Here is a 459212-nt window from a genome sequence, read left to right as displayed (position 1 = left end):
ACCGCCGAATCCGTGGTATTCACCGACTGCCCGCCCGGCCCCGAGGACCTGAAAACGTCAATCTTCAGCTCCGTTTCGGGGATCTCGATCGAGTCTGTGGTTTCGATCAGAGGAATGACTTCCACAGCGGCGAAAGACGTCTGGCGGCGTCCCTGATTGTCGAAGGGAGAGATGCGCACCAGGCGGTGCGTGCCGGCCTCCACCGACAGCGTGCCGTAGGCATAGGGAGCCGAGACCTCGAACGTCGTGGACTTGATGCCCGCTTCCTCGGCATAGGACGTGTCCATCACCTTCGTCTTGTAGCCGTGACGTTCTGCCCAACGCAGGTACATGCGCTGTAGCATCTGCGCAAAGTCTGCCGCATCGACGCCGCCCGCTCCGGAGCGAATCGTGACGACGGCGTCGCGCTCATCGTATTCGCCACTGAGCAATGTCTTAATCTCAAGGTCGGACAGGTCCGCAGAGATCTTCTCGATCTCCTTTTCCAGCTCGGCGTAAAGCTCCTGGCCGACAGCAAGATCGGAGGTGGACTCCTCCACCGCCATCTCGAGCAGCGTTTCAGCGTCCGCAACGCGCTGACCCATCTTTTCCACACGATCAAGTTCGGCCTGGGCGTGGGAAAGCCGCGACGTCACCGCCTGAGCCGCATCCGGATCGTCCCACAGATCGGGGGCGGCCGACTTCTCGGTGAGGTCGGCAATAGTCGCCTTCAAGGCGGGGACGTCACTAACCGCCTCGATCTGGTTAAAGACCCTGCGGAGGTTGTCTAGTTCTTGCTGATAATCAATGGCCACGGTTGAAGTCTACGGCATCCGTCGCAGCTCGGCCGTAGAGGTGACGGTGAGTTCCACTTCGTCCACCGCGCTGAGCAGCTCAGGGACGAAGGGCAAGCGAGCATTTCTGGTCAGATCGACGACGACGGACGACCCCTCGACTCGCACCACGAAGCTAACTTCTCCCCCATCCACCAGGAGGGTTCCCGCACTCGGCGGCTCGGGCTTCAGCTCGAGGCTAGACCCCGAATAGTACGCATCATCCGAGATGCTCTGGGCGAGTTCGAGCGCCAGGGAGTCCGCGGTGTTCAGCAGGTCCCGGCGCACGCCATGAATGTGAATCGCCGAGGCCAACACGAGGATCAGCGACACAACGACGACCCACAGTCCCAGCCCGAGCACGATGAGATTGCCGCTCTCGGCACGCGGGTGGCGAGCCGAGTCACTCGCCTGCCGCGGCGTGGTGACGGGCGGGATGGCAGGCGCGAGGGCAGGCGTGGCGATAGAAGAAGCTGCGCTCATGGGCGCACCATCCGGTAAAGATCAACCATCATCGCCTGGCTTGCCTTGATGCTGACCGCGCCGAGGACGGGAATGGTAATCGCAGCCTCGACGTTGACGGTCACCGAAGCTCCAGGGGTGAGGCACGGCCGCGACGCACACACCACCTCTGTAGCCAAGTGCTCGGTAAAACCGCGATCTGCCCATGCCTGCTCGGCGGCCTGACGCGCACTCGCATCGGCCAGCGGGCCGCTATCCGAGCGCACAAATGCACGCACCGACTGCCTCGCCGCATCGTTGAGGGCAAGCTGAGCGGCCGTCGTCGTCGCGAGACCAACAAGTAACACGAGCGCCGGCACGATGACCACCACCATCACGCCAACAAACTCGACGATCGCGTTGCCAGCCTCGGCCCCCTCACCCGACTGTCGATGGGGCCCTGCCCCGCCCGGGCGGAACTTACTCGCGTTGTGCATGGGCCTTCACCTCAATCACGTGCGAGCCAAGGAATCCCGCGCCGGGCGTGGGCGCGTGAACAGTTATTTCGAGGCTCGCGCCGACGAATTGCGCCGCGATGTCCTCGGCGTAGGCCGTGCTCAACGTCGTCGTGATGAGATCGCGGGTACGCTCCTTCGCAACGTGGGTCGAACCACTCGCGACCCCAACCCGTGCACCCTCCATCGCCGAATCGGTGATGATCGCGTGAACATACCAATTCATACCCGCCGCAATGATCGTGTAAACCACGGCAAGGAGCAGGCCGACCGACGCCACGAAACCGACCGTTGCATTGCCGGGCTCGACGAAGTTCCGATCAGATGCTGAGGATGCGGCTAATGGCATTGTTGAACAGGTTCGTCAGCGCCGGGCCCGCGACGGCCCAGATGAGCACAACGAGGGCGGCGGTCATGAGCGTAATCATGACCCAACCTGGCACGTCGCCAGCCTCGTCCCGCTCATGGGCCGGCCATAGGAAGCGACGAGCGCCGCTGAAGTAACGTTTCATGGGATTCTCCTTTTGGTCGAAGTTCAGTTTGATTGGGGCTCAGTATGCGGACTAGTTCAGGTTCAGCGCTTGGAGCGCTGGGAACACGGTAAAGACCACGGTTAGCGGCATGATGATGAAGACGACCGGCACCATCATGGCGATCTCAGCTTTGCCTCCGGTCTCGAGTAGCTCTCGCCGTGCCGCATCGCGCGTATCGCACGCCTGGGCGTGGAGAGAAGCCGCGAGCCCGCTCCCCTGCTCGAGCGCCGTGACGATTGCCTCGCTAAACCGGGCCACATGGCGGTTCCCGGAGCGTTGCCCCATTTCGCTCAATGCGCCCGTCAGTGGCTGGCCGGCGTGAACCTCGCTCATTGTGCGACGTAGTTCGTCCACGATCTCGCCCTCGCCGATGGCACACACGCGTTCGATCGCAACCCGAACAGATTCTCCTGATGCCGCCGCGAGCGCTAGGATCTCCACCACGTCTGGGAGCTGGGCAGTGTAGGCCTTCTGGCGCCTGCGCACGCGCGCAGACAAATCCCAGTCCGCTCCAAGGACGCCCGCGCCTAGGCTCAAGGCAATGCTGACAAGCGCCACAACGACTGGCGCCCCACGCATCACCAGGGCAAACGCCAGAAGGGCTCCAAAAGCGAATCCCGCAGTTCCCCATTGGAGTTGTCTGACCCGGAAATCCGAGAGCGAAAGATCGCCAAGGAGGTTGGTACGACGTTCGACGGAAGCGTTGGTCGAGCCGACGGCGTCAAGTGCCTTGGCCACCAGCGCCTTCACGCGCCGCCGTGGAGCCGGCCGCCTGGGACGTGTGGCCACGTAGGGCAACACGCGCGTGGCGAGCTGTGCTGGCTTGTAGAACAACGCGAGGAACACGAGGAGGATGCCGGCCCAGAACGCCGCACCGATGATGAACCCGCTAACCACGTTGCATCCCTCCGGAATTGCCGAAGATGCGCTCGTCCTCAGGCAGACGCCCGAGGCGCAGCATGAGCCAGTACGCAAACAAGGTCAGAACAAAGCCGCCCACGAGGATCGCCACGCCGGTCGACGTCGTAAACGCCTCGATCGTGCCTGGCCGCGTGGAAAAGAGCAGGAGCATAGCCCAGGGAGCAACAGCAGCCAGCCGCGCACCGTTGACAGTCCACGACTGGCGAGCGAGCAACTCCCCACGTGCCCGATTATCCTCACGGACGAGCTTGGCAAGGCTTGCAAGGGTTGAGGACAGGTCCCTACTTCCGAGGTCGTGTGCAAGCCGCAACGACTCGAGAATCCGATCAGTCATCGGATCGGCGAGGGTGCTCTTCAGCTCATCGAGGGCCGGATCAAGGCGGCCGTCCGCTCGCAGATACTGTGCGAACTGCGTAAATGCCGGACGCATCACTTCGGGCCCACGTACAGCCAACAGCGCGAGCGACTCGCCTATCGGCAACCCGACGCGAACGTTCGCTACGACGTCGTCAATCACTTCGGGCCAGACGTCACGCAGCAGCTCCTTGCGCCGTCGTTCACGAGAACCTCGCCAGAGGCCCGGGATTGCCGCACCGAGGACCGCGATCGCAAGCGATATCGGCACAGACTGAGAAATCATGCGGGCAAGAAGAAAGCCTGCAATGCCAGCCACGAGCGCAGGCCACATTCGTGCCCACAGCTTGGCTGGAAAAGCCATGTCACGGGGGCTGCGGTAAGCCAAGCCGATAAGGTAGACACCCAGGCCCATCAGCGTTCCGATCACAAAAGCCATCGCTCGCCTCCCAGCAGGACGCGCAGATCGTAACCGCGTTCGTCGAAAAGTTCTGGGTGGGGCACGTAGCCAGCGCCGCGTTCGATCCCCTGACCACGGTCAACGAAGATTTCGCTCGTCTCGACGACGTCACCCTCCATCCGGCCCGTGAGCCCTACGATCTCACGGACGCGCCTCCTCCCGTCCCGGTCACGGTGAAGATGGACGAGGAGGTCAATGGTGCTTGCCACGGTCGGAAGGACGAAGTCAGCCGTGACGTTTTCTCCAGCAAGCAACGGAAGCACGCTTAGCTTGTTCACGGCATCGCGGGCCGAATTGGCGTGAATCGTGCACGCACCGGGAATCCCCGAATTCAGGGCGATGAGCATGTCGAAAGCTTCGGCCTGGCGCACTTCCCCAATGACGATGCGGTCTGGACGCATGCGCAACGATTCCCGTACGAGCCTACGCAAGGTGATCTCACCACGATCCTCGAGATTTGCTGGCCGGGTCTGCATGGCGACAACGTCGCGATGGGCGAGGTTAAGCTCAAAGACTTCCTCCGCGGTAATCACGCGTTGACCGGGTGGGATCGCACCGAGTAAGGCGCGAAGAAAAGTGGTCTTGCCGGCCTGAGTCGCACCCGAGACGATCACGTTGAGCCCACAGTCGATGGCGGCATCGAGAAAAGACGCGGCCTGATCGGACAGCGTTCCCAGCTCCACAAGCTGCCGAAGTCTGCGAGGCCGGACTATGTATTTGCGAATATTGATAGCCCAGTACTTGCGAGTGATGTCCGGAATCGCCACGTGGAGACGCTCGCCGGAATGCAACGCCGCGTCAACAAATGGCTGCGAGAGATCGAGCCTGCGCCCCGAGGCCCGCAACATGCGCTCAACGAGATCCCTCACTTGCCTATCTTCGAGAACGATGTTGGACAGCTGGCTAACACCGTCCCGTGCATAGAACACCCTCCCGGGCTCGTTGATCCAAATCTCCTCGATCTGTGGGTCATCAATAAGCACCTGAAGCGGACCGAATCCTCCAATATCGTCACGGAGCCTTCGGCGCGCGGAATCGGCGTCGCTCATGGGGCTCACCGCCCCCGCGACCGTCAGATCCTCATATTCTGCTAAGGCATCGTCAATGAGGCGTTCGAGGGCGTCCGTGTTCAGCTGCGGATCGATTCGAGAGGAGCGGACGAGTTCGCGCACCCGCTCATCGAGCCATGCGATTGCGCTTGCGGGATTGACCTCGCCGAGTTCTCTGTTCACATTCGCAGGCTAGAAGAAAATCGAAAGTGCGATTCAAACTACCCACAGCTGTGGAGAATTAGTTCGCTAATTTCCACTTTATGGTAATTGGTCATCTCACTCTTCCCGCTGGGCGTGTAATCACCGCTGATCGCCACGAATGTCGCTACCGTGGAAAGGTGAACAAGACTCCCTACAAGCTCGCAGCCATAGCCGTTTCAGCCATCGACGGCCTCGAAGCGGTGGGCGTCCGCGGCCCATACACCCGCACCGCCGATTTTCAATACGGCGGAGTCATCGATGCCAAGGGTCGCCGGTGGATCGTCAAGTATCCCCTCCACGCCATCGCCGGCGCGATGATCGAAGCCGAGGCCGCCATCGCACCGGCCCTCCTCGAGTCCCTTCGCCAAGGTCTGCTCCCCTTCGACGTCATGCGACCGGCCGGATTCGCCCAAGTCAATGACGGACGGGCGGTCATCTACGTAGCCCCCATGGGTCGCGAGCGCGACTTTGACAACCTCGACCTCGACGGCGCGCACGAGCTCGGGCGCGTACTCGCCGCCCTTCATCAACTCCCCCGCGAGACCATCGAAGCAGCTGGCCTTCCCTCCTACGACGCGCAGACAACACGGCGCCGACTCTTGGCAGACCTTCACGACGCCGACGCCACATCTGCGCTACCGACCGTTCTTCGGCGTCGTTGGGAGAATGCCCTCGAGGTGGCCGAGCAATGGGATTTCACCCCGTGCGTGGTTCACGGCGATATTGGCCCCGATCAATTCATGTGGTCGGACGGGTCCGTTTCGTGTGTCCTCGGCTTCGGGTCCGCACACGTAGGTGATCCCGCCCTCGATTTCGCTTCGCTCTTTTCGGGACTAGACGAGACGCTCTTTAATGCCGTGGTCGAGTCATACGAAAATGCCATCGGCCAAACGCTGGACGAGAACTTCTTCAACCGCGCAGTCCTGATTTCAGAATTGGCTCTCGCCCGCTGGATGCTCTTCGGAGCCCGCCGCAAGGACGCCGCGATTGTCGACGAAGCTCGGACGATGATGGACAGCCTCGCGGCCGACGTCGAAGCCGACCCCGGGCTGGTACCCGGACCGACCTGGTCAGTCAGCCAAGTCGACACGCTCGATGCCGATGGCGCGGATGAGGCGCCACGGCTTTAACCATTTGCCGACATCTAGCGTTCTTCAACGAATTCATTACGCGGACGTTCCAAAAAGCAATGTGGTCAACATTGCGGAACTAGATCGGCTCACGGCCAAACAGGCGGGCAATAGTGGACAGAGACTGGGTCTCCTTGATCATGCCGTCGGCAACGTTGTGCGGAAGGAACGCCTTCACGCTATCGGTGCTAATGAGAGCCATGTGTGGCTCCTCCTTTCAAAAAATTTAGCCCTGCTGGTTGCGGGCGTTAGCGAATAGTTGGGAAATCCACGAACCCTCACTCGAGGCTTCGGGCTCCTTTTCGTAGCCAGGAAAAACGGACGGCTTCACTGGTTCTTTGACGGTGATGAGCTTGGAGAGCGGGTCGAAATGCTCCTGCAGATCCTCGCGTGTCTCCCCGCGCAGCACACCGGCAGGGATAGCCGTCCCGTCCGTGATCTCTGCCGCCCATGCGGCTACCTGGTCACGCTTGCGGTATGCGGCGTTCTCCGCTTCGAGCTTCGCGAGCTTCTCGGCCTGCTTCTGCTCGGTCGTCTTCGCCGCTTCCTCGAGCTCGGCAAGCTTCGTGGCTGCCGCACGGTTCTCTTTTGCGCGTGCTTCCCACTTGCGTGCCTCCGCCTTCCAATCAACCTGCTGCTCCTGTGCAGGGGCCTCGGCCTCGGACGACGTCTCGTTGTGGTTATCAGTGGTTTCCATTGGTTTTCCTCCCGTGCGGGTATAAAAAATCCCACCCACTGTGCAGCGGATGGGGAAAATACGCCCCAAAAAGTCAGGGCGGACACTTATAAGAATTCAGAGATGCTACGTGCTTGATCTGGCCCGATGCTTGGCAATCCAGCCAAGAGTTCGCTCAGTGAGCTCTGGATCCCAGGCAGCATGAACTTCATATTCAATGTCGGCGAGGATCTCGGCAGGCACGTCAATATCCTCCAAAAGTGTGAACTGAAGAAAGCTATCGACCGCAAAATCGTAATCCTGTTGTTCAAGATCGTTCTTGATCATGGAAGCGGCGACTGGCGACATCTGCGGAACATACACCGCAATAATGATTTCAATGAGCTCATCAAAATTAGCCATTTAACATCGTCCACCCTGTCTCTTGCCTGCCAAACCTAATGGTGGGAAATAAAGTGGCGGCGCAAGCCTTCCCGAGCTAATCAGCCTAGTGGGACGGCGGCGCCTCCAACTAGAATGCTACCCCGGCTAGCCAAGAGTGTAAAGGAACACCTCGCGCGACTTCGTAACAATGAGCAAGTGCGTCAACTTATTCTGCCCATAAAAGCGTTCGATTGCCTGAGATTTAGCGACACGTTCGTCAAGCTTAATGCGCCCAAGATCAAGAACCAACCTCGACGCCTGTTTTCTAGCCCTTTTAAACTGCCCAGAAATAGTATTCTTCTCAGAACTGCCCTCCGGCGCCTTCATCTCCCAAACCTCTCCACCTATCAGATAGTCAGGATTCTTTGCGCCAGGTGTTCGGTCAATTGCCTTGATGACAACTGTAAAACCGTGATGAGCAAGGGGCTCAGCAGTTACTATATCTTGCGGCTTTGCCCCTCTTTCTGCACCAGGCTCAAAGATCACTTTCGTTGGCTTACGCGGTTTCACGAGAATGCCTTTACGCGCTTCACGTTTACGCTTTTCCGCTAAAGCGATCGCTTTATCCCTGCGACGGATAACCGCTTCAATCGAGTCGCCGTCACGCCAATATGGCTTGTACTCCTCAACATAGAGCTTTTCGTGGTCGTAACCGTCGACTGTTTCACCGTGCCAGCGCATCCCTGACGGCGCCGTACGGTCTGGCTCCCACCGGCCACGCATCGGAACCACCAGACAGTCACAATCAGTGTGATAGCGGTTGCCCGGCCCGCCAGCATCCTGCTTCGTGCCATAAACAGGGCCACGCGACGCAAGGATCATGCAAAACGAGCACGTATGACTACCGGAAGGCACGCGAGCATACAGGACGTGAGGATACTTCCTCACAGAGCTGTCTACGACGTCACGACCGTGTTGGCGCACGAAACGCACCGCGACCGAAGCAACCCGCGCCAACGCCACCTGATAATCCTTGGTATCCTTGATGAAACTGGCTCACAACAAGGCGGCACACGGGCGGCACCCTACTAATCTGGCGTAGGTTAATACAGCGCGGGCCAGCTTAATACAGCCGGAGCCAGCGGTGACGGAGCGAGGGGAGCCGGGCCGGGGCGAGGGGTACCCACCGGCATCGCGCCTACACGAAGCTCGCCACACTGCCCTGGCGTTGTCCTTCTGCGATCTGACGGCGAATCTGCTCCGCGATCTCGTCACCGGTCATGTCGCCTGCGTGCAGTTCTCTCAATTCGGGATCGTCTTCGCCGAGGTAGTAGAAGCACGCACCGATCTCACCAAGGTCAATCCCCGCAGAACGGGACCACGCCAACCGGTATAGGCCCAGCTGAAACTGCCGCGAGGCGACTTGCTCAGCGCCCGGCCGCCGCCCCGTCTTCCAATCGACGATCGTGACCTGCGGCAATCCCTCAATTAAGGATGTGTCCAGCACGGCATCGATCACGCAGCGAACAGGATAGGGTCCCACCCGCACGTCGATTGCCTCTTCTATCGCCAAGGGCGGGCAGTGTGCGAATCGTGAAGTCTCAAAGCGGGCCAGCAGTTGGGCACGGCGAGCTTCGGTGAGATGAACATCCATGTCGATGGGCATCTGGCCGGGGAACGCTACGGCATCGACGTCGAGAGTCGCTGGCGAGTCAAAATGGTGCGCAATCGCCTCATGGACGAGAACGCCGGTGCGCGCCGCACGCGACGGTCGGTGCGGGATGGGCCGACGCTGTTCAACCAGGAAATTCTGCGCGTTCTGGGCAAGAGCCACCACGTCCGACGCCGTCAGGTAGTCGCGCGCGAGTCCCGGTTGCTGCGGATATGCGTTTCGTTCGCTCAACACCACCTGGGTGCCATGGCGCCACTGGTCAATGAGCGCCGCGTGGTCAAGCGTCGTCAGATTCCGGACTTCATCTACGGTGTCAGCCCTACGATCTACATCGACGGGCCATTGCTTGGTCTCCGGATCGAAGACCGCGTCCCCCAGCTGGGCGATATTCTCCTCAGCCTGCGCCACGTAACGGTCGAGGTCGCTACCGGTGAGGACGGCGTCGTTGACCGGCGAGGACGTAACAAGGTGCGTGACGTCCTCGATGAAGGCGTTCCGGGTCATTTCGGCTTGCTCATAAGGAACGACGTCGGCGCGCAGATTGAGCTCCTTGACAAGGTCCGTCCTCGCCTTGGCAGCCTTTGACTCGTCGACGAGGTCGTAGGAGGCGAGGATGAGGCTAGCCCTTGGTCGTGTGACTGCCACGTAGGCAAGCCTGCGGGATTCGGCCACGTGGTGCGACTTGAAAGCGCCCGCAAGATAGTCATAAACCTCCGTGAGGATCGCAACCTTGTCTTCGCCATCGATGGCGTCACACCCCGCCAGTCGATCAGCGAAAACGAAGTCCGGCAGATAGGCAGAGTCTTGGCGGAAGACGTATGGCAGCGAGCTCTTCGATTCCTGCCACATCACCTCGGTCGTGTCTTCGTCAAACCCGCCGGCCTTCATATCGGGGATTCCCACAAGATCCCATTCCAGGCCCTTCGCGGCGTGGATCGTCAGCAGTTGGACCACGCCCGATTCAGGTTCAATCGACGAGTCGTCGAAGAGGGAAAGATCCGCGCCTGCATCACCCTCTCCAACGTTTTCATGCTCTTCGAGCAGATTTACCCATTCGACAAAGGAGGCAAGGGTGGCACCTGGCAGGTCGGAGGCAAACTTCGCGCCGAGGCCGACAAAACTTGCCAAGGCCGCTTGAACCCGGGCCCCGCCCTGAAGCCGGGATTTGGCTTGTGCTTCCAGCCCCAACAGGCCGATAGCGGTGGTGATCGCTTCGGGAACCGACAGGTGCCGGCTCGCGATCACCTTTTTCACAATCGTGCCCAGGTGACGCAGGCGCCGATGCGCCTCCTCGCTCAGCCCCACCGGAGTGGCAGGCAGCATCATGAGCGCTTCCACGAGATTTGCTGGGACGTCCTGGCTGCCTTCGCCCTGGCTACCTCCGGTGGAAGCTTGCCGCGCCAGCTCGCGGGCGTAGGCATGCAACGCCACAATGTCCTTGGCTCCGATGGCATAAAACGTCAAGAGCGGAACGACCAGGTCGTTTCGCTCTGGGTTGACTCCCAATCCGAGCAGGGCGCGCACGAGACGAATCTCGGGCTTCTCAATGAGGGCCTCGCCGCCCACCACCTCGTAGGGCACGCCCGCCTCTTCAAGCGCCTTGATAGCGGGTTCCATATAATCTCGGGCTCGGCAAAGGATGGCCGCAGTTGGGTATGCCGACATCTTCTGGCCAGGCGCGGTTCCCGCGCATCGTTCGGATCGCGCCCGCTCGAAGGCCTCGGCAAAATAGCTGGCCAACCCCGCGTATGAGTCTTCGCGGAACGTGCGATGCACGTGGACCACGCGCCCCTCTTCCGCCCTAGGCTTCGGTTGTAGCTTTTTGACCGTCATAGACGGATAGCTCAGTTTGCCCTGCGTGAGGGCGTTGGCCACGTCAAGGATACGTTCGCTATTTCGAAAGGCTGTCGACAGAGTGAGGTTATCCCCCACTCCGAAACGATCCATGAAGTCCCCCAACGCCGCCGACGACGCCCCACGCCACGAGTAGATGGCTTGGTTCGGATCCCCCACGGCGCAAACCGACCACGCGTGAGAAAACGCGTACTCAATGAGCTCCGCCTGGCTTGACGAGGTGTCTTGATATTCGTCGAGCAAAATGAGCTTGTAGCGCTGGCACAGATCCTGGGCAACCTTGGGCACAGTGGCAAGGATCTGTGAGGCACGAACTACCTGGTCAGCAAACTCAATGAGGGAGTTTTCCTGCTTGTAGGCCAGATAGTCCTCGACAACATAACTGAGCGCGATGCGCACCTTTAAAGCGGGTGCCATTTTGCCCAGATGCTTTGTCTGAATTTCTCGCGAGGCGTCGGTTGCGCCCTTCGCCCGTGGGCCCTGGAGCTGCAGGATCGCCCCTATCTCACGTTCGAGGTAAGCCCGCAGCGCCGTGGGGTCAACGGTGTTGCCAATCATCTGGTCTGCCAGGTGAAGGGCATTACGTGTTATCGAATGCGGCGATTCTTCCTTCAGCGCTTCGAACCGGGGATCTGTGAGGTCAATCCCTCTAACGATTTTGTCCATGATCTGCCAGCGTTCGGCGTCCGTGATGAGCCGCGAGCGCGGGTCCTGCCCGATGAGCATCGAATAGGACGAGGCGATTTCTGACGCGAATGAGTTGTAGGTCGAAATAGTGGGCCGAGCCAATTCGCCGTGAATGCTATCCGCCACGCCATCCCCGTCGGCGCCCGGCATCACCTCTTCCCGGGCAAGCAGGCCCGCATTCACGGCCGCGCGCAGCTGCTTGTCGACGCGCTCGGCCAGTTCGCCTGTGGCCTTCGTTGTAAACGTCAGGCCGAGGACCTCATCGGGGCGCACATTGCCGTTGACCACATGCCACGCGATCCGTTGCGACATGGTGGCAGTCTTGCCAGATCCCGCGCCCGCGATGACGGCGATCGCGTGGTCCTCGCTGCGAATAACTGCCTCCTGCTCGGGCGTGGGAGGAAAATCGAGCGTGCGTGCAAAATCCTCGTACGAAATCATGAAAAAATCCTCCCTGTTCCTTGGGCCGGGCAAGAGGACCGGTATGCGCATCCGAGACAGTAGCTACCGGCGACGGCGGCAAAATTCGGCCCGCGCTGCGCAGAATCTGCCCTCTTCACCATCTGTTCAGTCTCCATGGCTTCTTCGGCCGACAGCGGCTCCTGATCGCGCAATGACGCGCTCCGACTCTTCGTGCCAAGATAGACCAGCCTGGCACCCAGCGATCGGTCAATCCCAGCAACTCCGCCCTGATCCACAAGCCATTGGTACACCCTCATCTGCGGGTTGATTTTCGCCTCGTCTTTCGAGATGGCGTTCCGCCCCGTTTTAAAGTCGACGATACGGGCTGCATTCTTCACCTGCTCGAGGCGGTCGATGCGTGCACGAACCGTAATCTCGGCGTTTGCTTCGTCAGAAAAGACCGTGCCTTCGGCGGCGGTCTCTACCCGCACATTTTGCGATTCCGCAGTCAGATATCCTACGAGGTGACTGACCATCTGATCGAGTCGTCTACGCTGAACGTATCCGGACAGGCCCTCGCTAAACTCGAGTTGTGAGGCAAGCGATTCGTACTCCGCAAGAATTTTCTCCTGCGGCCCATGAGGATGGTGTTCCGCCAAGGTGTGGATGAGTTTTCCGATATCGAGGGCGAGCGTCGAATCTTCGGACCTTGCCTGGCAGTTATCAAGGAACGCTCGCAGAGGGCAGGTGAGCAGGCTTTCCACGCGCGACGGCGACATGCGCGCCGCCCCGTCAACTACCGGCTCATGCGTTGTCAGTGCCATGGCCTCGGCCCAGTAACGCTCATCCGCCTCCGTAATTCCGGCGGCGGCAAGCTGGCCGAGTAGCACCCCGGCTTCCTCAACAAGCCCCGCATCGCCGGACCGGAGCGCCTGGCGTAGTTGACCGACCAGGCCCGTTGTTTCCAGCGTGCTGGCCACAGCCGGCGCCGCGGCAAGCTCAGGGAAGAGCCACTGCAAGAAGCGAGAGGGACGGATTCCGTCCTGTTGCTGCGCTGTCAGAATTACCTCTGTGTTTGCTCTGCTCACGGCTTGCAGAAGCATCCGCAGCTCGTCATCAATGACATCGCTGACCAGCTGGGTAGGCTCCACCTCACGCCCAGCCATCGTTGACCCAACAACAATATTAACCAGCTTCGGCACTTTCGTCAGCGGATTTCGAAGTTGAGTATTGGGCCACGAGCCTTCATTGACCCCGACGATCGCCACGTAGTCCCACGAACGTCCAATTGTTGCCGACGGCGAGGCGAGCGCAACCTCGTCATGCCCTCCGCCAACGCGCGCAATCGAGTCCTCAGGAATATCTTGGCTCTCCAGAACATCAAGTAGGGCCCAAATAGTTGCATTGGTGACATCTCGATCCGCCTGCCGCTGGGCGATGCGGAAGAGCGAGATCACGGCATCGAGATCCTCATTGGCACCATCTCCCGCTAGCCCACCCGCCAGCGCCTGGGCACGCCAGCTTTCGGCCACTCCCGTTCCGTCCCAAGCAGCCCACAGGACTTCCTCACCTAGGCGGCCTTCGGCACTTGCTTGACGTATCGATTCGATGACGGAGAAGACCTTGGCAAATTCGGGAATCTTGGATGCCACCTCTCCACCCTCGAGGATGTCTCGCAGAAGTTCGCCTTGCGAGCGGGTGCCCCCGCGGGCCAGTTCCCACCCGCGCATCTGGCGGCGCAGCTTTCGCAACTCCAAGGGCTCGATAGCGAAGAGCACCCCACCGAGCAGCGCCTCGAGACTCTCCGCCGTGACGTCCGCCGGGTCCGCGAGCGCAACATCAATGAGCGAGATGAGAGCGGCAACCGCGCGCTGTTCGCGCAACGGCTGATTGTTCACGGTGCTTTCCACCGGGACACCATAGTGGAGCAGGGTTCGCCTGATGGCCCCGTGCGCAGCGGTCGAACGAGTCACCACCGCCATATCCGAATACGGCACGCCTTCGACGTAGTGAAGCTCGCGGAATTTCGCGGCAACGAAGGCAATCTCCTCATCCTCATTGGCGAAAGTCATCGCCTCCACGCGCGCCGAAGCGCCGCATCCGCCTTCCGCATCAGCACGGAACGCGGCCTTGCGGTGTTTTCCGGCACCGGCGGTGTGGATACCGCTGGTGATCTTTCCGATCAATTCCCCCATCTCTCCGCCGCCGCGATATCGCGTGGAGAGCGTGTAGCGTTGGGCCCCGAGCCCGCCCGCGTGGATGGGCTTCGTCAACAGCGCGGGAAGGTGGGCGATGCCGCCACGGAAACCTTGGACGGCCGTGTCCGGATCTCCGAACGTGAGGATTGACGCGCCGTCTTCGTGAAGGGAACGCAGCAACGTCCGCACGGCCAGAGTCGCATTCTGGATGTCATCGACGATGATCCAATCCCACCGGGGCTTTGACATGCCCAGACGCCCGGATCCGCCTGGCGTAGCGAGGTCCCAGCTGCGCAGCATCCCCGCCGCCTGGGTCAATACACGCGCGTGATCCACGATATCGGGGTTGCCGTGGCCAACAGCGGCCTGCGTGGCCAGGGCATTTTCGTAATCGGCAATCATGGCGGCGCCCTGGCCCCACACCGGCTCCCCATAGCGTTCGCCCACTACGGCCAGGTCCGCTGGGCTCATGGCAAGCTCCGCGGCACGCGTGATCAAGTCACGGAATTCTGCGCGATAGGCAGGAATCTTCACCAGCTCCTCATCGTGCCCGCCGTGTCCGAGCTCGAGCCCGATTTCGAGGATCTCCTTGATGAGCGCGTCCTGGCGCGAGCCCGAGATCAGCTCGGGTTCTCTTCGCCCAACGAATTGCGAATAGGCCGAGACGATCCCGAATGCGAAAGCAGTGAGCGACTGGACCGACAGCGCTCCTGGCAGGTAGCCGAGGTCGAAAGAAATCTTGTTACGCAGATCCGACGCGGCGCGACGATCCGGTGAGAGAACGGCCACCCGGACAGCGGGGTTCTCCTTGACCAGCTTCACCGCAAGTTCCCGAACTAGGCGAGTTTTACCCGTTCCGGGCGCACCAATCACCGACGCCGTACACAGCGGCTCCACGCCAAGAACCGCACGCTGGCTTTCATCGAAAAGAACGTCATCTGCCATGCCCACGAGCATAACGCTCCCCTCCGACAAATTTCGGCCAACGATGAAACCCCCGGGTGCAAACGTCGTCGCCCACCCCGCGCGCGGTACGATATCGGCAGTTCTAATCATGGAGGAAACATGGAAATCAGCATCGGAATCCGCAACGTCGCCCGGGAACTGACTCTCGACGCCGATCTCACCGCCGAACAGGTCACCGCCAAGGTCAATGACGCCATCGCTTCGAACTCGGTTTTTTCCTTGACGGGCAAGGATGGCCAGGTCGTCGTCGTTCCCGTTCAGGCTCTCGGCTACGTCCAGTGCAAGGAGGCAGAAGTCCGCCGCGTAGGCTTCGGCTTTTAGCCCTCCCCGTGATCGAACTTCCGCGATGACCCGCCAAACCAGGCGGGTCGTTTCTTTTGTGCCGGGCGTCCGCCAAGAGCCTTCCGCATCGATCGCGAGGCGACGGCGACTGTGCGACTGCCCACCAGGAGGAATCTGTAGCGCCCGGTGCGATAGAATGGCCGACGAGGTTGACCGGTCGTCACGTTAATGTCGAAGATTTTTCACGATCGGCTGCCCGGGTGCAGATCAAACAGGCGCACCCTCCACGTCGAAAGTGAATATTGTGCAATCAGGAATTGTAGATACAGCCGGTGCTGTCGTGCGCCCGGCCAACGAACCGTCAGCGGACATCCAGGCCTCGGCAAGCGAGCTCGAACTCGATCGCAAGTCATTCGCCGATTTCGGTGTTTCCCAACCGATCGTCGATGCGTTGGCGAAGAAGGGCATCGTTCATCCCTTCCCCATCCAGGCGTTGACACTGCCGGTCGCCCTCAAGGGATCGGATATCATCGGCCAGGCAAAGACCGGAACCGGTAAGACCCTCGGCTTCGGCATCCCCATGGTCGAGAAAGTCATCGGCCCCGGCGAAGACGGGTGGGAAAAGCTGCACGCTCCCGGCAAGCCGCAGGGGCTCGTCGTCGTGCCCACGCGCGAACTCGCCAAGCAGGTAGCCGGTGATCTGCGTGACATCGCAGCAAACCGCTCGGTCCGCGTCGTCGAAGTCTACGGCGGCAAGGCCTACGAGCCGCAGGTCAAGGAGCTTGAGAAGGGCGCGGAGATCGTCGTCGGCACGCCGGGGCGCATCATCGACCTTGGCAAACATCGCACGCTGGATCTATCCCATGCCCGCACCGTGGTCCTCGATGAGGCTGACGAGATGCTCGACCTAGGCTTCCTCGAGGACGTGGAGAACATCCTCGCAGCGACCCCACCCAACCGGCACTCGATGCTCTTCTCGGCCACCATGCCCGGCCCGGTCATCACCATGGCCCGCCGATACATGTCCAAGCCCACTCACATCCGCGCCCAGAATCCCGACGACGACTCGGCGACCGTCAAGCAGGTCAAGCAGGTCGTTTACCGTTGCCACGCGATGAACAAGTCCGAGGTTTTGGCCCGCATTTTGCAGGCCAAGGAGCGTGGCTTGACGATCATCTTCACACGCACGAAGCGCACCGCCGCACGCCTGGCTGACGAGCTTGAGGATCGTGGCTTTGCCACCGGCGCCCTCCACGGCGACCTTGGCCAGGGAGCGCGTGAACAGGCGATGCGCGCCTTCCGGAAGGGCAAGATCGACGTCCTGGTCGCCACTGACGTCGCGGCGCGCGGTATCGACGTCGACGACGTCACCCACGTCATCAACTACCAGTGCCCCGAAGATGAAAAGACCTACCTGCACCGCATCGGGAGAACCGGGCGAGCTGGGCAGAAGGGAACGGCGGTGACCTTCGTCGATTGGGAGGACACACCGCGCTGGTCGGTCATCAACAAGATTCTGAACCTTGGCTTCCCCGAACCGGTGGAGACCTATCACACCTCCGCGCATCTCTACACGGATCTTGACATTGACCCCGAGGCGACGGGTCGCCTCCCCCGCTCCAAGCGCCTGCGCGCTGGCCTCGATGCCGAGGAAATTGAGGACCTTGGTGAGACCGGCAAGCGTGGCCCGCGTGGCCGTGGCCGTTCCGGCGGCGGCCGCTCCGGCGGTGGCCGCGGCTGCTCAGGCGATGAGGGCCGGAAGCGGAATCGTCAGCACAGGCGCACCCGCGTCTCTTCGGCCAGCTCCGACGCGAAGGCGGAGTCCACGAGTGCCACGTCAGAGGCCCCCACGCAAAAGAAGCCGCGCCGACGTCGCCGCCGTATGTCCTCGACGAAAGGCGAATAAGCACCACAAGCAAGAAGGTGGCGCCCCGCGGGGCGCCACCTTTTCCTCTATCATTCTTTGCCCATCTCGCGAGGGCCCCACTGCCGGGTCCGGCCCTAGCCGAGGAATCCTCGCACCACGCCCAGGACGCCGGAGATGATCAGCTGCGTGGCGATAGCAGCAAGCAGCATGCCCGACAGGCGGGTGAGCAACATGACGCCGGCCTCGCCGAGGAGGCGCATGATGGCTCCTGCGAAATGCATAGACATCCACGAAATGAGCAGAACCGACGCCGCAGCGGCCACCACCGCGACCTGCCCCCACACGTCGCCCGAATCCCTCATCAGCAGCATGAACGCCACGATCGAGCCAGGGCCGGCCAACAACGGTGTGCCGAGGGGGACCATCGCGACGGCGATGGTGCCGCCGGCCGATCCCGGGTCTTCTTCCTTGCCGGTGAGCAGTTGCAAGGCCACAAGCAAGAGGAGGACACCGCCGGAAATCTGTAGCGCCTCGGCCGAGATGCCCATGTAGCCAAAGAGCACGAATCCAAAGAAGCCGAAGAGGAGGAGCAGCACCATGGCGATGAAATTCGCCTGAAAGGCCACCTTCTTGCGTTCCGATTTGTTCAGCGCCCTCGTCAGTGCCATGAACACGGGCACGTTGCCCGGCGGGTCGATGATCACCAGCAGCGTGGCGAACGCGGATGCGAACAGGGCGCCATCAAAACTCACGGATGCACAACCTCCAAAAATGCGCCCTGCTCCAGAGCGATCAGTGTCTCCGAGTCCGTGGTGTTTTCACCCAACCGGTTCGGTTTTCCGGATCCATGGTAGTCGCTGGATCCGAACTCGAAAAGTCCCGCGCTACGTGCCCTGGCTGACAGTTGCGCACGTAACTGCGCTGGGTTGTCCCGATGATTGACCTCGACGCCGAACAAGCCGGCCTCTGCCATGGCCGCGATCGCCTCGAGTGGCACGGTCTTGCCGCGCGTAACGGCCAGCGGGTGGGCGAGGACGGCCCGGCCCCCGGCGTCGTTGATCCACTCGATGACGTCGAAGACGTCGGGCGAGTAGTTCTTCACATAGTACTTTGACGTCGAGTGGAGCAGGTGATCGAAGGCCTGCGAACGGTTCTCCACGATCCCGCGCGCCACCAGGGCGTCGGCGATGTGGGGGCGCCCGACGGACTTCGCCGCACCGGCGAACGCCGCCACCTCCTCCCAGCTGATGGGAAAATCCTCGGCCAGGCGCGAGACGATCTCCTGCGCCCGGCGGGCCCGCGATTGGCCGAACGCGTCGCGATGAGCCGCGAGCGCGGGAGAGTGGGGATCGAAAAGATAGGCGAGCATGTGGACGGAAATCGAACTGTCGGCGTCGTGAAACGTGCTGGTGACTTCCATACCTCGCACAAGGCTCACGCCGGTCTCAGGCACAGCGTCTGCGGCCTCATCCCACCCGGCGATGGTGTCGTGATCGGTGAGCCCGACGGCGGTGAGCCCGGCCTGACGCGCACTAGCCATGAGCTCGACAGGGCTCTGGGTGCCGTCGGAGCAGAAAGAGTGGGCGTGGAGGTCGATCATGATTCCACGCTAAAAGCTAAAGATCGTTTCGTCCACCCCGAGTACGTTCGGGAATGTCGGAGCGACGTGGGATAATGTGTCTATGACTGAAGAACAAACTCTTGAAGAAAAGGCACACAACCGCACCCAGCGTCCGCAGGGTCAGGCGTTTCGCGAGTTTATTGGCGAGGATTGGGGGCCGCGCCCGGCGGGCCCGCAGCGGATGGTCGTCGCTGACTACACGCCCGCTCGTCACAAGATTCTCTCCGAGCTTTTCCCCGGCGAACGCCTTGTGTTCCCCGCGGGCGATCTCACGGTCCGCTCGAATGACACGGATTACCGTTTCCGTGCGCACTCGACATTTGCTCACCTGACCGGCCTGGGAGGGGAGGACGAGCCCGGCGCAGTGCTGGTTCTCAACCCCGTCGAGGGCGGCCACGAGGCGGTTCTTTACTTCCATCCGCGCGCGTCGCGTTCGTCGGAGGAGTTCTATGCCGATTCGCGCCACGGCGAATTCTGGGTGGGTGCTCGCCTGAGTGCTCAGGAGATGGAGACAGCCACGGGGCTGAAGGTCGCCCACATCGGCGAGATGAAGGATGCTTTGGCCAAGGATCTGGGCTCGGTGCACATCCGCGTGATTCCCCAGTCGGATGCGAATGTCGAGGCGCTCGTGGCCGAGCTTCGTCAGCAGAACGGCTTGACCGAAGGCGCAGCGGAGGCCGACGCGCGGCTTGCCGAGGCAGCATCGGAGATGCGCCTGACGAAGGACGAATACGAGATCGCCGAAATGCGCAAGGCCATCGACGTCACGAAAGCGGGCTTCGAGGAGATGATCCGGGCCATGCCACGCGCGATCAATCACTGGCGCGGCGAACGCGTGATCGAGGGCGCCTTCCAGGCGAAGGCTCGCGAGGAGGGCAACGGCCTGGGATACGAGACCATCGCCGCGGCGGGCAATCATGCCAACACCCTGCACTGGATCACCAATGATGGCCAGCTACGGGACGGGGAGCTGATCCTCATCGACGCCGGCGCCGAGGTCGATTCCCTCTACACCGCCGACATCACGCGTACGTTGCCGATCAACGGCACGTTCTCCCCGGCTCAACGCGAGGTTTACGACGCCGTCTTGGCCGCCTGCGAGCGCGCGCTTGAGGTGGCCCAGAACAAGGTTCAGTTCAAGGATATTCATGCGGCGGCCATGGAGGTGATCGCACAGCATCTGGAGAAGTGGGGCATGTTGCCCGGCACGGCCGAGGCATCCCTCTCCCCCGAGGCGCAGTATCACCGCCGGTGGATGCCCCACGGAACGTCCCATCACCTGGGGCTTGACGTGCACGACTGCGCTCAGGCCAAGCGGGAGCTTTACCAAGATTCCTACCTTGAGCCCGGCATGATTTTCACAATCGAGCCCGGCCTGTACTTCCGCGCCGACGATCTGAAGGTGCCCGAGCGTTTCCGCGGTATCGGCGTGCGTATTGAGGATGACATCCTCGTCACTGAGAATGGGGCTATCCGGTTGTCGGAGGACATTCCGCGAACCCCGGAAGCCGTCGAGGCGTGGATGGCAGACCTGCAGAAGTAGGCCATTTGACATCCGGTGGGCGGGGAAGCCGCATGCGATCGCCTCGCCCACCGGCCACATCAAAAGAAAAGGATGAAGCATGGCAATCAGCACTGGGACGCGCGTTTTTGTTGGGCGCCTGGCGGGTATCCCCGTCTATGACCCCATTGGCGACCGCGTGGGCAAGGTCCACGACGTCGTCGTTGTTTTCCGCCTGCGTGGGAGCCCATCGGCGGTTGGCCTCGTGGTGGATGTGGCGGGTAAGAGACGCGTCTTTATGCCCTTGACTCGCGTGACGTCGATTGCCAACGGCCAGGTCATCACCACGGGCTTGCTCAATATTCGTCGTTTCGAAAAGCGCCCTTCGGAGTCCATGGTGCTCGGCGAGATTCTCGACCGCGAGGTCTCGTTTAACGACGGGTCGGGCAAGGCGATCGTCGAGGATGTGGCGATCGAGCAGACGGGCAACCGCGAATGGAAGCTCACCTCGCTGTACGTGCGCATGTCGCGCGGCGGCCCGGAGGCGGGAAACACGAAGATCGTGCCCGTCTCGGCCGTGACGGGTCTGCGCATGCGCGTGGCTAACCAGGCGGCCACCGCGCTTCTTGCCCAAATCAACGAGCTGAAGGCTCCTGACATCGCCGACCTCCTCTCCGACCTCCCGGACGATCGGATTATCGCCGTCTCGCGTCATATGCACGACGACTTGCTGGCCGACGTCCTCGAGGAAATGTCGGACGCCGACCGGGTCACGATCATGACCGCCCTCGAGGTGGACCGAGCGGCCGACATTCTGGAAGAGATGGAGCCAGACGACGCGGCCGACTTGATCAATGAGCTGCCCGAGGCCCAGGCTGAGATTCTTCTTGCCAAAATGGAGCCGGAGGAGGCTCAGGACGTGCGCCGCCTTATGTCGTATGGGGAGCGCACCGCAGGCGGTCTCATGACCACCGATCCCATGATCCTCTCCCCCGACGCCCACGTCTCCATGCTGTTAGCCGCCGCCCGCCGCGAGGATCTGGCTCCCGCTATGGCCTCGACCTGCTTCATCGTTCGTCCTCCGACGGAAACGCCCACGGGGCAGTACCTCGGCGTCGTCCATCTGCAACGGGCCCTTCGCGAGCCGCCCTCGGAGATGGTCGGCTCGATCATCGACCAGGTCGAGGTCCTCTCCCCTGACGACGGCATCGGAACAATCACCCGACTGCTAGCCACCTATAACCTGACGATCTTGCCCGTGGTCGACAACGGCTTGCTCGTGGGGGCCGTGTCCGTCGACGACGTGCTCGATCACCTCATGCCCGAGGATTGGCGCGACGCCGATGAGGCGGACATCGATACCCACATTGACGAGCGTCACGTCGACGACTACATCGACGAACACGATGGTACTGAAAGCCCGTTGACTCCCGCGTCGGAGATCTTGACGGCGATGATTGAGGAGGGACGCGATGCCTAATAGCTTTGACCAGCCGCTAGACAAGCGCCGGCGCACCTGGCGAACGTCCTCCCGCCTCGATTCCGAAGCCACCGGCATCGTCGCCGAGCGCATCGCCCGCTTCACGGGCACACCCAAGTTCATCATCTGGTTGTCGCTGTTCGTTGCCGCGTGGCTAGCGTGGAACTCTTTTGCTCCCGAACGCCTCCGCTTCGACTCGGCCTCGCTGGGCTTCACGGCGCTGACGCTCATGCTCTCCTTACAGGCGTCCTATGCCTCGCCGCTTATTCTCCTTGCGCAAAACCGCCAAGACGAACGCGACCGCGTCAGCGCCGAACAGGACCGCCAGCATGCGATGCGGACCCTCGCCGATACCGAGTTTCTCACCCGAGAAATCGCGTCCTTGCGTATGTCGATGCAGGAGCTCGCCAGCCGAGACTTCGTCCGCTCCGAAATGCGCGACCAGTTCGAGCTTCGTGAGCAGATCAATCAGCGCGACGCCGAGCTAGCACTGCGCGATCAAAAGATCGCTGATCTTGAAGAACGCCTTGCCCGGTTCGAGTCCGAGAACTGAGCGGGATAGGATGAATCGCATGAGTCTACCGAGCATTGAAGAAATTAAGAGCGAGCTCACCAAGGTCATCGACCCGGAAATTAAGCGTCCCATCACCGAGTTGGGAATGCTGCGTTCCGTTGAGATCGACGATGCCGGCAACGTCGTGGTCGGCATCGATCTGACCACCGCCGGTTGCCCGCTTCGCGACACCATCACCATCGATACGCAGAACGTTGTGGGGGCCATGGAGGGGGTGGCCTCGGTTTCTGTTCAGATGGGCGTCATGGATGATGACCAGCGTGCCGAACTCAAGAAGACCCTGCGCGGAGGCGAACCCGAGCGTGTTATTCCCTTCGCCCAGCCGGGCAACCTCACCCGCGTGTATGCCATCACCTCGGGCAAGGGCGGAGTCGGCAAGTCCTCCATGACGGTCAACCTCGCCACCGCCATGGCCAGATCGGGCTTCAAGGTCGGCGTCGTGGACGCCGATATCTATGGCTTCTCGATCCCGCACATGATGGGCGTGACCCACCCTCCGCAGGTGGTGGACAACATGATTATCCCGCCTGTTGCCCACGAGGTGAAGACTATTTCGATCGGCAACTTCATGTCGGAGAACGGGCCTGTGGTATGGCGCGGACCGATGCTGCACCGCGCCCTCGAACAGTTCTTTGCGGACGTGTACTGGGGCGACCTTGACGTCCTCCTCATCGACTTGCCGCCGGGAACCGGCGACATCGCGTTGTCCGTCTCCTCCCTCATCCCCAAGTCGGAGATCGTGATCGTGACGACCCCGCAGGTCGCCGCCGCTGACGTTGCCGAGCGTGCGGGCCTCATGGCCAAGCAGACGGATCAGCGGGTGGTGGGCATCATTGAAAACATGTCCTACCTCGCAATGCCAGACGGGTCCACGATGGAGATCTTCGGCACCGGCGGAGGCCAGGCCGTGGCCGCCCAGCTGTCGGCCAACCTCGGCTACGAGGTTCCGTTGCTCGCCCAGGTTCCCATCGAGCAGGACCTGCGCGAAGGCGGGGATTCTGGCGTACCGTTCTCTATCCAGGAGGGCGCGTCGCCGGCACAGGAGGCGATTCGTTCCGTCGCCACCACGCTCGCCCACCGCGCGCGTGGGCTTGCGGGGCGCTCGCTCGGCGTTCACCCCGTAGGCGAGTAAACGTCATGAGAAATGGGCCAGCGCGCGGTGCTGGCCCATTTTTCGTGCACAAACACGTACCATATATGCAGCACACCAACCTCAAGGGAGAATTCATGGCAGTGGATAAGGCCCAGTCCTGGACCTACGCGGAGCACATCGTAGGCGAGGCGGACCTCATGACGCAGGCACGCCTGCACGCGGCGGAGCTTGGCATTGAGGCCCTATCTGCGGCCACCGGCCGCTTCTTGACGGCCCTAGCTGCCCGTGGTGGCGTGAAGAACATCGCGGAAATCGGGACGGGCACGGGCCTGTCCGCCCTCTACCTGCTGGCGGCCTCCGCCGATTCGGTGCTGACCTCGATCGACGTTGATTCTGAGGCGCAGAACTTCGCACGCGAAAATCTTTCTGCCGCACGCATCCGGCCCGGACGTTACCGCTTGATCAACGGCCGTAGCGCCGACATGCTTCCGCGCCTCGCCTCACGTTCCTACGATCTCGTGCTGGTCGACGCCGATCCGGCCGAGGCGGCTGGCGACGTCGCTGAGGCTCTTCGCATGCTGCGCCCAGGTGGCACCCTGGTGCTCGCTCATGCGCTGAATTCGGATCGTGTAGCTGACCCTGCTCGCCGCGACGAGGCGACGGTGGCGTTGCGAAACTTGGGTCAGGAACTGATAGAGGCTGAAGACCTAGTCTCCAGCCTCATTCCCCTGGGTGACGGGGTGTTGATGAGCGTCAAGCTCTAGAGCTTGAGAAGCTGATCGAGAACCTCGTGAAGTGACTTGACTTCGTCGTCGTTCAGTTCGAGGACGAGGCGGCCTCCGCCTTCCAACGGCATCCTCAAAGTCGTGCCGTGGATGTCACGCTCGGCCTCGAGCGGCCCATCGCCCGTCCGCGGTTTCATGGCTGCCATGGATTCTTCTCCTTCCGAGGCACCTGTGTGCCCACGCTCCTTATTCTACGCGAGTTCCCCTTTTTCGTCAGTGCTCCGCGAATTTTCCTGGCGGAGCTGTGCTCACGGCGCTAGTCTTGTTCGACGACGTCATCCGCCCGCTTTTCTTCGGCGAGCCTGTGCACACCGTCGAGAACTGCCGCCACCGCCTCCTCAGCAGTATCAACAAGGGTAAAGATGTTCTGGTCCCCGGCGGAGATGTAGCCCTCGGCAAGGAGCGTCTTGTTAATCCACTCCACCAGGCCCTTCCAGTATTCAGTTCCCACGAGCACGACGGGGAAGCCGGAGACCTTATGGGTCTGCACGAGCGTGAGTGCCTCGAAGAGTTCGTCCATGGTGCCGAAGCCGCCGGGCATGACGATGAATCCCAGGGAGTACTTGACGAACATCATCTTCCGCACGAAGAAATAGCGGAAGTCCACCCCTAAGTCGACGTAGTCATTCATGCCCTGCTCGAAGGGCAATTCGATGCCGAGGCCGACGGAGGGTCCCCCGGCCTCGTGGGCGCCCTTGTTGCCCGCTTCCATAATGCCGGGCCCGCCACCCGTGATGATCGCGTAGTTGTGGGCGACCAGTTGGCGCGCGATCTCCGCCGCCGTCTCGTAGGCCGGAGTGCCGGGGGCCGTACGGGCCGAACCAAAGATCGAAATGGCCGGGCCGAGGTCAGCGAGCGCGCCAAAGCCTTCAACGAATTCTGCCTGGATGCGCAGGATGCGCCACGGGTCTGAATGGATGAATGACGGGTCCTGGAAAGAGCGCAGGAGGCGGGCGTCAGTGGTGGTGTCGGGAATCTGCTTGCCACGGAGCGTGACGGGTCCCTTTTGATAATCTCGTGTCTTCTTTGCCATAGGCCAAGGGTACCCGGTGTCGGGTGAACAGCAGGCGAACAGGCCGTGGCGCGGCTAGGCTCTGGCCGGGGCGTTTCTCAAGGCTGGCCGTGCGTCGGGCCGGCTGTGCGTCGGGCCGGCCGTGCGTCGGGCCGGCCGGGACAATCTTGCCGCGCCTGACTTTCCCTACGTCTTGGGGCATGTATCTGCGCTAAACTATTCGGCATGGATTATATGGATTTGGCCCGCGAAGCGGCGGCAAAGATCGCCGCCGTGACGGGCGTTGACACGCACGATATTGCATTGACCCTCGGTTCCGGGTGGGGCGGAGCAGCAGATCTCATTGGAGAGGTCCTCGCAGAGGTTCCCGCCGAAGAGATCCCAGGATTTTCCAAGTCCGCCGTGGCCGGCCATGGAGGCAAACTCACCTCCATCAAGCTCAAGAACGGCAAGCATGCCCTCGTCCTGGGCGCGCGAACCCACTACTACGAAGGCAAAGGCGTGCGCGCCGTCGCCCACGGCGTACGCACCGCCGCCGCGGCCGGAGCCAAGGTATGCATCCTGACCAACGGGTGCGGTTCCACTCGTGAGGAGACCGGCCCCGGTAGCGCCGTCCTCATCAACGATCACATCAACCTCACCGCTACTTCTCCGCTCGAGGGAGCCACTTTTGTGGACCTCACGGACCTTTATTCGTCCCGCCTGCGCGGGATTGCTCACGACATTGACCCGAGCCTGCCGGAGGGCGTTTACGTCCAATTCTCCGGCCCGCACTACGAGACCCCTGCTGAGGTCCGCATGGCGCGCACGATCGGTGGCGACCTCGTGGGCATGTCCACCGCACTCGAGGCGATCGCGGCACGCGAGATGGGGATGGAAATCCTCGGAATCTCGCTCGTGACGAATCTGGCCGCCGGCGTGGCCACCCAAAAGCTCAACCACGCCGAAGTGCTCGAGGCCGGCAAGGCTGCTGGCCCGCGCATTTCCCAGCTTCTCGCGGACATCATTGAACAGATTGCGAAGGATATTTAAATGTCACAAACCCTTTTTGACGACGTACGCGCCTGGATCGCCGCAGATCCCTCCGAGGCCAACCGTGGCGAACTCGAGGCCCTGCTCGCCAAGGCAGAGGGCGGGGATGAGGCCACCGTGGCCGATCTCGCCGATCGTTTCTCCGGTACCCTGCAGTTTGGCACCGCCGGCCTGCGCGGCGTGATGGAGGCTGGCCCGAACCGCATGAACTCGGCCGTCGTTCGCCGTGCCGCCGCCGGACTCGTGGCCTGGCTGAAGGAAACGGTTGGCCCGGACTTCGTCGTCGTCATCGGCTACGACGCCCGCTACCATTCGGACGAGTTTGCGCGCGACACCGCCGCGATCGTCACCGCCGCCGGCGGAACCGCCCACCTCATGCCTTCCAAGCTACCGACGCCGCTTTTGGCCTACGCCGTGCGCAAGTACGGCGCCGACGCCGGCGTCATGGTCACGGCATCACACAATCCGCCCAAGGACAACGGCTACAAGGTCTACCTGGGTGGTCGTGCCGCTGCTGCAGACGGCAACGGCGTGCAGATCGTGCCCCCGGTGGATAAGGAGATCGCGGCGAAGATCGCCGCCGCTCCGCTGGCGAACGAGGTCCCGCTTGCGGAGGACGGCTGGAATATCATTCCCGCCTCGATCGTCGACGACTACGTTGCAGACACCCTCGCCAAGGTCACGGACGGCCCGCGCGATCTGAAGATCGTCTACACCGCCATGCATGGCGTGGGCAAGAGCCTGCTCCTCCCGCTGTTCACGGCGGCCGGATTCGACGACGTCGTTGAGGTTGCTTCCCAGGTGGAGCCGGACCCGGCATTCCCCACCGTTGCTTTCCCCAACCCCGAGGAGGCCGGCGCCCTTGACGAGGCGATCGCCGTCGCCGAGCGCGTCGGAGCCGACATCATCATCGCTTCCGATCCGGACGCCGATCGTTGCTCGGCGGCAATTCCGACGCCCGAGGGCTGGCGCCAGCTGTCGGGAGACGAGATCGGATCGATCCTGGGCGAGCAGGTCGGTGCCCAGGCAGCCGCGGATGGCAAGGGCACGCTCTCGTCCTCGATCGTCTCCTCGCAGCTACTCGAGCAAATCGCCAAGCATCACGGCCTGGGCTACCGTTCGACCCTGACCGGCTTCAAGTGGATTGCACGCGCGCCAGAAATCCTCTTCGGTTACGAAGAAGCCATCGGTTTCTGCTGCTACCCCGACCTGGTTAAGGACAAGGACGGCGTCTCTGCCGCTCTCGTTTTGGCCATCACGGCTGCCAAGATGAAGGCCGAAGGTAAGTCCCTCCAGGACGTGCTCGACGCGCTGGCGATTCGCCACGGAGTCTACCTGACCGCCCCAGTGACGGTCCGCGTGGATGACCTCTCGATCATCCCGGCCACCATGGCGAAGGTGCGCAAAGAGCCGCCAACTGAGCTTATCGGTGTGCCTGTGGCCTCGATCGAGGATCTGTCGGAGGGCAGCCCCGATCTTCCCCCGACGGACGCCCTGCGTATCCTCACCGCTGAAGGCGACCGCGTCATTGTCCGCCCCTCGGGCACCGAGCCGAAGGTGAAGTGCTACCTCGAGGTTATCGTGCCTGTCGCAGATGCTGAGGATCTCTCGCGGGCTCGCACAGCCGCAGCAGAGCGCATGGAACGTTTCAAGGCCGATGTCTCTCAGATGCTGACCCTGTAGGCGACGGCCACGTGTCGAGCACGAGGGCCTGGGAAGTTCGTTACTTCCCAGGCCCTCGACTTACTTGTTGCCGCGTTCCTTCTTGCTGGCCGCCAGCGAGGCCGCGATGTTGCCCCCACAGCTCTTCGTTCAAGGCCTGATCGCCGGGCGAGACGGTGATGCTGCTGAAACCCTCCATGCCGGCTGGCACAACCAAAAAGGGGCGGACGCCAATGCGCCCGCCCCCCCTGACATCTGGGAAGCTTTAGGAAGCGAATCCCTCGATGACTGCACGCGAGGAGGACAGGCCGAGGCGAGTCGCGCCGGCCTCAATCATCGCCTTCGCGGTCTCGGCGTCGCGAATGCCGCCAGAAGCCTTCACCTCGAGCTCCTCACCCACCGTCTCGCGCATGAGCTTGACCGCATGGGTGGAAGCGCCGCCTGCGGGGTGGAAGCCGGTGGAGGTCTTAACGAAGTCAGCTCCGGCCTCCATGGCGCACTTGCAGGCCTCGACGATTTCTTCGTCGGTCAATGCGGCGGACTCGATGATGACCTTCAGCAGGGCGTACGGAATCGCATCGCGGACAACCGCAATGTCGTAGCCAAGCGCGTCCCAGTCGTGCTCCTTGGCGTAGCCGATGTTGATCACCATGTCGACCTCGTCGGCGCCCGCCGCCACCGCGCGAGCCGCCTCGGCGGCCTTGATCTCCGAAGCAACCGCGCCCGAGGGGAATCCAGCGACCACGCACAGCTTCACGTCGCCAAGCTCGATGTCTTCCGGAAGAGGAAGCATCGACGGCGAAACGCACACCGAGTACGTACCCAGCTCCTTGGCCTCCTCGACGAGCTTCGCGACGTCGGCGATCGTGGCCTCAGGCTTGAGGAGGGTGTGGTCAATCATCTTTGCAACATCAGTCATGGTGACTCCTAATTCATCATTGGTTGAGGAAGCACTGCCCACGTGAGGTGGGTCCAGTGTCCGAAAGCTGGCAGCGGCGTTGACCGCTGTGCCATGGAAAAAATGGGGACGCGATAAACATATCCCGACCCCGGGTCGTAAATCGATAATTCTGGTGAATCGTCTTTCGCGGGAAGCGCGAGGACGACGTGGCGGGGAACGGCGCGGCTGAGCCCGCCGCGGATGTCTCCCCCGGTGTATAGCGGGACCGGTAGCCCGACGCCGACGGCATGCCAGACCCATTGTAGGACTGCCTTGCCGCTGTCCGTGCCCGTATCGACCGGCATGCTCTGATACGACGCGGCCGGGACCCCCTCCCACGCGTGGGCGCGGGCGGAGAGCATGTGCGCCAGCCGCCACGGAGGCGTCCCGAGGCTGGCGGGCCACGAGATGGGCCCGAAGCCCCCACGGCGAAGATCGCGGAAGAGGCGCGCTTCGACGTCGTGAATGTTGCGCAAACCGATCCGAAAATCCTCCTCCATGATCATGCGGCTCACGAGGGCAACCATCGCGCCACACGTGCGCCGCGAGGACTGCCGCAACAGCGTGCCGCCCACGGTGAGCGGCTCGCCCGCGGTGTCATCCTCGAACCATTCTTCGGCGACGAATCCGTCCGGCCAAGAAAACTGGATCGGGGTGTGGACCTGCGGTGCGAGCCGCGCGAGTAGCTGTGAAAGATACACTAGGAGATGCGATCCAAGACGACGGATTCGCGCGCCGTGTACTCGCCACCGATGACGATGCCGCCCTCGAGCGATTCGAGCGCGCGCGGGATACGGCCCTCTTCGTCGGTGTGGAACGTCATGAGCTTCTCGCCCTTCTTGACCGTGTCACCCGGCTTCTTGAAGAGTTCGATACCCGCAGCGAGCTGGACTGCCTCACCCTTCGACGCACGGCCTGCGCCGAGCCTCCAGGACGCGACGCCCACCGCCAAGGCGTCGAGCTTGGTCAGGGTGCCGTCTTCCTCGGCAAGGACGTCGTGGGTGTGCTTGGCGACGGGCAACGGCGCATCGGGGTCGCCATCTTGCTCGCGGATCATGGCACGCCACTTGTCCATCGCACGCCCGTCTTTGAGCGCTTCTTCGATGTCGGCGTCGGGCTGCCCGGCTGCTGTCAGCATCTCGCGGGCGAGCGCCAGCGTGAGTTCGACGACGTCGGCGGGGCCGCCACCTGCAAGAACCTCCACCGATTCCTCGATCTCGGGGGCGTTACCGACCTTCATGCCCAGCGGGGTGGACATGTCGGTCAGGAGCGCCGTGGTGATCAAACCTGCGTCCTGGCCGAGGTCAACCATGGTGCGAGCGAGCTCGCGAGCCATGTCGATGTCCTTCATGAAGGCGCCCGATCCCACCTTGACGTCGAGGACGAGCGAATCGGTACCTTCCGCGATCTTCTTCGACATGATCGAGGAGGCGATGAGCGGGATGCAATCGACCGTGGCAGTGACGTCGCGCAGCGCGTACAGCTTCTTGTCCGCGGGGGCGAGCCCGGAACCCGCTGCACACACGACTGCGCCGCAGCCCTTGCCCAGCTGATGCATGATCTCTTCATTGGTGAGGTCCGCACGCCAGCCGGGGATGGCCTCGAGCTTATCGAGCGTGCCACCCGTGTGCCCCAATCCGCGACCCGACAGCTGCGGAACAGCGACGCCGTAGACGGAGACGAGCGGTGCGAGCGGGAGGGTGATCTTATCGCCGACGCCGCCGGTGGAGTGTTTATCCGCCGTCGGTTTACCGAGAGACTTGAAGTCCATCCGTTCGCCGGAGTTGATCATCGCTTGGGTCCATTGGGCGATCTCTTCGCGATCCATCCCGTTGAGGAAGATCGCCATCGCCAGTGCGGCCATCTGTTCGTCGCCGACGACGCCGCGCGTGTATGCGTCGATAGTCCAGTTGATTTCGTCAAGCGAGAGCTTGTCCTTGTTTCGCTTGGCGCGGATGATGTCAACGACATCAAACTTTTCAGTCATGCTTGATTTCTTTCACTAGAAAATGGTTTTCGACAGGTCGACGTTACCCGCGCTACCAGAGAATTCGGTCAGCGAGCGCGGGCCAAAGGCCTGCGGGAGCACGTACGTCATCGGCTGGGGGCCACCTTCCGGCATGTTCACCAGCAGGTCTGGCCCACCGAACTCGAACAGCAACTGACGGCACCGTCCACACGGGACGATCGTCTCCCCGTTACCGTTCACGCACCACACCGCAGCGAGCTGTCCCCCACCGGAGCGCACGAGCGCGGAGATCATTCCGTTCTCCGCACACGTGCCCAGCCCGAGGGAGGCGTTCTCGACATTGCAGCCCGAGATGTATCGGCCATCGGTGGTCACGCCTGCCGCCCCCACGGGATATCCCGAGTAGGGGGCGTAGGCGCTTTTCATTGCGTCATTCGCTAGCTCTTTGAGAGCGTCCCAGTCGATATTCATTACTTCAGGTAAGGGATGTTCTCAGCAGCCGGAGGCCTGGACTTGCCAACGAAGCCAGCCACAGCGATGATCGTGATCACGTAAGGGATCATGTTGACGATCTCGGAAGGAATCGCCGAGTTCAGGCTCGGCATCAGCAGCGCGACCGACTTTGCAAAGCCGAACATCACCGACGCCGCCAGCGCACCGAGCGGATGCCACTTTCCGAGGATCATAGCCGCGAGGGCGATGTATCCGTTGCCGGCCGAGATATTCTCGGTAAAGCCAAGCCCGTTGCCCAAGGTGAAGAAGGCTCCGCCCAGACCAGCGATCGCCGAGCCGAAAATGGTGTTCAGCGTACGAGTGCGGTTAACCTTGATGCCGACCGTGTCAGCGGCCTTCGGGTGCTCGCCGCATGCCCTCATCCGCAGGCCCCAACGGGAGCGGAAAAGGAAGATGGTCAGCAACACCACCATGACGTACATGATGTAGACCAGAATCGTCTGCGCGAAGAACATCGGACCGATCACCGGAATATCGGCCAGAACCGGGATCCTGATGGGGTGCAGGGAGTACTGATTGGTGTTGAACACCGCCTGGCCCTCGCCACTCATGAGCGTCCCGTAGAAGAAGGTAGTCAGGCCCAGGGCGAGCACGTTGAGGACGACGCCGACGATGATCTGATCCACGCCGTATTTGACGGAGAACAGCGCGAGCAGAGAGCCGATGAAAGCTCCGGCGATCGGGGCCGCTATGAGCCCGAGAGTGGCGCTATGGAAATAGCTGGCCACCATCACGCCGGTGAACGCACCGACGAGCAGGTCGCCCTCGATAGCGATATTGACCACGCCGACGCGTTCGCTCACCACGCCCGACAGCGATCCGAAAATCAGCGGAGTCGAGATCGCGACGGTGATGGCGAGGGTGGATGTCAACGTGACAGCTCCGGCCGAATCAGCGCCTGCAAAGACGAGGAAGCCTAAGATGACGCTGAGTGCAACCACTGCAGTGGCAACACCATCAAGGATCCGCCCCGTGCACCCGTATCGTCCCCTGGCTACCGCGGACACGTAGGACCACAGCGTGGCCGCCATCGTGGCGACGAGCAGAATCGAGAGGGTCATCACGGCGGGAACGCCGAAGTCGGGAATCTCGACGTGTGAATAGTGGTCATTGAGACGGAATACCGTCTCGCCCGACGCCGTCGTTGTAAAGAAAAGCAGCAGGAGTGAAGCAAAGGTGAAAGTAACCGGCAACTTCCAGCTGATTTTCTCTTTCACGTCACCTTCAGGCGATGTAGCGCCCTGTGATGCCTTGGTCAGATCGATAGCAGTCATGCTCACGCCTCCTCTCGCTTCGACGCCGCGGAGTCTACGGCATCACTAGTTTCCTTGTCACTGGGTTGTTCCACTTCCTGCGCGGCGGCCGAAGTCGTGGCAGAAGCAGTCGCGCCTGCATTGGCGTATGCGGTAGTAGCCCCGGCGGTGCCACCCATCTCCGCCAAAAGTTCGCGAAGGCCCTTGCCGTCCGGCTTAGGAAGGCGGAAAAGCCAACGAACGAGAGCAGGAGCAGCGATTAGAAGAACGATCACGGACTCAAGGATGAGGATCATGTCGATCGGCACGCCCTGTGCCTGCATCTTGTAGCCGCCCGCCTTAAACGCGCCGAAGAGTAGACCTGCGAAGAACACGCCCCACGGCTTGTTGCGCCCCAAGAGAGCAACGGTGATCGCATCAAAACCGATGGTTCCGGCCACACCAGATGCCACTCCGCTGTTTTGTTGGTACATCGTACCTAGCGCTTCGTTTGCACCGGCCAAGCCGGCAAAGATGCCCGACACCAGCATCGTCAGCGTCGTCACCTTGCCGATGTTCATACCCGCGGTGCGCGCTGCGTGCGGGTTTTCGCCTACGGCACGCACTTCAAAGCCGAAAGTGGAGCGCTCAAGAACCCACCAGAAAACCACCACCGCGATGATGGTCAGGATGAAACCGAAGTGCAGGGTGAAGCCTTCTCCCAAGATCTTCGGGAAACCGGCCGTGTCTTTGGCGATTGGAGTCAACGGGTTGTTGTCGCCAGGGCGGTGCCATGACGGCAGGGACAGCGTGTAGGCCATTGCAAGGATCGCGATCTGGTTCAACATGATCGTCACGATCACTTCGTTCGCACCCGTACGCGCCTTCAAGAAGCCTGCGATGCCTGCGTACAAGCCACCGGCCATCGCCGCGGCCACGAGCGCCACCAACGTGTGCAATCCGAACGGAAGGTCCAGCTTAAACGCCACCCAGATTGCCGCCAACGAGCCGAACATGATCTGACCTGCGCCGCCAATGTTAAACAGACCCGCACGGAAGCCAAAGGCCAGGCCAAGACCGGCCATGATCAGCGGCGTCGCGAAGAACAGCGAGTCGGTAAATGGGCGAATCGCCACCATGAAGCCGCGGGTGTTCACGACGTCGTAGTTGAAAATTGCGCCTTTGAACATGGCATCGTAAGCCGCGCTCACCGATGCGCCCGCAATAAGAATGAATACAGCTCCGATTGCAAAGGCAATAATCACGGCAAGGATTCCAACGAGCCACCCGGAACGTGGTGCCGAGTGCACCATCGCACGCAGCCAGCCGCCGAGCCCTGCAGAATTCTGTGACTTACCCATTAGTTCACCTCCGAGACTTGTGCATCACTCGAAGCAAGAGCCTCATCCTGAGGGACACCTGCCATCATCAACCCGAGAACGCCACGAGGCGTATCGGCTGGAACGATGCCAATAATGCTTCCGCGGTACATGACAGCAATGCGATCAGCTAGTGCCACGACTTCATCGAGTTCAGATGAGACAAGAAGAACCGGGGTGCCCGAGTCGCGTTCTTCGATAATGCGCTTGTGAATAAACTCGATCGAGCCCACATCGACGCCGCGTGTCGGCTGATTGGCCACGAAAAGGCGCAGATCGCGCGACAGCTCGCGTGCCACAACCACTTTCTGGGCATTTCCTCCCGAGAGCGTTGCGATAGGGTCCGTGATTCGCGTCAGGCGAATGTCGAACTCTTCTGCGAGTCGGTTGGCGTTGTCCAGGACTGCCGCCGGGTGCATTGCCGGGCCAGAAGCGAACGGCGCGTTCCGATACTGGTCGATAATGAGGTTCTCCGCGATGGAGAAGGAGGCGATCGCGCCGTCCTTCGTGCGATCCTCGGGGATGAAACCGACGCCACTATCGATAATATGGCGGACGCTCTGCCCGCTGATCGACTTGCCGTCGAGCTCGATCTTGCCGCCGTCCGGCGTCACCAAACCGAGAACGGCCTCCGCAAGCTCAGTTTGTCCGTTGCCCTGAACGCCTGCGACTGCGAGCACTTCGCCGCGCCGAATATCGAAGCTCACGTGATCGAGGATGTGCTGGCCGCCTTCGCCTAGCAGCGTGACATCTTTGAACTTCAGGCCGACTTCGCCGAGCTTTGGTGCGTCCTTTTCCACCTTCATCATGACCGGACGGCCGACCATCATCGTGGCCAGATCTGCCTCAGAGGACCTCGGATCGGCCTCCCCGACCACCCTGCCGCGGCGAATGACAGTGATGTCGTCCGCCACTGCACGTACCTCGCGGAGCTTGTGCGTAATAAAGACGATCGAGGTGCCGGCGTCGGCGAGCTGACGCATGATGGCCATCAGCTCGTCGGTCTCTTGCGGGGTGAGCACCGCGGTCGGCTCGTCGAGGATCAAGACCTTAGCGTCGCGCGAAAGCGCCTTGACGATTTCCACGCGCTGTTGAGCACCGACGGTCAGGTCCTCAATCAGCGCCTTCGGGTCGAGATTAAAACCGAAACGAGAGGATACTTCCTTTACTTTCTGCGCCGCTGCCTTCCGATCGATGATGCCAAGGGAGTTCGTCGGCTCATAGCCCAGCGCAATCGACTCTGCCACGGTAAACACGGGCACGAGCATGAAGTGCTGATGCACCATGCCAATTCCAGCCGCAACCGCATCTCCGGGGCCGTTAAAGGTAACCGGCACGTCGTCGATTAAGATCTGTCCGCCGTCTGGCTCATACAAGCCATACAGCACGTTCATCAGGGTAGATTTTCCCGCACCATTTTCGCCAAGTAGGGCGTGGATACGCCCCTCTCCGATCTCTAGGTTGATCGAGTCATTGGCAACGAGAGGTCCGAACCGCTTCGTAATCCCTCGTAATTCAAGCTTCATTGCTCTCCGCCTTCATGTCTTTCATTTGTTAGGGCCCAGCCACCGGCTGGGCCCTAACGATATTTCCCTGTGTGTGGAAATGGATTACTTGTTTGCCGACGGCGATTCAACCTTCAGCTCGCCGGACTTGATCTTCGCTTCGAGATCCTTGACTTCCTTCTTCAGGTCGGCCGGAACCTTCGAATCGAAATCGTGGAACGGCGAGAGCGAGACACCGCCGTTGGCGATGGTTCCGATGTACGGATCTGCCGAGAACTTATTGTCGATCACGGCCTTGATGGTGTCCTTGACTGAAGCGGCGATGCCCTTCTCAACAGAGGTCAAGATGAGATCCTTGTAATCTGCGTAGGACTCATACCAATCCGAGTCAACACCGATGATGACGGCTTTGCCAGTGGCCTTGGCAGCCTGGGCAGCGCCTGCGCCGACCGGGCCGGCGACCGGCATGATGACGTCGACGCCTTGGTCGATCATCTGCTGAGCGTGGCTCTTGCCGAGCTGGACGTCGTCGAAGGTCTGGGTGAAGTCACCGACCTGGGTGGCCTTGTCCCAGCCGAGCACCTTCACGTCCTTGCCCTTGGCCTCGTTATAGGCCTTCACACCGTCCACGAAACCGTCCATGAAGATGGTCACCGACGGGATGGAGATGCCGCCGAAGGTGCCGACCTTGCCAGTCTTGGACATACCAGCAGCTACGTAGCCTGCGAGGTAGGCTGCTTCCTGGGTGTTGAACAGGAGCGGGCGGCCGTTGTCCAGCTTAAGCGGCTTGAATTCCTTGTCGGTGAAGACGGAATCGACGAGGGCGAACTTGAGATCCTTGTTGTTATTGGCCTCGGTTGCAGTGGCCGAGTTGAGCTTAAAGCCCACGCCGATAATAAGGTTACAGCCGTCGTCGACCATGGCCTTGGTGTTCGGCGCAAAATCGTTGTCGTTCTTGGACTCAGCAGTATTGAACTTGATGCCGTATTCCTTTACCGCCTCATCAAGACCCTTCTTAGCGGACTCGTTGAACGAGTGGTCGTCCCAGCCGCCAGCATCGGACACGAGGCATGCCTTGAAGTCCTTCTTAGCTTCGCCACTGGCGGTGCTCTTGCCACCGTCGGCGCCGTTCGAACATGCGCTGAGTGCAAGAGCAGTTGCAGCGGCAACAGCTGCAAACTTCTTGAAATTCCTCACGGGTTACTCCTTCGTAAATGGTCTGCTTCACTGCTCCTCTGCAGTGATCACAACAACTTTAGCGCGTGTTTAACGAAATGTCGCATGGACTGTTTCCCTTGTAACCATTTCGTGATATTGCCATTTAACAGTTCAGCTTCACACACTTATAACTATAGGATCGTGTGAAATTAACGAATTTCGTCAAGCCCGGCGTGAGAAACGGCGTCTACGATAGCTTTCACTCGTTGCGAACACTCCCGTTTTGTGACGAGGATCACATTATCAGTTTCCACGACGACGGCGTCCTCAAGCCCCAAAACCGCGATCGGCTTCGAGTGCGTGTACACCAGCGCCCCCTGCGAGTCAATGGAAAACACGGGTTGCAGGCTGCCTCCGGGCGCGACCTGCACCTGGCCCTCCGGCAACACGTCACGCAACGAAGCATAGTCGCCGACGTCGGACCAGCCCATCTCGACGGGCACCACGGCCACTCCCCCGGCACGCGCCAGCGGTTCGGCAATCGCGTGGTCGATGGCAATCTTCTTGAGCGTCGGCCAGATCCGCTCCATCGCCACCTGCCGCCCCGGCCCATCATACCCGCGGGCGATCTCCACGACGCCGTCGTGCAGCTCGCGCTCGAAGCGGGCCAGTGCACCGAGCAGAACGGAGGTCTTGGCAACGAACATGCCCGCGTTCCACCGGTATTCGCCCGTAGCGAGGTAGTCGGTGGCCCTCGCCGCGTCCGGCTTTTCAACGAAGGATCGCACGTGACGGGCCTGGCCTGTGCCGTCGATGAGCTCGGCCTCGTGAATGTAGCCGAAGCCGGTGGCCGGGTGGTCGGGCGTGATGCCGATCGTGACGAGGTAGCCGAGCTCAGCGGCGCGTTCGGCCTCCCGGACCGCCGCGTGGAAGGCCGGCGTATCTCGCACGAGATGGTCGGCAGCGAACGATCCGACGACGACGTCGCCCTCGCGCTGGGCAATGACGGCGGCGGCGAGCGCAATCGCGGCCATGGAGTCACGAGGCGAGGGCTCGGTGATGATGCGCTCGGGGCTGACCTCGGGAAGCTGAGCGGCGACGGCGTCGCGGTGTGCGACGCCGGTGACGACGGTGGTCGTTGTGGCCACGGGCGCAAGCCGATCGACGGTCGCTTGGATGAGCGTACGTCCGGTGCCCGTCAGGTCGGAGAGGAACTTAGGCTGGTCGCGCCGGGAGAGCGGCCAGAGCCTCGTGCCGGCGCCGCCGGCGGGGATGATGGCATGGATCATGACTTGTCCTTGATAACGACGTCGCCGCGTTTGACGGCCGCGTTCTTGGCGTTGGTGGTGTAGCGGGTGCGGGCGTAGAAGGCGTCCCAAGCGCCACGGCGGTAGGCGTCCTCGGCGATGGCCAGCTGGGCCTCGGCCTCCACCTTGGCCTGTTCGGCGGCCTCGATCCGCTTCCGTGCGCGAGCCGCTTTCCAGCCGCTCCACTCGGGGGCCACTTCGGCCTCGGGCTCAGGCGGATCGGGGGCGATAATGCCCGAGCGTGGATCGTGCACCCATCGCTTGGTGTCGGGCTCGGACTCGGTGACGTAGTTCGGGCTCTCTTCCAAGTGCTCGAGCTGGGAGGGGGTGGGCCCGGAGGGGGCCGGTGGGTTTGCCGTCACGCATGCGGCGACAAGCAGGAGCCGGGCAAGGAAGTTGATCCATAGAAGGATGGTCACAATCGCGGCGAATCCGGCCAACAGCGGGTTGTTGGTGACAGAACCGACCGCCGAGGTGCCAAGGTAGCGCAGGATTCCCGAGCCGAGGGCCGCAACCGCGCCCCCGATGAGCAGATCCTTGGCCGGGGCGCGCACTCCGGACATGACGCGGATGAGATAGATCACCACGGCCGCATCGATCACGAAGGCCACGAGGTAGGATCCGGCGGTCACGAAGAAGGCTCCCACGGCGCCCGAGATTCCGAGGAAGCCGAAGAGCCAGTCGCTAAAGAGGCGGGTGAGGGAGACGAGGACGGTCGTCGACAGCACACCCAGGCACAGGACGATGAAGCCCGAGAGGTTCAAGAGCTTGGTGGCCACCGGGTTGCGCGGGACAGCGACGATGCCAAACATCGACTGGATCGTCATCGCCAGGCCGCCCATCAGGCCAATGGAGGACCACAGGAAGACCAGCAAGGCGATGAAGGTGGCAAGGTTAAACGGGTCATCAACGATGAGGTCGTTCGGGTCGAGCAGGGCGTTGGGGTTGTCCGCCGTGATGAGCACGCCCGGCAACGCCGAGTCGATCGAGGCAAAGAGCCCCTCGCGTAGCTTCGCGTTTCCCCCCAGTGTGTAGGAGAAGGCACTCAGGCCGATAGTGAGCGCGCCGGCGATCGTGAAGAGCGCCGAATAGGCGATGCCTCCGGACATCTGTGCGCCGCGCACCATGCCATAACGCTGGAAGGCGCGCACGATGCGCAGGTTCATGATCCAGGCGAGCGCGCGCGTGGCCTTCGTGACCACCGCGGGCGGCTTGCCTTCCTTTTTCTTAATCTCCACGGTCTGAGCCATGTTGGTCCCTATCGGTAAGTGATGACGAGTGGCGCGTGATCCGACCAGCGCGCATCATAGGCGTCCGCGCGGTCAACGCGGGCGTCGGTTGCCTTCTCGGCGAGTTCGGGGCTGGTCATGTGGTAGTCGATTCGCCAGCCGGCGTCGTTATCGAAGGCCTTTCCGCGCTGGGACCACCACGTGTAGGGGCCCTGCATGTCGCCGACGAGGCGGCGGTGGGCGTCGACGTAGCCGAGCTCGCCGAACCACCGGTCAAGGTAGGCGATCTCGGCGTCGAGTACGCCGGCGGTCTTGTTGTGGTTGGGCTTCCAATTCTTGATGTCGGCGGGCGTGTGGACGATGTTGAAGTCACCGCCGACGAGCACGTGCGCGGGCCCCGCCTGGCGCGCCGCATCGAGTTCGGCCAGGCGTTGGGTGACACGCTCGAGGTGAGCGTATTTGGCGGCCATTTTCTCAACGTTGTCGGCCACGCCCGAATGGAGATAGGCGGAGACGAAGGTGGTTCCCAGCTCGGGCACCTCGACTTCCACCCAGCGCCCGGTGTCCACGGCCGGTTCGACGAGCTGGCCGTCCTCGCCCGGCTCCAACCCGGCCATCAGCCCGCGCGAGGTTCGCCCGATCTTAAAGTCCTTCTTCACGGCGACGGCGACCCCGGCGCGCCCCTTGAGCGCCGATGCCTGCTGGACGATCTCGTAGGTCTCTCCCACCAGCGCTGCCACGAGCTCTTCGGGCGCGCGAACCTCTTGAAGCAGGATGACATCCGCATCCGTGGATTCGATCCAGGCACCCATTCCTTTGCGGGCGGCGGCACGAATTCCATTGACGTTAACCGAAGCGACTAGCATGCACTCTCCTTTTTCTTGCCCAGTTTACGGGGCAAGCCGGAGCCCTGCACGTGGCAACGAGCGGATACGCCCTCGGCGCACCGCCCGACGACGCCGTCTACGCGATCTCTTGAGCAGCCTCGACGAGGTTGACCAGCAACATGGCACGGGTCATCGGTCCCACGCCCCCGGGGTTGGGTGAGAAGCGGTCCGCCACCTCGGCGGCGGCCGGGTCGACGTCGCCGACGATCTTCTTCCTTCCCGTAATCGGATCGACCTCCCGGCTGACGCCGACGTCGAAGACCGCGGCGCCGGGCTTGACCATGTCGGCCGTGATGAGCCGGGCAACACCCGCGGCGGCGACGATGACGTCGGCCTCGCGGGTGTGGCGTGCGAGGTCGCGCGTATCGATGTGACACGAGATGATGGTGGCGCCCACCTGTTCGTGGGTGAGCAGGAGCGAAAGCGGCCGCCCGGCCGTCTGGCCCTGGCCCACCACGCACACGAGCGCCCCGCGCCACTCGATCCCATAGCGGCGCCCGAGTTCGACGATCCCGCGCGGTGTGCACGCCAGCGGCGCCGGGAGCTGCCCGCGGGAGGTAGATGCCAGGCGGCCCACGTTGAACGGGCTCAGCCCATCGACGTCCTTGCCGGGCGCGATCGCCGCCACGATACGCTCCGTGTCGCACTGAGGGGGAAGCGGAAGCTGGACGATAAATCCGGTGACAGCCGGCGATTGGTTGAAGTGCTCCACGGCCGCGAGCACGTCCTCGGTCGTGGCGTGCTCGGGCAGCTCGACGCGCAGGGATTCAATCCCCACTTCCTTACAGTCGCGGTGCTTGGCGTCGACGTAGATCTTTGACCCGGGGTCCTCCCCCACAAGGATGGTGCCCAGCCCCGGGACCACGCCCTGCTCGCGCAATTCGCTGACCTTCGCCGTGAGCTCGGCTTTGATGGCGGCTGCCGTGGCCTTCCCGTCCATGATCATGCGAACTGGTCCAGCCCCTCGTAAAGCGGGAAGTCGGCGGCGAGCTTGGCCGTCCGGGCGCGCAGAGCCGGGATATCGGCCTCGCGGCCGTCGCGCAACGCCGTAGCAATGACGTCGGCAACCTCGGCGAATTCCGCGGCTCCGAAGCCGCGCGTGGCCAGGGCCGGGGTGCCGATCCGAAGGCCGGAGGTGACGGTGGCCGGGCGCGGATCGAAGGGGACGGAATTTCGGTTGATGGTGATGCCGACCTCGTGCAGCAGATCCTCTCCCTCCTTGCCGTTCATCTCAGCGTCGCGAAGGTCAACGAGCACGAGGTGAACGTCCGTGCCTCCGGAGACCACCGCGATTCCCTTGTTCGCCACGTCCGGCTGAGAAAGCCGCTCGGCGAGGATCTTCGCCCCTTCGAGCGTGCGGCGCTGGCGGTCCTTGAACTCCGGCGTGGCGGCGATCTTGAGCGCGATCGCCTTGGCGGCGATGACGTGCATGAGCGGGCCGCCCTGCTGGCCGGGGAAGACGGCCGAGTTGAGCTTGCGCCCGAAGGCTTCGGCGTCGCGGGAGAGGATCATACCCGAGCGCGGCCCGCCGATGGTTTTGTGGATGGTCGTGGTGACGACGTCGGCGAACGGGACAGGGTTCGGGTGCAGGCCGGCGGCGACAAGCCCGGCGAAGTGAGCCATGTCGACCCACAGGTAGGCCCCCACCTCGTCGGCGATGTCGCGGAAGGCCTGGAAGTCGAGCTGGCGGGGGTAGGCCGACCAGCCGGCGATGATGAGCCTGGGCTGATGCTCGAGGGCCTTGGCACGTACGTCGTCCATGTCGATGAGGTAGGTATCGGGCGAGACCCCGTAGGCGACCGCGTGGTAGTTCTTGCCGGAGAAGTTGATCTTCATGCCGTGCGTGAGGTGACCGCCGTGGGCAAGTTCAAGGCCGAGTACCGTGTCGCCCGGCTGCAGGAGCGCGTGGTAGATGGCGGCGTTGGCCTGGGCGCCCGAATGGGGCTGGACGTTGGCGTACTCCGCGCCGAAGACGGCCTTGGCCCGCTCGATGGCGAGCGACTCGGCGACGTCGACGAACTCGCATCCGCCGTAGTAGCGGCGCCCGGGGTAGCCTTCGGCGTACTTGTTGGTCAGCACCGAGCCCTGGGCCTGCAAGACGGCGCGCGGGACAAAGTTTTCGGACGCAATCATCTCGAGTTGCTCGCGCTGGCGGCGAAGCTCGTCTTGAAGAACCTGCGCGATTTCGGGGTCTACCTCGGTGATGGAAAGCTGTAGAAGGTCGGTCATCAGAATCTCCTCATGTCTGGATCTCGCGTTGCGCGAAGAGCCCTTGGCGATCGTGTGCCCAGGCGAACGACCCACGATCAATTCTGTGCCGCTCCCCGGTGGTAACCACCTCACGCCAGTCGCGACGCGGCCAGTTTAGCTCACGAGAGATTGCCCCACGCGCGATGCACAGGAGATGAGATTGACGGTCTCACCACCTGGCCTTCACGACGCCGTGGGCCCGGCATCCGCCGAGCTAGGCGAAGATGACGGTTCGGTGGCCGTTCATGAGGATGCGATGTTCGGCGTGCCACTTGACGGCGCGAGAGAGGACCTGGCGTTCGACGTCGGCGCCCTTGGCGCGCAGCTCGGCCTCGTTGTCGTCGTGTGCGACGCGGACGACGTCCTGTTCGATGATCGGCCCCTCGTCGAGGTCGGCGGTGACGTAGTGGGCGGTGGCCCCGATGAGTTTGACGCCACGCGAGTGCGCCTGCTGGTAGGGGCGCGCGCCCTTGAAGGAGGGAAGGAAGGAGTGATGGATGTTGATGACGTTGCCCGCGAGGCGTTCGCACAGATCGGTGGACAGTATCTGCATGTAGCGCGCGAGGACGACAAGCTCGATGTCCTCTTCCTCGATCAGGCGCAGGAGGGCAGCCTCGGCGTCGGGCTTCGTCTGGGCGTCGATGGGGATGTGAATGAAGCGTTTGCCGTAGAAGTCAGCGAGCGGCTTGAGCGTGTCGTGGTTGCCGACGACGGCGACGATGTCGATCGGGAGGCGGCCTTCGCGATTCTTCGACAGGAGGTCGGACAGGCAGTGCGAATCCTTGGTCACCATGATAAGGGTCCGCAGCGGCTTGTTGGCCTCGGCGATCTCGTAAGTCATGTCGTGGTTGGCGGCGAGCTGGGCGAAGGCGGCCTCGATGGTCGGCTTCCCGCCCGGGACGTGGGCCTCGATGCGGACGAAGAAGAAGCCCGATTCGGCGTCGTTAAACTGCTGAGACTCCATAATGTTGCCTCCCACCGAGGCCAAAAGCCCCGTGATGGCGTAGGTGATGCCGGGCTTGTCGGGGCAACGGACAGTTAGGACCAGATTCTCGCTAGACATGGCTACAGGATAGGCCAGCAGGACAATGGGGGCGGAATCCGACCGAAAGCCGGACCCGCCCCCGCGAGTTGTCCACCTCGTGCGAGTTATCGACGCCGGCGCAAGGCCCACGCCGTCGCCACGGAGGCGGCGATGCCGAGCTTGAACAGGTCGCCGGGGATGAAGGGCACCACGCCGATGCTGAGCACCGGCCACGACCACGGCGCGCCTAGGCCTGTCACGGCGGACAGCCAGATCAGTCCCGGCAGGTAGGGCAGGGCGAGGCCGACTCCGAAGACCGCCAGCGCACTCCACCCCGACAGGTTCTCGCGAGACATCCAGCCCACGAACGCGGCGGCGAGCACGAACCCAATGACGTAGCCGGTGGAGGGTCCGACCCCGGATGCCCCGGCTGCGAAGATCGGCAGGCCTGCCGAGCCGAGCGCGCCATACAGGGCGGCGGCGCTCAGGCCGCGTCCACCTCCGAGTTTCCAGCCCACGAGCACGACGGCGAGGGTCTGCATCGTCACGGGCACCGGCTTGAAGGGCACGGCGATCTGCGCCGCGAGCGCGATGGCGGCGGTCCCGGAGAGGATCGCCAGGGCGTGGCGGGCCGCCAGCGCCGCGGTGAGCTCATTGGCCTTGCAGGCTACAGGTAGCGTTGTGTTCATAATTCTCCTTTGATGTGACAGACGGCGATCGCGTAGTCGCCGTCGTGGGACAGTGACACGACGGCGTTGCGGCCAGTGCCGAACGCGGTGGCTATCGTGCCGGCGAGAAAGAGGTAGGGGCGCCCATAGGCGTCGGAAAGGATCTGGATGTCGGCGTAAGGGACGGCGTCGGGAGCGATCACAGGCGCTTGGCCGATGAGCGTGGACGACCAGGCCTTGATGAAGGCCTCTTTTCCTGCCCATCGGGCGGCCAGGTGGTGGGCGATTCCCGCGCCGGTCTGGCCGGCCCGGCGCCGGGCTGCGCGCATTTCGGTGGAGGAAAAGACCGAAAGAAAGCGCGTGCCCGGCGCCCGTTGCTGCTCGGCGAAGGTGGGAATGTGGACGATGTCCACGCCGAGCCCGTCCAGGCTGTCCGCGGCGAATGCCACCTGGTTGGTATCAGTTACCATAGGTTCCATCTGCTCCCAGACGCGCTGCCGGGTCCAGCAGCATGCCGACCTCGGCCTCGTGGGGGTCGTAGCCAGGGCGTTCGGCTCCGAACCGGCGCCCCGCGATGGGGTCGTAGAGGCTGCGGCGCCCGACCATGGCCGCTTCGAGGTGGCGTGCGCCCGCAGCCAGGCGAGCCTGCGCCCTAGCGCGCCAGGTACGAGCGGCCTGCTCCCCGTGAGCCCGTTCGATGGCGGCCTCGAAGGCGCCGGGGTGAACGAGCGCCACGATCGACGAGACGTGCCCGAAGCCGAGCGACGTCGCCAGCGCCGCCTTGATTGGTCCCCGCGTGGCGATGGCCAGCGGGTCACGTAGCCACACGAGGTAGTCGTCGGAGGCGAAGACCGGGTCGAGGTTGTCGAGGGAACGGTTGGCCGGCACGATCCCGTTTGCGAACAGCTGGGTCAAGCCCGCGATCTGGAACATGGCGGCGCCGCCCTTGGCGTGACCGGTGAGCGTCTTTTGGGAGATGACGTGCAGCGGGTTGCCTGGGGTTCGTCCCAGTGCCTTGGCCAGGCGGACGTGGAGCTCTGCCTCATTGGGATCGTTGGCGTTCGTCGAGGTGTCGTGCTTGGAGACGACGGCGATATCGTCGACGTCGGCGCCGAGGGCCGCGAGGCGTTGGGCCAGGCGGGAGTCCTTGCCGCCGCGTCCGGCCGCGAGCGCGCCGAGGCCAGGCGCCGGGATGGAGGTGTGGGCACCGTCGGCGAAGGTCTGCACGCTTGCGACGACGCCGTAGACCGGCAGTCCCATCTCGAGGGCCAGGTCGCCGCGGGCGATGAGGACCGTTCCGCCGCCCATGCCTTCGATGAAGCCGCCGCGGCGGAGGTCTCCGGCGCGGGAGAAGAACCGCTCCGAGATGCCCTGGGCGGCCAACGACGCCGAGTCGGCGGTCGCGTTCATGTTGCCGAATCCTTCGAGGGATTCGACGGAGAGGTCATCGACCGCTCCCGTGACGACGAACTTGGCCTTTCCGGCGGCGATCTTGTCGAGGCCGTCTTCGAGGGAGACGGCGGCCGTCGCGCAGGCGGCGACCGGCTGCATCATGGCTCCGTAGCCGCCCACGAAGGACTGCATGGTGTGCGCGGCGATGACGTTCGCGAGGGTCTCCTGCAAGACGTCTTGGGCGATGTCCTCGTTGAGGAATCGTTCGACGAAGAGTTTGCGCATGGAGGACATGCCACCGAATCCGGTTCCCTGCGTCGAGGCGACTTCTGCGGGGTGGACGGCTGCCAGCAACTCGGCGGGCGTGAAGCCCGCGGAGATGAAGGCGTCGACGGTTGTGACGAGGTTCCACACGGCCATCTTGTCGATGGATTCCACCATCGACTGCGGGATTCCCCAACGGGTGGGGTCGAAGTCGGTGGGTAGCTGGCCCGCGACGTAGCGCGAGAGCGTGGTCTTGCGGGGGACCAGTGAGGTCGCCCCCTTCACGCGCGTCACGCTCCACTCGGCGTTGCCGGCGTGTGGCGGGGTGATCTTGGTGAACTGCGGGTCGGCGGCCTCGTAGGCGCGGGCCTCATCCTCGCTGGGCACGGTGAATGTGATGGGTCGGTCGAGGTAGACGGTGACCAGGTCCACGGTGCCCGCGTCAGTGATCGGGCCGTCGTCGACGAGGCGGCGCACGCCGGAGCGTGCCACCACTTCGTCGCGGTAGCGGTCGAAGATTTCCGATTCGTCAACGAGGTTGTCCGCGGCGTCGTACCAGCCGGCCTTGGGCGACTCGTGCCAGGTGAGCAGGCCGGTCATCCAGGCCAGTTCGAGCACGCCGGCGGCGGTCAGTTCCACGCGTCCGTCGGCTTGGATCCCGAGCTCAGCGGCGTGGCGTGTGCGCGAGGACCCCCAGGGGCCAACCTCGCCGATGCCGACGATGACGACGGTGTCCTCGGGGCGGGCGTGGCCGCTTCCCCACACGTCCGCGTTGGCCGGCAGGCCGACGACGTGCGGGCTCGGCAGGGCCGCGATCGTGCCGAGCGTACGCGGGGCGCTGGGCTCGCCACGATCGGCAGCCGCAGCCGCGGCCTTTTCCGTGATTTGGGCGAGGTTGATGGAGGCCAGGCCGCCGGTGAGATCGGCGTCGATGGGGGCCTCGGCGGCACGGGCGCGGGCGTCGTCGCTGATGAGGCCCATGAGCTGTTCGGCCATCTCCTGGGTGGACCAGGTGCGCACGCCCTCGGCCTCGACGGCGGCCACGAGCGGATCGTTGCCGCCCATGAGTCCCGTTCCGCGCACCCAGCCGATGCGCGCGTGGGCGAGGCTCACTCGGCATGCCCAGGGCTCCACGTGCCACTTGTTGACGATGGCGTCGAAGGCGGCCTTGACCTCACCGTAGGCGCCGTCGCCGCCGAAGGTGCCGCGGTTGGGCGAGCCCGGCAGGACGGCGTGCAGGCGGTGATCGACGACCGTGTCGGCGCCGATGCCAGCGAGGCCCGTGAGGAGTCGCTCGACGCCCCACAGCATGAGGCGCGCCTGCATCTCCGTGGCTCCCCCGGCGTCGTCCATCATGCCGAACACGCGCGGTGCGGCGAACGGGAAGAGGAAGTCGGGCACCATGGCCGGTTTCTTCTCCACCGTCTTTCCACCCACGGTTTCGCGCACGGGGTTGCCGATCCAGTCAACGAGCGCATCGATGTCGCGGTAGGAGGAGAGGTTAGCTGGCACGAGCCACAGCGAGGCGTCGCCGCGGGCGTGCTCGCGGTAGATCTTCCGCCCGGCCAGGAGGCGCGCCTGGTCGACGCGGGAGGCCGTGGCGATGACGGTCGCGCCGCCCGCCAGGAGGCGTCCGACGACGGCGCCACCGATGGATTCGGGGGTCATGCCCGTCACGACGGCGATCTTGCCGGAGAACTCACCGGGTGCGGTGCTACGCGCGGCGGCCGCGATGCGCAGGAGCATGACGCGGTCCGCGTCGCTGACCTGGGCGTGGTCCGCGTAGAACTCGGCCTGGCGGGCAACCTCGTGGCCCGTTGCGAAGAAGCTCGAGACGCCGGTGATGGCGTTCTGGCCAGCGACGAAGCGCGCGAGGTCCTCACGTGCGCTCGCCCAACGGTCGTTGAGGAGCACGGCCTTGACCGCGGAGAAGGTAGGCTCAACCTGGGTGGCCCAGTTTGGCCCCAGCTCGGCGCGCACGGCCTCGACGAGCACCGAGTCGTCGGCCTCGGCGGCGGCCACCTGCTCCGTGTGGCCCAGACGTGCCAGCAGGTCTCGTGCGTTCTCGGCGAGCGCCGAGGTGATCTCGGCGGAGAAGGCGTCAAGCGCGGCCGAATCGACCACGGCCGATCCGCCTCCGGCGCTGGTCGGCTTGGCGACGGCGACGCCGGCGATGGCGCCCACGCGCTCGACGGCGGCGTCGATGAGCGCGTCGACCTCGGCCGCCGAGGTCGCACTCGTGGACAGCTCGGCTAGCTCACCGCCGCGGGCGGACTTGCCTTCGCGCGTGTCGAGGAGGAGGACCGCGCTCGTCCACGCGCTCCAGCCTGCCCCGAGCGACCACGCCGAGGCGACGCGCTCGCCCACGTGATCGGGTTTGAGCCCGGCGGCACCGAAGAGCTTGCGCAGACGATCGTTGACCGCCTCGCTGAGCACTGCGCCGAAAGGCTTGTAGTTGTGTGCGAGCTTGTTGACCGTCTTGGCCAATTCGCTGACGCTTGCCTCGGCTGCCCCATCGATGGAGGACAGGTTGAGCTCGGCGGCCATGTCCATGAGCACCTGGTTGCGCTTGGAGGACACGCCGTTGGTCAGGGACTCGACGTTGTCGCTTTCGCCAATCTGATCGAGGCGCAGCTTGTTCGACTCGGCCAGGAGAACCTTGATCGCGTCGGCTGCGGCGAAGGTCAGGTCCTCGACTGGGCCGGTGTAGGCCGGCCCAGCGGCAGGCGCTGCGGGCGGATTGCCCTCGTTCGCGGCGGGCAGGGCTTCCGGCTCGGCTGGAGTGGCCGGAGCGGGGCACGCCTGAGCCGGCGCGGGCTCGGACGGCGTCGCCACGAGGGCGTCGGCGGTGGCCTGGTCCTCGCGGTAGACGATCTTCGCGTCGCGCTGAGCGTTGAGAACGTTGACGTGAGCACCAAAACGCTGCTGCTTGAGCGTCTTCGCCGCCAGGTTGGCCAGTGTGGGCGCGGCACCAAGGCCCACCTCGATGAGCTGCTCGACGCCGGCGCCGCCCTGTGCAACCGGGGTGAAGAGGAAGTCCTGGGTCTCGATCCACCGCACGGGCGAGGCGAACTGCCACGCCAGTAGCTCCACGAGGAGATCTCGGGTGATCTTGCCTGCCTCTTCGTCCAGGTTCACGCTCTCCCAGCGCTCGCGTAGCTCGCGCACGCTGGCGGAGGGAACGACGGCGAGGATGGCGTCAAGGAACTGGGGCGTGAGTTCGAACGGGATCGCCACCAGATTGGGGACGTACCTTCCCGAAAGCAACGCGGGATCGACGTGCGCGGGCAGCAGCCGGTCAAGAAGTTGGCGGAAGTCGGGGACTCCGTCGCGAAGGACCGTCGAGTGGAACGGGACATCGATGCCGGGCACGAGCATGAACGGGCGGCGCCCGCCGGCGGCCTCGGCGCGCTGTTCAGCGTCCTCGGCCAGCGCCTTCAGGCCAGCCACCGTGCCGGCGATGGAGTACTGCTCGCCGGCGAGGTTGTAGTTAACGATCTCGATAAACTCTCCCGAGCGCTCGGCGACGCTGGCGACGTAGGCCGCCACATCGGCGTCGCCCACCCCGAATTGGTTCGGACGCAAGGCGCCCATCTGGTAATTCGAGTGTCCCTCGGCGTCACGCGGGACGAGGTTGTGCATGGTGGACCCGCGGTGGAAGACGATCTCCAGGACGGTCTCCAACGGGAAGATCTTGGCGTAGGCGGACAGGGCGTTGTATTCGCCGAGCGAGTGTCCGGCAAGGTAGGAGCCTTCCACGAGGACACCGGCCTCGCGCAGGCGCTCGGTCTGGGCGAAAGCCACGGTCGCGAGCGCCACCTGGGTGAACTGGGTCAGGTTGAGCACGCCTTGCGGGTGACGGTAGGTCACGCCTGCGGCGGTCAGTTCCTGCGGGTTGTCACGCACGATGGCGAGGATCGAGAAACCGAGCGAGGCGCGGGTGTGGGCGTCGGCGCGCTCCCAGACCTTGCGGGCGGCGGGCGAGGATGCTCGCTCGTCGAGTGCCATGCCCTGGCTTTGCACGCCTTGGCCCGGGTAGACGTAGGCGGTCACGGGCGCGGTCACGGAGGCTGTCGCCACCGACACCACGTTCTTCTCCACACGGCAGGTCACCTCGAGGATGAGGCCTCCCCCTGCCACGGATCCGATGCGCTCGACGCTGATGTCAACCTCGTCGCCGAGGTCCACGGTGCCGTACATGCGGTAGGTCCAGCCCTCGATGTGCCATCCGCGGCCCGCCTCGTCGGTGGCGGAGACGGCGTGTTGCGCCGCCGCACACAGCCACATTCCGTGAACCAGCGGCTGGTCCATTCCGGCAACCTTGGCGGCGCGGTAGGAGGTGTGAATCGGGTTGTAGTCGCCCGAGACCATGGCGAAAGGTGTCATGTCGGCCGGCGCGGTGGCGCTCACCCGGCGCAGGAGGGAACGCGGCGTGTCCGTCACCTCGTGCCCGAGCCCGCCTGCGAGGGCCGGGTCGGCGGGGACGTCCTTGCCAAAGACCCGCCCCCGAATCGCGAAACGCTCGGTGAAGGAACCCACGCGTTCGCCGTCGTGCTGCAGCTCCGTCTCGACGACGACGACGCGGCCCGAGCTTGACTCGCTGACCTGCGTACACGCCGAGCGAGCGTCGAGGTGATCCAGCCCGGCGAGCCGGTCGGTGTCAAGGTCCTCGGTGTGGTCGAGGTGGACGGCGTTCAGCAGGCCCTCGATCACGGGGTAATCGTCGACGATGGCCGAGCCGAGCGCGGCGTAGATCGACGGCCAGCACAGGCCCAGGACCGCGGACGGGACAATGGGGGCAAGATTGAGGGCGCTCGGCAACGAGTTTGCCGTGACGCCGGCGTGCAGGGAGCCAAGCTCGGGGCGCAGGGAGAAGCGGTACCACGCCTCGCCGTAGGCGGAAATGGCAGAGTCGCGGATGACCGGCAGCTCACCGATCCAATCGTCCATCACGTTCGGCGCGCCCACTCCCGCCGTCGCCGCCAGCAGGGCGTTCATGGCCTGCGGCAAGCGCTCGTCGTCCACCACCGGCATCGCGCCGGTGTGGGCCCCAGCGGGGATCGTCAGTGGAATGCGCATCTGACGCACGGCGTGCTGGTGGGCGCCGGTGCCTTCCCACAGGGTGTCGAGCTCGAGAACGAGGTCGTATCCCCTGTCGGTGGGGACGAGGTCGGCGTCGCTGACCACCCGGGCGGGGTTGGTGATGACATGCCCGTGCCACTGGATGTTCTCGGCATTGCGCAGGTAGTCCTCCACCGTGGCAGCGTCGCGGGAGAAACGGACGGCATCGCCCGAAGCCGCGCCGGAGCGTTCGAGCGCATCGACGGTCGCCGCCTCGTAGCGGCCAAGGATGTCGGCGATCGGCTCGTTGACCGAGGTAATCCCCGCCACGGACACCGGCCCCGGGATGATACGAACCTGGTCGGCGCTGTAGCGCGGGTCGTGGGACTGCCACAGGCCGTCGGTGCCCCACGAACGCAGGAGGTCGGCGTCGATGACCGGCACGAACGGGACAGGCTTGGGGTACTTGCGGCACAGTTCGACGAACCAGGCCGCGTCAAAGGTGGTCACGTGAATCTGCTCAGCCATCGGGTAGGCCGCGATGACCTTCTCGATCGCCGCGCCCGGCTCCTCGGCCGCCACCACGTCCGGGAAGAGCGAGGTGACCTCGCCCGAATCCTGCGGCGCGAGGCGGGCCTCCACGCGCTGAAGCAATTCGTGGAAGCGCTGGACCCAGGAGGCGTCGTTCCACGGGTAGGCCAGCTCGGCGTAGCGGCGTAGCACGTCGGCATACGTCATCATCTCGAGGTCGCCAAAGTACGGCTTCGCCGTCGCGTTGATCGCCTCGATGATCTCCCCGCGGCGCTCGGCGAGGGCCTGCGGATCGCCGGCAACCTCGACGATGAGCCGGGCGGCTCGAGCCGCCGAGTTCTCAATCTCGTACATGTCCGCCAACAGGTGCGACAAGCCGGAGGTCACCCCGCCGTCCACCTCGCCTTGGCCGACCCAGCCCGCGTTCTTGTCCGCGCTCACACCCGGGGTCTGAACAAGAAGTTGCTTGACGTCGTCGTTGGTCTTGGCCTCCTTGGCCGTCATCGCGGCGGTGCCGATCATGATGGCATCCACCGGCATCGTGACCGGGCCGTGCTCGAGCGCCCACTCGCCGGTGAGGAAGGCGGCCGCGCGTTGCGGCACGCCGAGTCCCCCGCCGACCACGAGAATCAGGTTCTCCAGCGCACGGATCTCGGCGTAGGTAGACAGGAGAAGGTGGTCGAGGTCCTCCCAGGAGTGGTGTCCGCCGGCGTGACCGTCCTCCACCATGATCAAAACCGGGCAGTCGGCGACGCCGCGTGCGATGTCGAGCACCTGACGGATCTGACCCACGGTTCCCGGCTTGAAGGCCACGTAGCTGAAGCCCTCGGCGCGCAGGCGCCGCACGAGCTCCGTCCCTTCCTCGAGTTCGGGGATTCCCGCGGAGATGACGACGCCGTCGAGCGGCGCCCCGCTCATCCTGTCGCGGGAGACGATGTGCTGGGTGCCGAATTGGAGATTCCACAGGTAGCGGTCCATGTACATGGCGTTGAACTGGGCGGTGCGGCCCGGCTCGAGCTGGGCGACGAGCCCGGCGAGGTTCTCGGCGAACACGTCCTCGGTGACCTGGCCGCCGCCGGCCATTTCGACCCAGTAGCCGGCGTTGGCGGCAGCGGCGACGATGTCGGGCTCAACGGTGGTCGGCGTCATGCCCGCCAGTAACACGGGAGCGCGACCGGTCAGGCGGGTAAAGCGGGTATCGACAACGCGGCGCCTCTGGCCGTCTTCCTGGATCCAGGCCAACTTCGGGGCGAACCGCGACCAGTCAGCCCCCTTCTCCCATGTCATGCCCGGCATGGACATGTCGTCGCGGGCGCTCGCCGTCGCGGCATTGACGACGCCGATGCCGCGCCCGAGCGTGTTTGCCTGCGTGATCCGCCCCAGGCCTAAGCCGGGGCCCAGGTCGATGACCCACTCGGCTCCCTGGCTTGCCTGAGCAAATTGCGTGTCCCAGTCGAGGCGGTCGGTCAGCACCGCTGCCGCGAGCGCGTCGAGGCCGGGCTCGCGCCAGCCGCAGGCATCCATCCACGAGATCACCTGTGCCCGCGCCGGGGCCAGGAGGTCGGAGTGGAAGGGCGCCCAGACGTCGAGGAATTCGAGCACGGGGTCAATGGGTGCGCCGCCAACCCTCTTCTCCGAGCGCGCCCGGTGCTGAGCGTCAGCCAGGGTGGAGATGTCTGCCCGGACTGCGTCGAGAGCCGCCGGAATGCCCGACAGCGTGAAGGAATCGCGCGTGTTACGGATCGCGATGCCTGCGCCATCGTGTGCATCGACGATCCGGGCGAGTTCGGTTTCAGGGATGCCACGAACGGCGAGCATCGGCGTCAGTTCGCCGTGACGTTCCGCCCCAGCCGAACGCATCGTCCAGGTGGCGGCCGCGCCGATGAGGCGGGCGAGGGCGAAGATCCGTGCCGCGTGGTCGAGGTCGCCATTCTTGGCGATCTCAACTGCCAACACGCCCTGGGAGTGTCCGATGACGGCGTGCGGGGCGCCCGTCAGTCCTAGATCCAGGTGGGCGCCGAACTGGGCCAAGAGAATTCCGGGAACTGAGGAAAAGGCCTGCACGGACGGGTTGTTAAAGAGGTCAAGCGGTCCGGCGCAGATGCGAGTCAGCTCGGGAAGGACAGGCGCCAGAAGGCGCTCGGCGCGCGCCTGGACCTCGGTCAGCGCGCTACGAATCGCCGGGTCCTCGGCGACGTCGGCAAGGGCGGTACGCCAGGGCGTGGCCTGCCCGGCAAACTGGAGGACGTAGGGAGTGCCTGCGTTCAGTTGTTCCGTGAGAGTCATGTGTGTCTCCTTAGTGCTACATCGGCATGTTGCCGTGGCGCGCGGGGCCGTGATGGATAGTGGTTTTGGACTGAAGGGCCTCCAGTGAGGAGGCGATGGTGTGGCGGGTGTTGCTCGGGGCGATGATGCCGTCGAGCTCGCCGCGGGCCACCGACAGATAGGGGTTGACATTGGCGCGCGTGTATTCGCGCGAGAGCCGGGCGAAGACCTCGGTGGCGTTGCCCTCGGCCTGGGCGGCCTTGAGCTCGCGACGGTGGATGATCGACACCGCGCCGTCCGCGCCGAGGACAGCGATTTCCGCGCCCGGCCAGGCGTAGACGAGGTCGCCGCCCAGCGACTTCGAGCCCATCACGATGTAGGCTCCGCCGTATGCCTTACGCAGGATCACCGTCACGAGCGGGACGGAAGCGGTGGCGTAGGCCCAGATCAGCTTCGCGCCGCGACGAATGATGCCCGCCTGTTCCTGCTCCGTGCCTGGCCGATAGCCCGGCACGTCCACGAGCGTGACCACCGGAATCTTGAAGGCGTCACAGAACTGCACGAAGCGGGCGGCCTTCTCCGAGGCGTCGACGTCGAGGGTTCCGGCGTCGTGGAGAGGCTGATTCGCGACGATTCCCACCGACCGGCCCTCGATGCAAGCAAAGCCCACCACGATGTTGCGGGCGAAGAATTCCTGGATCTGGACGAACTCGCCGTAGTCGACGATGGCGCCAATGACGTCGACGACGTCGTAGGGCACCTTCGTCGATTCCGGCACGAGCGCGCCGACGTCGATCGCCTCCGGCTCGGCGTCGGGAAGATAGTCGTAGGACGGAGCGGGCTCGTCACAGTTGGCGGGCAGGTAGGTCAGGAGCGTGCGCGTGTAGTCGAGCGCGTCGTGCTCATCCTCGGCTAGGTAGTGAGCGACACCGGAGTGGAAGTTGTGCACCTGGGCTCCGCCGAGGTCGGCGAAGGTGACTTCCTCGCCCGTCGTCGCACGGACGACGTCGGGGCCGGTGACGAACATGTGCGAGTTGTCCCGCGTCATGATGATGAAGTCGGTCAGCGCCGGCGAGTAGACCGCACCCCCGGCGCACGGGCCAAGGATGAGCGAGATCTGCGGGATCACCCCGGAGGCCGCGCACGTCTTCTTGAAGATCCGCCCGTACTGGCCGAGCGCCACCACGCCTTCCTGGATGCGGGCCCCGCCCGAGTCCATGATCCCGATGACGGGGATGCGCAGCGTGAGCGCCTTGTCAATGGTAGCGATGATCTTGTCCCCCTCGGCCTCGCCGAGCGTGCCGCCCTGCACCGAGAAATCCTGGGCGTAGATCGCAACGCGGCGACCGCCGATGGTGCCCAGCCCGCAGGTCACGGCCGCGCCCTGGAAGCCCTCGGCCAGGTTGCCGCCCACGAACTGGCCGATCTCGGTGAACGAGGCGGGGTCCAGGAGTTCGGCGATGCGCTCGCGCGCGCTCATTTTTGACTTGGCGTGTTGGCGCACGCAGGCCTTCTCCTCGGCCCGCGCGGAGATGTCCTCCTGGTAGGCAATGAATGCCTCTCGGTCGACGTCGTGAGAGGTCGTGTCGATCGTGACCGATTCGTTGGTCGGGGTGATGTGAGACATGGTTACTCCTTTCCAGCCTCGCTCGGCGCGGGCACGATGGAGAGCAGGGGTGCTCCGGCACTGACGTTGGCGCCTTGGTCCACGGCGATGGATTCGACGACGCCGTCGAGCGGGGCATACACGTAGCTCTCCATCTTCATGGACTCCAAGACGATGAGGAGGTCGCCCTCGCGCACGGGTGCACCGACCTCGGTCACCACGCGCACGACGATGGCCTGGATCGGCGAGCGCACGTCGCCCGTGGCGGCCTCCGTGACGGTCGCGGCCCGGGAGCGGGCGGCCCGGCGCAGAGGCTGCGGGCGTGGCGAGGGCGTCGCTCCCCCGCCGAAGAGGCCCTTGGGGACGGTCAGTTCGGCCATCCGCCCATCGATTTCGATGGTGAAGGTCTGACGCTCGGCGGGCTGCGGGTTGGCGGGCTGGCCCGCGTAGGCGATCGAGGTCGCGGCCGCCGGCTGGGCCGCAGGGGCTCCCTGCTTCCACTCCGGCAGGAACTTTTCCTCAAACCAGCGGGTGGAGAAGGCGCCAGCGCGGAAGACGGCGTCGTGAAGAATGTCGCGGTAGAGGGCCACGGGCGTGGCGATTCCGACCATCCGCAGCTCGGCCAGCGCGCGCAGCGAACGGGCGATGGCGGCCTCGCGCGAGGGGCCGGTGACGATCACTTTGGCCAGCATGGAGTCGAACGCCGAGGTGACGAGGTCGCCCACGGCCACCCCTGTCTCGATGCGCACGCCGTGGCCGAGCGGCCACTGCAGCTGGGTGATGGTTCCCTCGGAGGGCTGCATGTCGCGCGTGGGATTCTCGCAGGTGATGCGGAACTCGAAGGAATGGCCGGCCGGTTGGGGCACGGACGCAATCTCCTCGCCGCGGGCGATGCGAATCTGCTCGGCAACGAGGTCGAGACCAGTCACTTCCTCCGACACCGTGTGCTCGACCTGCAGTCGCGGGTTAACCTCGAGAAAGAAGACGTCCTCGTCAACGAGGAACTCGCACGTGCCGAGGCCCACGAAGTCCGCGCCCTCGAACAGCGCCTTCGACCAGACAAGGAGCGTGCGCTCCTGCTCCTCGCTCAACCCTGGGGCGGGTGCCTCTTCGATGAGCTTTTGGTTGCGGCGCTGGAGGGAACAATCGCGGGTGGAGACCACCGCAAAGTTGCCGTGCGAATCGCGCATACATTGTGTTTCAATGTGGCGCGCTTTCTCTAGGAATTTTTCGACGAAGATGCCTGCGAGGCTGTCGCCTTGGGCAAGGAAGAAGTGGTCGAGGTCGGCGTCGTCGCGGATGATGGTGATGCCACGCCCACCGCCACCGTCGGCCTTCTTCGTCACGATCGGGTAGCCCCAGCGTGCCACGAATTGCTCAACTTCCTCCCGGCCTGAGATTGCCTCGGAGATGCCTGGCACCGGTTGGACTCCCGCTCGCTCGGCGAGCTGACGGGCGCTGATCTTGTCGCCGAGTTCGCGCAGGGTGTGCGGCGAGGGGCCGATCCAGGTCAGGCCTGCGGCTTCGACGTCGTGGGCGAATTCGGCGTTCTCAGAGAGAAAGCCGTAGCCGGGGTGAATGGCAGTTGCTCCGGTGCGTTTGGCAAGCTCGATGAGTTTGGCGCCGTTCATGTAGGTTTCGGCGTAGCTGGTTCCGCCGAGTGCGTGGGCTTGGCCTGCCATACGTGTAAATGGTGTGCCGCAATCGGCTTGCGCATATCCGACAACGGTTTCCAGCCCCATTTCGGTTGCGGTGCGGATGATGCGCAGAGCAATCTCGGAGCGGTTAGCGATGAGTATTTTCATGGCTTTTCCTTTCCCTGACTGTGGCGGTTTGCAAATCGGCATCCGGCTTTATCTGGCCGAATTCTGCAATCATGGCGACCTCACTGGGTGCTATTGCCACGTCGCCATGTGGGGTGCGAACAATGAGTTCGGCTCGGGGGCTTAAGACCTGGATTACACCGGTTTGGCCCGCGACCGTAGTCTCGTAGCCCCGCCCGGCAAGGTGGGCGTTGAGTTCCGTGATGAGGTCTGTTGTGTTTGGTTGGTCAGGATCGGCGGCAAAGGTCGTGATCCGCTCGCGTAGCTGATCGAGGTAGGCGGATAATAGTTGGTCGATGACGGCAGTTTCTTCATCGTTGTTGAGAACACCTGCGCTGGCGAGTGAGGTGGAGCCTGGGAATAGCGCCTTCCCTTGTTGGTAGACGTTGACCCCGACGCCGAGGGCGAGGCAGAGTTCGCCGCGTCGCTTGCTGGTGTCTGCGAAGAATTCGCCTAATACGCCTGCGATTTTCAGCCCGTTGGGGGTCACGATATCGTTGGGAAATTTCACCTGGAACTGCCCGCCTGTTGTGATGGCGAGTGCACTACGCATGGCGGCCGCAGCGATGAGCGTGAGGAAGCCGAGTGTGTCCCGAAGTACAGGGGTGTCTGGTAGCACTACAAGCGTGGAGGCGAGCAGTGACTGGCCTGCTTCGGAGTGCCAGCTTCGCCCGAGCCTTCCCCGCCCCTGGGTTTGGACGCCAGCGACGATGGTTGTTAGCGGCGCAGCACCTGGCAGCGATCGTAACGTATCTTGGGTAGAGGTCGTTTCCAAGACATAATGGACCTCCGCCTTCTGCGAGGTCCGCGCGAAGTCACCTGCCAATAAGAACATACGGTTACGATAGCGTAACCTACGGACGGGTAACCCTATGGCGCGTCACCCCCACCAAGGTAGGCCGAGTTTCTCTAGGAAAAAGAAAGGGAAACCCATCCTCGTGACATACCCCACTACAGGCGAAAGCAGCCACAGGGCCCGCACCAAACACCACCTAGGTACCTTAACAACACCCTAAAACTTTTCGACTACAGCCCAACAACCATTAGACTCCGTTCACCAGCAACAGAGCATTCAGCCAAAATACGTTGTTTGTAGAGCAATTTTTCGATACAGTGAAAGCGCCTGTCAGACAACCGATGTCTGGCGGATCGCGAAGGTGCGAATGTCAGAAAGGTGCAAAGATGCCCCCATTACTATCTATGCGGAAACGATTCACGCAAGTTTTCGCGGGTGCCAGCGCAGTAGCGTTGTTAAGTGTTGGCTTGACTCCAACCCTTGCAAGCGCAGCGCCGGAAACCACAGAATCGCCTGTTGTAGGAGCGACAACAACCGACACCAATTCACCCGTTACAGCTTCGAGCTTTGAAGTTCTTAACAAAGACAAGGGTGAACCCTTCGAAGTCGGAGAGACGATTAATTTTCGCGTCACCCTCAAGAATAATACAGAGAAGGCCCGCGCTTTCGGCTTCAAAAATTCCAACCTCGAGGGCGACTATCAGAAATGCCGATGGTGGGAGGTTAAGCCCGGAGAGACAAAGCGCGATTGCGATTTCCTTTCCCATAAAGTGACAGATGCAGACGCAAGCAAAGGCTTTTTCACACCACAGGTGACCTGGATCATGCGCGAGGAAAGCGATAAAACACATACCGCTACCGTGGTGAATACCGGCACAACTTCTGGGGATGCGATTCCTGTGGCGACCAAGCTCGCGGATCTTTCAGATATCACCGTAACAGGCGGAGAAGGTAAGCCCAGCTACAGCGCTGGAGACCAGTTCAGTTACGAATATACCGTCACCTCACTATCAAAAGAACAGCTCGCCGTTGAAGGTGAGGGTTGCACCAAAACCCTCGAGGCCGAAAAGAGCATGAACTGCTCAGCTAAGTACACTGTTAAGGAAGAAGACCTGGAACGCGGACACGCCGAATTGGCAGCCAACGTTAAGGTCAGCCACGACAAGCAGAGCACTACTCTTAAGAAAATTAAGTCCGTGAGCGTCCCACGAGTTTGGCCACAAGCAACCGCATTCAAGGCACCGAATGCTGATCCCCGGCTCGACGCACGCCTCACCAACCTAAAGATTCTCGACGAGAATACGAGCAAATACAATATCCGAATTCCCGCCATCACCATCGCACCCAACGGGGATATTCTCGCCTCATACGATCTAAGACCGAAGAGTGGAATCACCGGCGGCATGGACTCACCGAACGAGAATTCCATCGTTCAACGCCGCTCGACCGATGGCGGAAATACCTGGGGCCCGCGTACGGTTATCGCCAAAGGTAAAGTTGCTGGAAAGGGAGAACGCTTTGGTTGGTCAGATCCATCCTACGTTGTCGACCACGCTACCGGAGAGATCTTCAACTTCCACGTCGGTTCCCTCGACGCTGGACTACCAGAGAGATTCAACCCGTCCTACAAATTGGACGCGAGCGGCAAGGTAGACACGAAACACCGTCAAGCGATGAATTTCGCCGTAGCTTCCTCGACCGACAATGGTCGCACCTGGACATCTCGTCTCATCACGGATGATGTCCTCAGAAGCAGCGGCGCGAACATAAGTGACATCGCTGGTTGCTTTGCGACGTCAGGAGCTGGTATTCAAAAGATGCACGAGCCATTTAAAGGGCGCCTCCTCCAACAAGCAGCATGTCGTTTTAAGACTGGCGGTTTCCAGGCCATCACCATCTTCTCAGACGACCACGGCAAGACGTGGAAGGGTGGACACTTTACTAATTCACCCCAGAAAAACTTCGACGAGAACAAGGTCGTAGAGCTCTCTGACGGAAGCTTGATGCTGAACTCCCGCGTGTCCGGGAATTTTGGTAAAGGTAGACGTATTGTGGCGTCATCAACTGATGGTGGCGTAAACTGGAAAGATATTCATATCGACGATAATCTTCGCGATTCGACCAATAACGCCCAAATTCTCCGTCCTTTCCCGTCGGCAAACAAGGGAACGCTACGTGCCAAGGTCCTCCTATTTTCCAATACAGAACAGGGAGAGCGCGTTAACGGAAAGGTCAAGATGAGCTACGACGATGGTAAGTCGTGGCCCGTTGCAAAGCAGATCCGCGAAGGCGGTACCGGCTACACGACGATGGCTGTTCAACCCGACGGTTCGATCGGACTGCTCATGGAACCAGCTATTTGGAACCAAGTCGGCTACGTGAACTTTACGCTCAAGGAAATCTCGAAGGATTTGCCTTTCGAGGTGGCCCTCAAGAACGTTAACGACGTCGTGGCAACCGATGGTACGCCAATCGCCCCAATTAAGATGGACTCCACTGGTAATGATCCAGCTCTTGCTGACACCTACTCGGCTGAAGGGCTCCCCGCTGGCCTGACGATCAACGCAAAGACAGGCCAGATCGAGGGCACCCCTGCGGTCGGGAATAAGGACGTCAAGAGCTTCGACGTCAAGGTGACCTTGACCGAGGCCGAAGACGGCACGGGTATCCCGCGTGTATCGTCGCAGACCTTCAAGATCAAGCTTGCACCGAACCCGACGCCTGCACCGAACCCGACGCCTGCGCCGGACCCGAAGCCGGAGCCGACCTCCAAGCCGGACCCGAAGCCGGAGCCGACCTCCAAGCCGGACCCGAAGCCGGAGCCGACCTCCAAGCCGGACCCGAAGCCTGATCCCAAGCCGACGCCGAAGGTTGAGTTTGTTTCTCCGAGTGCTCCGATCTTCCCGAGTGGTTCTGATCCGGTGACGTGCAAGGTTAAGCCGTCCGTTACGATCGTTGCGACAAAGGGTGTGACTTACTCGGTGACGGTTGATGGTAAGGACCTTGAGTGGGTTAAGGATAATCCGTCGAGGTTCGAGTACGAGTACGGTAAGACCGTTGTGGTGAAGGCCAAGGCTGTTGACGGCTTTGAGCTGGCCAAGGATGCTACGGCTGAGTGGTCTTGGACTGCTCCGACACGTGAGGCGCTTAAGTGCGATTCCACGCCTGCCCCCAAGCCCCAGGGTCCGAAGGGTGGGGCGCTGATCATTGATCAGGGCTCGCCTACGCCTCAAACTGGTCTGGTTCACACCGGTGCTACGGTTGCTGGTCTGTCGATCCTCGCCGCAGTCTTGCTGATTGCCGGTGGTGCTGTAGCGATCATCCGCCGCCGACAGAACTAAACCTGTGACGCGGTAATTCGCTAAAGGTTGGGGTCGATACTTCGGTATCGACCCCAACTCCTATTATTCCCAAAAGTACAGCAATAGCCGGCCAATACACAGCGATCGATGTTCGGGCCCGTTCCACCGTAGGTCGGCCGTGGTTTCGGTGGGTCGGCCGTGGCCTTGACAGGCGAAGCGGCTTGGAACAATTGAGTGGCGGGGCAGATCTCAAATCTGCCCCGCCACTTTCAAACCGCCTGGGTTCTATCCTTCGCGATAGACGATCCCCATCGAGCCTGCTGGATAATGCCACGTCAGCGTGCCCGGAGGAGCAACTGCTAAACAAGTTCCACACTCAAGGCATGCGGCATATTCGACGGCGATCTCACCGTTTTCTTCCGAATACACATGCGCAGGGCATACGTTGACGAGCAGCTTAGCCGCTCCCGTCCGCCGCACCAACTCCTGGTTGACATGGATATGGGGGTTGCCCTCATCAATCTCGTAAACGTTGCTTGCTAAACGGTCGTTGATCGATCCCGGGTTAGAATTTGCCATCTTACATCGACCTCACTGCGTCAAATCCAAGTTTCGCCAACTGCCCGAGAGACATGCGAGACTTCTTCACACCACCCAGTATGACCTTAACTAGCCGCTTTCGAGGTGTGAGGTCATGGTTGTAGACGCCGTAGAGAATATCCGCGGCTAACTCCCCCATCGCCCCATACATGGCAGGATTCTCAAGGAATTCTGGAGCCTTTGCATAAGTATCCATGTCCTTACCAACAAAGCTGGCGTTGTACTGATCTACGTAGGCGCCGAGCGATTGTGCCGAATAGTCTTGTGACTTCAGTGCCCGTGAGATTGCACTCGCCGCGGCGCGTGCCGAACCTGCGGCAAGATCCATCCCCCGGACGGTAAAACCAGTGTTGAGGGTGAATCCGGCAGCGTCGCCGATGACGAGGAGACCGCCACGAACAAGGTCGTGTTGCATCTTCTTGCCGCCTTCGGCCACGAGATGGCATCCATACTCCAAAAGCTCACCGTCCTTCAGAAAAGGAGCTATAGCGGGGTGAGTCAGGAAGTAGTCGTGCAGGTCTGAGGATTTCTTGCCCGACTTCGCCAAATCGTCCAAACGCGCCACGATGCCGATCGAAATTGAGTCGCGGTTGGTGTACATGAAGCCGCCTCCAGCAACGCCTTGCGTGCAATCTCCGACGACGGCGTAGGCTGCGCCTTCCTCTCCCGTCAGGTTGAAGCGCTCCGCGATGATGTCCGGGTCGAGGGCAATAACGGACTTGACACCCACGGCCAGGTTTTCTTGTGGCTCCTTGGCCCGAATGCCTGCGTACTGTGAGAGAAATGAATTTACGCCGTCCGCAGCAACAACCACGTGTGCGCGTAGCTCATCTTCACCGGCGCGCACTCCCACGAAGTGTTCTCCGTCTTGGATAAGTGAGTCTACTTTCACGCCGGGCATCACGGTCACCCCCGCGTTCTCACACTGTTCGGCAAGCCAGGGGTCAAACTTCGCTCGTAGCACTGTTACTGCATTGACGGGTTCGCTTAGTCGGCTATCCCAGTAGTCGACGTTGACGAAATTATCCTTGTTGAGGAAGCTAAGACAATTCCTTGTAATCACACGCTCGATTGGGGCCTCATCGATGAAATTGTCAAAGATTTCCTGCATGATGCGGCAGTAGAACACGCCACCAGATAGATTCTTCGAGCCAGGTTCAATACCTCGTTCGATGAGTAGCACCTCGTGGCCGTCTTTCGCTAGGAGGTATGCGCATACACTGCCTGCGATACCCCCTCCAACGACGATGACGTCGAAATCAACTTCGCCCATCGTCACACGGCCTCGGTGAGAGCTGGAAGCACGGTATACAGATCGCCGACGATTCCGTAGTCCGCCTGCTCAAAGTAGGGCGCATTCTTGTCCGAGTTTATGACGACGACGGCCTTGGCCTCGTTCATTCCTGCGGTGTGCTGGATCTGGCCTGAGATACCGGCGGCGATGTAGAGTTCGGGGGTCACGTGCTGGCCGGATACGCCCACGTAACGGTCGCGTCCTAACCAGTTATTACCTTCGGCAATTGGGCGTGAACAGGCCACTTCGGCACCGATCTTTTCTGCCAGGTTAAATGCGATCTTCAGGTCATCTTCGTTTTTGAACCCGCGTCCCACGGCGACGATCTTCTTCGCTCCACCAAGGTTGACTGACTTCGCCTGTGAGCTTTCCGCGCCAGTCACACGCAGGCCCGCCTGGTCAAGTGTCAAGGGGTCACCTTGTATGGTTTCCCCCTCGAGTACAGTTCCTCCTGAGACAAGGACTACTGCCGGGCCCTCAATGGTTTCTTCCACGATGCCCCCGAAACGAGCAGCAACGATACCCCCATCGAAAACGCCCTTGGTACCCGTGACAAGGGGCAGTCCCTTCACCGCGGCGATGGCTCCGGCGATGACTCGTCCGGTCGGCGTCGCGGGAAGAAGAACGAAACCGGAAGCATCGACGTACTTGGCCAGGGCTGGAGCAAAACTCTCTGCCGGTGTGTCTTCAGCGAGTGCGATGTCGACGTGTGCCACCGGTAGCTCGGGGGATCCCACAGAGATGATGGTCGTATCGCCAGGCAGTTCATTGCCCCATGCAATAAGGGTCGAGATATTGGAATCAAGAGCAATAATGGTTGTCATTGGTTTTCTCCTTTACAAAATGCCGTCGGCTTTGAGTGCTTCGACGAGTTCTGCCGCAGCGTTCTCGCCTTCAAAAACCTTCTTCTTGCGGGTGCGCAACTCGGGCTGGCTCACTGAACAAACATTGCGCCTGACCTCGGTTGTCGCAATATCAGCGAGAGCAACCGTATCCAGCGGTTTCTTGCCCGCAGCAAGAATTTCCTTCATCGAGGCAGCTTTGACTTCGACGGCGTCCGTTGCCACCCCCAGCACGAGCGGGCCAGTAGCCTCAACCGTGCGTGTACTAGATTCGGTGCGCTGACGAATCGTCAGCGTCCCGTCCGCTATTTGAACAGATACAACGTCAAGCAAGCATGGCCATCCGAGTGCGCCAGCCAGGAGCGGACCCATGACGCCGGCTCCCTCGTCAACGGAGGCATCGCCGGCGAAGACTACCTGGACGTCGTCGACTTTCCTGACAAGTTCAGCTAGCGCCCTCGCTGTCTGCGTGTTCGACCAACCTTGCGTTTCGTTATCTGCGACGACGAGCGCGCGGTCCAGCCCCTTGGACAGGGCATTCTTCTTTGCCAAGGATGAGGCAACGTCCTGTCCACCTACGCTAATTCCGACGACCTCGCCGGCTCCCTCGGCTGCAAGCTTCTTGGCGAGCTCAATCGCAACCGGGTCATATTCGGATACTGACTTCTTGACACGAGACCAGTCGACGACGCCGTCAGGGTTGACTTTCGCGTCCTGGGGATTACCCGCGTACTTGTATGCCACGATGACTGACATTTTCCACTCCTTCTTTATTTTTTGGTAGTTCTGGGGCAACAGCTGGAACTGCTGCGCCATAGGTTGGTATGTTTTCAGTTCTTAGTTAGCGGTAGACTGGAACTACATTTTTCCGACGGCGGGAAGAAAGGAAGCACATAGTTGTCGCTCACTGTGCCTCGAGAAGTGCCGCTCTCCGTCGAAGAGCGGGTCTACGACGCTGCCCTTTTGCTCTATGGTGAAACCGGCTGGAGCGGTTTTAACCTGACCAAGGTCGCTGAGCGTGCGGGCGTTGGGAAGTCTTCTCTCTACTCGCGCTGGCCTACCGCGGAAACGCTCTTGTTGACAGCGTTCCAGCATGCTTATCCGCGTCAACAATTTACGGGAAAGACTCTCTACGAGGTCCTCTATCAGGAGATCGACGCCCGTATCCGCGCCTACCTCGGGCGTTACTCCGCCGCTCTTCGGCGCCTCATGGTGGAGTCTCCGACCGGCGACGTCGCGGTTATCAATCAAGCCTGCCGCTACGTGTGCACTGACCCGCTGGAAACCCTGCGCCAAGGCCTGTGGTATTACAAGAAGGCCGGTCAGATTCCGGAAGAGGTTTCCATCGTGCGCCTGGTGGACGCGATCGAAGGCTCCATCCTGCTTCGTTCCATATGGCTTCCGCCGCAATATGTTGATTGTTTCTTGGAAAAGATTCCTCAATACGCCCATGATTTGATCACTGACCTCCTTCCTAACTTGGCCTGCGTACCACGGCCTGTAGCCTCACCTTGTGACATGGTTTACGACACCATGCCGCCCTCATATCAGATACGGATTTCGTAATTTTTCTATCCGCAACGTGCTAGACATTCCGTGCCCGGGAAGTATGCGGAGTTCTTCAGGTAGTGCTCCAAGCTTTTTCAGCGACTTCACGAGGTCTGTCCTGCTGGCTCGTGCATATTGCGTCGAGCCAATACCGTCCGCGAATAGTGTGTCGCCGGTATATATCACCGAATTTTTACGATCAAGGAAGCACACTGAGCCGGGGGTATGGCCTGGTGTGGCAATAACCTCAAGCGTGCCACCTGTCCAGTCGAAGACGTGTCCATCACCCCACTCGGCCGCAAAATCGTTGACCGCATAGGACGAGCCTTCCTCAAAAAACCCGGACAGACGCGGATCGCGCGCCCCTTCGGCGTCGTGCAAACCGATGTAAACCGGGGCTCCAGTGGCAGCGACCAACTCATTGACGGCACCGATATGATCCGAATGGCAATGGGTGAGTAAGATACCCTCAAGGTTTCGCCCGCCCAAGGCCTTAAGAAGAACCTCAGGTTCAGCGCCCGGATCGATGATGACGCTCCCCGTGGCGCTCAATACATAACAGTTGGCCTGCCACGGACCCACCACATACACACCGATGTCATACATTATCTGCGCTCCAGTTCATCAGAGCCAGCTTCACTGAGAGTTAGTCCACGGGTCTCCGGCGCCCATATGATCGACGTAATCAGGCCGATTAAAGAGATCACCGCACCGGCGATCATCACTGGCCCAGTGCCGTAAGTCGACAGGCAATTGGGCAGAACAAAAATAGAAATCACCGTGGCGATGCGTGAGAACGCCATGGCAGCCCCCATGGCCGAGGCACGAATCGACGTCGGGAAAATCTCGTTCGGATAGAGCCACTGCAGGTTTCCAGGACCGCCCGATGCCAGCGCGTAGATACCGAAGATAACGACGACGAACGCCATCGATGCCGCCGGCACAACACCAAGCAGGCCAAGAGCACCCGTCATAATCACGAAGGACCAGATACACAGCGGGCGACGCCCCCAAAATTCTGCGAGGAACATCGCGGGGATCGTACCCAGCATGAAGAACGTACCAATCACAAGTTCCCCGATGAGGGTGCTTCTGCCTTCCCCTAGACCAAAAGTCGCTATGATGTCCGGCCCGTAGGTATAGACGGCGAACATCGGGATTGCTTGGCACAGCCAGATGATTCCCACAAAGAGCATGCGTTTGAAATATGGCCTGCGGAAAATTGCAGAATACGCCGTCCGCTCCGCAACCTCGTCGTCAATGACAACATTCTTCCCAAAAGTATCACGTACGATCTTCGCCGCTTCTTCGTAGCGTCCTTTCGACATGAGCCACCTTGGCGATTCCGGAATTGACCATCGTCCCAGGAGAATCACCAAACAAGGAATGACAGAAGAACCTAACATCCACCGCCAGCCGCTGCCCACATCAAGGAGGAAGTAGCCCACCAGATAGGAAGCGTTCGCCCCTACGTACCACACCGCAGCGAGGAACCCCATCGTGATAGCCCGATATCGTTTCGGCGTGAACTCAGCAATGATCGACGTAGCAATTGGGTAATCGGCACCGACGGCGAATCCGATGAGGAATCGCAAAAGGACAACCATGAGTGGGCCGTTGACAAACATGCACAACACCGACAGCGCTGCAATCGACACCACGTCGATGATGAACATGCGCTTTCGGCCAATCAGGTCAGTCAAGTAACCGCCAAAAATAGCGCCAAAGAACAGGCCAACGAGGGCGGCGACTCCGATCATTCCCTTCCACGTGTCGTTGATGCCCAGCTCCGGAACCATCTTGAGCAATGCCACGCCAATAATGGCATGAACATATCCTTCAAGGAAGGGACCACCAGCTGAAAACACCGTTAGTCGCATTAGGAACGGTGACATCCCGATCTCGTCGAGGCTAACTTTCGTTTCGTCGTTCATCGTTACTCCTTTCTTTGGCTCGGCCCACTCATGGATAGGCCCTTTTACACTTCGAACTCGATGATTCCCCAGTTCAGATGAGGTTTTGCGCCGGTGGTATCAGCGTCAGCATCGACGAGACGGAAACGCAATTCGCCCGGCCCTACCTGCCACAGTTGGGTCTTGAGGGTCGTGCCCGGATGAACCGGCGAAGTGATGCGGGTCTTGAAGCGCTTGATGCGCTCCGGCTCGCCGGGCATAAACGCGTTGATCGCGTGGCGCATCACGACGCCGGCGTACGAAATCGCGTGCAAAATCGGGCGCGGCTCGCCGTTCTCGGCTGCGTAATCCCAGTCGATGTGCTGAGGGTGGTAGTCACCCGAGAGTCGGTAGATGAGCGCCTGGTTTTCGGGGATACGCTCAGAAATCTCCGCATCAGGCTCCCGCTCAGGCATATCGACGATATCTTTCGGTGCTGCCGGACCACCCCAACCGCCGTCGTAGATCAGGCAGTCCCACGACTCGTTGGTAAACAGAAGATTGCCTTCCGAGTCGTAGGTGTCTCCAATATGCTGGGCTAGAAGGCCACGGCCCTCCCCACGGTCATACAGTCCCTCAAGCTTGACCTTGGTCTGGACCGTATCCGACAACTTGGTGATCGGCTGGTGGAAAGTGATGTCGAAACCCCAGTGGAGGGAGCCAGCGTAGTTGTACCCGTAGTCGATCGTTCGGGTTACTTCAGAATCGACGATGAGCATCGCACCGAACATCGGCAATACCTTCAGCTGAGGGTTACGCTCATCTTTTTCGTTGAGATACTCCAAACCGTCGCGTCCGTCGATGCCTGCCCCGCAACCGAGAGCAAACAGCTCAAGATCTCGGAACGTGTATGTCCGAGTGAACGGACCAAAGGTCTGTCCCACCATCTCGGTCTTGATCGTCATTGTTCAATTCCTTTCACTGAAATTATTTGAGGGTTGATTTGAGTACTTTTCCGTAGTTGCCTCGCGGCAAACAATCTTGGAAGGCAATGATGCTGGGAATCTTGAACGCCGCTAGAAACCCGCGGCAGAAAGTGGTGAGCTCATCGACGTCGATACGTGCCCCCGGTTTGGGCACGATCACAGCTTTGACGGCCTGATCACGGATGGAGTCCTCAACTCCGATCACCGCCACTTCACCCACGCCCGGATATCGAGCAATGACTGATTCGACCTCGGCGCAGGAGATATTTTCTCCAGAACGCTTGATGATGTCACAGTGCCGGTCGGTGAAATAAATCCACCCCTCTTTGTCAAAATAGCCGTAATCGCCCGTTCGGAGCCAGTTACCAAGAAGCGTTTCGGCCGTCATCTGGGGCTGTTTCCAGTAGCCGGCCATGAGAGAAACCCCCGGTATTCCCTGGATTTGGATTTCGCCGACTTCACCAGGACCGAGTTCGCCGTGTTCGCCCATGATGCGCACGTTATACCCCGGCCCCACGCGCCCAATTGACGGCCAACGCCGTGGCCCCGTGGGGTAGTCCGTAATAACTCCCACAAGGTCCTCAGTGGAACCGTAATTGTTAAGGAGGCGCACGTTGAAACGAGCTTCGAAACGGTCCTTCTCTTCAGTCGATATCGGGAGGAAGTAGTGAACTTCCCGTACTCCATGTTCGGCATCCTGGGAGCTTTCAGGTTGGGCGAGCATAGTCTTAACCATCATGGCCATCGCCTGAACGAGTGTGGCCCGATGCTTGCGAACTTGCTTCCAAAAACGCGTCGCAGAATACCGGCGCATGAGGATAAGTGTGGCTCCGGCCGTCAGAACGGGCGCTAGCGCATTGAGCTGCATGTTCACGTGACTGGCCGCCATCGTCGTCACGTACCTATCCGTCTGGCGCATCTGCAACTGCCAGTTGACGTAATACCCGGCGAACACAACATTTTGCTCAGTAATGACTACGCCCTTGGGTGCCGACGTCGTCCCTGAGGTGTACAGGATCTCCACGATCGGCATCGGCACACGACGCCGAACAGGCGGGCTCGCACTTTGCGCCTGCTGAAGCTCGGTAAAGCACCTGTGCCTGCACCCTCCCCCGACGACAAGAGTCTCGATGCCGTCCCCGTAAGCCGGGTCGAAGTCCAAAAAGCACTGTTCAATAACCAACATACGCGCTTCGCAGTCGGCAACAATCGCCTTGGCTTCCTCCACGGTATATTCCGGGTGGATGGGCACGTAGATAGCACCGATCTGGTTGAGCGCGAAAATGCATTCAATCAGTTCTGGACAGTTGTTGAGCTGGACCGCCACGGCGTCGCCGGGCCCGATTCCTTTAGCCAAAAACAGATTGGAGGTGCGATGGATAACCTCATCGAACTCGCGATAGGTCCATGAACAGATATCATCGCGGTCGTGATCTTCATACACGAGGAAAACAGCATCTGGCTGACGACGTACGTGACTGTCCCATATGTCAATCAGTGTCAGTCCCTGTCCTTGTGTTATCATTTCACACCTCCAATCCGTTTCTCACAGTGTTGTTCTACTGTGCGAACTTCACCTTGCCTGACCGGGCGAATCGCTCAATGTCTTCCTCAGAAAAGCCTGCACGTTCAAGTACGTCTCTAGTGTCTTGTCCAAGCGCGGGCATCGGACGCCAGAAGCCGCCAGGATTGCGTGCAAACTTCGGCACGGTGTTCAGGCCACGAACTTTCACGCCTTCTGCGTTCTCCCACTCAATGAAATTCTCGCGAGCCACCACGTGCTCTTCTGCGAGAATGTCTTCAAACTCCATGACGACCTGCGCGGCAATGCGATGCTCGGAGAAGTCTCTTTCGACGTCGTAACGGTTCTGCGTCTTGAGATACTCCGTCAGCTTCTCTTGGATGAGGTCCGCCTTCGGACCGTTGAGCCACAACGCAGAGGTGTCCTCGGGGTATTCTTCGGTTCCCCACATGTGACCAAGGCCGATAGTCTCGAGCAAGTACTTATTCTGGTCGACGCCGTAACAGCACAGCCCGAGGAAGCCATCAGCACATTCGTAGATACCGATGGCACACAGGTTTTGGTGGCGTGCCCCTGGGCGCGGATACTTCACGCCGTCGTTGAGGTAGTCCATCATGTAGTAGGTGCCCACTCGCAACGCTGTTTCGTACATGGCAAGGTCGATCGATTCGCCCTGCCCTGTTGCCTGAGCCTTGTGCAAGGCCGCAAGAGCGGACGAAACCACCATGAGCGAGTTAACGTAATCAGCGGTGTAGGGGTGCAGATTCGTCGGTAGCTCCGGAGTACCATTCTGGGCAACAAGCCCAGCATAGGCAGCGACCGTCAAATCGTATGCTGCTGCGTTCACCTTTCGATCATCGCCCCAATGACCAAAACCTGACACGTGAACGATCACAAGCTTGGGGTTGATCTCCCACATCCATTCATCGGTAATCCCCTTGCGCGCCCACGCAGGCCCCTTGGAAGATTCGATGAAGATGTCCGCATCCTCAATGAGTTTGGCAATGATCTCTTTGCCTTCATCAGAAAAAGGGTGAATCGAGATTGAGCGCTGATTACGGCGCTCCATTTCCTTAACCCACTTCGTGTCACGCACGGAATCACCCGTCCACAAGTTTTCCATCCATGTCACGTCAGCACCCCACTCCGCCATGATCTCTGCAGCCGACGGAGCAGCGATTTCAACTGCGCTATATACGACCTTGACGTCGTCTAAAACCCCGAACGAAGGTTTTACGGTTTCCATATTTAACTCCTTTGTTAAATGCTTATCGGTAGTCCTTGAGCGCGGCGCGGCCAGCGGCGAGGATCATCATCTCGTCCGTTCCACCCGACACCCGGTCAACACGAATGTCGCGGTAGAAGCGCTGGACACGGTGCTCGCCGGTGATCCCCACACCCGAAAGGATCTGCAACGCCTGATCGATCACCATCGACGAAGCATGCGAACAGTAGTACTTGGCCATCGAGCAATCGCCACGGCCAAGTAGCCCGTTATCTGACTTCCACGCGATTTCGTAGAGCATGTTGCGCATGTTGGTGATGGCAACTTTCATATCTGCGATCTTCAGCTGGATGAGCTGAGTACGCCCGATAGCCTCTTTTCCCTGGATACGCTGGTTGGCGTATTTGGCGGCGTCTTCGAAAGCGCAGTATGCCTGACCATAGTTGGTCAGAGCCACGAGGAAACGCTCAAGGTCAAAGTCCTGGACACCACGCATAAAAGCGCCGCCCTCCGTTCCAAAGAAGTCCTTTTCCTCTAGCTCGACGTCGTCAAAGTAGATCTCCGCAAGTGAGTCCATACGCAGGCCCAACTTCTTCAACGGTTCGCGGGTAATGCCTGCCTTCGTCATATCCACAAAGAACTCCGAGTACACAGACATGTCCTCCGAGTTGCGGGCCATGACCACCATGTAGGGAACCTTCATTCCAGAGGTCTGGAAAGTCTTATGTCCGTTGAGGTAGATCTTGCCATCCCGACGTGTATAGGTCGTGCGCATGTCATCCCAGTTAGATCCTGCGCTCGGCTCGGTCATGGCATAGTTGATCATTTGCCTTCCAGAACCGAGGAACGACAGCATCGTCGCCTTCTGTTCCTCGCTACCTTCACGAATAATCGTTCCCCAACCAGGAAGCTGATAGAGGACATAGGTGGGACCGCCCATCCGGCCCAGCGCCTCGTACACAGCTGTCAGTTCTTGCCACCCGAGACCAAGTCCTTCGTGTTCCTCAGGAAGAAGGATGCGGTCGAAGCCGAGCTCACACAATGCTTCAACCCATTCCTGCGGGTATTCCTTGTTTTCGTCGCACTCGTTAAAATATGTCTCCCATGCGCGAGATTCCATGAGCTCGACGAACGTGTCGGCCATGAGTTGCTGTTCTTCAGTCAATGAAAAATCCATTAGTCCTACTTTCAAGATTGTTGGTTGGTGAAGGAATCGAATTAAAAAACGCACCGCCATGTGCCATTACTTGACGAGCTTCGTCAAGCATGCGCCCATGGTGAAGGAAGGCGTGGATAACCCCAGGCACTACCTCAATTTCATGGGTAATCCCCTGCCTCTCATAGACCCTTGCGAGCAAGGTTGAGTCGTCAAGGAGAGGATCAAACTCGGCTGCGCAAATGTAGGCCGGTGGGAGGCCATCCAGGTCTGCATTGAAAATATTGAGATAGGGTGAATCCAGGTCTGCCTCAGTTGTGATGTAAAGCCGCTTGTACATGGAGAAGTCTTCGGGAGTCAGACCATCCCACACGCCTCCATACAGGCGGATAGAGACACTATCTTTCAGCCCGAACCAGCCGTAGTACAGCAGAAAGCAACGCACGCCTCCGGCGTCGTTCATCACGTCACGCAAGAAGAGGTAAGTGCCCAAGGACATGTTCGCCCCACCTGAATCACCAGCAAAAGAAATATCTGCTCCGTTTAGGTCAAATTCGCAAGCGCGGACACGCACATGCTGAACGACCTGGGCACATTCTTCAATAGCCTGTGGGAACTTCGCCTCCGGCGACAGCGTATAGTCGATCGCAACCACCGCCGCACCGGATTCGTCAGCAATGTTGCGGCAAATACGATCGTGCGTATCAAGATTGCCGAGGGCGAATCCCCCACCGTGGATGTAAAAGATGATAGGTAACGTGCCTTCGGCAGGCCGGTATATTCGGATGCCTACCTCACCGTGCGATGTGGAGATGTAGGCCTGACGAGTCGCGCGCATCTGCGGCCCGCCTTCGTTCCAGAACTTGCGCTCCGTGAGATAGCCTTCCCGCATTTGTGCAAGCGTCTGGCCAGGCGCGTAAAGCCCCGCAGAGATTTCGTTCTGTTTGGCGACGACCGTACCCATCTGCTCGCTCCACAACGAGGGCACATCAATTCTTTTCATCTCAGTCTCCGACTTAGCGTTCCTCGCGAACATCGGCGAGGACTTTTTGGTCAACCCCGACCAGCTCTGCTGCTTCCTCAACCGTCATGCCCTGAGCTTCCACAGCTGCTGCAAGCTGGGCCGCTTCGAGCTTCTTGGCATTGTTTTTCACATAGAAGTGGAGCAAGAAGGCGAAAACAGTGGCAAGGAGGGCAGACACTGCCAAGATGATGAAGATCTCCACGTAAGCGTCATTGCCCTTGTTGTCGATCAGCGCACCGAACCAAATCGAGGAGAACGTATCCGGAGCGAAACCGATAATCGACAGGACGCCAGTGGCGGTGCCAAAGATCGTCAACGGCACCTTCCCCTCGGTCAGCGCCGATGAAACAATGCCGAACACGCCATTGGCGATAAAGCCCAGAAGGATAGCGATCATCGCGGCAATAATGGCCATTGCCCCGCCCACCGGAAGGAAGGCGATAGCAACGAGACCGAGTAGCGCCACAATGGATCCCCAGCCGATCACACGAGTCGGACTGCCTGCGCCCTTGGCAACAAAACCGAATGCGGGGCCGGACAAAAGAGTCACGCCATACTGGCGAACGATCGAGACAAGGGAGACAATGCCCACCGAGGCGCCCATCACCGAGGATAGGTAGGGAGTCGTGTAGGCAACGCCGGTGTAGTAGAAGTAAACGAAGAACATGATTGCTGCGGCCATCCACACCACCGGGTTCTTCAGCGCCTGCCCGATCTCAGACAGGTTGAAGCCCTGCGCGTTGTCAGCGATTTCGCCTTCGAACTTGGGAATGAGGAAGGACAACAGGCCCAAGATGAAGATGAGGCATCCGAGGAAGATGAGCATCCAACGCATTGAATCTGTGGCAGCAGCGATGTACTTGATAAACAGCAAACATACGAGGCCAACCACGAGGCCTGCCGCGCCGTATAGTCCGTAGGAGATACCGATGTTCTTCGAGTATTCCTCTTCTTCGGAGATGAGGCGGACCAGCTTGAAGCGGATGCCCCACCAGATCAGAATTGTTGAGATACCCATACCGATGAACACCATCATGAGGGTGCTCACCGAAGGCAACGCAGCATAGACAAATGTCAGAGCCGCCGTAAGCATGAATCCTACCCAGGACAGCGTGCGCACGCGCACCTTGTCTGCGATAACCCCAGACGGGAAGTAGCAGATTAAAGCGGTAATAGCATAAGCAGAAAGGAACTGGCCCAACTGGGCGTTCGTCACGTTGAGGGCTTCCATCAACGGGTCATAAAAGACGTTCTTAAGGTAGGCAGGAGTATAGATAATCGAGCTGCCCATGGAAACCAGGGTTAAAAGGAAGAATCGGCGACCACGGGACAAGTCCTGTGCTCGTACTTCATTTTTCATTTTCATTGTTTCAACTCTCTAGGGGAAGAAGCAGATAGTAAGTCCGGCCAACTTCACTGTTAGCGGTGTGGCTATTCACAGATGAACTTGTGTGGCTTCAACACTAAAGGCCCAAAAATGTGATCCACAGCCCATAATTCCCACGATTTTGGACGGAATCCGTCCGTCCTGCCAAAAGCCCAGCTCAAGGGCCAAAAACCGGAGACAAAATTAGTCAATAACTCGAGAGATAGAACACCACGCGTATCTACCAGCCACCGTTACGGAGCGAGCCGAGTTAGAGCAGGTGTTTTGGTATCAGCTCAGCCGGGTCGGCGTCGCCGGGAAGCGGACGCAGCACCCGGGCTGGGTTTCCTACCGCAACGACGTTGGCTGGCAGATCTTTATCCACGATCGATCCCGCGCCCACCACAGTATTGTCCCCGATCGTCACGCCCGGAAGAACCAGCACCCCGGCGCCTAGCCACACGTTGTCACCAACCCTGATAGGCCGCCCCGACTCCCACCCTTCACGCCTTGGGGTCGCCGCTAACGGGTGTTCGGCGGTCAAGAACTGCACTCGCGGCGCGATCTGACAGTTATTTCCGATAACGATGTCCGCAACATCAAGGAAAACACAGTCAAAATTGATGAACGTTCCCTCGCCGATGTGCGTATGGGAGCCATAATCGCAATAGACGGGTGTGCGGATGGCGGCACCTTCACCAAATGTGCCAAACAGCTGACGGGCCATACCGGCGATTACCTCTATATCCGCAGATGGCAACGCGTTCATCTGATCTTGGATGGACATCGAGCGCGCAAAAGCCTCACTAAACACCTCGCCTTCGACGCGGTACAACCGCCCGCTGCGCATCCGTTGAAACTGTTCCTCGGATCTTTCTAGCCCACCCACCACATACCTTTCCTAAGTTAGCCAAGCTTATCGCACGACGCCGTCGTCACAGTTCTCGCCTCACTTTCGTCCCCACTTGCTAGTTTTCCAGGAACATGTAAGATCATTCCCTATACCCCCTGGGGTATCCTAAGTTCTATTGCAATGAGGTATTCCATGATTCGTGACCTACGCGCACGCTATTCCCCACTGTATTTCCTGGCATCACTAGGATTCGGCGGTATGTCAGTACTGTTCTTCATGAACTTGATGCACCTGACTGCACACCCCGATTCTGTGATGCCCACCGTTGAAAGCATTAAGGCCACCTGGGCAACAGGGCATGCCGGGCTTCGCACAGCCATTATCCTCGGATACGCAGGCTTCATCTCCTTCTTCCTCGCCCACCTGTACCTACTCATGTGGAACCTGAAGCACTTCTTCGCCTGGCGTCAGACCGAGGCTTACAGGGATCTTCGCACGTCCAACGCTGAAGTTACTCTCATGGCGGTTCCACTTACTCTCGGCATGACCGTTAATGGCCTTTTCATCTCCGGCATGATCTTCATCCCAGGACTGTGGGACGTCATCGAATACCTGATGCCGCTAGCCATCATCATGTACGGCTCGGTTGGGGCTCTTGCCCTCCTGTACCTCTCGCGTTATCTGATACGGGTCATGCATAACGGCTTCGATTTCAAAGCCAACGGCGGCCTCAACCAGCTTCTGAGCTCTTTCGCGTTCTCAATGGTCGCAGTCGGCCTCGCCGCCCCCGTCGCGATGACGCAAAATCCTATCGTCGTCGTGATCGCCGGCGGCTTATCGATCTTCTTCGCTGTCATTGCAATTCTGCTTTTTTCAGTTTTTCTTCCGCTCGGCGTCATGAGCATGTTGCGCTACGGACTTTCGTTGGCCAACTCAGCAACCCTGTGGTTGGGCGTACCGATCATCACGCTCCTAGGTATTACCTACCTACGCCTGCGGCACGGCATCGTCACGCTCAATGCCCTTAACCCGAAGGCTGAAGCCATCCCCGGCACGTCTGTATGGCTGTTAACGTTGCTTGCCGTCATGGTCATCGCGCAACTTGCCTTTATGGGCCTTGGGCACCTCGCCATGGCCACCAACGGCTTCTATAAGCGCTACGTGTTTAGCCGCCAGGAAGAATCCCCCGCCGCATTCACCCTCGTCTGCCCCGGTGTCGCGCTGAGCGTATTGATGTTCTTCCTACTTAACGTCGGCCTCGTCCGAAATAGTATCTTCCCGGTTGGCTCGATCGGGTTCATTATCGTCCTTGTGGGGGCATATGTAGTTCAGTTTGCCACTTTGGTCCTTATGTTTAGCCTGGTGCGCAACCAGCTCCTCAAACCGAAGGGCCTGCCCGCCGTCTAAGTCCCGCAAGACACCCGCGATACTCGTGTGGCTGCAAGTGACGTGACCTGTCCCCCGGGAGAAGGAACTGAATGAATCAGTTCAACTTCCGGGGGACAGCTCCAAGCCAGGGCCACGCGAGTTTTACGTACGCAACCTTACTTGATCAGGCCGAGAGCACGAACAGCGTCGAGCTCCTCCTGAGCTGCCTTAATGTTGCGCTCGATGCCGACGCGCGTGGCGTCAGAGATCTCCAGGCCATCGACGATCTCCCACTCGCCGCCCTTGGAAATGGCCGGGAAGCCGAAGATGAGGCCTTCCGGAACGCCGTAGTGTGAACCGTCGGAGTAGACGCCCGGCGTGACCCAGTCGCCTTCCGGGGTGCCGTTGACCCAGTCAAAGACGTGGTCAATCGCAGCCGACGCAGCCGAAGCAGCCGACGAAGCACCACGGGCCTCGATGATGGCGGCGCCGCGCTTGGCGACGGTGGGGATGAAGTACTCATCGAGCCAGGCCTGGTCAACGAGATCGAGCGCCGGGGTGCCGTTGACGGTTGCCCAGGTGACATCCGGGTGCTGATCGGCGGAGTGGTTGCCCCACACGGTCATCTTCTTGATGTCGGCAACGCGGGCGCCGGTCTTCTCCGCGAGCTGGGAGATGGCGCGGTTGTGATCGAGACGCATCATGGCGGTGAAGCGTTCCTTGGGGACGTCGGGTGCGTTCTGCATGGCGATCACAGCGTTGGTGTTGGCGGGGTTGCCCACGACGAGCACGCGGATGTCATCAGCCGCGTTGTCGTTGATGGCCTTGCCCTGAGGACCGAAAATGCCGCCGTTGGCCTCAAGGAGATCGGCACGCTCCATGCCCTTGGTACGCGGGCGAGCGCCGACGAGCAGGCCGACGGACGCGCCGTCGAATGCCTTGTTAGCGTCGTCAAAAATGTTGACGGACTCAAGAAGCGGGAAGGCCGAGTCATTGAGCTCCATTGCGGTGCCCTCAGCAGCCTTCAGACCCTGAGGGATCTCGAGAAGGTTGAGGCGAACCGGAACGTCCTTACCAAGCAGAGCGCCCGAGGCGATGCGGAAAAGAAGCGCGTAGCCGATGTTGCCGGCTGCGCCAGTGACGGTAACGGTAACTGGAGACTTTGCCATGTAGATAAACTCCTTCATTGGATTCCACGCGCCTGTGCGCGCACGTACCAATTCTACCCGGTGCCTCCGTCAAATTGCCGTCTTATGTCCCAAGCGAATATTTACGAGACGAGTTTGGCTGACCCGAGCATGTGTGCCGGCATCGGCCGACCCAATTCCCATTCGATCGCCATGGGCTTGGAGCACTGATGGCGGCCTTGCCTCCCCACTGGCGGCGTACTTCACCCCCAATGACGCATTTCGCTACTCATGGCGCACCCTAAAATCACTTTAAGGTGCGCCATGAGTGGCGAAGTGCGTCGTTAAGCGTTTCTGACAGTTTCAAAGGCGCCTGGGCGCTGTCAGCTATAGCTTGTCGAAGAACCGAGTCAGCAATCTTCGTGGGCTATGCTTCACGACGCGATGCCGAGCCGCGCAGCACTAGCAGAGCACCAGCCCCGAGGCTGAGTAGCCCAGCTACCGCAAGCGGAGCAGCAAATGCGCCCGTGTGGGCTAACTTCGACTGACGCTTTTCCTGCGCAGTGGCCTGGCCGGTGCCTGGCACCGTTGCTTGAGGCGTTCCCACAGCCTGATTATCCGTCTCTGCGGCGGAGCTGCTTCCCTCTTCGGTCGAAGTTGTCTCTGTGCTGGTCGAAGCATCGCCGGTCACGCCATTGTCGGTCACACCATTAGAGGTCTCATTATCGTCGACAACAGAATCCTCAGCGCCCGGCGCCAAGTTCGCCTCCGAATCAGCCTCAGATTCCTCCGAAGCCTCGTTATCCGGATCGGTCGCGGAATCAGTCTCGGGCTGCTTAGTCGGATCAGCCTTCGGATCCTCAATTGGGTCCGTCTCCGGCTGGGTCGCCGAAGCGTCCTCATCCTTCTCGTCTCCCTTTTCCGATTCGGGTTCAGGAATCTCGGTATCGAAAGGTACAGCCTCCACACCCGTCGTTTCAGTGATCCACTCAATGAATGGAGCTAGTACCACAGCGTTGGAGACTTCACCGACCCAGTAGTCGTTTGCCATGTGGGGGCCGCTGACAGTGATACCTACAAGCTTACCGTTGACGATGAATGGCCCACCTGAATCACCATGGTTCGAGATGCCATCAATCCCTTTAATCTCATAAGTCTTATTCCAGTACGCATCGCGCCCCTCCTCCTTTTGAGTCACTGCGGCACGGCGGAGCCAGGATACCTGTTCCCCATTGCTCCCACGACCATAACCATATATGTGCCCTTTCTGGCCCAACGTAAATTCATGGTCCGATGCGAGCGTTGCATACTGCGATAGCTCGTGTGGCCTGGAGAGCTTGATAAGAGCGAGGTCCGCTGATGGGCCACGAACAATCTGGCTTGAGGCGATAGGTGTGCCGGGTTCTGACTTATTATTCGAGAAATAGATGTTGGACGACGTCTGGGAAGCCGCATCCTCAACGCAGTGCACTGCGGTGATGACCCATTCCGAATTGAGGGCGCTGCCGGTGCAACGATCAATTTTCTTCGACTCATTTTTCGTGTTCGTGGCAATCTGCACGATGTACTCAGAATTTGCTTTCTCACCACCAGAAATCGCAGCGGCCGAGGTCGGAATAGCCACAGCAACTCCAACGAGAAGGGATGTGACAAGAGGGCGAATACGCATACGGCTCCTTATAGTAAATGACAACCATTATCATGTGTGCTTTTAAACCCTATCCCGGCCTTGCAACAAGCGTCAAAGAAGTGAACCGTAGAATTACCTCACATGCCAACCTTCTCCCTGCCACAACACTCGGCAAACTATTTCTCTGACACCTCGATCTTGGCTACACCATCCCAGTCTCGGGCACAAGCGTGCGTTCCCAAATACATGGAGGCAAGCACGAAGAAACATTCAACTAAATACCCATTCCCAAGCTTCGAGGCACACAAAAGGTGCCCGCCAAACCAGCGACGGGCACCTTAAGAAAGAACGGATTACTTCCGGTTGGCTAAGTAGTACTCGATCAGGCCGCGCGTGGAGGAATCCTGGGCCGCGATCGCCTCGCGGTCACCCTCAACGGCGCTGGTCAGCGCCTTGGCCATGGCCTTGCCGAGCTCCACGCCCCACTGGTCGAAGGAGTCGATGCCCCACACGATGCCCTGAACGAACGTGATGTGCTCGTACAGCGCGATGAGCTGCCCGAGCACAGACGGCGTCAAAGCCGGGGCCATGATCGAGGCGGTAGGCTTGTTACCCGGGAACACCTTGGCGCTGACGAGCTCTTCTGCCACGCCCTCGGCGCGCACCTCGTCAGCCGTCTTACCGAAGGCCAGCGCCTTGGTCTGCCCGAAGAAGTTGCCCAGGAAGAGCTCGTGCTGGTCGGACTCGCCGTCCTTAAACGCGTAGGTCGGGTTGGCGAAGGCGATGAAGTCGGCCGGAATGAGCTGGGTGCCCTGGTGGATCAGCTGGTAGAAGGCGTGCTGGCCATTCGTGCCCGGCTCGCCCCAGAAAACCTCACCCGTGGCCGAGGTCACCGGCGTGCCGTCCCAGCGCACGCGCTTCCCGTTAGATTCCATCGTCAGCTGCTGGAGGTAGGCCGGGAAGCGGTGCAGGTACTGCGAGTACGGCAGCACCGCGTGCGTGGCCGCGCCCGCGAAGTTGACGTAGAAAACGTTGAGAAGGCCCATGAGGAGCGGCACGTTCTCCTCGGCCGGAGCCTGCGCGAAGTGGCGATCCATCGTGCGGAAGCCGGCGAGGAAGTCTTCAAAACCGTCCTTGCCCACCGCGATCGCGAGCGAAAGTCCCACGGCCGAGTCGACCGAGTAGCGGCCACCCACCCAGTCCCAGAAGCCGAAGGCGTTGTCCGGATCGATGCCGAAGGCCTCCACCTTGTCCAGCGCCGTCGAGACCGCAACGAAGTGCTTGGCCACGGCGCCGTCCGTCGGAGCGCCCTGAGCCTCCAGTGCGGACAGCAGCCAGGAACGAACCTGCCGGGCGTTGGTCAGGGTCTCCAGCGTGGTGAACGTCTTGGACGCGACAATGACGAGCGTCGTCTCCGGGTCAAGGCCCTTGAGCGTCTCGCCAACATCGGTGGGGTCAATGTTGGAGATGAAACGGCACTCGATCCCCTCGGCGACGAACGGCTTGAGCGCCTCGTAGGCCATGACCGGGCCCAGGTCCGAGCCTCCGATGCCCACGTTGACGATCGTCTTCATCGGCTTGCCAGTAATGCCGGTCCACTCGCCGCTACGAACCTTCTCCGCAAAGGCGTAGAGGCGTGTGAGAACTTCCCGGACGTCGTCGACGACGTTGTGCCCGTCTACCAGCACCTCCTCGCCCTTTTCGCGGCGCAGCGCCGTGTGAAGGACCGCTCGGTTTTCCGTCACGTTGATGCGCTGGCCGGAAAGCATGGCCTCGCGGCGCTCGGGCAGGTTCACCTGATCGGCGAGCTCCAGCAGAGCGGCCTTGATGTCATCGGTGAGAAACGACTTCGACAGGTCAACGTACAAATCACCGGCGGTAAAAGTAAACTTCTTCGCGCGCTCATCATTGGCAAACCACGCACGGAAATCAACCTCGAGCTCATCGTGGAGCTGGCCAAGGCGGGCCCAAGCGGCGGTTTTCGTTGCATCAATCGGGGTTGTCATATCACTCCTAAGAAGGGCCAATAGATGGGCCCATTCTACCCAATCCCCGGTGAGCAAATGTGAGAGTATGGGACGTGGAGCACTGATCAAAGGAGAACTCGTGGTAGACAACACTGAAACTACCCCCGCAGTGAAGATTGGCATCCTGACCTCGGGCGGTGACGCACAGGGCATGAACGCCACCGTCCGCGCTGCCGTCCGCACCGCGTTGCAACTCGGGGCACAGCCCTACGCGTTCCTCGAAGGTTGGCGTGGCCCCGTCGAGGGCGGGAACCTCATCAAGAAGATGAACTGGTCCGACGTCTCGGCCACCATCAACAAGGGAGGTACGGCGATCGGTACGGCCCGCTCCGATGAGTTCCGCGAGCGCTCGGGCTTGAAGAAGGCCGTCTACAACTTTGTGTCCAACGGAATCGACCGCCTCGTCATCATGGGTGGTGATGGCACGCTCACGGGCGCGGATGAACTTCGCGAACTCTGGCCCGAACTCCTTGCCGAACTCGTGGCCGAGGGGAAGGTCTCGCCCGAACAGAGTGAGCGACACAAGAAGCTGATGATCGCCGGCGTCGTCGGATCAATCGACAACGACCTCGTGGGCACGGACATGACCGTGGGCGCCGATTCTGCCCTGACCCGCATCATCGAAGCGATCGACGCCATCGCGGCGACCGCGGCCTCCCACCAGCGCACATTCATCATCGAAGTCATGGGGCGCCGGTGTGGCTACCTCGCCCTCATGTCGGCCATCGCGGGCGGATGCGACTACATGTTCATCCCCGAGCGCCCGCCGGCCGAGGGCTGGGAGGATCGCCTTTGCAAGAAGCTACGCCTCGGCCGCGAGAACGGCCGGCGTGATTCGCTCATCGTCATCGCCGAAGGCGCCACGGATCGGGCGGGCAACCCGATTTCGGCAGAGCAGGTGCGTGCGGCAATCAAGGAGCGCATGGGTGAAGACCCCCGCATCACCTCGCTTGGGCACGTGCAGCGCGGTGGTACGCCCTCGGCCTATGACAGGTGGATGCCCACCCTCCTCGGCTACACCGCCGCGTGGGACATGGTTCATGCCACCCAGGAGACGGACCCAGTCATTATCGGCACCCGCCGCAATAAGCTCGTGCGCCTGCCCATGATGGAGGCCATTCAGAACACGCGCGCGGTGAAGAAGTATCTCTCCGAAGGCGACTGGGAAAACGCCGTGGCCTCCCGCGGCAATCACTATCAGGAGATGATTGACCTCTACCAGACCCTCTCCTCGCCCACCGCGCCCGAACGCCCGGAGGACTCCAAGCGGATCGGCATTATCCACGCCGGCGGCCTCGCGCCGGGTATGAACCCTGCTGCCCGCGCGGCCGTCAAGCTCGGCATCGACCGCGGCTACACGATGCTTGGGGTCGAAGGCGGCTTCCCGGGCCTGCTGGACGGCAAGATTCGTGAGCTTCAGTGGCACGACGTCGAGGGCTGGGCCGAGGACGGCGGCGCCGAACTGGGCACCCGCCGTACGATCCCGGATCTGGACCAGTACTATGCGCTCGGCCGCGCGATCGAGAATGCCCGCCTCGATGGCCTGATCGTCATTGGTGGCTTCAAGGCCTACAAGATGGTCTACGAGATGCAGAAGGAATCCTCGCGATACCCCGCGTTTAAGATCCCGATGGTCCTCGTGCCGGCGTCCATCGACAACAACCTGCCCGGCTCGGAATTCTCCATCGGCGCGGACACCACGCTCAATTGGAACACGGAGACGATCGATCGCATCCGCCAGTCCGCTTCGGCTTCCCGGCGTTGCTTCGTGGTGGAGACGATGGGCCGCAAGTGCGGTTACCTTGCGCTCATGTCCGCGCTGACCACGGGCGCTGAGCAGGTCTACCTGTACGAGGATGGAATTACGCTGAGCCAACTGGCCGCGGACACGGCCAAGATGATTCGTTCCTTCGAGGACGGGCGCCGCCTCTACCTTGTGGTACGCAACGAGGACGCCTCGGAGTATTACAACGCCGACGTGTTGGCCAACATCTTCGAAGAGGAAGGCGGCGATCTGTTCGACGTCCGCTCGGTCATCCTCGGTCACGCACAGCAGGGTGGCAACCCCTCTCCCTTCGACCGTACGTTCGCGGTTCGCCTTATCAACGCGGCTATGAAAGCCCTGGCGTGTGAGCTCGATACCGGCAGGCACGGCTCGTTCCACGTGGGAATGGTGGACGGCCGTATCGAGGCCCAGCCGGTGGCACACATGGATGAGCTAATCGACATGGACGATCGTCTCCCCTACGAGGCGTGGTGGCACTCGCTGAAGGAAGTCCTTTACGTCGTCTCCGACCCGACCGCCGAGCTCACCCTAGACCAGCTTCCGATCGTCATCGACCTCGACGAGTAGCGGCGCAACGACGCCGTCGCTCACCTTGAGACAAAGGCCGTGGCTGTTTTTCTGCCGCGGCCTTTGCGTTACGGTACCGGCGGAGTGTTTCCCCAGGCCGCGAGGGCGAAGAGCAGAACTGCACCTATCATGAGCACGGTGGCGTCGTGAGCCTTCGTCCGCACCCAGGGCACGGCTCCGTTCGGGAGGGCCACCCGCGCCGCCGCGATGCTGACCAGTGAGGCACTCAGGAGGTAGGTGGCCACTTGCACGTCGGCAAGAAAGCCGGCTGCCAACACGGCCGCGACCCACGCAACAAGAAGGACATAGACAATGGCAGGCGGGAATTTGCTGCTGCCCTTGTCGCGCTCCTTGCTCATGATTCTCCTCGGCTCGGCGGTGCGTCTTGATTGTAGCCTGTCAGTGCGCGAAATGCCTCGTGTGCGTCAGGTACATCGTCACGCCCGCGCGCTGTGCCGCTTCGATGACGTCGGCATCGCGGATGGATCCGCCCGGCTGGACGACGGCCGAGACACCCGCGTTCGCCAGCACCTCGAATCCGTCAGCAAAGGGAAAGAACGCGTCGGAGGCGGCGACGGCGCCACGTGCACGCTCGCCGTCGCCGAGCGTGTTGGCTCGCTCGACGGCCAGTTTGCACGAGTCCACACGGTTAACCTGGCCCATGCCCACGCCCACCGTCGCGCCGCCCTTCGCCAAGAGGATCGCGTTCGACTTCACGCAACGTACAGATCGCCAGGCGAATTCGAGATCGGCGATCGTGGCCTCGTCCGCAGGCTGGCCTGCCACGAGCTCCCAAGAGGCGACTGTGTCGCGTTCGGTCAGCACGTCAGCCTCCTGGGCCACCGCGCCGCCGCTGATCGGGCGGATGTCGAGCGATCCGCCGGCGGGTTCGACCACCAGGATGCGCAGGTTCTTCTTCGTACGCAGGATCTCCAGCGCATCGTCGTCGAAGGCCGGAGCCGCCACGACTTCGGTAAAGATCGGCTTGAGCTGCTCGGCCATGCCGCGGGTGACCGGGCGGTTGGCCGCGACCACACCGCCATAGGCCGACTGCGGATCGCAGGCGTGGGCGAGGGCATGAGCGCGAGCGACGTCGTCACCGACGGCCACCCCGCACGGATTCGCATGCTTAACGATGGCCACCGCGGTGCGCTCATGGTCGTAGGCCGCGCGCACGGCTGCCTCGGTGTCCTGATAGTTGTTGAAGCTCATCGGCTTACCACCCAGCTGGGTGGCGTTCGCCAGCCCTCGGCCCGAATCGTCCCGATAGAGGGCCGCCGCCTGGTGCGGATTCTCGCCATAGCGCAGGTCCTCGGTCTTCGACCAGCGCGGGCTGAGCTCGTCGGGCAGTTGCGTGCCGCCCGCGTCGGCACCTTGCCCGGCAAACCAGGCGGCAATCGCGGCGTCATAGGAGGCGGTGTGTGCGAAGGCGGCCGCGGCGAGCTCGCGTTTGAGTCCCTCAGTTATTGCGCCCTGCTCAAGCTCGCGGGCCACGCCGGCGTACTGGTCCGGACTGGTGACGACGGCGACGTCGCGGTGATTCTTCGCGGCGGCGCGGATGAGCGCCGGCCCGCCGATGTCGATCTGCTCGATGCATTCCGCCGGCTGCGCGCCCGAAGCAACCGTTTCAGCGAAGGGATAGAGGTTGACGACGACGACGTCGATCGGCTCGATTCCCAACTGCTCCATCGCCGAATCATCCGTGCCCCTGCGCGCGAGGATGCCGCCGTGCACCTTGGGATGAAGCGTCTTGACGCGGCCGTCGAAGGACTCAGGAAATCCCGTGATGGCTTCGACCGGGGTGACCGGTACGCCCGCGGCGGCGATGGCGGCCGCCGTCGATCCCGTAGATATCAGCTCCAGCCCCGCTTGTGACAGCGACCTCGCAAACTCGGCGATTCCGGTCTTGTTCGAAACTGAGATCAGCGCGCGGGCCATACATCCTCCTAGAGATCCGACGGACCTAGCCTATCGAGGGCTGCTCACGCTCCTCCTCGTTGTCCACGGAAGGAACCTCATCCGTCTCACTGGTCGAAACGACACCCGACGGCGTCGTGGGAGCTTCCTCCCCCAAACCCCAATCTGACAGCGATTCCGGCGTCTCAGAAGACGTTCTCTCAGTGCGGCGGTCGCCGCGTTTGCCCGACAGGTAGGCACGCGTAGCAGGATGCATCGCGAGGGTACCCAGCACACTCGGCAGGCCAACCAGAATGAGTACGGCAGCGAACATGAGAGCGGGGTACGGCCCCACAGTGGCAAGGCGCTCGGGCCCCAACGCTCCTGCCGACATCGCACAACCTATCGACACGGCAAACGCGATCGCTACTGAAGCCACTGTGTCCGAGAGAAGACCGCCACCAAGGGTGCTCTCTTCGCGCTTGGTGGCGTACATGCCCAGCCCGAAGAAGATCACAGCCACGACACCAAGTAGCCACGGATAGCCCGCCGACACCGACGGGAGGGCGCCCAACAGCGGAATCGCCGGGAGCGGCGCCGACTCCACGCCGAGGACCGAATAATTCGTGCCCACGCCAATCGCAAATCCCGGGCCCAGCAGCCACGCCAACGCCCACATCAACGCTGTCGGCAGGTACATGAGCTGAAGGAGCACAAGGCCCACGCTGCCCACCGCCCCGGCCAGATAGAAGCCGTGGATCTGAATCATGCGCGACCAGCCCATCACGAGGGCCAGTAAGCCAACGGCCAGGGCCAGCCCGCCCAACGCTCCGGCCATCAGGCGTAGACGCGGGAGGGCGCGATCGAGGTAGGGAAGGTTAATGAGCTCCTCGCGCGCCGCTGCCAAGGAACTCGCGAAGCCGGCCGCTCCAGCGCCGGCGATGGCAGCCCACCACACGCCGTCCGGGCGAACTACCGCGCCGATCACGGCAACGACGAGTGCCTGGGCGATCGTCGCCGCGGCCACCTCGGCCCAGGTTACAACGCCCCGACGCCGAAAAATGACGTAGCTCGCGTACAGCGCGATCAGCGTGATCAAGCTTGGCATGAGCGAGACCGTCACCCCGCCAATCTGCGTGGAGCTGCCGAAGGCGGTCATCCACCAGCCCGTGCCCACGCGGGACGCGTCCCGCCAGGTAATCTCTCCCAACATCGGCGCCGACGCCGTCAACGTGTAGAAGACGATCGCATAGACGACCATCGCTAACCAGGTGAAAAATGGCGGGGCGATCGCGCCTCGTGCTACGACGAGTTCGCGGGAAAGATCAATGGTTTTCACCCTTCCATCGTCGCGTGAAGCCGCGCCCGACTCAGGCACCTAGGTTCGGCGTGTTGCACGCGTGCCTGCAGCCGGGCGCGGGAATCACCACGGAATCAGTGCGTAGTCCTCGCTCGTTGCGCCCCGCACCTTGCCGCCCTCGGCGCGGTAGTCGCCGATGTGCTTTTCCAGATATCCGACGACGAACGGGCAGATCGGCACCGCCGTCAGGCCGCGTTCACGCACGCCATCCAGCGCGCTGCGCACGAGTGCCGTTCCGACACCCTGCCCGCTCACCGACGGCGAGACCTCCGCGTGGGTGAAAATCACCGCGTCGCCGTTACGAACGTATTCGACGAGGCCCACGCGCTCGTCGTTGGCAAAAATCTCGAAGCGAGCTTGCGCCTCGTTGTGCTCAACACGTAGCGGCATGCCGCTCTTACTTGTCAGTTCCATGACTCTCCACAGTCTTTTCACGTCGTTAGCCTGGGCCACGGCCACACGCCCCGGTTACGGGCCCAAGATCTCACGGCTACTTGCCCAAGATCTCCCGGGCGAGGTTGGCCGTTTCGGTCGGCGTCTTTCCAACCTTAACGCCGACGGCTTCGAGCGCCTCTTTCTTCGCGGCTGCCGTTCCCGCCGAACCCGAGACGATGGCGCCCGCGTGGCCCATCGTCTTGCCCTCGGGGGCGGTGAAGCCTGCAACGTAGCCAACCACCGGCTTGGTGACGTTGTCCTTGATGAAGGCGGCGGCGCGCTCTTCGGCGTCGCCACCGATTTCACCAATCATCACGATGAGGTCCGTCTCCGGATCGGCCTCGAAAGCCTTGAGCGCGTCGATGTGGGTGGTGCCGATGACGGGGTCGCCGCCGATGCCGATACAGGTGGTGAATCCGATGTCGGACAGCTCGTACATCATCTGGTAGGTCAGCGTGCCCGACTTAGACACGAGGCCGATACGGCCCGGGCCCGTGATATCCGGCGGCGTGATGCCCACGTTGGACTGGCCAGGCGTGATGATGCCCGGGCAATTCGGCCCGATGAGCTGAACACCCTTGTCGGCGGCGTAGGTGAAGAACTCGGCCGTGTCCTTCACCGCGATGCCCTCGGTGATGATGACGACGAGGCACATCCCGGCATCGACTGCCTCAATCACCGCAGCCTTGGCAAATGCCGGCGGGACGAAGATGACGGAGACCTCGGCACCCGTGGCCGCCTTCGCCTCAGCAACCGTCCCATAGACGGGCACCGAGACCGTTCCGTCCTGGCGCTCCTGCGCGCCGTAACCAATCGGGGTCACCTCGAAGTCCACCGTGGTGCCAGCCTTGCGCGGGTTGGTTCCCGCCACGATCTGGGTTCCCGCGCCGAGCATGCGGCGCGTGTGCTTCTGCCCTTCGGCGCCGGTCATTCCCTGGACGATGACCTTGTCGTTCTTGTCAAGAAAAATAGCCATGCCTTAACCCCTACTTCGCGGCTAACTCGGCTGCCTTGGCGGCAGCACCATCCATCGTGCCAACAAGCGTCACCAGCGGGTGGTTCGCCTCCTGAAGAATCGCTCGCCCCTCCGCGACGTTGTTGCCGTCGAGTCGCACGACGATCGGCTTCGTCGCCGCATCGCCAAGTATCTCCAGCGCCTTCACGATTCCGGTCGCCACCTGATCACAGGCGGTGATACCGCCAAAGACGTTGACGAATACCGACTTCACATCAGGATCACCCAAGATCACGTCCAGACCGTTGGACATGACGGTCGCGTCCGCGCCACCTCCGATATCGAGGAAGTTGGCCGGCCCCACGCCGTACTCCTCGCCGGCGTAGGCGACGACGTCGAGAGTGGACATCACGAGGCCCGCACCGTTTCCGATAATGCCCACGGAGCCACCGTCGAGCTTGACGTAGTTCAGGCCGAGGCCCTTCGCCTTCGCCTCGAGCGGGTTTTCCGTCTGCTTATCGACGAGTGCCTCGTGATCGGGCTGACGGAAGCGTGCGTTATCATCCACGGTTACCTTGCCGTCCAGCGCGATGATCTCGCCGCCGGAGGTCTTGACCAGCGGGTTGACCTCCACAAGTGTGGCGTCCTCCCCCGCGTAAACCTCGCCTAACTTGACGATAACTTCGACCACCTGGCCCTTGAGCTCCTCGGGGAATCCGGCGGCGTCGACGATCTCGTGTGCCTTAGCCTCCGTGACACCCTCGATCGGGTTGACCGCAACCTTGGCCAGTGCCTCCGGGCGCTCGACGGCGAGCTGTTCGATCTCCATGCCGCCCTCGACCGAGCACATGGCGAGGTAGCGCCGCTGCGAGCGGTCCAGCAGGATCGAGAAGTAATACTCCTCGGCAATGTCCGCGCCTGCGGCGATGAGCACGCGATGGACGGTGTGCCCCTTGATGTCCATGCCGAGAATCTCCTCGGCCTTCTCCTTGGCTTCCTCGGCGCTACGCGCAAGCTTGACACCGCCCGCTTTGCCGCGGCCGCCCGTCTTAACCTGGGCCTTGACGACCACGAGGTCGCCTTCCTTGAGCAGCTCCGTCGCTGCCTCGAATGCTTCATCCGGTGTGCTGGCAACCTTGCCCGCAAGCACGGGAACGCCGTGCTTGGCAAAGAGGTCACGCGCTTGGTACTCGTAGAGATCCACGAAATATCCTTTCGCTTGGCGAATATCCCCGATTGTCTCGGCGTCGAGACATCTCTTTGAGCATACCGAAGATCGCCCCCGTTCGCGAAGGTTTTCTAGGACTTTCTACTCTATGAGCGAGTTCTGCCGAATTCCGACACCGAGCGTCAGCTGCACGGAAAATTTTTCAATAGATTCCTTCACGAGATTGCCATAAAAGTTTGCGCCCGCGATCGTGGTGTGCGTGGCGTCCACCTGGAGCAGGTCCGGATTGTCCGCAGCCACCTTGTGCCAGTCAACGAGATATACGTTCGGATACTCCCCTGCGATCTTCGCCAGGGAGGCGTTGGAGGACTCGATGAACGTCGAGGGCGAATACAGGTTGACGAGGAGAATCATGCGTTCTGGGCCGAGGCCCTGGATAACCCGGCGCACGTCGTCTTCCTCGGGCACTCCGCCGTTCGTACCGTAATCGACGACTGCGACTCGGCCGATGGCCTCCTGCGCAAGCCCCGCATCCACGACGCCGGGGGCGTCCGACCACTTGAGATTCGACTTGGCGAGGAAGGTCATGCCCGGCATCGCAGCCTCGAGCCCGGTCTTGGAGGCCACCACCATCGAATCCCCAATCGCGGTGACCTCCGGCCATGCCGGCATCGAGGTATTCAGCGACGGCACGAGGGCCGACGGTGGCAGGAGCGGCCCCTTGTCCGCGGGGGCGCCGCTGGGAATCGCGCCAACCGGCGATTCATTTCCCTCGATCATGAGCTGAGTCTGGCTCTTGGCCGGAGCGAGAATGAGACCAAGGATCGTGGCCAACGCCAACAGCGCCACAAGACCAGCCCCCACCTTGGCGGCGCTACCGGCCACGACGGCGTCGTAGAAACTCCGCACGAAGGCGCGAATGCCCCGCCGGCGCACCGGGGTTTCTAGGTAGCGGTAGGACACCTCGCACACGATCGCCGTCACGAGCAGCGCTACAAGGGACCTGCCGACGTATGCAGGCGAGCCGACGGCCACCGGGAAGGCCACTCCCGAGATCACCAGGACCGGCCAATGCCACAGGTAGAGGCCGTACGAACGTGTGCCAATCCAACGAAGCACGCGCCCCTCGCCGATCAGAGCCAACATCGAACCCGGCGCGATCATCGCGCCGATCACGACCGCGGCGAGCAATGACGCGATGAACATGCCACCCATGTACGCCCACGGGCCCGTGTCGGGCAGGATGAAAATGAAGACCGCGAGCAGGCCCAGCGCCGCCCACCCGTACCACGAGCTGTACCGGCGCCAATGCTCCTGGCCAAGCACCCGCGCCGACGGGTCGGCCCACAGGAAGGCCAACCCGATGCCGATCGCGATGCCGAAGATGTGAGTATGGGTGCCGTAGTACAGCGTGCTCAGGGCCTCGCCGTTGAAGAGCACCATCATCAACCCGGCCGACGTCACCGCTATTACGCTGGCGAGAGCCAGGCGCGAGCGCCAGCTCGGAAGGAGAGCCAACACCACGAGCATCAGAAGTGGCCAGAACAGATAGAACTGTTCCTCAATGGCCAGTGACCAGAAGTTCTTGAAAAGGTTCGGAGTCGTCTGGTCGAAGTAGGAAGAGCCATGCGCGATTTCGAGCCAGTTCGTCGAAAAGGTCAGGGCGCCGAGCACCTGCCGGCGAATGCCCACCAACAAATCGCGATGGACCGCCAGCGCCGCCGGAACCACCACCAGAATGAGGGCAACGAGTGCCGGTACCAGACGCCGAATTCGGCGCTGCCAGAAGGCCTTGAGATTGATGAAGTTGTAGGCCCGGTCCTCGCGTAGCAACAACGTTGTGATGAGGAAGCCAGAAATAACGAAGAAGACGTCGACCCCGAGGAAGCCTCCCTTCACCACGCCCGGGAAGACGTGATAGGCGATCACGGAGGCCACGGCGAGCGCGCGCAGACCATCGAGCCCGGAGATGTAGCCGCCGTGATCAGCCATGGACGCAGGCAGGTGGCCGGACGGCCGAGCGCGAGTCGTGTCCTCAGCCGGACGTGGGGTGCGAAGCGAGTAATTCATGAGACCTTCTCCAGGGGCGCGAAGCGCAACATCAGCCGCTTCGTCGGGCCCGAATTGAACTTGACCTTTGCGATCGTGGAACGCCCCTGGCCTTCGAAAGCAATGATCTTTCCAACCCCGAAGGACTTGTGACGTACCTTGTCTCCGACGGCCAGGCCGGTCGTCTCCAGTTTGCCCGCCGCCGCACCGGTCTGCCCCGCAGCTCCCGACGCCGCCTTGCCCGCCCGCGAGGAGGCATCGGCCCGTCCCGAAACGCCGGCCGGGCGCCCACCGGCACTCGCTGCCGGCGCGGATGGCGAGGAGCCAAACTTACTCGGCACGAAGGGCTTGTTGGCCGCCGTGCCGCCGGTCGCACCAAAGGCAGGCGCGAAATCGTCGTCATTCCAGGACTTTGAATACCGCGAGCGCCCCCAGCTGGCCGCGCCGCGCAGAGTCTGCATCGAGGACTCGTCCCGCCGCCAGTCCATCACGTCGGCCGGAATTTCCTCGAGGAAGCGCGAAGCGGGCAGCTCCTGGGGAGCGCCCCACTGCGAGCGCGTGCCCGCGCGGGTGATATAGAGGCGCTGGCGAGCACGGGTGAAGGCAACGTAGGCCAGGCGGCGTTCTTCCTCCAGCTCGGACGGCGAATTCATCGCCCGGATGTGCGGGAACGTGCCATCCTCCATGCCAGTCACGAACACCACCGGGAATTCGAGGCCCTTGGCTGTGTGCACGGTCATGAGCACGACCTCGCCCTCGCCGCCGTCGCCATCAGGAATCTGGTCGGAATCGGCCACGAGGGACACCTGGTCGAGGAAGTCGCCCAGCGTGCCGCCGTCGTTAACCACTGAAAAATCCGAGGCCACCGAGTGGAACTCGGCAAGATTCTCCACCCGGACCTCGTCCTGCGGGTCGTTTGACTTCTGCAACACGGGCAGGTAGCCGGAGCGGTCCATGACCTCGTCTAGCACGTCGGCGGGAGCGGCGCCCGCCTCCGCCTTCCCGCGAATCTCCTCAAGCATCGTGACGAACTCGCGCATCGCGTTGGCGGCGCGAGCCTGCAGCCCCTCCACCGCCGTCCGGCCCGCCGCGGCAGCGGCATCCGGGTGGGCGACGTCGGTCAGCGCAGCACCAAAGGACATCCCGTAGCGAGCAGCATGCGCCGCGACCGTGTCCTCTGCCTTCGCGCCCAACCCACGGCGAGGCTCATTGAGAATACGGCGAATCGAGACCGTGTCATCAGGATTGGCGATGGCCTGCAGGTAGGCGATCGCGTCCTTGATTTCCTTGCGGTCGTAGAATTTCGTGCCGCCCACAACCTTGTAGGGGATCCCCGAACGCACAAACATTTCTTCGAGCGATCGTGACTGGGCGTTAGTTCGGTAGAAGACCGCCATGTCCCCGTACACGTAACCCTTGCCCCGCAACTGGTCGATTTCCTCGACGACGAACGCGGCCTCGTCCGACTCCGCGTCCGCCACGTAGCCCACGATCTTCTCGCCACTGCCCGAATCGGTCCACAGTCGCTTCGGCCGTCGCCCGGCGTTGTTCGCGATCACCGCGTTGGCGGCCGACAAAATATTTTGAGTCGACCGGTAATTCTGCTCGAGCAAAATCGAGGTGGCGTTCGGAAAATCCTGCTCGAAATCTTGAATGTTGCGGATCGTGGCGCCACGGAAGGCGTAAATCGACTGGTCGGCGTCGCCAACCACGGTCAGCTCCCCGTGCGGCACATCGGACTCATTCCCGACGAGCACGCGGATCAATTCGTACTGCGCCACGTTCGTGTCCTGATATTCGTCCACCAGAATGTGGCGGAAGCGCCTGCGATAGTGCTCGGCAATCTGGGGGTTATCACGCAAAAGCTTGACGGTGAGCATGATGAGGTCATCGAAATCGACGGCGTTCGCCGCCCGCAAGCGCCGCTGGTAGCCAGAGTAGGCTTGCGCGACCACGCGATCGTCTCGATCCAGATCCCGGCACTCGAACTCGCCCGGTCCCACCATCTCATTCTTCAGATCAGACACGCGGCGAAGAAGCGCCTTGGGAGTGAACTGCTTGCCGTCAATATTTTCCTCGCGTACCACCATCGTCATCAGCCGATTCGAATCGGCTGAATCGTAGATCGTGAACGTAGAGCGCATCCCCAGAGCCTCATGCTCTGACCGTAAAATCCGCACGCACGCCGAATGAAAGGTCGAAATCCACATGCGCTGCGCGGTGGGGCCGATCATGACCTCCAGGCGCTCGCGCATCTCCTTCGCCGCCTTGTTCGTGAAGGTGATCGCAAGAATCTCACTCGGGCGCACCTTGCCCGACGCAATCAGGTGCGAAATGCGAGTAGTCAGCACGCGCGTCTTGCCCGAGCCGGCACCCGCCACCACCAGAAGATGCCCGCTCGCATGGACAACCGCCGCACGTTGCTGAGCGTTCAGACCCGCGAGCATCGCCTCATCCGCCCCGCCAGCCATGTTCGCCTTCCGGCCATCCGCTGGCGGCGCTTCCCATCGCCCATCAGGCACGGGCCCACGCGAATTGACGACCCCGCGCGGGTCGTTCATCTGCTGCGCGGCCGACACACGAGCCCGCAGACGATCCATAGCATTCATATAAGCATCTGACATAGCTACTTCAGCCTAATTCAGGCCCCCGACACTTTTTGTCAGGCTCCCCGCTAACGACGCCGTCGCGCGCCTTACACCAGAGCCCGTCCGCCTCGCAGCGCGCCAGGTCAGGGCGTGGAAGAGCCAGGGACGTCAAGGCCGGGCGTCGCAAGTTCACGACCCGACGGTTCACGGCGCAACGCGACGGCGCGCTGGAAGCGCCCCGACGGCGTCGTGAAGTGCGCCGCAGCGGAAGCCGATCTATGCGCGGGCCGCGGGCAGAATCACGGACGCCAGAAGGTTGATACATCCTTCTTCTGCTCGATGTTGTACTCGATGACCGTGGCCAGAAAATCGTAGGGAACGGGCTGCTCCCACGGCAAACGGAAAAGCTTGGTGCCGTGGGAAATCCCTCGCTCGCGAAGCTCATCGGCGAAGACGCCGATAATCTCCCCCTCCCCCGCCACGGCCATGTGCTTGCTCGCATAGGAGAAGCCGATGATGAACGTGCCATGATCCGTGGCCATGGGCTGATTCCACGCGATTCGCCAGCCGAGCTGCGGGTACGTTCGCTCCACCCATTCGAGCACCTCGATGGCACGTTCGCGGTGTGAGTCGAGGGCGATTTTGGACAGGACAGGCGCGAAAAAACTGGCGAGCGGTTCGCCGTCGCGGATGATGGTGGCCATGGCAGTCTCCTCAGCGGTTGGCGATAACTGTAGCGTAGCGAGGCGACTCTTGCAGGATTCTCCGCGTCACTGCCATAATGGCTACTCGATATCCGACGCACTGGCCGAAAATCCAACATAGTGACTGATTCGAAATCCTTCGTCGAGGACGTTGGAACCCCTCGCATACTTGCGTGCTACTCCCACCTCAGCGCGGCGGGATTCCAGCACAAACCGTCTGCCTCAGCACTCAACACGGGATCCAACAGACTCGAGGCCAAATGATATGCCGCCTCGATAGGTTTCAGCCAACTTGGCAAACCCGTTCCTTCCCAGAGTTTTGCGAATTGCCTTGCCTGACTCGTTCCCCAAACGGCAGGAAGCTCGAAGACCTCGGGATATTCAATTCCCCTGACCGCGGTTTCTCGACGCAGGCATTTGCTGAGTTTCGCACCATTGACGTGCGCGGTTGTCGCATAGACAGCAAGATCGACGAGGTCTTTCACCCTTGATGAGGGGCGACCATCATGCTCTTCAATAAGCGCGCAAACTTTGTCTGCTAGACCATTCTCCACGGGGTACACAAAGTAATCGCAGGACGGTATTCCCTGGATCCCTATCCGGTCTGCAGGGGCGATGACTTCCACCCCGTCGATCGGCACCTCGTCAATGACAAGGTCGATAGAAATAGGTTTCATTCGTTTTGCTCCCATGACTGGCAAGAAGCGAACCGAAAATCCGCGACGGTACTCCTGCTCAGCCTTGATCGGCCGCGATCCAAGGTATTCAAAGGCAATGAAGTCCCCCGCGTCCCTTTGAACGAGTTCCCTTAGCCTCGTCACCGCGTCGAAAAGGTCACTTGCTTGTGTCACCAAATCGATGTCTCGAGTTGCCCGTGCATCTGTGGTTCGTGCCAAAACCGCATGGCCGCCTTTGAGCACGAATTCGTTATTGCCGCTCGAAAATACGCGGTACAAGAGTCTATGGAAATAGAACGACGAAACGGCACGGTTTGTATCAAACGGAGAGGACACTGCAGCGGCCTTGAGCGCCATTTCAAGTGCAGCAGGACTTTTATATATCATCGCTTCGCCGCCTTATCACTCAGATGAGCATCACTGAGCAAACCTTGGAGGAGGTCAGCGGTTACATCCTCGCCGAAGTGGTCTTGGAGAAGTAGTTCGAGCCTGGCGAAGTCGAAGTCGTTACTCGACAGCCAGGCGTCCTCCAGAACAGCAGCAACGAGGGAAAGGTCCTCATCGTCAACGACCAGGTCAAATACCGTGCGTTCAGGACGCGTAACTAACACACCGTGAGCAAACATCACGTCGTGGCGGGCAACCCTGCGCTTCGCGAAACTTGCTGAAGGATTTCTCGAGTTAAATCGCGACGGCGTATAAATGCGGAACGGAGAGAGGTGAAAGTCGCCGATTTCGAGAAGCGCCGAGGCAGTGGAGCCACCAATAGCAATTCCATCCCAATCCGCAAAGACAAGCCGCTCGTGAGTAAACTTCGCCGGAGAGGTCAGCTTCCATATCGCAGCAAGCTCATCGGTATAGGAAGAACCAGACCCAATCATTCGATAAGCCCCGCGCATGACCCTTACGACCCGGCCAGATTCACAGGCATCGTGGAGTGCATCCCGGGTAATGCCTAGCCGTTTAGCTTGAGCTGTCGTAAATACGCCCTCAGACTCAGCGAGCTGGGCGATAGCGCCGGAATGATTCATGTTCACCATGTTTCAATTGTAGGGTATTTGCCTACAAATGAAACCCCTTTCGATGTGCCGTTGTATTTCCGTTCGTGATTCGGCTCCCTCTCCAACGACATTCACCCTTTGTACTGGATACTTCACCCCATGTGCGCGCGGCATATTCCTGCTCATTCCACTCATTTCTAAGAGAGAATTAAGGCGACGACGCACGCTCAAGATCCTGACAAAAACTCTCAAGTCCGCAGAGGGTGCCGAGCGGGCTTACATGGTTGGTCCCCGGCGAGGCCTTAGCGGCGCACCTTGCCACTGGTGACGCACCTCGGCGTTCGTGACGCACTTCAAACGCCGGTGTTAGGTGCGTCATTGGCGGAGAAGTGCGTCGCTAAGGGAAAGGTGCGTCATGGACGGAGCGCCACGGGAGCGGCGCACGCCAATCCGCACGCACCAACCCACACCCACCAGACCCTCACACACAACGAACGTGGCCCGGCCGATCACACCGATCGGCCGGGCCACACGCTCCACTGAGCACAGAGATTTACTCTATTACTCCCATTCGATGGTCCCCGGCGGTTTGCTCGTCACATCAAGCACCACGCGGTTAATCTCATCCACCTCGTTGGTGATGCGGCTGGAGATCTTCGACAGCACGTCGTAGGGAATGCGTGTCCAGTCCGCGCTCATCGCGTCCTCGGAAGACACCGGGCGCAGCACAATCGGATGGCCATACGTTCGCCCATCGCCCTGCACACCCACGGAACGCACGTCGGCCAGCAGCACCACCGGGCACTGCCAGATTTCACGGTCCAGACCGGCGGCGGAGAGCTCCTCACGCACGATCGCATCGGCCTCGCGCAGGATATCCAGGCGCTCACGGTTCACCGCGCCGACCACGCGGATACCCAGGCCCGGGCCAGGGAAGGGCTGCCGCCACACCAGCTTCTCATCCAGCCCCAGCTCCAGGCCAATCGCGCGCACCTCGTCCTTAAACAAGTCGCGCAACGGTTCCACAAGCTCGAAGTCCAGGTCTTCAGGCAGGCCGCCCACATTGTGATGGGACTTGATGTTAGCGGTGCCGTCGCCCCCGCCCGACTCCACCACGTCAGGGTACAGCGTGCCCTGAACAAGAAACTTAATTTCCTTGCCCTCGGCGCCGGCTTCTTCGATGAGCGCTCGCTGCGCGGCCTCGAAGGAACGGATGAATTCACGGCCAATGATCTTGCGCTTGGTCTCCGGATCAGTCACACCGTCGAGAGCGCTCAAGAATCGCTCTGACTCGTCAACCGCCACCACGCGGATACCCAGCGAGCCCGCGTAATCACGCACGACCTGCTCGGCCTCGCCCTTACGCAGCAGTCCATGGTCGACGAACACGCAGGTGAGCTGATCGCCTATGGCTTTGTGCACGAGGGCTGCAGCCACAGAAGAATCAACTCCGCCGGACAGCCCGCAGATGGCGTGCTTGTCCCCCACCTGCTCACGAATCTTACGGATCTGGTCCTCAATCACCGAGGACGAATCCCAGTTCGGCTCCAGACCAGCACCGTCACGCAAGAACGCCTCAATCTGCTCCTGGCCGTATTCGCAGTGTTTGGCTTCGGGGTGCCACTGCAGGCCAAACAACTTCTTGTCCACATTTTCCATGGCTGCCACGTCCGCGCCCGGCGTCGTGGCCGTCACGGTAAAGCCCTCGGGAGCACGCGTCACGGCGTCGCCGTGGCTCATCCACACGGTCGCGGAACGTCCGGCGGGACCGGTCACGACGCCGTCGCGAACCATGTCCGCCGGCGTCGTTCCGTATTCTTTCAAATCAGTTCGCCCGACCACGCCGCCCAGGGCGTGAGTCATCTGCTGGAAGCCATAGCAAATGCCAAGCACGGGTATGCCAGCTTCGAGCAGGGCGGGGTCGAGTTGCGGGGCGCCATCAACATAAACCGAGGACGGACCACCCGAGAGGATGATCGCGCGTGGCTCCTTGGCCAGCACTTTGTCCGCGCTCCACGAATGAGGCACGAGCTCCGAGTAATATCCAGCGTCTCGCACGCGCCGCGCGATCAGCTGAGCATTCTGAGCTCCATTATCAATTACTAAAACGGGGCGTAGTTCACTCACGCCCCTAGCCTACAGGGTCAAGAACTGCAGTGTCCTACGCGTCCGTATATGCACATGCTCGCCATCGACTGGATCGACGAAACTCAATTCCGCCGCAAGCAACTGCGTGGGGAAGGCGCGAGCGGCCGTCTCCTCCAGGGAGAGCACCTTCGGGTAAAGCGGGTCGCCGGTGATGGGCGCACCCAGGTGGTTGAGCGTCGCCCGCAACTGGTGCAGGCGTCCCGTGATCGGGCGCATCTCATACAGCGCCAGCGGCTGCGACCCGGCCGGGTTCGGTGCCGCGATATGCCTCACCTTCCGGATATAGGTTCGCGAATTAGGCTCGCCCGGCTCCACACGAACCGAGATCTCGCCCGCCGACCGCGTCAGAAAAAGATCGACCTGAATCCAGCCGTCGGCGTCGGGACCATTCACGATGCCGGGCAGCCGAGTCGTGAGCGCCTCCAGGTCAACGGCCGGCGCCACCGCCCGGTAGGCCTTGCCCACCGCCCGGCGCGCAAACATGTCCTGATAGGGGCCACGCCAGCGCGGATCCTCTGTCAAGAGCACGAGTCCTGCGGTTTCGGCATCGAGGCGATGGGCCGCCGCGACGTCGTCGTTGGAAAATTGCCGCCGTGCCGCTACCGTCACAGACCTGGCCACGTAGGACCCGCGCGGGATCGTAGCAATGCCGTGCGGTTTGTCGACGACGACGAAGCGCTCGCCCCGCTCAACCACGTCGAGGAGGATGGGCTGCGGGGGTTCATCGGGGACGGGCCGGAAAATGTGCACGCGCACGCCGGGCCGATAGGGATCGCTGGCGTGGGCCGGCTGGCAGAAGTCGTAGAAAATGTCACCGTCAAAAACGGCCGCGCCCGCACGGCCGAAGCGATGTTCGGCCCACTGGCCCAACGTCGAAAACTCTCCTTCCGGCAAAACCACCGGCGAAGCATTTATTCCACCACGCAACGCAGGCCGAATAGCGCGTTGGTGAGCCGATCGGCGCTGCGAACGCGGACGACGTCGTGACATCAAGCCTCCTCCCTGGCACGGGTGATGTTTCTCGCACCCCACAAAACGTGGGGTCAATGGCATTATGCGGCAACCGGTGTCATCGCGAGTCACAAACGTGGGACGATAGGAAGTGTGCACGGCCAAGCCGCGCTTTGTCCATTAATCAGAGAGGATGACATGACTAAGAGCGTCTACTTCACCGCCGCAGAGGGCAATTCGGGAACACGCCCGGTTGTTCGTGCGGTCATTGACCAGCTCAAGCAGGACTACCCCAACCTCGGCCTTTTCCGCGCCTTCACCAATGGCCCGATCGAAACCGACGGCGAGTTCGTTGACCTGCTAGCGCTCATCGGCCGCGAAGAGGACCTCGACGTCGCATGGGGCACCACCCGCCAGGCCTACGTCCGTGACGAAGAGGCCGCCATGACCGACCTCGTCAAGCGCTACACCGACTACGCCCGGGGCTTCGACGCCGTCCTCATCCTCGGCCTGCTCGATGGCGACCCGGTTAACCCCGGCGTCCTCGCTCGCACCGGCCGCGCGGCCGCCAACCTCGCCACCTCCGTCTTCCTCGTCGTCTCGGGCGCACTTCGCACCCCAGAGCAGATCGTCAACCTCTCCCACCTCGTCGCGCTCGAGATCCAGGGCGAAAACGCACCGATCTCCGGCGTCGCCGTCACCTCGGCCGAGCACCGGGTTGAAGAAGAGCAGGCCCCGCAGGACGCTCACACACCGATCGTTTACTTCTACGACGGCGAAGCTGTCGAGCTGTCCGACGCCGGGCGCGCCATCGTGCGTGAGGCGATGGAGCACGGCTCGAACGTCGTCACCCCGTTGAGCTTCACCTCCTCGCTCATTTCGCGTGCCCGCGCGCAGCGCAAGCGCATCGTCCTGCCCGAGGCCACCGACGAGCGCATCCTCGCGGCTGCCGACGAGCTGATCCGCCGCGAAGTTGCCGACATCATCCTGCTCGGCGACGCCGACGAGGTACGTGCCCACGCCGCCGAGCTCGGCTTCGACCTCAGCGCCGCCCAGATCGTCTCCCCCGCCGACCCCGCCTACGTCGCTAAGTACGCCGCCGAATTCGCTCGCCTGCGCGAGAAGAAGGGCGTCACCTACGATCAGGCCGTCGAGACGATTAAGGACCTGTCCTACTTCGGCACCATGATGGTCCACATGGGCGACGCCGACGGCATGGTCTCCGGCGCTATCAACACCACCGCCAACACCATCGTGCCCTCCTTCCAGATCATCAAGACCAAGCCGGGGGCCGCTCTCGTCTCCTCCTGCTTCCTCATGCTCATGGAGGACCGGGTCTACGTCTATGGCGACTGCGCCGTGACTACCAACCCCACCCCCGAGCAGCTTGCCGGCATCGCCATCTCTTCGGCCGAGACCGCTAAGCAGTTCGGCGTCGAGCCTAAGGTCGCCATGCTCTCCTACTCCACCGGTACTTCTGGCAAGGGACCGGATGTCGACGCCGTCGTGGAAGCCACCCGCATTGCCAAGGAGCAGCGCCCCGACCTCCTCATCGAGGGGCCGATCCAGTACGACGCCGCCGTCGACGCCAAGGTCGCCGCCACCAAGCTCCCGTGCTCCCCGGTCGCCGGGCAGGCCACCGTCTTCATCTTCCCGAGCCTCAACGCGGGAAACATTGGCTACAAAGCCGTCCAGCGCTCCTCGGGCGCGGTCGCCGTCGGCCCGGTCCTGCAGGGCCTGAACAAGCCGGTCAATGATCTCTCCCGCGGCGCACTCGTCGAGGACATCGTCAACACCGTTGCCATCACCGCCATCCAGGCACAGAACTAAAAGGAGAACCATGACCGTACTGGTTATCAATTCTGGATCGTCCTCGATCAAGTACCAGCTCATCGACCCCGTCAGCGGCGACTCACTCGCCAAGGGACTCGTGGAGCGCATCGGTGAGTCGACCTCCCACCTCGAGCACGAGGTCGGTGGCGAGTCCTTCGAACTCGATCAGGCCATCGCCGATCACGCCGAGGGCCTGACCCTGGTGATCAACATGTTCAACACGCACGGCCCGTCGCTGGCCGAGGCTGGCATCAAGGCCGTCGGCCACCGCGTCGTCCAAGGCGGCAAGTACTTCAACAAGGCCGCGCTCATCACCGACGAGGTTCAGCAGCTTATCGACGACCTTTCCCCGCTCGGCCCGCTCCACAACCCCGCCCACCTCAAGGGCATCAAGGTTGCTCGCGAGATGTTCGACGTGCCGAACATCGCCGTCTTCGACACTGCGTTCTTCCAGTCCCTCCCGAACGAATCCGCCACCTACGCAATCGACCGCGCCGTGGCCGAAAAGTACCAGATCCGCCGCTACGGCGCCCACGGCACATCCCACCAGTTCGTCTCCGGGCAGGTCAGCCAGATGCTGGACCGTGAGGACCTCAAGCAGATCGTTTTGCACCTGGGTAATGGTGCCTCGGCCTCGGCTGTGGTCAACGGTAGGGCCGTGGACACCTCAATGGGCCTGACTCCGCTGGAAGGCCTGGTCATGGGCGGGCGTACCGGCGACATCGATCCTGCCGCCGTCTTCCACCTGGTTCGCCAGGCGGGCATGAGCATCGACGAGATCGACACGCTGTTTAACAAGCAGTCTGGCTTGAAAGGGCTGGCTGGCGACAATGACATGCGCCAGGTGTGGAAGCTCGCCGACGAGGGCGATACGAATGCGCAGGAAGCCCTCGAGGTTTACGTCCACCGCCTGATCCACTACATCGGTGCCTACACTGCCGTGATGGGTGGCCTGGATGCCCTCACTTTCACTGCCGGTGCGGGCGAGAACGATTCGCGCCTGCGCGAGCGCGTGTGTGAGCGCCTGGCACCCTTTGGCGTGAAGCTCGATCTGGAGAAGAACTCCGTTCGGTCGAAGGAAGCCCGTGTGATCTCCACCGAAGATTCGGCGGTTACCGTCTGCGTGGTTCCCACCAACGAGGAACTGGCCATCGCACGCCAGGCGATGGAGATTATTTAGCGTTTGCCGGAAATCTGCGGGACGATTCTGGACCGATCTTCGTATATACGAAGATCGGTCCAGAAAACTCCCACAGATTCACACATCAGAAAGGACACCCATGATCGAACTTGCCACATCAGCCACTCCAGAGCTCGAGGCTGCTTTCGCCCGCCTCATCCCCCAGCTCTCCTCTGCCCAGCCGATGGACATTGAGCAGATCGAACAGCTAATCGCCCAACAGGCCATTGACCTGCTCCTTTACAAGGATGAGGGCGAGATCCAGGGCATGCTCACCCTCGTCACTTTCGCTATCCCGACCGGCGTCCGTGCTTGGATCGAGGACGTGGTAGTTGACGACGCAGCCCGCGGGAAGGGCGCTGGCCGCGCACTCGTCGAAGCCGCATGTGATCTGGCTACAAAGCGCGGCGCCAAAACGGTTGATCTGACATCACGTCCCTCGCGCGAGGCCGCTAACCGCCTCTACCAGCGCTGCGGCTTCGAAGCTCGCCAGACCAACGTCTACCGTTACGCAGGTAAGTAGGTGGCCCACTTGCGCCTATTCCGTCCGGTTGACCGATAGCTGCGTCATCTTCTTCAGCGACGGCAGAATCGCGGAGATAGCCAGCGCCGCTCCGATCAGCGCGCCGATGAGCACGACGACATACGTCGCCGTAAATCGCGCATCGAGGCTATGCGACACCGAATGCATGAGCACGAAGCCAGCACCGATTCCGCAGCCAGTGGCCAGGCTCGCCATGATGACGAGCGGCACCACGGATTCAACAAGAACCATCCGGCCCAGCTGGCTGACCTTCATACCGGACAGCCGGAGGCTCAATAGCGACCTGCGCCGCTCCAGCAAGCCCGCGTAAGTGGACACGACCAGCGAGATCACCGACACGATCAGCGTTACTCCGATGCCCATGTAGGTCATCATCGTCAGCGTATAAATCTGCGTGTTCATGCCCCTGCCGCCTCTGCCATCACGAATAGACAGATCCGGGTTAAGTGCCTGGTCTTTGAGGGCTGTGCGCAGATGGTCGATGTCGGCCGCTTCGCGCAGTTGAATGAATGCCACATTTTCGGCGACCGGATCGCCCGCCGGGTCGTATTCGATATAGGCTCCGCGCTCTTCAAGCAATCGCGCTATCTCGCGCAGATCTGCCCCGATAAGGTAGGCGTCCTTTTTATCTGTGTAGGGGTTGAAGCCGACGACGCCGCCATCGCAGCGCACATTTGGCAGGTAGTCGCGGGCGCTACCGCAGGGCAGGACTCGGTAGACGCCGGCCAGCTGTGGGAAGTTAGTGATGTTCTTAACCCAGGTGAATTCCGCAAGTCGTGCAAGGTCTTCTGCTGGCGCCTGCACGTTCACCGCGCCCGTGGCGAGTTCGGTGTTGCTCTGTTTGAAACGGTCTAAATCGACGTCTGAAACTACCGTGAGGAAGAAGCTGCCTGCGAAAAGGGCGAGGACTACTCCGACGACCGAGCGAGAGACTCGCCCTGCGTGGGCGCGAACGTAGGATGAACCGATGAAGATGTCGGCTGACTGGGCTGCCTTGCGGGCCAACGCCCCGAGGGCGTAGGTGATCCACGGTCCGGCGACGATCAACCCGATCATCGTCATCATGACACCGGCGAGTATCAAGTAGATGGTCTGCGCGGTTCCTTTGTTTTCCGTGATAGAGACGTAGATGTAGGTGAAGATCGCGACGCCCGCTAGAAGTGGGAGCAAACGCCAAATTCTGGGAGTGGCGTCATGTTTTTGTTGTCGAGCTACGCCCAATGGTGAGACGCGTAAGCCGCGCATGCCCCATGCGTTAGAGAAGAAAATGAGGGCGAGTGTGGCCAGGGCGACTATCATCCAGTGCCACGGTGTGAGACTAATGCGGCTGGGCCACTGCCTGTGACCGAAAGAGATGTCGAAGAGGAGCGGACGCGTCGCTAGGTAGGCGAGCGCGCCGAGCGCGTAGCCGACTACGGCGGCGACGAGCGATTCGAAGGTGACGATGCTGAGGATTTGCTTGTTTGTGGCTCCTACCAGCCGTAATGCAGCGTAGCGCTGTTCGCGTTGAACGCTGCCGAGCTTGGCGGCAATGGAAATGAGGATGACCACGGGGAAGAGCACGATGACGATGCCGAGGTATATGACAGCGCTGATGATGTTGCTGGCGATTTGCCCGTCGCGGTGGAAGTCGGTGATGGGAAGCGCATCCGGGATAGCGGCGCGTTCTGCTCCGACGATGACTAGGTGCTCGTCAGGGCTGGCGAGCATCTGCTCAGGCAGGACGCCGAGCTGTGTGGTGCCAAAGCGGCTACCGGCGTCGTATTGTGGGTGATCGGTGAGGAACTGTGCGACAGCGGGTGATACCCAGTACTGTCCTGGCTCTGGCCAGGCGGGCAGCCCTTCTGGTTTTTCGGGAGAGCCGCCATCGGTGGCCACATGCATTGTGTTTATGGCTTCGTCGCCGAGTTTGAAAACCGGGGAGAGGATCGACTCCATCCACAGTGGGTCGCCTTCACCGGAGGGCGTACTTACCGAGGTGTTGCCTTCAACGCGGGCGTGCCTGGCTTCGTCGTAGGCGGTACGCCACGCGGTGTGGGTGGTGTCGAAAATGGCGTGATGGTAGGCGGAGAAGAGGAAGAGGATGAGGACGCCGAAGGCTACGGCGCCGGTGAGCATCGTGAGCCGTCCGCGGCTTTGCCTGGCGCTGGCACGAAATAGGCTGGCTGCTAGTCTCATTGTGCCTCGATTCGGCCGTCACGTACCACTATCTCTCGGTCAGCGAAGGCGGCGATCATGGGTTCGTGGGTGACCATGACGACCGTCAAGCCTTCTGCACGAGCGAGCTGGACGATCATCTCCATGACCTGCTCGGAGTTGAAGGAATCGAGGGCGCCGGTCGGTTCGTCGGCAAACAGTATCTCGGGGCGGATGATGAGCGAGCGGGCGATAGCCACACGCTGGGCTTCACCGCCGGAGAGTTGGCCGGGCAGGAGCTCGGCTCGGTCGGCTAGGCCGACGCGCGCTAGCCATTCCTTAGCCCGCCGTACAGCTTCGCCCTTACGCACGCCGCCGAGCATGAGGGGCACCATGACATTGTCCAGCGCCGTCAGTTCGGGCACGAGTTGCCCGAACTGGAATACGAAGCCGAACTTGGTGCGGCGGAGGATGGTGCGCTCGGCGTCGGAAAGGCTGTCGATGCGTACGCCGTTGAAGAATACTGTGCCGTCGTCGGGGCGCTCGATGGCAGCGAGTGCGTGCAGGAGGGTGGATTTTCCGGAGCCGGAAGGCCCCATGATGGCGAGGATTTCGCCTCGTTCCACGTTGAGGTCGATGCCGCGCATGGCTTCGGTGCGGCCGAATGCCTTCTTTAGGCTTCGGGCTTCGAGGATGATGTCGTGTTCCATAGTTCTTCCTTCAGGTGAGTGAGGCGGCTGGCGGTCATGTCCATCCAGCGGATGTCGGCCTCGATGTGGAAAATAGCGTTGTCGAGCAGGATGCGTTCGGCGAGCGCTGCCCGACGACGCCGGGCGACGAGTTCTCGCATGCGGGCGAGGTGGGCTACCTTCTGGTCGTGGATGAAGGGAGCCGCGTCGCCGTCGAGCATGAGCGCGAGGATGACCTTCATGTAGAGGGTGGCTTGGAGCGTGGGAGCCGGAGCCTCGGGTTGGCGCAGCCAAGCGAGAAGGCGCTCGTGTCCGACGTCGGTGACGGCGTAGCGCGTGCGTTCCGGTCCGCCGGATATACCAGTGTCGTCGATTTTGGTGATCGCGGCGTCACGGGCGAGACGCCCTAGGATGGCGTAGAGCTGGCCGGGGAGAATGGGCTTGTCCCCAGCGAAAAGATCGTCGTACATCTTTTTGAGCTCGTAGCCGTAGTTCGGTTCCTTGGCGAGCAGGCCAAGGACGGCGAATTGCGTACTCATCAACCCTCTCTATTCACTCAGCGAGTAGTTCCTCCTCAGACTACCCCAACTAGTCACTGAATGAATAGTCGAGCGTATCCACCCTGAGAATGACTCAACCCTGAGTGCGATCAGGGATGCAGAACTTTCATACCCTGAGTAGAGGGGCCCAGGGCAATCGTGCCCTGGGCCCCTGCGGTTCAACCAGCTCTTAGCAAACCTGCCGATCGGAATCGTCCATTCAGCGCTCCCCGACCATCGTGGTCACGTCGAGCGCCTTGTTCAGCGTCTCCTCATCGATCTCGCCCCGCTCGACGAAACCGAGATCGATCGCGGCTTGCTTGACCGTGATGTTCTCCTTGACCGAGTGCTTGGCAATCTTCGCCGCGTTCTCATAGCCGATGTAGCGATTGAGCGGGGTCACGATCGATGGCGACGACTCGGCGAGCGCCAAGCAGCGCTCCTCGTTTGCCACCAGCCCGTCAACCGTCTTCGTGGCCAGTGCCTGCGCCACATTGCCCAAGATCTCGATCGATTCCAGGAGATTCTGTGCCATCACCGGCAGCATGACCAGCAAATTGAAGTTGCCCTGCGAACCGGCGAACGCGATGGCGGCGTCGTTGCCAATCACCTGGGCGGCCACCTGGACGGTCGCCTCAGGAATAACCGGGTTCACCTTGCCAGGCATGATCGACGAACCCGGCTGGAGATCGGGAAGATGAATCTCGCCGATGCCCGCACGCGGGCCGGATCCCATCCACCGCAAATCGTTGGCGATCTTCACCAGTGACACCGCAAGAACCCGCAACGCCCCCGACGTCTCAACCAACGAGTCCTGCGCCGCCTGCGCTTCAAAGTGATTGGCGGCCTCCACGAATGGCAACCCCATGTGCTCGGCGATGAGCTCAATGACTCGCTCAGAGAAACCCGCGGGCGTGTTAATGCCGGTCCCCACGGCCGTCCCGCCGAGCGGGAGCTCGGCCAAGCGCCCCTGCGTAGCCTGCACGCGCGCGATCCCATAGCGCACCTGCTGCGCGAAGCCTGAAAATTCTTGCCCCAGTGTGATCGGGGTGGCATCCATGAGGTGCGTGCGCCCCGACGTAACGACGTCCTTCCACTCCTCCGCCTTCTTCTCCAAGGACTGCGCCAGCCCTTCAAGCTTTGGTAACAAGTGCTCACGCAAAGCCGCAAGCGCAGCGATATGGATCGACGACGGAAAGACATCATTCGACGATTGCGAAGCGTTGACGTGATCGTTGGGATGGATGGGAAGGTCCTCCCGCGAAGCAAGAGTCGAGATCACCTCGTTAACGTTCATGTTCGAGCTCGTTCCCGAACCCGTCTGGAAGACGTCAATCGGGAACTGGTCCTCATGCAGCCCGGCAATTACCTCGTCTGCCGCCGCCACAATAGCGTTCTTACGCTCCTCGTCCACGACTCCGAGCTCGTGGTTGGCAATCGCCGCCGCCCTCTTAATCTGCGCAAGCGCTTGAATATGGGCGGGCGTCAATCGCTTGCCCGAGATCGGGAAATTCTCAACCGCGCGCTGCGTCTGTGCGCGGTAAAGAGCCTCGCGCGGCACCTTCACCTCGCCCATCGTGTCGTGCTCAACACGGTACTCAGTCATCGCCACTCCTTTGAAACTAAAACTAGATACGTTCCAGTTTTGCACGCTCGGGGCGAGAAAGGGAGGGCTTGCGCTGGGAGCTGAGAGGACGGCGTCGTGAAAACTACATCCTGCCGACGGACACCTGAACGCGCTGGAACTCCTTCAAATCCAGGTAGCCCGTCATCGCCATCGCGTGACGCAAGGCGCCCGTGAAATTCGTCTGCCCATCAGCCGACACCGACGGGCCACAAATGATCTTCTCAAGCGGCGCTCGCGTCCCCACATGAACCCGCTCCCCGCGCGGAAGGCTCTTGTGGAAGACCTCTGCACCCCAGTGGAAGCCCTTACCCGGCGCCTCGGCCGAACGCGCAAGTGCCGTACCCAGCATGACCCCGTCCGCGCCGCACGCGAACGCCTTCACCAGGTCCCCCGACGTCGAAATCTGGCCGTCGGCGATCACGTGCACATAGCGCCCACCAGTCTCGTCCATATATTCACGACGCGCGGCAGCCACGTCCGCAACCGTCGTCGCCATGGGGACGGCCACACCAACCGTGCGGCGATTCGCCGTCGTCGCCCCGCCGCCGAAGCCCGCCAAGACACCGGCCGCACCCGTACGCATCAGGTGCAGGGCCGCCGTGTACGACGCCGCACCGCCAACGATAACCGGGACGTCAAGCTCGTAAATGAAGCGCTTGAGATTGAGCGGCTCACGATTCGACGAAACGTGCTCGGCCGAAACCGTCGTGCCTCGAATAACGAAAAGGTCCACCCCAGCATTGACCACCGTCCGCCAATGCTCCTGGGTGCGCTGAGGGGAAAGGGCACCCGCCACGATCTGACCCGAATTGCGGATCTGCGCCAGCCGCTCAACAATCAGCTCATCCTTGATCGGCTCACTGTAAACCTCCTGCATGAGCGCGGTGGCACTCTTGGCCGGCTCGGCCGCAATACGATCAAAAATCGGTTCGGGATCCTCGTAACGAGTCCATAGCCCTTCGAGATCAAGCACACCGACGCCGCCCAATTTGCCAATCTGAATGGCTGTCGCCGGGGAGGTCACCGAGTCCATCGGGGCAGACATGATCGGGATGTCCAACAGCGATGCATCGAACTGCCAGGAGATGGACACATCAGCAGCATCGCGCGTACGACGCGAGGGAACAACCGAGATGTCATCGAACGAATAGCCAACACGTGCGCGCTTGCCGCGACCAATTTCCGTTTCACTCACGTCTTAAGACTACCGGACGCGCGGCCGTCGCCGTCGGGGCGCTTTGGAATGTCGGAGGGCTTTGGAATGTCGGAGGGGCGCTTTAGACTGAAGAAGATGACCTCAAGGAGTTGATATGTGGACTTCCCTTCCCCGGGCCGGCTTCGATACTGAAACGACCGGCGTCAATGTTCTCACGGACCGGCTCGTCACCGCCGCCGTGATCATTAGAGATGGAGATAGCGAAGAACGCTACACGTGGATGGCGGACCCCGGGGTGGAGATTCCCGAATACGCCTCAGCCGTTCACGGTATCACCACCGAGCGTGCCCGTGCGGAAGGGCGCCCGATCCGCGACGTGCTCGAGGAGGTTGCCCAGGTCCTGGCTCGGCACATGGCGGCAGGTAACCCGGTCGTCGCCTATAACGCGTCGTTTGATTTTTCCTTGCTCGAAAATGAACTCGCCCGGCACGGCCTGCCGACCCTCGCCGGCCGCCTCGGCGGGGACATTTTCCCCGTCATCGACCCGTATTTCCTCGATCGCCACGTGGATCGCTACCGGCGAGGCAAGCGCAACCTCGAAAGCATCGCCCGGCACTATGGCGTCCCCGCCGACGAGACTTTCCACGAGGCTGAGGGCGACGTGCGGATGACGCTGCGCGTTTTGAACAAGATTCTGGAAAAATACCCCGCGCTCGCCGACGCTCCCCTCGACGTCCTGATGAACGACCAGCTCGCCGCCTACAACAACTTCATGGACTTCATTTCCCGCAAGTTCCCCCGCTCCAAGGACGAGCCGCGGGGCTGGCCTGTTGCCACACTGGCAGCTGAGCCAGATGATACGGATGATTCCGACGGCCCGCTCACTCTTTTCTAGGGATCACGACGCCGGGGCGGCGGCACTGCCACTCGCCTGCGGCACCATCCGCCGGCGGCGCTGCCACTCGCCGGCGCTGTAGTAAGCTGACCGCCGCTGTAGTAACCTACGCCACTTTAATAGGGTCTCGACCAGCTTAATACAGCGGCAGCAGCCAGGCGCCCGGGGCAGCCAGGCGCCCGCGACAACGCAGGCACCCGCGGCAAGCAGAACCCCGGGCCACCCCGGGGCCCGCCCCTAATTGTGCGCCGAGTAGTTCGGAGCCTCGGTCGTCATCTGGATGTCGTGCGGATGCGATTCACGCAAACCCGCTGCGGTAATGCGCACGAAGCGGCCCTTGGCCTGAAGCTCCGGGATCGAGCGCGCTCCCGTGTAGAACATCGTCTGGTGCAAGCCGCCCACAAGCTGGTAGATCACCGAACCGAGCGGGCCGCGGAATGGCACCTGGCCCTCGATGCCCTCGGGGACGATCTTGTCATCAGAGGAAACGTCGGCTTGGAAGTAACGATCCTTCGAGTAGGAAACGCGCCCGCGCGAGCTCATCGCGCCGAGCGAGCCCATACCGCGGTAGGACTTGTACTGCTTGCCGTTGACGAACACCAGCTCGCCCGGCGATTCCTCGCATCCGGCCAGGAGCGAGCCCAGCATGACTGTCGAGGCGCCGGCCACAAGAGCCTTGCCGATATCGCCAGAGTATTGCAGACCGCCGTCGGCGATGAGGGGAACTCCTGCGGGCTTGCAGGCCAACGACGCCAAGTGGATCGCCGTCACCTGTGGTACGCCAATGCCTGCCACAACACGGGTGGTGCAGATCGACCCCGGCCCGACGCCAACCTTGACCGCGTCCACCCCGGCGTCAATCAGGGCCTGGGCGCCCTCCGTCGTCGCGACGTTTCCGCCGATCACGTCCACGCCCGCGAACCGCGGATCGGACTTGATGCGGGAAATCATGTCCAGCGCAAGGCGGGCCTCGCCGTTGGCGGTATCAACGACGAGCACGTCCACGCCCGCCTCGGCCAGTGCCTCGGCACGCTCCCACGCGTCGCCCCAATAGCCGACGGCTGCGCCCACGCGCAGGCGCCCACTGGCATCCTTGGTCGCGTTGGGGTACTTCTCAGACTTTGTAAAGTCTTTGACGGTGATCAGGCCGGTGAGGCGCCCGTCGTCGTCGATGAGCGGGAGCTTTTCGATCTTGTTTTCACGCAGGAGACGGGCGGCCTCGTCACGCTCGATTCCTTGCTTACCCGTGATGAGCGGCATGCAGGTCATCGCTTCGGACACGCGCATCGTTTCCCACTTCTCGTGCGGGATGAAACGAAGATCGCGGTTGGTGATGATACCGAGGAGCTTACCGCCGGCATCGACGACCGGCAGGCCGGAAATCTTGTACTGGCCGCAGAGGGTGTCGAGCTCGTCGATCGTTGCATTCGGGTGAATGGTCACAGGATCGGACACCATGCCCGACTCCGATCGCTTCACCACGCGTACCTGCTGCGCCTGATCCTCGATCGAGAGGTTACGGTGCAGGATGCCCAGGCCGCCTTGGCGGGCCATCGCGATGGCCATGGCAGCCTCGGTCACGGTATCCATCGCCGCGCTGAGCAACGGGACGCGCACGGAGATGTTGCGGGTTAGAAGGGAGGTGGTGTCAACCTCTGAGGGCACGACGTCGGTCGCGTTCGGCAGGAGGAGGACATCATCGTAGGTCAAACCAACAAGGGTGAAAGGATCTGTAGTCACACGTTCATCCTATGTCTGCCGTCAGCCATTTCGTAGCCCGTCTCATGAGGGATACCCCCTATTGGCTCGCTATCTGGACAAAATCGATGAGTGATTTTGCACTATTCCAAATTATGATCTGTTGAGGTAATGTCATGTGAGGATTTGAATGAAGCCATATCAGCGTCGATGGGCACCGCCCGGGTCGCTGATGGCACGTAAGGGAGTGACCGTGGTAGCTCACATTAAGGATGTGCAGGGAGCGCTCGTCGACTATTGGGACTGGCAGGCTCTCGGATCGTGTAACACGATGGACCCTGAATTCTTCTTCCACCCCGAGGGCGAGCGTGGCGGCCCGCGTCGGCGCCGCATCGAGCGCGCGAAGCGCATTTGCCAGACTTGCCCGGTTCTTGATCAGTGCCGCGAATACGCCCTCACCCACAACGAGCCTTACGGCGTGTGGGGCGGGTTGTCCGAGGAAGAGCGTAACCGTTTGGCGAGGGAACGACGCCGTAGCCGCGCCTCGTAGACAACCTCGGCTGTCGCACGCCCCGATGAACGGCACCGCCGGCCAGCCCTCACCCCAGGTATGCCACCGCGGACTCGAATAACTGCATATCGTAGCGGCCCGGCACGTTGCGGTAGAGGCCTGAGCCGATGCGTTCGGCGTGGCCCATCTTGCCAAACACGCGTCCGTCGGGCGAGGTGATGCCCTCGATCGCGGCAACAGAACCGTTGGGGTTGGCCGTGATGTCCATCGTCGCATTGCATGCAAGATCCACGTACTGCGTGGCGATCTGGCCGCGTTCGATCATCGCCTGCAGGTCGGCGTCTAAGACGTGGAAGCGCCCCTCGCCGTGCGAGATCGGCACCGAGTACACCTCCCCCGGCTTGACGCCGGCCAGCCAGGGGCTGGAATTATTCTCGACCCGCACCCGCACGATACCCGACTGGTGCCGCCCGATCCGGTTGAAGGTCAACGTCGGCGCCCCGGCGGCGGGCGCCACAATCTTGCCATAGGGCACAAGCCCCAGCTTAACGAGCGCTTGGAAGCCGTTGCAGATGCCGAGGATGAGGCCGTCGCGGCCCAGGAGATCCTCCACCCCGGCGGTGAGCGCATCGTTGCGCAGGAACGAGGTGATGAACTTCGCCGAGCCGTCCGGCTCGTCGCCGCCCGAGAATCCCCCGGGAATGATGAGCATCTGTGCCTCCGCGAGCGCGCCCGCGAATTCCTCCACGGACCGCGCGATGTCGTCTTCACTGCGGTTCTTCACCACGAACACGTGCGCCTTCGCGCCCGCAGCCTCGACGGCCCGCGCGGTATCGTATTCACAATTCGTGCCTGGGAATACCGGGATGAGCGCCTTCACGACGCCGCCCGCGCGCCTTACCTTCCTCCCCTGAGGAACCTTGGGCTCGCGGCGCGTCCCGCCACACACCTTCTCAGCGCCTGGCGATGTCAGGGCGCCGCGTAGGCCTGCTGGAATCTGGCCTGGCTGATCTACGTGGCGGAGGTAGACGTCGTCGAGCACGCTTGCATTGAGGGTGAAGATCTCCGCACTGGGCACGCTTTCGCCGCGCCAGGTGAAGCCTTCCGCGCTCACCGTGCCCAGCACCTGGCCAGCAACCTCAGCGTCCTCGGCCCATTCGAGCACGAACGCGCCGTAGGCGTAGTCGAACAGCGAGTCGAGGCCGACCTCGCCGGTGAATTCAAAGCCAAAGCCCTCGCCGGCGGCCATCTTCATCACAGCCTCGGCCACGCCGCCGCGGCAGGGCGTGTATGCGCTCACCACCGCGCCGCTGCGTAGCAGCTCGGTCACCTGCGCAAATACCGCCTGCAGGGACTCAGGTTCGGGCAGACCAGCTAGCGCTCCGCCGTCGGCGATGCGGGGGCGCAGCAGGCTGACACGGTTGCCCACAGCCTTGAACTGGTTGGGTACCATGTTTCCAGCCTCGTCCACGGCGAGCGCGAAGGAGACGAGCGTGGGCGGCACGCTCAGCTCGTTAAACGAGCCTGACATCGAGTCCTTGCCACCAATCGCGCCGGCGCCCAGGCCGATCTGCGCTTCCAGCGCGCCGAGCAGGGCGGCCACCGGCTTGCCCCAGCGGGCCGGGTCCTGGCCGAGGCCCTCGAAGTATTCTTGGAAGGAGAGGTAGACGTCGTCGCTCTTCGCGCCGGTGGCCACGAGCTTCGCCACCGATTCGACCACGGCCAGATATGCGCCGTGGAAGGGGCTTGCCTCGCTCAGGTACGGGTTGTAGCCCCATGACATGACGGACACGGCGTCGGTCTCTTCGCTGGTCGGGAGGCGGTGGGCCATCGCCTGAATCGGGGTAGCTTGGAGCGAGCCTCCGAAGGGCATGAGGACGGTTCCCGCGCCCACGGTCGAGTCGAAGCGTTCGGCAAGTCCCTTCTTTGAGGCCACGTTGAGGTCGCAGGCCACCTCAGCTAGGCGTTCGGCGAACGTGCCGGTACGCCCGAGCCGCGTCGCCGCCCAATCCCCCGACGCCGCCACCTCGGCGCTCGCGTGCTGGTCGGCTCCGTTCGTGTCGAGGAACGAGCGGGCGATGTCCACCACCGGCTCGCCACGCCAATACATGCGCAGCCGCCCAGAGTCGCTCACGGTTGCGATGACGGTCGCTTCCAGATTCTCCGTTGCGGCCAGCTCGATGAAGCGCTCTGCGTCGCTGGCCTCGACCACCACGGCCATGCGCTCCTGGCTCTCCGAGATCGCGATCTCGGTCCCATCAAGCCCCTCGTACTTCTTGGGCACGGCGTCGAGGTTGATATCCAGCCCGTCGGTAAGTTCGCCCACCGCCACGGCCACGCCGCCCGCGCCGAAGTCGTTGCAGCGCTTGATGAGGAGCGCGGCCTCGGGGTTACGGAACAGGCGCTGGAGTTTGCGTTCCTCGGGCGCGTTGCCCTTCTGGACTTCCGCACCGGCGCTAGTCAGCGACTCCACCGTGTGCGTTTTCGACGATCCGGTGGCGCCGCCGATGCCGTCGCGTCCGGTCGCCCCGCCCACGAGCAGCACGACGTCGCCCGGCTGGGGTGCCTCCCTGCGCACCTGCTCCGCCGGTGCGGCTGCCACGACGGCGCCGAGTTCCATGTGCTTGGCCACGTAGCCGGGATGGTAGATCTCGTCGACGATGCCGGTGGCCAGGCCGATCTGGTTGCCATACGAAGAGTATCCGGCGGCCGCGCGCTGCGCGATCGCGCGTTGGGGCAGCTTACCTTCGAGGGTCTCGGACAGGGGTGTGCGTGGGTCGCCGCTGCCGGTCAGGCGCATTGCCCCGTGAACGTAGCCGCGCCCGGAGAGCGGGTCACGGATCGCGCCGCCGATGCAGGTGGCGGCTCCGCCGAACGGCTCAATCTCGGTGGGGTGGTTGTGCGTCTCGTTCTTGAACAGCACCAGCCAAGGCTCGGCCTTTCCGCCAACCTTCGCATCGACCTTAATCGTACAGGCGTTGATCTCCTCGGACTCGTCCACGTGCGCAAGCTTTCCGCGCGCTTTGAGGAGCTTTGCACCGATTGTGGCCATGTCCATGAGGGTGATCGGCTTGGAACGCCGCAGTTCGCGGCGCGCGTCGATATAGGTCTGGTAGGACTGCTCCACCTGTGGATTGTCAAACGTCACCTCGTCAAGCACGGTCATGAACGTCGTGTGGCGGCAGTGGTCGGACCAGTAGGTGTCGACCACCTTCACCTCGGTCATGGTCGGCTGACGCCCCTCGGTGGCGAAGTAGTCGCGCAGCATCGCCAAATCCGCCTCGCTCATCGCCAGGCCCAGCTCGACCCGCAACTGTGCAAGCTCCGCGTCATCTTTCCCCACAAGTTCTACGTTCACGACGCCGTCCGGCGCCGTCGTCTCGCCTGCCAGGCTTTCCGGCCGTGCAAGCGTGCCCTCGCGCGCCTCGACCGGGTTGATGACGTAGTTTTTGATGGCCGCGAGCGCGGCGGCGTCGGCCTCGATGGTGTAGATCTTCGCCGCCCGTACCACCGGGCGTTGGCCGCCGAGCTGGATCTGGATGCATTGGGCGGCCGAATCGGCGCGCTGGTCGTACTGGCCCGGCAGCGGTTCGACGGCGAAGACGTGACCGGCCAGGCCGGCGTCGTCCAGCGAGGCGAACGTGTCATCTACCTGCGGTTCGGACAGGATCGTGGGGAGGACGGCGGCGAATTCGGCGTCGGTCAGGCCGTCGACGTCGTAGCGGTTGAGCACCCGCACCTGGCCGATACTCAGGCCAAGCACGTCGCGTAGTTCGGAGGCGAGTGCGGCGGCCTCGAGGCGTTCTGCGGGCTTCTTTTCGACGTAGATGCGGTGCATGGGGATCCTTAGTGCTGGCGGAACTGGTGGGCGATGTCGGTGCGGTAGTGCGCTCCGGTAAAGGAGATGCGCCGCACGCGTTCGTAGGCGAGGTCGAGGGCGGCGGGGAGGGTCGAGGCGCGGGCACAGACGCCGAGTACACGGCCGCCGTTGGTCAGTAGCTGGCCGTCCCGCTCAGCGACGCCGGCGGCGACGACGTGCTGCTCGAGGTCGGTGGGCAGGTCGATGGGGTCGCCCTTGCGCGGGGCGGCGGGGTAGCCTTCGGCGGACATGACGACGCAGGCGGCGGCGCCCTGTGCGAAGTCGACGGGCACGTCCGCGAGTGTGCCGGCGGAGGTAGCTTCGAAAATGTCGAGGAGGTCAGATTCGAGGAGCGGCAGGACTACCTGGGTCTCAGGGTCGCCGAAGCGGCAGTTATACTCGATGACCTTCGGCCCGTCGGCGGTAAGAATGAGGCCGAAGTAGAGGCACCCGGTGAAGGGCATGCCCTCGGCGGCAAGCCCGGCCACGGTGGGCCCGAAAATCTCGCGCTCGCAACGCTTAGCAACCTCGGCGGTATATAGCGGGTTGGGGGCGATGACTCCCATGCCGCCGGTGTTCGGGCCTCGGTCGCCGTCGAGGAGGCGCTTGTGATCCATGGCGGACACCATCGGGCGAATCGTCTTCCCGTCGCTAAAGGCCAGGACGGAAACCTCCGGGCCAGTGAGGAATTCTTCGATGACGAGGCGCTCGCCGGACCGTCCGAAGCGGCCGCCCATCGCCTCGCGCACGGCCGTCTCGGCCTCCTCGCGAGTCAGCGCCACGGTCACGCCCTTGCCGAGCGCCAGGCCGTCGGCCTTGACCACGACGGGCAGGTCGCAGGTGGCGATGTGTGCGAGGGCCGAGGCTTCGTCGTCGTAAACGGCGTAACCTGCGGTGGGGATGCCGTGGCGTGCCATGAAGGCCTTGGCGAACGACTTCGAGCCCTCGATCTGCGCGGCGGCCTTGGTAGGACCGAAGCTGCGGATACCTGCGACGGTGAAGGCATCCACAGCTCCGGCCACGAGCGGGTCGTCTGGAGTAACGACGGCGTAGTCCACGCCTTCCTCGCGCGCATAGGCGACGAGCGCGTCAATCTCCATCGCGCCGATAGGCACGCAGGTGATGGCGGCGCCGCCTGCTTCCCGCGCAATGCCGGCGTTGCCCGGCGCCACGACGATCTCGTCCACGCGCGGGCTCTCGGCTAGCTTGCGCACGATCGCGTGTTCGCGTCCGCCCGATCCGATGACCAAAACCTTCATTGTTTTCCCTTCCCGCGCTGTGCGAGGTCCGCCGTCAGCTCCGCCAGGGCCTGCGGCAAAATTTTCCATTCGGCCTCCTTCATGACGCGGGCCTGCAGGGTCTTGGCCGTGTCCCCCGGCTCCACGTCGACGTCGCGCTGAAGCAGGATCTCCCCGCCGTCGATGGTGTCGGTGACGAGGTGGACCGTGGCACCCGTGCGGGTCTCCCCCGCGGCGAGCACGGCCTCGTGGACGCGTAGCCCGTACATCCCCTTGCCCCCGTAGGCAGGCAGGAGCGAGGGGTGAATGTTGATGATGCGCCCGGCGTAGGCGCGGGTGACCGCGGGTGGCACGATGGCGAGGAAGCCCGCCAACACGACGACGTCGATGCCCGCCTTCTCCAGCACGCGCGCCAGGTTCGTTGTGCTCACCTCGATCGTGGGGATGCCCGCCGCGGCGGCGCGTAGCCTCGCGTAACAGTCCCGGTCCACCCCCACGAGCGCGATCTTCGCGTGGGGAAATGCGCCGGCACGCTCGGCGTCGAGGAGCGCCTGGAGGTTCGTTCCTCCACCCGAGCACAGCACCGCCACTTTCACAGCTGGACGCCCTCCAGTTCGATACCCTCAGTCTCGGTCACAACGCCGACGACCGTGGCCGGCTCGCCCGCAGCGGCGAGGACGGCGAGAGCCGCGTCGACGTCATCGGGAGCGACGACGATCGCCATGCCCAGCCCCATGTTGAATGTGTTGTACATGTCGCGTGCGGGAATGTTGCCCTCGCGCGCGAGGAGATCGAAGATTGGCGGGCGTGCAATCGCCGCGGTGTCGATGCGCATCCCCAGGCCGGCGGGCAGTGCCCGCGGCAAGTTCTCGAACAGGCCCCCGCCCGTGATGTGGCTGATCGCCTTGATGGCAACAACCTCGGCGAGCGCAAGCACGGGCTTGACGTAGATCTTCGTCGGGGTCAGGAGCGCCTCGCCCAGGCTCTGGCCCAGCTCGGGGTAGATAGTCGCGAGCGAGTCGGGCTGTGCGAACACCTTGCGGACAAGCGAGAATCCATTCGAGTGAACGCCGGAGGAAGAAAGCCCGAGCACAACGTCACCGGGGGCGGCGTCGCCCACCACCATCTTCTCCTCGTCCACCATGCCCACGGCGAAGCCCGCAAGGTCATACTCGTCCTCGGGGTAGAAACCGGGCATCTCCGCGGTTTCACCGCCGATGAGAGCGGCGCCGGACTGCACGCAGCCCTCCGCGATTCCACTCACAATCTGCTCGATGCGCTCAGGGACGTTCTTGCCGCAGGCAATGTAGTCGAGGAAGAAAAGCGGGCGCGCCCCCACGCACACAATGTCGTTGACGCACATGGCCACGCAGTCGATACCCACCGTGTCATGGCGGTCAAGCGCGAAGGCCAGCTTGAGCTTCGTGCCCACGCCGTCCGTGCCCGAGACGAGGATCGGCTTGGACATGCCCGCAACATCGGGCGCAAACATCCCACCGAAACCGCCGAGGCCGGAAAGCACGCCCGGGGTGCGCGTGCGGGCCACGTGAGTCTTCATCAACTCCACGGCGCGATACCCGGCGGTGATATCCACGCCCGCCGCGGCATACGATTCCGAATACGACTGGCTAGTCACGGACGAGCCTCCTTCACCTGAGAAATCGTGGGTCGGTCCATGGGCTTCGGCTGGCCGGTCGAGAGCCCAAGTGTGTAGCGGTCAACCTCCGCGCGCACAGGGGTCGGATAATTCCCATCGAAGCAGGCGGTACAGAAGCCGCCAATCTTCGCGGGCTCAGCCATCCGGCGCGCATCCTCGATGCTGAGGTATCCCAACGAGTCGGCGCCGATCTCCTCCCGGATCTCTTCCTCGCTCAGATGGCAGGCGATGAGGTTATCCCGCGAATCGATGTCCGTACCGTAGTAACACGGGTTGAGGAACGGCGGGGCCGAGACGCGGAAATGAACCTCGGTGGCGCCGGCCTCACGCAGCAAGCCGATGATGCGCTTGGAGGTGGTGCCGCGGACAATCGAATCGTCGACCAACACCACGCGCTTGCCCGCCACCACCGACGGCACCGGGTTGAGCTTGATCCGCACGCCGCGCTCGCGGCTCGACTGACCCGGCGAGATGAAGGTGCGCCCGATGTACTTGTTCTTAATGAAACCGGTGTCATAGGCAATGCCCGACTCGTGGGAGAAGCCCATGGCGGCGTCGAGGCCGGAATCTGGCACACCAATGACGATGTCCGCCTCCACAGGGTGAGCCTGGGCAAGAAAACGCCCCGCACGCTGGCGGGCGATATGGACGCTCATGCCATCCACGTCCGAATCCGGGCGTGCGAAATAGATGTATTCAAAAACGCAGGCCGAGTGCGGCTTCGTGCCGCAATGGGTGCGGATCGAGCGCAACCGAATAGGCACCTCCGGATCGGCGACTTCCGGGCGTTCGGCGATGACGATTTCACCGGGCTCCACGTCGCGCAGATAGGTGGCCCCCACCGCGTGTAAGGCACAGGTCTCGGATGCGAAGACCACCCCGCCGTCGTCGAGCGTGCCGATGCATAGCGGACGGAAGCCGTGCGGGTCGCGCACGGCGAGGAGCTTCTTGGGCGACATGACGACGAGGGAGTAGGCGCCCACCAGGCGGCCCATCGCGGCCTCGACGGCCGATTCGATGGAGGCCGTCTTGAGGCGCGCATGGATGATCTCGTAAGAGATAACCTCGGTGTCCGTGCTGGTCTGGAACACGGATCCGCGCCCCTCGAGCTCGCGGCGAAGCTCGGCGGCATTAGCGAGGTTGCCGTTGTGGGCGAGCGCCATTGTGCCCTTCATGTGGTTGACCACCAGTGGCTGGGCGTTGACCCGGCTGCGCGCACCCGTCGTGCCGTAACGAACGTGGCCGGTGGCCATCTCGCCGGTACCGAGTCGCTCGAGCACGTCGGCGCTAAAGACGTCGCCGACCAAGCCGAGGTCGCGATGCTCGGCGAACACGCCGTCGTCGTTCACAACGATCCCGCAGCTCTCCTGGCCACGGTGCTGCAACGCATACAGCGCGTAGTAAGAATCGAGTGCCACGCGGGCGGCCTCGGGGCGGAAAACCCCGAACACTCCGCATTCTTCTTCAATTGCCATTGCGGCCCTAGCTCCCTTAGATCGTCGCGGCGTTACTTGGCCAGTGCTCGCTTCATCACTTCGGCGTAAGCTTCTTCGACGCCGCCCAGATCGCGGCGGAAGCGATCCTTATCCAGCTTCTCGCCCGTGTCGAGGTCCCACAGGCGGCAGGTGTCGGGGGAAATCTCGTCGGCGAGCACGATCGTGCCGTCGGCCAGACGACCATACTCAACCTTGAAGTCCACGAGACGCAGGTTGAGGGTGGCAAAATACTCCGTGAGGACGCGGTTGACCGTGAAGGTGTAGTCCTTGATCTTCTCGATCTCCTCAGGGCTAGCCAGCTTCAGGGCAAGCGCATGGTAGGAGTTGATGAGTGGGTCTCCCAGGGCGTCGTCCTTGTAGGAGAACTCGATCGTGGGGGCGTCGAAGACGATGCCCTCCTCCACGCCGTAGCGCTTGGCAAACGAGCCAGCCGACACGTTGCGGATGATGACCTCGAGCGGGACGATGTCCACCTTCTTCACGACCGTGTCACGCTCATTGAGTTCCTCGACGTAGTGTGTGGGCACCCCGTGCTCCTCAAGGACGCGCATCACGAGGTTCGACATGCGGTTGTTGACCACGCCCTTGCCCGCGATGGTGCCCCTCTTCTGGCCGTCGAAAGCGGTAGCGTCGTCCTTATAGGACACGACGACGTGGGCGGGGTTGTCCGTTGCGTAAACCTTCTTTGCCTTGCCTTCATAAAGTTGAGGTCCGTACATGTTCGATTCCTTTGTGTGGTGGGTGGGCCTGTGAATGTGTGGCCTGCGAAGAAAAATATGAGGGCGCCTGCTCGGCGCCCTCTGGTTTAGTTGAATTCGGCTTCTACTACCGCGTTCTTTTCGAGGATGGAAGCGCGCGTGGCCTCGCGGTCAGCCTCGATACGCGCGACAAGCTGTGGATCGGTGAGTGCAATGATCTGCGCGGCGAGGATGGCCGCGTTCTTCGCCCCATTGATGGCAACGGTGGCGACGGGCATTCCCGGCGGCATCTGAACGGTGGAGAGCAGAGCATCCATGCCGTCGAGGTGGGAGGAGGTCAGCGGGATGCCAATGACAGGCAGTGTGGTGTTGGCGGCGACGGCGCCAGCCAAGTGTGCGGCCATTCCTGCAGCGGCGATGATGACGCCGATCCCGTTCTCGCGCGCGTTGCGGGTAAATTCGGCCGCCTGATCAGGCGTGCGATGCGCCGAGAACACGTGAACCTCGTAGGGAACTTCCAAGGTGTCCAGCATGTTGGCCGCTTTGCGAACGATGGGAAGATCACTCGCGCTTCCCATGACGATTCCCACCTTGAGCACTGTTTCTCCCCCTGTTTGGCGATGCCGACTGGGCGCCGACGTCGTTATTTCATCTCAAGGAAACCGAGGAAGCAAATTATGTCTCGCTGGTCGGGACGGATCTCCGGTTATTCGTCTCATTATTAGGACAGCGCGCTCTCAGGTACCTTCACTACGCCGTTTGAGCGAGATATCCCAGGCATCACGCACGAACTGCCCGTTATCGGCTGCGAGTACCGGAAGATATTCAGATAGCCGCTCAATGTGCGAGGCAAAAGCGTCAGAAGCGGGATCCAGCCCGACAATCTCATCCAACGTTTTGCGCAGCCCACGCGCTTTCTCATCACCGGAAAGCAAGAAGCACATGTGGAGAATCTCTCGGGCATACTGCCGATCTTGTTCCGTCACCTCTTGCCCCTCATGCTCGGTCGCAGCAACGATCGGGATGACCCGCGCAGCGTAATCCTCCGCGTTAGCGTCCGACAATTCTTGGAACCCGACCATGGCGCCAATCCGCTCGAGACCGGCTCGTTGTTCTTCATAAAACTGACGCAAAGCGCCTTCCTCGTCAGGCAACCAAGCATCGGAAGCAAGGGCATAGGTCTTCTCAGCTATCGTCACCTCATACCTATCCTCCATCGCAGCATAGCCATCGTCAGTGGTGATCGCGTTGCTTCTTAGTCGTTGAACGCCAATGCCCGCATTCCCACTCGCACACGCGCTCAAGAGGAGGCAGCCGCAAAGAATCGCGCAAGTCCTTTTCATGGCGTCACCTATCTCCTTCCCTCTGCCACAATACTATGTCGCATATCACATAGGAATAGTGTGCCCGCGTCCCTAACCTCTGCGCAAAAGCCTGTATTTCGCGGCGAACCCGACGAGAATCGGTATTCGCAGGGGTTAGGGACGCTCACCAATAGAACATCCCCCGGAGCAGACTCCGGGGGATGTTCTCGTCTTCATGAGCGGAAACTAGCGGGTCACAACCGCCAGAACGTCACGCTGGGAGAGAATGATGTACTCATCCGCGCCGTACTTGACCTCGGTGCCTCCGTACTTGGAATAAATCACGGTGTCACCCACAGCGAGATCCATGGGCACGCGGTTACCGTTGTCATCAATGCGGCCCGGGCCCACAGCCACGACCTTGCCCTCCTGGGGCTTCTCCTTAGCGGTGTCCGGCAGAACAAGGCCAGACGCGGTGGTTTCCTCAGCTTCAACCTGCTGGATGACGATGCGGTCATCAAGCGGCTTAATGGAGACCGTCATGCGGTTCCTCCTTCTATCTCAAAAACTTCTCGCTGGCTAACCGCCGTCGCGGGGGCCGGTCAACACCAGTTCGTAGCGTTTGCTACCGAAATAAAGATTAACGCCCTTTTGGCACTCGATCAAGGCGAGTGCCAACCACGTCGCCTCGCTCCTCGCGAACGCTCCCCCAACCTCCGCCAAACCGGTGCGTCCCGATTATGAGACGATGGGATCGTGTCATTCCACAAACTCCTCAGCTCTGCCGGATGGGACCTTCTCGAAACCCTCCCGCCCTACGACTCATTGAGCGTCTTGACCCTGACAGAACGCCTGACGCGCGATGGCTACGATCGCGACCTCATCGCCGCCGCGCTCACCCAAAGTCGCCTGCGCGAGCGCGGCCGCGAAAAATTTGGTCCCTTCGCCAGCCGCATGCTCTTCACCCAAGACGGCCTCGAGCAAGCCACCCGCCTCAGTGTTGGCGCATTCCACGCGGCCCGCCTGCGCGAAGCGGGCGCGACGCACGTCATCGACATGGGGTGCGGAATCGGTGCCGACTCCATGGCATTTGCGGGGCTTGGCCTGCGCACGTCCTCCATCGAGATGGATCCCGAAGCGGCCGCCGCCGCGTACATCAACCTCACGCCTTTCCCCGAGGCACACGTCATCGAGGCAAACGCCTTTGACGTCGACCTCGTCTCACTCGGTGCCGACGCCATTTGGATCGACCCCGCCCGGCGCAGCAAGGGGCATCGCCTGAAGAACCCCGAAGAGTGGTCCCCGAAGCTCAGCCAGGCCATCGACATCGCCTCGCGCTTCGATTCCGCGGGCATCAAGATCGCCCCCGGCATTGACTACGAGGCGCTCCCCTCGGACGCCTGCGTCGAATGGATCTCCGCAGACGGCACGCTCATCGAAGCCATCATCTGGCTGGGCAAAGCGGCACCGACGCCCGGGCGCCGCGCCCTCGTCCTCACCGGCACCAATTCCGCCACACGCGGCGCGGGCGTGAGCGACCCGCGCACCCCGCACGTCGTCGTCGCGCCTCGCGAGCCGGGCCGGTTCATCTTCGAACCCGATCCGGCCATCATTCGCTCCGGCGCCATCGCCTCCCTGTGCGAGGAGTTCGGCATCGCACCCATCGCAGACTCCATCGCCTACCTCACCGGCGATACCCCCATCGATTCGCCCTTCCTCACTGCCTTCACCATTCGCGACGTATTCACCACCGAGCCAGCACCGCTTCGCAAGGCACTGACAAGGCTCGGTATCGGCCGCGTGGAGATCAAAAAACGCGGCACGCCCCTCGACCCGGAAGTTTTCCGCAAGAAGCTCAAACTCAACCCCAAGCTATCCGGGCAGGCCACGCTCATCGCCACGCCGACCATCACCGGTAAGCACCGCATCTTCCTCTGCGAGCGCTCGGTTCACGACGCCGTCGCTTGACTTGCGCGGCAATACCCAGAAGACTTTTCGGCAAACCGAAACGAGGGATCCATGCCGAATGAAATCTTTGCACTCGCGCTGACCGTGCTCGCCGGTTTGGCCACCGGAATCGGCGCAGCAATCGCCTTCCTCATCCGCAAACCAACACCGCGTCTGCTCTCCCTCGCACTGGGATTCTCGGCCGGTGTCATGTTGTACGTGTCCTTCACTGAAATGATGCCCACGGCAACCGAGATCCTCGGCGGCAACACGAGCGCTCAGTGGCTCACCGTCGCAGGGTTCTTCGCAGGCATCGGCGTCATTGCCGTCATCGACTGGCTCGTGCCGGAGGTCTCCAACCCCCACGAGTTCCACACCTCAACAGACTTTCTCTCCTCCCCCGGCGAGCCGACACTCGTCATCAAAAAAGAAGGCGAAACCCAGGCCAAACTCATGCGGATGGGCGTCATGACGGCCCTAGCGCTGGCCATTCACAATTTCCCCGAAGGCTTCGCCACCTTCGTCTCCGGCCTTTACGACATCGAGACAGCGGTACCTATCGCTATCGCCATCGCGATCCACAACATCCCCGAAGGTATCGCCGTCTCTGTGCCGATATACTTCGCAACCGGCTCACGCAAGAAGGCCTTCGGCTTGTCCTTCGCCTCCGGCCTATCCGAGCCAGTCGGCGCCGTCCTGGGTTACCTCATCTTGCGCGAAGTCATGAACGACACCATCTTCGGCGTCACCCTCGCCGCCGTCGCCGGCGTCATGGTCTACATTTCGCTCGACGAGCTACTGCCATCGGCCGAAAAATTCGGCAAGCACCATCACGCGATCTTCGGCCTCATCGCTGGCATGGCCGTCATGGCTCTCTCACTGCTTTTGCTCTAGAAATCAACTAACGACGCCGTCTGCCAGCCGGGGCCACAGACGGCGTCGTTTTCTCGCCAATTAGCGAACCACGATCGTCTCACGAGGCAGACCCGTGTTGACCGTGATGTCCAGCGGCGACGAAACTTCGCCGCTATTGGCCACCGACCATCCCAGGGCCGCAATCATCGCGCCGTTATCGGTGCAGTAGCGGATCGGAGGGATGCGCACGGTGACACCGAGCTCCTTCGCCCGCTCGTCAGCCATGGCACGCAGCATCGAGTTTGCCGAAAAACCACCGCCGACCACGAGCGTGTCGCATCCGTGCGTCTGGCATGCGGCAAACGCCTTCTCCACCAACACGTCACACACCGCAAACGAGAAACTCGCCGCGATGTCCGCCTTCGGCAGCTCCTCGCCGCGAGCCTGGAGACCCTCGACGTGGCGAGCAACAGCCGTCTTCACCCCCGAAAACGAGTAGTCGTACTGATGGGAAACCTTGTCCTTTCCGCGAGAGAGGCCACGGGGGAACTTAATCGCGTGCGGGTCACCCTGCTGAGACAAGCGATCAATATGCGGACCACCCGGGTAGGGCAGGTCAAGCAGACGGCCGACCTTGTCGAAGGCCTCACCGGCGGCGTCGTCCAGCGTTCCACCCAGCTCCTCAATCGTGTTGGCAATATTATCGATCTTCAGCAGGTGGGAATGCCCACCGGAGACCACCAGACCAATGAAACGGTCCGGGAAATCGCCGTGAACGAGCTGGTCGACGGCAATGTGCCCCACAATGTGGTTAACCCCGTAAAGCGGCTTATCAAGCGCGAGCGCCAGCGCCTTCGCAGCGGAAACGCCAATGGTCAGCGGGCCAACCAGCCCCGGTCCGGCCGTCACGGCAATCGCATCGACCTCATCCAAAGTGACGCCTGCCTGCTCCAGGGCGGCATCGAGCGTGGGAATGAACGACTCCAGGTGAGCGCGCGAGGCGATCTCCGGGATGATGCCACCATAGCGCGCAAATTCATCCATCGAGGTCGCCGTCACATCCGCGAGCAGTTCGCCGTTACGAACAAGAGCAATACCCGTCTCATCACACGAGGTTTCAATTCCAAGAATTAGTTCATTCACGGGCAATACTCTACCGCTCCTCACCCCAGACACCTTGCTTGGTGCGCGGAATCATAGCGCTGGCGGGCTTGACGGCCAGCGGGCCCGCGCCCAGCGCGAGCGATCTCGTAGAGCGGGCGGACGGCGTCGTGAAAACTCACAACCGAGCCGACGGGCGTTTCACACAACGGAATCACCGTCCACAATATGGTCACCTACGAGAATTTGGCCGAACACCGCAAAAATCGAGTCAATATCTGTGACACCTCGCCGCACGAGGCATCACATCCGCCACACAAGGGAGAACAGAGCATGAACCAACCACACACGAAACGCGAACAATGGAGCGGCCAATACGGCTTCATCCTCGCCGCAGTCGGATCAGCAATCGGCCTAGGAAACATCTGGCGCTTCCCCGGCGTCGCCTACACCAACGGCGGCGGAGCCTTCCTCATCCCCTATCTCGTAGCGCTGCTCACCGCCGGAATCCCCATCCTGCTACTGGACTACTCGCTCGGCCACCGCTATCGCGGCTCCTCGCCAGCCGTCTTCCGGCGCATCTCCAAAAAGTGGGAGGCGCTCGGGTGGTTCCAGGTCGTCATTTCCCTCGTCATCATGACCTACTACGCGGTCATCCTGGCCTGGGCCGTGCGATACATGTTCTTCTCCTTCAACGAGGCCTGGGGAAGCGACACACTGAACTTCTTCGTCGGAGACTTCCTCCAGCTCTCCGCACCCGGCGAAGGCGCCAACGTCGTGCCCGGCATCTTCTGGCCGCTCGTGGCCGTCTGGACGGCCGCCGCCATCGTCATCGCACTCGGAGTCACGCGCGGCCTCGAGAGGATCTCCCGCTTCTTCATCCCCTTCCTCATCGTGATCTTCGCGGCCCTCGTCATCCGGGCCCTCTTCCTCCCCGGCGCCACCGCCGGCCTCGATGCCTTCTTCACTCCCAACTGGGCCGCCCTCGCCGACCCACAGGTCTGGATCGCCGCCTACTCCCAGATCTTCTTCTCGCTGTCCGTGGCCTTCGGCATCATGCTCACTTACTCGAGCTACCTCGGCAAACGTACCAACGTCACCTCAACCGGCCTCGTCACCGGCCTGGCGAACTCCTCCTTCGAGATCCTCGCAGGCATCGGTGTCTTCGCGACCCTCGGATACATGGCCACCCAGCAGGGCGTCGGCGTGGGAGATCTCGAGGGAATCACTGGACCAATCCTGTCCTTCGTCACCTTCCCTGCGATCATCTCGCTCATGCCCGGTGGGCCCCTCTTCGGCGTGCTGTTCTTCGCCTCCCTCGTCATCGCGGGATTCACTTCCCTCGTGTCGCTCATCCAGGTGGTCTCCGCCGCCCTCCAAGAGAAGTTCGCGCTCGGCCGCCGGCTCGCCTCGCTGACCGCCACCGGCCTATCCGGCCTCGCCTCCGTCTTCGTCTTTTCCACATCGAACGGCCTCAACGCCCTCGACGTGGTCGACAAGTTCATCAACGAACTGGGCATCGTCACGGCAGCGATCCTCATGACCTTCCTCGTGACCTTCATCGCCAAGAAACTCCCCGTTCTGCGCCAGCACCTCAACCACTACTCGTCGCTGAAACTCGGCACGTGGTGGTATGCGCTCGTTGGCGTCGTCACGCCGGGCATCCTTGCCCTCACACTCGTCCTGACCGGCTACAGCCTCATCACCGAAGGCTACGGCGACTACCCCGAAACGTTCGTCTACCAGTACGGATGGTTCATGATCGTCGGCGTCGCGTTCGTTTCCTTCGTGCTGGCCTTCGTCCCCTGGCGCACGCCAGTTGACGACTACGATCCCGTCGTATTCCACGAGGCCGGCGCTTCGCTCGAATCAAAGCCGAGCAGGCCAGCATCTACTCCCGCCCAGCCTTCCGAGCAGTTTTAAGGAGCCACCATGGGAACTTCCGCCATCGTCATGATGATCATCGCCCTCGTCACCGTTTGGGGCGGCCTCGCCGCCGCAATCGTCCACCACGTGAGGGCAACCAACGCTGAATAAGTAAGCTGGGGGCCGGCATGCGGGCGTTATCCGCATGCCGGCCCCTGCTTTGCGCTCACCGCCACCAAATCCTGTGAGTATTTGGTTTTTGCTGAACACACATGCCGAAATTCCACAAAATCTCACAGCTTTTGGCAGGTGCGGCTGGCACCTGAGCGTGCCCGCCGGGCAGGGCCCCGCACCTGGGGTTGTCGGCTGGCCAACCTAGCCCGGCAACCTCGCCCGGCAACCCGGGTGCCGGAGCAGGCCCACACGCCACGTGCCTCCCCCGCATCAGCGAGGGAGGCACCCTGTGGTATTCAGTTGTTGACCTGCGAGCTACCAGCTCACCGGCGAAATCGCCTTAGCGGCCGTGCACCTGAGCCTTCATCAACTCGCGGTTCAGCAGCGAAATCAGCTCAAGCGGGACCTCCTTCGGGCAAGCCTCATGGCAAGCGCCGACGTTGGTACAGCCGCCGAAACCTTCAGCATCGTGCTGGGCGAGCATGTTGACGACACGGTCGTAACGCTCGGGCTGCCCCTGCGGGAGCAGACCGAGGTGGAGAACCTTGGCCGAGGTGAACAGCATGGCCGAACCATTCGGGCACGCAGCCACGCATGCGCCACAGCCGATGCAGGCGGCAGCTTCGAAGGCGCGGTCGGCATGCTCCTTGGGAACCGGAACCGAGTGCGCATCTGGCGCAGCCCCCGTGTTGACCGAAATGTAGCCACCGGCCTGGACAATGCGGTCCAGAGCGGAACGGTCAACAACAAGATCCTTCAGCACTGGGAAGGCTGCCGAACGCCATGGTTCGATCGTGATCGTGTCGCCATCCTTGAAAGTGCGCATGTGCAACTGGCAGGTCGTGGTCACCTTCGGGCCGTGCGGATCGCCGTTGATGACGATGCCACACTGACCGCAGATGCCCTCACGGCAGTCGGAGTCGAACGCCACGGGCTCCTTGCCCTCGGCAAACAACTCCTCGTTGAGCTGATCGAGCATCTCCAAGAAGGAGGCCGTATCGTCAACGTCGTTGAGAGTGTGGGTGTCGAAATGGCCCGAGTCCTTAGAGCCATCCTGACGCCAAAATTCGAGGTTAATTTTCACTTGTAGCTCCGCTGCTTCATTTCGACGAATTCGTAGTTGAGGTCTTCCTTGTGGAGAACCGGCGAGTTGCCTTCACCCGTCCACTCCCAAGCGGCGACGTAGGCGTACTTGTCGTCGTGACGCAACGCCTCGCCTTCCTCCGTCTGGGACTCGGCGCGGAAGTGTCCGCCACACGACTCCTGACGATGCAGGGCATCGATACACATGAGCTCGCCAAGCTCAAAGAAGTCGGCCACGCGGCCTGCCTTCTCCAAAGACTGGTTAAGCTCGGCTGCCTTGCCCGGCACACGAACGTTCTTCCAGAAGTCTGCACGCAACTCGCGGATCATGCCGATGGCCTTCTTCAGCCCCTCGGCGGTACGCTCCATGCCACAGTACTCCCACATGATCTGGCCGAGCTCCTTGTGGTAGGAGTCAACCGAGCGGGTGCCCTGGTTGTTAACAAAGAAAGCGACGCGATCCTCAACAGACTTACGTGCTTCAACTACAGCCGGGTGATCCTCAGTAAGCTTCTCGAACGGGCCATCGGCGAGGTAATCGTTGATGGTGTTCGGCAAGACGAAGTAGCCGTCCGCAAGGCCCTGCATGAGCGCCGAAGCACCCAGGCGGTTGGCGCCGTGGTCGGAGAAGTTCGCCTCACCAGCCACGTACAGGCCGGGGATCGTAGACATGAGATCGTAATCGACCCACAGGCCCCCCATTGTGTAGTGGACGGCCGGGTAGATACGCATGGGAACCTCGTAGGGGTTCTCGTCCGTGATCTGCTGGTACATGTCAAACAAGTTGCCGTACTTGGCAGAAACCGCGTCCTTGCCCATGCGCTCGATAGCCTCGGAGAAGTCGAGGTAGACGCCGCGAGCAATGCCACCGATCTCGGGGCCAACGCCACGGCCCTCGTCGCACATGTTCTTCGCCTGACGGGAGGCGATGTCGCGCGGAACGAGGTTACCGAACGAGGGGTAGATGCGCTCCAGGTAGTAATCGCGATCGGCTTCGGGGATGTCACGAGGATCCTTCTTGCAATCCTCGGCCTTCTTGGGAACCCAGATGCGGCCATCGTTACGCAACGACTCCGACATGAGGGTCAGCTTCGACTGCGATTCTCCGTGCTGTGGAATGCAGGTGGGGTGAATCTGCGTGTAGCAGGGGTTGCCGAAGTAGGCGCCCTTGCGGTGTGCACGCCAGATCGCCGTGGTGTTGCACCCCATGGCGTTCGTCGAGAGGAAGAAGACGTTACCGTATCCGCCGGAAGCGAGGACGACGGCGTCGGCGAGGTGGGTCTCGATCTCGCCGGTGACCATGTCGCGGGCGATGATGCCGCGGGCGCGGCCGTCGACGACGATCAGCTCAACCATCTCGTGGCGGTTGTAGGTCTTGACCGTGCCGGCCTTCACCTGACGCATGAGCGCCTGGTAGGCGCCAATCAGGAGCTGCTGCCCCGTCTGGCCACGCGCGTAGAACGTACGCGAGACCTGCACGCCACCGAAGGAGCGGTTATCCAGCAGACCACCGTATTCGCGGGCGAATGGGACGCCCTGTGCCACACACTGGTCGATGATGTTCGCCGAGACTTCAGCTAGGCGGTACACGTTCGACTCTCGGGCGCGGAAGTCGCCACCCTTGATCGTGTCGTAGAACAGGCGGTAGGTGGAGTCGTTGTCGTTCTTGTAGTTCTTGGCCGCGTTGATGCCGCCCTGTGCGGCGATCGAGTGAGCACGGCGAGCCGAATCCTGGTAGAAGAACGCCTTGACGTTGTAGCCCATTTCGCCAAGCGAGGCGGCGCCTGCGCCACCGGCGAGGCCGGTTCCAACGACGATGACGTTGAGCTTGCGGCGGTTGGCCGGGTTGACCAGGCGGGCCGAGAACTTGCGCTTCTCCCAGCGCTCTGCGAGCGGGCCGGCAGGAGCTTTGGTGTCCGCGATAGCTTCGCCTTCGCGGTAGAGGCCGTCAATGAGATTTTCAGTCATTTTCTTTCCTCCTCCTTAAGAAATGATGCCGAAGAGGATCGCGGTGGGCGGTGTCATGAAGCCAACGAAGACCGCAAGTGCAGCCAGGTTAGCGACGACCTTGTAGGCCTTCTCGCGGCTGGTGCGCGACAGGCCGAGGGTGGCCAGCGCCGACCACACACCGTGGTGGATGTGGAAGGACAGCGCGGCAATCGCGATCAGGTACACGACGTAAACCCACCAGTTCTCCATCTGGAAAGAACCGAGCATGCGGTGGTAGGGGCCCATCGCCACATAGTCGGCGTGGGTCCCGCCGATCGCGTTCACGTGAAGGGAAGTGAACTGCAGGATGTGGAAAACGATGAAGAAGGCAAGTGCGATGCCGCCCCAACGCATGAGGGAGCCCGTGTAGGAGTGGGAGAAGGTGACCTTCTTGCCAGCGTTTACCTTGTAGGCCTGGCCGCGGGCACCGCCGGCGCGGGCCCAGAGCTTGATCGCTGCGTAGGCGTGGATAAGAACAGAGGCGAGCAGCACGAAGCGCAGGACCCACAGCGTGCCCTCATGCGGGAGGACCGGGTAGAGGATCGTGCGCATCCAATGCGCGTAGCCATCGTATGCCTCAGCACCGACGAACATCTTGAGATTTCCGTACATGTGCATGAGGAGGAATAGGACAAAAAACAGGCCCGTCACGGCCATCGCGATTTTCAAAGCGACGGTGGTTCGACGGCCTTTAACATGATCAACAGTTGAAGTAGCCACGAGTTCGAATCTATCAAAACTTGCCCTTGATATATCGCCCGAACGGCCTAGATTTGGCCATTCTTGGACTGTTTTTATCCGCGATCACAGCAGCATTTTTGCGACACGCGCTCAGGAAGTCGCACCGAATCAACGGATTCCCGCCAAGCGCCCGTAAACCTTGATTTTCGTGAGATTACGGGTGCGTTATTCGCCCGGCGTGCTCGGCCGCCCCACAGGCAACTCTCACGACGCCGTCGGGGCCAGTTACCGGGCCAGGTCCAGTCGCATCAACACGGCGTCGTCGTCGTGGTAATACTTCTTGCGTAAACCCACCGTGTAGAAGCCGGCGCGCTCGTAGAGGCGCTGCGCTCCGGCGTCGGCGGACCGTACTTCGAGGAAGACGGCCTCGGCTCGGTGCGCGCGCGGAATCTCAAGCAGATGTCCCAGGAGGAACGCCCCAAGGCCGCGCCCGCGCAGGTGTTCGTCGATCGCGATGGTGAGCAGCTCGGCCTCGGGACCGTGCGAGATGCCTCCGAGCCCCACCACGCGCCCCTCGGGGCGAATGGGTCCCGGGTCGGCGACGAGGGCGAGGTAGCTGCGGTCTATGGCGCACAGTTCCGCCTCCCACACGGCCTCCGGCCAGGAATCAAGGCCGAAGTTCGCCGCATCGAATGCCGCAAGTTTTCGCCACCACGATGCAGCCGGGCGGATCAGCGCGAGGCCGGCCGGGGCCGGTGTAGCAGGGATCGGCGTCCCGCCGGGCTCGGTTCCGCCCGGAGGCGGCGAGAGTGGACTCAACGTCTACTGCCCGTGGATGTCGGGGCGGCGCAGGTACTGAGGCTCGGTGCCTAGGTCGATCTCCTCCCCCGCTTCGGCGCGGGCGCGCCGCGACTCAGCCAGGCGAGCCATGACAACCGGGGTGGGCATCACGATCGCGCGCTCCGCAACGCCATCGAGTTCGGGATACAGATCGGCGGACATCGCTGCGATGATTGCCGGCTCATGGCGCAGCTGGTCGGCGAGGTCGGCCGGCGCCATGACGTCGGCGGCGACGATCACGGCGACGTCGTCAGCGCCCATCGGACGCACGCGCATCGCGTAGACCTCCTTGCGGCGCGCGTCGATCATCGCTACAACCTCCTGGGCTCCACGGTCGGCAGCGGCGAGGCCAAGGATTTCGAGCGTGGACAGGCCGTACAAGGGCACGTTCCAGGCGCGCGCGAGCGTGCGCGCGGTCACGAGTCCAGCTCGCAGGCCGGTGAAGGCGCCGGGGCCGGTGCCCACCACGATCGCGTCCGGACGCGCGATGCCTGCCTGATCCACCACCGTGCGAATCAGCGGCGTCAGCTGTTCGGCGTGCTCGCGTGTGGAGGCCGACGACGACGCGGCGAGTTGACGATAGTGGCCCATCTCGGAACGGCATACGCCGACCTCAATGCCGGTCGATGAATCAATCGTCAGAAAGTCCACTGGAATTCTTGTCCTTCTTCTTGGGTGACTTGTATACGCTGACCTTCGTGCCCGAATCGCGGAATTTCATCTTCGATTCTCTCGCGCCAACGATTCCCTTCCGGCGAATGGCTGGCGCGGTCTCGGGCAAGGCGGGTTCTGGATCGGATTCGTCTCGCTCGGAACGCAACCACACCAGTGAGCCGACGAGAACGCCGATGGCGAGCAGAATCAGGGCGAGCGTGACCGGCAGGTTTCGGCCTTCATTGACGGTGACCGCGGGAACATCCTTGGGCGCGGCCGGCACCGGGGTGGAGCTCGTCAGCAGGCGCTCGCGCTGGGCGAGGAAGTCAACCGTGGGCACAGCGCCGAGTATGATCTTGGCGCCCGCGGTGTCGGCCGGCTCCACGGTGGATTCCCGCAACGCGAACCACGCGCTGAGCTGGGAGTCCCACAGGAAAACTACGCCCTTTTCGGCGCGGGCAATGGCAGCGCCGAGGCGGCCGTCGCCTCGCACGATTTCGTCCTTGGCGACCTCGGCATCGAAATTGACCGAAATAGCTCCCACCGGATCGTCGGCGCTGTAGATCGGAGCGATCCAGCGTTCGGAGGTCTGGATGGCCTTGTTCGGGGAGATGCCGCGACCAAGGACCGCCGTCTTCTGCGGGGCACCGACGCTCATGGCGGCAACCTCGTCCGTGTCGGCCTTGGGGAATGCCTCGCTGCCGTGGGAACGCACGGTGGCGGGCGCCTTATCACGGAACCAGGTCAGCACATGCTCCGGCGCCGGTTGCACATCATTCGGCGGCGCGGTGGTTGTGGCTTGCGCCGTTCCCACAGCACTCAGCATGAGCACCGCGAGCAGAAGGAGGAGCTTCCTCATGATTACTCCGTGGCCGATGCGAGATCGCCGACGTCCGCAAGCAACGCGTCCGCGAGCGCGGCGCCGCGTTCTCCGGTTGGTCGCAGCGTAAGGGTGCGGGGCTCATCGCCACCGAGATCCTCAGGCGCGATGTCGGAGTTGCCGCCCGTCGGGCGCTCGATGTCGATCTCGAGGCGCGAGCCGGTGAGCGATTCAACCTTGCCGCTTCCCCACTCGACAACGGTGACGGATTCCTCGAGCGAGGCGTCCAGATCGAGGGCATCGAGCTCCTCCATCGAGGTCAGGCGGTAGGCATCCACATGCACAAGGTCGATGCGGCCGGGGTGGATTTGGGCGATGACGAAGGTGGGCGAGGACACGTGATCTGCGACGCCCAGACCTGCGGCGATGCCCTGAGTCATGGTGGTTTTCCCCGCTCCGAGCGGGCCGTTAAGCATGATGAGATCCCCGGGCTGGGCGAGTTCGCCGAGCGCGCGGCCGACCCGGTGGATCGCTTCAACAGTTGGAACAACAAGCTTCATAGTGCCTCCCTCTGTGGGACATTCTACGCGTGCGACGCTAGGGGGCGTCTACGCGGGGAACGTGGGATCCGATACGCGTGACGACTTCATATCCGATGGTCTGCGTTTTCGCCCCCCAATCGTCCGCCGTGGCCAGGCCCTCCCGAGCGTCGCCGAAGAGCACAGCCACGTGGCCCGGCTCGATGCCCTCACCTTCGACGATGAACTGGTCCATACACACCTTGCCGCGGATAGGGCAGGTCTTACCGTTGATCGTCACGGACGCGGAGTTCGAGGCCATGCGGCCGATGCCGTCCGCGTAGCCCAATGGCACGACGCCGAGGTGTGCTTCCCCTGGCGTGACGTACGTGTGGTTGTAGGAGATTCCCGTGCCGGCGGGGACGTCCCGCGTCGTCATGACATCAGCTTCAAGCCTCATGACGGCCCGTAGGCCGAGGTCGGAGGCGGTCTGCACCGACGCGTCGGGACTCAGGCCGTAGAGGGCCACACCGGGGCGAACCATGTCGTAATGAGTGGCCGGGTGCCACAGGGTTCCGGCCGAAGCGGCCAGGTGCCTGATCTTCGGCACGACTCCCGCCTCCGCCAGCAGGGCGCCGGCTTGTTCGAAGCGCTCGACTTGGCGGGCCGTCTCCGGGTGGTCCGGCTCGTCGGCCCGGGCCAGGTGTGACCACAGCCCGACGACGTCGATCAGGTCCTCCTCTTCCAGCGCCGCGATGTGCCACCGTTGCTCGTCGAGCTCGCGGGGGCTCAGGCCGCCGCGGGCCATGGCCGTATCGACCTTGATGTGGACGCGCGCCGTCCTTCCCGTCGCTTTGGCTGCCTTGCCGACCTCCTCGAGCGCCCACACCGAGCCCACCGAGAGGTCGAGCTCGGCGCCTAGCGCCTCGGTCAGGTCGGTGCCGGGGGTGTAGATCCAGGTGAGGATACGGGCCTGGGGAATGTAGGAGCGAAGCTCGAGCGCCTCGGCCAGCTGCGCCACGCCGAACCAGCGAACGCCGGCCTCGTGGGCCCAGCGTGCGATGCGTTCAAGACCGTGGCCGTAGGCATTGCCCTTGACGATGGCCATAATCTCGGCCGAGGTGGCGTCCCTGATGCGGTCGAGGTTGTTGACGAATGCGCTCTTGGAGATCAGCGCACGGGAGGGAAATTCAGTCATGGAGGATTGCTCCGATCGTCGTGGGAAGTGCATGTGCGATGTCGAGTGCGCTGATCGGGTGGCCGACCCCGCCGCCAGAGGTTCTTGCAGCCCGCGCGGCCGCGTGCCCGTGGAGGTAGGCGGCCGCGGCGGCGAGCTTGGCGGGCATCCCGTCCTCGGCCGCCGCCGGGGCGTGAGCGGCCAGGAGCGTGCCGAGGAGCCCTGCGAGCACGTCGCCCGAGCCGGCCGTCCCTGCCCAACCGGGTGCGCCCGCCTGGGCGTAGACGGCGCCCGTCGGGCTGGCCACGATGGAGGTAGCGAACTTCGCCAGCACGGTGGCGCCCGTCATGTCCGCGGCGCGGCGCGCCGCCGCCACGGGGTGGCTTTCCACGCGGGTTCGGTCCGAGCCGAGGAGTTGCGCCAGCTCGCCGGCGTGCGGAGTCATGACCACGCTCTGGGGGACCTGCCGATCCGCCAGGAGGGCGATGGCTCCGGCGTCCAGGACAACAGGAATGCTATGTTCCACGGCCTCAGCGAGGGTGCTCGCGGCGCTGTCGAGTTCGGTCAGCCCCGAGCCGATGACCCACGCCTGCACACGCCCTGGGCCCGGAACAATTTCAGGAAAGGCGCGCACCACCTCCGGGCTGTGGCCCACGTATCGAATCATGCCGGGCCCGCCGCCCAGCGCACCCGCGGCGCTGAGCACCCCAGCGCCTGGATATCTTTCAGATCCCGTCAATAGGCCCACGACGCCGCGCGTGTATTTGTGATCGTTCGGCCCCGGGATCAACCACAAGCCCGCAACGTCGTCCCCTTCCAGTGAAGCCACTGTCGGTTCGGCCGGCAGGTGCACCTCCAGTCCCAGGTCAACGACGCCGACCTCGCCGCACGCATATTGGGCAGGAGGGAGCAGGTGGGCGGGTTTGAGGCATCCCATCGCCACCGTCTCATCAGCAAAAATCACCGGGCCGGGCAGGCTTGCGTCATCCACGCCGACGCCCGAGGGCACATCGACCGCGATGACGTGCGCCGACGATCCGCCCGCCTTCATGTCGGCCAATTCCGCGATCCAGCTCGCCAAGGGCTCGCGAGCTCCTCCCCGCACCCCGATGCCGAGCAGGCCATCTATCCACAGTGCCGCCTCGCTGGCCGCCTGCCGGAGGGAGGGCGAGGCGGCGCCGTCGAAATGAAGAAGCGTGACGCCCGCCCGGCGCGCCGCCTCTCGCCCTTGCGCATGAACCTTCCCGGCCAGGATCGCCGTCACGTCCGCTCCGCGCCGCGCCACATGGGCCGCCGCACAGAGGGCGTCTCCACCATTGTTTCCAGGGCCAACGAGCACAAGCACGCGCGAGCCAGCCACCCTGCCGCCACGGCGCAGGTACGCGATCGCCGCCTGCGCCAGAGCATACGAAGCGCGCTGCATCAGCGCCTCGCCGGCTGCAAGCAGCGGCTCTTCCGCACGCCGCACAGCTTGGCTCTCATAAGCTCGATGCATTGACCCTCCTTCTGTCCAACTCTACGCCGGTTCACAAAGAATAGCGGACAGGGCCTGGGCGCCAGATACGAAACCGCGCCACACGGAAAGCTGGGCTACCCGCGCGGCGCGGCAGACGGCGTCGTGCTACTCGACCGTGACCGACTTGGCTAGGTTACGCGGCTTATCCACGTCGAAGCCCTTCTGGCGGGCAAGCTCGCAGGCGAACACCTGCAACGGAATCACGCACACCAGCGGCATCATCAAGGTGGGTGTATCGGCAGGAACGCGGAAGATGACGTCGGCGTGGGCGTTCACCGAATCGTCGCCCTCCTGCGCAACGACAATCGGGCGGGCGCCACGGGCCTTCACCTCGTGCAGGTTGGAGACCACCTTGGCATGCAGCACCTCGCGGCGCGGCGTCGGGACGAGGATGAAAACAGGCAGGCCCTCCTCGACGAGAGCGATCGGACCGTGCTTGAGCTCGCCGGCGGCAAAACCCTCGGCGTGAATGTAGGCCAGTTCCTTGAGCTTCAACGCGCCCTCGAGCGCCACTGGGAAGCCCACGTGCCGGCCAAGGAACAGCACAGAAGTGGCCTCCCCCAGTCTCTGCGCAAGCTTCTTCATCTGCGCTTCCTGCTCGAGTACCTTCGCCATGCGGGCAGGCATGCGGGCAAGCTCGTCGAGGTAGGTGGCCACCTCATCGGAGAACTTGTTACCGCGCAGCTCCGCCAGGTACAGGCCCAGCAGGTAGCATGCCGCGATCTGGGCGGTGAAAGCCTTGGTAGACGCCACGGCAACTTCGGGACCGGCGTGGGTGTAGAGGACGGCGTCGGACTCGCGCGCGATGGTTGAGCCGTAGGTGTTGACGATGGACAGCACACGCGAGCCCTGCTCGGCGGCATGCCGGATCGCCATCAGGGTATCCATCGTCTCTCCCGACTGCGAGATCGCCACCACGAGCGTCTTGGCGTTGACGATCGGATCGCGGTAGCGGAACTCGTGGGCAAGCTCAACCTCGACGGGGATGCGGCACCAATGCTCAATCGCATACTTGGCAACGTGCCCCGCGTAGGCCGCCGTCCCGCACGCCACCACGATGATCTTGTCGATCGCGCACAACTCCGACTCGGGAATGCGCAACTCGTCCAGGCTCAGGTGACCATCGCGGGTGCGCCCGCGCAGCGTTTCCTCCACGGCCAAGGGCTGTTCGTGAATTTCCTTCTCCATGAAGGTGGCGTAACCGCCGGTCACTGCGGTCTCAAGATTCCAATCAACCTCGTAGGTCTCGCTCTGGACCGGGGTGCCGGAAAAGTCACTGACCTCAATCGAGTCCGCCCGTAACGTCACGATCTCGTCCTGGCCGATCGCGAGCGCGGTGCGCGTGCGTCCCACAAACGCGGCCACGTCCGAGCCGAGGAAGTTCTCCCCGGCCCCCACCCCGACGACGAGCGGAGAGTTGCGCCGGGCGGCGACGAGACGATCCGGCTGGCTTGCAGCAATGGCGACGATGGCGAAGGAGCCCTCGAGGCGGGCAACCACCTCGCGCATCGCCAGCGTCAGGTCCCCATGCTTGGCAACGGCCGGGGCGAGCAGGTGGGCGATGATCTCCGAATCGGTCTCGGAGGCGAAGACGGCGCCCTGTGCCTCGAGCTCGGCGTGAAGCTGGCCGTGATTTTCGATGATGCCGTTGTGGACAAGGGCCACGCTCCCATCCGGGGACAGGTGCGGGTGGGCGTTGGCGTCCGTCGGTGAGCCGTGCGTGGCCCACCGCGTATGGCCAATAGCGCCGACGGCGCCGTCAATCCCACGCCCCGCGATCGCCTCCTCGAGGTTAGGCACGCGGCCAGCCCTCTTCACCGCGTCAATACCGCCCTCGTTCACGACGGCGACTCCAGCCGAGTCATACCCGCGATACTCGAGGCGAGCGAGGCCCTCAAGCACCACATCGAGGGGCTTGCGTGAGGGGCGAACAGGTCCGATGTATCCAACGATTCCACACATGGATACAGAATCTACACTGCCCAAAAGTCCTACAAAAGCGGGGGATGCATCGCGAGACGACGCCGCACCCACGCCGCCCACGAATGTGCGAAACCGTGCCGTTCTTGGCAGACTTGAGGAATGGAACACGCTCTGTCGCCGTACGTCTCCTTCACCCACGACGAGTGGGCCGAGCTCGCGGCCAACGCCCCACTCCCGCTGACCCAGTCAGATCTTGACCGGCTCTCCTCCCTCGGAGACCCCATCGAACTGAGCGAAGCCGACGCCATTTACCGGCCGCTGTCCGCACTCATGCAGACCTATGCGACCTGCACGGGCAACCTTTTGAAAGAAACGAGTGGCTTTTTTGGCCGGCAGGCCGAACGAACCCCGTGGATCGTGGGTATCGCCGGCTCGGTCGCGGTTGGAAAATCGACCTCCGCGCGCCTCCTGCGCGAACTCCTTTCACGCTGGCCGTATACGCCCAACGTTGCGCTCGTGCCTACCGACGGTTTCCTCTTCCCCAACTCGGTTCTCACCGAACGCGGGCTCATGGGACGAAAGGGATTCCCCGAATCCTACAATCGCCGGGCGATCCTCGAATTTCTTCAGCACGTGAAGTCAGGCGCGCAGCATATCGAGGTCCCGGTCTACGACCACATCACCTACGACATTGTGCCCGGCGAAAAAATCGTGGTCGACAAGCCAGATATCCTCATCGTCGAGGGACTCAACGTCCTCCAGCCCGCGCGGCCGCAGGCCACCGAGCAGCTCGCTGTCTCGGACTACTTCGACTTTTCCATTTATCTCGACGCCGACGAGGCCGACCTCGAACGCTGGTACATTTCCCGTTTCCGCTCGCTCCGGCACACCGCGTTCTCCCACAAGGATTCATACTTCCGTTCGTATGCCAACCTCACCGACGAGGAAGCCGAGGCAACCGCGCACCAAATTTGGGCCTCCATCAACCTGCCCAACCTACGCGAGAACATCGCCCCCACGCGCTCACGCGCCACGGTGACGCTGACCAAGGGCAAGGATCACCGCATCGAGGAGATCAAACTCCGCAAGATCTAGGCTCGGCGAGGCCTGTGGGGGCCGCGGTGGTCCCCACAGGCACTGGCTTATAGTGCGAGCCTTTCGGCCACGACCGCGGCGAGATTCTCCGCCACGCGGTCGGTCTGCTCCTGAGTTTTAGCCTCGACCATGACGCGCACGAGTGGCTCCGTTCCCGACGCACGCAACAGGACGCGCCCTGTCTGGCCCAGCTCAGCTTCCGCGGCCGCAACCTCCGCCGCGATCTCTTCGGTGCGGGTCTTGTCCACATTCGGCACGTTGATCAGGCGCTGGGGCAACTCTTCCACCCAGTCGATCGCCTTGTGCAGCGGCTCCCCGCGGCGGGCGATCTCCGATGCCACGAGGATGCCGGTGAGGGTGCCGTCGCCCGTCGTCGCGTGATTGAGGTTAATCACGTGACCCGACTGCTCGCCGCCGATCACATAGCCCTTGGCCAGCATCTCTTCCAGGACGTAGCGGTCGCCCACGCCGGTCACCGAGTAGTCGATGCCCTCGGCGTCGAGAGCGAGGCGAAGGCCCAGGTTCGACATGACGGTGATGACGAGCGTATTGCCGGTCAGCTCCCCCTTCTCCTTCATGGAGCGAGCCAGCAGGCCCATGATGGAGTCGCCGTTGACGAGCACGCCGTTCGTGTCGACGGCGAGGCAGCGGTCGGCGTCGCCGTCGAAAGCGAAGCCCATGTCGGCGTCGGCAGCCTTGACCATCTGCTGCAGGCGGTACGGATGGGTAGAACCGGCGTTACGGTTGATGTTGCGCCCGTCCGGGCTGGCGTTGATGACGACGACGTCCGCGCCAAGTTCCTGGAAAACCTTGGGCGCCACGTGCGAGGCAGCTCCGTTGGCGCAGTCGAGGACCACCGACAGGCCGGTCAGGTCCGCGCCGACTGACACGAGGTGATCCATGTAGTGGCGGTCGGAGACGGCCGCGGACTCGTCGATCCAGCCCACCTCGGCGCCCACCGGGCGCTCCCAATCGGAGGTCAGGTTTGCCTCGATCCGATCCTCGATCGCATCATCGAGCTTGAAGCCGTTGGCGTTAATGAACTTGATGCCGTTGTCAGGCATGGCATTGTGCGAGGCGGAGATCATCACGCCCAGGTCGTATCCACGCGCCGAGGTTAGGTAGGCGATGCCCGGCGTCGGAATCTCACGCACGTGTTCAACGTCTACTCCAGCCGACGCCAAGCCAGCACCCACGGCGTGGGAAAGCATCGCCGAGGATTGGCGGGTATCGCGGCCAATGATCGCCTTCGGGCGGCCAACAGTGCCCTCGGCCAGCACACGCGCGGCGGCCTGCCCAAGCTGGAGCGCGAACTCCGGGGTGATCTCACGGTTTGCCAGGCCACGAACGCCGTCCGTACCAAAAAGTCGAGCCATCATTTTCTCCTTTACCCCCGCCGAATGCCACGGGGCTCATGCCCGGTTGCGGCGGTGAGTCGCTCAGTATTGCCTCAATTATCTCACGCACCCTCGTGGGGCATGGTGAACGTGAAGGAGCCGATTCTAGTGACTTTCCCACGTTGTCGGACAAATCTGTGCCCGGGTTGACGTTGCAGGCCCCCGCGCACTGCCACAATCCCACGCCCGGCGCGCAGTTCGCCTGCAGCCCTCGTCCAGCATCCCCCACATAGCGAGAGCCCCGCATGCGAAACATGCGGGGCTCTCGCGGCTGGAAGACCAGCCATGAAGCTTAACGCTTCGAGAACTGCGAGGCCTTGCGTGCCTTCTTCAGGCCGGCCTTCTTACGCTCGACGGCGCGAGCATCGCGGGTGAGGAAGCCAGCCTTCTTCAGGGCCGGACGATTCGCCTCACGATCGATCTCGTTGAGGGCGCGCGAAATGCCAAGGCGAAGCGCACCTGCCTGGCCGCCGGTGCCGCCACCCTGAATGCGGGCGATGACATCGAAGCGACCCTTGAGGTCGAGGAGGGTGAACGGATCGTTCACGAGCTGCTGGTGCAGCTTGTTCGGGAAGTAGTCCTCCAGCGTGCGGCCGTTGATGGTCCACTGGCCGGTGCCGGGGACGAGGCGGACGCGAGCAACTGCTTCCTTGCGGCGGCCGAGGCCTGCGCCGGGAGCGGTCAGGGAGGTACCCTGGCCGGTCTGCTCCTCAGCAGTCTCGGTGGTGTACGAGCTCAGTTCCTCGAGCTCTTCAGTTTCGACGGTGGTCTCTGCCACGGTTCTCCTTAGGTAAAAATTCTGGCCAGGGGGTTACTTGGCAGCCTTGAGCTCGTAGACCTCGGGCTTCTGAGCCGAATGCGGGTGCTCGGCGCCACGGTAGATCTTGAGCTTGGAGAGCTGCTGACGTCCGAGGGTGCCCTTCGGGAGCATGCCAGCGACAGCCTTGTAGACGGCGCGCTCGGGATTCTCCTCGAGAAGCTCGGCGTAGGAAGTAGCCTTGAGGCCGCCCGGGAAACCGGAGTGGCGGTAGGCCATCTTCTGCGTGTGCTTCATGCCGGTCAGAGCGACCTTATCAGCGTTGATAACGATGACGAAGTCACCGGTGTCAACGTGCGGAGCGAAGGTCGGCTTATGCTTCCCACGTAGCAGAGGGGCAACCTGAGCTGCCAGTCGGCCGAGGACGACATCAGTGGCGTCGATGACGTACCACTTCTTTTCAATGTCGCCGGGCTTCGGTGTAAAAGTGCGCACTTGCGTAGCCTTTTCTATTCAAGCTTGGCTAGCGGAATGGCTTGGGCCGCTATATGCCAAATGGTCAAATTCGCTGCCGTGCCATGACGAGTGGGAATGAGCATCAAGGCACAACGGTTTTTGATTCTAATCTGAGCCGTGGGCGCCGTCAAAGGTCTGCCCTGCGGTGTGGCCGGTTCCACGACGCCGTCGGCACGCCTTCCGACCGGCCACCCTGGCTCACCTTCTGGACGCATGGCGTCCGATGCGTGGGAAGCCCGCCACGGCGTTGTTCCACGCTTTAAGATCGAGGTGTGAAAGCTCTTGTTATTCAATCCGATTTCGGCCTCGACGACGGCGCTGTGGCCTCGATGTACGGCGTAGCCCTTTCGTGTGACCCATCTTTGCAGATTTACAACCTGACCCACAATATTCCTCCCTACAACATTTGGGAGGGATCGTTCCGTCTAGCCCAGACGATCGGCTACTGGCCCCAGGGCACCGTTTTCGTCTCGGTGGTTGATCCGGGCGTGGGCTCGGATCGCATGTCCGTTGTGGCGAAGACGGCAACGGGCCACTACATCGTGACCCCCGATAACGGCACGCTCACCCACGTTCACGCCATCTTCGGGATCACCGAGGTGCGCCAGATCGACGAGGGTGAGAACCGCCTGCGCGGTTCGGAGGCCTCCTACACGTTCCACGGCCGCGACGTGTACGCCTACACAGGTGCTCGCCTGGCAGCCGGAATCATTTCCTACGAGGAGGTCGGCCCTCGAATCGACCCGTCTTCGCTGGTGCTGCTGCCGCTCAGCGACACCATTGTCGAGCCCGACTCGATCACGGGAACGATCGACGCCCTCGACGTGCGCTACGGCTCTTTGTGGACCTCCATCCCCCGCGCACAGTTCCTTGATCTTGGGTTCCAGTTCGGAGACCGGGTGCGCCTGTACGTGACCCACAACGGCGGCGTCGTCCACGCCAACCACGTCACCTACGTCCCCTCGTTCGCCTCGGTCGAAGTCGGCGAGTCGCTCGCCTATGTCAATTCTCTTGATCGCATGGCCGTGGCCATCAACCGCGGTTCGTACGCACGAGCATTCGACATCGCCACCGGGCCCACGTGGCACATCACGCTCGCGAAGCTGTAAGTTTCGACCATCCACACACCGCTAACGCACACCGCTGAAGGAGTAAACCATGCCTCAATTGAATAAAGTCTCCCCCGTCGTCCAGGTGGTAGCGATCGGCATCGGCGCCGCACTGTTCTTCGTGCTGGGCCGGTTCGTCGCGATCCCTTCCCCGGTCCCCAACACCCAGATCTCACTCCAGTACGCTGTCCTGGCCGTGTTTGCCGTGCTGTACGGTCCCGTCGTCGGCGCGCTTTCTGGTTTCATTGGCCACCTCCTCATCGATGCGACGTGGGGAATCTGGCTCTCGTGGGAGCTCGCAACGCTCGTCTTCGGCCTGCTGCTCGGCCTGCTGCTGGTCGGCAACCGCGTGCGCGAAGGCGATTTCGGCGCCAAGGCCATGGCGCGCTTCAACATCGGCGTTATCCTCGCCCACGCCGTCGCGTGGCTTCTGATCGCACCGGTCGGCGACCTCCTCATCTACTCGGAGCCGGCCAACAAAGTCTTCACCCAGGGTGCGTTCGCCTTCGGTTCGAATGCGATCACCACCTGCGTGGTCGGCACCCTGATCCTGCTCGTCTACGCGCGCACGCGTACCGGTTCCGGCACGTTGCGCCAGGAGGATTAGGCCCTTGCCCGGACCGATCATTGAGATCCACGATCTGACCTTCCAGTATCACAGCCAGGCGGAGCCTACCTTAAAGAATGTCTCCCTCAGGATCGAACCTGGGCAGAAGGTGGCGATTGTTGGTCGGTCCGGGTGCGGCAAGTCCACCCTCATCAACGTGCTCAACTCGTTGGGATTTAGCCACTTTGGTGGCAGACTCACGAGCGGGCACGTGAGCGTGGCGGGCCTGGATCCCGCCTCCGCCTCCCTCGTCGACGTCTCCCGTCACGTCGGCACGGTTCTGCAAAACTCCGCCGATCAGTTTGTGGGCCTCACCGTCGCCGAAGACATCGCATTCTCGCTTGAAAACCAGGGCGTGCCCCAGGCCGACATGCGCGACGCCGTCCGCGCCGCTGCCACCCGAGTCGGCATCGCCGACCACCTCGACTCTGCCCCGCAAGACCTTTCCGGCGGGCAAAAGCAGCGCGTCGCTATGGCCGGTGTGCTCGTCGACGACGTCGACATCCTCCTTTTCGACGAACCGCTGGCCATGCTCGATCCCGCCTCCGGACGCCAAACAATCGAGCTCATCGACCGCCTCAACCGCGAGCTTGGCAAGACCGTCATCATCGTCGAGCACCGCCTCGAGGACGTCCTCCATTGTGGCCTCGATCGCGTGGTGCTGATGAACGACGGCGTCGTCGTCGCCGATCTGGCGCCCGACGAGATGGTCGCCTCCGGGCTACTGGAAGCCCACGGGATCCGCCCTCCGCTTCACTCGACCGCCCTGCGGTATGCGGGTGTGGACATCACCGCGCAGATGCGTCCATCAAACGCGGCCTTCACAGCCCTCGACGAGGATGCGATCATCAAGCTTCGCGCCTGGGTGGCCGGCGCCCCCGCCCCCGACGCTCACACCAGCGGCGAACGGCCCGCCACGATCCGGGTCGAGAATCTCTCCATCTCCTATGAACAAAACGGTGACCTTCCTCCGGTGCGCGTCTTGGAAGAACTCTCCACCTCGATCACGCAAGGATCGCTCGTTGGCATCGTCGGTTCCAACGGGGCCGGCAAGTCGACCCTGGCCCGGGCCATCGCCGGTTTCGCCAAGCCCAACGCCGGCACGATCCTCATCGATGGCCAGGACGCCAGCGCGTGGTCGCTTGCCGAGCACGGCCAGCGCGTCGGCTTCGTCCTGCAAGAACCTGGGCAGATGCTCTCCAGCCCCTACGTGCGCGAAGAGGTTGAGCTCGCTCTGCGCGCCCACAACCTGACCCCGGAAGAAATCGCGAAGCGCTCCGAGGAAGCGTTGCAGGTGTGCGGGTTGTGGCGCATGCGCTCATGGCCGATCTCGGCGCTCTCCCACGGCCAGAAGAAACGCCTGACCATCGCGATCATGCTCGCGCTTGGGCCCAAAATTCTCATTCTTGACGAGCCCACCGCGGGGCAAGACTTCGGCCACTACACCGAGTTCATGGACTTCCTGCGCTCGCTGAACAGGCTCGGCACCACCGTCATCCTCATCACACACGACATGCACCTCGCCCTCGACTACACCGAACGCACGCTCGTCATCTCCGACGGGCACATCATCGCCGACGCCCATCCCTCCGCTGTCCTGACCAATCCTGACGTCACCGAACGGGCAGACCTCGTTACTACGGGCCTGTACACGCTAGCGGAACGTTACCAGCTCGACGCCGAAGCACTCGTCCGCCGCTTCCTCAGCGTCGACCGAGCCGAGCGTTCTCACGCAACTGGCCCGGACGGCGTCGTGAACGGAGGCGCACGTGGCTAATTCGATCCTGGGTTACATCGAACGCCAAAGTCTCATCCATCGGCTCACCGGCACGTCGAAGCTGGCGCTCGTCATCGCGTTTATCGTTGCGGCAGCCATCACCTTCGACGCGCGCCTCCTTCTCGCCTGCGCGATCGCCAACATCGCTCTGTGGGCGCTGGCGCGGATGAAGCTGCGCGACATGAAGGTCGTGCTGATCCTCATCGGCACCTTCATGATTCTCAACAACCTTCTCATCTTCGCCTTCGAACCGACCTACGGCACCACTCTCTTTGGCTCCAGCCACCTCATCGCCGACGGCCCCGGGCGCTGGGACCTCACCTGGGAACAGCTCTTCTACCAGGCCCTCGTGACGCTCAAGTACTTCGCGGTGCTACCCGCGGTCCTCGTCTTTGTGGGCACGACGCCGCCGAGCGAGTTCGCGGCCTCCCTCAACAGCATCGGTCTGCCCTACCGATTCTCCTATTCGGTGGCCCTCGCACTTCGCTTCATCCCCGATATCCAGCGCGAATTCAAAACCGTCTCCCTCGCCCAGCAGGCGCGCGGGCTCGATGTCTCCCGAAAGGTCGGGCTGGCCACGCGCATACGCAACGTCTCACGCACCCTCATGCCGCTCCTCCTTGGCACCTTCGACCGCATCGAAACCATCGCAGCCGCCATGGAGCTGCGCGGCTTCGGCCGCAATAAGACACGGACATGGCTATCGGCCCGCTCGATGAAAGCCGCCGACTGGGTGATGATCCTCCTCGGCATCGGAATCATCCTCGCCGCGATAGGCGCGATTCAGTTCAACGGCGGGCGTTTCTGGAATCCCTTCAGCTAGGCTGCTCTGCCGGGACGGTGTGCCGGGGCAGGTGCGCCACGCTGGGACGGGCCCGGGCGCCTAGGCCTGCGCGATGCTCGGCGACTGTGGAATAGGGCCATTGTTCATCTCACCCTGTTCAGTGTGGGACAGGGCCAGCTGGCGCAGGACCTTACACGTGAGGTCGATAGCGTCGGACTGGCGCGAGAGCGCCGCCGACACGCACAACACCAGCCTACGCGTTCCGAGACCAGGAAGCATACGCGCCTCGACGCCGTCGGGCAGGTTGGTCAGCCCCAGCTTGGGAAGCACCGTGGTCCCCAACCCGGCGGCAACCATGTGAAGCGCCACGTCATAGTCTTCATAGACGTACTTGGCCGACGGCGTGAATCCCCACTGCTCGGCCAAGCGGGTGGTGGCGATACCGGCCGCTGTTTCGGGGTCGACGCCGAGCCAGGTTTCGCTCGCCAGCTCGCGCGGATCGTGGGGGTCGGCCAGCACGGACGGGTAGACCATGTACCACGGCTCCTGCAAGAGCGGGAGGACCTTGACTCCGCGCGGCCCACGTGGGATTTCGGAATCGAATTCGAGCACGGCGATGTCTGCCTTGCCGCGGCGAACGGCGGAAAGGGCGGCGTCGGCGTCGGCCTCCCGCACGTGAAGATCGATGCCGGGCGCGACGTCAGCAAAAGTATCCAGGTTCGGCAGGACGAGGCCGCGAATAACAGTCTGGAATGAAGCTAGCCGGACGATTCCTGTGGGCGCACCTTCGAATTCGAGGAGCTCACGGAAAGTGCGGTCGAGCTCACTTTCAATGCGTTCCGCTCCGGCGACGACGATCTTCCCGGCCTCCGTTAACACCGCGCCAGAGTGCGTGCGCGTGAGCAAATCAGTGCCACATTCCCGCTCTAACTTGCGGATTTGCTGACTCACCGCCGAAGGCGAGACACGGAGAGCATCAGCAGCCGCTTGGATGCCTCCCTCCCTCGAGACAGCCAAAAGAACGTCAAGACGTTGCACAGAAATCTCCATGAAGTAAAACTTAATCCTGACTCCAGTAGATTGCAATTGTAATTAAGGTTCGGCCGGGCCAATATTGTGAGCGTGAACGACATGATTCAGACCCTCGCACAGAGCCTCGGCTGGCTCGGCGCCGTGCTCTACCTCGGCGCGTACTACCTTGTCTCCACCGGCAAGCTAGCGGCCGACTCGCTGCGCTATCAGCTCATGTGCATCATTTCCGGTCTCTTCATGGTCATCCTGGCATCGGCCACCGGCGCGTGGCCCTCGCTCTTCTCTAACGCCGTGTTTGTTCTCATCGGCTTCTACGTGGTTCTCACGGTCAAGCGCGCCTACCTCAAGCAGCTTGTTTACAAAAAGACGCACCGCGTTGCCCGCGCACAGGATCTCACATCCGTGCCGGTCGCAGACGACGTCTGCATCTCCATCTCCCAGGTGGACGCGGTCGTTGCTGGAAGGGCGTTGGTTGCCTAAAGACTTGCGATAACGGACGATCGCAGATGTAAGCGGCGAGTGGAGTGATCCACTCGCCGCTTCTTTTTGGGCTCACACGCCTCGGCCCCACCCGCGCTATACTAACCTGCAAAAACGCGCCCGAATTGCCCGCAATTTAATACAGCGGCACCCACATTAATACAGCACGGGCAAACCAGGACACCCAGGGCTTCCACACGGCACCCACATTAATACAGCGCGAGCGGACCGCAGCGCCGGAGATCAGCGAGGTGCCTAGCCGCGGTATCGCCGAGCCAGCACAGCCTGCGCCCCGTACTCCGCCGGCGCAGGGTATCCGATCTCCTCGAGCGTGAGCGGGTGGGGCGGGGCCACGATCACTTCCCCGTTACGCACGGCGGCTTCAAGGCGCGCCGCAGGCCAATCTTCATCGCGAGCGCCTCGCCCCACTTCAATGAGGCTTCCCATGAGCGTGCGCACCTGAGAGTGGCAGAAGGCGTCGGCCTTCGCATATCCGGTGACCACGCCGCCGTCGCGCACGAAGCCCAGCTCGAGGAGTGTGCGCACTGTCGAGGCGCCCTCGCGCGGCTTGCAAAACGAGAGAAAGTCATGCTCTCCAAGGAGCGCCTGCGCGGCGCGATTCATCGCAGCCACGTCCAGTGCGCCATCCAGCCACAGGACGTCCTTGCGCCGCGGGTCCCAGTTCTCCACCCCATCGGCGATCCGATATGAGTACCTGCGCCACAGCGCTGAGAACCGTGCGTCAAAGTCGTCGCCGACGACGTCGGCCCGCTTCACCACGACGTCGCTGAAGCCCACCGGCCCGTCGGCCCCGCGTGAGGTGATCGCGTTGATCTTGCGTACGAGGGATTCGCCTGGTTCGCGGCTCGAGCGCCCGGGCAGCGCGGCCCAGGCGGCGGCATCGACATCGAAGTGGGCACACTGCCCGGCAGCGTGAACGCCGGCGTCCGTGCGCCCCGCGACGGTGAGCGCGGCGGGCTGGCGCAGCACCGTCGCCAGCGCTTTTTCTAACTCGCCCTGGACGGTGCGCAGGCCGGGCTGGGCGGCCCACCCATGGAAGGCGGCGCCGTCGTAGGAAAGATCAATCCGAATCCTCATGGGTTAAGCCTATGTCCCACGCCTGAAGCACCGAAATAATTATCGTATGTCATGACTTTTGCGCTACCGTCGTCAATATGGATCAGAGCCACGGACACCCCATCACCCTCGCCGTCGATTGCGGCGGAGGCGGCATCAAGTCCTGCATTCTCGACGCGGGCGGTTTCCAGCGTAGCGACGTCGTCCGCACCCAGGTGCCCTACCCCTTCTCCCCCGAAGATCTCCTGCAGGTGGTGGCGCAGCAGCTCGAGGATCTTGGTGGTGGCACCCCTGCGCAGATCGACAGAATCACGCTTGGCATGCCGGGGATGATCCGCCACGGCGTCGTGGTCTATACCCCGCACTATATCCGCCGGGCCGGCCCGCACACGCGCATTCTGCCCAACCTTGAGCACGCGTGGACGGGACAGGACATGCAATCGGCGCTTGAGGCTCGTTTTGGTGTTCCGACGCTCGTGTTGAACGACGCCGAAGTCGCCGCGGCTGGCATCGTCTCCGGTAAGGGGCTAGAGCTGGTGCTCACTCTGGGGACAGGACTGGGCTCGGCGTTTTTGGACAACGGCGTGCTTGCCCCGCACTTGGAGGTTTCGCATGCGACAGTGCGTTGGGGGCTGACGTACGACGATATTTTGGGCGAGCACGAACGCCTACGCTTGGGGGACTCGGCGTGGTCGCGGCGCGTGCTCAAGGCGATGGAGTCGTTGTGGCCGGTCTTCCGCTGGGATCAGCTCTACATCGGCGGAGGGAACGCCGCACGCGTGACCGACTCTGTGCGGGCACGGATGCCCGGAGTGAACTGGGTTCCCAATATGGCGGGTATGAACGGCGGGGTGCGCGCATGGTCCATGATCGGGCGTGAGGACTAGGCTCTCGCTGGCACGACGGGCGGCCTGTGTCTGACCACACCACGGACGCCCTTGCATAGTTATTCGCTAGTATGAATATACTTGTGGTGGTGATGCGCCACGCCGGCGCACAAAGTCTTTTGGAGGAACAATGAAGCGCACACTCGCTGCCCTGGCAGCCGCCACGCTCGCACTCTCGCTCGCCGCCTGCTCTGGCGACTCCGACGCCTCGGGCGACGCCGTCCCCACCGGCGAGGGCTTCCTCGCCACCGACCTGTCCGCCATCACGAAGGACGACACCATCGCAGCTATGCTTCCCTCCGAGATCGCGGCCGACGGCAAGCTCGTCATCGGCACCAACATCTTCTTCGCGCCCGCAGAGTTCTACGGGCCCGACGGCGTCACCCCTCTGGGCTACGACATCGACATGGGCAAGGCGATCGGCAAGGTCCTAGGTCTAGAAACCGAATTCCAGCAGGCTGAATTCGCCGCCATTCTTCCGGGCATCGGCAGCCGCTACGAGATCGGCATCGCCAACTTCACAATCAACGCCGAGCGTCAAGAATCCGTGAATATGATCCAGTACCTCGAAGCCGGATCGTCCTGGGCCGTCCCGACCGGGAACCCGAAGGGCTTCGACCCCGCCAATCCCTGCGGCAAGGTCGTCGGCGTTCAGACCGGCACCTACCAGGACGAGGTCCTCGCCGAGAAGAACACCACCCAGTGCAAGGACAACCCGATCCAGATTCAGTCCCTGTCCGAGCAGTCCGCCGTGACGCTGCGCGTGGCCTCGGGTCAGATCGACGCGATGTACACCGACTCCCCCGTCACCGACTACGCAATTTCCCAGAACAAGGGCAAGATCGAGCGCATCGGCGAGGTTGAGGATTCGGCCGGTTTCGGCGTCGTCGCACCGAAGGACAACCAGGCACTGACCGACGCCGTCAAGGCAGCCATGCAAAAGCTCATGGACGACGGCCACCTCAAGACCATCTTCGCCACCTGGGGCATCGAGAACGGCGTCTCTACCAGCGCCGACCTCAACCCGGAGGCCTAACACCAGGAGGGCTCGTACGTCCGGCGAGCCCACCCCGCCGTGGGGCCAGTGTCAAGCCGCGCTGGCCCCACGGCCCTCGCTCATCCACACCAATCTTGAAGAAGGCTCATCCATGAAACACGAAAACATCGCAGTTATCGAAGCTGTACCAGTGCGACACTGGGGCCGCTTCGTCTCCGCGATCGTCGTCGGCATCATCGCCATCATGTTCGCCAATGTTCTCATCACGAACCCGAACTGGCACTGGGACGTCGTGTGGGCGAACCTCTTCCGCCCCGAAGTCATCAAGGCCGTGGGGTGGACGCTCGCGCTCACGATCGGAGCGATGGTGCTCGGCATCATCCTCGCGGTCACCATGGCCATCATGCGCCGCTCACTCAACCCCGTCCTGCGCTGGGTTGCCATGGCCTACATCTGGTTCTTCCGCGGAACTCCGATCTACACCCAGCTCATCTTCTGGGGCCTCATTGGTACGCTCTTCACGACCATCACGGTCGGACTTCCCTTCACCGGCATCGACTTCTTCACGATTAATCCCAACCGCCTCGTACCCGGGGACCTGCAACGAACCATGTTCGTCTACGCCGTCCTCGGCCTGGGACTCAACGAAGGCGCCTACCTGTCGGAAATCGTCCGTTCGGGCCTGAACTCGGTTGACCCGGGCCAGGAGGAGGCCGCAAAGGCCCTCGGCATGTCCCGCTCGCAGGTCCTACGCCGCATCGTCTTCCCGCAGGCGATGCGCGTCATCATCCCACCCACAGGCAACGAGACCATCTCGATGCTCAAGACCACCTCGCTTGTTTCCGCGGTTCCCTTCACCCTCGACCTGACCTACGTGACCAATGCACTCGGCTTCGCCACACTCAAGCAAATTCCGTGGTTGCTCATCGCCGTCATCTGGTACCTAGCGATCACCTCGCTTCTCATGGTGGGCCAACACTACATCGAGGCCTACTACGGTCGCGGTGTTAAGGATGGTGGCCTCGACCGGCTCTCCCGCCGCGCGAAGGCCAAGCAACGTCGCTCACGGCAGGCAGCGATCAACGCCGCTGGCACCACCACGGACGATCCGATGATCGAGTACACCCCGTAAGACACTCGCCCCCTAGATTTCGCGAAATGAGATTCCAATGAACAACATGGTTGAGGTCCGTGACGTCCATAAATTCTTCGACGACTTGCACGTGCTACGCGGGGTGAGCTTCGACGTCGCGCGCGGATCAGTGACCACGATCCTGGGCCCCTCGGGTTCCGGAAAGTCGACGATTCTGCGCTGCGTCAACGTCCTCGAGACGATTCAGGCCGGAGCAATCACCGTCGACGGTCAGCTCATGGGCTACGCCGTCAAGGGCGGCAAGCTCCATGACCTCACCGAGAAGGAGATCGCGGCCCAGCGCTCGCGCATCGGCATGGTCTTCCAGCGTTTCAATCTTTTCCCGCACATGACGGCGCTCGAAAACGTCATGGAGGCCCCCATTCAGGTCAAAGGCATGTCCAAGGCGGAGGCAAAGAAGCGCGCACAGGAGCTTCTCGCCCAGGTAGGGCTGGCGGACCGTGCGGACCACTACCCCTCCGAGCTGTCGGGTGGCCAGCAGCAACGCGTGGCGATTGCGCGCGCGCTGGCGATGGATCCGGAGTTGATGTTGTTCGACGAGCCGACGTCCGCACTCGATCCCGAGCTGGTTGGCGAGGTGCTCGCCGTGATGCAGAACCTTGCTGCGCAGGGCATGACGATGATCGTCGTTACCCACGAGATCGGCTTTGCGCGCGAAGTTTCCGACCAAGTGATCCTCATGGACGAGGGACAGATCGTCGAGGCCGGCACGCCCGCGCAAATCTTCGACAACCCCACCCATCCGCGCACGAAGGACTTCCTCGCGAAGGTTCTGTAGTTTCCACCCTCGCGGGCCCCGTTGCGTACAACACTTGCGCACGGGGCCCGCAGACGTATACTTCAATTGTTCTTGATTCAAGACTAATTGAAATGAGACTTGCATGGATGACGCAACCGCGCCAGACGGCGTCGTTGACACCATCGGCGAGGCCGCCGCGCTACTCTCCGCCGTCGCAGACCCCATTCGGCTCGGCCTCCTCACCCAGCTGTGCAAAGGGCCCGCATGCGTCTGCAACCTTCAGACTTCCCCGCCGGTCCCCGACAACCTTCTCTCCTACCACCTGCGCGTCCTTCGCGACGCCGGCCTCGTCACCAGCACCCGCAGGGGACGCTGGGTCGACTACTCACTGACCGAAGGCGCACTGGCTCGCCTCCACGCCGCCCTCCCCTCGGAGGCCCGATGAACTCCCGGGCACTTCGCACGACGCCGCTGTGGCTCACCCTGGCCGGCGCAGCCAGCGCATGGATCGGGGCATACGCCGCCAACGGCTCCTTCTGGAACTGGCTCCTGGGCGACATATTCGGGATGAACCTCGAGGCACGGCTCGGCTCATCCATCCACTTCTTCCTCTACGACACAGTCAAAATCCTTCTCCTGCTGACCGGGCTCATGTTCGTCATCGGGATGCTGCGCGCCAGCCTCGACCTCACGCGAGCGCGAGAATTCCTCGAGGGCCGCGGACTCGGCGTCGGGCTGACGCTGGCCGTCGTCCTCGGCGTCGTCACCCCGTTCTGCTCGTGCTCCTCAATCCCGCTCTTCATTGGGTTCGTCGCCGCTGGCATACCGCTGGCGATCACACTGACCTTCCTCATCGCCTCGCCGCTCGTCAGCGAAACAGCCGCCATCCTCATCGCCGCGCAGTTCGGCGTCGGGATCGCCGCCGCATACGTCCTCGCTGGCTCGCTCATCGCCCTCGGCGTCGGCTGGATCCTGAGCCGATTCAAACTCGACCACCTCGTGGAAGACTCGGTGAGGGGCATGGCGATCGGCAAGCTGCGGGCCGACGGCCACGTGCCGACCCTGCGCGAGCGCGTCGACGCCGCCCTCGACGAGTCACGCGAAATCTTCACGAAAGTCTGGATGTGGGTGCTGCTGGGCGTGGGCATCGGCGCGGCTATCCACGGGTGGGTGCCGGCCGACTTCTTCGCGCGACACGTTGGCCCAGACAACCCCTTCGGCGTTCCGCTGGCCACCCTTATCGGGTACCGCTCTACGCCAACGGTGGAGGGGTCGTCCCCATCGGCGAGGCGCTCTGGGCTAAGGGGATGCCGCTCGGCACCGTCATGGCGCTCATGATGGGCGCCATCGCTCTGTCCATCCCCGAGGCGATCATGCTACGGAAGGTGATGAAGCCAAAGCTGCTCGCCATCTTCTTCGGTGCCGTCACCGCCGGCATCATCCTCGTCGGCTACCTGTTCAACGTCTTCGCCTAAGGAGGGCTACATGGACTCCCCTGTCACCATCCTCTTCGCCTGCCGGAAGAACGCGGGCCGTTCCCAAATCGCCGCCGCCATCGCCCGGGAAAAGGCCGGGCCACATGTGCGCATCCTGTCCGCCGGCACCGACCCCGCCGACGAGCTTCACGACGTCACGATCGAGCTCCTGCATGAGATGGGGCTCGAGGCAGAGTCCGCGCCCCGCCGGCTCGAACCTGAGGACATCGCCGCGAGCGACTGGGTCATCACCATGGGATGTGGCGAAAGCTGCCCCATCTTCCCCGGCACGCACTATGAAGACTGGCCCATCGAAGACCCCAACGGCCAGCCCATCGACACAGTGCGCGCCATCCGCGACGATATCGCCGCACACATCGACGACCTACTCACACGAATCGCAAACTAACAACACTAGGAGACCCATGGACATCACCATTCTCGGCCCCGGTTGCCGTAACTGCATCAACCTCGAAAACGAAACACGCAAGGCGGTCGATTCTCTTGGCCTAGACGCCACCATCAATCACGTCACCGATTACGCACAGATCATGAGCTACGGCATCATGGCTACGCCTGGGCTCGTCATCGACGGCGAGGTCGTGGTTTCCGGGCGCGTGCCGAAGGCGAAGGAAATCGAGCAGCTGCTCCAGCGTTAGGCCTCCCGCCCCCACCACGGCATGTCCTTCGATGTAGGAATATGGACCGCTCTTGATATATACGAAGATCGATCCATATTCCTACATCGAAGGACGGGCACAGGTAGATGCTTGACCCTCACGCGGCGTTAGCGACGAAGGTAGGTTCATGAGAACAGTTGGCGACGTAGCTCAGCTCCTGGGCGTCACCGTACGAACGCTCCACTATTGGCAAGAACGTGGTCTGGTCACTCCTGCTCACCGCACGTGGTCCGATTACCGCCTATACACCGACGACGACGTTGCGCGCCTGCAACGCATCATCACCTATCGGGCAACCGGCATGAGCTTGGATAGCATTCGAGCGTTGCTGGATTCGTCCGATAGTGACGTGGAGCACCTTCGACGGCAACGTCAGCTTCTCATGGACAAACAAGACGAGCTTAGCCGAATGGTTCAAGCTCTCGACTATCTCTTGAAGGATGCCATGACCGAACGAAAACTCAGCGTAGACGATGTTGCGAAAGTGCTGGGAGACGCCAACTTCGCGGCGTATCACGCAGAGGCCGAAAACAAATATGCCGGCACCGATGACTGGCGGATCTCTCAGGAACGTCAGGCACGTATGACGGCTGGCGATTGGGAAACAATACGTGACCGTATGCGTGCCCTCGAAAGCCGCCTCGGCGATGCCATGCGAGCTGGGGTTCTTCCTGGATCTGCACAGGCCAACGCACTAGCAGAGGAGCACCGCCAGATGCTCTCGGAGGGCTACTTCCCCGTGACACACTCCAAGCACGTCTTGCTCGGGCGCGGCTACATTGCCGACCACCGCTTTGCCGCTCGCTATGACGCGGTTGCCGAAGGGCTCGCCGCATGGCTACACGCCGTTATCGACGCCAATGCCATAGACAACGGCGTCGATCTGGACAACGTTGATTGGGTCTAAACCGGAACGCTTACTGAAAGAAGCAGGGCCCGGCGCGCATATGCACGCCGGGCCCTGCCCTCTAGCATGAGCTACTTTGCCTCGGTCTCCTCGACCGAATCAGCCGACTCCGGCGACTCAGCGGACTCTGCCGACTCAGCGGACTCTGCTGACTCAGCGGAATCTGCTGACTCCGGCGACTCGGCGGCCTTCTCGGCAACCTTCTCCGCTTCCTTGACGACGGCCTGCTTGGGCGAAACCGGCTCAAGAACGAGCTCGATCAGAGCCATCGGCGCGTTGTCACCCTTGCGGTTAGGAAGCTTGGTGATACGGGTGTAGCCACCGTTGCGCTCGGCGAACTTCGGGCCGAGCTCCTCGAAGAGGATGTAGGCAACCTCGCGGTCACCGAGAACACGGAGGGCAAGACGACGGTTGTAGGTGTCGCCCTTCTTCGCCTTCGTGATGAGTTTCTCGATGTGCGGGCGGACACGCTTGGCGCGGGTCTCCGTGGTCACAACAGACTCATTGGTGATCAGCTGCTTGCACAGGTTGGCAATAATCTTGCGCTCGTGGGACGGGCTGCCTCCCAGGCGCGGACCCTTTGCGGGCTTGGGCATGTTTTCTCCTAAATAACGGTGCGGGAAGGCTCTCGCGAGCCCGGCCGCAACCCTCCCCTACGGCGTCGTGACCGAGGACAGGGAAAATTCTAAATTAAGCGTCGTCGCTGAACTGCATGCCGTAGGCGTCGTCACCGAAGCCAGACATGAAGCCCGCAGGCGAATCCTTCAGGCGCAGGTCAAGCTTTGCAAGCTCATCCTTGACATCCTCGATCGACTTCGCACCGAAGTTACGAATGTCGAGGAGGTCAGCCTCGGAACGCAGAACGAGTTCACCGATCGTGTGGATGCCCTCACGCTGCAGGCAATTCTGCGAGCGAGCAGGCAGGTTCAGGATCGTGATCGGACGCTGCAGATCGGACGACTGCTGCTCGACAACCGGAGCTTCCTTCAGCTCCAGGCCCTCGACCTCCTCGTTGAGCTCAGTGCACAGACCGAAGAGCTCCACGAGCGTCTTACCGGCCGAAGCGAAAGCATCGCGCGGGGCGGTAGAAGGCTTGGTCTCGACGTCAACAATGAGCTTATCGAAGTCGGTGCGCTGGCCAACACGGGTGGCCTCGACCTTGTAGGAAACCTTGACAACCGGAGAGTAGATCGAGTCGATCGGAATGCGACCAATCTCGTAATCCGGCGAGTTGTTCTGAGCAGCCGAAACATATCCACGGCCACGCTCGACGGTCAGGTCAACCTCGATCTTGCCCTTCTCGTTGAGGGTGGCGATCACGAGGTCCGGGTTATGAATCTCGACGCCGGCGGGCGGCGTGATATCCGAAGCCAAGACCTCGCCCGGGCCCTGCTTACGCAGGTACATGAGCACCGGCTCATCGTGCTCGGAAGTAACGACGAGCTCCTTGATGTTCAAAATGATCTCGGCGACATCTTCCTTGCAGCCGGGAACAGTGGAGAACTCGTGGAGAACGCCGTCGATATGAACCGAGGTGATAGCAGCGCCGGGGATCGACGACAGCAGGGTACGACGCAGGGAATTACCCAGCGTGTAACCAAAGCCGGGCTCGAGCGGATCGAGCGTAAAGCGCGAACGTGTATCGGAGATCTTGTCTTCCGTCAGCGTGGGTCGCTGTTCAATGATCACTGGTGATGTCCTTTCGACAGGTGCCCGCTATATGACACCCAGACAAATATTTCTTTGGGTTCATCCCCTGCAGTATCGCGAGCGTCAGACTCGCCCTGCGGTTGTTGGCTCCCCAACGCTTACGCCATGGGAAGCCAACCTGCGATCAGACGCGACGACGCTTGGGCGGACGACAACCATTGTGTGCCTGGGGGGTCACATCGGAAATCGAGGTGACCTCGAGGCCGGAAGCGGTGAGCGAACGAATCGCGGTCTCGCGGCCGGAGCCCGGGCCCTTGACGAAGACGTCGACCTTCTTCAGGCCCATGTCCATGGCACGGCGTGCGGCGTTCTCAGCAGCAAGCTGAGCGGCGTACGGCGTGGACTTACGTGAGCCCTTGAAGCCGACCATACCGGCCGAAGCCTGGGCGATGACCTCGCCCTTGGCGTCGGTGATCGAAACGATCGTGTTATTGAATGTGGACTTGATGTGCGCCTGTCCGTTGAGGACGTTCTTACGCGTTGCACGACGCGGGCGACGCTGAGACTTGGGTGGCATTTACTTACTCCTAAACCCGAAACTACTTCTTCTTGCCTGCGACGGTGCGCTTCGGACCCTTGCGGGTACGTGCGTTCGTCTTCGTACGCTGACCATGCACTGGCAGGCCACGGCGGTGACGGATGCCCTGGTAGCAACCAATCTCGACCTTGCGGCGGATATCGGCCTGGATCTCGCGGCGGAGATCGCCTTCGACCTTGTAGTTCTCGTCGATGTGGTTCTTGAGCTTGACCAGATCGTCCTCAGTAAGATCCTTGACGCGGACGTCCGGATTCACACCGGTGGCCTCGATGGTCTCCTGGGCACGGGTACGACCAATGCCGAAAATGTAAGTGAGCGCGATCTCGATGCGCTTTTCGCGCGGGAGATCAACGCCAGAAAGACGTGCCATTATTTGGCTCCCTATTGTCTTAATCCGAAGGTGTGGAGCATTACTTCCCCTTGTGTGGGCCTCAGCCTTCGGACTGAGGGTTGTGCCGTAGCACTAGTAATGCAATTGCCGCGGGAATCACCCCGCTGTCAGAATCTTCTGACGGATCTTTGGCTCTTAGCCCTGACGCTGCTTGTGGCGCGGGTTATCGCAGATAACCATGACGCGACCGTGGCGACGAATCACCTTGCAGTTGTCACAGATCCTCTTAACGCTAGGCTTGACCTTCATAAAAGTGGTGCTTCCTATTGCCAGACGTTCCGGCGGTAGAGTGCGGTTTACTTGTAGCGATACACGATCCGGCCGCGACTAAGATCGTAGGGCGTGAGCTCTACGACGACGCGATCTTCCGGAAGGATCTTGATGTAGTGCTGACGCATCTTGCCAGAGATGTGTGCGAGCACCATGTGCCCGTTCTCTAGCTGGACACGAAACATCGCGTTGGGCAAAGCCTCAGTGACCGAGCCCTCTACTTCGATGACGCCTTCTTTTTTCGCCATGTTCCCCGCTTAACTGAAATTGCTACATCGGAAGGGTTCTTCCAACGGGTGCCTACGGGGCACCAACGGTCTATTTTACGGGATGCCCCAGAACTACGAAAGGGAGAATCTGGTGCATCACGTCACGAAGCAGTGCCACCTTAAAAACCGATGCCCGCACCACATCCGGTGCGGCATCTCAGCTTTCACAGGAAGGCTGGACTTGGCCTATAACACCCGCGCCATGGCCGCCAGCCAGTTCAGTCGAGCGGAACGGGTGTGATCCCGTAGGGAGCGAGCCCTTCCGCGCCGCCGTCGGGCGCGGTCAGCACCCAGATACCGCGCTTATGCTTGGCCACCATGTGCTCCCAATGGCAGGCATCCGAGCCGTCGATCGTACGCACAGTCCACTCGTCGTCGTCGACCGACGTCGCTTGGTTGCCGGCGGCAAGCATTGGCTCGATACAGAGCACCATGCCCTTTTTTAGCTTCGGGCTACGCCCCTCGGTGCGGTAGTTGAGCACCTCAGGCTCCTGATGCATCGACGTTCCGATACCGTGCCCGACATAGTCGGTGAGAATATCAGGCTGCTCATCTTCGTCCCGGTCGGTCACGAAATCGTCGATCGCATTGCCGATATCTGCTACCCGCTTGCCGGTTGCCATCGCCGCAATACCGGCCCACATCGAGCCTCGCGTGATCTCGTTGAGCTTTTCGCGCGCGGCCCGAACCTCGGGATCCCCGCCCGGAAGCACCACAGAAATTGCGGCATCTCCATGCCAACCGTCTACGACTGCTCCACAATCCATCGAGACCAAGTCTCCCGGCTGAAGAACGAGATCTCCAGGAATACCGTGTACGACGACGTCGTTGACGGACGTGCAAATCTGACCCGGGTAGTCGTAGTAGCCGTAGAAATTCGACGTAGCGCCGTGCGCCTGCAAGACCTCAAACGCGATGGCGTCAAGATCGCCTGTCGTCATACCAGCCTGAACGCGCGTGCGCAGTGCATCATGAATGGCGGCCACGACGAGGCCGGCCACGCGCATTTTCCGAATCTGGTCGTCAGACTTGTACTGAATCACTCGGCGTCGCGACCTTCGGCTGCCATGAACTTCTCGAAATTAGCAACCATACGCTCACGAACCTCATCGATCGTGCCCATGCCGTCGACGCCGACGACAAGCCCGCGCTCGCGATAGACATCCAGCAGCGGCTGGGTCTTGGCATGGTAGACATCGATACGGTGACGAATGACCTCTTCGGTGTCGTCCTTGCGCCCCTCAACCTTCGCGCGGTTAAGCAGGCGGGAGACGATCTGCTCGTCAGGAATCTGAAGCTCAATGACGGCGTCAAGCGGAGCCTCACGCTCCTCGAGCATGCGATCGAGCGCCTCAACCTGGTCGAGCGTGCGCGGGTAGCCGTCGAGGAGGAAGCCATTGCTTGCTCCGTTTTGATCGAGGCGGTCGGCCACGAGGCGGTCAGTCAGATCATCTGGAACCAGATTGCCCTTGTTGATGTACGAGCCGATCAATTCTCCGAGTTCGGAACCGGACGCGAGCACGTCACGGAAGGCCTGGCCGGTGGAAATCCACGGAATGTCGAGGCTCTCGGAAAAGCCCTCTGCCTGCGTGCCCTTGCCCGCTCCGGGCGGACCGACGATGACAAGACGATAGTTCATCGGAGGAATCCTTCGTAGTGACGCTGCTGAAGCTGAGCATCGATGTCCTTGACCGTCTGCAGACCGACGCCCACCAAAATAATGATCGAGGTTCCGCCGAAGGACATGGACTGAATACCCATGGAGTTAAACACGATCTGCGGAATGAGCGCGATGATCGCCAAGTAGATCGCGCCCACCCAGTTAACTCGGTTGATGACGTAACGCAGGTAGTCGGCCGTCGGCTGACCTGCACGAATACCCGGCACGAATCCGCCGTAACGCTTCATGTTGTCCGCGATCTCCTCCGGGTTGAAGGTGATCGACGTGTAGAAGAACGCGAAGAAAACAATGAGAAGCGCGTAAACAACGAGGTACCAACCCGAGGCGCGCGTGAAGTTGTTGTGTAGCCACTGGGTCCACGCCGACTGCGGGTCACCGAACTGCGCAATCATCTGCGGTAGCGCGAGAATCGACGAAGCGAAGATGACCGGGATGACGTTGGCCATGTTGATCTTGATCGGGATGTAGGTCGACGTACCGCCATAGGTACGACGGCCGACGACGCGCTTGGCGTACTGGACCGGGATGCGGCGCTGAGACTGCTCTACGAACACGACAACCAGCGTAATAGCGAGGAACATCGCCAGAACGATGAACAGACGAGAGACGCCACCGTCGGACTTGTAGACGTTCGTGAGCATGGTGGGGAACGAGGCGGCGATGCCGGTAAAGATGAGGAGCGACATGCCGTTGCCGACGCCGCGCTCGGTAATCTGCTCACCCAACCACATGACCAAGCCGGTACCGGCCGTCACCGCGACGATCGTGAGGAGGTACTTGCCCGCGTTGCCGTTCGGAATCGGATCCACCGTACACAGCGGGAAGAGCTTGGAGTTAGCGATCGAGACCATGACCGAGGCCTGGAGGACACCCAAGAATATCGTCAGGTAACGCGTGTATTCGGTGAGCTTAGCCTGGCCTGTCTGGCCTTCCTTGTGCAGCTCCTCGAAACGCGGAATGACGACGCGCATCAGCTGAACGATAATCGACGCCGTAATGTAGGGCATAATGCCCAGGGCGAAGACCGACAGCTGGAGCATGCCGCCGCCGGAAAACATGTTCATCATCGTGAACAGGTCCGCAGTGCCCTGCTCAGACAGACACTGCTTGACGTTGACATATGAAACGAAGGGCGCGGGCATATACGTGCCCAGGCGATAGATTGTCACGATGAACATCGTGAAGAGCAACTTTCGCCTCAAATCCGGAGTGCGGAATGCCGATACCAGTGCTTTGAACAAAACAGTCCTCCATATGCCAGCCCAAGAGCCGTCGCGTGGGTGCCCGGCCGAAGCCGGAACGTTCGTGACCGATGAGGCTTTTACAGCGCAAATCGGCACGGTGTCACGATAGACACCGTTTAACTATACCCGCTCCCCCACCATTTATAGGAACCGGCTGTTCGGATGTGCCACAGATCGCGCCAAACGGAACCCCGCAGCGCGCCGGTGGTGCGGCCGGGTTGCGGGGCGGGGCGGCCTGCTTTCGCACCGGTGTCCGCCCGACCTGCAGATTCGTGATGCCTCAGGCGCGAGCTCTCACCGCTAGCTCTGCCTCTCGCCGGCGCTGTACTAACCTGCCCGCCGCCGGCCCTGCCTCTCGCCGGCGCTGTACTAACCTGCCCCGCGCTGTATTAAAATTCCGGGGAGATTCAGGGGGTCGATGCATCATTTTTTAACAACTCGGCCAGTGTCTCACGTGGGGTCATTCCGTTCAAGACAACTCGGGCTCGGTCGTTGAGTTCGTCTTGGACGAAAGCGACTTCCTCGTCGGTGATGTCAGCGAAGTTAGTTCCCTTGGGGAAGTATTCACGAATATCACGATTCAGGCGTTCATTCGACGGACGCTGCCACGGGCTATGCGGGTCAGCGAAGTAGACCTTGATATTGGTATCGACCTTGAACTGGGCTACCTGCGCCATCTCACTACCTTGATCCCAGGTGATCGAGGAGAAGGCCTTACTGGGCAAGGTCTGAACCATCTGGGTCAGTTTCTCAATCACGGTCGGTGAATCATGGCTCACCCCAAGACGAGCGATCAGCAAAAACCGTGAAGAGCGCTCGACTAGGGTGATCAGCGCTGTGTGCTTGCCCTTACCACCACCGATAATTAAATCTCCTTCCCAGTGACCTGGCGTCAGGCGCCCATCGACCTCGTGGGGGCGCAAATCGATTGAAGCGCCCTCGACCCACGTCTTACGCCCGCGCCCGGGAGTGCCAGCAAGAGCAGAACGAGCAATACGCCGTTGACGACCCGAACGCAGTCCTTTCTCCCGTTTAAGCTCTTGCCGTAATGCCCCACCCCCGTGAACATACAAAGCCTGATAAATCGTTTCATGAGACACACGCATCTGCCGATCATCTCCATAATCATGACGCAAACGAACACTGATTTGCTGGGGAGAATAACGCTTATTTAACAGCTCAACCACCTTCTGACGCAGCGCCACATGGGTAGTAAGCTTGCCCGGCTTAGGACGAGAACGACGCTGATGAGCGCACTGATGAGCCCAGCGAGCATCATAAGAACCATCAGGAAAAGCACCACGATTAATCTCACGCGTCACCGATGACGGACTACGCCCCAAACTTAAAGCGATCTGCCGAGCCGACTTACCATCAGCTAACCCCAACCCGATCGCCACGCGCTCTTCAAGCGTCATACGCCGGCCTCGACCAACCCTGCCATTACCAACCCGGTCAACACTGGCCACGACCGTGGCCCCACCAACACGGCCCCGTTGCAAAACTTCAACCATAGGCCCCAACATAGCCTGTTTCCCACGAACCCAGTTCGGACTATGACCAACCCGTTTCGCGATCTCGGCAACCGGCAAGCCCTCAGCCGTCAACTGCCACACCCGTACCCTAGCAGCCGCACGAGCCTGCGCCGGCCCACCCTGCCCACGGACCAACACTAAACCCGCCCCACGAGCCCAGACCTGAACCGAGTGACAATTAACCTTCAACTCACGAGCAACACTTGCACACGAACGCCCAGAAGCAACCAAGGCCACCGCATGATCACGAAACGACTGCGAATAAGGCCGAATCGGCGATCTACCAACCATTCAACACACTCCAAAAAGTAGTGCATTGACCCCTGGAACCTACCCCGCTTTTTACTACAGCGGGAGCCAGCTTAATGGTGCGCGGACACGGGCGACCCCTGCTGCCCGGCCGCGCGCCGCCCGGCCGCCTCGCGCGTGCGCGCATAAAAAGTCGGCCCCCACCCGAAGGTGAGAGCCGACCCTTGAGATGTTTAGGCCTCGCGCTTGGCGAGCGAGCCGCCAGCAGCCTCAATCTTCTCCTGTGCGGAGCCCGACCATGCGTCGACAGTCACATTGACCTTGACGTTGATTTCGCCCGTGCCAAGAACCTTGACTAGGCAGTTCTTGCGGACTGCACCCTTCGCAACAAGTGCTTCCACGGTGACGTCGCCGCCCTCGGGGAAGAGCTTCTCAAGGGCGTCAAGGTTGACGACCTGGAAGTAAACCTTGTTCGGGTTCTTGAAGCCACGAAGCTTCGGCAGACGCATGTGGAGCGGCATCTGGCCACCCTCGAAGCCCGGACGGACCGTGTTTCGAGCGCGGGTGCCCTTGGTGCCACGTCCAGCGGTCTTGCCACGCTTGCCACCTTCACCGCGGCCAGCGCGGATCTTAGCCTTGTTCGAGCCCGGCGCCGGACGCAGATCGTGGATCTTGAGAGGCCCCGAAGTGGTATTCGTCGAATCAGCCATTACTTGACCTCCTCCACATCGACCAAGTGAGCAACCTTGCGGATCTGGCCGCGAACGGCGGCGTTATCCGGGTGGGTCACCGACTGGTGAATCTTGTGCAGACCGAGGGAAAGCACAGTAGCCTTCTGGGTCTGCGTGGCCCCGACGAGGCCCTTCTTCTGCGTAATCTTCAGCATTATGCACCAACTCCTGCGGCGGCAGCCTCGTTCTCTTCGCGCTTAGCTTCGAGCTCGGCATCCTCGCGCTCCTTGGCTTCGAACTCCGCACGAGCGCGGAGCATAGCAGCCGGAGCAACCTGATCAACCGGAAGACCGCGGCGTGCTGCCACAGCCTCGGGCTGCTCAAGCTTCTTCAGTGCCGCGACGGTCGCGTGCACGATGTTGATGGCGTTGGACGAGCCAAGCGACTTCGACAGGATGTTGTGGATGCCAGCGGCCTCCAGAACGGCGCGCACCGGACCACCGGCGATAACGCCGGTACCAGCCGACGCAGGGCGCAGGAGGACGACGCCGGCGGCATCTTCACCCTGGACCACGTGCGGGATGGTGGTGCCAATGCGGGGAACCTTGAAGAAGTTCTTCTTGGCCTTCTCGGTGCCCTTAGCGATAGCTGCGGGCACTTCCTTGGCCTTGCCGTAGCCAACACCGACGGTGCCGTTGCCATCGCCCACCACAACGAGTGCGGTGAAGGCCATGCGACGACCACCCTTGACGGTCTTGGCGACGCGGTTGATAGTCACGACGCGCTCGATGTAGGCGTTCCTGTCATCTGCGCGACGATCGGTACGACGCTCATTGCGACGCTCGTTGCGGTTACCGCGCTCCTCGCGGTCACCCTCGGAGCGGCGTCCACGCTGCTCTGCAGCCATGTCTATATCCTCTCGTTCCAGATCACAGGTTGAGGCCGGCTTCGCGGGCGCCATCGGCAACCGCGGCCACGCGACCGTGATACTTGTTTCCAGCACGATCCAAGACGACGGCGGAGACGCCGGCCTCGATCGCGCGCTTACCAATGCGCTCACCAACGACGCGTGCTGCGCCGATCTTGCCCTCGATATCCGCCGGGAAGTCGGCCTCGAGAGTGGAGGCGTATGCCAGGGTCGTGCCGGCGGCATCGTCGATGACCTGAGCCATCATGTGACGATTCGAACGCGTGACGACGAGGCGGGGACGCTCGGCAGTGCCGATAACGCGCTTGCGAAGACGCTGGTGGCGGCGCTTACGCGCTGCGAACTTGTGAGTAGCCATTACTTACCAGCCTTTCCAGCCTTGCGACGCACCTGCTCGCCAGCGTAACGAATGCCCTTGCCCTTGTACGGTTCAGGCTTGCGGAGCTTGCGGATGGACGCAGCCATCTCGCCAACCTTCTGCTTGTCAATGCCGACAACCGAGAACTTAGTCGGGGCAGCAACTTCGAACGAGATGTCGTCGGTTGCCTTGACAAGGATCGTGTGCGAGTAGCCGAGGGAGAACTCAAGATCGGTGCCCTTGGCGACCACGCGGTAACCAGTGCCGTGAATCTCGAGATCCTTCTTGTACCCTTCGGTCACGCCGACGATGTTGTTGGCGATGAGCGTGCGGGTAAGGCCATGAAGCGAACGCGACTCGCGCTGGTCATCGGGGCGAGAAACGACGATCTCGTTGTCCTCGACCTTGACCTCGATCGGAGCAGCGACGGGGAGCGTCAGCTCGCCCTTCGGGCCCTTGACGGTAACCGTGCCATCCTCGACCTTGACGTCGACGCCAGCGGGGATAGAGATCGGGAGCTTACCAATACGTGACATTGTTTGGTCTCCTTCCTTCTACCAGATGTAGGCGAGGACTTCCCCACCTACACCCTTGTCCTTGGCCTCGCGGTCGGTCAGCAGGCCGGAGGACGTGGACAGAATCGCCACGCCCAGGCCGCCGAGAACCTGAGGGAGGTTGGTGGACTTGGCGTAGACGCGAAGTCCCGGCTTCGAGATACGGCGAAGACCAGCGAGCGAGCGCTCACGGTTCGGGCCGTACTTCAGGTTGAGGGTGAGCGTCTTGCCCACCTTGGCGTCTTCGACGGTGAAACCGTCAATGTAACCCTCACGCTTGAGGATGTCGGCAATCGAAGCCTTCATCTTCGAGTACGGCATTTCAACCGTCTCGTGGTACGCCGAGTTGGCGTTGCGCAGACGCGTGAGCATATCTGCAATGGGGTCTGTCATAGACATCGGGCCACAGCCCTTCCTCGTCGTGGTTTCCTCTTCGGACCTGCGACGTAGTTTCTTACCAGCTTGCCTTCTTCACGCCCGGGAGCTCGCCCGCGAGGGCCATCTCACGAACGCAGACTCGGCACAGGCCGAACTTACGGTAGACGGAGTGCGGACGGCCGCAACGCTGGCAACGCGTGTAAGCGCGAACAGCGTACTTCGGCTTCCGAGCCGCCTTTTGCTTCAGAGCAGTCTTTGCCATTAGTCCTCCTTGAACGGGAAGCCGAGGTGACGCAGCAGTGCGCGACCCTCGTCGTCGGTCTTCGCGGTGGTGACAAAGGTGATATCCATGCCGCGGACGCGATCAATCTTGTCCATGTCGATCTCGTGGAAAACGGTCTGCTCGGTCAAGCCGAACGTGTAGTTACCGTTGCCATCGAACTGCTTCGGCGACAGGCCGCGGAAGTCGCGGATACGCGGAAGCGCGGTGGACAGAAGTCGGTCGAGGAACTCCCACATACGGTCACCGCGGAGGGTGACGTGGCAGCCGATGGCCTGGCCCTCACGCAGCTTGAACTGCGCGACGGACTTACGAGCCTTGGTGACCTGCGGCTTCTGGCCGGTGATCGCGGTGATGTCGGCGATGGCGCCCTCGAGGATCTTGGAGTCGCGAGCTGCTTCTCCAACACCCATGTTGACGACAATCTTGTCAAGCCCGCCAACGGTGTGAACGTTGGTGTGGTTGAACTCCTGCTTCAGCGCCGGGAGGAACTCCTCGCGGTACTTGGTCTTCAGACGAGGCTGAGTCACAGCTCGATCTCCTCTCCGGCTCGACGACCGATGCGCTCGCGCATGATCTTCTTACGACCGTCACGCTCGACTTCAACCTCGCGGAAGCCCACGCGGACCGGCTTCTTGTCGGGGCCAACGAGCATCACGTTAGAAACGTGGATCGGAGCCTCAACAGTCTCGATACCGCCGGTGGCTGCACCGCGATCGGTGCGACCAACACGCGTGTGCTTCTTCACGCGCTGAACACCTTCGACGATGACGCGATCGCCGAGGACCTCGAGGATACGGCCTTGCATGCCCTTATCCCGGCCTGCAATGACCTGAACGAGATCGCCCTTCTTGATCTTCGCCATGTTAGATCACCTCCGGTGCGAGCGAGACGATGCGCATGAACTGCTTGTCGCGGAGTTCACGAGCGACGGGGCCGAAGATTCGGGTGCCGCGCGGCTCGGTGTCATTCTTAAGAATGACAGCTGCGTTCTCGTCGAACTTGATGTACGAGCCGTCTGCACGGCGCGTGCTCTTTTTCGTGCGGACGACGACGGCCTTGACCACGTCGCCCTTCTTTACATTTCCGCCAGGAATAGCATCCTTGACGGCGGCGACGATCACGTCACCGATTCCGGCGTAGCGCCGACCAGAACCGCCGAGCACGTGGATGCAAAGGATTTCCTTCGCACCAGTGTTGTCGGCGATCTTAAGTCGCGTCTCCTGCTGGATCATTTACATATCTCCTGTCGTCGTGCCGGTTCTCAAAACTGAGCCTTGCCGAACGGATGGGTTGTCTTCCCAGGTAAGAATACCTGAGATTACTTGGCCTTCTCGATGACCTCGACCACACGGAAGTGCTTGGTCGCGGACAGCGGTCGGGTCTCCATGATGCGCACGAGATCGCCTTCGCGAACCTCGTTGGTCTCGTCGTGGGCCTTGATTCGCTTGGAACGGGTCATGACCTTGCCGTAAAGCGAGTGCTTACGACGATCCTCAACCTCGACCACAACGGTCTTGTCCATCTTGTCAGAGACGACGTAGCCGGTACGTACCTTGCGGTAGTTACGCTGCGTGTTCTCAGTCTTTTCCTGCTCGCTCATCGCGGATCCTCTACTTCTTCTTAGCCGTCGGGGCGGTGCGGATTCCGAGCTCACGCTCGCGTGCGATCGTGTAGATGCGTGCAATGTTGCGGCGCACCTCCTTGAGACGACCTGAATCCTCCAGGCGATGGGTCACAGCCGAGAAACGAAGGTTGAACAGTTCAGCCTTCGCCTCCTTCAGGCGGTCTGCGAGCTCAACATCAGTGAGCTGATCGAGCTCTTCAGTGGTAATGCCCTTAGCCATTATTCACCATCCTCACGGGTAATAAAACGAGTCTTCATGGGGAGCTTGTGCTGCGCACGGGACATAGCCTCACGCGCAAGCTGCTCGTCGACACCGGCGAGTTCGAAGAGAACACGACCGGGCTTGACGTTGGCAACCCACCACTCGACCGAGCCCTTACCGGAACCCATTCGGGTTTCAGCCGGCTTCTTCGTGAGCGGACGGTCCGGGAAGATGTTGATCCAGACCTTACCGCCACGCTTGACGTGACGGGTCATTGCGATACGAGCTGCCTCAATCTGGCGGTTGGTAACGTAGGCCGGCTCGAGAGCCTGGATGCCGTACTCACCGAAAGCCAGGGTGTTGCCGCCCTTGGACATGCCATGGCGATCCGGGCGGTGCTGCTTGCGATGCTTCGTTCGGCGGGGAATGAGCATGTAACTCAGGCCTCCGTTTCCTGGGTAGCGGGCGCCTCTGCGGGTGCAGCGGTTGCCTCAGTGGTGGCCGACTGCTCGGCCTGGTTCTGACGACCACGACGCTCGTTGCGACCACCGCGACCACGACGCTCGTTGCGACCACCGCGACCACGCGGAGCCTCAGTCAGCGAACGGTAGTAATCGGCGTCGGTCACATCGCCACGGTAGATCCACACCTTAACGCCAATACGGCCGAAGGTGGTGCGGGCCTCGTAGAAGCCGTAGTCAATGTTAGCGCGGAGGGTGTGCAACGGCACGCGACCCTCACGGTAGAACTCCGAGCGGGACATTTCAGCGCCACCGAGACGGCCGGAGCACTGGACACGGATGCCCTTCGCGCCAGCACGCTGAGCGGACTGCATACCCTTACGCATAGCGCGACGGAAGGAAACGCGCGAAGCAAGCTGCTCGGCGATGCCCTGCGCGACAAGCTGTGCGTCGGCTTCGGGGTTCTTGACCTCAAGAATGTTGAGCTGGACAGCTTTGCCGGTCAGCTTCTCGAGGTCCTGGCGGAGACGATCGGCCTCGACGCCGCGGCGGCCGATGACAATACCCGGACGTGCGGTGTGAATGTCAATAACAACGCGCTCGGTGCGACGCTCGATGTTCACGCGGGACACACCTGCGCGCTCGAGGTTCTTCTCAATCATCTTGCGGATCTTGATGTCCTCGCCGAGGTAGTCGGCGTAGGTCTGACCAGCCTTGTTGGAATCCGTGAACCACTTCGAGCGGTGCTCGGTGGTGATACCCAGACGGAAACCTACCGGATTAACTTTCTGTCCCATTCTTAGGCCTCCTTGGTTCCGACAATGACGGTGATGTGGCTCGTACGCTTCATGATGCGGTTAGCGCGGCCCTGGGCACGCGGCTGGATGCGCTTCATGGTCGGGCCCTCGTCAACGAATGCCTCGAGAACCTTCAGCGAAGCCTCATCGAAGCGCTCGCCGGCCTGGTCAGCTGCGAAACGAGCGTTAGCAATTGCGGACTGGACGACCTTGCGGACGTCGCGAGCAACTGCCTGCGGTGCGAATTCGAGCACGTCCACGGCGTTGGCTGCATTCAGGCCACGGATCTCATTGACCACACGACGTGCCTTCTGGGGCGTGACGCGAACGTAGCGCGCCTGTGCCTTAGCTTCCATTATTCTGCCTCTCCTGCCTTAACGGCGACGGCCCTTGCGATCGTCCTTCTCGTGTCCCTTGAAGGTACGAGTCGGAGCGAATTCGCCGAGCTTGTGGCCAACCATGGACTCGGTGATGAACACCGGAACATGCTTACGGCCGTCGTGGACTGCGAACGTGTGACCGAGGAAGTCCGGGGTGATAACCGAACGGCGCGACCAGGTCTTGATGACGTTGTGGGTGCCCTTTTCGTTCTGCTCGTCAACCTTCTTCTGAAGGTGATCGTCGACGAAAGGTCCCTTCTTCAAACTACGCGGCATAGCTGACTACTCCTATCGAGACTTCTTGCCGGTCTTGCGACGGCGCACGATGAGCTTGTCGCTGGGCTTGTTCGGGTGACGGGTACGAGATTCCTTCTGGCCCCACGGGGAGACCGGGTGACGTCCACCGGACGTCTTGCCCTCGCCACCGCCGTGCGGGTGATCGAACGGATTCATGACAACACCGCGGACGGTCGGGCGGACGCCCTTCCAACGCATACGGCCTGCCTTGCCCCAGTTGATGTTGGACTGCTCAGCATTGCCAACCTCACCGATTGTTGCGCGGCAACGAACGTCAACGAGGCGGATTTCGCCGGACGGCATACGCAGGTGAGCGTACTTGCCTTCCTTGGCAACGAGCTGAACGGAGGTACCGGCCGAGCGGGCGATCTTAGCGCCGCCACCTGGGCGAAGCTCCACGGCGTGGATAACGGTACCAACCGGGATGTTGCGAATCGGCAGGTTGTTGCCCGGCTTGATGTCAGCCGACGGGCCGTTCTCGATGATCGTTCCCTGCGTGACCTTCTCGGGGGCGAGAATGTAACGCTTCTCGCCGTCTGCGTAGTGCAGCAGAGCGATGCGAGCGGTGCGGTTCGGATCGTACTCGATGTGAGCGACCTTGGCGGGGATGCCGTCCTTGTCGTGACGACGGAAGTCGATCACGCGGTACTGGCGCTTGTGACCACCACCGATGTGACGGGTGGTAATACGACCGTGGTTGTTACGGCCACCGGTCTTGGGGAGCGGGCGAAGCAGCGACTTTTCCGGCGTAGATCGGGTGATCTCGACGAAGTCGGCTACGCTCGAACCGCGACGACCCGGGGTCGTCGGCTTGTACTTGCGAATTCCCATGAGTTCTTATTCCTCAATACTTCCCGCCGGCTTAGCCGACGATCTCGCCGTAGATGTCGATGGTGCCCTCGCGCAGGGTGACAATGGCGCGCTTGGTGTTCTTGCGGCGGCCGATGCCATCGCGAGTACGGCGGGTCTTACCCTGACGGTTCTGGGTGTTCACGGACTCAACCTTGACACCGAAAATCTTCTCGATAGCGATCTTGATCTCGGTCTTGTTGGCCTTGGGGTCAACAATGAACGTGTACTTGCCCTCGTCTTCGAGACGTGCGGCCTTCTCGGAGGCTACCGGCTCGAGGATGACGTCGCGAGGATCCTTGTTCTGGAACGCAGCGTAAGTCACTTCGTCTCCTCCTTGTTGGTCCATGCTTCGTAGGCAGCTTCGGTGAAAACGACGTCGTCGGCGACGAGCACGTCGTAAGCGTTGAGCTGATCGAAGTAGAGCAGGTGTGCTTCCTGGGCGTTACGCAGCGAGAGGATCGTCTTCTCATCGGTGCGGTCGACGACGACGAGGGCCTTGCGACCTTCGGTCACCGAGAGCAGGAGCTTGAGCGCTACCTTCGTCGACGGCTTGTCACCAGCAACGAAGTCCTTCACGATGTGCACGCGGTTGTGTGCGGCACGATCGGAAAGCGACTGGCGCAGAGCAGCTGCAATCATCTTCTTGGGGGTCCGCTGCGAGTAATCGCGCGGAACGGGGCCATGGGCGATTCCGCCGCCGGTCCAGTGCGGTGCACGGATCGAGCCCTGGCGAGCGCGACCGGTACCCTTCTGACGCCACGGCTTGATGCCACCGCCGGAAACTTCGCCACGGGTCTTAGCCTTGGCGGTACCCGCACGACGAGCGGCGAGCTGGGCGGTCACAACCTGGTGAAGAAGCGGGATGTTAGCCTCGACGCCGAAGACGGCCGAATCGAGCTCCACATCGCCGGCCTTCTTGCCGGTCAGATCAATAACGTCAACCTTGAGGTCCGCCATCGTTAGGCTCCCTTCGCGGCAGTACGGATCACGACGACGCCACCCTTGTTACCGGGAATAGCGCCAGAGACAAGGAGAAGATCGTTCTCAGTGTCCACTGCGTGAATGGTCAGATTTTGCACGGTTACACGGGCATTGCCCATGCGACCGGCCATACGTTGACCGCGGAATACGCGACCGGGGGTAGCGCAGCCGCCGATCGAACCGGGCTTGCGGTGATTGCGGTGTGCACCGTGAGAGGCGCCCACACCGGCGAAGCCGTGACGCTTCATGGTGCCTGCGAAGCCCTTGCCCTTCGACTTGCCGACGACGTCGACAGTCTGGCCTGCCTCGAACAGCTCCACGCCAAGCTCCTGGCCGAGCGAGTACTCGCCGGCGTCGCAGGTGCGGACCTCAGCGACGAAACGACGCGGCTCAACGCCGGCCTTCGCGAAGTGGCCTGCAAGCGGCTTGGTCACGTTCTTGTTCTTCAGTTCGCCGGATGCGATCTGAACAGCTTCGTAGCCGTCAGTGTCCATGGTGCGAATCTGGGTGACAACGTTCTTGCCAACCTTGACCACGGTGACCGGAACGAGCTTAGCGTTCTCGTCCCACACCTGGGTCATTCCTAGCTTTACGCCGAGGAGCGCCTTCACGGGCGCCGCGGCGGTCTTGTTCTTCGTCATGATGCGTTACCTCAGAGCTTGATCTCGACGCTGACATCAGCCGGGAGATCCAGGCGACGCAGGGTGTCAATTGTCTTCAGGGTCGGATCGACAATGTCGATCAGTCGCTTATGCGTACGCATTTCGAACTGTTCGCGACTGTCCTTGTACTTGTGGGGCGAGCGAATAACGGTGAAAACGCTGCGCTTGGTCGGCAGCGGCACCGGTCCCACAACCGACGCTCCAGTACGGGTAACTTCGTCGACGAGCTTTTTCGCTGCGTTGTCGATGACCTCGTGGTCATATGACTTCAGACGGATGCGGATTTTTTGTCCCGCCATGGCGTCGTCTCCCTCTCTCTACCTCGGTGTTCACAGCCCCCGCAGTCGGGCGTGTCCCACCTGATGAAGGTTACTGACGAAGCCCTATGCGATTGTTGTGAATCCATTTATGCGCCGAAAGCTGTCTGCCTTCGGCCAAGATTTTCACTCGGATCATCCGAGCAACCTCAATAGTATGACCGATTTTGCCGTCGTATCGCCACTTGTGGCGGTCAATGGTGGTCAATCACACTACAGCGCACCCGATGGGCGCACTTGCCAAGCTAAAGCTGGCCGCAAATGACTCTACCAAGCCTCCGGCCCGTAAAGAAGCGATGACCGTGTGAACCGGCCGACAGACCACCCACGGGATTTGACCACGGCATCCGCGCGCGCCGCCCGCTCACGAGAGCCGCTCGGCCAAGGCCGACAGCGGCATGGACGTCACATCCACTGTCGTCGCCCCACTCGCTCTTGCCGCCGCAAGGCCGGCCCTCGAGTCTTCAAACACGAGGCACCGGCGGATGTCGGATGCTACCCGCCGCGCACCGAGTAGATAAGGCGCCGGATCCGGCTTAGGCGCGACGTGATCGCTACCGGTTACCAGCGCATTGACATACATCTGGCCGAGGGACCCACGTGCAATTTCCACCAAGTTCGCGGGCGTCGCCGTTACCAGAACCTGAGCGATGCCGGCGTCCCGAAAGGCGCGAAGGAGCTCTTCCGCCCCAGCGAGCAGCTCCACGCGGGGGTAGACGATTGTCGCCATCTCTTGTAGGAGCTCGGCGAAGATCTCTTCAGGCTCGGGCCTCTCGCCACCACCTCGGGCGACGGCGTCGGCAACCCGCTGCGCATGGGCGGACGACGACGTCCCGACGACGAACGCGGTGTCCTCCTTGCTCCACAGGCCGCCCGCCTCACGGACCACCTTTTCCGACAAGGCTCCCCACTGTTCCCCCGTGTCAACGATCGTCCCGTCCATGTCCCACAGGACCGCTTCCGGTGCAGCCTCCAGACCCAGAGCCTCCCACACGTGCGCAATAGTCATCTTCTCCCCCTCAACACTTCGGTAAAAGAAGTGGGCCCCAGCCGAAGCTGGAGCCCACTATCAGACCTAAGTAATCAGAAATTACTTGATGATCTTGGTGACGCGGCCGGAACCAACGGTGCGGCCACCCTCGCGGATAGCAAAGCCGAGGCCTTCTTCCATAGCGATCGGCTGGATAAGCTCAACCGTCATCTCGGTGTTGTCGCCAGGCATGACCATCTCGGTGCCCTCGGGCAGCGTGATGACACCGGTGACGTCCGTGGTACGGAAGTAGAACTGCGGACGGTAGTTGGAGAAGAACGGGTTGTGACGGCCGCCCTCTTCCTTCTTGAGGATGTAAACCTGAGCCTCGAAGTTGGTGTGCGGGGTGATGGTACCCGGCTTAGCAACAACCTGACCACGCTCGACATCCTCACGGCGGGTGCCGCGCAGGAGCAGACCACAGTTCTCGCCTGCATCGGCGTGATCCATCTGCTTGTGGAACATCTCGATACCGGTGACGGTGGTCTTCTGCGGTGCGCGGATGCCGAGAATTTCGACTTCCTCGTTCAGGTTGAGCTGACCACGCTCGGCGCGGCCCGTCACAACGGTGCCACGGCCGGTGATGGTGAAGACGTCCTCGATCGGCATGAGGAACGGCTTGTCGAGGTCGCGCTCCGGATCCGGGAAGTAGGTGTCGACGGCGTCCATGAGCTCGACGATCGACTCAACCCACTTCTCCTCGCCCTCGAGAGCCTTGAGCGAAGAAATCTGGACGACGGGAGCGTTGTCGCCGTCGTAACCCTGCGAGGAGAGAAGATCACGGACCTCCATCTCGACGAGCTCGATGAGCTCCTCGTCATCAACCATGTCGCACTTGTTGAGTGCAACGATGATGTCCGGCACGCCAACCTGGCGGGCAAGAAGAACGTGCTCGCGGGTCTGAGCCATCGGGCCGTCGGTCGCGGCAACCACGAGGATCGCGCCGTCCATCTGAGCAGCGCCGGTAATCATGTTCTTGATGTAATCGGCGTGGCCCGGGGCGTCAACGTGAGCGTAGTGACGCTTCGGGGTCTGGTACTCAACGTGGGAAACATTGATGGTAATACCGCGCTGACGCTCTTCCGGAGCGTTGTCGACCTGGTCGAACGGGGTGAACTCGTTGATGTCCGGGTACTTGTCAGAAAGCACCTTGGTGATAGCTGCGGTCGTCGTCGTCTTACCGTGATCGACGTGACCGATGGTGCCGACGTTCATGTGCGGCTTGGACTTGTCGTACTTGGCCTTGGCCACTTGCGCCCTCCTGGGACTAGATTGACTCTTCAGCTGGATGGTGCGCAGGAGCGCACACCGCTATCAGAATCTTACTTTTCTACTGGTTACTTGTAAATTCCGGCCGCGGCTTATTCGCCGTGAGCCTTCTGGATGATCTCGTCCGAGACGTTCTTCGGAACTTCCTGGTACTTCGCAAACTGCATGGTGTACACGGCACGACCCTGCGTCTTCGAACGCAGATCTCCGACGTAACCAAACATCTCCGAAAGCGGAACCAGAGCACGCACGATCTTGACGCCGGTGGCGTCTTCCATCGAGGAAATCTGGCCACGGCGGGAGTTGAGATCGCCGATGACGTCGCCCATGTACTCCTCAGGAGTACGGACTTCGACATCCATGAGCGGCTCGAGGATGACCGGCTTAGCGCGCTTGACGCCCTCGCGGAACACCATCTGGCCAGCAATCTTGAACGCCATTTCCGAAGAGTCGACGTCGTGGTAGGCGCCATCTTCGAGAGTGGCCTTCACGTTCACCATCGGGAAGCCTGCGAGCACGCCGTTCTCCATGGCAGCCTGGATGCCCAGGTCCACCGATGGAATGTATTCGCGCGGGACGCGACCGCCGGTGACGGCGTCGACGAACTCGTAGGTAAGACCCTCTTCGTTCTCCTCGAGGGGCTCGAAGGTGACAATAACCTTTGCGAACTGGCCGGAACCACCAGTCTGCTTCTTGTGGGTGTAGTCGATGTGCTCGGCCTTGCCGCGAATGGTCTCGCGGTAGGCAACCATCGGCGCACCAACGTTTGCTTCGACCTTGAACTCGCGCTTCATACGATCAACGAGGACGTCGAGGTGAAGCTCGCCCATGCCGCCGAGGACGGTCTGGCCGGACTCTTCGTCAAGGCGTACGGTGAAGGTCGGATCCTCTTCGGCAAGCTTCTGGATAGCAATGCCGAGCTTCTCCTGGTCGGCCTTCGACTTGGGCTCGACGGCGACGTGGATAACCGGATCCGGGAAGGTCATCGACTCGAGGAGCATCGGAGCGTCGATCGCGGAGAGCGAATCGCCGGTCGTGGTGTCCTTCAGGCCGATCACAGCGTAGATGTTGCCTGCCGAGGCGGACTCCACCGGCTGCTCCTTGTTGGAGTGCATCTGGAAGATCTTCGACACGCGTTCCTTCTTGCCCTTCGAGGCATTGAGAATCTGGTCGCCCGGCTCGATCTTGCCCGCGTAGACGCGGATGTAGGTCAGACGACCAAAGAACGGGTGCGCGGCGATCTTGAAGGCAAGGGCGGCGAAAGGCTCGGTCGGAACCGGCTTCCGCTTGACAATGACTTCCTCATCCTTCGTATCCATACCCTCGACGAACTCGACGTCCGCGGGGGACGGGAGGAAATCGACGACGGCGTCGAGAACCGGCTGGACGCCGATGTTCTTGTAGGCCGAACCGGCGAAGACCGGGTAGAGCTCGCCAGCGATAGTCAGTTTGCGGATGCCAGCCTTGAGCTCATCGATGGTGATCTCTTCGCCACCGAGGTACTTCTCCAGGAGCTCCTCATCGGATTCTGCGACGGTCTCGACGAGCTCGTTGTAGAGCTCCTCAGCCTTGTCCTGAAGCTCGGCAGGGATCTCTTCTTCGACCACGAGCGAACCAAGGGTATCGTTACCCTTGTCGTCCTTGGCTGGGAACCGGATGGCCTTCTGCTTGAGGACGTCGACGACGCCGGACAGCTCCGACTCTGCGCCGATCGGGAAGTCCATGATCAGCGGGGTCGCCTTGAGGCGGTCGCGGATGGTCTGGACTGCGCGATCGAAGTCAGCGCCCATCTTGTCCATCTTGTTGATAAAGCAGATGCGCGGGACGTTGTACTTGTCAGCCTGACGCCACACGGTCTCGGACTGCGGCTCAACGCCTTCCTTGCCGTCGAAGACGGCGACGGCGCCGTCGAGGATGCGCAGCGAGCGCTCGACCTCGACCGTGAAGTCAACGTGTCCGGGGGTATCGATGATGTTGATCTGGTTGTTGTGCCAGAAGGTGGTCACGGCAGCCGACGTAATCGTGATGCCGCGCTCCTTTTCCTGCTCCATCCAGTCGGTGGTCGATGCACCGTCGTGGGTCTCGCCGATCTTGTAGTTGAGGCCGGTGTAGAACAGAATGCGCTCGGTCGTCGTGGTCTTGCCAGCGTCGATGTGCGCCATAATGCCGATATTGCGGACCTTCTTCAGATCCTTCTGCGGGGTATGTGCCACGTTTTGGCTCTCCTATATCCAGGCCCGGAGGCCCTGTATTTTTACCAGCGGTAGTGAGCGAAGGCGCGGTTGGCCTCAGCCATGCGGTGGACATCTTCACGGCGCTTCACAGCGGCACCGAGGCCATTGGACGCATCCATGATTTCGTTCTGAAGGCGCTCGAGCATCGTGTTCTCGCGGCGATCGCGCGAGTAATCGACGAGCCAGCGGATCGCGAGAGCGTTTGCACGGTTCGGCTTGACCTCGGTCGGAACCTGGTAGGTCGCACCGCCGACGCGGCGGGATCGAACCTCGAGCTGGGGACGGATGTTGTCAAGGGCGCGCTTGAGGACGTCGAGCGGCTCCTGGCCGGTCTTCTCGGCGATGCCGGCGAGTGCGCCGTAGACGATGCGCTCGGCGGTGGACTTCTTGCCGTCACGCAGAACGCGGTTGATCACCTGGGTGACAACGGGCGAACCGTGGACCGGATCGTTAACAAGCGGACGCTTGCGGATGGGACCCTTACGAGGCATTACTTCTTCTCCTTCTTCGCACCGTACTTGGAGCGGCCCTGGCCGCGGCTCTTCACGCCCTGCGTGTCAAGCGCGCCACGGACGATGTGGTAGCGAACGCCGGGGAGGTCCTTCACACGACCGCCGCGGACGAGCACGATCGAGTGTTCCTGGAGGTTGTGACCCTCGCCGGGGATGTAAGCCGTGACCTCGACGCCGGAGGAAAGGCGAACACGGGCAACCTTACGAAGTGCCGAGTTCGGCTTCTTCGGGGTGGTAGTGTAAACACGCGTGCAAACGCCACGACGCTGCGGGCTTCCCTTGAGGCCCGGGGTCGCGGAGGTCGACGCCTTGCTCGAGCGGCCCTTGCGGACCAGCTGCTGAATAGTAGGCACTATTTCTCCTGTGTATTGTGTTCAGATCGTCGAACTGCCCGCCTGTTCGGTCGAACGCGGCAGGAAGGACACCGTACCTTCCTAGCGTCCGTGGACCGTTTTATCGTCGGAGGCCAATGAGCAACTATTGCCTTGCCGACGTGGCAACGTCGATCCACGGAACGGGCACCGCGTTTAAGACTAACGGTTTGGCGGTATATCGGTCAAAGATTGTGAGGTAAACACGATCGTGGTTCTACCCACATCTTCTCCCTTCGCGAGTAGATTATGGATCAACTACCCGCACGCGAGGCCGTCCACGGGCCGCACGAATCGGCATTGGCCTCGGGTGCGGACCGGACTCGCAGCTTTTGCGCCTGCCTCACGCGCGTGCCCAACGATCATATGGTGAACACGGCTCGCACCGTGCCCAGCCGTGGCCGATATTGGTCATTGCAACATTCTTGACTGGAGAAAATATGACTTCCGAACAAAACGACCCCGGGCGCTTACAGCGTGGCTTGCGCGCCCGCCACTTGAACATGATCGCCATCGGCGGCGCGATCGGCACCGGCCTGTTCGTCGCCTCCGGCGCGACGATCTCCCAGGCTGGCCCCGGCGGCGCTCTCCTCGCCTACGCGCTTATCGGCGCCATGGTCTACTTCCTCATGCAGTCCCTGGGTGAGATGGCGACCTACTCCCCCGTCGTCGGGTCTTTCGGCGAATACGGTACCCGTTATGTGAGCCCTTCCTTTGGCTTCGCCATGGGGTGGAACTACTGGTTCAACTGGGCCATCACGGTCGCGGCTGAGCTTGTGGCAGCCGCCCTCGTGATGGCCTATTGGTTCCCGAACACGCCCTCCATCGTGTGGTCTGCACTGTTCCTGGCCATCTTGTTCATCATCAACGCCATCTCCGCCCGTACGTTCGGCGAAGGCGAGTTCTGGTTCGCTTCCATCAAGGTCGTCACGGTTCTCGTCTTCCTTGTCCTGGGCACGCTGATGATTGTCGGCATCATGGGGCAGTCGCCCGGCACGTCAAACTGGACCACCGGCGAGGCCCCCTTCGTCAACGGCGGCTGGGGCATCCTCTCCGTCTTTATGGTCGCGGGATTCTCCTTCCAGGGCACGGAAATGGTTGGTATCGCCGCAGGCGAGGCCGAGGACCCAGACCGAACCATTCCGCGGGCCATCCGCGCGGTCTTCTGGCGCATCTTGATTTTCTACATCGCCGCGATTGCCGTGATCGGCTTCCTTATCCCCTACACCGATCCGTCCCTGCTCAATCCCGACGGCGACATCGCGCTTTCCCCCTTCACGCTCGTTTTCGACCGTGCCGGAGTTGCCGCAGCCGCCGCCGTCATGAATGCCGTCATCTTGACTTCTGTGCTCTCCGCCGGAACCTCGGGCCTCTACGCCTCGACCCGCATGCTCTACGGCCTAGCCAAGTCCGGGCAGGCGCCGCGAGTTTTCGGTACCACCACCAGGCGCGGCATCCCGATGGCGGCGCTTTTGGCCACCACGTTCGTCGGAGCTGCCTCGTTTTTGACCTCGTTGATCGGCGACGGCGGCGCCTACACCTGGCTCGTCAACGCCTCGGGTCTGGCGGGGTTCATCACCTGGGTCGGCATCGCGTGGAGCCATTTCAAGTTCCGCAGGGCCTACGTCGCCCAAGGTAACGATCCTGCTGATCTGCCCTTCCGTGCCTCTTTCTTCCCCATCGGACCGATGCTGGCACTGTTCATGACGCTGGTGGTCATTATTGGGCAGAACACCGAGGCGTTGCTCGGGCAGACCAACTTCACCGCGCTCGCGTCGAGCTACATCGGCCTCCCGCTCTTCCTCGCCCTGTGGCTCGGCCACAAGCTGATCACCCGCGCCCCCGCGGTCAAGGCTCTCGAGGCCGACCTCACGAGGCGGTCCGACGCCGACTAGACGCCGCACAGGACTATGGGCGGGGAGCCACGCTCCCCGCCCATTTCTCTTCCCCGGCCTGCGCTCTCACGGCACCCGCCGCCCATCAGGGCATAAGAAAGGGGGCCTCGCAGCAGCGAGGCCCCCTTGTGAACTTAGAAGTTCAATCCGTAACCGTAGCCCATCGACGTGTCGTAGTCGTCGAGTGAACCGTAGCCGTAAATGTCGTCGAACGAATCCAAACCGGCGAAAGTGTTGAGCTGCTCGTATTCGGAGCGCGCCTCCGCGGTGGGCTCGACCTTGATGCGGCGAAGCTGCTCGAGGCCGGTACCGGCCGGGATAAGCTTACCGAGGATGACGTTCTCCTTAAGCCCGTCAAGCGGGTCGGACTTAGCGTTGAGCGCGGCCTCCGTGAGGACCTTGGTGGTCTCCTGGAAGGACGCGGCCGACAGCCACGAGTCAGTCGCAAGCGAGGCCTTCGTGATACCCATGAGCTCCGGACGGCCCGAGGCGGGCTTGCCGCCCTCAGCCATCGCGGCCCGGTTGGCTGCTTCGAACTGAGCGACATCCACCAGCTCGCCCGGCAGGAGCGCCGTCGTGCCAGCCTCGAGGACGGTTACGCGGCGTAGCATCTGGCGAACGATCACCTCGATGTGCTTGTCGTGGATCTCCACGCCCTGCGAGCGGTAAACGTTCTGAACCTCGGAAACGAGGTGCAGCTGTGCCACGCGGCGGCCCGAAATACGCAGTACCTTCTTCGGGTCAACAGAACCCTCGACGAGCTGCTGGCCGACCGGAACGTGTGAACCCTCGGGAACCAGCAACTTGGCGCGCTTGCCCACCAGGTAGGTCAGGTCCTCGTCGCCGTCGTCGCGCTTGAGGATGAGGCGGCGCGAGCGCTCGAGTTCCTCGATCTCCAGGCGTCCGGCGGCCTCGGCAATCGGGGCCTCGCCCTTGGGGGTACGGGCCTCGAAGAGCTCCTGAACACGCGGAAGACCCTGGGTGATGTCCTCTGCCGACGCCGCACCACCGGTGTGGAAGGTACGCATGGTCAGCTGAGTGCCCGGCTCGCCAATCGACTGCGCGGCGACGATACCGACGGCCTCTCCGATGTCAACGAGCTTGCCGGTGGCCAGCGAACGACCATAGCACTTAGCACAGGTGCCAACGCGCGAGTCACAGGTGAGGACCGAGCGGACGTGGATCTGCTTGATGCCAGCCTCAAGGAGCTTCTCGAGGGCGACGTCGCCGATGTCGGTTCCAGCCTCGACGACGACGTTACCGTCGCCATCCACGGCGTCCTTGGCAAGGGTGCGCGCGTAGACGGAGGTGTCGATGTCCTCCGAGCGGATCAGCTCTGCGGCTGCCCATTCGGTGGCGGAAACCTCAGCCTCGGTCACCTCGCGCGTCATGCCGTCGACGGTGGCAAGGCGAATTTCCTTGCCCTCGCCATCAAGGGCGACGATCGGCTTGGGCAGACCGCGAGACGTGCCGCAGTCGGATTCGCGAACGATAACGTCTTGGGCCACGTCCACGAGACGACGGGTGAGGTAACCCGAGTCAGCGGTACGCAGAGCGGTGTCAGCCAGGCCCTTACGTGCACCGTGGGTTGCGGTGAAGTATTCGAGAGCGGACAGGCCCTCGCGGTAGTTGGACTTAATCGGGCGAGGAATAATCTCGCCCTTCGGGTCCGCCACGAGGCCACGCATGCCGGCAACCTGGCGAATCTGCATCCAGTTACCACGAGCTCCGGACTGAACCATCTGGTTGATGTTGTTCAGGTCGTCGAAGTTCTTCCGCATCTCGTCAGCGACCTTGTCGGTCACTTCCGTCCACAGGGCAACGAGATCGCGACGACGATCCTCGTCACGGATGTTGCCTTCTTGGAAGTCCTGCTCGATCTTCGCAGCACGCTCTTCTGCCTCTTCGAGGATCTCGGCCTTGTTGGCCGGCGCGATCACGTCAGAGACGGCGATGGTCACACCGGAACGCCCGCCCCAGTAGAAGCCGGTTTCCTTCAGGGCGTCAAGCGAAGCGGCGGCGTCGACCTTCGGGTAACGCTCGGCCAACTCGTTGACGATGTTGCCCAGAACCTTCTTGCCCACGGACTCGTTGACGTAGGGGAAGGTCGTCGGCAGCGCATCGTTGAACAGTGCGGTACCGAGGGTGGTCTTGAGGATGATGTCGTCGCCCTCTTCGTAGCCCTCGGGAGCCTGCCAATCACGGGGAACGATGATCTCGTCAGCGCCGAAACGGATGTTGATCGGAGCGTTGAGGTGGATGTCGCCCAGATCGTGAGCCATCTGCGCCTCGGCGATCGAGGTGAAGTAACGGCCAGCGCCGACCTCGTTCTCGCGAACGGTGGTCAGATGGTACAAGCCGATAATCATGTCCTGTGCCGGCACGGTGACCGGGCGGCCGTCGGAAGGCTTGAGGATGTTGTTAGCCGACAGCATGAGGATACGGGCCTCAGCCTGGGCTTCAACCGACAGCGGCAGGTGGACAGCCATCTGGTCGCCGTCGAAGTCGGCGTTGAAGGCCGAGCAGACAAGCGGGTGAAGGCGGATGGCCTTACCTTCGATCAGCTGCGGCTCGAACGCCTGGATGCCGAGACGGTGAAGAGTAGGTGCACGGTTGAGCAGAACCGGGTGTTCCTGGATGACCTCTTCGAGCACGTCGAAGACCTCGTCGCGCTGACGCTCGATGAGTCGTTTAGCGGCCTTGATGTTCTTGGCCAGCTCGAGATCCACGAGGCGCTTCTGCACGAACGGCTTGAACAGCTCCAGAGCCATGGTCTTGGGCAGACCACACTGGTGAAGCTTGAGGGTCGGGCCGACGACGATGACCGATCGGCCCGAGTAGTCCACGCGCTTACCGAGGAGGTTCTGGCGGAAACGACCCTGCTTGCCCTTGAGCATGTCGGAAATCGACTTCAGCGGACGGTTGCCTGCTCCCTGAACCGGGCGGCCGCGACGACCGTTATCGAAGAGCGCGTCAACAGCTTCCTGCAACATGCGCTTTTCGTTGTTGACCATGATCTCGGGCGCATTCAGATCGAGCATGCGCTGGAGACGGTTGTTGCGGTTGATGACACGACGGTAGAGGTCGTTGAGATCCGAGGTCGCGAAGCGGCCGCCGTCGAGCTGAACCATCGGGCGCAGGTCCGGCGGGATGACCGGGATGGCGTCAAGAACCATGGCCTCCGGGGAGGTCTTGGAATGCAGGAATGCGTTGACGACCTTGATGCGCTTGAGCGCGCGGGTCTTACGCTGGGCCGTGCCGTTCTCGATCTGATCGACGAGCAACTCGTGCTCGGCCTCGAGATCGAAGGTCTGCAGACGACGCTGGATAGCCTCCGCGCCGCGCGATGCTGAGAAGTAGTCGCCCCAGCGGGTCTCCATCTCGCGGTAGGCCACCTCGTCACCTTCAAGATCGCCGACCTTGAGCTTGGTGAACTTTTCCCAGATCTCCTCGAGATTCTTGATGTCGTTCTCGTAGCGGGTGCGAACGCGGCGGGTATCGGCCTGCGTGGTGCGCTTGATCTTGCCACGCGAAGCAGCATCTTCACCGGCGGTCTCGGCCTCGGCAAGGGTCTCTTCCTCGGCACGCAGCGCGCGCTCGACGGCGGCGTCGCGCTCCTTGAGAAGATTCTCGCGCTCGAGCTCGTACTCGGCGGTCAACGACGGCATGTCGTCATGGCGGCGCTGCTCGTCGACATCGGTGACCATGTAGGCCGCGAAGTAGATGACCTTCTCCAAGTCCTTCGGAGCGATGTCAAGCAGGTAGCCAAGGCGCGAGGGCACACCCTTGAAGTACCAGATGTGAGTCACGGGCGCGGCGAGCTCAATGTGGCCCATGCGCTCGCGGCGCACCTTGGAGCGAGTGACCTCAACGCCACAGCGCTCACACACGATGCCCTTGTAACGGGGACGCTTGTACTTGCCGCAGGCGCACTCCCAATCGCGCGTCGGGCCAAAGATCTGCTCGCCGAAAAGGCCGTCCTTTTCGGGCTTGAGCGTACGGTAGTTAATGGTTTCAGGCTTGGTAACAGTTCCATGCGACCACTTGCGCACGTCCTCGGACGTGGCGAGCGAGATGGAAAGCTGGTCAAAAAGATTGACGTCGAGCAAGGTTCCTACTTCCTCAATTTTTACGCCTTAATGATGGCCATTGTGGGGTAAGGGGCGGCGGGCGCTCGCCGCCCCACCCACGAAATTAGAAGTCCGCGCCGGTCTCGAGATCCTCGAGGCCGGTCGTGATGCCTGCCGACTGCGGGGCGCGGAAGGCATCTTCGTCGGCGTCCTGGAGAGAGATCGCGTTGCCGCCGGCGTCGAGAGCCTCGACGTTCAGGCACAGCGAGCGCATTTCCTGGACAAGGACCTTGAAGGACTCGGGAAGTCCGGGCTCGGGGACGTTATCGCCCTTGACGATCGCCTCGTAGACCTTGACACGACCGACCGTGTCGTCGGACTTGATGGTCAGCATCTCCTGGAGGGTGTGTGCGGCGCCGTAAGCTTCGAGCGCCCACACCTCCATCTCGCCGAATCGCTGGCCACCGAACTGGGCCTTGCCACCGAGCGGCTGCTGGGTAACCATCGAGTAGGGGCCCGTCGAACGCGCATGAATCTTGTCATCAACAAGGTGGTGCAGCTTGAGCATGTACATGTAGCCCACCGACACCGGATCCGGGAACGGCTCACCCGTACGGCCGTCGAAGAGGCGAGCCTTGCCCGACTCGTCGACCATACGGTTGCCATCGCGGTTGAGGTTCGTGCAGCCGAGGAGGCCCTTGAGTTCGTCGGACTGGACGCCGTCGAACACCGGGGTGGCGACGGTACGGTGTGGACCAGCCTTGACCGAGTCGGCCGGGATGCGGTTCGCCCACTCTTCGCCCGCTTCGCGAGCTGCGGTGGCGTCCCATCCCTGCTTGGCGACCCAACCGAGGTGGAGCTCGAAGACCTGACCGAGGTTCATACGCGAAGGCACGCCGAGCGGGTTCAACACGATATCGACCGGGGTGCCGTCCTCCATGAACGGCATATCCTCGAGCGGAAGAATACGGGAGATGACGCCCTTGTTACCGTGGCGACCTGCCATCTTATCGCCGATAGAGATCTTGCGGCGCTGGGCGATGTGCACGCGCACCGACTGGCGAATATCGGAGGGCAGCTCGTCATGGTTCTCAGTGGAGAACTCCTTGACGCCGATGACGATGCCGGACTGGCCGTGCGGGACGCGCAGCGACGTGTCACGCACTTCCTTCGCCTTCTCGCCAAAGATTGCGCGCAGAAGGCGCTCTTCCGAGGTCAGCTCGGTCTCGCCCTTCGGCGTGATCTTGCCGACGAGGATGTCACCGGCGGTCACCTCGGCGCCCACGCGGATGATTCCACGCTCGTCGAGGTGGGCCAGCATTTCTTCGGAGACGTTGGGGATGTCGCGCGTGATCTCTTCCGGACCAAGCTTCGTGTCACGGGCATCAACCTCGTGCTCCTCGATGTGGATCGAGGTCAGCAGGTCCTCGGACTGGCAACGCTGCGAGACGATGATGGCGTCCTCGTAGTTGTAGCCGTTCCATGCCATGAAGGCCACAAGCAGGTTCTGGCCGAGCGCCAGTTCACCACCTTCGGTCGCAGGACCGTCGGCAATGAGCGAACCCTTCTCCAAGCGGTCACCCTCGTTAACGACGACCTTCATGTTGGTGCAGTTACCCGGGTTCGAACGCTCGAACTTGAGCAGGCGGTAGGTGAAGTACTTGCCAGAGTCCTCTTCCACCGTCACGTGATCGGCAGAGACCTCGGTCACGACGCCGGAGGCGCGCGCAACTAGAACGTCGCCGGCGTCGACAGCCGCGCGGGTCTCAATACCCGTGCCGACCAGCGGTGCCACCGGCTTGATGAGGGGCACTGCCTGACGCTGCATGTTCGCACCCATGAGGGCTCGGTTAGCGTCGTCGTGCTCGAGGAACGGAATCGCAGCCGTACCGACGGACACCATCTGGCGGGCCGAGACGTCCATGTAATCGACCTCGTCGGCAGGGATCAGAGCCGGCTCTCCTCCGGGAAGGCGGACAAGGACTTCCTCATCAAGGAAGGCACCCTTCTCGTCCATCGGTGCCGAGGCCTGAGCGACCGTGTAGCGGTCCTCATCGGCAGCATCGAGGTAGTCAATCTGATCGGTCACGTGACCGTCAACAACCTTGCGGTACGGGGTCTCAATAAAGCCGAAGGGGTTGACGCGACCATAGGTTGCCAGCGAGCCAATCAGACCAATGTTCGGGCCTTCAGGTGTCTCGATCGGACACATGCGGCCGTAGTGCGAGGGGTGAACGTCTCGAACTTCCATCGAGGCGCGGTCGCGCGAAAGACCACCGGGACCGAGCGCGGACAGACGACGCTTGTGCGTCAGGCCGGCCAGCGGGTTGTTCTGGTCCATGAACTGCGACAGCTGGGAGGTTCCGAAGAACTCCTTGATGGCAGCCACGATCGGGCGAATGTTAATCAACGACGACGGCGTGATGGCCTCGGCGTCCTGAGTGGTCATACGCTCGCGAACCATGCGGTCGAGACGGGCAAGGCCGGTACGCACCTGGTTTTGGATCAGTTCACCAACTGCGCGGATACGGCGGTTGCCAAAGTGGTCGATGTCGTCATCTTCCACGACGACCTCAAGGCCACCCTCGGCCGTCGTCGTCGTTGCCTCGCCGGCGTGAAGCGCGAGCAGGTAGCGCAACGTGGCGGTGACGTCCGTGAGCTGGAGCTGACGCTCCGTCATCTCAGAGTGCAGACCGAGCTTCTTGTTGACCTTGTAGCGGCCGACCTTGGCAAGGTCGTAACGCTTGGGGTTGAGGTAGAAGTTGTTCAGGAGCGTGCGCCCTGCTTCGGCCGTCGGCGGTTCGCCAGGGCGAAGCTTGCGGTACAAATCCTGCAGTGCCTCTTCCTGGGTGTGGACGGTGTCCTTCTCCAGGGTGTCGATAAGAACCGGGTAGTCGGCAAATTCCTCACGGATCTCGCTCTCGGTCATGCCCAGAGCCTTGAGGAAGACGGTCACCGACTGCTTACGCTTACGGTCGACGCGCACGCCCACCGAATCACGCTTGTCGATCTCGAACTCGAGCCACGCGCCACGCGAAGGAATAATCTTCGTGTTGTAAATCAGCTTGTCAGAGGTCTTGTCCGCCGTACGCTCGAAGTAGACGCCGGGCGAACGCACCATCTGCGAAACAACCACGCGCTCGGTTCCATTGATAATGAACGTACCCTGCGGGGTCATCAGCGGGAAATCACCGATGAAGGTGGTCTGGGACTTGATTTCGCCAGTCTCGTAGTTCTGGAACTCGGCTGTCACGTACAGGGCAGCAGAGTAGGTCAGGTCCTTCTCCTTGCACTCGGCGATCGACGCCTTCTCACCCTCGAGATGCGGGTTGGACAAGACCAGGCCCATCGTCTCGGCGGTGTTCTGAATCGGAGAGACCTCATCAAAGATTTCTTCAAGGCCCGACTTCTCACCCGGTGCGGCGGATTCGCGCCACTCATCCGAGCCAATCAACCACCCGTACGAGGAGGTCTGAAGGCCGAGAAGATCGGGGACCGGCAACGGCTCATGGATTTTCGCAAACGAAACGCGATCCGAGTTCAGCTTGCCGTTAACAACGGTGGTATTAAAGGTGCGCGAAGCAGCCAAAGGGTGATCCTTCCCTATATTCCGGTTAGGCCGTGCGCGACACTATCATCTGCGAAAACGCCGAAATTCCTAAGGAAACATGACGGTTTCGTGACAAACTTGGGCAGGGCAAATGAAAGTCCACGCGAATTTCAAATTTACCTGTTTGGCGTAGGGAAGTCTAGCCCCCGCCCTGTGGAAGGGGTCACGACACCTATGAAGCGCCCGTGATCCTCGAATCACCTCGCCGCGGTCGCTGCGGAGGAGGGTTCCTCGATACACGGCGCTATACAATCACCCGATTGCACGACACGACTATTGCACGGGAAGTGCCGCTATTGCAACTAAGCCCACCGGCGTGTGGAAAAACCACAAGTCCCCCTGGCTAGACCACACAAAATGGTCTGGCCCGGGGGACTTATCTCAACCGCTGGCGATTGGCCAGCAAGTCTCTATGCGGCTACGCCGCATTGATTACTTGAGCTCGATGGTCGCGCCAGCGCCCTCAAGCTTAGCCTTGGCATCCTCAGCAGCTTCCTTGGAAACGCCCTCGAGGACCGGCTTCGGAGCACCATCAACGAGCTCCTTAGCTTCCTTCAGGCCGAGCGAAGTAAGAGCGCGGACCTCCTTGATGACGGCGATCTTGGTCGCGCCAGCGTCAGCAAGGATGACGTCAAACTCGGACTTCTCCTCTTCAGCAGCAGCTTCGCCAGCAGCCGGAGCGGCAGCAGCGACGGCGACCGGGGCAGCAGCCTCGACGTCGAATTCTTCCTCGAACTTCTTCACGAAGTCAGAGAGCTCAACCAGGGTGAGCTCCTTGAAAGCTTCAATGAGCTCTTCAGCAGTGAGCTTGGCCATTGTAGACCTTCCTTCCTTTGCCTACTTGCGAGGCAGTTCCCTCATATGAGGTTTTGACAATTTCTTTTGCTACTTTAGGCAGCGGTTTCCTGCTTCGCACGCAGGGCGTCAACGGTACGTACCGTCTTCGTGGCGGGTGCCTTGAAGACGAATGCAGCCTTGACCAGCGAAGCCTTGAGGGCTCCGGCGGCCTTCGCGAGGAGAACCTCACGGGACTCGAGATCGGCAAGAGCCTTGACGCCTTCGGCGTCGAGGAGCTGGCCTTCCATCACACCAGACTTGAGGACGAGCTTGTCGTTCTCCTTGGCGAAATTCTTGAGTGCCTTGGCTGCGGAAGCGATGTCACCGGTGACGAAAGCGAGGGCGGTAGGGCCGGTCAGGTCTTCTTCAAGACCCTCAATGCCCGCGTCCTTGGCAGCAATACGCGCGAGCGTGTTCTTTGCGACGTGGTAACGCACATCGGCACCGAGCGCGCGGCGCAGAGTCTTCATCTGCTCCACGGTCAGTCCGCGGTACTCCGTCAGAAGAACAGCATCCGAGCCACGGAATGCTTCCGTAAGCTCTGCGATTTCTGCAGACTTATCGGTCCGCTTCATGGGACCTCCTTCCGATGGTTTGCCGCAGTTCCCGGACAATAAAAAACCTCGCGCACGCAGGCACGAGGAAATTCATAAAGAATAATTCTCTTGTCATACCTACGCGGGCTTCGATTATCCGAAATCAACTCCGAAGAGACCTGCGGTCTTGGGCAAGAATTAGGCTAGCTGGCTTTCGCCGTGAATTTCAAGGCGTACGGGCCGAACGTGCCTCACTTCACGACGCCGTCTGGGCACCTTCCGCCGTCCGCAACTTCACGTCGTGGCACGCTCGGGCCGAGCGTATCGACGCCGCCGTTACTAGCCCTGGGCGAGTTCGTTCGAAATACGGTGAACAAGCATGTCGAGCGCGACGAGGTTGCGCCCGCCCTCAGGGACGATGATGTCGGCTTGGCGCTTGGACGGCGCGACGTAAAGCTCGTGCATCGGCTTGACCGTCGCCAAATACTGCGCCTCGACAGACTCAACCGTACGTCCGCGCTCGATAACATCGCGCTTGACGCGGCGCAGGATCCGCACGTCGGCGTCGGTATCGACGAAGATCTTGACGTCGAACAGGTCACACAGGCGCTGCTCGACGAACAAAACGATGCCCTCAACCAGGATCAGTGGTGCCGGCTCGATGCGTACCGTTGCCTTGGCGCGCGTATGCATCGAATAGTCATAGGTCGGACAATCGATGGCTTGGCCGTTGATGAGCTGATGGAGTTGCTCGACCATGTAATCGTTATCGAATGCGTCCGGATGGTCATAATTGAGCTTTGCACGCTCCTCAAGCGGGAGTTCGTCGTGCGGGCGGTAGTAGTTGTCGTGAAAAACGACGGCTGCCTGTGGGGCAAACTTCGCCTCGATGGCCCTCGTCAGGGTGGTCTTGCCACTACCCGTGCCGCCAGCAATACCGATAACCATCGGCTTGTGCATCGTCCACTACTCCCCTGTTAGCAATCTTTGTCCACCATGGTAGCGGTAGCCCACACTCGGGCGGAAATGCACCCCATGATCGGCGTACGCACCACAATGACGCTGTCCGCCGAGAGGCAGGCACGAACGTCAGCCGACGCAGGGGCGCAGAAATCTGCCAGCACCAAACTTCGAGACAGTCCATCCGGCGGTAAGGAGCACGGCAGTCCAGAGCCGGGGCCGAATTTCAAGACCCCGCATATAGAGACGCTCCCCGGGAGCGACATCTGGTCTAGCCAGTTCCGCTTCCGGGGAGCATGTCAACGAAGCTTAAGCCTCAAGCTCCTTGGCGAGCTTGGATACATCGAGGCGGATGCCCGGGCCCATCGTCGTGGAGACGGTGGCCTTCTTGATGTAGCGCCCCTTGGCCGAGCTCGGCTTCAGGCGAAGAACCTCTTCGCGAACAGCAGTGTAATTCTCAACCAACTGCTCGGTGGTGAAGGAAGTGTTACCGACGATGAACGCGAGGTTGCCGTGCTTATCAACACGGAACTCGATACGTCCACCCTTGATGTCCGAAACAGCCTTGGCCACATCCATGGTCACGGTGCCGGTCTTGGGATTCGGCATGAGGCCACGCGGACCGAGGACGCGACCGAGGCGACCGACCTTGCCCATCATGTCCGGGGTTGCCACGGCAGCGTCGAAGTCGGTCCAACCACCTGCGACCTTCGCGATCAGATCGTCGTCGCCGACCTCGTCTGCGCCGGCGTCAATCGCGGCCTGGGCATTGGGGCCCTGGGCAAAGACGATGACGCGTGCAGTCTTGCCCGTACCGTGCGGGAGGATAGCCGTGCCGCGAACCAGCTGGTCAGCCTTGCGCGGATCAACGCCAAGGCGGAACATGACTTCGACCGTCGAGTCGAACTTGGTCACGGAGGTCTTCTTGGCAAGGTCCATCGCCTCAACCGGGGTGTAAAGCTCACCCGGCTGAATCAGTTCAGCGGCCTTGCGGTAATTCTTAGAGCGCTTTGCCATTCTGCATTTCTCCTCATTGGCAGTCGTGGGAAACGAGCCCGCTCCGGGCCCTACCACGGCGATCGCGTGATCGCTATTAAATCTCGTCAGTGGTCACGCCCATCGAACGAGCGGTGCCGGCGATGATGCGAGCAGCGTTGTCGATGTCGTTAGCGTTCAGGTCCGGCTCCTTGGTCTTGGCGATCTCACGCAGCTGATCCGCAGTGAGGTGCGCAACCTTGTTGGTGTGCGGAGTGCCGGAACCCTTCTTGATTCCCGCTGCCTTCTTGATGAGCTCAGCAGCCGGAGGGGTCTTCGTCACGAAGGTAAACGAACGATCTTCGTAGACCGTAATCTCAACCGGGATGACGTTTCCACGCTGGGATTCCGTCGCAGCATTGTAGGCCTTGACGAAGTCCATGATGTTCACGCCGTGCTGACCCAGAGCGGGGCCAATCGGCGGTGCAGGAGTAGCTGCGCCAGCTTCAATCTGAAGCTTAATCAGACCTGCAACCTTCTTCTTGGGAGGCATATTTGATCCTTCTTGTTATCGATAAACCATCACCATGGCAACGATGATGGGCGTCCTTCGGTAGCCGCGAAGCGGCGTGGATCCCACGGTTCGGTTTGGAGGAACCGAACTAGTCCATCTTCTTGACTTGTCCGAAGGACAGGTCGACCGGGGTTTCCTGGCCGACAAGCGTCATGAGCACGGTGAGCCTCTGGTTCACCGCGTCAACCTGTGAAATTGTAGCGGGCATTCCAACCCACGGCTCGGTGGTGAGCGTCACGGTCTCGCCAACCTCGTAGTCAGCAACAAGCGCCGGAGCCCCAGAAGTAATAGGCTTTCCAGCTGCCTTGGCAGCTTCCGCCGCTTCCTGCTCGACCACGGGCGTGAGCATTTGCACGACTTCACGCTCGGTCAGCGCCACCGGATTGCGACCATTTCCAACAAAGCCCGTCACGCCGTTCGTGTCTTGAACGATTCGCCACGATTCATCGGTCATCTCCATGCGGATGAGGGCGTATCCGGGCATCCGAACGCGCGTGACCAGCTTGCGCTGGCCTTTCTTAACCTCGTAGATCTCCTCCATCGGCACCTGAACCTCGAAGATGAAATCTTCCATGTTCATGGTGTGAGCACGAGATTCGATGTCCTGCTTGACGCGCTTTTCGTAGCCAGCGTACGTGTGCAACACGTACCAGTCACCCGCAAGTCCCTTGAGCCTATCGCGTACGGTCTCCTCGGTTACGACGCCGTCCTCACCCTTTGCGCTCGGAGCATCATCGTCCGCAAGTCCGGCCTCGTCCTCATCAGCCCCATCAGCCTCTTCGGCTGAAGCGTCCTGGCCCTCACCAGAAATGCCGTCAAACATGCCGGCGAGATCCGCGGCCGTCTCGTCAACCGAAGCGTCGTCGTCGGCGAACTCCTCAACTTCCGCGGGCGCAGAAAACTCCGCTTGCTCAGCGGTATCGGAGAAGAGATTGTCCTTAGCGACTTCCTCAGACATTGATTCCTACTTTCGGTTGAAAATACGGCCTTAGCCGAAGATCCAGAACATGGCCTGGTTGAAGACCACGTCGATGACACCAACAAAAAGCATCACGACGGTCACGAAAAACACAACCGTGAGGAACAACTGCCACAGCTCCTTGCGGGTGGGGCGCTGGACCTTCTTGAATTCGGCGACGACCTCCTTGAAGAAGGTGACGATACGGCGCCACAGACTCTTCTTGGAGTCTAACTTGCGTCCGCGCGGTGCTGAACTCGCTGCTTGGCTCACCAGGATTCCTCTCGATTATGTGGAAAACGGCCCTAATTTAGGGCCGCCTTCATTGCAGGGCAGGAGGGACTCGAACCCACAACCGCCGGTTTTGGAGACCGGTGCGCTACCAATTGCGCCACTACCCTATGGACCTCAGAACTATTATGCTTGACGTCCCCATGCTGTTGCCAACTGGGCATCAGCAACTCGATACATTCTAGTGAGAACTATCCCCGAGTGTCTAGGCAGGGTAGCGCCAACTCCTGTAATTCTTACCACTTTGGCGCCGATGGCGGACTGATCCACCATCGGCGGCGACTTCATGTCACCATAGTGACCATGGCTACAGAACCTAAGAACAGAGTCTCCCAGCGCCTCGCAGCGCTTCAACCCTCCGCCACCCTCGCCGTGGACGCGAAGGCTAAGGCCCTCAAGGCCGCAGGCAAGGCGGTTATTGGCTTTGGCGCTGGCGAACCGAACTTCCCGACGCCCGCACACATCGTCCGCGCAGCCGAGGAAGCTGCCGCCGACCCGAAGAATCACAAGTACACGATCGCCAAGGGCCTACCCGAGTTGCGCGAAGCTATCGCCGCCAAGACCAAGTCCGACTCCGGCGTCGTCGTCGATCCTGACAACATCATCGTGACCAACGGCGGCAAGCAGGCCGTGTTCCAAGCATTCGTCTCCTTGCTGGACGACGGCGACGAAGCGATCCTGCCAGCCCCCTACTGGACCACCTACCCGGAGGCGATCACGCTGTGTGGCGGCGTGCCCGTCGAAGTCTTTGCGGGTTCTGACCAGGATTACAAGGTCACCGTCGATCAGCTCGAGGCAGCCCGCACCGACAAGACCAAGGTGCTCCTCCTGTGCTCACCCTCGAACCCGACCGGATCGGTCTATTCGCGCGACGAGTTGCGTGCGATCGGCGAATGGGCACTCGAGCACGGGATTTGGATCATCTCCGACGAAATCTACGAGCACCTTCTTTACGCCGGCGAGATGGCCTACATCCTCGACGTCGTGCCCGCGTTGCAAAACCAAACGATCATCGTCAACGGCGTGGCCAAGACCTACGCGATGACGGGCTGGCGCGTCGGATGGATGCACGGCCCGGCCGACGTCATGAAGAAGGTTGCCAACTTCCAGTCCCACATCACTTCCAACGTCAACAACGTCGCCCAGCGTGCCGCAATCGCGGCGCTGACCGGCGACCAGGGTGTCGTGGAGGAGATGAAGGAAGCCTTCGATCGACGCCGCAATACCCTCGTGTCCATGCTGCGTGACATCGACGGTTTCGTCGTCCCCGAGCCGACCGGCGCCTTCTACGTCTTCCCCAACGTGCAGGCCGTGCTCGGCAAGGACATCAACGGCCGCGTTGCACAGACGACCGCTGAGCTTGCACAGATCATCCTCGAGGAAGCGGAAGTCGCCGTCGTGCCTGGTGAGGCATTTGGCGCGCCCGGCTACATTCGACTCGGCTATGCCCTATCCGACGAAGACCTCGTCGAGGGTGCGGCTAGGATCCGGAAGCTCTTGAGCTGAAGCCTGGCGCGGTGGGCTGGCGCACTGGCTGGGCTGGCTGACCCTCCCCTCATGCGCCCGCGGCGCACTTCTCCGCCCGTGTCGCACTTCTCCGCCCGTGTCGCACTTCTCCGCCCGTGTCGCACTTCTCCGCCCGTGTCGCACCTCTCCGTTCGTGACGCACCTGAAAGTGGCATTTAAGGTGCGCCGTTAATGGAGAGGTGCGACATGGAGGGCGCTTGCGCCGCCCCAGGCCACGCCTTAGCGGCCGCCTCCCCCACCATCAGGCCGGCTGCCCTACCCGCGCGCCGTCTCTAACCAGCGTTCGGCCACCACGAGCCGCGCAAGCGCGTGTTTCTTCCAGTTTGTCTTGCCGCGTTGGCGCGCGGATGCCACCAAGGACAACACGACGCCGGCGGCCGACGCAGCGATTGCCGCCGCGTCGGCATGCCGACTGGCGCGGGCGAACCAGTCGTCGCGAATGGTCGGCACGAAGCGATACTTCTCACTCAGGCTCGGCAGAACGGACAGGTGCCCAAGGAGGCATCCCCAATCGTCGGCCCGATGTCCGGGCCCGAAAGAATCGAGGTCAAGGAGCCCGCTGACGCGCCCTGTTTCGGCCGAAACCAGTACGTTTGCTTCATAGAAGTCCCCGTGCGTGGGCACGAGTGGCCCATAGTCGGCGCATTGACGCACCTGCCTGATGCCCTCGGCGAGCGCAGTGGCTCGCTCGGAAATCTCCGGCATCGCCGCGGATGCGGCGCGTGCGTAGAGCTCACAGCGTTCGGCCCACGCAAGCCGATGTTGCAAATGGAGCGCACTCGTAGGCAACGCGTCCAGCGTCCGTGCGAGAGATTCAAACGTTGCCTCAGCGTGACGCCCATGTTGATACGTGAGCCCTAACGGCGATCCCACAACCGCCGAGGTGACGACCAGCCCGTCGGGCGTCGAGACCTCAATAAGCGGCGTCGGCAAGCCGGCATCTTGGCACGCGGCGTGGCGCTGAACCAACGCGGGTAGCGCTTCAGGGCGCAACACCTTCACGTAATGGCGTCCGGATGCGCCCTCCGCACGCAGCACGGCACGCCGCGTGGGCCGATAGCCAAGCAGTTCGACGTCGACAAGCTCCCCAAGCACGGCCGAGAGACGCTCCGGGTCGCAGGCGGTTTCGAGCGCGGGCAACTCGGGGTCGAGAGGAAATTCCCACACGTGTACGGCCAGGTCGTCGGCATATAGCGTGACGGCCGAGACGGCGTCGAGATGCGCTTGCGAAATGCGTGCCGTGGAGGCAACGAGGTAGGAGTCTTTGCGCACCCGGGAGTCCCCGTCGGCGCCCTCGAGGCGGTCCCAGATCACCGAATATCCAGCCGAGACGCCCGCCCCCGGCCGGTGGTTGACAGCGTGAAGACGCCAAGAACGCAGGATCGCCCGATCACCAAGTGCCAGGGTTAGCATTTCGCCTGCGGAGGCGCCGGTCAGCAACTGAACAGCTCGGCGCTCTTTGTTCTCACGCGTAGTCATGCTTCTTTTATATGGGTCATTTGCCTATGCCACAAATGCGCGGCGTGTGCTGACTAGCCAGTCTGACTAGGATAGACGCATGCGCGATCTGTCGAGACTGCCCAAGGCCCACCTTCATCTGCACTTCACCGGCTCCATGAGGGTATCCACGCTCGTCGACTTGGCACGTGAGCAGGGCGTTCGCCTTCCCGCCAACCTCACGGACACGAAGGCCCTCCAGGTGCCCGCCAACGAGCGGGGCTGGTTCCGTTTTCAGCGCGCCTACGACGCCGCGCGCAAGGTCGTCCGCTCGGAGTCCGCCATGCGTCGCATCGTCCGTGAAGCCGCCGCCGACGACGCCGCCGAGGGCTCACGCCGCCTCGAGATGCAGATCGACCCCACCTCCTACGCTCCCTTCGTCGGCGGAATCACTCCGGCCCTGGAGATCGTCCTCGACGAAGCGGAAATCGCTTCCCGGGAAACGGGCGTGGAAGTAGCGATCATCGTGGCAGCCTCCCGCATCAAGCATCCACTTGACGCCCGCACACTCGCCCGCCTCGCCGCCAAACACGCGGGCAACGGGCCGGGCCAGGTGATCGGCTTTGGTCTGTCCAACGACGAACGGCGCGGAGACACCTCTAAATGGGCGGCCGCGTTCAACATCGCCCGCACGGCCGGCCTGGCCTCCGTCCCACACGCGGGCGAGCTTCTGGGCCCGCCTCACATCCGCGAGGTAGTCGCCAGCCTCAAGCCCACGCGCCTGGGCCACGGAGTGCGAGCGGCTGAGGACGCTGACCTGCTCGCCCGCATCGTCGGCGCTGGGATCGCCCTCGAGGTGTGCCCGGCCTCCAACATTTCCCTCGGCGTCTACTCCGAACCAGAGCAGGTCCCCTTGCGGGTCCTCCACAGCGCCGGGGCACAAATCGCGCTCTCCGCGGATGACCCGCTACTGTTCCTCTCCCGCCTGGTCGACCAGTACCAGATCGCCCGCGACCAGGGCTTTAGCGACTACGACCTGGCCGGCTTCGCCCGCGATTCCATCACGGCGTCGATGGCGACGATCGAGTCGAAGCAGAAGTGGCTATCCGAGGTCGATCAGTGGATCGCCCAGCCTGACCCGGAGGCGGGAAACTAATGGATCTCAACCCTGCGGCGCGACTGCTCGGCAACCTACCGCTTGTCCAGCATTCATTGGTCAATATCGATTCGATGTTCGTCCGAGTCCACCGCATCGGGGCGCCGCCTCCCGGCCTCAACCGCATCCTCATCGACGTCCCTGGCGACTCCCGGGTCACCTTCGTGCTCATTCATGGCATCGGCCTTTCGTCGACCTACATGCTCCCCCTCGCCCTCGAACTGGCACAGCATGGGGAAGTTTTCGTCATGGACCTGCCGGGGTCCTCAGGCCTGCCCACGCCCAACCGCCAGCTCTCGATCGCCGGCTTCGCCGCCGTCGTCGACCAGGCAATGCGCCTCAATGGGATCGAGGATCCCATTCTCGTGGGGCATTCGATGGGCGCACAGATCGTCGTCGAACTCATGGCGCGCCGCCCCGACCACTTCCGCCGCGCCTGCCTCGTTGGCCCGCCCGTCAATGCCGCGGAACGCCACCTCCCCATGGTCTTGGCCCGATACCTCGAATCGGCGATCTATGAGGAATATGACCTCGTCCGCGTCGCGGCCCTGTCCTATGTTCGCTCCGCCCAGCACTGGATCATGCGCACGCTCCCCGCGATCCTCGCCTACAAGATCGAGGATCGCATGCGGCTCATCAGCCCTTCGGCTCAGCTCATCATCCTCCACGGCGAACACGACTATCTCGTCCCCTCGACCTGGGCCGACTTCCTCGCCTCCCAAGTCAACAACGCGCAGTGCGTTCAAATCGCCGGCGCGGCACACTCGACGATTTATAATTCCGACGACGACGTCGCCCGCGCGGCTGCCTCCCTCATGACGCCCGACGAACGCGCCCACATCGGCCATTCGCACAGCTATCTCAACCGCCTTCGTGAGACACGAGAGGGGTAGGAGTATGCGCCCGCGTAATCGCACTCCACGCTTTCTCGACCGGGCAGCCGACTACGCCTGGTACGCCCGCAACTTCGCCGCTTCCCATCTGACCGGGGCCCGCCCTCGCACTCCCCGCGGGCCTGTGCGCGCCACAATCGTCGTACTCCCAGGAGTCTTGGAAGATCCCGGATATTTCCACAAGGTGTTCGGCCCGCTGCAGGACGCCGGCTACGACGTCGTTACCCTCGACCTTGGCCACATGACCAAGCCCGTTCCTGACCTCGCCCGCCTCGTGCTCGGCGAACTGTCCAAGCGTGCCGACGCGTCGCCGCCGATCGTGCTCCTATCGCACTCAAAGGGTTCGCTTGTGGGCAGAGCCGTCCTCGCGGCCCTCCCCCGCAATGTGCATGGCCTGGTGGCCATCGCGGCACCGTGGAACGGATCAACGCTAGCGCGAATCTTCACAGGCTGGAGCGCCATCGACTCGATGGTCCCCGGCGGGGTGGACACCTGGACGCCGTGGCCAGGCGAACGCGAGCAGGTTATTCGCCAGCGCATCTTCTCGCTGTCCCCAACATGGGATCCCCACATTCCCGAAGGCTCCGAGCTGGAGGGCGCCACCAACATCCCGATGACGCTCTCCGGTCACTTCCGCGGAATCGGCGACCCTGCGACTTTAGAGCTCATCGTGGATTGCGTCGAAAGGCTCCTCGCATTACCGCCGCTTCGGCGCTAGATCTCCAGCCCCACCAAAACCGGCTCCGGGACGATACGCACACCAAACTTTTCCTCCACGCCATCGCCGATCTCGCGTGCGAGGCGGGCGATGTCTTCGCCCGTGGCGCCTCCCCGGTTCGTCAGCGCGAGGCAGTGCTTGGTGGACAGCGCAGCAGGGCCAGGCATGTTGTATCCGGCCGAGAAGCCCGCATGATCGATCAGCCACGCCGCCGACGTCTTGACCTGACCCGCGACGGTCGGGGCTGCAGCGCCAATCTGGTTGACGGCGTCGTGCTTGGCTACGCCAAAACGTGGCGCCTCCGGCGGTAACAGAGCGGCCTTCTCCTCGGTAAGAACCGGGTTGGTGAAGAAAGAACCAAGCGAGTAGGTGTCCCGGTCGGCGTCGTCGAGGACCATCCCCTTCGACGCGCGAAGCTCGAGCACAGCAGCGCGGACGTCAGACGACGGCGCACGCTCGCCCAGCTCGATGCCAAGCCTGCCCGCGAGCTGCCCATAACGCACCGGCCGAGACAGCGTCGCCCGGCGCATGTGGAACGTCACCGAGAGCACGATCCAGCGCGGGCTGGACCCAAACTCCCCGATCGAACGCTTCAAGATCGAGTCGCGATAGCCAAACTTCATATCCGACAAGAAGAAGGTCCGCACCTTATTAGTCGCGCGGTCCCACGTTCGCACCTGGGCCAACGTCTCCGCGACCTCTTGGCCGTAAGCCCCCACGTTCTGCACCGGCGCCGCACCCACAGAGCCCGGAATGCCAGAGAGCGCCTCGAGGCCCATCCAACCATGCTCGACCGCATAGACGACCGCCTCATCCCACGCCGTACCTGCGGTCAGCCGCATCTGGGCGCCTCCGCAGCTGTCCTCCGATAGGGTTTCGATCTCCGAGCGCATGTCGTGGATAACGACGCCGTCAAACGGCTTGCTGCTGGCGAGGATATTCGACCCTCCCCCAACGACGAGAACCGCGGTGCCCTCCTCATCGGCGGTACGGACTGCATCTATAATTTCAGCCTCGCTCGTGGCGTTGACAACACGGGCCACTGGGCCACCGACCCCGATCGTCGTCATCTCAGCGAGCGAACTGCCACCGTAGCGGGTCGCCATCACGGGAGGGACAGTCGACGTGGGCTGACTCGGTTCAGGGATGCTGCATGACATGTTGGTTCCTAACGCGCAAAGACCCATGACGCTGGGCCACCACTTTCGTATTTTACTCACGACAACTCGCCCGCGGGCGCGGGGTAGCCGGGCTCTGTGGCCCAGCTCTGCCGCCCGGCCTTTGCTCGCGTTGAACTAAGCTGACCCACACTGTAGTAATTTACGTCACTTTCATAGGGTTCCGATCAGCTTAATAGGGCCGGAACGGGGCGCAGCCCAACGACCCAACGCCCCAACAAGCCCGTCATCAAGCCGCGTGCCACCAGGTCGCGAGATAGCAAAAGACCCCCGCTCTTGCGGAGGTCTCATATCGGAAGAACCGATTCGCTCAATCCCTATCGGGTCTCACGATGCGCGGTCGAAGCGTTGCACCTGGGGCAGAACTTCTTCATTTCTAGGCGATCCGGCGTGTTACGACGGTTCTTCTTCGTGATGTAGTTACGCTCCTTGCAAACCTCGCATGCGAGGGTGATCTTGGGGCGAACGTCTGCAGACTTACTAGCCACTATTTTTCCTCACGTTCGGCTTGTGAAGCGGATGCTTCGTTGATCTTGAGTAAAGCGGTTGCCTTACCGGTCGTAGCGAGGGCGGGGTTTGAACCCGCGACCTCACGATTATGAGTCGTGCGCTCTGACCAACTGAGCTACCTCGCCTCAAACACTCTCGAAACGAGAATGAATGGAGCCCCGAAAGGGAATCGAACCCTTGACCTTCTCCTTACCATGGAGACGCTCTGCCGACTGAGCTATCGGGGCAACGCTGGAAAGCCTACCAACCGCGTGGGCGGCGAACCAACTTGTTCTGCGTGGCAATCACCACGCAACGTTCTTTCGAACTGTGGCGGGTGAGGGATTCGAACCCCCGTAGCTTTCGCGTCTGATTTACAGTCAGATACCATTGGCCGCTCGGTCAACCCGCCGTTGCACATCGTTTCCGTAGAACCGCATGCGAGATAAGAGATTAGCAGTTCGCCCCCGAGTCATGTCAAACCAGATGGACGCTCACGATTGCCGCGATGGTCACACTTTGAGCATTCGGCTAGTGTGGAGGTTGATATTTACTTCCGCCTTTACCGGCACGGCAAGCAAAAGGAGCATTCCATGGCAGATTCATCGTTCGACGTCGTCAGCCGCTACGACATCCAAGAAGTCGACAATGCTGTCAACCAGACGGCTAAGGAAATTGGTCAGCGTTACGATTTCCGCAACGTTGACGCCTCCATCGAGCTCAAGGGCGAAAGCGTCACCCTTATTGCCAACACGGCCGAACGCGTCCTGGCCATTCTCGACGTTCTTCAGACGAAGCTGATCCGCCGCGGACTCTCCCTCAAGCAGGTCGATTTTGGCGACTCCGAGCCGAAGCTTTCCGGAAAGCTCTTCAAGCTCACAGGCTCTCTCAAGGAAGGCATCAGCCAGGAACACGCGAAGAAGATTACCAAGCTGATCCGCGAAGAAGGCCCGAAATCCGTCAAGGCTCAGATCCAGGGCGATGAGGTGCGAGTCTCCTCCAAGTCCCGCGACGACCTTCAGGCCACAATCGCGCTGCTCAAAGAGGCCAAGTTCGACGTAGCACTGCAGTTCGTCAATTTCCGCTAATTGCCACACGTGAGACTCGACATCACGTGCGGCTCGACCACACGGCTCGTACCTGCCGCACCGTGGTCCCATGACAGCGGCGCGGGAGCACCGAGCTCCCGCGCCGCTGTTGGATTGCGTGATCTACCTATGTGGCAGACGGCCTAGTACAGCTTGCCGTCATGCTCCTCGCCGCGCGAGACCGCCGTCATGGTCTCCCGCTCAACGACCTTGATACGGGCACGGCCTTGGCTCGCCCCGAGGTGCATCTCAAACTCCTCAAGCAGCTCCCACCCGTGCCAGGTGGTGTAACGCACGCCGCGCTCCTCAAGCACCTTCTGAGTTTCATCCCAGCCAACGGCTTCGGTCGTCGCATGGAGCTTGCCCGCTTCGTAGTCTTCGACGAGGTGACGAATGGTCTCCTGCGCATCCGACTTCGTCGAGCCGATCAGGCCCACCGGGCCACGCTTGATCCAGCCGGTGGCGTACATGCCAGGTAGGACCTCGCCGCCGTCCGTTACGCGCCCTTCGACGTTGGGAACGACGCCGCGTTCGGCGTCGTAGGGAGCCCCCGGGATCTCGGAGGAGAAGTAACCCACCGCGCGGTAAACAGCCTGGACAGGGTAGTCGATGAATTCGCCGGTCCCCTTCACCGAACCGTCGCCCTGGAGCGCAGTACGTTCCATCCGAATCCCTTCAACATGCTCCTCGCCGAGCACCTCAACCGGCTGCTGAAGCATGTGGATGTGGATGCGCCGCGACGCCGTGAGCTCCTCCGGCTCCTGGAAGACCCATTCGGTCAACTGCTCGACCACTTGGCGAGTCATCTTGGACTCCTCCATCGCCTTTTCGGAGCCCTCGTCATAGTCGAAGTCCTCGGGGTAGACGATGATGTCGACATCGGGCACGTGCCCCAGCTCGCGCAGCTCCATCGGCGTGAACTTCACCTGAGCAGGCCCGCGGCGCCCGAAGACGTGGACATCCGTGATAGGCGAATGGCGCAGACCCTCCTCCACATTGCCGGGGATCTCAGTGGCCATCAGGTCATCGGGATGCTTGGCGAGGATGCGGGCCACGTCGAGCGCCACGTTTCCCACGCCGAGCACAGCCACTTCCTTCGCCTCGAGCGGCCAGGTGCGCGGATAGTCCGGGTGGCCGTCATACCAGTAGACGAACTTGGAGGCACCGTAAACTTCCGGCAGGTTCGCGCCCGGGATATTGAACGGCTTGTCCTGGTCGGCACCCGTGGCGATGATGACGGCGTCGTAGTGCTGGTGCAACTCCTCAAACGTGATGTCGCGCCCGATCTCCACGTTGCCCACAAGGCGGATGTCACCGCGCTTGAGCACGTTGTACAGGGCGTTGATAATCGCCTTGATACGCGGGTGATCCGGAGCGACGCCGTAGCGGACCAGGCCGTATGGTGCCGGCAACTTTTCATACAGATCAATGCGGACATCGACCCCGGACTTGGAAAGAATGTCCGACGCGTAAATGCCAGCCGGGCCGGCTCCAATGACTGCTACGTGAAGTGGACGATCTGCCACACTTACCCCTTTTCGCTTCGTGCGCCGGGTCTTCCGGCCTAAACGCATCCCATCCTAATTGTCGCCGTGGATTCTTCCCAGAAATTAGAAGCGGCGGGTGACGTAATCGTCACCCGCCGCCCAGTCACTGAACGCGTGATTCCCTATGCCGGGGTACCCGGGCCGTATGCGCCGGTCGTAGCATCGAGGCGGATCACGCCGTATGTCCATCCACGCCTGCGGTATGCCGCGCAAGGCTGCTTAGTCTCCTCGTCAATGAAGAGATAGAACGGATGGCCGACGAGCTCCATCTCATCGATGGCCTGCTCGACAGACATCGGCTTGGCCTCGTATAGCTTCTGACGCACGATGGCAGGCGAATCGCCAAGCTGGGTTTCAACCGCTTCCCCTACTGCGGACGGGCGCGTGGGTTCTTCCACTTCTTCGACATCCTTGTGCTTGGCCAGCAGCTCGTCGATCGGCAGATCCTGCGGGACTTCATCACGGCGCTCACCCTTGCGGCGATTCTTTTTCTTTTCGTGACGGCGGCGCAGCCGCTCAAAAAGCTTCTGAGAGGCCAAATCGAGGGCTCCGAAACGATCGGAAGCTGATGCCTCTGCGCGGACCACCGGCCCCTTATCCCGAACCGTAATCTCGATTCGCTCGGATGTTTCTACCTGGGAAGGGTTAGTCTCGTGCGTGACCTCAACCTCGACGCGCTGTGCGTAGGGAGTGTATTGCTCAATCTTGGCGAGCTTCTCCTCGGCGTGAGCGCGGAACCTACCCTGAACCTCAGTGTTCCTACCGGTGACAACGATTTCCATGATGACCTCCTTGGCCATTATTCGAAGGTGGGAATGACCCAAAACAATGCCTGCCTCCGCAAGCGCCTGACCACCTCCTTCATCGGCGTTTCGCCTGTTCATCACGAAGAATTGAGATGACTTAAGTATACGTTGATTTACGTCACAGTGTGGCCTGTTGCATGAATTACCCGCGGATCTTTTGCCGCCGCGAGGACAAAAGCGCCAACTACCCGGCCTCCGCGTGATTTCACTGCGCGCGAAGCGCCCGCCAACGTCGCCCCCGTGGTCACGACGTCGTCCACAAGGATCACGTCGATACCGCGCAAGTTGACGTCTGCGACGGCTATTCCGCGCGCCTTACGCCCACGGGCATCGAGCCGGGCGGCGTGGCCACCGCGGCCGCGGCCCAACGCGCCCAGATTCCGACTCCCCCAGCCAGCCTTGCGGCGGAGGATCGCGGCCGCTTGACCTTCATAGACCTGCGAAAGCGCCTCTGCGATCACGCCGGCGACGAACCGCCCGTCTCTGACGCGTTTGCGTGCCGACGGCGCCGGCACCACCACGCACGGCCGCCTCAGCGCGGGCAGGGCAAGCGGCGGACGCCGCACCAAAAGAGACTGGAACGCGCGATCGAGGCGCCGATCGCGGACGTTTTTCCAGCGCACGATCGCCCGAGCCGCCTGACCCTCGTAGACCGCGAGCGCGCCCACCGGAAATGGCGAGGTATCCGCTCCCTCGTCCGCGCTCACCTCGGTGAGATAGGGCAACTGCTTTTCAACGCGACGCCACCGTGGAAACTGAGCCTGACAGCTCTCGCACAGGTCCTCGTCCCATCGGCCACAGCCCGCGCACCATCTCGGGTAGAGGACGTCAAGTGCGCCATTCCATTGGTTCTTCCACCAGTCAGCCATGCCTGTATCGTGCCACGTATGACGAACCGCGCGTCGACGGCGTCGTGCAAATGTGGATAGAGCCGCTGATACGCATCCTGTGGAGAAAATCGTTGGGCTGCGGCGGGTCCGTCACCCCGACAGCACCAACCGCGTCACCTAGACAGCGCCGGCCTCGTCACCCCGGCAGTGCCGGCGACGTCACGTTCTCGGCGATGAGCCGCCACCCAGCGCCGTCGTACGAATACATGTTGTTCGAGTCGTTTTGGACGACGATCGAATCCGGGCCGCGCCCAGCCGTCAGACTCACCGGATTATCGACGGCCGTGAGTGTCGTCGTGGGAAGCCCGATCCCAACGAGGTGGATATTGTTCGTCGACGACGTCGTCTGGCGGCCCATGACGGCAACGTGCACTTCGCTCACCCACGCCACGTCAGAGACGTCCACGAGGGATTGCCCAAACCGCATCGGGTTGCCCACCTCCAGTGGCCGCCCGCTGACGTCGCGCGAGATCGCAACCATGTTGATCTGGACCTCGCCCTTCTGATCCGTCACGATAGCCATACGCCCGCCCTCGCGAGACACGGCCAGCGCCCGGATGTTCAGGCTGGAAAGGAAAGTCATGGGGAACGTCGCGGACTCGCGGGTGGTGAGGTTGATGGCTGTCAGCTCGCCGTTAGATGCCGACTCACCCGACCACACCCATCCATGGGAGTCCACCGACGGCGAGACCAAGCGCCTCCCGCTTAGCAACAGACGCGGCTCGCTGCCGTCGAAGGGCACCGCATAAAGGCTCTTGCCCTCGTTGCCGAGCCCGGCGCCCATCGTCATGGGCTCCGCGTAGGAAGTAGCCAGAACGCTCAGGCCGAGGCCCGCCGCCCCCGCGCCCGTGGCCTCCACCTTGCCGCCGCTGATCGTCACAGGCGCGCCGTCGCGCAAGCCCGCCAGCGTATAGGTGGCGTAAGGATAGGAGCTGAGATCTATCTTGGATGGAATAGCAATCTCCGCACCCTCGGCCGTGATCGTCACGTCCTGGATGCCTGGCAGATTCATCAGCGTCTTCGAAATCTGCGCTTCGAGACCAATCATTTCCGACGCCGGCAACGACGCAACGTCCGAGGTCAGGTCAACCTGGGCGACGCCGTCGTTGACGCGCACCCCACGCTGTGTCAGGCGAGCCTCCGCGGGCAACGCCGAGTGGGCCGCGGGCGCCAGCCACGACGACGGCCCATGCAACAAGCCCTGCACCGCGTACGTCGCCTGTCCCGCGCTGAGGTACCACCGCGCCTCCGGGACGAGGGCGGACCGGTCGGCCGTCAAGAAATAAATGACGGTCTCGTTGTAGAGCGAGGCAAAGATCGAATTGGGGACAACCACGCCGTCGTCAAGAACGGCGATTCGCCACTCGCCGTCGGCGTTGCGCGCCAGCGAGTATTCGCTGTTGAGGATCGCATCCTGCGCCGCGACGGTGTATCGGCCCAGGTTGTCGAGCGTCGCCGACGCCGCGGCGCTCACCCGGATCGCGCCCGTGCGCGTGGAGGAAATCGCCGGATTCTGCGAATCCTGGTAGATGCGCAACTCAGTGGCCGGGTTCCAGCGCTCCGCTGCCTCAGGGGTGAGAAACTGCCGGGCGACCGAGAAATCACCCGACAGGCCCGCGCCCGAGGCCCGCAAGAAGTCCGACACGAGGGTCTCAGGCGTGGAGCCCGGCGTCGGGCCCTGCGGGTCGAGCACGACCCCGCCGTTGAGGTTCGCCGGCCGTTCAACCTGGACCGGGTAGCCTGCCGTCGGAAGGCTGGCACAGCCCGTCAACAACACGACGATGAGTAACAAAAGTCGTTTCATGCCTCTGCCCTGACCTGTTGACCGTCAAGCCGCATTTCCACGGCGGCGTCCGGATCCTCCTCCACGACGACGTTGAAGGGCGCCGTCGCACTCGGGTCTAGATCCTGATCCTCGGATTCTTCAGATAGTGGCTCGGGAACCACCAGATCGAGCGGCGGCTCGAAGGCCTCGTGTGGCACCTTGGGCAGGGTCAACAAGAACGTCGATCCCACTCCGAGCTCGCCGGCAACCTCAAGCGTGCCGCCGTGAATTTGGGCGTCCTCACGTGCGATCGTCAGGCCAAGGCCAGTGCCGCCCGACTTGCGCACGCGCGAGGAGTCCGCGCGCCAAAAACGTTCAAACACGTGAGTGATTTGTTCCTCGGACATCCCCACGCCGTGGTCCTGGACGCTCAGCGCAACCGCGGTTTCGTTGGCCGCCACGACGACGTTGACCGGGTTTCCCTCCGCGTGCTCGAGTGCGTTGACCAGCAGGTTGCGCGCGACGCGCCGGATGCGACGCGGCTCGATCTCTGCGACCGTGTCCCCGCTGGACTGGTAGTTGACGATGACCGAGTTGGACTGCGCAAGCGGCTCGGCGACGTCGATGACTTCCGCAACCAGCGCCGCCACATCGGCGAACTCGGTGGCCAGCGTCATGCCGCCGGCGTCGTACCGGGAAATTTCGAGAAGATCGGCCAGCGTGGCGTCCAAATTCAGCAGCTGGTTGTACTGTAGCTCCGCGGCTCGCTTCAGGCCGGACGGCAGGCTCTCGCGGTTGTCATAGATGAGCTGGCCGGCCATGCGCACGGTCGTCACCGGGGAACGCAACTCGTGGGAGACGGCCGAGACGAATTCCGTCTGCACCTTCGAGATTCGTTCCATCTGGGTGAACTGCGTTTCCAGCGACTCGGCCATCTGATTAAACGACGTCGCAAGCTGGGCGATCTCGTCCGAGCCGCGCACCTCCATGCGAGTGTTGAATTCGCCGTCCGCGAGCAGACGGGCATTGCGCGATGCCGCCCGGACCGGCGACAGGACCCAGCGCATCACGGCCCATGTCACGACGCCGAGGATGACCAGCAACGCGGCCACCGAGACCCACATGACGCGGATCGTCGTGCCAATCAGCTTCTGCTGGTTTTCCAGCGAGTAGGCCGTGTACAGCTCGTACTTGCCCGAACCTTGGATGTCGAACGTCGTGCCAACGACGATGCCCGGCGTCGTGGAGTCGCCAACGGAGATGCCCACCGACTGCCATCCGATCTGCCCGCCGTTGGTCACGATATCGCGCAGCTCCGGGGTGACCAGCGACCGCACGCGGGTGGCCGACGCAGTCGCCGGCTCGAGGATTTGGGTGGGGACGGGTGGCTGATCCGGGCTGCGCATCAGCACTGCGCCGAGGACGCCGCGAGAGGGATCGTACATCGAGGCCACAAGCTTGTTGGCCACTTCTTGCGTGCGCCCAACGGTCGGGGCGGAGGCGGAAAAGCGGTCCTGGGCGAGCTGGACTTCGGTGGAGAACTGTTCAATGTTCGTGCTCACCGCGTTGTCGAACACTGATGAGCGCACCTGGCTCGAGATGGCGAATCCCATCATGACGATGCCAGCCACACCTGCGAGCACGATCAGCGCCATGACGCGCAGGCTCAGCGAGGAATACCAACGCTCCCTGAGTGTATCGACGCGCTGGGCGATGCTTGAGCGCTGGTGCGGGGCTTCGTGCTCGGTCAACGGCTAACGTTCCCAGCGCGATACCCCACTCCACGAACGGTCAGGACCACTTCCGGATTTTCGGGATCCTTTTCAACCTTCGAACGCAGGCGCTGAATGTGGACGTTGACCAACCGTGTATCCGAGGAATGGCGGTAGCCCCACACCTGTTCGAGCAGCTCTTCGCGGGTAAAGACCTGGAAGGGCTTACGAGCGAGCACGGACAGCAAGTCAAATTCGAGCGGCGTCAGGTGCAGTACGACGCCGCCGCGGCGGACCTCGTGAGCCTTGAGGTCAATCGAGAGGTCGGCGATCTTCAGGCTCTCCTGCTCTGGCTCTTGGCGGCGCAAGCAGGCACGAACACGGGCGAGGAGGACCGAGTTTTCGAAGGGCTTGGTCACGTAGTCGTCAGCTCCGGCCTCAAGCCCGGCGATGACGTCAACCGAGTCAGTCTTGGCGCTCATCATGATGATCGGCACGTCGGATTCTTCCCGGAGGAGGCGGGCGACCGAGACGCCATCAAGCCCGGGGAGCATGACGTCCAGAAGAACGAGATCGGGATGCTCAGCACGAAAGAGCGGAAGGACCGAATCTCCATGGGCACATGCGGAGACGACATACCCTTCGGTTTCGAGCAGGATCGCCACCATTTCGGAAATCGCAGGATCGTCGTCGACGACCAAAATCCGCACCGCCATACCCCTACCTCGCGTCTCGAGTGTGTTTGCAACGTTGCCATCATATCAGCTGGGCGGATTATCCCCTTGAGTAACGCCTCCCAAATCTGTCGGAAGCATCCGGTAGATTGTTCATAGTCTCATGAAGAAAGGCGGACTAATGTCAACCGGGGATAATAATCAGCCCGCGCCGAGCTACGGCCAGTACGGTGACTACCAGCCTCAGGTTGGCGATCGCGTTCAGACGTGGCGAACCGTCATTCCGATGCACCCGTTGTCGGTTGGGGAAACAATCGACGCGACGATGCGGCTCATCCGTTTCAATCCGGTCGCTTTCGTCGCCCTTCCCGTCATCGTCTCGCTGGTGGTTGCCGCTCTGGATATGGCGCTTGCCTCCGCGTTCGGCGAGCTTTCGTCCACGAGCCTGGGCCTGGCTCAAACTAATTCCGTGTACGCGGTTGTGAGCCTGCTCCTGTCCTTCGTCGCCCAGGTGTTCCTCATCGTCGCCGGCACGCGCATCACGTTGGCTTCCGTCCGCGGCCAGAAGCTTTCGCTGGGCGGAGCAATGAGCCTCTCGCGCCAGAACCTAGGTCGGGTTTCTGTGCGCCTGCTCGGCCTCTACCTCATCTTCTTCGCGCTGGCTATCGTTTTCGTCATCGTCCTCGTAGGCATTGCTGCGATGATCATCCAGATGATCGGCACGTCGTCGTTCCCGGTTCTCCCGCTCCTAGCCGCACCGTTCGCCGTCTTCACCCTGCTCTTCTTCGCCTTCTATCGCTTGATCATCGCGCCCTCGGCGATGGTCGCAGAAGACATCGGCCCGCTGGCAGCCATGTCGCGTTCGCTGAGGCTCACCAAGGGCTCGCTCGGCTACTTCTTCGGCCTCTACGTTGCCGTCATGATCATCTTCACCGTGCTGACTACCGTCATGTCGATTCTTCTTGCCCTGACGATCGGTACCACCCTCGCAAGCCCCGATCCGTTTTCCGGGACGGGAAACCTTATCGGCGCAACGAGCGTCATTCTCATGACGCTCGTTATCTCCGTCATCATCTCCCCGATCGCAATGAGCTTGATCAATCTGATTTACATCAATATGCGGATGAAGAGGGAAAATTTCCATCAGGAATTCCTCTACGCAAGTGGCTCATCAGTTGCGGCCGTCAACCCCCAACGTGGGCCCTTCGGCGTCGAGCCCACAGGCCAGGGTCAGAATGGCCGAGACCAGGGCAGTCCGTACGGCCAGACGCCCTATGGCCAGGAAAGCCAACCCCGGTATGGCCAGTATGGTCAAGCGGGCGAGGCAAGCGACGAATGGCAGGGCCGCCCCCAGTGGTACGGAGACGCCGATAAATGACGATTCCGTTCCTACCAGATTCGGATAGCGCCCGGGAGCTTGCCCAAAACGAGCTCTCGAAGGCGATGTATGACTATGCGCCGAATCTGTTCGAACGCCTCCTGCGCTGGATCGGTGAGCGCCTCAATCGCCTCGGCGTCCAGCTTGACCCAGGCCGAGGCGGCGCCGGAAATATCGCCGTCATCCTAGCCATCATCATCGTAGTGGTGGCGCTCGTCGCCTTCGCGTTGTGGCGCTCATACCAACGTGCTGGGACTCGTGTCCGCCACGGCAGGTCCGAGCTCTTCAATGATGACCGTAGCGCGGCCGAACTGGTGGCCGCGGCCCGCGCCGCAGAGGCCGCGGGCAATCTGGATCAGGCGGTCATCGAGCGCTTCCGCGCGCTGATCAGGTTACTTTCCGAGCGCAATCTCATCCGGGTCTTCCCCGGCATGACTGCGCTCGAGGCTGCGCAGGCCGCCTCTCACACGCTCGGGCGTGAAGATTTCTTTGTATGCGCCAACATCTTTAACGATGTCTACTATGGCCATGGGCATGCGGTGGTCAGCGATGTGAAGGCAATCCGGGATCTCTACAACAGTGTGTCCGATCGGACGGCGATATGATCAAGCCTCCCCGCGGATCCACCATCACCCTCAGCATCGTGGCGATAGTCGCGATCATCGCCATCATGCTCATTAGAGTCCCCTCGGCCGGCGCTCCCTACTCGCCAGATTCCACGGCCCCCAACGGCACTCGCGCGCTCGCCAGCATCCTGCGTGCCAACGGCATTGAGGTCTCCCATATCGGGGCCCCTCACGTGTTGGACTATGCGGTCAAGGACACGACACTCGTCCTCGACCCAAGCTTCACCGCCCCCACCCACGTCGTCGACGACCTCGTTGCTTCCCGCGCCACGATCATCTTCCTTGACACCCCGGCCTTCGACGCCGGCTTCGAAGGCGAGATCCAGTCCGCCCCACCCACCCCCGTCTCAGCACAGTGCTCAGATCCCGATGCCACCGAAGCGCGCGGGATCAGCCCCCTCGGCCACTATTTCGTACCCACAGACACGGCGTCGGTCACGGGCTGTTTCCCTCACATCGGCGGGTACGGGTGGGTAGCGCTGGCAAAGAATCCCCGGGTTTCCTACCTGCCTGATTCACGGTTTATCACCAACGAATTCCTCGCCGACCACGGCAACGCGGCGTTCGCGTTGCGCAAGCTCGGCGCTCACCCAACCGTGGTGTGGGTCAGCGGAGCATTCAGCCCCGACAAGGTTCAGCCCACCTCGTGGGCGGGCCTTCCCACCTGGTTCTTCCCCCTACTTGCGGGCCTCGGTCTCTGCCTCGGTTGGTGGGCGCTATACCGTGGACGGCGCTTCGGCAAACTCGTGGCCGAGCCGATGCCAGTCCTCGTACCAGCCTCCGAGGCCGACGCCGGACGCGGTTACCTCTACCATCGCGGCAAAAACTATGAGCATGCCGCCAGCGCACTCCGCGCCGCCACCATCTCCCGCCTAGCCCCGCCCCGGGGCATCGCAACGAGCTCCACGCCGGAGGCCGTTGTTGCCGCGCTACAGACGAACACCTATTCCCCCAACGACGTGTGGGATCTCCTCTACGGCAGGGCCATCACTTCGAGGCGCGATCTCGTCGAGCTTGCCGACCAACTCGATCAATTCGAAAGGGACATCAATGACCAGTGACTTCACCCCGCCGCAGCGTAGCGAACAGCGTGGGAGCTTCCGGCCCGAGATCGCCAAGCCGCGCGAGGACGAACCGGCCCAGTCCGAGACCGCGCAGAAGTTCCGGGCGATCAGGGCCGAGATCGCCAAGGCCGTCGTCGGGCAGGATCAAGCGGTCACAGCCGTACTCGTCGGACTTTTGTGCGATGGCCACGTTCTCCTCGAAGGCGTGCCGGGCACCGCGAAGACACTCCTCGTGCGGGCCCTCGCCGAGGCCCTCGCCCTCGACACCAAGCGTGTCCAGTTCACCCCGGACCTCATGCCTGGCGACCTCACCGGCTCGCTCATCTACAGTTCCTCCACGTCGGAGTTCACCTTCCGTCCCGGGCCGGTGTTTACCAACCTCCTTATCGCCGACGAAATTAACCGCACACCTCCCAAAACCCAGGCCGCCCTTCTCGAGGCAATGGCCGAGCACCAGGTCTCGGTGGACGGCGATCCGCGCACGCTCCCGGATCCCTTCATGGTTGTTGCCACCCAAAATCCCGTCGAATACGAGGGCACCTACCCGCTGCCGGAAGCCCAGCTCGACCGCTTCATGCTCAAGACCACCCTTCCGCTTCCGCCGCGCGAGGTCGAAGTGGAGGTTCTCCGCCGTCACGCGGCCGCCTTCGACCCCACCGACCTGGCCACAGCGGACATTCACGCCGTCGCCGGGGAAGCGGACGTGCTACGCGCCCGCGAGGAGGTCGCCGCAGTCGACGTCGACCTGCGCGTCATCGATTACATCGTCGATCTCGTGCGCGCCACACGGGTCTCCCCCGCCGTCTCGCTGGGAGTCTCGCCGCGAGGGGCCACCGCGCTCCTCCGCGGTGCACGCGCGTGGGCATGGCTCTCGGGCAGAGGCTACGTCACCCCCGACGACGTCAAGGCGCTCGCGGTGCCGGCCCTCACCCACCGCATCCAATTGCATGCGGAGGCCGAACTCGACGGCGTCAGCCAGCGTTCCGTCATCGAATCCATCCTCAACTCGGTGCCGGTCCCCCGCTGATGTTCATCCGCCTACCTGCCGTACTCCTCTCCACCGTGGGGATTGTCCTCGCGGTGGTGGGGCGCGACGCCGGGCTCGCCTTCCTCGTGAGCGGACTCATCGTGCTCCTCGTGCTCGCCGACGCACTCCTCGCACCCAATCCGTCTCGGCTTGTTTTTGAACGCGCCGGCGAGGAAACAGCTCGCGTGGGAGAAGACGCCCGCGCGCTTTTAACGGTGTCTAATCCCTCGGATCGCCGCATCCGGGGCCAGATCCGTGACGCGTGGCCACCGTCCGCGCATGTGACTCCCTCACGGCATGACTTCGACATCCCCGCAGGCCAAGGCCATGAATTCGAGTCGACTCTCAGCCCCACCCGCCGCGGAACAATTCACTCATCGGCCCTCACTATTCGCACGAACGGCCCGCTCGGCCTCGCCGGCCGGCAAAAGTCGGCACCCACCCGATGGCAGCTGCGGGTCCTTCCGCCCTTCGTCTCGCGCCGCCATATCCCTTCGCGGGTGCGCCAGCTACGCGAACTCGACGGACGATCGCTGCTTCTGACCCGCGGCGAGGGCACCGAGTTCGATTCCCTGCGCGAATACGTCGTTGGCGACGACGTCCGGGCGATCGACTGGCGTTCCACCGCACGCCTGGGAGACACCGTCGTGCGGACCTGGCGCCCCGAGCGCGATCGCCACGTCGTCATCGTTCTCGACAGCGGGCGCGGCGGTGCGCTTCGCGTTTGCGCACATCCCGCTTTTGACGCCTTCATCGAGGTGGCGCTTCTTCAGGCGGCTATCGCGCAAAAAGCCGGCGACCGCGTCTCCGTGCTCGCCCTTGACGATCGCCTGCGGGCACGCCAAGCAAGCGAAAAGACCGCGGCCGTCACTCACCACATTGCGCAAACTCTCGCCGATGTCGAACCCTCGCTCCTGGCAACAGACTGGCAAGCCCTTCCGGCCCACATTTCCCGCATATCTCGGCGCCAGGCCTTCATCGTCATCCTCACCACGCTAGGTGGCGGCACGCTCTCCACCGGCCTCGTCGACGTGCTACCCGCACTACGAAAGTCGCACACCGTCATGATCGCCTCCGCCTCGCGCGAGTTTGACACGCACGCGGCCGACGTCTTCGAGCGAGCGGCCCAGGAACGCTCGGAGCTGGAGACGACGAACCTGATCCGCACGCTCGAAAACGCGGGCGCCGTCGTCGTGCGTGCCACGGCAGAAAGGCTTCCGGTGGCTGTGGTCGATACGTATCTGCGTCTCAAAGCCAAGGGCCGGCTCTAGCCGCGAGCTAAGCGGCGTAGGCGACCGAGGGCTGCTGAGTCGAGGAGCGAAGCGCAGCGCGGCCGAAGACGTACACCCACAGCCAAAACGTCAGCCACACAGCTGCGCCGATCGCTATCTTGAGGCCCCAATGGAGGTAGGAGGGGGTCAAGAACCCCTCGAGCAAAGCCGACACGAAAAGGACCCCGACCAGCCCGACGGCTACGTAGATCGTGTGTCTGCCCTCGGCAGCGATCGCCTCCAGCCGCGGCTGGTCCCCAGGCAGGAGGGCCGTCCAGAACAGCTTCAGGCCGGTCGCACCCGCCACGAAAATCGCCGTCAGCTCGAGCAGGCCGTGCGGCAGGATGAGCTGGAAGAACACGGGCAGGGAATCGAAATAGTTCAAGATCGCACCGGCTTGGCCCACGGCAACAGCGTTTTGTAGCAGGACGTAGACGGGGAAGATACCAGTGATACCCCCGCCGACGGCCTGGAGCGCCAACCAGGCGTTGTTCGTCCACACCATCGCCCCAAAGTCGGCCCCCGGATACTCCCGGTAGTAGGCGGCGAAGGCCTCGTCGGCGTAATTGCGCAAGTATTCGTGCGGGCCAAGCTGGCTGATCTGGGCGGGGTTAAGTGCAAAATAGACCATGACGAGCACGGCGACCGCGACCGTCACGCCAGCCACGGCGTGGGTCCACCACCGAAGCCGATAGAAGGCCAGCGGCAGGCTCACCGTCAGGGCGCGCAAGAACGACCTCACACTGGCCCCACGCGTCTCGGTCAGGCGGGCCCTGGCCGCGCCGACGGTGGCTGACAGCGTGAGGATCAGGTCGGCGTCGGGCGCCTGGGTGCGGACGATTGCCAGATGGGCGCCGGCCTCTTGGTACAGACGCACAAATTCGTCCGACTCTGGCCCGGTCAGCGAGGCTTTCGCCGTCAGCTGCCGTAGCCGATTCCATTGCGCTTCGTGCGCCTTCGCGAACGCTAAACTCTCCACCGTTCTAGGGTGCCACATTTTGCCGGGCAGATGGCGCTACGCTAGAAGAATGCGAGTAGGACCTGACAACATCATCACCGGAGAAGGCGTAGAGCTCGAGTTGCCCTCTGCGACGGTGCTCTCACGTATCGTCTCCGGCGTCATCGATTACGGGCTACTGATCCTGACCTACGTGATCTTTCTGTTTAACATCGCGCCCGTCATCAACAACGTCCTCCGGCTGAATGCGGCGCAGGGGCGCTCACTACTCATCTTCACGACGGCAATCTTCTTCTGGGTCCTTCCCGCTCTCATCACCGGAATCTTCCATGGGCGCACGCTGGGCAAGCTCGCAACGCGCACCCGCGTCGTCCAGCTCGACGGCGGGACAATCACCATGAATCAGGCCTTCATCCGCTCGACGGTCGGCATTTTTGAGGTCTTCGTGACGCTCGGGGTGGTGGCCACCGTCGTCGCCTTCGTCTCTCAACGCGGCAGGCGCCTGGGCGACATGCTCGGGGGAACGTACGTGACCCGCTGGCCCTCCAGGCCCACCTGGGAGCCCAAGGTCTCGATGCCAGAGGAGCTCGCCGCGTGGGCGTCGATTGCCCAGACCCGGCCCATTCCCGGCGGCTTGTCCCTCAACATTGCCGATTTTCTCAAGGCCCGTAAGCGCCTGACAGACCGCGCGCGGGAATCGCAGTCGCGCGCGCTGGCCGCTGCGTGTGAACGCTACGTGTCTCCCCCACCGCCGTGGGGTACCCCGCCCGAGGCCTTCCTCGAGGCCATGACCCTCCTGCGCTACGACGCCGAAACCCGCCGGCTGGCTACGCTCGATGCCCGCCGTCAACGCCTCAATACGCGCATCACGGATATGCCGTTCGGTGTGGATCGCGTGAGCTCGGGCGATCGGGCCGACTAGCCGAGCCCGCCCCCGCAGGTCGCCCTCACCGACCGCCTGCTAGAGGTAGTCGATATCCTCGGGCATGCACCCCAGCGCGGTCGCCAGCTGGCTCGTGACGACGTCGTGAATAAACAGCCGCGGATCGGCCTCACGGCGCAACGCGGAAAGAATCGGCATCCGATAAAAGATGATCCGTCCATGGATCCTGGCAGGACGTTCGAAAGGCAAGAATCGCGCCAGCGGGATGCCTTCCTCCCAGGGCGCCGGGTCGTGGCCGGGCACGTCCATGACCGCGAAGTCGAACCTCTCCATCTTGTTGCCGAGGTGACGGCGGTACGTGCCCAGGTCCCACGCAAGAAGGTCGTCGAATTCGTCGGCGCGCGTGCGCCAGGCGGGCACGCTCATCGGGAGAACGGGCCCACGAAACCCGCGCCCGTGCCTGTCGCGGCGGCGGGCGTGAGAACGCCTCGGCATATTTGTCATGGAACCTACCCTAGCGCCTAGGGCAATCGAAGGGCGTAAGTGACTAAGGTAGACCCCGTGAGTCCCATTCGAAAGTGTTCCCGCGTCGGCTGCGCCCAGCCCGCCGTCGCAACGATGACGTACGGCTACCGTGAAGCGACCGCCGTTATTGGCCCGCTTTCCCCCGTTCCTCAGCAAGGCGCGTTCGACCTTTGCAAGGACCATGCCAATCACGTCACAGTTCCGGTGGGGTGGCAGATGATTCGTCTGCAAACAGAGTTCGAGGACGCGCCCCCATCCACGGACGATCTCCTTGCGCTCGCCGACGCGATCCGGGAGGCCTCCAAGCGGGATGTTCCGCCTCCGCAGCCCGCACAACGAGAGGTTCATCGCCCGGCCGCGGATGTGCGTGGCCACGGCCCGGCTCGCCCGCGCACGCGTCCGCGTTTCACCGTCATTGACGGCGGCGAGGAGGACTAGTTCCGGCTGGTCAGCTTCACAGACTGGTTCGACGTTGAGTCTTGGGTGAGGGCCACCCACGCGATGCCCGAGTCGCTGGTGAGCATCGCTGCCCCGTACACGGGTTCCTCGGCTTCGAGCGTGAGGAAGTGCGCCTCGGCGGGGACGTCGACGGTTGCGATTTCCTTGACGGTGACCGATTCGCTTGAGAGTTGTGCGCCGGCGGCGTCGTAGGCTGTCCACGTCGCCCGAGCGTTGCCAGTCAGGACGAGCTGGGCCGCGTAGGGGCCGATGGCCAGCCCACCCTTGGTCACCTGTTTCTTACCGGCAAGCCACGCTTTGTCGACGCCGTCCGTATCCGTTCGCGTGAGAGCCACGGCCGAGGCAATCTCCTGATCGGCGCTGACCTGGACGCCGTATGAGCCCGGGGCCAGCCCGTCTAACGAGAGGTCGAGAACGGCCTGCGGCGCTACCGTCACGCCCTGGCCGCCTGGAAGCGGGGTCAGCCCGTCGGCTGAAATCGTCGCGATATTGACCTGTGCCGGACTCGCATGGGGGTTGACCACCCGGACGGTTGCGCTGGTCGAGCGGTCGTCGGGGATGATGAGTCCGGGGATGACGGTCCTCGTGCCCACGGAGGCGTCGCTGAGGATGTCGATTCCGGCGGGCTTGACGCCGTCGAGCGCCGCCACCTGCAACGCACCAACGAAGGCACCGGTATCGGACGAGAGTCGAATTGCGATGCGCTCATCCTCGGCGATGATGCCGGTGAGGTCGCCGCTGAAGGTCGCGTTGGCCTCGAGCGTGATCGCAGGTCGAGTCACCTCCAGCTTGCCGCGTGAGGAATAGACATCGATGTTGACGGTGGTCGGGGTCGGCGAGGCGTTTTCCATCATGAGAGAGAGCCAATTTCCCACCTTCGAGGCGCCGCCGACGAGCCACACGGAATTCGACGGCCACTGGCAGGTAGCCGCCGCCAGGCCCCGCGAGTCACCCGCCTTGGCGTTCTGGATCGATGCGCCCGCGACGACGGCGTCTGCCGGCGAATCGACCTGGCCCGCGACGTGCTTGGCGCTCATGGGAGAGTCGACGATAAAAGCATCAGGGGCCGCACCCGTGAATGCCGCTTTGGCGCCCGTGGGCGAGATGAGGTGTGCCTCGGCATCGGCGAACACGCCGGCCCAGGAGGACTTTTCCTCCTCGACGTGCACCGCGTCGATCCCGGCGGTGGGGTTTGGTATGGTCGGGTACGCAAAGCACAGAAGCGAGGATCGGACTGGGCCGGTTTGCCCCTGGTAGGCGGGCGCGAAAGCCGCATCCTTGGCCGGCAGTTCCCTATCCGTGAGGTAGGTGGCTGCTCCGGCACCCGCGGCTGCACCCAGGACGACGACGCCGGTCAGCGCCGCCAGCAACGATTTGGCCCTCATTCGATACCTCCCACACGACGCCGTAGCGGCAGCGTCACAACGAAGCTGGCCAGCATGGTGGCCAGTTGCGCCACGACGAGGCCGCGGTTGACGGGGTCGACAAAGCTGACGGTCAGCTTGCCGCTCATCCCTGCCGGCACGGCCCACGTTTGATTCCAGCCCTGGCCGGCCTCCAATTCTGTTCCGCCGACGGTGGCGCGCCAGCGCGCATCGGCGCGTTCGGCGAGCGTGAGTGTGCGCGCCTGACCGGGGTCAATACTTCCGCGAGCCCCGAGGAGGCCGTCCGTGAGCGTGGCCCCGTCTGCGCTGATGCGCCGGGTCTCCTGGGCGACGCGCCAGAAGGTTCCCGCCTCGCCGGTCGTCACGTATTGCAGGCCCGGAACCGTGTGGAGGCGTCCGACCAGTTGGGCGCGGAACTCGGGCGAGTCGCCGTCAGCCAGCGGAGGGACGAGGACGATGTTGATGGCGTGATCGGCAAGAGCAGTCGCTGCCTGCGCTGTTCCTGCGAACAAGCCGGCGACGGCGTCGCCGAAGTCGATGTTCGCCGCGTCGGCGGTTGCCCCGGCGGCGACGGCTGCGGCCTCGTTCAGGCCGCGCGCCATCGTGAATTCGTGAAGTTCCATGCCCGCTCCGCGCCAGAGCTCGGCCGTCATCCCCTCGGAGGTCAGGGTCAGGCTCAGGACGCGCTCGTTGCGCGAGAAGGCCTCCTCGGCGAGCGCGGGAACGACCGGCGTCTTGGCGCCCAATTCGGGCTCGCCCGCCGCAAGCGCGACCCAGCGTCCGCCCATTGCCACGACGGCGAGCGGGAGGGCAACCATGGCCAGCCCGCCGGTGATCTGAATCAGCCCAAAGGAACGGCGCCGCATCGCGGTCCTCAGGCGATCTGCTCCGGCCACGATCGAGACCCACAGGCCCAGCCACGCGATCGAGTAGCCGACCGCCGTCGACGCCCCGAGCGTGACGTAGCCGCCGGGGACTAGCTCGCGCCCAACCTGAGCGAAGGGCGCGAGGGCGACGACTACCAGCCCGGCTGCCGAGATGAGCCAACCGAGGCGGATCTGCCACATCCTGTGCAAGCGCACCAGCGCGAGGGCCGCGACTGCCACCACGACGATGAGCGGGGCGGCCGCGAGGCCGGTGTCGAGGACGAACTGGTCGCGGGTCGGCACACCGGCCTGGGCGAAAAGAAGATCCGGGGAGAGCCCGCCGCGCAGGGTCGGCGCCAACATCGCCAGCGCCGGAGCCGGGATCCAGAGCCACCGTTTGCGCTGGCCGGGCCGCAGGAATACACCCAGAACGGCGACGAGGACGGCCACGAGCCCAAAGACGGGGGCTGCCGCCGCGAGGGCCCCGAAGACCAGCGCCGCCAGCCCGAGGTTGCGCGCGGATCCGCGCCACGCCCCCGCGATAGCGAACACCGCCACTGGCAGGAGCACGTGTGAGACGACCGCGCCGATCTGGCCTGACCACAGCGCCGCCCCGAACGACGGGGCAACGATCCAAGTCAGGGAGAGGACGGTACGCACCACCCACGACGTCGTCAGCCGCCCCGCGGCCAGGTATGCGCCGAGAGCCGCGGCCGGCATCGCGAGATAGAGGACGCCGGTGGCCAGTGCGCCCAGCGTCATACCAAAGGGGTGGCCCACGAAGAGGAACGGCAGGAGAATCGCCCACAGGGGGTCAACCGCATAGGGAAGACCGTCACCGGAGTTTAACCAGCCTGTCCAGATAAGACGCGCAAGATCCGGGGCCTGGGTGCGGTCTGCGGCGAGCCCTCCCCCGGCGAGGACGCCCGAAGAAAAGACCGGGAGGAAAAACGCCACCGCAGCCAGGACCGACACGGCTGCCGTGATGAGCGCGCCGTTGCGCGAATGTCGGGCGAGGTCGGCCCGCGCCTTGATCGTCAACGGATCCGGGCGCTCGGCCAGGATCTTCGCCTCTTTCGCCGACCTTCGCGATTCGCGGCGCGCGTGGCGAATATCAGCGGGTTTGGCCTCCAGCGCCGAGAGGGCCTCTGGCCCCACCGTAGAAACCTGCGCGAGGCGCCGACGTCCGCGCACGACGTCGTCGACCATCGTCACGACGCTCAGGCCGGCCTTGAGTTCTGCCCAGGCGAGCCCGGGCTCTTTGACGACGAGTCGCGCCGCCGAGCGGGCGAAGGCCAGCAGGAAAAATCCCAGGATATTGACGACGACGGCGCCGGGGCGGGCCGCGATCAGCGCGTTGTAGATCTGTGCCCGACGGAGTTCGGCGAAGGATCGATCCCCGCCCAGCCCCGACCGCCCGTGGCGGACAACGGCCTGCGGCTCGACCACCACGCGGTAGCCGGCACGCCGGGCGCGTCGCGAAAACTCCAGCCCGTCACCAAACGGGCCGAGGAAGGGATCGAGCCCGCCGAGCTCGTCCCACGCACTTCGACGCACGAGCGCTCCCGCGGTTCCCACCGCCAAGACGTCTGTTCGCGAATCGTATTGCCCCTGATCGCGTTCCCCGGGTTCAACCTCAGGCACCCGGCGTCCGCTACGAGTGGCGCGGATACCCACCTCGAGGAGGACGGGCGCGGGCGCGGTTTCCCACGCGATCTGTTTCGGCCCCACCACCGCGATGCGATTCGAACCCTCGCCGGCCCGCAACAGGGCATCGAGGGCGCGCTCAGCGGGGGCCGAGTCCGCGTGGAGGAGCCAAAGCCAGTCGGCGTCATGAAAATCCGCCCCGGCCAGCATCTGCGCGAGGTTGGCTCCCGAAGCGGGCGTGATGTGGACGCGCTGGTCCTCGACGCCGAAGCACTCGCGGACGGGCGAAACAAATCGCTCCTCCATGCTCGGCACGAGGACCACAACAGCCTCCGGTTGATGGATCTGGGCCTGCAGTGCGCGCAGGGTGTCGGCGAAAAAAGAAAGGTCACGGCCGTGGCAAACCACGATTGCCGTGACCTTTTCACGAGTCACATCGCCCAGCACCTAGCGACCTCCGCGCGCTGCCTTACGCTCGCGAGCCATACGCTTGCGGTCGTTATCCGAGGTCCCGCCCCAAATTCCGTGGCGGATATCGTTGGTCACTGCGTATTCGAGGCACTCAGCCCGAACGGAGCAGTTTTTGCAGATTGACGTTGCCGGAGCGGTAGAGCCGCCCTTTTCAGGGTAAAAAATATCTGGATCGGTCTGCGCGCACAGCGCTTCCTCCATCCACGACAGGTCAGCTTCCTCGGCAAAACCATAGCCGAGATTAAAGATGCCCTGCATAAGACTCTGCGCCACGCGAGAATCGTCCGAACCAGTAGCGGCGCGGAGCGACGAGGTCGCTTTCGACATCCTGGTCCTCCATTTCAAACTTGCCTAGGTTAAATTACAGCCGTGTAACCTCCCAAAGTCAAGGCGAGTTGAACACTTGCACAGGTTCATCGGCGTGTTGTTCAAGGTTTGATGCCACGGATGTGAGATATTGCTGATCTCGCCTGACCGCCTTTCACGACCCGTGGAAAAATGCGCGAGATAGCCGCGGGTGTGGAAACATATTGAGCATGACACTCACGCCCAGCACGCTCGCCGACCTCGCCCAATCCGCGGCGCTCGCCGTCGGCCCAGCCCTCCTCGAGGCCTTCAAAGATCCGGGAAAAATCGAGTACAAGCGCAATTTTCACGATCCCGTCACCATCCACGACCGCCGGGCCGAGAAGGCCATTCGCGAAGTCATCTTCGCCGGCGCCCCCAACTCCCTCATCCTCGGAGAGGAGGAGGGCAAGGCGATCAACGCCCGCGGCGAGCAGGTCAAGCCCGGCACGGACGACGTCGTCTGGCTGGTGGACCCCATCGATGGCACCGCGAACTTCACCTCGGGATTGATCTACTGGTGCGTGTCGATTGCGGCCACACGTGCGAACGAGGTCATCGCCGGCGTCATTTATCAACCCACGCGCGAGGTGTTGTATCGGTCCGACGACACGGGGGCATACCGAAACGGGAGCCCGATTCGTGTGCGCAAGGAGCCCCCGCAACGCTCCCTCCTCGCAGCGGGCTTTCCCTCCGAGCGCCTCCACGACCAAGCGGGTGCCGCCGTGGGATACCGCAAGCTTCTTGAGGGCACGAAATCCGTCCGCCGTCTGGGCTCGACCGCGCTTCACTTCGCCGGGGTCGCAGAGGGCACGTTCGGCGGGTGCATGGGGATGGGGACCCAGCCGTGGGATATCGGCGCCGGCCTCGGGTTGGTTCAGGCGGCCGGAGGAATCGTGATCGGCGTTCGCGACGATCACTCGAGAACGACGGCGGGCGCCTACGACTGCCCCAACTACGTCGCGGCCGCCCACCCCGACATGGCCGAGCTGTGCCTCGCAGCGATCGACTGCGTGGCCCCGCAAGCCCTGCACACCGACTACCTAGGGACCCAACCATGACCAGCCCCCGCGATCTCTATGACACCCTCCTTGGGCGCGGCACATCGCCGGCCCTGACCTGGTACGACGCCGACGGGCGCGTCGAGCTCTCTGGCAAGGTCCTCGCCAATCACGTTGCGAAAATTGCCAATTACCTGAGCAACGAGTGCGACGTCGAACCCGGAACCTGCCTCGTCCTCGACCTTCCGCCGCACTGGAAGACCGTGGCCTGGGCCCTGGCCGGCTTCGTCACCGGCGCCCACGTGATGGATCGTGAACACGCACGAGGCGGCGACGTCGTCGTGACCGACGATCCGGAGTCGGCCGACGCCGACGTCGTCGTCGCACTCAATCTTGATTCTTTCGCGTTCGCATGGAGCGGCCCCCTCCCCTCCGGGGTGGCCGACGGCTCTGCGGAGGTCATGACCCAGCCCGACGCGCTGCTACTCGCGCCCGCCGACTCGGCCGACACGTGGGAGGATGCGTGCGGCTGCGAGGAGAGGGGATTGGCCTGCGAAGGTAGCCTCGCCGTCGCCAAGCCCACCTCACGCCAGGCCATCGCGCTGGCCTACGGCGTGCTGGGCCGCGGCGGTGCGGTGGTGCTGGTCGGCGACGACCGCGACCTGACCGCTGTCGCCGCCGCAGAGCACGCAACCGCCCTAGACGTTAACCTTGTCTGCTAGCGCCGCGGCCTGCGCGGCCAGCTTGCGATCGGCCTCGGCCTCGGCCCGGCGGCGGAAGTAGAGGGACAGCAGCGCGCCCGAAATGTTGTGCCACACCGAGAAGATGACGCCGGGAAGGGCGGCCTCGGGGGTGGCGGCGAAGTGCGTCTTGCCGAGCGTGGCCGCAAGACCAGAGTTTTGCATGCCGACTTCGATGCAGACGGTTCGCGCCACGCGCGGCGAAGACCCGGTCGCGCGAGCGGCCCAGTAGCCGATGAGCAGGCCCGCAAGGTTGTGCAAGATGACGGCGACGAAGACGACGCCGACAGCGGAGGCGATCGCCGCAGCCGAGCCCGGAACAAGGGCAGCGACGACGGCCGAAATGCCCAGGGTCGAAATCCACGGCAGGACGGGCAGGAGCTTGTCGATCACGTTGGGGATGAGGAGGCGCAGCACGACGCCGCCGACGACCGGGACGACGACGGTCTTGAGGATGGAGATAGCCATCGCGACGCCGTCGATGTCGGTCAACGTTCCCGCCAGCCACTGCACAAGCAACGGCGTGAAGATTGGGGCAAGGAGCGTGGAGACCGTGGTCAGGGTGACTGAGAGAGCCACATCAGCCTTGGCCAGGTAGGCCACTACGTTCGAGGCGGTGCCGCCTGGAGCGGAGCCGAGCAAGATGAAGCCGATGGCGAGCCCCACGGGCAGGTTGAGCAGGTACACCAATCCGATAGCCACCGCGGGCATGATGATGTACTGCGCGGCGACGCCGATGAGGACGGCGAGCGGCCGCTCGGCGACACGCTTGAAGTCCGATACTGTAAGGGTCAGCCCCATGGTGAACATAATGAATCCCAGGCCTGGAGAGATATACGGTGTCAGGTGGGATGCAACTGCCGGGAAGAAATATGCCCACACCGCACCTAGCACAATGATGAGCGGGAAGACGGTCACCGCCACGAGGGCAGAACGGTCCTCAGCTGATATCTCTTTACTTCTCATATTTACTTTCCTTTTGTTAGTTCACCCAAATGTTGCCCCATCTGGGACACAATAGGACTATGCATGGAATTATTCTGGCCGGAGGATCCGGCACGCGCCTTCATCCCATCACCTTAGGCACATCAAAGCAGCTCGTACCGGTTTATGACAAACCCATGATCTACTACCCGATGACCACCCTTATGCTGGCGGGTATTCAGGACATCCTCATTATCACTACCCCCGCCGACGCGCCACAGTTCCATCGCCTTCTGGGTGACGGATCTCAATACGGCATCAACCTATCTTTCGCCGTCCAGGAGGTCCCCAATGGCCTTGCACAGGCGTTCGTCCTCGGCGCGGACTTCATCGGCAACGAGCCAGCATCACTCGTATTAGGAGACAACATCTTCTACGGTCCGGGTATGGGCACCAAGCTACGCCGCAATATCAACCCCGACGGAGGCGCCGTATTCGCCTACCACGTGACGGACCCGGAGCGCTACGGCGTCGTTGAATTCGACGACGACTTCCGCGCCCTATCCATCGAGGAAAAGCCAGCCCATCCGAAGTCGAGTTACGCGGTGCCGGGCCTGTACTTCTACGACAACGACGTGGTGGAAATCGCCAAGAACCTTCAGCCCTCGGCGCGTGGCGAGTACGAAATCACGGACGTCAATCGGGTCTACCTCGAGGCCGGCAAGCTCTCGGTGGAGGTGCTCCCCCGCGGAACGGCGTGGCTCGATACGGGCACGTTCGATTCGCTCGCGGACGCCACCGCCTTCGTCCGTACCGTCGAGGCCCGTCAGGGTCTGAAGATCGGCGCGCCGGAAGAGGTCGCCTGGCGTATGGGATTCATCGACGACGACGGGCTGCGCCGCCGTGCCGAGCCGCTGGTCAAGTCTGGCTACGGCGAGTATCTGCTGCAGCTACTGGAGAAATAAGCGTTTGCGGAGGGCGGGGTTACCCCGCCCTCCGGCGTCGTTTATCCGAGGTCGGAAAGAACGCTCGGTGCGGCCTGAAGCCAGCGTTCCTTCCAGTCCCCGATGGGGGCGATTCCAGAGCTGCCCAGCGCATCGTGGCCGAGCACCGAGTACGACGGGCGGGGCGCCGGGCGTTTGAAAGCCGCGGCGGTCGTTTCCCCCACCATCTCGGGATCCTTGCCGTAGGCGGCGACGATCTCCTTGGTGAAGCCGTACCAGTTGGTCTGGCCAGACGACGTTCCGTGGTAGATCCCGGATGGTGCCTGTGCCTCGACGAGGCGGATGATAAGGTCGGCTAGGTCGCGCGTCCAGGTGGGCTGACCGACCTCGTCCGTGACCACCGACAGCTGCGGATGCGTATCGGAGAGCTTGGCCATCGTCTTGGGGAAGCACTTGCCGTGTTCGCCGTAGAGCCACGCGGTACGCACGATGTAGTACGAATCCGTCTCCGCACGAACGGCCCATTCGCCCGCCGCCTTCGTGCGCCCGTATGCCGACTTCGGCGAGATCGGGGCATATTCGCCGTACGGGGATCCGGCGTCGCCGCCAAAGACGTAGTCGGTCGAGATGTGGACGAGGCGCGCCCCCAACTCTGTAGCGCGGCGGGCCAGCAGCTGCGGGCCCACGGCGTTGACCATGAACGCGTCCGCCTCGTGCTCTTCGGCCGGGTCGACAGCGGTGTAGGCGGCGCAGTTGACGATCACGTCCGTCTGCCCGAGCTCGCCCACGGACCGCGGATCCGTGATGTCGATATCCGGGCGGTCGATAGCCACTACCTCGTAGCCGCGTTCGGCGACCATTTCAGACAGGTCGGTGCCCAGCATTCCGGCGGTGCCAATGATTGTCCAGTGCATATTTCTCCTCTGATTCACGCCAATGCCAACTATCCTATCGCGGAGTGCAAAGCCTAAACTGTCTGCGTGAAGGGCACTGGGCTTGTTAGACAAGAACACAACGAGTTGTGCTATGGACCTTGCCTGTGAACTCGAGTAGCGCAACATCAGGTTCTCCCTCTTACGTCAGAGGCCTGCATGCTTGTAAGGCGCGTAAACTCATTCTCTTGTGCATTTGGCAAGATGCAACGGCATGACGACTCTTACAGTTTCTAAGGCTAGTTAGTCTTTCTTAGCAATTTACTTATATCGACTTTAATGTGAGGAATTCACAAGTCCTAGCTACACCAAAACGTAAAAGAATATCCCTAATCCGAACAGCAATAAAACGAGTGCTTTCGTATTTGCCTGATCAATGAAGGCGCCTACAACCTACTTCGAGAGATCATCGAAATCATTTGTTAACACAAAGTTAATTGTTCGATACAACCACGAGATCCGAGAAGCCCTACCTAGTCCGCTGGTAAATCCGATAATCTCCCACACGGTCGACGCTCAGGAAATTATCTTCGGCTTTAAACTTCTCGAAACCATCATGAGGCATGACGACGACGTCGATCGGGTAACGCTTCAGGATCTGTGAGAATACATGGTAGGTCTCCTCGGTGGGATCAGCAATGAAAGCGTCGTATGTGGACTGGGCGGCCATCCACCATTCAGGGTAGTCGGGTGAATCGGAAGAGCCGAAGCGCGTGATGGCAGAAATAGATCGCACGTGTGGAGCATACGTACGCACAACTGTAGCCACATAGTGACGTCGATGGCGAAGTTCTACCCATTCGGGCACGATCGCATCTAGGTTATGGCCTTGGGACATCTCCTCTAGCTTCTTGGACAGAGCAGCAGTGTCACTGGGCATGAGGAACGGATAGGATGCCATGGCTGAGAGCGTGCCAAATGGATTCCCGTAGGCCGGCACGGTCGAGGCCACTGACCCCACCCCCAACATGAATGCTAGGCCATAATGAAGCGCTGTGAAACGTCGCTCGGCGTACCTGGCCACGATCATTCCTACACACACCGCACCAGTAATGGTGAGGGTGTAGTAAACCGTTGTTTGAGCCCGAAGAGCCACAAAGTCGAACACCGAAGCCGTTTCGAATATGTCGTTGACCTCGGGAATAACCATGAAAGCCAATAGCCCAACGAAAATCAACACAACGCGCCTCAGCGGCGTCGTACGGAAGATGATGAGACCCGTAAGCAGGCTCAGGGCACTTAACCACAGTAAGGGTGAGGTTATATTACGCAGGACATTGGAAACAATCAGAGCGTCGATTTCAGGCTGATTGTTGACCGCGTACCCGGCAATGACCACGCCCACGGCGAGGCCGATGGTGGCGATGTACCTGCGACGGATACTCGTAGCTATAAAAGCGAAGAGGTAAGACAGCCCTGCAATGACGATAATCGGGGCAGCTGCAACTGCCTTCGAGATGAGCACTACGCCGATGACCATTGCCTGCGCAATCTCGCGCACACCAATGCGTTTAGCGTTTAGGAACGGGGTGATCATCCACAAAATACCCATGACGCGCACGATGCTACCGCCGTACCACATCGCCCCATTGAACTGCCATAAGTCTTGGGCAGAGAGCAAGCGCCAGGCATCCATCGACCGGAATTCAAAAGAGAGCAATAGCAAAATCGCGGATGTATATTGGGCCCATGAACGCTGCAAGTTCAAAAACGCACCGGTAGCCAGAGTTTCGGCAAACCACGCTACTGAAGCTGCAGCGAGCAGGTAGTGGAAGAAGTTCAGTACACCTCGCATAAAAAAGACAGGATCAATGTTCAGCGCGTAGATATAGACCGACATCTCCGCCTGGATGGAACTGAGATGGTAGGTGTTAAACGCCGCGGAGGTGTCAAGAAAACCCGTACCGTAGATCGTCGAGAATGGCTGGTCGAGATAGGGCAAAGTGGCGGATTTGACCAGATAGAAGCCATCATCGGTATGGTTATTGTTCCAAATCAAATCCGTTTGCAGGAGGTAAATTACCATCAGGGAAAATGCAATGAGAAAAAGGAAATAGCTTTCGCCCACAAGCCTTTTGATCCCCGGTCCTGAGTCCCACAAGCCCTCACGCTGCCAACGAACCACGGTGAATGCCACCGTTACTGCCATAACTGCAGAGACAGAACCGACAACGGCCAAAAACGGCGCTTGCAAGAGTTGCAGCGGCACTACGAGGAGAGCGACTAATAGGCTATGACCGATGTAGCCAACGACGAGGTTCGCTGCAAATCCGCCCGCATCCTTGCGCAGCGCCGCGCCGAAGCCATAAAACAGTGTCGTAAAGACAGCGAGGACAAAAGCGCCCAACACGTAACTCATCATTGTCCGACTCGTATCTTGGCGTACACCTTACGCATCGTCCCGCTAACACCATTGACACGCAGAGAATGGATGGTTTTCAAACTCGTCATCCGAACGACATCGACAGCCCTGTGACGCACCTTGGGCAATTCGTAACGTTCCATGATAGCCGCGGCCGCGAGCGCTGGCTCGTCGTCGAGGACCGGAGGGAAAGTTCCCCTATTCTTGTGTCCGTTCCTTTGGACGTGGCGCCATGCATTTACAAGGATTGTTTCATAAGCTCTGCCTTGCAGAATAGGCGATAGGGTCAACAGCGCAGCGCGTTTGGCACGCCGGCCGATTCGGGTACGCAACGCATCGTCGTCTATGAGCGAGGTAATCGCCGTTACCCATTCTTCGGGAGTTCGTGCCAAGAAGCCCGTCTGTCCATCGTCGATGGCTTCGCGGAATGGCTGGGAGGGGAATGCCACAGTCGGAGTCTCTACCAGCGCTGCCTCCAGCCACTTGATAGCTGATTTTGCCTCATTAAAGATCGAATCGGCTGTCAGCGGGGCAAGGCAGATGTCCAGGTCGCGCAGGTAGGCAGGAAGCTCATACCATGCTACGAAGGGAATCCGCACGATACGCTCCCAGTATGGTTCGAGCGCCGCGGTGGGTTCCACTAGTCCGCCAAGCCACAGCTCAACCTCTGGCCGACTCGCCAGCACCTGCGCCACTGCGCCTTCGATGGAAGCCCAATCGGCGTCATGGGTTTTCGTTCCTGAAAAGAAACCGATACGCAACGGCCCGGGCGTACGTTCACGATAAGTCTGTTCTTGACTGGCTGATCCGAGCAGGTGACCGATGCCGTTGGCAAATCGCTGGGCGGGCACTCCTAGGAGTCGCGCGCCCTCGCGTGAGACAGTTTGTGTCGATCCAACAAAGTAGTCACACACATCAAGAGTTGTACGGTACCGGTGTATGCCTCTCACCCACAGTTCACGCTCTTCCGTCGATAGGCTGTCAAGGTTATCGAGACTATCAACGATGTCGGGGTCAAAGATGAGGTCGTCAATATCGCCAAGGACGGGGACTATCCGCGGCAGGTTCTTGACCTGCGAGATAAGTTCAAGAACCTGGTTCGTCGCCGGGACTCGGTAGATGACCACCGCGTCAGCGCTAAGCACGGCCGCTGAAAGTCCCGGGTCGCGGTAATGCATGACCACAGTGGTCATGCCCCGCAATCTGAGTGCTTCTGCGGGCAGATGGGCCCGGTAACGCGCCATGGCCCCCTGGATCCCGACGACGAAAACCACCGTGCGGATCGCCCTGGCCACACCCGCGCGAACGATGGCCTCCGATTGGTCGCCGGGACCTTGCAACGCCGCAGGCTCTGGCGTCGCAGGCTCTGGGACCGTGACGGCCGGGGCGTGGTGGTCGATATCACGGAGGAGAGCGCGATAGTGCGCCTCGACGTCGTCGATCTGGTCCCTGACGCTCACAATCGGCGAGGCCGAGCCGTGTCCGAGGAGTTGAAAGGCCCTGCTCGGCTCGGACAGTTCCTCGATCGCCGCCCGCAGGTCGGTGACGCTTCCGGCTGCCACAATTCGCCCGTTATGTCCGTCAATGATGACTTCTTCAGGCCCGACCGAATCCGTGGCAATAACCGCCATTCCCGCCTTCAACGCCTCACGGGTGACGATCGAATGCGATTCACGCATGAGAGAAGGCAGGATCAAAACATCGTGATGGCCAAAGATCTGCGGCAAATCCTCCCGCCCGTAAGCGGGCTGGCTGCGGACCCAGGCCGGGAAGCCATCGTCGGGAGTGTTATACACATCGAGGCTTGTGCCTGGCGCGACCTCGGCGCTCGCGCACGCCTCGCGCAACACCTCGAAGCCCTTCATCGTGGCCTCCCCGCCCGTGTAAATGAAGCGGACCGGCCGGTCGACGGCGGTGCGGGCCCGCTCAAGTCCGACGAAGTCCACGCCATTTTCATTGACCGCGCTCTTGTGAGCAGGAACGCCATTAGCAATCATGAGGTCGCGGGCCGAGGCGGAGGGGAAGAGAATGAGATCAGCGTAGGTGAGCTGGTCGGCGAGCCAGCGATTGCGCTGGTCAAGATGCTTGCGCCCGGCGGCGCACTGGCAATTCGCAGCCGAGACCACCGGCGAACATGGTTTGTCCGCCTGATCAACGAGGAATTGACGAGCACATGACCACCAAAAATCGTGCATCGTCACGACAACGGCGCGCGCGTGACGCTGCGCGATCTTCAGAGCGCCAGCCCCGATCGTCTGGATGGAATGAAAATGCACCACATCCGGTTTAACCTCGGCCACAAATTCTTCAAAGGGGCCATACATGGCCGGATTGTCCACATTGTACACATCAAACCATGCCAGCGCATTGGAGTTGCCCACCCACCGCACGCGGATGTCTCCCTGCCACTCATCGGCGACCTCCCCAGGAGCTAGCCTATGGAGATTGCCAGCAAAAACGGAGCACTCGTGCCCGCGCGCTTGTAGCTCGGTGGCAAATCGCTGCGGGATGAGTGCACCGCCCGAAACAAAATCGGGCGGATAATGGGCGCTGACCTGAAGGATTCTCATACTACGAATGCTAACAGCTGGGATCAGGCACGTAGGATGGTGTTATGGCTGATATCGATAATAATCGCACGGAATCCGAAATCGCCGCACTTGAGGCACAGCTTGCGCGGGCCTATGCTGACATTGCTGAGCGTGACGACATCATCGTTGCCCTTACCAGAGCCCTTCGGGAAACGCAGACGAAACGCCTGCACATCCCCCGCTCAATCGCTGGACCGATCCAGCCCATCATCGACAAGCTACCCAAGCCACTTCGCAAGATTCTCGCGTCCATCTATCACGCACTTAAGAGGCTTGTTAGAAGCGAGTAAAACGCTTTCTGTTACGTGCAAGATAGCGCCTACCCTGAGCTATCGTCTTTCTTATTCCGTGCTCGTGCGCCAGCCGTAATGCCTTGCGCACGAGCACGGATGGGCTCGTCGGTTGTATGAGATTCGTGCCTTCTTCACGGCGTCCAAGCTTCCGATCCGCCGCCTCCCATGGGTCACGACAGTAGGCCACCAACGCCGCCAGTGCCTTATCCCAATGGAATTCCCGAGCAACATCAGACACCCGCTCAGCGCATGCAGCACATCCGACGTCGTCAGACAGGAGAGCACAAAAAGCTTGTGACATCGCTTCTACGTTTTGGGAGGGAACCGTTCTTCCCAATCCACGATCGGCGATAAGTTCGGCGAAATAATCACCTTCCGTGGCCACGATCGGCAGACCTGCCCATAGATAGTCAAGCATGCGGGTTCGGAAGGAAAAGTCGGTCTCCAGGCCGGGAAGGTGCGCGGACACCGCTATGTCAGCCTCGAGGAGGTAGTTATGACGATCCGAATACTCCACCCATTCTTCGTTGAAGAATACGTGCTTGCCGGTGAGGCCCATCTCGTCGGAGAGTGCGCGCGCATCCCGCAACATCTGCATCTCGGGCACATCCGGGTTTGGGTGTTTAGCACCCATGAAGAGCAGACGAATGTTTGGCACAGTCTCACGGACACGGTCAACTGCACGGATAACCGTGAGAGGATCGAACCAGTTGTAGACCCCGCCTCCCCAAACGATCACTTTGTCGTCGTGTGCGATACCGGGGATGATTCCGCGTATCGCCGGCCGGGTCTTCGACGGCGGCGTCGACTGGATTCCAAAAGAGCCCACGTCAATCAGACGGCGCAATTGGGGATCGTCGTCGTAGGTGAGTGGGTTAACGCGCCCGAGGGCAGCGAGATGACCCAGCCATAGGTCACGTTGCTTGTTCGACGCACACAGGAAGAAGTCTCCCCCACGCACCTGCAAGTTGAGCTCGGCCAGGGAGTGGTCGAGCGCCCGAATGCGTTCGTCCATCGGATGGAAGCGCTCGACCTGGAGGGATTCGATATGGAAGGGGTCATACAGGTCGACGACGAGTTTGAAATTGCCGTTCGCCAGCCATGGGAAGGTCTTGATGAGGTAGCCCTGCATGATGACGACGTCGGGCTGGCCCAGCTCGCGTCGGAAATCCTCCACGCGCGTACGGCGAAGGGAGAAAGTCTCCCCTTCGCGTTCGACCGCACCGAAGGTGAAGACCTCAACCTCATGATCGGAGCTGAGAACGGTGGCCATCTCCCACACGCGGATCGCCGGGCCGGCCATCCGCTGCCCGAAGGTGTCGAGCGTGATGATCGCAATTATCATGAGATCTCCAGATACGGCTTTCCTGGGCGTCCCCAGTAATCCTTTTCGTCACGCCCGGGCATCGACCAACGTCCGTCAAGGATCATGTATCCGCCCGATTCGAATGGAATCCCATTTCGTACAGCCAAACGCGCGGCCTCTCGCACGTAGTCGTAAACGTGTTCCGTCGTTGTATTTACAACCGAGCCATCGATGGTATAGAGACCAGGGTGGAGCGTCAGATTAGGAATACGGCAGTCAACCGTTCCTTCTCCCTCGATATATTCCACTCCAAATCTCAAATCGCGGGTGTTATTTCCCCACAAATACGTTCCGTCGTTAGCCAGGAGAGAGAAACCAAAGACAGGCTGGTCTATTCTCTGGAAAGCGTGGTAGTGAAGCCGGAAAACAGTCTCCGCCCCCGTAGGCAAAGATCCCGTGACAGGATCGCCATCCCCGTGCAAGATCTCCACCTTTGTCACGCGAACCTCGCCACTTCCCCATCGGACCTTCCCCACTTCGTCGCCGTCGGCAAAATAACGCGTCGAATCGTCGTAGGCATCCAAAACGGGGTCAGCATCTCCGGCCATCTGTAGTTTGCCGTTTTTAATCCACGCTGCCCTGTCCGCCATTTGCTTGAGCTGAGGGACCGAATGAGACACGACGATCACCGTTCTTCCCTCATGTTTGAGGTCAACAAATTTCTTGATGCACTTCTCTTGGAAGGAGGCATCTCCAACGGCAAGGATCTCGTCAACAAGAAGGATGTCCGGCTCGGTATGGATCGCCACCGAGAAACCCAGACGCACATACATGCCCGAGGAATAGTTTTTCACGGGCTGGTCAATGAATTCTTCCACACCCGAAAATGCAATGATCTCATCGAGGCGAGAGTCAATATCAGCACGCGTCATACCTAGAATCGACCCATTAAGGTAGATATTGTCTCGACCAGACAGTTCCGGATGGAAACCCGACCCGACTTCAAGCATGGCAGCGATCTTGCCATGGCGAGTGATCGTCCCTGAATTAGGCACCAATATCTTCGCGATGCATTTGAGCAACGTGGACTTGCCCGATCCGTTATCGCCCACAAGCGCGAAAGTGGATCCTTGCGGGATCTCAAGGGAGATGTCATCAAGAGCAACAAACTCCTCGTGCACTGACCGGCGCCCCCGCATAACTGCCGACTTCAACGAGTTGTTACGTTCCTTATAAATCCTGAATGATTTGCGTACATGACTGACGCTAACTGCCTGACTCACAGCACCTCCGCCAAATAGTCCTGACGCTTGGTGAACGTCCGCCAACCCCACACGAACGTGAGAAGCGAAACCGCGGCAAGGATGCCGAAGGTCGACCAGTTAGGCCACCGCCCGTCGTACATCAGGTTGCGGAAAATCTCCGCGAAGTGCACAAACGGGTTAATGTTATAAAGGTGGATGATTTCGATTGACCCTATGAGAGGGCCGATCGAATCAGAAAGCTCGCGCACATAAGTCACGGGATAGACGATCGGTGAGGCATAAAAGCCTAGCTGGAAGAAGATTCCCACAAAGTGCTGCACGTCGCGAAAATAAACATTGGCAATCGAGGTGAAAAAACCCACACCGGTTGCAAACAGCGCCAGCATGATCGCTGTGACCGCCACGAGTGGAACATAGATGATGATGTTTGACCCCACCACCAAAATCGCCACCATAAGAATGGCGAGTTCAAATGCATGCTGGTACACCGCTGCAAAAGTGTTAGATATAACGAGGACCCAACGCGGGAAATAGACCTTCTTGATGAGGTTTTCATTCCCGGTCACCGCAGACATGGAGCCGTTGACGACGTTCGAAAAGAAAGTCCATGGCAACAGGCCACACATGAGCCACAGAACAAACAAATTCACGCCGGATGGATTGCCGGGAGCTACATTGACGCGAATAACGATCGCAAAAACGAAACTGTAGACAATCATCAGTGCCAACGGGTTGGCAAGGGACCACAATTGGCCAAGGGCAGTACGCTTGTACTTGCCCTTGACCTCTCGTAGCGTCAGGTTACGTAACAGCTCCTTGGAGCTACGTAGTGTTGTAATACTCGTCAAGTGCTGCCTTCTTTAACGAGCTTCGGCGTCGCCAATGACGAGGCGTGGGGTTCCTACCCACAGCGCCGGATCAGTAACGCGGCGGCCGTCGAAGATGACCTTGATGTCGGGGAAATCTGCTGGCGTGACCGTCTTGTATTCGGCGTGGTCGGCCTGCACGATGGCGGCGGCCACCTTTTCGCCGAGGCGGTAGGCATCCCAACCAAACGCGGCGAGTTCCTCATCGGTGTACATCGGGTCGTGGACCTTGACCTCGGCCCCCTTGGCGCGCAACGCGTCAACCGTGGCGAAGACGCCAGAAAACGCCGTCTCCTTCACGCCACCGCGGTAGGAGGCGCCGAGCACGGCAACTTTCTGTCCGGTCAGGTCACCGAGAAGCGACTCGACGCGGCCCACCACATACTCGGGCATGCCGGCGTTGTACTGGCGAGCGGTGCGAACGATGGATGCATCCGGGTCGGTCGACAGGTACAGGCGCGGGTATACCGGAATGCAGTGGCCACCGACAGCGATGCCTGGACGGTGAATGTGGGAGTAAGGCTGGGAGTTGCAGGCGTCGATCACGCGCTGCACATCGATGCCCTCGGAATCGGCGTACACGGCGAACTGGTTGGCGAGGCCAATGTTGACGTCGCGATAGGTGGTCTCCGCCAACTTGGCCATCTCGGCAGCCTCCGCCGAGCCCATGTCCCACACGCCGTTTTCGCGCGGCAGATCAGGGCGCTCGTCGAACGTCAAGACAGCCTCATAAAACTCGATGGCCTTCTTGGTGCCTTCCTCGGACAGGCCTCCGACGAGCTTCGGGTAACGGCGAAGATCTTCGAAGACGCGGCCGGTCAGCACGCGCTCCGGGGAGAAGACGAGGTGGAAGTCCTTGCCTTCCTTCAGCCCGGAAATCTCCTCGATCATCGGCTTCCAACGCCCACGCGTGGTGCCGACGGGAAGCGTGGTCTCGTAAGAGATGAGCGTGCCCGGCGTCAGGTACTCGGCCAGCGACTTGGTGGCCCCATCCATCCAGGCAAAGTCCGGCTTCCACGTCTCGTCGTTGACGAACAGCGGAACGACGAGCACGACCGCATCCGCTTGCGGGATCGCCTCGGCGTAATCGGTCGTTGCGCGGAGCTTGCCTGCGGGAACCAGCTGACTGAGCTTGTCCTGGAGGTGGGCTTCGCCGGGGAAAGGTTCGGTGGCTTCGTTGATGAGACGAACGGTTTCCTCGTTCACATCAACGCCGATAACCTCGTGCCCCATATCGGCAAACTGGACGGCGAGCGGAAGTCCGATCTTGCCCATGGCAACGACTGCAATACGCATTGGTTCTCCTTTAGAACTCCAATTTTCCTAGATGTAGCTTACCCGACTAGATCCTTGATGATGACGTTGCTGACTAACTATAACCGCTCGCACACTGGATACCTCAACATCCACCCAATAGCCTTGGTCGTGCTAAGAGCGCCGTTGGGCTTCTTCAGCCTTTTCACTAAACCTCGCGGGTGTGATGAGAGGATGACGACGTCGTTGCGTGTCCCACCAGTTAACGGCTGGAGCCGCATCGCACATGGTGATCTTCCATAGCGTGCCGCGTTCAGTAGTGGCGACTTTAGTGAAGCCATGAGAGGTATCAACTGCGTAGAAAGCAGGCCAACGTAAAGATCGCGCACGCTTTTGAAAGACAAAATCATCAACCTGATAGAAGTAACCGATACCGTAGTGGGACAAGACCGAACAAACAGAAGGGTCAGTATGAATCTCATCAAAATAGGCGACGAGGTAAGTTCCATCCCGGTCAACTGCCGTGCGATTCACCTGGGTATAAACGGTATCAACTCCAGATACAACCGGAGCATACCCCAGCCCTGAGGCGGGGTCACCTAAAACAAGGGATCCTTTAGGCACATAGCTGTCGAGGTGTGAGAAAAAGTCGTAGTCCGCCTGCGTCATCATTTTGGTCTGACCGATGGGTGGCTGGCCCCCGTTGTGATACAGCACTAGTTGCATCCCGGTAGCGATAAGAGTGAGAGAACTGGCGAGCACAATGAACTTTTTCCTTGATTGGGCACCAACCTTTGCCAGGAATGCTGCAACAATGGTGGCCGTAAAGATCGTCTGGATGGCGAGAAGTCGCTTAGGGTCGTGGTACCAAATTCCAGCGGCGTGGGAGAAGATATTGCCATCAACATAGGCACCAAATACGAGGAGCCACTGCGCGAACCAAGCCAGCACCACCCAGCGGATCGGCGCGCTCTTCCACACCGAACGCACGCAGATAACTACAAAAACTGCCAAAATAAGTAGAACGAGAGCTCCCACAATCGGCACAACCAATGGCATATCAGCCAAGCTCATTCGTAACGTGGCCCAGCGTTCAGCGGTGCTCCACTGCCGCGGGTGTTTACGTAGAAGGTAACCACGTACGATGGGATGTGCACACAAGAGGCTGATCGCCAGCACCAACATTATAGTTACACTGAACACGCGTCGACGCTGTAGCGGACTCCCATGATGCCAGGTGACGCCGAGCGCGTAGAGACAACCTGGCACTAGGGACCAAAGAACAGAGAAAACAGCCGATGGGTGAGTTAGCCCTAGACCCCCCATGAGGATGAAGAGGATAAAAGCGGATCTCGCGGCCATCCATAGGCTCCCTGAAGAAGAAAACTGACGCCAAGCGAGAACAATTAGGCCCAGCACGGCAGGCACCTGGGTGAAAGCCAAGGCATTAGGCCAAAACCCTCGAAAAAGGATCAAGAAGGTGGGGAAATAAACAAGGCATGCGGAAATAAGCGGAACGAGTAGCGCTGCATGGCGAGGAAGGGTGACGCGTGCAAAGAAACCAATTGAGCCCACCCAAAGCAGGGGAAGGACAAGATACGCGAAGGCATGGGAAGCGACGATCGCTGTGCTTCCATCAGCGACAAGAGCGATGATAGCGTGCCAGGTCGCTGGATAAGTGGTTGCGATAGTCTGAATACCGTAGTTGGCTTGCATCGCACCAAGTATCGAAGCGTCACCATGGTGATGGATGGCATGGATGGCGTTGTAATGGAACATCGGGTCGGCTTGTGCACTTGGCATCCCGAAATCAATTAAGACAACCGCCGGTAGCACGAGAACAGCCACGGCGACGCACGCCAAACCCGTGTCTGCCCACGACCACCTTGCCGACCAGCACTCGGCTGCCTCTGAGTGATTGCGCCAACCTATCATTTTGGCCAGTGCGTCTAAGGTCACCGCAACAAGTGTCACAGCTAGGAAGGCATATCCTACATGTGCCAGTTGCCAGCGCACACCCATGACATGGAACGCCAAGCTGACGACGCCGACAAATGCGAGCGTCATCCCCGGGGCGGCTACTAGGGCGATGGCGGGCCTTACGTGTATGGTCCGCGCCAAAAGGTAGCCGGGTCCGACGACCAGCACAAGCAGTGCAAGGGCGAAGGCGCCAACTATCATTAACGCATTGCTTTCTCAACACCGCCGTATGCGGCGCGGGCTGTGGCTGCTAGCGAATGGTGGTCGATTACCCATTGACGCAAGCGGACTCGCTCCCGTGTATCTCGGGGAGCTCGCACAACCGCAAGCATGGCGGCCGCGACTGCGTCCGCATCGTAATCGACAACTTCACCTAAGTTCGCACTGGCAATTGGCCCACGTAGCGGTCCAGGACCTGCGTAAACGACAGGAGTTCCGGTCGACAAAGCAGAATACACTTTCGTGGGCATTGCGAAATCGTACCCCAACCCAGGTTTGATTGAGACAAGTGCGCCTGCAGCGTGCCGTTGCCACGCTGCAGCTTCTGCCTGCGCAACACGTCCAATTTGTGTCACGACGCCCTCAGGCATCTCTTGCGCAATCTGTGCAATTGTCTGCGACGAGCTTCCCTGACCGAGGTAACAGAGCTTCACGTCAGGTTCCTCCCGGTGGACAATCTTCATCGCTTTGGCAAACACATCGGCACCTTGCCACTCTGAGGCCGTCCCTGCGTAAACAAAATAGCGCACACCAGGACGGGGATCTGCCTCAGGGCCCTCGAGGGTGAACACGTCGGTATCAATACCATTGGTAGCCACGGTGATATGGGCGACGCCTAACTGGCGGAGACGATCAGCTACGGCATCGGAAACTGTGATTACCTCAGTTGCCCCCCTCATCGCCCACGTCTCCACAAAGCGTAGCAATTTGACGACGGGCTTGGGTGCGGACGAATCAGCCGCATCCGACCAGATATCAGCCGCGTAGTAAACATAGGGTATTCTCCGGATCGCTGCCGCGATCCGTGTGAAGAAACCCGTTGTTGGTGGCGGCTCACAGATGATTACATCAGGACGCTTCATGACCAGCAGACGGAAAAAGAGCGGAATGTCAAAACTCATGTATTGGGCATAGCCTCGTACATAGCCCTCGGAGTCGCGCAGCACTGGGGCACGACGAACGGTGATTCCGGGCTCGGACAGAGTATCGGGGACAGCTGATGGCGCCGTCGTCGTGAGAACGTCAACCGTTCCGCCACGGCTGACAATCTCCCGGGCGAGCGCGCGCAACCGGAAGCTTGCCGCGGCAGGTTCCGGTGTGAAAATTCTTGATGCGATGACGGCCTTCACAGTTCCCTCACTCATTATCGGCTAATGCCGTTATTATGTCACTATGCAGATTCTAAGCGTCGTCGGCGCACGTCCCCAATTCGTTAAACTCGCCCCCATTTCTCACGAATGCGAGCGTGTGGGCATCACTCACACTATCGTCCATACAGGTCAGCACTATGACCCGCTCCTATCGGACGTATTTTTCGCTGAGCTGAACATCCCAGCGCCCGATGAACACCTCGGCGTCGGCTCGGGCTCACATGGCCTCCAGACGGGCGCCATGCTCAGTAAGCTTGATGAGATTCTTGACAAGTACCGCCCGGACTGGGTCCTCGTTTATGGAGACACTAATTCGACCCTCGCGGCAGCCCTCAGCGCGGTTAAACTCCACTACCCGATCGCCCACCTCGAAGCCGGCCTGCGCTCGTTCAACCGCGCGATGCCCGAAGAACACAACCGTGTTCTGACCGATCACGCCGCAGACGTCCTGCTCGCTCCCACCCAGGTCGCCGCCGATCATCTCGCTCACGAGGGCTTGGCCGAGCGCACCGTAGTTGTCGGTGACGTGATGACGGACGTGTTGCTCGAAGAACTGTCCAAGCTCGATCCTAGCCATTCCCCGGTTGCCGTCGAGCTCGGCTTGGCTGCCGGTTCCTACCTGCTGGCCACCATCCACCGCGCCGAGAACACCGACGATCCGCAGCGCCTGGCTGCCATTATTTCCTCCCTGCAGCAGGCTCCGGATCCGATCGTTATCCTTGCCCACCCTCGCTTGGTGGCTAAGTGTGCCGACCATGGGCTCCCGCTCGAGGGCGGTAACCTCCGTGTCCACGCCCCGCTCCCCTACGCCGATCTCCTCGCGAGCGCCATGCACGCCAAGGGGATCGTCACCGACTCGGGCGGGCTGCAGAAGGAAGCGTTCCTCATGCGCGTGCCGTGTACGACCGTGCGCACCGAGACCGAGTGGGTCGAGACGGTCGAGTTGGGCTGGAATGTGTTGGCCGAGCCTGGACAGCAGCTCGCTGAAGCAATCGCGCGCCCGCGCCCGGCCGCTACCGAGGCCGCCCCTTACGGCACCGGCGACGCTGCCCAAAAGGTCGTCGCTGAGCTGATCAAGCGTGCTAAGTAACTTGTAATAGTGCTGAGCCTCGCGGTCCTCCGCGGGGCTCAGCACTATGCCGCCTTACCAGATCGAGGGCTGGCCGGGCAGCGCCTCGTATCGGGCAGACGCCGGGGCTGGCCACTTTTCCGGCTTCCACGTCGGGTCATAGCACATGTCGATTGAGTAGATCGCGGCGGTTCCGCCCCGATCAACAAATGTAAAGCCCTTTTCTGTGTCAACCTGGTACAAGCCTGGCCGGCGGGCTGCCGTATAGCTCGAGTTGTACCAGCCCGGACGATCCTTATAAAAATGAGTAATACCGTATTGGCGTACGATTTCGCACACGCGCGGGTTGTAATGGATTTGGTTGAAGCGCTCGGCAAGGTACTTGTCATCTTGACCCTGTTCAAGGCCGGGATATGGCCACACCACACGTCGGTTCGATGCAATCTCGATCAGCGATGCGCCGGCAGCCGGATCACCAAGAATATAGGAATCCGCGGGTAATTGTGCGGCCCGTTTGATGAGCGCGATCTCGGGAGCGCTGGCGAGGAATCGGACTCCGCGTGAGGTTGGGTAAACCATTTCGTAGGAAGCCTGCGCATTGGCGCGATATGAGACCGAGGTCAGCGCCACGAAAACGAGAGCCGACGCCCCAAGGCTCACCGTTGTCGTGTGCAGGACGCGCCGCTTGCGAGAAAGCCATTTCATCCACGTTGTGGCAGCAACCGCCACCATCGGTACGAGGAAGACTGCCTCTCCCACAAGCCCACGGGTGGGGACGTTGTAATATAGCGAAGTTAACCGGTTGAAAATAGGCATTGGAATGTAGCATGCCAACACCACTAGGACTTGGGCGCCCCATGCGATCACCAATAAACGGTAGCGGCGCGTGCGCCAAACCGTCAGGGCCGCGAATGAGGTCACGATGAAAACGGCAATGTAGAATACAAAATTCTCAAGGCCACCACCAGGTGAATACATCGTCGCAGTCGCTATCAGCTTGGTCGGCAGGCCCGAGAAGGAAACTTGCGGCAAGCGATGTAGCTGGAAGAGCGAGGCGTACGCCGAGGTGTAAACCAGCTGGGGCATAGCGATGAGAAAAAACACCGCTCCTCCCCATGCACCGAGACGATAGCGGTCACATCCCTCATGACGCCATTCTTTCCACATATGGCGGGCGGAATAGATAAGTGCCCACAGCCACACCGCCACAGCGACAGGAAGGAATGTCGAAGGATGAAATACCAACAGGCCCAGGGCAGGTATCGTTCGCAAAGCTACCATGGCCACGGCGCCGAGGCGCGAGCGCTTCCACAAAGGTGTTATAGTCGGCGCCTCACGGACTGCCACTGCCAGCACTCCAGGCATGAGCGCCATTCCCACTACGAACGGCCACAGAGTGGTGATGAGTTCAAGACGAATGAGTGCCATGGGCACGAGTCCCGAAGCAGCCAAAGCCCACCACGTCGCAGCTCGATCCTTCGTCAGTGCCCAGGTCAGCGACATGATGGAAAAAATCCATAAAACCGGCGCGACAATCAGCATGACGTTGGCCGTAACTAGAGCCTGGCTTGCCTGTGGGGTGACCGTAGCAAGAAGGGCATGCCACGCCGTTGGATAAAAACCTGGTGATGGATTGAGCCCCATCATCCCGGCACTTGCCATCAGCGGTGAAGCTAGGCCATCACCGATCATTTTCCATAGCAGACCAATGTGGAACTGGGAATCGCCGCCTTGAATAAGTCCGTTTGGCGGGACGGTTCTAAGAATGGGGAGTGCTGCAATCAGACCAAAAATGAGTGCGGGCAAAGCCAGTTGCCACAAGGACGGTGGTGATTGCACTGGCTTATGTCCAGGCTCATAAGGAATCGACACAACGGCACCCAGACGGCGTCGGACTAACATCGTCGCCGTGAACACAAAGCCAAGAAGCACCGCATATCCGATAAGTGCGTTCCACGGCGTCCATGCCACACCCAAAATACCGTAAAGCAGACTCAGCAACCCGACCGCACCGGCACTCCATGCAGGTGCGATCGCTACGCGAAGAATCAACGTTTGACGGTGAACAATCTGCGCAAGAATGAAACCTGGGATATAGAATACAGCAAGTATCGCGGCAAACCGCGGGATCTCAGCCAGCCATAACGACATCTTCCCTACCTTTTCTATCGGCCTCACCCATTATCGCGGAACGATCCGGGAGGACTATAGCAAGACCTACAAAAGGTGACTGACCTCAAAGGCCAGAGATGCCCCGATAAATCTCTGCCGTCCGAGTCGCGTAGACGTGGGCACTGACGCGGCTCATCGCGGCCGCTCGCACCGAGTTCCGGCCGAACGCCCCGGCCTTCTTCGCTCCGATCATGTCCGCCATGGCGCGGGCGAGCGCACCGACGTCGTCGACGGGAACTACCATACCCATCTCTTTCGTCACTTGGAAGGTTCCGCCGTCGGTGGCTGAGGCGATCGAGGCCGTGCCGGTCGCGTGTGCCTCGGAAAAGACCACGCCGCCTGCCTCTTGCGCTGAGAACAGGACGTGACAGTCCGCGTTGGCCATGAGGGCCGGCACGTCAGAACGTGCCACCTCACCCAGAAAGGTCACAGCTTTGCCCACTCCGAGTGCGCAGGCGACCTCACGAACCTGGGCAACACGATCGGCCTTTCCACCCCCAACAAGCAACCGGGCTTGTGGATATTGCCGATGTACCTCAGCGAAGGCACGCACGGTCTCCTCCGGGCGTTTGTTGCGGTCGAGCATGGACATGTGGAGAAAGACGAAATGGTCGTCCTCGCCACGCTCTCGCTCCACCTCGATGAAGGCTGGTGAGACCGGTAGTGGGAGCGCCTCAAAGTCGAGGCCATAGAAGTCGGTCGCTCGCCTTGCCATTCCCGCAGAGACGGTCAGGCGGAATTGGGTGCGCGAGACAGCCCTCGAGATCGCCGCGAGCCGCGGACCCGGTGAGCGCTCAAGCGAGGACGGGCGATGCTCGGTGATGCCGAAGGGGACTCCCCAATGGTCGGCGAGGGCGCGGGCAAGGAGCAGGCCCGGGAAGACGGAGTGGGCGTGGACGACGTCGGGACGCCCGTGAGCCACCTCGTAGGCCGCGGCTAACGGCTTGGCGTAATGGTCGATGAGCCCCTGGTCACCAGGAACGACCCCCTTGGGAAGCACGGGGACGGCACGGCGCAAGACTCGACCTTCATCGCTCCTCTCCACCGCACCCGGTTTGCCTTGCCAGAACGAATGAGGGTCAAGAGCTAGGACACCAACCTCAAGCCCTGCCTCACGTAACATCTGAACCTGTTCAGCAAAAAAGCTCCCGTTCAAAGGATGATCAACACTCGGATACCACGACGGCGTCCACACAACATGCATGAGACCTCCCCTATTCCTGCGGAACCACGGTCTGACCCGGGACCCATTCGTTAGCAAGGAACAGCTCCGCGTAAATACCGAGCGTGCGCTGCCCACGAATCAAACGCATGTCGTACTGATATTGCTTGAGGCTGCCCGCGAGCGCTTCGAAAGCCATCGGGTGTCGCCGCTCGGTGCGGATGCGGGCTAGGTCAAGCACCAAATCGAGGATGTGGAGGGAGCTGAGAGCAGCCTTGATCTTTCGCTTACGCTCCGGCTCAATCGTTCCCACACGGGTCGTAAAGTAAGTCAGCTCGCTGGAGAACGCGCGGCTAAATTCCTCGTTGATGAAACGAACATAGTAGTGGCGGTCTTCGGTGTGGAGAGCTTGTGGGGCAGACAGCCACGCATCCCACGCATCCGCCGTGAGCATAGGCAGGGCCCAATCGAATCCAAAATGCTCATATCCACGCATCGAGTTGTTGATGTAGCGGGCCTGACGGGTCAACAGGTTAAGTTCGACCAACGCCTTCGAATTGTGGGCCCGATCCCCCACTTTCCAGTTTTCCTCAAGGAAAGAGCGCAATCTCTGACGCAACGACAAGGGGAGCTCTCTGGCATGTTTCTTGCCCTGTAGATGGAAATGGTGTTCGGTAAGCAGGTCCATTGCTCCATCGATAGAGACGGAGTGGCCGGCAAGGATATCATCGCCGTGCTCGTTACCGACGATCGTATGTCCGGGCAAGACGATCGCATCCGCGGCGACGTCGGGATCGTTGCGAAGCTCGTGGAGGGCGTACCAGTCTTGGATATGCGGCAGTGACTCCCCGCTCCACGCATCTTTAAGAAATTCTCCGGTTTGAGGTTGGACCCAAAGCTGGTGAACCTTAGCCCGGTCAAGCTCAATTGCCTTCCAAGTATACCCCGCTGCGCGCGCGACCTCCTGGGAGATGCACACTTCGGCAGATCCAGGGGTTCCATAGGTGAAAGCGAGGACGTTCTCGGCACCGGCAGCGCGCAAAGCCAGCATGATGAGGCGTGAATCGGCGCCGCCTGACAGTGGTACAAGTAGCTGACGTTTCGTCTCCGCCAACGGCTTGAACTGATCCACGACGACGTCGTAGAAAAAGCGCATATACTCCATCGGATCGGCGTCGGATTCCACGTAAGATGTGGGCATACGGTAAGTGTCAACGAGCTGGCCGGTGTTGAGGTCCACCACGCTACCCGCCTGAACAGAATAGACCTCCTCAATGAGGGTCTGGGGGCCCAACAGGTATCCACCGTGAGTAAACTCGGCTGCTGCGATGCTGTTACGCCGCGGAGCGCTCATATCTTCCAACAGAGCCGTAGGCGTAGAGGAAACGAGCAATTCGGCGTCGTGGGTGTAAAGAATAGGGAAGCTACGCAGATTGTCAGTAACACCGAAAACGCCGTGCTCATTACGCACCACGGCGACCCAGTGACCACGCTGTGCCATCGCCCAATCTCTAAGGCTATCCGTGTCGACGTCGACTGGTTGCGTGCCCAAGTTAGCCCGCCACGACACACGGCCCACACTCAGATCGTGAGAATTCCACAGGTCACCGTCAACGAGCATCATAATTTCTCCGACCATCTTCAAGCTTTTTGGGCAATTCTAACGGAGTCGGGGAACAATTCCGAATACTCAGATGCCGATGGTAGGTTAATGTGCATGCGTATTGTGATGGTCACGCCGTGGTTTCCGACGAGAAAAAACCCCAGTTCGGGCTCCTTCGTCCTCAAAGATTGTCAGGCGCTCATCGCCGCAGGCGTGGATCTGAGCGTCGTCCACCTCGTCGCGCCACACGTTGACGACCGCACCCGTGCGGTCATGGTGGACGGCGTGCGCACCGTCCGCATTCCGATGGCCACCAATAACCCGTTCTCCATCGCCCGCGCCCGGATCGCATTGAGCACGCATATCGCTGCCGCCGACGTCGTTCACACGCAAGCCATTTCGGCCATCGAGCCCTTCGCTGTACGCGGCCCTGGCAAGCCATGGGTACACACGGAGCATTGGTCGGGCATTTCCAACCCCCACAACCTTTCGCCTCTGTGGCGCAAGATCCAGCCGGCTCTCAAGCAGCTTGAGCACCTGCCCGACGTCGTCATCGCGGTTAACGATTATCTCGCGCGCCCGATTCGGGACATTCGCGGCTCAAAGCCGGTTCGCATTATTCCTTGCCAGGTTCCGACCCCCGCCCAACTTGTCCCTCGGCGCAGCGAGCGCGAGGTGCTCCACCTGGTGTCCACGGGCGGTTTAGTGCCGGGAAAACGGCCGCTCGTGGCGGTGCAAACGGTTCGCGAGCTGCTGGACCGGGGGCGCGATGCGCGCCTCACGTGGCTCGGGGATGGCCCCCTGCGTCCCGACGTCGAGGCGCTGGCTAGCCAGCTCGGGGTGACGGTGATTCTTCCCGGTCACGTATCGCCGAGCGAGGTGCAGATGCGCCTGGGCGAGTCCGATATGTTTCTTGGTCCCTCCGAAGGCGAGAACTTTTTCGTATCGGCCGCGGAGGCGATTGTCAACGGCCGGCCGCTCGTTGTCGGCGCAACCGGCGGACACCGCGAATACATTGATCCGGCCGTCGGAGAGCTCGTTGACAGCGCCGACCCCGCGGATTATGCGGACGCGATTGTCAGGGTAGAAGATAAGACGGATAGCCTGACTGCGGAGGATATCGCGGCCACGATTGGCGAGCGCTTCTCTGCCGCAACAGTTGCCCGGTCCTACATTGATCTCTATGCTCGCCTAGGAGCCTGATATGCCAGCGATGATTTTTCATGCGCCCTATCCGCTTAACCCTCACTCGGTGTTCGCGTCGGCGATCAGGCCGCCCAAGATGAAGGCCGCATTTGTTGAGGCAGGCTACGAGGTCTTCGACCTCACGGGTACCGCAGCCGAGCGAAAGCGAAAATTCAAGGTACTTAAGGCTGAGATAGCCGCGGGGAAGATCTTCGACTTCATGTATTCCGAATCGGCAACGATTCCGCCGATGATTGGGGACCCCAACCACGTCCCCCACCTCTTCATCGACGCCATGATCTTCTCCTGGCTGAAGAAGCACCATATTCCGCAATCGGTCTTTTACCGCGACATTTATTGGCGTTTTGACGAATACGTCAGGCGCGTCGGGCGCCCTATGGCAGCTGCAATCCGCCCACTGTACCGGGCCGAGCTGGCCCTCTACCGCCGGTACATGTCCACGGTCTACCTGCCCTCGATGCAGATGGCTGACGAAATCCCAGAGCTGGAAGGCGCTCGCGTTGACGCCCTTCCCCCGGGCGGCACGAATCTTGACCTCGCCGTCCCCAGCCGGCCGCTTCACCTGTTTTACGTCGGCTCGGTGGGCCCCCTCTACCAACTTCACGAGCTGATAGAGGCGGTAAAGAAGACCCCAGAGGTGACCTTCACGCTGTGCACATCGAAGGAGCTATGGGATCGGGTGAGCGGCGAATACGACGTGTCCGGCCACTCCAACATCCGCATTGTTCACCGTAGCGGCCCCGAATTGCTCGAGCTGTACGCGCAGGCCAATATCGCCGTCAACGTTGTAGCCCCGAGCCATTACCGGGACTTTGCGGTGCCGGTGAAGCTCTTTGAATACGTCAACTACGGCAAGCCGATTCTTGCGAGCGACCACACCCTCGTCAGCCAGATGGTGGAGGCGAACGATTGGGGCTGGGTGGTCAACAACGACCGCGACTCCATCGAACGCACGCTCAAGGACCTGGCTGCCAACCCGGGCAAGGTAGAGCGGGCCACGGCCCGCGTCGAGGCTGATCGGGTGCACCACACGTGGCTCGCCCGGGCACGCAAGGTGGCCGCTGACCTCGCTTAGCCTCGGGCTCGCTCAATCCTCGGGCTCGCTCTATCCTCGGGCTCGTCGTTAATCTGCCGGCGATCGAATCTGTAGGAAGCGAGCGCGGCAAGGACGAGCATCAGTGCAAGCAGCGCCGCGTTCACGAGCGACATGACCCAGATGGTGATCAGCATAGGCCACGGCGAGAAGGCGAGGACCCCGAGGGTCGCGGCGGTGTAGACCACCGAGAAGGCTAGCATCCAGTTTTGGGTATCAGTCACGATGAAGATGTTCGAAATAGGCGATGTCATCACCAGCATGAACATCCACGGAGTGATGGCCTGCGCGAAGTAGCCGGCCTGGTCCCACTGCGGCCCAAAGACAAAGGGGAAAAGCCACGGGGCGGCGATGCCCAGCGCGAGGAAGGGCAAGAATCCCGCCATGCCCAATTTCTTGACGGCCTGCCGGACGAGCGGCGTCATCTCACCGGGGCGAATCGTGGCAAGCCTCTGGAAGAAGACCTGCGTGACCGAGGCCGTGATGAAGCCCAGTGGCACCTGCATCATGCGGGCGGCCTGCCCGTATTGGCCGACGACATTCGCGCCCGCCAGGCCAATAATCATGACGATTCCGTTGCTTCGAACGCCGTCAACCAGCGCAGTCGGGCCGTTATAGACCGGCATCCGCCAATAGCGCTTGGCCATCTCCCCCACCGTCGGTGCCTCGGACATGTCCGTCTGGTCACCTCTGGCCTGGTAACTCAAGAAGATGAGGGCGAGGAGCTGGCCCACGATCGTCCCTACCAGGAGGCCACGGAAGTCGGGTAGCCACACGTAGATGGCGAGCTGGAAGAGCGCCACTCCGGTTGTCTGAAGGACGCGGTTGAGGGCGATCACCTTGTAGCGCGTCTTGCGCGTATACCAAAACTGCAGGTTGGCCACCTGCGAGGTGAGGTAGGTGAGGATACCCACCGTCCACATCCAACGCCCGAGCGCGGCCGAGCCGTAATAGTTTGCGAACCACTCAGACATCGCCACCAGCACGCCCGCGCTCACGAGCGAGACGACGAGGATCGAACGCGTGGCGAGCCTCATGAGGACGCGGGCTTCGGAATCGCGCTTGGGCAGGACGATCGCCAGGTCGTAACGGGCGGAGGCGACGGTGACGAGGACAGCCACAATCGCCTGAATGATGGCGAAAAGGCCGAACGCCTCCGGCGAGTATAGCCAGGCCAAGGGAATCGCGAGCACGATTCCCACTGCCTGCGCGGCGGCCGTCCCGGAAACGAGGGTCAGGACGTTCTTCAGGAAGGGCCGCGATTCGAGGCTTGTGATAAGCCGGCGGTAACGCATCATTGATTCAGGCTAACAGGCCGGTGCCCCGGCCTGAAAAATCGGGGCACCTGGCGGACTAGAACGCGATGGTCTGGCCATCGTTGGCGGCCGAGTCAAGCATGGCGTGGACGACCTCCATCGTAGTCAGCGCCTCGCGCATCGTCACGTGCTCGCTGGACGTGCCGAGGATCGCATCGCGGAAGTGCTCGTGCTCGACGGCGAGCGGCTCGCGCTTTTCAAACGCGTACCGGATGACCTGCCCCTCGGAGACGCCCCGGAAGGCGGAGATCTGATCCCAGCCCAGCGGCAACGAGCCGTTCTCGAAGAACGTCAGGTCTCCCATGGTCGTATCGGCCACGAGCGCTCCATGCTCGCCGAGCACCACGGTCTGCCGCTCCTTGTAGGGAGTCAGCCAGTTGACGAGGTGATTGACCAGCACACCGTTGGTCAGCTTGCCCGACGCCGTCACCAGATCTTCGTACTGCCGGCCAGCTCGATGCGCTGTTTGAGCCGAGATGGTAGCGTACTGTGCGCCCGCAACCCAGGCCGTCAGATCGACGTCGTGAGTGGCCAGGTCCTTGACCACACCGACGTCGGCAATGCGGGCCGGGAAGGGAGACTGGCGACGCGTCGTAATCTGATATATCTTGCCCAGCTGCCCCTCGGCGATCCGGCGGCGCATCTCCAAGAGCGCCGGGTTACACCGCTCAACGTAGCCGACCGCGCCGACGAGACCTGCTGATTCGAACGCATCGACGAGTGCCTTGCCCTCCTCGATCGTGGAGGCAAGCGGCTTTTCTACCATCGTGTGAACCCCGGCGGCGGCAAGCTTGAGAGCCACCTCGGCGTGCTGGCCGGTCGGGACGGCCACCATGGCGGCGTCGATCCCGGCGTCAATCAGCGCATCGACGTCGGGCAGAACCTCGAGATCGCCGGCCACTCCAAACTTGTCACCATAAGGATCGGCGACGGCGACGAGCTCGGCACCTTCCAGGGCGCGAATGTTGCGCGCGTGGTGGCGGCCCATGGAACCCAGGCCGATCAGTCCGTAACGTAGAGTCATTAGGCACCGGCCTTGACGACAGCGTTGACGGCCTCGACGATACGCTCGAGGTCTTCTTGGGTGAGCGAGGGGTGAACCGGCAGGGAGATAACCTGCTTGGCCGCGGCCTCGGTGTTGGGCAGCTCCAGGCCCGGAGCATAATGGGCCAGCGAGGGCAGGCGATGGTTCGGGATCGGGTAGTACACGCCGCAGCCGACCTTGTACTCCTCGCGCAGGGCGTTGGCGAAGCCGTCGCGATCGTCCTCAACTCGGATAGTGTACTGGTGGTAGACGTGCACGGCGCCCCCGGCCACCCGCGGGGTGAGGACGCCCTCGAGATGGGCGTTGAGGAACGCGGCGTTCTCCTGACGCGTCTTCGTCCAGCCCTCGAGCTTACGCAGCTGGACGCGACCGATCGCGGCGTGAATGTTCGTCATGCGATTATTCAGGCCCACCAGTTCGTTCTGGTACTGGACCTCCATGCCCTGGTTGCGAAGCAGGCGAGCCCGGCGGGCGATCTCGGGATGCTTCGTCGAGATCATTCCGCCCTCTCCGGAGGTCATATTCTTGGTTGGGTAGAGCGAGAATCCCGCAAAGGAGCCGAAGGTGCCCACCATCTCGCCGTGGAGCGAGGCGCCGTGGGCCTGGGCGGCGTCTTCGAAGATCTGAAGGCCAAACTCGTCGGCGATCTTGCGAATCTCGGTCATGTTGGCCGGGTGACCGTAAAGGTGAACCGGCATGATGCCCTTGGTGTGTTCGGTGATCGAGGCCCGGATCGAATCGGGATCGAGGCAGAAGAAGTCAGGCTCGATATCGGCGAAGACCGGCGTGGCGCCCGTCAGCGCGACCGAATTACCTGTTGCAGCAAAGGTGAACGAGGGAACAATAACCTCGTCGCCCTCACCAATGCCGGAGGCCAGCAGGCCAATGTGGAGGGCAGAAGTGCCGGAGTTGACTGCGACGACCTGCGCGCCCGGGGTCAGTTGCGCAGAAAATTCTTCCTCGAAAGAGGCGACTTCAGCGCCTTGGGCAAGCATGCCCGAAGCGAGAACCGCATCAACGGCAGCACGCTCCTCGTCGCCCACGATCGGCTTGGCAGCCGGAATCATTGCTCGTTCCATTACTTAACAACCTTTCGGATTGTGTTTGAAAATTCTTCGTAAGTATCGCCGGTGGCCGGACATAACCACGTACCATCGCCACGATCTTCCAGCTTGACCCCTGCATGGCCCACCCAGCCCAGCTGTTTGGCGGGGACGCCAGCCACAAGTGCGTGCGGGGCAACGTCTCGGGTCACCACCGAGCCGGCCGCCACCAGCGACCATGCGCCAATCGTCACGGGAGCCACGCACACCGAGCGCGCGCCCACCGCAGCGCCGCTTTCGATCGTGACGCCGACCTGCTCCCAGTCAGATGCTGACTTCAAGGTGCCGTCAGGGTTGATCGCGCGCGGGAAATGATCGTTAGTCAGAACGACGGCGGGACCGATGAAGACGCCGTCGGCGAGCGTGGCGGGTTCGTAGACGAGGGCGTAGTTTTGCACCTTGCAGTTATCGCCCATGGTGACGCCCTCGCCAATGTAGGCGCCGCGGCCAATCACGCAGTTGCGACCGATGACCGCATGCTCGCGCACCTGCGCCAAATGCCACACGCTGGTCCCGTCCCCGATTTTTGCCTCATTCGACACATCCGCCGATTCGACGATTCGTGCGTTCGCCATCCACATCTCCTTGCTTGGGCAGGCTTAACATCGGTCGTTAGAACCTTATGCAATAATATATCGTATGCAAGACGAAGGATTTAGGGACCTATCGCGGGCGAGTTGGCTCGTGGTTCCCCTATACAACGAGGCGACCGTCATTTACGACGTCATCACTCGAGCTCGACGCATTTTCCCCAACATCGTGTGCGTCAACGACGGATCAAAGGACAACGGCGGCGACTTGGCTCGAGCCGCTGGCGCCATCGTCGTCGATCACCCCATCAACCTCGGCCAAGGAGCCGCCCTGCAGACGGGCATCACGTGGGTGCTGACCTACACGGACGCAGAATACATCGTCACCTTCGACGCCGACGGCCAGCACCGCACCGCGGACGCGATGAAAATGATCGCGCGCGCCGAACGTGAAAACCTAGCCTTTGTACTCGGCTCGCGCTTCCTTACGGGCGAGCATCAGGCGGGTCGGCTCAAGAAGCTGGTGCTCTCCACCGCCGCGAAAGTCACCCGCATGCGTACGGGCATGAACCTGTCAGATTCCCATAACGGCCTGCGCGTCCTTCGCCGCGACGCCGCCTCGCGCCTGAACCTGACCATGCACCGCATGGCACACGCGTCCCAAATCATCAACCAGCTCGCCGCCATGAAGCTTGCGTGGGGCGAGGAGCCAGTGACGATCGACTACACTGACTACTCGCGTTCCAAGGGCCAGAGCCTGCTCAACGGCGTCAATATTCTTACTGACATGCTTTTCGCGACGAAGGAGAGCCGCTAATGCTGATAAAGATCATTCTTCTTGTGGGAATCTTGGTGCTTGCCGCTTACCTCATCAAGGGCACCCAGGACACCAAGAACGTGGCACTTCGCCGCCTCCTCCTCGTCGTGTTCGTCATCCTCGCGGCGGTGTCGATCATTTTCCCCGATATCACCACCGACGTGGCCCACGTCCTCGGCGTGGGCCGCGGCACCGACTTGTTGCTCTATCTGACGATCATCGCGTTCCTTTCCTACGCCGTGGTCTCCTACCGTCGCATGGTGATCCTCGAAAACCGCCTCGTTAATCTCGCCCGCGAGCTCGCGGTTGCTCGTACCCATCCGGACTCGCTCACGCGCGTGGGCGAATTCGCACCCAGCACCGACCCGTCGGAGGCCATCCTCCACGGCGAAGCACCCAACCCCACCCAGGAAGGTGAAGAATAATGAAGGTTCTCGTCACCGGCGGCGCCGGCTTCATCGGCGCAAACTTCGTCAACTACACGGCCAGCGAGCTCGCCGATGCCGAAGTGACCGTCATCGACAAGCTCACCTACGCCGGAAACAAGGATTCGATCGAGAAGCTGGGCGACGGCGTCAAGCTCGTCCAGGGCGACATCGCCGATCCGGACGTCATTGACCCGCTGGTTGCCGACGCCGACGTCGTCGTGCACTTCGCTGCCGAATCCCACAACGACAACTCGCTGCGTGACCCGTGGCCGTTTATCCAGTCCAACATCATCGGCACCTACCAGATCCTCGAGGCGCTGCGCCGCCACGGAGGCCGTCTGCACCACATCTCCACCGACGAGGTCTACGGCGACCTCGAGATTGGCGAGGATCGCAAATTCAAGGCCGGGGACCCCTACGTTCCCTCCTCCCCCTACTCTTCATCCAAGGCGGCCTCGGATCACCTCGTGCGCGCCTGGGTGCGTTCGTTCGGCGTCGAGGCCACGCTCTCGAACTGCTCGAACAACTACGGCCCCTACCAGCACATCGAGAAGTTCATCCCCCGCACGGTGACGAACCTGATGGACGGCATCAAGCCCCGCGTGTACGGAACGGGCGAGCAGATCCGCGACTGGATCCACGTCCACGACCACAACACCGCGGTGTGGGACATCATCAACAAGGGTCGCATCGGCCAGACCTACCTCATTGGCGCCAACGGCGAGAAGACCAACCTGGAAGTCACCCAGCTCATCCTCGAGGAGTTCGGCTACGACCGAAACGACTTCGACCACGTTGCCGACCGCCCGGGCCACGATCAGCGCTACGCCATCGACAACACCCAGCTTGTCGAAGAGCTCGGCTGGGCGCCCACGTACACCGATTTCCGCGACGGCCTGCACGCCACCATCGAGTGGTACAAGAACCACGAGGACTGGTGGCGTCCGCAGAAGGACGAGGTCGAGGCCAAGTACCGCAAGGCTGGCCAGTGACATCAGTCGTCGCGGTGGTCGTCACCTACGGCCCCGATTCGGCGACGGCCCGGCTCATTCGTGCGCTTGCACGCCAGTGCCGGGTCGTCGTCGTCGATAACGGCTCGACGCCGCAGGACCTCGCAACCATCAGCGGAGCGATCGACGACGCCGGGGCCACCCTCGTCACGCTGGGCGACAACACCGGAATCGCCCACGCCCAGAACGTGGGCATCCTGCGCGCCAAAGAGATGGGAGCCAGCTACGTCCTGCTCTCGGACCAAGATTCGCTTCCTGACGCCGAGTTGGTCGCAACCTTGCGCGCTCGCCTCGATTCCTCCCCGGGTTGCGCTGCAGCCGGCCCCTACATCGCAGAAAATAAGCCGGGAGGAGACGAGCTCGTCTATGTCGATCGGCGCTTCGGCCCACGCCGCGCCCACGCCGAGGAGCTCGCGGCCGGAACAATTGAGGCCGCATTCCTCCTGGCATCCGGTTGCCTCATTCCGATGCGGGTCCTGGACGAGGTGGGCCCGATGAACGAGTCCTACTTCATCGACCATGTCGACCTCGAGTGGTGCCTGCGCGCCAGAAAACGCGGATACCGCTTGATCGTGGACACGGGCGCGCGGCTCGAGCACTCGCTCGGCGACGAAACCGTCCGCCTCCCCCGGCGCACACAGCCCGTCCACCTGCACGGTCCCATCCGTTGCTACTACCTCGTGCGCAACACGATCTTTCTCCTGCGCTCGGGCCTTTTGCCTGCTCGGTGGCGCATCGGCTACCTCGTGTGGCTGGCCAAGTTCTCGGCCTTTCACGCGCTCCTGGCCGATCGCCGCCGCGAGCGCATCGCGAAGATCGTGGCGGGCGTGCGCGACGGCGTCGTGGGCTACGGCGGCCGCTTCTAGGCTTTGGCCTTCAGCTCAAGCGCCAGGCGCACCTTCAGCCCTGCCCTCACGGCGAGGCGTAGCGGGGCCTGCCACGGCTTGTTGTAGACCTTCGCCAGGTAGGTGTAGGCCGAGTCGTGGTGGGCGCGCAGCATCGACGCCGGGCGCTCGCGCCACGATGTGCCCTGGTCGTGGACTGCCACGGCGTCGTGAACGAAGATTCGCTGCCAGCCTGCGCGAGCCAGATCCTCCCCCAGCATCGTGTCCTCAAAGAACATGAAGAAGTCGTCATCGAAGCCGCCCACGGCCTCGAAGGCGACACGGCGGAGGAGCAAGCACGCTCCGGAGAGCCAGTCCGATGGATGGGTGGTGTCCGTGGCCGCTGCGGCGTGGTAGCGAGACGTCCACGGATTCGACGGCCATACGTTCGTGAGCAGCGCGTGGCCGGTACCTGCCACGAGTCGTGGGAATCGCCGCGCCGAGGGGTAAGCATCTCCCTCCGGGGTCATGATCCGCGGTCCGAACGCGCCCCCACGCGGGTAGAGCGTGGCCACCTCGATCATGCGCGCGATGCTGCCCGGAGCCAGGGAGACATCGGGATTAATGATGAGCAACCAATCGCCGTCGAAACCCTTCGCACCGAGATTATTCGCTTTGCCATAGCCAAGGTTGGCGTTGGTTTCGACAACGGACGCGCGCTCCTTTGCCCGTTCGAGCGCCGGGGTGGATCCACCGTTGTTGACGACGACGGTCTCAAAGGACGCCTCGCCCACTGCGCGCGGCAAGGAATCGATCATCTCGATCAGTTCCGCCCCCGGGTTGTAGGCCACCGTAATCACGCGAATATCTGGCACAACACCTCCTCTTCCGCAGCTGCTAGAACTACCCTAGTCTCCTCACAGGTCGGCGTTAAACGCGACGCACATTCTAGGGACTGATATCTCATGTCCCTCGCGGCCTATATGATCGACACATGGACGCAACTCCCACGACGTCGACGCGTGGCCCCTCTCACCGCTCAGCACGCGGGCGATCAACATCGCTCTTACGAAGCGTGCTGTTAGTCCTGCTCGCGTTCTTGCTCACCGGCGGCTCTGCTGTCGCATTTCTCTACCAGAACTTGCAGGGCAACATTCAAAGCCACAACGTCGAGTCATACTTCGACCCGACGGAGCGACCCACGACCCCGCCGCCCGCAGACGCGGCGGCCGGCCGGCCCCTGAACATTTTGGTCCTCGGCTCGGACGCGCGCGAAGGAAAGAGCGACGTCGACGGCGCTGGCGCCGCTGGCGAAATCACGGGAATGCGTTCTGACACGGCCATGCTGATGCACATCTCAGCCAACCGTGACCGGGTCGACGTCGTGTCCATCCCACGTGACACACTGCTGACGATCCCCTCCTGCATCCTCAGCGACGGCTCGCGCTCCACCGAGCGCTCAGACGCCATGTTCAACTCGGCCTTCGAAATCGGCGGCCGCACGGGCGATGTGGCAGGCGCCGCCGCCTGCACGATCCGCACGGTCGAGGCACTCTCGGGCATCTACGTTGACGGCTTTATCGCCATCAATTTTGCTTCCTTCCAGGACATCGTCACCACCTTGGGCGGGGTTGAGGTGTGCCTCTCCGAACCCGTCTCCGACACCTCTGCGGGCCTCGACCTCGCCGCTGGTTGCCAGACGCTCAACGGCAAGGACGCGCTCGCCCTGGCCCGTGCGCGCAAGTCCTTGGGCGACGGCTCAGACATTAGCCGCATCGGCCGTCAACAGCAGATCGTCGAAGCGATCGTGTCCAAGGCGCTGTCCCTCAACTACATCTCCGACCTTCCCAAGCTCTACGGGGTTCTCAATGACGTGACGTCGAACGTGGATATGTCCTCCAGCCTGGGCAACATCAGCTACCTCGGAGGCCTGGCCTACTCCCTGCGCGGCCTGTCGGTTCAAGATCTTCACCTCATCACGATGCCTTTCGTCCAGGCGGGCAACCGCGTCCGCCCGGCGCCGGAAGCCGAATCCGTGTGGGAGGCAATCCGCACCGACAAGCCGCTGCCTCGGCTTGAAAAGCGCCCGTCGACCAAGAGCCCCATTCTCCAAGGAACGAAAGAAGAAATCGAGGCCTTCCGCCGCGCTATCGGCGCCGGCCTGTCCGGGGAGGTCAAATGAACCAGCCGCCGTCCTTCGAGCCGCGAAAGCGCGTCCAACGCCCCTCGGTTGAGGGCGCTCACGAAGTAGGGCGCCCCTCGCATGCCGCTCGTCCGCGGGCCAGGTCCGCCCGACGCGCGGCCGCCGATCCTGATCAGGGCGTTCAGCCCCGCTCCTCCGCCGATAGCCAGCCCCGTTCGTCCACAGGTGCCCGCCGCCCCAGCGCCCCCGTTCGGCGCTCAGCGTTTGACGACAGGGCTCCAGAGCGTCCCTACGCCGAGCAGGCCGCGGCGCCAGCGGCAGCGCCCGGCGCCGCCGCGCCCGTCAATGCAACAGTCAACACTGCACCCCCGGCCTATGCCCCGCATCGGCCCGTCCCGGGTCACGACGAGGACCGCTACGGCGCTCCGGCAGGCCAACCCGGCGAGCCGCCAGCCGCTCGCGCGCGCAGGCGCCATCCCGGACGCATTCTCGCCGGCGCATTGGCCATCATCGTCCTTCTCGTCCTCGGCTGGGGCTACTACCTTTACTCCTATGGCAACGGCAAGCTCGGCCACGAGGCCGCGCTCTCCAGTGCGCCCGACACCGCGGGCGAGACCTTCCTTATCGTCGGTTCAGACGAGCGCGGCGAGGCAGTCAATGATCCGACCGAGGGCCACCGTGCCGACACGATTATGCTTTTGCACAAGAGCGAGACCGGGCCTGCCGCCCTCGTCTCTTTGCCACGGGACACGCTGGTGCACTTCCCGGATTCGAAAGCATCAGGAAAGCTCAACGGCTCCTTCTCCTTCGGCGGGGCCGAGTACCTCGTCCACACCGTCGAGGAGCTGACCGGCCTCAAGATCGATCATTACATCCAGATCGGCATGGATGGGGTCAAGAACCTCACCGACGCCGTCGGAGGTGTCGAGCTCTGCCTCGACTACGACGTGTCGGACGAGTATTCGGGGCTGCAGTGGACGGCCGGATGCCACCACTCTGACGGCACCACCGCCCTTGCTTTCTCACGCATGCGGTATTCCGATCCGTTGGGCGACATCGGCCGCACGGAGCGCCAGCGCCAGGTGGTTTCCAAGATCATCGACAAGGCACTGTCCCCTTCCCTCCTCGTCAACCCGTTGAAGCAGCGCTCCCTCGTGGGCAGCGTGGCCGAGGTGTTGAGCGTGGACACGGACGGTTCCCTCATGACGGTCGCAAAGGCCGGCCTTGCCCTGCGCGACGCGATCGGCCCGGACGGGCTTAAAGGCGCCCCGCCCATCGCCTCGCTCAACCACCGCGGGCCGGGCGGCGCCTCAACCGTTCTGCTCGCCCCCGAAGCCGACCAGTTCTGGCTCGACCTTCGCGATGGCAAGCTCACCAAAGATTCGTTTGCGAGCTTCTAAGTGCACGGGGTCATCGAGCGCCTGCTACGCGGCCAAACCTTTCGGCAGTGGCTGGTGGAGTTTCTTCAGTTCTGCACGGTCGGCCTCGGTTCCTACATCGTTGACGTAGGCCTGTTTAACCTCCTGGCCTACTCCGGCGTCGTCACCCTTCCCGGCGACGGGCCGATGGTGGCCAAGACCCTGTCCGTCGTCGTGTCGATCATTTTCTCGTGGGTAGTCAATAGGCTGTGGACGTTCCGCAACAAGTCGGATAAGTCCAAGCGCGCCGAGTTTGTGCTCTTCCTCGCCATCAACGTCGGTGGACTGCTCATCGCCCTCGGGTGCCTAGGTTTTTCCCGGTTCGTGCTCGGCTTCGACTCACAGCTGGCCGATAACGTCGCGGCGAATGTCGTCGGGCTTGTGCTCGGCACTGCCTTCCGCTACGTGTGCTACCGCTACCTCGTCTTCACCAAGATTCCCGACGCCGCCTAGACGCCTTCCCCATGCTTTCCTAGCGTCGCCCGCGGCGTGCGCCGACGACGATGGCGGCGTGCGGGAGAACCCGGTTCGGATCGAGGGCCTTCGGGAGCGCGGCCAGGGTCAACGTGAATTCGGCGGGGCGGTGTTTGGTCAGCTCGAGTCGGCCGCCGTCCACCTCCGCGAGCTCTTTCGCGACGGCGAGCCCAATTCCAGTCGAGCCGCCGGTCGAGTATCCCTTCTCGAAGATCTCGTCCGCGTCCTGCGCCGAGATGCCCTCGCCTTCGTCGCGCACTTTAAACACGACGGACTTGCCCGCCAGCGCCACACTGACCGTCGTCTGCCCCGCCCCGTACTTGAGCGAATTTTCCACCAGGGTGGCGAGGATCTGGGACAGCGATCCGGGCGTGGCCAGCACCGCACCCTCGGTTTCCCCCTCAAATACAAGCGAGCGCCCGGCGCGTTCGAAGGGCCTACCCCACTCGTCCTTCTGGCGCTGTAGCACACGCACGATCGCGATGGCCTCGGTTGTTCCGCCGGATTCGGACTGCGAGGTGGACATGAGTTCTGCCACGACACCGGTGAGGCGGTCAATCTGCTCGAGGGACTTGTGCACCTCTTCGATGATCTCTTCATCGTCGGTAAGAAACTCGATTTCCTCAATGCGCATCGACAACGCCGCGAGCGGGGTGCGCAGCTGGTGTGCGGCGTCGGCTGCAAACTGCCGCTCCTTGGCGAGCCTGCCTGCCATGCGGTCCGCGCTACGCGCGATCTCGTCACTGATGAGGTCGATCTCCTCGATTCCGGCCTGGCGCAGCTGCGGGCGCACCCGCCCGGCTCCGAGTTGCTCGGCGGCCGCGGCAAGATAGATGAGTGGGGCGGAAATCTTGCGGGACTGCCGCATGGCCACCGCCACACCCACGAGGAGCGCGACGATGATGAGGCCCAGCGCGCCCGCAATCATCAGCGTCAGCTTTTGCATGATGTCGGCGCGTGGCGCGGCGACCGTGACCAGCACCCCGCGGGCGCTGACCACCGACTTTTCGATCACGCTCGCCGGCCGCTCGGTATCGACCTCGACCCGCGTACCGTCAGGGTAATCGACCGCGATATAGGCGTTGTCGGGGTTGCCCTTGGTAGCCAGCCGCGTCAACAGGCCGTGCGTGATGTAGGTGTCTTCTGAAGCGAAGCGGTCCACGACAGTGGCAACCGCTGTAGCGCGATCGTCAAGCTCGCTGTGAGCCTGCTGCCAGGCAAGCGACAATGCAAAGACCATCCCGGGGATGCCGAGGATGAAAACGGCTACGGCCACGGCCGTCGTCGTCATGACAATCGCGCGACGCCGCATGGCCTACACCTCGAAACGGAATCCCATTCCACGAACAGTTGCGATGTAGTGGGGGTCGTTGACGTCGTCGTGAAGCTTGCGGCGCAGCCACGAAATGTGCATGTCCAGCTTCTTGGTCGACGAGTCCGCCTCCGTGCCCCACACTTCCCGCATGAGCTGATCACGTTCGACGACGTTACCGGCCTCGCGAAGCAGGACTCGCAGAAGGTCGAACTCCTTGGCCGTCAGCTGGAGCTCCTTCGAACCCACATAGGCCCGATGCGCGTCGACGTCCACGGTCACATCCTGCGCCGAGAGGGATTCAGACCCACCCTCGCTCACGGACGAACGGCGCAACAGCGCGCGCACGCGCGCCAGCAGCTCGGCCAAGCGGAAGGGCTTGGTGACGTAATCGTCCGCGCCGGCGTCGAGTCCGACGACCATGTCCACTTCTTCGGAGCGTGCGGTCAGAATGAGGATCGGGAATTCCTTTCCGCGCGCGCGAGCGGTGCGCGCAACATCGAGGCCGTCCATGTCCGGCAGGCCAAGGTCGAGGACTACCAAATCGACGGGCCCATCCATTGCTTCGAGGGCGGCCTTGCCGTGGTCAACCGGCTCGACGTCGTAGCCCTCGCGAGAAAAAGCGCGAACCAAGGGAGCCGAAATCGCTGCGTCATCTTCGACTAGCAAAATCTTCGTCACTTTTCAGTCCTCTCGTGAAATATATCCCAGTTAAAGTCAGCTTAGTAAAGAACACCTTATGGGGGAAACGCTGAGCCATAAACGATTGCCCCGCCACTAGTCCTGAGCGGATTCGTCCTTCATCACGGTCAGCCGCGCCGATTCGATATACCCGATTCCGCGGAGTTCGGAACCAATATTTTCCTCGAGGCGGTACTTGTGCGGATTGAGGGCACGTAGGGCCTCGGCCGTCTCACGGTCCACGACGATCCCACCCTCCGGGGCGATGGCGCACAGGCGCGAGGCGAGGTTGACATTGGGGCCGAACACGTCGCCGAAGCGCGAAACGATTCCTCCCCAGACGAGCGAGGCACGAACCTCGGGCATTTCCGGGGTTGCATGAAGCGCGTCAACGATGCTGGAGACCACCTCGGCGCCCGTTGCCAAGTCGTCAGCGATGTAGAGCACCGCGTCGCCCACCATCTTCACGACCCGAGCCCCCAGACCGGAGATCACGTCGCGGCAGGTGAATTCGAAGGTCTGGATGAAATCGACGAGCTGGTGCGGCGAGAGCTGTCCCGATCGGTTAGTGAAGGCCACGAGGTCCACGAAGCCCAGCGCGCGCGTCAGGAGAATGACGTCGTTGTGGGCGCGCAAGTTTTCCAGTTCGACCTCCGTGCGACGCAGGAAGGATGCTAGGTGGCGCCGCCAGGCGTACTTCATCTGGTAGACGAGAAACTCTTCGTATTCACCAATATGGTCGAGCACCCAGTAGCGCGCAGAAAGCTCGTCCAGCCCGTGGCGGGCCTCCGCCTCTTCCACGAGCGCCTCGTACTGCCACAGCACGAGGCGGTCGGCGAGGTGGGACTGGGCGCGGATGAGGGAATTCTGAGTGTCCTCATCGGTGCGCCCCAGGTCGACCATGTCCTGGTGGGCTCGCATGACATCGACGTCGTACTCGGTGAAAAGGCGACTTTCCGCATTCTGAATGTAGGGGAAGCCCATGGCTCGCCAAAAACGGCGCGCGGAATCGATGTCCATATTGGCGAGGTCAGCAGCTTCGCGTAATTGATACTTGGCGGGGCCGTCCAGTAGTCGGCGGACATGGGCTTCGACTGTCGTTGGAATGTTGTCGGAGGACCCGCGGTTATTTGTGTTTTGGGTCACATCCAATAGCCTAGCAACTCGATACTCAGATTCCAACATTTTGCACCAATCTGCATCGCTTTTCCTGCGGGTCAGGAAGATGCAGAAATCTCACTCGGCCAATTCTAGCCCCATCTGGGTGCCGTTTGTCACCCCGAGCCACTACGCTGGCAGTATGAGACCAAAGACGACGGACGCCGCGGCGCGTCCCACCACACCCATTGATGACCTTTCCAATCGATACGTCGCCAACCAGCTCGCCCGCGTGCCCGAGCTCGTCACGGCGCTCGGCCGCGGTAGCGCCGACGAGCGCGAGTTTTTTGACTACTCCCCCGAGGGCTTCGGCCAAATGAACGACCTGCACGTCGCCACTCTCCGCGAGCTGAACCGCCTAGACCCGATCGACGACGTCGACCGCGTCACCAAAGCTGCACTAACCGCGAGCCTCGAATCAGAAATCGACTACTACGAGCGCGGCGAGCTCGGCGAGATCAACGTCATCGCTTCCCCACTGCAGGGAATTCAGGAAATCTACGACAACATGGCCCAAGAGACGGCCGAGGACTGGGAGCTCATCGCCGGCCGACTGTCCAACACCGACAAGGCGCTCAAGCGCTGGCAGGAGACCCTACGCAAGCGCGTTCACTCCGGGCCGCCCACCGCCCGCAAGCAGATCGAACTCGCTATTGCCCAGGCGGAAGACAAGGCAAGCGCCTCGTCCCCGCTTGCCGAGCTCGCCGCACGCGGCGGCCAGGCCCACGCCGAGCTCGCGGGCCTGCTGGAACAGACGGCGTCGTCCGCCCGCCGCGCCTATGGCGAACTGGCCGAATTCCTTCGCGAGGAAGTGCTCCCCCACGGAGCACAGAGCGAGGCCTTTGGCCGGGAACGCTACGAGCCGCGCATCCGCGAAACGACGGGCGCACGCCTCGACCTCGACGAGACCTACGAGTGGGGCCTAGAGGAGCTGGCACGTATCGTCGCCGAGCAGGAGGCCATCGTCGCCGACATGTTCGGCGAGGGCGTTTCCATCCCCGAGGCTCTCGATCGCCTCAACGCCGACCCCACCTACCAGGTCCACGGCAAGGACAATCTCAAGGCGTGGATGCAAGAGACATCGGACCGCGCGCTGGCCGACCTCGACGGCGTCCACTTCGACATCCCCGCCCCGCTCAAGAAGCTCGAGTGCATGATCGCGCCGTCGGGCACAGGCGCCATCTACTACACCGGACCCTCCGATGACTTCTCTCGCGGCGGGCGCATGTGGTGGTCCGTACCGGAGGGCACGGACGTCTTCCACACGTGGCAGGAGAAGACCACTGTCTACCACGAGGGCGTGCCCGGCCACCACCTCCAAGTCGGCATGGCGACCTACGTCAAGGACACACTCAACGATTGGCGGCGTAACCTGTGCTGGAACTCGGGGCACGGGGAAGGCTGGGCGCTCTATGCAGAAGGGCTCATGGCCGAGCTCGGCTATCACCAGGATCCAGCCGACTACATGGGCGTTCTCGATTCCGAGCGGCTGCGCGCCACGCGCGTGGCCCTCGACATCGGCTTCCACCTGGGTAAGCCCTCGCCGAAGGGGTACGAGCACATCAGCCCCGTGTGGACGCGCGAGGTGGCCTGGCAGTTCCTCCAAGACAACGTGGCGATGGATCGATCCTTCCTCGCCTTCGAACTCGATCGATACCTCGGCTGGGCGGGGCAGGCGCCGTCGTATAAGGTGGGTCACCGCATCTGGAAGCAGCTACGCAACGACGCCGAAGCGCGCGCTCACGCCCGCGGTGAGGTCTTTTCGCTTAAGGATTGGCACATGTCAGCGCTCCGCATCGGTTCAGTTGGCCTTGACGTGCTGCGCGACGCGCTGGCGGAGGAACGATGAAGACGGTTCTCCTCGCCTCGGCCTCGCCAGCACGCAAGGCGACGCTGGAGGCCGCCCACATTCGGCCCACCGTCGCTGTCGCGGATGTTGACGAGGACAGTCTGCTGGCCGCGGCGAAGGCCGACGACCCCCAGATTGGCGCCGCCGATCAGGTCCAGATGCTCGCGGTGGCCAAAGCGCGGGCGATCGCGGCTCAGTTTCTTCAAGCCCCGAGCGGGCAGGCGGGCGGGCCGACCGTCGTCGTCGGCTGTGATTCGATGCTGGAGATGGGCGGAAAGGTCGTCGGCAAGCCGCACACTGCCGAGGTGGCGCGCGAGCGTCTTCGGGAGATAAGCGGCCAGGCGGGCGACCTTCACACCGGGCACTGTGTCATAGACATCGAGAGCGGACGCCTCGCGGTGGGCACCTCCACCGCCACGGTCCACATCTCCACCCTGTCGGAGGCGGAGATCGAGGCCTACATCGCCACCGGAGAGCCGCTCGTTGTGGCCGGATCCTTCACCGTCGACGGCTATGGCGGCCCCTTCGTGGAGCGCATTGAGGGCGACCACCATGGGGTGGTCGGCATCTCGTTACCGCTCCTGCGCTCTCTGTTGGGAGAACTTGGGCATTCCATCGTCGAGTTCTGGGATACCGGCCTGACGCCAACCGCTTGATGACGTGAGGCGGGCGGAGTGAATCGGGGTCGGGCATTCGCCCGACCCCGACCAGTATCATCGCCGGCTAGGCAGCGTTGTCACCGCTTAGAGCTTGCCTCGGTTCTTGCGGCTCGCATAGAACAGACCGGTTCCTGCAAGGACCAGGCCGCCCATAACTCCAGCCAGTCCTGCCACCTCGCTACCCGTTCGAGCCAGGTTGTTCGTGGGCTTCTTATCCGTGGGCTGCTGGGGCTTCGGAGCGGGAGCCTGATCAACGACGCCGCCCTTGCCGGAGGCTCCTTCGGATGCGGCCGGGTCGAACTTCGGAGCGGGCGGCTGCTCCGCCGGAGCCTTGACACCAAGCGAGAAGGAAGCGTGGATCTGACCCGGTGCCGCAGATTTCATCCGCGGGTTCACTGCGTTGGGGAAGGTGTAGTACACCGAGACGTCAACCTTAGCTTGCGCGGTTTCGTCCTCCGGGGTGCCCGAGATGACAATCTTGTCCCCGTCGAGGCGCGCATGCAGACCCGCAGGAAGTCCGCTTGTTTCTACGGTGTTGAACGCGGCCTGGCTCGGGTTAGTGATGGGGATGGTGATCGGATCGATCGCCTTGTCGACGTCGAACTCGTGAGGGTCAACCTCTGCTATCGTGGGCGTGGTCAACGGCGCGAGACCGTCTCCCACAAGGACGTCGGCGCCAACTGCGAAGGCGCCCGCGGTCGGAATCTGCTTACCCCAGAAGTCCCGGTGCCCTGCGATATTCGCGGCGGGAATGCCGGGCAGTAGCTTCTCGGTGTAGGCGGAGGCGTCCTTTGCGCCCAGTGATTGCGGCGAGAGGCGCATGATCTCTCCCGTCGGCCAGTCATTAGTGAGATTCGTGCCGAGGAACGTGGGCTCCCCAGCAATGTCACCCTGGACGCCGTCGCCGGAGTTGATGAGGTTCTTTTCGCGGACGGTGACGTTACGGGCAGAGTTGTTGTTCGCGTAGGCGAGAGCGCGGCCACCATCGGCGCGGCGAATGATGTTGTTGACGATAGCCACCGGGGTGTTGGGCGCGTAGGAGGTCTGAAGCTTGATGCCCGATGCGCCGCCCTTACCGTCAGCCCGGTAGATGGTGTTGCCGTAGATCCACAGGCCGTCGACCTGTCCACTAATCCACTTACCATCTTCCTTCTGTGAACGGTAGGTGGAGACCATCACGTCGGTATCCGAGCCATTGTTGGCGATGATGTTGGAGTGGATCGCCGTGCTCGCGTCGCCATAAGCAGCGATCACCGATGCACCATACCCTCCGTTGTCATGAAGGTAGTTGTAGCGAATAATGGAGTTCTTGGTGTTGCGATCAGCGTCAAGGCCGGTGCCGTCGTTACCCGTCCAGCCGACCTTGTTGCCGAAGGCGTTGTTCCATTCGGCGGTGACGTTCTCGGTCGTGTCCCACCAGGCACCCGTGCCGTTCATGGTGTTCGTGCCTGGCTTCGGGTTCCTTCCCACCGGGCCGGAGCCGTTGCCCAAGAGATCGTTGTTGCGCAGGAGGACGTTCGTTGCGCCGAAGATGCCCACACCCATCGCGTCATTATCGACGAGCTTGGAATTGGAGATGACGGCGTTCTTCACGCCGTCGACCGGCGAGACCAGCGGATACTTGGGGCTTTCGGCGTCGAAACAGCCGGGAATCATGTAGCCGTCACGCACAGGTTGCTTCTTGTTAGCAAAGTCTTCCCAGGGGTAGAGCTGGTGATAGCCAACCTGGACGCCCGCATAGTGCTGCTTGGAGGCATCAATCTGATCAATGAGGACGTCCTCGACGTGGGCGCTGGCCGAGCACGGCATGACGATGACGCCGCCGACGCCCATCACCCAAAAGTTGTCCACCTTGAAGCCGTCGTTCTGGGCTCCGCCCTTCCAGTTGTTTTCCTCGATCTTGAGGCGCTGAACGGTGATGCCCTTGACCGTCTGCCCCTTCTGGGCATTGACGTAGACGTTGTTGAAGTATCCGCCCTTCACGTGCAGATCCTGGACGGTCACGTAGGACTTGTCTTGAGCCTCGATGACGGCGCGCTGGTTGTCAACCGAACCCTGCCCGTCGATAATCGGGCGATCTCCCTTGCCATAGGCACCGATGACGGTCGGATTGCCCTCGGCTCCCGAGGCTTCGACCCTGATGTTGCCCGTAAACGAACAGCCACGCTTGAAGAGCACCTGCTTGCCGGGGCCGAATACCCCTTTGCCCTCCAGGTCCTTGATGTCATTGAACGGATGATCCTGGGTGCCGTCACCGCCTTCGGCGGCCTCGCACGCAACGTACGTCACGTGTGGTTGAGCCGTCTCATCCTGCGCCGCCGCGGGAACGTTCACCCCGGCAATGCCGACGGTTGCCAGGGTGCCCGCGCACGCGAGCCGCAACCATGTACTCATAAAGCCTCCTTGCTTCTTGCCCACACAAACTCCGTTGTTTTCTCACGCCGCCCTGCGTTGGGTCTGCGCGCTGTTCGAGGTCTGGGGTGGCCTCGTCACTGGTGAGCTAGCTCAAGAAAAGCAGGAAGACTCCGGGTTTGTCAAGGGGTTAGAAATACTGATTACATAACCCACTTACCCAACCGGGGCGCCTTTCGCACATGCAAAGAGCCCGGGCGGAATGCCCGGGCCCTTGTGACCTTAGACCACGTAATCCGTGTTCTCGTGGAACGCGCGCTCTTGCTTGGTACGCTCCGACATCTTCACCCATTCACGTTCGGGCTGGCCCACATACACCTGGCGTGGGCGACCGATCTTCTGGGTCGGATCGAGCACGAGCTCACGATACTGAGCGATCCAGCCGGGCAGACGGCCGAGCGCGAAGAGCGGGGTAAACATCTTCGTCGGGAAGCCCATCGCCTTGTACAAAAGACCCGTGTAGAAGTCCACGTTCGGGTAAAGGTTGCGCTCAACGAAGTAGTCGTCGCTCAGGGCGGTCTGCTCAAGCTCCATGGCCATGTCGAACATCTCCGTGTCGCCTTTCAGACGCCCGAGGATGTCGTCAGCTAGGCCCTTGACGATCTTCGCCCGCGGATCGTAGCTCTTGTAGACGCGGTGCCCGAAGCCCATGAGCTTGACGTCGTTCTTCTTGTCCTTGACCTGCTGGACGAACTCGGTCACCGAGATGCCGGCCCCACGAATGTCGTCGAGCATGCGCAGGACGGCCTCGTTCGCACCTCCATGCAACGGCCCGGACAACGCACCCACCCCGGCAGCCACCGAGGCGTAGATCGACGCCTGGGAGGAGCCGACCAGGCGCACGGTCGACGTCGAGCAGTTCTGTTCGTGGTCCGCATGCAGGATGAAGAGCTTGTCCAGCGCGTTGACGATCGTCGGGTCGACGTCATGAGTCTGGTAGGGCAAGCCGAAGGTCATCCGCAGGAAGTCCTCGGTGTAGGACTTCGAGGCATCGGGGTAGATCAGCGGCAAGCCCGTGGCCCGCTTCGAGATGAACGCGATCATCGTCGGAACCTTGGCCAGCAGGAGGATGGATGCGCGATCGCGCTGCTCAGGATCGAGCGGATCGAGCGTGTTTTCGTAGTAGGTCCCCAATCCCGCGATGCCGGACTGGAGGATCGACATGGGATGCCCCGAGGACGGGAAGGAGGTGAAGAAGCTGCGGAAGTCCTCGTGAAGGAGGGTGTGCTTCTTGATGCGACGGGTGAACGCGGCAAGGGAGCCGGCGTCGGGAAGCTCGCCATAGATCAGCAAGTAAGCAACCTCGAGGAAGGAGGACCTCTCTGCGAGCTGCTCGATCGGGTAGCCGCGGTAGCGCAGGATACCCGCGCCGCCGTCGATATAGGTGATCTCGGATTCACACGAGGCCGTGTTGACGAAGCCCGGATCCAGCGTTGTCGTGCCGGTCTGGCCGAGCATGGAGGCGATCTTGAAACCATCGTTGCCCTCAACAGCCTTGACACGCTCGAGTTCGAGGGTGCTGCCATCAATGGTTAATTGCGCATTTGCGGACATCAGGTCTCCTTTGCAATGTACTACCCCGACGACGCTGCCGGGTTTTTCGTGCAACACAAGTCACACTACCTGAAAGCGCCGAAAAATAAATCCCTTAAAGTCAAGATAATTTTACAGAATTTATTTCAGCAGGTCACGCAGGTGCGGAAGCCGCTTGGCCGCCTCAAAAATTGAGACGTCAGGAGCAGTAAGCGACATGCGGACGTAGCCCTCGCCCGCCTCGCCGTAGAAAATTCCCGGAGCGACGATAATTCCCAGCTCTGCGCAGGCGTTGACGATATCCCACGACGACGCCCCGCCGGCACTTACCCACAGGTAGAGTCCCGCCACGGACGCAGGATCGTTGACCAGCCCCGCCTCCGCGAGCGCACCCAGGAGCACGTCACGACGCCGTCGATACACCTCACGCTGGGAGCTCACGTGTTCCTCGTCAGCCAACGCGGCCACCATCGCGTGCTGAACAGGGCCCGGCATCATGAATCCGAGATGTTTACGCAGCTCGATCACCGGGCGAATGATCGCCGGATCGCCCGCCAGCCACGCCGCGCGGTAACCAGCAAGGTTGGACTGCTTGGACAGGGAGTAGACCATGAGCAGGCCACGCACGTCACCGTCGCAGACGGCGTCGTCAAGCAGAGAGGGAGCCTGGCCTTGCCAACACAGCTCGGCGTAGCACTCGTCGCTGGCCACGACGACGTCGTTGGCCCTCGCCCACGCCACAATCGCCCGAAGCTGCTCGCGCGAAAGCACGTGCCCGTTGGGGTTGCCCGGCGAATTGAGCCACACCAGATCCACGTCCGTCGGCCAGGTCTCAGGATCGGCGTCGGTATCGATGAGGACGGGGGTGGCCCCCGAAAGCCGCGCGCCGACGTCGTAGGTAGGGTATGCGACGTGCGGGAATGCCACGGCGTTGCCTTGCCGCAGGCCCAGGAGGGAGGGCAGGAGGCCCACCATTTCCTTCGACCCAATGGTGGGCAGGATGGCCACGTCGCTCGTGATGGAGCGCCGGCGAGCCATCCATCCACGGATCGCGCCCTGAAGATCGCAGGTCCCCACCACGGTCGGGTACCCATGGGCGTTGGCGGCCTGCGCGAGGGCAGACTGGATCATCTCCGGGGTGTCGTCCACGGGCGTGCCGATCGTCAAATCGCAGGCACCCTGCGGATACTTAGCTGCCCGACCTCGCGCAGAAACAAGCGTGTCCCACGGGAAATCGGGCAGAGAATCAGTATGAAAGCCCACGGCTAGTCGTTAATGCCCTCGGGCAAAGCGGCAATGAACGGGTGATCCTTCTTGATCACGCCCATCTTCGCCGCGCCACCTGGGGAGCCCAGATCGTCGAAGAACTCGGCGTTTGCCTTGTAGTAGTCCGACCATTCCTCCGGAGTGTCATCCTCGTAGTAGATCGCCTCCACCGGGCACACCGGCTCGCACGCGCCACAATCGACGCACTCATCGGGGTGAATGTAGAGCATGCGCTCGCCTTCATAGATGCAGTCCACGGGGCACTCGTCCACGCAGGCGCGATCCTTGACGTCAACACAGGGCAAAGCGATAATGTAGGTCACGCTATCCTCTTTTCGTTCACAATTGCTTTACTGGGAATCATCCTAGTACTAAATCGGCTACTCACTCACAGCGCACGGCATGAACCGGCTGATAGGTCCACGTGTACTGCGAGTCTTCCTTCACCTCGCCGTTGAGCTTGACCACGCGGCCGACGCGGACGGAGAAACCGGGACCACCCGCGGGCGATGGCTCGCAGTCATGGGCCTTGTTGGTCTTCGTCTCCGGCTGGACGTAGTTGAACGGCTTGCCCTGCCAGACTTCGACGTCCCAATAGTGGGTCGACCACAGCCGCGTATGGACCTGGCCACCGGCCACCCACGTCTCCACTAGGGCGCCATAGGGGGTGTTGTTTTCCCAAATCATCGAAATCTGGCCGCTCCACAGCGTGGACTCCAGGCCCATCGGATAGCGGGAGAAATACTTCGAATGCGGCTGGTGGGCCACATCAATCATGCCCGCGCGGTATCCCACATTGAACGTGTTCGTCGACAGCTGCGACAGGCCGCCGCCCAGCGCCGTCGAGTTAAAGCCGTTGGAGACCACACCCGAGGAGACGAAGCCATGCTGCTCGTCAATCGGGCCCAGCGCTTCCTCGAGGTTGAAGCGCTCCCCCGGCTTGACCAGCGTGTTGTTCACGTTGCGCGTGCCGACCACCAGATTAGTGGTGCGGACAGGGTCGTTCGTCAACGGCGTCGTAATCTCGGAGACAACTTCCTTAATCCCGAGCGCCTGCGCCTTCTGCGTCGTGAATTCCGGCTCCTTGGCGGTCACGTCGGCCACGATGGTGCGATCGGAGCCCTTGGAAAGATCCATGAGAGCCTGGGACATCTTCACGACGTCGATCGCTTCGCCGCTGGTCGAGGGGGTAATTTTCGGCGCCCCGTTGACGATCGTAATCGTGGCGTCCTTCGCGACGCTCAGCACCTCGCCTGCCTTTTCCGAGACAGCCTGCTCGAGCTTTGCCTCGTCGACGACGAGCATTGGCTTGCCGGCGTCGGCCTTGACGGAGAGCATATCCCCGGTCTGGGCGGGCGCGAGCTCGACGAGCGCGTCCTTGACCGTGATCGAAATCGGCCCCGAAAGCAACGGCTCGACCTGCGAGGACGCAAAAGTGTTCATCTCGTTGGTAGAAACGCTGGGCTCGACAGAGTCTGCCGGGAGCTGGATCGGGGCGTCGCCCGCGAACCACTTGTCGAGGATCGCTCTACGCGCGCCGCCCTCGTCGACCGCGTGCCCCTCCCGAGCTGGCTGCACCTGGCTCTTGCCCTCAGTGATCGTCAGTGTCGCGTCGGCCGGGTCCTGCTTAAACTCCTTGGCCAGCCGGGACACCTCGGTGCCCAACGCCTGGTCGTCGGCTTTCAAGACGGCGTCGATATTCGCCGCGCCCGAGATGTGGGCCCAGAGGCGGCGCGGGTCAAGCGAGAAGCCGGTCAGCTCGCCAAACGTCTTGTCGTAATCAACTTCGAGGGCGATGTTGCCGGGGTTGATCGTCTCCTGGCGGGTGTCGCCGAGCACGACGACCTGACGCGGAGTCGTCAGCGCCTCATGCAGGCCGGCGGCAAGGACCTCACGCGCCTCGGCCTTATCCACGCCGCCCACCTGGATTCCGGAAATGGAGGTGTTGGCAGGAATACGGTCCTGGTAGGCGTAGGCCGCGCCCACGTAGCCAAGGGCGAGCACAAGCGCTCCGGCTCCCCACAGCCACGCACGCTTTTTCTTGGCCGGGCGGTCATGAGCAGCGTCGGTTTCCGCCTGAGGCACCTCGACGGGTGGCACGGCAGGCGGCATGGCGAGCACGGTGTCTTGCGTGACAGGGGCCAGTCGTTGCGTGGCAGGGGCCGCGGGCTCGTCCCACACCGCAGTATCAGCCGCAGGCTCATCGGCGACCTGATCGGCGATGGGCTCGTCCCACACCGCGGTTTCGTCCGCGGGTTCGGCCTCGTCAGCAGAACCGGAGGCGGCCTCGGCCTCCTCGGAGGACTGCGCCTCGTCGGCGTGGGCCGAATCGCCCCCATCAGCAAGACGCTTTCGCCAAGCGTCTACCAGATTGTCGTCCTCATTGGGGTTGTCGGCCACGTCTACTCCTTGCCATTGGTTCCGCCCCGATTTTATCTACCTTTGGCAACCACGGCGCGAGGACGCTGCGAAGGCCGCCAATATCACGAATCCGAAGGATCTTCGTGCGCGCGGGATCTCCGTCCGACAATCCCCACGGGCACAACCAGGGCGACGGCGCACGCCACCATCCACGCGTTCGTCCACCCGGCGCTGGCGGCGCCGAGCAGATCGTCGTCGGGCGGAAAGAAGAGCAGCCAAGTCGTCGTCGTGAGCACGGAAAACGCGTAAAAAGTCCACGCGAGCGCCCGCCCCCACTCCCAGGCGAACCAGGCTCCGGATGCGACGATGGCGAACGCGAGCGCGAAGCCGACGGCGGCGAGGTCAAGCGGGCCGGGATAGACCACGACCCCCATGATTCCCGCGAGGAACCCAAAAACCGCACCGCCGAGAGCAAACACGCTACTTGCCCGCCTTCGCGGCAGCCTTCTTGCGGCCCGCCTCACGCCCGCGGAGCATGGCCGAGAGCTCGACCTTTCGGATGCGGACGGTCTCAGGGGTGACCTCGATGCACTCGTCGTCGCCGGCGAACTCGATCGACTCCTCGAGCGTGAGGTAGCGGCGGGCCTGAAGCGTCTCGAAGACGTCGGCGGTGGAGGAACGCATGTTCGTCATTTCCTTCGCGCGCACGACGTTGACGTCCATATCCTCGTTGCGCGGGTTCTCGCCCACGACCTGGCCCTCGTAGACCTCATCGCCCGGATCGACAAAGAACGTGCCACGATCCTCCAGGCGCTGCAGCGAGAAGGCCGTCACCTGGCCCTGACGATCCGAGACCAGCGAGCCGGTCTGACGCGAGACGATCTCCCCCGCCCACGGCTTGTAACCGTCCGAGATCGAGGTGGAGATGCCGGTGCCGCGCGTGAGCGTGAGGAAGCTAGTGCGGAAGCCAATCAGGCCACGGGCCGGAACAATAAACTCCATGCGTACCCACCCCGAGCCGCGGTTCGCCATCGTCTCCAGGTGCCCCTTGCGCAGGGCCATCAGTTGGGTGACGGCGCCCAGGTATTCCTCGGGGACGTCCACCTGTGCGCGCTCCCACGGTTCGTGCACGACGCCGTCGATCACCTTGCGTACAACCTGCGGCTTGCCCACGGTCAGCTCGAAGCCCTCGCGGCGCATCGTCTCCACCAAAACCGCGAGCGCAAGCTCGCCACGGTCCTGGACCTCCCACGTGTCCGGGCGGTCGGTGGGAAGGACGCGGATCGAGACGTTGCCAACGAGCTCCTGAGTGAGGCGGTCACGGATCTGGCGCGCGGTGAGCTTGTGCCCCGAGACGCGGCCCGCGAGCGGGGAGGTGTTGGTACCGATCGTCATGGAGATGGCCGGGTCGTCAATGTGGATCGGCGGGCGCGGGCGCGGATCTTCAAGGTCCACGAGCGTCTCACCGATGGTGATGTTCGGGATGCCCGCAATGGCAACGATGTCTCCCGGGCCTGCGACGAGCGCCGGCTGACGCTCGAGGCCCTTGGTGCGCAGGAGCTCGGTAATGTGGACGCGCTCGATGGGCGAATCCGGGCCGTCCGCGAGGCCAACCCACGCGCCCTTCTTCAGCTCTCCCGAGAAGACGCGCACTAGCGCCAGTCGGCCCAGGAACGGGGAGGCGTCAAGGTTGGTCACCTGGGCTACCAGCGGCGCGTCCGACTCATAGGTGGGCGCCGGCACGTGCTCGAGGATCGCACGGAAGAGCGGCTCGAGGTTCGCCGAGTCGGGCAGGTCGCCGTCGGCGGGTTGGTTGAGCGAGGCACGCCCGGCCTTCGCGGCGGCGTAAACGACCGGCGTCTCGATAATCGCCTCGAGGTCGAGGGACGTGCCCTCGCCTTCGACGTCGGATGCCAGGTTGAGCAAGAGCTCCTGCGTCTCTTCGACGACTTCGGAGATCCGGGCGTCGGGACGATCAACCTTGTTGACCACCGGAATCACCGGCAGGCCAGCCTCGAGCGCCTTGCGTAGCACGAAGCGGGTCTGCGGGAGGGGCCCTTCGGAGGAATCGACCAGGAGAACGACGCCGTCGACCATCGACAGGCCACGCTCCACCTCACCGGAAAAATCGGCGTGGCCGGGGGTGTCAATGACGTTGATCGTCAAGCCATCGGGGGCACTGAATTCGGCCGCCGACGGGCCAACATAGGAAATCGCCGTATTCTTGGCGAGGATGGTGATGCCCTTTTCGCGCTCGATGTCGCCAGAATCCATCACACGCTCACCGGTGGATTCCACCGTGGCGTGCGGGTCAAAGACTCCTCCCTGCCACAGCATGGCATCAACGAGGGTGGTCTTACCGTGATCGACGTGGGCGACGATAGCGACGTTGCGCAGATCGTTGCGGACGATTGTCGTCATACATATCCTTCAAAATCGGGGCCCTGAAATAAGCCAACGCCCCATCCTAAACCGCCACGATTAGCGGATTGAATACCGCACCCTTAAATGCGAGCGAAAGTACACGCGCTATGGCGCGGCGTGGGGGCGCGTTGGGCGGGTGCGGGAGGTGCGGCGCAGGCCGGGCGTTCGGCGTCGTGAACCGCGCGCGTGTGTTCCTTGCCCTAGCGCGCCTGGGCCAAAGACCTGAGACAATAGGGCTATGACTCTGATCTTGCGTGGCAAGTCCACCCGCCTTTACGCCTTCCTCCTGTTCTTCCTCGCGGCCGCTTCACTCGTTGCCTCAACCATCAACGGCGGCCTACGTGAACTTCTGTGGGCACTGCCGATTGCGGCCTTCATCGTCGCCTTTGGATGGGCCTTCTTTTGGAACCCGCGCCTCGAGGTTGGCCCGGGTGGCATCCACGTGGTCAATATCGTCCGCGAGCACCACATCCCTTGGCTTGACCTCGAGCTCGCCGAAAACCGTTGGGGCCTCTACCTCTACACGAAGGCGGCGGATAAGAAGATCAGCGTGTGGGCGGTTCCGTCGAGCGCAGGTCTGTTCAACAATTCGTGGCGCCAACGAAATAAGCCCTACGAAGATCCCGACATTAATTGGGCAAACGTGGGCACGAAATCGCGCATTGTTCAGTCCGGTTTCGCTGCCGACCTCATCATGCTTCGCCTCGGCAATATCAAGCGCAATTCGCATCTTCGAACCGAGCTGCGCCGCCAGCTCACCATTTACTGGCCCGACGAAACGACCTCCAAGGTGGCGCTCCTACCTATGATTGTGCTCGTGGCAGCCACCGCCGGAGCTGCTCTGGCGTTCTACAACCTGTGAGCCCGGCCGGCGCCCGCGACCTGCGCCCGCGCCCCGCCTCAGTCCTGTTGCCAGGCCTCCCACAGCGAGGCGTATTCGCCGCCTCGCGCCACCAGCTCGTGGTGGGTGCCGAGTTCGGCTACTTCGCCGCCGATCATGACGGCCACGCGGTCGGCGTCGTAGGCCGTGTACAGGCGGTGTGCGATGGAAATGACCGTGCGACCTTCGAGAACACGGAGGAGCGCCTGCTCGGCGGAGCGGGCAGCGGTAGGGTCGAGCAGGGAGGTCGCCTCATCGAGGATGAGAACGGGCGGATCCAGCAAAACGATGCGTGCAAGCGCAAGCTGCTGGGCCTGCGAGGGCGCAAGTTCCTTCTCCCCCGAACCGACCTTCGTTTCGAGCCCATTCTCGAGTCGGCCGACCCAGGCGGCGTTCACGGTCGCGAGCGCGGCCAGGAGCTCCTCGTCCGTGGCGTCTTCCTTGGCGAAGCGTAGGTTTTCGGCAATCGTGCCAACGAACACGTGACTCTCCTGCGTCACGAGCGCCACCGTCTGGTGCAGCAGAGCCTCAGGCAGCTGGGTGACCTCCACTCCGCCCACGCGAATCGACCCCTCTCCGGGAGGGTTCACGCCAGCAATCAGCCGCCCAAGAGTGGATTTCCCGGCTCCGGATGGGCCCACTATCGCCAACCGCTCGCCGCGAGCAATCTCGAGAGTCACATCCCGTAAGACCGGCTGCCCGTCACGATAGCTAAAAGACACGTTCTGCACACTCACGGCGTCATCGGCGGGGACGGCGTCGTTAACAACCCTGTCCGAAGGGACGTCTGCGACACCGAAAATGCGGGCAAGTGCCACAGCTGCAAATTGAAGCTCGTCGATCCACCAGCCCAGCTCGTCAAGTGGCCAGCGCAGCTGTTGGGCATACAGCGTCACGGCGATCACTGCGCCCACGGTCGTGTACCCCAAGCCCACGAGCCAGGCGCCCCACAAGATCGCGATAACCATCGGCGCGTATAGCACCACGATCATCGAGCCAGCAAAATAGGTACGCATCAAAGCAGAATAGCGTTCGTTATTCCACTCTTCTCGCAGCAGCACACTGGTACGGCGGAGGCGCAGCTGGCTCATCCTGAGCGAGTCAACGGTAGCTGACTGCTCGACAGTCTCGGTGATATCACCAGAAAGTTCCGCTCGCAAGGCAGACGAAGCAAGATAGGCCGCAATTGTTCGGCGTAGGTAGCTGCGGATAACGAAGAACAGTGGCACAAAGCTCAGCACGACGACGAACCCGACGCGCCACTCTACGAGGAAGGCCGCTGCCACGGTGACGAGGACCTGAAATGAGAGAACCATGAGCCGGGAAATTCCTTGCCGGACAATGAATTCCACGCGATTGATGTCTGACGTGGTTCGTCCGAGGAGGTCGCCGGTTCCGGCGGCTTCTACTGTGGACAGCGGCAAGTGCATCACAGCGTCGACCAGCTGAACACGCATCTCGTGGAAGACCTTTTGGCCAAGTACCCTGCTGCGATAGTCGGCGAACCAGTCTGCCGCGAAGGTGACTACGACGGAGGCGATAATGATCGCGATGTAGTTGCGAATTACGCCAGCGGTGGTGCCTACCGCGACCGCGTCGAAGGAACGGCCGATAATCCATGGTGTGACGACGGCGGCCACCGCGACCACTATCTGCACGGCAATGATCAGGATGAATTCACTCTTGTGGCTGGAAAAGAGCTCGAGAACTTTAGCCACTATTGTCCGGTTAGTTGCAATGGGGAGCTTCATTTAGTTCTCCTTCCTTGGGTCGGACGCGGCGGTCTCACCGGCCTCGCCAGTTTGGTTCACATTGCCGGTTTCATGGGCTTGCCGCGCGTCTTCATCCTGGTCGCCTCCTCTGTGAACGACGCTGTAGTAACGGCTGTCGTCGAGGAGTTCGGTGTGAGGACCACGGGCGACTTCTCGGCCGTCGGCGCCTACGAAAATGACCTCGTCGGCTTCACCGAGAAGGATCGGGGAGGCTGAGACGACCACCGTGGTACGCCCCCGGCGCTGCCGATGTAGCCGGTGGGAAATGCGGGATTCAGTATGGGAATCCACAGCCGAGGTAGGCTCGATCAGGAGCAACACGGGAGCTTCGGTCAGGATTGCCCGCGCAAGTGCCACCCGTTGGCGCTGCCCGCCCGATAGTGATCGTCCGCGTTCAGCAACATACCCGTCGATGCCGTCTTCGACGGATTCCATGATGTCGGTGGCGTCGGCCGTGATCATCGCGAGTGTCAGTTCGTTGTCGGGAAGAGCGATCGGGTTGGCTTTATGTTTGCGGCTTGCGATTCCAGAACCGTCTCCGGTGTCGACCATCTGGTCCAACACACTCCGGGGGAGCGGCCAGGCGGCGTTGCTGGCTTCGAGATTTGAACGTAGCCGGCCTTGGAATAACTGTGCGATGGCGTCAGAGAGCACGACGCCACGGCGAACCTCATCGAGTGCGAATGCGGTCAGCGGAACCTCGGGATGACCTTCCCAACGTGCGGTGATCTCGTTTTGGTCATCGATACGAGCCAGCCGTTCAACTAGTGCGGCCGATACTTCTGGTGCCGCTGAAACGACGGCGGTATGCACACCTGGCCGGATTTCGACACCGGTCTTTCCATCGCGTAGGTAGGCACTGCCCCAGTCGAACTCGCATCGACGCTCGGCCGGCATGCGCTCGGAGGCTGCCCCGACGGCGTCGTTGCGCGGGAGGGCCGATGTGACAGACGGGTCAACGCCCGCGTCAGAAGTAAGCGGCTCGATGGCCATGACCTTGGCAATACGGCCTGAGGCAACTTTCGCATCTGTATAGAACTGCAAGAAAGTTGTGGCAACCCAAATCGGCATGACCATGTACATTGTGTAGCCGTAGAAGGCGACCAGTTGACCATAGGTCATGGTGCCATGGAAGACCTCCCACAAGCCGCCGCCGACGATCACCGCTGTGACTATCCCGGGCACGGCCGTCGTCAGCCCGCGCATGAAAGCTTGAAGTGCCGCCGCTTGTATCCCCGTTTGGCATACTCGTTCCGATTGGACGGCGTATCGCTGGGTATAAATGTCTTCTCCGCCCACTCCGCGTAGCACGCGTAGCCCCACCGCAGCATCGGAAGCGAGCGTCGTAAGCCTGCCGCGCTCTTCACGCTGGACGTCAAGGCGCTTGTGGAGTGGTTTGATGAGAAGAGTCATCAGGCTGATAGCGATGGGCAATCCGAGAGCGACGATGGTTCCGAGCAAAGGGCTAATGCGAATCATAAGAACGACCGTGAGCACAAAAGAGAAAGCGGCTGCGATCAGTTCGGGGACCATCCGGAGAAACTGGCCGATCTTTTGTGCATCCGTGGTTACCGCTGCCACCATTTCTCCGGCGGGCATAGCGTATCGGCCACCGCGCCGAACGCCTACCAAGCGGCGCACCATGGCCATTGACCAACCAATGTTTGCACGCAGTGAGCTGACGATGAAAAGAGGTTCGGAAAGTGTACCGAGAACCCGGAAGAAGATAACCCCTATAAGGAGCACGATGCCCGGTAGGAGATCAGTGGTCAGGCCTCGGTCAATACCGGCATCAAGGGCACGGCCGAGTGCCCATGAGACAAGTACTGATGAGCCAAAGCTCACCATAGAAAACAGTACCGTCATGCTTATGAGCCCAGCGTTCTTACTGATTGTGGAGCGCAACAGCTTAGCCTGATCCATGTCCCCGATAGCATCAAACTCTAGTGAGGATGGCCAAAGTTTGGGTTGGGGCCCCAACTCGTAACGGCGCTTGTTTATGGCGCCGTTACGCACATCGCTCGTGGCGGCGCGTCGTGCTCGATTGCGCATTACAGGTATAAGGGCAAGAAAATTTCGCATCTTCAGACTTTCACACATCACCCACATACGTGGGTGCAACACAAGGGATTGGAGTGCCCTAGGTTTTTAGGTCCAGGTGACTTGAGTGTTGTCCGTTGATCCCCTGCCTGTGGGTGGGGAGAATGGATGAATGGTGAAGAAGTTCAGTAAGCATACTCCTGAGCAGATTGTTCGTAAGCTTGATAAGGCGCGGGAGATGAAGGAATCAGGCTCGACGACGGCTCAGATCCTGACCGAACTTGGGATTAGTGAAGCCACGTTGAATAGGTGGCAGGCAACCTATGGGTCGATGACCAAGAGCGAAGCGAAAGAGCTCCAGCGCCTGCGCGATGAGAACACGCGCCTCAAACGCCTCCTGGGTCAGGCAGAGCTGGAGAAGGCTGCGTGGAAAGAATTATCGGAGGGAAACTTCTAAGCCCAGCTCGCCGCCATGATGCCGTCTGGCATCTCGTTGGGCTGGGCTATTCCCAAAGACTTTCCTGCCAGATCGTTGGGCTCTCTCGCAGTGCTTACCGGCGCGCTAGGACCCGTGAAAGCACGCCGGATAAATACGCGGACTTGCGCGAGTGGATGCACGAGTTCGCGCGTGATCACCGCCGGTGGGGACACCGGCGTGCCTGGAGAAACGCCCTCGCCGAGGGTTATGGGGTATGCCGGGAAACTTTCCGGCGCTTGTGGCGTGAAGAAGGTCTACGCGTGTTGCCGCGCAAGAAGCGTAAACGCCTCAGTGGTCACGGCCAGCGTGATGTTCCTGCTGGCCAGTACCCGAACGACGTGTGGGCGTTGGACTTCCAGTTCGATTCAACCTGGCATGGCAAGATGATCAAGATTTGCAACATTATTGATGAATACACCCGCGAGCACGTCGCCTTCGCGGTCGATAAAAAGCTTGATGCGGGCTCGGTGATCGAACTGCTCGACGTGGCTTGTCTGGAGCGCGGAGGACGCCCTAGGGTGATTCGGATGGACAACGGGCCTGAGTTCATCGCCCACGCCCTCGAGGTTTGGGCGGCCGAGGATAAGACGATCCAAGCGCTCATTCCGCCAGGCCAGCCATGGCATAACGGGTTCGTTGAGTCGTTCCATAACCGGATGCGAGACGAGCTCTTGGAGGATAACAGCATCGAGAACCTTGAGCATGCCCGCCTACTCGTGGCCCAGTGGTCACGGCGCTACAATGACTTCCATCCGCACTCCGCACTCGGCTACCTCAGCCCGCGGAAGTATGCGGAACAATGGAAACAAGAAAACACGGTCAACGCTTAAACCAAGTGGACCTAATTCTTAGGCCACCCCAGGATTTATTTCGAACTGCTACAGGCCTAGCGCCGAGTACCCACCGTGGCTTCTAAGGATGCGCAATAAACATGGGTGGGACCCTAACATATGTGTCGTTCTTTCACCAAGTTTGAGTAACACAAGAGTGAGGGCCGACCCGCCGGGCCGACCCTCATCTTATACCTCGAGAATCTCAGTTACTTGGTGTATCCGATGTTCTCAGGAAGCAGGATTCCGGAGAAGACGGTCGAGCCGTAGTTGGCAAGCTTAGCCGGGATGGCGGTGATGTTTGCTCGGTAGTAGAGCGGAAGAGTCATAACTTCTTCCCAAATCACTTCGTCAACCTGATTAGTCAACTCACGACGCTTGTCATCATCAGTTTCCTTAGCAATTGCCGCGATGAACTCATCAATCTTGTCCACCTTCATACCGGTGAAATTAGAGTTCTGCAGCTTGCCTTCCTTGTCGAAAGGATTGCCGTAAATCTGTCCGATGTTGGCCATTGCGTACGGGGTACCATTCCATGCGAAGGACGTGATGTCGTACTCACCCTTGATGACGTTATTGAAGAAGTCCTTCGACTCAACATCCTGGTAGGTGACCTTGACGCCAATCTCCTTCATCATGTCCATGAACATTGCGCCTTCGTTCTCGTTAGCAGCATTCCCCGGAATGCGCAGGTAACGGACAGCGAGTTCCTTGCCATCCTTCTCGTAAACCTTGGTCGCATCGTTCATCTTGTAGCCGGCTTCTTCGAGCTTGGCCTTAGCAGCCTCGGGATCGTAAGCCCACTTGGTCGAGTTGTCCTTGTAGCCCTTCTGGCTTGGCATGAAGAAGTGGTTGCCCAGGTTTAGATCCAAGCCCTGGGAAGGAAGACCAGAAAGGTCGGAAGAAGCAATATCCTTGGTGTCAATGCCGAGCTGGATAGCCTGGCGGACAAGCTTGTCCTGGAGGGCTCCCGCACGCGAATTGAAAGTAAAGTGGCGCCACTGCACCGAGTCAGACATCGTGATCTTGCCGTCCGGTCGACCCTTCGCGGTTTCGTAGGTGGCAGCATCAACGATGAAGTCGATAGCGTCGATCTCGCCGTTAGCGTAGCCAGCAGCGGTAGCCTTCTGATCGAGGGCCGAGAAGGTCACGGTCGAAAGCTTAGGAGCCTTGCCCCACCACTGCGGATTGGGCTCAAGCGTTAGCACCTTCTGAGCAGGATTGGAGGCGCTGACCTTAAACGGGCCAGCGAGGAACTTGTTTGCCTCAACCGGGTCAAGCCAGCCTTCGTTAAAAGACTTCGAATCAACGGCACCAGCAGCCGCCGTCACGGTCGAGAAGTTTGCCGACCAGTCCGGGTACTTCTCCGAATACTTGACGACAACCTGCGTGGGTGAGGACCCCGCCTCGATCGAAGAAATCTGGGTCCAGCCATCAGGAGATGCGCAGGCCACTCCTTCAATCTGACCCGAGCACGCCTTCCAAGCTGCTTGATAGTCAGCCGCCGTAATCGGGGTGCCGTCATTCCAGTGGGACTTCGGGTTGAGGTTAAGAGTAATCACCATGGCGTTCGTGCCATCGCCATCAGTATTCGCCTCATAGGACTCAACGTAATCCGGGTTAACATCGAAGTTACCCTTTTCGTCGTAGATCCAGTTCCGCGGGGCGATGAAGCCGTAAATCTTCGTACTCAGATCCACTGTATTGCCATCAACGTGGTTGGCATTCCATTGCTCAGGATAAGAATTAATAGCGAGCCGTAGTTTTCCACCGTCGGCCAGCTGGTCACGATCTACCTTGTTGTAATCGGTTGCTGGAAGCGAAGAAGCAGAGCTGGTCTTGGACGAAGCTTCCCCACTCTTGGCACCGGAGCCAGAGCAGGCGCTCAACGTGAGTGCCGCGGCAGCAGCGAGTGCAACGCTTGCCTTCATGAATCGCATAAGAGTGTCCTCCTTTAGGACTTAACTCCCGCCGGACGTGCGGGAGTTCATGGGGATAGGTTAGTCGAAAATCTTAAGATCGTGAAAACTTAGCGGCCCTTTTTACCGAAGCGTGACCAAGAAATCAGCTAAAACCACCAAAACATCTCTAACAAAAGGGCGGGGCAACGGTCCGAAAACCGCTACCCCGCCCTCTGATAATAAGCTAGAAAACGTTGAGATGACGCGGATAATAGCACGCCACGTCGTGGTCTTCCCCGACAGTTGAGAACTGTGGATGAGTCTCGTCGCAGATCTTTCGCTCACCATCACCGAGCGTCTCATAGACTGGACACCTGCTGACAAAGCGGCACCCCGTGGGCGGATTGGCCGGCGAGGGTAGATCGCCCTGGAGCAAGATGCGATGGCGGCTACGCTCCTTGGCCGGATCCGGAATCGGAATAGCCGACAGCAAGGCCTGTGTGTAGGGGTGACGTGGAGCTTCGAAGACGGCGTCGACGTCGCCAACCTCAACCAGTTTACCCAAATACATCACTGCGACTCGATCAGCGATATGGCGGATCACCGACAGATCGTGAGCAACAAAGAGGTAAGAAAGATTGAGTTTCGCACGCAACTCATCAAGCAGATTGATGACACCAGCCTGAATGGAAACGTCAAGAGCGGAAACAGGCTCGTCAAGCACGAGGAGCTTGGGCTGGACAGCCAAGGCGCGCGCAATTCCGATACGCTGGCGCTGGCCGCCGGAGAAGTTGCGCGGGTAGCGGTTAACGTGCGCGGGCTCAAGGCCCACCATATTCATCAGTTCCGTCACGCGCGGCTCAATGTCAGCCTTCTTCCAACCGGCATACTTGAGCGGCTCGGCGATGATGTCGAACACCGGCATACGCGGATCCAATGACGCCATCGGATCCTGGAAAACTACCTGCAGATCGTTACGCACACGTTTGCGGTCCGCACGCGTCATATCTGCGGTGTTCTCGCCCAAAACGACGATCTTGCCCTCGATGGGCTTCACGAGGTTGAGAACCTCCATGAGGGTTGTCGTCTTACCCGAACCAGACTCTCCCACAAGGCCAAGGGTTTCCCCGGCGCGGATATCTAGAGAAATACCGTCGACAGCGTGAACGGTGCCGACACGGCGGCGGAACACCGAGCCTTTCATCAGTGGGAAGTGCTTCTTCATATCTTCGATTCGCAGCACTTCCTCACGCTCATTGCGCGCAGTGCCATCGAAAGGCGGAATAACGGGAGCCGGTTTCGGATAAATATCCTCATAGTGTTTAGATTCGTCACGAATCTCATCGCGACGAATACAAGCAACTTCATGAAGCATCGTCGGATTATCCGACTTTACCTGCTCCAGCGTCGGCTCGCCGTCCAAACACGCGAGCTGAGCGACGGGGCAACGTGCAGCGAAGGGACACCCTGTCTGTTCATAGAGCATTGAAGGCGGATTACCTTCAACCACAGCAAGCTGATGTTCCTTCTTTGAATCTAGGCGCGGCAGCGACCCGAGCAGGCCGATGGTGTAAGGCATGGCCGAGTGGTAGAAGATTTCATCCACGGCGCCACGCTCAACGATACGACCGGCGTACATAACTGCGACTTTGTCAGCGATACCTGCAACGACACCAAGATCATGGGTAATCATGATCACGGCAGCCCCCGTCTCCTTCTGTGCTTTGCGGAGCACGTCAAGGATCTGGGCCTGGATCGTAACGTCCAGAGCGGTAGTCGGCTCGTCTGCGATGATGAGATCCGGATTGTTAGCAATCGCCATCGCGATCATCGCACGCTGACGCATACCGCCAGAAAACTCGTGTGGGAAGGACTTGACGCGAATCTCAGGGTTAGGGATTCCAACAATACCTAAAAGTTCGATAGCGCGAGCCTGTGCGTCTTTATCGGAAATCTTGTCATGGGCCTGAAGCGCTTCGATAATCTGATCACCGATCGTATAAACCGGGGTCAAGGCCGAAAGCGGATCTTGGAAAACCATCGCGATATTCTTGCCGCGAATCTTCGACATGTAGCTGTCGCTCTGGCCAAGAATCTCGGTGCCGTGGATCTTCACCGATCCTTCAACCTTGGCCGAAGGATCAAGCAGCCCCATAATCGACATTGACGTCACGGACTTGCCTGAACCGGATTCCCCCACGATGCCAAGGACTTCACCCGAGTTGACCGACAGATTCACGCCACGAACAGCATGAACGACGCCGTCTTCAGACGGGAAACGCACGTTGAGATCCGTCACTTCGACGACGGGCACCCCCGGCGTAGCAACGGGGAGCGGATGACGCTCGCCAATGTTCTTTTTGGAGTTCACGATGCCCTCTTCCTTCACGTTCTTCTCTGTCATTACGCCTTGCCGCCTCCGGACTTCGATGATGGGTCAAGAGCGTCGCGCATGCCATCACCGATGAAGTTGACCGAAGCAAGCATAATGACGAGCACGAATGCCGGCGGGATGAAGAGCCACGGATGCGTCAGGGCAGAAGCCTGACCCGCACCAATGAGTGAGCCAAGAGAAACCTGAGGATCCTTGATTCCGAATCCGAAGTAAGACAGCGACGTCTCCGACAGCACGGCGGATGCCACGCCAAGAGTGAAGTCAATAATCAGCAGGGAGGAAATGTTAGGCAGGATATGGCGGACGATGATCGTCCTCGAGGGGACCGACATATATTTGGCAGCGTGAACGTAGTCAAGGTTCTTGACCGACATCGTCAAAGAACGGACGACGCGCGATGTGAGCACCCACCCGAATGCCGCGAGGAGCAAGATGAAAACGAGAACTCCGGAACGCTCAGCCCCAAAGCGGTTAGAAATGATGGCGATCATGAGGAAAGAGGGGATCACCAGCATCAAGTCAATAAGCCAAGTGGCAAACTTGTCCACCCAGCCGCCGAAGTACGCCGCCGATGCACCAAATAGCGCAGCCCATCCAGTCTGAATGAGAGCCACAGCGAAGCCGATGATGAGAGATTTGCGCAGGCCTTCCATCGTCATCGCGAACATATCTCGGCCACGTTTGTCTGTGCCGAACCAGTGCTCAGCCGAGGGAGCTTTGAGGTAGTGCCCGCGATCACGATCAAAGAAAGACCATTCCGTGAGGTAAGGACCCAGCACTGCTGCCAGAAGGATGACTGTTAGACCCACCACTCCAAACACGGCCGTCTTGTTGCGCCAGAAGCGACGCGCCACAATTTGACGGCGCGAGTAGCGCTTAGTCGCCGCGATGCGTTCAGCGGTCTGCGCAGTCAGCTTTTCCTTGACAGCCCTTAATTCATTTGCATTGGCCATCGGCGAGAGCTGATCGGGCATCACAGTTTCGGCCATAGGATCAAGATTCTTGTTCATCAGTTCACCCTCACTCGAGGATCGACAGCCGCAATAAGGACGTCAGAGAGAAAAGCACCGGTCAGGGTAGCCGCGCCCGAAAATGCAACAACGGCAGCTGTTCCATTGATGTCCTGTCCCTGAATGGTCTTCACGCCGTAGATGCCCATGCCTTCCCATCCGAAGACCTGCTCTGTGATAGCTGCTCCCAGCACAAGAAGCGCAATACCAAATGCGAAGTAGGTGGCGATCGGAATGAGGGATGTGCGCAGAGCGTGGCGACGAACCGCAGTACCAAACCGCAGGCCCTTGGCGCGGGCGGTGCGCACGTAGTCAGCCCCGAGGGTGTCCAGCATAAGGTTGCGCTGGTAGCGCGAATAGGTGGCCAGACCTCCCATGGAGATTGCGATCGTGGGAAGCAACAGATGCTGGAGGCGATCTTGCAAATTCGGCCAGAATCCTTCCGGAGGAATCGGCGCCTGTGGCCCAATAAATTGGAAGAACTCTGTTCCAAACGTGTTGTTAAACCAGACGGCAGCCATCTGTAGGCCAATAGCAATCACCATCGCCGGGGTGGAGATGATGATCATCGCGAGGATGGTGATGATGCGGTCCGGCACCGAGTACTGGTGGACGGCAGCCCACGCACCGATGGCCACGCCACCGATGATTCCGATGAAGAAGCCGAGGAAGACAAGCTGCAAAGAGAGCAGAATTCGATTGGCAACCTGATCGTTGACGGACTCACCCAGCGGGGAGAATCCCCAGTCCCACTGGCCAAAGACCATGCCCAGCCAGTCGACGTAGCGGCTCCAGATCGATTCCAGTGGGTTGATGTTCCAGCCGTTGAGGCGCGCATCGACGGTCTGGACCACTTCAACGTAGGAGCGGTTGGCCATTCTGGTCAGCTCATTTTCGATGAGCATCGAACGCGGATCCAGCTGAGTGCCTGCCAAAAAGTAGGCAATTGTCACGGCAACGAACAGCAGAACTACGTAGTTCAGCAGTCGCCGAATCAGATACTTTGTCATGCGAGGCCTTCTCTAGTGGAACGCCCTCCGCCTCGCTGGGACGATGGACGTCATGTCTTCACTTCTGGTCTGGCAGTCTATACCCAACCCCACGTCTAATCACCTTTGCAATCCCATCTCGGCCGAAATTCGGTCCAAAATCACGCCTATTTTCCCCTGATGTGGTCAAAACAGCGCTTACGGAGTCGATAGCTGCGGACTTCCAAACTAGGCTGACTCCGTGCAGATCGTCAATATGTTAAACTTCGGCCCGTTACAATACATGGACGTCGACCATGTCCAACGCTTTATTCACGGCGAGGTCGCCGCCCAGCGCATGCCCGACTCCCTGATCGTCTGGGAGTCCCAGGACACCTACACGGCCGGCAGGCGCACGAACGACGCCGATATCCCTGACACCTCCATCCCCGTTATCCGCATGGATCGGGGCGGGTCAGTGACCTATCACGGGCCCGGCCAGCTCGTGGTCTATCCCGTGGTCAAGGTGCGCCCACCCAAGGACGTGGTCACGTTCGTGCGCAACACCGAGTTGGCCATCATGGACGCCATGAAGGAATTCGGCCTGCAGACCTACCAGGTCGAGGGGCGCTCCGGCGTCTGGATTCTTCAACCGGGCCAAAAGGACCGCAAGCTATGTGCGATTGGTATCAAATTTGCCGACGACGCCACCATGCACGGCCTGGCCCTCAACGTCACCACCAACCTCGACCTGTTCATGAAGGTGATCCCCTGCGGTTTGCAGGACGCTGGGGTGGCCTCCCTCGAATCCTTAGGCATCACGACGACGCTGGCCGACGTCGCCTCCGTCCTCCTGCCCCACCTCGCGGCCGCCTACCAGCCGCTTCTCCTGCGCCCGACGCAGGAGCTGACCACCGCCAACTCCGAGGAGATCTTGGCAACGATACGGAATAATTCCGCCCCCAAGTTCATTAACGACGTCACAGGCACCATGTGGGAGCCGAAGGGAAGCCGGCCGCAAGCCTAGCCTGGGCGGGCATCGGCGCGACGGCGTCGTTACAATGGCTGTAATTCAAGGAGGGAAATTGAGCCTAGACCAAAGCGATCCCCGGATTAATCCCGGCGGCCGCAAGCTACTTCGCGTCGAAGAACGCAACGCCGAAACCCCGATCGAAACCAAGCCGGGCTGGATTAAAACGACGGCCACGGTGGGCAAGGAGTACACGGACATGCGTTCACGCGTGGACGGCTCGGGTCTGCACACCGTGTGCAAGGAGGCCAACTGCCCCAACATCTACGAGTGCTGGGAAGACCGCGAGGCCTCCTTCCTCATCGGCGGCGACATCTGCACCCGCCGCTGCGACTTCTGCTTTATCAAGACGGGCAAGCCCACGGAATACGACGTCGACGAGCCGCGCCGCGTCGCCGAGAATGTGCGCGAAATGCAGCTGAACTACGCCACGATCACCGGCGTCACGCGCGACGACCTCGAAGACGGCGCCTCCTGGCTGTATGCCGAGACCTGCCGTCAGATTCACGAGCTGTGCCCCAATACGGGCGTTGAACTCCTCATCGACGACATGCGAGGCGGCGCGCCCGCCCTCCAGCAGGTCTTCGACTCGCGACCGGAGGTGTTGGCGCACAACCTCGAAACCGTGCCCCGCATCTTTAAGAAGATTCGCCCCGCCTTCCGCTACGAGCGCTCGCTGGACCTCATCACGTTCGCCTCCGAGAACAACCTCATCACGAAGTCCAACCTCATTCTCGGCATGGGCGAGACGCGCGACGAAGTCCTCGAGGCGATGCAGGATCTGCACGAGGCCGGATGCGACATCCTCACCATCACCCAATACCTCCGCCCCTCCAAGCTTCACCACCCCATTGATCGGTGGGTCAAGCCGGAGGAGTTCGTCGAGCTGTCCAAGATCGGCTACGAGATGGGCTTCGCAGGCATCATGGCCGGACCGCTGGTGCGGTCCTCGTACAGGTCGGGCTCGCTGTGGTCGCGCGCGATGAAGCACAAGGGCTGGGAGATTCCCGAGAACCTGCGGGGCATCGCGGGCGCGGGAGACTCAAACGAACCGTTGTTCGCCCGCCAGGAGGCCGCCTCGATCGTCGCACGCCACAAGTAGGCCCGTTTATCCAAATACCAGCGGAGCCCGCACGCGTCCTGTGCGGGCTCCGTTGCGATTGCGCGGCGGATTCTATTGCGATTGCGCGGCGGCGAACATTGCCGCGAGCGCGTTGCGGTCGGCCTTGCCGTTGGCGTTGGTGGGAAGCCCTCCGACGACAATAAGCTTTCGCGGAACTTTAAATCGCGCCAGGAATACCCCGACGTGGCGCTGGACCTCTTCGAGGGTGGGCACGTCGTAGCCGGCCTGCATGACGAGCGCGGCGGAGACGGTCTCGCCCCACGTCTCGTCGGGCGTGCCGATGACGGCGCAGTCCGAGACCCCTTCCATCTGGGCGAGCACCGCCTGGATTTCTTCGGCCTGAAGCTTGACTCCGCCAGAGTTGATGATGTTGTGCAGGCGACCCGTGATCCACAGGAAGCCATCCGCATCGAGGCGCACCAGATCTCCGGTGTGCAGCCATCCCCCACGGAACGCCTGCGCGCTCGCCTCCGGGTCATGCCAGTATGCGCCCACGACGTTGGGCCCACGCACGAGGAGTTCTCCCTCGGTCGCGTCGTTGCCATCGGCGTCGACCACCCGGGCCTCCGTGTGGGCGAACGGGCGCCCGATCGATCCGGGCCGCTCCAACAGCTGTTCGGCGGGAAGGTAGGTGCCCGACGCCGCCGTCTCGGTCATCCCCCACACGTTCAGTGGGTACAGCCCGTGGCTCGTCAGACGTTTGATGAGCGACTCGGGAACGACGCTGCCGCCGATCAGCGGTAGCCTCCAGTTCGTCAAGTCGCGTTCGGCGAAGGCGGGATGGTCAAGAAGGGCCGCATACATCGTGGGCACGGCGAACATCATGTTCACCCGGTGCGCTTCGAGTAGGTCGAGGACCCTGCCCGGGTTGAATTCGCGCACAATCACCACCTTGCCGCCGTGGCTGAACAGGTCGAGCGTCGTGCCGTTGAAACCACCGATGTGCGTCAGCGGAGCCACCGTGAGCAGCGTGTCATGGTTGTCATACTCGAAGCCCTCACGGAAGTTACGGCTCGCCCACCACAGCTGCTCGTGGGTGAGCTCCACCGCCTTCGGCGCGCCTGCCGAGGCAGAGGTGAAGATCATCGCCGCGGGGCCCTCGGGGTATTGCCGCGAGTTGAGGGCGGTCGCGCCGTCCTTGATGGTCGTGATGAACTTGCCGTTCTGAGCCTCCATCGCGGCAGAGATGCCGTAGAAGCCGTTGGAGATGGCGGTCGCAACGGCGGAGGTGAACACGTCGTCGTCGATCACGAGGTGCAACAGCGTGCCCGGCGAGGTGAACATGCCCAGGTCGGCAAGCTGGGCCTCGAGCACCACCACGCGCGGCGCGCAGAAGTCGATCATGGCCTGGTGGTCGGCTCGCGTCACCTTCGGCGAGACCGGCACGAAAATCGCGCCCAGCCGCGCACACGCCACGTGCAACAGCAAGTGGTAGGGCGAATTGTGCGAGATGAGCATGACGCGATCGCCCTCGGTCACGCCAGCCGCCGCCAGCATCTGGGCGAGCTTGCGCGTGCGCACGGCGGCCTCGACGACCGTGATCGTCTCCCCGCCGTAGTAGATCGACTCCCGCTGCGGATGGGCGCGCGCCGCGCGGTCGAGCGCGTGGGCCGAATTGTAGTTGGGTTTTTTATGCACCAGCCCAGTACCCCTGAAGAATCGTCGTCATCGCCTCGAGGTCGGCTGGTGAGGACAGCTCGCGTACCGAGTGCATCGACAGGAGCGGGATGCCGACGTCGACCGTGAGGATTCCGAGTCGGCTCGCGGTAGCCGGGCCGATCGTCGAGCCGCACGGCACGTCGTTATTGGACACGAACTGTTGGGTGGCGACGCCGCCCGCCGCGGCCGATCGTAGCCAGAGTGCTGATCCGGTCGCCTCCGTGGCATAGCGCTGGTTCGCGTTGACCTTGAGCAGCGGGCCTCCGCCGAGGACGGGATGGTGGTCGGGATCGTGCAGGTTGGCCTTGTTGGGGCTGATCGAGTGCCCGGCGTCCGCGGAAATACAGGACGAGTTAGCGATCATCCGAGCGAAGCGCTCGTCGCCAACGCCCTCCATGTCGAGGCTGGCCGCGATGCGCCGCATCGTCGTCTCCAGGAAGGGGCCCGCCGCGCCCGAGTAGGTCGACGAGCCGACCTCCTCGTGGTCGAACGCCGCGAAGATCGCGATGTCTTCGCCGTCGGACACGGCGGCGTCCGTCTCGGCAGAGAGGAAAGCCGTCAACGATGTGAAGACCGAGGATAGGTTGTCTTGGCGGCCCGAGGCGAAGAAGTCCTCCCCACTTTCGCCACCGAAGACGAGGGGCACTTGGACATCGTAGGCAAACAGGTCGAAGGCTGCCGCCCGCTGCGGATCCACGCCGGCGTGGTCGCAAATGTAACGCAGAAGATCCGCCTCACCCACGCTCCAAATCGGCTTGTAATCCTTCTGCCGGGAGAGCTCGAGCTTGTCGTTGACGCTACGATCTAGGTGGGGCGCCAGCTGGGGAATGACCATCACCGCGGGCGTGCGCACAAGGTGGTTGACGCCGTCAATATCCGTGACGATGCCTGCGATGCCGAGGTCACGATTGAGCCACGAATTCAGCAGCGGCCCGCCATAGACCTCCACGTTGACCTGGCCGAACCCGTGCGCGTGGCTGCCTGGGAAGGGCTTGACCTTGAAGCTGGGCGAATCTGTGTGCGAGCCAACCACCCTAAATCCGCAGTCATCCGCCACCTGCCCGACGTGCCAGGCGATCACCGCTCCCCCGCGCACGACGTAGCCCTTGGCCAGACCGGCCCAGGCCGCGCCTTCGTCTTGGCGGACGTAGCCGGCCTCGACGAGTCTGCGCTCGATGGCCTGCGCCGCATGGAAGGACGAGGGGGACTCAGAAATGAACGAAGCGTAATCGCGGATAAATTCGGAAGTCATGGCCCAAGTCTAGGACGCCAAGCCCGCTCCGGCCACGTTGTTATTCAGCCAAGCAGGAAACCCCACCCTTTGGCCGGTATTTTGCGTAGTGCTGGCGAAGATGCTAGCCGGCGTGCCCACGAGCACCCGTCCGCTCTTCGACGCGGAAGCTATTCGACGCTGGCTAGCGCGCCGAGGAAGTAGACCCAGGCGTCTTGGCCGGGGCAAATGAGGTCAATGTGGTCAGCACCCTCGACGATGGCGAGGTTGAAGGGCTCGGCACGCACGTCGCGGGAGCGTTCGACGCCGATCATCTGGTCGTCGGCGCCGTGAATGATGTCGATCGATAGGTCACGGGCCCGGAAGCGCGCGGGCCCCACATGATAGTAGTTAAACATCGGGTCGTACATGGCGTAGCGTTCGGGGCACTCCTCCGGCGATCCGCCGATCCAGCGCGCGGTCGGCCCGTTGTGTCCCTCCGGGTCTTCGCGCACGTCGCGGGCGAGGTCGAGGATGGGGGCGAGGAGCACGGCAGCCCTCACCGGCGTCTCCGGTGCCATCACCACGTTCATGGCGAAGGCACCACCGGCGTCGTGGCCGACCCAGATCGCCTCCCCGAGCACCGGATGCACCGCGAGTTTCATGGCGTCCGACGACGTCAGCTCCGGCCTGGCATCAGCAATACGATAGTCGACGAGACCAACATAGTATCCGGCCTCTGCGAGGGCCCGTGCCGCGGGGCGCGTGGCCGGCAGCGCGTTCGCGTCGTGGAAGCAGCCGCCGTGGACGAAGCAGATCGGTTTGGCCGCCGGGTCTCCGTACCACTCGATGATCTGGTGGGGGTCCTGGCCGTAATGCTCGATGGCGTCAGGGAAAACGGGGAGGGATCGTAGCCAGTCAATCACGTTGTCTTCGCTCGAGGGCACGATGTCAACGCCAACTTCGTAGTCCATGGCCTAGTTGTTTTCTGCGCCCATATCGTTGACGAAGGCACGCTGAGCCGGGGTTTCTACGGAACGTTCGTTGTAGTTCTTCTTGACGAAATCGATGGCGGCCTGCGGCTCCATGCCATCAAGGACGCCCAGGATGGCCAGGGCAGTGCCGGTTCGGCCGACTCCGCCTCCGCAGACGATTTCGACGCGTTCCGCGGCCGCACGCTCCCAGGCATCCCGGAGCACCTCGTGCGCTTGGGCGGGCCTGCGCGGCAGGCGGAAATCCGGCCAGTCAATCGTGATGGTTTCTTCGGCTGAGGAGGTCACGCCAGGGCGGCCGAAACGGGCGCCTACACCGGTGGTCAGCATGATGCACAGATCGGCCGGCTCATCGACGGCCTTGCGCCATGAGCGGCCGCGGACTCGGCGGCCGGACGGGAATTCAACGACGCCTGGGGACAGCGGCCATCGCTTCAACGCGCTCCCTTGCTCCATTGTGCTCCCTCAGTCGATTTTCACTGCCTTTACCGTATCAACGAGAGGGTTCCATCTTGAAAGTTTTCCCCAGAAAATTCGCCGTTGTAGGGCAATATCACACCGAGAGCCACAAACAGGTCAAGAGATTGCGTTATGCCTCACATGGCAACACATTTTCATATAATCTTGAAGTCAAGAGAATCTATCGTCCCAGAGGAGAATCCATGGCCCGGATCATCTACACCTACACCGACGAAGCGCCGATGCTTGCCACCGCCTCACTGCTACCCATCGTGGAAGGTTTTACCTCCCAGGCGGGAATCGAGGTAGAGCTTCGCGATATCTCGCTGGCCGGCCGCATCATCGCCTCCCTATCCGACTTCCTTCCCAGCGACCAGCGACAGGTCGATGCGCTCGCCGAACTCGGCGCACTGGCAACCACTCCTGAAGCGAACATCATCAAGCTTCCCAACATCTCGGCGTCTATTCCCCAGCTCAAGGCCGCTATCAAGGAGCTTCAGGAGGCCGGCTACTCGCTTCCCGACTACCCGGAGAGCCCCTCCACCGATGAGGAGCGCGAGATCCGCGCCCGCTACGACGCCGTCAAGGGCTCGGCCGTCAACCCCGTCCTTCGCGAGGGCAACTCGGACCGTCGTGCGCCTGCGGCGGTGAAGAACTTCGCCAAGGCCCATCCGCATTCCATGAAGGCGTGGTCAGCCAACTCTTCCACCCGCGTGGCAACCATGGGCTCACGCGATTTCCGTTCCAACGAGCAGGCGAGCGTGATTGCCGACGACGGCGTCGTGGACATCGTCTTCGTGGGCAAGGACCGGGAAAGGACGTTGAAGACGGTTCCGGTCACGGCCGGCGACGTCTTTGACGCCACGAAGATGGAAGCCGAGGCCCTCGACTCCTTCCTGTCCGCGCAGGTGGCGGCCGCCAAGGACGAAGGCCTCCTCTATTCCCTACACCTGAAGGCCACCATGATGAAGGTCTCCGATCCGATCATCTTCGGTCACGCCGTCAGGGCGTTCTTCCCCGACACGTTCGCTACCTTTGCCGAGGATCTTCGCCGCGCGGGCCTGTCCGCCAACGACGGCCTGGGCGCTGTCCTCGCCGGTCTCGACGCCCTGGACAACGGCGTGGACATCCGCGCGTCCTTCGAACGCGAGCTCGCACAGGGTCCCGGCCTGTCGATGGTGAATTCGGACCGCGGCATCACTAACTTGCATGTGCCCTCGGACGTCATCGTCGACGCCTCGATGCCGGCCATGATCCGCAACGGCGGCCAGGTCTGGGGCCCGGACGGGAAGCCCGCGGACACGCTCGCCGTCATCCCCGATTCGTCCTACGCCGACGTCTATCAGACGGTCATCGAGGATTGCCAGAAAAACGGAGCCTACGATCCGGCCACGATGGGCACAGTTCCTAACGTGGGGCTGATGGCTCAAAAGGCCGAGGAGTACGGCTCGCACGACAAGACCTTCGAGATCGCCGACGATGGCCGCGTCGAGGTGCGCAAGGATGGCCAGGTGCTCATGTCCGTCGACGTCGCCCCCGGCGACATCTACCGTTCGTGCCAGACGAAGGACGCCCCCATCCGCGACTGGGTCTCGTTGGCCGTCCGCAGGGCCCGCATCTCGGGGATGCCGGCCGTGTTCTGGCTCGATCCAGAGCGCGCTCACGACCGCGCAATTGCGGCCAAGGTTGCCGCCTACCTCGAGGATGAGGACACCGACGGGCTCGACATCCGGGTGTTGTCCCCCACCGAGGCCACCGCGTTCACCGTCGATCGCCTGCGCCGTGGGGAGGACACGATTTCCGTGACGGGCAACGTCTTGCGCGACTACCTGACCGACCTGTTCCCCATCATGGAGCTGGGCACGTCGGCGAAGATGCTGTCCGTGGTGCCGCTCATGGCCGGGGGCGGATTGTTCGAGACGGGCGCCGGCGGCTCGGCCCCCAAGCACGTCGAACAGCTCATCAACGAGATGCATTTGCGCTGGGACTCGTTGGGCGAGTTCCTCGCGCTAGCCGAGTCGTTGCGCCAGCTTGCCCGCTTCTGTGGCAACCGACGCGCCGACGTCGTCGCGGCTGCCCTCGACCGAGCCACCGAAACCCTGCTGAACGAGGGGCGTTCCCCGCAGTACAAGACCGGCATGCCCGACACTCGTTCCTCGCACGCCTGGCTCGCCATCTACTGGGCCGACGAGCTGGCCAGGCAGGCCGACGACGCCGAGCTGGCGGCCACCTTCGCGCCGGTGGCCAAGGACTTGGCAGACAACGCGACGAAGATCGAGGAAGAGCTGCTCGCATCGCAGGGTAAACACTCGGGTATCGAGGGATACTACCGCCCCAAGAAGGATCAGGTCGACGCGGCGATGCGCCCGTCGCCCACTCTCAACCGCATCATTGACGGCCTGCGCAAGTAATCGGTGAGGCCGCTGCCCCGGCGTCATTCACGACGTCGGGGCTTTTTGCTACCCGCGGGAAGGGACGCCAGCGTAACGAAGAAAACAAAATCGGCCATCGACGCGCCAGGATTGCTGACATATCAAGGCCTTGCGCTGGCGATGCTCCCGCGGAAGCCCACCCGCAGACGAGAACTATTTTTTAATAGCTCCATTGTTACTTTTATGATCTACAGAATGATATTCACAGGTTTCTTCCTCGGCGCCGTATTCGGATTCGTCCTCCAGCGTGGGCGCTTCTGTATAACCGGTGCCCTGCGTGAGGTGTGGATCGCGAAGAACACCTGGTGGCTCGGCGCACTCTTCGTCGCCATCACCGTCCAAGCTCTCGGCCTGGCAGCCCTGGAGACGAGCGGACTCCTGCCGATCAGCACGGTCGCGAGCCCGTTCGCGCCGTTTGCCACCGTCGTCGGTGGGCTGGTCTTCGGCGTGGGAATGGTGATGGCCGGCGGATGCGCCACGGGCACGCTCTATCGTGCCGGCGAAGGTCTGGTCGGTTCCTGGCTCGCCCTCATCTTCTACGCGCTCTTCGCCACGATCTTCACGCGCGGACCGCTCGGGCAGGCCACCGCCGCCGTCCGCACCTGGGGAGCCACCGAGACTCCCACGATCTACGCAAGCCTTGGCGTTTCGTCGTGGGTCCTCGTCGCCGTCCTAGCCGCCGGGACCGCCACGTGGGCGTATCTGAATCTCACCCGCCCGCGGTTGCCACTGGCCTCGCTCCCGCCCGAGAAGACCGGCCTGGCGCACCTCCTCTTCGAGAAGGCCTGGAATCCCTACGCCGTCGGAATCCTTGTGGGCATCATCGCCGTCGCCGCCTGGCCGCTGAGCTGGGCGAGCGGACGCCAATGGGGCCTAGGTATCACCGTCCCGGTCACGAACCTCACCACATACTTCACCACCGGCGAGCAGTCCATCGACTGGGGCGCCCTCCTCGTTGTTGGCATCATCGCGGGATCATTCCTCGCGGCAAGGGCATCCGGCGAGTTCAAAGTGCGCGTCCCGAGCGCGGACATCATCGTGAAATCCCTCCTCGGCGGAGCGCTCATGGGCTGGGGTGCCACGTGGGCCGGAGGCTGCACGATCGGCAACGGGCTCGTGGAAACCTCCATGTTCTCCTGGCAAGGATGGACAGCCCTGCTCGCCATGCTGGCAGGCGCCGGGCTCGCCGCAAAGATCTTCATCACCAATCGCACGCAACTGGTCAAGTCCTAAGGAGGAAACATGGCCCAGCACATTCTCACCACCAACGGACTCGTTTGCCCCTTCCCCGTGCAGGAAGCCAAAGCTGTCATGCACGACCTTGAGGCGGGCGACGAACTCGTCATCCATTTCGACTGCACCCAGGCCACCGAGGCGATCCCCCGCTGGGCGGCCGAAAACGGCTACGGCACGAAAGACTTCATGAAGACGGGCCCCGCCCAATGGGCCATAACCGTCGTCAAGCCCTAGCGCGTGCCCGAGAGGCCACGAGTCTGACGACGGCCCGGCGCGCAAACGAGCCTAGGGATGAACCTTGCGCGGATCCGGCGCGCCCTCGGGCGACATGGTGACGTGGACGGCGTCGCGCCCGAAGAGCCACAGCAATACCTCGCCGGGTTCACCCATGACCGTGACGGCCGAACCGCGGTCAGCGGACTTGGGGTGCAGGTCAAACGTGACGCGTCCAGGAATGCGGATCTGCACGGGGTGCTCGCTGTGGCGCAGAAGCATCTTGGAGATGGCCACCACAGCCTTGGCCAGCGTCGCGTTCTCTTCCTCGCTCAGCGAGCGCGCCTGGGGCAACGTTCCGTCAACCATCCACTGTCCACGGCGAACATCCTCATGGTGAACGAAATGCTCGGCCAGGTTCAGCCAGCGGTCGATGAGGCGCACTGGACTGAACTTGCCCGGACCCTCGGCCCAGTCGTGAACAAGTTCGCCATAGGGCCGCTCCTTCACCTGCGCCATCGTCGCTCTCAGATGCCCCTCAACGGAGGAGACGAACATGCCGGCCGCGGCGTCGGGACGATTTTCTCGAATCCACAGATGGGCCGCTAGGTCACGGGTCAACCATCCTTCGCACAGCGTGGGAGCATCGGGCCCCTTGGCAAGGAGGAGGTCAGCGAGACGGCGTCGTTCATCGTGAGAAAAGCTCATAACGTAACCCTATCGCCCCGAACCCAGCCGATGAGAACACGTCCCACGAAGATGGGGCGCACTCCCCTTTACTATGGTCCCACGAGAGGGGGATACTAAACGCATGACCCACTACGATTCTTTTGGAAACTCGTACCTCACCCACGAGCCCCGGCCCCACAGCGAAGATGATCGCACGTGGGCGATGCTTGCGCACCTATCGGCCGTCATCGCCTGGGTCGTCTCTGCGGGATGGATTTCCTTCGTTGGCCCCTTCCTCGTGTGGTTCTTGAAGAAGGACAACCCCTACGTTCGCCGAGCGGCCGCACAATCGTTCAACTTCAACCTTGGCATGTGGGCGCTGTCGCTGGCGGGATGGATCCTCACGATCACGCTCATCCTGGCCCCGATCGGCCTGCCCATGGTGTTCCTGAGCTTCGTCCTGACGCTGTGGCACCACATCAAGGCCACGATGGCGGCTTCCGACAACCGGCTTTACCACTACCCTTACCAGATCAAGGTTCTCAGCTAACCTTCATCGGCTCGGTCCTCGGCGCTTCACGGCTCCGGGGACTACTGTTGTCCGCAGGAGGGATCATGGAGATCGCAATCATTGGCGCCGGTCCGCGCGGTCTGAGCGCATTGCACGCGGTGGCCGCCGAGGTGACCACCCCGCTGCGCGTGCATCTGTTCGGGGCGCTCGACGACGCCGGAGCGCGCGTCATCGGCCAGGGCACACCCTTTTATCCGGACCAGCCGGGGTTCTCGCGCCTGAACGCGCACTCCAAGATCGTCGACACATTCGCGGTGGATCGCCAGCAGGCCGCGGACGGCTTCACGGGCGAGCGCGCCCAGCATGGCCATCGCGCGCCTCACCCCATCGTCGGGATGAGCTTTGACGAGTGGTCGGATGAGCCCGGCGAGGACTTTCCGCCACGACGCAAGGTGGGCCGATATTTCAGTTACGCAGCCGACGTCGTCATCAACGCCTTACCCGCCAACATCGACCTCGTCGAGCACCGCAAGGCGCTCGCCGTCGGCGGAGAGCCGGGCGCCTGGGCGGTGACCTGCCCCGACGGCGTCGTGAACGTACCAGAACTACTGCTGACGATGGGCCACGCGGACCACGCCCGCACACCGCTGACGGCCCAAGACATCACCCACATCGCCGACTGCCTCGTCACCGACCCGTATCCCGTGTCGAACCTCGACGATATCGCCCCCGGCTCACGCGTAGCCACGCGTGGGGCAGGCCTGACCTTCGTCGACGTCGCCCTGGCGCTCACGGAGGGCCGCGGTGGCCAATTCAGCCCGGACGGGCGCCGATATACGCCCAGCGGCCGCGAGCCCGAGATCCTCGCAACGAATCGCGATGGCGCCTTCCCGGACGCCAAACCGCCGCTCGACGTCGTCCTGAACGACATCCCCGCCCGGCGCTGGGAGGCGGCTCGGGCGGCCATCATGCGCTCACTCGACCTTGGCGAGCTGATGGACGCCTTGCGCGAGCTCACGGTGGACGTCCTGCGCGCCCGTGGATTTTCCGACCCCGAACAGGCTTACGACGCCGTTATGGCCGGTCCCCAGCCCGGTCCGGGTCGCGCTCGGGAGCGTCTCGCTGAGGCGGTCGACGCCGCCCGCGGCGAAGGCGAGATACCCGCGCGAATCGTCATGAGCGAGACGTGGCAGGAGGTCATGGCCGAGATCGGCCGGAGGGTCGAGGGCGAGATCTTCCCTGCCAAGCAGTGGAAGGAGTTCAAGCGCGCCTACGGGCTCGTGAAGAAGTCCAGCTACGGTCCGCCGCTGATCAATTCACAGAAGATTCTCACCCTCGTCGAGACTGGTCTGATCGACACCCGCCATCTCGACGCCGGGATCGACGCCTTGGAGCTGCCCGAGCGGGTGGACGTCTTCGTGGACTGCGTTCTGCCGCCTGCCGGCTTCTGGCCCGGCGCCTACCCGGCACTAGCGCAGATCGAGGATTACCTCAGCGTGTGGTCCGGGAAGAACGTCGATCGGGCCGGCGTGCGCGTCGACGCCGCCGGTAGCGTCCTCGACGCGCAAGAGGTGCCAATTCCCGGCCTCGCTGCCATCGGCCGCATGACGGAGGATTGGGTGATTGACAACGACAACCTCGACGCACTCGCCCACCCCCATATGCGGCTCTGGGCCCGGCGCATCGCGCGCCTAGCGCAGGAACGATAGCGAGCGAGGACCGCGCTAGGCGGCTGCCTTTTCTGCGGCGCGCTCATCAATACGCACGTGAGTCCACCACAGGAACAAGCCGATGAGCAGGCCACCGCCAACGATATTGCCCAAGGTCACCGGGATGAGGTTGTCCAGGAGAAAGGACGGCACGGTCAGGGTCTGCTCGGCCGTCGACGCCGATAGGCCGGCTGCTGCTACGCCCTGCGAACCCCAGAATTCTGCTCCGCCGACGCGGCTGGTGATGATGGACATGGGGATGAGGAACATGTTAGCCACCGAGTGCTCGAAGCCTGTCGCCACAAACAATGCAACCGGGCTGATGATGGCGAGGATCTTGTCCGCCGTCGTCGCACCCGTGTAGGCGAGCCAAATCGCCAGGCACACAAGCACATTGCACAGGACGCCAAGGAAAAACGCCTGCGTCCACGTGTGGGAGACCTTCGCCATCGCCGTCGAAATTGCAGCCGCCCCCCAGGCGCCGTGGCCTTGCTCGTACGTTCCCGAGGCGACAATCAGGCCTGCGAGAAGGAGGGCACCCACGAGGTTGCCCACATAGACGATCGACCAGTGCTTGGCCCACTGCCCCACCGTGATGCGGCGCTGGACAAGGGGTATGAACGTCATCGTCGTCGAGGTAAAGAGGTCGGCTCCCGTGAGGACCACGAGAATCAGGCCCACCGAGAAGGACAGGCCCGCAACGAGCTTCGCCAGGCCGTACCAGCCAGCCCCTGCCGCCCCCATCTGGGTAGTGACATAGAACACGAAGCCCAGACCGATTAAGAAGCCTGCAGCAATCGCGAGCGCAAACGTCTTGCTCGCAGGGCTCGTCGCCTTGGCGTACATGGAATGGGCAAGGTAGCGAGCCGTTTCGGCAGGGTAGCGAGAATGCGTGGTCTCAGCGGACATGGCGGCCTTTCGTCGGGAAATCGTTGCACGTCGCAACGACGACACAATACCCCGCGCACCTCAGGCAGAGCTAGGTACTAGGGCTTCGGGTGTGCTTGACCGATATTCAGCAACGGTCACCGACGGTACAGTCAAAGCCAAGGCAGGCTATAGCGCGATCCAATAGCGACGAGTTGGCTCGTGACCGGGCAGTTGACGGATGTCCTCCAGGATGCCGCCGGCACGCTCGATAGTGGCAGCAGAGGCAATGTTGGAATCATTGCAGGTCACGAGCGCACGATCCAAGCCGAGCGCCTTGAGACGGTCTAGCCCGCACCTTAGCATCTGCGAGGCGTAGCCCTTGCGGCGGTGGATGGGCGCAACCCAGTAGCCAATGTGCCCGCCACGGTCGAGCAAGAAAGCATTGAGCTCATGACGCACTGACACATAGCCAATGATCTCGCCGTTGATGAGAGCAAACAGGTAATCGCAGGGTACCCGCCCGGGTTCTGTTTCCCCGCGAGCTTCGCGCTCCCACAACTGGACCATTTCCGGGAAAGTGCGCCCGCCGGTGAGTAGCTCCATCCCGTCTAGACGCACGAGCTCGTCAAGCCTCAGGGCCTCTTTCTCATCCCCAAGTTGGGGCAGTCTCAGCTGCATGTGGTTCCCTTCTCGCTCCTCGGCCACATCGCCCATACCCGTCGGCACGGCACTGGCGTCAGCCACGTTGGCGGCGCCCGTCGCAGGGCCGTTACGTCACGCTTTGTCAGTGTAGCAAGCGCCTCGCCGTAGCGTAGGACTTGTCGCACCCGTCTGCCTCGCCACATCTGGCCGAGCGAGACGAAAGACCCCGATAGAATCGTTCCAGACCGTTTCAGTGAAAGGACCACCATGCGCATCCTCGTCGTTCGCGCCCATCCCCTCGACGCCACCATCTCCCGCTCCATGCAACTGGCGGACGCTTTCCTCGACGCCTTCACCGACTCCCACCCCGACGCCGACATCCAAGACCTTCGCCTTTACGACGTCGCCGTCCCAGAGATCGATGTCGACCTGCTCACCGGCTGGCGCGCACTACGCGGTGGCACCGCCTTCAGCCAGCTCTCCGAATCCCAGCAGAACAAGATCACTCTGTTCAACACCCATACCCAGAACTTCCTGGACGCTGACGTCGTCGTCATCGCCAATCCCCTGTGGAACCTCTCCATCCCCACGCGGTTGAAGGCGTGGATCGACACCGTCGTCGTGGCGGGAAAGACCTTCCGTTACTCCAAAACTGGCCAGCCCGAGGGGCTCGCGCATGGCAAACGCGTGGTCCACCTGCAATCCTCCGGAGGCCACTTCAATGCCCAGGATCCCGCCAGCCAGTACATCGACACCATCCTTGGTTTCCTCGGCTGCAAGGTCACGACTCTCACCGCCGAAGGCATGGATCACGAACCCGATCGCGCCGAGGAGATCATGGCCGACGCCGTCGAGCGCGCCCGCCAGCTCGCCGCGTCACTGTAGGAGCCGCCTCATGGACAAGGCTTCGCTCCCGGCCATCCGGCGCACAATCCTTACCGTGGCGTTCTTAAATGCGGCGTACTTCGTCGTCGAATTCGTGATGGCCATCGACCTCGGCTCCGTCTCACTGTTTGCCGATTCGGTCGATTTCCTCGAGGACACTGCGATCAATCTCTTGGTCTTTTTCGCCCTGACCTGGAGCTTCGCCGCACGACGCACGGCCGGCAGCGTGCTGGCAGGCATCATCCTCATTCCAGCGGTTGCAGCGCTCGTGACGGCAGTGATGAAGATCGTCAACCCCGTCGCCCCCGAGCCTGGCGCACTGACCACCACCGCCGTGGGTGCACTGATCGTCAACGTCGTGTGTGCCGTCCTCTTGATGAGGTTCCGCGACGACGACGCCGACTCCTCCGGTCTTGTCCGCGGCGCGTGGCTGGCCGCTCGCAACGACGCCCTCGCCAACATCCTCATCATCCTGGCGGGCCTGGCCACGTTCCTCGTCAGCACCGCATGGTTCGACATCGTGGCCGGGCTGATCATCTCCTACATCAACTTCACAGCATCCAAAGAGGTGTGGGAAGCCGCCCGCTTCCAGGGCGACCCCATGGAGCTTCTCGACGACGACTGAGGCACCTGTCTCTCGGCGCTGCGGCTTTCCTCAACCGAAGCACGAGCAGCGCGTGACTCTCGGCAGTCACTCTGACGCAACCCGAGCCAGGTCCGGGTGAGGTGAGAAAAACCGGCGACGACGGCGTCGGAACCCGTGAGAAGACCACGAGAAACACCAATCTCCTCGCACCCGGACCCGGTCGGCGGCCAATTACTCCTCCGGCTCGTAAGGCGAGCCCGGACCCGGCATCCACTCGATCCCGGGCACATTCCACTTCTCAGCCTTCATAATCTGCGCAACACGCTTGGCAGGCTTGCCCTGGAGGCGGTCGACGTAGACGCGCCCCTGCAGGTGGTCATACTCATGCTGGAGGATGCGGGCGAACCAGCCGTAGGCCTCAAGCTCGTACCACTGCCCCTTCTCATCCTGAGCCTTCAGCACCGCGTGCTGGGACCGGCGGATCGGGAAGGAATAGCCGGGGAAGGACAGACAACCTTCGGCGTCCTCATACTTATCCGGCTCAATGGTATCGATCGGCTCGATGAGCAAGGTGGGGTTGATCGCCACGCCACGCTCGGGACCCTTATGCTCTTCGTCGTTGTACACCCACACAAACATCGCCTTGTCCAGACCAATCTGCGGGGCCGCCAGGCCGACGCCGGGCGCCGCCACGGTCGTTTCATACATGTCCTCAACAAGCTGGGCGAGCTCATCGTCGAAAACGGTGACCGGCTCGCTGACCTTGTGCAGGACGGGAGAACCATAAACATGAATGGGATAGATCATGCCTCAAGGGTACGCCATCCCGTCCACGCCTGACGCACCCAGCGCCAACCGCAGGGGCAGCCACACTAGCGTGACATCACTGACAGATAGGACGAAAGCCTTCCCTATTTTCTGGAACTGACTACGATTAATCGAGTTAATGAAGCAAAGGTGCCGACATGTAGCCCTTTGTTGCATGTGGGCCCTTGGCAGAAACATCTGAAAGGACTAGCCCATGCTCAAGGGTTTCAAGGAATTCATTTCACGCGGCAACGTGCTTGACCTCGCTGTTGGCGTCATTATCGCGGGCGCTTTCTCCGCCATCGTCACCGCCCTCAACGAGAAGCTCCTCATGCCTCTCATCGGTGCAATCTTTGGAAAGCCGAACTTCGACCAGATCTGGACCATCCACCTCAACGGCGCCACCATCCTGCCCGGCGCTGTGATCACCCAGGCCGTCAACTTCCTCATCGTCGCCGCTGCGATCTACTTCTTCATCGTCGTCCCGATGAACAAGATCATCAAGAAGCCGCAAACGACCGAGGAAGCCCCGGTCAAGACTGACGAGGCGATCCTCCTCGAGGAGATCCGCGACCTGCTCGCTCGCCAGAACTAAAGCGGGAGCCTCGCGGCTCACACATCGTGAAAGCGGTGGCTGGGATGTCCCGGCCACCGTTTTTGTGTGCGGCGGGGTGCTCTGCGCCGCGGGCTGGCCCCGCCAACCACGCCGATAGCGCGACGGCGGCGATTGTTGCTACCGGCTGTTGATCCTGGAACGACTTCACGTTGAGGGCCACGAGGCTCGCGGCGGTAAGCTTGGATTGGACCGCATTGATCACTTTCACGGCGGCGGGATCTAGGCTCGCCGATGCCAGCGGCGCGACGTGCGAGGACAGGAACATGCCCTTGGGATCGCCAAGTACTACGATGTCATTCACCTTGATCGCGGGGCTGGCCGAGAAGATGTCGGCGAGCTGGATTTCGCCGTCCTTGAGGGCCTTGATTGTCAGCGGGCCACCCTTGTCTTGGATCGGGGTGAACCCGACTTCGACGTCGTAGAACTTCTTCAAGCCCTTGGGCCGCTCGGCCGGTTTTCGAATTCGGAGTTGCCTGCGTCGGTAAGTTTGCCCGCATACCCCCGCCAAGTCGGCCAGAGAGGTAATGCCGTTCTCCTCGGAGAAAGCGCGAGCGACCACGTAGGAATCTTGGTCGGTCGCCTCCGCCTGGTCGAGGAGTTGCAGCCCCTCGGGCATGGATTCCTTGGGCTTGGTATAGATGACGTCGGCCCGGTCACCTCGTTATCGGGGTTCCAAAATTGCAGAAGCGGGCCGGTGTATTCGGCGAAGAGATCGATCTTGCCGCTCTCGATTTCCTTGAGGTACACCTCGCGAGCGCCGATCTTAAATTCACGCTGGGCGGTGAAACCTGCATTTTCGAGGGATTGTGCGTAGATTTCGGCGATGATCTCGTTCGAGTAGTAGTTCGACGAGCCAACGACGATCGGCTCGCCTGCCGCACCCGAGGTCTGCCCGGCAGGTTCACCGCCCGCATCAGCGGCACCCATCAGCGCTACGACGCCCACACAACTCACCCCGCCTTGGCCCGGACACGCGGCGCCGTTGCGTGTAGGCGAAACCACCGGCGAAGATTAGGTCTGCCACGAGCGCCAGCGTGATGACGACGACCGTCGCCGTGGAGCGGATCGGCGCACCCGTGATGATCGGGATGACGGTGAACATGGGCAGGGAGGGAATGGCGTAGAGAGCGCCGACCAACGCGATCAGCCCCTCGCGCCCGAGCCGCCACCGGTTCGCCAGCCAGCCGACCGGCACCGAGACAAGCAGAGCCACCACAATCGCCACGCTGACCAAAACGAGGTAGCGGAGGGTGAGCTCAACGATCCAGCCCAGATTGATGACCACCCATGTCATTGAAGCGTACCGAGTAGGCGTCAGGTTCCGTCGGTGACGAGCCGCGCTCCGTCGTCGGCGAGGGTGAAGGCTTCGTCGATGTCGTGGGCGACGAAGAGGACTGTCTTGCAAAACACGTCGCACAAGCGGATCCACCGCCGCGAAGGGCTCATCCATGAGGAGGATCGCCGGGTCCGACGCCAAAACGCGCGCCCCACGCGCTGGCGTTGCCCGCCGGAGAGCTGCGCCGGTTAGCGCCGTGCCAGCTCCTCTCCCAGGCACATGAGCTCCATCAACTCCCGCGCACGACGCCGAGCCTCGGATTGCGACGCGCCGTTGAGCTGGGGGACCACACAAATGTTGTCGAGGACCGTCCGATGTGGGAGGAGACCGCCCTCCTGCATGACGTATCCGATGGAGCGGCGCAGCTTAACGGGGGGTGCCCCTATGTCTTCTGTCAAGTCTAGGCGGCTTTTTTAGGGGGCTGGGTTTCGTAGAAGGTGCCGTCTCGTAACATGGCGTAGATGACGGTTAGGCGTCGGTGGGCTAGGGCGATGATGGCTTGGTTGTGTCGTTTTCCGTTAAGGCGTTTCTTGTCGTAATAGCGTCGTGAAATGGGATCGGCACGTAGGGAAGCGAAGGCGGACAGGAATAGGGCTCGTTTGAGGCGTTTGTTGCCTGTGTGGGATACGTTCTCGGATTTAATTGATGTTCCAGACTGACGTGTTCTTGGTACTAGGCCTGCGTAGGAGGCGAGATTGGCGGCGGAGTCGAATTCTTTTCCTGCAAGCTCGGCGATGATCACAGCGGTGGTCCTCACCCCAATTCCTGGCATGGAGGTGAGGACCGGGTAAAGAGGGTGTTCGGTCACCAGCTTCTCGATTTGTGTCTCGATATCATCACGCTGGTGGTAGAGCCCGGCTAAGGTGTGTGCTAGGTGTGGGATGACAATGGCTGCCGCGTTTGTGCCTGTCACGGTCACTGTCTGTGTGGCAAGAGCGTCGATAATCTCATTGGCCCATGCTTGCCAGCGCCTGGCTCCGTGTTTCTTGAGTTTGGCGCCAATGCGAGAGTGGCCAGCTTTCTTCAATGCGGCAGGAACAGGCCAGGTTTGTAGCATGGCTAGGATTGCTGGATGGTCCAGGCGTGGTCCAATCACGCGTTCTAGTCCTGGGTGAATCTGTGTCAACAAACCGCGGATGCGGTTACGAGTCTGGGTGATCTGGCGTGCGAGGTCGTCGTCGAACCCGGTGAGCATCCCCAGCTCGGCTTCGTCTTCGTCGATAGTGCGAAGAGTTCGCAGCGTGTGAGGCGTTGTACGAGCTGCGTGGGCGATGATGAACGCATCGCGTTGGTCAGTTTTCGCATTGCCTGGGTATAAGTCTGCGATGCGCCGCATCGCCAGGCCTGGTAGATATGCGACAGCGATTGCCATCGATTGTGCAACTGCGACAGCTAAAGCGCCAATTGTCGCGGGTTGATCGACAACTATTAGCAAACGACCTTGGGCTGCTAGATCGTCATAAATCGCGCGTAGTTTGCTTTCATCGTTAGGCAAAGAGTGGGAGTAAACCAGCTCACCGGAATCGTTAACAGCGGTTGCCCAGTGGTCAGCCTTTCCCACGTCTATACCCAGCCAGATCTTGAAATCTCCAGGTTCCATGATGCTCTCGCCTTCGAGGTAGAAACGGTTAACTTCGTTGGCCTTAGGGCAAACACATCCGCCTTACACCCACGTTACGACAGGCATCCTATTCCAGTGCCACGCCCCTGATCAGCAATCACGAACATGTCTGTCCGATCCCGGTGACAACACCCCCCGGATCATTCAAAAGACAGGGGCAGACAATCATGCCGGGATCGTCCAGCCAACAAACCCATCATCCCGCACAAACAACAGAACTAGGGCTCCTCAAAAAAGTAACGGGTTGAGGGTGGCGACGTCGACGCCGTCGATCAGCACGCGCCCAGCGCTGGGGGCGATCATCCGGTTGACCATGCCCAAGACCGTGGACTTGCCCGATCCGCAGGGCCCCACCAGGACCGTGGTCGAATGGCTCGCTATCGTGAAGGACACATCGCTTACCGCGTGCGTCCCACCCGGGTAGCTCTTCGAGACGTGGTCAAACTCGATCATCGCCACTCCTTGTAGCATCTTGCCGTCGTTGATGAGCCGGCGCCGGCTCAGCGTGTGGGCCACTCGATGCGGTGCAGGAGCCTGAACGGAATGACCCCGCCGTAGATGTGCGGGAAGAGATCCGAATCCGGATCGTCGGGGTCCCCAGGTTCCATGGCGACGGTCAGTCCCACCTCGGCCAGCTCGTCGGTGTCGAGCTCGAGGAGGACCAGGTCGTCGCGGTCGTCATAGATGGCGAGACGAACCATCTCCACCTGGGCAGCATTGGCCGAGGCATGAATGTACCCCTGCTCCCCCAACGTCACGTCGCGGGTAGACATGTCGTAGGTGCCTTCGCGTTCGGCGTCGGCAAGATCTTCCGGGAGGGCGATATGAAAGATGGTGGACACAGTACCTCCTAGGGCATGGAGCTGACGAACTGGGTGGGATCAAGCGGCGGGCGCTTTGATTCTTCGAGGCGTGCGCGAAAGCTTTCGTCCACGTCACCAACGTAGAGCCAGCCCATCAGAAGCTCGTCTTCGGACAGGCCGTGAGCCTGGCGAACCTCCGGGGCATTGGCGTAGAGGCCGGTGCGCCACATGGTGCCCCACCCCGCCTGCCACAGGGCTAGCTCGAGGAGGTGGCCCGCGCCGGCGGCCGTGGCGTGTTGCTCCCAAGTGGGCACGCTTTCGTGTTCGACAGGGCTGGCGACGATGGCGATGAGCAGCTCGGCGCGGAAGGGCTTGACGTTGTATTCACCCTCGGGGCGGGTGATGCCCTGGGCAGCATCGAGAGCGTTGGCCAGCTTCATTCGATCATCTCCACGCAGGATGATCAGGCGCCACGGCCGCAACGACTTATGGTCGGCCACGTGCGTGACGGCCGCCAGCAGATGGCGGATCTCGGCGTCGGTTGGGGTCCGTGGCCCGACCTTAGACACCGAGCGGCGGTGCGCGATCGCGTCAAGAACCGGATCAGAAAAGAATTGCATTGTCTCTCCGCTATCTCGGGCAAACCTTCTACCACCTAGCTTAGGTCGCCCTTACCTGACCGTGCGAGGGTGATATCCTGCCGGCGAACAGGCACGATGTGAACGTTCGCCGGACGTTGCGCTGTCTTCCGGCAGCTGCGTCAACGAACAGCGGCTGCGCCAACTCCCGGCGCTACCTACTTGCCGGTGCCTGCTCCCGCAGGCTTGCACTGAGCAAAGGCCGCCTTCAGAGCTTCCTGATCCTCTGGCGAGGCTGTGGGCAACACATTGCCCGAGACCGCACGATTGACGAGATCGGCCGAGAGAGCGTCGTAAGACTTTGACGCGATGCACTTGACGAAGATCTTCAGCAGCCCCTCGGAGAGCTCCTGATTCCCTTGGGGTTGTTTGGCGAGGGCTGCCTTGGCCACGTCCATCATCGCCGCCTCAAACTCGTCGATGGAGGCCTTGCCGCCGGTCGTGGCCGCGGCTGTCTCTTCGGGCATCTTCGTCTGAGCAGACTGGGAATTTTGCGTAGCCGGAGCGGTGGCGCTTTGCGTGCTCGTGGTGGCGCTTTGCGTACCGGCGTCTGAAGCGGAGTTGGAGCACGCGCCAAGGGCGAAGCTCACGGCGATCGCGAGGCCGGCAATTTTGCGGATATTCATGACTTTTCCTTAGCTGGGGCGGGTGTGGTATCAGTGTAAGCCAGGCAAGACAATTCGCTACCCATCAGTCGAACACGAGGAGGGGCGGGATCGCTGCGCAGGCGCCCGTAGGTGGCCACGTCAATGCGTTTGCCGTTGATGAGGAACTTCCCGCGCTCGGTGCCCTCCCGAACGAATCCGGCAGCGCGAGCCACCGCCCCGGAGGCCGGGTTGTTCGTCCGGTGAGCGAGCTCAAGGCGTTCCACGACGGCGTCGTCTAGCGCCCACTGGGCGAGGGTGGCAGCGGCCCGGCTCATCCAGCCGCGCCCGCGGAAGTCGTTGTGCATCCAATACCAGAACCATCCGGTGCGATGCCGCGGATCGACCGTGATGGCGACGAGCCCGACGAGCCTCCCCTCGAGGTCGACCGCCCACGGGTGCTGATCCGGGTACTCCACGAGGGTGCGAACAAATTGTTCGGCGCGCTCCGAAGTGACGATGTTGCCCTGGTGGGCCATGTCTGGGTTGGACTCGAATGCGGCGAGGACGTCTTGCGCGTCGGAGAGTCGAAGCGGCCTCAACCGCGGCGTTGGTTCTGCCATCAGCGCTCCCCTAACGGTGGCACGGTGATGAGGAGGACGTATCCGTTCTTGTCGAAGACGAGCGCCGCGCCCGTCGGCCCGAGGTGGGCCGGCACGAGGATCGTCCCGGGATGATCGTAGAGGTAGGCCTGAGCGATCGCACCGGTGAGGACGTTGTGAACTCGGATCGTCTCCCCCTCACGCACGTAGACGAAAACCCCGCCGACTGTCTGAATGGTTGTGTCAGGAAGCGCCGACGTCGACCACAACTGCCGGTGTTCGGCGTCGTAGGATGTCAGCCCATCTTCAGTAAGGACGACGACGGAGCCCGTCAGCGGATCCTCGCCCATATCCCTAGCGGCCGCGTGGAGGATCGTGCCGTCACGGATGTCGATGACCGGGCCAGGGCCCTGATTGATCGTCAGCCGGGCATAGTGCGTGGCCGCATTTTCGTCAACCGCCGCGCGAATCTGCTGCGGATCCCAGCCCTGTTCGACGACGTCGAGGCGCCACTTTTCGCCCGCCACGTGTGAATCGCGCGCCGCGAGGACGCTGCCGTTTAGCGTGATGAGGGTTCCGTGAACGTCGCCGAGAACGCGCTCCTCGACGGATTGGCCCGCGACGATTGATCCGGTGTCGCGGTCGAGCGCCACACGCTGGCTGCCCTCGGAGACGACGCCGCGAGGGGTCGAGGCGAAGACGAGTCCGGGCCCGCTGTAGGTGCCTGGCACCTCGACCGGCCCCCACACGACCTCGCCCGTGCGCAGGTCGTGTGCCGTGGCGGTAATGCCCGCCAGTTTGTCGGCGCTCGTATGGCTATCGAGGAGGACGGCAAGCGGGCGGCCATCACTGGTTTCGGTCACGAGGAACCCGGTGCAGCTACGTGGACGTTCGACGGCCCACAGGGCCTCGCCGGAGGTCGACATGGCGACGTACTCAAGCGCATGCCCCACGTCCCGCGGAGCGATGTAGACCTCCTGGGCATATTGCGGCATGACGACCCATTCCGGGTCGTAGACCTTCAGCCCTTGGAGCGAGACGGGCACGTTCATCTCCGACACGTCCACCGTGGCGGGCGCGCTGACCTTGGTCCGAACCTCGCGATTGACGTCCGCCTCCTCACTGGGAGTTGGCGCGCAGGCGCTCACGCCCACGATCGCCGCCGCGAGGACGATCAATGCCCGTGCCGTGCGCCGACTCATGGCGTGCCCTCTTTGCGCACATCCGGGGCGATGAAATTGCGCCGTTGCTGGTACGCACCGATCGCGTCGAACCCGGGCGTTCCGACGGCGCGTTGCTCGGCCCCGCGGGACGCGCCTTGGGGTATTCCGCCGGCTTCGGGCGTGGCCGGGCCAACGGCGTCGCGAGACTTCCTAGCCCAGAGCACGAGGACGATGGCGGCGGCAAGGACGACGCCGACGAGGTCAACCCACACGTTGGCGAGGCGGAGCGCGGCCAGCTGCAGGCCCGCTTGAGTCGAAAGCGGGATGAGCTCGGGGACTCCGACGAGGCCGTTCGTCGCCCAGAACAAGACGCCGATGCCGATGACGAGCAGGCCGGAGACCACGGAGGTGGTGTGGAACTCGCGCCCAAAGGCGGAGAAGGTGCGCCCGCGCAGGAACGCGCGCCCGCGGCGCCCGAGCGGACGCCACAATGCCGCGATGATCAGCAGAGGAACGACCATCCCCGCCCCGTAAGCGGCAAGGAGGAGGCCGGCGGTGAGAACGTCGCCGGAGGCCGCGGCCATGGTCAACACGGCGCCTAGGATGGGGCCGGCGCAGAAGCCTGCCAGACCGCTGGTCGTCCCCAAGAGGAAGGTCTTGAACAGACCCGTTGCCGCCTTTTGCTCGACTTCCATCCGGCTATGGCCGGGCACGATCTTCGCCGCGTCAAAGCCGAAGCCGAAGATCTGTGCGAGCCCCAAGGCGATCAGCAGTATCGACGAGCCGGTGATAAACGCCGTGCGGTGAAGGACGAAGAGGGAGCCGAACGCGCCGGCGCCCACGCCCAACGGCACGAGCACGAGCAAGAGGCCCAGGTAGAAGACGATCGTGTTACCCACGAGCCGGGGCACCCCCATGGTGGACGCGAAATAGGCCGGCAGAAGGAGCGCCGCGCACGGGGAAAGCAGGGCGAGCGCGCCACCCAAGAAAGCGGTGACAAAGCCAATGTCAATCATCGTCCGGCCTCCTTCAGGGCGGCCTCGACGGCGTCCGTAAAAGTCGCCTCGGGCTGGGCCCCAATAATAGGTTTTCCGTTGATCACAAAGACGGGCGTCGAGTACACGCCCAGGTCCGATCCGAGCGCCTTATTCTTGGCCACCGTTTGGGCTGTTTCGGGTGCGGCCAGGTCCGCTAAGAATTTCGCGACGTCGAGCCCAAGCTTGTCCGCAACCGCCACGAGCTCGTCGTGTGAGAGCTGCTGAGGCTGACGAATGCGGCCACCTGCGAAGAGCTCGTCGTGGAAGTCCCAGAATCTTCCTTGGGCTCCCGCCGCTAGGGCCGCGAGCGCGGCACGCTCGGAGTCTTCGCCGAAGATCGAGATGTCGTGCCATTCGATCCGCAGTTGCCCCTCCTTGACGTATTTCTTCATGACCGGCAGGGTGCGATCGGTCCACAGCGCACAGAATGGGCACTGGTAGTCGGAAAAGGCGAGCATGACGACGGGCGCAGCCGCGTCGCCAAGAGCCAGCGGATCGTCGGCCACGCGCTGTTCGATCGAGGCGAAGTCTGGCGCCCCTGGATTTTGCACGTGCGTCGGCGCCGTGGGGCCAATCGCCGGGCGTTGCCCCTCAGGGACTCCGGCGGACATCCGCTTGGCCTCGGGCTCGCCCGCGCCGAGCGCATTGGCAAGTACAACGCCGATGATCAGGCCCGCCAAGGCAATCACAAGCGCGGGCACCAGCTTCTGCATGCGTGCCTTCGTCATCAGTCTCCTTCACAGTCTCACGATGGTGGGCTTGGGCCCGGGCCTGAGCCCAAGCTCAAGCCGACGTTATTGTTTGCGCCGGCGCGAGGCCTCCTGGGCGGCACGCTCGAGTCCACCTATTTCGAGTGCCGCAAGATCGGTCGAACCCGACCACACGGTTTTCCACCGCCCAAGGCCCGCCCGGTGGCGCACCGACACCCGCATCGACCCGGTCAGGTTTTCCAGATCGCCAGGGACATTGATGTTGTGACTAGGCAGCGGGACAGGAAGTATGAGCGCGTCTTCGGTGGGCGCCTGCGCGTCCACGGTGATGGCCCATCGAACCGACCTTCCGCGTAGCTCCCAACGGCCCGGGCGCACGTTCGCACGCACGGGTGACGTGCCCGGGTTGCCCAGACGGATCACTCGACCATCGGGAAGCCGGACGACCAACGCCGTGACCGTGGTGTGGAGTTTGCCGGCGGTCACTTTGCCGCCCGCGAATGCTACGGAGGCCCCGCCCGCAAAGCCCTGCCCCTGGCCCCACCACCAGGCCTCGGGGAATCCTTCGCGCCCCCAGTTCTTTTCTGCGTAGAGTTGGGCCCCGCGCAAGTCCCACGTCTCGTCGCCGATCGTAGCCACGCCGTTAACAACACCGCCGAGTATCCACGGGTGCCAGTATTGGTTCAGGCCCGGCACGCACTGGAAAATACTCGAGCCGCCAAGTGCCCGCCGTGGCCAGCCCTCCACACCGGAAAAGGTGAGGTCCAACCGGGCATCCGGCCCAAGGTCCACGATCAGCCTGCGGCCATCGCCATAAAAGGCGTCACCAGAACGTGCCCACACGCCGTCCTCTCCCGCCTGGGCGCCCGGTAACGCGAGCTCGCGCACGAAACCGTTGGACGCCCCAAGGAAGAGGGTTGCCCAAGGCCCATCTGGCCCCTGGTTGACCCCAATACCCGCGATGAGCACACGCCCGGCGGAGGGATCGGTGACTTTCCAATAGTAGCCCTCCATCGCGACGCCGGGATGGGACAGCCTCAGGTCAGCGAAAGGAAGATCCGCGCCGGTAGCGCGATAGCGATGCAGCATCATGCCTATCTCCCCCTCTTGACCGCGCGCAGGAGCCCGTCAAACCGGTGATGAGCCCCGGCTCCGCCGTCAACGTGACGATCCACCACCTCATCCTTGACGACCTCCCAGCCGTGACCCAGCGCCGCACGCGCATCGGCCGGCGTCATGAACATCTCGAAGTCCGGGCCACGGTGACCGTGCGCATGGGCATGCCCGTGAGCGCCTTGCTCCTGGTGGCCGCGCTCGGGGCCGCCCGACTGAGGGTGGCCGTGCTCAGGGTGGCCGTGCTCAGGGTGGCCGTGGCCCGGAACGTGGTGGACGAAGAGGAGAGTTCCGCCAGGTGCAACGAGATCGCGGATGCGGGCGAACATCTGCCCCTCCTTCGGGACAACGGGGTAGAAAGCAGTGACCAAGTCAAACTGCCCTGTGACCTCAGCGATATCCCCCACGCGCCAATCCACGTTGGCGCCAGCGGCATCGGCCGCCTTGCGCGCCCGATCGATTGCCACCGAGGAGATATCCACGGCCGTCACTTGCCATCCGCGGGAGACCAGCCACACGGCGTCGGCACCCTCACCGGCCCCCACATCGAGGGCCGTGCCGGGCGCGAGGCCCTCTACCTCCCGCAGGAGCAAACCGTTGGGCTGACCACTCCACACCTGGTTCGAGGAGGAGTAGCGCTCATTCCATTCCGAAGCTGTTGTACGCATGCGTTCACGCTACCGGAGCACTCCGACATTTTTCCTCCCTCACGCCACGGGCGATCAGAACCAGCACAAGCGACGCCCACGCGTACAACCAGTTCGGGACACCTCAGCCGATTCGCGTAGGCTATCCCTAGCGGCCCAGCCTAGGCAATCTAGGACTAAAGTTTGCTCGCGCTCATGAATATTCCTCTGCATCCCCTCGCGGTTCACCTCCCCGTTGTCCTGGTAACGCTGTCCATTCTGTTCTTACTTGCCTCCATGACAACCGCGCGTCTCCGCGCGATCACCGCGACGCTCGGGGCCGCCTTCACCTAGGCATCCTTCGCCGGCCTGCTTCTCGCAAAGGAAACGGGCGAATCGCTCGCCCTGCCCGCACGCATGCTGACCGGGCCGGCAGCCGTCACTGCGCTCATCTTCATCGTGCTGGTTGCCATTCAGGGGCCCAAGCAGTGTGGGGCGCCCAAGCCGCTTCCCCCCTCAACCACTGCCACCACGGCAGCCGAGAACTACGCACTCGACCAGGCAGCCCGCCACAACAACGCCGACTCGTGCTGGTCCGCCATCGATGGCAACGTCTACGACCTCACCACCTGGATCAACAGGCACCCGGGAGGCTCTAAGCGAATCATGGGCATTTGCGGCACCGACGGCAGCACAAAATTCAACGACGAGCACGGCGGCGGCGAGGTCTCAAGGACGCTCGCCCAGTTCAAGATCGGCGCACTCACGAAGTAACGTTGGCGACGGCGTCGTGACCTAAACCTTGCCGCGGATACGGTCGTAACGCCAGCCCAACTGCTCCGGACGCTGCGGACGGTTGCCAGCATGCCCCGCGGTGGCCAGGTATTCGTCGCCGAAGACGGCAAGAAGATCGTCGTCCAGGCGACGCACCTGCGTCACCGACATGTCGTAGGACATCAGCTCCTGGACGCGCTCGCTATCGACCTTCCTCAAAGTCGCGGCAAGCTCGCCCATCGTTTTCAGCCCGCAGGCCTCGACGAGCTCGAGCCCGAAGGCCAAGCCCGCCTTCGTCGGACGCTTATCGCGCGGGTAAACCACGTTAAGCAACCTGCGAAGACTCTCCTCATCAATCGGCGAATCCGCCTCCGCGCCACCCTGCCCCCACTCGGGAGCAACCGGCTTGTCCTCGCGCTCTTCCTCCGGCCGCCACGACTCCACCGCCGGCCGAGCAATCACGCGGTCAATCGCCACAAAAATCTCATCCAGGGAGCTACGGGTATCCGCAGCGGCGGCAAAGAGGAGGTCGATCGTCGCTTGGTCATGCTCGGACAGGGCATGGAACTGCTTGCCCTTGTAGCGCCGCGCATGCTCAAACTCGGCCCAGGCGTGCGCCGCGACCGTGCGCACCTGAATCTCCAAGCCACCAAACTCCTCAAAGTAGCGAGCAAGATCCCCGCCCTCCACCAGCCAAGACGGCTGATTCGTGGCATTTTCACCGATCACGATAAAGTGGTGGCAATCGTAGCCGCGCGCCTCATAGGGACGCTCCGCGCCAGGATTACGATCCTCGTCCTCCTTGACCACGAAACGGTCCCGGATCAGGTCACACACGCGCTCGCGGTCAGTGCGCGAATAGGTGATGATGCGTGCCGCGACCACGTCAGTCACCTGCGCCAACGGGTCATCGTAGTTCTTCTGGCGGCACTTGTTTTGGAACGAGGCAATCGTCTTCGCACGCGAAGCCACGTGATGGGCCTTGATACTCGGGCCCGTCAGCATGCGCCGAAGATACAGCTCAACCTCCGTCGCAGCCGAGGGAAGCCAATCCCAGATGCGGTAATCAACGTTGTCCAGTGCACTCATGCGCCCACCTCACTTCTCCGCATCCATGTTAGCGCGGCGCGGCGGGTTGGAGGCCGGTTGGGGACGATTGGGGTGGCCCGGCGCCGGTTGGGGCCCGAGCCTGTCCTTCGATGTAGAAAAATGAACTGATCTTCGTATATATGAGGATCGGTCCAAAAATCGACATCGTAGGACGGCCAAGCACGGCAGCCAAGCACGGCAACTAGGCGCGCAAGCCCCTCACAAGCGCCCCCGGATTCCTCTTCCCCATCGCTGACAGCGGGAAAAATCCGAGGCGCTCGTAATATCCGGCCAGTTCCTCATCGCAAGCAAGGTCGATCGAGTACATTTCTTCGAGCTGGTCAAGGATTCGCCTCACCAGCTCCGTTCCGATGCCGTGTCCTTGGTAGTCGGGATGGACTTCGAGCCACGGGATAAAGGCGGTCAGCACGCCATCGCTGATCGCGTTGATGTAGCCCACCACGCGCTCGCCGTCGAACGCCCACACACGCCTGTAGGACGAGTCCATGACCTGGATTAACTTTTCCGGGCTAGGAGGTGCAGGCCAACCGGCGAAGAACCCCGATATTTGGTGAGCGCTCGCGGCTCCGACCTCGGTGCGATAGGTAATCATGCACACGAATGTATCAGGCGCCGCCCACAGCACCCTCGTTGGCCACGGTTGTGAAACAATAGCCGACATGGCACGAACTTCGATTTCGACGGCGCAGCGCGCGGAGCTTCACAAGACTATTTGGCGGATCGCCAACGATTTGCGCGGTAGCGTGGACGGATGGGATTTCAAGGCTTACGTGCTGGGGATGCTCTTCTACCGCTTTATCTCTTCGGCACTGACCGACGCGGTGAACAAAGACGAACACGCTACTGGCGATACGAGTTTCGATTACGCCACGCTTCCCGACGCCGCCGCGGAGATTGCCCGCGAAGCCACAGTTACCGATTTTGGTTACTTTATTCTGCCTTCGCATTTGTTTGAGAACGTGCGCCGTGAGGCTGCCCGGAATGAGAACCTCAACGAGACGCTCGACGCTGTTTTTAAAGCTATTGAGGGCTCGGCCGTGGGGCACTCCTCAGAAAATGACCTCAAGGGCCTGTTCGCCGACATCGACGTTAATTCACCCAAGCTCGGGCCCACGGTGATTGAGCGTAACAAGAAGTTGGTCAAGCTCTTGGACGCGATTGGCGATCTGCCCTTGGAGTCTGCTGGCGCGCTTCAGATCGACGCCTTCGGTGACGCCTACGAGTACCTCATGACGATGTATGCCTCTTCGGCGGGAAAGTCAGGCGGTGAATTCTTCACCCCGCCGGAGGTCTCCGAGCTCCTGGCAAAGCTCACGGTGGTGGGCAAGACTGAGGTGAACAAGGTCTACGAAACTTTCATGCCACGCTGGATACAAACGCGCGCGAACTACGATTTGGCCGCCTGATTGGTTCATTGAAAGGTACCGTGAGATGACATTAGACGGCTTCCTTGCGGCCTTCTCGGAAAGGTTGCATAATCTAGCGACTTTTATTGCTTCTACCTACATCGCTTGTGTTTTTTGGGGCGTGTTCATTGCTGGAACAAGCGGCTATGATCTACTCGGCAAGATTCTAAAGGTACTTGGCTTTGATTCCGCAACGAATTGGGCAGCTTCGGTGGCAGACAGAATTGAGAAAGCTAATGCGTATGAAGCCGTGCACGTACTCCTTGGTATTTGGCTTATTGTCTCACTCATCTTCTTTGTTGTCGACTACGCAGGCACAATCACAGGGAACCTGTTACCACAGTCAGCAATATCTACAGCTTTTTTCTGGTGCATTCTAACCGACTTCTTCTATCAAGGCTCTATATGGGGATTGCATACGTTAGCCATACTTGTTGCTGTCGGCTTCATCATTTTTCATAGTCGTGAATTTGGGAAAGAATTTTGGGTACCTTCAGTGATGGCGGCAGTAGCACTTATTGTTAGCCCTTTATATGCAGTCCTTGCTATACCGTTTTGGCTAGCCTCTAAGACTGAACCATCAGAAATTGCGAAGTCAACAAATCGTGTAGTTTCAGAGCTAGAGAAATTACGTGAAGCAATCGACAGAAAACGTTCTTCCGGAGAATTTGGAAAACGATAAGCGCTGAGCGGTAACATGGCGAGATTTACTCGGGCTTGATGGCGACTACTTGGGTGCTGCCGTCGCGGAATTGAAAGGTGACATTGCCGTCGACGTCGACGGTGCCTTTTTCGAGCAAAGCTACGCAGAGGTATGGGCTGAAGACCAACTGGTCAAGTTCAAGGTTGGCGGTCTCTTGCCTGTAGTAGTGGTAGGCGGCCAGTCGGTTGTTTTTGTGCTGGATCTCGGCGACCACGGCAGCGTGATCAGCTAACAGCGCCTGGTGCTGTTCGTGGCTAGCGTTGAACGCCTTCTCGTAGGCTTGCTGGTCTTGAGCGACTCGTGCGTTGCGGGCGATCATCGATTGGAGCTTTTTGGCCACCTCATTGATCTGAGCGAGAAGCCCGGCGGCCTCAACCTCCAGGTCACTCGTGTCGAGGGCGTCGAGAACGGCTTGGTTGACACCTGTGTCGGTCGATGAGCCGAATCGAAGGCGAATGGCCTTAAGAAACATGTCCTTGAGTCGTTGATCGCTGATGTGCCTGTGGCGCATTTTTCCTGGCCTGCGTATTTGTGGCCGCACCGCCAGATGACCTTTTCGTACTTACTGCCCGCGTGCCAGGTTTTCGAGCCGAAGAAGTGCCCACACTGGCCGCACTCGAAGGTCGACGAGAAGGGGCGGGTGCGATGCTGGGTTCGCTGATCCCTAGCGCCTTTAGCTATTTCGGCTTGGACGAAGTCCCACACTGCCGGGCTGATGATCGCCTCATGGCTGGCGGTGACGTAGTACTGGGGTACTTCGCCTTGGTTGATGACTTGACGTTTCGTCAGGTAGTCAGCGATGTACGACTTCTGCAGGAGGGCGTCACCCTTGTATTTCTCGTTGGTGAGAATCGCTCGTATGGATTGGTAATACCAGGTCTTGTTGCCTGCAGCGGTGAAGGTCTCTGGTTCGTCGGTGAGGGTGCGGGCGATCGTTCCGATGGACATGCCACCTAAGTACATGTTGTAGATCCGGCGCACAGTTTTGGCTTGCTCGGGGTTGATGACGAGGCTGCCGTCTTCACCTTTGTCGTATCCGAGGAACCGAGAGTATGGGACGGTGACCTTGCCGTCGGCGAAGCGTTTGCGGTGCCCCCAGGTGACGTTTTCGGAGATGGAGCGGGCTTCTTCTTGCGCCAGCGAGCTCATGATGGTGATGAGGAGCTCGCCCTTTGCGTCGAAGGTCCAGATGCCTTCTTTCTCGAAGAAGACCTCCACGCCTTTGTCTTTGAGCGCTCGAACGGTGGTGAGCGAGTCGACGGTGTTGCGGGCGAAACGGGACACGCTCTTGGTGATGATCAGGTCGATCTTGCCGTCGAGCGCGTCGGTCACCATCTGCTGGAATCCGGCGCGGTGTTTGGTTGAGGTGCCGGTGATGCCTTCATCGGTATAGACCTTCACGAACTGCCAGCCTGCGTGGTCGCTGATGTAGCGGGTGTAGTAGTCGACTTGGGCTTCGTAGGACGTGACCTGATCGTCGTGGTCGGTGGACACGCGGGCATACCCGGCGACCCTGCGCAGGGTTGTTTGTCCAAGTGGAGCACCAGTGTGGAGCGCTCGGGTGGCGGGGATTGCTGTGACGGTGCGGGCCATTTAGCGTTCGCCTCGCTCGGCGCGCAGCCGCTCAGCCTCTGCCTTGGCCACGGCCCGGTACTTCGCCAGCGCTTCTGGTGGTGTTGGTGCTTGCCGTGGGTTGTCCAACCCGAGCCTTTTGGCTTCGGCCCAGCGAGTACGCACGAGTTCACCCCAGGCGGCTTTTCTTACTGGGGTCCACGAGCTCTTCTTCAGGTTTGGTCGCCACGTGTGCGAGCTGCTGGTGCCATCGGTGTAGTGGAACGTGTAGCGGTCTTTTCCCTGCACGTCGATGTGGTCGATACGCTCGGTGAACACGTCCTCGTCGAAGGCCTCGATACCCAGGACTCGGGCGATGAAGCCTTTGAGTGCCGTGTCAGAGATCTCGCAGGTGCCGCATCCGGTTTTGCGGCCTTTCTTGCGTTCGGTGCAGATCCAATGCTCGGTGGAGATCGAGTTTTGGGTTTTCGGATTGCGTACGTTGCGCACAAACGAGCAATCGCAGGACACGCATTTGATCTTCGACGTCAACGCCACAGTTTCGATGGACCAATTCGCGCGGGCACCGAGCTCGCGACGTCGAGCGATCTCGGTTTGTACAGCGGTGAAGGTGTCGCGGTCGATGATCGCGGGGATCGCGTTTTCCACCAGGTATTGCGGCAACTGGCCGGTGTTGCGCACTGCTCGTCCAGGCTTACCCTCCGGAGTGGACCATCGCCCTAACAGGAGGTCGCCGGTGTAGTGCGGGTTCTTCAGGATGTGACGGACCCATTCGCCGGGCAACTTGTTGTCAGCCAGGTGTGGAACCCTGCCGTCGGCGATGAGCTGCGCGGCCATCTTTTCGCACGAGATCTTCTTCATGTACTGGTCGAATATCCAGCGCACCACGGCTGCTTCTTCTTCGATGATCTGGACGTCGGTGCCGTCAGCGGAGTCGGTGTAACCGTACAGGTGGAAGCCGTTCGCTTTTCCTTCTTCGAAGCCTTTCCAGATACGCCACTTGACGTTTTGGCTGATTTGCTCTGATTCTGCCTGCGCGAAAGAGGCCAGCAGGGTGAGCATGAGTTCTCCGTCAGCGCTGGTTGAGGAGATGTTCTCTTTTTCGAATCGCACCTCCACCCCGAGGTCTTTCAGCTCGCGGACGGTTTCGAGCAGGTCGACGGTGTTGCGAGCGAATCGCGAGATCGACTTGGTGAGGATCAGGTCGATTGCCCCTTCCCGGGCAAGGGCCAGCATTTCTTGGAACTGGGGTCGATGTGTGGTGGTTCCAGAGATTCCAGAATCGGCGAACACTCCGGCGAACGTCCAACCGGGAGTGTCGTGAATGAGTTGCTGGTAGTAGGAAACTTGGGTGGACAAACTCAGCGGTGTGCGTTCGGTTTCCATGCTGATGCGGGCATACGCTGCCACTTTCACAAGCGGAGAAGCACTGATCGGTGGCGGGGTGATTTGCTCCATTCTCTTCAAGGTATTTCTCCTAGTCAGACAGGGTTTCAGGTTGTATCCATACATCACTCAAACCCTCGAGATAGTCAACGAAACTGGCTCTTTGTAGGGCGGCCAAGGGCGCATCGGGGGCGTCGAGGCGCTGGCAGACGGTGATGGCTTCGCGTGGGGTGAGGATGCTGCGTTCGAGAAGCTGCTTGACCTGCGTGAGTTGGTGATGAGCCGTCAGCTCGGCTGCCATGTTCATCGTTTACCGCCACGGGTGTTGAAACGGTGCTGGATGTAGCACGGGTGGCAGCAGTACTTGCGTTTCGCCCGGCTTGTGCGAGCCACAGTGACCTGTCGGTGGCAGTTCGCGCAGACCAGTTCTTCGGTGACCACGGTTCGGTGGGTGGCCCACCAGGCTCGTCGGCACGCGGTGGAGCAGAACTTCGAGCCTTGCCGGAGCTCGATTGGCTTGCAGCAGTGCAAGCACCACACTCCAACTGGGTCCGTGACCTGCTCAACGGCAGGGTCGACGGTGATTCTGTGTCGCAGACAATAGGTCTTGACACTGTTGGCGTTGAGGTCCAGGTGCGCGGCAATACGAGAGTAGGCAACTCCTGCAGCGCGCATCATCTGGATGTGATGGTGATCAGTCTGGTTCAGAGCCATGAGCAGGCCCTCCTGGCAACGAGGCGAAAGGTGGTCGCCCATACGCCGGTTGCACCAGACGAAACCGGACAGCAGAAACAAAGCCTCCCTGCCGCGTTCGCACCCATGTCTGGGATCTGCGCCCCAATTCGGATAAGGCAGCTATTCTTTGCTCAATTCACAATCTGGAGCCATCGACGTGTGAACCGTGACAGAGCAAGGGCGGGTGAAGATGACTGACGACGACCGTGAACTCCCGGTGTTTGTCGACGACCAGTCGTACCGAACCTGTTCAGAATGCGGCTCAGATTGTGTCCCTGACCCGTTTGCTGCAGGCGAAGGTGAAGGCATGCGTATCGCGTTCATCTGCCCGAGCTGTGGAGTGCAGTCCGTCATCGACCCGTTCGAAGACCTGCGGTAAACACCAGCTCCGCAAACGCACAAAAGGCCCCGCCACCACCTCGATGAAGGTGATGACGGGGCCAGAGAGTGTTCTCGTGTGGGTTAGCCGATGCCGAGCTTCTCGTTGACGCGCTTCTGTACGGCCGCGTAGTTGGCTCCGAGTCGGCGCTTGCGTTCCTCGCCGTTGCCATAGTCTCCACGGATCACCGCATCAGCCAGTGCATCGATGTTGACGGAGGGCTTGGCGGGGCTTACTCCGGCGAGTTTCTCGTTCACGCGTTTCTGCACCGCAGCGTAGTTGGCTCCGAGTCGGCGTTTGCGTTCCTCGCCGTTGCCGTAGTCTCCACGGGTCACCGCATCAGCAAGGGCGTCGATATTGGCGGAGGGCTTGGGCGTGGGCGGTGTGGGCTTTGCCGGTGGTGTCGGGGCGGGCTTGGTGCCGCTCATGCGGTCGTACCAGTACTGGGCGCGTGCCATGTAGGCCGCATGCTGGCTTCCTGCAAGGGAGGCCGGGCATTCGGTGGAAGAGAAATGCTTGTGGCCGAACACGTTCTTGCCCCACACGGGTCGTCCGAGCTTGTAGTAGTGGCAGATGGCCGCGACGAGGTGAGCACCGTTGTCGAGGCAGGCCTCGGAGATGCGCCAGGGCTTGGAGGAGATGTCGGCGTGTTCGATACCGATGGAGGTGGTGTTGGCTTCCCAGTTGCCTGCATGCCAGGCGGTGTCGCGGTCCCAGACGAGTTGGCCGATGCGACCGTTGGAGTCGACCTGGTAGTGGGCGGATGCTTGGCGGGTCTGCCACACGTCCCAGATGGACTTGATGGTGAGGTTGCCTGCGTTGTGGTGAATGATGACCTTGTTGATCTTCCGTCCGCTCCGCCCGGCACTGTAGTGCTTGTTCATCAGCCGGTTTTCGTCGGCTTCGAGGGTGGTCCAGTTCTTCATCAGAGGTTCTCCTTTTCTGCTGAGGTGGTGGTTTGGTTGGGGTGGTGTTCGAGGTCGGGTTTGCCGGTCACGTCACGGGTGACCAGGTCCAAGGCGCGGCGGATGTGGGCTGGTACGGGCAGCCCGAGCCGGGTGGCGTTTTCGATCAGGGAGATGCCTTCGTTGGACAGGTAGAACACGACGGTGGCGGTGCGTAGTGCTCCGGGTGTTCCAATGACGTGCACGTCGAGCAGATGGGCAAGTCCGATCAGGGCGAAGATGAGGATCTTGCGGGAGATGCCCCGAAACCCGATGGCTGAGGAGACGCGGCGTTCGGCGATCGCGGCGAGCACGCCGGTGATGTAGTCGAATACGACGAAGGCGATGAGCGCGTACACCAGGCCGTCGAGGCCTCCGAGGAACGCTCCGATGACAGCCCCGACCCCGGCCAGGCCGGTTTGGATCGTGGCCCAGATAGCTTTGAGCGACATAGAAAGTGGGTTCCTTCCCGTTTGTGGGCACACGACAAAGGCCCGCACCGAAGTGGTGTGGGCCTATTGGCAGTGCAGTTGGGCGTTAGAGTTCCGGGCTGGTGAGGATCTCCGGGATCGGCTCGTACAGGTCGATCGTCCCGGTGTGTTCGGTGGGCACGGCAGGCGGTTGATCCGTGGCCGGGGTGGCCGAGACAGTGTGGAGGGCTTTCGGGCCGCTGCCAATGACCTCAACGATCCCTTCCTCGTCGTCCTCACCGGTCACGGGTGTATCGATTGGGGTGCTCATGGGTGCTGCTCACCCCTGGTGAGGGATTCGGTGATGGCGTCGTAGAGCGCGTCGTAGGCAGCTGCCGCACTGCCGGTGAGTTCCATCTCCAAGGCATCGAGGAAGCTGAGGACGTCGTGGCCGTGATGCTCGTAGGTGGGGCCTTCGACTTCGACGCGCTGGGCCAGCAGCGCCTGGTGCTGGGCGTGGAACCCGGCGGCGTGATCCGGGTCGGCCAGGGTGAGGGTCCCGTCGTCGTCGATGACGGGTTGACCGTCCTCATCACACACGGCGTGGGCGCGCACGAGCTCGTATTCGTCTTCGGCGAAGCTGGCATAGGTCTGCTCGAGAAGCCGGATGAGTTTGCTGCGTGCCCTGGACGCGCCACCTGTCAGCGGCATGTCGTCAAGCAGTGCGATCGAGGGGCGGATCTGGTGTGCCGGTAGGAGGAAACGCATAGGTAGTCCTTTCTGTTCGGTTAGCTCAACGTGGTCGACATGGACGACAGTCCGGTGTTGCTGAAGTAATTCCAGGTGATGTTGCCGTTTGCGCCACTGTTGATATTTTTCACCCAGCCTTGGTTCAGCAGCGAGATCAGTGAGTTCATCCGTGACATGAGGTCTTTGACTCGGTTGAACACGCTGGTCATGTTGTAGAAGGTGTTGCCGCTGATCACGTACAGGTCGTTGGTGTGGAACACGACCTTGGACCTGCCGCTGCTTCCTGCCCAGCCGGGGTAGGTTCCGACACCGTTGAGGGTGCAGTCTTGCGGGATGATGATCCGGTTTCCTTGGGTGTAGAAGTCGTGCCCGTGGGTGCGTAGCGCGGCACCGAGGTGGATACCCGACTTGCCGTAGAACTTGCCCCTGGGGTCCAGGGTGAGCATGGTCGTGTAGGAGGTGCTCGTCGACGTCGTCTTGTACGACCAGCTGATGTAGTCGCCGGTGTGCTCCAACGAGTTCGAAATACCACGTATGTCCGCTGCACCGGCTTTCGATTGCTGCCCGGTCCATCCGATGAAACGAGAACCGTAGTAGAACCGCATCCCCGACGAGGTGATGGTCCCTTCCAACGTGGACCCGTTGTACCAGGCGATCTGCGTGGGGCTGATGCGAATGGAGTTCGTCCACCCCGCCAGCCCCACCTGGATGGCGTTGGTTGCGAGCTTGTCCGCCGTGATCGACCTCGCCCCGATACGTGAGGCATTAAGCACCCCGGTGGTGATTTTGCCTGCGTCCAGCGCACCGATCTTCGCCGAGGTTATCGCCGCATCCGCGATCATTCCGGTCTGGATGAACCCGGTTGCGATCGTGAGCTTGTCGCTCGTGATCGATCCGGCCGCGATCCGAGCCGCAGACAGGGTGCCGGTGGTGATCTTCGAGGCCGACAACGAGCCGATTTTCGCGTCCGTGATCGCTGCGTCCGCGATCATGGCCGTCTTGATGAACCCATCAGCGATCGTGAGCTTGTCACTGGTGATAGAGCCTGCCGCAATCCTGGCAGCCGCGAGCGTACCGGTGGTGATCTTGGCAGCCGACAGGTTGGCGATCTTCGCGTCGGTGATCGCCGCGTTAGCGATCATTGCGGTGGTGATCGTGGCGTCATCGATACTGGTTCGGCCGGTGATGTGTATGCGTTTACCGTCAATCAAGATGGTTTCGGGTGAGATGTTGATCTGGGAGATGATCTCGCCCGAGCGCACACGCAGGTTCAGGTCGCTGGCCATCATTGAAAGTGACGAAGCAAGGCTGTTATCCGAATTCGTCAGCTCAGTGAAACGGGCCTCACTACTGGTTTGAACCTGCCGTGCCGTCTCGTAGGCCGTATCGGCACGGTGTTGCGCTTGGGAAACTGAGCTCTCAAGCCCGGCTACCTTCACGCCAGCCTCTCCGGCTACAGCCTCAGCTTCCCGCGCTGTGGCTTCGGCCTGGCTGGCCGCCTCGCGTGCCTGACCGATCTCGGTTTCGGCTTCGGTGAGGCGAGCAGCGACAGCGGCAGCTGCCGCTTGGGCATCTGCAGCTGCGGTTTTCGCGGCCTCCACCTCAGCGCGAGCCTCGGCGAGCTCAGCGCTGACCTGGGCATGGGTTGAGGTCCGTGGCGAGGGCTACCCAGCCGGGTTCGCCGGTGTCGGTGAGCTGGTAGATCCAGATCTCGATCTGTTCACCGTTGTCCTTGAACCACGTGTCGCCCAGGCGGGCGGCAGCGGGCTGTTTCGGCCCGTAATGGTTGGTGGATTTCCCGTCCGCTGATGCCAGCGCCACGCCAGCAAGATCAGCGGCCATCTGGGCGGCCGTCTGCGCGGTGGTGATCTGGCGGGTGATCGAGGTGAACTTCCCTGCAACCGACCCCAATTCTACCGACACGTACGCCTGTCGTAACGGGTTGTATTCGTAGCCGACGACCCGTGCGGATAGGGACACGCCCAGGTCGGCGTGCTGCACCGTCACCGTGTCTCCCAGCAGGACGGTCTCGAGTTCAGCGAGGTCGGCGTACTCGCTCGTGGAGGCAAGGTCGACGAATGAGACGGTGTAGCTCGCGGCAGGGGTATCGATGTGGTTGGTGGCGTACTCGGCCTTGGCGGCTTGACGAAGAAGGGCGTGTGCCTGCGGCAGGGGTACTTCGTCCTCGCGGGGGTTGTCGGCGTCGGCGATCGCTTTGATGTCTGGGTAGCGAATGACCTTGATGTGTGGGATCGCGTAGTGATCGACGTGTGGTGAGTCGACGTAGAGCTCGGGCAGGGTGATCCCGTCAAACCCGACCGGCACGATCCGGGTGACCACGTTCGTCAGATCGACAGTGGCGGTGTAGCCGGTGAGGTTCTTGCGATCGCGGATCACGACCCCACGATCTGCGCCGCGTGTGGCGGCGTGGTGGATGTGCCAGTTATCGCGCGTGAGCTCTCCGGCCCACCGGGAGGCGAACGTGTTGTCCGAGCCCTGGTTCATGATCGCGGCGGCCAGGTTCATCCGCACCACACGCGCAGAGGCCCTGGTGGTCGTATCGGAGCTGGTCGCGGTGAACCGGTGCTTCGTGGTGGCAGCACCAAGGAGCTGGTCGAGGGCCGCCTTGGGGGTCTTGTTGACGACGAAGGTGTCGGCGATGAAGTTGCCTGCCAGGTCGTAGAACAGGTGGAAGGCCGTGACCTCCAGCAGCCCGTCCAGGCTCGTGGTGACCTCGTGGATGCGAAACCCTTGCCGGATGGTGGTGCCGGGAACAGGGGCTGCGATGATCGCCTCGACTGCAAGCTGTGATGCCAGCGGCCCGTTAGCCGGGTAGACAATGGTGAGTTGGTAGGCTCCGCCGAGCTCCTCAATGACACGGGCGTCGATGAGTTCCGGGTCGAGGACGCCCTCGCCGGTGGCGGTGAACGTGGTGGCAGTCGGGGCATGCACGGTGAGCATCGGTGGGGTTCCTTTCACAGATGTGCGCCCGCAGCCGAAGACACACGGCGACGGGCGTATTGAGGGGTCAAGTGATGGGCCGGGTTAGGGGTTTCGCCAGTTCCCGGTGATCTCGACTCTGGAGATGCCACTACTGAGACTGACCCGGTTGACCCTGGGGTAAGGATCGGGAACGTGCCGGTGACCGCGTCGGTTTGTACCCGGCCCGCGACGTGTGCGACAAGCCGGGCCGAGTCCAGGGTGATTTGCCCTGCCGGTGACTGGACGCGGTAGGTGGCTGCGTTGATCGTCAGCGTTAGCGTCCCGGTGCCCTTGATCGTGATGATCGGTGCCGCCTCAACTAGCCCGGGGTTGGTGATCTGCCCGGATGAGGTGAGCGTGTGGGCGGTCAGCCCAGAGTCGAGGTAGCTAAACGGCTCGCATACCAGGTGTGCCTCGAAGAATCCCCACGAGGACATGTCCGTGCGCAGCGGGCTGATGGAGACGTGTTTGATCTTGTGGAAGGCCCCGGGCTGGGTGGACAGGTGAATGGTTGCCGCCCGCCCCAGCGCCAGCGCGGCCTTGTGGTAGGCGGCCAGGCCGCCTGTGATCGCCAGCGGCAACGTGATCGACGTGTCGTGCCAGCCGCCGAGGCGGGTCAGCGTCCCGGCCCTGCCCGCCACCTCAATATCGTCTGTGACCCGCTCGGCCACCGGTAGGTCGACCGGGCCTGTGAGCCTCAGGCCCAGCGACGTTGAGGACACTGTCGTATCGAGGGTGAAACCGTGCATCAGGCACCTCCTGTGGCGAGCACCGTGTGGTGGGAGTTGATACGGGCCAGCTGGCGGTTGATGCCGGGGGCGAGTTTGCCCACCAGCGTGCCGTCGTTGAGCACGACCTTGATGTCCATGGCCTCCAGCAGTGCACGGGCGGTATGGTCGACGATGCCCGCCACCTCTCCTGCGCGCCCTTCCTCCTGGCCGACAGCGCTGCTCGTGGTGGTTGCAGGCGGTGGTTGCAGGTGGGTTGGGGTCAGATCGACCGGGTCCAGGCTGGTGGTGATCGGCACGTCGATACCGCTGGTGAGCTCGCTCATGGCCTTAAGGGTGTCGGCGGCAACGTCCTCGGCAGCTGCAACTGCTCGGCTTCCGGTGTCTTCGATACCTCCGGCCAGGCCTCGGGTGAGCATGTCACCGACCCACGCCATTTCCTTTGATGGGGAGTTGATGCCGAAGAAGCCGGTGATGCCGTCCCAGATGTCAGAACACCAGCTTGTGACCCTGTCCCAGAGCCAGCCTGCCAGCGACTGGATGCCGTTCCACAAGCCTCGCACCAGGTCCGCGCCTGCAGAGGCCATCTGGCCGACCCCTTGACCGACCGCGCCCACGATCCCGGTGATGATCTGCGGGATGGCCGCCACGATGGTCGAGATGATCTGTGGCAGGTTCGTGATCAACGCGGTCAGCAGCTCAACACCTGCCATGACCAGTTGCGGGATCGCCCCACCGATCGCCGAGACGATCGCTGCGATGATCTGCGGCAGCGCGGCCACGATCGTGGTGATGATCTGCGGCAGCGCCCCAATCAGCGCGGTGAGGAGCTTGACGCCAGCCTCAATCAGCTGCGGCAGGGCCGACAGCAGCGTGGTGATGATGCCGGTGATGATTTGTGGCAGCACCGTCACGATCGCGGTGATGATCTCCGGGAGCGCTTCGACCAGGGAGGTCAACAACGCGATACCGGTCTCGATGATCTGCGGGATCGCCCCGACCAAGAACTCCACGATCGCGGTGATGATCTGCGGCAGTGCCTCAATGAGCACCGGGATCGCTTCCAGCAGGCCCTGGGCGAGCCCCAAGATGAGCTGCAACGCGGCCTCAAGGATCATCGGCAGGCTATCGACCAGCCCTTGGACCAGGGCGACGATCATCTCCACGGCCGCCGGGATGAGCTCCGGGAGTGCCTCACCGATACCGGTGACCAAGGTGGTGATGATCTGCAGGGCTGCTTCCAACAGTGACGGCAGAGCCTCGATGATCGCCTCCACTAGTGCGACGATGAGCATCACCGCTGTCTCGGCAACCGACGGCAACACCTCGATGATGCCTTCCAGCAGTGCGGTCAGGATCGACATGCCGGTCTCGACGACCATCGGCAGTTGCTCTGCGATGAACGCGAGTGCTTCTTGTAGGATCTCGCCGAGCTTGTCGATCAACGCTGGGGCTCCGCCCTCTTCGAAGGCTGCGGTGAGCTCATCGATCCACCCGCCCACCATCGGCATGACCGTGCCAGCCAGCGCGTCGGTCAGCCCTTGGGCGAGCAGGCCCTTGAGGTTGTCGATGCCGTCGCGCATGGTAGAGAGCTGGCCGGTGAAGGTTTTCGACTGGGCTTCCATCGCCCCATGGAAACGGCCGCCTTCTTCCGTTGCCGAAGCGAACGCGTCAGCGACCATGTCCGCGCTGATCGCGCCCTTGGCCATCTCCTCTTTCAGCTCGCCGATGGACTTGCCCGTCTTGCGGGAGATCTCCTCCAGCGGGTTGAACCCGGCGTTGATCATCTGGTTGAGGTCCTGGCCTGTCAGCTTGCCCGTCGAGGACATCTGGGCGAACGCCAACGTCAGTGACTCCATCTTCTGCGCGTCACCTTGGGAGATATCACCGAGCTGGCCTAGTCTGCGGGTAGCTTCGTCAGCGCTGATACCGAACGCCATGAGGGTCTGGGTGTTCTTCGCCAAATCCTCCATGCCGAACGGGGTCTTCGCCGCCTGGATCTTCAGGTCGTTGACCAGCTGTTGGGCTTTGGCCTGATCGCCAAGCATCGTGGTGAAGCTGGTGGTGTACTGCTCCATGCGGGCGTTGTACTCCACCCCGTCCTTCAACGCATCGGCCATACCCCGACCGATACTCGCGATCGCCTTGCCGATGCCCTTGACACCAGCGACGATCGCCTCGGCGGCCAGGTTCGCTTTGAGCACGTCCCCGAATACACGGGTCTTATCCCCGGTGTCGTCCATCTCGTCGCCGAGATCATCGACCGCGTCCTCCAAATGCCCGGCATCCTTGGCGGCGTCTTTCGCATCATCGCCTGCCCCGTCGGCCTCGTCACCGAACTCACCGAGTGCATCATTGTTGGCCTTGAGCTCTTTTTCCAGCTCGTTGAGCTCAGCTCCGGCGTTGTTGAGCTGGATCTGCCAGTTCTTCGTTCGCGAATCGTTCTCCCCGAACGACGCGGCCGAGTTCTCCAGCGCGGCCTTGAGCGTCTCGATCTTGGACTTTTGGGTCTCGATCTCTTTGGTCAGCACCTGGTTGCGGGAGGCCAGTGCCTGGGTGGACTTGTCGTTCTTGTCGAACTGGGAGGCCACCAGTTTCATCTCCGAGCCCAGCACCCGCATCTCACGGTTGATGTCGGTGATGGCCCGCTTGAACTCGCGTTCACCTTCCAGACCGATCTTGAGACCAAACGATGAGTCAGCCATGAGGATTCACCTGCCTGTCAGTGGGGTTAGATGCCGGTCGGGATGATGTCGTCGATGAACCACACCCGTGCTGGTTTCGCTCGTCCTGTCTCGATCCGCCAGCAGTCCACCAGGTCCAGGAGCTCACCAAAGACCATCAGGCCCACCTCGTCCAGTCGAAGGCCGAGGTGGGCTAAACCGATGTAGGTCAGGCGGGTGAACACTGCCTGGTCGGATTCGACTATCCGTCCGCTGCCGGGCTCGCTTTTGGGGCTGGCTCGGTGAGGATGTCGCGGCGGGTGCCTCGCTGCAGTGCCTCAGCGATCGCACCCCGGTAGTCGGCGATATCGGCAGGAACCGTCAGCAGCTCCACCTCGTCCTCCGTCAACTGCGGGCGCGGGTTGTCGAGGTGGGAGAGGTTGTGGATCTGCACTGACTGGTTGGCCAGCAGCGTGATCAGCCAGATCACCTCGGTCAGCGTCTGGGCGAGGTCCTCGGAGGTCTCCAACGCGGCTCCGAGCTTGTCCAGCCCGCCGTAGCGTTCGGCGATCAGCCGGGTGGCCTTGGTGGTGAGCACCAGCTCGTAATCTGTTCCGCCGATTCTCACGGTCGCACTGCGCCCGGCAGCATCAATCGATGGTGTGTCAGTCATGAGGGTGCTCCTTTACTTGCCGGGGCTGGTGGCGGCGGGCTCGTAGACGGACTTGTACCAGCCGGTGATGATCTCGGCCTTGACCTTGGGGTCACCTTCGGTGGCTTCGGCTTTCCACGGGTGGCGGCCCTTCGCGTCTGGCTTGTTGCGGCGCAGGATCGTGCCCTCGATGCTCGGGGTGGAGAACGTGATCGAGTCGGCCTTGGTGGCAAGTGTGGTGCTTGGCAGGGCGAACTTGACTCGGTAGAGCCAGAAGTACTGGAAGGTGCCGTTGGAGCGGGCGGCACGGAACCCGATCGCTACCGGTGTGCCGCCGTCTTCCGAGGACGAGATGAGCACCCCGTTGGCATCCAGGGTGGCACCGGTCAGTGCTGCTGCGGCTTCTGCTCCCAGGTCGTCCACGCCGAGGGTGAGCGTGCCGGATTTGAACTCCTTGACGATCTCGCTGGGCCCATCATCGGCGTAGAGGATCGCCTCGGCGACCTCGACGGACAACTCCGCTGAGATCGCTTTGGCCAGTGGTTTCGGGCTGGCGTAGGTTTCCTCGCCGGTGGTGGGGTTTTCGGTAATCGTGGCGTAGTAGAGCTTGTCAAGACCAATCGTGGCCATGGGGATTGCGTCCTTTCGTTAAAACGGGTGGTGGCAGCTGATATCGAAGCTGTAGTGGTGGTAGCCCGTATCGTCCTCGAAGCCGATGTAGCGCCTGGCGGTGACCACCAGCCCCGCATCGACGAGCGCGTGGGTGAGCGTGTCGCGCCAGGGCAGGTAGTTGCCAGTTGTGAACAGGGAGAGGCGGACTTCTTCGACTTCGACGCTCGGGGTGTTGTCGGCGAACACCTCCAGCGTGTCGCCGATCGGGGTGGCCACCAGATAGGTGTCCGGTGCGGGCGAGGCGCTAAACAAGCTCACCGCGATCGGCAGATCAAGCCGGTCAGCAATCATGGTGAGGGTTTCCAGCAGCTGGACGGTCATGGTGTGATCCCGTCGAGCCTGGCTTTAAGCACCGTTTTCATCGCCTCCACCGCGCCCCGCCGGGTCTGCGAGCGTGTCGGTGCCAGAAACGGGCGGGCGGGCTGGTTGCTCCTGCCATGCTCCAACACGTTGGCAATCAGCGCATTCGACCTGCCATCCCGGCGGTTCTCGGCGAAACCGACCTTGACGTTGTGATTGCCTCGTGAGTTGACCTTCACGCTGGTGACACCCAGGGCTCCGATGAGCTGGCCGGTTGAGCGGGACGGCATCGTGGTCGCCCGCCCGATCGCGGCGGCGAGGTTGGTTTTCATGCGTGGTTCGACCACGTTCGCGCCAGCTGTCAGCACTTCGTCGGCTGTAGAGTCCAGCAGGCGTGAGGTGGCCTCGAGTTTGTCGATGTACTTATTGGGGAGTCGGATCTGGACGCGCGCCATGGTGGGTTCCTTCGGGGTGCAGACGGTGGGCAAGGATCTCGATGTAGCCGCCGATGGGCTCGACGGTGTCGATGACAAAGCGGCCATCGGCAGCGGCGATGTGCATGACCTCCGAGACGGTGAGCCCGGGGATCATGCGGATGCGGAACAAGACGGTGGCCTGCGTGTAGGCCGCACGGTTAACCCACGCTGAGCTGGCGTGCCGGATCTCCCGGTAGGCGCGCACCGTGGCGACCACCTGCTCGGCGCTAGCGGTGAAACCGGCAGCATCCCTGCGGGCCACTGGGGTGATGAGGTCGATGGTTTCTCGCATACTGCCGATACCTGCCATGGGTTAGACCTTCCATTCGCGCTCAAGGCGCAGCAGCGTGTTCACCGCGGCCCACATGGCCTTGGCGGCATCGGGTTTGTCGGACCAGAACCCGGCCGTGGACCCGTCACGCGACTCGTAGAAGTGACTGGCGAGCATCACGATCGCCTGCCTGGTGGTCCCTGGCATCTCGTGGGCCTCGTAATAGTCCTCAGGCAAGTGCTGGAAGCTGCAAGCATAGGAGGTGGCAGCTGCCACCAGGTTGGCGATGAGCTCGTCGTCCTCGTCGTGGTCGAGAATGAGGTTTGCTTTGACCTGGTCGATGAGCTGGTGGTTCATGGCTGCCACCTCCTATTCGTTGCGTGGGGTTTTAGGCTCCGGCCTTCTGGGTGAGGATCTTGACGGCCTCGGGCAGGACGAGCTTGCCGTCCAGGCGCTGGGAGGCGAGGAAACCGACCTGGCCGGAGGTGGCGAACAGTTCGTTCAGGCGCTTGAACGAGCGTCCCTGCCGGTCAGCGATCCAGTAGTAGGACAGGTCACCGAACGCCACGGTCTTCGCGCCCGCCTTGATCTCGGGTGCGAACGTGGAGGTGTGCACGGGCTTGCCCAGGATCATGTCCGGGGGCACCGGTGGTCAGTGCTGGCTGCCATAGGTACTGGCCCTGGTTGTCCTTGAGCTTGCGCACGGTCTTGACGGTGGCGTCGTTCATCAGCCACACCGCCCGAGCGCGATACGGTGCGCGCAGGCTGTAGTGCAGGTCGATGAGCTCATCGGCGGTGATGTCGGCGGCCTTCGCGGTGGTCACATCCGAGATGCCACCACCGGTGGCATCGAAAATGCCGGTCGGCTTGCCCTTGCCGTCACCGACCAAGAACGCCTCCTCTTCAGCAACACCGATGCGGCGAGCGAACTCAGCGGCGAGGTAGGCCTCGACGTCGAAGACCGAATCGCCGAGCAGTTCCTCACTGATCTTGAGGAAAGTGCCGAGCTTGAACGCCGAGAGCGTGATCTGGGAGAAGGTCTCGTCGGATTCGGTGTAGGGCTTGCCCTCATCGAGCCACCCGGCGCTGCCGTGGGTGGACACGACCGGGATCTTGCGATCCCCGCTGGTGGTCTGGATGACGTTGGCAAGACCGCGCATGATGTTCTGGTCGGCCAGCGACTGCACGAGGGTGTGCTCGAACTCGTCCGGAACCAGGTAGCCGCCCTCGGAATCAACCCCCTCACTCAGGGCGTTGCGCACCTCCATGGGAGAGGCGTTCAGGCGCATCGCATCCCAGAAGGCACGCTTGTAGGAGGCAGTGGCGCGGCCGGTCTTGGGTTCGGTCTCCTCGCCGGTCTGGCCGGGCATCGAGGTCAGCGGCGCATTCGTGGCGCGGGCCAGATCAGCGTCCAGACGCTGGGCGCGCTCGGCGCGGGCAATCTCGCCGGTCAGCCGTTCAATGTCGGCTTCCATGCGGGCGTAGGTCTGGTCGTCCTCGGCGGACAGGCAGCCGGTGGTGGTGTCGCGGCGCTCGTCGAGAAAAGCCTTGGCCTTCTCCCACGTTTCGGCGCGGCGGGTACGCAGGTCAGAAATCGTCATCGTAGACATGGGTTCTCCTTCAGTGTTGGTGAGTGTGATTGATCAAGGCGGCATACAGGTCCACCACACGTCGCCCCACAGGTGGTGCAAGTGCTGGGACCGGTAGCTGGGTAGCTCGTGGTGTGTCGGTCAGGTGTGCGACAAGGCGCTGCTCGGCGGGCTTGCGGGCAAAACACACCCCACTGGCGGTATCGGCGAGCGGGGCGGGGTTTCTGGTCTTCAGCGGCCACGGGGCCTGCTTGTCCGGCTCCTCATCGTCGTCCTCATCGGGGTCGGTGACCTTCGGGGCGTTGCCGGTGAGGTAGTCGTCGGCAAAGCCCATGCTGATGGCGGCACGCGCGTCCATCCAGGTCTCTTGATCCATCAGCCGTGCGAGCTTGGCCCGGCTCATCCCGGTTTTCAGCTCGTAGGCGTTGATGATGGACTCTTTGACCGCTGCGAGCATGTCGATGGCACGCCCGAGCTCGTCGGCGTCACCGACGGCGAGGGTTGCCGGGTTGTGGATCATGAGCATCGACACCGGGCTCATCGCCACGACCTCGCCCGCCATGGCGATCACGCTGGCGGCACTGGCCGCGATCCCGTCGATGCACACCTTCACGTGTCCGGGATAGTCGATGAGCATGTTGTAGATCTGGGCTGCCGCGACGACGTCGCCGCCAGGGCTGTTGATCCACAGCGTCACGTCACCGGAACCTGCCGCCAGCTCGGAGGCGAACAGGGCCGGGGTGATGTCGTCGTCAAACCATGACTCCTCAGCGATCACCCCGTTGATACGCAAAACCCGGCTGGTATCACTACCCGCCGGGCTATTAATGTCGGGAGCGGGTGGCTCCCAGTTCCAGAACCGTCTCACCGGCTCATCCTTTCAATTCGTTGTTCCACCGGCGGCTGCTCCTCTCCAGGCGCTGCGTCCTGCTGCGCTTGCTGGGCGGTGGCGTAGGCCCCGGCCATGGATAGCGGCAGCATGTTGCCGTTGACCAGGTACAAGTCGCCACCGTCAGCGGCAGCGATGCGGTCGAGGTTCTCTAGTGCCCGGATGTCGTTGGCGCTCATCCATCCGTTTTGGCGGGCGACCGCATAGCCTTCCATGCGTGACTGGTAGTCACCGCGCAGCAGGCCTTCAAGATTGAACTTGATATAAACCCCAGGCTTCTCACGGGCACTTAGCAGGGTTTTGGCCAGGGCTTGTTCCCAGCGGATCACCCAAGGATCCAGGGTGTATTTCACAAACTCCAAAGACTGCTGTTCAATATTGCTGAAGCTGGATTTTTCAAGATCGCCAATCATGTGAGGCGGGATGCGGAAGATCCGGGCGATCTCGTTGATCTGAAACTTCCTGGTCTCCAAGAACTGGGCTTGTTCAGGGCTGACGGAGATCGGGGTGTATTTCATGCCCTCCTCAAGCACAGCCACCTTATTACCGTTACGAGCCCCACCAAAGGTCTGCTGCCACGACTCCCTAACTCTCGTGGGGTCTTTGATCGTGCCCGGATGCTCCAACACCCCACCCGGCCGGCACCGTTCGCAAAAAACGACGCCCCATAATCCTCAGTAGCCTGAGCAAGACCAATCGCATTCTTAGCCATCGCAATCGGGGAATAGCCCACCAAACCATCAAAACCCAGGCCTGGAATATGTAACACGTCAGACTGCGACAGGCGTACAAGCTGGTACTGGCCGGCCGGTTCATCCCAAGAAGTCTGATACTCGTAATACAACTGGCGGGTCTCCAGGTCACGACCAACACTCATCCGGTTCGGCATCAACGGATACAGCCCGATCACCTCACCCAGCCCGTTTCGCACCACCTGGGCAAACGCATTACCCCACAACAACAAATGCGTCATAAGGGTTTCTCGGAACACAAACGACGTCATTTCGGGGTTCGGCTCATCATGAAGAAGCCTGTACAAGCCATGATCGGTAGCCTTCACCTTCGACCCGTCCGAGCCGCTTCGGTAGACGTGCAACGGCAGACCAGCAATCGACTCAGCCAAAATCCGCACACAGCTATAGACCGCCGTCATCTGCATCGCGGAGCGTTCAGTCACCGCCCGCCCAGAGGTCGTAGGCCCGAACAAGAAACTGTAGCTAGAGCCGATCACGGGGTCAACACTTTTACGGCTACTGGTGGCGCGTAGCCAGTCGAATAATCCCATAACAGTCTTTCTGGTTAGGTCATAAAGTAGAAGACGTGAAATTCGGAATGCGTAACCCTCGCTGAAGCGCTCGATCAAAGCGCGGACTACTGGTCGTGCTAAACGAGCAGTTAAGAAAGCCACAATTGCCGGATACGGCAAAAAGGGCATGGGATTTGTGAAAAATCCGAGTCGCTCAATCAAGAACGCCGCCTACAAGCGCACCACATTCAGCTTCTGGGATTGGAGTGCCCTAGGTTTTTAGGTCCAGGTGACTTGAGTGTTGTCCGTTGATCCCCTGCCTGTGGGTGGGGAGAATGGATGAATGGTGAAGAAGTTCAGTAAGCATACTCCTGAGCAGATTGTTCGTAAGCTTGATAAGGCGCGGGAGATGAAGGAATCAGGCTCGACGACGGCTCAGATCCTGACCGAACTTGGGATTAGTGAAGCCACGTTGAATAGGTGGCAGGCAACCTATGGGTCGATGACCAAGAGCGAAGCGAAAGAGCTCCAGCGCCTGCGCGATGAGAACACGCGCCTCAAACGCCTCCTGGGTCAGGCAGAGCTGGAGAAGGCTGCGTGGAAAGAATTATCGGAGGGAAACTTCTAAGCCCAGCTCGCCGCCATGATGCCGTCTGGCATCTCGTTGGGCTGGGCTATTCCCAAAGACTTTCCTGCCAGATCGTTGGGCTCTCTCGCAGTGCTTACCGGCGCGCTAGGACCCGTGAAAGCACGCCGGATAAATACGCGGACTTGCGCGAGTGGATGCACGAGTTCGCGCGTGATCACCGCCGGTGGGGACACCGGCGTGCCTGGAGAAACGCCCTCGCCGAGGGTTATGGGGTATGCCGGGAAACTTTCCGGCGCTTGTGGCGTGAAGAAGGTCTACGCGTGTTGCCGCGCAAGAAGCGTAAACGCCTCAGTGGTCACGGCCAGCGTGATGTTCCTGCTGGCCAGTACCCGAACGACGTGTGGGCGTTGGACTTCCAGTTCGATTCAACCTGGCATGGCAAGATGATCAAGATTTGCAACATTATTGATGAATACACCCGCGAGCACGTCGCCTTCGCGGTCGATAAAAAGCTTGATGCGGGCTCGGTGATCGAACTGCTCGACGTGGCTTGTCTGGAGCGCGGAGGACGCCCTAGGGTGATTCGGATGGACAACGGGCCTGAGTTCATCGCCCACGCCCTCGAGGTTTGGGCGGCCGAGGATAAGACGATCCAAGCGCTCATTCCGCCAGGCCAGCCATGGCATAACGGGTTCGTTGAGTCGTTCCATAACCGGATGCGAGACGAGCTCTTGGAGGATAACAGCATCGAGAACCTTGAGCATGCCCGCCTACTCGTGGCCCAGTGGTCACGGCGCTACAATGACTTCCATCCGCACTCCGCACTCGGCTACCTCAGCCCGCGGAAGTATGCGGAACAATGGAAACAAGAAAACACGGTCAACGCTTAAACCAAGTGGACCTAATTCTTAGGCCACCCCAGGATCTGTTCAAATAGCGAGCAAAAATCTCTGAACTATATAACTAGCAATTATGCAAGAATAAACGCCATCTTCTAGCAGCTAATCGCAATAATTAAAAAGCTGATGGGCGACACCAGAAAACACAGGTAGCGCCCATCAGCTTAGAACATAAATAGGCTATCTTGCAGTTCTAATCCTATTGCTCAATTCTTCAATTTTATCAAGATATGAAGGTGGGTGAACGCCTACGTATTTTTCCGACCATTCATAATAATTCTTGGCACCCCCAAGGAGGGAGAATAAAAACTCCGCTGCATGAACCACGTACCTAGAATCGCGTAAAGAAAATATGGCGATACCGGCCGCTTTCAACGTTATTGAAAATTGCGCAGGTTCATCGCTAAACCCTCCTTGCCCCTTACCAGAATCAAGATAATCATCGATAGCATCCAGAACGGTAGACCAAAAATAATCTATATTTGTCCAAGCGTTAAGTGGCATAATTTCTTGGCCGTTAAGACGTAACGAAATCCATCCTTCTCCAGGATTTGTCTTATCTAGCTGAAAATTCCACCAGTCGCTTGCTCTTTTGGGGTCTGTTTCTATCGAAACAAGATATTTATCGTGGTGCAATGAAAAATCATTGATATCTGCAATCGCTACGCAGTTCAAGATGAAGGATTCAACTTCAAGCGAAGTTTTAGGCATCCAATAACCCACGTAAAACCTCCTATTGAGCACCCGTCTACCGTGGGTAGAACTGCACTACGCGCCCATTAGAAACCACTAATTTATAGCTAACTCCACTATACGAACCAGTATATGTGCCAGTTCGAGAACCTAGATTGCGAATAGAAGAAGAATGGTTCCTCAAGGCACCATGAATCACATTCCTTACATCAGAAACCGACATTTTTGGATTAAAGAATGTCTGCGCACTTTTTGATGTTCCGTTCCAATACTGCGGGTGGTGCCTTTCAAGAATGTGCTTCATGCCCGACTTATCAAGCCTAACCACGTTTGATCCTGCTCGGAAAGTGAGAGTTGAAAAACTCCTTAGAGCATTTGCGACCCTGGAAGCAGGAGCAACCACATACTTTACAACTCGAGGCCCGACTTTGATAAGAACATGCACTCCGACTCGGATGCCTGCGATGATTGCAGGCACCCAAAACGGATCTGCAGTAATTGGGTATACGGAGGTGGAAGTTGGTTCTATATTCTGATAGAGAATACTTCCTTCAAGTTCAAACCGTGTCTCGACGGGGTTCCCAGCAGCATCTACCGCCCACGGTGCTTCGATTACAGAGGTGAGAAGATGAGCGCCATCATCGAAAACTCTGTATACCCCGACAGATCCGTCAGGTTCAATTTGAGCAAGCTCATCATTGTTAAGATTAAGCTCAAAAGGCACTCTATGATTTGCGTCTTTTGATTCGATTACAGTGTGCACACGTAAAGAGCCATCGGTGTAGGCATCTAGAACATAATCAGCCTCTCTCCCGGATAGCATTGTGCTGCCATCTTGGGTAACTGAAATGTTTTCTTGCAAGAAGGCGTCTTTAATTGTCAATAGTGGGCTTGAACCAGTTACAGAAAGGGGACTGATGCCTGCTCCCTCACCGTCAACAGTTAGTGTGCTTGTCCCCTCAACAGATCCATAGGAAAGTACAGAATCCAGTTGCTCTGGCACGATCTCATCAGCAACAGACTCAACGCCAATCGCTTCTCGTGCCGCATCAACCGTTTTTTCAAGGTGTATAGCTCTAACGTCACGAGACGTGTCGTCAGCAGCTGAGGCAAATGAAACACCCGATAGAAGAGATAGTGACGTGAGCGCGGCTATCAAAACCTGCAAGGTTCTCTTAATGCTCACATTGGTTCCTTTCGTCGTGCCGTCTTCTTTGACGGTGGGTAGTGCAGCTTGGGAATCTGGGCTGCGGCCTCCTCTTAGAGACAAGAGAAGCATAAAATTAGGCAACCCTTACTGTCAACATTCTCATGAATATCTCACAGCACTAATAATCCCCGAGAGTCGTACACTGACCCACCCGAACCTGCGCTGCCGCCTCTGATCGCTCGGTCTAGAGCCATGATGGTTGCGACCACGCCGTCGATTTTTTCGGTGGATTTTTGTTTGTCGGGTTTGATGTTTCCTGCCGGGTCGGTGCGCACGTGAATGTTGTCGACCATCCACGAAAGCACCGGGTGGCCGCCATGCGCGAGCCTGCCTTCGAGGGCGAGTTTCATGAGTTCCTTGCTGGGTGGGCTCATGTCTTTGAAGCCTTGCCCGAACGGCACGACGGTGAATCCCATGTCTTGCAGGTTTTGGCTCATTTGGACTGCGCCCCACCGGTCGAAAGCGATCTCGCGGATATCGAAGCGTTCACCAAGGGACTGGATGTGGTGTTCGATGTGGGCGTAGTGGACGACGTTACCCTCGGTGGTTTCCAGGAAGCCTTGGGTGTGCCACAGGTCGTAGGGCACATGATCACGCGCGACCCGCAGCGGCAGGTTGTCTTCGGGTATCCAAAACCACGGCGCTATCCGGTACTTCTCATCCGACCCGTAGGGCGGGAAGACGAGCACGAACGCGGTGATATCCGTCGTGGAGGCCAAGTCCAGCCCGCCGTAGCAGGGTCTGCCTTCCAGCTCGGCCAGGTCCACTGGGTCTGCGCAGGCGTCCCAGATATGCATGGGCATCCACCGCACAGACTGCTTGACCCATTGGTTGAGGCGAAGCTGGCGAAACGAGTTTTCCTCGGCAGGGTTTTGCCTGGCCGAGTTGCACGCCGCCCGTACCTTGTCGATTGGAACGGTCACCCCGAGTGAGGGGTTGGCCTTGTGCCACACCGCCTCATCCGTCCAGTCATCATCCAGCTCCGCGCCGTAGATCACCGGGTAGAAGGTGGGATCGTGTTTCTTGCCCGCGAGAATGTCGCGCGCTTTTTGGTGCTGCTCGTAGCAGATGCTGTGCGTGTCAGTGCCTGCGGTGGTGATGAGGAAGTACAGCGGCTGGGTGCGCGCATCACCCGAGCCCTTGGTCATCACGTCAAACAGGGCCCGGTTGGGTTGAGTGTGCAGCTCATCGAAGACGACACCTGAGATGTTGAACCCGTGCTTGGAGTACGCCTCAGCTGAGAGCACCTGGTAGAAGCTGTTGGTCGGCTTGTAGATGATGCGCTTCTGACTGCTGAGGATTTTCACCCGCTTCGATAGGGCCGGTGATTGGCGGATCATGTCGGCGGCGACCTCGAAGACGATGCTGGCTTGCTGCCGATCGGCTGCGCATCCGTACACCTCGGCGGCTTGTTCCCCGTCCCCGCAGGTCAGCAGCAGCGCGATCGCGGCGGCCAGCTCGGACTTGCCCTGCTTCTTGGGGATCTCCACATAGGCGGTCGTGAACTGGCGGTAGCCGTCGGGTTTGATGGTGCCGAACAGGTCACGCACGATCTGTTCTTGCCAGCTCAGCAGCGTGAAGGGTTTGCCTGCCCAGCGGCCTTTCGTGTGGCGCAGCGCTTGAATGAATGCCACGGCGAAGTCGGCTTTGCGCTGGTCGTAGGTGGAGCTGTCGGCCATGAACCTGGTCGGCTGATACGTGCTCGTCATCGGGCGGCAGCTCCTTCCTCGGGGTATAAGAAAAGCCCCAGCCGTGTGGGGCGAAAAACAGTTCGTGCAGGGCCCAATCCGTTGGAGGGTCGGGGCGGCGCGTGGGGTTAGCAGTAGGTGTGGCGGAAGTCGGCGACCACCTGGCCGGTGTCGAAGCCGCCGTAGCGCCAATCGGACAGGCCGCGCTGCCTGGCAAGGGCGATGATCTGGTCGGCTTTGGTGTAGTGCCAGCCGACACGGCTGAGCGTGTGGACGGGGATCTTCTCTGCCCCGATCTCATCGGCGAGCTCGTCGAGGACGCTGAAGGGGATCTCGGCGGCGGCCTGGATCTCACCGTGCGGGGCGGCGTCGGCGGGGATCTCCAGGTGGTTGGTGATCAGCTTCCGGGTGGCGTCCATCGTCCGTGTTCTCCTTGTCTGTGTGGGGTGTGGGTTAGATCTGGGTCAGAGCCCAGGCGATGGCGTGTCCGGAGTCTGCGAAAAGGTGGTCGGCCTCGGCGATGAGCTCCAGGGCGCATTCGCTGCGGCCGCGCGCGTTCGGGCCGAAGCCGTCGATTGGGGCTTCGGTGAGGCGGTAGACCTGGGCGCTGTTGCCGTAGCCGTCTTTCTTGGTCCAGGTCGCGAAGGTGGCCAGCGTGTAGTCGCCGTGTGCGAGGATCGCCCCGTAGGAGTCGACGCGCATCTGCAGGGCTTCGGTGGTGAGCTTCTCGGTGGTGTTCATGGCTGTTGTCCTTGTCTCAGGTGGTGTTCTTTTGTCATGTACATACAGCCATAGGTGCGGGCGCTTATCCAGTCATTATTTGCCCTGATGAGCCGCTATTTTTCGGGCTTTTCGGTGGGCAGGGTTTCCCAGGAGTCCTCGCCCGGGATCAGCCCCAGATTCGATCCGGTGTCCCAGTCGACGTGGACAGTACCGAGGTCGTCGACGAACGCCACGGTGCCAAGCACACCAGGGCGCAGCGTCGTGTACGGGTCGCTGGTGGCGATCAGGCGCACCCGCTGGCCAGGAGTCATGGCCGGTTCTCCTTCCTGCTTGCAGGGGTGCGCCAGGCGGCGTCGCCTTCGAGGCCTGCCAGCAGGATGTGGCGTGCCTGCTTGTGTTCGGGGCCGATGAAGCCCAGGGAGAGCAGGAAGCAGCGCATCGTGTACTTGTCATTGCCCGGTGCAGGCGGTGTGGATCGGATCCGGCTTGCCTCCTGGGCGCGTTGGCAGAGCCGGGCCACAAGCGGGATCACCGCCTCGCGTGCCGTCTCCGGCGTAATCGACTCACACCACGGGAACGAGACGGTCTCGTCATCGTTGAACTCGGCGGGTGTGGCCGGGATGCCCAGTGCCTTGGCGATCAGTGGCCCTTTGGCCGCTAGGAGCGCTTCGAGGTTGGCGCGAGTGCGCTCACTCCACCCGGTGGTGGGCATCGTGACCGTCAACGCCACCTCGCCCGGGTCGGCGGTTTCAAAGCCTGCCTGGTGGGCGGCCTCGAGCACGGGGGCCCGACCCCCGGAAAGTAGACACGGGGGATGTGATCAGGAAGCAGATCTCAGCGTAACAGGACATTGCTGTTCAAACACTGCTGGAGCGAGATACCCGCACCAGGAATGTCGAGGCGTGGTGTTGTAGCGGGTACACCAGCGGAAAACATCTCGCCGGCACTGCAACTGATTGGCAAACGTCTTCGCGTCCTGGAGGACCTCACGCTTCAACGCGGCGTTGAAGGACTCCGCCAGGGCGTTATCAGCGCTGCTGCCGATCGCGCCCATCGACTGCCGGACTCCCAGCTGTATGCAGGTGTCCTGGAACCCGTGCGAGGTGTATACGCTTCCGTGGTCGGAGTGAAAAATTGCGTCGTCGAGACTTCCGCGCTGGCCCTTGGCCATCACCAGGGCGTCCTGAACCAGGGAAGTACGCATGTGATCGGCGATCGCGAAGCCTACCAGCCGGCGGGAGAAACAGTCGATGACCGTGGCCAGGTACATATTCGACCCGTCCGCGATCGGCAGGTACGTGATATCGCCGACGTAGACCTGGTTCGGTGCCGGGGCGGTGAATTTCCTCCCCACCAGGTCCGCAAACACCGGCTTCCTCCTATCCGAGACAGTCGTGGTGACCTTGCGTTTCTTCGAGTAGCCAACCAGCTGCAACGAGCGCATGATCCGGGCGACTTTCTTGTGATTGACCGGACTGCCGGGCGAGTCGTCGTTGAGTTGCGCCGTGATGCGTTTGGCACCGTAGCAGCCGCGTTCTTTTGTGAACACGGCCTTGACCCGTGCGCCGAGGATCGCGTCGCTGAGCAGACGTTTCTTTCGCATGGCGGAGGTGTTTTTCCATTTGTAGTACGAGGACCGGTTGAGTTTCAGAACCTCACATAACCGCTTGACCGAACGGTCGTTCCGGGCGTCGTCAACGAACTGGAAGTGGATCACCAGGTCGTCTCTTCCGCGAAATATTTCGCGGCCTTGCGCAGAATGTCGCGCTCTTCCTTCAGTCGGGCGTTTTCCCGTTCCAGCTGGCGGATACGTTCGGCATCGGTCACCGATGTTGGGGTCTGCGAGGCGGCCTCGGTGCTGGTGGTGGTGCGGGCGCCGGTGCCATATTTGCGGACCCAGATCTGGAGGGTGTTGCGGTTGACGCCGAGTTCGGCGGCGAGGGCGTTGATCGATACGCCGGGGGAATTCTCGTAGACGGCGACCGCGTCGCGGCGGAATTCCTCAGTGTAGGTCTTGCTGGGCATGGTGGCAGGTTACCTTTCTTCCCCGGCAGAAAGCCGGGTTGTCGGGTGTCTACCAAACGGGGGTCAGGTCCGGGCTTATCAAACCGCCACATGGTGGTTTGTTTCCGATCGGCGAACCACTTGTGCTTACCGCCCTGCTTCCAGCCGAACAGCACAGGCTCATGCTGCCATTGATACGGGCTCCGCCCAAGCACTAGCGAATCCTTCACCCAGATGCAGCAGCCGGAGAGCTTGAAGCCCGCCTCTACGAAGGCGCGGCGGAAGTTCAGGCCTTCGTTGTCGGCGTGGAACACATACGCCGACCCGCCCTTCTCGAGCGCGCTGTTCATGTTGGTGAACGCGGCCAGCAGGAACTCAAAGAACGCGTCGTTATTCATCGCGTCATTCTTGATTTTCAGGCCGCCCGATGATTCGAAGGCGACACTGTAGGGCGGGTCAGTGAGTACCAGGTTGGCACTCTTGCCATCCATCAACGTGGCGACGTCGCCTTCGTCGGTGGCGCCTTCCGCGACGGCACAGACATCCCCACCGAGGGAACGCGTATTGCCAACATCCTGCCGCCTGTCTCACGCTTTGGAGCAGGGTCCAATCGAGGCGCAATTCGAGCGCGTGTGATCACCAGGCTCCAAGATTTCGTGGAACGATTCCGGGGGCTCGGTGAAGAGCGGAGCACAAAGGCCCTTCAGGTCCATGTGAGCCAAGCGCTGCACTTCGAGCATTGCCGCACGGGCGCGGTTGTTCACAGCGGCTTACCACTAGGATCAGAGACAACTACTCGAGGAAGTCTGCACCATCCCACGCTCCTCATGGCCCAGCTATTTCAGCCGGACGATAGGTTCGATTGGCGTTCCATACTAGGCTGCTGGGGCCACGGAAATACGTGGCCGCTTGTCGACAAGAAACTACGGTCGGCACCTCAACCAGCTGAACTACATTCTTAGACTACAAACGATGCCTCCACTTTCCGGGAGTACGGCTCACTCACAGCGGAAGCATTAGGCTGGCACGACCGATTGGAGAAAATGGTATCTGCACCGATACTCGCCATTCTTAGAACTTCATCATTCATTAAGCAAAATATTCTAAAAATTCCAGCACGATTCGAGATTGGCCCCCTAATCACTTTCACAAAAGGCATCACTATAGCACACACTGTACCATATGCTATAATTTAGACATGGATGAAATTGCACGATGGCGCACTGCAACGGAAGAAGTATCTGCCCTGCTAATCCAATACTCAAGCCTTAACAAGGACAACCCATGGATCAAGAACTACCCCTCAGGAAGTTGCTCAGTAAGTTCCTACACAATCGGCCGATTACTCTTGGAACGCCATGGAGAAGATTGGCAACTAAGATCAGGAACTGGACACCTTGGGTCCCACACATGGCTTACGCTGGACAGTGCGACACTCAATCCTGCGGCTATCGACGCGACTCTCCATCAATTTAGCAACATCTCAAAGGAACCCTTTATCGGATACGGCGTATCCCCAGCTGAAAATCACTTTCAGCCATACCAATCAATGCCAGTAAAATATGTCGAGCCTTCATGGCACCATGGTGGCACCGCTGAAATATACGCATGGGTGTTTCCGCGATTGGGCTTGGATCCTCCCAATACGCACGACGGACAAGGCAGCTAAGGACGAATCAGCATTTGAATCTATTCCACGTCACAGTTAGACCAACGAGGCGGCCTCGGTTTTAAAGCAAAACACCCATAAACTACATTTCGGCGCGCCCCAAACCTCCTTTCTCCCGCCCTGAGAAACAATGCTAATGCCAGCCATCGCAACATTGCCTCAACGCAAAAACTAACAGAGCGGCTTTCATCATCGACATCCAATCGCTTAAACGAGCAGCACCCCAAGATAGAGCCTCGCAGAGTCCGGCGGGTTCACAAGTCTTGTAGCGGCCGGATTCGATCGAGCTCATTGCCGAGCGAGTCTCGCGCAATTTCCAGATCATAATGGGACTGGAGATTGATCCAGAACTGGGCACTCATGCCGAAATAGCGCCCGAACCGCAACGCCGTATCGGCCGTAATCCGGCGCTTTCCCCGCACAATCTCATTAATCCGACGCGGCGGAATACCAATTGCCACGGCTAGCTTGTTCTGCGTAATCCCCATCGGCTGAATGAAATCTTCGAACAGAATTTCTCCGGGAGCCACCGGCGTAATCTTCTCTTCCATCTCCCACCCTAGCGACAATCAACATTTTCCACATTGCTTGGACCTACGGGGTTCAGCCAACGTAAATGCACCACTATTGATTAATTCCTATGCTGTGCCACCCAACCCAATTCCCCTCTAAGCTTCAAGCCGGTGTCCGGGCGGGACCCTCAGCTCATCAGCCCCTTCGACATCATCAAGCAGTAACAACTGCGTGAGCGCTTTCCGATCCGAATGAGAATTGAGACGCTTTCCCCACTTCCCCAAGTAGAGTGCCCCGGTATCTAACTCAGCGAGCGAGGCGATCACTAGCCAAACATATAACGCGTCGCATCGATAACGCTTGACGTTAAGCGTAAACGCCGCGGGTTTCCGCACTGAGGAACGTCTTGCTTCACAGATTTCACTCGCACTCGAAGCAGTGCTCGCGCGAAAGTGTCTCAAGCTGAGGCTCACCTCACTCCGGACTCCCACCAGGTAAATCCAACCAGCCGATATAGGGACCACGAGCTTTTCGGACTGTTACCAATTTTCCGCTTTGCGGTACTACACCATATATTTCGAAATGTGCAACCTTTTCGCTCACTCAATTCCCTCACCTATAGGGCGAAGTAAATCAGTTAAAGCTAGAGATAACTGCGGAAGATGATTTTTCAAAACTGACCAAACGATGATGCAATCCACTACCCCATATTCATGGGCGAGAATATTGCGCATTCCGATTATGCGATCAAGATCTGCGATCTGCGACGATGTTTCAGCATCAGTCTTCCTCAAGCGATTGAGCGCCTCACCAAGAATAAGGAGCTGACGTTCGACAGCAGACTGATGGAGCACACTCGCCTGGAAATCTTCCTCATCCATTCCATCGACAAACGATAGAGCTGCTCGACACGCTTCGCGCGCATCCCATAGGTGAGCTTTAGATGTCGGCAACATAAACGTCCTCCGCCGATTCCAGAACGGATTCTTTGAAGAAAGGATTACGAACAGCTCGCTCAACAACTAAGTCGACGTCTCGACGTGTTATCTCTTCGAGATCCTTTCGTAACCCTACGTAATCTTCGAAGGGATCTTCCCGATTCGGGAGAAAATCGACGAGAAAATCGATATCACTGCGCTCGCTGAATCCCCCTCGCACCGCAGACCCAAAAACCTGAAGACGAAAGACTCCCCTCCGCTTTGCGGCGCGCGAAATCTCCTCACGATCCAAGAAAGCCTCAATAGCCATATCCCCAGTATCTCACCGAGGTCCCGCAACGGGAAGAGAAAAGCGGCCCGCAATCCCCACCAGAGACAGCGGGCCGCTTCATACGGCCATCCAGCAAAGGCTAGACGTTAAACATAAACTCCACTGGGCCTCCACCAGATCTAGCCCTTCGCCACCGCGTCAGACGCATGCCCGCCGACCGGCGTCCACAAGCGGTCGATGGGGATCACGTGCAGACGATCCTGGTAGGTATAGGAGCGCTTTCCGGCGGTCATCATGATGCCGCCCAGGAAACGGTCGCCGAGCAGATCACGAAGTTTGGCCATGCCGCGAAACTCCGAGCCCGGCGCTCGTTCGCTCGCTTTGACCTCTATAGCCAGCACGCGTCCGTCATCACGCTCGATGACGAGATCGACCTCGTCGCCGTCACTGGTGCGCCAATGCCCGAACGCAACCGGCTCCCCCAGCCATGAAGCCTGTTTGCGGACCTCCCCCACCACGAATGTCTCCAGAAGATGACCGAAATCGGTCAGCGTCGCCGGGTCGAGGCCTCGCAGCCTGTCGGGGGTGAGGCGAAGCAGCCGTGCAGCAAGTCCGGAATCGACGACATGGACCTTCGGCTTGGCACTCACCCGGGAGCGCAGCGTCTTGCCCCAGGCAGGAAGCCGCACAACCAGAAACAGATCCTCCAACAGGCGCAAGTGATTCTCGGCGGTTGCCCTATTGATCCCCAGTTTCTGCGCTCCGGCGGAGACATTCAACAACTGTCCGGTCTGTGAAGCAAGGTGCCCCAGCAGATCGGCAAGGGCCTGACGCTCCCGAACTCGACTGAGCTCGACGGCATCGCGTTCGACGGAAGCGCGGACAAAGTCGTCGAACCATCGCGCGCGCGACGCCCCGGTACGGCGCAGCGCTAACGGCATCCCACCTGAGCAGACCCGATCCACATACTCGTCCCTAGAGGTCGTTGATGTGGGGAGCGCCGCCACCGTGTCCCCGACATCTACGAGCAGACACTCCAGGAAGTCCTCCCGGACGCCGACGATCTCCCCTTGCGACAAGGGCCAGATGACTTGCGAATGCAGGCGACCCGTGAGTGCTTGGACCGTGCGCGGCAAGGCGTCTTGCCGCGTGGATCCCGTAATGACTGCGGTACCCGGGTTGCTTCCCTCTCGGTTCAGGCGCGCCTTGATCGCATCCAAGACGTCTGGGAGTCGCTGGTACTCATCGACGCACAGGGTCGTAGCCGTCGATACAGCCGATACCAGATTCCCTTCCACGGCCTCACGGACCTCGATGTCGTCGAGGTCGATGACGGTACTGCCCACCTGCGCCGCGAACGCGCGCAGAACCGTCGATTTGCCGACCGATCGGGGACCGTGAAGCGCTACCACCGGCTCCACGCGCACCTGTTCCACGAGGACCTCGCTCACCCGGCGCGGAACGACACTGGTCAGCTTCATGAAGCTAACCTAGCATTCTTGAGCCACCCTGGTAAGCAAACTTGAGCCCCGCAACAGAGCAGACATGATCACACGACGCGCCCTCCGGCGCACCCGAGGCTCACGATCCGGGACTGGGCCGATCCCCCGGGATCTCGGGGATTCAGGCGCTGAATGTGAGCCCCACTCCGTTCAATCTCTGCGACCCGCCGTAGCGTCACGCCATAGCCGCCATTGGACAAGGTGGCGTTCAGGCACCCCGAGCAGCTATAACACTCCTAACCACCCCGCCATGAGCACGACTTTGCCGACCTCCTGCTGTACAGCCACCTGACGGAGTCACGAAAGCGTTCCTAATCAATCGACTTGGAAGACTTTTCCTCAGGCGGCGTGGGACTGTCCCCACCGGGTGCGAACGCCGACTCACCGTCGAAGTCCATGTTGACGAGTCCCCTCACCGGTCTGATGTTGATGAGATCCGGTTCAGGCAAGTCGGCAGGGACGAAGCACTCGTCCTCAGGGTGGTGAAAGACGTACTCGCGGGCCGACTGCGCCGTGTGCTGGTTGAACAGCTTCTCCATTGCTGTGGTCCCGGGCTGGATTTGGTCGATCCGTCCGGCAAGAACCATCTCGCGGACCTGCTGGACGCGCGGATCGTCCGCTTCGAACCCTTCCAATATCGCCATGGGGTCACTCATGAGCAGTCCCAGCTTACGCGTGAGCGGGAACGTGACGCCCCATGCCGTGGCGAAGCCGACTCCCTCCCACGGCTGGTCGTTCGGTCGGCGCACCAAGCTGACCGGAGCATCCGACGTGATGAGAGAGCGCCGTTCGAAGCGGACGAGTGTCCAGGGGCGGGTGGCCAGGTAAGGCGTCAGCTCGATCGCGGTCTCGACCGCGTTCTGAATGTGAGTCAAGTTGGAAAAACTGATCGGCGGTCCACCAGGTTGGGTAGCCTCGTCCCAGATCCGATCCTCTTGCTCGGGCGTCGGGTCGACTCCGAAATTGTCACGGATCCAGGCACCGACATTCTTGCGGCCACCGGCACCCACCTCCAACCGGACCATGGCCGCGCAGAGATGCTCGGTCGTCCTCCGGGTGTCCGGCCCGCGCACGCTCTGCAACGCCGTGTAATGGGCGAAGGCCCACCTGTTCTCCTCGGAGAGGGGAAACTCGCCGTTGGCAAGGCCCCTGATGATGCCGAGAGCTTGGCCCTCGACGTCGCTCAGCGCTTTCTCGAATGCATCCGGCTCATCGAACTCACCGACCGTGTGGAAGTGGTTCTGCGCAGCTACGTTCTTCACGCTCGGCGTGTATGGCTGCCGAGAGCGGTCGAGGGGCACGACCCTGACCCGCTCCATGTCCGTCGCGAAGCCCCGAAGGTATCCCTGCGGCACATAGTGATGCAGCTTCGCCGTGCTCCTCTTGTCAGTCATGCGTGCACCTCCTAGGCGGTCGCACCCAGATCGCCCTCTCCTATGCAGCCTCTAAGTCGCGCGTGCGTGACGTGCGTCGATCTCGACGACAGCACCTTCTGCACATCAGCCATCTTTCCGACGGCCCAACATTCTCAGGCGAATGACCGTCCTGTACCCAGCAACGAGCAGGGCGATCAGTCGGATTCGGAGGCGACCAACCACTCGCGGGCACGGCCCGCCGTATCCCTGAGCATTGGGTGATCCCGCACGATCTGGCGCTGCCGCTCTGCTGGCAGCCCAAGCTCGTGCAAGACGTTGAGGATCACGACTGCGGTCGTGGTCTCGACGATCGCGATCAGTTCCTCGATGGAATCGTCAGGGGTCCTGCCTTCGTGTGCGAGGTCATTGCGAGCTCGCGTCGTCCGCTTCGCCCAGTGATTGACGTCTGGCACAAGCTGCGCGATCGCCTCCTGATCGGGTCTCGCGGCCAGGGCGCGAAGCCGATCCCGGAGCGTCGGATCATTTCTGATCATCCCCTTGAATCTGTCCCGGTGCTTTTCAGGCACCTGGCCAAGCATCGCGTCGCGCATCCCCTTGAACTCGTTCTTAGGGAAGGGAGTCTTCTCATCGATGTCGAGTCCGCGGTGCAGCGCCTCCGCAGCGCCCACCGCTGTCAGGAGGTTGTTCTCGATGAAGCGGGCTGGCGCATAGCGCAGACCCAGAATCATGTTGGTCGCTGCCCACAGTCGGTCATGCGCCTCGCACCAGCGGGGTACGAGTTCCTCGAACGGGAGCGTCGCACAGGTGAAGAATACTCGGCGAGGGTCAACAGCCTTCGCGTCGTGCTTGCCGAGCGCTACGGGCGGATAGAGCACGTCGGCGCGCCGACGCGGCAAAGGCTGACCATTCTGCGGGCCCGACTCGGTTTCGGCAACCTCCAGCCGGAGCCAGATCACGCCAGCAGCGCGGTGCGTTGCCAGCGCGATCAAGTCCTGCATCAGGTTCGCCGCCTTCAGCGCGGCGGTCAGGGTGAACGGCTCGGCTGGGCAGACACGGATGGAGGCGGTGTCGCGCATGCGCGCGACGGTTCGGCTCTTACGGCAGTCAAAGAATGGCAGGGTGTAAGTGTGCACGAGGCGGTACTCCGTGCCATCGACTGTCACCGACTGTGCCTCGACGGGCTTCACCGAGATGGTCCCGGTCCCATCAATTCTGTCTTCGGAAGTGCCAAGGGAAACCTCGAACACGGACGACGCAGCCCACAGCCCCAAGTCTTCGACCGAGACCTCGGCCACCGCGAACGCCGCGTCCTCTTTTCCGCTGACGTGCGCGCCGATGATCGCCATCGTCGCCGCCACAGTCTGCGTGTCGGGGCTCTTCACCCGCGCGCCCATCGTCCGTTTTGTACGGGTGGGGACACAGCCGAGGAGGGTGACTTCACGATTCTCAGCCACGCCGTGGATCACGTCCCATGTCTTGGTACCCTCGTGGCAGGCCGTCACTCCAGGGGCGAGATCGGAGGTGATGCGGTCCTCGAATGCTCCGATCAGCGCGAGCGAGGGGCTGCCCTCACCGTCATACCGCAAGATGCCTGGGACCTGCTTGTCAGGGTCGTCCGGCAGCCACCATAGGCCAGCCCACTCGCCCGCCTCATCGAGATTCAGAGGATTGTCGGCCATCGTTCTCCCATCGCGACTACTTGTTCCCCCCAGACGTCAGCCCCGTGCGGAACTCCACGACGTCGCCGTCAGCCATCACGTAGTCCTTGCCCTCCATGCGCACGCGGCCATGAGCCTTGGCCTCGTTCATGGAGCCGTATTCGACGAGCTCGTCGAAAGACACGACTTGGGCTTTAATGAATCCCCGCTCGAAGTCCGTGTGGATGACGCCGGCGGCCTGGGGCGCGGTCCACCCCTTGCGGATCGTCCACGCGCGAGCTTCCTTCGGGCCAACCGTCAGGTAGGTCTGCAACCCCAGCGTGTCGAAGCCGACGCGTGCCAGCTTGTCCAATCCCGCCTCGTCCTGGCCGGTGGATTCCAGCATCTCCTGGGCCTCGTTGGGCTCAAGCTCGATGAGCTCCGACTCGAATTTCGCATCCAGGAAGATCGCCTCCGCGGGCGCGACGAGGGCACGCAGTTCGTCCTGCATGGCGGTGTCGGCCAGTCCGGCGTCGTCGGTATTGAAGACGTAAATGAACGGCTTCGTCGTCATGAGCTGGAAGGACTTCAAAATATCCTGGTCGAGGTGCTTGCCGGCGGCCGAAAGCGTCTTGCCGTCGAAGAGGATGTCGAGGGCGTCCTTGGCGGTCTGGACGTATTCGGGGCCGATCTTCTTGCCCGTGAGTTCCTTCTGCAGGCGCGGGAGTTGCTTTTCGAGCGTCTGAATGTCGGCGAGGACGAGCTCGGTGGTGATCGTGTCGATGTCCGACTTAGGGTCAACCTTGCCGTCGACGTGCGTGACGTCCGGGTCAGCGAACGCGCGGGTCACCTGACAGATGGCGTCGGCCTCGCGGATGTTGGCGAGGAACTGGTTGCCCAGGCCTTCTCCCTCGGACGCACCGCGCACGATGCCCGCGATATCAACGAAAGAGACGGTCGCGGGGAGGATCTTTTGCGAGCCAAAGATCTCGGCCAGCTTCTCCAGGCGCGGGTCCGGAAGCGGAACGACGCCGACGTTGGGCTCGATCGTCGCGAACGGGTAATTCGCCGCAAGGACGTTGGCGCGGGTCAGGGCATTAAAGAGGGTCGACTTACCGACGTTGGGCAGTCCTGCAATTCCAATTGTTAAGCTCACGGCCCCAGTCTAGTTGGCTTACCTGGCTTTCCCAATTAGTTTGCCCGAGAGCTGGGGCACGGCCCTCCTCTTTTCCCGACGCCGTCCTCGCAGTTCGCGCCGTGACCTTGGCAAACGTTGGGTGAAGGAGCGTGCGTCCATAGCCCCGTGCACACAAGGGTCGGATCCATGCGCGCGCTGTCGCTGAGCGCGTTGATTAATCCAACCACTGCGCGAAGGCGGTGTGTGCGGGGCGAATTTTTTGTCGGAGGCCCTTTGTAGGCTTGGGGCATGACAATCGCAATACCCCTTTTCGTTCTGATCTTGGCGCTCGTGGCCACTGCCGCGGGCGCGGTGGGCTGGGCCCTGTCCTCCGCACGGGCAAACAGATCCTTCGTCTCCGCGTCGCAGGAGGCGATGTCGTGGCGGGAGCAGGCGGCGATGGCCCAGGCGCGCGCGGATCGGCTCGTCGAGGAAAACGATGGGCTGAGAGAACGTTCGCTGGCGGATGCCAACGTTTTGCGGGCCCTGTCCCCTATTACCCAGCAGCTGGACCAGGTCACGAGCCACGTCCAGCGCCTCGAGACGAAGGCGGCGTCCCAGCATGCCGAGGTGGTCACGCAGTTGCGCCGCGAGGCCCAGATCGGAGCAGAGTTGTCTCAGACCACCGCCTCGCTCAACGCGGCGTTACGCACAGCGTCGGCGCGTGGGCGCTGGGGCGAGGTGCAGCTGCGGCGAATTGTGGAAGCGGCCGGGATGCTTGAGCATGTGGACGTCGATCTGCAGGTCGGCTCGGCGAGGTTTGCCCGCGGCGCAAAGGATTCGACGCTCCGGCCGGACGCGATCATCCACCTACCGGGCGATGGCCACCTCGCCATTGATGCGAAGACCCCGATGGATTCCTATCTCTTGGCGATGGAGATCCCGGCTGAGGACCTCGCCTCTGTCAGCGAACGGGCAGAACTTCTTGGCAAACACGCCAAGGCCGTGCGCTCGCACGTATCTGCCCTGATCAAGAGGAATTACCCTGCCGATTTTCCGCAGTCACCGCAGGTCACGGTCATGTTCTTGCCCTCTGAATCCTTGCTGGCTGAAGCTACACAGACCGATCCAACGCTACTCGAATACGCGCTGAGCAATGGGGTCGTTTTGGCATCTCCCGCGTCCTTGCTGGCGATCCTGCGCGCGATCGCCTCCGTGTGGTCCTCGGCGGCGCTCACCTTCGAGGCGAACGAAATCGTGGAACTCGGGCGAACCCTCGTTGATCGAATCGGCACAGTCGTCTCCCACTTGGACAAGTTGGGTAAGAGCCTGGGCAAGTCGGTCAACTATTACAACTCGGCGGTGCAGTCACTTGAGACGCGGCTGCTCGTCACCGCCCGGTCGTTTTCGTCCCTCCACCCCGTGGCCGCCACGCAAGGCGAAACCAAACTTGGGCCTCCGGCGTCTGTAGCGGGTGACTCCGCGCAGATCAAGGAGTTCCGCGCACCCGAATTCACGCAGGACCAGCACTGATCTGGTCGGGCGAATCACGCACGCGGGTGCGCAGGGCCCGCGCGGAAGGCTTCCGTGCGGGCCTATCCCACTATGCGCAATGCGCTCAGGAGCTCAGTGCTCGCGGGCGATGTTGTCCGTCCCTCGCGCATTAGACACCCGGCCGCGCTCGCCCGCGCTACGGGTGCGGTGCGGGCGGTCAGGCTCCACGCCCACGGCCTTGAGATCTGCCCGTAGGTTCTTCGGCAACGAAAAATGCACGTCCTCTTGGACAGTCGTCACGGGAATCACCTCCGTGTAGCCCAGGCCTTTCAGTGCCTCGACGACGTCGCGAACAAGGATCTCCGGAACGGACGCGCCCGAGGTCACCCCGACCGTCGTCGCGCCTTCGAACCATTCCGGCTGGAGCTCCTCGGCCTTGTCCACGCGATACGACGCCCCGGCCCCCGCCTCGAGCGCGACCTCCATCAGCCGCACCGAATTCGAGGAGTTCGCAGAACCGACCGTGATCACCACGTCCGATTCCGGCGCCATCTTCTTCACCGCAACCTGGCGGTTTTGAGTGGCGTAACAGATGTTGTCGCTAGGCGGATCAATGAGATTGGGGAAACGCTCACGCAAGGCACGCACGATCTCCATCGTCTCGTCCACACTCAATGTCGTCTGGGAAATCCACGCCACCCTATCCGGATCGCGCACCTGAACGCCCGCCACATCTTCCGGGCCGTTGACGATCTGAATGTGAGAAGGAGCCTCACCCTGGGTACCTTCAACCTCCTCATGACCGGCGTGACCAATAAGCAAGATGTCATAGTCTTCGCCCGCGAAGCGCACCGCCTGCTTGTGAACCTTGGTCACGAGCGGACACGTGGCGTCAATCGTCTGAAGCTGACGCCGTTCGGCCTGCTCGTGTACCTCCGGAGAGACGCCGTGCGCGGAGAACACGACCCGTGCCCCCTGCGGAACCTCGTCCGTTTCGTCAACAAAGATCGCGCCACGCTTGGTCAACGTCTCCACAACAAATTTGTTATGAACAATTTCCTTCCGCACGTAAACCGGGGTGCCATACAACTCGAGCGCCTTCTCCACCGCGTCAACAGCACGGTCGACGCCGGCGCAGTAGCCACGCGGGGTCGCAACGAGAATACGCTTGCCATCAGGACTCGGCTCGGACGGGATCTCCTGCGGGAAGGCCGAGGCACCGGCGAGGGTGGCGGGAAGCTGGTTCATGTCATTCACGCCACCCATCCTATCGGTATTCCCCGCCTACCTGCCTGCCACACCAGTCCGCCGACGCCGCGCGAGCTCGCACCTGCCGGAGTAACCGCCAGTCTTCGTGCAACGCCGCGTTTTCCACAATCGTATTCTTCGGCCCGAGTGTCGGAGGCAGCCGGTAGGCTGGTTTCGTGAGTATCAAAGTACCCGATAGCCTTCCGCAAATGGCACACCTGACCACGCCTGAACAGCCGTGGCCGCTTCGCCTGCTGTCTGAAAAAATCGGCGAGTATATTGCCAAAATGTCCCGGCTCTGGGTGGAGGGTGAGGTCATCCAGCTCAAGCGGCGCGCGGGCTCGCGCATACAGTTTTTTACGCTCGCGGACCTCGAAGAGAAGATGACGATCAGTTGCAAGATCTGGTCGCACAACCTCCCGCCTACCATTGGTGAAGGCTCGCGCGTGATCGTAGCCGCCAAACCGGATTTTTGGACGGGCAACGGCTCGCTTTCTCTGCAGGTGGACGAAATCCGGGCGGTCGGCGTCGGCGATCTCCTCGCACGAATGGAGCAGCTGAAGAACAAGCTCGCGGCAGAGGGCCTCTTCGATCCGGCCAAGAAGAAGCCGCTTCCTTTCCTTCCTCGCAAGATCGGCCTGATCTGCGGGCGAAACACCCAGGCGATGCATGACGTCGTTAATAACGTTCATCGCCGATGGGCAGCTGCCACCTTCGAAATCAGGCAGGTGCAGGTACAGGGATCTGGCGCTGTCGAGGCGATGATTCCGGCCCTTGCCGAGCTCGATGCGATCGAGGATGTGGACGTCATCATTCTGGCCCGCGGCGGAGGCTCCGTGGAGGATCTCTTCCCCTTCTCGGACGAACGGCTCGTGCGCGCGGCCTACGCGACCCGCACTCCCATCGTCTCGGCGATCGGCCACGAACCCGATTCGCCCGTCCTTGACTTCGTGGCCGATTTCCGTGCCTCAACCCCAACGGATGCCGCGAAAAACGTGGTTCCGGACGTCGGGGAGGAAAAGCTCGCACTATCCACCACGCTGCGCAGGGGCCGCATCGCTGTGGACAACGTGCTTCATCGTGCCCAGAGCGAACTCGAGACGCTACGCGCCCGCCCGGTCATGGCTCACCCGGAACTCATGATCGATAACCGCGCGGAGGATCTGCGCGGCCTGCACGACTGGTCGGCGTCGCACATCCGCAGAATTCTTGACGCCAATGCCTCGTCCCTAGCGGGCGATCTCGGCAGACTGCGGACCTTATCCCCATTGTCCACGCTGAAGAGGGGCTACGCTGTCATCAGGACCGAGGAGGGCCTTGTGGGGAGCGTCGCGGAAGTAGCCGCCGGGAGCGCCGCCCGCGCCACCCTCCGTGACGGCGACCTTGACCTCAGAATCGAACACGTCCACACGAAGGGATAGAAATGGCGAACGTGCTAAGCCCCGAAGAGCTGGATCAGAAGGTCGCGGACCTGAGCTACGAAGATGCCCGATCCCGACTCGTCGAAATCGTTACACGCCTCGAACAGGGCAATATCCCGCTGGACGAAGCGCTGACCATGTGGGAACTCGGCGAAGCCCTCGCGCGTCGATGCGAATTGTGGCTTGACGGCGCCCGCGAGCGCCTGCGCGCCGCCCAAACGCACGTCGCCAACGTTTCCGCTTCCCAGGCCTCCGCCGGCGCCACGGCTCCCACCGGCGCCACGGCTCCTGACGACAAGGCCTTCACCGGCATCAGCGTGCCGGAGGGCAGCGAGGCCGAATCATGAGTTGCCTCGTTATCGGCGAGTCGTTGATCGACGTCGTCAAGCGCGGTGACGGCCATACGACCCGTCACCCTGGTGGTTCACCGATGAATGTGGCGGTGGGCCTAGCGCGTCTCGGCCGCCGCGTCCAACTCCTGACCCGTTTCGGGAACGACTTCGACGGGGACACGATCCGCGATTACGTCGAGAGCGCGGGAGTGACCTTGATGCAGGGCGCCGTGGACACGGACGCCACGTCCATCGCGATGGCCTCGCTCGACGCCCACGGGCACGCCACTTACCGCTTTGACGTGCATTCGGCCTACGTCGATCCGCCCGCGGCCGGGACCAAGCGCGAGGCGCTACTGGCAGCTCCCCCGCTTCATGTCCATATTGGTTCTATCGGCGCGCATCTGCGCCCGGGGGCCAACACCGTTCGTCGTTGGATCGAGCTCCTCAGCCCGTATTCGACCGTCTCCTACGACCCCAACGTTCGCCTGTCCATCCTCGGCTCCGCCCAGTCCATCCTCGATGACATCGATGCGATGCTTCCCTTTATCGATATCGTCAAGGTCTCCATGGAGGACCTCGCGCTGCTGCACGGACGCCGCGTTGACGCGGATGACATGTCGGCCCGCCTCTTCGGGCAGGGCGTCAAGTTCGTGGCCATCACCGATGGCGCACGCGGGGCGAAGTTCTACACGCCCAACACCTCGGTGTTCGTCCCGGCCGCCCAAGTCTCGGTCGTTGACACCGTCGGCGCTGGGGATGCCATGATGGCCGCGCTCATTGACGGGCTGGCGCGCGTCACCGTCCTCGGGGACGACCGCGCCGGGCTGACCTCCCTGTCAAACCAGATGCTTCAGTCGGTGGGGCAATATGCCTCGCGTGCCGCCGGCATCACGATTTCGCGAGAGGGCGCCAACCCGCCCACGCGAGCCGAGCTCAACGACGTCGTCGCCCACCTGCAGGCCTAACGTGGCCGCCGTCAGGCCTGCAGCCGCGCCGTCAGTCTCAGCGGCCCATGCGTCGCTCGCGCGCCGCGTAGTCACGCAACGCACGCAGGAGGTCGGTGCGCCGGAACGCCGGCCAATACGCCTCGCAGAAGTACAGCTCGGTATGGACGGTCTGCCACAGCATGAAGCCGCTCATGCGCTGTTCGCCAGAGGTACGGATGATGAGGTCGGGATCGGGCTGGCCCTTGGTGTACATGTGTTCGGTGATCGCGCCGATGTTGATCTCGTCAGCGACCTCGTCGAGCGTGGCGCCCTCCTCCGCGCGTTCGCGCAGGTAGGTGCGGACGGCGTCGGTGATCTCGTGCCTGCCCCCGTAGCCGACGGCGATGTTGACCGTCATGCCCGCGCCTGCCCGCTCCTCGGTTGCGCGCAGGCGCGCGGCGAATTCTTCGGGCATGAGCTTGAGGTCGCCGATGATGCGGATCGTCCAATTCCCGGTGGCGCTGAGGTCTTCGACCGTGTCGGCGATAATCTCCATCAGTTCGGCAAGCTCGCCCGGACTGCGGTTGAGGTTGTCCGTTGAGAGCATCCACAGCGTCACGATCTGGATGCCGGCCTCCTCGCACCAGCCCAAGACTTCACGCACGTGGTCGGCGCCCTTACGGTGGCCAGTCGACGCCGACGAGCCCAGTTCCTTCGCCCAGCGCCGATTGCCGTCAAGAATGATGCCGACGTGGCAGGGGCGCCGGTCGGGATCAATTTCGCGCGCGAGCCGACGCTCATAAATCGAATAGAGAAACTCCGGAATGCGCATCTTCCCAACCTTTCCTGCCGCCGGCAAGGATGGTCTGCCTCGCCCGTACTTTCCCGCCGTGTCTCCAGTCTAACGCCCAAGAGCTCCGCTCGGCGCAACGCTCTTTGCTCACTGCCCTGGCGGGTCTATTGTGGAGATATGACTGGACACGACGCCGTCGACTCACCCGCCGTCGACGAATTCGACTCGCCCCCGGCTCGCCCGCACTCGCGCCGCGAGCGCAAGGCCTACTACGCCTCGATGCCCAAGCCGAAAGTGCGCGGCTGGATTCACGCCATCATGGCGCCCTTGTCGTTGGCCAACGGCATCGTCCTCATCGTTTTCGCCCACAGCGCCGGTGTGCGATGGGCGAGCGTCATTTTCGCCATCTCGGCCGTTGTCCTCTTCGGTAACTCCGGCTTCTATCACCTGGGCAATTGGGGCGATAAGGTCCGCGCGGTGTTGCGGCGCATTGACCACGCCAACATTTTCCTCCTCATCGCGGGCACCTACACACCACTTTCGGTCATGTTGCTACCCACCAAGACTGCCGCCTTGGTCCTCGGCATCGTCTGGACGGGAGCCGTGATCGGCACACTCATCCATGTCTTCCACCTCAACGCGCCGCGCTGGATACTCGTGGCGCTCTACATCGCCCTGGGATGGGTGGCGATCTGGTTTCTTCCCGACTTCGGCGCGAGCGGCGGCGTGGCGATCGTCGTTTTGCTGTTGGCAGGCGGGGTGGCGTACACCATTGGCGCGATCTTCTACGCGTTGCGCTGGCCGAACCCGTGGCCACGCTGGTTCGGTTTCCACGAGTTCTTCCACGTGGGAACGGTGGCTGGCTATGCCTGCCACTCCGTAGCCGTTTGGCTGGCGATCTTCTCCTAGGCGTCGCTGCCCGATCGGGGCGGGCCCCTCCTCGGCGCACTTTCATCGTGAGCATGTTAGCCACGGAATCCGCACGCCTCGTTAGGCTATGATCAAAGGTGGCAACCGTGAAAAATTCAGCCAAAAATACTCCGGCATGTGGAGCACGTCGCCGACGATAGGCCTGCGCGTCAATTCCGATTTCCAACTATCTCAGCTTGATCGCGGTTCCACCCCTGGCTGGGACGGGGACAAGACGCAGACCAAGGCGTTCATGAAAGAGCGTGGCGCTTTCCTCGACGAGTTGCAGGAGAGGTTTTTCGCCAACGCCCACAACGGCAGCGACGACCGCCGTGTGCTCGTCATCCTCCAAGGCTTAGATACTTCAGGCAAAGGTGGCATTATTCGCCACGTCTTCGGGATGATGGATCCGCTGGGCCTGCACCTGGCAAGTTTCGGAAAGCCCACCGACGAAGAGCTCTCCCACCAATTCCTGTGGCGCGTGGAGAAGCAGCTGCCGCCCGCGGGAAGGATCGGCGCCTTTGACCGCTCGCGCTACGAAGATGTCCTCATCGGGCGGGTCGATCAGCTTGCCGAACCAGACGAGATCGATCGCCGCTAGGAGGAGATCAATGCGTGGGAGAAGTCCCTCATCGATCAGGGCTACACCTTGATCAAGGTTGCCATGATGCCCTCGCACCGCGAGCAAGGCTTGCGGCTGGCCGAGCGCCTCGCGCGCCGCGACAAGTGGTGGAAGTACTCTCCCGGAGACATCACGACGCGCGGCAAGTGGGACGCCTACCAAAAGGCTTACCAAATCATGTTCGAGCGCATGTCTACCGAATACGCGCCGTGGTCCGTCCTCCCAGCCGACCGCGAGTGGTTCCCACGCGTGGCAATCACAGAGTTGCTCACCCAGGCCCTGGTCGACCTCGGCCAAGAGTGACTGATGCCACGCTGGCAGATCGACGCCCGGCGCCGCCGTCTGCTCGAGACGATGGCCTCCGCCGCCGAGCCCGCGAAGGCTGACGCCCCGAAGAAGGATAGCAAGGCCGGCAAGAAGCAGAAGAAAAAGAGTTAGTAAAGCGGCTCAACCCCCAAGACGCGCTCAAACAGGTCGCGCTCCTGGGAGTTACTGCGCCCAACGGTGGTCAGGGCGAGCATAAACTCCTCCCACGGCCACACCTTCGCCTCCAGATCGCGCGGCATCGCGAAAAAGAAGCCATCAGGATCGATTTGTGTGGCGTGGGCGAGCAGGGCGGCGTCGCGCGCCGGGAAAAACTCCGACACCTCGATTCGCGCCGTGGCCTGGGTCGCCTGCGTGTCGCGTTCGAGCCATTCAGAGTACGGGCTCTCGAGCCCCGCCTCACGCAACGCCGCATCGAACGCCTCGATGCGCGTACGATTGAAGGCGGCGTCGTAATACACCTTCGAGACCTGCCACGGCTCTCCGGCGTCGGGATACGCGTGCGGATCGCGGGCAGCGGTGACGGCCATCATCGACGCCGTGTGGGTACGGATGTGATCAGGGTGCGGGTATCCACCATTCTCGTTATACGTGGTAACGACCTGCGGCTTAAACTCGCGGATCTCGCGGACAAGCGCGGCGACGACGTCGTTGATCGGGGCCATGGCGAAACTGTCCGGATCGAGGGCGGGCAACGGATCACCCTCAGGCAAGCCCGAATCCACAAAACCCAGCCACACGTGCTCGATCCCCAGGGCCGCGGCGGCGCGAGCCATTTCCTCCCGGCGTACGGCGGCCATGTTCGCCAAAATGCTGGGATCGCCAGCAAGGCGCGGGTTGAGGATGTCGCCGCGTTCGCCGCCCGTGCATGTCACAACCCTGACCCGCCCGGCTTGGGCGTACTTGGCCATCATGCCGGCACCCTTAGAAGACTCGTCATCCGGGTGGGCGTGGATTGCCATCAGCCTACGTTCTGCCACTGCTTCTCCTTGGGAATCACACTCATTCCAAATCATATGTCACTCACCAGGAAAGGTGCGGGTGCTCGGCGCTAGCCGAAGCCCGATTGCGCGGCGCTGACCTCGGCGTTCTCCGCCGATAGTAAACACCCGTGAGATTTGTTGAATGCGCGCCGATTTCGGTGCTATTCTCTCGGCAAGACACATGCCCGACGTCTTGGGCATGTTTTTTATTGTGATGACGTCGGTCAGGCGCAGAGGCCGGGCCCGCAAATAAGGAGGAACCTCATGGCTGAGACCACGTGGCTTTCGCAGGAATCGTTCGACCGGCTCTCTGCAGAGCTCGAAGAAATGAAGACGACCGGCCGCGCCGAGATCGCCGAACGCATCGAGGCCGCCCGCTCCGAGGGTGACCTTCGCGAGAACGGCGGCTACCACGCCGCGCGCGAAGAACAGTCGAAGATGGAGGGACGCATCCAGGAGCTGACCTACCTCCTGGAGCACGCCGAGGTGGGCGAGGCCCCCAAGGCCACCGGCACCGTCGCGCCGGGCCTGATCATCACCGCCACCGTCAACGACAAGGAAAAGCGCTTCCTGCTCGGAGCACGCCAGGCACAGGACTGGGTGGACGTTGACGTTTATCCCGAATCCGCGCCGCTCGGCCAGGCCATCATGGGCCTCAAGGTCGGCGACAAGACCTCCTACATCGCCCCCAACGGCAAGGAGTTCCACGTCGAAATCATCTCGGTGGAGGCCAGCAACTAGTGTTTCTTCGCCGCCCAACCCCCGACATGATCACCCGCGACCAGGCGCTGCCGGGGCGCGAGAGCCCCGTGCTCGTTGACCCCGCCCCGCATCTGGTACTCGGCACCGACATCCTCGCGCCCGTGGCCGAGGACCAGGCCGAGATTTTCTTGGCCGCGGGGTGCTACTGGGGCGTCGAGGAAATCATGTGGGATCTTCCTGGCGTGGTCACCACCTCGGTCGGCTTCATGGGCGGCTTCACCCCCAACCCCACATACAAGGAAGCGTGCACCGGCATGACCGGCCACACTGAGACCGTGCGCGTGGTCTACAATGCCGGGCTTGCCGGTAGCGCGACTGGCGGCGACGGCGTCGTAGGATCGGCGGACGCGGCTGGCGCTGGGGATGCAACTGGCGGCGACGGCGTCGTGCACAATCCACTTGCGCTGATCCTCAAAACGTTCTGGGAATGCCACGACCCGACGACCCTCAACTACCAAGGCAACGACGTCGGCACCCAGTATCGTTCGGCCATCTTTACGACGACGCCGGAGCAGCGCGCCCTTGCGGAGGAGTCGAAGGTAGCTTACAACGCGGTGCTTGCCGAGCACGGCCGCGAGGCGATCGTCACCGAAATCGTGGACGCAGCCGAAACCACCGGTTTCTTCCCCGCCGAAGAATCGCACCAGCAGTACCTCATCAAGGTGCCCAACGGCTACCGCTGCCACGCGGCGACCGGCATGGCGTGCCCTCTACCAGGTAGCGGACCGCTGGTCGGGTTGTGAGTGGGCTGGTCGGCGGGTTGCGGCTGGTGCTGGCAGATCTTCTGCTGGTCAACCACTTTGAGCCCTGCGTGGAGTCGGTAGACTATCGGCAGACATGCAGTCGTTCATCGCGAATCCACGTCACCGATGTCTCGTGAACACCTCACCGAGACATCCCAAAATCTCATCGAGATATCCCGAATATCTCACCAAGTCATCACGAATACCTCATCGAAAGGTCGTCATGGACATCATTTTCCCCACCGTCTCCGGGCACTTTGGGCAGACTCCGGAACTCACTTTCCCGGAAGGCGCCGAAGCACCAAAGGGACTTCGTATTAAGGTCCTCGAAGAAGGTGATGGCCGCGTGGTTCGTGCAGGCGACGAGATCGAGGTCGATTACCATGGCCAGGTCTGGGACGGCCCGATTTTTGACTCCTCCTACTTCCGCGATGGGAAGTCGGTATTCCCGATCGGCGTCGGCATGGTCATCGAGGGCTGGGACGAAGCAATCGTCGGCAAGCAGGTCGGCTCCCGCCTCCTCATCTGCGTCCCTCCGTTCAAGGGATATGGGCCGCAGGGCAATCCCCGCGCAGGTATCAAGGGCGACGACGTGCTCGTCTTCGTCGTGGACATCAAGGGAATTCAGGATTCCGCCTTCAACTTCAATACCCTGCACGGCCGGTAAAGCTAGGGCGGCGCTTTGTGGGGCTGGCCTTCGCGTGGCTTTTTCGGCCGGGCCTTGGCGGGGCTTTTTGAGCCGGGCCTTGGCGGGGCTTTTTGAGCCGGCCTTGGCGTGTGGGCCCCGCTTTAGGCAGGGTTAGCAGCTCGGCTACGAGGATTCAGCAGCTCGGCTCCTCAAAACGTTCGCTTCTCATCCGCAGGGCCAGAGTCATATTCACACGGGAGCAGATTCCACTTCGGGATTTGCTCCCATGTTTGTCCGGGCCATGCGACACCAAGAATGCGTTGGGCATCCGCCTGCAAGATCGGGAAAATGTCGCTTGCGGATATGCGAGGGCGAAGGTCAAGCACGTGATAAGTCGGAGCTTAACTTCATTCCCCTCCCGCCGTAGCTCGAAATTGCCGCCGGAGCACGAAAACGCCACCGCAGCGTCAAGTACCAATCTCAACGCCGTCGCCGTAGCTCGAAAACGCCACAGTAGCGCGAAACATGCATCTAAACGCTCCCTCCGTAGCATCAAAGCGCCGCCGTAGCATCAAATTGCAGCGCCCTGACGAAAACAAGCCGTAAGCACGGGCTACCGCAACGCTTTCGAGCTTCCGGGAGAAAATGGTGCTCCCGCGACGATAGTTAGCCGCGATTCGCCCCGCAAGTAATGACCGGAAGGAGCCCAATCGCTCCGCTGATCGACCGAAGCACTGGCCCGAGCCGGTTGTGAAGCAACGATGGCCTTCCCGAACCCATAACCGGCTCGAAATCCAATCCGGCAACGCCAGTCCACTGCCAACGACGCACCTCTCCATCAACGACGCACTTAAAACCCCTGCTTAAGGTGCGTCATGAGTGGCGAGGTGCGTCGGGGGTGGGCGATCCCGGTGCCCTCGAGTAGCAGCCCTGCCCCACCCAGCTCCGCGCCAAGCAGTACCGCCACCACCGCGAACCAGCGCCGCGCCGAGTAGCCCTGCCCCACCCAGCGCCACGCCAAGCAGTACCGCCCCACCCAGCACCGAGCCAGCACCACTCCCGGCCAGCACCAACCGACTGTCTACCGCCAGAAGCAGTGTGGGCCACGGCGTTCCCGCCGCGGCCCACACCCCAGTCACCGAGTACTACTTCGGGAGCTCTATCTCGCTACCGTCTTCGGCTACGAGTGTGGCCGAGCGCGGCTCATAGCCATCCGGGTTGCTGCGAGTAACTTCGCGGACCTCGGCTTTGGCTTGGTCGCGGCGTGACCAGTCCTTGGTCAGCTCCACAGCCGTCTCAAATTCCTTCTCGATGATCGGGTTCGGCTCGTATGTGAGGAGCGAGACGATGATCGTGACGATGAAGTTGATGACGAAGCCCGGAACGATTTCGTACAGGTCAAACATGCCTCCGTCCACATTGCCCCACACTGCAACGGTGATGGCTCCCATCACCATGCCCGCGAGCGCGCCGAAGCCGGTGAGCTTGCGCCAGTAGAGGGCGAGGATGATGGTCGGGCCGAAGGAGGCGCCGAAGCCGGCCCAGGCAAAGGCCACCAACCCCAGAATCGTGTCGTTCGGGTTGAGGGCGAGGCCACCGGCAAGCACCGCGATGCCCGCCACGGATATGCGCGAGAGCATGACGCCGGCCTTGGCGGAGAGCTTGCGATTGGTAAAGGTCATGTAGACGTCCTCGATCAGCGCCGAGGAGCTCACCAGCAGCTGCGACGAGATGGTGGACATGATGGCGGCGAGGATCGCCGCGAGCATGAAGCCTGCGATCAGCGGGTGGAAGAGCATCTGGCCCAAAACGATGAAGACCTGCTCGGGGTTGGCCAGCATATTGACGTCATGCTTGTAGGCTGCGATGCCCACCAGCGCGGTCAGCAGCGCGCCGACCACAGCAAGCAGCATCCAGCCGATACCGATGCGGCGCGCGGACTTCGCTTCCTTCGGGTTGCGCAGAGCCATGAAGCGGACAATGATGTGCGGCTGCCCGAAGTATCCCAGGCCCCATGCAACCGTGGAGATGAGGCCAATTGCGGTGGCGCCCTTGAGCGGATCAAGCAGGGCAGGATCGACGGCGCGAACGCTTTCGACCATGCTGTCGAAACCACCGACGTAGAAAATACCAATCGCCGGCACCAGCACCAACGCGAGCATCATGAGAAGTCCTTGGACGGCGTCGGTGTAAGACACTGCCAAGAAACCTCCAACCAGGGTGTAGAACACAGTAATTGCGGCGATGATCAGCATGCCGAGCTTGTAGTCGACGCCGAAAGCGCCTTCGAAGAACGTGCCTCCGGCAACCATGCCGGAGGAGACGTAGAAGGTGAAGTAAGACAGGATGATGAGCCCGGCGACGATGCGCAGGGCGTGGGTCGAATCGCGCAGGCGAGAGTCGAGGAACGAAGGGACCGTGATCGAATTATTCGAGACTTCAGTATACGAGCGCAGGCGCGGCGCGATGAACTTCCAGTTCAGCCAGGCACCAACGGTCAAGCCAACCGCGATCCAGAACTCAAACAGGCCGGAGGCGTAGAGGGCGCCCGGCAGGCCCATGAGAAGCCACCCGGACATGTCGGAGGCGCCGGCGGAAAGCGCGGCGACCATCGGGTTGAGCTGGCGTCCGCCGAGCATGTAGTCGTCAACGTCGGAGGTTTGGCGGTATGCCCATAATCCAATTCCGATCATGACGAGGAAGTAGATGATCATTGAGATGATCTGCCACGTGGTATCGCTCATCAGTCGTCTCCCTAAAGTGTGAAGGTGCACCTGCCGAACATTGATTGCGGCGTGGCACACAAGGTGGTTGAATGTGACAATACCGGAAATTATTTCGATGTAAAGACAATCCCAAAAATTGAGGGAGAAAAAGTGGCAACGTTGAAGAATGATGTCGATTTTGCGAAGGTGGCGAAGAACGCCATCGCACAGGCCAAGACGTGGGCAGAGCGTTCCGCGACCTTCCCCGAGGATCGCGCAGGAAAGCTACTCTCCCAAGTCCTGAAGGACGAGGGCGGCCTCGACTTCACCGTCCAGTTTGTGGACGGCGTCATCCGCCCCGAGGATCCCAAGACCCGGGCAAAGAATCTCAAGAAGCTCTCGGCGCGGCCGGCGAGCTTCCTACCCGCCTACCTTTCCCTCCCGGCGAAGGTTGGCGGCGTGCTCGCTCCGGCGTCGCCCACGTTTATCACCGAAGCCGCCTTCCGCGTCTTCCGCATGCTCGTGGGCAATCTCGTTCTCGACACGACGCCGAAAAAGTTCGGCCCGGCCGTTAAGAAGCTACGCGCAGACGGCTCCCGCCTGAACCTCAACCTCCTGGGCGAGGCCGTCCTCGGCAAGAAGGAGGCGGCGCACCGCCTGGCGTCCGTGACCGAGCTGCTCGAATACGACTTCGTCGACTACGTGTCGATCAAGGTCTCCTCGGTCCTCGGCGTCCACAACCCGTGGGGCTACCAGCAGGCCGTTGATCAGGCGATCAAGGCCCTCCTTCCGCTTTACCGCACGGCGAAGAAGGGCAACAAGTTCGTCAACCTGGACATGGAGGAATATCACGACCTCCACCTGACCATCGATGTCTTCAAGGGCATCCTTGACCGCGAGGAGTTCAAGAATCTCAAGGCTGGCATTGTGCTTCAGGCCTACCTGCCCGACGCGCTCGGCGCGATGGAGCACCTGCAGGAGTGGGCGGCCAAGCGCGTTGCCGACGGCGGTTCGCCCGTCAAGGTGCGCCTCGTCAAGGGCGCAAACCTTCCCATGGAGCAGGTCGACGCCGCCATGCACGGCTGGAATCTGGCCGTTCAGCCTTCCAAGGCCGCCACGGACGCCAATTACATGCGCGTCCTCGAATTTGCCCTGCGCCCGGAGCACATCAAGAACGTCAACCTTGGCATCGCCGGCCAGAACCTCTTCACCCTCGGCTTCGGCCTGAACCTCGCCAAGGAGCGCGGCGTCACGGAGGGCTTCGAGGTCGAGATGCTCAAGGGCATGGCCACCAACCAGGCGCGCGCCATCCGTGAGGACGTTGGCCAGATCCTGTACTACGTGCCGGTTGTGGACCCGGCGAACTACGACGTCGCCATCTCCTACCTTGTGCGTCGCCTCGAGGAGTCCGCCGCGCAGGAGAACTTCATGTCCGGCGTCTTTGAGATCGGTGAGAACGACGCCGTCTTCTCCCGCGAGCGCACCCGCTTCGCTACCGGGGTGGTTGCGGCGTTCCCGGAGGCAGATTTGGCCGACGCGATGGGTCCGGTCAATGAGGTTCCGGAGCTGACGTTTGGCCCGAACCGCAAGCAGAACCGCCTGACCGATGAGGTCGAGTTGCTCACCAGCTTCCGCAACACCCCGGATTCGGATCCGTCGTTGCCGGCTAATGTTGAGTGGGCGAATCAGATTTTTGCCAAGATGGCTGACTCCGAGCTAGGTGTGGCGAGCGCGGATGCGGCGCGCGTGCGCACGGTCGAGGAGATGGAGAGCATCGTCGCCGACGCCCGCAAGGCCGCCCCCGCGTGGTCCGCGACGACGGGCGCGGAGCGCGCCGCCATCCTGCGCCGCGCCGCCCAGGTGCTGGGCGAGCGTCGTGCCGAGCTGATTGAAGTTGCCGCATCTGAGTGTGGCAAGGTGGTCGGCGAGGCCGACATCGAGGTCTCCGAGGCGATCGACTTCGCCAACTACTACGCGGACCTGGCCGAGGAGCTTGATCAGATCGAGGGCGTTCGCCTCTCACCTGAGCCGCTGACGGCCGCCATTCCGCCGTGGAACTTCCCGCTGGCGATTCCGGCGGGGTCCGCGCTTGCGCCGCTGGCCACCGGTTCTGTTGTGTTGTTCAAGCCGGCCGAGCAGGCTCGCCGTTGTGGCGCCGTCATCGCCGAGGCCCTGTGGGAGGCCGGGGTGCCGAAGGACGTTCTTCGCCTCGTCGACGTTCACCCGGACGAGATCGCCGAGGTTGGCAAGGCCCTCGTGACGGGCTCGGACCAGGTGATCCTCACCGGCTCGATCGAGACGGCGAAGCTGTTCCGCTCCTGGGAACCGGACCTGAAGATCTTTGCTGAGACCTCCGGCAAGAACGCTATCATCGTCACCCCGCAGGCCGATATCGACCTCGCAGCGAAGGACGTCGTCCAGTCCGCCTTTGGCCACGCCGGCCAGAAGTGCTCCGCCGCTTCGTTGTGCATCCTCGTGGGTGCCATGGGCGATTCGGAGCGTTTCATCAACCAGGTGGTCGACGCCGCCGAGTCGCTCGTCGTCGATTGGCCCACCAATCCTTCTAGTGAGATGGGGCCGATCATCGAGCCTGCCGCCGGCAAGCTCAAGCGTGGACTGACCGAGCTTGAGCCCGGCCAATCGTGGCTGCTCAAGCCGCGTCAACTCGACGATTCGGGCCGCCTGTGGTCTCCGGGAATTCGCGACGGCGTCCGCCCCGGCCAGGACGCCCACCTCACCGAATACTTCGGCCCGGTTCTTGGCATCATGCGTGCCGAGACTCTCAAGGAGGCCATCGAGTTCCAGAACGCCGTAGAGTTCGGCCTCACCGCGGGCCTGCATTCGCTCGACCCAGACGAGATCACCCAGTGGCTGGCCAAGGTTGAGGCGGGCAACGTCTACGTCAACCGTGGCATCACAGGCGCGATCGTGCGCCGCCAGCCGTTTGGCGGGTGGAAGCGTTCCCAGGTCGGCACCGGTTCGAAGGCCGGCGGCCCCAACCACCTCATCGGCCTGTCCCGCGTGGAGCCGACCAACGACGGCGTGCACACTGGGCAGCTCGCAGCCTTGACCTACCCGACGCTCCTCGAGTTCGACAAGTTGGCCGACAAGGTACCCGCCGAGAGCGCCGACGCCTACCGCACTGCACTGCGTAGCGCCCAGAATGCCCTCGAGGAACAGTATCTTGCACAGCGCGACGTGTCTGGATTGGGCGTGGAGAAAAATGTTTTCCGCTACATGCCAACATCCGTCACGGTCCGCCTCGAGGAACCGCAGGACTGGTGGAAGGTCGCTCCGATGGTGGCCGCAGCGCTGGCAGGCAAGACCACCATTGAGCTCAGCGTGGGCGACGACCTGCGCGACACGGTCGCCCAGGCGTTCCGCGCCGCGGGAGCCACCGTGCGCGTGGAGACCAACGCGCAGTGGCTGGCCAATGTCAGCCGCCAGCCAGATGAAGGCCGCAAGATCCGCTACTTTGGCAACAATCCGCGGGCTGTGGCTGAGGCCGTGGGCGGCTCGGTCGATGTCGCCATCTACTCTGATCCGGCCACCGGCAACGGTCAGATCGATCTGCGCCCGTTCTTCCTTGAGCAGGCTGTGGCGGCGACGAACCACCGCTTCGGCGATCACACCAAGCTCCTTGACGGCGTGATCTAAAGGCTCTGTCACTTGCCGTAGTGACAATAGGGCGGGGTAGCGAATGTGTTCTCACTACCCCGCCCTTACGTTCGCGCTCGTGTGGTTAGCCCCGGCGGATCGGAAGTTCGCGTATCAACGCCCAGGTAGAAATCCAACACAGCAATGCGGCGAGCAAAACTGCCATCGCCACAGCTTCGCTGTTAAGGTGAACTTGCCAGCCGTGCACGGACGTCAGAGCGAGGGTCAGGCCAATCACGCTGTTCATGACGACGACGCTGCCGATGACTACTTTCCACCAAACAAAACGCAAAAATAGGGCCACCACGCACATCGTCGCCATGTAGGTGGCAGCCAGCCATAGGGGAATCATTGCCAAGCTGGTGAGATTCACGCCCGTCAGTTCTGGTTTCTTCACAAATGAGCTGACGCCCCAGAAAATGGCGATCAGCGTTGTTAGCAGTCCCACCACGAGGAGAGCGAGCCTAGTCAATCGCATGAAAACCTGCATGCGGGTCATTCCCGCCCCCAGGTATGCGCGCACTTGGGCGGTGTAATATCCGGCGAGGAATCCTGAGGCTAGAGGCATAAAGCTGAAGACACCAGCCACGGAGTTCCAAACGGTCTTTTCCTCAGTGGCAGCACGGATTTCGCCTATCCAATTACTGGAAAAGAAAGATACCTGGACCCTGTCGGTGGCAAAAGCGCTAAAGGTGGCAGAAATGACGAAAAATAACACCAGCACGCCTGCTAAACCAAGTATCAGATCCCGTTCATACTTGTTGATCCACACGGTTCCTCCTAGGAGCGTCTCATCGGCATAGTCAGAGTCGCCCACGCACCGATGACGAAGGACAGGGCGATCGAAAGCGCCATCGTCAGGTAAGCGTTTGTGAGAATCGCGGTGGCCCCGTTCGCGGTCTGCCCACTCTGGCCAACATGGATTCCGCTACCAAGATCGATGGTGATGTGTATAAAGTCGATGTCGGTATGTGGCAGCGTAATTGCGCCCACAAATGCCAGCAGAATAATAAGCGCAATTCCTGCCACCACCCACCACGGCCGAAAACGTAGAAACAGTGAGACAATCGCATAGCCTGCAAGATAGCTTGAAACGTATTTGACAAAAATGAGGGCCACGGTAGCAGCATTAACTCCGTTGACAACGGGATGTCCGATTACAAAGGCAAGCCCCCACAACCCGCCTACGATAGCGGCTGTTAGCCCGAGCACGAGTAATCCGTAGCTGTAGCTTCTGGCCAGAATCTGCCGGCGAGTCAGCCCCGCTCCCAGGTAGGAACGGTTGAACGCCCCGATCACGATGCCCAGGATGAATATCATCTGTCCGAGCCAATCCACGCTCATGGCCATCGTCGACAACACGAGGTTCGTCTCTACCACGCTCATCCCGGTGGCAAAATTTAGGAAATCCGGCTGTGGGTCAAACCGTCCAACATAGGCAACGACGAAAGAGATGCCCAGTAGTAGCACGAAGAATCCCACAAATACGGTCGTTTGCACTTTGTTACGCCGCAGTTCATCAAGTGCGAGCTTCATCGGTTCACCTTCCCGACGCCGTCGTCTCACCAAGCGCTAACAGCGCCTCGGATCCCGTGCGACGCTTGTTGACCGCTGCGAGCACATCCGTCAGCGAGGCGACGCGACCCGGCGAGGAGTACTGCGCGCGGACGTCGTCGGCACTACCGGAGACCACGAGCCTGCCTTCGTCCATGATGAGGACGTTTTCGATGAGATCCTCAATCTCGTCAACGTTATGGCTGGAGATGATGATCGTGCGCGGGTGCGCGATGAAGTCTTGGAGGAGAACATCGTAAAAGTCGCGGCGAAGCACGGCATCCATGCCCAGGTGGACCTCGTCGAAGATCGTGAGCGGCGAGCGCGATGCGATGCCCAGCGCCGCGAAGAACGCCGACTTCTGGCCGCGCGAGAGCTTTGCAGGGGCTTTCTTCAGGGGAATCTCCCACGCATCGAGGAGCGATTCGACGATGTCGGCGCGAAAAGTCGGGCGCACCCGCGTCCACAGGTCGATGGTCGCCGTGAGCCTCGATTCTTTGAAGATTGCGGGATCGTCGGAGACGAATGCGATGTTGGGCATGACTCGCGGGTTTTCCCAGACCCGTTCGCCTGCCACGATGATCTCGCCGGTGGCCCTCATCTGCCCAGCGATCAGCATTTCAAGCGTGGTCTTGCCGGAGCCGTTTCGGCCGAGGAGACCGGTGATCTTACCGGCCTCGATATCGGCGGTCACACCCCTGACCGCCTCGTGTCGAAAATACCGGTAGCCGACGTCATTCAGCTGAACGTCGAAGGGGTGGACGTTAGTCATTTTTCCTCCAGGATGTCGTTGACGAGTGCGCGTATGTGTTCCGGGGTGTATCCGAGTGCAAGACCCTCGCGAATGGCGGGAGCCAGCCGCTCCCCTGCATAGGATTGGCGGCCTTCGCCGCGGAGGATGGCGGCCGCGTCGTCCGTGACGAACATGCCGATGCCGCGCTGCTTGAAGATGATGCCCTCGGCTGTGAGCTGGTTGAAAGCTTTGTTCGCTGTCGCCGGGTTGATTCTGTAGGTGGTGGCGTACTGCGTGGTGGACATGAGTTGATCGCCCGCACGAAGTTCGCCTTCCACGATTCGACGCCGGATATCCTCGGCGATCTGCTGATAGATGGGCGTTTTGGAGTCAAATTCTAAGGCCACGAGCCCTCCTCCCACTCCACCATGATTACCGGTTCATTACACAACTAATTAACCCACTAAGCTACGCGGTTGTCAAGCGTTGCACCGACACAACTTCCGTCGTCCCCTTCCGGGCCACGGGAAACAACGGCTCGCGGCCAACACACAAAAAGGAGGGCCAGCCCAATGGGCCGGCCCTCCGCACTATCAGCGTTTCAAACGCTTCATCGGTTATCGTTAAGTATCGCAATAAGGCGCAGAACCTCAACGTAGATCCACAGGATCGTCATCACAATTGCGATGCCCACCGTCCACGAGAACTCGCGCGGTGCGCCGTTGACGATCGCCGTATTGATGTCCTCGAAGTCGCCAATGAGCATGTAGGCCGCAATGAGAATCATCGCCACGCCCATGATGACGCCCAGCGGAATGCCCGCGACCTCGAAGCCGCGCATCCCCCACGGCTGGCCGATGAGGCCAGTGACCGAGAGGACGAAATTCAGCAGGGAAAAGACCAAGTAGCCCAACATCACCACGAGGATGATCTTGCGGCCCTTCGGCGTCGTCCGAACGGTGCCGGAGTAGTGCAGAGCAAGCGTCACACCCACAATCACCGACGTGGCCAGCACAGCCTGGATCGCCACGCCCGGGATCATGATCTCGAGGGCTGCCGTGAACGCGCCGAGGGCCACGCCCTCCAGAGCCGAGTAGGCAATAGCCGCGCCGGGCTTCACAACCTTCTGGAACGCGATAAGGAACCCCGAAACGAGTGCGCCGATCACCGCGATGATCGACACCGGCATCCACAGCGCTGGCGGGAGGAGCAGGGCGGTCGCCACACCCGAAATGAGCGCGATGCCCAGCAGGATACCGACCTTGTTCAGGGCGTCAGTGTAGGTCATGCGGCCAGAATCTTGGACGAACGGCCCACCCTCCACGTACTGCCCGTCGAAGGACTGCCCATAGTTGGACGGCGCGTACTGGTCTCCATAGCCGTATTCCGTGCGCTGCGCGCCCGGGAACTGGTTCGGGCGCTGCGCGTTGGCCGAAAAATAAGGATTACGAGTAGTAATCGGGTTGCTCATGAGAGCCTCCTATGTCCGGGCCGCCGACGCGGCCATCTGCTCTCATACTAACGGAGTGGTAACTTTAAGCAAGAGTCGACAACCACATTTTCCTCCTTCGGGGAAATTTCCCCTACTTCCCGACGCCGTCACCACCCTTTGCGCACACGCTCGCGCTTTTGACGACGTCGTTAACCTTATCCACAACCGCCACAAGGACGCGGGACGTAGTGCTCCTGTGAATTTCTCGGCCCTAGGTATGACGGCTCGTGCCATACTCGATCCATACGATGGAAAAACAGACGACTGATTGCGCCCCAACGCACACCCAAGACTATGGAGGTCCTATGATCACCGTCGAGAACCTGACGAAGGACTATGGAAAGACCCGCGCGGTCGACAGCCTGTCCTTCTCTCTCCGGCCCGGAGCCGTCACTGGTTTCCTCGGCCCGAACGGCTCGGGTAAGTCAACAACGATGCGGTGCATCGTCGGCCTCGATCGCCCTACTTCCGGCCGTGTCCTCGTTCAAGGAACCGAGTATCACAAGCTGCGTTCTCCGCTGACGACCGTCGGCGCGCTATTGGATGGCAGGGCATTCCATCCCGGCCGCACGGCGTTGCAACACCTCCACATCGTTGCCGCAACGCACGGTTTCCCCAAGGAACGGGTCAAGGAAGTCATCGCACTCACCGGCCTGGAGTCCGCCGCCAAGAAGAAAATCAAAGGCTTTTCTCTTGGAATGGGCCAGCGCCTCGGCATCGCCACCGCCCTCCTCGGCGATCCTCAGATCCTCATTTTCGATGAGCCCGTCAACGGCCTCGATCCGGACGGCGTGCGCTGGGTGCGTTCCATGATGCGCGCTCTAGCTGACGAAGGGCGAACCGTCCTTGTCTCCTCTCACCTCATGAGCGAGATGGCGCTGACAGCCGATGACCTCATCATTATTGGCCGCGGGCGCCTACTGGATTCCGGGCCCATCACGAAGTTCACCGAATCGGGCCAAGGAATACGCGTGAGGGTCTCGGGTCCGGACATGGGCGCTATTCGGCATGCGATCGAACACGCCCGCTGGCAGGTCATCGATGTCGCGCCGTCATACGGCTATCCCGGCGGCTCGCTCGAGGTGCCCGGGGCAGAACGCGGGCAGATCGGCCGCCTGTTGTACGAAAACAACATTGAAATTCACGAGTTGACGGAGATTCACTCGTCGCTCGAAGACGTCTTCATGGAGCTGACCGCCGACCAGGTTGAGTTCTCTTCCGGCGGGCCCCGCGGGGCCGGCGTGGCAGGTGGGTCTGGTGACGCTGGTGGGTCCGGTGGCGCAGGCGGCGCCGGCACCCGCCAAGGCCCGTCGATCGCCGCCACTCCCGCGCAAGCCCAGCCCACCAAGGGGCGCCCGACCACGTCGAACGAGTTTTAAGGACCAGCCATGAACCATCAGGAAATGACCACGTTCGCCGGACGCTTCGCCGCACCGAAATTTGCCAACAGCTTCCTGCGCTCATTGACATCCGAGTGGCGCAAACTCAATATGCGCTCGGTAGTAACGACCTCCGTGATCGCCATCGTCTTCTATGCCCTTGTTGTCTGGGCTTTCGCCAATCCCAACCTTCCCTTTGAAGCAGGCTTTCTCACGCTGGCTTTGCCGTGGCAATTCATGACGATTTTCTTCACCGTCGTGGGAGCTCTGGCCGTCACCAGCGAATATTCAAGTAACACCATGCGCACCACCGTGCTCTCCGACCCGAAGCGGACTCGGTCCTTCCTCGCAAAGATCACCGCAGTGGCGCTGTTCGCCATCGTGCTCAACGTCGTCCTCATAGCCGTGGGAACCACAATCGCGTACTTGCGCCTACCCAACTTTGACGGGCTCAACGAGGGCTTCCAGCCCTACATCATGCTCGTGGCGTTGCTGACTTTCGTTGCTACACTAGCGTCAGCCATCGGCTACATGTTCCGATCGACCGCTGGCTCGATCACCTTCATGTTGGCCTTCATCTTCTTCTCCAGCCTTGTGAGGCTCATTCCTCGGAAGTTCTTCCAGCAAACCTTGGTCCAGTTCACCCCGATCGATCTCGGCAACGTCGCGCTCGGCGGAACCAAGGCTTTGGGTAGGCCCGACCAGTTCGTTTCCTCATCGGGCATCGCGATCGGTGTCTTCGCCGCGTACGTCATCGTTGCGCTGCTGGTCGGTTGGGCGCTGTTCAAGAAGCGGGACGTGTAGGCGCGGCCCTGCGCGGCAGGGCCGCTGGGCTGCTGGACTACTGGCCCGCGTCATCCGCCGAGCCGCGTCACCCGCCGGGCCGCGTCACCCGCCGGGCCTCCGAAACCGCACTAAGCTGATTCCGGCTGTAGTGATCTACCGCTGATTACTACCGCCGGAATCAGCTTTATACAGCGGGAATACGTGGCGGGTGGGGAAAGGCCCGCACAGTTACGGGTGCACCCGAGACATTGGCCGTTGCCAGGCGAAAACAAAAGTGCCCCCAGTCGGATTCGAACCGACACTGAATCGATTTTAAGTCGACTGCCTCTGCCGTTGGGCTATGGGGGCATGAGGTCCACCAAGCGGTGAAACACCCACGTGGTGTAAGCCTACCTGCGTCTCCGATGCAACCAAAATGCGGGCCCGTGGTTAGACTAAAACATAGTTTGCCGCCATTGCTTCGCTAGCGGCAATGCACAGATTGGAGATTCATGGGTATCATCTCGCGTTATCGTAACGCGCTTAAGAACGAGACGACGGCGGGTATCGTCCTCATCATCGGTGCGGTGCTCGCACTCGTGTGGGCGAATTTCCCCGCCGCGAGCGCCCGTCAAGCATACGAAACCCTCGCATACACGCCGTTGTTTGATCTTCACGGCCACGGCATGAGTCTCTCCCTCATCGCTGCCGACTTCCTTCTAGCGCTCTTCTTCTTCATTGTCGGCATGGAGCTGAAGCAGGAGTTCGTGATCGGATCGCTCCACGATATCCGAAAGGCTCTCGTGCCTATCCTCGCCGCCGTCTTCGGCATGGCGGGCCCGATGTTCGTCTACATCACCGTACAACTTCTGTCTGCCACTCCCAACTGGAACGGCTGGGCTGTCCCCGTGGCCACAGACATTGCTTTTGCCTTGGGCGTGTTGGGCCTGTTCGGCAAGGGCCTCCCGATTTCGCTACGCACTTTCCTCATGACGCTCGCCGTGGTCGACGACCTGCTCGGGATCATGATTATCGCGGTGTTCTTCTCTTCACACCTGAACTTCCTCTACCTAGGCCTGGCCGTCCTTGTTGTCGCGTTCTTTGGGGCATTGGCTCAGAAGCGCATCCTTTCGTGGTATTTACTCTGGCCTCTGGGGTTGGCCGCATGGCTGTTCATGTTCATGTCCGGAATTCACGCCACGATCGCTGGCGTGCTACTGGGTATGACGATTCCGGCCATCCAGCGCGCCGGTGAGAAGTTGCCGTTGACCGAGCATCTGACTGAAAAGCTAGAGTTCTACTCGGCAGGCCTCATCCTGCCCGTCTTTGCCTTCTTCGCAGCTGGCGTGAACGTCGTAGACTCCGGAGGCTTCCTCGCGATGCTGACCGACCCGGCCGCGCTCGGCATCTATCTCGGTCTGCCTCTGGGAAAGATGATCGGTATCACGGGTGGCGTGGCGCTTCTCGTCCATGTCTTCAAGCTCAAGCTAGGTAAGAACCTCTACATGGGCGATATCAATGCCGTTGCCTTCGTCGCCGGCATCGGTTTCACCGTGTCGCTGCTGATCGCCACACTGTCTTTCCCCGACCACGACCCATCAGGTCCGCACGCCCGCGTCGCGGTATTGCTCGGCACCTTGATCTCGCTCGTTATCGGCGCATTCTTCCTCCGTGGACGTGCGCTGTGGCACCGCCACCACGCTCCGGTCTACGACCTGGAGCACATGGACGAAAACCGCGCTACGCTCGAGCGCCACGAGGTTCTCGCCGACGACTGGATCGAGGAGACCTTCGGCGAAGTCCCGGGCGGCGAACCCGAGGTCGGCCCCGGACATTACGACCGTTAATCACAGCAAACCACAAAGCGATGGGCCCGAAAGGGTCCATCGCTTTGTATATCCAGCCCGGCGAGCCCGGCCCGGCCTCGAGTCAGTGAAGAGCCACGTCACAGCCGGGGCGCGTTGGGTTCACGCGCCGCCCACAGGGCCATCCCGTCGAGGATGTCGTGCTCGGAGGTCACCGTGTGCGTCAGCGGCGTCTTAGCGGCGGTCTCCGCCGAGACCCGGCGAATGATCTCCTGCCACACGAGCGCGCCCGCGCTGATTACATCCACCCTGCCCGGATGCATGAAGCCCAGCGCACCACGCTCTTCCATCGTGGCGTGGATGAACCATTGGCATCCGGCGTCAACGTCAGCCAGAGGCATCCGTGCACTGTGAATCTTGGCGGGGTCGTACTTATCGAGCCCGAGCACTTTGGCCGTGACCGTGGTGATCGTGCCGGCAAGGCCGATGAGCGTCCGGGCCGACGACAAATCGATCCCGGTACCGTCTATCGCAGCCTGAACGTCTGCGCGAGCGGCGGCAATCTCCGCCTCGGTTGCCGGGTCTGACACCATGTGCCGTTCACGCATGCGCACGCACCCCACATTCATGGAAGCGGCCTGGAGGATCGTGCCGTCCGCCTTCCCAAGGACGAATTCGGTCGATCCTCCGCCCAAATCGACCGTCAGGTACGGTTCTTCGGTGTTCGGCGCAAGAACGGAGGTCGCCCCTTCGAAGGACGCGCGCGCCTCCTCCTCGCCACTGAGCACCTGGACTTCCACGCCGAGACGCTCGCGCACGCCGTCGAGGAAAATCTGACGGTTGGACGCGTCGCGCGTCGCAGACGTCGCCGCAAATCGGATCGACTCCACGCCATGCTTTCGGCACTCCTCGGCATAGTCGTCAACGAAGGCGAGCGTGCGCTTGAGCGAGTCAGGATTGAACTGGCCCGTCCGATCGACGCCCTGGCCGAGCCTGGCCACCTCCATCCGACGTACCACGTCACTCAGCGGTTTTCCCTCCTCGACATCCGCGATCAGGAGACGAATCGAGTTGGTTCCGCAATCAATTCCGGCGACCCTCATTCAAGCCCACCTTCCTGGCCGACGACGCCGTCCGCGCCCGCGATCTTGCCGGCCACGCTATCCACCTCATCAAAAGCACCAGCGGGGACCGCCGGCTCGTCAAATTCCCCGGGATCGGAACAGCGGCACACGTTGACGTCCCACCCGACCAGCTCCAGTGCCTCGTCACCGGCCGGGCAAATGCCCGGACCAGCTGCAAGTGCATAGCCCGCGAGCGCATGGAGGCACTTGACGCGATCCGGCATGCCGCCGGCAGACTTATCCTTGATTTCAGGGACGTCATCAAGGGCATTGCGACGCTCAACGTAGGAGGCGTGGGCGCGTTCGTGCGCAGCGCGGTATGCGGCGTCGTGAGCGAGCTTGTCATTGAACTCGACCATCTTGCCCGCCGATTCGATGCGGGAAATGCGCTTCACGAGCGCGGGAAGGGAGAGGTAAAAGAGGGTGGGAAATGGGGTCCCGTCCGGCAGACGCGGGTAGGTGATAGTCACGGCCGGGTTGCCGCACGCGCATCGCGCGCCAATGCCGACCAGGCCGCGCGGGTAGCGGCCCAGCTGCTCCGTAATAACATCAACGTCACCGGCACGAACTTCGGTGGCGTTGATGGCAACCTTTTTCAAGGTGTCAGTGGAAATCACAGGGGTTTCATTCATGTCCCAAGCCTACCCGCTCCCTCCGACACTCCCCAGCGCCCGGCAACGTTATGGCCGTCTCACCGCGCAAGTGGCGTCAGTTGGCGCCTTCGGTCGCGGTTTCGCCCGCGACCTGTGCGGGCGCCCCGCTCGCCGGAGCTGTGGGCAAAGGTGGCGCGGGCGGCGTCGTGGACCCGATCACCGGCACGTTCGAGGGATTCTCAATGCCACCGGTCGCGCCGGCAATCTTGATCGAATCCCACATGGTCACGTAGAAAGGAGTCGCTTGCCGACGCCGATCGTTAGCTTCTTTCGTACGTTCGGCGACGATCTGCTCAGGCGTGCCCTCCGCGGGGTCAGACACCAGGTAGAGCGTCTCGCCGGGAAGGACGTAGCCGAGCCGCTCCCGCGCCTGCGAGCGCACAAAATCGTTGTCCTTCCAGCGCGCGAGCTCCTGCTCGAGTACGTCGACTCGCGCGGTCGTCTGATCGAGCTGCTGAAGGAGGTCGCGCTTTTGTTGCTGCTGGTCAAGATATTGAGACAGCGGCCCGGAGACGATGACGATGCCGAGCGCTGCGAAGAACAGCACCGCGAGCATACGCACCGAGAATTGCCGCGTGCGCTCGCCGCGGGAAAACGTCACGTTGAAGCGCTTGTCGAACCGTTTCGCCGCAGGGGGCGACGACGCCGTCCGCCGGCTTGCGCCGCCACGTCCAGCAGGCTTTGCCTGGCTCGTGGCTGCGGAGGGATTCTTTCGGCTGGCGCTGGCGCGTGCCCGTGAGTCGGAGCCTGGGCGGGTCGAGCCGGACCTGCCGCGAGTCGCCTGCGGCCGTGCATGCGGTGAGGTGCTGCGAGATTTCGGCGATGTTCCGCGTGAGTACGGCACACCTGAGCGCGGCTTTGGCCGCCGCTCTCCCATCGGGGCTCCGGACTGTTGCCCCGTTGCCTCGGGGCGTTGACCTTGGCGGGGCTGCCCCTGGCGCCCTGCGGGCGGCTCGCCCTGCTCGGAGGACGGGCGTTGCCTCTCGCGCGACGGCCGGCGACGCGGGTCTGTCGCCCGATTTTCAGCGTCCGGTCGACGGCCCGTGCCACGAGGGCCGGGCCGGGACGAGGGACGGCGCGAATTCATGTTCCCCAGTCTAGGTGTCCACGGTTGAGATACGAGGGAAGGGCGGGCCGCGTGGGCGGGAGGCGGGGCAAGAAGCGTGGCGGACTCCCGGGAAAGCGGCACGTTAGATTCATCTCATACCGGTCAAGGCGTCAGCCGGGCCGTACCAGCGCGGCCCCGTGTACGAGAGCCGCCACAATCTTCAAAAGAGCCGCAATGCTCAAAGCAGCCACAACGGCATGAGGCACCGCGATGTCTCAAGCCGCCGCAATGGCAAAAGCGAGGGCCGGGGTCGCTTTCGCAACCCCGGCCCTGCGCCGATCTAACTTCTCGCTAGGCAGCCTTACGCCTTGAAGCGCGGGAAGGCCGAAGCGCCGGCGTAAACAGCGGCGTCGTCAAGCTCTTCCTCGATGCGGAGAAGCTGATTGTACTTGTTGACGCGCTCGCCACGAGCCGGAGCACCGGTCTTGATCTGGCCGGAGTTGGTGGCAACAGCGAGGTCCGCAATGGTGGTGTCCTCGGTCTCGCCCGAACGGTGCGACGTCATCGACTTGTAGCCCGCACGGTGAGCCATCTCCACTGCCTCGAGGGTCTCGGTGAGGGTACCAATCTGGTTGACCTTCACGAGGAGCGCGTTCGCGGCGCCGAGCTCGATGCCCTTGGCCAAGCGCTCCGGGTTGGTGACGAACAGGTCGTCGCCAACGAGCTGGACGCGGTCACCAATACGAGCGGTGAGAGCCTTCCAGTCCTCCCACTCATCCTCCGAGAGCGGATCCTCAATGGAGACGATCGGGTAATCGGTGATGAGCTTCTCGTAGTAGTCCACCATGTAAGCGGTGTCCTTCTCGCCACCCTCGAACATGTACTTGCCATCCTTGAAGAACTCGGTGGAAGCAACGTCGAGTGCCAGGGCCACGTCAGCACCCGGCTTGTAGCCAGCGCGCTCGATAGCCTCAACGATCAGATCAAGTGCCGCAGCGTTGGTGGGCAGGTTCGGGGCGAAGCCGCCCTCGTCGCCAAGACCCGTGGACAGGCCGCGCTCCTTGAGCACGGACTTGAGCTCGTGGTAGACCTCAGCGCCCATGCGGAGGGCTTCCTTGAAGGTCGGAGCGCCGATCGGAGCAATCATGAACTCCTGAATGTCAACGTTGGAATCGGCGTGCGATCCACCGTTGAGGATGTTCATCATCGGGACCGGGAGAACGTGAGCGTTCGGGCCACCGAGGTAGGAGAAGAGGGACAGGCCAGCGGACTCAGCGGAAGCCTTAGCAACTGCGAGCGAGACGCCAAGGATACCGTTTGCACCAAGCTTGCCCTTGTTGGGGGTGCCATCGAGATCGCGAAGGATCTGATCAATGTAGCGCTGCTCGGAAGCATCGAGACCGATGAGCTCCTCTTCCATTGCCTCGATCACGTTGGCGACTGCCTGCGTGGTGCCCTTGCCGCCGTAGCGCGACTTGTCACCATCGCGAAGCTCGACCGCCTCGAATGCACCGGTGGAAGCGCCCGACGGAACGCCTGCACGGCCATAGTGGCCGTCATCCAGCAGGACCTCAACCTCGACAGTGGGGTTGCCGCGCGAATCAAGAATTTCACGAGCGTGTACGGCTTCAATGTTTGCCACAAGAACTCCTTCTTTTTAGATGTCATCGGTATTCCGGTGGGCCGGAGTACCGCTACCTTCTATTGTCCTACGATTCTCCGACAAAAGACACCGGCAGCGCCCGATCCGCCCCCGATTTTTCTCTCGGGGCAATTTTGATTGTGACCCGCGTCGCTCGTGGGCGTCTTTCGTCCCGATCTTCACCGCCGTCATCAACTCACACACCGTTTCGAAGGCCCTAGTGGACTCACACATGCACCGCTAATGGGACACCCCTTGTAAGATTCTTCAAGGACGACGCGAGCACAGACGCCCGCTAGGGTCTTTGAAAGGATACCCACCATGCCCAAGAAAATAATTCTCGACTGCGACCCCGGGCATGATGATGCCATCGCCATGTTGCTCGCCCACGGCAGCCCTGACATTGAATTGCTCGGCATAAGCACCGTTAATGGCAACCAGACACTAGATAAGGTCACCAACAACGCACGCCGGCTTGCCACGCAGTTCAATATGCGCGGCGTGCCAATCGTCCGCGGGGCGTCCCGCCCACTGGTGCGAGAAGCAGTGGTGGCGCCCGAACAACACGGCGAATCCGGGCTTGACGGCGTCGTGCTACCCGAACCTGCGGATCTCGACTCGCGCCACGCAGTCCAATTCATTATCGATACGATCATGGCCCACCAACCGGGTGAAGTTACCCTAGTGCCAACAGGACCGCTGACGAATATTGCACTGGCTGCACGCCTGGAGCCGCGTATCGTCGAACGTGTACGCGAGGTAGTGCTGATGGGCGGCAGCTGCCACGGTGGAAATTGGTCGGCTGCCGCCGAATTCAACATCATGGCTGACCCGGAGGCGGCACACATAGTGTTTGGCGAAAAATGGCCGGTGATCATGGTTGGTCTTGACCTGACGCACCAAGCACTCGCCACCGATGAAGTCATTGACCAACTCACTGGTATCGGTGGGCCAACCGCACAGTTCGTCTTGGATCTGTTTGCGTTCTTCCGCCAAGCCTACAAAGATTCGCAAGGTTTCGATTACCCGCCCGTACACGACCCCTGTACCGTGGCTTATTTGATCGATCCCAGCGTGGTCAAAACCGTCAAAGCTCCAGTACAGATTGAACTAAGCGGAGCATTAACAACAGGAATGACAGTTGTCGATCTGCGCACTCCAGCTGAGCCAGATTGCCACACTCGAGTAGCCACCGAATTGGATTTTGATCGCTTCTGGCAAATGATCTTCCAGGCGGTGCGCAACGTTAACCGCGGTCTCAAAAACCAGCGGGACTGAAAACGTTCACACGTGCCATCTGCCTAAATCACGAGTAGGTACCTAACTACCGATGCTGGCCAGCATGACCGAATCGATGACCGCCTCAACGAACTGCACCACGGCATCGCCTTCGATGACCTTCGCGGCGCCCAGGCGCCGCTCGTTCTCCACGGGCAACGGCACCAAGATCATCCGGATGGCGGGCTTAGCAACGGCTTTGGGGTACAGGCGGCGTAGGCGCGCCTGGCGGGAGTCGGGTAGAACCACGGGTGCGAAGCGCACGTTGTTGCCCTGCATCGTGATCTCTTCAATGCCCACAGAGCGCGCTTTCTCCCGCAGTTTGGCCAGCACAAACAGGCGGTCGACTTCCGCGGGCACCGACCCGTAGCGGTCGATGAGCTCTTGACGGATGTCGGAGCGCTGGGCCTCGTTGGTCGACGCCGCGATCTTGGTGTAAATCTCCAGCCGCAATCGCTCGGAGGTGACCCAGGTTTCGGGCACGTAGGCGTCCACCGGCAGCTCGATCCGCGTCTCGGCCGCCTTCTCGGCTTCGGTGCGCTGGTCCTGCCCGGTGATCCCGGCAACGGCCTCGGAGACCATGCGAATGTAGAGGTCAAAGCCAACGCCGGCGATGTGCCCGGACTGTTCGCCGCCCAGCAAGTTGCCGGCACCGCGAATCTCGAGGTCCTTGAGCGCCACCTGAAAGCCCGCCCCGAGCTCGGTATGCGAGGCGATCGTGCGCAGGCGTTCGAGCGCGGTCTCGGTCATCGTCCCGTCCGGCGGGTAGAGGAAGTAAGCGTAGGCGCGCTCGCGCCCGCGCCCCACGCGCCCACGCAGCTGGTGGAGCTGCGAAAGCCCGAGCTTGTGGGCGTTTTCCACGATGAGCGTGTTGGCGTTGGAAATATCGAGGCCGGTCTCGACGATCGTCGTGCACACGAGCACGTCGATTTCCTTATCCCAAAACTGCTGGATCACCTGCTCGAGCTGATGCTCGCTCATCTTTCCGTGCGCAACCCCGATGCCGGCGTCGGGAACTATCTCGGCCAGTTCCGCGGCCACCCGGTTGATGGACTGGGTGCGGTTGTGGACGTAGAAAACTTGACCGTCGCGCAGTAACTCGCGCTTGATCGCTGCGGCGATTTGCTGGTTTTCGTGCGCGCCGACGTAGGTCAGGATCGGGTGGCGCTCCTCGGGCGGGGTGGCGAGCGTGGACATCTGCCGCAGCCCCGTCACCGCCATTTCGAGCGTGCGCGGGATCGGGGTGGCCGACATCGCCAGCACATCGATAGCCGGATACATCTGCTTGAGCGTCTCTTTGTGCTCGACGCCGAAGCGTTGCTCCTCGTCGATGATGACCAGGCCGAGGTCCTTGAAGCGGACGTCGCCGGTGATGAGGCGGTGGGTGCCGATGACGACGTCGATCTCGCCGCGGCGCACGCCGTCCTTCACATCCTCGGATTCTTTCGCGGTTTGGAATCGCGACAGGCCGGCAACCTTGACGGGGAATCCGGCGTAGCGCTCCTGGAAGGTCTCCAAGTGCTGTTGGACGAGCAGCGTCGTCGGCGCGAGCACGGCCACCTGCTTGCCGTCCTGAACGGCCTTAAAGGCTGCACGGACGGCGATTTCGGTCTTGCCGTAGCCGACGTCGCCGGAGATGAGGCGGTCCATGGGCTCGGGCGATTCCATGTCGCGCTTGACCTCGTCGATGGTCGCCAGCTGATCTGGGGTCTCGACGAATTCGAAGGCGTCCTCGAGTTCGTGCTGCCAGGGCGTATCAGGCGAGAAGGCGTGCCCCTTCGTGGCCCGGCGCTGGGCATACAGGCGCACAAGTTCTTTGGCGATCTGCTTGACGGCCGCGCGCGCCTTGGACTTGGTCTTTTCCCAGTCGGCGCCACCCATCTTGTTCAGCGAGGGCGCATCGCCGCCCGAGTACTTCGAGATTTGGTCGAGCTGATCGGTGGGTACCCACAGCTGGTCGCGCGCTTGGCCGCGCTTGGTCGGCGCGTATTCGAGCACGACGTATTCGCGTTGGGTCCCGTTCGGCCCGCCGAGTTTGCGCTTGGCGAGCTGAACGAATTGCGCGACGCCGTGGCGCGCGTGCACGACGTAGTCGCCCGGCTTGAGCTGGAGCGGATCGACGGCGTTCTTGCGGCGCTTGGGCATCTGACGCTGCTGGGCAGATCGAGAGCGCTTGCGCCCCACGAGATCCATCGCCCCGAGCAGGGCAAACTTGGCCGTGTCGGCGATGAAGCCGGACTGGACGGGCGCGGTGACGACGGCGACGACGCCGGGGATCACCTCGCGTAGGTCCTCGGAAAAGACGGCCGGGACGTCGGCGTCGGCGAGCTGCTCAACCAGACGTCTTCCGAGACCGGCGCCCTCGACAGCAATGACGATCCGCCACTGGGCGCGAGCAAGGGTGGCGAGCTCGCGCAGGGCGGCGTCCACGTTTCCGGCGAAGTTGCGCGGCTCGCGCAGCGGCAACTGGACGGTGTCCGCGCCGGCGAAGCCGCCGATCGTCCACCAGCCGAGGCCCAGCTCAATGGCGCGCTCACGCACGTCGGGAATCTCCATGAAGGACGCCTTCGACACCGAGATTGGGATCGTCCCGCCCGCTGCCGCCGACGACCACGCGGCGGCCAAAAACTCCTGCGTCGTCTCCTGCAGGGACTGCGCACGCGCATCCAGGCGCTCAGGCTCCACGAGGAGGATGCGGGCATTGCCCGGCAACTCATCGACCAGCGGGTGCATGTCCTCCACTAGGACCGGCTGAAGCGACTCCATCCCCTCCACCGCGATGCCGCTGGCGATCTTGTCCAGCATGTCAACCGCGCCCGGAAGCTCCTCGAGGGCGTGGGCGGCACGCGAGCGAACGGCGTCGCTGAGCAAAATCTCCCGGCACGGCGGGGCATACAGCTCGCCGACGGCCTCCATCGAACGTTGGTCGGCGACGGCGAAGGAGCGAATCTCGTCCACCTCGTCGCCGAAGAACTCCACGCGAAGCGGGTGGTCGCACGTGGGAGGGAAGACGTCGATGATACCGCCGCGCACGGCAAACTGGCCGCGTGACTCGATCATGTCCACACGCTGATAGGCGGCAGCCACGAGGCGTTCTTGCAGGTCATCGAAGTCGACGACGTCACCCACGCGCAAACTGACCGGGACCAGCTCACCCAGGCCCGCCGCGATCGGCTGCAGGAAGGCGCGGATCGGCACAAGCAGGACGCGCAACTCGTCGAAGTTCTCCGGGTGGGCGAGGCGGCGCAGCGTCGTCAGGCGCTCGGCCACCGTGTCCGACCGCGGCGAGAGGCGCTCATGCGGCAGGGTTTCCCACGCGGGGAAGATCGCCATATTCTCCACCGGGATGTAGGCGCGCAGGGCGTCGCGGAGGTCCTCGGCTTCGCGGCCCGACGTCGTCACGGCCACTTGCAACCGCCCGTCGCCGGCGCTCAGGATCTCGGCGATGGCCGGGGCGAAGGCGCCGCGCGGCATGCCGACGTCGGCGTAGCGGGCGTTCGCGCGCGAGGACAGGGTGTCCTGGTCGCCGAGAATGGACAGAACTGGGCGGAGATCCATGGGGTCCTTACTTGGTGGTTCGCTGGTCGCGGCCGGGTCACTACTTGGTGTGGAGCCGCATCATGGCCTTGTCGAGGCCGATGAGGAGGATGTCTTCGACGGCGTCGGCGGCGAGGGCAATGAGGAGGTCGATCTCCTTGTTTTCCGATGAAGAAAAATCGGAGAGGACGAAATCGGCGGGATCTTGACGCCCGGGCGGGCGGCCAATGCCGAAACGGAGCCGGATGTAGTCCTGCGTGCCCAGCGACTGCGAGATCGACTTCAGCCCGTTGTGGCCGCCCGCCCCGCCGCCACGCTTGAGTTTGAGCTGGCCGAAGGGCAGGTCGAGGTCATCATGGATAACGATGAGGTCAGCCGGGGCAATCTTAAAGTACTTCATCAGCGAGCTCACCGGGCCACCGGACGTATTCATGTAGCCGTTCGAAACGCCGAGCACCGCCTGCTCTCCCGGCTTACCCGGCCCAATCCCCACACGCACCGACGCCGCCCGCGTATTCGACTGCTTATGCACCGACAGCGACGAGCCAGCGCGGCGCGCGAGCTCATGAATCACGTGCTGGCCAATATTGTGGCGCGTGTTTTCATACTTGGGGCCCGGATTTCCGAGGCCGATAACTGCGAACATGACATCCCTTCGACCGAACAAGCCTAGCAATATGGCCCGCCGGGAGCCATTGCCCCGGCCACACCTCGGCCCGCGCCTCGGCCCGTGCCTCGGCCCGCGCTGTACTAAGCTGCCTGGCACCCTATTAAATTGCGGACATTCCGGGTACTAAATCACACTTTAGTACAGCGCCGAGCCGGCCCAACCCGACCGCCCCGCACCTTAATACAGCGGCAGCGAGCTCGCCCACCAATGGTCACCCGATTTCGAAGGCGGTAAGCTCGAATAGCCATTAAACAATCATGCTAGGAGTGACCGTGGGCAAGTATTTCAACCAAGCCTTCGAGATTGACCGCCTCCGCAAGGAAAACGCACGTCTGCTGAAGATCAACGCTGAACTCAACGCACTGCTCGGCGACGCTGGGATCGACAACCCGTATGGCGTCACGCCCGACGAGCTCACACTGGCGACTTCCGGCCGAAAGATCGAGGCAATCAAGGCTTACCGCGCCCGCACCGGCGCCGATCTCCTTTCGGCCAAGAACGCCATCGACGCCGTCGCCTAACTCGACGCCACGCACTCAGCTCGCCGCACGCTTTCTTTCCAGCGAGGAGACCCGCCAGGCCTCGGCCACGCCGGCCGCGGCTATACCAGGCCCTGCCGCACCACCGACGCCAGCCCGCCAGACCCAGCCTGCTAGGCCCCACCACGCTAGCCAGACTCAACCAAAGCAAGGGATCCCAAAAGGGTCCGCCCCCGGATGGGGCGAACCCTTTCATGGAATGATTGGTTGCCTAAACCAATGAAGATACCCGAGCTGACTACTCGGCATCCGCGGTGGACGCCTCGTCAACAGCACCCTCGGCAGCTTCACCATCTTCCGGCAGCGTCTCAACCTGCGGGACAGCAATAACAACTACCACCTCATCCTGCGCAAGTTCGGTAGTAACACCAGCGGGGAACTTAACGTCTGCGATGGTGATGTTAGCACCATCCTCAGCACCCTCAACGTCAATGGTGATCGCCTCCGGAATCTCGCGCACGGGTGCCTCAACGGCAAGCGTCATCAGTTCGACGGTCGCGATGGCGTCGCCAGCAGGTTCACCTTCGACGACGACCGGAACGTCAACGGCGACCTTCTCGTCAGCCTTAACGCGCAGCAGGTCCATGTGCTCAATGACGCGCGAAAGCGGGTTGCGCTGAACATCCTTGACCATGACGAGCTGCTCGGCCGAATCAGACTTGAGCGTGATAAGCGCATTGGCGTTACCGCGCACCATCAGGAAGGCGGTGTGGTAGTCAACAACGTAGTGCTTGGGCTCTTCACCGTGGCCGTAGACGACGACGGGCATGCCGCCCTCGCGGCGGATGCGGCGGGAGGCACCCTTACCGAACTCGGTACGCTCGGTGATCTCGAGAATCTGCTTCTCCATGTCTATCTCCTGTTCTAGATGGCCCACAGTGCGTGGGCAGGCCTCGAAACGGAGGCTACGCCAGGCATAGACACCGCGTCGATAACGGAAGTTCAGCCGGATAGCTGCTTCCCTCGCCGAGGCAACTAGTCAAGACTACAACCCTACTTGCGCGACACCAAGGCGAACGACGAAGTTCACAGCATCCCGCGACAACACTCCGTTCAGCTCCCGCCACTCAGAAGAAAAACACCGAACAGATGCACCCGAGACCTCTCCGGTGGCGAAAGGCAGCGAACCGCGCTCGTCCGCGCGCTATCAACAGAACCAGCTTTGCTGATTGGGGATGACCCAACTGGCTCGCTCGACACCTATACGCGTGACGCCGCGGCAGACCTACTTTTCTCCACATCGAAGGAACGCAACGCGGCGCTCCTCGTTGTCACTCACGATCTCACTGTTGCCGAGCGGGCCGATATGATCCTTAATCTCGCCGAATACCAGCCGAATCAGTATGCTCCTAGGCGTGCGCCCCGTCGAATAGGCTCGTAACAGAGCCATCGTTGAAGACTTCCTGGATGGCACAGGCGAGCACGGGAGCGATCGGCAATACCGTCAGCTGCGGGAAGCGCTTCTCAACCGGGATTGGGAGCGTGTCGGTCAAAATGACCTCACGCACACCGCTTTCCGCCAGGCGCTGGGCGGCCGGGTCCGAAAGCACACCGTGGGTTGCCGCGATGATGACGTCCTTCGCGCCCGCCTCGAGCACAACGCGAACGGCGCCAGCGATGGTGCCGGCAGTGTCGATGAGATCGTCAACGATGACGGCGGTACGGCCAACGACGTCGCCCACCACACGATTAGCGGTTGCCTGGTTGGGACGAGTAATGTCACGCGTCTTGTGGACGAAGGCCAACGGCACGCCACCGAGACGCTCGCCCCACTGCTCGGCAACCTTGATACGGCCGGCGTCGGGAGAAACGATGACGGAGCTTTCGGGCTCGATGCGGGTGCGCACGTAGTTGACCAGCGTCGGCATGGCCCACAGGTGGTCAACCGGCCCGTCGAAGAAGCCCTGCGACTGCGCGGCGTGCAGATCCACGGACATGATACGGTCAGCGCCGGCGGTCTTGAACAGGTCAGCCATGAGGCGCGCCGAGATGGGCTCGCGCCCCTTGTGCTTCTTATCCTGACGGGCGTAGGGGTAAGAAGGCACGACGACGGTGATGCGCTTGGCCGAAGCCCGCTTAGCGGCGTCGACCATAATGAGGGTCTCCATGATCCACTTGTTGACCGGCGGCGTGATGGACTGAAGGACAAAAACGTCCGAGCCGCGCAGCGACTCGTCATACCGGACGTAGATTTCCGAGTTGGCGAAATCGTAGGCCGTCACCGGGAGAAGTTCGATACCGAGTTCTTCCGCCACCGCCTTTGCCAGTTCAGGGTGAGCGCGCCCGCTCGCCAGAACTAGATGCTTCTCACCGCTGGTGTGAATACCCGTCATCCCACTTCTCTCTTTTCGTTGGCCGCGGCGCGGCGACTGGTGTTCATACCCACCCTACCCCGCGCATTCAGGGCCGGATGGGCCCTTCTTACTTTTTGTTGGTAAGTATGCTGAATGGCGAGACAACCTCGCCCGCCTCGACCTCGACGCCGGATGCCACCGTGTGTGCGACGACGGCGCGCTCGCCAACGTTGACGGAGTCGAGTTCGGAATTCGGGCCGACGACGGCAAACGCCGCCACGTGCGTCGTGCCACGCAAGATGGTGCCGGGTTCAACGACGGCGTCGGGCTCGAGCGTGACGTCGACGTCGATGTGCGTCGTCGCCGGGTCGACGATGGCGACTCCGGAGCGCATCCACGCCTCCATGATGCGACGGTTCTTCTCGGCGCGCAGGCCAGCGAGCTGAACGAGGTCGTTCACGCCCTCCGCTTGGAGAGAATCTTCGAGAACGAAAGATCCGACGCCCTTGCCGAGCTGGTGAGCCCTGGCGACGACGTCGGTGAGATACATTTCGCCCTGAGAATTGTTCGTGTCGAGGTTGTCGAGGCTCTCGCGCAGGAACGCAATGTCGAAGACGTAGGTGGAGGTGCCAATTTCGCGAATGTTACGCTGGGCCTCGGTGGCGTCCTTGTGTTCGACGATCCCGACGACGTTGCCCAGCCCGTCACGCACGATGCGGCCGTAGCCGGTCGGGTCCGCAACAACCGTGGAGAGCACCGTCACGGCATTATCGCCGCAAGCATGAGCCTCAGAAAGCGCCGCGAGGGTTTCGGAGGTGAACATGGGCGAATCGCCGGCCATGATGAGGACGGACCCCTCAATATCGGCGGGCAGCCCCTGCAAGCCACACCACGCGGCTCGACCAGTGCCCTTGATCTCATCCTGATCAGCAATGACGGCATCAGGGTTGATGCTCGAGATATGCTCGGCAACCATCTGACGCTCATGGCGCACAACGAAAACCAAGTGTTCAGCGCCAGCGCCCACAACGGCGTCATTCACATGACCCACAAGGGAACGGCCGTTCATCGGCAACAGCACCTTCGGAATCGATGACTTGATACGCGTGCCTTTGCCAGCAGCAAGGACGATTGCTGCGGTGAGTGCGGCCATGTTTCCTCCTCGGGATCACGAGCGCTCCGCCACTAGGATTCGAACCTAGACAAAGGGTTCCAAAGACCCGTGTGCTGCCGTTACACCATGGCGGAATCTCCACCATTGTGCCAGTTTTGCGCAACCAATTTCCAATCAGATCGGCATTTAGCACCTCGTTTGCGATAATAGTCCCATGTTGAATGAGCCTGAATCCTCCAATCATCGCCCGAAGCGCTCGAGAATGACGCGTGTTCAGCGTCGCGAACAGTTAATCAGCATTGGCCGCCGCCTGTTTGCCGCGCACGGCTTCGACGCCGTCTCCGTCGAGGAAGTCGCGAGCGCGGCGGGCGTGTCCAAGCCGGTGATCTACGAGCATTTCGGCGGCAAAGAGGGCCTCTACCAGGTCATCGTGGATCGCGAGACGACCGCGCTCAACGAGCTCCTCCAGGACAAGATGCGCGTCGACCTTCGCCCGCGCGAAGCGCTTGAGGGCTCCATACTCGCCCTGCTCGATTACATCGAGGTCAATCCTGACGGTTTTGGGCTCATGGTTCACCAGTCGCCGGATGTCATTTCGGGCTCACAGTTTTCCACGATCATGTCCGACATGGGCGACTACCTGACCGAGCTCCTAGGCCCCTATTTCGACCATCTCGGCTTCGACGCCGACACGGCGCCGATGTACGCACAGATGCTCGCCGGGACAGTGGGCACGATGGGGCAGATATGGGCCAACGAGAAGACGCCGAGCAAGGAAGTCCTCGCGGCGCACCTCGTCAACCTCATCTGGAATGGCCTCCACGGCCTCGAGCGCGAGCCGCGGCTAGAGTTGCCGCTCAGCTAGGGCGCCCCTTCAAGTACTTGCACCAACGGAAAGGCCACGGGCGCGGCAGCAGGACGAGCTACGCCGCCACACGCGCCGGCCGCAAGGCCTACGCCACCTATAAAAGGCAGCTCGCGCAGCTTGTTTACCTCAGCGAACAGATACCTCTGGACAACTAACATCGCAGGTCAGACAGATGCGAGGGGTGGGGAGGGCTTCCCAACGACCGTTTTATCCACTTCACACACCGTAAGATCGAGTTATCGACCACCAACACATCGACTTTTCGATCACCTACAACTAGGAAAGAGAAACATGAGTCTCGAGATCAAAGAACTAAGGAAGGCCTTCGGTAAAACGCAGGCACTAGACGGAATGGACTTCACGGTCCACCCCGGCGAGGTGTATGGCTTCGTCGGGTCAAACGGCGCCGGCAAGACGACGACGATGCGCATCGTTCTCGGCATCCTGAACGCGGACTCGGGTGACGTGCTCAACAATGGCAAGGCGCTGACATTCGCCGACCGGCAGCACTTCGGGTACATGCCCGAGGAGCGTGGCCTTTACCCGAAGATGAAGGTCGGCGAGCAGCTGATCTACTTCGCTAAGCTTCACGGCCTTTCTGATGTCGATGCCCGCAAGGCGATGGAGTATTGGACCGAACGCCTCGGCGTTCACATGCGTCGCGGCGACGAGGTCCAGGCCCTCTCCCTGGGTAACCAGCAACGCGTCCAGCTTGCCGCCGCCCTCGTCCACGATCCGTCGATCCTCGTGCTCGACGAGCCCTTCTCCGGCCTCGACCCCCTCGCTGTCGCCGACATGAGCGCCGTACTGCGAGAGAAGGCCGCCAGCGGTGCCACCGTCGTCTTTTCCTCCCACCAGCTCGACCTCGTCGAGCGTCTCTGCGACCGCGTCGGGATCGCCTCGCTGGGCAAGATCGCCGCAGAGGGAACCATTGACCACCTGCGCGAGTCCGGCTCTGACGTCGTGATCGAGATTGAGGCTCCCGACGCCGTCGCCACGGCTAACGCTCTCCGCCAACTTGGTCTTTCGCCCGATTCCGACTCGCATCACGTCGTTCGCGCTAAGCTACCTGCCGGTATGGACGACCAGGAAGTTCTCCATGCCGCGCTTTCCGCCGGCCCTGTCCACAGCTTCACCCGGGTGCGCCCGTCGTTGACGGACCTCTTCGGTAGCATCGTGCAGATCCCCGCACCCCAGCCCGCCGAGGACCACAAGAAAAGCCGATTCTCCCTGTTTGGAGGCAAGAAGTAATGCTTATTCACGTCATCAAGCGCGAGTTCATGACTATGGCTCGCTCCAAGGCAATGATCATCTCGATCGCCGTCATGACCGTCCTCATTCTTGGCGCGGGTCTCGCCGGCCGATACTTCCTCTCCGACGATCCGAATGCGGAGGCGCCAACGGCGCCTATCATCGCCGTCGACGAGTCGGCGCAGGCCTACCTGCCCTACCTCGAAACCGCGGCTGCCGGCACCGGGATCACCACCGAAGTCATCGGCGCGGGCACGGCCGAGGACTACCTCCGCCAGCGTTACGAATCGGACGCCGATGGCTACGCCGTCGTCCTTGTCAAAGAAGGCGAGGTTCCGAGCGTCGTCGTCGAGGGCGATGGCACGCGCAGGGTGAACCCCGTCGTCGCCGCCACGATCAACACGGCCGCGAGCGCACAGCTCATGGAGTCCAAGGGCGCCACGCTTGCCGCGTCCGACTACGCGCAGCTGGCCTCCTCGGTCGACGTCACGCCACGATTCGTCTCCTTCGACCGCGGCAACCTGATGATGAACGACCCCATCGGATACATTACGTCGCTGGTGGGCATGATGGTCATGTTCATGATGATCATGCTCGGCATCACCACCATCGGCAACGGCGTGGTACAAGAAAAGTCCTCGCGCGTGGTGGAGATCCTGCTGACCACGATCCGGCCGCGCACCCTGTTGCTCGGCAAAGTGATCGGCATCGGGGTCTTCCTACTCCTTCAGTTCGCGGTCCTCATCGCTGCGGCACTTGTGGCCGTGAAGATCGCCGGAGTCGAGCTCGAACTCAACTTGGGCGGCTACCTAGGCTGGATGGTCCTGTGGATGGTTCTGGGCTTCTTCTTCTACGCGATGGTGATGGGCGCATTCTCCTCCCTCGCCACCCGCCAAGAGGACCTCAGCGCAGTCACCACCCCGGTGTCGATGGGAATGCTCGTGCCGTTCTACCTTGCGCTCTTCCTGGTTCCCAACGCCCCGGATTCGACCTGGACGAAGATTCTCTCCGCAATTCCGGGCCTCAGCCCGTTCATGATGCCCGTCCGCCAAGCCTACAAGGCCGTCAGCACACCCGAAATGCTGCTCGCAGCGGCACTCGGCGTCATCGCCATTCCACTCGTGGCCATGCTGGCGGGCAAGATCTATTCCAACTCGATCCTGCATACGGGCAAGCGTCTATCCATCATGCAGGCCTTCCGAGTCCGCCAGTAGGGTCCTGGCCACGGTGGGGCGGGGCAGGGGTGCACTAAAGTGGGTACCCACACCCAAGCCTCAGCTCCGCGCTGTACTAACCTGACTGACACCCTATTAAATTGCAGACATTCCGGGCACTAAACGACACTTTAGTACAGCGCGGAGATTGCCCCACTGGGACCGCCCACACTTTAGTACAGCGCGGGCAGCCCTCAGCCGGCGGCGCGCTTCTTGGACGCCTTCTTCGGCGGCGCCCCCTCGTGGCGCTCCGAGAGCGTGATGAGGACCTGGCGCAGGTACTCGGCGGCGCGCTCGTTTTGCTCGGAGTCGAATTGGGCAAGAATCTCACGCTCGACCTGCAGGAGCTCACCCATCGCATTGTCAACCGCGTTCAGCCCCTTCTTGGTAGCGCTAACCTGGACGACTCGCCCGTCGTCGGGCGCGGACTTGCGCGTCACCAGGCCGCTTTCCTGCATGCGGTCGATGCGGTTGGTGATGGTGCCGGAAGATACGAACGTGTCCTTCATGAGTTGGCCGGCAGTGAGGACGTGGTTGGGGTCGCGGCGCAGAGCGGCGAGCATCTCAAACTCCCACGTTTCGAGGCCGTGCTTGGCGTACACCGATCGGCGCACTTTCGAAAAGTGCCGGTTGACGCGGAGGAATCGCGAGAAGATTTCGAGCGGCGCTACGTCAAAGTCGGGTCGCTGGGTGTGCCAGGCTGCGACGACGTCGTCCACTTCATCGTGTTTGTACATGCCACGATTTTACTTCACGTCGAGATAAACGGGAAGTCGCGAGCGCTCAGCCGTAATATTCTGCCTGTTCGCCAGCCTCCAGCCACTCCATTTCGAGTTCGTCGAGCTGGTCCTTGAGCTGGGCGATCTCTTTGCCGAGGCTGGCAAGCAGATCATAGTCGCCCGTCTGCCCGACGTTCGCCGCCACCTCGCCCTGCTTCACGCCGAGCTGGTCAATCTGCTCACGCACGCGGCCCATTTTGCGCTCCACACGCGCCATCGCCTTGCGCGCCTCGCGTTCTTTGGCGGCATTCTTCGTCGGCGACGCCGTCGCACCAGTCGCGCCCACGGCCCCGGCACCCACACCAGCTCCCCTACCCGACCCGGCGCCAATCGCGCCAGCGCTGGCGGCCTTGGAGAGCTCGAGGTACTGATCGACGCCGCCAGGTAGCCCTCGAACCTCGCCGCCCATCACAGCCACTTGATGGTCGGTTGTGCGTTCGAGCAGGTAGCGATCATGGGAGACGACAACGAGCGTCCCTGGCCAGGAGTCGAGGAGATCCTCGATGGCAGCCAGCGTGTCGGTGTCGAGGTCGTTGGTGGGCTCGTCGAGTAGGAGTACGTTGGGTTCACGCATGAGGAGGCGAAGGAACTGCAGACGGCGTCGTTCGCCACCCGAAAGGTCGGCCACCGGGGTCCAGGCGCGCTCGCGGGTGAAGCCGAGCCGCTCGACCAGTTGCGAGGCCGAGGTTTCCTTCCCGCCGATCATCATGTGGGTCGCGATGTCGGCAACGGACTCGACGACGCGGCGGTGGGCCACCTCGTCAAGTTCCTTGGTGTCCTGGCTGAGCACTGCGAGCTCCACAGTCTTGCCGGTCTTGACGGCACCCGACGTCGGCGATAGGGCTCCCGAGATCAGCCCCAGGAGCGACGACTTTCCGGCGCCATTGCGACCCAAAATACCTAGGCGCTCGCCGGGGGCAAGACGCAGGGTAACATCGTCGAGAACGGGGGCGTTCGCACCCTCCCACGCGAAGGTGACGTCCTCGAGGTCCACCACTTTCTTTCCCAGGCGGGTCGTGGCCATCTTCGTCAGTTCGACGGTGTCGCGCGGCGGCGGTTCGTTGGCGATCAGCTCATTGGCCGCGTCGATGCGGAACTTCGGCTTCGAAGTGCGAGCCGGCGCACCACGTCGCAACCAGGCCAGCTCCTTGCGCAGCAGGTTCGCGCGCTTCTCCGCCGCCTGGACGGCAAGGCGCTGGCGCTCGGCGCGTTGGAGAATGTATGCGGCGTATCCGCCCTCATAGGTTTCGACGAATCCGGGCACGGGAGCCCGCCCGCCGGCACCGTCGTGACCAGGCACGACTTCCCACAGCCGCGTGCAGACGGCGTCGAGGAACCATCGATCGTGGGTGACCACAACCAACGAGCCCTCCCCGCGCCCAAACCTCTCGTTGAGATAGCCCGCCAGGTAGGTCACGCCCTCGATGTCGAGGTGGTTGGTGGGCTCGTCGAGAACGACGACGTCGGCGTCGCGCACCAGCGTTGCAGCCAGCGCAACACGGCGACGTTGGCCACCGGAGAGCTGGCCGACGAGGCAGTCGACGTCGACGTCGGGAATCAATCCGGCGTGAAGCTCGCGCACCCGCGCGTCCGATGCCCACACGAAGGTGGCGGCATCGCCGTGAATGGCGTCGCGCACGGTCTGGTTCGGGTCGAGGCTGTCAGCTTGGGTGAGGATCGCAAAACGCGTACCACCCTTCATCGTGACGCGTCCCGTATCGGGCTCGAGTGCGCGGGTCATGAGTTTGAGCAGAGTCGACTTGCCCCCGCCATTAGGGCCAACGACGCCGATGCGGGAGCCGTCTTCGAGCGAGAGGTTAAGGTCGCCAAGAATCGGGCGGGATCCAAGGGAAACCCCTACGCCTTCCATACCGAGAATATGTGCCACTACTCGACCGTCCTGATGTGTGCGCCTGCGGCGGGGCCGTGGGCGATGTAGACCTGCGTGTCGGGGAAATCGGCGCGCAGCTGAGCCGCCACTTCCTGGGATTCCTCGGGCGTCACGAGAACCGCAATCGTGGGTCCCGAGCCGGAGAGAATAACATGGCGCCCGCCTGCGGCAATGGCGTCAATGGCCGCCCCTAACTCCGGGCGGAGGCTCCGCGCGGCCACCGCCAGATCGTTGGCCAACAAGGCCCCCACCTCGTCCACGGTCCCATCGGACAGGGCCCGGCGGAGTGCAACCGTATCTGCCGGACCGCCGGCATCCGGGTGGAGGCGATCAAATTCGCGGAACACGGCGGGGGTCGATAGCCCGTCGGGGCGAGTCAGGAGCACCCAGGCGTGCATCGAGTTCACGCGCACATGCTCCAGCTCCTCGCCACGCCCGCGGCCGTGCGCGACGCCACCGAAGAGGCTGAAAGGAACGTCCGATCCGAGCTCCGCCCCAATCTGGAGCAACTCCTCCATTCTCAGCCCCAGCTCCCACAGCTCGTTGAGGGCCAGGAGTGTGCCGGCCGCGTCGGCCGATCCGCCGGCCATTCCGCCCGCAACGGGAATCCGCTTCGTGATGGTGATGTGTGCGCCCGCGGTGGTGCCAGTCTTCTCCTGAAGCGCCTTAGCCGCGCGGATGGCAAGATTCGTCCCATCTACCGGCAGGTCCTCCCCAAGCCCGATGATCTCGAGCGACAGCGCGTCGGCACGCTGCGCGTCGACATCATCAAAAATATCGAGGGCCTCGAAAACAGTATCGAGAGGATGGAATCCATCGGGGCGCGGGCCACCGACCCGCAGAGCGAGATTAACTTTACCGGGAGCTGAAACTAGAACGCGTTGCACGTGCCCTATCGTAGCGCCTCCACCGGCAAGCCCACGATCCTAGCGGGCGGCGCTTGCGATCTTTACGAAGTCTTCGATGCTCAGCCGCTCGCCTCGCAACGTCGGATCCACGCCCGCGCCACGCACGATAGCTTCCGCCTGGGCCGGGCTTCCAGCCCACGAGGCAAGCGCGCCGCGCAGGGTCTTACGGCGTTGGGCGAAAGCGGCGTCGACGACGTCAAACGTCGCCTCACGAAGCTCTTCAGGGTAGCGCGCCGATTCCGGGCGGTCGAAGTGCACGAGCGCCGAATCCACATTCGGCACCGGCCAAAAGACGTTACGGGAGATCTTGGCGCCACGCCGAACGTCGGCATACCAATTAGCTTTGGCCGAGGGCGCCCCGTAGACCCGCGAGCCCGGCTCGGCTGCAAGCCTGTCCGCCACTTCCAGCTGGACCATGACCGTCACCGAACGCAACGACGCCAGCTCCTCCAAAAGAGTAAGAATGACCGGCACGGCCACGTTGTACGGCAGGTTTGCAACTAAATGGGTGGGCTCGTAGGGCTGGCCAGGATGCGCCTGCGCATACAAGGCCGGGACCGCCAAGCCACCATGACGTACCTTGAGAGCATCGCGCAGGAGTACGGCGAAACGATCCCTCGCCTCCGGCATCATCGCCTCGATCGTCGACGGCAAGGCGGCCGCCAGCGGCGGATCAATCTCAATAGCAGACAACACCGCGCCCGCCTCGAGAATGGCCAAGGTCAGCGACCCGAGCCCGGGGCCGACCTCAAGGACGAGATCGCCCTGGCTCACACCCGCATCACGGACGATGCGGCGCACCGTACCGGCGTCGTGAACAAAATTCTGACCGAGTGTCTTGGTAGGGCGAATGCCGAGTTGATCGGCAAGTTCGCGTATGTGAACCGGGGTAAGGAGCGCCATTTAGTACCAGCCGCGGGCCTGAGAGTGATTCCATGCCCCGCAGGGGGTGCCATAACGGCCCGCGATGTACCCGAGCCCCCACGAAATCTGGGTGGCCGGGTTCGTCTGCCAGTCTGCGCCGGCTGAGGCCATCTTGGAGCCGGGGAGTGCCTGCGGGATGCCGTAGGCGCCCGAGGAGCGGTTCATCGCCTGAGAGTTCCAACCGGATTCACGCTGCCACAGAGCGTCGAGGCAGGCCCACTGGTCGCCACCCCAGCCGCGCGCAGCAACCATGCCCTGCGCAATTTCGCGAGCAGAGCCAGGCGGAACGGGCGCGCCTGCTGGAGCCGGTGTGCCGGCGGCGGGCGCGGCGTTTGCGTCACGCATGCCCACGTGAATAACTTCCTTGACGGGCTCGCTCTCCACGGCCTCCAGGACGAGCGCGCGGCTCACCTCGGCACCATCGCGGTACGTGACCTGATAGTTACGGATCGACTTCCCCTCGACACCCGCCGTGGCAACCTTTTCCTCACCCTTGGGCAGGGTGTCGGTCTCCACGCGCTCGGTCTCGAAGGGCGTGGCGCTCTCTTCGGTGACAACCTTGTTGACAACACGCACGATGGTCACTGGCGCAGTTGTCACGACGTCGGCTAGGGACACCGACACCTCGTCGCGCGAAGCAATCGAAATTCCGGCGTTAACAAGAGCCGCGGCGTAGGTGTCGCCCGACTTGGCGTCAATCTTGACGGTCTTGCCATCTACCGTGAGGTCAAAAGAAACCGACGACGCCGAGGTCGTCGCGCTCGGCGCAGTGTCAACGACGGCGGCCACGGCACGCTCGGCTCGCGGCACATCAGCAATCGACGGGAACACAGTTCCACCCGCGGCCAGCACCGCGATGGAGGCGGCTCCCGCGGCCTGAAGTACCTTCGAATAGCGGCGCGGCTTGGAGACCGCCACACCGGTTGCCCGCGAGGTGACCAGGTTGAAGTTCATGTGCTCGGCGTACGGCTGACCGCCGGAGGTAACGACGCGCTTGATCGAGGCAATCTCCGCGGTGTCCGCAGACTGCGCAGCCCGCTCGGCCATGCGCCGGGCACGGCGCGAGCCTGGCTTCGGGGGCACATCCAACAGGTGCGGATCAAAGGCGCTACCCCGGCTGCTCGAATGGTCTGTCAAAACGTCTCCAGTCAATCTGCCTGCAGAAAGGCCAGCTCACCGGCCTTCCGTAACAATACTGAGATTGATTGTAACCAAATTGTTATTTAATGCAACCGGCTTGTGCGTGATGTTACATATCAAGGACTTAAGATGCCCGGCGTTGAACCCACGTCCGGTACTAAAGGTGGCACGCGGTCAGATTCCGTAAACTTCGCGTGTTGTACGATCCACCACCGCACAGAACTCCTCGAGAGAGAGCCCGCGGTGACGGGCGAGGTAGCCCGCCGTGTATACCACCGCCCATGTGGCGTTCGGCTGCCCCCGGTAAGGCGCCGGAGTCAAATAAGGGGCGTCGGTTTCGAGCAGAATGAGGTCGTTCGGCAACGCGTCGAAGGCATCGCGCAGGTCATCATTGGCGGGATAGGTGACCGGTCCCGCGAAGGACGCATACCAGCCGTTCTGCCGGCAGACCGTTGCGAGGTCGGCGTCGCCGGAAAAGCAGTGGAACACCGTGCGTTGCGGCGCACCATCCCGCTTGAGAATCTCGACGACATCAGCGTGTGCGTCCCTATCGTGAATCTGCAACGGCTTGCCCAGTTCCTTGGCAAGCGCAATGTGCTCGCGGAAAGACCGCTTCTGCGCCTCTTTGCCGAGCTCCCCCGTACGAAAGTAATCCAAACCAGTTTCACCAATTGCAACGACGCCGTCTTCCCGGCCCAGTCGAGCCACTTCGGCTATCGCATCGTCAAGTGGGATGGAGTGGTGTGCTTCTGCACGCGGTTCGAGTCCATCAGGGGCGACTTCGCGGACGCCCGCATGCATGGCCGCCTCGTTGGGATGGATAGCAAGAGCAGCCCAGAGTTCCGGATAGTCGCGGGCGAGGTCCGCGGTCCACTGAAGGTCAGGGTATTCGCATCCAGAAGTGATCGCGGCACGCACGCCCGACCGTGCCATCGCCTCGCGGAGGTTCTCGAGGAGAATCGGCGGCTTCCAGTCACCGGCGAGGTTGAGGCGTTGGACGGGCCGATCTGATCCAGCGTCGGGAGCTGGATCGGGAGAAATATGGGTGTGGTTATCGACGATCGGGACCGTCAGCGGGGCCGGGATGGCCGGGTATGCCCGCCGACGGTCCTTTTTCGAGGTCGAATCACCCACGTTATTCAGTCATCCCCAAGTGTGCCAGCTCCTCCTCGACGATGGACTCGTCAAGCTTGACAAAGGCAGGCTTCGGCTTTTCGATTGGGGTGCCAGGAACGACGACGCGGCGCTCCCAGCCGCGCACGTTCGTGTAGTCACCCGTGATGATCGGATACGGATAGCCCGAATCGAGGTCGGTTACTTCACGGATCTGCGGCATCGGGGCGATGTCACCGGCGCCGCCAAGCACGGCGTCGATCGTGTTGGACGAATGCGGGAGGAAGACGCACATCATGGTATTGAGGTCGGAAACAACCTGGATGAGCGTGTTGAGGATGGTCGCAAGGCGCTCGCGCTGCTCGGGGGCCTTGAGCTTAAAAGGCTCAGTGCGGGCGACGTAGGCGTTTGCCTCGCCCACGAGTCGCATGATCTCCGCGAGAGCTGCACGCTGGGAATGATTACCAATGAGCTCGCCCACACGGTCAAAGCCGGCTCCGACGGCATCGAGAAGCTCCCGGTCAATATCCTCAAGCTCGCCGGGGGCGGGAATCTCGCCGAAGTTCTTTGCGATCATCGCTGCGGCACGATTGACGAGGTTGCCCCAGCCGGCCACAAGCTCTGAGTTGTTGCGGCGCAGGAATTCAGACCAGGTGAAGTCGGCGTCTTGGCTCTCGGGTCCGGCGATGGAGATGAAGTAGCGCAGGGCATCGGGTTGGTAGCGGGACAGGACATCACGCACGTAAATGACCACGTTCTTCGACGAGGAGAACTTCTTGCCCTCCATCGTCAGGAACTCCGAGGCCACGACCTGCGTAGGCAGGTTCAGGCGTCCCATGCCGCCCGGCTGGCCGCCCTTGCTTCCCTCGCCGTTGTAGGCAAGGAGTTCCGCGGGCCAGATCTGGGAATGGAAGACAATGTTATCCTTGCCCATAAAGTAGTACGACAGCGCCTCCGGGTCCGTCCACCACAGCTTCCAGTCCTCAGCCGAGCCGGTACCGTCCGCTTCGCGGCGACGTGCCCATTCGATGGCGGCCGAGAGGTAGCCAACGACGGCGTCAAACCACACGTACAGACGCTTGTTCGGCTTATCTTCCCATCCCGGAACCGGGATGCCCCACGAGATGTCCCGAGACATGGCACGCGGACGGACATCCTCGAGGAGGTGCTTGGAGAAGGCGATGACGTTCGGTCGCCACTTGCCGTCCTTTTCCACCCCGTCGAGCCAGGTGCCCAGCGCATCGGCAAGCGCAGGCAGATCAAGGAAGTAGTGTTCGGTCTCCTTGAATTCTGGCGGGAGACCCGAGACCTTAGAAATTGGATCAATGAGATCCTGCGGGTCGAGCTGGTTGCCACAGTTGTCACACTGGTCGCCACGCGCGCCGGGAGCCTTGCAGATCGGGCAGGTGCCCTCAATGTAGCGATCGGGCAACGTGTTGCCGGTCTTCGGATCGATAGCCACCGGAGTCTGTTCGGCGATCATGTAGCCGTTGTCGCGGCAGCCACGGAAAAGATCCTGAACGACCTGCTCATGATTCGTGGTCGTAGTGCGCGTGAAGAGGTCATAGGAAAGGCCGAGCTTGACGAGGTCCTCCACGATGACGCGGTTGTTCTTGTCAGCTAGCTCTTGGGCGGTCACGCCCTCCTTATCGGCGGCAACCAGAATCGGCGTACCATGCTCGTCCGTACCGGAAACCATCAGCACATCGTGGCCCTGCATTCGCATGTAACGAGAGAAAACGTCCGAGGGCACGCCAAAGCCGGCAACGTGGCCGATATGGCGTGGTCCGTTTGCATAGGGCCAAGCAACTGCTGAAAGGATTCTAGACATACTCTAAGGTTAGCCTTTCGGCGTGTATTGGCGAAACTTGCGCCCATGGATTGTGGATTGTTAAGCAGCAGCATCAGCGCCTTATTGCACAGGATACGGTTGTGGGGTGGAAACTTTCGTTTCCACCCCACAACTTAGCTCAACTCATAGGAGCTTTGACCGCTAAGCAGGTCCAGTCTAGGCTTTCTTCCTGCGTAGCAGCAGTGCGCCGGCAGCGAGGAGCATCGCTGTTACTGCGCTCAGTCCTGCAATGTTGGCACCTGTCCACGCGAGAACATCGTGCTTCTCAGGCGTGTTTGACGTTTCAGAAGTCGGAGCGGGCGTAGCAGGCACCGATGACTCATCATTAGGAGTCGGCACTTCCGAAGGCGTCGGCGCCGGAGCAGGCTTAAGCTCATCAACCATCTGAACCTTCGCCTCATCCGCCGCAACATACTTACCCGAAGCCGAATCCTTAATCTCCAGCTTCTTATCAGCAGTCACACGGAACTCAATCGCACTCGCGATCTCATACCCCTCAGGAGCAGACTTCTCAGTCAACGTGTACTCACCAGCAACCAACGTCAACACCTTAGCCACACCAGTAGAGACCCACTCCTCAGAGAAGTCATCCCCACCAGTAACAGTCAACGTCGCACCAGCAAGCTCATTACCCTGACCAGCAGCAACCTTCGAGAACGTCACATCCAACTTCGGAGCAGGCTTAAGCTCATCAACCATCTGAACCTTCGCCTCATCCGCCGCAACATACTTACCCGAAGCCGAATCCTTAATCTCCAGCTTCTTATCAGCAGTCACACGGAACTCAATCGCACTCGCGATCTCATACCCCTCAGGAGCAGACTTCTCAGTCAACGTGTACTCACCAGCAACCAACGTCAACACCTTAGCCACACCAGTAGAGACCCACTCCTCAGAGAAGTCATCCCCACCAGTAACAGTCAACGTCGCACCAGCAAGCTCATTACCCTGACCAGCAGCAACCTTCGAGAACGTCACATCCAACTTCGGAGCAGGCTTAAGCTCATCAACCATCTGAACCTTCGCCTCATCCGCCGCAACATACTTACCCGAAGCCGAATCCTTAATCTCCAGCTTCTTATCAGCAGTCACACGGAACTCAATCGCACTCGCGATCTCATACCCCTCAGGAGCAGACTTCTCAGTCAACGTGTACTCACCAGCAACCAACGTCAACACCTTAGCCACACCAGTAGAGACCCACTCCTCAGAGAAGTCATCCCCACCAGTAACAGTCAACGTCGCACCAGCAAGCTCATTACCCTGACCAGCAGCAACCTTCGAGAACGTCACATCCAACTTCGGAGCAGGCTTAAGCTCATCAACCATCTGAACCTTCGCCTCATCCGCCGCAACATACTTACCCGAAGCCGAATCCTTAATCTCCAGCTTCTTATCAGCAGTCACACGGAACTCAATCGCACTCGCGATCTCATACCCCTCAGGAGCAGACTTCTCAGTCAACGTGTACTCACCAGCAACCAACGTCAACACCTTAGCCACACCAGTAGAGACCCACTCCTCAGAGAAGTCATCCCCACCAGTAACAGTCAACGTCGCACCAGCAAGCTCATTACCCTGACCAGCAGCAACCTTCGAGAACGTCACATCCAACTTCGGAGCAGGCTTAAGCTCATCAACCATCTGAACCTTCGCCTCATCCGCCGCAACATACTTACCCGAAGCCGAATCCTTAATCTCCAGCTTCTTATCAGCAGTCACACGGAACTCAATCGCACTCGCGATCTCATACCCCTCAGGAGCAGACTTCTCAGTCAACGTGTACTCACCAGCAACCAACGTCAACACCTTAGCCACACCAGTAGAGACCCACTCCTCAGAGAAGTCATCCCCACCAGTAACAGTCAACGTCGCACCAGCAAGCTCATTACCCTGACCAGCAGCAACCTTCGAGAACGTCACATCCAACTTCGGAGCAGGCTTAAGCTCATCAACCATCTGAACCTTCGCCTCATCCGCCGCAACATACTTACCCGAAGCCGAATCCTTAATCTCCAGCTTCTTATCAGCAGTCACACGGAACTCAATCGCACTCGCGATCTCATACCCCTCAGGAGCAGACTTCTCAGTCAACGTGTACTCACCAGCAACCAACGTCAACACCTTAGCCACACCAGTAGAGACCCACTCCTCAGAGAAGTCATCCCCACCAGTAACAGTCAACGTCGCACCAGCAAGCTCATTACCCTGACCAGCAGCAACCTTCGAGAACGTCACATCCAACTTCGGAGCAGGCTTAAGCTCATCAACCATCTGAACCTTCGCCTCATCCGCCGCAACATACTTACCCGAAGCCGAATCCTTAATCTCCAGCTTCTTATCAGCAGTCACACGGAACTCAATCGCACTCGCGATCTCATACCCCTCAGGAGCAGACTTCTCAGTCAACGTGTACTCACCAGCAACCAACGTCAACACCTTAGCCACACCAGTAGAGACCCACTCCTCAGAGAAGTCATCCCCACCAGTAACAGTCAACGTCGCACCAGCAAGCTCATTACCCTGACCAGCAGCAACCTTCGAGAACGTCACATCCAACTTCGGAGCTGACTTCTTGTCGACCATTTGAACGACTGGGATGACCGACTTTGGGTTCGTCAACGTGCCGATGAAGTTTTGATACGCGCTGTTGTTCGGCGCGTAGATCGGAATCTTTACATCTTCAGGCACCTTGGCGTCGCCTTCGGCGTATTCGATCAGTTTCTTATAAGCAGATTTAATCGATTCGTTCTTCGGATCGAGGATCCCCTTAAAGCCATGTGCGGCCTGCTCGTCTTTAGCAGCTTCAATCTCTTCCAGACCAAAAGAATCAGAAAAATAGTAAATCGCCATTTGTGTGATTGCACGGAAGGCTGTATCACTCAGGCCATTCTTAAGGCCCGCACCGTTCTTTGGATAACCAGCATAAATAACGCGACCAATCGAATCAGCAAAACGCACCGGATCTGTGACCCTAGGCTTTTTAGCAAGACCAATCAGTGACGAGTCACTATATTGCGCTGTAAACTTTGGTGCTGGCTGGAAAGTTGCGACATCAGGATCAACGTTTTCCCCGTAATCGTACGAGTCTGTCGGCTGCTTCAAATTAATGTTAAAGCAGTAGATAACTTCGTCGCCCTCAGCAGAGCTCTCGTTCGTAACACGGTCCACATAGTAGAACTTTCCATAAGGTGTATTGCCCCACGAAACGTTGTCATTGTTCATATCGTTATATGCCGTGAGTTGCTTCGGATCCTCAGGAACAAAGAGCGAAGAATCTTTCCACCCCACACCATCCTTCAAGTAGAGCTTTTGCCCCTCTACCTTAAAGACAATATTCGAAGCCTTGTCATACCCTTCAGGCACTTCCTGTTCGACGTAAGTGTAGACGCCCGCTTCGATAGAGACATCCTTGACACCCCCGCTTTCCCAGGTTTCGACAGGCTGCACCTTATCGGGAACATCTTGCGGATACTCGCCTTGATACAGGGCAAGCTTGGCACCTTTAAGCTCGCTGGAAAGGTCGTTGTCACCCAGCTTGCTAAATCGCAGCTTCAGCTGAGACTTCTCTGGATTCGGCTTAGGCTCATCAAAACGCGGTTCAATTGGCGTTCCATCCAAAGGACTAACAAAACGTGCACCGAGAAGATTTTGGTAATTATAGCCAGGACCTGTGGGTTTCACAACCTTATAAATCTCTAAGGTCTCCACCTGTGGATCGGCAACAATCAGCTTCACCGAAGCATCCGCCTGTTTCGTGAGAATCTTATAAGCCTTATTTATATTCTCATATGTACCGCCCGTGGCGTCGTGAAGATATTGTCCATTATCGGAATCAGAGTAGTACCAAACTGCCAACTGAGTCGCATATTGGAATTCAAGGTCGCTCAGACCCAAGGATTCTTGGAGTTTTGATGCGTTATTCGGAAAACCGTTTTTGAGTACATCCAGAATATCCTGGTCATCTTTCTTGCGTGCATTATCCGCATAATCAGTCAGCGGTTCACCGAAATGCTTCTCGTACCGCAACTCATGACCCGTCTGAGGGTTATTGGGATCGTACGGACCATTAAGAGAATCGTGCTCGTTCGGGATTGCACGATCCATATTGAAACAATAGACAGTCTCTTTAGCTGCCTCATCACCCTCAGGGTAAGCCACGAGTGGTGCAGGATGCGCCTTTTGCACCTTCCCGTCCCCATAAGGAGGAAAGATCATTAATTGCGAATCTGTATGCCCCTTATAAAGTCCTTTTGCTGTATGGGCCATCGCAGGCGGAGCCCATACAGCAGCCAATATCAACAATAGGCTGAGTACGATCCCCCCTCCCCGTAATGTGCGCGTGTTTGCCATGATTTTCTCCATCCCATGCATAGCGCTTCCATTAGCACAAAAATGCGCTTAATATCCTTTTTATAATACACTCCCAAGACCAGCTAAGCGAACTAGGAGCGTGTCAAGTTGTTTGTGCAAATGATGATTTAAATGCAGTTGAAGCAGTTGGTGAAGCGTCCTGGGTTTTGTCCCGCCTCTTATACAGGGGTCAGCTCGCTGATCTAGCGTTGATTGCAGCTGGTGTCAACCAAACCTACAGCAGTCCCACCAAAACCGAGTTAGCCACCCATCACCACATAAATCTCCGTAGGCGGGTAGAATTGTTGCATCTACGAGCCGGGAGGACCCATGCCCACACATCGCGCACTCATCATCGTCGACGTCCAGCCGACCTTCTGCGAAGGTGGCGCCCTGGGCGTAGAGGGCGGCAACGCCGTCGCCGAACGAATCGCCGACTTCGTCACCGACAACGCCGATGAATACGACTTCATCGTCACCACCCAAGATTGGCACGTTGAGCCGGGTACGCACTTCTCCGACGCCCCTGATTTCGTTGACACCTGGCCCGCACACGGCGTCGCCGGCACGCCCGAAGCCGAACTCCACGAAGCCATCGCCTCGCTCCCCCTTGACGAATCTGTAAAAAAGGGCGAATACGAAGCCGCCTACTCCGGATTCGAAGGAAAAAACAAAAACGGGGACTCCCTCGAAACCCTCCTGCGCCAGGCCGAAGTGACCTCCATCGACATCGTCGGGATCGCAGAATCCCACTGTGTCCGCGACACCGCCCTCGACGCCTTGCGCGCCGGGTGGCCCGTCCGCGTCTTCTCCGATCTGACCGTGCCCGTCAGCGAAGAGCTCGGCGAAGCCGCACGCGCCGAGATGGACGAGGCCGGCGTCGAACAAATCTCCTCCTCCGAAGCATTCGGCTTCTACGAAGAAGGCGAGGATGCCCCCATCCCAGGCTTCGAAGACGACAACAGCGCCGGCTCGGGCCTCGACGCGTGGGACGAAGACGACTGGAACGACGACGAAGACGAATGGTCTCGTGACGACTGGGATGACCTATCCAACAACGACCTCGACGGCGACGGCATCGCCGACGACCTCGAAGACGACGAATGGGGAGCCGCCGACTACCGCGACGACGAACCCGCCCGCGGACTCGCGCTCGATCGCGACGACTTCGTTCGCGACGAATACGGCGAAGACTCCGACGCCGAACTGACCAGCGACGGAGAAGACGAAGAGCTCGACACCCTCGCCAACGGGGTCGAGCTCACCGAGGATCTCTCCGACTACGACCTATCAGACTTCGACATCGACCTCGACGACGACATCGACTTCTCGTCAGACGCCGACGACGAAGACTTTGATTTCTCCGACATCGACTACCGGCCCTAGCTCGCGGACAGCCGCGACGATCAGCTACTCAGCTTCCAAGGCGAGCTCGTAAAGCTCCTTCTTGCGAAGCCCCTCACGTTTGGCGACGTGCGCCGCGGCGTCCTTCAGACGCAAACCGGCGCCGTGCAAGGCGAGCACCTCGGCAACGTGGGCGACGGCGTCGTTCGCCCGGCTCGGCGCACCCTCGACGACGATCGTGATCTCGCCGCGAACGTCCGCGGCCCACTCGACTAATTCGTCGAGCGGCGCGCGCTTAACCTCCTCGAACGTCTTTGTCAGCTCCCGGCAGACCGCGGCGCGGCGATCTGGGCCGAACGTGTCGCGCATGGCGGCAAGAGTGTCAGCGAGGCGACGCGGGGACTCAAAAAAGATCATCGTGCGCGGCTCGGTGCAGAGCGAGGCAAAGTACGTGCGCCGCTCGCCATCCTTGCGCGGGGGGAAACCCTCGAAGGCGAAACGATCAGACGCCAACCCCGACAACGCCAGCGCGGTGAGCACCGCCGACGGCCCCGGCACCACCGTCACCGGCACATCGTGCGTTGCAGCCAACGCCACAAGGCGATAACCCGGGTCAGATACGGAGGGCATCCCCGCATCCGTCACAACGACCACCCGACGGCCAGCCTTCGCCGCCTCCAACAACTGCGCGGCAGCTTCCGACTCGTTATGCTCATGGTAAGGAGTCACCCTCCCAGAGAGCGTCAGGCCCAACCGCCCAGCAAGGTTAAGAAGCCGGCGGGTATCCTCAGCAGCGACAATGTCCGCCGCTTCAAGTTCGGCGCGTAGTCGCGGCGAGGCATCGGCATCATTTCCCAGGGGCGTTGCTGCAAGCACAATCATGATCCCAGCCTACATGCCCCCTACCGAAGGCGGGCTACGAGGGTGAGCGGAGGCCAGCGCGGTGGGCCAAGCAGGACCGAGCAGCATCAGAATGGTCGACGGCCACGTGAGTAACGGACGTCTAGCAGTCACAAGAAAGAATGTGAAGCTCAGCAAATTTTTTCATGTCTTTTCAATGCAAGTGTAGAATTGGAAGCGATCAAAAGATCAGGATGTCGAGTAGCCGGCGTCTTATCAACAATTAAATAAGGAGAAGAACCATGTCGATTACATGGAAGATCTTTGCAAGCGAAAAGTCCGAGCGCAACAACGCCTACATGACCGAGGCACGTGCTCTGGAGCAGGCAGTCCGAGCTGAAATCCTCGGACGATAAGCAAAGAACCCGGTAGGGATGAAGAAGGCGGACAAAGAGGTCCGCATTTTTTATGCCCAGCGGCGGATGCCGGCGCAGCGCGTCCTTCGATGTAGAAAAATGAACCGATCTTCGTATATACGAACATCGGTTCAAAAATCGACAACGAACGTCACGGATCGAGCAGCCCTACCGACCAGCTAACGCCGCCGACGAGGTCACCTCGCCGGTTGGGCCCTACGCCCAGCCGGTTTCCCACAGCAGATCCTCCTCGATGCCGAAATGGTGGGCAACTTCGTGGAAGACCGTGATGAGGACTTCTTCCGCAACCTCATCCTCGGTCTCACACATACGAAGTGTTGGCCCGCGGAAGATCCAAATACGGTTCGGCTCGGCATAGTCGAAGAAATCACCATCGGTGAGGGCCAGCCCCTCGTAGAGCCCGAGTAGATCTTCCCCGTCGGCCTCCTTGAGCTGCTCATCGGTGGGCTCATCTGCCACAAGAAAGACGAGGTTTTGTAACTGGGACGTGAATTGCTCGGGGAGTTCGTCCAACGCCTCGCCCACGAGCTCTTCGAATCTTTCCTCGGACATCTCAACGCTCATGGTTCCATGCTGGCAGAAGTTCGGCGTCGACAAAAACCGGGAGGCCTATTGCGTCGTCCATCGCCACGACACCTACAGCAACGAACTTGCATGGCCGAGAGCATTCCGCCGCTGACGAGCCTCACCGGAGATAGCCCATGTTGGATTCGATAATTGGCGACGTGGGGCGTAGGAGACAAAAATTGTCGGAGTAGAAAAGTAGACTGTCGGCGTGGACAAGATACATGGATGCACGCGGTGCGAAGATGACGTCCGGGCACGCCTCGGGCTTTTTCCCAAGGGCGCGAGTCTCCCTGCGCAGATCAGGCTGCAGAGGTGGATCGTCACGCTCGTGGCGGGGCTTGTCGCTGCGCTGACGCGCTTGCCGCGCCTCACGCATCCTCACGCGATGGTCTTTGACGAGACCTACTATGTCAAAGGCGCCTTCTCTATGCTCAACTTCGGATATGAGCGCAATTGGGAGGGCGACAATCAAAACGACCTCTTCATCATGGGCGATCTTTCTGCGATGGAGGATAAGCCAGACCGCTGGGTGCACCCTCCCTTTGGCAAGTGGCTGATGGGTGAGGGCATGCGGATTTTCGGCGATGACAACGGCTTCGGCTGGCGTGCCACCACCGCATTGCTGGGCGTTGCAGCGGTCATGCTACTCGTGCGTATAGCCTTGCGCCTCTTTCATTCGGTCGCGCTCGCGGCTTTGGCCGGCCTTGCAATGGCTCTTGACGGGATGGGTATCACGATGGCTCGCACGGGCCTCTTGGATAACATTCTCATGTTCTTCGTCCTTGCGGGTTTCTGGGCCATTTTGCGCGACCGTGAGTATGCCCGCGCCCGGCTTGCCGAGCGTATCGGTATTCACGACGCCGTCTCGCCCGGCCGCGTCCCCAGGTGGGGGCCGCACGTGACTTACCGTCCATGGCTGATCGTCGCGGGAATTTTCCTGGGACTCGCCTGTGGCGTGAAGTGGTCGGGGGCGTTTGCCGTCGCCGTGTTCGGCCTCCTCGTCTTTTTCTGGGGCGTCGCTGCACGTAAGGCTGTGGGCGCGCGATTGTGGTTCGGTGCCGGCGTCTGGCGTGAGGGCGTTCCCGCGTTCTTGCAGCTTGTCCCCACGGCCATCCTGGCGTACATTGCCTCGTGGTTTGCTTGGTTTGCCCATCCGGTTGGGTGGGATAGGCAGTGGGCGGCGACGCACGCCTCGGAATTGCCGCTCCCCTGGGCTCCGGACATCGTCAATTCCTTCATTCATTGGCACCAAGCCACGATGGAGTTTCACCGGGGTTTGTCCTCCCCGCACACATATCAAAGCCAACCGTGGGCGTGGATTATTCAATACCGCCCGGTGTCCTTCTTTTGGAAGAGTGGCGATGATGTTCCTGCGGGCTCGTGTTGGGGTGATGACTGCGTCATGGCGATTACCTCGGTGGGCAATCCCTTCGTATGGTGGTTCGCAGCGATCGCCCTGATTGTGGTGCTGTGGGCAGCGATCCGCCGCCGCGATTGGCGCGCGTGGGCGATCCTGGGCGGATACCTTGCCATGTACGTGCCGTGGTTCCTCTACCTCGACCGTACGATCTACCAGTTCTACGCCATCGCATTCCTTCCCTTTGTGGCGCTTGCCCTGGCATGTGGAATCGGTTGGCTCACGCGAACGCTTGCGCCGGCCCGGATGCGACTCGCCACCAACTTCCTCACCGTTTCCAGCGGCGGCCCACGAGAGCTACTTCCGTCCGCGGCTAACCGGGTACCGCCCACGCGCAAAGCGTGGATCGTGATCGGTGTGGTGAGTGGGATCATCATCGTTGCGGCGGCCTTCTGGATGCCGATCTGGTGGGGCACCCCCGTCCCGCGTACGTTTTGGCAGCTCCACATGTGGATGCCGAGCTGGATTTAGGGCTCCACTGTCCACATCTCGCACACCAGGCGAGGAAAAACAAGTCGAAGACTAAGGTGGGGGGATCAAGGACGCCGTGGCGACGGCGTCGTGGAAAAGGAGAGCCCTATGAAGGACGAAACCAAGTACATTCACGCAGGATACGAGCCCGGCAACGGTGACCCGCGCCAGCTTCCCATTGTGCAGTCGACGACGTACACCTACGACGCGTCGGACGCGATCGCAGCTGTGTTCGACGAGCCCACCCACGCGCTCATCTACTCGCGCTTCGCGAACCCGACCGTCATGGCGGTGGAGAATAAGGTTGCGGCGCTGGAAGGAGGCGTGGCGGCAATGGCAACCTCATCCGGTCAAGCCGCCACTGTCATGTCGATCCTGAATTTGTGCTCGGCGGGCGACTCCTTCGTCTCCTCCTCCGAAGTTTATGGCGGGACGGTCAACCTCTTCTCGGTCACGCTCAAGAAGCTGGGCATCGAGGTCATTTACGTTGACCCGGACGCGCCGGAAGAGGAACTCGCCGCCGCCTTCAAAGACAACACCAAGGCGATGTTTGGCGAAACGATCGCCAACCCATCCATGGCAGTGCTCGATATTGAGAAGTTCGCGCGAGTGGCTCACGCGGCGGGCGTCCCGCTGATCGTCGACTCAACCTTCGCCACCCCCGTGCTGTGCAAGCCCATCGAATTCGGCGCAGACATCGTCATCCACTCAACGTCCAAATACATGGACGGCCACGCCGTTCAAGTGGGCGGCATGATCGTTGACGCCGGGAAGTTCGACTACACGAACGGCAAGTTCCCCGACTTCACCGAACCCGACGAGTCCTATCACGGCGTGGTCTACACGAAGGATTACGCGGTGGCACCCAACATCATCAAGACCCGCATGCAACTCCAGCGTGACTTCGGCGCCTACCCTTCAGCACAATCGGCGTTCGTCCTCAACCTCTCGCTCGAGAGCCTGGACGTGCGCATGAAACGTCACTGCGAGAACGCCCAAAAAGTTGCCGAATTCCTCGAGGGGCACGACGCCGTCAACGAAGTTCGCTACCCGGGCCTGGAGTCTTTCACGTACCACGAATTGGCGAAGAAGTACCTCCGCGGGGGCTATTCGGGCGTGGTGTGCATTGACGTCGGTGACCGCGACAAGGGCACCCGATTCATGGATGCGCTCAAGCTTGTGGCGCGGCAGGTTCACGTCGCGGACGCGCGCTCGTGCGTGCTGCACCCAGCGTCGACGACGCACCGCCAACTCACTGACGAAGAGCTACTTGCGGCCGGTATCACGCCTGGACTTGTACGAATTTCGGTGGGTCTGGAGAATGTGGACGACATCATCGAGGACATTGCCCAAGCGCTCAAGCAGCTCTGAGGGCGGCGAACCGTATCTGCGTGGTAAACCGCAAGATGTGAGGCTGGCACACAGGGGCGGGGGACAGGAATGCGACTTGTACGCCGTCACTCTTGGAGGGCCTGGGGTTCCCTCGCCGTGTACCCATTCTCCGATCACCCAGCTTTCGGCTCATCGGAATTCGATGCACATGCCAAACCAGTGCGCAGACTAAACTGATCTCCATGAATCCGGAACCGCACGCGTAGCGATACCAGAGGACTGGCAAGCTTTTCGCGAGCTACGGCTTGGGGCCTTGTAAACGGACCCGGAAGCGTTCGGCTCACACTATGACGACGTCACCGCCTGGAGTGAGCAACAATGGCGAGACGCAATCGAGATGACACCGGCCGCTTCGAACACGTCATGTGCAAAGTTTTTCAACAGTAAAGTTGCCAGCACGCTCAGGGGCCCGTGCGGGACCGGCATTCATGGCACTGTGCACATCACGATCCCGTGCACATGGCGCGAGGCTGATCACGGAATTGCGCGGAGGGGTTTTATCTTGACGTGAAAATATCGCGCAAACGTTGTAGTGTGAGCATCAGGAAAACAAATACGTGACAGGCGGCACAACTGCCGACATTTTCGAAGGGGAAAATAATGTCCGATTACAAGCTCGTGTTCCATATCAATGAGAACGACCGCTGGCCGTTCACGCTCCGCTCGGTGCGCAACTTCATCCGCGCCGATGAATCTCACCGGGCGGTCGTCGTCGCCAACGGAGGCGCAGTGCGCTCCTTCTCCCAACTCGAAGCCGACCCCAACCGCATGGCTCGCATCCGCGGGCTTGAAGCAGAAGGCGTGGACTTTGTGGTGTGCGCGGTGGCACTTGATGAGCGCCAAGTCAAGGAAGAGCTCATCCCCGACTATGTGCGGGTAGTCCCCGCGGGCATCGTCGAAATTGCCAAGCTCCAGGCTGAGGGTTACGGATACGTCAAGGCATAGCCCCCTTGCTCTACCAACGCCAATATACGCATTCCCTAAGGGACATGCGCCCGAAATCTGGTCGACTTTACCAAACTTTTTACACTGATTAGGACGTATGCCCTTTTTATTTGGTTGTCAATAGATTAAAGTTTCATTTACACCTCAAACGAGGTTTGAAAGTCTGGGACCAAAGGAGCTGTCATGTCTTTCAAAAAATAGAATCGCACTATCGCTTGCACTCGCTACAGCACTTTCAGGCGTAGGGGCTATCGGAATTAGCCTTCAAGCCGCTGCAGCCGGGTGCTCTCTCTCCGCCTCAACGTATTACTCCTCATACTCAGGAAATATACACGGCGTTGCCAATCGTTACGGATGTGGCAACGCGCGCCAAGTGACTTCAGCGCTCTATCACGAGCTACCTGGATGGCTCCCGGACGTTCGAATCGCTTCAGCGACTAGAACGATCACCAACGGTAGCGTCACTTCTGTGGCGCACGCCAATCGCGGGTGGAATTACTACACGCAAGCCTCCGACTCGGCCGGCGCTTCTGCCCGATCTTCAATTTACGCACATTAGTACGTGAACCGCTAAGAGAAAGCGCCTATATGCCTGTCATTAAGCTAGACTCCGCGTCGTTTTGGTACGGCCAGAATCCGATCATCCAAGACATGGATCTAGTTCTTGAGCGGGGGATCACTGGAGTTCTAGGCCCAAACGGCGCTGGAAAAACCACCCTAATTCGCCTACTCGCTCTCGACATGCGACCAAAACGCGGTTCAGTCGTTATCAACGGCACGCCGGTGGATGATGAAACACAGGCGCGAAAGTGCCGGAGACACATTGGCTATCTTCCTCAGCGGTTTGAAGTGATGAACCTCAAGACAGTCCAAGCCAACGTGGAATTCGCCGCTTGGGCTCACGGTGTATCGGCGGCTGCCTGCAATAAGGCGGCCGCCGACGCACTCGCAAAAGTCGGCCTCTCAGATCGCGCAAACAGTCGAGCTTTCACCCTTTCAGGGGGAATGCGCCAACGTCTTGGCCTCGCCTGCGTCATCGTGCACCAACCAGACATCCTGATTCTTGACGAGCCGACAGTCGGAATTGATCCTGTTCAACGCTCCCAAATGCGCCGCCTTTTGCGCGATTTGGCGTCCGATTCCGCGATCCTCCTGTCCACGCATTTGGTCGACGACGTCGCTCATATATGTGACCGAGTGCTCATCATCAATCATGGCGTCGTGGAGTTCGACGGCACAATACCTACCCTCGAACAGATCGGGAATCACAGACAACATCGCGATATTCACGCCTCAGCCGCCGAAAACGGATACCTTGAAATCATGGAGAACTATGCATCGTAGTTTTCGCCCACATAACCCCTGGGCTCTCATTGGAATCTTCCTCGCACATGCATTGATCACATGGTTTCTTGCGACCGCACCCACAAGATCATGGATCCCTGTCGATAGCCGGGGCATTGTCGTTTCACTTCGAGAAAACACCTTCATAATCGGTTTGGTTGGAGCCACCATCGGTTTCTCCTTAGGTAGATATTTTTTACCAACCTCAGTTATTCTCGGCCGATCGAAGGCTCGCTCAGCGAAGGAAATCGCACACGGTCTCATTGTCCCCGTCCTGACATCACAGATTGCTGGCTGTATCGCTGGGACGTTGGCGGCGCTCGCGTCGGTCAACTATAACCGTGCCGCTGAAGGAATCTTACCTCTTATAGCCATATTCCTAGGGCTTGCTTCACTTACCGCCTGGGGCTTCTTGGTAGGCAGTACCTTGCGTCACATCTGGGGAGCTTTGGCGTTGGTAGCAGTCACGCTCAGTTTCGTATACGCACCACTCATCGCGAATTCATACATCATTCCCAACTCAGCTTTTCCTGCTCGGCCACTAGGGATGGTGTGGGCTATCAATGAACCGAGCGCCGATCTCACTTTCAACACGTGGGCCGAAGTGGCTAGATCACTTTTCTACCTAATGATGCTCGCTATTGGAGTCCTTCTATTTAACGTTTTCTCACAAAAAGCAAGCGTCGAGCGTTCGACCTCAAAGTTCTCACTTGTATCGACGATAACACTCGCGGTCATTTCAATTTCCAGCATCGCAATAGTTCTAGTTCCCGAACCATTCAAGAAAGATGGAGTTCCATTATCTTGTCAACATTCAGGAAATCTCAACATTTGCCAATATCAAGTTTACAAACCACTCATCCCGAAGACTTCCGCGATTGGTGAAGCATTCTCGGCAGTCATCCCGCAGGAAACAATCCTCGCGGTGCCGGCAACAGAACGTCACCCGTCGGCCGCACCTATTCCCCACCCCCATAGATCTGGACAAGAGTGGGAGCGCGTTACCGCTCAATCGTACGCAGATTATCTTGCTGGCGTAACAAATTGCCTTAATCTCCACGAGAATGGACAGCTTGCCTCAGAGGATTCTCTTCACAAGGGTTTTGACCTATCGAAAGAGTTGCTTCGTAGGGCAAACCTTGAAGGCTCACTGCCAGATTCTCCAACATCAACATTCGGAGAAAAACTGAGCAAACTTCCACCTACAGAATTCTCTCAGTGGTTTTTCGACAATGCAGATGCTATTAAAGCCTGCGCAATCACCGAATAGCGATTAAGGCAATCATGGTAACGAACATTCTTTGCTGGTTTCAGGGGAGAGCCCAACACACCATCGCTGCCATTATCGCAATTTCCCCTTTAGTCTTATTCTTTGGCTGGGGTCTCATTATTCAACTTGATGTAGACCTTCCCCCGGGACGAGGACTAGAACTGGTCGAGCTACTCTCCTACAGCCTGTTGGCCACTGCAAGCCACTCTCCGATGAAATGGCTTGAAAAACAGTCGCCGCGAAAGCTATTAGGTTATCGAATGTTTGGCCTAGCTCTTCGCACCCTTTTTATCATGGCCTCGGTTATCTCGCTGGGGCTGGTACTCATCTATTTTCCTGCTAACACTGTTCCATTTGGTGAAGTGTTTGGACTCGATGAGCAATCATTGTCACTGGCCTACTTCATACAGGTTGGCATCGGGGTTCTGATCGTCAGTTATATTGCAGAGTTGCTTAGTCTAATATCCTTTGTAGGCACTTTACCATTTTTAACAATTGCGACATATATCGGACTTATTTATATAAGGCCGATTTTCCATTTTGTGTTTCCACAGTCATTGGATTTTGCCTCCATTTGGCAAGTATCAGTGTGTGGTATGTTGGCCGGCGCGGTTGCGATCACTGGCCATTTACGTAGCCAGAGTCGCTTAAGCTAGCTGTTATCTCATCGCAAGATTGCCCTAGCCCGGCGCCGTTACAGATCGGCCCGCAGCACTGTAAATTTCGAGTTTCGCGCCAGTTCGCGGGTACGCCCGACCCGGTGTTCCGCCTCCGGCCGGTATCGCAGATGATTATTGTGGACCATGTAGAGTCGTCCACCAGGCCGGAGCAAACGCGCTGTAGCGTCCAGAAGGTCTTGGACGAGCGTCGCATCCACCACGGTCCCGGCATGGAATGGCGGGTTCAAGAGCACCACGTCGAAGCTCGCTGCGGTTTCCTCTTTGGCTGCATCATCCCAGGTCACGCGAACGCGCTTACCGAACTCGGCAAGCGTTAGGCCAGCCGAGACCACCGCGTCGGCGTGTGCATCTGTGGCCAGCACGTGCGCATCCGGCAGAGCGTCGAGGACCGCGAGCGCAACTGAGCCGTTCCCACACCCCAGGTCGACGATCGACAGTGCCGTTTCTGCGGCCTTCGGGGCGTCCCATGAATCCCAGGAATTGGCGGCGAGTTTAGCCTCGCGACGTTCAGCGACCAGTTGGGCCAATGCTGTCTGGGCAAGGAATTCGCCGCCGCGATCAAAGTCGGAGCCTGCAAACACGCCACCGACGCCGAAGATGGGGCCCGCCTCGACAGCGCCGACGGCCGGCTTGTAGGTGTGCTCGGTGCGTTCGCCCCTTGCTACGAGGCAGCGGAACTTGCCGTGCCCGCGCGAGGCATGCACGTCAGTGAAATAATGACTCAGCGCCGCATTGTGTCCGCGATCCATGTGTTTGTTGTTCGCGCCGAAAACGATGGCACGAGCGGGAACGACGCCGGCCAGATACGATACTTCCTCAAGCGACTTGGGGGTATGCCCAATCGCTACGTCTGCCACCACTGCCCCGTTCGCATGAGCCCTCGCATCTGGGAACTCGGCAAAGAAATCCCCGAGCGCCAGCGGCCCGTCCACACCGGCAATGTGCACACGATCGCGCGCCTCGGCCAGGTGCGCAATCTCCACCGCCGCCCGCGCTTGGAACACCGTGCGCGAGGCGACGAATATGTGCTCGGCGCCCGCATCAAGAACCGCCCGGAGGAGGTCGCCCGACGGATCGTCAAGAACAATGACCGACGTGCTGCCGGGGACCTCAGCACGTGCAATATCAAGAATGAGTTGGTCTAGGGTTGTCATCATGAGCGTGATTCCGTTGCCTTCCACCACAAGTTAATCTTTGATTCGACGGCGTGAACGTCGATAGCTTCGAGTTCCTCCGCCGTAAACGCGCGGTTGTCGAGAGCTCCCAAAGAATCCTCGAGTTGCTTCACGCTAGACGCCCCCACCAGCGCGGTGGTCACAGCGCCCGCTTGCTCTCGCAAAACCCACGCAATGGCCATCTGTGCCAAGGACTGCCCCCGCTCAGCAGCAATCTCGTTGAGTGCCCGAACATGCCTCAGCACCTCCTCGGTCAGCAACTCCTCCGGCACCTTGCCCGTAGCAAGGCGTGAACCAGCAGGAACCCCATGGAGATACTTGTCTGTCAGCATGCCCTGTGCCAGGGGAGAAAAGGCGATCACCCCCATTCCCTCCTCGTGGGCGGCAGATAAGAGACCATCTTCGACCCACCGATTCAACATCGAGTAGGAGGGCTGATGAATAACCAGTGGCGTGCCGAGATCGCGCATGATCTGCTGAGCCTCGCGTGTCGCATTCGGCGAATACGAAGAAATACCTGCGTAACGAGCCCTGCCCGAGCGGACGGCGTCGTGCAAAGCGAGCATCGTCTCCTCGAGAGGAACGCCGGGGTCGGGGCGATGATGATAGAAGATGTCCACATAGTCCAGGCCCATGCGCTTAAGCGACTCATCCAGCGAGGTGAGCAGGTAAGAGCGTGAGCCGCCAAAGCCCATCGGGCCCGGCCACATGTCCCACCCGGCCTTGGTGGAGATGATCATCTCGTGGCGATAGGGGCGAAAATCCTTGGCAAAAATGCGGCCAAAGTTCTCCTCCGCCGAACCGTACGGAGGGCCATAGTTATTGGCGAGGTCGAAGTGAACCACTGCGCGATCAAAGGCATAACGGCAGATGTCGCGCTGGGTTTGGAAGGGACGATCGTCGCCGAAGTTGTGCCACAGTCCAAGTGCAATGCGGGGTAGGAAGAGCCCGGAGGCGCCGCAGCGGGTCTGGGCGACGTCGTCGTAGCGAGTGGGGCTAGCGACGTAGGGATCGAAGTGAGTCATGTACCTATTGTGTCACGGGCGCTGGCCCGAAACAGACCAGCGCCCGCATTCTTCCCCACAAGCGTCTCGCGGAGGATCTCAATCACCAGGACTGAGCCTAACAGCGTTCCCGACGTACAGTTTCCTTACGTCCGCGGTCCTTCCGGTCCTTGCCAACCGCGTGTCGCAACGCCCGGTTCAGACGACGCTCTTCCTCGCGCTCACGGCGATGACGCCGCTCGATGGCAAGCTGACGATGGAAGGCCTCCTGCTCGCGCTGGTCGAGGTAGACGACGTCGTTACGCAGGTCCTTCACCAGCGCAAACATGAGCGCCACAATAATAAACAGGAACGGCGTGGCGGCCACGATCGTGACGGACTGAATGTTGGACAAAGCGCCGTTGCCACCAGATACCAGAAGCGTCAAGCCAATCGCCGCCGTCAACAGACCCCAAACGCCGGCCAGCCACGGGGACGCGCTCGAGCGGCCACCCTGCGAGATCGAGGCCATGACGGTCGATGCCGAGTCGGCTGAGGTGATAAAGAAAGTGGCCAGTAGGATCACGGCCACGATCCCCAAGGCGAACCCGCCCGGTAGCGAATGCAGAAGGTTAAAGAGCTGTCCCTCAGCGGAACCGTCGCCGAAGATGGACTGCCCGGCAGACTCCATCCAGATCGCGGCTCCGCCAAAAATGGCGAACCACACGGTGGACAGCCCAGCGGGAATAAGCATGACTCCCATGCAGAATTCGCGAATCGTGCGACCGCGGGAGATGCGCGCAATGAACATGCCAACGAAGGGCGACCACGAAATCCACCACGCCCAGTAGAAAATCGTCCAACTGGACAGCCACTCGCCTGCGGTGCCGTCGGCGGAGGCGGCGGTGCGCCCCGCCATCTCAAAGAACTGGGACAGATAGGCACCAACCGAGCCGGGCAGGAGGTTGAGCTGGGCAATCGTCGGGCCGAGAACGAACACGGCCAGGGCGAGAATGGCTGCGAGCACCATGTTGGCGTTCGATAGGTAGCGGATACCGCGCCCGATGCCGGACATAGCCGACAGCAAGAATGCCAAAGTCAACACGGCAATGATTGTGACGATCAGGCCCGTCCCCGGGTTATCGACAATGCCGGCGGCCACCAGGCCCGCGCGAATCTGCAGCGCGCCGAGGCCGAGCGAGCAGGCGGTTCCGAAGACGGTCGCGAAAACGGACAGCGAGTCGATCGCGGCACCCACGGCACCATTGGCGTGCCGCTCGCCGATCAGCGGGGTGAAGGCGGCTGAGATCAGTTGGCGTCGCCCGATGCGGAACGTCGAATAGGCGATCGCCAGACCCACGATGGCGTACATCGCCCACGGGTGTAGCGTCCAGTGGAACATCGCCGACGCCATCGCCGTCCCCACCTCATTTGGCTGGTGAAGCGGTACGCCGTCGCGGTAGAAGGACAGCGGCTCGAAGGCGCCGTAGAACATGAGGCCGATGCCCATGCCCGCCGCGAACATCATGGCAATCCAGCTGGTGTTGGAGAATTCGGGTTGCTCGTTCGTGGCTCCTAGGCGAATCGAGCCGAATTTCGAGCCGGCGATCACGAACACGAACACCACGAATAGGGTGGAGAAGAGGACGAACGCCCAACCGAGGTTGTCGAGAACCCAGGTGAACATCGTCGAGGCCGAGGCTTCAAAGTGGGCCGGGGCGCCCAAGCCCCAGGCCACGATCCCGATAATGAGAGCCATCGCTGGGAGGACCACCTGCCAGCTGATCTTTTCGTCAGCTGTCTCCGAGGCGAGCTCAACCGGCTCTTCGGCGATATCTGCCGCGTTAATTTCCTGTTCAACCGACAAGAGCGCGGCGAGCTCCGAGGTGGCTGATGAGTTAGCGTCGAGCGGTTCGCTCCTAGTCACATCCATATCTTCACTTTTCATACCAACCATTCTTTGAATACATCACGAATATATTCCAGTTTTCTTTTGGTTTTATGCGATATGTCTCGCGGGATTTGGCTTTCAGCACGTCGCACGACGCCGTCACCCGCCGTCCCGCCAGCCAGAGGGGTAGGCTCGGAACATGTTTATTTCCGCGTTGATTGGCCGGCTCCGGAGCCGCCACACACGTCACGACGACGCCCGGGCAGCCCACGCCCAGACCCCTGCGACGGCCGGTGCCCAGGCAGGAACTCGGACCCCGCCAGCCCCGACGCCACGGGTGCGTCAGGCGAGCGTGTCCACGACGGCGTCGCCCATCACCACCCACCAAATCACGAAGATCGCAACCGGCAAGGCGGACGGCACATGGGGAGGTATGGTCGCTCCCCCGCGCGACCCGGGAGCGGCGCTCGGCGTTCCGCACTGGCTGGCCAAATTTGGCCTGGGCGCGTGGCTGCTGATTGGGATTGCGCTGGTCATCGTCACGGTGGCGTGGATGCTGAGTGCCGTGACGCAGGTTTTCCTCGGCGTATTCCTCGCCTTCGTGCTCACCGCCGTGCTCTATCCGATCGTCAACTGGCTCAACCGCTTCATGCCAAGAGCCTTAGCGACGGCACTCGCGATGCTGTTCGGCTTCGTCGTCCTTGGCGCGATGGTGAGCTACGTGGTGTATTCGGTGGCCAATCAATGGAACTCGCTGGCAAGCCAGTTCGAAAACGGCGTGAACTCCATTCTCGACTTCTTCACCCGCGACGGCCTTCCCTGGCATCTGACCCGCCAAGAACTCTCGGACGCAATATCCAACGCGGTCTCGCGCGGCACTGAATGGGTACAGTCCAACGCCGGCACGATCGCCCAAACCGTGCTTGCCAATGCCTCGACGTTCGCGATCATCCTCACCGTGCTGGCGCTATCCATTTTCGTCACGATCTTCCTGCTCGCACAGGGCTCAAAAATGTGGTTGTGGTTCCTCAACCTTCTCCCCGAGCGCAACCGCTACCGCACCCACCTGGGTGCCTACGCGGGCTGGGTCGCCTTTTCGGGTTACGCGCGAGGAACCGTCATCATCTCGGTGACCAACGGGATATTCGCCTTCATTTTTCTCTCCATCGTGGGCGTGCCGTTGGCGGCACCGCTCGGCGTGCTCGTCCTCATCGGCACCTTCATTCCTCTCGTGGGCGCGCCGGGCGCGATGATCGTGGCCATGATCGTGGCATTGGCCTCGGGCGGGTTGTTGCACTTCGTGATCGTCGGCCTCGGAATTGCGGCCATCGGCCAAATCGAAGGACACCTCCTCCAGCCGCTCATCATGGGCCGCCAAGTTTCGCTCCACCCAGCGGTGGTGGCCATCGGGGTGGCAGTGGGCGGCTTCGCCGCTGGGCTTGTGGGCGCGGTGATCGCGATCCCACTCATGGCGATCGCCTGGTCCGTCTACCGCACCCTCCACCAGGGCGAGCCCGAGCTCACCGAGCTGCCGCGCGTGCCGATGTCGGAGTGTAGGGCGCGGGTGTAGCTGTGGGCGCGGCCTGGTCGCCCCGCCCACTCACGTCGCACCTCTCCACTCGTGGCGCACCTCTCCACCAACGACGCACTTTAAACCCGTGTTTGAGGTGCGTCGTTAACGGAGAAGTGCGACGGCAGATGCTACCGCTGGACCTCTGCCATAATCGTGGCGTATCCCTTGTACATCTGCAGGCCCGCGGTCGAGGACGCCTCGTTCATCGGCAGGAGCACCACACGGTTGTTCTTGATGGCAGGCACCTGCGCCAGCGCCGGGTTCTTCAGCAATTCTTGGAATGGCCCGAGCCCGCCACCCATGAAATCCTCCACGAAGAGGATCTCGGGGTTGGCCAGGAGCAACATTTCGGCGTCGATCGGAGTAGTCCGCGTCAGGCCTGCTGTCTCGCCAGCGTTGGTCGCACCCGCGCGCATCGCGAGCCCCGGCACCACGTTCTTTGGCCCCATCGCCAGGATCTTGCCCCCGCGCACCATGAGCGCCAGCATGGACGGCGTCTTCTTATTCTTCGTAACCTTCGCGTCGATGTCGCGGATCTTGGCCATGAACTCGTCCGTCAGGGCTGCGGCCTTTTTCGGTGTGCCGATCTTGTCGCCCATCTTCTGCACTGCCTCGGCATACAGTTCGGGGGTGTCGAACTCGTGTCCGTCGTAGGTCAACACCTCGACCTCCGCCGCACGCAGCTGCTCTGCCACGCTCGATTCTGAGTCGTGACGGATCGTCATCACCACGAGGTCGGGGGTGAAGGACAGGATCTGTTCCGCGTCCGGCTTGACCCCGGACTCCAGCGTCTTGCCTACCTTTCGCGCCAACTCGGGGTTCTGACCCATCTTCGGATTCGCCGACGACGCCGACACGGCAGCAACCTTCTCAGGGCCCGCGAGCATAAGGGCGATGTCGCTGGCCTCGGGGCTCGTGGCGACGATGTGCGAGAAGGCGACGACTTCGGCGTCAGGCGCCAGGCTACTTGCCTCGGCGGCTGGCGTGGTCACCTCGACTGTGTGCGGGGTGGTCGGCGCCGGGCCAGGCTGGCTGGTGGAGCAGCCCGCGAGCGCGAGGGCCGCCGCAACCATAGCCGGGACGGTTTTGACAATGTTCTTCCAGTTCATGTGTGCCTTTCGTTTTTCTGGGGGATATCGGTGAGTTATCGGGGAGCTCTGTGGCGGGCCGGACCGTGAGGACACCGCGCTCCGCGCTTGGCTCGCCGCAGCGGGCGGTAGGGAGTCACGGCGGGGCGGCGGGTAGTCACAGTGGGGTGATGACGGGGGTTCCGGTGACCTCGGACAGCCGCACGTCAACCGGCGCGCCGTACACCCGCTCGATGAGCCGTGGCGTCAGCACCTGTTCGGGCAGGCCCTGGCCGGCCACGCGCGCGCCGCCGGGGTGGGGTTCGAGGAGCACGAGTTCGTCGCAGAAGCGGGCCGCGAGCGTCAAGTCATGGAGAACGACGACGACAGTGCGACCCACGCCAGACCCCACGCCGCCGCGCACGCCGCCCCCGCCGGCATCCACCCATGGCCGCAACACTTTGAGAACGGAGACGGCGTGGGCGAGGTCAAGGGCGGAGACCGGCTCGTCGAGTAGGAGAATCTGGGCGTCCTGGGCCAGCGCACGAGCTAGGCCGGTGAGTTGGCGTTCGCCGCCGGAAGTTTCAGCGGTAGGGCGGCTAGCCCACGCGCCCGCACCCGTCGTGGCGAGTGCGCCCTCAACGAGCGCCTCGTCGGCGGCGGTAAGCGCAGCGAACCTAGGAAGTGCTGCGTAGCGGCCCATGTCGACGACTTCTCGGCCGGTGAACGACGTCGGGCGCAGGGATTCCTGGGCGAGGTAGGCCATTCGGGTGGCCCGCTGCCGGTGGCTGAGATCAGCTAGGCGCGCGCCGCCCACACGCACTTCCCCCGCGGCGGGAATCAGGCCGAGGACGGCTTTCAGAAGCGTGGATTTCCCTGCGCCGTTGGGGCCAATGAGCCCGATGATGCGCCCGGTGGGAAGATCGAGCCGATCGATGGCGAGCACAACGCGCTTGCCGTATCCCACGCGTAGTTCGCGCAATGCCACGGCCGTCATCGGATCACGTTCCTTCGCGTGAGGAGGAAGAGGAGGAAGGGCGCACCAACGAGGGCCGTGACTGTGCCGGTCTGAAGGACGACGGGCGTGAAAACCGTCCGAGCTACCGTATCGGCCGCGATGAGGAAGATTGCACCCGCCAAGAACGCCCCTGGCAAGAGCATGGTGTGGTTGTGCCCTTTGATCAGGCGGATCAGGTGAGGCACCACGAGCCCGACGAAGGAGATCACCCCGGTCGTGGCCACGGCTCCTGCTGTGGCCAGGGCGGCGAAGGCGAGCACCGTGTGAGAAACGCGGGCAACGGCCATGCCGGCACTCTGCGCTGTTGCCTCGCCGAGGCCAAGCAGATTCAGTTCGCGAGCGTGAAACGCAACGCCCAGCGAACCGACGAGCACGGGTGCCAGGACGAGCGCGACGTCGGACATCGTCCGGCCTCCGAGATCGCCGTTGAGCCAGAAGATGGCGGACCTGGCGTTTTCGGCGTCGGGAGCGTTGGCGATCGCCGCGGAGATGACGGCGCCAAGGAATGAATTGATCGCGACTCCGACCAAGAGAATGCTCGTCGAGGCGCGCGGACCCCGGCGGGCGAGGGTATGGACAGCTACCGTGGCCGCCAGAGCCCCGACGAATGCCCCCACCGGCACGAGGAGCGGGTGGGCGAGGGACACACCGGAGACGATGACGAGGACGGCGACGGCGGCCGCGCCCGCGCCAACGCCCGTGATGCCCGGCTCGGCCAACGGATTGCGGAAGACTGCCTGCATCGCGGTCCCTGATATCGCAAGGGCACCTCCGACGAGGCCCGCGAGAAGCACGCGCGGCAGGCGAATCTGGGTGATGAGGGCATCGGCCGGGGAGGGATCGCCGACGAGGAGGCGTCCGAGGGCAGCGAGCACATCGCCGGGCGCCGTGATAACCGGGCCCACACTGATGGCGACAGTCATAGCGACACCAAGCACCGACACCGCAACCACATAGGCCACCTTGCGCACATGCATCACCTCCCACGAAGCCGACCTTGTCTAGGCTATGCACATACACTAGCCCCCTCCAAACGTAACCATCCGCTGGCGACTAGCCTCACAAATGTTAGCGACACGAAAGGCGACAGCGGAAACGGAAGGCGGGGCGACGGCGTCGTTGGTGGAAAACCAAACGCCACCGAGGCGATAAGCGCCTAGACTCGACGCCATGGAACTGAGCGCAAATCTTCAGCCCCTGGCGGGGATCGTCGGCACGTGGAAGGGCGAGGGCCGTGGCACCTATCCCACCATCACTCCCTTCCAATACACGGAGGAGATCACCTTCACCAACATTGGCAAGCCCTTCCTGCACTACATGCAGCGAACCTGGAACGCCGCGGGCTTGCCGCTCCACACAGAGACCGGCTACCTTCGCAGCCCCGGCAACGGCGTGGTGGAAATGACCCTCGCCCTGCCGACCGGCCAGACCGAGCTACTCGAAGGCACACTCCGGGAAGAGGACGGCGCGCTCGTGCTGACTATGTCCGGCAAGGTGCTCAACACAGCGACGGCCAAACGCGTCGAGGCAACCGAGCGAACGTACAGGCTCAGCGGCGATCGTCTCGCCTCGACGATGAGCATGGCCGCCGTCGGGGTGGACATGAATCTGCACCTGACCACGGAGTTCTCGCGGGTCTGACGCCGCCGACCGCGCCGCGGAAAACGTCCGATGACGAGCGGAGTTGGCTGAGAGAAAATCTGCGTGACAGCGGGCAGATGCGGGTCGAAAATATGAACATCTCAACGTAAGGAGTTCATATGCCCATCTCACCCGCGACCACCAGTCACGTCGACGTGCTCATCATCGGCTTCGGCAAAGCAGGCAAGACCCTCGCCGGCTTGATGGCTAGCGCAGGAAAACGCGTCGCCCTTGTCGAACAAGATGCTGCGATGTTTGGTGGCACCTGCATCAACATCGGCTGCGTGCCCACCAAGACCCTTCTCCACGACGCCGAAGTGGGCACCGCCTACCCCGCGGCCGTCGAACGCAAGAACGGGCTACGCGCCAAGATGAACGCCGCGAACCTTGCCATGGTCGAGAAGCCGGGCGCGATGGTTATCGTCGCTCACGCCGAGTTTGTTGGCGAGCGCCACGTGCGCCTGAGCGCCGGCGAGGAGTCTTTCGACATGACGGCCGACCAGGTCATCATCGGAACCGGATCGACGCCCACGATTCCCGCGATCACGGGCGTGAAACCCGATCCACGCATCCTTACCTCCACCGACCTCATCGCAACTCCCTCGCTGCCCCCGCGCCTTGCCATCCTCGGCGCCGGCTACATCGCGCTCGAACTGGCAAACATGTATGCCCACTTCGGCTCCGAGGTGACGGTCTACAACCGCAGGAGTACCATCCTTGCGGCAGAAGACGAAAAGACGCGAGACGCCGTCGCCACCGTTCTCGCCGACAGCGGCGTCACGTTCCTCCACGACACCGAGATCGAACGCGTGGACCTGCCGCACGATCAGGCGGCTGCGCTTACGATTCACGCCGGGGGCAGCGCCCGCGTGGCCGACGCACTCCTCATCGCCACTGGACGCTCGCCCAACATTGACGGGCTCGGCCTGGACGCCGCCGGAGTTGAGGTGGAAGACGGGGCAATTCGCGTGGACGACTTCCTCCGCACGAGCGCGGAGGGGGTGTGGGCCGTGGGCGACGTGAACGGCGGCCCGCAACACACCTACATTTCCTTCGACGATCACCGCATCGTGGCCGACCAGATCCTGCGTGACAAGGGCGAGAGCGGGCGCTCACTTGCCAACCGTGGCCCCATACCCTCGACGACGTTCATCACTCCCCCGCTCTCTCGCGTGGGCCTGACGGCGGCCGAGGCTCGTGCCCGTGCCGACAAGGAAGGCTGGGACGTCGCCGTTGCCACTAAGGACGTTGCCGACATCGCCGCCATGCCTCGCCCCAAAGCCGTGGGAGATCCACGCGGATTCATGCAGTTCGTAGTGGATAAGACGAGCGGGCAGATCCTCGGTGCCACACTCTTCCACGTCGACTCGCAGGAGGTCATCAACCTCGTGTCGATGGCGATGAAGCACAAGATTCCCTACACCGAGCTTCGCGACGCCATCTACACCCACCCCTCCAGCTCCGAGGGAATCAACGAGGTCCTCAAGATGGTTGACGCGTAGGTCGCCGCGGGCGGGAGCTGGGAGCCGCGAGCGCCGGGCGCTTGACGAAGGTGGGCTAGCCATCCGGATACCCCACCGGGTATTGTTGGGCACATGAGTTTTGATCTGCATCGAGCCTTCTGCGCCCTGCGAGCCTGGGGACGCAGGCAGTGGGCCGTCGCGGTTCTCGCCGCCCTGGGCTCGTTCTTCCTCATCGGTGTGGCAACCGTGCTCATCCCCAACCCCATTTTCGGCCGTGACATCGCGCCCGTGTGGTGGAACTACCCGGTATGGGTACTAACCTCCTTCCTCATGGGGCTGTTGATGGCGACCTACGTCAAGGGCACCTCGGCCATGGATGCGAAATCCGACAGTCAGACGACCACCGTCGGCATGATCGGCGGCATGCTCGCGTGGTTCGCGGTGGGTTGTCCGGTGTGCAACAAGCTCGCCCTCCTCGCGCTGGGCTACTCCGGCGCGCTGACCTGGTTCGCCCCCGTCCAGCCCTGGCTCGGCGCCATCGCGATGGTGCTCACCGGCGCCGCCCTCATCGTTCGGCTCAACGGTCAGATCGCTTGCGCTATCAAGCCACCGCGCCAGAGGCGTAGTATCTCGGTGTGAACAAGAAGCTAGTAGCCATCACGCTGGCCGTGGGGGCGCTCGTATACGCGAGCGTCGTCACCGAGATTTTCCTCGGATACCCTCTCTCGCCGACGCGCTCCTACCTGTCCGAGCTGTCCGCCATCGACCAAGCCTCCGCTCCGCTCGTTCGCACCATGGACGCCGTCGCCGGCGTGCTCTTCGCGGCCGCCGGTTTTGCCTTGTGGATGGATCATCGCCGAGAGACCGGCAGGCTCGCTGTCGATGCCCCGCCCGCCGGCGGATTGACTACCGAGCCGCCCGCGGGCCGGTGGCATTCCGTTCACGTGGGCCCGCTCCGGATCGTGCCCGGCCGCTTGATCGCCGTCGGGCTCATGCTTGCCGGGCTGGCCACCACGCTCGACGCCACCTTCCCCATGGATTGCGCCGAGTCTGAGCCAGGTTGCCTCGAGCGGCTGGCGATGTGCACATCCTTTTCCCACCAGGCCCACGCCGTCACCTCATCCCTGGCGGGCACTGGCCTCGTCGTCGTCGCCGTCGGGGCGTTCTTTGGAGCGCGGCTCCACCAGGCGTTGTCCACCATCGTCGTCGTCGCCATGGTAGCTCAGCTTCTCGCAATCGGCACGGGCCTGCCGGTTGGCGTACCGCAACGCGTGCAGGTAGCCGCGTCGGTGTTACTCATGTTCGTCCTGGCGTGGGATCTATGGAGGAAGGGGGAAAGACATGTGGGTCATTCTGCCAGGCCTGGCGCTGACACCGACTGACTTCGCCCCGCTGGCCAACCTTCTTCCCGGGCGCGTCAAGACTCTCGACGCCTGGGCCCTACCGCTCACCTCAGGCGCCCGCCGTCTACGCGCCGGGCTCGGCGCTGATGCCACCGAGCCGCTCGACCTTGTGGGGCATTCCCTCGGCGGCCTCGCCGCGCTCGAGTGGGCGCTTGTTGACGACGCCGTCGCGAGCCTCACGCTCCTCGACCCGACCTCCCCGCATGAGGGAGGCGGCGCATCCGTAGGGGGAGATCGCGCCGGCCGTGGGAAGACGCCACGGAGCGTGTCACGCAACGCCACCACCAACCTGGCGACTGCAACGCTCGCACCATTCGGCCCCGCGGGCCGCTACCTGGCGATGCGCGCACTCGCCGGCGCGGACCGGCTCTCTTGCGCCGAGAGACGGCAACGATTTGGCACCGCGCCCGGCCTGGGGGCGATCCTCGACCAGCTTCGCGCGTTACCCGCGCTCCAACAGCGTGTGGCGACGCTCCTCGCCGCCCCGGACGCGGCACGCCGCCTTCCACTTACCCTTCACGTCATCGCACGTCCGAGGGCTGCGCTACTCTCGGGCGAGTTCCTGCGCGAGCAGCACGACCTGGCAGCATGGATCGGCCGGCAGCCGATCGAGTTGGCCGGGTGGAACCACCTCTTCCCGGTTGCCCACCCGGCCGAGGTAGCCGAGCTCATCACTACTTTCCGGCAGGCTTAGCGAAGGGGAACGCGAGCGTGTCGCGGATCGTACCGTTGACGAGGAACATCGCCAGGCGATCGATACCGATTCCCAAACCGCCGGTTGGCCGCATGCCAAACTCCAGCGCTCCCAAGAACTCCTCATCGATCTCCATCGCCTCGGCATCCCCGGCCGCTGCCAACAGGGACTGGCGGGTGAGCCGGTCGCGCTGATCGATCGGGTCCGTCAGCTCCGTGTAGGCCGTACCGAGCTCCATGCCAAACGCCACCAGGTCCCAACGCTCAGCCAGCGCGGGGTTCGTACGGTGCGGCGCCGTCAGCGGCGAGGTCTCAATCGGGAAGTCCATGTAGAACGTTGGCTCCACGGTCTGGGACTCCACAAGCTCGTCATACAACTCGGTCACCATCGCGCCGTGCGTGGCGCGCCGCGAGATCTCGATGCCGTGCTTCTGACATAGCGCATGCAGTTCGTCCGTCGTGGTCTCGGTCGTGATGGAGACCCCGGTAGCCTCAGAGACAGCGTCGTGCACCGTGAGCGCACGCCACGGACCTGAGATGTCGAGCCAGCCGCCGTCGGGGCGAGGAACACGCGGCGAACCGTGCACGGCGGTGGCCGCGGAGATGATCAGCTCGCGGGTGAGCTCACGCATGGTGGTGTAATCGCCGAACGCTTCGTAGGCTTCAAGCGAGGTGAACTCCGGGTTGTGGGTGGCATCCGCACCCTCGTTGCGGAAGTTGCGGCCGAGTTCGAAGACGCGATCGACGCCCGCCACGCACAGCCGCTTCAGGAAGAGCTCCGGGGCAATGCGCATCGTGAGGCGCATGTCATAGGCGTTGATATGCGTGGCGAACGGGCGGGCGTTCGCGCCGCCGTGGACCCGCTGCAAGATCGGGGTCTCCACTTCGATGTAGGAGCGATTCGCGAGGAAATCGCGCACGGCTTTGACCGTGGCCGAGCGCACAAAGAGGCGATTCCAAGCTTGGTCGTCAGTGGCGAGGTACATGTGGCGCAGGCGCAGGCGCGCCTCAGAGTCTGCCACGCCGAGGAACTTGTCGGGAGGGGCCACCAGCGACTTCGAGGCCATGGCCCACGCCTCCACCATGAAGGTGGGTTCACCACTGCGGGAGGCGCCCAGGCGGCCCGTCACCGACACGACGTCGCCCCGGTCCACGCCCGCGCGCCACAGCGCCATGTCAGCGGCGCCGGAGCGCTCGAGGCAGATCTGGACCTGTGTGGTTGCTTCCCGAAGATCAGCGAAGATCACGCCGCCGTGGTCACGGATGCGCTGGATTCGTCCCACAACCGAGGCCTCGGCTCCGGGGCGCAGCTCGCCCAACGATGCCGTGCGTGGCACCGCTGCCGGGTACGGGTCCATGCCCGCCGCCTCGAGGGTCTTGAGCTTGGCGATGCGTACACGCTGCTGTTCGTTGCGCTTGGGGGCCACGGGAGCTGGGTTGAGCAACCTGTCATAGATCGGCGCCATCCGATCCACGACCTCGCTAATGTAGCTCGGCGTTTTTTCTGCCGGAACCGGGCGGCGGAACGCGCTCGGCACCTCGGGGAGGAAACCCTCCGCGCGCCCACAAGCAATCAACGTGCGGGTCAGTTGCTGGGTCGCGGAGTAACACAGTAGGCGACGCTTCCACACCGGGTTGTACTTCGAATTCGACTCGTACAGTGAATGCAACTGCCACCAGCGGGAGGCGAACATTAACACGCGGTAGTTCAGCCGCTGAAGCGGGGTGGCACCAACCTGCTCGGAAGCGGCAAAGCTCGAACGGAACATGGCAAAGTTCAATGAAATACGATCTACCGCAAAATTTGGTGCGTTGAGCATGAGTTCGCTCATCATCAGCTCGTTAACACCAGATGGCGCATCGGGCGAACGTCGCATGAGGTCCAATGACAACCCACGCCTTCCCCACGGTACAAAGGTCAACAGGGAGCGAACCTCGCCTGCGGCGTCGTGCGCGGTGACCACCATGATGCGCGGGTCACGCGCATCGCCCAAGCGACCCAACGCCATAGAAAAACCTCGCTCGTTGCCCACGCGCCAACGCTCGGCACACTGAGCCAAATGTGCCAAATCATCCGTATCCATCTCCTCCTGGCGACGAATACGCACGGTGTATCCAGCGTTACGCGGGCCTGCGATAGCACGGCGAACTGCTTTATTCTTCGACAGGCTAAAATCTGCGGGGTAAATGACTGCCTCGTCGCCCATCGTGATGGCGTGCAAACCGGCGTCCACGTATGCCCGGGCGCCCTCTTCTGACGCCGAAATGACACCTGGTACCCAACCATATTTCCGCGCAAGATTCTGCCATGCCGCGATCGCCTCCGGCCACGCCTGCCTATCTCCCAACGGATCTCCCGCCGCGAGCGCCACACCATTCGTCACCTTCCACGAGATGGCTGCCTTAGCGTTCGGACTTGTGGTGAGGTAACGATCATCGCGGGTAGCAAAGTATGACAACGAATCAGAATCTGCCTCGCTGAGGAGGATCTTGCGGGCAATAAGTTCATTATCAATGTGGCGGGCGACCCTGCGCGGATCCGCCCTGAAGAAAGTCGCAATCGCTCCTAACAATCCCAGAGCCACAATAATTTGGACGAGGGCAAAGACGAACCAGTTGGCTGGATATGGAAGATTGTAGGGAGACTCCGTTGGATCCGCCGCACCAAGAGCGGCAAGCGCCCATTTGGCCGCCACACCATAGGGAACATGGTTAAGGAGCGTCCCGCTCATGTAGGCAATAACAAAACCAATAACAGCTCCGGTCATGCCGACAGCAAGGGCCCGTAGCCAGGCTCCGCGCGCGGGGCGAGCAGGAAAAGCGGGCATGGCCCAAAGTAGAAGCAAAATAGAAAGAACCGCAAAGACGAAGCTGCCGCCGGAAAGGATATACAAGATACGTGCTTCCCAGCTAGGCTCAACCTCATTCCATGCTGGCAGGAAATCGAAGGCGAGGATGGTCGTCACCTGGAATACGACGATAAATACCCACAACGCCGCACGCTGACGACGCATGAAGCTCGAGGCGAGCAAGCCGATGATTAAACCCCATACCAGGGACGGGCCCGAAGGAATGTTCGTGAGCCACAGGGTCTCGCTAATAACGTTCTCCAGGCGAGGCCAATACCTCGCAATAGGAATGCTGATGATATTCCATACCGCAACGACTTGAAGAAGCATGGTGAAGACACGTGCGATAGATTCGCGCCCGGCACTCACCGGCTGAAGAGAAAATTTTCTGTTGTCTTGGCGATCCTGCTTAGTCATACCTAAATCGTATGACGCCCACACTCCGATCGCGGTCATTCGAGGGTAGATAGTTGCACATAATTCGCCTCACACTTTCCACTATTCTTCGAATTTTCCATTTGCGCAACAAAACCCTGACGAAAAAAGACTAATTCGTCTGACAATTAGCTTTCCAGGTGTTAGCTCTGCCCTTAAGATCGGATATAGGACCAAAGCACAAGGACGTCTAAATGATTCTAGCTCTCGCACATTCTTTCCAACCATCTACCACAGCTATCGCAGGCTCGGCCATAGGCACCGCCCTAGTCAGTTTGCTTCCGCTCGTATTCTTCTTCGTTGCCCTGGGCGTTTTCTCCCTCCCCACACACTGGTGTGCACTGGGTGCGCTCGTCGTCGCCCTTATCGTCGCCACCGTCGGCTTTGACATGCCCGTTGCCACCGCCGGAATGTCCGCTATTGAAGGTGCCGCCTTTGGCCTCATCCCGATTATTTACATCGTGGTCATGGCCGTGTGGCTTTACAACCTCACCGATCGCTCCGGCCGGGCCGCTGACGTTCAGGCAGTTTTTTCAGCCGTCGGCAAGGGCGACATGCGCATCCAGGGCTTGCTGATCGGCTACGCCTTCTGCGGCCTCCTCGAAGGACTGGCCGGCTTCGGCGCGCCCGTGGCGATCGCCTGCACGATGATGTGGGCCCTCGGCTTGCCGCCGATCCGCGCCGCCATCGCCGTCATGGTCGGCAACGCCCTCAACGTCGGCTTCGGCGCCATGGCCATCCCAGTCACCACGGTCGCCAAGCTCGGTGGCGAAGACCCGGCCCTCGTGGGCGCCACCATGGGCCGCATCACCCCGCTCATGCTCATCATCGTTCCCTTCCTCATGCTGTTCATCATGGACGGCTGGCGCGGGGTCAAGGACGGCTGGCTCGCCGGCGTCGTCGCATGGTTCGGCATGGCACTGGGCATCGGCCTGACCTCCAACGTTCTGTCCTACGAGCTCACCGCCGTCGTCGGCTCCCTGCTCTCCTTCGTAGCCCTCGCCGCGCTACTTCGGTTCTGGACCCCCACGACGCCGTCTGAGTTCCGTTCCCCCGCGGCCACCGAGACGCTCTCCACCAGCCGCGTTGCACTCGGACTCCTGCCCTACTGGCTCGTCGTCATCGTCTTTGGCGTGGCAAAGCTCTGGAAGCTCGGCGTTAACGTGCCCGCACTGCTCGCCTCCACCGACATCAAGTTCGTCTGGCCCGGCTTAGGCGATGTCCTTGGCATCAACGGCCAGCAGAACCCCTCCGCCGTCTTTAGCGTTCCGTGGCTATCCTCGCCGGGAACGATGCTGTTCCTCACCGGCGTCGTGGTCGCCATCGTTTACGCCCGCAACTCCTCTGCAGGGCGCTTCGAGCTGCCCTTCGCACAGGGAATTCGCACGCTCGGCACCACCATCTACAACCTCCGCATCGCCATCCTGACCATCTGCTTGGTTATGGCTCTGGCCTACGTCATGAACTTCTCCGGCCAGACCGTGGCAATCGGAGCGTGGCTCGCCGGTACCGGCGCCGCCTTCGCCTTCCTCTCCCCACTCCTGGGCTGGATCGGAACCGCCGTCACCGGCTCAGCAACCTCTGCCGGCGCCCTCTTCGGCAACCTGCAGGCAACCGCCGCCCAGACGGCCGACCTGCCCAGCCGCCTCCTCCTCGGTGTCAACGAGATCGGTGGCGGTATCGGAAAGATCGTCAGCCCCCAGAACCTTGCCATCGCCGCCGGCGCTGTCAAGTCCGAGGGCTCCGAGTCGGAGATCCTGCGTAAGGCCGCTCCGTATTCCATCGGTCTCATCATTCTGCTGGGCCTCATCACGGTCCTTGCATCCAATGGAATCCTCGGATTCCTCATCGCATAACAGAAAGGCACCCCATGAGAATCGCGCTCTTCTCGACCTGCTTGAACGATGCCATGTTCCCGCAGGCCGCGCAGGCCACGGTGCATCTTCTGCGCCGCCTCGGCCACGAGGTCTTCTTCCCCGAAGGCCAGGGCTGCTGTGGACAGATGCATGTCAACACCGGTTACTACCCTGAGGCTCTCCCGCTGATCGAGAACCACGTACGCACTTTCGCACCCGCACTCGACGGCGAGTGGGACGCGATCGTCGCTCCTTCCGGTTCATGCACAGGCTCAATCCGCACGCAGCAGGGCATGGTGGCCCGCGAGCTTGGACACACCGACCTCGCCGAGAAGGCTGAAAAGCTCGCCGCCATGACCTACGACCTGCCCGAATTACTCGTAGACGTCCTCGGGCTAACCGACGTCGGCGCCTACTTCCCCCACCGCGTCACCTACCACACGACGTGTCACTCGTTGCGTGTCACCAAGGTCGGCGACAAGCCCCTCCAGCTCCTCCAAGCTGTCGAAGGCATCGACTACGTCCCGCTTCCCGACGCCAACGTCTGCTGCGGTTTCGGCGGCACGTTCTCCGTAAAGAACCCCGACGTCTCCTCCGCCATGCTCGCAGACAAGATGTCCAACATTAAGTCCACGGGTGCCGAGATCGTCGTCGCAGGCGACTACTCGTGCCTCATGAATATTGCAGGCGGCCTCGCCCGCACCCGTTCCGGAATCCGTGCCATGCACCTCGCCGAGGTGCTCGCCGGTAGCCAAAACGATCCGTGGATTGCCCCCGCAACGACCACAAAGGTAGGTGCCTAATGCTCAAGGGAATTTCCGAACTGGGTTCAAAGCTGGGCCTCAACCCCAGCGATTGGGCTGAAAAGGACCGCGAAGAGCAAGAGCTGGGCTGGGTTCCAGGCCATCCTGCTCCCGCTGACCCGCTCCGCTGGGGCAAGACCTTCAAGCAGGGCTCCGAAGAGACCCTGCGCAACACCCAGATGCGCCGTAACCTGGGCTACGCGACCGGCAAGATCCGCACCAAGCGCAACACGCGCGTGGAGGAAATGCCCGACTGGGAGGCACTGCGCGAGTCGGCGTCGAACATCAAGCGCACCGTGGCCGCCAACTGGACCGACCTGCTCGAGCAGTTCGAGGAGAACGTCAAGGCCAATGGCGGAATCGTCCACTGGGCACGTGACGCCAAAGAAGCCAACGAGATCGTCTACGAACTGGTCAAGGCCAAGGGCGTCGACGAGGTGGTCAAGGTCAAGTCGATGGCCACCCAGGAAATCAACCTCAACGAGTACCTCGGAGAGCGTGGCATCCAGGCATGGGAGACCGATCTTGCCGAGATGATCGTCCAGCTCAGCGAAGACATGCCCTCCCACATCGTGGTTCCGGCCATCCACCGCAACCGCGCCGAAGTCAAGGCAATCTTCGAGGCACGCATGGAGGACGCCCCCGAGCTCACCCACGAGCCACGCGTCCTGGCCATGGCCGCCCGCGCCCACCTGCGCAAGAAGTTCCTCTCCGCCAAGGTCGCCATCTCGGGCGCCAACATCGGCGTCGCCGAAACCGGAACCGTAGCCATTTACGAATCCGAAGGCAACGGCCGCATGTGCCTGACCCTGCCCGAAACGCTTATCACCGTGATGGGCATCGAGAAGCTCGTGCCGACCTTCCAAGATGTCGAGGTGTTCTCCCAGCTACTGCCTCGTTCGGCCACCGGCGAGCGCATGAACCCCTACACGTCCTTCTGGACCGGCGTCACCGAGGGTGACGGCCCGCAGGAGTTCCACATCATCCTCATGGACAACGGCCGCACCAACGTGCTCAAGGACCCGGTTGGACGCGAGGCCCTCAAGTGCATCCGCTGCGCGGCCTGCATGAACATCTGCCCGGTCTACCGCGTGACCGGCGGACACGCCTACAACTCGGTCTACCCTGGCCCCATCGGCGCCATCCTGACCCCGCAGCTGCTCGGCGCCACCGACAAGAAGGACACGGCCTCCACCTTGCCCTTCGCCTCCACGCTCTGCGGCGCCTGCTACGACGTCTGCCCGGTGAAGATCAATATCCCGGACATTCTTGTGCACCTGCGCCACAAGTACACCGAGGCTAACCGTGGCGGCATCCCCGATCGCTGGGATATCGCCATGAAGGCATCGACCAAGATCATGGGCTCCGGCAAGGGCATGAGCGTCGCCGGCAAGGCCGTCAAGGCCGGCCGCATCATCGCGGGCCGTGATCGCAAGATCGGCTACCTGCCCTTCCCCGTCGCGAAGGACTGGACCCGCGCCCGCGACGTTCCGGCACCGCCGGCACAATCCTTCCGCGACTGGTGGAAAGAAAACGAGGAAGGCTGCTGTGGCAATAACGGCGGCTGCTGTGACGAAGGAGGAGCTCGATGAGCGCCAAGGACGAGATCTTTAACCGCATCCGTAGCGCTGGCCCCATCGCCACGCCCGACATTCCGCGTGAATACCGCTTCGGCACCGATGCCTCGCGCGCCGATGTGATCGCGGAGATGGAGCAGGGCCTGATCGACTACACCGCCGTCGTCAAGCGCGTCGGCCCTGATGGCATCGCCAACGCCATCTCCGAGTTCCTTGAGGACGCACGCTCCGTTGTCGTCCCCGCGGGCTTGGACAAGACGTGGGTTGAAGCCGCTGGTCGCGAGGGCCGCGAGGTCCGCGTCGATGAGCCTGCGCTTTCGAAGACCGAGTTGGATCACACCGACGCCGTCGTCACCGCTTCACGCGTCGCCGTGGCGAACTCCGGCACGATCATGCTCGACGGCGAGCCCGACCAGGGACGCCGCGCGATCTCGCTCGTTCCCGACACCCACGTGGTTGTCCTCGAGGCCGACGCCATCAAGGCGACCCTGCCCGAGGCCGTCGCTGTGCTCGGCGAGCACCCCGGCCGCCCGACCACCTGGATCGCCGGCCCGTCGGCCACATCGGACATCGAGCTCGTGCGCGTGGACGGCGTGCACGGCCCGCGCAACCTCCGCGTCATTATCGTGGAGCGCTGACCGGCGCTGAGCGTAGGGGTAGACTCTCCTGAAGTGCTCCCCGGAAGTTGGACTGGTTTTCCTTCTTCCGGGGAGCATTTCACTTCAGACAGCCTGCCTCCCAAGCCTGTCTCCAGCGCCCGGGTCCACCTCAGCGCTATCCCCGTGCCCGCGCTGCGTTAACCTGTTCCGCGCTGTATTAACCTGCAGGGTAGGTTCCAGGGGTCAATGCACTACTTTTTGGAGTGTGTTGAATGGTTGGTAGATCGCCGATTCGGCCTTATTCGCAGTCGTTTCGTGATCATGCGGTGGCCTTGGTTGCTTCTGGACGTTCGTGTGCAAGTGTTGCTCGTGAGTTGAAGGTTAATTGTCACTCGGTTCAGGTCTGGGCTCGTGGGGCGGGTTTAGTGTTGGTCCGTGGGCAGGGTGGGCCGGCGCAGGCTCGTGCGGCTGCTAGGGTACGGGTGTGGCAGTTGACGGCTGAGGGCTTGCCGGTTGCCGAGATCGCGAAACGGGTTGGTCATAGTCCGAACTGGGTTCGTGGGAAACAGGCTATGTTGGGGCCTATGGTTGAAGTTTTGCAACGGGGCCGTGTTGGTGGGGCCACGGTCGTGGCCAGTGTTGACCGGGTTGGTAATGGCAGGGTTGGTCGAGGCCGGCGTATGACGCTTGAAGAGCGCGTGGCGATCGGGTTGGGGTTAGCTGATGGTAAGTCGGCTCGGCAGATCGCTTTAAGTTTGGGGCGTAGTCCGTCATCGGTGACGCGTGAGATTAATCGTGGTGCTTTTCCTGATGGTTCTTATGATGCTCGCTGGGCTCATCAGTGCGCTCATCAGCGTCGTTCTCGTCCTAAGCCGGGCAAGCTTACTACCCATGTGGCGCTGCGTCAGAAGGTGGTTGAGCTGTTAAATAAGCGTTATTCTCCCCAGCAAATCAGTGTTCGTTTGCGTCATGATTATGGAGATGATCGGCAGATGCGTGTGTCTCATGAAACGATTTATCAGGCTTTGTATGTTCACGGGGGTGGGGCATTACGGCAAGAGCTTAAACGGGAGAAAGGACTGCGTTCGGGTCGTCAACGGCGTATTGCTCGTTCTGCTCTTGCTGGCACTCCCGGGCGCGGGCGTAAGACGTGGGTCGAGGGCGCTTCAATCGATTTGCGCCCCCACGAGGTCGATGGGCGCCTGACGCCAGGTCACTGGGAAGGAGATTTAATTATCGGTGGTGGTAAGGGCAAGCACACAGCGCTGATCACCCTAGTCGAGCGCTCTTCACGGTTTTTGCTGATCGCTCGTCTTGGGGTGAGCCATGATTCACCGACCGTGATTGAGAAACTGACCCAGATGGTTCAGACCTTGCCCAGTAAGGCCTTCTCCTCGATCACCTGGGATCAAGGTAGTGAGATGGCGCAGGTAGCCCAGTTCAAGGTCGATACCAATATCAAGGTCTACTTCGCTGACCCGCATAGCCCGTGGCAGCGTCCGTCGAATGAACGCCTGAATCGTGATATTCGTGAATACTTCCCCAAGGGAACTAACTTCGCTGACATCACCGACGAGGAAGTCGCTTTCGTCCAAGACGAACTCAACGACCGAGCCCGAGTTGTCTTGAACGGAATGACCCCACGTGAGACACTGGCCGAGTTGTTAAAAAATGATGCATCGACCCCCTGAATCTCCCCAGCAGATTAATACAGCGCTAAGCATCTTAATATGGTTTCGGTGGGCCCGACCGGGTCCAGCGTCTCTGACCGGGCCCGCTCCAGAGTCCCGACTCAAACGTCCCAACGCGGATCGCTGACAATTCCCTTCTCAAATAGACAGGGATCGGCCGAAAGCGGTGTACGTGATTTCGGATAGCGCTTATCCTTTCTCCACCAGGGCATCCAGCCTACCCAGCCGTCAGCAGGAGGCACGGGCGATTGCGGATCAAATTTGAGTTGTGCAGGAGTTTCCTTGATCGTGTCGACGAGGAAGTACTTGTCGGCGTCGTCAAAATTATCGATGACGATCTGCCTGAATTCTCGGTGCTCGTGGTAAAGGCCGTCGCGGAGCGGGTGCCGCCCAGTCTTGACCATCTTGTAAATCCAGTAGATGAAAAGTGCGACATTGGAGATAAGGGCTGCCCATGCACACACTTCGTTCGCGAAAGGATCCATCGTGGCGAAATTGTGCATCTTCCCCGGCGGAACGAAAATCTCCGCCAGCAGATTGTTCACCGCGATCCAGAACATTAAGGTGAAGCACCGGAACCATATCCACTGGCCGCGCGCCCAGGTGAAGGCCGGGATCGTACACGCCAGAAGAAGAGCCAGCGTGCAGTACCAGGTGTAGTCGGCCAACGAGTTGTAGAGGAAAGCATGATTCCACAGGTCGTAGGCGATGACCCACGGCCAGATCATGTCCACCCAGATCAGACCGCGTACCTTGTGCTTGCCTGTGGCGCCCCTCTTGCCGTGGGAAGTGATCATGATCTTGCCCAGACCCGTGATCGTGATAATGTTCAGCAGCCCCGCAACGGCGGACAAGATGTTCCAGTATCCGCCGATGGTACGGAACCCCGTGGCCGGATCGATGCCCACATGCGCAGCCGCAAAATTCGCTGCCAGTGCCTGGTACCACTCCGGGCTGTGCAGGGGTGCCGTGATGTCCCGTGCCTCGGGCAGGCCACCCAACATGTCGCGGGCCGAGCCGTCGTTAATCGCCTGCAGGCAGGCCGGATCGGCTGCGCACGCGTAGTAAGCATCAGCCTCCATGAAAATCGTAATGTCGCGGACGTTGGCCTCCATAATGTTCAAAGCCAAACCGAGCCAGAGCGCCACCCCGAACCAGATTGCGTAACGGTGAGCCTTAAGTGGATTGCGCTTGCCATACCACAACAAGAAGCCCGTCATCGTCGCGGTAGCAACCATAATGACGAACTTGCCGAATGGGAACCACCCCACAATCGGGATGGCATTCTTGATGGCCCACGGAATCGCGAGCACACCGCCTACCGTCCACAGAGCAAAAATCGTCCAGTTCCACCTGCGATGAATCTCAGCGATCGCCACCTGGGCGATGAAGACGACGATCCACGTGACATACACAATTGGACTTCCAATTTCCCAAAGGAAGAGAGAATCCACCACAAACTCCCGTCATAGCCGACCCATCGCCGTCGTGTCCCCATTGACACGACGCCTCAGTGAAACTAAGCGTAGCTCCTGTTTAACACCTACTTTCGGGGACCTCAGTCCCCAATTTTGTGCGCACTATCACACTACGATCGTATTCATCATGTCGCGTGCCGAGACTTCCGGCAATGCGATGCCTGACGACGACGTCAGCCCTCGCCCATGCGCACTCATCTGCACGCGATCCCGAATCCGATGGAGAAAGAACGCGATGTCATTTAAGTCCGCCCTCAAAATTCTTGCCCCGCTCGGTGCCGCCGGCCTCGGAGCCATGGTGACCTTCAGCCAACTTACCGGGAAAGCGACACCCGAAGAAAACGCTTGGTACTACCCCGCCGACGATCTTATCGATGCCCATTATTCCAACGGGCGGTCCTCAACGTATGCCATCGATATCGACGCCCCCGCATACGCTGTCTACCGTATTCTCAAACAGATTGGTGCCAACAGAACCGGATCATTTAGTTCAGACCTGCTCGAGCGTGTTTTCGCACGCTTGCCCTTCTACAACTCCTATGAGATTCAGGAAGAATACCAACAGCCAGACTCCCTCATGCCCGGCGATAACGCCGCTTTCGATTTCCACGGCATGTCAATGGAATGGACCGACGTCGTACCAGGCAAGTACCTCGTTGAATGGGTAGATACCAAATCCGCACCGATGGCTCCGGGCTCATACGCTTTCCGCTTTCCCGGCATGAAGCACTTCGCAGCAGCTTGGTGCTTCTACCTACTGCCACTCAAAGACGAACGGACTCGTCTCATCAACCATTGGCGTATCGGGTTCGAACCAAACGGAAAGATTGTCTCCGCCATCAACTGGACAAACATCGAGCTCATCGGCGGAGTCATGGCACATCTACAGAATCTGTACATTAAGCGCGTAGCAGAGTTCCGCAAGAAAGAAACTCTCAGCGGCAGGGTGATGCGCAAAATATTCGGTGGAGGAATCGTCAACACTGGCACACCTGCTGGTCGCTACGATGGCACGCCGCTCTTCGATAAGACCTACACCCAGTGGTTCCAATATGGTCGCCAGCACCCCGCGGTACTCGACATTCGTGAACCTGTGACCGACAATCCCAACTGGCCCCCAACCGGCCCTGGTACCCCATGGGCCGACATCGTCGATGAAGAATACTTCGTCAACTGGGAGGAACCAGCCTTCTCATGGGAGGAACAAATCCGCCAAAAGATGGAAGGTACCTATCTTAAAGGGTGGGGAAAAAAGACATCGGGTAAGGACAAATGACAATGACGCCCCCGATTCCTGACTACCCAACACTGTTCTTCTTCGAGGTGGGCCAGTGGTGGGATTACGCCATGCTCGCCGTCGTTATCGCGGGCCTTGCTTTTACAGCATGGCTCGCCCAGCGGAGCAAATATACGGCCATCGCCGTCTTTGTCATCATCCCCGTAGCACTCACGATCTTCGTGTGGCCCACTTCTACCCAGGGAACACAGTCAGCAGGCTGGTTTGCTATCGTTAAACAGTACTCCGCCCTCGCTGGCTCACTTTGCCTCGTGGCTTTGCAGTATTTCAGGAAGCTACAAACCAACAAGTGGTACCTGCTCATTCCTCCCCTGCTGCTTGCGGTGAACATTATCGAGGCAGTCATACGGGACTTCCAGTGTTACTTCATTCATGGCGCCGACCCGATCACAGGCCAATGGACATGGGGAGGGCCATGGAACGTCATGAACGGCATCGCCGGGATTTTGAACCTCATCATGATCTCTGGGTGGATCGGCATTTACGTCTCAAAAAACAAGGACAAGGGAATCATCTGGGGCGATCTGACGATCTGGTGGATCATCGGCTACGACCTGTGGAATATTGCCTACGTCTACAACTGTCTATCCGACCGGGCATGGTACTCCGGCGTTGCGCTACTACTTGCCTGCACCATCCCGGCGTTCATGAAATTCGGGCGCGGGCAGTGGATCCAGTATCGCGCATACACACTGACGTTCTGGTCCGCGATCGTGCTCACCTTCCCGCACTTCATGCACGATTCCATGTTCGCGCATCGCCATTCGCAAAACCCCAACGCCATGTTCCTTATCGCGGCTCTCGCGTTAATGGCCAACGTTGCTGTTTTCGTCTATCACTTCTATCGCATCGTTAAGCACCGAAGGAATCCCTTCACGCAGGAGGTCTACTCCGATACGCCCACCTATGTGGGATGGGTGCGAGATACAGCCCCTCGCGATGTACAGGATCGAATAGCGGCTCGGTTGGATAAAACCGCCGAGGAGGTCGGTTACAGATAAGCATCGGCTAGGGGTCTTGTGCATGATGCCAAGGCCCCTAGCCGATGAGTCGCTAGCCTTCGAGGTCGGTCTCGAGCAGGGTGGCGAGACGCTCGAGCGCCGCCTCACCGCCCTCATCCTCCGTTGAAAGGGTCACTTCATCGCCGTGCATGGCGCCGAGGCTCATGACCTCGAGGATGGATGCTGCGTCGGCGTCGTCCCCATCGAAAGAGATCGTGATCTCGATGCCTTCGTCCTCTGCGGCCTTGGCGAACACTGCCGCGGGGCGCGCATGCAGGCCAACGCGGGAGGCAATCTTTGCTGTACGGGTGAACATCTGCTGTCCTTTCCTATGGTGAATGTGGCCGGGTCGGGTCCACGAGGAACCCTGACCCGGCCACACGTTTTACGCGAGCGTCACCGTTGCCGCTACATCCCCGGCGTTAACATCGCCGAGGGTGGTGGCCACGGATCCCACCTGCTTCTTCGTTGCGAACACGACGGGCGTGATCGGATTCAGCCCGGCCTGTCGTACAACGTCGAGGTCGAGGCGCACTACCGCAGTGCCCGCCTCCACCGTGTCGCCCTTCTGAGCAAGAATCGTGAATCCTGCCCCCTTGAGCTCGACCGTCTCCAGACCAATGTGCACCAGAACGTCGAGGCCTTCGGAGGATGTCACGACGAACGCGTGGCCCGTCTTAAACACCTTGGTGAGCGTACCCGCCACGGGCGAGCCGACCTCGATGGTCGTCGCCTCGGCCGGCGGAACGACGGCGAAGCCTTCGCCCAGCATGCCACCCGAGAACACAGGATCCGGAATCTCGGCCACCGATACGGCGGTGCCTGCGAACACCGCGCGAACCTTGACCTTTTTCTTACCCAGTCCGAACACGATTACTCCTCCTGCTCGCCCTTCAGCGAAGCCTGGGTGTTGCGTAGAAGCGCGGCGACGTCGTCGTAAACAAACTGTACGTTCGGCCCGACGACGACCTGGATATTCTTCGCGGACGGGCGCACGACGCCGGCGACGCCGGTGGCCTTGAGGGCGCGCTCATCGACCAGGTTCTGGTCGTTGACCGTGCCGCGCAGGCGGGTGGCACAGTAGTCGACGGTGGCAATGTTGGCCGGGCCGCCGAGGCCGGCGATGATGCGCTCAGCGAGCTGACGATCGTTGAGCTTACCCATGGCCTGCGCTTCGTCGTCATTCGGCTCGTCGTCTCCGCGACCAGGCGTCTTGAGGTTAAGAGCGCTGACGAGGAAGTAGAAGATGCCGAAGTAGACAACGAAGTAGATCACGCCGAGGACGATAAGCATGTACCACTGGTTAGCGAGCGGGTTGCGCGATGAGAGGAACATATCCACGAAGCCCGCGGAGAAGCCGAAGCCAGCGGTCCAGTGGAAGGTCGCGGCGAGGAACAGCGACAGGCCGGTCAGGAGTGCGTGCACCAGGTAGAGCAGCGGGGCGACAAACATGAACGCGAACTCGAGCGGCTCGGTCACGCCGGTGAAGAAGGAAGCAAGTGCGCCAGCGATCATGAGCGAGCCGACGGTCTTCTTCTTGGCCGAATCGGCGCGCAGGTACATGGCGAGGGCGGCGCCCGGCAAGCCAAACATCATGACGGGGAAGAAGCCAGCCTGGTAGCGGCCAACTTCGCCGATGACGGTACAGGTCGAGCCGTCCCAGATGCCGACGCCGGGGCAGGTTGCTGCCGAGGTGGCGGCGGCAGCGGCTGCGATCGTGTCGCCACCGCGGAAGAAGTTGCCGATGTCGTCCAGGCCGATGACGTCGAACCAGAAGATCGAGTTCACGGCGTGGTGCAGGCCGGTGGGGATGAGGAGGCGGTTAACGAAGCCGTAGATGCCTGCGCCGATGGCGCCCATGTCGGAGATCGACTGGCCGAAGGAGAACAGGCCGTAGTAGAGGACCGGCCATACGAAGTAGAGCACGAGGGCGAGGACCATCGAGAAGAGGGTCATCATGATCGGCACGAGACGGCGGCCGGAGAAGAAGGCCAGGAAGTCCGGCAGCTTGGTGCTGTGGAACCTGTTGTAGGTCCAAGCTGCGAGGATACCGATGAGGATACCGATGAGGACGTTCTTGTCGTTGATGGCGTTCCAGCCCTGGGATGCCCAGTCGAGGGCGGCGTCACCCTCAAGTTTGTCCACCTTGATGCCCTTGTAGCCGGCTACCGAAGCGGGGCCGATGAGGAGCTTGACCGTGGCGAAGCCGAGGAAGCCGGACAGCGCGGCCGCGCCGTGGTGATCCTTGGCCAGGCCGAAGGCGATGGCGATGGCGAAGAGCCAGCCGAGGTTGTCGAGGATAGCGGCGCCGGCCTTAATCAGGATGGCAGCGACGATGTTGCCCGAGCCCCAGCCGCTGGGATCGATCCAGTAACCGATACCCATGAGGATTGCTGCCACAGGCATAACAGCAACGGCACCCATGAGGGCGCGGCCAAGCTTCTGCAAGGCCTCCATTGTCTTTCCTCCCATGAGGAATTCCTTTCTTTGCGCTACACGCCTTGACGCCAGCCGTGGAGAAATACCGCAAGCAACGCTGCTTCGGTGTCCGGGGCGTGGGAGTCATGGTTGTTGGCGATTGCGCGTAATGCTGAGCGAGCCGCCGACATCTCAAGCGGCAATGCTTGAGCGATCGGGAAGGTCGCTTGGTTGTTTCTGAAATGTCCGGTGGCGATCCGGTCGATCACTCGCTTCAGGTGCGTGAACAGTTCGTGCGTCTGCGCGTCGCTCACGGTCTCGAGACCGAGGTCGGCCTTGATCTGGTCCATGAGGCGGTTGAGCTCGTTCGCTTTGGACAGCGGCTTCTTCACGCTGGTACCTGTGCGGGCAGCGTTCAGGTGCAGTGCCACGTAGCCGGCTTCGTCCGTTGCCAGGTCTACGTTCAGCTTGGAGTTCACAAACGCGACGATGATTTCCGCTGCGGCGAATTCCGTGGGGAAGGTCGCGCGGATTTCGTTCAGGAGCTGGTTTGCGATGGCCTGGCCTGCGCGGCTGCGTTGGACCGCGAAAGAGAGGTGGTCTGCAAGCACCACGTAGACGGATGGGTGCAGATCGGGTAGCAGCTCTGTTGCAATCTCCACCGCCCGGCTGACCGCGGTGGCCAGTTCGGGATCGAGGGAGGCAAGTGATTTGAGGAATTCCACCTTGTCCGTCGACGTCTCAACATATTTGCGTTGATCCGATTCGACTTCCACATCATCGCCAGGCTTCTTGCCGAACCCAATTCCACGCGATGCGAGCACGAGTTCAATACCATCGCGGGCAACGAGCACCGCGTTGTTATTGAGAACTCGCACAATGTGCGCGACAGGCTGGGACACACAAGCTCCTCAATGAGCGATAGAAATAGCCCGGTCATGCCTGCCATGCAGTAACACCCAGAATGTGGATGCGTTCATCCTACTCCAGCAGTGCGATCCACGCCACCATTAATGAAACTTCGTCCGCGGTTCGCATCGACCGCTGAACATTTGTTCACGACGCCGTCACCCACCCACGCCCGTCACTCGCGTTATCACAGGCTGAAGTCGCGCCTGTCGATGGTCAACAGCGCCCCGACGAGGCACACAGCACCGATAACGGCCAGCGCGGCGATGCCCCGGCCGCCGCCGTCGGTGATCAGCGCCTGTGGGTCGAAGAGCGTGAAGATGCTGGCGAAGCGTGCGCCCGCCGTCTTTTCCCCGGCCTGGGCGAGGAGGTGGAAGATCAGCATGGCGGAGGGGATGCCGGACCCGAGCGCGAGGGAGGTTTTCACCTCGTTGGCCGCCACGGAGCACCAGAAGGAGAAGGCGGCGATGGCCAGGTGCAGTACAAGGAGGCCACCGTTGAGCGTGAGGAGGGTCGTGGCCGGGAGCGAGCCGTCAACGCGAGTCGCGGCGATGGCTTCCAGTGCCGTGACGTAGCCCAGCAGCGCTGTGGTGCCGGTGATGACCACGGCGAATTGGGTGAGGGCGAGGGTGCGGCGGGAGACCGGGGAGGCGAGCAGGGTGGCCAGCGCCCCCGAGTCGATGTACTTGGCCATGGTGCCGTGGGCCCGAATGAGGGTGAAGACCATCGGAAAGACGAGGAAGAGGAAGCCGTAGAGGAAGTTCACGAGGAACTCAGGCAAGGTGGTAGGCGCGTTGTCCATCCCGACGGCGGCCATGACCTGCGGCATGGAATCGCGGAACTTGACCAGCGCGGCCATGGATTGCGGGTCGTACATGGAGGTGATCATGGTGACGTAGAGCGTCAGGATTGCCGCAAAGATGATCCCGATCAGCAATGACTTGCGCATCTGCCAGCGATAGAGTGCGAGGTTCATCGCTGCTCCTTGTAGTAGTCCAGGAAGATCCGTTCGAGGTTGTGCGACGCCGAGACGGTGGCCGCGCTCCCCTCAGAAGTTCCGCCAAAGTCCTGGGCGAAGGCGGCGGCTTCTTCCGGGCTGGCGAGGGTGACGGTGTAGTGTCGCATGTGCCGCTCGCGCAGGGCGTCCGCGGTATCCACGGCGACCATCTGCCCGGCGCGGATGATGCCGATCCGGTTGGCGGTGCGTTGCACCTCATCGAAGATGTGGCTGGATAGGAGGATGGCGCATCCGCGCCGCTTTTCTTCCTCAACGAGGTCGACGAATCGGTTTTGCATCAGCGGGTCAAGGCCGGAAGTGGGCTCGTCGAGGATGAGGATCCGCGGGGCGAACATGAAGGCCGCAACGATCCCCACCTTCTGCTTCATTCCTTTAGACATTTTCCGAATCGGCAGGTCGAGGGGAAGTTCGAACAACTCCACGAGTTCATCTTTGCGCTCGGCCGTGCGGGACCGGTAGCGCTCGAGGAAGCGCAGGTATGCTCCGGCCTTCATGTCGAGGAGCGCGAGCTCGCCCGGAACGTAGCCGACGTCGTCCAACACACTCGCATTTCCCCACGGGTTCTTGCCATCGATGGCCACGGAACCGCAGTGAGCGCGCAGGAATCCGAGCAGATGTCGGATGGTGGTGGTCTTCCCCGCACCGTTGGGGCCGAGGAAGCCAAACACCTCTCCGGGAGCTACCGAAAAGCTGATGTCGAAAACGCCGCGCCCTGAGCCAAAGTCGCGGGTCAGGTGTTCAATGTCGATGCCACCCATGTGCCGTCTCCGTTCGTTGCGGCTATTGTACGCGCAGGCCGTTCGGTGCGGGGCGGCTAGTCGAACTCGACCGGCCGGGCGTCATCCGCCGCAAGTTCGAGGCACAGCTCAATCTGTTCGCGCGTGGTTTTGCCCTCGGCCAGCGGTGGGAGCCGATCGGGCGTGAAGTACCCCGACGCCGTCGTCTCCACGTTCTGCGCAAACTCCCCACCACGTACCTCGCACGCGACGAAGATCTTCCAAATGCTCCAGGGAAGCGGCGGATGATTGTGGGTGGCGTGGTTGTGGATGGCGAGGACCCGGGTGGCGACGACGTCGAGCCCGGCCTCCTCCTTCGTCTCCTTTTCAACATTCTGACTGAGCGTCAGCCCGATGTCGGCCCAGCCGCCGGGCATGGCCCAGCGCCCGTCGTTTTCGCGAACAAGCAAGATAGCCCCGTCACGGATGATCACCGCACGGGTGTCTGCCTTGGGCGTCTGGTAGCCCTCCTCGTTGCAGAAGAGGTTGGTGGCCTTCTCCACCGGCAGGTCGGTATGTTCAGCGAGGATCTGTGCGGAGATTTCACGCAGGCGCGTATAGCGCTCACGGTCAAAGGCATCCTCACCGTAAGTCAGGCCCGCCTGCGCGATTGCCTGAATTTCGGTTGCCCAGCTCAGCCACTTGTCCTCCATAACGTCAAGCATAGTTCAGGCGGCGCGAAGCTGGATGTTGTGGGCAAGGACGCGGGCGGTCTCCTCCCCGGGATCGATCGCGGTGAAGGTGCCACCCTGCGCGGCAGAGCGGATGCGACCACGCAACAACAGGTGCGCCAGTAGACCAACCACGGCCCCGACCACCACGGCCGCAAGCAGAACCGGGCCGATGGACGCCACTGCGCGGGCCACGGCAAAAATGCTGCCGAGCGTCAACGTTGACAACGTTGCTGACAGGCCAAGAGCAAGCGGAGCGAACGCTTCAAGCATGCGCGTGGCATACCCGATTCCTAAGAACAGGGCAGACGTGAGGGCAACGAGGCCGATGTCCATCCCGAGGGCGGAGGGAAGCGAGGACCAACTATTCGGGTGAGAGTCGAAGCCCCAATGTGTGGGAACGGTGGCGGGAAATTGTGCCCGGTTGAGCCACACGTAAAGGGAGGGAACGACGACAAATGCGATACTGACGAAGAACGACCCAAGGGCGACGGCGCCGCCCGGGAGCTGGGCAGAAGACTTCGATCTTGCAGTGGTGTCCATTGTCATATTCTACACGCGCAGGCGGGGGCGCCGGGTGAGAGCCCCGGTGCCCCCGTCCTCCGACAACTACAGTAGTCCCTTGAGTCTCGGATGAGCCAGCTGCTCGACCGCGGCCCGCGCATCGGCCGCAGTCTCCGCATCCACCGCATAGGCAGCCATCTGCTGGCACGTAGCCCGAGAATGCAGGCGAAGCGCGGCACGCACCGCCGGCACCTTGGACTGGGCCATCGATAGCGAGCTCACACCCAGCCCCACAAGGACGAGGGCCAGGAGCGGATCTCCGCCGGCCTCCCCGCACACACCGATCGGCTTGCCGGTGGCGTCGCCGCCATCGCAAGCAAACTTGATCATCTGAAGCACGGCGGGTTGCCAAGGCGTCAGAAGATCGGACAGCGCACCCTGCATGCGGTCTGCCGCCATCGTGTACTGGGAGAGATCATTCGTGCCCAGCGAGGCGAAGTCCGCGATGGAGAGGAGCTGCTTGGCACGGATGGCCGCCGCCGGCACCTCAATCATGATGCCAACGTAGGGCAGGTTGCGCTCGCGTGCGCGCTCCACAAACCAGGTGGTTTCTTCAGTCGTGGCTACCATCGGGGCCATGACACGCAGGTCTGCCAAACGCCCAGTCGCATCGTAGGCCGCAGCGAGCGCGTCGAGTTGCGTGATGAGCAAGTCCTCTCGCGCCATCGACAGGCGCAGCCCGCGGCGCCCGAGCGCCGGATTTTCTTCCTCGCCCAGGTTGGCGAAACTCAGCGGCTTGTCCGCTCCGGCGTCGAGGGTACGAACAACCACCTTGCGGCTACCGAAAGCCCTCAGCACGCGGATGTAGGTTTCAGTCTGTTCTTCGAGCGTGGGGGCTGAATCTCGGTCAAGGAAGAGGAACTCGGTTCGGAACAGTCCCGTCCCTTCGACGTCCTGGGTGGCGGCCGATTCGGCGTCGGCAGCGGTGCCAATATTGGCCAGGAGGCTGACGGGGTATCCGTCCTCCGTCGCCCCGGGCCCCGAGGACTGGGCGAGAACGGCCTCGCGCATGCGCGCTCGAGCGCTGAGCTTACTGACCTCCTCCTCCGTGGGAGCCAAGATCACTTCGCCCGTACCGCCGTCGACGGCGACGGACGTGCCCGGCTCAATACTCATCGCGCCGGGGGCCTTGACGACCGCGGGAATGCCGAGCTGGGCGGCAAGGATCGCGGTATGGCTGGTGGGGCCTCCACCCTCCGTGACGATCGCGCGGATGAGGCTCGGGTCGAGGCCGACGGTCTCGGCAGGGGCCAGATCGTAGGCGACGAGAACCGACGGCTCGCAAACCTCGGGCACCCCCGGCATCGGCAGATCACGCAAAACACAGATGGCACGGTCACGGATGTCGTGCAGGTCAGTGACGCGTTCTGCCATATAGCCGCCAAGATTGGACAACAAGATCGCGTACTCCTCCACGGCGTCATGCACGGCACGCGTCACCCCGGCTCCAGCCTTAAGTTTCTTGTCGGCAGCTTTGGCCAGCGCACGGTCCGAAGCCAGTTGCGCCGTCGCCTCAAGAATGGGACGGGCCGATTCCGACGCCGTCTGGGCGCGTTCCCGCATGCTGTCGGCGACGGCCGCCATCGCCTCACGTACGCGCTGGCCGTCTGCGGCGGGGTCGGTGGACGCCGGTTCCTTCGAATCGAAACTGGGAGCCGGCATGACTTTCACGGCCGGGGCGAGGGCGAAGCCCGCACTGACACCAATACCAAACAAAGACTGATGTTCCATTACTCGGCGTCCAAATCTCGCTCAAGCATGGCGGCGAGATCGGCGAGAGCTCCCCCGGCCGCCTCGTCCTCGCTGGCCAGGGTCACGACGTCGCCCTGTCCCGCACCGAGAGTCATCACTTCGAGGATCGAGGAGGCATCTGCCTCTTCCCCGTCCAGGGAGATGGTGATATCGAAGCCAGTCTCCTCCACGGCTGCGGTGAAGAGCGCCGCCGGGCGAGCGTGTAGGCCAACAGCGGAGGCGATCGTTGCGGTTCGGGTAATCATGGGTGTTTCCTTTCGAGAGGGGTTATCGGCATCGCCCAGTTCGTCAGACGTCGTCGTCCAAGATCCCGAGGCCCGGGCACTGTGAGCGATGCGCGAAATGTGGAGAGCAAGGTAAGCGATTTCGTCGCTAGTGAGGGCCTGATCGAGCCTAAGCTCAATCAGTGAGGCGAGCGTCCCGGCACAACGGTAGGCCTGTGGATCGGCGTCGCGGATAGCGGCACCAACCGCCGAGTGCTCGTCGGTGAGCTGATTGTGTTGATGGATACGGACAAAGAGGTAGCGCAGGTGGGTGATGAATCGGCCGACAGAGACGGTGTCTGATGAGACGCTGACATTGTAGAACTCTTCGATCACCTTAATGAGCTGTTGCAGGACTCCCGTCATTCTATACGTGAAGGAAAGGTCGCCCGTCGCAAATCCCGCATTGACGAGATGGAGCGCCAGCGCAACCGCCTCACCCTCGGGCAACGCGGGCCGCCCCAGGCGGGCCAGATTCGTGTTGACGAGGCCAAGGATGCGCTGAGCCTGGGCGAACTCCTCCGAATATAGGCTCGAGACCTCACTGCGCAAGGGGTACTCAATCGCGAGCCCCTCGTGCGCTCGCCGCATGGCAAAACCAATGTGGTCGGCGAGCGCAATAAGGAGCGTGGCACTTCCTGCCAGGGATGAAGGCAGGTCGGCCGCCGCGATCACGTCGGTCATGAGAGTGATGTTTTCCAACGGGATGTCGGCGAGTAGCTCGGCCACGTGATCTGAATCGCGCCCGTCGGAGGGCACGAACACGCGCGCGACCTTTGCCGGGTCCACCGCCGCACCTGCCTTGACCTGGAACCCGACCCCGCGGCCTGTGACGATGACTTCTCCCCCGCCACGTGACGCATCCTTGGCCAGGATGACATTGTTGTTGAAAACTCTCAAGACCTCCATGGCTTTACACTGCCACGCCCGAATTGATCGCGATCACCGGCTCGCCGACAACCACAGACTTGCCGCTGACCGGAACGACTTCGCCAAGCGTCTTCGAGTTGGTCACCGTCATCAGAACGGTGGTGGCATAGCCCGCGGTGGTGACGGCATCGAGATCGACGCCGACGAGCAGGTCTCCCGCGCTGACCCGTTGACCCTTAGTCACGGCAACCTCGAATCCCTCCCCACCGAGCTTGACGGTATCGATGCCCACATGGACAAGCACCTCGACCCCGTCATCAGTCTTGATGCCGAAGGCGTGGCCGGTCTTCGTCACCGTTTTCACCACGCCGGACACGGGCGCGACGACCTCGGATGAGGTGGGCTTGATGGCAAGACCGGCGCCGAGGGCACCCGATGCGAAGACCGGGTCTCCCGCCTCGGCCAGAGTCACCGCCTCACCTGCGACCGGGGCGAGCACGGCGCTCGTCTCCACACCCGAAACGGACGCGGGCTCGGAAGCCGGGACGACGGCGTCGGGAACGGAAGGCTCGGACAACG

Annotated in this window: 422 protein-coding genes, 6 tRNA genes, 10 pseudogenes and 1 riboswitch (2 of these 439 cut by a window edge); of the genes and pseudogenes, 130 read left to right on the top strand and 308 right to left on the bottom strand. The window is 61.6% G+C overall.

Features of this window, described 5'->3' with window-relative positions; genetic code table 11:
* The 8 genes in view from prfB to HLG82_RS02945 are tightly spaced (at most 51 nt apart) and all read right to left on the bottom strand, a layout consistent with a single transcriptional unit that may run on beyond the window.
* Window positions 1-794 carry the 5' portion of a peptide chain release factor 2 gene (gene prfB / locus HLG82_RS02980; RefSeq protein WP_193327248.1) on the bottom strand. 334 nt of this gene lie to the left of the window's left edge, so 794 of the gene's 1128 nt are visible here — the first part of the coding sequence; its start codon is at window positions 792-794; its stop codon lies beyond the left edge, outside the window.
* Between the two features lie 9 nt (window positions 795-803).
* Complete coding sequence (locus HLG82_RS02975; RefSeq protein WP_193327247.1) at window positions 804-1295, bottom strand: hypothetical protein; 492 nt, start codon at window positions 1293-1295, stop codon at window positions 804-806.
* On the bottom strand, window positions 1292-1750 hold the full coding sequence (locus tag HLG82_RS02970) for a hypothetical protein (protein ID WP_193327246.1): 459 nt from the start codon (window positions 1748-1750) through the stop codon (window positions 1292-1294). Before HLG82_RS02970 ends, HLG82_RS02975 begins: the two co-directional genes overlap by 4 nt.
* The gene (locus HLG82_RS02965; protein ID WP_193327245.1) at window positions 1734-2117 is read right to left on the bottom strand and encodes a hypothetical protein; all 384 of its coding nucleotides are present in this window, start codon (window positions 2115-2117) and stop codon (window positions 1734-1736) included. The genes HLG82_RS02970 and HLG82_RS02965 overlap by 17 nt, the downstream gene beginning before the upstream one ends.
* Window positions 2089-2280, bottom strand: coding sequence for a hypothetical protein (locus HLG82_RS02960; protein ID WP_193327244.1), 192 nt, complete (start codon window positions 2278-2280; stop codon window positions 2089-2091). The genes HLG82_RS02965 and HLG82_RS02960 overlap by 29 nt, the downstream gene beginning before the upstream one ends.
* Before the next feature lie 51 nt (window positions 2281-2331).
* Window positions 2332-3198: a type II secretion system F family protein gene (locus tag HLG82_RS02955; protein ID WP_193327243.1), complete on the bottom strand. Its 867-nt coding sequence runs from the start codon at window positions 3196-3198 to the stop codon at window positions 2332-2334.
* Window positions 3191-4015: a type II secretion system F family protein gene (locus HLG82_RS02950; protein ID WP_193327242.1), complete on the bottom strand. Its 825-nt coding sequence runs from the start codon at window positions 4013-4015 to the stop codon at window positions 3191-3193. The genes HLG82_RS02955 and HLG82_RS02950 overlap by 8 nt, the downstream gene beginning before the upstream one ends.
* Window positions 4003-5268, bottom strand: a complete 1266-nt coding sequence (locus HLG82_RS02945; RefSeq protein WP_193327241.1) for a TadA family conjugal transfer-associated ATPase — start codon at window positions 5266-5268, stop codon at window positions 4003-4005. The genes HLG82_RS02950 and HLG82_RS02945 overlap by 13 nt, the downstream gene beginning before the upstream one ends.
* A 158-nt stretch (window positions 5269-5426) precedes the next feature.
* Between HLG82_RS02945 and HLG82_RS02940 the strand changes: the two genes are divergently transcribed.
* Window positions 5427-6419: a phosphotransferase gene (locus HLG82_RS02940; RefSeq protein WP_193327240.1), complete on the top strand. Its 993-nt coding sequence runs from the start codon at window positions 5427-5429 to the stop codon at window positions 6417-6419.
* A gap of 79 nt (window positions 6420-6498) precedes the next feature.
* Here the strand turns inward: HLG82_RS02940 and HLG82_RS10465 are convergent, their stop codons facing one another.
* The 6 genes from HLG82_RS10465 to HLG82_RS02915 all read right to left on the bottom strand — a co-directional run bounded on the left by HLG82_RS10465 (window position 6499) and on the right by HLG82_RS02915 (window position 15216).
* On the bottom strand, window positions 6499-6621 hold the full coding sequence (locus HLG82_RS10465; protein ID WP_255313926.1) for a hypothetical protein: 123 nt from the start codon (window positions 6619-6621) through the stop codon (window positions 6499-6501).
* 24 nt (window positions 6622-6645) lie between these two features.
* Window positions 6646-7116 carry a hypothetical protein gene (locus tag HLG82_RS02935; RefSeq protein WP_193327239.1) on the bottom strand — a complete coding sequence of 157 codons (471 nt, stop codon included), beginning with the start codon at window positions 7114-7116 and terminating at the stop codon, window positions 6646-6648.
* Between the two features lie 105 nt (window positions 7117-7221).
* Window positions 7222-7497 carry a hypothetical protein gene (locus HLG82_RS02930; RefSeq protein WP_193327238.1) on the bottom strand — a complete coding sequence of 92 codons (276 nt, stop codon included), beginning with the start codon at window positions 7495-7497 and terminating at the stop codon, window positions 7222-7224.
* A gap of 126 nt (window positions 7498-7623) precedes the next feature.
* The gene (locus HLG82_RS02925) at window positions 7624-8481 is read right to left on the bottom strand and encodes a VG15 protein (protein WP_439654672.1); all 858 of its coding nucleotides are present in this window, start codon (window positions 8479-8481) and stop codon (window positions 7624-7626) included.
* Between the two features lie 175 nt (window positions 8482-8656).
* Window positions 8657-12112 carry an ATP-dependent helicase gene (locus HLG82_RS02920; RefSeq protein WP_193327236.1) on the bottom strand — a complete coding sequence of 1152 codons (3456 nt, stop codon included), beginning with the start codon at window positions 12110-12112 and terminating at the stop codon, window positions 8657-8659.
* Entirely contained in the window at window positions 12109-15216 is a 3108-nt protein-coding gene (locus HLG82_RS02915) for an ATP-dependent DNA helicase (RefSeq protein WP_193327235.1), read from the bottom strand. The genes HLG82_RS02920 and HLG82_RS02915 overlap by 4 nt, the downstream gene beginning before the upstream one ends.
* Before the next feature lie 120 nt (window positions 15217-15336).
* On the opposite strand from HLG82_RS02915, the gene HLG82_RS02910 reads away from it, so the two are divergent.
* Both HLG82_RS02910 and HLG82_RS02905 read left to right on the top strand, forming a co-directional pair.
* The gene (locus HLG82_RS02910; protein ID WP_193327234.1) at window positions 15337-15558 is read left to right on the top strand and encodes a DUF3107 domain-containing protein; all 222 of its coding nucleotides are present in this window, start codon (window positions 15337-15339) and stop codon (window positions 15556-15558) included.
* A 265-nt stretch (window positions 15559-15823) separates the two neighbouring features.
* On the top strand, window positions 15824-17425 hold the full coding sequence (locus HLG82_RS02905; protein ID WP_255313925.1) for a DEAD/DEAH box helicase: 1602 nt from the start codon (window positions 15824-15826) through the stop codon (window positions 17423-17425).
* 95 nt (window positions 17426-17520) lie between these two features.
* On the opposite strand, the gene HLG82_RS02900 is transcribed toward HLG82_RS02905, so the two are convergent.
* Both HLG82_RS02900 and HLG82_RS02895 read right to left on the bottom strand, forming a co-directional pair.
* Window positions 17521-18138: a MarC family protein gene (locus tag HLG82_RS02900; protein WP_193327233.1), complete on the bottom strand. Its 618-nt coding sequence runs from the start codon at window positions 18136-18138 to the stop codon at window positions 17521-17523.
* Complete coding sequence (locus HLG82_RS02895; RefSeq protein ID WP_193327232.1) at window positions 18135-18986, bottom strand: PHP domain-containing protein; 852 nt, start codon at window positions 18984-18986, stop codon at window positions 18135-18137. Before HLG82_RS02895 ends, HLG82_RS02900 begins: the two co-directional genes overlap by 4 nt.
* An 82-nt stretch (window positions 18987-19068) precedes the next feature.
* Here HLG82_RS02895 and HLG82_RS02890 point away from each other — a divergent pair, with 82 nt between their 5' ends.
* The 5 genes from HLG82_RS02890 to HLG82_RS02870 all read left to right on the top strand — a co-directional run bounded on the left by HLG82_RS02890 (window position 19069) and on the right by HLG82_RS02870 (window position 24419).
* Window positions 19069-20550 (top strand): aminopeptidase P family protein, encoded by a 1482-nt coding sequence (locus HLG82_RS02890; protein ID WP_193327231.1) that lies wholly within the window; start codon window positions 19069-19071, stop codon window positions 20548-20550.
* A 79-nt stretch (window positions 20551-20629) separates the two neighbouring features.
* The gene (locus tag HLG82_RS02885) at window positions 20630-21988 is read left to right on the top strand and encodes a magnesium transporter MgtE N-terminal domain-containing protein (protein WP_193327230.1); all 1359 of its coding nucleotides are present in this window, start codon (window positions 20630-20632) and stop codon (window positions 21986-21988) included.
* Window positions 21981-22541 (top strand): DUF1003 domain-containing protein, encoded by a 561-nt coding sequence (locus HLG82_RS02880; RefSeq protein WP_193327229.1) that lies wholly within the window; start codon window positions 21981-21983, stop codon window positions 22539-22541. Before HLG82_RS02885 ends, HLG82_RS02880 begins: the two co-directional genes overlap by 8 nt.
* Before the next feature lie 19 nt (window positions 22542-22560).
* On the top strand, window positions 22561-23694 hold the full coding sequence (locus tag HLG82_RS02875) for an Mrp/NBP35 family ATP-binding protein (protein WP_193327228.1): 1134 nt from the start codon (window positions 22561-22563) through the stop codon (window positions 23692-23694).
* A 95-nt stretch (window positions 23695-23789) separates the two neighbouring features.
* The gene (locus HLG82_RS02870) at window positions 23790-24419 is read left to right on the top strand and encodes an O-methyltransferase (RefSeq protein WP_193327227.1); all 630 of its coding nucleotides are present in this window, start codon (window positions 23790-23792) and stop codon (window positions 24417-24419) included.
* Here HLG82_RS02870 and HLG82_RS02865 read toward each other — a convergent pair.
* Both HLG82_RS02865 and HLG82_RS02860 read right to left on the bottom strand, forming a co-directional pair.
* Window positions 24416-24586 (bottom strand): DUF3117 domain-containing protein, encoded by a 171-nt coding sequence (locus HLG82_RS02865; RefSeq protein WP_193327226.1) that lies wholly within the window; start codon window positions 24584-24586, stop codon window positions 24416-24418. The two genes, HLG82_RS02870 and HLG82_RS02865, sit on opposite strands and share 4 nt — an antisense overlap.
* A 110-nt stretch (window positions 24587-24696) precedes the next feature.
* Window positions 24697-25473, bottom strand: coding sequence for an LOG family protein (locus HLG82_RS02860; protein ID WP_193327225.1), 777 nt, complete (start codon window positions 25471-25473; stop codon window positions 24697-24699).
* A 204-nt stretch (window positions 25474-25677) separates the two neighbouring features.
* Here HLG82_RS02860 and HLG82_RS02855 point away from each other — a divergent pair, with 204 nt between their 5' ends.
* Together HLG82_RS02855 and HLG82_RS02850 are read left to right on the top strand one after the other, a co-directional pair.
* On the top strand, window positions 25678-26484 hold the full coding sequence (locus HLG82_RS02855) for a purine-nucleoside phosphorylase (RefSeq protein ID WP_193327224.1): 807 nt from the start codon (window positions 25678-25680) through the stop codon (window positions 26482-26484).
* A complete protein-coding gene (locus HLG82_RS02850) occupies window positions 26485-28167 on the top strand; it encodes a phospho-sugar mutase (RefSeq protein WP_193327223.1) in 1683 nt (560 codons plus the stop codon).
* 244 nt (window positions 28168-28411) lie between these two features.
* On the opposite strand, the gene deoC is transcribed toward HLG82_RS02850, so the two are convergent.
* The 20 genes from deoC to HLG82_RS02750 all read right to left on the bottom strand — a co-directional run bounded on the left by deoC (window position 28412) and on the right by HLG82_RS02750 (window position 57984).
* Complete coding sequence (gene deoC, locus HLG82_RS02845; RefSeq protein ID WP_193327222.1) at window positions 28412-29065, bottom strand: deoxyribose-phosphate aldolase; 654 nt, start codon at window positions 29063-29065, stop codon at window positions 28412-28414.
* A gap of 8 nt (window positions 29066-29073) precedes the next feature.
* Window positions 29074-29787: a hypothetical protein gene (locus HLG82_RS02840; RefSeq protein WP_193327221.1), complete on the bottom strand. Its 714-nt coding sequence runs from the start codon at window positions 29785-29787 to the stop codon at window positions 29074-29076.
* The gene (locus HLG82_RS02835; protein ID WP_193327220.1) at window positions 29787-31073 is read right to left on the bottom strand and encodes a thymidine phosphorylase; all 1287 of its coding nucleotides are present in this window, start codon (window positions 31071-31073) and stop codon (window positions 29787-29789) included. Before HLG82_RS02835 ends, HLG82_RS02840 begins: the two co-directional genes overlap by 1 nt.
* Window positions 31074-31088: 15 nt before the next feature.
* On the bottom strand, window positions 31089-31526 hold the full coding sequence (locus HLG82_RS02830) for a cytidine deaminase (RefSeq protein WP_193327219.1): 438 nt from the start codon (window positions 31524-31526) through the stop codon (window positions 31089-31091).
* Complete coding sequence (locus HLG82_RS02825; protein WP_193327218.1) at window positions 31526-32842, bottom strand: ABC transporter permease; 1317 nt, start codon at window positions 32840-32842, stop codon at window positions 31526-31528. Before HLG82_RS02825 ends, HLG82_RS02830 begins: the two co-directional genes overlap by 1 nt.
* A gap of 2 nt (window positions 32843-32844) precedes the next feature.
* Window positions 32845-34113, bottom strand: coding sequence for an ABC transporter permease (locus HLG82_RS02820; protein ID WP_246462451.1), 1269 nt, complete (start codon window positions 34111-34113; stop codon window positions 32845-32847).
* Window positions 34114-34160: 47 nt separating this feature from the next.
* Window positions 34161-35705 (bottom strand): ABC transporter ATP-binding protein, encoded by a 1545-nt coding sequence (locus tag HLG82_RS02815; protein ID WP_193327216.1) that lies wholly within the window; start codon window positions 35703-35705, stop codon window positions 34161-34163.
* Between the two features lie 84 nt (window positions 35706-35789).
* Window positions 35790-36881 (bottom strand): BMP family lipoprotein, encoded by a 1092-nt coding sequence (locus tag HLG82_RS02810; RefSeq protein ID WP_193327215.1) that lies wholly within the window; start codon window positions 36879-36881, stop codon window positions 35790-35792.
* 170 nt (window positions 36882-37051) lie between these two features.
* A complete protein-coding gene (locus HLG82_RS02805) occupies window positions 37052-38131 on the bottom strand; it encodes a mannose-1-phosphate guanylyltransferase (protein WP_193327214.1) in 1080 nt (359 codons plus the stop codon).
* Entirely contained in the window at window positions 38128-39399 is a 1272-nt protein-coding gene (locus HLG82_RS02800; protein WP_193327213.1) for a YihY/virulence factor BrkB family protein, read from the bottom strand. The genes HLG82_RS02805 and HLG82_RS02800 overlap by 4 nt, the downstream gene beginning before the upstream one ends.
* Window positions 39400-39407: 8 nt before the next feature.
* A complete protein-coding gene (locus tag HLG82_RS02795; protein WP_193327212.1) occupies window positions 39408-40244 on the bottom strand; it encodes an exodeoxyribonuclease III in 837 nt (278 codons plus the stop codon).
* A 97-nt stretch (window positions 40245-40341) separates the two neighbouring features.
* Window positions 40342-41205 carry a bifunctional 5,10-methylenetetrahydrofolate dehydrogenase/5,10-methenyltetrahydrofolate cyclohydrolase gene (locus HLG82_RS02790; protein ID WP_216858959.1) on the bottom strand — a complete coding sequence of 288 codons (864 nt, stop codon included), beginning with the start codon at window positions 41203-41205 and terminating at the stop codon, window positions 40342-40344.
* 2 nt (window positions 41206-41207) lie between these two features.
* On the bottom strand, window positions 41208-42494 hold the full coding sequence (glyA, locus tag HLG82_RS02785) for a serine hydroxymethyltransferase (RefSeq protein ID WP_193327210.1): 1287 nt from the start codon (window positions 42492-42494) through the stop codon (window positions 41208-41210).
* Between the two features lie 49 nt (window positions 42495-42543).
* A riboswitch (ZMP/ZTP riboswitch) is annotated at window positions 42544-42627 on the bottom strand.
* A gap of 102 nt (window positions 42628-42729) precedes the next feature.
* Window positions 42730-43578 (bottom strand): formyltetrahydrofolate deformylase, encoded by an 849-nt coding sequence (purU, locus tag HLG82_RS02780; RefSeq protein WP_193327209.1) that lies wholly within the window; start codon window positions 43576-43578, stop codon window positions 42730-42732.
* Between the two features lie 86 nt (window positions 43579-43664).
* A complete protein-coding gene (locus HLG82_RS02775) occupies window positions 43665-44228 on the bottom strand; it encodes a biotin transporter BioY (protein WP_193327208.1) in 564 nt (187 codons plus the stop codon).
* On the bottom strand, window positions 44225-44677 hold the full coding sequence (gene acpS / locus HLG82_RS02770) for a holo-ACP synthase AcpS (protein ID WP_193327207.1): 453 nt from the start codon (window positions 44675-44677) through the stop codon (window positions 44225-44227). The genes HLG82_RS02775 and acpS overlap by 4 nt, the downstream gene beginning before the upstream one ends.
* Window positions 44667-53741, bottom strand: a complete 9075-nt coding sequence (locus HLG82_RS02765; protein ID WP_193327206.1) for a type I polyketide synthase — start codon at window positions 53739-53741, stop codon at window positions 44667-44669. Before HLG82_RS02765 ends, acpS begins: the two co-directional genes overlap by 11 nt.
* A 16-nt stretch (window positions 53742-53757) precedes the next feature.
* Window positions 53758-55347, bottom strand: coding sequence for an acyl-CoA carboxylase subunit beta (locus HLG82_RS02760; RefSeq protein ID WP_193327205.1), 1590 nt, complete (start codon window positions 55345-55347; stop codon window positions 53758-53760).
* 2 nt (window positions 55348-55349) lie between these two features.
* Complete coding sequence (locus HLG82_RS02755) at window positions 55350-57131, bottom strand: ATP-binding protein (RefSeq protein ID WP_193327204.1); 1782 nt, start codon at window positions 57129-57131, stop codon at window positions 55350-55352.
* A complete protein-coding gene (locus tag HLG82_RS02750; RefSeq protein ID WP_193327203.1) occupies window positions 57112-57984 on the bottom strand; it encodes a biotin--[acetyl-CoA-carboxylase] ligase in 873 nt (290 codons plus the stop codon). Before HLG82_RS02750 ends, HLG82_RS02755 begins: the two co-directional genes overlap by 20 nt.
* 428 nt (window positions 57985-58412) lie before the next feature.
* Between HLG82_RS02750 and HLG82_RS02745 the strand changes: the two genes are divergently transcribed.
* Window positions 58413-61286 carry an exo-alpha-sialidase gene (locus HLG82_RS02745; protein WP_193327202.1) on the top strand — a complete coding sequence of 958 codons (2874 nt, stop codon included), beginning with the start codon at window positions 58413-58415 and terminating at the stop codon, window positions 61284-61286.
* A gap of 246 nt (window positions 61287-61532) precedes the next feature.
* On the opposite strand, the gene HLG82_RS02740 is transcribed toward HLG82_RS02745, so the two are convergent.
* From HLG82_RS02740 to HLG82_RS02725, 4 genes are read right to left on the bottom strand one after another with little or no spacing between them, the layout of a single operon-like run.
* On the bottom strand, window positions 61533-61826 hold the full coding sequence (locus tag HLG82_RS02740; RefSeq protein WP_193327201.1) for a ferredoxin family protein: 294 nt from the start codon (window positions 61824-61826) through the stop codon (window positions 61533-61535).
* Between the two features lies 1 nt (window position 61827).
* Window positions 61828-63120, bottom strand: coding sequence for an FAD-dependent oxidoreductase (locus HLG82_RS02735; RefSeq protein ID WP_193327200.1), 1293 nt, complete (start codon window positions 63118-63120; stop codon window positions 61828-61830).
* Between the two features lie 2 nt (window positions 63121-63122).
* Window positions 63123-63965, bottom strand: a complete 843-nt coding sequence (locus HLG82_RS02730) for an electron transfer flavoprotein subunit alpha/FixB family protein (protein WP_193327199.1) — start codon at window positions 63963-63965, stop codon at window positions 63123-63125.
* A 12-nt stretch (window positions 63966-63977) separates the two neighbouring features.
* On the bottom strand, window positions 63978-64739 hold the full coding sequence (locus HLG82_RS02725) for an electron transfer flavoprotein subunit beta/FixA family protein (protein ID WP_193327198.1): 762 nt from the start codon (window positions 64737-64739) through the stop codon (window positions 63978-63980).
* Between the two features lie 141 nt (window positions 64740-64880).
* Here HLG82_RS02725 and HLG82_RS02720 point away from each other — a divergent pair, with 141 nt between their 5' ends.
* Window positions 64881-65549: a TetR/AcrR family transcriptional regulator gene (locus HLG82_RS02720; protein ID WP_193327197.1), complete on the top strand. Its 669-nt coding sequence runs from the start codon at window positions 64881-64883 to the stop codon at window positions 65547-65549.
* Here the strand turns inward: HLG82_RS02720 and HLG82_RS02715 are convergent.
* From HLG82_RS02715 to HLG82_RS02675, 9 genes are all read right to left on the bottom strand, one after another.
* Window positions 65526-66137, bottom strand: a complete 612-nt coding sequence (locus HLG82_RS02715) for an MBL fold metallo-hydrolase (protein WP_193327196.1) — start codon at window positions 66135-66137, stop codon at window positions 65526-65528. The two genes, HLG82_RS02720 and HLG82_RS02715, sit on opposite strands and share 24 nt — an antisense overlap.
* Window positions 66137-67465, bottom strand: coding sequence for an MFS transporter (locus tag HLG82_RS02710; RefSeq protein WP_193327195.1), 1329 nt, complete (start codon window positions 67463-67465; stop codon window positions 66137-66139). Before HLG82_RS02710 ends, HLG82_RS02715 begins: the two co-directional genes overlap by 1 nt.
* Before the next feature lie 44 nt (window positions 67466-67509).
* Window positions 67510-68388: a MaoC/PaaZ C-terminal domain-containing protein gene (locus tag HLG82_RS02705; protein WP_193327194.1), complete on the bottom strand. Its 879-nt coding sequence runs from the start codon at window positions 68386-68388 to the stop codon at window positions 67510-67512.
* 22 nt (window positions 68389-68410) lie between these two features.
* A complete protein-coding gene (locus HLG82_RS02700; RefSeq protein ID WP_193327193.1) occupies window positions 68411-69934 on the bottom strand; it encodes an AMP-binding protein in 1524 nt (507 codons plus the stop codon).
* Between the two features lie 34 nt (window positions 69935-69968).
* On the bottom strand, window positions 69969-71177 hold the full coding sequence (caiB, locus tag HLG82_RS02695; RefSeq protein WP_193327192.1) for an L-carnitine CoA-transferase: 1209 nt from the start codon (window positions 71175-71177) through the stop codon (window positions 69969-69971).
* Window positions 71178-71199: 22 nt separating this feature from the next.
* The gene (caiA, locus tag HLG82_RS02690) at window positions 71200-72333 is read right to left on the bottom strand and encodes a crotonobetainyl-CoA dehydrogenase (protein WP_193327191.1); all 1134 of its coding nucleotides are present in this window, start codon (window positions 72331-72333) and stop codon (window positions 71200-71202) included.
* The gene (gene aes / locus HLG82_RS02685; protein ID WP_193327190.1) at window positions 72314-73315 is read right to left on the bottom strand and encodes an acetyl esterase; all 1002 of its coding nucleotides are present in this window, start codon (window positions 73313-73315) and stop codon (window positions 72314-72316) included. The genes caiA and aes overlap by 20 nt, the downstream gene beginning before the upstream one ends.
* A gap of 13 nt (window positions 73316-73328) precedes the next feature.
* Window positions 73329-74627 carry an MFS transporter gene (locus HLG82_RS02680; RefSeq protein ID WP_255315440.1) on the bottom strand — a complete coding sequence of 433 codons (1299 nt, stop codon included), beginning with the start codon at window positions 74625-74627 and terminating at the stop codon, window positions 73329-73331.
* Between the two features lie 346 nt (window positions 74628-74973).
* The gene (locus tag HLG82_RS02675) at window positions 74974-75516 is read right to left on the bottom strand and encodes a sugar O-acetyltransferase (protein ID WP_255313924.1); all 543 of its coding nucleotides are present in this window, start codon (window positions 75514-75516) and stop codon (window positions 74974-74976) included.
* A 219-nt stretch (window positions 75517-75735) separates the two neighbouring features.
* On the opposite strand from HLG82_RS02675, the gene HLG82_RS02670 reads away from it, so the two are divergent.
* The gene (locus HLG82_RS02670) at window positions 75736-76962 is read left to right on the top strand and encodes a TsoY family (seleno)protein (RefSeq protein ID WP_439654671.1); all 1227 of its coding nucleotides are present in this window, start codon (window positions 75736-75738) and stop codon (window positions 76960-76962) included.
* A 137-nt stretch (window positions 76963-77099) separates the two neighbouring features.
* Here HLG82_RS02670 and HLG82_RS02665 read toward each other — a convergent pair whose 3' ends face one another.
* From HLG82_RS02665 to pgi, 3 genes are all read right to left on the bottom strand, one after another.
* A complete protein-coding gene (locus HLG82_RS02665) occupies window positions 77100-78092 on the bottom strand; it encodes a malate dehydrogenase (RefSeq protein ID WP_193327186.1) in 993 nt (330 codons plus the stop codon).
* 385 nt (window positions 78093-78477) lie between these two features.
* Window positions 78478-79719: a S1 family peptidase gene (locus HLG82_RS02660; RefSeq protein ID WP_193327185.1), complete on the bottom strand. Its 1242-nt coding sequence runs from the start codon at window positions 79717-79719 to the stop codon at window positions 78478-78480.
* 314 nt (window positions 79720-80033) lie between these two features.
* Complete coding sequence (gene pgi / locus HLG82_RS02655) at window positions 80034-81686, bottom strand: glucose-6-phosphate isomerase (RefSeq protein ID WP_193327184.1); 1653 nt, start codon at window positions 81684-81686, stop codon at window positions 80034-80036.
* A 100-nt stretch (window positions 81687-81786) separates the two neighbouring features.
* On the opposite strand from pgi, the gene HLG82_RS02650 reads away from it, so the two are divergent.
* Window positions 81787-84060 carry a 6-phosphofructokinase gene (locus HLG82_RS02650; protein WP_255313923.1) on the top strand — a complete coding sequence of 758 codons (2274 nt, stop codon included), beginning with the start codon at window positions 81787-81789 and terminating at the stop codon, window positions 84058-84060.
* A gap of 68 nt (window positions 84061-84128) precedes the next feature.
* On the opposite strand, the gene HLG82_RS02645 is transcribed toward HLG82_RS02650, so the two are convergent.
* From HLG82_RS02645 to HLG82_RS02585, 13 genes are all read right to left on the bottom strand, one after another.
* The gene (locus tag HLG82_RS02645; RefSeq protein ID WP_193327182.1) at window positions 84129-84419 is read right to left on the bottom strand and encodes a hypothetical protein; all 291 of its coding nucleotides are present in this window, start codon (window positions 84417-84419) and stop codon (window positions 84129-84131) included.
* Between the two features lie 40 nt (window positions 84420-84459).
* The gene (gene purH / locus HLG82_RS02640; protein WP_193327181.1) at window positions 84460-85998 is read right to left on the bottom strand and encodes a bifunctional phosphoribosylaminoimidazolecarboxamide formyltransferase/IMP cyclohydrolase; all 1539 of its coding nucleotides are present in this window, start codon (window positions 85996-85998) and stop codon (window positions 84460-84462) included.
* Between the two features lie 25 nt (window positions 85999-86023).
* The gene (locus tag HLG82_RS02635; protein WP_193327180.1) at window positions 86024-87295 is read right to left on the bottom strand and encodes a cell division protein PerM; all 1272 of its coding nucleotides are present in this window, start codon (window positions 87293-87295) and stop codon (window positions 86024-86026) included.
* An 84-nt stretch (window positions 87296-87379) separates the two neighbouring features.
* Window positions 87380-87730: a GNAT family N-acetyltransferase gene (locus HLG82_RS02630; RefSeq protein ID WP_216858958.1), complete on the bottom strand. Its 351-nt coding sequence runs from the start codon at window positions 87728-87730 to the stop codon at window positions 87380-87382.
* 76 nt (window positions 87731-87806) lie between these two features.
* Entirely contained in the window at window positions 87807-88727 is a 921-nt protein-coding gene (sucD, locus tag HLG82_RS02625; protein WP_193327179.1) for a succinate--CoA ligase subunit alpha, read from the bottom strand.
* 10 nt (window positions 88728-88737) lie between these two features.
* On the bottom strand, window positions 88738-89910 hold the full coding sequence (sucC, locus tag HLG82_RS02620) for an ADP-forming succinate--CoA ligase subunit beta (RefSeq protein WP_193327178.1): 1173 nt from the start codon (window positions 89908-89910) through the stop codon (window positions 88738-88740).
* Between the two features lie 105 nt (window positions 89911-90015).
* Window positions 90016-91944, bottom strand: a complete 1929-nt coding sequence (locus HLG82_RS02615; protein WP_193327177.1) for an acyltransferase family protein — start codon at window positions 91942-91944, stop codon at window positions 90016-90018.
* Complete coding sequence (locus HLG82_RS02610) at window positions 91941-94547, bottom strand: UvrD-helicase domain-containing protein (protein WP_193327176.1); 2607 nt, start codon at window positions 94545-94547, stop codon at window positions 91941-91943. The genes HLG82_RS02615 and HLG82_RS02610 overlap by 4 nt, the downstream gene beginning before the upstream one ends.
* 263 nt (window positions 94548-94810) lie before the next feature.
* Entirely contained in the window at window positions 94811-95215 is a 405-nt protein-coding gene (locus HLG82_RS02605; protein WP_193327175.1) for an iron chaperone, read from the bottom strand.
* A gap of 176 nt (window positions 95216-95391) precedes the next feature.
* A complete protein-coding gene (locus HLG82_RS02600) occupies window positions 95392-96279 on the bottom strand; it encodes a nucleotidyl transferase AbiEii/AbiGii toxin family protein (RefSeq protein ID WP_193327174.1) in 888 nt (295 codons plus the stop codon).
* The gene (locus HLG82_RS02595) at window positions 96276-96932 is read right to left on the bottom strand and encodes a type IV toxin-antitoxin system AbiEi family antitoxin domain-containing protein (RefSeq protein WP_193327173.1); all 657 of its coding nucleotides are present in this window, start codon (window positions 96930-96932) and stop codon (window positions 96276-96278) included. The genes HLG82_RS02600 and HLG82_RS02595 overlap by 4 nt, the downstream gene beginning before the upstream one ends.
* Window positions 96933-97454: 522 nt before the next feature.
* Window positions 97455-99020, bottom strand: a complete 1566-nt coding sequence (guaA, locus tag HLG82_RS02590) for a glutamine-hydrolyzing GMP synthase (RefSeq protein WP_193327172.1) — start codon at window positions 99018-99020, stop codon at window positions 97455-97457.
* Between the two features lie 9 nt (window positions 99021-99029).
* Entirely contained in the window at window positions 99030-100031 is a 1002-nt protein-coding gene (locus HLG82_RS02585; protein WP_193327171.1) for a pseudouridine synthase, read from the bottom strand.
* 159 nt (window positions 100032-100190) lie between these two features.
* On the opposite strand from HLG82_RS02585, the gene pta reads away from it, so the two are divergent.
* The 3 genes from pta (at window position 100191) to HLG82_RS02570 (ending at window position 103528) form a co-directional block, all read left to right on the top strand.
* Entirely contained in the window at window positions 100191-101822 is a 1632-nt protein-coding gene (gene pta / locus HLG82_RS02580; RefSeq protein ID WP_193327170.1) for a phosphate acetyltransferase, read from the top strand.
* A gap of 10 nt (window positions 101823-101832) precedes the next feature.
* The gene (locus HLG82_RS02575) at window positions 101833-103005 is read left to right on the top strand and encodes an acetate/propionate family kinase (RefSeq protein ID WP_193327169.1); all 1173 of its coding nucleotides are present in this window, start codon (window positions 101833-101835) and stop codon (window positions 103003-103005) included.
* Window positions 103006-103105: 100 nt separating this feature from the next.
* Window positions 103106-103528, top strand: coding sequence for a GNAT family N-acetyltransferase (locus HLG82_RS02570; RefSeq protein WP_038101627.1), 423 nt, complete (start codon window positions 103106-103108; stop codon window positions 103526-103528).
* Window positions 103529-103543: 15 nt separating this feature from the next.
* Here HLG82_RS02570 and HLG82_RS02565 read toward each other — a convergent pair whose 3' ends face one another.
* The 5 genes from HLG82_RS02565 to HLG82_RS02545 all read right to left on the bottom strand — a co-directional run bounded on the left by HLG82_RS02565 (window position 103544) and on the right by HLG82_RS02545 (window position 109735).
* Window positions 103544-105727 carry an FtsX-like permease family protein gene (locus tag HLG82_RS02565; RefSeq protein WP_193327168.1) on the bottom strand — a complete coding sequence of 728 codons (2184 nt, stop codon included), beginning with the start codon at window positions 105725-105727 and terminating at the stop codon, window positions 103544-103546.
* Window positions 105724-106395, bottom strand: a complete 672-nt coding sequence (locus HLG82_RS02560; protein ID WP_193327167.1) for an ABC transporter ATP-binding protein — start codon at window positions 106393-106395, stop codon at window positions 105724-105726. Before HLG82_RS02560 ends, HLG82_RS02565 begins: the two co-directional genes overlap by 4 nt.
* Window positions 106359-106913, bottom strand: coding sequence for a PadR family transcriptional regulator (locus HLG82_RS02555; protein WP_193327166.1), 555 nt, complete (start codon window positions 106911-106913; stop codon window positions 106359-106361). The genes HLG82_RS02560 and HLG82_RS02555 overlap by 37 nt, the downstream gene beginning before the upstream one ends.
* 220 nt (window positions 106914-107133) lie before the next feature.
* A complete protein-coding gene (locus HLG82_RS02550; protein WP_193327165.1) occupies window positions 107134-108519 on the bottom strand; it encodes a class II fumarate hydratase in 1386 nt (461 codons plus the stop codon).
* Between the two features lie 103 nt (window positions 108520-108622).
* Window positions 108623-109735: a GuaB3 family IMP dehydrogenase-related protein gene (locus HLG82_RS02545; protein WP_193327164.1), complete on the bottom strand. Its 1113-nt coding sequence runs from the start codon at window positions 109733-109735 to the stop codon at window positions 108623-108625.
* Between the two features lie 115 nt (window positions 109736-109850).
* Between HLG82_RS02545 and HLG82_RS02540 the strand changes: the two genes are divergently transcribed.
* Window positions 109851-110591, top strand: coding sequence for an exonuclease domain-containing protein (locus HLG82_RS02540; RefSeq protein WP_193327163.1), 741 nt, complete (start codon window positions 109851-109853; stop codon window positions 110589-110591).
* 237 nt (window positions 110592-110828) lie between these two features.
* Here the strand turns inward: HLG82_RS02540 and guaB are convergent, their stop codons facing one another.
* Window positions 110829-112331, bottom strand: a complete 1503-nt coding sequence (gene guaB / locus HLG82_RS02535) for an IMP dehydrogenase (RefSeq protein WP_193327162.1) — start codon at window positions 112329-112331, stop codon at window positions 110829-110831.
* A 190-nt stretch (window positions 112332-112521) separates the two neighbouring features.
* Here guaB and HLG82_RS02530 point away from each other — a divergent pair, with 190 nt between their 5' ends.
* Window positions 112522-112839 carry a WhiB family transcriptional regulator gene (locus tag HLG82_RS02530; RefSeq protein WP_193327696.1) on the top strand — a complete coding sequence of 106 codons (318 nt, stop codon included), beginning with the start codon at window positions 112522-112524 and terminating at the stop codon, window positions 112837-112839.
* Window positions 112840-112888: 49 nt separating this feature from the next.
* Here HLG82_RS02530 and HLG82_RS02525 read toward each other — a convergent pair whose 3' ends face one another.
* The 9 genes from HLG82_RS02525 to groES all read right to left on the bottom strand — a co-directional run bounded on the left by HLG82_RS02525 (window position 112889) and on the right by groES (window position 123595).
* Window positions 112889-116638 (bottom strand): phosphoribosylformylglycinamidine synthase, encoded by a 3750-nt coding sequence (locus HLG82_RS02525; RefSeq protein WP_193327161.1) that lies wholly within the window; start codon window positions 116636-116638, stop codon window positions 112889-112891.
* Window positions 116639-116646: 8 nt separating this feature from the next.
* Window positions 116647-117918 (bottom strand): phosphoribosylamine--glycine ligase, encoded by a 1272-nt coding sequence (purD, locus tag HLG82_RS02520; RefSeq protein ID WP_193327160.1) that lies wholly within the window; start codon window positions 117916-117918, stop codon window positions 116647-116649.
* Window positions 117915-118493: a phosphoribosylglycinamide formyltransferase gene (gene purN, locus HLG82_RS02515; RefSeq protein WP_193327159.1), complete on the bottom strand. Its 579-nt coding sequence runs from the start codon at window positions 118491-118493 to the stop codon at window positions 117915-117917. The genes purD and purN overlap by 4 nt, the downstream gene beginning before the upstream one ends.
* Complete coding sequence (purM, locus tag HLG82_RS02510) at window positions 118490-119533, bottom strand: phosphoribosylformylglycinamidine cyclo-ligase (protein WP_193327158.1); 1044 nt, start codon at window positions 119531-119533, stop codon at window positions 118490-118492. Before purM ends, purN begins: the two co-directional genes overlap by 4 nt.
* Window positions 119530-121029 (bottom strand): amidophosphoribosyltransferase, encoded by a 1500-nt coding sequence (gene purF / locus HLG82_RS02505; RefSeq protein WP_193327157.1) that lies wholly within the window; start codon window positions 121027-121029, stop codon window positions 119530-119532. The genes purM and purF overlap by 4 nt, the downstream gene beginning before the upstream one ends.
* A 32-nt stretch (window positions 121030-121061) precedes the next feature.
* Entirely contained in the window at window positions 121062-121769 is a 708-nt protein-coding gene (gene purC, locus HLG82_RS02500; protein ID WP_193327156.1) for a phosphoribosylaminoimidazolesuccinocarboxamide synthase, read from the bottom strand.
* Between the two features lie 86 nt (window positions 121770-121855).
* Window positions 121856-122347 carry a 5-(carboxyamino)imidazole ribonucleotide mutase gene (gene purE, locus HLG82_RS02495; RefSeq protein ID WP_193327155.1) on the bottom strand — a complete coding sequence of 164 codons (492 nt, stop codon included), beginning with the start codon at window positions 122345-122347 and terminating at the stop codon, window positions 121856-121858.
* 138 nt (window positions 122348-122485) lie between these two features.
* A complete protein-coding gene (locus tag HLG82_RS02490) occupies window positions 122486-123091 on the bottom strand; it encodes a peptidylprolyl isomerase PrsA family protein (protein WP_193327154.1) in 606 nt (201 codons plus the stop codon).
* 207 nt (window positions 123092-123298) lie between these two features.
* Window positions 123299-123595 carry a co-chaperone GroES gene (gene groES, locus HLG82_RS02485; protein ID WP_024963390.1) on the bottom strand — a complete coding sequence of 99 codons (297 nt, stop codon included), beginning with the start codon at window positions 123593-123595 and terminating at the stop codon, window positions 123299-123301.
* Window positions 123596-123808: 213 nt separating this feature from the next.
* Between groES and HLG82_RS02480 the strand changes: the two genes are divergently transcribed.
* Window positions 123809-125020, top strand: a complete 1212-nt coding sequence (locus HLG82_RS02480; RefSeq protein WP_193327153.1) for a class I SAM-dependent methyltransferase — start codon at window positions 123809-123811, stop codon at window positions 125018-125020.
* Between the two features lie 51 nt (window positions 125021-125071).
* Window positions 125072-125893, top strand: a complete 822-nt coding sequence (zupT, locus tag HLG82_RS02475) for a zinc transporter ZupT (protein WP_193327152.1) — start codon at window positions 125072-125074, stop codon at window positions 125891-125893.
* Window positions 125894-125953: 60 nt separating this feature from the next.
* Here zupT and tsaD read toward each other — a convergent pair whose 3' ends face one another.
* Window positions 125954-126997, bottom strand: a complete 1044-nt coding sequence (gene tsaD / locus HLG82_RS02470; protein ID WP_193327151.1) for a tRNA (adenosine(37)-N6)-threonylcarbamoyltransferase complex transferase subunit TsaD — start codon at window positions 126995-126997, stop codon at window positions 125954-125956.
* Between the two features lie 291 nt (window positions 126998-127288).
* On the opposite strand from tsaD, the gene HLG82_RS02465 reads away from it, so the two are divergent.
* Window positions 127289-128878: a sodium-dependent transporter gene (locus HLG82_RS02465; protein WP_193327150.1), complete on the top strand. Its 1590-nt coding sequence runs from the start codon at window positions 127289-127291 to the stop codon at window positions 128876-128878.
* 9 nt (window positions 128879-128887) lie between these two features.
* Complete coding sequence (locus tag HLG82_RS02460) at window positions 128888-128992, top strand: methionine/alanine import family NSS transporter small subunit (protein WP_193327149.1); 105 nt, start codon at window positions 128888-128890, stop codon at window positions 128990-128992.
* A 343-nt stretch (window positions 128993-129335) separates the two neighbouring features.
* Here HLG82_RS02460 and HLG82_RS02455 read toward each other — a convergent pair whose 3' ends face one another.
* From HLG82_RS02455 to glmS, 10 genes are all read right to left on the bottom strand, one after another.
* The gene (locus HLG82_RS02455; protein ID WP_193327148.1) at window positions 129336-130079 is read right to left on the bottom strand and encodes a succinate dehydrogenase/fumarate reductase iron-sulfur subunit; all 744 of its coding nucleotides are present in this window, start codon (window positions 130077-130079) and stop codon (window positions 129336-129338) included.
* Window positions 130076-132046, bottom strand: a complete 1971-nt coding sequence (locus tag HLG82_RS02450; RefSeq protein ID WP_193327147.1) for a fumarate reductase/succinate dehydrogenase flavoprotein subunit — start codon at window positions 132044-132046, stop codon at window positions 130076-130078. Before HLG82_RS02450 ends, HLG82_RS02455 begins: the two co-directional genes overlap by 4 nt.
* A gap of 15 nt (window positions 132047-132061) precedes the next feature.
* Entirely contained in the window at window positions 132062-132787 is a 726-nt protein-coding gene (locus tag HLG82_RS02445) for a succinate dehydrogenase cytochrome b subunit (RefSeq protein WP_246462268.1), read from the bottom strand.
* A 246-nt stretch (window positions 132788-133033) separates the two neighbouring features.
* Window positions 133034-133567, bottom strand: coding sequence for a GNAT family N-acetyltransferase (locus HLG82_RS02440; RefSeq protein WP_193327146.1), 534 nt, complete (start codon window positions 133565-133567; stop codon window positions 133034-133036).
* Window positions 133568-133570: 3 nt separating this feature from the next.
* A complete protein-coding gene (gene tsaB / locus HLG82_RS02435; protein WP_193327145.1) occupies window positions 133571-134239 on the bottom strand; it encodes a tRNA (adenosine(37)-N6)-threonylcarbamoyltransferase complex dimerization subunit type 1 TsaB in 669 nt (222 codons plus the stop codon).
* Window positions 134220-135101, bottom strand: coding sequence for a hypothetical protein (locus tag HLG82_RS02430; RefSeq protein WP_193327144.1), 882 nt, complete (start codon window positions 135099-135101; stop codon window positions 134220-134222). The genes tsaB and HLG82_RS02430 overlap by 20 nt, the downstream gene beginning before the upstream one ends.
* A 2-nt stretch (window positions 135102-135103) precedes the next feature.
* Window positions 135104-135622 (bottom strand): tRNA (adenosine(37)-N6)-threonylcarbamoyltransferase complex ATPase subunit type 1 TsaE, encoded by a 519-nt coding sequence (tsaE, locus tag HLG82_RS02425; RefSeq protein WP_193327143.1) that lies wholly within the window; start codon window positions 135620-135622, stop codon window positions 135104-135106.
* Window positions 135623-135659: 37 nt separating this feature from the next.
* Complete coding sequence (gene alr, locus HLG82_RS02420; RefSeq protein WP_193327142.1) at window positions 135660-136778, bottom strand: alanine racemase; 1119 nt, start codon at window positions 136776-136778, stop codon at window positions 135660-135662.
* Window positions 136771-138252, bottom strand: a complete 1482-nt coding sequence (locus HLG82_RS02415) for an NAD(P)H-hydrate epimerase (RefSeq protein WP_193327141.1) — start codon at window positions 138250-138252, stop codon at window positions 136771-136773. Before HLG82_RS02415 ends, alr begins: the two co-directional genes overlap by 8 nt.
* Window positions 138253-138378: 126 nt before the next feature.
* On the bottom strand, window positions 138379-140235 hold the full coding sequence (gene glmS, locus HLG82_RS02410; RefSeq protein WP_193327140.1) for a glutamine--fructose-6-phosphate transaminase (isomerizing): 1857 nt from the start codon (window positions 140233-140235) through the stop codon (window positions 138379-138381).
* A gap of 120 nt (window positions 140236-140355) precedes the next feature.
* On the opposite strand from glmS, the gene coaA reads away from it, so the two are divergent.
* The gene (gene coaA / locus HLG82_RS02405) at window positions 140356-141291 is read left to right on the top strand and encodes a type I pantothenate kinase (RefSeq protein WP_193327139.1); all 936 of its coding nucleotides are present in this window, start codon (window positions 140356-140358) and stop codon (window positions 141289-141291) included.
* A gap of 47 nt (window positions 141292-141338) precedes the next feature.
* On the opposite strand, the gene glmM is transcribed toward coaA, so the two are convergent.
* From glmM to rplM, 3 genes are all read right to left on the bottom strand, one after another.
* Complete coding sequence (gene glmM / locus HLG82_RS02400) at window positions 141339-142667, bottom strand: phosphoglucosamine mutase (protein WP_193327694.1); 1329 nt, start codon at window positions 142665-142667, stop codon at window positions 141339-141341.
* Between the two features lie 313 nt (window positions 142668-142980).
* Window positions 142981-143466 (bottom strand): 30S ribosomal protein S9, encoded by a 486-nt coding sequence (rpsI, locus tag HLG82_RS02395; protein WP_193327138.1) that lies wholly within the window; start codon window positions 143464-143466, stop codon window positions 142981-142983.
* 33 nt (window positions 143467-143499) lie between these two features.
* Window positions 143500-143940 carry a 50S ribosomal protein L13 gene (gene rplM, locus HLG82_RS02390; RefSeq protein ID WP_062613548.1) on the bottom strand — a complete coding sequence of 147 codons (441 nt, stop codon included), beginning with the start codon at window positions 143938-143940 and terminating at the stop codon, window positions 143500-143502.
* Window positions 143941-144233: 293 nt separating this feature from the next.
* On the opposite strand from rplM, the gene HLG82_RS02385 reads away from it, so the two are divergent.
* From HLG82_RS02385 to HLG82_RS02370, 4 genes are read left to right on the top strand one after another with little or no spacing between them, the layout of a single operon-like run.
* Complete coding sequence (locus HLG82_RS02385; protein WP_193327137.1) at window positions 144234-145070, top strand: SAM hydrolase/SAM-dependent halogenase family protein; 837 nt, start codon at window positions 144234-144236, stop codon at window positions 145068-145070.
* Window positions 145071-145119: 49 nt separating this feature from the next.
* Window positions 145120-145677: an ECF-type riboflavin transporter substrate-binding protein gene (locus HLG82_RS02380; RefSeq protein WP_193327136.1), complete on the top strand. Its 558-nt coding sequence runs from the start codon at window positions 145120-145122 to the stop codon at window positions 145675-145677.
* Between the two features lie 4 nt (window positions 145678-145681).
* A complete protein-coding gene (locus HLG82_RS02375) occupies window positions 145682-147454 on the top strand; it encodes an ABC transporter ATP-binding protein (RefSeq protein ID WP_193327135.1) in 1773 nt (590 codons plus the stop codon).
* Window positions 147447-148277 carry an energy-coupling factor transporter transmembrane component T family protein gene (locus HLG82_RS02370; RefSeq protein ID WP_255313922.1) on the top strand — a complete coding sequence of 277 codons (831 nt, stop codon included), beginning with the start codon at window positions 147447-147449 and terminating at the stop codon, window positions 148275-148277. The genes HLG82_RS02375 and HLG82_RS02370 overlap by 8 nt, the downstream gene beginning before the upstream one ends.
* A 60-nt stretch (window positions 148278-148337) precedes the next feature.
* On the opposite strand, the gene HLG82_RS02365 is transcribed toward HLG82_RS02370, so the two are convergent.
* On the bottom strand, window positions 148338-149288 hold the full coding sequence (locus HLG82_RS02365) for a LysR family transcriptional regulator (RefSeq protein ID WP_193327134.1): 951 nt from the start codon (window positions 149286-149288) through the stop codon (window positions 148338-148340).
* An 81-nt stretch (window positions 149289-149369) separates the two neighbouring features.
* Between HLG82_RS02365 and HLG82_RS02360 the strand changes: the two genes are divergently transcribed.
* Window positions 149370-149750 (top strand): CBU_0592 family membrane protein, encoded by a 381-nt coding sequence (locus HLG82_RS02360; protein WP_439654676.1) that lies wholly within the window; start codon window positions 149370-149372, stop codon window positions 149748-149750.
* Between the two features lie 255 nt (window positions 149751-150005).
* Here HLG82_RS02360 and truA read toward each other — a convergent pair whose 3' ends face one another.
* Window positions 150006-150848 (bottom strand): tRNA pseudouridine(38-40) synthase TruA, encoded by an 843-nt coding sequence (gene truA, locus HLG82_RS02355; protein WP_193327132.1) that lies wholly within the window; start codon window positions 150846-150848, stop codon window positions 150006-150008.
* A 77-nt stretch (window positions 150849-150925) separates the two neighbouring features.
* On the opposite strand from truA, the gene HLG82_RS02350 reads away from it, so the two are divergent.
* From HLG82_RS02350 to HLG82_RS02310, 9 genes and pseudogenes are all read left to right on the top strand, one after another.
* The gene (locus HLG82_RS02350; protein ID WP_193327131.1) at window positions 150926-151714 is read left to right on the top strand and encodes an ROK family protein; all 789 of its coding nucleotides are present in this window, start codon (window positions 150926-150928) and stop codon (window positions 151712-151714) included.
* A gap of 130 nt (window positions 151715-151844) precedes the next feature.
* A complete protein-coding gene (locus HLG82_RS02345) occupies window positions 151845-152750 on the top strand; it encodes an ABC transporter substrate-binding protein (protein ID WP_193327130.1) in 906 nt (301 codons plus the stop codon).
* A gap of 112 nt (window positions 152751-152862) precedes the next feature.
* Window positions 152863-153843 (top strand): amino acid ABC transporter permease, encoded by a 981-nt coding sequence (locus HLG82_RS02340; protein ID WP_193327129.1) that lies wholly within the window; start codon window positions 152863-152865, stop codon window positions 153841-153843.
* 37 nt (window positions 153844-153880) lie between these two features.
* Window positions 153881-154642: an amino acid ABC transporter ATP-binding protein gene (locus tag HLG82_RS02335; RefSeq protein ID WP_281388928.1), complete on the top strand. Its 762-nt coding sequence runs from the start codon at window positions 153881-153883 to the stop codon at window positions 154640-154642.
* Between the two features lie 103 nt (window positions 154643-154745).
* A complete protein-coding gene (locus tag HLG82_RS02330) occupies window positions 154746-155048 on the top strand; it encodes an ArsR/SmtB family transcription factor (RefSeq protein ID WP_193327128.1) in 303 nt (100 codons plus the stop codon).
* Window positions 155045-156078 (top strand): annotated as a pseudogene (locus HLG82_RS02325) (permease). Before HLG82_RS02330 ends, HLG82_RS02325 begins: the two are co-directional and overlap by 4 nt.
* A gap of 10 nt (window positions 156079-156088) precedes the next feature.
* A complete protein-coding gene (locus HLG82_RS02320) occupies window positions 156089-156487 on the top strand; it encodes an arsenate-mycothiol transferase ArsC (protein ID WP_193327127.1) in 399 nt (132 codons plus the stop codon).
* 16 nt (window positions 156488-156503) lie between these two features.
* The gene (locus tag HLG82_RS02315; RefSeq protein ID WP_193327126.1) at window positions 156504-156737 is read left to right on the top strand and encodes a thioredoxin family protein; all 234 of its coding nucleotides are present in this window, start codon (window positions 156504-156506) and stop codon (window positions 156735-156737) included.
* A gap of 148 nt (window positions 156738-156885) precedes the next feature.
* Window positions 156886-157665: a MerR family transcriptional regulator gene (locus HLG82_RS02310; protein ID WP_193327125.1), complete on the top strand. Its 780-nt coding sequence runs from the start codon at window positions 156886-156888 to the stop codon at window positions 157663-157665.
* Between the two features lie 71 nt (window positions 157666-157736).
* On the opposite strand, the gene rplQ is transcribed toward HLG82_RS02310, so the two are convergent.
* From rplQ to secY, 9 genes are all read right to left on the bottom strand, one after another.
* The gene (gene rplQ / locus HLG82_RS02305; RefSeq protein WP_193327124.1) at window positions 157737-158261 is read right to left on the bottom strand and encodes a 50S ribosomal protein L17; all 525 of its coding nucleotides are present in this window, start codon (window positions 158259-158261) and stop codon (window positions 157737-157739) included.
* Between the two features lie 94 nt (window positions 158262-158355).
* On the bottom strand, window positions 158356-159354 hold the full coding sequence (locus HLG82_RS02300) for a DNA-directed RNA polymerase subunit alpha (RefSeq protein WP_193327123.1): 999 nt from the start codon (window positions 159352-159354) through the stop codon (window positions 158356-158358).
* Window positions 159355-159499: 145 nt separating this feature from the next.
* A complete protein-coding gene (gene rpsK, locus HLG82_RS02295) occupies window positions 159500-159892 on the bottom strand; it encodes a 30S ribosomal protein S11 (protein ID WP_193327122.1) in 393 nt (130 codons plus the stop codon).
* 22 nt (window positions 159893-159914) lie between these two features.
* The gene (rpsM, locus tag HLG82_RS02290; RefSeq protein WP_193327121.1) at window positions 159915-160283 is read right to left on the bottom strand and encodes a 30S ribosomal protein S13; all 369 of its coding nucleotides are present in this window, start codon (window positions 160281-160283) and stop codon (window positions 159915-159917) included.
* Window positions 160284-160439: 156 nt separating this feature from the next.
* A complete protein-coding gene (gene rpmJ, locus HLG82_RS02285; protein WP_013170544.1) occupies window positions 160440-160553 on the bottom strand; it encodes a 50S ribosomal protein L36 in 114 nt (37 codons plus the stop codon).
* Between the two features lie 47 nt (window positions 160554-160600).
* Window positions 160601-160822 (bottom strand): translation initiation factor IF-1, encoded by a 222-nt coding sequence (gene infA, locus HLG82_RS02280; RefSeq protein ID WP_024964445.1) that lies wholly within the window; start codon window positions 160820-160822, stop codon window positions 160601-160603.
* A gap of 239 nt (window positions 160823-161061) precedes the next feature.
* Window positions 161062-161886: a type I methionyl aminopeptidase gene (gene map, locus HLG82_RS02275; RefSeq protein WP_193327120.1), complete on the bottom strand. Its 825-nt coding sequence runs from the start codon at window positions 161884-161886 to the stop codon at window positions 161062-161064.
* Window positions 161883-162482: an adenylate kinase gene (locus HLG82_RS02270; RefSeq protein ID WP_193327119.1), complete on the bottom strand. Its 600-nt coding sequence runs from the start codon at window positions 162480-162482 to the stop codon at window positions 161883-161885. The genes map and HLG82_RS02270 overlap by 4 nt, the downstream gene beginning before the upstream one ends.
* Window positions 162479-163765: a preprotein translocase subunit SecY gene (gene secY / locus HLG82_RS02265; protein WP_193327118.1), complete on the bottom strand. Its 1287-nt coding sequence runs from the start codon at window positions 163763-163765 to the stop codon at window positions 162479-162481. Before secY ends, HLG82_RS02270 begins: the two co-directional genes overlap by 4 nt.
* Here secY and HLG82_RS02260 point away from each other — a divergent pair.
* Entirely contained in the window at window positions 163695-163877 is a 183-nt protein-coding gene (locus tag HLG82_RS02260) for a hypothetical protein (protein WP_193327823.1), read from the top strand. The two genes, secY and HLG82_RS02260, sit on opposite strands and share 71 nt — an antisense overlap.
* Window positions 163878-164175: 298 nt before the next feature.
* Here HLG82_RS02260 and HLG82_RS02255 read toward each other — a convergent pair whose 3' ends face one another.
* The 27 genes from HLG82_RS02255 to rpsL all read right to left on the bottom strand — a co-directional run bounded on the left by HLG82_RS02255 (window position 164176) and on the right by rpsL (window position 180695).
* Complete coding sequence (locus HLG82_RS02255) at window positions 164176-165186, bottom strand: IS30 family transposase (protein ID WP_193326020.1); 1011 nt, start codon at window positions 165184-165186, stop codon at window positions 164176-164178.
* Window positions 165187-165785: 599 nt separating this feature from the next.
* Entirely contained in the window at window positions 165786-166262 is a 477-nt protein-coding gene (gene rplO / locus HLG82_RS02250) for a 50S ribosomal protein L15 (protein WP_193327117.1), read from the bottom strand.
* Window positions 166262-166438: a 50S ribosomal protein L30 gene (rpmD, locus tag HLG82_RS02245; RefSeq protein ID WP_193327116.1), complete on the bottom strand. Its 177-nt coding sequence runs from the start codon at window positions 166436-166438 to the stop codon at window positions 166262-166264. Before rpmD ends, rplO begins: the two co-directional genes overlap by 1 nt.
* On the bottom strand, window positions 166438-167130 hold the full coding sequence (gene rpsE / locus HLG82_RS02240) for a 30S ribosomal protein S5 (RefSeq protein WP_193327115.1): 693 nt from the start codon (window positions 167128-167130) through the stop codon (window positions 166438-166440). Before rpsE ends, rpmD begins: the two co-directional genes overlap by 1 nt.
* A 22-nt stretch (window positions 167131-167152) precedes the next feature.
* On the bottom strand, window positions 167153-167509 hold the full coding sequence (gene rplR / locus HLG82_RS02235) for a 50S ribosomal protein L18 (protein WP_193327114.1): 357 nt from the start codon (window positions 167507-167509) through the stop codon (window positions 167153-167155).
* Entirely contained in the window at window positions 167509-168045 is a 537-nt protein-coding gene (rplF, locus tag HLG82_RS02230; protein WP_193327113.1) for a 50S ribosomal protein L6, read from the bottom strand. Before rplF ends, rplR begins: the two co-directional genes overlap by 1 nt.
* Window positions 168046-168063: 18 nt before the next feature.
* Entirely contained in the window at window positions 168064-168462 is a 399-nt protein-coding gene (rpsH, locus tag HLG82_RS02225) for a 30S ribosomal protein S8 (RefSeq protein ID WP_193327112.1), read from the bottom strand.
* Between the two features lie 55 nt (window positions 168463-168517).
* The gene (locus HLG82_RS02220) at window positions 168518-168703 is read right to left on the bottom strand and encodes a type Z 30S ribosomal protein S14 (RefSeq protein WP_024963318.1); all 186 of its coding nucleotides are present in this window, start codon (window positions 168701-168703) and stop codon (window positions 168518-168520) included.
* The gene (rplE, locus tag HLG82_RS02215) at window positions 168703-169251 is read right to left on the bottom strand and encodes a 50S ribosomal protein L5 (protein WP_193327111.1); all 549 of its coding nucleotides are present in this window, start codon (window positions 169249-169251) and stop codon (window positions 168703-168705) included. Before rplE ends, HLG82_RS02220 begins: the two co-directional genes overlap by 1 nt.
* Window positions 169248-169586, bottom strand: a complete 339-nt coding sequence (gene rplX, locus HLG82_RS02210) for a 50S ribosomal protein L24 (protein WP_193327110.1) — start codon at window positions 169584-169586, stop codon at window positions 169248-169250. Before rplX ends, rplE begins: the two co-directional genes overlap by 4 nt.
* 1 nt (window position 169587) lies before the next feature.
* Window positions 169588-169956, bottom strand: coding sequence for a 50S ribosomal protein L14 (rplN, locus tag HLG82_RS02205; RefSeq protein ID WP_024963321.1), 369 nt, complete (start codon window positions 169954-169956; stop codon window positions 169588-169590).
* Window positions 169957-170042: 86 nt separating this feature from the next.
* A complete protein-coding gene (gene rpsQ, locus HLG82_RS02200) occupies window positions 170043-170324 on the bottom strand; it encodes a 30S ribosomal protein S17 (RefSeq protein ID WP_193327109.1) in 282 nt (93 codons plus the stop codon).
* A 10-nt stretch (window positions 170325-170334) separates the two neighbouring features.
* Entirely contained in the window at window positions 170335-170568 is a 234-nt protein-coding gene (rpmC, locus tag HLG82_RS02195) for a 50S ribosomal protein L29 (protein WP_193327108.1), read from the bottom strand.
* Window positions 170568-170984, bottom strand: a complete 417-nt coding sequence (gene rplP / locus HLG82_RS02190) for a 50S ribosomal protein L16 (RefSeq protein ID WP_024963324.1) — start codon at window positions 170982-170984, stop codon at window positions 170568-170570. Before rplP ends, rpmC begins: the two co-directional genes overlap by 1 nt.
* 5 nt (window positions 170985-170989) lie before the next feature.
* Window positions 170990-171808, bottom strand: a complete 819-nt coding sequence (gene rpsC, locus HLG82_RS02185) for a 30S ribosomal protein S3 (protein WP_193327107.1) — start codon at window positions 171806-171808, stop codon at window positions 170990-170992.
* Window positions 171809-171810: 2 nt separating this feature from the next.
* Window positions 171811-172164, bottom strand: a complete 354-nt coding sequence (gene rplV / locus HLG82_RS02180) for a 50S ribosomal protein L22 (protein ID WP_193327106.1) — start codon at window positions 172162-172164, stop codon at window positions 171811-171813.
* An 18-nt stretch (window positions 172165-172182) separates the two neighbouring features.
* Window positions 172183-172464, bottom strand: a complete 282-nt coding sequence (gene rpsS / locus HLG82_RS02175) for a 30S ribosomal protein S19 (RefSeq protein WP_024963327.1) — start codon at window positions 172462-172464, stop codon at window positions 172183-172185.
* 12 nt (window positions 172465-172476) lie between these two features.
* Complete coding sequence (gene rplB, locus HLG82_RS02170; RefSeq protein ID WP_193327105.1) at window positions 172477-173316, bottom strand: 50S ribosomal protein L2; 840 nt, start codon at window positions 173314-173316, stop codon at window positions 172477-172479.
* Between the two features lie 31 nt (window positions 173317-173347).
* The gene (gene rplW, locus HLG82_RS02165) at window positions 173348-173683 is read right to left on the bottom strand and encodes a 50S ribosomal protein L23 (protein ID WP_193327104.1); all 336 of its coding nucleotides are present in this window, start codon (window positions 173681-173683) and stop codon (window positions 173348-173350) included.
* Complete coding sequence (gene rplD / locus HLG82_RS02160) at window positions 173656-174294, bottom strand: 50S ribosomal protein L4 (protein ID WP_193327103.1); 639 nt, start codon at window positions 174292-174294, stop codon at window positions 173656-173658. Before rplD ends, rplW begins: the two co-directional genes overlap by 28 nt.
* Window positions 174295-174296: 2 nt before the next feature.
* A complete protein-coding gene (gene rplC / locus HLG82_RS02155; protein ID WP_193327102.1) occupies window positions 174297-174959 on the bottom strand; it encodes a 50S ribosomal protein L3 in 663 nt (220 codons plus the stop codon).
* 11 nt (window positions 174960-174970) lie between these two features.
* Window positions 174971-175279, bottom strand: a complete 309-nt coding sequence (rpsJ, locus tag HLG82_RS02150) for a 30S ribosomal protein S10 (RefSeq protein WP_024963332.1) — start codon at window positions 175277-175279, stop codon at window positions 174971-174973.
* 382 nt (window positions 175280-175661) lie between these two features.
* A complete protein-coding gene (locus HLG82_RS02145) occupies window positions 175662-176306 on the bottom strand; it encodes an HAD family hydrolase (RefSeq protein WP_193327101.1) in 645 nt (214 codons plus the stop codon).
* Between the two features lie 81 nt (window positions 176307-176387).
* Entirely contained in the window at window positions 176388-177578 is a 1191-nt protein-coding gene (gene tuf, locus HLG82_RS02140) for an elongation factor Tu (protein ID WP_193327100.1), read from the bottom strand.
* Between the two features lie 110 nt (window positions 177579-177688).
* Entirely contained in the window at window positions 177689-179809 is a 2121-nt protein-coding gene (gene fusA / locus HLG82_RS02135; RefSeq protein ID WP_255313920.1) for an elongation factor G, read from the bottom strand.
* A 41-nt stretch (window positions 179810-179850) separates the two neighbouring features.
* Window positions 179851-180321: a 30S ribosomal protein S7 gene (gene rpsG / locus HLG82_RS02130; protein WP_193327099.1), complete on the bottom strand. Its 471-nt coding sequence runs from the start codon at window positions 180319-180321 to the stop codon at window positions 179851-179853.
* Window positions 180321-180695, bottom strand: coding sequence for a 30S ribosomal protein S12 (rpsL, locus tag HLG82_RS02125; RefSeq protein ID WP_193327098.1), 375 nt, complete (start codon window positions 180693-180695; stop codon window positions 180321-180323). Before rpsL ends, rpsG begins: the two co-directional genes overlap by 1 nt.
* Before the next feature lie 458 nt (window positions 180696-181153).
* On the opposite strand from rpsL, the gene HLG82_RS02120 reads away from it, so the two are divergent.
* Window positions 181154-182608 carry an amino acid permease gene (locus HLG82_RS02120; RefSeq protein WP_193327097.1) on the top strand — a complete coding sequence of 485 codons (1455 nt, stop codon included), beginning with the start codon at window positions 181154-181156 and terminating at the stop codon, window positions 182606-182608.
* Window positions 182609-182742: 134 nt separating this feature from the next.
* Here HLG82_RS02120 and rpoC read toward each other — a convergent pair whose 3' ends face one another.
* The 10 genes from rpoC to HLG82_RS02070 all read right to left on the bottom strand — a co-directional run bounded on the left by rpoC (window position 182743) and on the right by HLG82_RS02070 (window position 195529).
* Window positions 182743-186717: a DNA-directed RNA polymerase subunit beta' gene (gene rpoC, locus HLG82_RS02115; protein ID WP_193327096.1), complete on the bottom strand. Its 3975-nt coding sequence runs from the start codon at window positions 186715-186717 to the stop codon at window positions 182743-182745.
* An 85-nt stretch (window positions 186718-186802) separates the two neighbouring features.
* Window positions 186803-190267 carry a DNA-directed RNA polymerase subunit beta gene (rpoB, locus tag HLG82_RS02110; RefSeq protein WP_193327095.1) on the bottom strand — a complete coding sequence of 1155 codons (3465 nt, stop codon included), beginning with the start codon at window positions 190265-190267 and terminating at the stop codon, window positions 186803-186805.
* 453 nt (window positions 190268-190720) lie between these two features.
* On the bottom strand, window positions 190721-191104 hold the full coding sequence (gene rplL, locus HLG82_RS02105) for a 50S ribosomal protein L7/L12 (RefSeq protein WP_193327094.1): 384 nt from the start codon (window positions 191102-191104) through the stop codon (window positions 190721-190723).
* Window positions 191105-191178: 74 nt separating this feature from the next.
* A complete protein-coding gene (gene rplJ, locus HLG82_RS02100) occupies window positions 191179-191700 on the bottom strand; it encodes a 50S ribosomal protein L10 (protein WP_193327093.1) in 522 nt (173 codons plus the stop codon).
* A gap of 300 nt (window positions 191701-192000) precedes the next feature.
* A complete protein-coding gene (gene udk, locus HLG82_RS02095; protein WP_193327092.1) occupies window positions 192001-192621 on the bottom strand; it encodes a uridine kinase in 621 nt (206 codons plus the stop codon).
* A gap of 309 nt (window positions 192622-192930) precedes the next feature.
* Complete coding sequence (gene rplA, locus HLG82_RS02090) at window positions 192931-193638, bottom strand: 50S ribosomal protein L1 (RefSeq protein WP_193327091.1); 708 nt, start codon at window positions 193636-193638, stop codon at window positions 192931-192933.
* A gap of 76 nt (window positions 193639-193714) precedes the next feature.
* Complete coding sequence (gene rplK, locus HLG82_RS02085; protein WP_024963349.1) at window positions 193715-194149, bottom strand: 50S ribosomal protein L11; 435 nt, start codon at window positions 194147-194149, stop codon at window positions 193715-193717.
* Between the two features lie 109 nt (window positions 194150-194258).
* Window positions 194259-195128: a transcription termination/antitermination protein NusG gene (gene nusG, locus HLG82_RS02080; protein ID WP_193327090.1), complete on the bottom strand. Its 870-nt coding sequence runs from the start codon at window positions 195126-195128 to the stop codon at window positions 194259-194261.
* Between the two features lie 30 nt (window positions 195129-195158).
* On the bottom strand, window positions 195159-195401 hold the full coding sequence (secE, locus tag HLG82_RS02075) for a preprotein translocase subunit SecE (protein ID WP_193327089.1): 243 nt from the start codon (window positions 195399-195401) through the stop codon (window positions 195159-195161).
* 55 nt (window positions 195402-195456) lie between these two features.
* A tRNA-Trp gene (locus HLG82_RS02070) sits at window positions 195457-195529 on the bottom strand.
* Window positions 195530-195722: 193 nt separating this feature from the next.
* Between HLG82_RS02070 and HLG82_RS02065 the strand changes: the two genes are divergently transcribed.
* Window positions 195723-196925 carry a pyridoxal phosphate-dependent aminotransferase gene (locus HLG82_RS02065; RefSeq protein ID WP_193327088.1) on the top strand — a complete coding sequence of 401 codons (1203 nt, stop codon included), beginning with the start codon at window positions 195723-195725 and terminating at the stop codon, window positions 196923-196925.
* 276 nt (window positions 196926-197201) lie between these two features.
* Here HLG82_RS02065 and HLG82_RS02060 read toward each other — a convergent pair whose 3' ends face one another.
* Window positions 197202-198425, bottom strand: a complete 1224-nt coding sequence (locus tag HLG82_RS02060; protein ID WP_193327087.1) for a phosphotransferase — start codon at window positions 198423-198425, stop codon at window positions 197202-197204.
* Window positions 198426-198504: 79 nt separating this feature from the next.
* On the opposite strand from HLG82_RS02060, the gene HLG82_RS02055 reads away from it, so the two are divergent.
* From HLG82_RS02055 to HLG82_RS02045, 3 genes are read left to right on the top strand one after another with little or no spacing between them, the layout of a single operon-like run.
* On the top strand, window positions 198505-199539 hold the full coding sequence (locus tag HLG82_RS02055) for an adenosine deaminase (RefSeq protein ID WP_193327086.1): 1035 nt from the start codon (window positions 198505-198507) through the stop codon (window positions 199537-199539).
* Entirely contained in the window at window positions 199539-200432 is an 894-nt protein-coding gene (locus HLG82_RS02050) for an alpha/beta fold hydrolase (protein WP_193327085.1), read from the top strand. Before HLG82_RS02055 ends, HLG82_RS02050 begins: the two co-directional genes overlap by 1 nt.
* A 4-nt stretch (window positions 200433-200436) precedes the next feature.
* On the top strand, window positions 200437-201150 hold the full coding sequence (locus HLG82_RS02045) for an alpha/beta hydrolase (protein ID WP_193327084.1): 714 nt from the start codon (window positions 200437-200439) through the stop codon (window positions 201148-201150).
* Here HLG82_RS02045 and HLG82_RS02040 read toward each other — a convergent pair.
* The 5 genes from HLG82_RS02040 to HLG82_RS02020 form a co-directional block, all read right to left on the bottom strand.
* Complete coding sequence (locus HLG82_RS02040) at window positions 201147-202310, bottom strand: UDP-N-acetylmuramate dehydrogenase (protein WP_193327083.1); 1164 nt, start codon at window positions 202308-202310, stop codon at window positions 201147-201149. The two genes, HLG82_RS02045 and HLG82_RS02040, sit on opposite strands and share 4 nt — an antisense overlap.
* A 335-nt stretch (window positions 202311-202645) precedes the next feature.
* Entirely contained in the window at window positions 202646-202816 is a 171-nt protein-coding gene (gene rpmG, locus HLG82_RS02035) for a 50S ribosomal protein L33 (protein WP_193327082.1), read from the bottom strand.
* Between the two features lie 73 nt (window positions 202817-202889).
* Window positions 202890-202963: transfer RNA gene (locus HLG82_RS02030), tRNA-Met, on the bottom strand.
* Between the two features lie 26 nt (window positions 202964-202989).
* A tRNA-Thr gene (locus HLG82_RS02025) sits at window positions 202990-203065 on the bottom strand.
* Window positions 203066-203148: 83 nt separating this feature from the next.
* Window positions 203149-203229, bottom strand: a tRNA-Tyr gene (locus HLG82_RS02020).
* Window positions 203230-203410: 181 nt separating this feature from the next.
* Here HLG82_RS02020 and HLG82_RS02015 point away from each other — a divergent pair.
* Window positions 203411-203905 carry a YajQ family cyclic di-GMP-binding protein gene (locus HLG82_RS02015; protein ID WP_193327081.1) on the top strand — a complete coding sequence of 165 codons (495 nt, stop codon included), beginning with the start codon at window positions 203411-203413 and terminating at the stop codon, window positions 203903-203905.
* A 143-nt stretch (window positions 203906-204048) separates the two neighbouring features.
* Here HLG82_RS02015 and HLG82_RS02010 read toward each other — a convergent pair whose 3' ends face one another.
* The 6 genes from HLG82_RS02010 to mtrA form a co-directional block, all read right to left on the bottom strand.
* Window positions 204049-205479: an FAD-dependent oxidoreductase gene (locus HLG82_RS02010; protein WP_193327080.1), complete on the bottom strand. Its 1431-nt coding sequence runs from the start codon at window positions 205477-205479 to the stop codon at window positions 204049-204051.
* A 95-nt stretch (window positions 205480-205574) separates the two neighbouring features.
* Window positions 205575-206234, bottom strand: coding sequence for a ribosome hibernation-promoting factor, HPF/YfiA family (gene hpf / locus HLG82_RS02005; protein WP_193327079.1), 660 nt, complete (start codon window positions 206232-206234; stop codon window positions 205575-205577).
* A 137-nt stretch (window positions 206235-206371) separates the two neighbouring features.
* On the bottom strand, window positions 206372-207127 hold the full coding sequence (locus HLG82_RS02000) for a ComF family protein (RefSeq protein WP_193327078.1): 756 nt from the start codon (window positions 207125-207127) through the stop codon (window positions 206372-206374).
* A 157-nt stretch (window positions 207128-207284) separates the two neighbouring features.
* The gene (locus tag HLG82_RS01995; protein WP_193327077.1) at window positions 207285-208952 is read right to left on the bottom strand and encodes an LpqB family beta-propeller domain-containing protein; all 1668 of its coding nucleotides are present in this window, start codon (window positions 208950-208952) and stop codon (window positions 207285-207287) included.
* A complete protein-coding gene (gene mtrB / locus HLG82_RS01990; protein ID WP_193327076.1) occupies window positions 208949-210664 on the bottom strand; it encodes an MtrAB system histidine kinase MtrB in 1716 nt (571 codons plus the stop codon). The genes HLG82_RS01995 and mtrB overlap by 4 nt, the downstream gene beginning before the upstream one ends.
* A complete protein-coding gene (mtrA, locus tag HLG82_RS01985) occupies window positions 210661-211341 on the bottom strand; it encodes an MtrAB system response regulator MtrA (protein ID WP_193327075.1) in 681 nt (226 codons plus the stop codon). The genes mtrB and mtrA overlap by 4 nt, the downstream gene beginning before the upstream one ends.
* A gap of 139 nt (window positions 211342-211480) precedes the next feature.
* Here mtrA and HLG82_RS01980 point away from each other — a divergent pair, with 139 nt between their 5' ends.
* The 5 genes from HLG82_RS01980 to HLG82_RS01960 are packed head-to-tail and all read left to right on the top strand — an operon-like array spanning window position 211481 to window position 216665.
* On the top strand, window positions 211481-212677 hold the full coding sequence (locus HLG82_RS01980) for a DUF7847 domain-containing protein (protein WP_193327074.1): 1197 nt from the start codon (window positions 211481-211483) through the stop codon (window positions 212675-212677).
* Window positions 212674-213282, top strand: coding sequence for a DUF4129 domain-containing protein (locus tag HLG82_RS01975; RefSeq protein WP_193327073.1), 609 nt, complete (start codon window positions 212674-212676; stop codon window positions 213280-213282). Before HLG82_RS01980 ends, HLG82_RS01975 begins: the two co-directional genes overlap by 4 nt.
* Window positions 213279-214364, top strand: a complete 1086-nt coding sequence (locus tag HLG82_RS01970) for a DUF4350 domain-containing protein (RefSeq protein ID WP_193327072.1) — start codon at window positions 213279-213281, stop codon at window positions 214362-214364. Before HLG82_RS01975 ends, HLG82_RS01970 begins: the two co-directional genes overlap by 4 nt.
* Window positions 214354-215394 carry an AAA family ATPase gene (locus HLG82_RS01965; RefSeq protein WP_193327071.1) on the top strand — a complete coding sequence of 347 codons (1041 nt, stop codon included), beginning with the start codon at window positions 214354-214356 and terminating at the stop codon, window positions 215392-215394. Before HLG82_RS01970 ends, HLG82_RS01965 begins: the two co-directional genes overlap by 11 nt.
* A gap of 35 nt (window positions 215395-215429) precedes the next feature.
* On the top strand, window positions 215430-216665 hold the full coding sequence (locus tag HLG82_RS01960) for a DUF58 domain-containing protein (protein ID WP_193327070.1): 1236 nt from the start codon (window positions 215430-215432) through the stop codon (window positions 216663-216665).
* A gap of 7 nt (window positions 216666-216672) precedes the next feature.
* Here the strand turns inward: HLG82_RS01960 and HLG82_RS01955 are convergent, their stop codons facing one another.
* Window positions 216673-217644 carry a stage II sporulation protein M gene (locus tag HLG82_RS01955; protein WP_197550874.1) on the bottom strand — a complete coding sequence of 324 codons (972 nt, stop codon included), beginning with the start codon at window positions 217642-217644 and terminating at the stop codon, window positions 216673-216675.
* Between the two features lie 49 nt (window positions 217645-217693).
* On the opposite strand from HLG82_RS01955, the gene HLG82_RS01950 reads away from it, so the two are divergent.
* Entirely contained in the window at window positions 217694-218545 is an 852-nt protein-coding gene (locus HLG82_RS01950) for an RDD family protein (RefSeq protein ID WP_193327068.1), read from the top strand.
* A gap of 39 nt (window positions 218546-218584) precedes the next feature.
* Here the strand turns inward: HLG82_RS01950 and HLG82_RS01945 are convergent, their stop codons facing one another.
* The gene (locus tag HLG82_RS01945) at window positions 218585-219010 is read right to left on the bottom strand and encodes a metallopeptidase family protein (protein WP_246462275.1); all 426 of its coding nucleotides are present in this window, start codon (window positions 219008-219010) and stop codon (window positions 218585-218587) included.
* Window positions 219011-219067: 57 nt separating this feature from the next.
* On the opposite strand from HLG82_RS01945, the gene HLG82_RS01940 reads away from it, so the two are divergent.
* Window positions 219068-219469 (top strand): DUF3499 domain-containing protein, encoded by a 402-nt coding sequence (locus tag HLG82_RS01940; RefSeq protein ID WP_193327067.1) that lies wholly within the window; start codon window positions 219068-219070, stop codon window positions 219467-219469.
* Here the strand turns inward: HLG82_RS01940 and HLG82_RS01935 are convergent.
* From HLG82_RS01935 to HLG82_RS01925, 3 genes are read right to left on the bottom strand one after another with little or no spacing between them, the layout of a single operon-like run.
* The gene (locus tag HLG82_RS01935; protein ID WP_193327066.1) at window positions 219466-220875 is read right to left on the bottom strand and encodes a DUF5719 family protein; all 1410 of its coding nucleotides are present in this window, start codon (window positions 220873-220875) and stop codon (window positions 219466-219468) included. The two genes, HLG82_RS01940 and HLG82_RS01935, sit on opposite strands and share 4 nt — an antisense overlap.
* Entirely contained in the window at window positions 220872-223823 is a 2952-nt protein-coding gene (locus HLG82_RS01930) for a glycosyltransferase family 2 protein (RefSeq protein ID WP_193327065.1), read from the bottom strand. The genes HLG82_RS01935 and HLG82_RS01930 overlap by 4 nt, the downstream gene beginning before the upstream one ends.
* 12 nt (window positions 223824-223835) lie before the next feature.
* Complete coding sequence (locus tag HLG82_RS01925; protein ID WP_439654668.1) at window positions 223836-224186, bottom strand: WhiB family transcriptional regulator; 351 nt, start codon at window positions 224184-224186, stop codon at window positions 223836-223838.
* 209 nt (window positions 224187-224395) lie between these two features.
* Here HLG82_RS01925 and HLG82_RS01920 point away from each other — a divergent pair, with 209 nt between their 5' ends.
* Both HLG82_RS01920 and HLG82_RS01915 read left to right on the top strand, forming a co-directional pair.
* Window positions 224396-225265: an inositol monophosphatase family protein gene (locus tag HLG82_RS01920; protein WP_246462457.1), complete on the top strand. Its 870-nt coding sequence runs from the start codon at window positions 224396-224398 to the stop codon at window positions 225263-225265.
* Window positions 225262-225927 carry a TIGR03089 family protein gene (locus HLG82_RS01915; protein WP_193327063.1) on the top strand — a complete coding sequence of 222 codons (666 nt, stop codon included), beginning with the start codon at window positions 225262-225264 and terminating at the stop codon, window positions 225925-225927. The genes HLG82_RS01920 and HLG82_RS01915 overlap by 4 nt, the downstream gene beginning before the upstream one ends.
* Here the strand turns inward: HLG82_RS01915 and HLG82_RS01910 are convergent.
* On the bottom strand, window positions 225904-226911 hold the full coding sequence (locus tag HLG82_RS01910; protein WP_193327062.1) for a bile acid:sodium symporter family protein: 1008 nt from the start codon (window positions 226909-226911) through the stop codon (window positions 225904-225906). The genes HLG82_RS01915 and HLG82_RS01910 overlap by 24 nt on opposite strands.
* Before the next feature lie 59 nt (window positions 226912-226970).
* Here HLG82_RS01910 and rfbA point away from each other — a divergent pair, with 59 nt between their 5' ends.
* The gene (rfbA, locus tag HLG82_RS01905; protein WP_193327061.1) at window positions 226971-227834 is read left to right on the top strand and encodes a glucose-1-phosphate thymidylyltransferase RfbA; all 864 of its coding nucleotides are present in this window, start codon (window positions 226971-226973) and stop codon (window positions 227832-227834) included.
* Between the two features lie 41 nt (window positions 227835-227875).
* Here the strand turns inward: rfbA and rfbD are convergent, their stop codons facing one another.
* The 3 genes from rfbD to HLG82_RS01890 form a co-directional block, all read right to left on the bottom strand.
* On the bottom strand, window positions 227876-228727 hold the full coding sequence (gene rfbD, locus HLG82_RS01900; RefSeq protein WP_193327060.1) for a dTDP-4-dehydrorhamnose reductase: 852 nt from the start codon (window positions 228725-228727) through the stop codon (window positions 227876-227878).
* Window positions 228728-229214: 487 nt separating this feature from the next.
* The gene (locus HLG82_RS01895) at window positions 229215-231107 is read right to left on the bottom strand and encodes a hypothetical protein (RefSeq protein WP_193327059.1); all 1893 of its coding nucleotides are present in this window, start codon (window positions 231105-231107) and stop codon (window positions 229215-229217) included.
* Window positions 231104-233677: a glycosyltransferase gene (locus HLG82_RS01890; RefSeq protein ID WP_193327058.1), complete on the bottom strand. Its 2574-nt coding sequence runs from the start codon at window positions 233675-233677 to the stop codon at window positions 231104-231106. The genes HLG82_RS01895 and HLG82_RS01890 overlap by 4 nt, the downstream gene beginning before the upstream one ends.
* Window positions 233678-233721: 44 nt before the next feature.
* On the opposite strand from HLG82_RS01890, the gene HLG82_RS01885 reads away from it, so the two are divergent.
* Complete coding sequence (locus HLG82_RS01885) at window positions 233722-233988, top strand: hypothetical protein (RefSeq protein ID WP_193327057.1); 267 nt, start codon at window positions 233722-233724, stop codon at window positions 233986-233988.
* On the opposite strand, the gene HLG82_RS01880 is transcribed toward HLG82_RS01885, so the two are convergent.
* The 6 genes from HLG82_RS01880 to HLG82_RS01855 form a co-directional block, all read right to left on the bottom strand.
* Complete coding sequence (locus HLG82_RS01880) at window positions 233975-235336, bottom strand: glycosyltransferase family 4 protein (protein WP_193327056.1); 1362 nt, start codon at window positions 235334-235336, stop codon at window positions 233975-233977. The two genes, HLG82_RS01885 and HLG82_RS01880, sit on opposite strands and share 14 nt — an antisense overlap.
* Entirely contained in the window at window positions 235333-236580 is a 1248-nt protein-coding gene (locus HLG82_RS01875) for an ABC transporter ATP-binding protein (protein ID WP_216858957.1), read from the bottom strand. Before HLG82_RS01875 ends, HLG82_RS01880 begins: the two co-directional genes overlap by 4 nt.
* Window positions 236577-237410 carry an ABC transporter permease gene (locus HLG82_RS01870; RefSeq protein WP_193327055.1) on the bottom strand — a complete coding sequence of 278 codons (834 nt, stop codon included), beginning with the start codon at window positions 237408-237410 and terminating at the stop codon, window positions 236577-236579. Before HLG82_RS01870 ends, HLG82_RS01875 begins: the two co-directional genes overlap by 4 nt.
* Window positions 237411-237422: 12 nt before the next feature.
* Window positions 237423-238724, bottom strand: coding sequence for a nucleotide sugar dehydrogenase (locus HLG82_RS01865; protein WP_193327054.1), 1302 nt, complete (start codon window positions 238722-238724; stop codon window positions 237423-237425).
* A 132-nt stretch (window positions 238725-238856) separates the two neighbouring features.
* A complete protein-coding gene (locus HLG82_RS01860) occupies window positions 238857-240863 on the bottom strand; it encodes a DUF6541 family protein (RefSeq protein ID WP_193327053.1) in 2007 nt (668 codons plus the stop codon).
* A complete protein-coding gene (locus HLG82_RS01855; RefSeq protein WP_193327052.1) occupies window positions 240863-242026 on the bottom strand; it encodes a glycosyltransferase family 4 protein in 1164 nt (387 codons plus the stop codon). Before HLG82_RS01855 ends, HLG82_RS01860 begins: the two co-directional genes overlap by 1 nt.
* 28 nt (window positions 242027-242054) lie before the next feature.
* Between HLG82_RS01855 and wecB the strand changes: the two genes are divergently transcribed.
* A complete protein-coding gene (wecB, locus tag HLG82_RS01850; RefSeq protein ID WP_193327051.1) occupies window positions 242055-243122 on the top strand; it encodes a non-hydrolyzing UDP-N-acetylglucosamine 2-epimerase in 1068 nt (355 codons plus the stop codon).
* A gap of 54 nt (window positions 243123-243176) precedes the next feature.
* On the opposite strand, the gene HLG82_RS01845 is transcribed toward wecB, so the two are convergent.
* From HLG82_RS01845 to HLG82_RS01835, 3 genes are all read right to left on the bottom strand, one after another.
* Complete coding sequence (locus tag HLG82_RS01845; protein WP_193327050.1) at window positions 243177-245252, bottom strand: DUF6541 family protein; 2076 nt, start codon at window positions 245250-245252, stop codon at window positions 243177-243179.
* A gap of 85 nt (window positions 245253-245337) precedes the next feature.
* The gene (locus tag HLG82_RS01840; RefSeq protein ID WP_193327049.1) at window positions 245338-246477 is read right to left on the bottom strand and encodes a glycosyltransferase; all 1140 of its coding nucleotides are present in this window, start codon (window positions 246475-246477) and stop codon (window positions 245338-245340) included.
* A 10-nt stretch (window positions 246478-246487) separates the two neighbouring features.
* A complete protein-coding gene (locus HLG82_RS01835) occupies window positions 246488-248074 on the bottom strand; it encodes an asparagine synthetase B family protein (RefSeq protein WP_193327048.1) in 1587 nt (528 codons plus the stop codon).
* Between the two features lie 78 nt (window positions 248075-248152).
* On the opposite strand from HLG82_RS01835, the gene HLG82_RS01830 reads away from it, so the two are divergent.
* Both HLG82_RS01830 and HLG82_RS01825 read left to right on the top strand, forming a co-directional pair.
* Entirely contained in the window at window positions 248153-249241 is a 1089-nt protein-coding gene (locus HLG82_RS01830; protein WP_193327047.1) for a glycosyltransferase family 4 protein, read from the top strand.
* Window position 249242: 1 nt separating this feature from the next.
* Window positions 249243-250319, top strand: a complete 1077-nt coding sequence (locus HLG82_RS01825) for a glycosyltransferase family protein (protein ID WP_193327046.1) — start codon at window positions 249243-249245, stop codon at window positions 250317-250319.
* Here the strand turns inward: HLG82_RS01825 and HLG82_RS01820 are convergent.
* From HLG82_RS01820 to HLG82_RS01805, 4 genes are read right to left on the bottom strand one after another with little or no spacing between them, the layout of a single operon-like run.
* A complete protein-coding gene (locus tag HLG82_RS01820) occupies window positions 250316-251635 on the bottom strand; it encodes a lipopolysaccharide biosynthesis protein (RefSeq protein WP_193327045.1) in 1320 nt (439 codons plus the stop codon). The two genes, HLG82_RS01825 and HLG82_RS01820, sit on opposite strands and share 4 nt — an antisense overlap.
* Window positions 251636-251690: 55 nt before the next feature.
* Window positions 251691-252677 carry a Gfo/Idh/MocA family protein gene (locus HLG82_RS01815; RefSeq protein WP_193327044.1) on the bottom strand — a complete coding sequence of 329 codons (987 nt, stop codon included), beginning with the start codon at window positions 252675-252677 and terminating at the stop codon, window positions 251691-251693.
* Window positions 252677-253777: a DegT/DnrJ/EryC1/StrS family aminotransferase gene (locus HLG82_RS01810; protein WP_193327043.1), complete on the bottom strand. Its 1101-nt coding sequence runs from the start codon at window positions 253775-253777 to the stop codon at window positions 252677-252679. The genes HLG82_RS01815 and HLG82_RS01810 overlap by 1 nt, the downstream gene beginning before the upstream one ends.
* A complete protein-coding gene (locus HLG82_RS01805; protein ID WP_193327042.1) occupies window positions 253777-254376 on the bottom strand; it encodes an acyltransferase in 600 nt (199 codons plus the stop codon). The genes HLG82_RS01810 and HLG82_RS01805 overlap by 1 nt, the downstream gene beginning before the upstream one ends.
* 64 nt (window positions 254377-254440) lie before the next feature.
* Here HLG82_RS01805 and HLG82_RS01800 point away from each other — a divergent pair, with 64 nt between their 5' ends.
* The 4 genes from HLG82_RS01800 to HLG82_RS01785 are packed head-to-tail and all read left to right on the top strand — an operon-like array spanning window position 254441 to window position 257452.
* Window positions 254441-255148, top strand: coding sequence for a glycosyltransferase family 2 protein (locus HLG82_RS01800; protein WP_193327041.1), 708 nt, complete (start codon window positions 254441-254443; stop codon window positions 255146-255148).
* Window positions 255148-255573, top strand: a complete 426-nt coding sequence (locus tag HLG82_RS01795; protein WP_193327040.1) for a DUF2304 domain-containing protein — start codon at window positions 255148-255150, stop codon at window positions 255571-255573. Before HLG82_RS01800 ends, HLG82_RS01795 begins: the two co-directional genes overlap by 1 nt.
* Window positions 255573-256568 (top strand): dTDP-glucose 4,6-dehydratase, encoded by a 996-nt coding sequence (gene rfbB / locus HLG82_RS01790; protein WP_193327039.1) that lies wholly within the window; start codon window positions 255573-255575, stop codon window positions 256566-256568. The genes HLG82_RS01795 and rfbB overlap by 1 nt, the downstream gene beginning before the upstream one ends.
* On the top strand, window positions 256565-257452 hold the full coding sequence (locus HLG82_RS01785; protein ID WP_255313919.1) for a glycosyltransferase family 2 protein: 888 nt from the start codon (window positions 256565-256567) through the stop codon (window positions 257450-257452). Before rfbB ends, HLG82_RS01785 begins: the two co-directional genes overlap by 4 nt.
* Here the strand turns inward: HLG82_RS01785 and HLG82_RS01780 are convergent.
* A complete protein-coding gene (locus HLG82_RS01780) occupies window positions 257449-258285 on the bottom strand; it encodes a glycosyltransferase (RefSeq protein WP_193327037.1) in 837 nt (278 codons plus the stop codon). The genes HLG82_RS01785 and HLG82_RS01780 overlap by 4 nt on opposite strands.
* A gap of 119 nt (window positions 258286-258404) precedes the next feature.
* Here HLG82_RS01780 and HLG82_RS01775 point away from each other — a divergent pair, with 119 nt between their 5' ends.
* Genes HLG82_RS01775 through HLG82_RS01765 form a run of 3 tightly spaced genes read left to right on the top strand, consistent with a single transcriptional unit; the run spans window position 258405 to window position 261424 of the window.
* Window positions 258405-259592 (top strand): LCP family protein, encoded by a 1188-nt coding sequence (locus HLG82_RS01775; RefSeq protein ID WP_193327036.1) that lies wholly within the window; start codon window positions 258405-258407, stop codon window positions 259590-259592.
* Entirely contained in the window at window positions 259589-260953 is a 1365-nt protein-coding gene (locus HLG82_RS01770; protein ID WP_193327035.1) for an LCP family protein, read from the top strand. The genes HLG82_RS01775 and HLG82_RS01770 overlap by 4 nt, the downstream gene beginning before the upstream one ends.
* Entirely contained in the window at window positions 260954-261424 is a 471-nt protein-coding gene (locus HLG82_RS01765; protein ID WP_193327034.1) for a GtrA family protein, read from the top strand. It abuts the gene before it with no gap.
* A gap of 19 nt (window positions 261425-261443) precedes the next feature.
* Here the strand turns inward: HLG82_RS01765 and HLG82_RS01760 are convergent, their stop codons facing one another.
* The 3 genes from HLG82_RS01760 to HLG82_RS01750 form a co-directional block, all read right to left on the bottom strand.
* Window positions 261444-262757 carry a sensor histidine kinase gene (locus HLG82_RS01760; RefSeq protein ID WP_193327033.1) on the bottom strand — a complete coding sequence of 438 codons (1314 nt, stop codon included), beginning with the start codon at window positions 262755-262757 and terminating at the stop codon, window positions 261444-261446.
* Between the two features lie 3 nt (window positions 262758-262760).
* On the bottom strand, window positions 262761-263438 hold the full coding sequence (locus HLG82_RS01755; protein ID WP_193327032.1) for a response regulator transcription factor: 678 nt from the start codon (window positions 263436-263438) through the stop codon (window positions 262761-262763).
* A 96-nt stretch (window positions 263439-263534) separates the two neighbouring features.
* Window positions 263535-264584: an adenylate/guanylate cyclase domain-containing protein gene (locus HLG82_RS01750; RefSeq protein ID WP_246462279.1), complete on the bottom strand. Its 1050-nt coding sequence runs from the start codon at window positions 264582-264584 to the stop codon at window positions 263535-263537.
* A 154-nt stretch (window positions 264585-264738) separates the two neighbouring features.
* On the opposite strand from HLG82_RS01750, the gene HLG82_RS01745 reads away from it, so the two are divergent.
* On the top strand, window positions 264739-266445 hold the full coding sequence (locus HLG82_RS01745; RefSeq protein ID WP_193327030.1) for a DUF885 domain-containing protein: 1707 nt from the start codon (window positions 264739-264741) through the stop codon (window positions 266443-266445).
* Window positions 266442-267101 (top strand): Maf family protein, encoded by a 660-nt coding sequence (locus HLG82_RS01740; RefSeq protein WP_193327029.1) that lies wholly within the window; start codon window positions 266442-266444, stop codon window positions 267099-267101. The genes HLG82_RS01745 and HLG82_RS01740 overlap by 4 nt, the downstream gene beginning before the upstream one ends.
* 87 nt (window positions 267102-267188) lie before the next feature.
* Here the strand turns inward: HLG82_RS01740 and HLG82_RS01735 are convergent, their stop codons facing one another.
* The 7 genes from HLG82_RS01735 to typA form a co-directional block, all read right to left on the bottom strand.
* Window positions 267189-269498 carry a right-handed parallel beta-helix repeat-containing protein gene (locus HLG82_RS01735; protein ID WP_193327028.1) on the bottom strand — a complete coding sequence of 770 codons (2310 nt, stop codon included), beginning with the start codon at window positions 269496-269498 and terminating at the stop codon, window positions 267189-267191.
* A gap of 240 nt (window positions 269499-269738) precedes the next feature.
* A complete protein-coding gene (locus HLG82_RS01730) occupies window positions 269739-271070 on the bottom strand; it encodes a citrate synthase (RefSeq protein WP_193327027.1) in 1332 nt (443 codons plus the stop codon).
* A gap of 120 nt (window positions 271071-271190) precedes the next feature.
* Complete coding sequence (dapC, locus tag HLG82_RS01725; RefSeq protein ID WP_193327026.1) at window positions 271191-272312, bottom strand: succinyldiaminopimelate transaminase; 1122 nt, start codon at window positions 272310-272312, stop codon at window positions 271191-271193.
* A gap of 2 nt (window positions 272313-272314) precedes the next feature.
* Window positions 272315-272638, bottom strand: coding sequence for a ferredoxin (gene fdxA / locus HLG82_RS01720; protein ID WP_193327025.1), 324 nt, complete (start codon window positions 272636-272638; stop codon window positions 272315-272317).
* A 61-nt stretch (window positions 272639-272699) separates the two neighbouring features.
* On the bottom strand, window positions 272700-274715 hold the full coding sequence (locus tag HLG82_RS01715) for a VanW family protein (protein ID WP_193327024.1): 2016 nt from the start codon (window positions 274713-274715) through the stop codon (window positions 272700-272702).
* 83 nt (window positions 274716-274798) lie between these two features.
* Window positions 274799-275155, bottom strand: coding sequence for a hypothetical protein (locus tag HLG82_RS01710; RefSeq protein WP_193327023.1), 357 nt, complete (start codon window positions 275153-275155; stop codon window positions 274799-274801).
* Between the two features lies 1 nt (window position 275156).
* Entirely contained in the window at window positions 275157-277097 is a 1941-nt protein-coding gene (gene typA, locus HLG82_RS01705) for a translational GTPase TypA (protein ID WP_193327022.1), read from the bottom strand.
* Between the two features lie 241 nt (window positions 277098-277338).
* On the opposite strand from typA, the gene HLG82_RS01700 reads away from it, so the two are divergent.
* The gene (locus tag HLG82_RS01700) at window positions 277339-277962 is read left to right on the top strand and encodes a PH domain-containing protein (protein WP_193327021.1); all 624 of its coding nucleotides are present in this window, start codon (window positions 277339-277341) and stop codon (window positions 277960-277962) included.
* A 38-nt stretch (window positions 277963-278000) separates the two neighbouring features.
* Here HLG82_RS01700 and HLG82_RS01695 read toward each other — a convergent pair whose 3' ends face one another.
* Both HLG82_RS01695 and HLG82_RS01690 read right to left on the bottom strand, forming a co-directional pair.
* Complete coding sequence (locus HLG82_RS01695) at window positions 278001-279731, bottom strand: ABC transporter ATP-binding protein (RefSeq protein WP_193327020.1); 1731 nt, start codon at window positions 279729-279731, stop codon at window positions 278001-278003.
* Window positions 279732-281618 carry an ABC transporter transmembrane domain-containing protein gene (locus tag HLG82_RS01690; RefSeq protein WP_197550898.1) on the bottom strand — a complete coding sequence of 629 codons (1887 nt, stop codon included), beginning with the start codon at window positions 281616-281618 and terminating at the stop codon, window positions 279732-279734.
* A 346-nt stretch (window positions 281619-281964) separates the two neighbouring features.
* Here HLG82_RS01690 and HLG82_RS01685 point away from each other — a divergent pair, with 346 nt between their 5' ends.
* Entirely contained in the window at window positions 281965-282249 is a 285-nt protein-coding gene (locus HLG82_RS01685; RefSeq protein WP_193326469.1) for a transposase, read from the top strand.
* On the top strand, window positions 282219-283100 hold the full coding sequence (locus HLG82_RS01680; RefSeq protein ID WP_193326468.1) for an IS3 family transposase: 882 nt from the start codon (window positions 282219-282221) through the stop codon (window positions 283098-283100). Before HLG82_RS01685 ends, HLG82_RS01680 begins: the two co-directional genes overlap by 31 nt.
* A 209-nt stretch (window positions 283101-283309) precedes the next feature.
* On the opposite strand, the gene HLG82_RS01675 is transcribed toward HLG82_RS01680, so the two are convergent.
* The 4 genes from HLG82_RS01675 to HLG82_RS01660 form a co-directional block, all read right to left on the bottom strand.
* Window positions 283310-285040 (bottom strand): ABC transporter family substrate-binding protein, encoded by a 1731-nt coding sequence (locus HLG82_RS01675; protein ID WP_193327018.1) that lies wholly within the window; start codon window positions 285038-285040, stop codon window positions 283310-283312.
* A 205-nt stretch (window positions 285041-285245) separates the two neighbouring features.
* Window positions 285246-287405: a dipeptide ABC transporter ATP-binding protein gene (locus HLG82_RS01670; protein ID WP_193327017.1), complete on the bottom strand. Its 2160-nt coding sequence runs from the start codon at window positions 287403-287405 to the stop codon at window positions 285246-285248.
* A complete protein-coding gene (locus HLG82_RS01665; RefSeq protein ID WP_246462281.1) occupies window positions 287405-288406 on the bottom strand; it encodes an ABC transporter permease in 1002 nt (333 codons plus the stop codon). Before HLG82_RS01665 ends, HLG82_RS01670 begins: the two co-directional genes overlap by 1 nt.
* The gene (locus HLG82_RS01660; RefSeq protein WP_193327016.1) at window positions 288406-289416 is read right to left on the bottom strand and encodes an ABC transporter permease; all 1011 of its coding nucleotides are present in this window, start codon (window positions 289414-289416) and stop codon (window positions 288406-288408) included. The genes HLG82_RS01665 and HLG82_RS01660 overlap by 1 nt, the downstream gene beginning before the upstream one ends.
* Before the next feature lie 220 nt (window positions 289417-289636).
* Here HLG82_RS01660 and lipB point away from each other — a divergent pair, with 220 nt between their 5' ends.
* Together lipB and lipA are read left to right on the top strand one after the other, a co-directional pair.
* A complete protein-coding gene (gene lipB, locus HLG82_RS01655) occupies window positions 289637-290401 on the top strand; it encodes a lipoyl(octanoyl) transferase LipB (RefSeq protein WP_193327015.1) in 765 nt (254 codons plus the stop codon).
* A gap of 58 nt (window positions 290402-290459) precedes the next feature.
* Window positions 290460-291506 (top strand): lipoyl synthase, encoded by a 1047-nt coding sequence (lipA, locus tag HLG82_RS01650; RefSeq protein WP_246462282.1) that lies wholly within the window; start codon window positions 290460-290462, stop codon window positions 291504-291506.
* 72 nt (window positions 291507-291578) lie between these two features.
* On the opposite strand, the gene HLG82_RS01645 is transcribed toward lipA, so the two are convergent.
* The 4 genes from HLG82_RS01645 to HLG82_RS01630 all read right to left on the bottom strand — a co-directional run bounded on the left by HLG82_RS01645 (window position 291579) and on the right by HLG82_RS01630 (window position 295826).
* Window positions 291579-293165, bottom strand: a complete 1587-nt coding sequence (locus HLG82_RS01645; RefSeq protein ID WP_193327013.1) for a class I adenylate-forming enzyme family protein — start codon at window positions 293163-293165, stop codon at window positions 291579-291581.
* Window positions 293158-294438 (bottom strand): M18 family aminopeptidase, encoded by a 1281-nt coding sequence (locus HLG82_RS01640; protein WP_193327012.1) that lies wholly within the window; start codon window positions 294436-294438, stop codon window positions 293158-293160. Before HLG82_RS01640 ends, HLG82_RS01645 begins: the two co-directional genes overlap by 8 nt.
* A 149-nt stretch (window positions 294439-294587) precedes the next feature.
* Window positions 294588-295370 carry an alpha/beta hydrolase family protein gene (locus tag HLG82_RS01635; RefSeq protein WP_193327011.1) on the bottom strand — a complete coding sequence of 261 codons (783 nt, stop codon included), beginning with the start codon at window positions 295368-295370 and terminating at the stop codon, window positions 294588-294590.
* Between the two features lie 3 nt (window positions 295371-295373).
* Complete coding sequence (locus HLG82_RS01630; RefSeq protein WP_216858956.1) at window positions 295374-295826, bottom strand: protein-tyrosine phosphatase family protein; 453 nt, start codon at window positions 295824-295826, stop codon at window positions 295374-295376.
* Between the two features lie 224 nt (window positions 295827-296050).
* On the opposite strand from HLG82_RS01630, the gene HLG82_RS01625 reads away from it, so the two are divergent.
* From HLG82_RS01625 to HLG82_RS01615, 3 genes are all read left to right on the top strand, one after another.
* A complete protein-coding gene (locus tag HLG82_RS01625) occupies window positions 296051-298258 on the top strand; it encodes an NADP-dependent isocitrate dehydrogenase (RefSeq protein ID WP_193327009.1) in 2208 nt (735 codons plus the stop codon).
* A 216-nt stretch (window positions 298259-298474) separates the two neighbouring features.
* A complete protein-coding gene (locus HLG82_RS01620) occupies window positions 298475-299512 on the top strand; it encodes a YeeE/YedE family protein (RefSeq protein WP_193327008.1) in 1038 nt (345 codons plus the stop codon).
* Between the two features lie 9 nt (window positions 299513-299521).
* A complete protein-coding gene (locus HLG82_RS01615) occupies window positions 299522-299749 on the top strand; it encodes a sulfurtransferase TusA family protein (RefSeq protein ID WP_193327007.1) in 228 nt (75 codons plus the stop codon).
* 51 nt (window positions 299750-299800) lie between these two features.
* Here HLG82_RS01615 and HLG82_RS01610 read toward each other — a convergent pair whose 3' ends face one another.
* The gene (locus tag HLG82_RS01610) at window positions 299801-300436 is read right to left on the bottom strand and encodes a TIGR03085 family metal-binding protein (RefSeq protein WP_193327006.1); all 636 of its coding nucleotides are present in this window, start codon (window positions 300434-300436) and stop codon (window positions 299801-299803) included.
* 103 nt (window positions 300437-300539) lie between these two features.
* On the opposite strand from HLG82_RS01610, the gene HLG82_RS01605 reads away from it, so the two are divergent.
* Together HLG82_RS01605 and HLG82_RS01600 are read left to right on the top strand one after the other, a co-directional pair.
* The gene (locus HLG82_RS01605) at window positions 300540-300947 is read left to right on the top strand and encodes a DUF4870 domain-containing protein (protein WP_193327005.1); all 408 of its coding nucleotides are present in this window, start codon (window positions 300540-300542) and stop codon (window positions 300945-300947) included.
* Between the two features lie 65 nt (window positions 300948-301012).
* Window positions 301013-302617 carry an FAD/NAD(P)-binding protein gene (locus tag HLG82_RS01600; RefSeq protein WP_193327004.1) on the top strand — a complete coding sequence of 535 codons (1605 nt, stop codon included), beginning with the start codon at window positions 301013-301015 and terminating at the stop codon, window positions 302615-302617.
* A 15-nt stretch (window positions 302618-302632) separates the two neighbouring features.
* Here the strand turns inward: HLG82_RS01600 and focA are convergent, their stop codons facing one another.
* The gene (focA, locus tag HLG82_RS01595) at window positions 302633-303526 is read right to left on the bottom strand and encodes a formate transporter FocA (RefSeq protein ID WP_193327003.1); all 894 of its coding nucleotides are present in this window, start codon (window positions 303524-303526) and stop codon (window positions 302633-302635) included.
* 147 nt (window positions 303527-303673) lie between these two features.
* Window positions 303674-304165, bottom strand: a complete 492-nt coding sequence (locus HLG82_RS01590; protein ID WP_193327002.1) for a GNAT family N-acetyltransferase — start codon at window positions 304163-304165, stop codon at window positions 303674-303676.
* Between the two features lie 231 nt (window positions 304166-304396).
* On the opposite strand from HLG82_RS01590, the gene HLG82_RS01585 reads away from it, so the two are divergent.
* Together HLG82_RS01585 and HLG82_RS01580 are read left to right on the top strand one after the other, a co-directional pair.
* Window positions 304397-305014: an FMN-dependent NADH-azoreductase gene (locus HLG82_RS01585; protein ID WP_193327001.1), complete on the top strand. Its 618-nt coding sequence runs from the start codon at window positions 304397-304399 to the stop codon at window positions 305012-305014.
* 10 nt (window positions 305015-305024) lie between these two features.
* Window positions 305025-305639, top strand: a complete 615-nt coding sequence (locus tag HLG82_RS01580; RefSeq protein WP_193327000.1) for a cation efflux transmembrane domain-containing protein — start codon at window positions 305025-305027, stop codon at window positions 305637-305639.
* Between the two features lie 192 nt (window positions 305640-305831).
* Here the strand turns inward: HLG82_RS01580 and def are convergent, their stop codons facing one another.
* Window positions 305832-306407, bottom strand: a complete 576-nt coding sequence (def, locus tag HLG82_RS01575; RefSeq protein WP_193326999.1) for a peptide deformylase — start codon at window positions 306405-306407, stop codon at window positions 305832-305834.
* A 214-nt stretch (window positions 306408-306621) separates the two neighbouring features.
* Here def and mscL point away from each other — a divergent pair, with 214 nt between their 5' ends.
* A complete protein-coding gene (mscL, locus tag HLG82_RS01570) occupies window positions 306622-307002 on the top strand; it encodes a large conductance mechanosensitive channel protein MscL (protein WP_193326998.1) in 381 nt (126 codons plus the stop codon).
* Here the strand turns inward: mscL and HLG82_RS10405 are convergent.
* The 15 genes and pseudogenes from HLG82_RS10405 to HLG82_RS01500 form a co-directional block, all read right to left on the bottom strand.
* Window positions 306941-307639 carry a glycine betaine ABC transporter substrate-binding protein gene (locus HLG82_RS10405; protein ID WP_255313918.1) on the bottom strand — a complete coding sequence of 233 codons (699 nt, stop codon included), beginning with the start codon at window positions 307637-307639 and terminating at the stop codon, window positions 306941-306943. The genes mscL and HLG82_RS10405 overlap by 62 nt on opposite strands.
* Window positions 307640-307752: 113 nt before the next feature.
* Window positions 307753-307950: pseudogene (locus HLG82_RS10560) on the bottom strand (glycine betaine ABC transporter substrate-binding protein); the annotation flags it as partial.
* Window positions 307937-308308, bottom strand: coding sequence for a hypothetical protein (locus HLG82_RS01560; RefSeq protein ID WP_193326997.1), 372 nt, complete (start codon window positions 308306-308308; stop codon window positions 307937-307939). The gene HLG82_RS01560 and the pseudogene HLG82_RS10560, both read right to left, overlap by 14 nt.
* Before the next feature lie 35 nt (window positions 308309-308343).
* Window positions 308344-308739 (bottom strand): annotated as a pseudogene (locus HLG82_RS10455) (ATP-binding cassette domain-containing protein); the annotation flags it as partial.
* Between the two features lie 20 nt (window positions 308740-308759).
* A complete protein-coding gene (locus tag HLG82_RS01550) occupies window positions 308760-309959 on the bottom strand; it encodes an IS110 family RNA-guided transposase (RefSeq protein WP_193326143.1) in 1200 nt (399 codons plus the stop codon).
* 249 nt (window positions 309960-310208) lie between these two features.
* Entirely contained in the window at window positions 310209-310433 is a 225-nt protein-coding gene (locus tag HLG82_RS01545; RefSeq protein WP_193326996.1) for an ATP-binding cassette domain-containing protein, read from the bottom strand.
* A gap of 47 nt (window positions 310434-310480) precedes the next feature.
* Window positions 310481-310822, bottom strand: a complete 342-nt coding sequence (locus HLG82_RS01540; protein WP_193326995.1) for a DUF952 domain-containing protein — start codon at window positions 310820-310822, stop codon at window positions 310481-310483.
* 8 nt (window positions 310823-310830) lie between these two features.
* Window positions 310831-311403: a nitroreductase family protein gene (locus tag HLG82_RS01535; RefSeq protein ID WP_193326994.1), complete on the bottom strand. Its 573-nt coding sequence runs from the start codon at window positions 311401-311403 to the stop codon at window positions 310831-310833.
* Between the two features lie 176 nt (window positions 311404-311579).
* A complete protein-coding gene (locus tag HLG82_RS01530) occupies window positions 311580-312047 on the bottom strand; it encodes a hypothetical protein (protein ID WP_193326993.1) in 468 nt (155 codons plus the stop codon).
* Window positions 312044-312628, bottom strand: coding sequence for a GNAT family N-acetyltransferase (locus HLG82_RS01525; protein ID WP_193326992.1), 585 nt, complete (start codon window positions 312626-312628; stop codon window positions 312044-312046). The genes HLG82_RS01530 and HLG82_RS01525 overlap by 4 nt, the downstream gene beginning before the upstream one ends.
* The gene (locus HLG82_RS01520; protein WP_193326991.1) at window positions 312628-313809 is read right to left on the bottom strand and encodes a hypothetical protein; all 1182 of its coding nucleotides are present in this window, start codon (window positions 313807-313809) and stop codon (window positions 312628-312630) included. Before HLG82_RS01520 ends, HLG82_RS01525 begins: the two co-directional genes overlap by 1 nt.
* Window positions 313806-314786: a cytochrome c biogenesis CcdA family protein gene (locus HLG82_RS01515; protein ID WP_216858952.1), complete on the bottom strand. Its 981-nt coding sequence runs from the start codon at window positions 314784-314786 to the stop codon at window positions 313806-313808. The genes HLG82_RS01520 and HLG82_RS01515 overlap by 4 nt, the downstream gene beginning before the upstream one ends.
* Window positions 314783-315535: a DsbA family protein gene (locus tag HLG82_RS01510; protein WP_193326990.1), complete on the bottom strand. Its 753-nt coding sequence runs from the start codon at window positions 315533-315535 to the stop codon at window positions 314783-314785. Before HLG82_RS01510 ends, HLG82_RS01515 begins: the two co-directional genes overlap by 4 nt.
* 66 nt (window positions 315536-315601) lie before the next feature.
* A complete protein-coding gene (locus tag HLG82_RS01505; protein ID WP_193326989.1) occupies window positions 315602-316609 on the bottom strand; it encodes a tocopherol cyclase family protein in 1008 nt (335 codons plus the stop codon).
* Window positions 316610-316611: 2 nt separating this feature from the next.
* Window positions 316612-317298 carry a class I SAM-dependent methyltransferase gene (locus HLG82_RS01500; protein ID WP_193326988.1) on the bottom strand — a complete coding sequence of 229 codons (687 nt, stop codon included), beginning with the start codon at window positions 317296-317298 and terminating at the stop codon, window positions 316612-316614.
* A gap of 174 nt (window positions 317299-317472) precedes the next feature.
* Here HLG82_RS01500 and HLG82_RS01495 point away from each other — a divergent pair, with 174 nt between their 5' ends.
* The gene (locus HLG82_RS01495) at window positions 317473-317610 is read left to right on the top strand and encodes a DUF2231 domain-containing protein (RefSeq protein ID WP_193326987.1); all 138 of its coding nucleotides are present in this window, start codon (window positions 317473-317475) and stop codon (window positions 317608-317610) included.
* 63 nt (window positions 317611-317673) lie between these two features.
* Window positions 317674-318030: a cytochrome b5 domain-containing protein gene (locus HLG82_RS01490; RefSeq protein WP_193326986.1), complete on the top strand. Its 357-nt coding sequence runs from the start codon at window positions 317674-317676 to the stop codon at window positions 318028-318030.
* Window positions 318031-318051: 21 nt separating this feature from the next.
* Here HLG82_RS01490 and HLG82_RS01485 read toward each other — a convergent pair whose 3' ends face one another.
* Together HLG82_RS01485 and HLG82_RS01480 are read right to left on the bottom strand one after the other, a co-directional pair.
* Complete coding sequence (locus HLG82_RS01485; RefSeq protein WP_193326985.1) at window positions 318052-319119, bottom strand: GTP pyrophosphokinase; 1068 nt, start codon at window positions 319117-319119, stop codon at window positions 318052-318054.
* Window positions 319120-319321: 202 nt separating this feature from the next.
* Window positions 319322-319732 carry a GNAT family N-acetyltransferase gene (locus HLG82_RS01480; RefSeq protein ID WP_193326984.1) on the bottom strand — a complete coding sequence of 137 codons (411 nt, stop codon included), beginning with the start codon at window positions 319730-319732 and terminating at the stop codon, window positions 319322-319324.
* Window positions 319733-319799: 67 nt separating this feature from the next.
* Between HLG82_RS01480 and HLG82_RS01475 the strand changes: the two are divergent.
* Both HLG82_RS01475 and HLG82_RS01470 read left to right on the top strand, forming a co-directional pair.
* Window positions 319800-320492: pseudogene (locus HLG82_RS01475) on the top strand (type I restriction-modification system subunit M); the annotation flags it as partial.
* Between the two features lie 79 nt (window positions 320493-320571).
* Entirely contained in the window at window positions 320572-321228 is a 657-nt protein-coding gene (locus tag HLG82_RS01470; protein ID WP_193326982.1) for a hypothetical protein, read from the top strand.
* A gap of 25 nt (window positions 321229-321253) precedes the next feature.
* Here the strand turns inward: HLG82_RS01470 and HLG82_RS10625 are convergent, their stop codons facing one another.
* The 4 genes from HLG82_RS10625 to HLG82_RS01455 all read right to left on the bottom strand — a co-directional run bounded on the left by HLG82_RS10625 (window position 321254) and on the right by HLG82_RS01455 (window position 324508).
* A complete protein-coding gene (locus HLG82_RS10625; RefSeq protein ID WP_439654667.1) occupies window positions 321254-321568 on the bottom strand; it encodes a hypothetical protein in 315 nt (104 codons plus the stop codon).
* Complete coding sequence (locus tag HLG82_RS01465) at window positions 321565-322842, bottom strand: recombinase family protein (RefSeq protein ID WP_439654666.1); 1278 nt, start codon at window positions 322840-322842, stop codon at window positions 321565-321567. The genes HLG82_RS10625 and HLG82_RS01465 overlap by 4 nt, the downstream gene beginning before the upstream one ends.
* Window positions 322843-324231 (bottom strand): recombinase family protein, encoded by a 1389-nt coding sequence (locus HLG82_RS01460; protein WP_255313917.1) that lies wholly within the window; start codon window positions 324229-324231, stop codon window positions 322843-322845. It abuts the gene before it with no gap.
* 67 nt (window positions 324232-324298) lie between these two features.
* The gene (locus HLG82_RS01455) at window positions 324299-324508 is read right to left on the bottom strand and encodes a dihydroorotase (RefSeq protein ID WP_255313916.1); all 210 of its coding nucleotides are present in this window, start codon (window positions 324506-324508) and stop codon (window positions 324299-324301) included.
* Between the two features lie 624 nt (window positions 324509-325132).
* Between HLG82_RS01455 and HLG82_RS01450 the strand changes: the two genes are divergently transcribed.
* Window positions 325133-325321, top strand: coding sequence for a hypothetical protein (locus tag HLG82_RS01450; RefSeq protein ID WP_193326979.1), 189 nt, complete (start codon window positions 325133-325135; stop codon window positions 325319-325321).
* An 83-nt stretch (window positions 325322-325404) separates the two neighbouring features.
* On the opposite strand, the gene HLG82_RS01445 is transcribed toward HLG82_RS01450, so the two are convergent.
* The 18 genes and pseudogenes from HLG82_RS01445 to HLG82_RS01365 form a co-directional block, all read right to left on the bottom strand.
* A complete protein-coding gene (locus HLG82_RS01445; protein ID WP_193326978.1) occupies window positions 325405-326247 on the bottom strand; it encodes an N-acetylmuramoyl-L-alanine amidase in 843 nt (280 codons plus the stop codon).
* Window positions 326247-326717, bottom strand: coding sequence for a phage holin family protein (locus HLG82_RS01440; protein WP_065415356.1), 471 nt, complete (start codon window positions 326715-326717; stop codon window positions 326247-326249). The genes HLG82_RS01445 and HLG82_RS01440 overlap by 1 nt, the downstream gene beginning before the upstream one ends.
* An 85-nt stretch (window positions 326718-326802) precedes the next feature.
* Entirely contained in the window at window positions 326803-327006 is a 204-nt protein-coding gene (locus HLG82_RS01435; protein WP_193326977.1) for a hypothetical protein, read from the bottom strand.
* On the bottom strand, window positions 327003-327443 hold the full coding sequence (locus tag HLG82_RS01430) for a DUF1617 family protein (protein ID WP_193326976.1): 441 nt from the start codon (window positions 327441-327443) through the stop codon (window positions 327003-327005). The genes HLG82_RS01435 and HLG82_RS01430 overlap by 4 nt, the downstream gene beginning before the upstream one ends.
* 20 nt (window positions 327444-327463) lie before the next feature.
* Window positions 327464-329026, bottom strand: a complete 1563-nt coding sequence (locus HLG82_RS10620) for a gp58-like family protein (RefSeq protein WP_255313915.1) — start codon at window positions 329024-329026, stop codon at window positions 327464-327466.
* Window positions 329027-329048: 22 nt separating this feature from the next.
* Entirely contained in the window at window positions 329049-330386 is a 1338-nt protein-coding gene (locus HLG82_RS10615; protein ID WP_255313914.1) for a phage tail spike protein, read from the bottom strand.
* A gap of 14 nt (window positions 330387-330400) precedes the next feature.
* Window positions 330401-331156 (bottom strand): hypothetical protein, encoded by a 756-nt coding sequence (locus HLG82_RS01420; RefSeq protein ID WP_500814659.1) that lies wholly within the window; start codon window positions 331154-331156, stop codon window positions 330401-330403.
* On the bottom strand, window positions 331156-333840 hold the full coding sequence (locus HLG82_RS01415; RefSeq protein WP_193326975.1) for a phage tail protein: 2685 nt from the start codon (window positions 333838-333840) through the stop codon (window positions 331156-331158). Before HLG82_RS01415 ends, HLG82_RS01420 begins: the two co-directional genes overlap by 1 nt.
* A gap of 26 nt (window positions 333841-333866) precedes the next feature.
* Entirely contained in the window at window positions 333867-334043 is a 177-nt protein-coding gene (locus tag HLG82_RS01410; protein WP_193326974.1) for a hypothetical protein, read from the bottom strand.
* Between the two features lie 17 nt (window positions 334044-334060).
* Entirely contained in the window at window positions 334061-334471 is a 411-nt protein-coding gene (locus HLG82_RS01405; RefSeq protein ID WP_193326973.1) for a hypothetical protein, read from the bottom strand.
* A gap of 12 nt (window positions 334472-334483) precedes the next feature.
* A complete protein-coding gene (locus HLG82_RS01400) occupies window positions 334484-335080 on the bottom strand; it encodes a major tail protein (RefSeq protein ID WP_193326972.1) in 597 nt (198 codons plus the stop codon).
* 18 nt (window positions 335081-335098) lie between these two features.
* Complete coding sequence (locus tag HLG82_RS01395; RefSeq protein WP_193326971.1) at window positions 335099-335443, bottom strand: hypothetical protein; 345 nt, start codon at window positions 335441-335443, stop codon at window positions 335099-335101.
* On the bottom strand, window positions 335440-335877 hold the full coding sequence (locus HLG82_RS01390) for an HK97-gp10 family putative phage morphogenesis protein (protein ID WP_193326970.1): 438 nt from the start codon (window positions 335875-335877) through the stop codon (window positions 335440-335442). Before HLG82_RS01390 ends, HLG82_RS01395 begins: the two co-directional genes overlap by 4 nt.
* Entirely contained in the window at window positions 335846-336208 is a 363-nt protein-coding gene (locus HLG82_RS01385; protein ID WP_193326969.1) for a phage head completion protein, read from the bottom strand. The genes HLG82_RS01390 and HLG82_RS01385 overlap by 32 nt, the downstream gene beginning before the upstream one ends.
* Before the next feature lie 3 nt (window positions 336209-336211).
* Window positions 336212-336526 carry a head-tail connector protein gene (locus tag HLG82_RS01380; RefSeq protein ID WP_193326968.1) on the bottom strand — a complete coding sequence of 105 codons (315 nt, stop codon included), beginning with the start codon at window positions 336524-336526 and terminating at the stop codon, window positions 336212-336214.
* 31 nt (window positions 336527-336557) lie between these two features.
* A pseudogene (locus HLG82_RS01375) lies at window positions 336558-337779 on the bottom strand (phage major capsid protein).
* A 10-nt stretch (window positions 337780-337789) separates the two neighbouring features.
* The gene (locus HLG82_RS01370; protein WP_193326967.1) at window positions 337790-338626 is read right to left on the bottom strand and encodes a head maturation protease, ClpP-related; all 837 of its coding nucleotides are present in this window, start codon (window positions 338624-338626) and stop codon (window positions 337790-337792) included.
* Window positions 338623-339800 (bottom strand): annotated as a pseudogene (locus tag HLG82_RS01365) (phage portal protein). The gene HLG82_RS01370 and the pseudogene HLG82_RS01365 overlap by 4 nt, the downstream one beginning before the upstream one ends.
* 436 nt (window positions 339801-340236) lie before the next feature.
* Between HLG82_RS01365 and HLG82_RS01360 the strand changes: the two are divergent.
* Together HLG82_RS01360 and HLG82_RS01355 are read left to right on the top strand one after the other, a co-directional pair.
* A complete protein-coding gene (locus HLG82_RS01360) occupies window positions 340237-340521 on the top strand; it encodes a transposase (RefSeq protein ID WP_193326469.1) in 285 nt (94 codons plus the stop codon).
* Window positions 340491-341372, top strand: a complete 882-nt coding sequence (locus tag HLG82_RS01355) for an IS3 family transposase (RefSeq protein WP_193326468.1) — start codon at window positions 340491-340493, stop codon at window positions 341370-341372. The genes HLG82_RS01360 and HLG82_RS01355 overlap by 31 nt, the downstream gene beginning before the upstream one ends.
* 189 nt (window positions 341373-341561) lie before the next feature.
* Here HLG82_RS01355 and HLG82_RS01350 read toward each other — a convergent pair whose 3' ends face one another.
* The 9 genes and pseudogenes from HLG82_RS01350 to HLG82_RS01310 all read right to left on the bottom strand — a co-directional run.
* The gene (locus HLG82_RS01350; RefSeq protein WP_193326966.1) at window positions 341562-342104 is read right to left on the bottom strand and encodes a hypothetical protein; all 543 of its coding nucleotides are present in this window, start codon (window positions 342102-342104) and stop codon (window positions 341562-341564) included.
* A 25-nt stretch (window positions 342105-342129) separates the two neighbouring features.
* Window positions 342130-343260, bottom strand: a complete 1131-nt coding sequence (locus tag HLG82_RS01345) for a hypothetical protein (protein ID WP_193326965.1) — start codon at window positions 343258-343260, stop codon at window positions 342130-342132.
* A 134-nt stretch (window positions 343261-343394) separates the two neighbouring features.
* Entirely contained in the window at window positions 343395-344993 is a 1599-nt protein-coding gene (locus HLG82_RS01340) for a terminase large subunit (RefSeq protein ID WP_193326964.1), read from the bottom strand.
* Window positions 344994-345100: 107 nt separating this feature from the next.
* Complete coding sequence (locus HLG82_RS01335; protein ID WP_193326963.1) at window positions 345101-345391, bottom strand: pseudouridine synthase; 291 nt, start codon at window positions 345389-345391, stop codon at window positions 345101-345103.
* 34 nt (window positions 345392-345425) lie between these two features.
* Window positions 345426-345713 carry an Nmad4 family putative nucleotide modification protein gene (locus HLG82_RS01330; protein ID WP_193326962.1) on the bottom strand — a complete coding sequence of 96 codons (288 nt, stop codon included), beginning with the start codon at window positions 345711-345713 and terminating at the stop codon, window positions 345426-345428.
* A gap of 95 nt (window positions 345714-345808) precedes the next feature.
* Complete coding sequence (locus HLG82_RS01325; protein WP_005295562.1) at window positions 345809-346006, bottom strand: DUF4314 domain-containing protein; 198 nt, start codon at window positions 346004-346006, stop codon at window positions 345809-345811.
* A complete protein-coding gene (locus HLG82_RS01320) occupies window positions 346003-346476 on the bottom strand; it encodes a hypothetical protein (protein WP_255313913.1) in 474 nt (157 codons plus the stop codon). Before HLG82_RS01320 ends, HLG82_RS01325 begins: the two co-directional genes overlap by 4 nt.
* 39 nt (window positions 346477-346515) lie before the next feature.
* Window positions 346516-347720 (bottom strand): IS3 family transposase gene (locus HLG82_RS01315; RefSeq protein WP_193326961.1). Its coding sequence is split into 2 segments (ribosomal slippage): window positions 346516-347423 and window positions 347423-347720, totalling 1206 coding nucleotides; the frame shifts between segments, so codons are not numbered across the junction.
* A 128-nt stretch (window positions 347721-347848) separates the two neighbouring features.
* A pseudogene (locus HLG82_RS01310) lies at window positions 347849-348190 on the bottom strand (DNA methyltransferase); the annotation flags it as partial.
* A gap of 707 nt (window positions 348191-348897) precedes the next feature.
* Here HLG82_RS01310 and HLG82_RS01305 point away from each other — a divergent pair.
* Window positions 348898-349368 carry a hypothetical protein gene (locus HLG82_RS01305; protein WP_193326960.1) on the top strand — a complete coding sequence of 157 codons (471 nt, stop codon included), beginning with the start codon at window positions 348898-348900 and terminating at the stop codon, window positions 349366-349368.
* 254 nt (window positions 349369-349622) lie between these two features.
* On the opposite strand, the gene HLG82_RS01300 is transcribed toward HLG82_RS01305, so the two are convergent.
* The 7 genes from HLG82_RS01300 to ychF all read right to left on the bottom strand — a co-directional run bounded on the left by HLG82_RS01300 (window position 349623) and on the right by ychF (window position 356761).
* Complete coding sequence (locus tag HLG82_RS01300) at window positions 349623-349919, bottom strand: HigA family addiction module antitoxin (RefSeq protein WP_193326959.1); 297 nt, start codon at window positions 349917-349919, stop codon at window positions 349623-349625.
* A gap of 561 nt (window positions 349920-350480) precedes the next feature.
* Window positions 350481-350837, bottom strand: a complete 357-nt coding sequence (locus tag HLG82_RS01295; protein ID WP_193326958.1) for a HepT-like ribonuclease domain-containing protein — start codon at window positions 350835-350837, stop codon at window positions 350481-350483.
* A complete protein-coding gene (locus HLG82_RS01290) occupies window positions 350821-351129 on the bottom strand; it encodes a nucleotidyltransferase family protein (RefSeq protein WP_193326957.1) in 309 nt (102 codons plus the stop codon). The genes HLG82_RS01295 and HLG82_RS01290 overlap by 17 nt, the downstream gene beginning before the upstream one ends.
* A 140-nt stretch (window positions 351130-351269) precedes the next feature.
* Entirely contained in the window at window positions 351270-352571 is a 1302-nt protein-coding gene (locus tag HLG82_RS01285; RefSeq protein ID WP_193326956.1) for an ATP-binding protein, read from the bottom strand.
* 332 nt (window positions 352572-352903) lie between these two features.
* Complete coding sequence (locus HLG82_RS01280) at window positions 352904-353986, bottom strand: DUF4238 domain-containing protein (protein ID WP_193326955.1); 1083 nt, start codon at window positions 353984-353986, stop codon at window positions 352904-352906.
* Window positions 353987-354162: 176 nt separating this feature from the next.
* Window positions 354163-355647, bottom strand: coding sequence for an ApeA N-terminal domain 1-containing protein (locus HLG82_RS01275; protein ID WP_193326954.1), 1485 nt, complete (start codon window positions 355645-355647; stop codon window positions 354163-354165).
* A gap of 16 nt (window positions 355648-355663) precedes the next feature.
* On the bottom strand, window positions 355664-356761 hold the full coding sequence (ychF, locus tag HLG82_RS01270) for a redox-regulated ATPase YchF (protein ID WP_193326953.1): 1098 nt from the start codon (window positions 356759-356761) through the stop codon (window positions 355664-355666).
* Window positions 356762-357031: 270 nt separating this feature from the next.
* Between ychF and HLG82_RS01265 the strand changes: the two genes are divergently transcribed.
* The gene (locus tag HLG82_RS01265) at window positions 357032-358255 is read left to right on the top strand and encodes a DNA recombination protein RmuC (protein WP_193326952.1); all 1224 of its coding nucleotides are present in this window, start codon (window positions 357032-357034) and stop codon (window positions 358253-358255) included.
* A gap of 93 nt (window positions 358256-358348) precedes the next feature.
* Here the strand turns inward: HLG82_RS01265 and HLG82_RS01260 are convergent, their stop codons facing one another.
* The gene (locus HLG82_RS01260) at window positions 358349-359464 is read right to left on the bottom strand and encodes a 4-hydroxy-3-methylbut-2-enyl diphosphate reductase (protein WP_193327685.1); all 1116 of its coding nucleotides are present in this window, start codon (window positions 359462-359464) and stop codon (window positions 358349-358351) included.
* A 176-nt stretch (window positions 359465-359640) separates the two neighbouring features.
* Here HLG82_RS01260 and xseA point away from each other — a divergent pair, with 176 nt between their 5' ends.
* Genes xseA through HLG82_RS01245 form a run of 3 tightly spaced genes read left to right on the top strand, consistent with a single transcriptional unit; the run spans window position 359641 to window position 362185 of the window.
* Window positions 359641-360885 carry an exodeoxyribonuclease VII large subunit gene (gene xseA, locus HLG82_RS01255; protein WP_255313912.1) on the top strand — a complete coding sequence of 415 codons (1245 nt, stop codon included), beginning with the start codon at window positions 359641-359643 and terminating at the stop codon, window positions 360883-360885.
* 2 nt (window positions 360886-360887) lie between these two features.
* On the top strand, window positions 360888-361232 hold the full coding sequence (locus HLG82_RS01250; RefSeq protein ID WP_193326951.1) for an exodeoxyribonuclease VII small subunit: 345 nt from the start codon (window positions 360888-360890) through the stop codon (window positions 361230-361232).
* Complete coding sequence (locus HLG82_RS01245) at window positions 361229-362185, top strand: carbohydrate kinase family protein (protein WP_193326950.1); 957 nt, start codon at window positions 361229-361231, stop codon at window positions 362183-362185. Before HLG82_RS01250 ends, HLG82_RS01245 begins: the two co-directional genes overlap by 4 nt.
* Window positions 362186-362222: 37 nt before the next feature.
* Here the strand turns inward: HLG82_RS01245 and HLG82_RS01240 are convergent, their stop codons facing one another.
* On the bottom strand, window positions 362223-362978 hold the full coding sequence (locus HLG82_RS01240; RefSeq protein ID WP_193326949.1) for an isoprenyl transferase: 756 nt from the start codon (window positions 362976-362978) through the stop codon (window positions 362223-362225).
* 138 nt (window positions 362979-363116) lie between these two features.
* On the opposite strand from HLG82_RS01240, the gene trhA reads away from it, so the two are divergent.
* From trhA to HLG82_RS10435, 3 genes and pseudogenes are all read left to right on the top strand, one after another.
* Window positions 363117-363848 carry a PAQR family membrane homeostasis protein TrhA gene (trhA, locus tag HLG82_RS01235; protein WP_193326948.1) on the top strand — a complete coding sequence of 244 codons (732 nt, stop codon included), beginning with the start codon at window positions 363117-363119 and terminating at the stop codon, window positions 363846-363848.
* 88 nt (window positions 363849-363936) lie between these two features.
* Window positions 363937-364773: pseudogene (locus tag HLG82_RS10440) on the top strand (PPK2 family polyphosphate kinase).
* 3 nt (window positions 364774-364776) lie between these two features.
* Window positions 364777-364908, top strand: coding sequence for a hypothetical protein (locus HLG82_RS10435; protein WP_255313911.1), 132 nt, complete (start codon window positions 364777-364779; stop codon window positions 364906-364908).
* Here HLG82_RS10435 and mca read toward each other — a convergent pair.
* Window positions 364905-365774, bottom strand: coding sequence for a mycothiol conjugate amidase Mca (gene mca, locus HLG82_RS01225; RefSeq protein ID WP_216858950.1), 870 nt, complete (start codon window positions 365772-365774; stop codon window positions 364905-364907). The genes HLG82_RS10435 and mca overlap by 4 nt on opposite strands.
* A gap of 267 nt (window positions 365775-366041) precedes the next feature.
* On the opposite strand from mca, the gene greA reads away from it, so the two are divergent.
* The 3 genes from greA to HLG82_RS01210 all read left to right on the top strand — a co-directional run bounded on the left by greA (window position 366042) and on the right by HLG82_RS01210 (window position 367949).
* Window positions 366042-366518, top strand: a complete 477-nt coding sequence (gene greA, locus HLG82_RS01220) for a transcription elongation factor GreA (RefSeq protein WP_193326946.1) — start codon at window positions 366042-366044, stop codon at window positions 366516-366518.
* A gap of 26 nt (window positions 366519-366544) precedes the next feature.
* Window positions 366545-367282 carry a peptide-methionine (S)-S-oxide reductase gene (locus HLG82_RS01215; protein ID WP_193327683.1) on the top strand — a complete coding sequence of 246 codons (738 nt, stop codon included), beginning with the start codon at window positions 366545-366547 and terminating at the stop codon, window positions 367280-367282.
* 223 nt (window positions 367283-367505) lie between these two features.
* Entirely contained in the window at window positions 367506-367949 is a 444-nt protein-coding gene (locus HLG82_RS01210; RefSeq protein ID WP_193326945.1) for an FKBP-type peptidyl-prolyl cis-trans isomerase, read from the top strand.
* Between the two features lie 1106 nt (window positions 367950-369055).
* On the opposite strand, the gene putP is transcribed toward HLG82_RS01210, so the two are convergent.
* On the bottom strand, window positions 369056-370654 hold the full coding sequence (gene putP / locus HLG82_RS01205) for a sodium/proline symporter PutP (RefSeq protein ID WP_193326944.1): 1599 nt from the start codon (window positions 370652-370654) through the stop codon (window positions 369056-369058).
* Between the two features lie 132 nt (window positions 370655-370786).
* Between putP and HLG82_RS01200 the strand changes: the two genes are divergently transcribed.
* Window positions 370787-374272, top strand: a complete 3486-nt coding sequence (locus HLG82_RS01200; RefSeq protein WP_255313910.1) for a proline dehydrogenase family protein — start codon at window positions 370787-370789, stop codon at window positions 374270-374272.
* Between the two features lie 85 nt (window positions 374273-374357).
* Here HLG82_RS01200 and HLG82_RS01195 read toward each other — a convergent pair whose 3' ends face one another.
* The 5 genes from HLG82_RS01195 to HLG82_RS01175 form a co-directional block, all read right to left on the bottom strand.
* Complete coding sequence (locus tag HLG82_RS01195; RefSeq protein ID WP_193326943.1) at window positions 374358-375044, bottom strand: hypothetical protein; 687 nt, start codon at window positions 375042-375044, stop codon at window positions 374358-374360.
* 8 nt (window positions 375045-375052) lie between these two features.
* Window positions 375053-375808 carry a hypothetical protein gene (locus tag HLG82_RS01190; protein WP_193326942.1) on the bottom strand — a complete coding sequence of 252 codons (756 nt, stop codon included), beginning with the start codon at window positions 375806-375808 and terminating at the stop codon, window positions 375053-375055.
* Between the two features lie 4 nt (window positions 375809-375812).
* Entirely contained in the window at window positions 375813-376598 is a 786-nt protein-coding gene (locus HLG82_RS01185; protein ID WP_193326941.1) for an ATP-binding cassette domain-containing protein, read from the bottom strand.
* On the bottom strand, window positions 376595-376966 hold the full coding sequence (locus HLG82_RS01180; RefSeq protein ID WP_193326940.1) for a GntR family transcriptional regulator: 372 nt from the start codon (window positions 376964-376966) through the stop codon (window positions 376595-376597). The genes HLG82_RS01185 and HLG82_RS01180 overlap by 4 nt, the downstream gene beginning before the upstream one ends.
* Before the next feature lie 203 nt (window positions 376967-377169).
* On the bottom strand, window positions 377170-378030 hold the full coding sequence (locus HLG82_RS01175) for a Bax inhibitor-1/YccA family protein (protein WP_193326939.1): 861 nt from the start codon (window positions 378028-378030) through the stop codon (window positions 377170-377172).
* 326 nt (window positions 378031-378356) lie between these two features.
* Between HLG82_RS01175 and HLG82_RS01170 the strand changes: the two genes are divergently transcribed.
* Complete coding sequence (locus HLG82_RS01170) at window positions 378357-379430, top strand: ATP-binding cassette domain-containing protein (RefSeq protein WP_193326938.1); 1074 nt, start codon at window positions 378357-378359, stop codon at window positions 379428-379430.
* Window positions 379431-379439: 9 nt separating this feature from the next.
* Window positions 379440-380234, top strand: coding sequence for a DUF2705 family protein (locus HLG82_RS01165; RefSeq protein ID WP_193326937.1), 795 nt, complete (start codon window positions 379440-379442; stop codon window positions 380232-380234).
* Between the two features lie 257 nt (window positions 380235-380491).
* On the opposite strand, the gene HLG82_RS01160 is transcribed toward HLG82_RS01165, so the two are convergent.
* A tRNA-Leu gene (locus HLG82_RS01160) sits at window positions 380492-380564 on the bottom strand.
* A 143-nt stretch (window positions 380565-380707) separates the two neighbouring features.
* On the opposite strand from HLG82_RS01160, the gene nhaA reads away from it, so the two are divergent.
* Complete coding sequence (gene nhaA / locus HLG82_RS01155; RefSeq protein ID WP_193326936.1) at window positions 380708-382042, top strand: Na+/H+ antiporter NhaA; 1335 nt, start codon at window positions 380708-380710, stop codon at window positions 382040-382042.
* Between the two features lie 98 nt (window positions 382043-382140).
* Here the strand turns inward: nhaA and HLG82_RS01150 are convergent, their stop codons facing one another.
* The 3 genes from HLG82_RS01150 to HLG82_RS01140 all read right to left on the bottom strand — a co-directional run bounded on the left by HLG82_RS01150 (window position 382141) and on the right by HLG82_RS01140 (window position 384378).
* Window positions 382141-383103: a Ppx/GppA phosphatase family protein gene (locus HLG82_RS01150; RefSeq protein WP_193326935.1), complete on the bottom strand. Its 963-nt coding sequence runs from the start codon at window positions 383101-383103 to the stop codon at window positions 382141-382143.
* Window positions 383100-383756, bottom strand: coding sequence for a DUF501 domain-containing protein (locus tag HLG82_RS01145; RefSeq protein ID WP_193326934.1), 657 nt, complete (start codon window positions 383754-383756; stop codon window positions 383100-383102). The genes HLG82_RS01150 and HLG82_RS01145 overlap by 4 nt, the downstream gene beginning before the upstream one ends.
* Window positions 383757-383832: 76 nt before the next feature.
* Entirely contained in the window at window positions 383833-384378 is a 546-nt protein-coding gene (locus tag HLG82_RS01140) for an FtsB family cell division protein (RefSeq protein ID WP_193326933.1), read from the bottom strand.
* A gap of 1 nt (window position 384379) precedes the next feature.
* Between HLG82_RS01140 and HLG82_RS01135 the strand changes: the two genes are divergently transcribed.
* The gene (locus tag HLG82_RS01135) at window positions 384380-384694 is read left to right on the top strand and encodes a hypothetical protein (RefSeq protein ID WP_193326932.1); all 315 of its coding nucleotides are present in this window, start codon (window positions 384380-384382) and stop codon (window positions 384692-384694) included.
* A 492-nt stretch (window positions 384695-385186) separates the two neighbouring features.
* Here HLG82_RS01135 and eno read toward each other — a convergent pair whose 3' ends face one another.
* Window positions 385187-386467, bottom strand: a complete 1281-nt coding sequence (gene eno, locus HLG82_RS01130; RefSeq protein WP_193326931.1) for a phosphopyruvate hydratase — start codon at window positions 386465-386467, stop codon at window positions 385187-385189.
* Window positions 386468-386788: 321 nt separating this feature from the next.
* Here eno and uriH point away from each other — a divergent pair, with 321 nt between their 5' ends.
* Window positions 386789-387745 carry a uridine-preferring nucleoside hydrolase UriH gene (gene uriH / locus HLG82_RS01125; protein ID WP_193326930.1) on the top strand — a complete coding sequence of 319 codons (957 nt, stop codon included), beginning with the start codon at window positions 386789-386791 and terminating at the stop codon, window positions 387743-387745.
* A 42-nt stretch (window positions 387746-387787) separates the two neighbouring features.
* Here the strand turns inward: uriH and mfd are convergent, their stop codons facing one another.
* Both mfd and pth read right to left on the bottom strand, forming a co-directional pair.
* On the bottom strand, window positions 387788-391303 hold the full coding sequence (mfd, locus tag HLG82_RS01120) for a transcription-repair coupling factor (RefSeq protein WP_193326929.1): 3516 nt from the start codon (window positions 391301-391303) through the stop codon (window positions 387788-387790).
* A 40-nt stretch (window positions 391304-391343) separates the two neighbouring features.
* On the bottom strand, window positions 391344-391928 hold the full coding sequence (gene pth / locus HLG82_RS01115) for an aminoacyl-tRNA hydrolase (RefSeq protein WP_193326928.1): 585 nt from the start codon (window positions 391926-391928) through the stop codon (window positions 391344-391346).
* Window positions 391929-392209: 281 nt separating this feature from the next.
* Here pth and HLG82_RS01110 point away from each other — a divergent pair, with 281 nt between their 5' ends.
* Complete coding sequence (locus tag HLG82_RS01110; protein ID WP_193326927.1) at window positions 392210-392473, top strand: hypothetical protein; 264 nt, start codon at window positions 392210-392212, stop codon at window positions 392471-392473.
* A 256-nt stretch (window positions 392474-392729) separates the two neighbouring features.
* On the opposite strand, the gene HLG82_RS01105 is transcribed toward HLG82_RS01110, so the two are convergent.
* Window positions 392730-393341, bottom strand: a complete 612-nt coding sequence (locus HLG82_RS01105) for a 50S ribosomal protein L25/general stress protein Ctc (protein WP_193326926.1) — start codon at window positions 393339-393341, stop codon at window positions 392730-392732.
* Window positions 393342-393488: 147 nt separating this feature from the next.
* Between HLG82_RS01105 and HLG82_RS10550 the strand changes: the two genes are divergently transcribed.
* Entirely contained in the window at window positions 393489-393872 is a 384-nt protein-coding gene (locus tag HLG82_RS10550) for an ATP-binding cassette domain-containing protein (protein ID WP_193326925.1), read from the top strand.
* On the opposite strand, the gene HLG82_RS01095 is transcribed toward HLG82_RS10550, so the two are convergent.
* The 3 genes from HLG82_RS01095 to HLG82_RS01085 all read right to left on the bottom strand — a co-directional run bounded on the left by HLG82_RS01095 (window position 393841) and on the right by HLG82_RS01085 (window position 396033).
* Window positions 393841-394824: a ribose-phosphate diphosphokinase gene (locus tag HLG82_RS01095; protein ID WP_193326924.1), complete on the bottom strand. Its 984-nt coding sequence runs from the start codon at window positions 394822-394824 to the stop codon at window positions 393841-393843. The two genes, HLG82_RS10550 and HLG82_RS01095, sit on opposite strands and share 32 nt — an antisense overlap.
* Window positions 394825-394912: 88 nt before the next feature.
* Window positions 394913-395938, bottom strand: coding sequence for an NTP transferase domain-containing protein (locus HLG82_RS01090; RefSeq protein WP_193326923.1), 1026 nt, complete (start codon window positions 395936-395938; stop codon window positions 394913-394915).
* A 24-nt stretch (window positions 395939-395962) separates the two neighbouring features.
* Window positions 395963-396033 (bottom strand) — tRNA-Gln (locus tag HLG82_RS01085).
* Window positions 396034-396113: 80 nt separating this feature from the next.
* On the opposite strand from HLG82_RS01085, the gene HLG82_RS01080 reads away from it, so the two are divergent.
* The 3 genes from HLG82_RS01080 to HLG82_RS01070 all read left to right on the top strand — a co-directional run bounded on the left by HLG82_RS01080 (window position 396114) and on the right by HLG82_RS01070 (window position 399232).
* Window positions 396114-396764 carry a TetR/AcrR family transcriptional regulator gene (locus HLG82_RS01080; protein WP_255313909.1) on the top strand — a complete coding sequence of 217 codons (651 nt, stop codon included), beginning with the start codon at window positions 396114-396116 and terminating at the stop codon, window positions 396762-396764.
* 294 nt (window positions 396765-397058) lie between these two features.
* A complete protein-coding gene (locus HLG82_RS01075; RefSeq protein ID WP_193326922.1) occupies window positions 397059-398018 on the top strand; it encodes an ABC transporter ATP-binding protein in 960 nt (319 codons plus the stop codon).
* Window positions 398018-399232 carry an ABC transporter permease gene (locus HLG82_RS01070; protein WP_193326921.1) on the top strand — a complete coding sequence of 405 codons (1215 nt, stop codon included), beginning with the start codon at window positions 398018-398020 and terminating at the stop codon, window positions 399230-399232. Before HLG82_RS01075 ends, HLG82_RS01070 begins: the two co-directional genes overlap by 1 nt.
* 194 nt (window positions 399233-399426) lie before the next feature.
* Here the strand turns inward: HLG82_RS01070 and HLG82_RS01065 are convergent, their stop codons facing one another.
* The 8 genes from HLG82_RS01065 to HLG82_RS01030 all read right to left on the bottom strand — a co-directional run bounded on the left by HLG82_RS01065 (window position 399427) and on the right by HLG82_RS01030 (window position 412057).
* Window positions 399427-399969: a MarR family winged helix-turn-helix transcriptional regulator gene (locus HLG82_RS01065; protein WP_193326920.1), complete on the bottom strand. Its 543-nt coding sequence runs from the start codon at window positions 399967-399969 to the stop codon at window positions 399427-399429.
* A gap of 46 nt (window positions 399970-400015) precedes the next feature.
* Window positions 400016-401899 (bottom strand): ABC-F family ATP-binding cassette domain-containing protein, encoded by a 1884-nt coding sequence (locus HLG82_RS01060; RefSeq protein WP_193326919.1) that lies wholly within the window; start codon window positions 401897-401899, stop codon window positions 400016-400018.
* Window positions 401899-402789: a 4-(cytidine 5'-diphospho)-2-C-methyl-D-erythritol kinase gene (locus HLG82_RS01055; protein WP_193326918.1), complete on the bottom strand. Its 891-nt coding sequence runs from the start codon at window positions 402787-402789 to the stop codon at window positions 401899-401901. The genes HLG82_RS01060 and HLG82_RS01055 overlap by 1 nt, the downstream gene beginning before the upstream one ends.
* A 39-nt stretch (window positions 402790-402828) precedes the next feature.
* Window positions 402829-403713 carry a 16S rRNA (adenine(1518)-N(6)/adenine(1519)-N(6))-dimethyltransferase RsmA gene (gene rsmA, locus HLG82_RS01050; RefSeq protein WP_193326917.1) on the bottom strand — a complete coding sequence of 295 codons (885 nt, stop codon included), beginning with the start codon at window positions 403711-403713 and terminating at the stop codon, window positions 402829-402831.
* On the bottom strand, window positions 403714-404886 hold the full coding sequence (locus HLG82_RS01045) for a resuscitation-promoting factor (RefSeq protein ID WP_255313908.1): 1173 nt from the start codon (window positions 404884-404886) through the stop codon (window positions 403714-403716).
* A 162-nt stretch (window positions 404887-405048) separates the two neighbouring features.
* Entirely contained in the window at window positions 405049-406008 is a 960-nt protein-coding gene (locus HLG82_RS01040; RefSeq protein ID WP_193326916.1) for a TatD family hydrolase, read from the bottom strand.
* Window position 406009: 1 nt separating this feature from the next.
* Window positions 406010-407818: a methionine--tRNA ligase gene (gene metG / locus HLG82_RS01035; RefSeq protein ID WP_193326915.1), complete on the bottom strand. Its 1809-nt coding sequence runs from the start codon at window positions 407816-407818 to the stop codon at window positions 406010-406012.
* Window positions 407819-407995: 177 nt separating this feature from the next.
* Window positions 407996-412057: a SpaA isopeptide-forming pilin-related protein gene (locus HLG82_RS01030; RefSeq protein WP_193326914.1), complete on the bottom strand. Its 4062-nt coding sequence runs from the start codon at window positions 412055-412057 to the stop codon at window positions 407996-407998.
* Window positions 412058-412522: 465 nt separating this feature from the next.
* Here HLG82_RS01030 and HLG82_RS10610 point away from each other — a divergent pair.
* Window positions 412523-413101 (top strand): annotated as a pseudogene (locus HLG82_RS10610) (isochorismatase family protein); the annotation flags it as partial.
* Window positions 413102-413602: 501 nt separating this feature from the next.
* On the opposite strand, the gene rsmI reads toward HLG82_RS10610, so the two are convergent.
* Both rsmI and HLG82_RS01015 read right to left on the bottom strand, forming a co-directional pair.
* Window positions 413603-414418 carry a 16S rRNA (cytidine(1402)-2'-O)-methyltransferase gene (gene rsmI / locus HLG82_RS01020; RefSeq protein WP_193326912.1) on the bottom strand — a complete coding sequence of 272 codons (816 nt, stop codon included), beginning with the start codon at window positions 414416-414418 and terminating at the stop codon, window positions 413603-413605.
* A gap of 590 nt (window positions 414419-415008) precedes the next feature.
* Entirely contained in the window at window positions 415009-415377 is a 369-nt protein-coding gene (locus HLG82_RS01015; protein ID WP_193326911.1) for a metallopeptidase family protein, read from the bottom strand.
* A 211-nt stretch (window positions 415378-415588) separates the two neighbouring features.
* Between HLG82_RS01015 and HLG82_RS01010 the strand changes: the two genes are divergently transcribed.
* From HLG82_RS01010 to HLG82_RS00985, 6 genes are all read left to right on the top strand, one after another.
* On the top strand, window positions 415589-417268 hold the full coding sequence (locus HLG82_RS01010; protein ID WP_193326910.1) for a dolichyl-phosphate-mannose--protein mannosyltransferase: 1680 nt from the start codon (window positions 415589-415591) through the stop codon (window positions 417266-417268).
* Window positions 417269-417376: 108 nt separating this feature from the next.
* Entirely contained in the window at window positions 417377-418639 is a 1263-nt protein-coding gene (locus HLG82_RS01005; RefSeq protein WP_193326909.1) for an O-acetylhomoserine aminocarboxypropyltransferase/cysteine synthase family protein, read from the top strand.
* Between the two features lie 621 nt (window positions 418640-419260).
* Window positions 419261-419605 (top strand): DsrE family protein, encoded by a 345-nt coding sequence (locus tag HLG82_RS01000; RefSeq protein ID WP_193326908.1) that lies wholly within the window; start codon window positions 419261-419263, stop codon window positions 419603-419605.
* A 651-nt stretch (window positions 419606-420256) separates the two neighbouring features.
* A complete protein-coding gene (locus tag HLG82_RS00995; protein ID WP_193326907.1) occupies window positions 420257-420949 on the top strand; it encodes an ABC transporter ATP-binding protein in 693 nt (230 codons plus the stop codon).
* Window positions 420939-422219 (top strand): hypothetical protein, encoded by a 1281-nt coding sequence (locus tag HLG82_RS00990; protein WP_193326906.1) that lies wholly within the window; start codon window positions 420939-420941, stop codon window positions 422217-422219. Before HLG82_RS00995 ends, HLG82_RS00990 begins: the two co-directional genes overlap by 11 nt.
* A 14-nt stretch (window positions 422220-422233) precedes the next feature.
* The gene (locus HLG82_RS00985) at window positions 422234-422875 is read left to right on the top strand and encodes a hypothetical protein (RefSeq protein WP_193326905.1); all 642 of its coding nucleotides are present in this window, start codon (window positions 422234-422236) and stop codon (window positions 422873-422875) included.
* A gap of 38 nt (window positions 422876-422913) precedes the next feature.
* On the opposite strand, the gene HLG82_RS00980 is transcribed toward HLG82_RS00985, so the two are convergent.
* The 3 genes from HLG82_RS00980 to HLG82_RS00970 all read right to left on the bottom strand — a co-directional run bounded on the left by HLG82_RS00980 (window position 422914) and on the right by HLG82_RS00970 (window position 427005).
* The gene (locus HLG82_RS00980) at window positions 422914-424056 is read right to left on the bottom strand and encodes a class I SAM-dependent methyltransferase (RefSeq protein WP_208584931.1); all 1143 of its coding nucleotides are present in this window, start codon (window positions 424054-424056) and stop codon (window positions 422914-422916) included.
* Window positions 424053-425099, bottom strand: a complete 1047-nt coding sequence (locus HLG82_RS00975; RefSeq protein ID WP_193326904.1) for an aldo/keto reductase — start codon at window positions 425097-425099, stop codon at window positions 424053-424055. Before HLG82_RS00975 ends, HLG82_RS00980 begins: the two co-directional genes overlap by 4 nt.
* Before the next feature lie 97 nt (window positions 425100-425196).
* Window positions 425197-427005 carry a BCCT family transporter gene (locus tag HLG82_RS00970; RefSeq protein WP_281388936.1) on the bottom strand — a complete coding sequence of 603 codons (1809 nt, stop codon included), beginning with the start codon at window positions 427003-427005 and terminating at the stop codon, window positions 425197-425199.
* A gap of 142 nt (window positions 427006-427147) precedes the next feature.
* On the opposite strand from HLG82_RS00970, the gene HLG82_RS00965 reads away from it, so the two are divergent.
* Window positions 427148-428518 carry an AI-2E family transporter gene (locus HLG82_RS00965; RefSeq protein WP_246462289.1) on the top strand — a complete coding sequence of 457 codons (1371 nt, stop codon included), beginning with the start codon at window positions 427148-427150 and terminating at the stop codon, window positions 428516-428518.
* Window positions 428519-428649: 131 nt separating this feature from the next.
* Here HLG82_RS00965 and HLG82_RS00960 read toward each other — a convergent pair whose 3' ends face one another.
* The 3 genes from HLG82_RS00960 to HLG82_RS00950 form a co-directional block, all read right to left on the bottom strand.
* Entirely contained in the window at window positions 428650-429630 is a 981-nt protein-coding gene (locus tag HLG82_RS00960; protein WP_193326902.1) for an ABC transporter substrate-binding protein, read from the bottom strand.
* A gap of 136 nt (window positions 429631-429766) precedes the next feature.
* Window positions 429767-430585 (bottom strand): ABC transporter ATP-binding protein, encoded by an 819-nt coding sequence (locus HLG82_RS00955; protein ID WP_193326901.1) that lies wholly within the window; start codon window positions 430583-430585, stop codon window positions 429767-429769.
* The gene (locus HLG82_RS00950) at window positions 430582-431577 is read right to left on the bottom strand and encodes a FecCD family ABC transporter permease (RefSeq protein ID WP_216858949.1); all 996 of its coding nucleotides are present in this window, start codon (window positions 431575-431577) and stop codon (window positions 430582-430584) included. The genes HLG82_RS00955 and HLG82_RS00950 overlap by 4 nt, the downstream gene beginning before the upstream one ends.
* 199 nt (window positions 431578-431776) lie before the next feature.
* On the opposite strand from HLG82_RS00950, the gene HLG82_RS00945 reads away from it, so the two are divergent.
* The 5 genes from HLG82_RS00945 to HLG82_RS00925 all read left to right on the top strand — a co-directional run bounded on the left by HLG82_RS00945 (window position 431777) and on the right by HLG82_RS00925 (window position 435807).
* Complete coding sequence (locus HLG82_RS00945) at window positions 431777-432247, top strand: heme-binding beta-barrel domain-containing protein (protein ID WP_193326899.1); 471 nt, start codon at window positions 431777-431779, stop codon at window positions 432245-432247.
* A gap of 119 nt (window positions 432248-432366) precedes the next feature.
* Entirely contained in the window at window positions 432367-433749 is a 1383-nt protein-coding gene (locus tag HLG82_RS00940; RefSeq protein WP_193326898.1) for an FAD-dependent oxidoreductase, read from the top strand.
* A gap of 93 nt (window positions 433750-433842) precedes the next feature.
* Window positions 433843-434349, top strand: a complete 507-nt coding sequence (locus HLG82_RS00935) for a hypothetical protein (protein ID WP_193326897.1) — start codon at window positions 433843-433845, stop codon at window positions 434347-434349.
* Window positions 434346-435092, top strand: coding sequence for a DUF998 domain-containing protein (locus HLG82_RS00930; protein WP_193326896.1), 747 nt, complete (start codon window positions 434346-434348; stop codon window positions 435090-435092). Before HLG82_RS00935 ends, HLG82_RS00930 begins: the two co-directional genes overlap by 4 nt.
* Window positions 435052-435807, top strand: a complete 756-nt coding sequence (locus HLG82_RS00925; RefSeq protein ID WP_193326895.1) for an esterase/lipase family protein — start codon at window positions 435052-435054, stop codon at window positions 435805-435807. The genes HLG82_RS00930 and HLG82_RS00925 overlap by 41 nt, the downstream gene beginning before the upstream one ends.
* Here the strand turns inward: HLG82_RS00925 and lysX are convergent.
* Window positions 435788-439072: a bifunctional lysylphosphatidylglycerol synthetase/lysine--tRNA ligase LysX gene (lysX, locus tag HLG82_RS00920; RefSeq protein WP_193326894.1), complete on the bottom strand. Its 3285-nt coding sequence runs from the start codon at window positions 439070-439072 to the stop codon at window positions 435788-435790. The genes HLG82_RS00925 and lysX overlap by 20 nt on opposite strands.
* Before the next feature lie 212 nt (window positions 439073-439284).
* Between lysX and HLG82_RS00915 the strand changes: the two genes are divergently transcribed.
* The 5 genes from HLG82_RS00915 (at window position 439285) to HLG82_RS00895 (ending at window position 445616) form a co-directional block, all read left to right on the top strand.
* Window positions 439285-440946, top strand: a complete 1662-nt coding sequence (locus HLG82_RS00915; protein WP_193326893.1) for an L-lactate permease — start codon at window positions 439285-439287, stop codon at window positions 440944-440946.
* A gap of 14 nt (window positions 440947-440960) precedes the next feature.
* Entirely contained in the window at window positions 440961-441749 is a 789-nt protein-coding gene (locus tag HLG82_RS00910) for a (Fe-S)-binding protein (RefSeq protein ID WP_193326892.1), read from the top strand.
* Window positions 441749-443341: a LutB/LldF family L-lactate oxidation iron-sulfur protein gene (locus tag HLG82_RS00905; protein WP_193326891.1), complete on the top strand. Its 1593-nt coding sequence runs from the start codon at window positions 441749-441751 to the stop codon at window positions 443339-443341. Before HLG82_RS00910 ends, HLG82_RS00905 begins: the two co-directional genes overlap by 1 nt.
* Complete coding sequence (locus tag HLG82_RS00900; RefSeq protein ID WP_193326890.1) at window positions 443338-443964, top strand: LutC/YkgG family protein; 627 nt, start codon at window positions 443338-443340, stop codon at window positions 443962-443964. Before HLG82_RS00905 ends, HLG82_RS00900 begins: the two co-directional genes overlap by 4 nt.
* 641 nt (window positions 443965-444605) lie before the next feature.
* Window positions 444606-445616: an IS30 family transposase gene (locus HLG82_RS00895; RefSeq protein ID WP_193326020.1), complete on the top strand. Its 1011-nt coding sequence runs from the start codon at window positions 444606-444608 to the stop codon at window positions 445614-445616.
* A 101-nt stretch (window positions 445617-445717) separates the two neighbouring features.
* Here HLG82_RS00895 and HLG82_RS00890 read toward each other — a convergent pair whose 3' ends face one another.
* Window positions 445718-447070, bottom strand: coding sequence for a DUF5692 family protein (locus HLG82_RS00890; RefSeq protein WP_193326889.1), 1353 nt, complete (start codon window positions 447068-447070; stop codon window positions 445718-445720).
* Between the two features lie 259 nt (window positions 447071-447329).
* On the opposite strand from HLG82_RS00890, the gene HLG82_RS00885 reads away from it, so the two are divergent.
* Both HLG82_RS00885 and HLG82_RS00880 read left to right on the top strand, forming a co-directional pair.
* Entirely contained in the window at window positions 447330-448370 is a 1041-nt protein-coding gene (locus HLG82_RS00885; RefSeq protein WP_193326888.1) for a hypothetical protein, read from the top strand.
* A complete protein-coding gene (locus HLG82_RS00880) occupies window positions 448367-449392 on the top strand; it encodes a DUF5692 family protein (RefSeq protein WP_255313907.1) in 1026 nt (341 codons plus the stop codon). Before HLG82_RS00885 ends, HLG82_RS00880 begins: the two co-directional genes overlap by 4 nt.
* A gap of 52 nt (window positions 449393-449444) precedes the next feature.
* Here the strand turns inward: HLG82_RS00880 and HLG82_RS00875 are convergent, their stop codons facing one another.
* The 12 genes and pseudogenes from HLG82_RS00875 to HLG82_RS00825 form a co-directional block, all read right to left on the bottom strand.
* A complete protein-coding gene (locus HLG82_RS00875) occupies window positions 449445-449708 on the bottom strand; it encodes an HPr family phosphocarrier protein (protein WP_193326887.1) in 264 nt (87 codons plus the stop codon).
* Between the two features lie 69 nt (window positions 449709-449777).
* Complete coding sequence (locus tag HLG82_RS00870; protein ID WP_193326886.1) at window positions 449778-450263, bottom strand: PTS sugar transporter subunit IIA; 486 nt, start codon at window positions 450261-450263, stop codon at window positions 449778-449780.
* 2 nt (window positions 450264-450265) lie between these two features.
* Complete coding sequence (nagE, locus tag HLG82_RS00865; RefSeq protein WP_216858948.1) at window positions 450266-451864, bottom strand: N-acetylglucosamine-specific PTS transporter subunit IIBC; 1599 nt, start codon at window positions 451862-451864, stop codon at window positions 450266-450268.
* 20 nt (window positions 451865-451884) lie between these two features.
* Window positions 451885-452712 (bottom strand): PRD domain-containing protein, encoded by an 828-nt coding sequence (locus HLG82_RS00860; RefSeq protein WP_193326885.1) that lies wholly within the window; start codon window positions 452710-452712, stop codon window positions 451885-451887.
* Window positions 452713-452906: 194 nt separating this feature from the next.
* Window positions 452907-453695, bottom strand: a complete 789-nt coding sequence (locus tag HLG82_RS00855; RefSeq protein ID WP_193326884.1) for an ABC transporter permease — start codon at window positions 453693-453695, stop codon at window positions 452907-452909.
* Window positions 453692-454495 carry an ABC transporter ATP-binding protein gene (locus tag HLG82_RS00850; RefSeq protein WP_193326883.1) on the bottom strand — a complete coding sequence of 268 codons (804 nt, stop codon included), beginning with the start codon at window positions 454493-454495 and terminating at the stop codon, window positions 453692-453694. Before HLG82_RS00850 ends, HLG82_RS00855 begins: the two co-directional genes overlap by 4 nt.
* A 56-nt stretch (window positions 454496-454551) precedes the next feature.
* Window positions 454552-455166 (bottom strand): NUDIX hydrolase, encoded by a 615-nt coding sequence (locus HLG82_RS00845; protein ID WP_193326882.1) that lies wholly within the window; start codon window positions 455164-455166, stop codon window positions 454552-454554.
* A gap of 15 nt (window positions 455167-455181) precedes the next feature.
* A complete protein-coding gene (locus HLG82_RS00840) occupies window positions 455182-455727 on the bottom strand; it encodes an SdpI family protein (RefSeq protein ID WP_193326881.1) in 546 nt (181 codons plus the stop codon).
* Between the two features lie 66 nt (window positions 455728-455793).
* The gene (ptsP, locus tag HLG82_RS00835; RefSeq protein ID WP_193326880.1) at window positions 455794-457479 is read right to left on the bottom strand and encodes a phosphoenolpyruvate--protein phosphotransferase; all 1686 of its coding nucleotides are present in this window, start codon (window positions 457477-457479) and stop codon (window positions 455794-455796) included.
* Window positions 457479-457745, bottom strand: coding sequence for an HPr family phosphocarrier protein (locus HLG82_RS10380; RefSeq protein WP_197551814.1), 267 nt, complete (start codon window positions 457743-457745; stop codon window positions 457479-457481). Before HLG82_RS10380 ends, ptsP begins: the two co-directional genes overlap by 1 nt.
* A gap of 102 nt (window positions 457746-457847) precedes the next feature.
* Window positions 457848-458672, bottom strand: a pseudogene (locus tag HLG82_RS00830) (PRD domain-containing protein); the annotation flags it as partial.
* Between the two features lie 4 nt (window positions 458673-458676).
* On the bottom strand, window positions 458677-459212 hold the end of the coding sequence (locus HLG82_RS00825) for a glucose PTS transporter subunit IIA (protein WP_193326878.1). It continues 1483 nt past the right edge of the window; only the last 536 of its 2019 coding nucleotides appear in the window; its start codon lies beyond the right edge, outside the window — the gene reads right to left on this strand; its stop codon occupies window positions 458677-458679.

This window comes from Trueperella pecoris (genome assembly GCF_014926385.1).
Taxonomy (GTDB): domain Bacteria; phylum Actinomycetota; class Actinomycetes; order Actinomycetales; family Actinomycetaceae; genus Trueperella; species Trueperella pecoris.
Note: the sequence above shows the minus strand (reverse complement) of the source record. Positions and strands in the feature narration are given on the sequence as shown.

What these genes read in the sequence shown, in the direction of transcription:
- rplW (WP_193327104.1), bottom strand. Translation starts at nt 173,683, where the DNA reads ATGGACCAACAAGGAGGAGACGAAGTGACTTACGCTGCGTTCCAGAAC.
- rpsC (WP_193327107.1), bottom strand. Translation starts at nt 171,808, where the DNA reads ATGGGACAGAAAGTTAATCCGGTAGGTTTCCGTCTGGGTATCACCACC.
- HLG82_RS01000 (WP_193326908.1), top strand. Translation starts at nt 419,261, where the DNA reads ATGTCCGATTACAAGCTCGTGTTCCATATCAATGAGAACGACCGCTGG.
- HLG82_RS01070 (WP_193326921.1), top strand. Translation starts at nt 398,018, where the DNA reads ATGCTTATTCACGTCATCAAGCGCGAGTTCATGACTATGGCTCGCTCC.
- HLG82_RS01745 (WP_193327030.1), top strand. Translation starts at nt 264,739, where the DNA reads ATGAGACCAAAGACGACGGACGCCGCGGCGCGTCCCACCACACCCATT.
- pth (WP_193326928.1), bottom strand. Translation starts at nt 391,928, where the DNA reads ATGTTCGCAGTTATCGGCCTCGGAAATCCGGGCCCCAAGTATGAAAAC.
- HLG82_RS02630 (WP_216858958.1), bottom strand. Translation starts at nt 87,730, where the DNA reads ATGGAACTGACAAGTAAGAGCGGCATGCCGCTACGTGTTGAGCACAAC.
- HLG82_RS02915 (WP_193327235.1), bottom strand. Translation starts at nt 15,216, where the DNA reads ATGGCAGATGACGTTCTTTTCGATGAAAGCCAGCGTGCGGTTCTTGGC.
- HLG82_RS01840 (WP_193327049.1), bottom strand. Translation starts at nt 246,477, where the DNA reads ATGCATGTTGTGTGGACGCCGTCGTGGTATCCGAGTGTTGATCATCCT.
- udk (WP_193327092.1), bottom strand. Translation starts at nt 192,621, where the DNA reads ATGCACAAGCCGATGGTTATCGGTATTGCTGGCGGCACGGGTAGTGGC.
- HLG82_RS01165 (WP_193326937.1), top strand. Translation starts at nt 379,440, where the DNA reads ATGAACCATCAGGAAATGACCACGTTCGCCGGACGCTTCGCCGCACCG.
- HLG82_RS02450 (WP_193327147.1), bottom strand. Translation starts at nt 132,046, where the DNA reads ATGACTGAAAATCTCATTGACGGCCTCTACCGCGAAGGCGAAGCTATC.
- HLG82_RS01600 (WP_193327004.1), top strand. Translation starts at nt 301,013, where the DNA reads ATGGAGATCGCAATCATTGGCGCCGGTCCGCGCGGTCTGAGCGCATTG.
- purD (WP_193327160.1), bottom strand. Translation starts at nt 117,918, where the DNA reads ATGAAGGTTTTGGTCATCGGATCGGGCGGACGCGAACACGCGATCGTG.
- HLG82_RS02335 (WP_281388928.1), top strand. Translation starts at nt 153,881, where the DNA reads ATGAACAACATGGTTGAGGTCCGTGACGTCCATAAATTCTTCGACGAC.
- HLG82_RS00995 (WP_193326907.1), top strand. Translation starts at nt 420,257, where the DNA reads ATGGATCTAGTTCTTGAGCGGGGGATCACTGGAGTTCTAGGCCCAAAC.
- HLG82_RS02310 (WP_193327125.1), top strand. Translation starts at nt 156,886, where the DNA reads ATGAGAACAGTTGGCGACGTAGCTCAGCTCCTGGGCGTCACCGTACGA.
- HLG82_RS01455 (WP_255313916.1), bottom strand. Translation starts at nt 324,508, where the DNA reads ATGGCAGCCGAGCTGACGGCTCATCACCAACTCACGCAGGTCAAGCAG.
- rpsE (WP_193327115.1), bottom strand. Translation starts at nt 167,130, where the DNA reads ATGGCTGCAGAGCAGCGTGGACGCCGCTCCGAGGGTGACCGCGAGGAG.
- HLG82_RS02610 (WP_193327176.1), bottom strand. Translation starts at nt 94,547, where the DNA reads ATGTCAGATGCTTATATGAATGCTATGGATCGTCTGCGGGCTCGTGTG.
- HLG82_RS02815 (WP_193327216.1), bottom strand. Translation starts at nt 35,705, where the DNA reads ATGAAGCTTGAATTACGAGGGATTACGAAGCGGTTCGGACCTCTCGTT.
- HLG82_RS02740 (WP_193327201.1), bottom strand. Translation starts at nt 61,826, where the DNA reads ATGGCAAATTCTAACCCGGGATCGATCAACGACCGTTTAGCAAGCAAC.
- rplX (WP_193327110.1), bottom strand. Translation starts at nt 169,586, where the DNA reads ATGGCGAAGATCAAGAAGGGCGATCTCGTTCAGGTCATTGCAGGCCGG.
- HLG82_RS01525 (WP_193326992.1), bottom strand. Translation starts at nt 312,628, where the DNA reads ATGGCAGAACCAACGCCGCGGTTGAGGCCGCTTCGACTCTCCGACGCG.
- HLG82_RS00935 (WP_193326897.1), top strand. Translation starts at nt 433,843, where the DNA reads ATGAGTTTTGATCTGCATCGAGCCTTCTGCGCCCTGCGAGCCTGGGGA.
- HLG82_RS01080 (WP_255313909.1), top strand. Translation starts at nt 396,114, where the DNA reads ATGTTGAATGAGCCTGAATCCTCCAATCATCGCCCGAAGCGCTCGAGA.
- mtrA (WP_193327075.1), bottom strand. Translation starts at nt 211,341, where the DNA reads ATGGCGGTGCGGATTTTGGTCGTCGACGACGATCCTGCGATTTCCGAA.
- HLG82_RS02055 (WP_193327086.1), top strand. Translation starts at nt 198,505, where the DNA reads ATGCGCGATCTGTCGAGACTGCCCAAGGCCCACCTTCATCTGCACTTC.
- HLG82_RS01970 (WP_193327072.1), top strand. Translation starts at nt 213,279, where the DNA reads ATGATCAAGCCTCCCCGCGGATCCACCATCACCCTCAGCATCGTGGCG.
- HLG82_RS00855 (WP_193326884.1), bottom strand. Translation starts at nt 453,695, where the DNA reads ATGAACCTCGCACTCTATCGCTGGCAGATGCGCAAGTCATTGCTGATC.
- glyA (WP_193327210.1), bottom strand. Translation starts at nt 42,494, where the DNA reads ATGACCGACCTTCTACAGCTTTCCATCACCGAGGTAGACCCCGAAATC.
- HLG82_RS01920 (WP_246462457.1), top strand. Translation starts at nt 224,396, where the DNA reads ATGACACTCACGCCCAGCACGCTCGCCGACCTCGCCCAATCCGCGGCG.
- HLG82_RS00940 (WP_193326898.1), top strand. Translation starts at nt 432,367, where the DNA reads ATGCCCATCTCACCCGCGACCACCAGTCACGTCGACGTGCTCATCATC.
- rpmC (WP_193327108.1), bottom strand. Translation starts at nt 170,568, where the DNA reads ATGGCTAAGGGCATTACCACTGAAGAGCTCGATCAGCTCACTGATGTT.
- HLG82_RS02560 (WP_193327167.1), bottom strand. Translation starts at nt 106,395, where the DNA reads ATGGAACACGACATCATCCTCGAAGCCCGAAGCCTAAAGAAGGCATTC.
- HLG82_RS02585 (WP_193327171.1), bottom strand. Translation starts at nt 100,031, where the DNA reads ATGTCACGACGTCGTCCGCGTTCGCAGCGCCGATCGGCTCACCAACGC.
- HLG82_RS01925 (WP_439654668.1), bottom strand. Translation starts at nt 224,186, where the DNA reads ATGTCGAAAGCGACCTCGTCGCTCCGCGCCGCTACTGGTTCGGACGAT.
- HLG82_RS01685 (WP_193326469.1), top strand. Translation starts at nt 281,965, where the DNA reads ATGGTGAAGAAGTTCAGTAAGCATACTCCTGAGCAGATTGTTCGTAAG.
- rfbA (WP_193327061.1), top strand. Translation starts at nt 226,971, where the DNA reads ATGCATGGAATTATTCTGGCCGGAGGATCCGGCACGCGCCTTCATCCC.
- HLG82_RS01275 (WP_193326954.1), bottom strand. Translation starts at nt 355,647, where the DNA reads ATGGCCGACAATCCTCTGAATCTCGATGAGGCGGGCGAGTGGGCTGGC.
- rpsQ (WP_193327109.1), bottom strand. Translation starts at nt 170,324, where the DNA reads ATGAGCGAGCAGGAAAAGACTGAGAACACGCAGCGTAACTACCGCAAG.
- HLG82_RS10405 (WP_255313918.1), bottom strand. Translation starts at nt 307,639, where the DNA reads ATGCCCGAGGGGCTGCAACTCCTCGACCAGGCGGAGGCGACCGACCAA.
- HLG82_RS01770 (WP_193327035.1), top strand. Translation starts at nt 259,589, where the DNA reads ATGAACCAGCCGCCGTCCTTCGAGCCGCGAAAGCGCGTCCAACGCCCC.
- HLG82_RS02615 (WP_193327177.1), bottom strand. Translation starts at nt 91,944, where the DNA reads ATGAATTACTCGCTTCGCACCCCACGTCCGGCTGAGGACACGACTCGC.
- purF (WP_193327157.1), bottom strand. Translation starts at nt 121,029, where the DNA reads ATGGCAATTGAAGAAGAATGCGGAGTGTTCGGGGTTTTCCGCCCCGAG.
- groES (WP_024963390.1), bottom strand. Translation starts at nt 123,595, where the DNA reads ATGACGGTCTCCATTAAGCCGCTTGATGACCGCATCGTCATCCAGCAG.
- HLG82_RS02605 (WP_193327175.1), bottom strand. Translation starts at nt 95,215, where the DNA reads ATGGCCACCATCATCCGCGACGGCGAACCGCTCGCCAGTTTTTTCGCG.
- HLG82_RS01815 (WP_193327044.1), bottom strand. Translation starts at nt 252,677, where the DNA reads ATGACTCTACGTTACGGACTGATCGGCCTGGGTTCCATGGGCCGCCAC.
- rsmI (WP_193326912.1), bottom strand. Translation starts at nt 414,418, where the DNA reads ATGATTGTGCTTGCAGCAACGCCCCTGGGAAATGATGCCGATGCCTCG.
- HLG82_RS01760 (WP_193327033.1), bottom strand. Translation starts at nt 262,757, where the DNA reads ATGCGGCGTCGCGCGATTGTCATGACGACGACGGCCGTGGCCGTAGCC.
- HLG82_RS02270 (WP_193327119.1), bottom strand. Translation starts at nt 162,482, where the DNA reads ATGAACTATCGTCTTGTCATCGTCGGTCCGCCCGGAGCGGGCAAGGGC.
- HLG82_RS01385 (WP_193326969.1), bottom strand. Translation starts at nt 336,208, where the DNA reads ATGGCAGGTATCGGCAGTATGCGAGAAACCATCGACCTCATCACCCCA.
- HLG82_RS02555 (WP_193327166.1), bottom strand. Translation starts at nt 106,913, where the DNA reads ATGAGTACGCAATTCGCCGTCCTTGGCCTGCTCGCCAAGGAACCGAAC.
- HLG82_RS02890 (WP_193327231.1), top strand. Translation starts at nt 19,069, where the DNA reads ATGACTGAAGAACAAACTCTTGAAGAAAAGGCACACAACCGCACCCAG.
- HLG82_RS01965 (WP_193327071.1), top strand. Translation starts at nt 214,354, where the DNA reads ATGACCAGTGACTTCACCCCGCCGCAGCGTAGCGAACAGCGTGGGAGC.
- HLG82_RS01415 (WP_193326975.1), bottom strand. Translation starts at nt 333,840, where the DNA reads ATGGCTGACTCATCGTTTGGTCTCAAGATCGGTCTGGAAGGTGAACGC.
- HLG82_RS10625 (WP_439654667.1), bottom strand. Translation starts at nt 321,568, where the DNA reads ATGATCGCCCGCAACGCACGAGTCGCTCAAGACCAGCAAGCCTACGAG.
- HLG82_RS02255 (WP_193326020.1), bottom strand. Translation starts at nt 165,186, where the DNA reads ATGACGCTTGAAGAGCGCGTGGCGATCGGGTTGGGGTTAGCTGATGGT.
- HLG82_RS02705 (WP_193327194.1), bottom strand. Translation starts at nt 68,388, where the DNA reads ATGACGATCAAGACCGAGATGGTGGGACAGACCTTTGGTCCGTTCACT.
- HLG82_RS00905 (WP_193326891.1), top strand. Translation starts at nt 441,749, where the DNA reads ATGCTCAAGGGAATTTCCGAACTGGGTTCAAAGCTGGGCCTCAACCCC.
- tsaE (WP_193327143.1), bottom strand. Translation starts at nt 135,622, where the DNA reads ATGAAGCTTGTTGTTCCAACTGTTGAAGCGATCCACCGGGTCGGCCGC.
- HLG82_RS01775 (WP_193327036.1), top strand. Translation starts at nt 258,405, where the DNA reads ATGGACGCAACTCCCACGACGTCGACGCGTGGCCCCTCTCACCGCTCA.
- HLG82_RS01895 (WP_193327059.1), bottom strand. Translation starts at nt 231,107, where the DNA reads ATGATGAGTTACGTGTTGGGCGCTTTTGTCCTCGCTGTCTTTACGACA.
- alr (WP_193327142.1), bottom strand. Translation starts at nt 136,778, where the DNA reads ATGACTGAATTTCCCTCCCGTGCGCTGATCTCCAAGAGCGCATTCGTC.
- rplC (WP_193327102.1), bottom strand. Translation starts at nt 174,959, where the DNA reads ATGACGAAGAACAAGACCGCCGCGGCGCCCGTGAAGGCGCTCCTCGGC.
- purU (WP_193327209.1), bottom strand. Translation starts at nt 43,578, where the DNA reads ATGTCTAGCGAGAATCTGGTCCTAACTGTCCGTTGCCCCGACAAGCCC.
- HLG82_RS02360 (WP_439654676.1), top strand. Translation starts at nt 149,370, where the DNA reads ATGATTCAGACCCTCGCACAGAGCCTCGGCTGGCTCGGCGCCGTGCTC.
- HLG82_RS01065 (WP_193326920.1), bottom strand. Translation starts at nt 399,969, where the DNA reads ATGTACAAACACGATGAAGTGGACGACGTCGTCGCAGCCTGGCACACC.
- HLG82_RS01245 (WP_193326950.1), top strand. Translation starts at nt 361,229, where the DNA reads ATGAGTTGCCTCGTTATCGGCGAGTCGTTGATCGACGTCGTCAAGCGC.
- def (WP_193326999.1), bottom strand. Translation starts at nt 306,407, where the DNA reads ATGATCTATCCCATTCATGTTTATGGTTCTCCCGTCCTGCACAAGGTC.
- rpsJ (WP_024963332.1), bottom strand. Translation starts at nt 175,279, where the DNA reads ATGGCGGGACAAAAAATCCGCATCCGTCTGAAGTCATATGACCACGAG.
- HLG82_RS01580 (WP_193327000.1), top strand. Translation starts at nt 305,025, where the DNA reads ATGGACAAGGCTTCGCTCCCGGCCATCCGGCGCACAATCCTTACCGTG.
- HLG82_RS01855 (WP_193327052.1), bottom strand. Translation starts at nt 242,026, where the DNA reads ATGAGTGAGGGAACTGTGAAGGCCGTCATCGCATCAAGAATTTTCACA.
- uriH (WP_193326930.1), top strand. Translation starts at nt 386,789, where the DNA reads ATGCCCAAGAAAATAATTCTCGACTGCGACCCCGGGCATGATGATGCC.
- HLG82_RS02880 (WP_193327229.1), top strand. Translation starts at nt 21,981, where the DNA reads ATGCCTAATAGCTTTGACCAGCCGCTAGACAAGCGCCGGCGCACCTGG.
- HLG82_RS00875 (WP_193326887.1), bottom strand. Translation starts at nt 449,708, where the DNA reads ATGTTCACCCGTACAGCAAAGATTGCCTCCCGCGTTGGCCTGCATGCG.
- HLG82_RS02865 (WP_193327226.1), bottom strand. Translation starts at nt 24,586, where the DNA reads ATGGCAGCCATGAAACCGCGGACGGGCGATGGGCCGCTCGAGGCCGAG.
- trhA (WP_193326948.1), top strand. Translation starts at nt 363,117, where the DNA reads ATGACTGGACACGACGCCGTCGACTCACCCGCCGTCGACGAATTCGAC.
- HLG82_RS01500 (WP_193326988.1), bottom strand. Translation starts at nt 317,298, where the DNA reads ATGCGTACAACAGCTTCGGAATGGAATGAGCGCTACTCCTCCTCGAAC.
- rplJ (WP_193327093.1), bottom strand. Translation starts at nt 191,700, where the DNA reads ATGAAGCGGACCGATAAGTCTGCAGAAATCGCAGAGCTTACGGAAGCA.
- HLG82_RS01305 (WP_193326960.1), top strand. Translation starts at nt 348,898, where the DNA reads ATGGATGAAATTGCACGATGGCGCACTGCAACGGAAGAAGTATCTGCC.
- HLG82_RS02965 (WP_193327245.1), bottom strand. Translation starts at nt 2,117, where the DNA reads ATGCCATTAGCCGCATCCTCAGCATCTGATCGGAACTTCGTCGAGCCC.
- HLG82_RS01280 (WP_193326955.1), bottom strand. Translation starts at nt 353,986, where the DNA reads ATGACTGACAAGAGGAGCACGGCGAAGCTGCATCACTATGTGCCGCAG.
- rplB (WP_193327105.1), bottom strand. Translation starts at nt 173,316, where the DNA reads ATGGGAATTCGCAAGTACAAGCCGACGACCCCGGGTCGTCGCGGTTCG.
- HLG82_RS01520 (WP_193326991.1), bottom strand. Translation starts at nt 313,809, where the DNA reads ATGAGTCGGCGCACGGCACGGGCATTGATCGTCCTCGCGGCGGCGATC.
- HLG82_RS02790 (WP_216858959.1), bottom strand. Translation starts at nt 41,205, where the DNA reads ATGGACGGGAAGGCCACGGCAGCCGCCATCAAAGCCGAGCTCACGGCG.
- rplK (WP_024963349.1), bottom strand. Translation starts at nt 194,149, where the DNA reads ATGCCTCCCAAGAAGAAGGTTGCAGGTCTGATTAAGCTTCAGATTGAA.
- HLG82_RS00840 (WP_193326881.1), bottom strand. Translation starts at nt 455,727, where the DNA reads ATGGACACCACTGCAAGATCGAAGTCTTCTGCCCAGCTCCCGGGCGGC.
- HLG82_RS01615 (WP_193327007.1), top strand. Translation starts at nt 299,522, where the DNA reads ATGGCCCAGCACATTCTCACCACCAACGGACTCGTTTGCCCCTTCCCC.
- HLG82_RS02015 (WP_193327081.1), top strand. Translation starts at nt 203,411, where the DNA reads ATGGCAGATTCATCGTTCGACGTCGTCAGCCGCTACGACATCCAAGAA.
- HLG82_RS01430 (WP_193326976.1), bottom strand. Translation starts at nt 327,443, where the DNA reads ATGCGTTTCCTCCTACCGGCACACCAGATCCGCCCCTCGATCGCACTG.
- rplP (WP_024963324.1), bottom strand. Translation starts at nt 170,984, where the DNA reads ATGCTCATTCCCCGCCGAACGAAGCATCGCAAGCAGCACCGCCCGGAT.
- HLG82_RS02550 (WP_193327165.1), bottom strand. Translation starts at nt 108,519, where the DNA reads ATGACTGAGTACCGTGTTGAGCACGACACGATGGGCGAGGTGAAGGTG.
- HLG82_RS10615 (WP_255313914.1), bottom strand. Translation starts at nt 330,386, where the DNA reads ATGCTCACCGTGCATGCCCCGACTGCCACCACGTTCACCGCCACCGGC.
- sucD (WP_193327179.1), bottom strand. Translation starts at nt 88,727, where the DNA reads ATGGCTATTTTTCTTGACAAGAACGACAAGGTCATCGTCCAGGGAATG.
- HLG82_RS01110 (WP_193326927.1), top strand. Translation starts at nt 392,210, where the DNA reads ATGCTAGGAGTGACCGTGGGCAAGTATTTCAACCAAGCCTTCGAGATT.
- HLG82_RS00975 (WP_193326904.1), bottom strand. Translation starts at nt 425,099, where the DNA reads ATGACTCACTTCGATCCCTACGTCGCTAGCCCCACTCGCTACGACGAC.
- pgi (WP_193327184.1), bottom strand. Translation starts at nt 81,686, where the DNA reads ATGACAACCCCGATTGATGCAACGAAAACCGCCGCTTGGGCCCGCCTT.
- HLG82_RS01530 (WP_193326993.1), bottom strand. Translation starts at nt 312,047, where the DNA reads ATGAATATCCGCAAAATTGCCGGCCTCGCGATCGCCGTGAGCTTCGCC.
- HLG82_RS02820 (WP_246462451.1), bottom strand. Translation starts at nt 34,113, where the DNA reads ATGGTGCACTCGGCACCACGTTCCGGGTGGCTCGTTGGAATCCTTGCC.
- HLG82_RS01665 (WP_246462281.1), bottom strand. Translation starts at nt 288,406, where the DNA reads ATGAACAAGAATCTTGATCCTATGGCCGAAACTGTGATGCCCGATCAG.
- focA (WP_193327003.1), bottom strand. Translation starts at nt 303,526, where the DNA reads ATGTCCGCTGAGACCACGCATTCTCGCTACCCTGCCGAAACGGCTCGC.
- HLG82_RS01835 (WP_193327048.1), bottom strand. Translation starts at nt 248,074, where the DNA reads ATGGTCGGAGAAATTATGATGCTCGTTGACGGTGACCTGTGGAATTCT.
- HLG82_RS02540 (WP_193327163.1), top strand. Translation starts at nt 109,851, where the DNA reads ATGTGGACTTCCCTTCCCCGGGCCGGCTTCGATACTGAAACGACCGGC.
- HLG82_RS01995 (WP_193327077.1), bottom strand. Translation starts at nt 208,952, where the DNA reads ATGAAACGACTTTTGTTACTCATCGTCGTGTTGTTGACGGGCTGTGCC.
- glmS (WP_193327140.1), bottom strand. Translation starts at nt 140,235, where the DNA reads ATGTGTGGAATCGTTGGATACATCGGACCTGTTCGCCCCTCACGCAAG.
- HLG82_RS02750 (WP_193327203.1), bottom strand. Translation starts at nt 57,984, where the DNA reads ATGTTCTTATTGGCAGGTGACTTCGCGCGGACCTCGCAGAAGGCGGAG.
- HLG82_RS01105 (WP_193326926.1), bottom strand. Translation starts at nt 393,341, where the DNA reads ATGGAGAAGCAGATTCTCGAGATCACCGAGCGTACCGAGTTCGGTAAG.
- HLG82_RS02975 (WP_193327247.1), bottom strand. Translation starts at nt 1,295, where the DNA reads ATGAGCGCAGCTTCTTCTATCGCCACGCCTGCCCTCGCGCCTGCCATC.
- HLG82_RS02855 (WP_193327224.1), top strand. Translation starts at nt 25,678, where the DNA reads ATGGATTATATGGATTTGGCCCGCGAAGCGGCGGCAAAGATCGCCGCC.
- HLG82_RS02910 (WP_193327234.1), top strand. Translation starts at nt 15,337, where the DNA reads ATGGAAATCAGCATCGGAATCCGCAACGTCGCCCGGGAACTGACTCTC.
- HLG82_RS01910 (WP_193327062.1), bottom strand. Translation starts at nt 226,911, where the DNA reads ATGAGAAGTAAAGAGATATCAGCTGAGGACCGTTCTGCCCTCGTGGCG.
- HLG82_RS00960 (WP_193326902.1), bottom strand. Translation starts at nt 429,630, where the DNA reads ATGAACTGGAAGAACATTGTCAAAACCGTCCCGGCTATGGTTGCGGCG.
- HLG82_RS01490 (WP_193326986.1), top strand. Translation starts at nt 317,674, where the DNA reads ATGCTGACCGGGCCGGCAGCCGTCACTGCGCTCATCTTCATCGTGCTG.
- HLG82_RS01265 (WP_193326952.1), top strand. Translation starts at nt 357,032, where the DNA reads ATGACAATCGCAATACCCCTTTTCGTTCTGATCTTGGCGCTCGTGGCC.
- pta (WP_193327170.1), top strand. Translation starts at nt 100,191, where the DNA reads ATGACTAAGAGCGTCTACTTCACCGCCGCAGAGGGCAATTCGGGAACA.
- HLG82_RS02825 (WP_193327218.1), bottom strand. Translation starts at nt 32,842, where the DNA reads ATGACTGCTATCGATCTGACCAAGGCATCACAGGGCGCTACATCGCCT.
- HLG82_RS01825 (WP_193327046.1), top strand. Translation starts at nt 249,243, where the DNA reads ATGCCAGCGATGATTTTTCATGCGCCCTATCCGCTTAACCCTCACTCG.
- HLG82_RS02260 (WP_193327823.1), top strand. Translation starts at nt 163,695, where the DNA reads ATGAACATCGTGAAGAGCAACTTTCGCCTCAAATCCGGAGTGCGGAAT.
- HLG82_RS01030 (WP_193326914.1), bottom strand. Translation starts at nt 412,057, where the DNA reads ATGATCTTTCCTCCTTATGGGGACGGGAAGGTGCAAAAGGCGCATCCT.
- HLG82_RS02960 (WP_193327244.1), bottom strand. Translation starts at nt 2,280, where the DNA reads ATGAAACGTTACTTCAGCGGCGCTCGTCGCTTCCTATGGCCGGCCCAT.
- HLG82_RS01145 (WP_193326934.1), bottom strand. Translation starts at nt 383,756, where the DNA reads ATGAATGAAACCCCTGTGATTTCCACTGACACCTTGAAAAAGGTTGCC.
- HLG82_RS02950 (WP_193327242.1), bottom strand. Translation starts at nt 4,015, where the DNA reads ATGGCTTTTGTGATCGGAACGCTGATGGGCCTGGGTGTCTACCTTATC.
- HLG82_RS00955 (WP_193326901.1), bottom strand. Translation starts at nt 430,585, where the DNA reads ATGACGGCCGTGGCATTGCGCGAACTACGCGTGGGATACGGCAAGCGC.
- HLG82_RS01585 (WP_193327001.1), top strand. Translation starts at nt 304,397, where the DNA reads ATGCGCATCCTCGTCGTTCGCGCCCATCCCCTCGACGCCACCATCTCC.
- HLG82_RS02885 (WP_193327230.1), top strand. Translation starts at nt 20,630, where the DNA reads ATGGCAATCAGCACTGGGACGCGCGTTTTTGTTGGGCGCCTGGCGGGT.
- HLG82_RS01380 (WP_193326968.1), bottom strand. Translation starts at nt 336,526, where the DNA reads ATGAACCACCAGCTCATCGACCAGGTCAAAGCAAACCTCATTCTCGAC.
- HLG82_RS01470 (WP_193326982.1), top strand. Translation starts at nt 320,572, where the DNA reads ATGACATTAGACGGCTTCCTTGCGGCCTTCTCGGAAAGGTTGCATAAT.
- HLG82_RS00970 (WP_281388936.1), bottom strand. Translation starts at nt 427,005, where the DNA reads ATGAAAAGTGAAGATATGGATGTGACTAGGAGCGAACCGCTCGACGCT.
- HLG82_RS01175 (WP_193326939.1), bottom strand. Translation starts at nt 378,030, where the DNA reads ATGAGCAACCCGATTACTACTCGTAATCCTTATTTTTCGGCCAACGCG.
- HLG82_RS02850 (WP_193327223.1), top strand. Translation starts at nt 26,485, where the DNA reads ATGTCACAAACCCTTTTTGACGACGTACGCGCCTGGATCGCCGCAGAT.
- nhaA (WP_193326936.1), top strand. Translation starts at nt 380,708, where the DNA reads ATGGGTATCATCTCGCGTTATCGTAACGCGCTTAAGAACGAGACGACG.
- HLG82_RS01325 (WP_005295562.1), bottom strand. Translation starts at nt 346,006, where the DNA reads ATGACTCCTGGCCAGCGGGTGCGCCTGATCGCCACCAGCGACCCGTAC.
- rpsS (WP_024963327.1), bottom strand. Translation starts at nt 172,464, where the DNA reads ATGCCGCGTAGTTTGAAGAAGGGACCTTTCGTCGACGATCACCTTCAG.
- mfd (WP_193326929.1), bottom strand. Translation starts at nt 391,303, where the DNA reads ATGGATCTCCGCCCAGTTCTGTCCATTCTCGGCGACCAGGACACCCTG.
- acpS (WP_193327207.1), bottom strand. Translation starts at nt 44,677, where the DNA reads ATGGTAACTGATACCAACCAGGTGGCATTCGCCGCGGACAGCCTGGAC.
- HLG82_RS02800 (WP_193327213.1), bottom strand. Translation starts at nt 39,399, where the DNA reads ATGGCTCAGACCGTGGAGATTAAGAAAAAGGAAGGCAAGCCGCCCGCG.
- HLG82_RS01495 (WP_193326987.1), top strand. Translation starts at nt 317,473, where the DNA reads ATGAATATTCCTCTGCATCCCCTCGCGGTTCACCTCCCCGTTGTCCTG.
- HLG82_RS02050 (WP_193327085.1), top strand. Translation starts at nt 199,539, where the DNA reads ATGGATCTCAACCCTGCGGCGCGACTGCTCGGCAACCTACCGCTTGTC.
- HLG82_RS00985 (WP_193326905.1), top strand. Translation starts at nt 422,234, where the DNA reads ATGGTAACGAACATTCTTTGCTGGTTTCAGGGGAGAGCCCAACACACC.
- HLG82_RS02120 (WP_193327097.1), top strand. Translation starts at nt 181,154, where the DNA reads ATGACTTCCGAACAAAACGACCCCGGGCGCTTACAGCGTGGCTTGCGC.
- HLG82_RS00945 (WP_193326899.1), top strand. Translation starts at nt 431,777, where the DNA reads ATGGAACTGAGCGCAAATCTTCAGCCCCTGGCGGGGATCGTCGGCACG.
- HLG82_RS01845 (WP_193327050.1), bottom strand. Translation starts at nt 245,252, where the DNA reads ATGTCGTTATGGCTGGCTGAGATCCCGCGGTTTGCCGCGATACTTGCT.
- metG (WP_193326915.1), bottom strand. Translation starts at nt 407,818, where the DNA reads ATGTCTAGAATCCTTTCAGCAGTTGCTTGGCCCTATGCAAACGGACCA.
- HLG82_RS02330 (WP_193327128.1), top strand. Translation starts at nt 154,746, where the DNA reads ATGGATGACGCAACCGCGCCAGACGGCGTCGTTGACACCATCGGCGAG.
- rpmJ (WP_013170544.1), bottom strand. Translation starts at nt 160,553, where the DNA reads ATGAAGGTCAAGCCTAGCGTTAAGAGGATCTGTGACAACTGCAAGGTG.
- HLG82_RS01830 (WP_193327047.1), top strand. Translation starts at nt 248,153, where the DNA reads ATGCGTATTGTGATGGTCACGCCGTGGTTTCCGACGAGAAAAAACCCC.
- zupT (WP_193327152.1), top strand. Translation starts at nt 125,072, where the DNA reads ATGCCGAATGAAATCTTTGCACTCGCGCTGACCGTGCTCGCCGGTTTG.
- HLG82_RS01420 (WP_500814659.1), bottom strand. Translation starts at nt 331,156, where the DNA reads ATGCACGGTTTCACCCTCGATACGACAGTGTCCTCAACGTCGCTGGGC.
- HLG82_RS01690 (WP_197550898.1), bottom strand. Translation starts at nt 281,618, where the DNA reads ATGACGGTACTGTTTTCTATGGTGAGCTTTGGCTCATCAGTACTTGTC.
- infA (WP_024964445.1), bottom strand. Translation starts at nt 160,822, where the DNA reads ATGGCGAAAAAAGAAGGCGTCATCGAAGTAGAGGGCTCGGTCACTGAG.
- HLG82_RS01880 (WP_193327056.1), bottom strand. Translation starts at nt 235,336, where the DNA reads ATGATAATTGCGATCATCACGCTCGACACCTTCGGGCAGCGGATGGCC.
- HLG82_RS00910 (WP_193326892.1), top strand. Translation starts at nt 440,961, where the DNA reads ATGAGAATCGCGCTCTTCTCGACCTGCTTGAACGATGCCATGTTCCCG.
- HLG82_RS02665 (WP_193327186.1), bottom strand. Translation starts at nt 78,092, where the DNA reads ATGGCAAAGTCTCCAGTTACCGTTACCGTCACTGGCGCAGCCGGCAAC.
- HLG82_RS02680 (WP_255315440.1), bottom strand. Translation starts at nt 74,627, where the DNA reads ATGGGCAGCTCGATTATCTATACTCCTGCCTACCTTAAGAACGTCTTT.
- HLG82_RS02920 (WP_193327236.1), bottom strand. Translation starts at nt 12,112, where the DNA reads ATGATTTCGTACGAGGATTTTGCACGCACGCTCGATTTTCCTCCCACG.
- HLG82_RS01795 (WP_193327040.1), top strand. Translation starts at nt 255,148, where the DNA reads ATGCTGATAAAGATCATTCTTCTTGTGGGAATCTTGGTGCTTGCCGCT.
- HLG82_RS01620 (WP_193327008.1), top strand. Translation starts at nt 298,475, where the DNA reads ATGATATTCACAGGTTTCTTCCTCGGCGCCGTATTCGGATTCGTCCTC.
- HLG82_RS00895 (WP_193326020.1), top strand. Translation starts at nt 444,606, where the DNA reads ATGACGCTTGAAGAGCGCGTGGCGATCGGGTTGGGGTTAGCTGATGGT.
- HLG82_RS00900 (WP_193326890.1), top strand. Translation starts at nt 443,338, where the DNA reads ATGAGCGCCAAGGACGAGATCTTTAACCGCATCCGTAGCGCTGGCCCC.
- HLG82_RS02145 (WP_193327101.1), bottom strand. Translation starts at nt 176,306, where the DNA reads ATGACTATTGCGCACGTGTGGGAGGCTCTGGGTCTGGAGGCTGCACCG.
- HLG82_RS00965 (WP_246462289.1), top strand. Translation starts at nt 427,148, where the DNA reads ATGTTTATTTCCGCGTTGATTGGCCGGCTCCGGAGCCGCCACACACGT.
- HLG82_RS02970 (WP_193327246.1), bottom strand. Translation starts at nt 1,750, where the DNA reads ATGCACAACGCGAGTAAGTTCCGCCCGGGCGGGGCAGGGCCCCATCGA.
- rpsM (WP_193327121.1), bottom strand. Translation starts at nt 160,283, where the DNA reads ATGGCACGTCTTTCTGGCGTTGATCTCCCGCGCGAAAAGCGCATCGAG.
- HLG82_RS02725 (WP_193327198.1), bottom strand. Translation starts at nt 64,739, where the DNA reads ATGTCAGTCATCGTGGCATACAAGTACGCGGGTAATCCCCAGGACGCG.
- HLG82_RS01215 (WP_193327683.1), top strand. Translation starts at nt 366,545, where the DNA reads ATGATCACCCGCGACCAGGCGCTGCCGGGGCGCGAGAGCCCCGTGCTC.
- HLG82_RS00980 (WP_208584931.1), bottom strand. Translation starts at nt 424,056, where the DNA reads ATGATGACAACCCTAGACCAACTCATTCTTGATATTGCACGTGCTGAG.
- nusG (WP_193327090.1), bottom strand. Translation starts at nt 195,128, where the DNA reads ATGTCTGAGGAAGTCGCTAAGGACAATCTCTTCTCCGATACCGCTGAG.
- HLG82_RS01640 (WP_193327012.1), bottom strand. Translation starts at nt 294,438, where the DNA reads ATGACTTCCGAATTTATCCGCGATTACGCTTCGTTCATTTCTGAGTCC.
- greA (WP_193326946.1), top strand. Translation starts at nt 366,042, where the DNA reads ATGGCTGAGACCACGTGGCTTTCGCAGGAATCGTTCGACCGGCTCTCT.
- HLG82_RS01735 (WP_193327028.1), bottom strand. Translation starts at nt 269,498, where the DNA reads ATGAGTACATGGTTGCGGCTCGCGTGCGCGGGCACCCTGGCAACCGTC.
- glmM (WP_193327694.1), bottom strand. Translation starts at nt 142,667, where the DNA reads ATGGCTCGACTTTTTGGTACGGACGGCGTTCGTGGCCTGGCAAACCGT.
- rplF (WP_193327113.1), bottom strand. Translation starts at nt 168,045, where the DNA reads ATGTCACGTATTGGTAAGCTCCCGATCTCTATCCCCGCTGGCGTCGAC.
- HLG82_RS02645 (WP_193327182.1), bottom strand. Translation starts at nt 84,419, where the DNA reads ATGAGCAAGGAGCGCGACAAGGGCAGCAGCAAATTCCCGCCTGCCATT.
- HLG82_RS02830 (WP_193327219.1), bottom strand. Translation starts at nt 31,526, where the DNA reads ATGAATATCGACTGGGACGCTCTCAAAGAGCTAGCGAATGACGCAATG.
- HLG82_RS01480 (WP_193326984.1), bottom strand. Translation starts at nt 319,732, where the DNA reads ATGATTACCTATCGCACCGAGGTCGGAGCCGCGAGCGCTCACCAAATA.
- deoC (WP_193327222.1), bottom strand. Translation starts at nt 29,065, where the DNA reads ATGACTGATGTTGCAAAGATGATTGACCACACCCTCCTCAAGCCTGAG.
- HLG82_RS01510 (WP_193326990.1), bottom strand. Translation starts at nt 315,535, where the DNA reads ATGACGAAGGCACGCATGCAGAAGCTGGTGCCCGCGCTTGTGATTGCC.
- HLG82_RS01485 (WP_193326985.1), bottom strand. Translation starts at nt 319,119, where the DNA reads ATGAGTGCACTGGACAACGTTGATTACCGCATCTGGGATTGGCTTCCC.
- ptsP (WP_193326880.1), bottom strand. Translation starts at nt 457,479, where the DNA reads ATGGAACATCAGTCTTTGTTTGGTATTGGTGTCAGTGCGGGCTTCGCC.
- HLG82_RS00925 (WP_193326895.1), top strand. Translation starts at nt 435,052, where the DNA reads ATGTGGGTCATTCTGCCAGGCCTGGCGCTGACACCGACTGACTTCGCC.
- wecB (WP_193327051.1), top strand. Translation starts at nt 242,055, where the DNA reads ATGCAGATTCTAAGCGTCGTCGGCGCACGTCCCCAATTCGTTAAACTC.
- HLG82_RS01505 (WP_193326989.1), bottom strand. Translation starts at nt 316,609, where the DNA reads ATGATGCTGCATCGCTATCGCGCTACCGGCGCGGATCTTCCTTTCGCT.
- HLG82_RS02340 (WP_193327129.1), top strand. Translation starts at nt 152,863, where the DNA reads ATGAAACACGAAAACATCGCAGTTATCGAAGCTGTACCAGTGCGACAC.
- HLG82_RS01515 (WP_216858952.1), bottom strand. Translation starts at nt 314,786, where the DNA reads ATGATTGACATTGGCTTTGTCACCGCTTTCTTGGGTGGCGCGCTCGCC.
- HLG82_RS00880 (WP_255313907.1), top strand. Translation starts at nt 448,367, where the DNA reads ATGACAATGACGCCCCCGATTCCTGACTACCCAACACTGTTCTTCTTC.
- HLG82_RS02795 (WP_193327212.1), bottom strand. Translation starts at nt 40,244, where the DNA reads ATGCTAGTCGCTTCGGTTAACGTCAATGGAATTCGTGCCGCCGCCCGC.
- HLG82_RS01670 (WP_193327017.1), bottom strand. Translation starts at nt 287,405, where the DNA reads ATGACAGAGAAGAACGTGAAGGAAGAGGGCATCGTGAACTCCAAAAAG.
- HLG82_RS01285 (WP_193326956.1), bottom strand. Translation starts at nt 352,571, where the DNA reads ATGAAGCTGACCAGTGTCGTTCCGCGCCGGGTGAGCGAGGTCCTCGTG.
- rplL (WP_193327094.1), bottom strand. Translation starts at nt 191,104, where the DNA reads ATGGCCAAGCTCACTGCTGAAGAGCTCATTGAAGCTTTCAAGGAGCTC.
- rplQ (WP_193327124.1), bottom strand. Translation starts at nt 158,261, where the DNA reads ATGCCCAAGCCCGCAAAGGGTCCGCGCCTGGGAGGCAGCCCGTCCCAC.
- HLG82_RS02460 (WP_193327149.1), top strand. Translation starts at nt 128,888, where the DNA reads ATGGGAACTTCCGCCATCGTCATGATGATCATCGCCCTCGTCACCGTT.
- HLG82_RS02765 (WP_193327206.1), bottom strand. Translation starts at nt 53,741, where the DNA reads ATGACTCTCACGGAACAACTGAACGCAGGCACTCCCTACGTCCTCCAG.
- HLG82_RS01260 (WP_193327685.1), bottom strand. Translation starts at nt 359,464, where the DNA reads ATGAACCAGCTTCCCGCCACCCTCGCCGGTGCCTCGGCCTTCCCGCAG.
- HLG82_RS02715 (WP_193327196.1), bottom strand. Translation starts at nt 66,137, where the DNA reads ATGTATGACATCGGTGTGTATGTGGTGGGTCCGTGGCAGGCCAACTGT.
- HLG82_RS01390 (WP_193326970.1), bottom strand. Translation starts at nt 335,877, where the DNA reads ATGGCGCGCGTCCAGATCCGACTCCCCAATAAGTACATCGACAAACTC.
- hpf (WP_193327079.1), bottom strand. Translation starts at nt 206,234, where the DNA reads ATGGAAATCGTTGTCACCGGTAGGAACACTGAGGTTCAGGGTAGGTTC.
- HLG82_RS01915 (WP_193327063.1), top strand. Translation starts at nt 225,262, where the DNA reads ATGACCAGCCCCCGCGATCTCTATGACACCCTCCTTGGGCGCGGCACA.
- HLG82_RS01400 (WP_193326972.1), bottom strand. Translation starts at nt 335,080, where the DNA reads ATGGCCACGATTGGTCTTGACAAGCTCTACTACGCCACGATTACCGAA.
- purC (WP_193327156.1), bottom strand. Translation starts at nt 121,769, where the DNA reads ATGTACGGACCTCAACTTTATGAAGGCAAGGCAAAGAAGGTTTACGCA.
- HLG82_RS02320 (WP_193327127.1), top strand. Translation starts at nt 156,089, where the DNA reads ATGGACTCCCCTGTCACCATCCTCTTCGCCTGCCGGAAGAACGCGGGC.
- HLG82_RS02835 (WP_193327220.1), bottom strand. Translation starts at nt 31,073, where the DNA reads ATGACTGAAAAGTTTGATGTCGTTGACATCATCCGCGCCAAGCGAAAC.
- HLG82_RS02600 (WP_193327174.1), bottom strand. Translation starts at nt 96,279, where the DNA reads ATGATATATAAAAGTCCTGCTGCACTTGAAATGGCGCTCAAGGCCGCT.
- rsmA (WP_193326917.1), bottom strand. Translation starts at nt 403,713, where the DNA reads ATGGCGCTCCTTACCCCGGTTCACATACGCGAACTTGCCGATCAACTC.
- HLG82_RS02930 (WP_193327238.1), bottom strand. Translation starts at nt 7,497, where the DNA reads ATGGCTAATTTTGATGAGCTCATTGAAATCATTATTGCGGTGTATGTT.
- HLG82_RS01660 (WP_193327016.1), bottom strand. Translation starts at nt 289,416, where the DNA reads ATGACAAAGTATCTGATTCGGCGACTGCTGAACTACGTAGTTCTGCTG.
- HLG82_RS02430 (WP_193327144.1), bottom strand. Translation starts at nt 135,101, where the DNA reads ATGAGGAAGCTCCTCCTTCTGCTCGCGGTGCTCATGCTGAGTGCTGTG.
- HLG82_RS01405 (WP_193326973.1), bottom strand. Translation starts at nt 334,471, where the DNA reads ATGACTGACACACCATCGATTGATGCTGCCGGGCGCAGTGCGACCGTG.
- HLG82_RS02365 (WP_193327134.1), bottom strand. Translation starts at nt 149,288, where the DNA reads ATGGAGATTTCTGTGCAACGTCTTGACGTTCTTTTGGCTGTCTCGAGG.
- caiA (WP_193327191.1), bottom strand. Translation starts at nt 72,333, where the DNA reads ATGGATTTTTCATTGACTGAAGAACAGCAACTCATGGCCGACACGTTC.
- HLG82_RS01335 (WP_193326963.1), bottom strand. Translation starts at nt 345,391, where the DNA reads ATGGACGCCACCCGGAAGCTGATCACCAACCACCTGGAGATCCCCGCC.
- HLG82_RS02345 (WP_193327130.1), top strand. Translation starts at nt 151,845, where the DNA reads ATGAAGCGCACACTCGCTGCCCTGGCAGCCGCCACGCTCGCACTCTCG.
- rfbD (WP_193327060.1), bottom strand. Translation starts at nt 228,727, where the DNA reads ATGCACTGGACAATCATTGGCACCGCCGGAATGCTGGGCACCGACCTG.
- truA (WP_193327132.1), bottom strand. Translation starts at nt 150,848, where the DNA reads ATGAGGATTCGGATTGATCTTTCCTACGACGGCGCCGCCTTCCATGGG.
- HLG82_RS02315 (WP_193327126.1), top strand. Translation starts at nt 156,504, where the DNA reads ATGGACATCACCATTCTCGGCCCCGGTTGCCGTAACTGCATCAACCTC.
- HLG82_RS01605 (WP_193327005.1), top strand. Translation starts at nt 300,540, where the DNA reads ATGACCCACTACGATTCTTTTGGAAACTCGTACCTCACCCACGAGCCC.
- HLG82_RS00850 (WP_193326883.1), bottom strand. Translation starts at nt 454,495, where the DNA reads ATGGGTGGCATCGACATTGAACACCTGACCCGCGACTTTGGCTCAGGG.
- HLG82_RS02935 (WP_193327239.1), bottom strand. Translation starts at nt 7,116, where the DNA reads ATGGAAACCACTGATAACCACAACGAGACGTCGTCCGAGGCCGAGGCC.
- HLG82_RS02490 (WP_193327154.1), bottom strand. Translation starts at nt 123,091, where the DNA reads ATGAAAAGGACTTGCGCGATTCTTTGCGGCTGCCTCCTCTTGAGCGCG.
- HLG82_RS01890 (WP_193327058.1), bottom strand. Translation starts at nt 233,677, where the DNA reads ATGAGAATCCTTCAGGTCAGCGCCCATTATCCGCCCGATTTTGTTTCG.
- HLG82_RS01975 (WP_193327073.1), top strand. Translation starts at nt 212,674, where the DNA reads ATGACGATTCCGTTCCTACCAGATTCGGATAGCGCCCGGGAGCTTGCC.
- HLG82_RS01675 (WP_193327018.1), bottom strand. Translation starts at nt 285,040, where the DNA reads ATGCGATTCATGAAGGCAAGCGTTGCACTCGCTGCTGCCGCGGCACTC.
- HLG82_RS01610 (WP_193327006.1), bottom strand. Translation starts at nt 300,436, where the DNA reads ATGAGCTTTTCTCACGATGAACGACGCCGTCTCGCTGACCTCCTCCTT.
- mscL (WP_193326998.1), top strand. Translation starts at nt 306,622, where the DNA reads ATGCTCAAGGGTTTCAAGGAATTCATTTCACGCGGCAACGTGCTTGAC.
- HLG82_RS00990 (WP_193326906.1), top strand. Translation starts at nt 420,939, where the DNA reads ATGCATCGTAGTTTTCGCCCACATAACCCCTGGGCTCTCATTGGAATC.
- HLG82_RS02760 (WP_193327205.1), bottom strand. Translation starts at nt 55,347, where the DNA reads ATGTCTCACATCACCCCGACCAACGAATCGGTCACGATCGACACGACC.
- HLG82_RS02805 (WP_193327214.1), bottom strand. Translation starts at nt 38,131, where the DNA reads ATGATCCATGCCATCATCCCCGCCGGCGGCGCCGGCACGAGGCTCTGG.
- HLG82_RS10380 (WP_197551814.1), bottom strand. Translation starts at nt 457,745, where the DNA reads ATGATTACCCGAACCGCAACGATCGCCTCCGCTGTTGGCCTACACGCT.
- rpsH (WP_193327112.1), bottom strand. Translation starts at nt 168,462, where the DNA reads ATGTCTATGACAGACCCCATTGCAGATATGCTCACGCGTCTGCGCAAC.
- HLG82_RS01015 (WP_193326911.1), bottom strand. Translation starts at nt 415,377, where the DNA reads ATGAGCGTTGAGATGTCCGAGGAAAGATTCGAAGAGCTCGTGGGCGAG.
- HLG82_RS01810 (WP_193327043.1), bottom strand. Translation starts at nt 253,777, where the DNA reads ATGGAACGAGCAATGATTCCGGCTGCCAAGCCGATCGTGGGCGACGAG.
- HLG82_RS01005 (WP_193326909.1), top strand. Translation starts at nt 417,377, where the DNA reads ATGAAGGACGAAACCAAGTACATTCACGCAGGATACGAGCCCGGCAAC.
- HLG82_RS01250 (WP_193326951.1), top strand. Translation starts at nt 360,888, where the DNA reads ATGGCGAACGTGCTAAGCCCCGAAGAGCTGGATCAGAAGGTCGCGGAC.
- rplD (WP_193327103.1), bottom strand. Translation starts at nt 174,294, where the DNA reads ATGGCGGACCTCAAGGTTGACGTTATTGATCTGACCGGCAAGAAGGCC.
- rpmD (WP_193327116.1), bottom strand. Translation starts at nt 166,438, where the DNA reads ATGCTGAAGATTACGCAGAAGAAGGGCCTCGTCGGGGCCACGCAGACC.
- rplN (WP_024963321.1), bottom strand. Translation starts at nt 169,956, where the DNA reads ATGATCCAGCAGGAGACGCGACTTAAGATCGCCGACAACACTGGTGCG.
- rfbB (WP_193327039.1), top strand. Translation starts at nt 255,573, where the DNA reads ATGAAGGTTCTCGTCACCGGCGGCGCCGGCTTCATCGGCGCAAACTTC.
- HLG82_RS01290 (WP_193326957.1), bottom strand. Translation starts at nt 351,129, where the DNA reads ATGGCTATTGAGGCTTTCTTGGATCGTGAGGAGATTTCGCGCGCCGCA.
- HLG82_RS01805 (WP_193327042.1), bottom strand. Translation starts at nt 254,376, where the DNA reads ATGGCGAACGCACGAATCGTCGAATCGGCGGATGTGTCGAATGAGGCA.
- HLG82_RS02065 (WP_193327088.1), top strand. Translation starts at nt 195,723, where the DNA reads ATGGCTACAGAACCTAAGAACAGAGTCTCCCAGCGCCTCGCAGCGCTT.
- rpsK (WP_193327122.1), bottom strand. Translation starts at nt 159,892, where the DNA reads ATGCCACCCAAGTCTCAGCGTCGCCCGCGTCGTGCAACGCGTAAGAAC.
- HLG82_RS01625 (WP_193327009.1), top strand. Translation starts at nt 296,051, where the DNA reads ATGGCCCGGATCATCTACACCTACACCGACGAAGCGCCGATGCTTGCC.
- HLG82_RS01340 (WP_193326964.1), bottom strand. Translation starts at nt 344,993, where the DNA reads ATGACGAGCACGTATCAGCCGACCAGGTTCATGGCCGACAGCTCCACC.
- HLG82_RS02755 (WP_193327204.1), bottom strand. Translation starts at nt 57,131, where the DNA reads ATGAAAATACTCATCGCTAACCGCTCCGAGATTGCTCTGCGCATCATC.
- HLG82_RS02595 (WP_193327173.1), bottom strand. Translation starts at nt 96,932, where the DNA reads ATGGTGAACATGAATCATTCCGGCGCTATCGCCCAGCTCGCTGAGTCT.
- HLG82_RS02735 (WP_193327200.1), bottom strand. Translation starts at nt 63,120, where the DNA reads ATGGGCGAAGTTGATTTCGACGTCATCGTCGTTGGAGGGGGTATCGCA.
- caiB (WP_193327192.1), bottom strand. Translation starts at nt 71,177, where the DNA reads ATGGAAACCGTAAAACCTTCGTTCGGGGTTTTAGACGACGTCAAGGTC.
- HLG82_RS01945 (WP_246462275.1), bottom strand. Translation starts at nt 219,010, where the DNA reads ATGACAAATATGCCGAGGCGTTCTCACGCCCGCCGCCGCGACAGGCAC.
- HLG82_RS01300 (WP_193326959.1), bottom strand. Translation starts at nt 349,919, where the DNA reads ATGGAAGAGAAGATTACGCCGGTGGCTCCCGGAGAAATTCTGTTCGAA.
- coaA (WP_193327139.1), top strand. Translation starts at nt 140,356, where the DNA reads ATGGAACACGCTCTGTCGCCGTACGTCTCCTTCACCCACGACGAGTGG.
- putP (WP_193326944.1), bottom strand. Translation starts at nt 370,654, where the DNA reads ATGAGCGATACCACGTGGCAGATCATCTCAATGATCATCTACTTCCTC.
- HLG82_RS01170 (WP_193326938.1), top strand. Translation starts at nt 378,357, where the DNA reads ATGATCACCGTCGAGAACCTGACGAAGGACTATGGAAAGACCCGCGCG.
- HLG82_RS01435 (WP_193326977.1), bottom strand. Translation starts at nt 327,006, where the DNA reads ATGAGCACCCCAATCGATACACCCGTGACCGGTGAGGACGACGAGGAA.
- HLG82_RS01740 (WP_193327029.1), top strand. Translation starts at nt 266,442, where the DNA reads ATGAAGACGGTTCTCCTCGCCTCGGCCTCGCCAGCACGCAAGGCGACG.
- rplR (WP_193327114.1), bottom strand. Translation starts at nt 167,509, where the DNA reads ATGGCTACTCACAAGTTCGCAGCGCGTAAGCGCCGCCACCAGCGTCTT.
- nagE (WP_216858948.1), bottom strand. Translation starts at nt 451,864, where the DNA reads ATGGGAGGAAAGACAATGGAGGCCTTGCAGAAGCTTGGCCGCGCCCTC.
- HLG82_RS01395 (WP_193326971.1), bottom strand. Translation starts at nt 335,443, where the DNA reads ATGACCGTCCAGCTGCTGGAAACCCTCACCATGATTGCTGACCGGCTT.
- rplV (WP_193327106.1), bottom strand. Translation starts at nt 172,164, where the DNA reads ATGGAAGCTAAGGCACAGGCGCGCTACGTTCGCGTCACGCCCCAGAAG.
- HLG82_RS01445 (WP_193326978.1), bottom strand. Translation starts at nt 326,247, where the DNA reads ATGAAGAACTGGACCACCCTCGAAGCCGACGAAAACCGGCTGATGAAC.
- typA (WP_193327022.1), bottom strand. Translation starts at nt 277,097, where the DNA reads ATGACGACAATCGTCCGCAACGATCTGCGCAACGTCGCTATCGTCGCC.
- HLG82_RS02010 (WP_193327080.1), bottom strand. Translation starts at nt 205,479, where the DNA reads ATGCGTTTAGGCCGGAAGACCCGGCGCACGAAGCGAAAAGGGGTAAGT.
- HLG82_RS01545 (WP_193326996.1), bottom strand. Translation starts at nt 310,433, where the DNA reads ATGATCGAGTTTGACCACGTCTCGAAGAGCTACCCGGGTGGGACGCAC.
- HLG82_RS01820 (WP_193327045.1), bottom strand. Translation starts at nt 251,635, where the DNA reads ATGATGCGTTACCGCCGGCTTATCACAAGCCTCGAATCGCGGCCCTTC.
- HLG82_RS02775 (WP_193327208.1), bottom strand. Translation starts at nt 44,228, where the DNA reads ATGAACACAACGCTACCTGTAGCCTGCAAGGCCAATGAGCTCACCGCG.
- HLG82_RS01440 (WP_065415356.1), bottom strand. Translation starts at nt 326,717, where the DNA reads ATGTCGCTCAAAGCTATCTGGGCCACGATCCAAACCGGCCTGGCCGGG.
- HLG82_RS02060 (WP_193327087.1), bottom strand. Translation starts at nt 198,425, where the DNA reads ATGACTACGCGTGAGAACAAAGAGCGCCGAGCTGTTCAGTTGCTGACC.
- purH (WP_193327181.1), bottom strand. Translation starts at nt 85,998, where the DNA reads ATGGCCCGCGCGCTGATCTCAGTTTCGAACAAGACCGGAATCGCCGAG.
- HLG82_RS01885 (WP_193327057.1), top strand. Translation starts at nt 233,722, where the DNA reads ATGGCTGATATCGATAATAATCGCACGGAATCCGAAATCGCCGCACTT.
- HLG82_RS02525 (WP_193327161.1), bottom strand. Translation starts at nt 116,638, where the DNA reads ATGCACCGCATCTACGTCGAAAAGAAGCCCGCAGAACGCCTCGAGGCC.
- HLG82_RS01695 (WP_193327020.1), bottom strand. Translation starts at nt 279,731, where the DNA reads ATGAAGCTCCCCATTGCAACTAACCGGACAATAGTGGCTAAAGTTCTC.
- HLG82_RS01240 (WP_193326949.1), bottom strand. Translation starts at nt 362,978, where the DNA reads ATGCGCATTCCGGAGTTTCTCTATTCGATTTATGAGCGTCGGCTCGCG.
- rpsG (WP_193327099.1), bottom strand. Translation starts at nt 180,321, where the DNA reads ATGCCTCGTAAGGGTCCCATCCGCAAGCGTCCGCTTGTTAACGATCCG.
- HLG82_RS02040 (WP_193327083.1), bottom strand. Translation starts at nt 202,310, where the DNA reads ATGTCATGCAGCATCCCTGAACCGAGTCAGCCCACGTCGACTGTCCCT.
- HLG82_RS01075 (WP_193326922.1), top strand. Translation starts at nt 397,059, where the DNA reads ATGAGTCTCGAGATCAAAGAACTAAGGAAGGCCTTCGGTAAAACGCAG.
- HLG82_RS01190 (WP_193326942.1), bottom strand. Translation starts at nt 375,808, where the DNA reads ATGAAGCTCGCACTTGATGAACTGCGGCGTAACAAAGTGCAAACGACC.
- HLG82_RS02710 (WP_193327195.1), bottom strand. Translation starts at nt 67,465, where the DNA reads ATGAACGACGAAACGAAAGTTAGCCTCGACGAGATCGGGATGTCACCG.
- HLG82_RS02860 (WP_193327225.1), bottom strand. Translation starts at nt 25,473, where the DNA reads ATGGCAAAGAAGACACGAGATTATCAAAAGGGACCCGTCACGCTCCGT.
- HLG82_RS01865 (WP_193327054.1), bottom strand. Translation starts at nt 238,724, where the DNA reads ATGCGTATTGCAGTCGTTGCCATGGGCAAGATCGGACTTCCGCTCGCC.
- HLG82_RS02000 (WP_193327078.1), bottom strand. Translation starts at nt 207,127, where the DNA reads ATGGCTGACTGGTGGAAGAACCAATGGAATGGCGCACTTGACGTCCTC.
- HLG82_RS01860 (WP_193327053.1), bottom strand. Translation starts at nt 240,863, where the DNA reads ATGATAGTTGGCGCCTTCGCCCTTGCACTGCTTGTGCTGGTCGTCGGA.
- HLG82_RS01980 (WP_193327074.1), top strand. Translation starts at nt 211,481, where the DNA reads ATGTCAACCGGGGATAATAATCAGCCCGCGCCGAGCTACGGCCAGTAC.
- HLG82_RS02465 (WP_193327150.1), top strand. Translation starts at nt 127,289, where the DNA reads ATGAACCAACCACACACGAAACGCGAACAATGGAGCGGCCAATACGGC.
- HLG82_RS02875 (WP_193327228.1), top strand. Translation starts at nt 22,561, where the DNA reads ATGAGTCTACCGAGCATTGAAGAAATTAAGAGCGAGCTCACCAAGGTC.
- HLG82_RS02565 (WP_193327168.1), bottom strand. Translation starts at nt 105,727, where the DNA reads ATGAGACTAGCAGCCAGCCTATTTCGTGCCAGCGCCAGGCAAAGCCGC.
- HLG82_RS02660 (WP_193327185.1), bottom strand. Translation starts at nt 79,719, where the DNA reads ATGCGTATTCGCCCTCTTGTCACATCCCTTCTCGTTGGAGTTGCTGTG.
- HLG82_RS01950 (WP_193327068.1), top strand. Translation starts at nt 217,694, where the DNA reads ATGCGAGTAGGACCTGACAACATCATCACCGGAGAAGGCGTAGAGCTC.
- HLG82_RS02570 (WP_038101627.1), top strand. Translation starts at nt 103,106, where the DNA reads ATGATCGAACTTGCCACATCAGCCACTCCAGAGCTCGAGGCTGCTTTC.
- HLG82_RS01210 (WP_193326945.1), top strand. Translation starts at nt 367,506, where the DNA reads ATGGACATCATTTTCCCCACCGTCTCCGGGCACTTTGGGCAGACTCCG.
- HLG82_RS01550 (WP_193326143.1), bottom strand. Translation starts at nt 309,959, where the DNA reads ATGGAACCTGGAGATTTCAAGATCTGGCTGGGTATAGACGTGGGAAAG.
- HLG82_RS02220 (WP_024963318.1), bottom strand. Translation starts at nt 168,703, where the DNA reads ATGGCAAAGACTGCTCTGAAGCAAAAGGCGGCTCGGAAGCCGAAGTAC.
- HLG82_RS02415 (WP_193327141.1), bottom strand. Translation starts at nt 138,252, where the DNA reads ATGCATCGAGCTTATGAGAGCCAAGCTGTGCGGCGTGCGGAAGAGCCG.
- HLG82_RS10465 (WP_255313926.1), bottom strand. Translation starts at nt 6,621, where the DNA reads ATGGCTCTCATTAGCACCGATAGCGTGAAGGCGTTCCTTCCGCACAAC.
- HLG82_RS01590 (WP_193327002.1), bottom strand. Translation starts at nt 304,165, where the DNA reads ATGCAGCTGAGACTGCCCCAACTTGGGGATGAGAAAGAGGCCCTGAGG.
- HLG82_RS02700 (WP_193327193.1), bottom strand. Translation starts at nt 69,934, where the DNA reads ATGATAACACAAGGACAGGGACTGACACTGATTGACATATGGGACAGT.
- HLG82_RS02870 (WP_193327227.1), top strand. Translation starts at nt 23,790, where the DNA reads ATGGCAGTGGATAAGGCCCAGTCCTGGACCTACGCGGAGCACATCGTA.
- HLG82_RS02895 (WP_193327232.1), bottom strand. Translation starts at nt 18,986, where the DNA reads ATGATCGACCTCCACGCCCACTCTTTCTGCTCCGACGGCACCCAGAGC.
- HLG82_RS02670 (WP_439654671.1), top strand. Translation starts at nt 75,736, where the DNA reads ATGAGGTATTCCATGATTCGTGACCTACGCGCACGCTATTCCCCACTG.
- HLG82_RS01800 (WP_193327041.1), top strand. Translation starts at nt 254,441, where the DNA reads ATGCAAGACGAAGGATTTAGGGACCTATCGCGGGCGAGTTGGCTCGTG.
- HLG82_RS01295 (WP_193326958.1), bottom strand. Translation starts at nt 350,837, where the DNA reads ATGTTGCCGACATCTAAAGCTCACCTATGGGATGCGCGCGAAGCGTGT.
- aes (WP_193327190.1), bottom strand. Translation starts at nt 73,315, where the DNA reads ATGAAAAGAATTGATGTGCCCTCGTTGTGGAGCGAGCAGATGGGTACG.
- HLG82_RS01935 (WP_193327066.1), bottom strand. Translation starts at nt 220,875, where the DNA reads ATGAGGGCCAAATCGTTGCTGGCGGCGCTGACCGGCGTCGTCGTCCTG.
- HLG82_RS01330 (WP_193326962.1), bottom strand. Translation starts at nt 345,713, where the DNA reads ATGAACACCACCGAGAAGCTCACCACCGAAGCCCTGCAGATGCGCGTC.
- HLG82_RS02730 (WP_193327199.1), bottom strand. Translation starts at nt 63,965, where the DNA reads ATGACAACCATTATTGCTCTTGATTCCAATATCTCGACCCTTATTGCA.
- lysX (WP_193326894.1), bottom strand. Translation starts at nt 439,072, where the DNA reads ATGACTAAGCAGGATCGCCAAGACAACAGAAAATTTTCTCTTCAGCCG.
- HLG82_RS01700 (WP_193327021.1), top strand. Translation starts at nt 277,339, where the DNA reads ATGACTCTGATCTTGCGTGGCAAGTCCACCCGCCTTTACGCCTTCCTC.
- HLG82_RS01450 (WP_193326979.1), top strand. Translation starts at nt 325,133, where the DNA reads ATGACTGACGACGACCGTGAACTCCCGGTGTTTGTCGACGACCAGTCG.
- HLG82_RS01185 (WP_193326941.1), bottom strand. Translation starts at nt 376,598, where the DNA reads ATGACTAACGTCCACCCCTTCGACGTTCAGCTGAATGACGTCGGCTAC.
- HLG82_RS01535 (WP_193326994.1), bottom strand. Translation starts at nt 311,403, where the DNA reads ATGCAATTCTTTTCTGATCCGGTTCTTGACGCGATCGCGCACCGCCGC.
- HLG82_RS02530 (WP_193327696.1), top strand. Translation starts at nt 112,522, where the DNA reads ATGGCACGTAAGGGAGTGACCGTGGTAGCTCACATTAAGGATGTGCAG.
- HLG82_RS00845 (WP_193326882.1), bottom strand. Translation starts at nt 455,166, where the DNA reads ATGGAGGACAAGTGGCTGAGCTGGGCAACCGAAATTCAGGCAATCGCG.
- HLG82_RS02045 (WP_193327084.1), top strand. Translation starts at nt 200,437, where the DNA reads ATGCGCCCGCGTAATCGCACTCCACGCTTTCTCGACCGGGCAGCCGAC.
- HLG82_RS01635 (WP_193327011.1), bottom strand. Translation starts at nt 295,370, where the DNA reads ATGGACTACGAAGTTGGCGTTGACATCGTGCCCTCGAGCGAAGACAAC.
- HLG82_RS01465 (WP_439654666.1), bottom strand. Translation starts at nt 322,842, where the DNA reads ATGGCCCGCACCGTCACAGCAATCCCCGCCACCCGAGCGCTCCACACT.
- HLG82_RS02380 (WP_193327136.1), top strand. Translation starts at nt 145,120, where the DNA reads ATGCCTCAATTGAATAAAGTCTCCCCCGTCGTCCAGGTGGTAGCGATC.
- HLG82_RS01360 (WP_193326469.1), top strand. Translation starts at nt 340,237, where the DNA reads ATGGTGAAGAAGTTCAGTAAGCATACTCCTGAGCAGATTGTTCGTAAG.
- HLG82_RS01090 (WP_193326923.1), bottom strand. Translation starts at nt 395,938, where the DNA reads ATGGCCGCACTCACCGCAGCAATCGTCCTTGCTGCTGGCAAAGGCACG.
- HLG82_RS10435 (WP_255313911.1), top strand. Translation starts at nt 364,777, where the DNA reads ATGCCACGCTGGCAGATCGACGCCCGGCGCCGCCGTCTGCTCGAGACG.
- HLG82_RS01730 (WP_193327027.1), bottom strand. Translation starts at nt 271,070, where the DNA reads ATGTCCGCAAATGCGCAATTAACCATTGATGGCAGCACCCTCGAACTC.
- rplA (WP_193327091.1), bottom strand. Translation starts at nt 193,638, where the DNA reads ATGGCAAAGCGCTCTAAGAATTACCGCAAGGCCGCTGAACTGATTCAG.
- HLG82_RS02575 (WP_193327169.1), top strand. Translation starts at nt 101,833, where the DNA reads ATGACCGTACTGGTTATCAATTCTGGATCGTCCTCGATCAAGTACCAG.
- HLG82_RS01095 (WP_193326924.1), bottom strand. Translation starts at nt 394,824, where the DNA reads ATGACGGGTATTCACACCAGCGGTGAGAAGCATCTAGTTCTGGCGAGC.
- rplO (WP_193327117.1), bottom strand. Translation starts at nt 166,262, where the DNA reads ATGGCTGATTCGACGAATACCACTTCGGGGCCTCTCAAGATCCACGAT.
- HLG82_RS01150 (WP_193326935.1), bottom strand. Translation starts at nt 383,103, where the DNA reads ATGAGGGTCGCCGGAATTGATTGCGGAACCAACTCGATTCGTCTCCTG.
- HLG82_RS02350 (WP_193327131.1), top strand. Translation starts at nt 150,926, where the DNA reads ATGGATCAGAGCCACGGACACCCCATCACCCTCGCCGTCGATTGCGGC.
- HLG82_RS00885 (WP_193326888.1), top strand. Translation starts at nt 447,330, where the DNA reads ATGTCATTTAAGTCCGCCCTCAAAATTCTTGCCCCGCTCGGTGCCGCC.
- HLG82_RS00915 (WP_193326893.1), top strand. Translation starts at nt 439,285, where the DNA reads ATGATTCTAGCTCTCGCACATTCTTTCCAACCATCTACCACAGCTATC.